Source organism: Novosphingobium fluoreni (genome assembly GCF_014196615.1).
In the GTDB taxonomy this organism is placed as follows: domain Bacteria; phylum Pseudomonadota; class Alphaproteobacteria; order Sphingomonadales; family Sphingomonadaceae; genus Novosphingobium; species Novosphingobium fluoreni.
On record NZ_JACIDY010000001.1, the window covers coordinates 57,672 to 507,877 of the forward strand.

Sequence of the window (450,206 nt, forward strand, 5' to 3'; positions counted from 1 at the left end):
GATCAGCCGCTCGAACTCTTTCCAGTTCACCTCGGCACCGATCTTGTGCAACTGCAGGCCGAACGCGATGAGGCCTTCCTCAAGTCCCATGTCCCGACTGCTGACCAGCGCGGCGGCGATTTCCTCCACACCTTGATGCGCATCCTGTACCGTCGCCAGGAAAAGCTCCACCTTGGTGGCATAGCGCGCATAAAGCGTCGTCTTCGAAACGCCGGCGGACTTGACGATCATCGACATCGACGTGCGTTCGTAGCCGTGCTGGAAAAACTGCTCCTTCGCGGCGCGCAGAATTTCGCGATCAATTTCTTCCGCTGTGGCGATGCTTGGCCGACCGCGCGTACGCGGACGCCGCTCTCCGCCCTCAGAGGGCTGCATCATTTCCAATCTCCCACCCGCTTGCGACCCGGAGCCACCGGTTCGCGGCTCCAACTTAAGTTAAGGAACCAAATATAACGAAAGCGAAGACTTAGATAGCATGTAAGAAAAGGACCGCATCGCACATTTGGTGCCAAAACGAACCATCAATATAGTCTTAACCAACCACTCGCGCCGTAAAAGCTACCAGTTGTTGAGGGTTTTTCGTTTTGTGATACGTATTTAACCCTGTTTCACGCAGCGCCGATCAATTCCCGGCCGATCAGCATCCGGCGAATCTCGTTGGTGCCCGCTCCGATATCGAGCAGCTTGGCATCGCGCAGGTAGCGTTCCACCGGCCAGTCCTTGGTATAGCCCGCCCCGCCCAGCGCCTGCACCGCCTCCCCTGCCACGCGGAAGGCGCCTTCGCTGGCATAGAGAATCGCGCCCGCCGCATCGAAGCGCGTGGTCTGCCCGGCATCGCACGCCCGCGCCACGGCATAGACGTAGGCCCGCGCCGATTGCAGCGCCACGTACATGTCCGCCACCTTGGCCTGCATCAGCTGGAACGTGCCGATCGCCTGGCCGAACTGCCGCCGCTCGCGCACATAAGGGATCACGGTATCCAGACAGGCCTGCATGATGCCCAGCTGCAATCCGGCCAGCACCACGCGTTCATAGTCCAGCCCGCTCATCAGCACGCGCACTCCGCCGTGCAGCGGGCCCATCACTTGTTCTTCGGGCACGAAGCAATCGTCGAACACCAGCTCGCACGTGGGGGAGCCGCGCATCCCCATCTTGTCGATCTTCTGCCCGATCGAGAAACCGGCGAAGTCCTTCTCGATCAGGAAAGCGGTGATGCCCTTCGAACCCTCTCCGGTCTTGGCGTAGACCACCAGGGTATCGGCGAAGGTGCCGTTGGTGATCCAGAACTTGGTGCCGTTCAGGCGATAGCCGCCGTCCACCGCCTCGGCGCGCAGCTTCATGCCCACCACGTCCGAGCCCGCGCCCGCTTCCGACATTGCCAGGCTGCCCACATGCTCGCCGCTGATCAGCTGTGGCAGGTACTTCGCCTTCTGGGCATCCGTGCCCCAGCGGCGGATCTGGTTGACGCACAAGTTGGAGTGCGCGCCGTACGACAGGCCGACGGAGGCCGAAGCGCGGCTGACTTCCTCCACCGCGATCACGTGCTCCAGATAGCCCAGGCCGATGCCGCCCCATTCTTCCTCCACGGTGATGCCGTGCAGGCCCAGCGCCCCCATCTCAGGCCACAGGTCGCGCGGGAACCAGTCCTGCGCGTCCACCTTGGCGGCCAGCGGCGCGATCCGCTCGTCGGCAAAGCGGGCCACGGTTTCGCGGATCATGTCTGCGCTTTCGCCCAGAGCGAAATCGAATTCGGGTGTGGAACGTGTCATCGTGCAGACCTACCGCAGGCGCGGACTTGCCGCAAAGCCCCGCGCCTGCCTGTCAGCCTTATTTCCAGTCGACACGGTAGAGATCGAACCGCCGATCGCGCAGGTTCTGCACCGCGCCCGATTGCCGTGCGGTCAGCAGGGCGTCCAGGCTGAGGTCGGCGATGGCGATCGTCTCGGTATTGACGGCGGTTTCCGCCGCCACGCCATCCCGCGCGAAGGGGAAGTCCGACGGGGTCAGGATCGCGCTTTCGGCATAGTGGATATCCATGTTCTCCACATTGGGCAGATTGCCCACCACGCCCGATGTCACGACATAGCACTGGTTTTCCACCGCCCGCGCCTGGCAGCAGTAGCGCACGCGCAGATAGCCGCGCCGCTCGTCGGTGCAGAACGGCACGAACAGCAGCAAGGCCCCCTGGTTGACGAGGTGGCGGGCCAGTTCGGGAAACTCGCTGTCATAGCAGACCATCACGCCGATCGGCCCGCAGTCAGTGGGGATCACGCTGGCGCCGTAGCCGCCGCGAATGTTCCACCAGCGCCGCTCCGACGGGGTGGGGTGCAGCTTCTCCTGCTTGTGCGTGCTGCCATCGCGCAGGAAGATGTAGCTGACGTTGCGGATCTCGTCCTTGCCCACGCGCGTGGGGTGCGATCCGCCGATGATGTTGATGTTATAGCTTACCGCCATGCGCTCCATGAATTCGGTGAAGCGGTCGGTATATTCCGAAATCCAGCGGATCGCGTCCACCGGCTCCAGCTTGGTTTCCGCCATGGACAGCAGTTCCAGCGTGAAAAGCTCGGGGAACACCACGAAGTCCGCCTCGTAATCGGCCGCCACGTCGATCCAGTATTCCACCTGATCCTCGAACTGGTCGATCGTGTCGATCTTGCGCATCTGGAACTGCACGGTGGCGACGCGCACACTGGAGGGTAGCCATTCCTGGAAGCCGGGTACGGTCTTGCCCGTCTCCTGCGGGGCGATCGGGTTGGTCCAGAACATCAGAACGGCATTGCCGCCGCTCTCACGGTCGTTGGGTAGATAGCCGGGCAGGATGCCGCGCGGCTCGTAGCCCTCGCTCATCTGGAACTCGATCACCTGATCGCGCACCTTCTTGGCCTTCACCGCCTCCACATAGTCGAACGGGTCGGGATAGCTGCGGCGGCGGCGGGAATAGCCCGGCATCCGTCCGGCAAAGGCGATGCCCTTCAGCTCAAAGTCCTGGCACAGCTCGCGCCGCTTGCGATAGAGCCGCTGGCCGATGCGCAACCGGCGGAATTCGGGATCGACGCAGATCTCGAAGCCGTACAGCACATCGCCGTTGGGCGCGGGCGGGCGGCCATAGCCACCGGCGCTGATTTCCTCCCAGGTATGCGGCTTGAATGCCAGATCGGAGGAGATGATCATCGTGGCGCAGTGGCCCACCACCTTGCCCTGATACTCGGCGACGAACTGGCCATCGGGGAAGTTGTTGATCTGCCCGCGAATTTCAGCGCGTGTGAAGGCCTCGGTGGGTCCGTAGACCTTGGCGGACAACCGCGTGATCGCGGGGGCGTCCGTCAACAGTGCCGGGCGGATGACGAGCTTGGCTTTGGGATTGGTCATGGGGTGCTAATATGCGCCACATTGGTGACGGTTCCAGGGGTGGTGCGTGGTTTGATGCATTCGCCGGGCGTTGCATGGCCCGGTTTCCCTGGATTTCGATCGCCCTGAACGGAGCAGGCGGGGAGCGCAACCGGGGCGCACCCTCATCTTGAGGCCGCTTGCCCCACCGACGCCTCTGCCGGATTGACAACATGAACCAAATAGGTTATACGCCGCAGCCATCGGAGAAATCCGATACGGCGGGTGCGGGTGGCGAAACGCGATCGCTCATCAACCCCGCACCATGCGGCCGGCGCTCAAGACGGGCGCCTGCACCGCGATGCAGGACTCTAACCCGCCGGCATTAGCGCCGGAGACGGGGCCGACGGGCTTTTGCGAGCTTTTCCCGCCGGTCGTCCTGCGCATCAAAGCCGAGCTGGCGGTCCCGCTTTCGCGTTCCCCCGCCAGCCGGTCGCACGATGGAACGTCGAGCCAAGCCTGTCGCGCCAGGCCCGCGCCGGCCGCAACGCTTGGCCGTTGAACTCTCCCCGGCGTTATCCCGCGCTCGCCTGCGGGGGATGGCGCATGTCCACCCCCTACCCCAGCCGCCGCGACAGCAGGTTGCGCGCCTGGCTGGCGATCTGGGCGAGCATCGCCGGAGCGACCGCCGCGTTGCCCTCGGCGCGATCAATCATGGCGCGGAAGGCATGGATCGCCGTCTGCCGACCCGCTGCCCAGGCTTCCACCGCCGCCACCGGGTCCTCGCGATCGGCCTTGCTCTTCGCCAGTTCGGCCAGGAACTCCAGCCGCATCTGCTGGAAATCACGCGCGAGGCCGGCAACCAGCAAGCGCTCCCACGGATCGGACGGGCTCATCACCGCGGCACTGGTCTGCGCCCAGTCCAGGCCTAGCGCCGCGCCCAGCCGCGTGAACGCGCCCACCAGGCGGCGGGGCGCGATGCCGGTCTGCTCCGCCAGCGCGGTGATGCCCACCGCGCCATCCAGATCATAAAGATGCGTCACCGCCGCCGCATCGGCTTCGGGTGCGCCTTCCTCGACCAGCGCGGCGCTGATCCGACCCGAATGGGTGCGGCCGCTTTCGCCCAGCAGATCGCGCGTCTCACGAGCCAGCAGCGCGACACCGCTGCCCAGCCGCTTGATCAGCTCGGCCGGAGCGATCCGCCCCGCCCCCACGCGCAGCAGGTCCGCCATATGGCTGCGAACGGCATGGGCCATCTTGTCGAACAAGGCGATGCGGGCCGTCTCGGTCATCGGCTCGGTCTCGATCCGCCGCCACAGGTCGTCCAGGTTCAGCAGCCGCTGCGCCAGCGTGAACGCGGCGGCGACTTGTCCCAGCGTCGCGCCTTCCTCTTCGGCCAGTTCGAAGGGATGGATCACGCCCAGGCGGTTGACCATGCAATTGGCGAGCTTGGTGGCGACGATCTCGCCCGCCAGGCGGTGCTCCTTGATGAAGGTGCCGAACTTCTTCTGCATCGCCGGCGGGAACGCGGCCAGCAGAACGCCTTCCATGCTGGGATCGGTGGCGAGCGGGCTGTGCTCGATCGCATCCTGCAACACCAGCTTCGCGCTGGAGAGCAGCACCGCCAGTTCGGGCCGGGTCAGTCCCCGGCCATCGAGCGCCCGGCGCGAAAGCGTGTCGTTATCGGCCAGCCCCTCGGTCCGGCGATCCAGGTTGCCGCCTTCCTCCAGCGTCTCGATCAGGCGCAAGTACGAAGGGATCGCCGCCCCGCCGCCGCGCTCGGCGATCGAAAGAGCGAGCGCCTGGAGCCGGTTGTCCTCCAGCACCAGCGCGGCGACATCGTCGGTCATCGCGCGCAGTAGCTTCACCCGCGCCGGTTCGGTCAACTTGCCCGCCCGCTTGGCGGCGGCCAGCGCGATCTTGATGTTCACCTCGTTGTCCGAACAATCGACGCCCGCCGAATTGTCGATGAAGTCGGTGTTGATCCGGCCGCCCTTGCCGCCCGCGCCCACTTGCGCAAACTCGATCCGCCCAGCCTGCGTGGTGCCCAGGTTGGCACCTTCGCCGATCACGCGGGCCTGCACCATGTTGCCATCGACACGCACCGCATCGTTGGCGGGATCGCCCACGGTGGCGTTGTTTTCGGCAGAGGACTTCACATAAGTGCCGATGCCGCCGAACCACAGCAGGTCAACCGGCGCCTGCAGGATCGCGCTGATCAGCGCCTCGGGCTCCAGCTCGCTCGCCTCGATGGCCAGCGCGGCGCGGATTTCGGCGCTGAGCGGAATGCGCTTCATCGTGCGCGCGAACACGCCGCCGCCCTTGGAGATCAGCTTCTTGTTATAATCGTCCCAGCTGGACACCGGCAGGTCGAACAATCGCTGGCGCTCGGCCCAGCTCTTGGCCGCATCGGGCGCGGGATCGAGGAAGATGTGCCGGTGATCGAACGCGGCCACCAGCTTCAGCGACTTGGACAGCAGCATGCCGTTGCCGAACACGTCGCCCGACATGTCGCCGCAGCCCACCACGCGGACCGGATCGCTCTGCACGTCCACGCCCAGTTCCAGGAAGTGGCGCTGCACCGAAAGCCAGGCACCCTTGGCGGTGATGCCCATCGCCTTGTGGTCATAGCCCTTGGAGCCGCCGCTGGCGAAAGCGTCGTCCAGCCAGAAGTCATGGGCGATGGCGATGCCGTTCGCCACGTCGGAGAACTTGGCCGTGCCCTTGTCCGCCGCGACCACGAAGTACGGGTCTTCCCCATCGCGGATCACCACGCCGTCCGGATGGACCACCGCGTTGTCGACGATGTTGTCCGTGATCGACAGCAGCGTGCGGATGAAGATTTCGTAGGCTGCCTGCCCCTCTGCCGCCCAGCCCGCACGATCGCGCTGCGGATCGGGCAGCAGCTTGGGATAGAAGCCGCCCTTTGCGCCGGTCGGCACGATCACGGCGTTCTTCACCCGCTGCGCCTTCATCAGGCCCAGGATCTCGGTGCGGAAATCGTCGCGCCGGTCGGACCAGCGCAGGCCGCCGCGCGCAACAGGTCCGGCGCGCAGATGGATGCCCTCCACCCGGCGCGAATAGACGAAGATCTCACGCCACGGCACCGGCTTGGGCAGGCCCGGGACAAGCGCGGAATCAAGCTTGAAGGCCAGCGCCCCGTTTCCGTTGTTGGGGACACTCGCGGGTGCGAAGGCGTTGGTGCGCAGGATCGCTTCCACCAGGCTGCGATAAAGCCGCAGCACGCGGTCGTCGTTGATCGCGGCGACATTGGCCAGGCCATTGCGGATCGCCTCTGACGCGGCCTCCTCCGCCTTGTCGCGGCTGCCCTTGAAGGCGGGATCGTGCCGCGCACGGAACAGCGCCATCAGTCCCTGAGTGATAGCGGGCGAGCGGCCCAGCGCATCCACCACGGTGCCGATGGTGTAGCTGATCCCGGTCTGGCGCAGATAGCGGTAGAAGGCGCGCAGCCAGTCCACCTCGCCGGCGGCAAGCCCGGCTACGATCACCAGGCGGTTGAACGGATCGTTCTCCGCCTGCCCGTTCAGCACGGCGGCGAAGGCGCTTTCGATCGCCTCGGCCCGGTCCACCAGCGGCGCGGCGGGTTCCCCGGCGGGAAGCTCCAGCAGGAAATCATGGATGATGCCCATCCGCCCCCGATCGAGCGCGGTAGGGATTTCGGCGAGTACGCGGAACCCGAACGCCTCCAGCGCCGGCACCGCGTCTGACAGCGGCAGCACGCCTTCGTTCTGGTAGATCTTCAGGCGCAGCCGCTCGTCACTGTCGGTCGGCAGCCGATAGAGCCGCACGTCGCGGCGGCTGTGCGGGCCGGACGCGATCTCGGCCTCGCTGCCCGCAAGGCGGCGCAAATGGCGGATGTCGATCGCGGCTTCGGCCGGGCCATAGTCGCTGCGGTAGCCCAGCGGAAACGCCTCGGCATAGCGGCTGGCGATCGCGGTGGCGCGATTGCCCTCGCCCCCGTCAGCCGCGACGGCGGCCTCCACCGCCTCACCCCACCCGCGCAGCAGCAGCCGCACTTGGGTATCCAGTTCCACCTCATCGGGCGTGGACGGCGCATCGCGGATATCCAGCACGAAGCGCAGCATGGCCACGGTGCCGGATTCCACCTGCATGGACCAATCCAGCACGTCCACGCCCTCGGTCTGCTCCAGCAGCGCCTGCACGCGGCCGCGCATCTGCGAGGAGAGCTGATCACGCGGGAGCCAGACGAACGCGATGGCATGGCGCGAAAGCGGCGCTTCCACCAGCAACAGGCGTGGGCGCGGGCGATCGACCTGCGCGGTCATCGCCGTCGCCACCCGCTCCACATCGGCATCGCTGAAGCTGACCAGCAGATCGTGCGGTAGCGCGCCCAGCGCATGGCGCAGCGCCTTGCCGGTGTGGCCGTTGGGATCGAAGCCGAAGCGGGTGTTCAGGTTGTACAACTGCGTGCGCAGGCGCGGGATCTGGTCTGGCGGGGTGGACAGCGCGGCGCTGGTCCACAACCCGGCATGGACCGAGATCGCGGTGACCTTGCCACCCTCGATCACCGGCAGCAGGAACAAGTCCAGCGGCACCCGGCGGTGGACGGTGGCGACCTGGTTGGCCTTGACGATGATCGGCGCGCGCACCGTGCCGGTCTTCACCTGCTCGTCAAAAGCGGCGAAGGCCCGCTCGAAGCTGGCGTCGGCCAGAATCGCCTTGGCGCGGCGGCAGATGCCCAGCAACTGGCCGTGGCCGCCCTCCCGCTTGCGCGTGATGTGGCCCAGCTGGGTCAGGTTGCCATCGGCGAACCAACGCAGCAGTTCCGCGCCTTCCTCGTCCTGCGTCAGCCCATCGGCTTCCTGCTTCATCAGCGCCACCATGCGCGGGTAATCGGTGACGGCGGCGCGCACATCGGCCAGCACGGCAGCCAGCGTCTGCGCCAGTTCGCGGCGCTGGCGAGCATCGATGCGCGCAGCTTCGATATAGATCAGCGATTCGCGAGACACTTGCGCCTGCTCCTTGCCTGCGCGAGGCGCGGCGAGGCCGGTCAGTTGCCCATCGCCATCGCGGGTGGCGGTGATGACGGGGTGGACCAGGCGATCGATGGCGATGCCCATTCCGGTCAGCGCCCCGGCAACCGAGTCCACCAAGAACGGCATATCGTCGTTCACCAGCGCGATCCGCAGAAAGCGGCGGCCACCATCTTCGCTGGTGGAGGCCAGCTCGATCACCGGCTCACCCGGCGCGCGGCGGCGCGCGGCGGCCAGCAGGAACTGCGCGGTTTCCTCTACCCAGCCCTTCTCGAACGGGCCATCGCCGGGCAGCAGCGATTCCCGCACCCGAACCGCGATCGCGGCGCCGATATCGCCGGGGGCAGCGCCGCTTTTGCGACGCGTTGCGGTCTTGGTACCTGCGGCCATGTCCTGTCTCTCCAAACCGATCGCGACGCCCGCCCCGTGCGCCGCAACATTGCCGGGATATAAGCCATGCGCAAGCAACGCCCAGCCCCGTGCTTACGGCGCTTAACGAAACGGAATGGCGTCAGGCTGCATCGAATTTCGGATAACTCAAGCAATGTAACGCGCGGCCGCTCGCGCCCGTCAGATGCTCATCTTCTTGAACTGGAATTCGGGGATTTTGCGAATGGCTAGCATGATGCCCTGCCACACGGGCCGCACGTAGATCACGTCCTTGCCCTTCTCCACCGCCTTGAAGATCGCGTTACCCACTTCGGCGGGTTCGGCGGTGAGCTTGGCGGGCAAGTCCAGCCCCTGTGTCATCGCGGTGCGCACGAAGCCGGGCAGCACGGTGACGACATGCACGCCGGTCTTGTCCTTGGCGAGGCGGTTGCGCAGGCCGGAAAGGAACGCGGTGAACCCGGCCTTGGCCGAACCGTAGACATAGTTCGCCGCGCGTCCTCGCTCGCCCGCGACCGAGCTGATGCCCACCAGCGTGCCCGATCCGCGCGCCACCATCTTGTTGGCCAATACGGTGAACAGGCTGGCCGGTCCTTCAAAATTGCTGCGCATCACCCGCGCCATCTCTGCCAGCGAGGTCTCGTTCTGCTTCTGCTCGCCCATGAAGCCGACGGTGCAGACCACCACGCCCGGCAGCACGGGCAGGCCGGCCACGAAAGCCTCGTGACTGGACAGGTCCAGCGCATCGACTTCGTGCAATGACACCTGCGCGCCATAGCGGGCGATCAGGTCCTTGCGATCGTCCGCCAGCGCGGGGGCGTTGCGCGCGGCCAGTTGCACGGCATAACCCTTGGCGGCGAAGGCGCGGGCGGCGGCGATGCCGATATCGGATCGCGCCCCGATGATGAGGACGGATTGGGTCACAGGGCGAGCCTTTCGGATTGTAGCGAACGAAAGCGCGCAGCGGCACCGCTGGCCTCCCGCATTTGCGTGAATGCCTTAACGCGCGGATCGGACAGCCGCAGCCGCTCGGGCGTCAGCAGGCTATCCTTGGCAAGGTAGAACCTGCCGCCGTGATCGATGGCGATGGCCTCCAACTCGGCAAACAGGCCGGGCGTCTGTTGCCGCATCGGGAAATCCAGCGCCAGGGTATAGCCCTCCATCGGGAACGAGAACGGGCTGTCCTGCGCCCCCATGCGCTTCAGCACCGCCAGGAACGAGCCTTGCCCCGATCGCGCGATTTCACCCAACATCGCGGTCAACCCGGCATGCGAGGCCTTCAGCGGAATGACACACTGGAACTGCGCAAAGCCGGTGCGGCCGTAAATGCGGTTCCATTCCAGGATCGCATCGAGCGGGTAGAAATAGCTGTCGTAATCGATCAGCGAGGCCCCCGCCTGCCGCCGCCCGTTGGCGTAGTAGAGCGTGTTGAACGCCTTCACCGAAAGCGAATTCAGCGCAAAGCTTGGGAAGTCGAGCGGCACCGACTTCTTGCCCCGCGATTTCTCCACCCAGCGATCGGCGTGCTGCTTTTCGGTGAGATCTGACAGGGTGGCATGTTCGCCCAGCATCACCAGTGAACGGCCGGTCGCCGCGCCGGATGCCAGGCAATCGATCCAGCCCACCGAATAGGTTGCATCCTGGGCTTGCTCGAACAGCGCCATCGCCGTGGCGAGATCGGGGGCGGGCCGCATCGTCTGCTTGATCCAGCCGGTCTGTACCCTGGTCAGCCGCAGCGCCGCGCGCAGGATCACGCCGGTCAGGCCCATGCCGCCGACCGTCCAGCCGAACAGCTCCGCCTCCTCATCGCGGCTGGCGCGGCGGATCACGCCATCGCTACCCAACACGTCGATCCAGTCCACGAAGGCGCCGAACGAGCCGTGCTTGTGATGGTTCTTGCCATGAACGTCAGAAGCGATCGCCCCGCCCAGAGAGACGAACTTGGTGCCCGGCGTCACCGAAGGAAACCAGCCCCGCGGCAGGAAAAGCTCGATCAGGTCCGCCAGCAACACGCCGGCTTCCGCCACAACTTGCCCGGTCTGCTCGTCAAAGGCCAGCACCCGGTCCAGCCCGCGCATATCCAGCGTTTGGGCCGGGTTGAGCGCGCTATCACCATAAGCCCGGCCATTGCCGCGCGCGATCAGACCACCCGCGTTCCGGGCCAAGGCGCTCTCCACCCCGGCTACGTCGCGCGGCCGCACAACGGCGCATTCGGCTTGCGGAAAACGGCCCCAACCTGAAAGCTTCATCGCGTCAGCTCCGCCCGGTGCAACACCGCATCGGTGAACACGAACCGCCGATCAAGCTGGTATTTCACGACGTAGCCCACCGCCAGGCCCAGCACCGCACCCAGTTCGCGCATCGCCTCGGTGCGCCAGACGAACCAGAACAGGCTTTCGCTTCCCCAGAAGATCGCCGTCGTGACCAGACCCATCGCGGTATAAAGCCCGAACTTGGCGCCATGCTGCTTCATGCCGGTACCCACGTCGAAAAAGATCCAGCGCTTGTCGAGGATATACTTGATGACGAGGCCAACGAAGGTGCCCGCGATCATCGCCGCGCCGAACACGGCGGTGGCCCATAAGCCCTGCGGCACTATCCCCTCCAGCCAGCCGGGCCGATGGTTGCCCAGCCGCATCACCAGGCGCTGCGTGCCCAGGTTCGCCACGGTCGCAATCACGGCGAACACCGCATAGCGCACGATCAGCGCCGGCAGGGTCAGCGTGGCTGGTGCGGGATCGGCGCGGCTCACGGGATGGTCGCCGCCATCACGAAGCCGAACATCAGGACGCCGCAGATCATGCTGACCTTGTCCTTGGCCGCGAACACGATCGGGTCGTCATGCATCTCGCCGCGATGCGCCTTGAAGATCACGCGGCTGATCCAGAACAGCAGCACCGGCGTCACCCCCCACAGCGCTTCGGGCCGCGTGTAAATTTCGGTCACCGCATCGGAACTGAGATAAAGCGTGATGACCAGCACCGAAACCAGGCCCGAGGCGGTCCCCATCTGCGAAACGAGCTCCAGGTCATCGGGGTGATAGCCGCGCCCGACGATCTGGAGCTTGCCCGCTTTCACCGCGTCCACCAGTTCTGCCTGCCGCTTCACCGCCGCCAGCGAGAAGAAGATGAACAGCGAGAACGCCGCCAGCCACACCGAGATCGGCAGCCCCGTCGCCACTCCGCCCGCAACGACGCGGATGGTGTAAAGCCCGGCCAGCACGCAGATGTCGATGATCGGGTACCGCTTCAACGAGAGCGAATAGGCCGTCGTGGTGATGAAGTAGATCCCTAGCGTCAGCAGGAACAGCGGCCCCAGCAGCGCGGCGATGGCGAAGCCGGCCAGCAGCAGCAGCACCGTCACCGGCAGGCCCAACTCGATCGCCGCCGCACCGCTGGCGAAAGGCCGCTTGCGTTTGCGGGCGTGGGCACGGTCGGCCGAGAGGTCGAGCAGGTCGTTCACCAGATAGACGCTGGAGGCGACCAGGCTGAACGCCACGAATGCGCCCAACGTGCGCAGCAGCAGGTCGGGGTCGAGCAGCTTGTGCGCCCCGGCGATCGCCAGGAAGACCAGCACGTTCTTGGCCCATTGATGCGGGCGCAGCGCCTTCAACAGCCCCTTGGCACTTCCGGCGGGCGGCTGGATCGCGTGGAAACTTGTGTGCGCCTCGGCCCTGGCGCGCACGCGGCCCGAGCGGCTCTTGACCACCGCATGCCCGGAATTGCGCCACACCGCATCGTCGGCATGGGTATCGCCGACATAGGCATAATTGCCCTGGCCATAGCGCTCAACTAGGAACGCGGCCTTGTTCGGCCCCTTCAGATTGCGCACCCCGTCAGAGCCGAACACCTCGTCAAACAGCCCAAGATGCGCGCCGATCCGGTCCGCCAGCCGCTGGTCCGTCGCGGTGACGAGCGCCACCTTGCCGCCCTGCGCCCGCCAATCGCGGATGTAGGCGATCACCTCATCATCGTAGGGCAGCACGGTGACATCGACGTTGGACCGCTGCGCCAACATCGCCTTCAGCTGCGCCTTGCCCCTGCCGAGATGCGCCGCCGCCGCGAAAGGCACGCGCCAGTCATGGGCAAAGGCGGACCAGAACGTCTCATGCAGCATGTTGGACCGCAGCAACGTGCCATCCAGGTCCACCGCAAGGACGAGCGGGAGCGTGCGGGAAGAGCCGCCCTTCACCAAAGGTATCGCGATCTCGGCAAGCGTCACGCAGCGGCCCCCGCCATAAAGCCTGGACGCTGCCGGTCTGTCATGCTGCCCTTCACCATTGCCTGTCGCCGTAGAAGGAACAGAGCCGCCAAAACCATAGATCCGATCCCGGATGCGTGGATCGACCAGATCTGCGGCTTACCTGGAACACGCGAAAAAATCGTTACCTGCTGGGCCCTTTCGCGATGCCATATCAGCCTTGCAGCCCCGCCACTCTGCAAGAAGCTACCGGGCACGGCGATACGCCGCATCGCATGGCGACCGAAGTTGCGACGACATCTTTCAGCCATGCATGGCATCACCCACGAAGGCTGTGCCAAAGCGCGGCGAGATGAAGAGCGCTGCACTATCGCAGGCCTCATATCGATAAGTTCGACCCCATTTCTGCCACGCCTCCGTAAAGGTACGTGCCCTTCAACGTTATCGCCTTATCATCGAAGAATTGTCGCTGCCAGCGATGATCTTGCACCTGGCGCTAGGGGCTGCGCTTCAGCCATGCCGGAGCCGATCGCCACAGCAATCAGTTTAGGGTTTGGAGTGACAACCGGTAAGAATCTCACGCGCCTGAGAATTTTTCCCAAACGACCAATGTTTGAAATCAAGGTGACTGATGGCTTGGTTGATACAAGCCACGACTTATGGCGTCGCCATCACCCGCTTTCGCGGATTTCTTCGGCACGACATCATACTGAAAGACGATCTGCGAATGCGCATTGCGGTCCAGCGTCGGCCCAGCCGTTGGCACCATTCCCGTGTTCCACCCGTAAACATGGCAGACGGCACGGCCGCCGCAAAGCACTTGCGCCGCACCCTTGCGGCCCAAGGGTCCAGAGGCCGCATTCATTTCGAGAAAGAACACGCCCTCATCCGGGAACATGCGAACCAGGCGGTTCCCGTCGAGCAGCTTGGGAGTGAGCATCGGCGCGGTGGGGCTTGCCGCGCTCGATGGCGGCGGCGCCAGTCGCCTCGCAATCGGGACAAGGACTGAAGCCCCAGGAGTGAGATTGGCGTCGGCGATCTCGGGCGTGAGGCTGCGGATCGCACCAAGATCGCGAAGCGCAGGTTCAACAGCTTGTCCACGCTCCTGGCCCAACTCAGCCGGCCGATCCAGGAAACCGGCCGCCACTAATTGCGATGCGGCAGGTTCCGGCACCAATCGCTTGCCACGGCCCGCTCCGGCAGAGCCCCAGTAGCCGGGCCACCGAAGGAACAAGTGCGGCCCTACTTGAGCGATCTTTTCCAGCTTCGGGCTCCACCACGGAAAGACGCCCTGCGTATGGTAATGCGTAGCCAGGCCCACCGCCGGCAGGACCAGCCCGTCCAGCATTCGATCCGCACGCGCAAGCGCGCCGGCGATGGCCGTTGCCGAATAACGGCGCGCCAGAGAGCCATCGCAGGTGAAGGTGAATTGGCACCCCGTTTTCCGCTCGCTTCCCTGCAGAACGACACCGCAGACACTGCCTGGAAAAGCGGGATGTGCCACTCTGTTCAGCACGACTTGGCCGACTGCCAGTTGGCCCAGAAGATCGCCCGGGCCAGCTTCGTACAGCATCGCTGCTGCCAGGCAGCCCCGCGCCAATGGCCGATCTTGAAGCGTGATCCGGCCAAGAAACGGCCGCGCCGTCGCGCCGACTGCAACGAATGGCTGACGCGCGTTCAGTGAGAGGGCATCGTTCCCCGTCACCGGGGCCGGCGTGGCAGAGCCGACATCGCTATCGACGGTCGGTACGCCAGGCAGTGCGGCTAACACCGTCAGGCTCGCGGCGTCATCCAGTGGCCTTACAGACCTGATCGTCGTGACCGAACCCGCCGCAAAAAGGGCCAGCACCGAAAAAAACGCGATCAGTACGATCAGAGCGATAACCTGAGGACGCGCCGAACGGCTCGTCAGCATTGCGATCCAGGGGCGCACAGTTTGCCATACACCGCCTCGCACCGCCCGTCCGACCGGTCTGGAGCCGGGCAGAAGATCGACTCGTGCTTCTGAGAGAGAGATTGCCGTCACGAACCTGAGCCAATCAATCTCACGAAGCGCGATCGAGGGGGCGAATGATGAACCAGATATACGCGATGGCGCCAAACATCAGAATGGCTGCGGGCACCGCCCATCCGCCATTGCCCACTTGATTCGCGATCATGCAGATCGCTGCTGGCGGCAGATACTTCCACACCGCGTCATGGGCAGGCCTGGGCCCGACTGAGCGCTGCAGATAGACAACTGCCAGCGCCGCAAATATCGCGACCGTCAGCCAATCGAACACCGTCGTCATCGTCTCAATACCTTCAGGAGGAAGTCAGCGCCCCCACGCAAGAGCCCAGCGCTCCTCGTGGCGAAGGCCGAATTTCAGTGGCCCGCAAAGCGCAGTTTTCCTGCAGTGGGTTCGGCGTAACTCCCCAGCATCATATCGCTGCCGGCAGGGACCTCGGTCAGCACAAGGCCCATCACAGAGCTTCCGGCGCGAGCCAGAACCGTGATGGCGAATTCGATGGCCTGGCGCGACGTATGCTTCCAACGTGTCAACAGGACCACGCCATCGCTGACGGCGGCGATCACGCGCGCTTCCGCCACTTGTAGCACAGGCGGCAAATCCAGAATGATAAGATCGAACTGGTCGCGGGCTTCACCGATCAAAGCCTGGAGTTGGTCGAACGCGATCGACTGACCCGCCTCGATCACCTCCCCGACCGGGAGGAGTCGAGCCGGAGTAAGACCGTCGATCACCAGGCAATCGTTCAGCTTCGCCTCCCCGCGCAGGACCTCGACCAGGCCCGGGCCGAAACGACCGAACCCGAAACGCTGGTGGAACGTCGGGCGCTGCAAATCGCAATCTACGACCAGGACGCGACGGCCACGCAAGGCCTGGCTGCGACCAAGAGCGATCGCGGTTGTCGATTTGCCCTCGCCGGCCTGCGGCGATGTCAGCGCGACGACGCGGGGGTGGACCTGTCCGGGCGGGAAGATACCCGCAGCCAAGGCCCGAAGAGATTCGGCGTAAGGCGAGTTCGGCGCTTCCACCACTTGGTTGATGATGGCCAGATCGTCTTCGTTGCGCAGCCTCGGCACGGCGGCCAGGAACTCGATCCCGAAGATGTTCTCGACCTCTTCGGGCGAACTGACACCCACCGCGAACACCTGCCGGATCAACGCCACGATGGCGAACAGGATAAAGCCCAGCACCGCGGCGACCGCCATGTTCAGGCCCAGCCTCGGGCCAGAGGGATCGATCGGCAGGGGCGCAAGGGCGGCAATCCGACCGTCGGCCTGCTCAATCCCGCTTTGCGTCGAGATTTGCGCAAGGCGAGACATATAGGCCTCCAGCAAGGTCTTCGGCGCTGCAACTTCCGCTTCCAATTCGCGCAGCCGGACTGCCGCCTTGTCGGCTCCGGCCAGCTCGCCTTCGGTTGCCGAAAGCCGTCCGGCAATTTCCGCCGCGCGCCCCGCAGACGCCTGGGCTTGCGCCTGCAGGCCTGCCACGACCCGGCTTCCCTGTCCCGCGAGCAGTCGATTGATTTCCTGCAGTTGCTGGCGAGCGGTAATCAATTCAGGATGATTGGCGCCATAGCGACTGGCCAGTTGCGCTACTTGCGCGCTGGCCGCCGTCTGCTGGGAGCGAAGGTCCGTCATGCCGGGCGCATTGCTATCACCCAGGTTATCGGTTCCGCGTGCCAGCTGCGCGCGCGCCGCATCAAGCCGCTTGGCATCCTCCGCCGCCTGTGCGCGGGCTACTGCCAAGGTTTGGTTGTAGCTGGATATTTCCTGTTCGGTGAGCGTGCCGAGCGCGGTGTTCCCATTCAGGCCGACTTGCGCCTTGTAAGTGGCCACGGCAGCGTCCGCCGCCTTCACCTGCCCCCGCAGTCGGGCGATCTCGTTTTCCAGATGAAGCTTGACCCGCGTGTTCTCCTCAACTCGGACGCCCACCTGTGAATCGATGTACGTCTGCGCGTAGAGATTGGCCATCCGTTGCGCCGTTTCTGGATCGTTGGCACTGTACCGGATGTCGATCAGATAGGTCAGGCCGACGCGATTGATCGAACGATGCTCCAGGATATCGCGCACCACCAGCGATGCATCTTCCTGCTGCTGCTGCGACATGCGCGCGACGGGGACATCGGGGATCAACCCGGCCCGCCGCGCGACCTGGAACGCCATCCCGGACGACGAAAGCATCTCGACCTCGGTATCCACCACGCTCGAGTCCGCAGGCAGGGGGGAGACGACATCCTCCAGCCCTTGCACCACCTGCTTCTTGCGCTGGTCGAGCAGGACGCTTGCCTTGGTTTCGTAGACCGGGTCCTGCCGCCAAGTGTAGAGCGCGGCCAGACTCAACATGACGACCATGATGCCCAAGAACAGCTTGTAGTTGTCCTTAAGGAAGCGCGCGAACCGTGAACCATCCAACTGTGCCGCCCCGGCACCGCCCGAGTAACCGGTGTTGTCTTCCGGACCAAGGTGCCGTCCACGCTCTGCGAGCGCATGATGCTGAGCGGCCGATAGTTCGTTGCTCACGTGGATAATCCTGTTGAGAGTACGCCGCTGTGTGACAGCGACGAGGTTGTGATCAGCCTGTCACTCCGCCTTTGGAACGAAATGACGGTCATGGCTTGAAGAGGACACCAATGCTGAGGACGTTGTCCGTCAGCCGAAGACCCAAATTGGCAGGTCGTGATGTGATCCGCAGATGGTCGTACCGCGCAAACAAAGTGACATGGCGATCTACGAGGTATTGCCCACTCAGGCCAACATGCGGCCGTCGCTCCGTGCGCTGCGGTAACTGGAACTGATTGGTTTCATAATCGGCGAATCCCGAAATAAGGACATAGCGATAGAGTTCGTGATCGACACGGATCGCGGCTCTGGTCCGCCGATAACTTGGCGCGAGGGGATTGCCCGCTTCCTGCAGCGTGCGAGAGGCATCGAAAGTGACGGTGGTCAGCCGCGTGGGAAAATATTCCACTCGCGCACGCCCACCAAAGCCGCTGAAGTCCCGAATGCCGGGACTGCGAAAGTCCTGCTTTATATAGCCAAGCGCCACTTCGCCGCGTAGCAGATCGGTGAATTCAAAGCTGACGCCACCGAGCAGCTCGACGCGGCGGGCTGACCTATCCGGCGTCGACGAACCCGGCTGCAAATTGTAATCGATCTTGCTGACCGATCCGTTGACCAGCACGGCCAGATCCGCGGTGATGGCATATTCCGCCCGCGCACTAGCCTGATACCGCGTTCGGTTCAAATCCCGGGAGTTTAGAACCGCACCGTCGAACGTCCGTAAATCGCCATATGTAACGCGTGCCACCGTTCCATTTGCAGAAAGCCGCATGCGACTACCCTGCCAGGTAAGCTGGCCTCCTCCCGTTGCGGTCTGATAAGCAAGCGGCTTTAACGAGTTGCGCAATGCTCCCGGTGCATTGCGTCGCTCTACGTCCCGACGCAGCCCCGCAAACCCGTAAAGGCGCACCTCATTGCCGGCATCGTAGCGGCCCTCACCCTGGACAGAGTACGTCTCCGTGTTTTCAGTCTTCAAATTGAGGAAGCGCGTCACGCCTGCAGACGCCGTGAGACCAACCTGATGCCTCGTCCAGTCCGAAACGGCGTTAATCGAGGGCTGTATCGAGAGCGCGGCATCACTTTGCCTGTCTTGCGATCGGGCGCGGACATTGTCATCGAACGCGACAACTGCCGTGATTCGCGGATAAATGATGAAGCCGTCTAACCGCTTTCCAACTTCTTCGAAGCCGGATTGCACCCGTTCCGAAACAGCGACGGTACGCTGTCGGTCGAATACGGTACCAACGGTTGGCGAGGCGGAAACATCCTGTGCACGTGCAGCATGGCCCGACAGCACAAGGGCGAGAGAACCCGCTCCGCAAAAAAGTCTGATCGCCACATAAACCATGAGCGAGGTACATATCGCCCGATTGATGCCGGGCAATCCGAATTGCCACGATGATCGATGTTGTTCGTGTTGCGAGCGCGCAAACGTGCGGTAATCTTCACCTAGTAAAATTGCTTAGATGTAGGGGCTTTTCCAATTGCCCTTCAAATTATGCGTGAAACGACGGTCGATTTTGATCCGATTTGGGTGGATTGTCTCCGCTGAATACGTGCAGAACAAAGGTTTCGATATAATGCGAGCGAAAAACACTCTTTATCGCTACCTCGGCGTTTGGGCCGTGGCGTGTCTGCCGCTCCCCATCGGTGGTTGCGCGTCCACCGATCGACAGGCTGCGCCGACAGTTGCCGAAGTACGGGAGTACCGATTGGGCGCAGGCGATGCGTTGCGCTTGATCTTCTATGGCGAGGATAAGTTGAACGGCGAATATAGTATCGCCAGTGACGGCCGCCTCGCCCTGCCGCTAATCGGCACGATCGACGCGGGCGGAAAGACGCTTCCACAATTGCAGGAAGCTGTCCGAACCGCATACGCCAAAGGCGGCTATCTGCTTGACCCGAAGGTCGCGGTGGAGATTTTGCATTACCGCCCCTTCTTCGTTCTTGGAGAGGTGAACGCCCCTGGCCAATATCCCTTCATTCCAGGCATGACCGTGCGCCAGGCGATCGCAACCGCCAAAGGCTACACATACCGCGCGCAACAAGGTTCCGCCATGATCACCCGGTGGGGGGACGCCAGCGAAGTCTCATACAAGCTCTCGCCCGGAACCGCAGTAAACCCCGGCGATACCATCCGCGTCCCGGAAAGACATTTCTGAGGGCCGCGACATGACCAACTTGGTGCCAGACACCCTCCAGAAGGATTTACCGGCTAGCGGGAAGTCTCTGTCTGCTGCAGTCGCTGACACAACTCGGCTTGAAGGCGTGCAGATACTTCGAGCGATAGCGGCGTCGTTGGTCGTTTTCGGACACCTTCAAGGCACGATCCGTACGCATCCGGGTGAATTTGGTGCATTCGCGCCCGTTCCTATAAATGGCGGGATCGGCGTTGATATATTCTTTGCGATTTCCGGTTTCATTATCGTTCATTCGGGAAGTCGTCTGGTCGGACAACCGGGAGGAGCCCGCATTTTCCTCATCCGACGTCTGGCTCGTATCATTCCGATGTACTGGGCCGCTACAGCGCTATCGATCATGCTTGCCCTCTGGAGTGCGAAGAATGTGCCCTCGCTCACTCACGCCATAGCAAGTTTTGCCTTCTTCCCTGTTGCAGGCACACACGTTGGAACGTTCTACCCTGTTCTCGATCTCGGATGGAGCTTGAACTACGAAGTTCTTTTCTACACCATATTTGCGTTATCGATGGTCGTCTCGAGCCGTCATTACATTCCCGTGGCGCTCTCGATTATCTGCCTGTTTGCGGTCGTAGGACATCAGGAGAAGTTAGGTGGCGCATTGGAGTTTTGGACAAGCTCGATCATTCTGGAGTTCGGCTTCGGCATGCTGATCGCGTCAATTTTCCAAAAGCGCCGCATAACGCTCCCGCGACTATATAGAGCTTCGATGATACTCATGGGAGCGACAATCTATATCTCAGATCCCTTTGGCTTGTCGAAACAGCCAATCACTCCCAACGACGTAACCCGCGTTCTTGGTTGGGGGATCCCTGGATTGCTGCTGCTTGTGACAGCTATCTCAACGCCCCTGCGGTCTGACACCGCGATAAAACGCCTTTTCCTTCTTCTGGGTGATGCGTCATTCGCACTCTATCTGTTGCATCCTTTCGTTATTACCGCCTCCAGGCACATCTGGTCACGGATGATACCTGCAAATGCAGTTCCTGCTGAAATGTTCTTGATTATTGCATTCAGCCTATCTTGTGTAGCAGCGGTAGCCTTACACAGATGCGAAACGCCGCTTACAAAGCGGCTGATCCAACAATTAATCGGCAAGCGATTTACGGCAGGCGCCTTAAAACAAGCCTCCGCGCTAATCTCGCCCAAATCAGAAGGTGAAAAGATTGTGATCGCGCCATCTGCGGGCCAGCAGACCCTTTAGGAAACATGGATGCCGACTTCTCAAAATCCTAGCCGCGCACGCACTGTACGGCGGCGTAGCTTGGCAGTACAGCGAGAACGGTTCGTGCTCAGCACTGGGTTGGAAACAGGGTTCCTTCTGCTGGCCCTATGCCTCAGTACCTACGGCGCTTCGCGCTGGCTCTCATCTGTTCAGCCCTGATTAGAGCGGTTTTCGATGACTCTGGTTCATATCCGCATGGTATAAAGTAGCTGGCGCATTAGCGGGGCTGGAAGATGTCGACGAGCCTGCCGATCTACCCCCACAGCCCGCTGACGATTTATTCGCCCGCCTTGCGCAGCAAGGCCTTGAGGCGGGAGAAGGCCTTTTCAATGGAATTGAAGTCTGGGCTGTAGGGCGGGAGGAAGCGCAGGGTTGCTCCGGCGGCTTCGATCCGCTCTTTCACGGCCGCCCGCTTGTGGCTCGAGAGGTTGTCCATGATGACGACGTCGCCGGGCCGCAACTCTGGCACCAGGACCTGCGCCACATAGGCTTCGAACCAATCGCCGTTGATCGGCCAGTCCAGCACCATCGGCGCGATCATGTCGGTCATGCGCAGGCCGGCGACCAGCGTTGTGGTCTTGCGATGGCCATGCGGGAAGCCCATCCGCAATCGCTCGTCCTTGGCGCTGCGCCCGTGGCTGCGGGTCATGTTTGTCGCAATCCAAGTCTCGTCGATGAACACGAGGCGTTCGGGTTCGAAATCGATCTGGCCGCCGAACCAGCGCTGGCGTTGCCTCAGGACGTCGGGACGGTCTTGCTCGATTCGCGTGACCGGTCTTTTTTTGCGCGTGATCCCGTGACGGACGAAGAAGCGATGCACCGTGCCGATCCCGACCATGGCGCCGCGCTCGATCAGCCGCGCCTGAACCTTATCCAGAGTCATGTCGCCCTGCTCGGCGATCAGTTCCCGGATGAAGTCGCCGTGCGCTTCGATCTCACCCGAATGCCGGTCGCCGCCGCGTCGCTTGGCCACGGCACGGCCATGTTCCAACGCAAAGCGACGCCAGCGGATCGCACTCGACACGCTGACATTTAAGCGCGCCGCCGCCGCATGGCGGCTCAGGCCGCCGTCAATCGCGGCGACAACCCTGTCCCGAAGGTCTTGTGAAAGCGTGCGTGCCATCCATGCTTGCCTCCTGCCACCAGCAGGACGTCTGAATCACATTAAGCCGCAGATGGGAATCCTCGTCGAGTCAGTTAGTGTGGAAACCGCTCTAGACGACACTTGAGCCAAGCACATCATAGAAGCCTGGGTCCACGGCAAAACTCGCGTTGGTCAGAAGAATCCTGGACTTGTAACAGTTTTGTGCCGGTCGCCTATCTCATTTAGCCACCTTGGCTTCGAACGCGAGCGGGCTGATGCCGCCCAGATATGAGTGTCGGCGGCGGGTGTTGTAGAATCCGTTGATGTACTGGAAGATGGCAGCTTCCGCCTGACGCCGCGTCGACCAGCTCTGCCGCCAGATGAGTTCGGCCTTCAGGGATTTGAAGAACGTCTCGATAGAGGCGTTATCATAACAATTACCCTTGCCGCTCATCGATGGACGCAGGCCATAGGCCAGCAGCTTTTTCTGATAGTCATAGGAGCAATGTTGGCTGCCGCGATCCGAATGGAAAAGGCAGCCCTCTGGTGGCTGACGCAGGCGTACCGCCATCTCCAGCGCCCTGATCGCCAAGTCCTTCTTCATTCTGTCACTGACTGCCCAGCCCACGACGCGACGGCTATGCAGGTCGAGAATGACGGCAAGCTAGAGCCAGCCCTCCGACGTTCAGATATAAGTAATGTCGCCCGCCCATTTACGGTTGGGCGCATCGGCGGCAAAATCCCCGTCCAGCCAGTTTGCGGCGATGCCGAGACGATGAAGGCTGTCAGTCGTGACCTTGTGCTTGCGCGTGCGGACCGGCTTGATCCCGTTGATCTTCATCAGTCGCCCGACCCGGCGCTCGCCAACATCGAGACCCACCTCTCTCAACTCCATTGTCATCCTTGGACGACCATAGCTACCAAGGCTGAGGCTGAACTGTTCTCGGATATGGGCCAAGCACTTTCATATCCGTGCGCGCACGTTGGCTGATCGGTCGCGAGCGCCAGGAACGATAGCCGCGTTCACTAACAGCCATGACACGGCAGAGCAGTTCAACGGGCCACCGGTGCCGCCAGCTATGCACAAAGGCGAACTTCACAGCCTTTGGCTCGCGAAGAACTGCGTGGCCTTTTTTAGTACTTCCCCCTCCTTGCGCAGCACACGGTTCTCAAAGCGGAGCCGTTCGTTCTCGCGGGCCAGATCTGCCTGCGGCGCTGACACCAGATCAGTTGGTCGATACTGCGACACCCACTTGCCCAGCGTCGATTTGCCAATCCCCAAATCCGATGCGCCCCGATCGCGTGGTAATCCGCTGGTCAGCGCAATCCGCACCGCCTCCAGCTTGAACTCTTCTGTATGCTTGATCATCTCGCCGGCCTCCTGTTGCGAGCTCTAATCGCTCAGGTGACCGGCGCAAAACCGTTACAAGTCTAAACTTCCACGCGCCACGTGGCGGAGCGCCTTACCCGGCCGCGGCGCCAAAGTGTCAGCACACCAGTCAACTTCGTGGGCCTTCAAGCATCAGCATTTTTGCGCTACCGGCAAACTATTTACGACAAAACCAAATAGATAAGACCGGCAGCTCATACTCAGCAACCAGCTGCCAAACCAAGTCCTCACTTTCTACGAGTACATCTTCGACTATTCCTGTGAGGAGCGACGCCAGTTTGTTAATAACTTTTGAAAAATCATAACTGTTAGCCGGCGCTAGTCGGCACAACGGTCCTTATCAATACAGTTGATATACTTATTTAAACTCCGATCAAAGCTATTGCTAGCGCAACCATCGTGCATCAAGTATACAAACAAGTTCATCAGCAGGTCAAAGCGATTGACCTCGGCCACTTCGGAGCCCGATCTTAGACCAAACTTAACCGTTTCCGCTCGGTGCCGATGATAGCGTACGCCCTCCAGAAATTCGGAAGGCGAAAGAGGACGATAAAAAAAGGTTATGATCCGCCTCCGCGCCAACCTTGCCTGCGCCAGGCCATTATTGATCGCCTTATCTTGCTCGCCACCGGGCCATTGTCATTTCGGATGATGCCGTTGGACAAGTCAAGCTTCTAGTCGCGGCGAGCTCTAGTTCAGCATTTTATGCTGAAGAATGCCGAGCGATAATAATGGGCGAACGTCGAGTAGCGCGGGAAGCCGTGTTTACGGATTTAGCCTGAATGACGTTTGCCTACTATCTGCTGAAGGCGATCGACTTGTTCTTGGACCTACCGGAAATGCCCGAACACCTGCAGGGGTTCCAGATTGCAATCGGCCGCCCCTCAATCGACCCTGAACTGATGCCCCGCAGGCTTATCGTGATCCACGGCCTTGGGGTCTAATCAAATTGCCGCCGGACCGGGTATGTGCGTCTGAACTTGGCTTGTTGCTCCTTTTGCCGCCTTGGCCTAGACGGCGAAATCTCAGATCACTGGACGTTTTCAAAGGATCACCATGGTTGCTCTCGCAAGAGTGATCTGTTCCGCCAGTTTTCGAGGCGACTGTGCGATGTTGTATCCAGGAAGGGCAGGTTACAGTCCACGGTTTTGCGCTTGATCCGTGGCTAGGCCAATCGATAGACCTATGTCGAGGTATCGCACGTCCTCATGACCAATATGCCAACACGTGTTATCGAGAACATATTGCCGTTTTCGACAACGCCCTCTCGGATGGTTCAACTTCAGCCGCGCCAGGCGCATCTCGCTCGTCGATCCAGCAGCATCGCGAGACGTCGGCACGCGGCAAACGCGCTGATCTCTGTTAATTCACCATTCACCTGATCGACGTCGACAACGCCCCGATCATCGCTGTCCAACCGAGCACGGCTATCCGTCAACCGGAAGTCACTGCGGCCAGACCGATGATCGAGCGGACGGCCCACCGCCAGGGTGAATGGCTACGCAAGCTGATTGGCGACGCTGAGACGGCTCTGCAGACATGCTTGTCCGGCTCGCGCACCAATGGACAATGAGCCGCACTTAACCGTCTTCGATAATTCCGTCCGGTTAACGCGTTCTTTCGAGCGCGGCTTTGTCACTTTCCATCATGACGACTACAGCCATGTTTGTCCTCAAGGTAAATGCCTGAGACTACGTAAAAGAAATCTTGCGTCATTTTAGTCAGAGGTAGACAGGCACGATTCCATTCGTCATCGAGCCCGACAATGGGACTACAACAGCTGTGAAATCAAATCACACAGACCCTACGCAAACCAGCCTTGCTTGGTAGTCTGCCCAGCTTGAAGTGAATCGACATCATTCATTTGCCGCAATCACGCCTTACTACCCTTTCGCAGACAATTTCTTATTCTTCATGATCGTGAATGGTTATGAAACATATAAATATCCCTAAAGATATTTATCGTAAATTATACGCGATAGCATCACATATATTTTGACAGTATTATTTCTTTTATCACTTTATACATTGGCTTCTCTATGGTTATATTTACAATAAACGATAAAACTCTTACTGATGATACTATTAATACAATAAATATGATTGGAGATATATCTAAATTATTAAAAGAAATTACCTTTGATACTATTTTAATGATGAAAGGATGAAATAGATAAAGTGCATATGATGCCTCACCACCTCGTAAAAGGAATTTGACCAGCCCGCTTTCCGGTACGGGAGAACCTGTTAGAATAACACCGGAGACTATCAACCAGGCTGGCATACCAGCAAATAACGCACGAGGCAGGTACGGAAAAGTACCTGCCCCTTTCAAAGCTGTCACAAGCCCCAAACCTAGGGCGACCAACGCGAAACCTTGGGCGACACTCAGACGCTTGTCTGATTGATAAAGTATAGCAAGCAAGACCCCCCCGAGAAACTCGAACACCAGTGATTGCCCCCAAAAGGACAACCAGGCTGGTGGATGAGGAACACAGTTTGCTATCAGGACGATTGCCGTCAGAGCGAATGTCAAAAATATCAGTCCGGCACGTAGCCGAAATATCATAGATAAACTAAATATGGCGTAAAATAAAAATTCGAAATTAAGAGTCCATCCGAGCTTCAGAATTGGCGCGACATCACCGGTATAACTTTGCGTCGGGAAAAATAAAAAAGATCCAAGCACGTGAATAAGCGTGATTGTGTTATTTATCGACGCCCTATCGATTAGCAGGATAGCAACAAGAGTTAGTAGAGTAGCTATATAGTATAAGGGGGCGATGCGAAGAAACCGGCGCATTATGAAATCGACGCTAGCGCCAGATTTTCCAAATTTGTCCTTCGACACGTGAAGCATTATAAAACCACTTATCACAAAGAAAATGTCAACGCCAAACCCTCCATCAATTAGATCAAACGGCCTAAAATTGGTGAACAGGCCTGATTTAACTATTTCATGCTGAATGTGCGCGAGCACGACCGCAAGTGCAGCAACAAATCTGAGTATTTGAATACCATTGAGATAGGTGCCGTCGCGACCTCCGGTCCGTATTGGCGATTGAGCTTGTTCACCTATGGTCATTGTTGCGTACGATCCGTGAAAATGAGGTCGAGAAGGGACCGGGCGCTATTGGACCATTGAAATTTTTCTATGCGTTTAATCACAAGCTCGCCCTGTGACACGCGATCGGGTGGCATGTTCCAGTGATGGCATAATAGCTCCGCCAGGGTGTCCGGATCGGTAGGTGGAAAATATGCTGCCGCCTCCCCACAAACCTCACGGACGACGGGGATATCGGCCGCAATAACAGGACAGCCCTGCACCATCGCTTCCAAGGGCGGAATACCGAAACCTTCATAGAGGCTTGGAAAAACAAACGCCTTTGCGTTAGCGTAAAGGGATGCAACTTCCTCATCAGTTCTGTGGGGCGCAAGAACGATGTCAGGCCCATACGCGGCCCGGCTGCCGGGAAAAACCTTTGAATCCAGCGATCCCACCAGCACCAGACGCGCACGTGGAATTTGTGCCCGGTGAAACGCCTCTAGCAATACGCTGAGATTTTTATTGGGCGTCGGGTTTCCAACAAATAAGAAATATTTTTCGCGTTCGATGTCTAACTCGTGCAGTACCGCATCATCCGTTGCTCTATTGAGCAAATGGTCACAGCCATTTGTGATAATGCTTATGCTCTTCGGAGGGCGGCAGAAAACATTTGAAATTTCGGCTTGTGAGAACTGAGATACAGTGCCCAAGTCACTATTTCTAGCGACAATTCGCCCCATGGCTTTATGGCCCGTCCGATAACGCCAGCCAAAATTTTCCGGTGTCCGAAAAACAGCGACATCATGGATAATCACAAATTTGTTGCGGTGGAGAAGTGGTGCCGAGTTGCCAAGATTTATCAACCTATCTCCACGACTTGCCCTCAAGAGATCATATTGCTCCCATAAATGCCCTCCACGATTGCCAACTGTTTCAATATGGATCGCATTCAATCGATAGCTAGTATCAGCACCAGGCGGTACCATTAATCGCCATCGGGTCTTCATCCGGTAATTAGGTTCGTTCTCGATTATTCGGTCAAGAGCCTTGACCAATTCCCGACTATATCTTTGCACACCACTAATCTTCTGCGTCAGAAAACGCCCGTTTATGGTGATCGATTTCGGGATTGTTTTGGGATCCATGTTTCCACCGCAGCGATATCGGGAGTTTACGTTATCGTTATACTGCACCTAAGCTCACTTTATCCACCCACCAGTGTCGGTGGAGCGGAACGAGTTGCCGCCATATTGGGTGAGACGCAGGCTAGCGCCGGGCACCAGGTCTATGCGTCGTCGTTGGTCAAGGCGCCGCAGCCCCCCTCCCATCGCGGTGGCGTAGTCGCTTGGCCGCTCCGGGCGCGCAATCCTCTATGGATACAGACCTCGGCAAAATACCCCGCACCCGTGCGCCTGGCGAACAAAGTCGCCACCGTCTTCAACGGACGTATTAGCTCCGAATTCGGGATTCTTCTCGACGACATCCAACCTGACGTGCTGCACACGCACTCCATGGTCGAACTGCCGCCATCTGTCTGGGGTCAAGCTGCTCGGCGACATATCCCGGTCGTCCACACGCTGCACGACTACGACCTGCTTTGCATAAGGGCTGCCCTTTTCAAAGACGGCCACAAATGTGAGCAGCGCCATCTGGTCTGTCGCGCATTGTCTGCTCCCAAACAGGCTTTGCACAACCATATCGACGTGGTCGCCGCCGTTTCCGCCACTGTTCTGGACACGCATCGTCAGCACGGGCTTTTTGGACACCTGCCGGTCAATCGCACCGCGGTAATCTGGAATCCCACGCGTGCCGAGAACAGCCCTGTGACACGCAAGCCACGACCTCCAGGCACACCCTTACGGTTTGGCTACCTCGGACGGCTCGTGGGTGAAAAGGGCTTGGGCCTAATACTGAAAGCTTGCCGGCTCATTCCCGCCGAGGGCTGGACGCTTCGAGTGGCTGGAGAAGGCCCAGAGCGGGTAGCGTTTGAGGCGATGGCATCCTGGCTGCCGGTCGAGTTCCGTGGCTATGTGAAGGCGGCTGAGTTTTTGTCTGAAATCGACGTTCTTATCTGCGCCCCGCTATGGGATGAGCCGTTCGGGCTTACAACGTTGGAAGCCTACAACGCAGGATGCCGCGTGATCGGAACCTCGAGCGGGGTGATCGGCGAGGTGGTGGAAGCGATCGAGCCGGGGTGGACGATCGCGCCTGGCGACATCCAAGCCTTGGCGAATGCCATGAGCAAGGCTTTACGCGAAGGTTCGGCGCTGCCGGATACGCGGCGTAGTGCAGCGAGTGGCCTGCTTCGTACGCTGGATCCGAAGGTCGTTTCGGCGAAATACTTGGAACTTTACGATTTGGCACGTGCCGTGAAGCGGCACGCGGCAGCGAAAAATGGATAAGTCCTTTGCGTATACTTCACCTCAGCATGTTGTACCCACCCCACATACTCGGGGGTGCAGAACGATCTGTCGCGATGTTGGCGGAGGCGCAGACGGCGTTGGGTCATACGGTAGCTGCGGCGTGCACCACACCCGGTGTCTTCGTGGAAGAAGTGCGTAATGGTGTGCAGGTTTTCCGCATGCCGCATGAAACGCGGTTCTGGGCAGAGGATTGGCCGAAGCATGGCAAGCTAGAGCGCGGTTGGCGCAAGTTCACGCAGCAGTTCAACTATCGCTTGAGCGCACATTTTGGCCGCGTGATCGATGCCTTCGCTCCTGACATCGTACACACCCACTCGATGGTGGATGTTTCCACTACCGTTTGGGAAGCTGCGGCGGAGCGAAATCGGCCGATCATCCATACGCTGCGCGATTACGATCTCCTCTGCGCTGATGCGTCGATGTGGCACGACGGAGGGCCTTGTGGAATGAAGTGCAGGGTCATGACGTTTGCCAAAGTCGGCCGCCATCGGCTGACCGACGGTGTCGCGGCAGTCGGCCAGGAAACATTGGATATTCATCGCCGCGCCGGCTTCTTTGATCACCTGCAACCTCATCTACAGCGGGTTATCTGGAATCCCGCGATAGTGGATGGGGCAGACGACGACTATGTCCGCCCCACTCGGGAGGGCCAGCCTTTCACCTTCGGCTATCTCGGCCGAATTAATGAGGAGAAAGGCGTCGGCACGCTGATCAATGCGGCGCGGCGGCTTACACCGGGTCCCTGGCAAGTGATCGTGGCTGGCAAAGCCAACAACGCGATCGAGCCGTTCCTGGCCCAGGCTCAAGGGCTGCCGATTAGCTTCCCCGGGTTTATGGACGCGCGCAGCTTTTTCGACGGAATCGATGTAATGATCGCGCCATCGATCTGGGCGGAGCCGTTGCCGCGCACGATCCTCGAAGCTTACGCGATGGGCGTACCCAGCATTGGCGCGCGATCCGGCGGCATTCCGGATTTGATCGGATCAGACAATTCCGACTGGCTTTTCACGCCGGGTAATGACGAGCAACTGGCCGCGCGGATGCAGCACGCGCTCGATTTTGGTCGCGCGCGACTGCCTGGTAAAGCGGCATTCCAGCATGTGCTGCAAGAAACGCAACCTCGCACCGTTGCCGAGCGCTATCTTGATTTTTATAGCGACGTCATGGCAGCGCGCTTGTCGCGTGCAGCATAAGCAACACCGTGCGTATTCTTCATATCGCGGAATCCGTTAAGGGTGGTTGCGGGACCTATATCAACCAGTTAGCGCGCACGCAGTTGGCCGATCCGACGATCGAGGCAGTACATGCCGTGCTTCCCGACGCGCATGTTGAGCAGATTCCTGACCTGCCTCCCTCCAACCGGACATTATTTGCTAGCCCCCGACGATCGGCGAAGTCCCTCGCATCGCTCTGGTCCTTTACGACCGCGGCGATCCAGGCGTTCAAGCCAGACTGCATTCACCTGCATTCTACCTTCGCCGGGGCAATTGTACGTTCCGGCCTACGGCTGCGCACGGACCGCCCAGCGATGATCTACTGCGCGCACGGCTGGTCGTTCGATATGGAGGGGTCCGCAGCCAGGCGCCGGATCATGGCGCTGACGGAACAAGCGTTGTCCCATTGTTGCGAGGGCATCGTCGCAATTTCCGAGCACGAGCGTAGGCGTGGAGAAGCTATCGGTATCGCCCGGAAACGATTGGTTACGGTGTTGAACGGTATCGAAGATGTGCCAGCCATATCTTTCCCCCAATCAAGTCCGAAGCGGCGCATTTTGTTTGTCGGCAGGCTCGATCGCCAGAAGGGATTCGATATTCTCGAAGCCGCTTTACAGGGATTATCCCATCAGTTCGACTTGCGCGTTATCGGTACTTCTGTGGTCAATCAGCAGAACTGTGTCGCGCCGAGCCATCCTGGAATGACATCTTTGGGTTGGTGCGATCAGAGCAGAATTCGTGAAGAGATGGCCGCAGCCGAGTGCGTGATCGTGCCGTCACGGTGGGAAGGGTTTGGTCTTGTTGCCGTGGAAGCCATGCGTACCGGTCGCGCGGTTATTGCATCCCGCGTGGGCGGCCTGCCTGAAGTCGTTGAAGACAACGTCACGGGTTGGTTAGTCGAGCCGAATAACCCTCACGCCCTTCAGGAAAAACTGCTTGGTTTGTCCGCTGAGCAACTCGCTCAGGCGGGAGCCGCTGGTCGCCAGCGCTTCGAAAATTTGTTCCGGCTTGAACGAATGGCTGGCGAGCTGAAGAAGGTCTATCGGCAAGCGATAGCGATGCGTAGCCCTATCTCACACGCGTTCAACCTAGGGGTGGCCGCCTGATTGCCGGTACACATGGTACCGTGATCTCAGCACCGCCTCCTATCTGACGGCCGGCGAGGTACCGCATTGCGAAGCTAATAGCTGCCGCATCGGTCACCTTGAGCGCAGTCCGAGAGGTTTGCATGCAATAGAGGTTATGAGATCTTCGCCAAGCAGAAAGGCGAGACCGTTCCTCCTTCGCCCATCAAACCGCAAATTGAAGATCAAGCGTGGCCAGACGCTCTACAAGCCGCGCGAACGCTGCTGTGAATGTTTGATCACCGCCGGGCCTACGCTCAATCGCTATGGACTGCGACAAACTCGCAGAATACTTCCACGAATGAGCTATATCGCCATCCTTCGTATGTGGTCAGATTCATCAGTGCCGGCTAGGACATACTTGAACTCGCGCGAACAGCAGATGTATAATCTAGTTTGATGGTGACGATCCTCACGGCCCGCGCTCGCACCAGTATCTTCGTCGCACCGAATGCCAGAACGTGAATTTATGCATTTATCCAAGCCTTCCCAAGATTGTGGGTCAGCCAGGCTAAACCAATAGTCACTGCTAAAACTGCCACCTCGGCAAGAATTATGAACCTAAAACAGGATCGTCAGGTCGGCCGGAAACCTGGCTGATAAGTGATCTTCGCACTTTTGCGAAGTGCGGAGAGCTTTTGCTGCACAAACGCCTTACGGGCCGAGGCGATTGCCGCAGCTTCTCGCTGGTTGGCAGGCAATGGGGCATCCCGTGCTTCGAGAACCGCAAGGATCACCAGTTCGCCATTCTGTGTGATCGCTAAGGGATAACCGGGTGCGATTGAGTTCATCTGACGGAACAAGGCGGGCTGAAGGGTAGCAGAATCCACTACGGTCTTCGCGCGTTGAAACGATCGTTTTTGCTCGGTTAGCGCTGCCGATACGTCATCGTTGGTCTGCAATGGGAGAAGCTCCTCCTTTGAAATGGCACCCGCCTCAGTCGAGATACGATCAACAAGGAATAGCTTTCGGTTATCGAATTGCTGAGGATTTGCGCGAATATACGCGCTGATTGCCTGCTTTGACGGCTGAGGCATCTCGTTGGCCCAACGATCGAATAAGGTTCGGCTTAGCATAACTTCCTGCAGTCGATTCGCCTGAGCCGTGAATTGTGGCGTCTTGTCCAATTCCAACCGCTGCGCTTCAGCGGCTGCCAATTTGCGATCAATCACACCACTTAAAACCGCAGGCGCGGCATCTTCGCCCGCGCCCGCCGCTCCGGCTTCTCCGCTCAGATCCCGGCGCGTCACCTCATTGCCATTGACGACCGCCAATACCTGACCCTTCGGCGTCTTCTCGCCACATGCCGTCAGAGTGCTGCCGCAGAGGAGCGAAATCATGGCCAAACGGAGGAAACCACTGATCATGTTGACTGAACACCTTTGTGAATATCGCCCAGCACGATTCGTTGGCCGACCGGCGCCAGGGCGTTTACAAGCTGCTGGAGGAACGATCGAGCAATCTCTAGGCCGTGCTCCGGACTTCTTGTGGGTACCGAAATACGGGCAAGCAGCCCATCCGGCATTCTTCCGCTAAAGTTTTCACGCGCTACGACCAAAGACTGCTCCACGCGATCAGCTGGAAATGTTTGTCCTATCCGAGACCAAAACAAAACCTGCTCGACGTAGCCATCTTTCCTCGTGGCCGTTAGAAAGCTTGCAGGTATATCGTGGCGTCCAAGCTGAACGGAGATTGTCTTTGGATCGGTGATTACAAAACCCTGTTGCGGATAGCATTCATCCGGACGATGCAGTTCCAGCGACAAGTTTTGCACACTGCCGTACGCGAAAAGTGCGAGGACGGGGATCGCATCTGGGGCTTCATATACGCGCGTTAGAACCTGATCGTATAACTTCTCGGACAGTTCATCACGCGGGGGTAAAATTAGGCCAGAGGTCGACGAGAATCTGTAAGGTCCGACCACCTTTGGGATGGCGCCCGACAATTCCTCTCTAGTGAGACGATCGAAGATTCGGGTAGGCCGAAGCATCTGCGATGCCGCAGTCGCTGCCAGTACGATACTACCTGCGATGGCTTCCCGACGTGTCGGTTTTGAGGCGCGGAATGTCGCTTCCGCCTGACTGGTAGAGCTAGCCGTCATCTGCCGCTGCTCGGCCGTAGGATGATTGGCGCAAGTATCCGGTCGATTAAAACCAATGTACCCAGTGCCACTAGAAATATGAACAGACCTGCAATATCATGTGCAATACCTTGCCCAGCCTCGTCCCCACCGTAGTAAGTTAGGAGCAAAAGTCCGATCACGCGCACCCCGTTTGCGAAGAGAGCTACCGGAATCATCAGTACCGCCAAAACCGCCGCGTATCGGGTGTGCGCACGGTGGAGCAGATAGACGTAGAACAAGCCTATCGCCGTGAGGCTGATGATCGAATTCATACCCGAGCAGGCGGCGGCCACCACCAGTTCGTATTGACCGATATATAGCAGCACCCCATCCCGCGCGACAGGATAGCCAAGTGCGGAGAGAAAGCTTACCGACCCGTTTGCCACCAAGCCCTTGAGAGCATGGGTCAATGGAACGAAGATATTGTCCGGCGGGGGGATGACGAAGGCCAAATATAGCAATGGCACACGAAGTTGAAGCAGTTGCCGGCTTCCGATGATAGACCAAAGCATCGCAATCAGGCTGCAATATATCCCAAATAGCTGAAGCCACTGTTTTTCAACTATTGATGCAGCTACGGTAAATAGGCCGGTCAGGACCAAGACAAAGGGAGCAATCGTTTCGCCGTGAGGCTGATCCAAACGGTGCGTATGTTGTCCCTCGTGGCGTAACAACCACAGGCCTGTCAGCAGGATGATGGGGCCAGCCGCACCTTGCTCGGTGGACCAATAGTTGCGGGCTAGCGAGATGATACCCGGTGTCGCAGCTGCAGCGGCAACCGCGAGTAAAAACCAATAGCGGCCGTACCAGGATACGTCCGGGTGCCCGTCACCGCTCACGGCCTGCGACCGATCCGTCGCTGAAATGTGCCAAGCCCCCGTCATGTGCTGATCCTAGCTCCCCGAACTGCGGACATGCCATCGCTGACACCTCCACGGTGATGCTATCTGCCAAGGTATTGAATGGATCTGGGCGCCAGCGAGATCTTGCGAAAGCGGTACCGGCGTAAAGAAACCCGCAGCCTGCCTCGTTTCGTTCGGAATGGCGTTGATCAAAGAACTCGTTGAAATACTTATACCAATTCGGATTAAATTGCTAAGCGATGTTCCTATCCGGAAATATCCGCTCTTCGCTTTTACCATCTTTGTATCGGATAACCTTAGACATGACCCCGGAAGAGCCTGGATCGCCAGGTGCATCACCAGATATTCCGGAGAAGGATGAGACCGTGCTGCATTCTCACAACTTTCGGGTTCCGCGGCAAGAAACAGCGACCAGTGGATCAAGTGACGAAACAGCAGGCGCGCTTTCTGCGCCGCGCGGCATGATAGTGGGACTGGTTATCGGCGCCGTCAGCTGGGCAACCTTGGCGCTTCTGTTCTTCTGAGAGCCCGGCGAGGCGGACCGCTTCTGCAAGCGGAATATTTGTGCCGAATTCGGACGGCATAAATAAACTCAAAGTTTTGCATCCACGCTGGCATCCGACAACATCGGTATTCGAGCATTATTATTGATAATTTGCATTTTTACTTAAGGTTACCTACGTATTAATTGGAGTATTTTGGCTAAAAACTTGTCAGGCACCCTAAAAATAACTTTCTATGCCATTGATATAAATAGATTTACCCCTCTACGTTGCACCGCAAAATAAATCATGAGATTTTTAGTTAGGCACAGATTAACTCTGATTCGCCTGCCTTTATCTCATAAGTAAAAATCCAGAGGAGCGTGCAACATGAATAGCCGCCAGATTTTGATTGCGTCCGCGATGGCCTCGGCCGTGGCGGTCTGTGCACCCGCACAGGCCGTTACGTCTTTCACCGGCCAGGGATCGAGCACCATCGTGAACGGCTCAGGCGCCTTTTACGATACCCTGATCCCCAAGGGAGATTTCACCGACACGATCGACTTCAATGTCCCCACCGACGGTTCAGCTGACGTTGGCGTCCTCTATTTCAAGGTGAAGGATGGTCTCTCCAATCTGCAGGCCTCGTTCAATGGGGCTGCTATCAACCTTGTGAACGTTGGCGGAAACCTGTTTTCCGGTGGCGTCACGCGGTCAGTTCTGAAGGGGACGCAGACCATCACTCTCAACGGCACGTCAGCCGGTAACGGCGCATATTCGGGCAACGTGACGTTCTCGTCAGCAGTGCCGGAACTCGCGACGTGGCTGATGATGATTGCCGGTATCGGCTTCACCGGCCTGGCGATGCGCCGTCGCAAGACTGCGTATTCGGTCAACTACGCGTTCTGAGCGCGATCCCCGGGAGAAATCCCGGGGATACCCATCTTCCCACGGACTCTCGAGGACGGCCATGCACGTGAGCGTCACGCCCCCGCTGCCATTCGAAGCCCCTGTCAGCACCCGCTCGTTGCGGGCAGCCCCGCTGGATGCTTTTTTGACCCGCGCCTGCGATATCGCCATCGCGGCCGGCATTGTAATCATACTGTTGCCCCTCCTGATCATCATCCTGGTTGCGATGAAATTGACATCGCCAGGCCCCGTGCTGTTCGCCCATCGCCGGGTTGGGCGTCATGGCCAGACCTTTCCTTGCTATAAGTTCCGGTCGATGGTCGTGAACTCGGCTGAAGTGCTGGAGAAGCATCTCGCACAAAACCCTGCAGCTTTGGCGGAATGGCAGCTTGATCAGAAATTGCGGAATGATCCGCGCGTCACACCGATTGGACGACTGCTGCGTCGTTCCAGCCTGGACGAAGTGCCACAAATCTTCAATGTGCTGCGCGGTGAGATGAGCATTGTGGGCCCACGCCCGATCGTCGAAGATGAGATGATCCGTTACCGCCAATACATCGTCGATTACATGAGCGTAAAGCCTGGTATAACCGGCTTGTGGCAGATTAGCGGGCGCAACAACACTACCTACCGTCGTCGCGTGGCACTCGATACAGCCTATGCGCGCAGTCGTTCCATTCATCTCGACCTGGCGATTATGGTGCGCACGGTACCCGCCGTGCTCTCTGGCTCGGGTTGCTACTAAGCCGGGAATAAAGTCCCTCGGCTCCCCTTGCCCGGTCGTCCCCATCTGCCATCATCCCGCGTCCGCATGTGCGGGATGAAAGGTAATCATGTCGCGCTACGCTGGCTTGGAGATGGGTGGCACCAAAACGATTGCGGTGCTGGGCACACCCGGGGCGATCATCGATCGCGTAGAATTCCCTACGACCTCTCCTGAGGAGACCTTGGCGATAGCAGCGCATCATATCGCGGCTTGGCATCGCGAAGCGTCGATCAGGGCCCTGGGCATCGCGAGTTTCGGCCCCGTCCGTTTGGATACGGCAGCGCGCGATTTCGGTACGATCCTGGACACCCCAAAGCCGGGATGGCGAGGAACCCGCATCGTGGATGCTATTGCGGAAGTTTTTGGCGGTCCGCTTCAGTTGGATACTGATGTCAACGCTGCGGCCCTGGCTGAAGCGCGGATAGGTGCAGGACAAGGCCTCCACACGTTGATTTACCTCACAATCGGCACCGGGGTCGGCGGCGGCGTGCTCATCAACGGCAAGCCGTTCCATGGCGTAATGCATCCGGAAATCGGGCACATGCGGCTACGCCGGGCGGCGGACGACAGCTTTGCGGGGATCTGCCCGTTTCACGGCGGGTGCGTAGAGGGGCTTGTCAGTGGACCTGCCCTTCAGGCCCGTTTCGGTGTGCATCCCAGCACGGTCGCCCTAGATGATCCACGCTGGGGTCTGGTCGCATCCGATCTGGCGGAACTTTTTGCAAACCTTTTATGCGCGTTCTCACCCCAGCGTATCATCGTCGGAGGGGGCGTATCGGTTCACCAGCCGCACCTCTTACGCATGGCGATCGATCATTTGCCCGAACGTTTGGGCGGTTACCTGGGGCCTGTGACCGGCGCGGACCTGCGATCCCGCATCGTGCCCGCCCAACTGGGCAACGATGCTGGACCGACAGGTAGCCTCTATCTGGCGATGGCGGCAGCCGGCGATTGAGCAGCTAAATTTGAGCCGCGCAACGCGACCGGCGCCCTTATCGATTACGCAAAGTTGCCATTTCGCGCGATCTCGCTGACAGGTTTGCGACCGCTGGGTGCCTCACGCTCCTGCAGGAAGTCCGGCAGCTTCTCCTTGCCGGCCGCCTTGCCGATAACGAAAGCGGCTTCGAGGCGATGATCATCGGGAATGCCCAGAAGCGCTTCCGCTTCGCCGAACTTGATCCCGGTCATCCCATGGGTGTGATAGCCCAACGCCTGAGCCTGCAGAGCGGCCAAGGCCCAGGCTGCGCCAGCATCAAAGCTGTGGCTGTGATTGTCAGAACTGCCCTCGTCCGAACGCATCAGCTTGTCGGAGACGATATAGACCAGTGCCGAGGCATCCTTGGCCCAGCCCTGGTTGAAATCGATCAGACCCGAGAGGAACCTATCCCAATGGGCATCGCCACGGCGAGCGTAAAGGAAGGTCCAAGGCTGTACGTTGTAGGCGGAGGGCGCCCAGCCGGCCCCTTCGAAGATCACATTCAGATCCTCCTGGGCAATCTCGCTTTCGTCAAACGCGCGCGGGCTCCAACGGTTCACGATCAGCTTTTCGACTTTGGGATGGGCGACACGTCCGGTCATCATGGCTTCCTTCATCTCGACAGGCCTGCATCTGCACGCCACTCGGTTGATAGCTGGCGCTTCACACGCCATCGGAAAAGGCAGATAAAGTCTGCCAAACTGATCGACGATCTTGAAAAGCCAATAACCGCGGCGGCAAAACTCACAGGATCACCATCGAGGCCGATTGCCTTCTTCCTTCTCAGATCCCACTTCCCTTGGCATGACCGCTTCCCAACTCTGCCTGCGCGCCGTCATCCGCCTGTCTCCGCGCGTCGATTCAGGCGAAGATGTGGCGGCCTTTCTACAAGGCCTTGTCACATCGGATGTGCAGGAGGCGTTGCCCGTATGGACCGCGCTGTTGAGCCCGCAAGGCAAGGCCTTGTTCGACTTCTTCGTCTGGCCGGGCGAGAACGGCGCGCTGTTGCTGGATTGCGAAGCCGAGGTCGGTGAGGAGATTGTCAAGCGCCTCTCACTCTATCGCCTTCGTCGCGCGATCGACATCGCGATCGACCCCACGCTGACCGTGCATTGGAGCCGAGACCCGCAGGAAAACGCCTCGCCTGACCCTCGGCTGGAAAGCCTGGGCTGGAGGTGGCTGGCCCCCGCCGCCCCATCTGCAGAGTGCGCAGACCAAGCCTATCTGGCGCATCGTCTTGGCCTGGGGGTGACCGAGGGGCGGCAGGACCTGGGACAGGATGCGACGCTTTGGCTGGAGTGCAATGCCGTCGAACTGCGCGGTGTCAGCTTTACCAAGGGCTGCTATGTAGGCCAGGAAAACACGGCGCGCATGAATTGGCGGCAAAAAGTGAACCGCCGGTTGATAGTCGTACCGCTCGCACAGTCCGACCCCAAACGGCAGCGCACGACCTATCCGGAGCTGGGCTTCGCAATCGATCACCGCCGGATCGAGGATATCACTTCCGAGCTTCGGCCTGCGTGGCTGGACCTTGATCCACCCACATCTGCCTAACGCCTAGGCCGGTTGGGGAGACGGTTGTGAGCCGACACCGAGCAAGTCGAACAGCTTGTCCGTCAAGATCGCCACGTGGACCCGTGCCGGGACCGGTCCTTCGATAAAATCATGGCATTGCGGTTCATCTACAGGCTTGAAGCCTGCCCGCTCCAGCATGCGCGAGATCGTATCGCTCTCATCGGCCTGTTCGGCGATGACTTCGCGATGGCCGAGCATCCTGGCTTCCGCCAGCACCGCGCGCAAGGCCTCGGTCGCATAGCCCTGGCCGCTATACTTGCGAGCGAGCCAATAGTTCAGTCGAACATGACGGCCTGATGCAGTCAGTGAAATCCCGCCGATCAGGACGGGACCATTGCCGGTGCGCAGGTGAATCAGAAAATGAGGCAGCAAGCGCGATTGTGGACGCGCGAAGAACTCGCGCAGAAACGCCTGCTTGGAGGCCTGCCGCGAAAATCCGGTGCTGACGATTGCCGCCTCGTTACCGATTGCGGCGGCAAGTTCCTCGACGTCCTCTGGCCAACCTGGCCGAAGGAACAACCTCTCCGTGCGGATGAACATGTGTCATCTCCGTTCTTTTGCCGGGGAGCATAAAGCTTGGGGCCGGTCGTTGCACGAGAAAAGACCACCGCGATCTCTACTGATCAGGCCGCATGCATCTGCAAATCTTCAAATTGGGCAGACCCATCGTCATCATCACCACCGACGACGCCTTCTCCACTCAGGACATAGCCCCGCGACGGCGCGACCGATCCGCGCCCTGCGCTGTAGCGGTCCTCTGAAAGACCCAGCGGCCGAAACCCCAGTTTGCAGAGCACTCGCCCTGAGGCGGGATTGTCGGAGAAATGCCACGCCCGGATATTGCTTTGGCCAAGCGCCATGGCGGTGCGCAGCAGCGCACTAGCCGCTTCGGTGGCATAGCCCCGGCCCCATGCGCTGGGCGTCAACCAGTAACCCAGCTGAGTCTGGCCGTCCTCATCATGCAAGCCAACACCGCCGATGATGCGGGACCCCGTGCTTCCAGGCTGCGTGATCAACAAACTTGGATGGCTGGTCTGTTCCGAACCGCCGATAAACGCCTGCGCGTCTGCCAGCTGGTAAGGCCAAAGCGCCCGAGTGAGGTTGCGGATCACCGCTTTGTGAGTGATCGCCGTATGAAGCTCTGCCGCATCCTCGGTCCACGCGGGGCGGAGGAACAGGCGTTCGCTGCGAATGAACATGACCGCTCTCCCTTCGTCAGTCCCGCGCGCGGCCGCGATAGGATCCGTGGATGACACAGGCGTTACGCCTCGCTGGATCGGGAACGCTTTTCCCGACCAACGGTGCCAAAGTGACTGAAGGGAGATACGAAAAAAGGGAGCGGGGTTGGCCCTCTCCCTTCATGGTACCGGAACTTCACGATGAAGTCCGGCGAGGGGCCATCCAAGCTGGATGGCCCGTCATCGACCATCCGTTATTCGGCGGCTTGCGCCATCATGTCGACCGACACGTATTTACGGCCAAGCTTGCCTTCGTGAAAGCGCACGCGGCCTTCCGCGAGAGCGAACAAGGTGTGATCCTTGCCCATGCCCACGTTCACACCCGGATACACCTTGGTACCACGCTGGCGGATGATGATGTTGCCGCCGATCACTTCCTGACCACCGAACTTCTTGACGCCAAGGCGGCGGCCAGCTGAGTCGCGACCGTTGCGCGAAGAGCCGCCTGCTTTCTTATGTGCCATTGCAATCTACTCCGGAATTCTGGCTCAGCCAACAGACACGATGCGCAGCAGGGTCATCTGCTGGCGATGGCCATTCTTGCGGCGATAGTTATGGCGACGGCGCTTCTTGAACACGATCACCTTTTCGCTCTTTGCCTGCGCGATGATCTCTGCCGCGACGGTAACGCCAGCGAGGTCAGCCACTTCGCCATCCTTGCCTGCTAGCAGAACGTCACCCAGGGTGATCTTGTCACCGGCTTCGCCAGCCAGCTTCTCAACCGCGATCTTGTCTCCGGCGGCAACCCGATACTGCTTGCCGCCCGTGCGCACTACTGCGAACATGGTGCTGTTACCCAATCTCAAACTATGCCCGAAGGGCCGAAACAACCTTGCCCCGGCCGCGACAGCTCCGCCAAGGAGCCCCGCACGGGAAACGCGCCGGACACCCGTGCGACGCACAGGTTTCCGGAAGAAGGGTGCCGTTAATCCAACCCCTGATTCGAGTCAACGGTTCAGTCACCGCGCGGCCGGTCAATTTGCCCTCGCACGGGAAGGATCGCGTGCTATGAAACGGCGATGATCCGCGCCAGCGCCCGCCTTATCGTCCCTACCACCCTTCTGATGCTCGCCAGTTGCGCGGGTTCGGCAGAGTATCCCTCTCTCGCGATCCGCGATGTGGAGCGTGTTCAGGGCAGCGCCTCGCCGGCGCCGGATGCGGCAGATGCGATCCCCGCTCTGCCGCCCGCCAGCGCGGACCTTACCACCCGTCTTGAAGGTCTGGTGGAAACGGCTCGCCAGTCCCACACGCGATTCCAGTCCCGGCAAGCCGCAACTGAGCGCGCGGTGGCCGCCGCCGGTGCTACCGCCAGCGACAGCTGGAGTTCAGCGCAAGTGGCGCTTTCCGATCTGCAGACATCGCGCAGCGGCGCCCTCACCGCCTTGGCCGAGCTCGATCAGCTCTACGTCGATGAACGTGCCGCTCATCCCGAGCAGGTCAGCCCCGCCGCCGCCACGATCGCCACCGCGCGTGATCAAGTGAATGGCTGGGTTTCGGCTGAAACTAGCGTGATCAGCCGCCTGGAAGCGCGCATCCGATAAACACCGCTCAGCCCCAGCGGGCGAGGTCGTCGAAATCTTCCGTGCGCGGCTCGATCCAGCGCCATTCACCGCCTGTGCGCTCCCGCTTCCAGAACCAGCTTTGCGATTTCAGCTTGTCCATCGCGTAATCAGCGGCGGCAAAAGCCTCACGGCGATGACGCGAGGCCGCCGCGACAAGCACGATCGGATCGCCCGCCGCCATCTGCCCGCTACGATGGACGATCAGCAGGCCTTCCAAGGCCCAGCGCCTCAAGGTTTCCTGCGCCAACGCCTGCATCGCGGGCAAAGTCAGCGGATCGTAGTGGCGCAATTCCAGCAGTTCCACCGCGCTGTCATCGGCGGAGGCGCGCACTTGGCCGATGAAACTGGCGATGCCGCCAGCTTGGGGATGCGCCTTGGTGAAGGCTGCGATCTCTCCCGCCGGATCGAACGGCGCGCTCAGCAGCCGGACATCCGCCATCTCAACCGCCACTGACGGGGGGCAGGAACGCCAGCTCATCGCCATCCGCCAGCATCGGCAGATCGTGACCCGCCACGAGCTTGCCGTTTACCGCCAGCTTGATCCGCGCGCCGGACAAGGCCTCCGACAGTTCCGAGTCCAGTCCTGCCAGCACATCCCTGAGGGCGGGAGCAAACGGGACCTCGCGCTCGGCCACGCCCGCCGCGTCTTCGAGGCGGCCGAGGAACACCAGTTTCAGCGACATCTCAGCCGCCGGTCATCGACATGTGGCGCGGTTGCGCCGGGGCTTGGCCGCGATGGTCGATCGCGAAGTTATGGCGCGCGGGCTTGATGCGCATGGCGACGGCCAACGCTTCCGCCAACGCTCCATCGGGGTCCTCGGAACGAAGCGCCGCGCGCAAGTCCACTTGTTCGCTGCCGCCAAGGCACGCGAAAAGCTGCCCCGTCGCGGTCACGCGAATGCGATTGCACCCCTCGCAGAAGTTGTTGGTCAAAGGCGTGATCAGGCCAAGCCGACCTCCGGTTTCCACCACGTCGAAATAGCGCGCTGGGCCGCCAGTGCGGTGGCCTGATGGAACCAAGGTCCAGCGCTGTTCCAGATCATCTCGCACGACCGAAAGCGGCAGATGCTGATCCACGCGGTCGGCCTCCACTTCGCCCAGCGGCATCACTTCGATCAGGGTGATGTCAAAGCCCTGTTCGTGCGCCCAGCTTATCAGGCGTGGCAGTTCCGGCTGGTTCACGCCTTTCAGCGCCACGGTATTGAGCTTCACCTGCAAGCCCGCAGCCTTGGCGGCGGCGAGACCTTCCAACACTTGCGGCAGGGAATCCCGTCGCGTCAGTTCGGCGAACTTGGCACGGTCCAGTGTATCGAGCGACACGTTGATCCGCCGCACTCCGGCGTCGTAGAGTTGGTCGGCGAATTCGGTGAGGCGCGTCCCGTTGGTGGTCAGCGTCAGCTCTTCCAGCCCGTGGCCGATCCGCCGCCCCAGCGCGCGCACCAGTTCCATCATATCCCGCCGAACCAAGGGCTCGCCGCCAGTCAGCCGGATCTTGGAGATGCCGCGGTCGATGAAACCCAGCGCCAGATCGTGCAGCTCTTCCAGGCTGAGGACATCCTTGCGCGGCAGGAACGTCATCCGCTCAGGCATGCAATAGGCACACCGCAAGTCGCACCGATCGGTTATCGAAAGGCGCAGGTAGCTGATACGCCGCTGGAATTGATCGACGAGCGGTGCAGTTGCGGGCGATCTGTCTGATGTCATCCCTGTGAAGATAACATCGCGCCGGCATCCGTTCCAGCCACAGGCAACAATTGCCCTGTGACCCCCGGCGCGCGCGACAGATAAGCCAAAGCCGCAGCGATAGCCGGAGGGTCATCGCCGGCAATTGCATTCACCCGCACGGGCGCATATTGGCGCGCCAGGCCATGCACCACGCCAAGGCGCCACTCGCGATGGGTATGGTCCGCCGGATCGAACAGCAGCACGCAATCGCCGCCTTGCGCCAGCGCATCGCGTATCCGGGGCAGAACGGCGGCATGGAAGTGGGAGGAAGCGTCCAGCGGACCTGTAGGAAGCACGCCCACCCGCAACATTCCCGCCTCCGCAGACATCAGGGCCGCTCGCGCCTCAGCGTAATTCCGATCGCTTCGCCGGCCTCTGCGATGGCGAGCTTCACGATCTTCACCGTCACCGCCAGGATACGGTCGTCCTGAAGAAAAAGCGTTTCGCAGATATGATCGGCCACCGCTTCGATCAGCTTGAAATGCACGCCTTCGGGCAGCGCCCCGCTCGCCGCGAACTTCAGGTCCATATAATTCTTGCTGGCGCTGAGCGGTGTATCGGGAGAGTAGCGGGCGATCGGCTTCATCTCCACCGCCATGGAGATACGCAGCGGTTGCGGCCTGCCGGTTTCCTCGGAATAGATCCCGGTCAGCACGTCGACGATGAAGTCGGCAACTTCGAGTGTAAGCGAATCGGCCATAAGGCGCCTTTAGCCCGGATTGGACCAGCGCGCGAAGATCGCGGTAGGCAGCAGCCGCCCACTCTCGCCATCCTCGCGCACCGCCAGGTCGCCATGCTCGATCTTGCCCGGCAGATCGGCGAACAGCTCGGCCAACAGGCCCGCAAGCGCCAGCGACGACATGCGCACGGCATAAACAGTCAAAAACAGAAACTTGCTATCCGCATCCAGCAGGCGGCGGCAATCCGCCATCAGGCTGGGCAGGTTCTCCTCCAGGCGCCATGTCTCACCCGTAGGTCCACGGCCGAACTTGGGGGGATCAAGAATGATACCGTCATAACGACGGCCGCGCCGCACCTCACGCGCGGCGAATTTCGCGGCGTCATCGATCAGCCAGCGAACCGGCCGATCTGCCATTCGCGAAAGCGTCGCATTCTCGCGCGCCTGACCCACCGACTTCTTCGAGGCGTCGACGTGGGAGACTGCCCCCCGCTCCGAGAGCGCCAGCGTGCCGACCCCGGTATAGCCGAAGAGGTTCAGAGTCTGAGCATCCTCCGCCGGCAGCTGATCGCGCATCCAGTCCCACACAGGGGCCATGTCCGGAAAGAAACCGAGATGGCGGAAGGGCGTACATTGCGCGGTAAAGCGCACGTCGCGCCACGCCAAGGGCCAACCCTCGCGCGGAACCGGCTTTTCGAACAGCCACCGACCGCCGCCATCCTCGTCAGAGCCGGGTACGAACTCACCGTGGGCCTCCCACTGGTCCAAACGGGGGGACCATAAGGCCTGCGCCTCTGGCCGGATGAACCGGTAATCGCCGTAGCGCTCCAGCTTGCGGCCATGGCCCGAATCGATCAGGGCGTAATCGCCCCAACCCCCGCCCACCATGATGACGGGATCGCGCGCAAGATCGGCCATGAGCGCCGCGCCCGCCCTTACCCGGCCTTGGGCGTAGCGCGTTCGGCCACGAACCCGGCGACGGCATCATACGTGCCCGTCAGGCCAACGCAGCGTTCCTCACGCTCGAACAGATCGCCGACACGCGAAGGCAGGCCGGGACGCTGCCCAGTGGCACGCTCCACCGCCTCCGGGAACTTCGCCGCGTGCGCGGTGGCCAGCGTCACGATCGGGACAGCCGGGTCGAGCCCCGCCACGCGGGCCGCATGAAGCGCGCACGCTGTGTGCGGGTCGATCAATTCGCCACAATGCTCCCACGCCCAACGGATCGCATGCGCCATCTGGTCCGCATCGGCGCGGCAGCTGGTGAACAGGCCCGCCGCCCCTTCGCGCTGCGCATTGGTCAGTTGCATCGCCTTCGTTGCCTCGAAGCCCGCCATCTGCGCGGACAAGGCCAGGCCATCACGCCCGCCCAGATCGAACAGCAAGCGTTCGAAGTTTGAGGAGACCTGGATGTCCATCGAAGGCGAGGCCGTGGCGGTGACGGTGCCTTGCGAATAGTCACCAAAGGCAAGGGCCCGGTACAGGATGTCGTTGACGTTGGTCGCCACGATCAGCCGCGCAATCGGCAGGCCCATCTGCTGCGCGACGTATCCTGCGAAGACGTCGCCGAAATTGCCGGTCGGGACCGAGAAAGCCACCTCCCGATCGGGCGCGCCCAGCTGCAACGCGGTGGCGAAGTAATAGACCACCTGCGCCATCAGCCGCGCCCAGTTGATCGAATTCACCGCGCCGATGGCGAATCGATCGGTCATCGCGCGGTCATTGAACATGCGCTTCACGATCGCCTGGCAATCATCGAAGCTTGCACCTTCCAGCGCCAGGTTATGGACATTGGGCGCCAGCACCGTGGTCATCTGCCGGCGCTGGACATCGCTGACCCGCCCCTTGGGATGCAGCATGAAGATGTCCACTTTGGCGCGTCCCGCCACCGCGTCGATCGCGGCCGAGCCGGTGTCACCCGAGGTCGCGCCAACGATTGTCAGATTCCGGTCCGAACGCGCCAGGAACTCTTCGAACAACAGGCCCAGAAGCTGCAGGGCGACATCCTTGAACGCTAGGGTCGGGCCGTGGAACAATTCCATCAGCCAGTTCTGCCCGTCCAGCTGAACCAAGGGCGTCACCGCGTCATGGCTGAAGCGGCCATAAGCCGTTTCGCACAGCGCCTCGAGCCGGTCCAGTGTCAGGCTTTCACCGACGAATGGCTGCATGATACGGGCCGCCAACTTCGCGTAAGGCAGCCCCCGCATGGCGGCGATCTCAGCCGCATCGAAGCGCGGCCATTCGCGCGGCACATAGAGGCCGCCGTCGCTGGCAAGACCGGCGAGCGTGGCGCCCTCGAAATCGAGCGTGGGAGCAGTGCCCCTGGTGCTGACGTATTCCATGGCGCCTGCGCCTAGCCGCACCAGCGGCATGGCGCAATGGCGGTGGCGACCGACCTTGGAGATAGCTCCAAACCCGCGCCTATCTACGCAGTCCGTGCTTTGGAAGGCTCCATCGTCGAGCATTCGCCGCGTCGCGAGCACCGGTCGCAGCTTGGGCTTTAGGCCTACAGATCAACATCTTGGGCATTGATTGCGGTGAGTGCCTGCCGCCACCGGGCGCCCTTTCACTAGGCTGATCTACGGATACAGCGCCAGGAACCGAGATTCTACCCCCCGGAGCGGGAAGAAAGCCGCTTTGGGGAATTTCACATGTTTGGGTTTTCAAGACCGCCGCTTGGGCGGACGATGGCGCTCGTCCTTTTCGCGAGCCTGAACCTGATCGGAAATCCGGCAACTGCAACCGCAAGAGGGATGGATAGCGCGTTGGCTCTCGCAGATGCCTCCCTCGCAGGCTGGTCATTGTCGGCAGCCGCAGGGACGATCAGCCCTTTCACCGCGGATACGCCGACTTCTCTCTCCCACTCGCCCGCACTCAAGAGCGATGGTTCGATCGAGCAGAGCGATACCGGTGAGTTTCATCCCGCTCCATCAGCGGCGACAAAGGACGCGTTTCCCCATGGGTCGAACGCGCCCAGGCTGGCGATCGATGACCCAGGGCGGCGCGGCCTCTATCGCGAGCCCCGCCTGTATCGCGCAGAGACGCCTGGCGACATCATGCCGCTGGAGATCGCGTTCCACACGCTCAATGTGATGGATGCCGCATCGACTATCGCCTGCCTGCGGCGTGACGATTGCCACGAGCGTAATCTACGGCCGCAATCCCAAGCCGGTGATGATCATAGGGGCCAAGGCCATCACCAGCGGCGTGCATTATTGGGTGATGCGCACTCTACTGCCTGACCATCCCGGCCTCGCCCGCGCGTTCGGCTGGGTTACCGTCACCATCCAGGGTAGCGTCGTCGGTCTCAACCTGTCGCAGATGTTCTGATCAGCGCGAAGGCGCGATCAGTCGCCGCCGAAGGGCCACGCCGTAAATGACGATCGCCGTCGCCGCGAAAAGGAACCACTGCACCGCGTAGGCTAGGTGGTTGTTCGGTATTTCCGACGGGTCGGGCATGGCATTCGCTTCCAAGCCCCCCAGCGGTGGATCGGCCACCAGACGTGGCCCCGGAGCGATAACCCCGCGCACCGGCCCGCCCTGCCAGGTGCCATGGACGTTGGGATCCCTTGCCCAACCCGTCACGACATCCGCTTGCGTTCCATCCGGCAGGGCACAACGCGCGTACTGCGCCAAGCCCGCCTCGCCCCGCGCGCTACGCCCCGCGACACCGCGCTGGCTCACCACGCGCAAGCACAGCAATTGCGATCGCCGATACAGGTCCAGCGAAGCCACGGACGATCCCTTCGGCCAAGGCACCGGCTGCGCCTGACCGTGTGCCGCCCCATAGCGCGCCAGCAAGGCTTCCTTCTGCCGCAACCGATCCAGTTGCCAGAAGCCAAGCCAGATCATCACCGCCGCTGCGGCAAGGACCAAGATAGTGGGGATGATGGGGATGCGGCGCATAAGTCAGCTCGCATAAAGCAAAAGGGGCAGCCGAACGATTCTCCGGCTGCCCCTTTTGGTGAAGATAATCGAGGTCGGCGATCAGTGCGTCGGGTAGCCCCAACCGCCCCACACGTAGACCGCCACGAACAGGAACAGCCAGACCACGTCGACGAAGTGCCAGTACCACGCCGCCGCTTCGAAACCGAAGTGCTGGCGCGGCGTGAAGTCACCGCGATAGGAGCGAACCAAGCAGACGATCAGCATGATCGTGCCCATCAGCACGTGAAAGCCGTGGAAGCCGGTGGCCATGTAGAAGGCCGAGCCATAGGTGTTCGCACCGAAGGGGAACGGCGCATGCACGTATTCGTAGGCCTGGATGCAGGTGAACAGAACGCCGAGCAGAATCGTCGCCCAAAGGCCCTTCTTCAGGCCCTCACGATCGCCATGGATCAGCGCGTGGTGCGCCCAGGTGACGGTGGTGCCCGAGCACAGCAGGATCAGCGTGTTCAGCAGCGGCAGATCGAACGGGTCCATAACCGCCTCGATCGCCTTGGGCGGCCACTGACCCGCAACTGATTCCGCCAAGGTCGACGGGAACAGCGAGAAATCGAAGAACGCCCAGAACCAGCCCACGAAGAACATCACCTCGGAGGCGATGAACAGGATCATGCCATAACGCTGGTGCAGCTGCACAACCGGGGTGTGATCGCCCGCGTGCGCTTCCTTCACGATCTTGGAAAACCACGCGAACATGCCGGCCAGCAAAATCGCCACGCCCAGCCAGGGCACGAAGTGACCACCAGGCATTTTGTGCATGAGCAGCACCATGCCGGTCGTGAACATCAGGGCGCCGAACGTCGTCGCCAAGGGCACGATGTCCGGCGGAAGAATGTGATAATCGTGTGTCTTGCTACCGGCCATGATGCCTACGTCCCTGTTGATGGCAGTCCACGGCGCACCCGCCGCGAGAGGTTTGCCCAGCCCTTATCTACCTGAAGCGGTACGGTCCAGTGCCTTTGCTCCGCTGTTGATGGCGGGGTGGAAGGTGTAGCTCAACGTGATCTGCTCCACGTCCTTGGCGTCAGGATCGTTCAGGATCGCGGGATCGACGTAGTAGAGCACCGGCATCCGCACTTCCTCGCCAGGCTTCAAGGTCTGCTCGGTGAAGCAGAAGCACTGGATTTTATTGAAATATTTGCCGACCTGCTCCGGCTCCACATTGAAACTGGCAGTGCCGGTGATCGCATGGTCCGAAGTGTTCTTTGCCCAGAACAGCGCCATATCGCGCACGCCGATGGTGATATCGTCAGTGCGCTGCAACGGCTTGAACTGCCACGGCATACCCCGTTCAACATTGGCGTCGAACCGGATGGACATGGTGTTCGCCACCGCCTTGATCTGCGCCGCCTCGTCCTCGGTAACGCGTTGAGTGGTGCCGTCGAACCCCGTCGCCTGACAGAACAGGCGATACAGTGGCACCGAGGCAAACCCCAGGCCAAGCATCGCGGCGGCAACCGCAAGCGCCATCAAGGCGATCCGACGATTGCGGCCGAGGCCGTCCAAGGTCTTGGCGTTCATCGAATCAGCCCATCTTCGCGAGCGAGATCAAGAAGACCAGGATCACGAAGGCCGCCAGAAGGAGGCCAAGGACGTTGTTGCGGTTGCGCCGGATGCGCTTGGGATCAGTTTCGCGACTCATGGCAGTCCCTTACATCGGCAGAAAGCGATCCGCCACCAAAGCGCCAAACAACACAAAGAGATAAAGCACGGAATAGCCGAACAGCTGCTTTTCGGGCTTCATCGTATCGTCCGGCCCGGTCCGCTGACGCAGGCCAACTCGGACGGACAGCGCCAGGAACAGCAGCGACAGCACGACCGCGCTAATGCCATAGATCGCCCCTGCCCCACCGATCCACCACGGCAGCACGCTGAGCGGCAGCAGCAGGACCGCATAGATCAAGATCTGCGTGCGAGTTGCCTTTTCGCCGGCTACGACCGGCAGCATCGGGATGCCGACCTTAGCGTAATCCGACTTTACGAACAGCGCGAGCGCCCAGAAGTGCGGGGGCGTCCAGAAAAAGATGATCGCGAACAGCAGCACCGGCATCAAGCTGATGTGCCCTGTGGCCGCGACCCAGCCGATCAGCGGCGGGAAAGCCCCGGCACCGCCGCCGATCACAATATTCTGCGGCGTGCGAGGCTTGAGCCAGATGGTATAGACGACCGCGTAGTAGACGATCGAGACGGCCAGGATCGCAGCGGCAAGCCAGCCGATCGCCAGACCCATCAGCAGAACAGATCCGGCGGAGATCGCAACGCCGAAGTCACGCGCATCGGTTCGATGCATACGGCCTTGCGGCAGGGGACGTGCGGCGGTGCGCTTCATCCCGGCGTCGATATCGGCTTCCCACCATTGGTTCAGCGCGGCAGCGCCGCCCGCGCCCACCGCGATACACAGGATCGCGGTGAAGGCGAGGACCGGGTGGATCCGCTCGGGCGCGGCAAGCAAGCCACACAGGCCGGTGAAGATCACCAGGCTCATCACGCGCGGCTTGGTAAGCGCGAAGAAATCACGCCAATCGGCCGGGGGAAGACTGCCGCTCGCCGTAAGCCGGGGGTCTGGAGACTCTCCTCCGGTTTGCGGGAGAGATCGGGGAAGGGCCTGTTTGGTCATCAGCAGAACTTCAAACGAGTAGGGAGGGCGACATGCCCTCCCCTAGCCCCTCCCAAGCCAGTCCCGAAGTCGAGTGGCGGGGAGGGAGATTGGCGGAGCCCGGCCCCGTCGGGGCGGGCGCCGTCCATCAATGGTGGCCCGCGTCTTCGATGACAGGCAGCGTCTCGAATTGGTGGAACGGCGGCGGGCTGGACAGCGTCCACTCCAGCGTCGTGGCACCTTCACCCCAGTAGTTACCTTCGGCGCGCTTACCGGCAGTGAAGGCATACAGGATGTTGATGAACCAGATCACGATGCTGACCGCCATGATCATGTAGCCCACCGTCGCGACCTGGTTCCAGTGCGTATAGGCTTCCGCATAGTCGGGGTAACGACGCGGCATGCCCTGCAGACCCAGGAAGTGCATCGGGAAGAAAATCAGGTTCACGCCGATGAAGAAGATCCAGAAGTGGACGTGCGCCAGGAATTCCGAGTGCATCCGGCCGCTCATCTTCGGGAACCAATAGTAGAACCCGGCGAAGAGCGCGGTGACGGCACCCAGCGACAGCACGTAATGGAAGTGCGCCACGACATAGTAGGTATCGTGCAGCACGTCATCCACGCCGCCGTTGGCCAGGACCACGCCGGTGACACCGCCCACGGTGAACAGGAAGATGAAGCCCAGCGACCAGACCATCGGCGACTTGAATTCAAGGCTGCCGCCCCACATCGTCGCGATCCACGAGAAGATCTTCACGCCGGTCGGCACGGCAATCACCATCGTCGCGGCGGTGAAGTACATCTTCGTGTTTACGCTAAGGCCGGTGGTGTACATGTGGTGGGCCCACACGATGAAGCCAACCACGCCGATCGCCACCATGGCGTAAGCCATGCCGAGGTAACCGAAGACCGGCTTTTTCGAGAAGGTGGAGATGATCTGCGAGACCATGCCGAATGCCGGCAAGATCATGATGTAGACTTCCGGGTGACCGAAGAACCAGAACAAGTGCTGGTAAAGGACCGGATCGCCACCGCCCGCGGGATCGAAGAACGTGGTGCCGAAATTGCGATCGGTGATCAGCATGGTGATCGCGGCAGCCAGGACCGGCAGAGCCAGCAACAGCAGGAACGCGGTGACCAACACCGACCATACAAACAGCGGCATCTTGTGGATCGTCATGCCTGGAGCGCGCATGTTAAAGATCGTGGTGATCAGGTTGATGGCACCCATGATCGAACCGGCACCGGCAAGGTGCAGCGCGAAGATACCGAAATCGACGGCAGGGCCGGTCGAGCCGTAAGTCGAAAGCGGGGCATAGACCGTCCAGCCCGTACCCGCACCGTTACCCAGACCACCGGGCACGAACGCCGACATCATCAGCGAGCAGAAGCCGGCAAAGGTCAGCCAGAACGAGATATTGTTCATTCGCGGGAACGCCATATCGGGCGCGCCGATCATGAGCGGGATGAACCAGTTGCCAAAGCCACCGATCGTGGCCGGCATGACCACGAAGAACACCATGATCAGGCCGTGGGCGGTGATCAGCACGTTCCACATGTGAAGCGTGGCGTTGAAATCGCTGGCATCGTCACCGAAGAAAGACGCGACCGCACCCAGATACTGGATGCCCGGATGCATCAGTTCGGCACGCATGATACCCGAAACCGCACCACCGATGACGCCCGCGAAGATCGCGAAGATAAGGTACATCGTGCCGATGTCCTTATGGTTGGTCGACATGAACCACCGGGCGAAGAAGCCCGGCTTATGGTCATGATCGGCGTGACCGTGATGGTCATCGACGTGACCCTGGAAGTGATCTGCGGTGGTGGCCATTTCTTCGGACCTTCGTACTGAATTTCGTTACGCGGCGGGCGACGAGGTCGTCTCGACGGCCGGAACCGCCTCGCTCGCATTGTCGGCAGGGACGGCCGTCTCGCCAGCACCGGCGGCCGGAGCCTGGGCGGTAGCGTCGATCAGCTTCTTCTGGCCATCGATCAGGCCGCCGGGATGACCCAGCACCCAGGCGTTATACTGCGCGCGAGGCAAAGCCTCCACGGCGATCGGCATGTAGCCATGCTTTACACCGCACAGTTCCGAACACTGACCGTAATAGACGCCTGGCTTCTCAATGAAGAGCACCTTCTCATTGATACGGCCCGGAACGGCGTCCAGCTTGAACCAGAGCGAGGGCACGGCGAACGAGTGGATCACGTCGGCCGCAGTGATCTGCAGTCGGATCGGCTCACCGGCGGGAACGACCAGGCGATTGTCCACTTCCATGTGGCTCGGGCCGTCCCACGGCTTGGAGCCCACTTCGCGCACGCCGGCGTTGATCACCGGCTGGCCCGGCAGGTTCAGCATGTACGAGTTGACTTCGAAGTCACCGTTGTCCGGATAACCGTAGGACCAGAACCACTGGTTGCCGGTGATCTTGATCGTCAGCGCCGATTTAGGGGCCGGCTTGTACTGCTTGGCGATCAGGTCGATCGAGGGGACCGCGATGCAGACCAGGATCAGCACCGGAACCAGCGTCCATGCCACTTCCAGGAGGGTGTTGTGGCTGGTGCGCGAGGCGACAGGGTTGGCCCGGCGGTTGTAGCGAACGGCAACCCAGACGAGCAAAGCCAGCACGAATACCGTGATCGCCGCGATCAGCGGGATCAGCACGATGTCGTGAATCCAGCGGCCGTACTCACCGAACGGCGAGAACTGCTTCTGCAGGCCGATACCGCCATCCACAGGCATGCCGATGCCGGGGGTCGGCTTCATCGGGGTGTAACCCGGTGCGGCGGCGTCTGCCGTGGGCCCGCTGGTGTTCAACGGATTACCAGCAGCCTCGACGGCGCCCGCACCCTTGTCCGCCGCGACGGGGGCTTGCGCACCCGGAGCACCGGCAGCTGGCGTCGAATAGGCTGGCATCGGCGAAGCGGCCGCTGCGAACGCCACCTGCGGCAGCGCTACGAGCGCCGCCGAAAGACCAAACGCCTTAAGTGCGCGACTTGCCGCACGAAGGTTGAGACCGGACTTCATTCGTCGTGCTTCCCCGATTCCCTGTGTCGGCGGCGCGGATCACAGCGGACCTGCGCACACCAGATGCGGGGATAAATCGCCCCTTGAGCCGCGCCTATACGCGCGCTTGCCGCGCGTCTCAAGCGCCTCTAGGGGAATTTTTGACACCCGGGGAACCGCCGGAATGCCTTGGCCACGCCCGGCTTCATGACAAGGATCACATTGACGATGCAGGATGACGCCGTTCTTGCCGAGTTCCGCGCGAGCAAGGCTCTGCTGGAAGGCCACTTCCTTCTCTCGTCCGGCCGGCACAGCGCCCATTACCTACAGTGCGCGCGCGTCCTGATGAATCCCGAGCGGGCGGCCCGCCTCGCCACGGCGCTGGCGGCCAAGCTGCCGCACGACCTGCGACGCCAGATCAACAAGGTGGTGGCGCCCGCGATGGGCGGCGTGATCATCGGCCACGAGATGGGCCGCGCTTTACAAGTCGACGCAATGTTCGTGGAGCGACCTGAAGGCACGTTCGAGCTGCGGCGCGGCTTCAGCCTGGAGCCGGGCGACAAGGTGCTGATGGTCGAAGACGTGGTGACCACCGGCAAGTCCTCTCAAGAGGCGATCGTCGCGATCGATGCGGCCGGCGGCGAGGTGATCGCTGCGGCGGCGCTGGTCGATCGATCGGCCGGAACGGCTGAGTTCGGCGTCCCTTTTACCGCTCTAGTCGCGCTGACGTTCCCGACATATGCTGCCGACGAGCTTCCGCCCGAATTGGCCGCACGGCCCGCGATCAAGCCGGGAAGCCGCGTTCAGCCCTAAGCGTCCCTCTTATCATAGAGCATGGAACCCGCGTGACAGCTCCAGCCAGCCCCTTGCGCCTCGGCGTCAATATCGATCACGTCGCCACTATCCGAAACGCGCGTGGTGGCGAGCATCCCGATCCGGTGCGCGCGGCGGAAATCGTGGCCCAGGCCGGCGGCAACGGCATTACCGTCCATTTGCGCGAGGATCGCCGCCACATCCGGGACGAGGATCTGGCGCGGGTTCTGGCCGCCACCGGCCTACCGCTCAACCTGGAAATGGCTGCGACGGACGAGATGGTGGACATCGCGCTCCGCCATCGTCCGCACGCCGCCTGCATCGTGCCCGAACGGCGCGAGGAGCGCACGACCGAGGGCGGCCTCGATGCCGCGGGCCAGCATAACCGGCTTGCCCCGCTCGTCTCTCGCCTGGCGGATGCCGGCATCCGCGTCAGCCTGTTCATCGCGCCCGAACCGCGCCAGATCGAGGCGGCAATGGCGTTGCGCGCGCCAGTGGTGGAATTGCACACCGGCGAATATGCCCATGCCACGGGAGGCGATGTCGCCATCCAGCTAAAGCGCATCGCCGAAATGGCCGCGCTCGCCGCGAAGAACGGGATCGAGCCGCACGCCGGGCATGGCCTGACGTATGACAACGTCCAGCCGATCGCCGCCATTCCCCAACTCGCGGAGCTGAACATCGGGCACTACCTGATCGGCGAGGCGATCTTCTGCGGTCTGGAAGCCAGCGTGCGGAAGATGCGCGAGCTGATGGACGCGGTACGGTGATCATCGGCCTGGGCTCCGACTTGTGCAATATCGAGCGCATCCAGTCCTCGCTGGACCGGTTCGGCGATCGTTTTTTGGAGCGTGTCTTCACCGATGTAGAGCGGGCGAAAGCCGCGCGCCGGCCGCACACGATCGCGGGAACGCTGGCCAAGCGGTTCGCCGCGAAGGAGGCGTTCTCCAAGGCGGTGGGCACCGGCTTCAAGGCCGGAGTCTTCATGAAGGACATCGGCGTCGTCAATGCGCCCTCGGGCGCGCCAACGCTCGCCCTGACCGGCGGCGCAGCCGATCGCCTGCGATCTCTTACCCCGCAAGGTCACGAGGTTGTGGTTCACCTGACGCTCACCGATGACCATCCATGGGCGCAGGCCTTCGTCATCCTCGAAGCGCGTCCCGTATAGGTCCTGTCCTGATGAGCAAGATCAACGCCGAGGCCGCCTTGCCGGAAGACCTTGCCCCCGTGCCCCCTCGAGACGCGCCCCCGACAGAAGCACCCGCGACCGAGCGGATCGACTGGAAGCGCGAATTGCGCGGGCTGGTGCTGATGCTGCTGGCGGTGCTGGGCTTTCACAGCTTCATCGCCAAGCCGTTTTACATTCCCTCGATATCGATGATGCCCAACTTACTGGTGGGCGATCGGCTGGTCGTATCGAAATACCCCTATGGATGGGACTGGTCATCCATCAGCTTTCACCTGCTGCCGCGCAGCGACTGGCGGATCTTGGGTCGCACGCCGGAGTATGGCGACATCGTGATCGTCGTGCCGCGCAATCGCAAGGAGGACCTGATCAAGCGCGTGGTCGCGCTGCCAGGAGACCGGATCGCCGTCGTCAACGGCCAGATCATCCTCAATGGGAAGCCGGTGCCGCAACGGGTGGAGCCGCCAGTGCAGTTGCCCGTCGAAGACAAACTGATGTGCGATTCCGGTGGATACCAGCGCGCCTGCCTTGAGGATTTCGACGAATATCGCACGCGTCTGCCCAGCGGTCGCGAGGTGTACGAGTTGCCCGCCTATCACGAAACATTGCCCAATGGTGCGAGTTACACGATCATCGATCACCTGAACCAGCGACTGGACCATTTCGCTGAGATCACGGTACCGGAGGGGCACGTTTTTCTGATGGGCGACAACCGCGATCATTCCGCCGACAGCCGCATGCCGCTTTGGGGCAATGGCCTGGGCGGACCCGTTCCGCTTTCCGACATCGGCGGCCGGGCCGAGTTCATCACCTTCTCGCTTGACGGCAGCCAGAGCTGGAACCCGCTCAGCTGGTTCTCCGCGCTGCGCGGCCATCGCGCCGGAACATCGCTGCGACCACCACTGGAAGTTTCCCCCTCCAGCGCTGCGACCGCTTCGTGAGCGACCAGGAAAAGCGCCCCGATACCGAAACGGTGATCGAAGAAGGCCTGGCCGGTCCGACCGACATTTCCGATCCGCGCGTGCGTTCCGAAGTCCGGCGGGCGATGGTGTGGATGGGCGTCGCGCTGCTGTTCGGATTGGCGATCTTCGTTTCGGGATCGCTACTGGTGATCTTCGGCGGGATCGTCTTTGCGGCGCTGATCGATGGCGGCGCGCGATTGCTCGGTCGGGTGCTTCCTATCGGTCGCGGCCTTCGTGTAGCGATCATCCTTGTCGCGGCGCTGGCATTCCTTTTGTGGATGATGCAATTCGCCGGCAGTCAGGTGGCACAGCAGGCGGCCCAGCTTCCCGCGACGATCGAGGGGCAATTCTACAAGGGCCTGGCTTGGCTGCGAGGTCATGGCATAAATGTCGATGGCGGCGATGTGCGCAAGCTGGCGCAGCAGGCGATGGGCGGTATCGGACAGGTCACGCGTGCCGTTGGCGGGCTGATCGGTGGCCTGACCACGCTGTTCCTGATCGTGGTGCTGGGCATCTACTTCGCGATCGAGCCCGACATCTACCGCCGCGGCGTCGCCTGGATTCTCCCGGCGGATCGCCGCGACGAATTCGAGCGGACCGCGCAGGAGATGGGGCGTTCGTTGCGTCGTCTGCTGTTCGGTCGCCTGCTGGGCATGGGGGTGGAGGGCATCGCCACCTGGATCATGCTGGAACTGTACGGCGTGCCGATGGCGTTCCTGCTGGGCCTGATTACCGCACTACTCGCCGCGCTGCCCAATATAGGGGCCCCGATTTCTGGCGCGTTGATGATCATGGTCGGTTTCTCCGGCGGGACCGACATGGGGATCTTCACCATCATCGTCTACGCCTTGGTGCAGACGATCGACGGCTACGTCATCGTGCCGATCATCGCGCGCAAGACAGTGGATCTGCCGCCCGCTCTGGTGCTGGCAGCACAGCTTGTCATGGGCGTTCTGTTCGGAATTCTGGGTCTGGCGCTAGCCGATCCGATGGTCGCGATGATCAAGGTGTGGCTCGAACGCACCGCGAAGCATAATCAGGAAGAACAGGAGAACGGCGCGGGGACGCCACAGCGCGCCACCGCCTGAGAGCGGTGCTGTCCCACGTCCCGCCGGATCGCCTGCCCGGATTACCGGCCCGTACTACCCGCACTGCCCTTTCGCTGGGCGCGATGAGCCTCTAAGGCTCGGTCCCGATGGCGCGCAAGTTCTTGTATATCGTGGTCGGCCTCACCGTATTGGTGATGGCGGTTCTGTTCGGGTTACGTTTTTTTGCCGAGGACCTGACCGAGATCGCGTTCGTGCCGTCAGCGGCATTCACTGATCAGCCTCGCTTGGCCGACGCCAGCTATGAAAATCCCGACATGTGGCTGGCCCGCCCCGGCATGGCGAACGACCCCGCACGCTGGCTGCCATCCAACTACGCCGAATTGACGAGCGGCGCGCCGTCGGCGGAGACGAGTAGCCCCGCAAGCGAGGCGGCCACGGCGGCAGATCCCGTCACGGAAAAGAAGGTCGATGCCGCCGTTTTCTTCGTGCATCCCACCGGTTTGGTCAGCCGGACCAGTTGGAACGCCTCGCTGGACGATGACGTCTCTCGCCAACGATCGCGCTTGTTCGTTCAAGGCATGGCCAGTACGTTCAACACCAGCCCAGACATCTGGGCTCCGCGCTATCGCCAGGCTGCGATCGGCGCCTTTCTGACCGATGCACCCCAGGCCACCCAGGCGCTCGACCTGGCTTATCGTGACGTGGCTCAGGCCTTCGACATGTTCGTGAAATCGATCCGCCCCGATCAGCCGATCGTACTGGCGGGCCATAGCCAAGGGGCCTTTCACCTGCGCCGACTGATCCGGGACAAGATCGCCGGAACGCCGCTCGCCAAGCGGATCGCCGTTGCCTACGTGATCGGCTGGCCGGTATCGAATGACCGCGACCTGCCCTTGATGGGGATGCCCGCCTGCAAGGAGCCCACTTCGACCGGGTGTGTGGCTAGCTGGCTTACGTTCGCCGATCCGCCCGAAACCGAGATGCTGTTGCGCGCCTATGCCCGGCGCAAGGGATTGGACGGCCAGGAAGTGGGTGAGAACAGCTCATTCATCTGCGTCAACCCGATCGACGGCCGGGAAGGTGGCAATGCGCCCGCCTCTGCAAACCTGGGCACGCTGGTTCCAGATCTGAGCAACGGCACCGGTGCGCTGACACGGGGGGTGGTACCCGCATCCTGTGGCGCGGACCACCTGTTGCACATCGGTCCGCCGCCGCCCTTGGATCTGGGGCCATACGTACTTCCCGGCAACAACTACCACTTGTTCGATATGACGCTGTTCTGGTCAAACTTGCGCGCGGATTTCGCCCGCCGCGTCGATGCGTTCGGCGCTGCGAGGCGCTGATCGGCTTTCAGTCCAGTAAAGCAGTGACCTCGGCCTGCAGGACGTCCAGATTATAGGGCTTGGGTAGGAAATGTCCTTCCAGTGGCATTTGCTGCGTGGTCGGCCAAGTATCGCCAGACGTGACCAGGATCTTCATATTGGGCCAGCGCTGGTGAACCAGGCGCGCCAGTTGCAGGCCGTTCATGCTACCGGGCATCCGGATGTCGGTGAACAAGACCTGCACTTCGCCGAGCATTTCCAGAATACGCACCGCGTGGTCGGCGTCGTTTGCTTCGATCACCTCGAAGCCGGCTTCTTCCAGGGCATCGGTGCCGACCGCACGGATGATGGGCTCATCCTCGACGAGTAAAACCCTGGTTTTCAATCGCGAAGCCATGCTCATCCCATCATATCACTTGTTATAGTGAACGTTGATAAGCGTGCCGCCGTTCCAGGTGAGAAATGTTTCTGCGAATTTTCCGCAGGTTAACAGTCCGTATACCCCCTGAAACGGCGATGATTCTGCAAATGCTTACAAGGGGTTGTCCAGCTGGATGATCGGCTCGTCGCTGGCCCGCTGTGTGGTTTTTGCCTCACGCGGGGCGGCAAAGCTGGCCAGGACCGGTTTGTCGCGATCGTAGATGTCCGCAAACTTCTTCAGCTGGCCATCGATCGAACGCGCCATGGTCATGTAGGTAATATAGACCGGAAACGTCCGCGTCATCGCCACCTTCTGGTAGACGCCCGCCCGGCTCATGTCGGCGGCCTGGTCCGGCGGCATCTGCGCACCCAGGATCGCCATCGTCATGCCCAGCTCCACCGCGCGCTCCGTGCGGATGCAGCCGTGGCTGAACGCGCGCACTTCGGAGTTGAAATATTGCTTGGATGGGGTGTCATGCAGGTAGATGGCATGCGGATTGGGCATGTCGATCTTCATCAGGCCCAAGGCATTGTTCTTGCCCGGCTGCTGCACCACGGTGATCGAGCCGTCCGCGTTTTTCACGCCCTTGTATCCGTTGGCGCGCGCCCAGCCCGGGCTGCCGATGACCTTGGCCCCCAGCCCTTCACCCTTAACGATCGACTGCGGTACCGTCCAAGTCGGATTGAAGACGACGGCGCTGACAGTTTCGGCCAACTGCGGCGTAGCCGTGCGGCCCGGCTTACCCACCACCGTCTTGTATGTGCGCACGATCCGGTTCTTGACCGTGAGGCGCAGCTGGAACTCAGGCACGTTGGTGATGAGATAGACATCGCCCAGATCGTGCTTCAGCCACCGCCAGCGATCCATGTTGGCGCGGATCAGCGACTTGGTGGCGGCCTGGGCTTCAGGAGTCGAGGCCAGCGCCTGTTTAAGCACGGCATAGTCGGGGTGCGTCGGCGCGAGGCGGTTCACCACACCTGCGACATCGTGCGCCGCCAGGGCATCAGCCATGATCTGCGCAGTCGGCATCTGGTCCTGGTCGGGGTCGACGGCGAACCACTGCACTCTGGCGGTCATCGGCGTGCGCCCATCGCGCAAATCCTCGATCAACCACGCGAAAGACTTGCTGGCGACCTGGTTCAGACCATCGCCCGCACCGCTCGCGATCGCGGCCTTCAACGCGTCAGGCCGGTAATCCTTGGCGAACAGGCCCTCAGACTTGATACCCTGGATCACCGACAGCAACGCATTCGCATCCGCCACCGACCAGTCCAGCACCGGTTCGAGCACGGGCACGGCCTGCACCACGGGTTGCGCGGTGCTGGATGGATCGGCATCCTCCGCAGCCGGCGGCAGCCCCTGGACAGAGGCGGGCGGAGTAGGCGCGGCAGTGCCGGGAGACGTGCTGGGCGCACCGATATCCCAATCGGACACCGACGGCTGCGGCTTGATCCTGGGGGCGGACTTTGCGGACGCGGCGCTTTGCGCGACTGCGGGCTGACCCGCGATCGCGGCCAGGATGAGCCCGCTCATGGTGAAGGCCGAAACGGCCGAACGGCGGCGCTGAGTCATCGAAACCAGGATACGCTCCAAACTTAATCTGTTGCCGAGTGGCTTGTGCCCTACGGCAGATGAACCGCCCCAAACCCGCTTAGATGCAGATTAGCCCCTCCCCGGCAGCAACATCAAGCATTTGTCCGAACCGTACGGTAAATAAAGAGCGGATCGCGGCCGGTCTGGCAAATTTTCCGTGCCCGTCCATTGCGCGGCGGGCCCGATGCGCCGAAAGCTCCGGGATCATGGCCACCACCGCCCCGATCACTCACAGGTTCGCCCCCGTACTGGCGGTAAGCGTGGGCATCGCGCTGTTCAGCGGGATGGATGCGGCCATCAAGGGCGGGTCGCTGGCGGTCGGTGTCTATACGGCGCTGGTGCTGCGCAATATGATGGGGCTGGGCATGATCCTGCCAGTGTGGTTGTTGCGTGCGCGCCGCCGGCCGCCTCCCGAGGTGATCCGGCTGCACATCATCCGCTCCGTCGTGAGCGCAGGGATGGCGATCCTGTTCTTCGTCGCCATCGTACGCCTGCCGATCGCGGAGGGGATCGCCATCACCTTCATCGCGCCACTGATCGCGCTGCTCCTGGCAGGCGTGTTCCTCAAGGAACGGATCCACCGCCGCGCCATTTTCGCATCGCTGCTGGGCCTTGCCGGCGTGGGCGTAATCGTGGGTGATCGCCTTGGCGTGACCGAGGCCAATCCCCAGGTCGTGATCGGCGTCACCGCCGCGATCGTTTCCGCCCTGCTCTACGCCGCCAACCTCGTGCTTCAGCGCAAGCTATCGCAGCAGGCGGGGGCGGTGGAGGTGGCGCTTTTTCAAAACCTGGTGATCGCCGTGCTGCTGGGGCTGGCGGCCCCCTGGCTGTTCGTGCCACCGACTTTGCCCGCCCTTGGCCTGATCGCCATCGGTGCCGCCTGCGGAACGGCGGCGCTTTCCCTGTTCGCCTGGGGATACGCCCGCGCCGAGGCACAAGTGCTGGTGCCGATCGAATATTCCGCCTTCATCTGGGCGGCGCTGTTCGGATGGGTGTTCTTCCACGAACCAGTCGGTGCGGTGACGCTGGCCGGGACCGCCCTGATCGTGCTGGGCTGCTGGATCGGCACGCGGCACGATCCGCAAGGACCGACCGAGCAGACCGCGGTCTAGCGCGAGTGCGATAGCCGCCGCTTCGGCCTCGCAACTCTTGACCTGACGGCGCCAAACGCGCATCGGCGGGGCCGACAAACCTGCTTGTCGCATTGCAGCATGAACCGGCCCTTGGCCGAACTGACGCGGCGGGCCAAACTCCAAGGGGAACACGCCCACATGACCCAGGTCGGACAGGATACTCTCGGCACTCGCAGCACCATGTCTGTGGGCGGCAAGGACATCGCGTACTATTCGCTCAAGAAGGCTTCCGAGAAACTGGGCGATGTTTCGCGCCTGCCGTTCTCGATGAAGGTGCTGCTGGAAAACCTGCTCCGGTTCGAGGACGGTGGCTTCACCGTTTCGACCGACCACATCCAGGCGCTGGTCGACTGGCAGAAAAACCCCAAGACCGGTGACGAGATCCAGTACCGGCCGGCGCGCGTGCTGCTGCAGGACTTCACCGGCGTGCCTTGCGTGGTCGACCTGGCCGCGATGCGCGATGCGATCCGCAAGCTGGGCGGTGACACCTCGAAGATCAATCCGCTGGTCCCCGTGAACCTCGTCATCGACCACTCGGTCATGGTGGACGAGTTCGGCCATCCGCGCGCCGCGGAAGAGAACGTCGAGATCGAGTACCAGCGCAACATGGAGCGCTATGACTTCCTCAAGTGGGGCTCCAAGTCGCTCGACAACTTCTCCGCCGTGCCCCCGGGCACCGGCATCTGCCACCAGGTGAACCTGGAATATATCGCGCAGTCGGTATGGACCTCCACCGATCAGGACGGCCAGACCGTCGCCTATCCCGACACTTGCGTCGGTACGGACAGCCACACCACCATGGTAAACGGCCTGGGCGTGCTGGGCTGGGGCGTTGGCGGGATCGAGGCTGAGGCCGCGATGCTGGGCCAGCCCGTTTCCATGCTCATCCCCGAAGTGGTGGGCTTCAAGTTCGTGGGCGAGCTGAAAGAAGGCGTCACCGCCACCGACCTCGTGCTCACCTGCACCTCGATGCTGCGCAAGCACGGCGTCGTCGGCCGCTTCGTGGAATACTACGGCCCCGGCCTCGCCTCGCTTAGCCTGGCGGACCGCGCGACGCTGGCGAACATGGCCCCGGAATACGGCGCGACGTGCGGCTTCTTCGGCATCGACGACAAGACGCTGGACTATCTGCGCCTCACCGGCCGCGAGGAAGATCAGATCGCGCTGGTCGAAGCCTACGCCAAGGAGCAGGGTTTCTGGATCGAGGCTGGCGCCGCCGACCCGGTATTCTCCAGCACGCTGGAGCTGGACCTGTCCACCGTGGTGCCTTCGCTCGCCGGCCCGAAGCGTCCGCAGGACTGGGTCTCGCTGCCCGACGTCGACGAAGTGTTCAACGCCGACATGGAGAAGATCTACAAGAAGACCGCCACGCGTGTCCCGGTCGAGGGCAAGAGCTTCGACATCGGGGACGGTGACGTGGTGATCGCCGCGATCACCAGCTGCACCAACACCTCGAACCCGTCGGTTCTGGTCGCCGCCGGCCTCGTCGCCAAGAAGGCCGATGAGCTGGGCCTCAAGCCCAAGCCATGGGTCAAGACCTCGCTCGCACCCGGTTCGCAGGTCGTCACCGACTACCTCAACAAGGCAGGGTTGCAGCAGCACCTCGACAATATCGGCTTCAACCTAGTCGGCTACGGCTGCACCACCTGCATCGGCAACTCCGGTCCGCTGGCAGAGCCGATCAGCAAGGCGATCAACGAGAACGGTTTGGTCGCCAGCGCCGTGATCTCGGGCAACCGCAACTTCGAAGGCCGCGTATCGCCCGACGTGCGCGCCAACTTCCTGGCATCGCCCCCACTGGTCGTCGCCTACGCGCTCAAGGGCACGGTCGTGACCGACTTCGTCGACACCCCGGTCGGCACCGGCAAGGACGGCCAGGACGTCTACCTGCGTGACATCTGGCCGACCAACAACGAGATCGCCGAGACCATGGCGACCTGCATGGACCGCGCCATGTTCCAGGCCCGCTATGCCGACGTCTACCGCGGTGACACGCACTGGCAGTCGATCAGTGTGACCGGTTCGGACACCTACTCGTGGCGCGCGGGCTCGACCTACGTCGCCAACCCGCCCTACTTCGAGGGCATGGAGATGACGCCGGCACCTGTGAATGACATCATCGAGGCCAAGCCCCTGCTGATCCTGGGCGATTCGATCACCACCGACCACATCAGCCCCGCCGGCTCGATCAAGGCCGATAGCCCCGCTGGCCAGTGGCTGATGGAGCATCAGGTCGCCAAGGCGGACTTCAACTCCTACGGCGCGCGCCGTGGCCACCACGACGTGATGATGCGCGGCACTTTCGCCAACATCCGCATCAAGAACGAGATGGTCCCCGGCATCGAAGGCGGCATGAGCCGTTACGGCGCCGAAGTGGGCGCGGTCTACGACGTCGCCATGAAGCACAAGGCGCAAGGCACGCCGATGATCGTGATCGCCGGCAAGGAATACGGCACCGGCTCGTCGCGTGACTGGGCGGCAAAGGGCACCAACCTGCTGGGCGTGCGCGTGGTCATCGTCGAGAGCTTCGAGCGTATCCACCGTTCGAACCTGGTCGGCATGGGTGTGCTGCCGCTGCAGTTCAAGGCAGGCGACGATCGCAACTCGCTGGGCCTGACCGGTGACGATAGCTTCACCATCAAGGGCGTCGCCAGCCTGAAGCCGCAGCAGGACGTGGAAGTCGAAGTCACCCGCAAGGATGGCTCCACCTTCACCTTCACCGCGCTGTGCCGCATCGATACCGCCAACGAAGTGGAATACTTCAACAACGGCGGCATCCTGCAGTACGTCCTGCGTAAGCTCGCCGCCTGATCACGGCCTGAGTTCGGCCTGCAAAACCCCGTCCTGCCAAGTGCAGGGCGGGGTTTTTCTTTGTGTAGGCCAGACGCCGCCCTTCCCGTTCGTATCCAGCGAAGTCGGGATACCTCGCACGAGCTCACCCGGCTTCGCCCACCTCGAACGAAAAAGGGCGGCGCCACCGGCACCGCCCTTCTTTGCTCTTGGAAGACTGTGCTGGTCGCTCAGTTGGCCTTCTTGGCCCATTTGCGCCGGCCGATCACGGCTGCCGCGCCCGCCCCGAACAGGATCAGCATCGGCGGTGCGGGCACTTCGTGGCCGCTGGTGCCGCTCGTCCCGCTGGTGGTCGATGTCGTCGAAGTGCCGCCGGAGGTGCTGCTCGACGTCGAGCTGGAAGTCGAAGACGAGGTGGACGAAGACGTAGAGGTCGAGCTGCTAGTGCTGCTGCTCGTCGCACCCGAACTGGTGCTTGTGCTCGTCGCGCCGGAGCTGGTGCTGGTGCTTGTTGCGCCTGAGCTGGTGCTAGTGGCCCCTGAACTGGTGCTAGTGGCCCCCGAACTGGTGCTCGTTGCGCCCGAACTGGTGCTCGTCGCGCCGGAGCTGGTCGAAGTCGTGGTCGTCAGTCCACCGGTCGAACTGGAACTGGAGGTCGAGCCGCCAGAAGATGAGGTGGAGCCACCCGAAGAGGACGTCGAGCCGCCGCTGCTGGTTGAGGTTACGACAACGCTGCCGCCCCCGCCGCCACCGCCGCCGCCGAAAAAGCCGCCGAAGAAGCCGCCACCAAAGCCACCCAGCGGTCCGCCGCCGATCACTACGGGAACGCCGCCGCCACCGCCGCCATAAGCGGGCGCAGGCGGGATGTACGGTGGGGGCAACGGCACCATCGCCATCTGCGGCGCAGGCTGCGTGCAGCACGTACGACGAATCACCTTGCGAACCCGCTTCACCATCCGCGGACGAGCGGTGCGCTTCACCGGCTTGATGGTCTTGACCAGCTTCACCCGCTTGTCACCGCCCTTGACCGAGCGATACTGCCCCTGCTTCGCCGCCGTCTCGGCCACGTGCACGGCGCCGCCGCCGATCAGAGCGCAGCCTGCCGCACAGGCGGAAAGTTTAGCAAGAGCCATCCTGACAGACATAAGCGGTGCTTTCTTCTCTTTACCCCTGGAGAGACCCGTCACGGACTGGCGTCCCGTCGCATCCATCTGCCACACAGAACGCAGAGAGTTCTTAACGGGACAACGGCGTTAACCCCGAATCCACCGTCCCGAAGCGAGAATCGACATAGGTTTCACTACTTAGGGCGCCGGATGTGCCGAAACGGGACTGTGCCGACAGGGACTTGTAAACCATACCGTCGCTTGTAGCGCAGCCGGCGCGGATCAGCCTTCCTCGAACAAGCCGCTTTGTGTCCCGGTGGGCGGGGAGATTCCCAGGTGACGCCAACCGGCATCGTTGAGGCACCGACCGCGTGCGGTGCGGGCGACGAGGCCCATCTGGATGAGGTAGGGTTCGATCACTTCCTCGATCGTGTCGCGCGGCTCAGACAGCCCCGCAGCCAGCGTCTCCACGCCGACGGGGCCGCCGCGATAGATGTCGGCGATCATCATCAGGTAGCGACGATCCTGCGCATCCAGGCCCAGGCGGTCCACTTCCAGGCGCGTCAGCGAATCATCGGCGATCGCGAGAGTGATCGTGTCGCTGCCGGCGACATGGGCGAAATCGCGCACGCGGCGCAGCAGCCGCCCGGCCACGCGCGGCGTGCCCCGGGCGCGGCGGGCGATCTCGGTCGCGCCAGGCTTGTCGATGCCGATGCCCAGCAGTCCCGCCCCCCGGGTGACGACGTGTTCCAGCTCGGGCACGGTGTAGAAATTCAGCCGCACGGGTATGCCGAAGCGATCGCGCAGCGGGGTCTGCAGTAGGCCCTGCCGCGTCGTCGCGCCGATCAGGGTAAAGGGCGGCAAGTCGATCCGCACCGAGCGCGCGGATGGGCCTTCACCGATGATCAGGTCCAACGCGCGGTCTTCCATCGCGGGGTAGAGCACTTCCTCCACCACCGGATTGAGGCGGTGAATCTCGTCTATGAACAAGACGTCGCCGTGTTCGAGATTGGTGAGCAACGCCGCCAGATCGCCCGCCTTGGCGATCACCGGCCCCGAAGTGGCGCGGAAGCCGACGCCCAACTCACGCGCGACGATTTGCGCCAGTGTCGTCTTGCCCAGGCCCGGCGGGCCGAAGAACAGGACGTGATCCATCGCCTCACGGCGCGAACGGGCCGAATCGATGAAAACCTTGAGGTTACCCTTTGCCGCCGCTTGGCCCACGAACTCGGCCAACGTCTTGGGCCGCAGCGCCGCATCGGCATCCTCGGGCTGGCGGGATGAGGCAAGAAGGGGATTGTCAGTCATAGCGCTCGATATCGGCAGGCAGCGTTACCCACGGGTGCCGCCGCTCTTGGTAGACGGAATAGACCGGGGCCGGAAACGTCGGATCGGCAAAAGCGCCTACCGCCACCGCGACCACGGTGGGGTCAGCATCGAAGCGATAGAAAACCGTGGAGCCGCAACCGGGACAAAAGCTGAAAGTGGCGGTGTTGCCCTCATCCCCGATGCGCGACCACTGATGCGCATTGCCGGTGATCTGGACATTTTCGACCGGAAACCGCGCCTGCACCGCGAAGGCCGAGCCACTGCGGCGCTTGCAGTCGAGGCAATGACAGACGGAGACGCGCGCCGGATCGCCTTGCGTGCGAATGCGCAGCTGGCCACACTGGCACCGGGCTTCCCGCTCGCTCATCCTGCCGCCCGCTTCAGCGCGACGCGCACGAGATCGTTGAGACCCGCATCCTCGCCCAGTTCGTCCACCGCCTGCGCCACGGCGGCGCTGGCGACCGGTGGCTTGAAGCCCAGGTTCTGCAGCGCGGAAACCGCGTCGGCTGCGGCGGAGCCGGTGGGGGCAGCGGCGATGGCAAGACCGGAGGCGGTGGGCAGCGCGCCGGCTTTGTCCTTCAATTCGTTGACGATCCGGCTGGCGAGCTTGGGCCCCACGCCATTGGCGCGTGCCACCATGGCGGCATCGCTACCGGCGCAGGCGCGCTGCAGTTCCTCCGTCGTCAGCGCGGACAGGATCGCCAGGGCAACCTTGCTGCCCACGCCCTGCACCGCAGTCAGCAAGCGGAACCAGTCACGCTCGCTGGCGGAGGCGAAGCCGATCAGGCGCATATCGTTTTCAGACACCTGCAGGTCGGTGAAGACCACCGCCCGATCGCCGCGCACACCCAAGGCCTGCAACGTGCGGGCCGAGCAGTGGACCAGATAGCCCAAGCCCTGAACGTCGATCACCGCCCAGTCAGGGCCGAAATCCTCAAATGTGCCGGAGAGACGGACGATCATGGTTTGTTCCTATGGCAGGAACCCCGGCTCCGCGCCAGCCCCGTTGCATGGAGTTAGCCGTTAGTCGTTCGCCTGCTGATCTTCCGGCACATCGTCATCCGGGCCGTAGTACAGCGGGGCGCATTGGGCGGTCAGCACGCCGCCCTCCAACTGGAGATCGTCCTTGTAGGCGTCGGCCACGAAATCGAGCGTCGAGAGGTGGCGATCCTCGAAATACATCTCATGCACGTCGTCACGGCCCGCGCCATAGACGATGCGGCTCACGCCCGCCCAGATCGAGGCCATGGTGCACATCCCGCAAGGTTGCAGCGTGGTGTAGAGCGTCGCGCCTTCCATGCGCATGTCGCCCAGGGCCTTGCCGGCGGCGCGCAAGGCCTCGATCTCGGCGTGGGCAGTGGGATCGCAATGTTCGGCCGTGCGATTGACGCCGCTGGCGACGAACCGGCCATCGCGCACCACCAGAGCGGCGATCGGCGTATTGGCGGGGTCTGTCCCCTTTTCATCCACGGCCAGGCGCACGGCCTCCCGCATCCAATCTTCGTCACGTTTTTCCATGGGCGTGCAACGAGTTGCCAGCGCCACCGTTCCCGTCAGCGGTGGCTGCCCAGCATATTGGCGTGCGTGATCGCCACTGCCAGTGCGTCGGCCGCATCCGCTCCGGCGGGCTTCACGCCCGGCAGCAGGATTTTGAGCATCGCCTGGACCTGCGTTTTCTCGGCCCGGCCCGTGCCGACCAGCGCCTTCTTGACCAGGCTAGTGGCATATTCCGCCACCGGCATGCCCGCGCGCGCCAGCGCCAGCAGGCACACGCCGCGCGCTTGCCCCAGTTTCAGCGTCGATTGCGCATTGGTGTTGACGAACACTTCCTCGACCGCGCCGGTATCGGGCCGATGGGCAAGGATGACGTCGGTCAGCTCGGTATCCAGCGTGACGAGCCGCTCGGCAAGCGAAGCGTTGGTATCCGTGCGGACCTGACCGTTGGCGACGTGGCTGAGGCGGCTGCCGGACTTGGCGACGATGCCCCACCCGGTGCAGGCGAGGCCTGGATCGATGCCGATTATGAGCATTTAGACCAGCGATAATGAATCGACAAGCGCTGCCGCCGCGGGCAGCCGCCTGCCGATTTCCGAAATCGCCGCGATCATCGCCCCAGACAAGATCGCCTTGGCGATGTGGCCCCCCATGGCTTAGCTTAGCTTCTCCATCACGTCTTCGGACACTTCGTAATTGCCCCAGACGGTCTGCACGTCGTCATCGTCGTCCAGCGTATCGACCAGCTTGAACAGCGTCGCGGCGGTATCTTCGCCCACGTCGACCTTCAGGGTCGGCTTCCAGGCCAGCTTCACGCCCTCCGCCTCGCCCAGGGTCTTTTCCAGCTCGCGAGCGACTTCGTGGAGGCTTTCGACGCTGGTCCAGACGGAGTGGCTCTCACCATCGCTTTCGACGTCGTCGGCACCCGCCTCGATCGCGGCCTCAAGGACCTTGTCCTCATCACCGACGGAGCCGGGATATTCGATCAGGCCGAGCCGGTCGAAGCCATGGCTGACGGCGCCCGACGCGCCCAGGTTGCCGCCGTTCTTGGAAAACGCGGTGCGCACGTTGGTGGCGGTGCGATTGCGGTTGTCCGTCAGCGCCTCGACGATGATGGCGACGCCGCCCGGCCCATAGCCCTCGTAGCGCACTTCCTCGTAATTCTCGGCGTCGCCCTTGCTCGCCTTGTCGATGGCGCGCTGGATGTTGTCCTTGGGCATCGACTGCGCCTTGGCCGCGTTGACGGCGGCGCGCAGGCGCGGGTTCATGTCGGGATCGGGCATGCCCATCTTCGCCGCCACGGTGATTTCGCGGGAAAGCTTGGAGAACTGGGCAGAGCGCTTCTTATCCTGCGCGCCCTTGCGGTGCATGATGTTCTTGAATTTGGAATGGCCTGCCATGGTCTCGCCCGTCGCTTATGCGGTCTGAAAAGGATGCGCGGCCTTACAACAGGGCCAAGGCCAAGGGCAACCGAAGACCAGCTTCCCTGCTATTCCGTTCGTGTCGCGCGAACGGGGATGACAAAAAATCCATCCCCTAGGACGCGATCAGCCCAGGCCCAGTGCGGCCTTATAGGTATCCAGCAGCATGTCCATTTCCGCCCGGTCGTCCGGCTTCATCTTTCGCAGGCGGACGATCTGGCGCATGATCTTGACGTCGTAACCCACCGCCTTGGCTTCCAGATAAACATCCTTGATGTCGTCCGAGATGCCTTTCTTTTCCTCTTCGAGGCGTTCGACGCGCTCGATCAGGAGGCGCAGGCGATCGTCGGTGTTCTCGGCCATGGAATTAAAAGCTCCGGTGAATCAGGTTGGCCGCGCCCATAGCGAGGCGATCGGATTCGGGCAAAGCGCCCGCCTGTGGATAGCGGGCACAGCCGCCGTCAGTGCGCCGGTGCGTTCTTCTTCACGCTTTCTTCCATGCGGGCCAGTTGCTCAGGCGTGGCCGCGGCCTGCGTCTTTTTCCATTCGGACGCGGGCATCCCGTGGATCAATTCGCGGGCCTCGGCCTTTTCCCCGGGATAGCCGGCATCGCGGATCCAGTCGGCCAGGCAGTTCCGGCAAAACCCGGATAGGCCCATCAAGTCAATGTTCTGCGCATCGCTTCTATGGCGCAGATGACGCACCAGGCGGCGAAAGGCTGCCGCGGCCTGGGCATCGTCCAGAGTATCGAGAGGGTCCGTTGCGCTCATAAATCGTCCCGATCGTCCTTGGTTTGTCACGTGCGTTTTGCCATATGGGCCCGCGATCGCAGCACAACAACAAAGGTTAGGCAGAAAACCCCTTGGCACGCACTGACTCCAGCAAGAGCCTCCGTCGCCGCCGCAAGGTCAAGATCCTTGCCACGCTGGGCCCCGCCAGCAGCAACAAGGAGACGATCACCGCCCTGCTGCGCGCCGGTGCCGACGCGTTCCGCGTCAACATGAGCCATGGCGATCATGAAACCCATTCGCGCACCATCGGCCTGATCCGCGAAGTGGAGAAGGAGCTGAACCGCCCGGTCGCCGTCCTGTGCGACTTGCAGGGCCCCAAGCTGCGCGTTGGCAAGTTCAAGGACGGCGCGGCCTTCATCCGCCACGGCGCGCACTTCACGCTCGACCGCAATCCGGAGCCGGGCGACGAAACCCGCGTCGAACTGCCGCATCCCGAATTGTTCGGCATTCTCCAGAAGGGCCAGCGCCTGTTGGTGGACGATGGCAAGCTGCGCCTGGTGGTGATCCGCGCCGAGGCCGATTCGCTACTCTGCACCGCCGAAGTCGGCGGTCCGATTTCCGATCGCAAGGGCGTCAACGTGCCCGATACCCTGGTGCCGGTACCCGCGCTTACCGAGAAGGATCGGCGCGACCTGGCCTTTGCGATCAAGCACGAGGCGGACTGGATCGGCCTGTCCTTCGTGCAGCGGCCCGAAGACGTGGCGGAGGCCCGCCGCCTGATGGGTGGCCACGGCGCCCTGATGGCCAAGATCGAAAAGCCCAGCGCAGTCGAGACTCTGGACGAGATCATCGAACTGTCCGACGGCATCATGGTGGCGCGTGGCGATCTGGGCGTCGAACTCAATCCCGAGGAAGTGCCGCCGCTGCAAAAGCGGATCATCGAAAGCGTGCGCCTGGCGGGCAAGCCGGTCGTCGTGGCGACGCAGATGCTGGAATCGATGATCGAGCGGCCGACCCCGACTCGCGCGGAAGTGTCGGACGTGGCGAACGCGGTCTATGACGGCGCCGACGCGGTGATGCTTTCGGCCGAGACGGCGGCGGGTGCCTGGCCGGTGGAGGCGGTGACGATCATGGATCGCATCGCCGCGCAGGTCGAAGCTGACCGCACCTATCGTGAGCGCATCCACATCGCCGAGACTCCGCCGGACGCCACAATGGCGGACGCGCTGGCCGAATCGTGCGCCAGCATCGCCAACACCTTGCCGATCGAAGCGATCATCTGCTTCACTCTTTCCGGCATCTCCGCCCGCCGCGTGGCGCGCGAGCGGCCCTCCGCGCCGATGCTGGTGCTGACCCCCAGCCTCAAGTCGGCGCGCCGCGTGGCCCTGCTCTGGGGCGCACAGGCCGTCTCCACCAAGGATATCGGCAGCTTCGAAGAGATGATCGCCAAGGGCAAGCGCATGGCGCTGCGCCACGGTTTCGGCACGGCAGGCTCGAGGCTGGTGATCCTGGCAGGCGTACCCTTCGGCGTGCCCGGATCGACCAACCTGCTGCACGTGGTGACGCTCTCGGGTGACGAACTGACCCGGCACGAGAAAAAGTAGCGGAGCCGGCGAACGGGGAGGGAGAAGCTTCCCCGTTCGTGCTACTCTCGCGCTCCAAACAGCGCGCTTCCCACGCGAACATGCGTGGCGCCCAGCAGGACGGCGGTTTCGAAATCGCCGCTCATGCCCATCGACAAACCCGCCAGCCCATGATCCGCCGCGATCTTGGCGAGCAGGGCGAAATAAGGCGCGGCTTCCACCTCGGCCGGGGGCACGCACATCAGGCCGAGCACAGGCACTTGCGCAGCGTGGGCCTCGGCCAGCAGGGCGGGCACTTCGTCAATAGCGCAGCCGCCCTTTTGCTCTTCCGCGCCGATATTGACCTGCACGAAGCAGGGCACTTGGCGACCCTCCTTTTCCATCGCCTTGCCCAGCGCCGTCACCAGCGAGAGGCGGTCGAGCGAGTGGATACAGTCGAACAACGCCACCGCGTCCGCTGCCTTGTTCGATTGCAGCTGGCCGACAAGGTGCAATTGCACATCCGGCGTCGCCTCGATCAGCGCCGGCCATTTGGCCTGGGCTTCCTGCACGCGATTCTCACCGAACACACGCTGCCCCTGCGCGATCAGCGGCACGATCGCCTCGCTCGGGTGAGTCTTGGAAATCGCGATCAGCGTCACATCCTGCGCCGGACGGCCGGCGATGGCGGCGGATTTGGCAATGCGATCGCGGATATCGTCGAGAGGCGTTGCGGAAAACGCAGTGGCTGGCTGATCCATGGCGCGCTGCTATAGCGCCAATGTGCGCCACCGCTACCCGCCCCGCGACTTGCCGCTTATCTGGCTGATCAGTGACGCCCGGATCGATCAGCGACTGGAGACGGCATTGGCCCGCCTGCCACGCGGTTCAGGCTTCATCTTTCGCCACTACCATCTTGCGCCGGCTGAGCGGCGCGCCCGCTTTCGCCATCTTGCCGCCAGGGCCCGCGCGAAGAGCCATATCGTCGCGCTGTCCGGTTCGGCCCGAGCGGCCAGATCGTGGGGCGCGGACGCTGCCTACGGTTCCGCCCGGAACCTCGGCGCTGGGCGGGCCATCATCCGCCTGATAACCGTCCATTCGCTGCGTGAGCTTGCCGCCGCGCATCGCGCCCGGGCGGACGGGGTGCTGATTTCGCCGGTCTTCGCCACGCGCACGCACCCGGGTGCGCCCAGCCTGGGTTCCGTCCGCTTCCGCCTGCTTGCCGCCCGGGCCCTGGTGCCGGTCATCGCCTTGGGCGGCATGAACCCCCGTCGCGCCCGCGCCCTTGGAGCAAGGCGCTGGGCCGCCATCGAAAGTCTTGCACAACCGCTTGCGCCCGCGCTCCCGCTCCATTCTTGACGCCCCGGCCCTCCCGGGCGCATTATCGGGAACGAAACGGGGACCCTTTCTAGACATGGCGACAAGACCCATCGCGGCCGGACGACGGATCGCCAAGCCGGACTGGCGCGCGGTGCTGAAGCGCTCGCTGCGCCGTGCCAGCGAGCTGACAGGCGCGCTGACGCTGTTTTCGGCCATGCTGTTCCTGGCGCTTTCGCTCGCCAGCTATCACCAGACCGACCCCTCGCTGTCGACGGCGGCGGGCGGTGCCGTGCAGAACTGGATGGGTCCGGGCGGTGCGTGGATCGCAGACCTGATGCTGCTGCTGTTCGGCCCGGTCGCTTTCCTGTTCGTCCCCTTGCTCTACGTCTTTGCCCGCAAGCTGTGGCGGCTGGTCGAGGAAGAGGATGGCTGCGTCGAACCCAGTGACCAGCGCTGGTGGCGGCCGGTCTGCGTGCTCGCCTTCGCGATGCTGCTGATCTCCACCGTGCTCTCGCTGGGCTTTACCAGTGAAGGTGGCGTGCTGCCCGCGTCGATGGGCGGCATTTCCGGGCTGGTCGGGGCCAAGGCGATCCATGGGCTGACCGGTTTCCTGCCCGAAGCGCTACAGGGCTGGACGACCTTTGCCATCGCCGTGGTCTGCCTGTTCGCGGGCACCGCGCTCGCCGGCAAGGTCTTCGCATTCGATTGGGGCGTGCTGCTTTCGTTGCCCGGCAAGCTGGGCCGCGCCACCGACGCATTGCCCACAGGCGATGGCAAGGGCAGCGCCGCCCGCGCCAAGCCTGCCGCCACCGCCACCCGTGACATGGCCGCCCGTGATATGGCCGCGCCCGCTGGTGCCGATGCCGCGTCGCCTTCCGCCTTGCCCTGGGCAGACGACAAGCCGCGCAAAGTCCCGGAAATCGTCGATCCCAGCAAGCCCGCCGCTCCCGCGCAACTCACTTCGGCGCGGCAGAAGGATATGTTCGACAAGTACGAACTGCCCTCGCTCGATCTGCTCAAGGAAGCCGCGGTGGGCTCGCAAGTGCCGATCGACAAGCTCAGCCTGGAGCGCAACGCCCGCCTGCTGGAAACCGTGCTGGACGACTTCAACGTCAAGGGTGAGATTACCGCCGTTCGCACCGGTCCGGTCGTCACCATGTACGAACTGGAACCGGCGCCGGGCATCAAGTCCAGCCGCGTGATCGGCCTGGCGGACGATATCGCCCGCAACATGAGCGCGATCTCGGCGCGCGTCTCCTCGATCCCGGGCCGCACGGTGATGGGCATCGAGCTTCCCAATGCAGACCGCCAGATGGTCTCGTTCCGCGAGATGGTCGGCTCCGAGGCTTTCGCCAGCCACAAGGGCATGCTGCCGATCATCCTGGGCAAGGACATCGCGGGCGAGCCGGTCGTCGCCGACCTGGCCACCATGCCACACTTGCTGGTCGCGGGCACCACCGGCTCGGGCAAGTCGGTCGGGCTGAACTGTATCCTGCTCTCGCTGCTTTATCGCCTGACGCCCGCGCAGTGCCGCCTGATCCTGGTCGATCCCAAGGTGCTGGAACTGAAGAGCTACGACCATATCCCGCACTTGCTCTCGCCCGTCGTCACCGAGCCGCCCAAGGCCGTGCGCGCGCTGAAGTGGGCGGTGGAGGAGATGGAGCGGCGCTATCGCATGATGAGCGAGCTTTCCGTGCGCAACCTCGCCAGTTTCAACGAAAAGGTGCGCGCCGCCGCCGCCAAGGGCAAGCCGCTGGGCCGCCGCGTGCAGATCGGCTTCGATCCCGAGACGGGCGAGGAACTCTACGAGGAGAACCAGCTCGATTACGAAACGCTGCCGCAGATCGTGCTGATCGTGGACGAGCTGGCCGACCTGATGGTGACGGTCGGCAAGGAGATCGAAGTGCTGATCCAGCGCCTGGCGCAGAAATCGCGCGCGGCCGGCATCCACTTGATCATGGCCACCCAGCGCCCCTCGGTGGATGTCATCACCGGCGTCATCAAGGCCAACCTGCCCACCCGCATCAGCTTTGCCGTCACCAGCCGCATCGACAGCCGCACGATCCTGGGCGAACAGGGCGCGGAGCAGCTGCTGGGCAAGGGCGACATGCTCTACAAGCCCAGCTCCGACCCGTTGAAGCGCGTTCATGGCCCCTTCGTCAGCGACGAGGAAGTGGAAGGCGTGGCCGATTACTGGCGCACCCAGGGCAAGCCCGACTATATCGACGCCGTGACCGAGGAGCCGGAGGAAGGCAGCTTCGGCTTCGACGATATCGATGCCGCGTCGGACAATCCGGACGATCGCAAGTATCGCCAGGTCTGCCATCTCGTTTTCGAAAACCAGAAGGTGTCCGTATCCTGGCTGCAACGCCAGATGGGCGTGGGCTACAACACCGCCGCCAAGTGGGTGGAGCGCATGGAACAGGACGGCTTCGTCGGCCCCGCCAATCACGTCGGCCGTCGCGACATCTACCGCGATGAGAATGGGCAGCCGCTGTAGATATGTCCCTGCGATCCGCTCCTGCCGGGATATCCGGCCCCGCCGCGCCAAATCGCGCTGTCTTCGCCCAAGCTCTCGCCTGGGCGGCGTTTGCGACGATCGGCTGTGCCACGCTCGGCGGATGCGCGGCCGTCCCGCCAAGCAAGACAGCTTATCCGCTGGACCCTGCGCAGTTCCTGATTGTCTGTGAATGTGCCACTCCTGCAGCGAAGGAGCAGGTGGCTTCGCAGGTGCGGCAACTGCAAGGCGCCGTCTTGTACATCCACTCGCAATCGCAGAGCCTTTCCGTAGCGGCACCAGTGAATGGCGATGCCGCGCGGTTCGAGGCGGCGCTCTTGCGGGTTCCTACCGTTATCGCCGTGCAGGCCTTGGGGGCGGCGCAGCCCTCGACTCCGAATTGATCATCGCGATCGCGGTTGTGGCAATGCTGTGCGGTGCGCCCCGTGTCTCGGGGGTATCGCTGGGCTGCCCCGGGCGTTAGACAGGTCTGGTGACAACCCTTTCCTGTGTGAGCCCCGTCTGATGGAAGAGCATACCCAGTCCTTCCTGCTCCACGACGGGGCGCTGCTGCTGGGCACGGCGCTGGTGTTCGTGCTGGTGTTCCGGCGGCTCGGCCTCGGTGCCACGCTGGGCTACCTGATGACCGGCGCGGTGCTTGGGCCTTATGCCCTGCGCTTGGTCGGCGATGCCGAAAGCAAGCTGGGCATCGCCGAGCTGGGCATCACGCTGCTGCTGTTCATCGTCGGGCTGGAACTGGCCCCGCATCGCCTGTGGCGGATGCGGCATGAAATCTTTGGCCTGGGCCTGCTGCAGGTGACGGCGTGCGGGTTGGCGGTAACGGGCGTGATCTTCGCGTTCACCGGCTTTTCGCTCACCGCTTCGCTGGCGCTGGGGCTGCCGCTGGGCTTGTCCTCCACCGCGCAGGTGCTGCCGATGCTGCAAAGCGCGGGCCGCCTGCACACGCCATTCGGAGAACGGGCCTTTGGCATCCTGCTGTTCCAGGACCTGTCGATCATCCCCCTGATCACCATCATCGCCGCGATGAGCCGTAATCCGGCCGCGGCTGAGGGGCCTCCGGGCTGGCTGCTGGTGATCTACACCCTGGCCGCGATCGTGGGACTGGTGGCGGCGGGCCGCTTCCTGATCCGCCCGCTGTTCCGCCTGATCGGCAATCTGGGCGAGCGCGAGATGTTCGTCTTTGCCGGCCTGTTCACCGTGATCGTCTCGGCCGCGGCGATGGAGTTGCTGGGGCTGTCTACCGCGCTGGGCGCCTTCATCGCCGGGGTGATGCTGGCCGATACGCCCTATCGCCATGAGCTGGAAGCCGATGTCGAGCCGTTCCGCACCATCCTGCTCGGCCTGTTCTTCATGTCGGTCGGCATGATGGTGAACCTCGATGCAGTCGCCCAGCAGCCGCTCTACGTCTTCACGATGGCCCTGGCGGTGATCACTACCAAGGCGCTGGTCATCTTTCTGATCGGCAAGGCCTTCGGCATGGAATGGCGTGGCGCTTTGGCTCTGGGACTGTTGCTGAGCCAGGGGGGTGAGTTCGGCTTCGTACTGTTCGCGCAGGCGCAGGATGCGCTGCTGATCAGGCCGGAAGCCGGGAGCATCTTCACCGCCGTGGTCACTCTATCGATGGTGAGCACGCCGTTCCTGATGATGGCGACGCGCCGGATGCGTGAGGCTCCGATCACCAAGGAGACGCGGGACGAGCCGCAACCCGATGGCTCCAACGCGCTGATCGTGGGCTACGGCCGCTTCGGCCAGACCGTGGCGCAGATGCTGATCGCCGCAGAGATCGAGGTGACCCTGATCGATACCGACGTCGAGATGATCGACATCGCCGATGGCTTTGGCGCGAAGGTCTATTTCGGGGACGGCACGCGGATCGACCTGCTGCGACAAGCCGGTGCCGCCGATGCCGAACTGATCGCGTTCTGCATCGATGGCGATCAGATCACCGAGGCGTTTCTCCACGCGGTGCACCAAGCCTTCCCGCGCCCGCAGATCCTGGTCCGCGCATTCGATCGACGCACGATGGTCGCCCTGAAGGACACGCCGGTGCGCAAGATCGTGCGCGAGGTGATGGAATCCGCCGTAGTGATGGCGCGTACCGCGCTGGATGCGCTGGACGTATCACTGCAGGATATCGATCGGGCGGAAGCTGCTTATCGCAGCCGTGACAAGGAGCGGCTGACCCTGCAAATCCAAACGGGCGACATCACCGCCGCGCGGGACCGCATCTTCACCCAGCCCTCAAGAAGCTAAGCGATCCCGGCGGCGGGTATTGCCTGTGACCTACGCACTGGCCGGGTCCGCCTCGGCTTCACGGGCATAGCGGGCTGCCAGCCATGCGCAGACGAACAGTTGCAACTGGTGAAAGATCATCACCGGCAGCAGCACCATGCCCACTTGCGCGGGTGCAAACAGTGCGCCGGCCATCGGTACGCCTGAGGCGAGGCTCTTTTTCGAGCCGCAGAACAACAGCACGATGCCGTCCTCGCGCGTCAGGCCACTCCAGCGCGCCATCAGCGTCGTGGCGGCCAGGATCGCACCCAGCAGCACCGCGCTGAGCATCAACAACAGGCCCAGATCGCCAAGGCCCAGCTTCTGCCACAACCCCTGCACCACCGCGGCGCTGAACGCGGAATAGACCACCAGCAGGATCGAGCCGCGATCGACCGGGGTCAGCAGCTTCTTGTGGCGATCCACGAAACTGCCGATCAGCGGACGCAGAAGATGGCCCGCCAGAAACGGCAGAAGCAACTGTTCGACGATGCTGCGCACGCCATGCCAGTCAAAGCCCTGGCCGCCCCCCCGCGAGTGAATGAGCAGGCCGGCCAGCAGTGGCGTCAGGAATATGCCGATCAGGTTCGACAAGGAGGCACTGCAAACCGCCGCCGCCACATTGCCGCGGGAGATGGCGGTAAAGGCGATTGAGGATTGCACGGTGGAGGGCAGCAGCGTCAGGAACAGCAGGCCGGAAACCAGCAGCGGGTCCAGCCACTGCGCGGTCGCAGCCTGAAGCCCCAGGCCGAACGCCGGAAAGATCGCGAAGGTGGCGGCCAGCACCTGCAGGTGCAATCGCCAGTTGCCGATGCCCTGCATGATCGCCTCGCGCGAAAGCTTGGCGCCATGCAGGAAAAACAGCAGCGCGATCGCAAGATCGGCGATGACCTCGACCACACGCGCACCCGCGCCGCGGGCCGGCAAGATGGAGGCCAAGACGACCACCGCCACCAGGCTGAGCAGGAAGGGATCGACTTTGAATCGAAAGGAAGAACGCGCCATCCGCTCTTCCTGCCCTTCGATGGCGATGCGGGCAAACGCAATGATGGAACGGGAGTTGCGTGAAACGCCACGGACGGCGCTGCCTGACCGCCGGATACTGTCAGTCGGCGGGCGCGGGCTCCGTCGCGTAGTCGCGCGCCGATGAGGGCAAGCCCTCAGCCAGGCGGCGGGCATCGATCATCTGCGCCGCCTCGTCCAAGGCGCGCGCTTCGCCCACGGTCTTAGCGCCCGGCCCGGCCGCCTCGTCCGCCTTCTTACACCCGCCAAGCGTCAGGGCCGCCGCGCCGATCGCCGCGAGAGGAAGATACCGGCGCTCAGCCATCGATCACCTGCGTGTGCGGATGGTGCTTGTCCATGTGGCGGCGGATCAGTTTCAGGTTGCGGCTGTTGGAGCGGAACATGAAGTCGAACAAGTCCCCGGCCAGCGGGATCGCGCCAAGCGCCGTGTCGATGCCGACATTGCCGATCATCCGCGCCAGTTGGAACTTCGACATGCCCAGGTTTCGCGCTTCCCAAACGATGTAGAGGCCCAGCATCGCCGCGATCGCATCGCCCGCGATCGGCACCAGCCCGATGATCGCATCAAGGCCCACCGGCCGATTGGTTCCGGGAAGCATGAAGCTGCGCTCCAGCAGGCGCTCCATCGCTTCCACCCGCAGGCGGATCGAAGCCGGATCGTTGCCCAGTGGCAGATCCAGCCCCATGCGGCGCGCTTTTCCCGTTTCCACCACGTGCCGACACCTCGCTCAAGTTCGAGGATTATTTGGGCACCCAAGCGAGCGGCATCAAGGGATGCCACGCATAGCTATTGCTGGCGAAGCCCGCGACATTGCCCCGCACCAGCGACCATCGGATCGGCGCGCCGAAGGGGATGAAGATATTGGCCTGCGTCAGCCGCGCCTCGGCCTCTCCCAGCACGGCCGATCTTTGCGATGGGTCCACCACGCGTGCCGCCTGGGCGACGATGCTGTCCACCTCAGGATCGCACAGCCCTCGCCGTGCGGCACAGGACAGCCGGTTCAAGAACCAGCGCGCGCGCGGGAAACGGGCCACATCGTCGATCAGGCGCAAGTCCGCCGCCGCGAAGCTGCGCGCGCGGACGCTGTTCACGCCAATGCGCTGGAAATCGCCCGCCAGCTTCTCGAACAAGATGTCCGAGCCCGGACCGGCAGGGAGCCAGATCGACAGCCGCGGCGCGGGCCGCCCCGGCGTGGCACCGGCACGCTTGCCGGCGGCTTCATTCCCGCTCTCGGCCGCTGCCCCTCCCCCGTCGATCCAGTCCTGCACCCGCGCGGCGGCAACGCTGCGACGCTGCTCGATCGACTGGCTGGTCCAGCGCTCGCCATTGGTCTGCAAATCGCCTTCCAAACCGGGTGAGACGATCCGGGTAGCGGGAGTCCAGCCGCCTACACCGAACGGCGCCATCAAGGCGGCCCGATCGATCGCCAGCGCCAGCGCCTCGCGATTGCGCGGATCAGCAAGAAAACCGTTATCGTTCGCCGCCAGCAGGCCGAACAGACCGATGACCGGATCAAGCTGGATCGTACCCCGCAGGATGCCGACCGAGCTGGTATAGGGAAAGTCCTGGATGCGGCCGCCCAACACCAGGTCCACTTTGTTGTCGTTGAAGCGGGCCACGGCCTGAGACGCCGGCAGTTTCGTCATCACGATCTGGCGCGTGCGATCTTCCCAACCGGGCACTTGCGGCAGGCCGAGCCGTGAAGGCTCGATCGCGGTGAAGCGCGCGACGGCGCCGTTACGATCGATCACCATCGGCCCATCACCGCGCTTCTCGCGTAGTAGGCCCAACTCTGGCTGGGCCATCAACTGCAGAAAATACGGCATCGGGCGGAACAGGCGTATCTCGATGACACGCCCGGCCATCACCCGCACTTCCTCCACCGCCGCCAGATCGAGCCCGAGGGGCGCGCCGCGCTGCGCCTTCATCGCGGCATCCAGCGCGGCCTTGGCGGATTTCGCGGTCAAGGGATCGCCGTTGCGCCATTCTCCGTCCCGCAGGCGGAAGATATAGCTTTGTCCATCGTCGGTGACGATCCAACGGTCCGCCAGCGCGGGCACCACCCGTCCCTGCTCATCGAACGACACCAAGCCCTCCGCCACCGATGCACGCGTCAATTGGCGAGCCAGCGGACGGTCCAGCCCGGCCTGGTATTCATCATCCGGCCCGGTGATGACGGCGAGAGCGAAGGGAGAGTTGTCTCGCTTGCCACATCCGCAAAGGGCAAGGGAGGCGGCGCAAAGCGTGAAAAGGGCCGTGGCCTTCCAGCGGGCCGGTCTTTTCGCGGGCGCTGGAAGCTGGACGGGCATGGTCTGGGACTAGAGCATTTTGCCGCCGCCGCAAAGGCGAGCGGGCAGGATTTCGGCAGGTGTTAGACCTTGCGGACCTGCCCGGGTTCGCCCAGCGACTGGCGAGTCGGTTCGAAGCGATTTATCTGGCCGCCGGGGCCCTCCGCGCGGATACGAGCCAGCCGGGGGTCGATCGGTTCGACAAAGGCGACGCCGAAGCGGCTTTCCTGCACCCAGGCCACCGAACCGCGCACCCAGCCCAGATTGCGGATCTGAACATCCAGCACATCGCCACGGCGGACGCGGACTTCGCCCTCACCCATCATGCCGCCCTCCGACAGATTGCGTACCTTGATGCGGTGTTCGACCGAAGTGCCGTCCAGACGCAGTTCGGCCATAAGAAACAGGCTGTCGCGTGCGATCTGCCTATTCTCGCTACCGTCCATTGGCTCCATCCCGCGTTCGATCGGGCGATCTGGGTTAATAGAAACTTTCCGCCGAAGCGGCGGCCTGGCGCACACTATTAGACTGCAACCACGAAAAAACGCTTAATCCGCGATCTGGTCCGATCAGCGGTGGACGGCGCCGTTCAATCGTCGCGCGAAACTTTCTCGCGGCGCTCGTGCGCTTCCTGCGCTTCCACGGTCATTGTGGCGATCGGGCGAGCGATCAGGCGGCCAAGGCCGATCGGCTCTCCGGTCACTTCGCAATAACCGTACTCACCTTCCTCGATGCGGCGCAGCGCCGAATCGATCTTGGCGATCAGCTTGCGCTGGCGATCGCGCGTGCGCAGTTCGATGCCCCAATCCGTCTCGCTGGACGCGCGATCGTTGAGGTCGGGTTCACGAATCGGACCGTCCTGCAGCTGCTGGAGAGTCCCGGCGGACGCCGCCAGGATCAGCCGCTTCCACGACATCAGCAGCTGGCGGAAATAGTCCTGCTGCGATTCGGACATGTAGGCTTCATCGTCGGACGGCACATAGGCCCCGCCGATCTCGCGCTTTGCTTTGGCAAGTACGTCAATTTCGTCAGCCAGGGCCGTCGCCATTTCAGATGAACTCCGCATGGTTTCATCCTGGAACGACGACACCCTGCGACGCCGGTCTTAGCCGGTCGTCCCCCGCATCCCAGGTTGCCCGCGCCTATAAATGCGGGGGGTTGCACACACAAGCATTGATCACGGCCGAAAACGCAATTTGCGCTGCCAGAATGGAGCTTTGAAATGCACGCCTTGGGCAATGAACGCGTTGACCCGCAGATTAATTTTTCCCGTTAACCATTTGTTGAGCATGCTAGGCGAGAGTCAGCCTAGGACTGAGGGCCGGTTTATCCTGCCCACGTACCCAGGGGTATGTTCCGATGAGCCTTGCTTGGATTAACCAAACCGATTTCGCCCGCGCCGTCCCAGCCTCCGCGCATGAGGTGGAGGATGCGCTCGTCGCCACCTGCCTGACCGCGGCGGCGCAAGGCGACACCAGCGCCTATTACGATCTGGGCGTGGCCTTTTCCACCGGCAGCCATGGCGTCGATTGCGACATGATCGAGGCGCACAAGTGGTTCAACCTCGCCGCCGTCGCCGGTCACGAGGAAGCCGCGATGTGCCGAGCCGATGTGGCCGAGGAAATGACCGCGCGCGAGATCGCCGAAGCCCAGCGCCGCGCGCGCGAATGGCTTTCGAGCACCACTCGCCGGGCGGCCTGATCGGGACACTCTCGTAGTCTCGCGTTTCGATTGACTTGGGAGGCTTCGTCAGCCCTTCTTGAACGGCGTACGATCCCCCAGCCATTCTCGCTCCTGCTCGGCGCCCTGCCGCTCTCGCTGGAGAAAATCGGCGATAGCCTCGCGAAAGCCGGGATGAACGATGTAGTGGGCCGAGATCGTCGGCACCGGTTCATAACCGCGCGCCAGCTTGTGCCCGCCCTGCGCCCCTGCCTCCACGCGTGAAAGGCCCAGCGCGATCGCCGCGTCGATCGCCTGATAATAGCACAGCTCGAAATGCAGGAACGGCTTGTCCACCAGCGCGCCCCAATAGCGACCGTAGAGCGCCTCATCCCCAATGAAGTTGAGCGCGCCTGCCACCGGCTCATCACCGTCATATGCCAGCACCAACAGGATCTTGTCCGCCATGGTCTCGCCCAGCAGCGTGAAAGCTTCTCGGGTAAGGTAGGGTTGCCCCCATTTGCGCTGCCCGGTGTCCTGGTAGAACAGCCAGAAGGCGTCCCAATGCTCGTCGCGCAAGTCCGGGCCGGTGATCGCGCGGATCGTCACGCCTTCCTGGGCCTTGGCCCGCTCCTTGCGCAAGTCCTTGCGCTTGCGGGAGGATAACGCCTCCAGGAACGCGTCGAAGCTGTCGTAGCCGCGATTATACCAGTGAAACTGGGTGTCCTCGCGCAGCAGCCAGCCCGCCTCCTTGAACAACGGCACCTGCTCAGGCGAGAGGAATGTGGCGTGCGCCGAAGACAGGCCGTGCTGCTCACACAAGGCTTCGGCGGCGCGCAGCAGTGGCAGGGCCAGTCCGGGTTGTCGTGTCAGGATGCGCGGGCCGGTGGCGGGGGTAAACGGCGCCGCGATCTGCAGCTTGGGATAATAGGAACCGCCGGCGCGTTGCCAGGCGTCCGCCCAAGCATGATCGAAGACGTACTCGCCCTGGCTGTGCTGCTTGAGATAGGCCGGCAGCGCGCCTGCCAGCGTGCCGTCCGCCGCTTCGATAAGGATCGGCGCGGGGGCCCAGCCGCTGCGCCCGCCGACGCTGCGCGAATTCTCCATCGCTGCCAGGAACGCGTGGCTGACGAAGGGATTGCCGCCATCGGTCAGCGCGTCCCACTCCGCCGCGGGCAGATCGGACACCCCGCCCGCCACTTTCGCGATGATATCGCCTTCGCTCATGCCGGATCGCCCGGATGGGAGCTGTCGGTGAGCGACTGAGCCGGCTGCGACTGATCGGCCTCAATCCCCTCACCCTCGATGATATCCGCATCGGCATGTAGCAGCGCCCGTTCGCGATGCATCGCGCTGCTGACCGTCCAGGTCACGATCGGCAGGCCCCGGGCCCGCTGGCGCGTGGCGAAGCGGCTGGGCAAGTCGCGGATGTCGTAGGTCAGAAAGTCCGGCCGGGCATGCCACAAGGCCAGGCGGCGGCGGATCATGCCTGCCAGCGCCCGGTCCTCTCCCTCGCTGATAGTCAGCGCACGGACGGTGTGAGACGAGTGCCGGCAGTACCAGCGCGAAACGCGCGGATCGAAACTGATGACCGCGTGATGTCCCACATAGCCCTCCAGCACCCGGCGCACGGCGAGGCACAAGGCCGCGACGCGATCGCGCCGCTGCGTCTTGATCTCGATCAGAACAGGCACGCGCCCCCCGATCACGGCGAGCACTTGGCGCAGCGTGGGGATCGTCTCGGCCGAGCCTTCCAACGCGATTCGGCCCAATTGCTCGGCGCTGTATCGGCCGATCTCACCCTCGGTACCGGTCAGCCGCTCAAGCGTGCTGTCGTGGAACACCACCGCCTGCCCATCACCGGAGCGCTGGACGTCCAGTTCGATGCCCAGCCCGGCCTCGACCGCGGCGCGAAAAGCGGCGAGCGAGTTTTCCGGCACGCCCGGGCCATGCAGGCCGCGATGGGCGTAGTCCTGCGCGCCCACCCACTCGACCTTGCGCGGGTCGGGCGGCGGAGCGCGCCAGCGGTCCAGTGTCAGAAAATCAAAGAGGCCGGACAGCGACAATCGCATCAACCTCGACCGCGGCACCCAGCGGCAGCACCGGCACGCCCACCGCGCTGCGGGCATGCTGTCCCGCCTCGCCGAAGACTGCCGCCATCAGTTCGGACGCGCCGTTGATCACCTTGGGCTGATCGGTGAAGCCGGGGGTGGAGCTGACAAAGCCACCCAGCTTGACGATCTGCTCCACGCGATCGAGCGAGCCCAGCGCCTTTTTCAATTGCGCCAGGATCATCACCGCGCAGGCCTGCGCCGCCAGCACGCCGTCTTCCACCTGGACATCCTCACCCAGCCGCCCGGTGACGAGCTTGCCGGAGATGAAGGGCAATTGCCCCGAGACATGCGCCAGGCCGCCCGCGATCACCACCGGCACGTAGGCCGCCACGGGCGCTGCCGGCTCAGGCAGGCTCAGACCGAGTTCGGCCAGACGGGCTTCGATTGCGTTATCGCTCATGCCTGTTCCTTTTCTTCGTCATGCAGGCGGGAGAGCAGCCAGGGAGCGGCCTCCGCCCAGTTATCGATTCGCGCATGGGCGTGGCCCGCCTTGTGCGCGCAAGTGATGTTGGGCGCGATCAGCGGCTCGGCGCACAGATGCAGGCGCGAAACCTCGGGCGCGATGGCGCTGACCGAATCGTGATGCTGCGGCAGATCATCGATGAACGCGGCCCGGCTGGGTTGGTACTCGTCCAGGATCGCCTTCAACGCCGGACCCTTGGGCCCCTGGTTGGTGAAGACGCGCAGATCCAGGCCATGCTCCAGCAGCTGTCTGGTGCGCGAATCGCGGCGGTGATCCATCAGGTTGGTCAGCACCACCACGTCGGCCTCCTGGCTTAGCGTCCCGATGGCATCGATCGCGCCTGCCACGGCGGTCTGGCGATGCATCTGCTCGTCAAAGAACTTGTTGAGCAGTTCCCAGATCGCCTTCTGCTCCAGCTTCTCGCCGGTGAGGCTGTTGGTGATGGCATTGGCGAAATCGTGGCGGGACATGTCGAAGGTCATGCCCTCCTCCTCGGCCAGCCAGTCGCGGAAATGCGATATCATGTGCAGCAGCACTTCGTCGCAATCGGTTATCACCAGGGGGCGGTTCATGCGGTAAGCCTTTCGCGAGCGGCGACCAGGTCCTGCGGGCGGCAGCCCAGCGCCTCGGCCGCCGCGATCAGGTCCGGCTCATGGCCGCAAAGATATTCAAGAACCGCCGCCAGCGTGGAGGGATAGCCCAGCGAGGCGCGCAGTTCGTCAGGGGTCAATCCGGTCAGCGCCAGAAAGCGCCCGGCACGATCATCGTCGATGACGATCCAGCCCAGCGCGTTCAGCGCCAGCGTTTGCGGATCGCCGCCTCCGGAGTTTTGCGTAGGAGTGGGAATTGTCAGCCTCGTGTCGGTGCCATAGAGGGCGGATGAGCATTCATGCCATATGGTAGATAGGGTCGCGAACCGAATGGCAAAGCGCATTCTCGTTGTCGAGGACAACGACCTCAATCGAAAGCTGTTCTGCGACGTCCTGAAAAGCCAGGGCTTCGCGGTGGAGCCGGTCGCCGATGGCCGCGACGCGCTGGAACGGGCGCGCGAGTTCGTGCCGAACCTGATCATCATGGATATCCAGCTGCCCAACGTCTCCGGGCTGGACCTGATCGAGGCGGCGAAAAAGGACCCCGTCTTGCGGACCATCCCGGTGCTGGCGGTGACCGCCTACGCCGGCAAGGGCGACGAGGAACGCATTCGTGAGGCCGGGGCGGAGGGGTATCTGGCCAAGCCGGTATCGATCGGACCGTTCATGCAGGCGGTTCGGGCGCTCGTCTAAACGCACTGCGTTCGCCGCACGCCGCGCCGCGAATGGTCCTCTAAGGCTTGACACCCTACCCCCATCGCCGCTTTTGCGCCCCATTCTGAGGCCACAAGCGCCGCAAAGCAATTCGGAGCAGACCCATGGACCGCGAAGCCACCAAGGCCCGCATCGACGCCCTGATCGAACCGTTCAACAAGAAGGGCGTGGCCATCACCGACGCCACCCGCTTCACCGACGATCTGGAATTCGACAGCCTGACTATCATGGATTTCGTGGCCGCCATCGAGGACGAGTTCGATATCATCATCAGCATGAATCAGCAGGCCGAGATCGAAAACTACGGCCAGCTGATCGACGCCGTGGTGAAGCTGAAGGGCTGATCTAACATGACCGAAGCCGTAAACCAGCCAGACCAGCCCGAGGTTATCGAGGGCGGCCAGCCTGACTTGTTCAGCAAGTTCGATCCGCTGATTGAGATGCGCCGCAACCTGCTCGACTCGGGCGTGGAAGATCCCTTCAGCCTGGTGATGGACCGGGTGCTTTCGCCCACCACGGCGATCTGCAACGGGCGCGAGACGATCCTGCTGGGCACCTACAACTACATGGGCATGACCTTCGATCCCGACGTGATCGAGGCGGGCCAGAAGGCGCTGACCGACTTCGGCTCGGGCACCACCGGCAGCCGGGTGCTCAATGGTACCTATTCAGGCCACAAGGCGGTCGAGCAAGCCTTGTGCGAGTTCTACGCCATGGATCATGCCATGGTGTTCTCCACCGGCTACCAGGCGAACCTGGGCATCATCTCCACCATCGCCGGCAAGGGCGACTACATCATCCTCGACATCGACAGCCACGCCTCGATCTGGGACGGCTGCAAGATGGGTGACGCCGAAGTCGTGCCGTTCAAGCACAACGACCTGGAGGCCATGGAAAAGCGCCTGAGGCGCATTCCCGAAGGCGCGGGCAAGCTGGTGATCCTGGAAGGCGTCTATTCCATGATGGGCGATATCGCCCCGCTCAAGGAGATGATCGCCGTCGCCAAGAAGCATGGCGCGATGGTGCTGGTGGACGAAGCGCATTCGATGGGCTTCATCGGCCCCAACGGGCGCGGCGTGGCCGAGGATCAGGGCTGCCTGGACGACGTCGATTTCGTGATCGGCACCTTCTCCAAGTCGGTCGGCACCGTCGGAGGCTTCTGCGTCTCGAACCATCCCAAGTTCGAGATCATGCGGCTGGTCTGCCGCCCTTACGTGTTCACCGCCAGCTTGCCGCCCAGCGTCGTCGCCACCGCCTGCACGTCGATCCGCAAGCTGATGCATGCGGCCGACAAGCGCGCGCATCTGTGGGAGAATTCACGCACGTTGCACGCGGCGCTCAAGGCCGCGGGCTTTCACCTTGGCACCGAAACCCCCCAAAGCGCCATCATCGCAGTCATCATGCCCGACCTGGAGCGCGGTGCGGCGATGTGGGAAGCCCTGCTGCACGAGGGGCTCTACGTGAACCTTGCCCGCCCGCCTGCAACGCCCGCCAACATGACGCTGCTGCGCTGCTCGCTGTGCGCCGCACATACGGCGGAGCAGGTTCAGCAGATCGTCGGCATGTTCCAGCGCGCCGGAGTGAAAGCCGGCATTCTCTGAGGGATGCGCGGGCGGGGGCTGGGCAGCCTCCGCCCGCCTCTCACCCTGCGGGCAACCAAGCTAGCGGTGTGCCAGCCTCGGCTGCCGCCTCGTCCTCACCGCATAGCGATCGGTTTGGTGCCGCTGGTCGAGGACTGCGCTTCCAGCGTAGCCTTCGGCGTACGCGTCGCGAAATAGTCCTGCCCGTGCTGGTTATAGGCATAGAAGTCGGTGATCGGCACCGTGTACTCACGCGTGCCGCTGCTGATGATCACGTCGTTGCCCGACATCCGCTCTACCATGCCGACCGGCTTGCCGCCTGCGTCGAAAATCTGCAGCCCATGCGCCATTTCCGTGCGCGTCACGTTGCGCACTGTCATCACGTTTGGGTCGTTCAGGGCCGCATTGTCGGCCGGATCGACAGTGGTGCCGTCTTGCGCGATCGTGGGAGACGCCGCCGCAAGGGCCGCTCCGGCGGCGAAAAGCATGATCTTGATCATCAGAATTCTTCCATCAACTAGGCGTTTGCCCTGAGAATGCCGCGTGCCGCGCGCAAGTTGCACATAAGCTGACACCGAACCGGCTGCGTCGACCAGACGACGCCTCCACGCGACAAACGCCATGGTGCGAGACAATGATATGGATATGCCAAAGGCGATTTTCTACCAGCGCTGACTCCTATGCTTTGCTCTGGCGCCGCGCCGGGGAAGCTGCGAAAGGCGGGCACAGCGAAACTTCAAGGGAAATGCCGGGGATGCGGGGCCGGACATGCAGGACCTGAACACGCTGCTCCTGGTCACCCACGTCCACATGCGGCTCGGCCCGAACGGCCTGCAGATCGACGACCAGACCGCTGCCGGGTTGCGGCAATGGTGCCGCCATTTTGATCGCGTCTCGTTCTACGGCATCCTGACGCAGGGGCCCAGCACGTCTGCCTGGGTCGATACGAATGAGGGTATCCTTGGGCAGAAGCTGCGGTTGTTCGGCCTGCCGCAAGGGTATGGCCCCGCCGCCATGCTCCGCGCCCTGCCTGCGGTGCGCCGCCAGTTCCGCTCAGCGATCCCGCAACATAGCCACTTGTGCTTCACTCTGGGCACGGTCCTGGGCGACTGGCCTTTCGTGGCTGCGCTGGAGGCGATCCGGCAGAAACGGCGCTACTCCGCATGGATAGACCGGGTGGAGCCGCCGATCATCCGCAGCCGCGCCGCCGGATCGCCGCTGAAGCGCCTGGCCGCAGAGCTTTGGCTGCCGCCCGCGCAGGGTCTGATCCGCCACGCCTTGCGCCAGAGCGCGGTCGCCCTGCTGCAAGGTGGCGATACCTTTGAATACTACGCCCGATCCGCGCCCGATCCGCACTGCACCTATGACATCCACACCCATGCCGACGAGCAGATCGACGCCGCTTCGCTGGCGGCGAAGCAGGCGCGCATCCTTTCCGGCGCGCCCCTGGAGATAATCTACCCCGGTCGGGCAACCGCGATGAAGGGACCATTCGAGTGGCTGGAGACGTTGCAGGCGTTGCACCGGGCTGATGTGCCGTTTCGCGCCACATGGATCGGCGATGGCCCCGATCTTCCGGCCTTGCTCGACAAGGCCAAGCAGTTGGGCCTGGGCGGCATGGTGACCTTTCCCGGCTTCGAAGGGCGGCGCAATGTGCTGCTGGACCGCCTGAAAGCCGCCGACCTGCTGCTGTTCTGCCACAAGACGCCGGAATCCGCGCGCTGCCTGATCGAGGCGCTGGTCTGCGGCTGCCCGATCGTGGGGTACGACAGCGCCTATCCGCGCGGTCTTGTCGCCCAGCATGGCGGCGGACGCTTCACTCCCCAGGGTGATCCAAAGGCGCTGGCGCAGGCGGTCCTGAGCCTTCATCGCGATCGCGCCGCCCTGAGCGCCTTGGTCGGCGCTGCGGCGCAGAGCGGGCGGCTCTATACCGAGGATGCAGTCTATGCCCATCGCGCCGAATTGATGCAGCGCGCCTAGGCCTGTCGCCCTTGGCTTCAGCCGATCAGGGCCCAGGGCACCCCCAGCCCGAGGGAAAGGCGCAGCGCCACCCACCCGGCGAACAGAGCCACCAGCCCCGCACTCAAAGCCAGATCCTGCGCCACGAACGTGGTTTTAAGCCGCAATTGCGCGCGCATAAGGATGGCATAGCGCGCCAGTTCGCTGGCCGGCAGCGCCAGCAGCGCGCCGGGCAGCCCCGCCCAATGGAAGCCCAGCCACAGCACCCCGCCCATCGATAGGAAGCGGACCAGGTTCGCCAGGCCCACGTTCTGCGGCTCGCCCCGGCCAAACACGGTCGCCTCGTTCAAGGAGGACAGCACCGCGATCCAACCGCCGATCAGCAGCAGGCACAGCATCCACCCCGCCTCGGCATAGCGGTTGCCGTAGAGGATGTGCACCGCCCAGTCCGACCAAGCCATGACGGTGGCGATGCCCACTAGTACCAACAGCAGGAAGTTGCGCCGTGTCTGCGCCAGTTCGCGGCGGGCGGGCGACCCGGGCTCCAACTCGTTCTGGTGCTTTGCTACAAAGGGAAACACGATCTGGAACGCCAGCCGCCCGGCCACCGTGTTGGGCAAGTCAGAGATCGCGCGGGCGAGGCCATAGACGCCCAGCGTCGCCAGCGGCACCACGCGCCCCAGGAACAGCCGATCGACATAGATCGCCGCGTAGAAGGACAGCGAGGAGAGCATGATCCACTTGCTGAAGTGGAAAATCGCGGGCGCATGCACCTTGTCCAGCAGCAGCCGGTGGCGCGGGTGGGGCATCAGGTACGTCATCGCCGAGCGGGCCGCGATCGAGAGCAGGATACCCAGCACCGGCGCCCACACATTGCGCAAGCTCAACGCCAGCACCAAGGTGATGACAAGGCCCACCGCCTCCGCGCTCAGTTCGAACAGGTTGCGCGCCTTCACGTCCAGCCGCTTGGCCGCGCTGAAGATCGAGGTGGACATCAGCGAATTGAGGAACGGCGCGGCGCTCACCACCGCCAGGATCGCCCAGTCGATCCGATAGAACCGCGCCAGCACCGGCGTCAGCGCCAGACAGGCGAGCGAGACCAGCAACCCGCGCACGACCTGCAGAGTCCAGAGCGAATTGAGGAACCGCTCGTCCTCGCCATGCGGACTGTGGACGACATTCTGCTCCGGCCCGAGGTCGGTCAGCAGATCACACCCGGTGCGGATCGCCTGCGCAATCACGACCACGCCCAGGATCTCCGGCCCCAGCAACCGCGAGAGCACGATATTGCTGCCAAACCGGATCGACGCCGACGCGGCATACGTCCCGATCGTCCAGAGCGACTTGCTGGCGATGGAAGATTTGGCGGTCATGCGATCGGCGTGCGCTGCAATAGCCGATCCATTCAACTCATCCTTATACCTATAGTCGACCAGAATTATAATTCTGGCTTGAATTTCAGTCTATTCAATCCACCGACATTCATCTATAATCGTGTAAATTTTATATGAGAGAGATTGTAGTCAAATAGCGTTCGCCGTATTCGGTGAGTGTCATTCCACGAAAATACCCACCATCCTCATCCTTTGTTTCTGCGAATTCTAATATGCCCATTTGTTTTAAATGGAGAAGAAGAATGTCAATCTGATGGCTTAACAGATTTATCTGTATACTTCCTGCATCTTCATAGATTTTCATTCTAGCCGCATCTATTATATTTCCTTCGAAGCTATATGCGCCGCCGCGACCGGGTCGCCGCTGGATATAGCCGAACATTGAAGGACCAATGATCTTTAGCAGATCATCGTATGTATATTCTATATCCGATCTGGTGAGCTGCTTCTCTCGATCATTGTACGTCAGCGAAATGGCAAATTTGTCTTTTCCGCTTGGAGTCTTCACTTCGTCATCCAGCACCAAAGATCCATCTCGCAGTTGCTTTTTCAAACGAGTTATTTCGGCTTTTTGTCTCTCCGAAAGTTCTCTTAGTTCTTGCTCACGGCTGATATCAGCAATCGATTTGGCTTGGTCAGCTCGTACCCATCCAATCTGAGGAGCTAAGCGAATTTCACTTACTAAGCTTTTAAGCACATGTAAGCCAAGCTCTAGAGGGTCTGAAAACTTCCGGCATGTGCGTTTTAAAACTTTCGCTCGAAACGCTTCAAGCTTCTCTTTTTTTGCAGGGTCCGTTTCCAGATACTTGCCCGGAATGGCACCAATTTCATCCCTCACAAATCCTAATAGAGGAATGTTACGAGTTAGAGCGTAATCATACTCCATCTCCGTAAAGCTACTTCCCGTACTTTCATCAATAGAGCCGTAGCGTCCACCAACTAAAACTACATAATAATCAGATTCGTCGATTACTTTTCGTATCAGATCTGCTTGCCTCAGATCCGAAGCAGGAAATAGCTCCATACCAACTGGCATGTGACCTAACTCGAGTATAGCTTGAGTTACCTGTTGACGCTCTTCACGCAAGTCTTCGTAAGTCGAAGAAATAAAGACTTGGTATCGAACGTCGCCAAACATCACCTATTCCGCCGCGACGCTTTCGCCGAACAGGCCCGGTACCAGTTCCACTTCGTCGTTGGCTTCTTCGCCCGTCCGGGCCTTGCGGCGGGAGTCGAAGTTGCTCCACACGTCGCCCCAGTTGCCGCGGGTGGCGCCTTTGGAATATTCGGTGGCGCGGGTTTCGAAGAAGTTGGCGTGCTCCACGCCGTTCAGCAGCGGCTGCAGCCAGGGCAGCGGGTGGTCCTCGATCATGTAGATCTCGGGCAGGCCGAGCTGGCCCAGGCGCCAGTCGGCGATGTAGCGGATGTAGCGCTTGATCTCCTTGGCGCTCATGCCGGGGACCGGGCCCTGCTCGAATGCCAGATCAATGAAGGCGTCTTCCAGCCGCACCGTCTTCTGGCAGCAATCGATGATGTCTTCCTTCACCGCCTTGGTCAGGCAGCCGCGCTCCTTGGTGAAGGCGTGGAACAGCTTGGTGATGCCTTCGCAATGCAAGCTCTCATCGCGCACGGACCAGCTGACGATCTGCCCCATGCCCTTCATCTTGTTGAAGCGCGGGAAGTTCATCAGCATCGCGAAGCTGGCGAACAGCTGCAGCCCCTCGGTGAAGCCACCGAACATGGCCAGCGTCCGGGCGATATCCTCGTCCGTATCGACACCGAAGGTGTGCAGGTAATCGTGCTTGGCCTTCAGCTCCTCATATTCCAGGAACATGCCGTACTCGCTCTCGGGCATGCCGATGGTGTCGAGCAGGTGGCTGTAGGCGGCGATATGCACCGTCTCCATATTGGAGAAGGCGGCCAGCATCATCTTGATCTCGGTGGGCTTGAAGACGCGGGCGTATTTCTCGTGGTAGCAATCCTGCACCTCCACATCGGCCTGCGTGAAGAAGCGGAAGATCTGGGTCAGCAGGTTGCGCTCATGATCCGAAATCTTTTGCGCCCAGTCGCGGCAATCCTCACCCAGCGGCACTTCCTCAGGCATCCAGTGGATCTGCTGCTGGCGCTTCCACATGTCGTAGGCCCAGGGATACTCGAAGGGCTTGTAGGTCTTGCGGGCTTCGAGAAGAGGCATGGCGGATACTCCGGCAAAGGCAATGAGCGGCGGCGAGGGCGACACCAGCCGCCCCGCAGCCGAAGACGCGCGCGATCACGCAGCGCCATGGCATTGCCAGGAAGATAAGCATTTTGCGGCAAATTTGGAGGTACAGAATCGGAACGAAATGCGTTGTCCACAGACGCGTGGTGCAGATATCTTGTGGTCGCCGCCCATTTCACCCGCAAGGTCTTGTATCCGCCGCGGCGTGCGGGATGCGCGACGGGCATTTCCTCCGGCATGGAACCGCCCGGTGCGGCCATTCATTGTTGCGGGAAAGGCCGCAAGCTTTCGCGGCATGACATACCGGAGCAGGCCCCTTGTCGGACTCATCGAAAAATCAGTCGCAAAGCCAGTCGCAGACCTCGGGCGGGGGCGCTTCCATCGCGGAACCGGGCCAGCCTGATGCAGTTTCGCCCTATCGCGGCCCTGATGCTGCCCCGCACGACGAAAAGCGGCCCGAGACCGTAGCGGACGGCAAAGGGCCCGAGAGCATGGAGCAGCCCTACTTCTCCGAGGCGCAATCGACTTTGGGCGCAAATGCTCCTGCCGGGCGGACCGGCGATCGCTTTACCCAGCCTGAGGATGCGATCGGCACCGTTCCTCCGCCTTCTCGCGCCGAGCAGCAGCCGCAGCGGTCCGGCACGCAGGAGCCAGCCAGTTTCGCCACGCCCGAAGGCACGGTTCGCGAGGGCATGGCGGTTGTCGATAATTACGGCCACACCCTGGGCTACGTGGCGGGGGTGGATGGCGAGCGACTCCGCCTGACGTCCACCGACCCTCATGATGACGGCGTGGCCTTCCTGCCCGTCAGCCTGATCGACGGGATCGACGGTGAGCGCGTACTGCTGGCCGGGCGGGGCGACGCTTCTTTCGGCCAAGCCGCCGACTGAACGACGTCCCCTCTCTCGCCAGGCGAGAGAGGGGGAACACGTCAGGCCTTCTCGTCAGGATCGGCGACTATCACGCCGAGTGGCGTTTGCTGGTGCTGCACAACGTCCCACTCTTCGTGCGACAAACGGCGCAAGGTGCTGGTGCAAAGGGCGTGGTAGGTTTTGTCTCCGCGCTTTGCCTTCACGCGGTAGGCGATAACGATCAGCCCTTCCTGCGGGCGGCTGACCTGTGTTTCGGCAAAATCCACTTCCTCCCAGCGCGGAGTGTCCTTCACCGCCGCGGTGGCTTGCTCCCCTGTGTAGAGATAAGGTTCGGCCGGTAGCGCCATGACGCAATCCTTGCTGACGCGCTGTTCGTAAACCTCGGCGCCGCCGGTCCATAATTCCTTTTCGAACGTCCAGATGCGATCGTCTTCCACGCGCGTACTCCTCAATGTGTCCTCGCTAGAACAGAGCAAATAGCGTCGGTGATCGTAACGGTTCCCTGCCCCCGAGGACACGCCGCGAAGCGTTTCGCCAGTGCGGCAAGATCACGGAACGAAGAAGACTCAATTCCGTTTTCTAGTCGTAAGCAACGACACGATACAGGAACGCCTTCATGTTTGAGAAGCTTCGTATTAAAGAGCACATGGAAATCGCCGATAATTCGGGTCAGCATATCGGGACTGTCGATGAAGTGGTCGACGATCGCATCAAGCTGACCAAGAGCGACAGTTCTGATGGTGCACATCACTTCATCGCGATCGAGCAGATCGACCGGATTGATGACAACCGCATATACCTGAAGCAGGGTACGCCCGTTCCGATGGGCGTGGGTCAGGCCTGAGCCACTTTATCTGATGACGAGTTTCCCACGGCGGACCTCCCCCTCCCCCTCTTCCGCCGTGCGATGGCCCCGGTGTCCGACAGGACGCCGGGGCATTTTCGTATCGGATCAGAGCGAGAGACGTGTGTCAGCGGCGGCGAAACGACAGACGATCGCGCAGTTTGCGCCAGTTGAAGATCGCGAAACCGCTACCGAACACGCCGCCTGCCGTCAGCACCACCTTCAGGATCAGGCCGACGGTACCCGTCAGCGCCCCAATAGTGACGCCCCAAAACAGCTGAGACAGAACGGCGACAAGAGTGCCCATAGCCAGTCCATTGTCGCCGCACCGAAAAGAAGCAAGGTTTTACGCAGCCAGATCAGGGCGATGCTGCGCTTCCCGCTGGCTTTCGCGCAGCGCGGCATAGCCCGCCAGCGCTGCCGAGCCGGCAATCGAAAGAGCATCCTCCAGGAATGCGACCGGCGCATCACGCCCTACGGCGCGAGCCAGCACCATGCGCGCGCGATAGCTGATGTACGTGCCTAGCAGCGCGCCGGCAGCCCCAAGGCTGGCCGCGACCAGCGCCCGCCCAGGCCGTGCCGCCGCCGCGCCTGACAGGGCACCGCCGATCAACCGGCTCGCCACGCCCGGTGCCGCGATGCGGGCCGGGGTATTGGGCTGCTTGTCCGCCACATACTCCCCAATCGCCGCCGCGCTCATGATCGCGCCAGTCCACTTCGAAGTGAGGAACGAGAGGGGCGTTCCCTGCAAGCCCAAACCCTGGCTGGCGGCGGCGATGGTCACGGCGGCGGGTGGAGTGAACGTGCGCTGGCCATTGGCGAGGCCCAGCAACAGCGGCACCGAAACATCCGCCAACGTGATGCCCGATCGCGCCCCGGCGCTTTCCAGCAAGACCGGCTTGCGCTTGCGCAAACTCTTGCGCACCGCTTCGGTGACGATGCCGAAGACCGCGTGCGAAGCGAAGCCGTAAAGGTGGGTGCGCAAGGTGTAGCGCAACGGCGGCTTGGCGAATCCCAGCAGAGGCACCGCCAACTGATCGATCAGCAGCGCCGATACGAGGCCGAAGGCCAGACCGCGTCCGCGCGTGACGCCGGGCACCTTTTCCGCCAGCGCACCATAAGCCGCGCCGGTGAGGGTGCCGAAGACATAGTGGACCGCCTGCCCTCCGGCCTCACGATCGGCCCGGCGCAAGCGCGTCGTACCGACCAGCCTGGCGGCACGCAGGGCGGCCTGTTCGGTGGCGGGCGGATTGGAACCCTTGGGCTGGAAGAACGCGGCGGAATAGGTTTGGAACACCTCCATCACCGCCGACCCGGCCAGACCGGCAACAGCCCCCGCCGCCGCGCCCTCGGCCAGGGTTACGGTGATGTCGACGGCTTGGCGCTTTTGTACGGCGGTATCGGTTCCGGCCACGCCGGTGGTTTGCTGAAGCATGATCTCGTCCAATCCTGAGCCGCGCGATGGCGCGGTGGGTTCGACGTAGGGACGAACGACGCGGGTGCTTGGTTCCGCGTAACCCTTGGATCATCGCCGATCATGCCGGCCATAACGGCCAAATGCCCTCCCCCACCGATCAAATCGGCCGGGAAGGGCATTCGCGGTGGCAACTCGGATTGGGTGATGGCCTGTATCGGCGACAGGCCATCCTTATCGGCAGGCGATCATTATTGGCAGGCGAGGCACTCGTCGTAATCGGTGGTCTCGCCGATCGCGAACTTGGGGGCCTCGGGGGTATTGTCCGCCTCGACGCCGCCAGCGAACCCGGCACGTTGCACGGACTTCGAGCGCAGATAGTACAGCGACTTGATCCCGCGCTCCCACGCCTGGAAGTGCAGCATCATCAGGTCCCACTTGTCGACGTCTGCCGGGATATAGAGGTTGAGCGACTGGGCCTGGTCGATATACGGCGTGCGGTCCGCCGCGAATTCCAGCAGCCAGCGCTGGTCGATCTCGAAGCTGGTCTTGTAGACCGCCTTTTCCTCAGGCGAGAGGAAGTCGAGGTGCTGGACGGAGCCGCCATGCTCCAGGATCGAATTCCACACATTGTTGGAATCCTTGCTTTTCGAAGCCAGCAGCTTTTCCAGATATGGGTTCTTCACCACGAAGCTGCCCGAAAGCGTCTTGTGGGTGTAGATATTGGCCGGGATCGGCTCGATGCAGGCGGAGGTGCCGCCGCAGATGATGCTGATCGACGCGGTGGGCGCGATCGCCATCTTGCAACTGAAGCGCTCCATCACGCCGACGTCGGCGGCGTCGGGGCACGGCCCACGCTCGTTCGCCAACAGCATCGAGGCTTCGTTGGCCTTCTGGTTGATGTACTGGAACATCTGCATGTTCAGCGCCTTGGCCATCGCGCTTTCAAAGGCGATGCCCTTCTTCTGCAGGTACGAGTGGAAGCCCATCACGCCCATGCCCACCGAACGCTCACGCGCGGCGGAGTACTTGGCGCGCGCCATCTCGTCCGGCGCCCGGTCGATATAGTCCTGCAACACGTTGTCGAGGAAACGCAGCACGTCTTCCACGAAGCGCTTGTCGGCGCGCCATTCCTCCCAGGTTTCCAGGTTGAGCGAGGAGAGACAGCACACCGCGGTGCGATCGTTGCCCAGGTGATCACGGCCGGTAGGCAGCGTGATCTCGGAACACAGGTTCGAGGTGGAAACCTTGAGCCCCAGCTCGCGATGGTGGCGCGGCATCATGCGGTTCACCGTATCGGAGAACACGATGTAGGGCTCACCGGTCGCGAGGCGCGTCTCGACCAGCTTCTGGAAGAGCGAGCGCGCATCCACCTTCCCGCGCACCGAACCGTCCTTGGGGCTACGCAACGCGAACTCGTCGCCATTGCGCACCGCTTCCATGAACTCGTCGGTCAGCAGCACGCCGTGGTGCAGGTTGAGCGCCTTGCGGTTGAAATCGCCCGAAGGCTTGCGGATTTCCAGGAACTCCTCGATCTCGGGGTGCGAGACATCGAGGTAGCAGGCCGCCGAGCCGCGGCGCAGCGAACCCTGGCTGATCGCCAGCGTCAGCGAATCCATCACACGGACGAAGGGAATGATGCCGCTGGTCTTGCCGTTCAGGCCCACCGGCTCACCAATGCCACGCACCGCGCCCCAGTACGTGCCGATGCCGCCGCCACGCGAGGCGAGCCAGACGTTCTCGTTCCAGGTGGCGACGATGCCTTCCAGGCTGTCATCCACCGAGTTCAGGTAGCACGAGATCGGCAGGCCGCGACCGGTTCCGCCGTTCGACAGCACCGGCGTCGCGGGCATGAACCACAGCTTCGAGATGTAATCGTAAAGCCGCTGGGCGTGGTCCTGATCATCGGCATAGGCATCGGCCACACGCGCGAAGAGATCCTGGTATTTCTCGCCCGGCAGCAGGTAGCGATCGTCCAGCGTATCCTTGCCGAATTCCGTCAGCAGCGAATCACGCGTATCGTCAGTGGTGATGGTGAAGCGGCGATCATTGATCGTCTTTGAATCTCTGACCTTCTTCGCGGGTACATCCTTCACGGGCGCGGCCTTCACCGCTTCTTCGGACGGGCGCGGCCCCTTACCCGAACTCGGGGCCGTCTTTTCGGCAAACGGCATTACGGTCTGATCGGCGTCCACGGTATCTATCTGCCCTTCGCTGCCCGGTCTGAAGTCCACGTTGCGTCCCCTGTAAGCCAATCTCATCGGCCTTGCGGCGGGGCCATCCTCAATTCCTTCACAGCTTGGCCTTACCGTTCTTGAGACGCTGCACCGATGGTGCTTCGCTCCAAGCGCGAGAGACCCTGCTTAACTAGGTATTGAGGGCTCCTCCTGCAAAGAACCACAACCCATAGTGCGCGTTTCGCGAATCGACGGCAAGAGGGGCTTTCGAACCGCCTCCTCATAGCGAAGCTGCGCGACTCCTTCGCGCAGACAGGCTGCAAGGGGCAAATCGCGAAATCGGACTAAATCTTTTTCCACATTTACGCGCGCCGAACCGAATCTCGCTTGCGACCAATCGCCCGCGCCTTCCCCTCATGCGACGGGCGGAGCGAAATGCTAAGGTACCCTCGCAACCGCGAAGAGGGTGCTGCGTTTCCGACAGCATCTTCGGGGATCATCGACGTGGAAGGGCCTTAGCTCATGATCAACATCATCAGCGCCATCATCAGCGGCCTGATCATCGGCGTGCTGGCACGCTTTTTCTATCCTGGCTCGGTCAACATGGGCTGGATCGCCACGATCCTGCTGGGCATCGGCGGCTCGCTCGTCGCGGGACTGGTCGCCAGCCGGGGTTCCGGGGATTTCAACCGGGCTGGCTGCCTCGCCTCCGTAATCGGCGCGATCGTGCTGATCTTCCTGGGCCGGGTGTTCGGGATCAGCTGAGCGCCATCAGTCTCTACCTCCGCTCATGTCTAGCGGAGGTGGCGCGCAGTGCGCTTACGGCACCAGCACCGTGTCCCGTGCCTCTGCACCCGTTTCGGGATAATCCAGCGTGTAGTGCAGCCCCCGGCTTTCGTGCCGTTTGAGCGCCGAGCACACGATGAGATCGGCGCTTTGCAGCAGGTTGCGCAACTCGATCAGGTCGGTCGAGACGCGGAAGTGGCGGTAATATTCCTCGATCTCGTCGTTCAGCAGCTTGATGCGGTGTGCGGCGCGTTCCAGCCGCTTGGTGGTGCGCACGATGCCCACGTAGTTCCACATGAACCGGCGGATTTCCGTCCAGTTCTGCTTGATCACCACTTCCTCGTCAGCCTCGATGACGCGGCTTTCGTCCCACGCCCGGACCGGCGGCGGGGCATCGAAGGCGTCCCATTGCGCCAGGATATGCGCGGCGGCCGCCTCGCCGAAAACGAAGCATTCCAGCAGCGAGTTCGAGGCCAGGCGATTGGCCCCGTGCAAGCCGCTTTCGGTGCATTCGCCCGCGGCGTAGAGGCCGGGCAGATCGGTCTTGCCGTTCATGTCGATCAGGATGCCGCCGCAGGTGTAGTGCTGGGCAGGCACCACCGGGATCGGCTGGCGCGTCATGTCCAGCCCCAGACCCAGCAGCTTATCGTAGATCGTCGGGAAATGCTCGCGCACGAACTCGGGCGGCTGGTGGCTGATATCGAGGTGGACGTAATCCAGGCCGAAGCGCTTGATCTCCGAATCGATCGCGCGCGCCACCACGTCACGCGGGGCCAGTTCCAGCCGCTCGGGATCGTAGAACGTCATGAAGCGCTTGCCGGTGCGCGGATTGATCAGCCGCCCGCCTTCGCCCCGCACCGCCTCGGTGATGAGGAAGTTCTTCACGTCCAGATTGTAGAGGCAGGTCGGATGGAACTGCATCATCTCCATGTTGGAGACTCGCGCTCCTGCGCGCCACGCCATGGCGATGCCGTCGCCGGTCGCGCCGCGTGGGGCGGTGCTGAACTGATAGACGCGCCCCGCGCCGCCGGTGGCAAGGATCGTGGCCCGCGCGGTATGCGCCTCCACCTGGCCGGTTTCCTGATCCAGCGCGTAGACGCCCCAGACCCGGCCAGAGCCTGAATAGCGCTGCTCATGCCGCCCGGTGATAAGATCGATACAGGCGCGGCCCGGCAGCAGGGTGATGTTGGGATTGGTCTGCGCCGCTTTCAGCAGCGCGGCCTGCACTGCCCAGCCGGTGGCATCGTCGACATGGACGATCCTTCGGTGCGAGTGGCCCCCCTCACGAGTCAGATGCAGCGAATTGCCGTCCGTGTTGAACGGCACCCCCAGTTCCGCCAGCCGCTCGATCGCATGGGGCGCGCGCTCGATCACGAATTCCACCGTCTCCAAACGGTTGAGCCCGGCCCCGGCCACCATCGTATCGCGGATATGGTCTTCGAAGGTATCGCCCGCATCGAGCACTGCGGCAATGCCGCCCTGTGCCCAGGCGGTGGAGCCGCCGGTCAGCTCGCCCTTGGCCAGCACCAGCACTTTTAGCGTCTGCGCAAGCGCCAGCGCCGCCGTCAGCCCGGCCGCGCCGGAGCCGACGATGATCACGTCATAAGCCGGCCCCGTGGCCGCATTCAGGTCATCCATGCCGCCTCCTTGCCGCCATCGCGGAGCACCCGCAATCTTTTGTGACGGGCAATGATGCCGATTGCGTGGCTTGCCCAAGAGGGATAAGTATTATCACCTACTGTACCGGTGCCGTGGGGGCCGCGCCGGTACTCTTGCGGTATCAAGAACACTTCCTTGGGGGGAGCCGTCTGAAAGGCGGAAGGGATGAACGTATGGTTCTGAAGCGAATCCTGTGCCTCTTTGACCGACACAACCCCAAACGATCGACCGCCCATTGGGACGGGCTGAGCTACGTCGGCGAATGCCGCCGTTGCGGCCGGGCCATTCGCCGTCGCTCGCGCGGCAACTGGAAGAACGACACCGGGGCGGTATCGCCGGTATCTCCAGTCAAGCCGTCTGACCCTCGCTCGTCAGGCTGACGAACACGTCTTCCAGATCGGCTTCGCGCGTCGTGACGTCGACGATGGCAAAGCCCTGCGCCTGCACGGACGCCAGCACTTGCCCGGCGTTGCTGCGGTCCTTGTTGTACGTGATCGCGATGGTGCGCTCACCGGTCTTTTCGCTCTTGATGAAAGCGGCATCGACCGGCAGCTGGCCGAGATCCCGGTCCAGCGTCAGTTCCACCACCTTTTCCCGCGCCATGCCGACCAGTTCACGCGTGGGCTTGTTGGCGATGCACTCGCCATGGTTGATGATGGCGATCTGATCGCACAGCTCTTCTGCTTCCTCCAGGTAATGCGTGGTGAGGACGATGGTGACGCCCTCACGATTCATCTGGGTCACGAGTTCCCACAGCTGGCGGCGCAGCTCCACGTCGACACCGGCGGTCGGCTCGTCCAGCACCAGCACGGGCGGCTGATGGACCAGGGCCTTGGCGATCAGCAGCCGCCGCTTCATCCCGCCAGACAATGTGCGGGCATAGGCGTTGCGCTTGTCTGCCAAGTGGACCGCGCGCAGCAGCTCTTCGGATCGGCGCAGGTGCTGGGTGATGCCGTAAAGCCCCGCCTGGATCTCCAGCACCTCGAACGGCGTGAAGAACGGGTCGAACACGATTTCCTGCGGCACGATCCCGATCGACCGCTTGGCGTTGCGCATGTTCTCATCGATATCGAAGCCCCAGATGTCGATCGATCCGGACGTCTTTTTGACCAGGCCCGCCATGATGTTGATCAGCGTGGACTTGCCCGCGCCGTTGGGGCCGAGCAGGCCGAAGATCTTACCGACCGGCACGTCGAAGCTGACGCCCTTCAGCGCCAGTTTACCCTCGCCCCCGCCCGCCGGGGCGTAGCGCTTCACGACATCGCGGATCGAAATGGCGGGTTGATCGGTCATGCGCGGCATTTGGGGCAGGATCGCGCCGGGGTAAAGACCTGCCGCCGCATTCCCTCTGGCAAAGCCGCGACGCCCTTGGTAATCGCGCCAACCATGACCAACCCGCCCGAGACCGTCTATACCGACAAGCGCCGCGTATTCTGTGACGGCGCGACCGACATCCGCGCCGGTGCGGCGCTGGGCCATCCGCGCGTCTATCTGGAAATCGACCAGAAGGGCTATGTCGAATGCGGCTATTGCGATCGCCGCTTCGTGCTGAAGGGCGCGACCACCCACGAGCGTGAGCGCACCGAAGTGTTTCCGGGCGATCTGGACGAGTTCGGCGCCAGCGCGAGCACCAGCAGCAATCCGTAACGATCGCGCATCCGCAACGAAGCGGGTGCTGGCGCAATCCACGCGGGTGCTTATATCTGCCGGCATATGGCATTCGCACCCGATCCCCGCTCGCTCCTTTACCGCCCCGGCCAACTCACCCCGGAAGACGCCCAGGCCCTCGCCGCCGAGACGTTGAAGGCGTGTGACGATGGCGAACTGTACCTGCAATTCATCGCCTCCGAGGCGTTCGGCTTCGACGACGGACGGCTGAAAACCTGCGACTATTCGCGCGATGCGGGCTTCGGCCTGCGTGGCGTTTCGGGCGAGATGACCGGATTCGCCCACGCCAACGACATCAGCGCCGCCGCGATCCGCCGCGCGGGTGAGACGCTGAAGCTGCTGGACCCGGCCACGGGTATTCGCCCGGCACCACCCCGCGCCAGCAATCGCCATCTCTACACTGACGCATCCCCGCTCGACCTGGTGCCCTTCGCCGAAAAGGTGAAGCTGCTGGAGACGGTGGACGCTGCCGCCCGCGCCCGCGATCCGCGCGTGGCGCAAGTGTCCTGCTCGATCACCGGCAGCTGGTCCGTGGTCGAGATAGTGCGGGCGGACGGCTTTGTTGCCACCGACGTGCGCCCGCTGGTGCGCCTGTCGATCTCGATCGTCGCCGAAAGCAACGGCCGTCGCGAGACCGGCACGTTCGGCATGGGCGGTCGCTGGCTCTATGATGATCTGTTCGATCCCAAGAACTGGAACCGCGGCATCGATATCGCGCTGAACCAGGCCCTGGTGAACCTGGAAAGCGTGGATGCTCCGGCCGGAGAGATGACGGTGCTGTGCGCACCGGGCTGGCCCGGCGTCCTGCTGCACGAAGCGGTGGGCCACGGCCTGGAAGGCGATTTCAACCGCAAGGGCACCAGCGCTTTCTCTGGCCGCATCGGCGAGCGAGTCGCGGCACCGGGCGTCACCGTGGTGGACGATGGCTCGATCGTGAACCGGCGCGGATCGCTATCGATCGATGACGAAGGCACTCCTACCCAGGAAACAGTGCTGATCGAGGACGGCATCCTCAAAGGCTATATGCAGGATCGGCTGAATGCCCGCCTGATGGGCGTAGAGCCGACCGGCAACGGCCGCCGCGAAAGCTATGCCCACGTGCCGATGCCGCGCATGACCAACACCTTCATGAAGGGCGGCAACGACGATCCGGCGGAACTGCTGAGCCGCATCAAGAACGGCATCTACGCCAAGAGCTTTGGCGGCGGTCAGGTCGATATCGTTTCGGGCAAGTTCGTATTCTCCTGCACCGAGGCCTACAAGGTGGAGAATGGCAAGCTGGGCGCACCGATCAAGGGCGCAACGCTGATCGGCGATGGGCCGTCGGTCCTCACCCGCGTCACCGGCATCGGCAACGACATGGCGCTGGACGAAGGCGTGGGCGTCTGCGGCAAGGGCGGGCAGAGCGTGCCTGCGGGCGTCGGGCAGCCCACTTTGCTGATCGAGGGGCTGACCGTGGGCGGAACGGCCTGATCCAGCTGAACCGGCGGATCCATCCGGCGATCTTGTGCGTTACTTTTCAGCACTGGTTCAGCGCGAGCCGGCTATTGGTCGCGTGAAGAACACCGAACAAGAGGTCGCAATGAATAAGCAATCAAGCGCGGCGATCGTACTGGCCGCCATTTCCGCCACTATTGTAGCCGCCCCTCCCGCTGTTGCTCGGGACCGGCTAACGGGTGAGGCGCAACTGGCCAAGATGCTCGATGGGCGGGAGCCGGGCAAGCCGGTGAACTGCCTGCCGCTGGGCCAGTCCAGCGAACAGCGCATCATCGATAAGACGGCGATCGTCTATCGCTATGGCAGCACGTTATATGTCAACCGGCCCAGCAATCCCGAGTCGCTGGACAACGACGATATCATGGTGACCAAGCCGCTGAACGGCCAGCTTTGCAGCGTCGATACCGTGACGCTGATTGATCGCAACTCGCGGTTCTATAGCGGTTTCGTCGGCCTGCAGCAGTTCGTGCCATACAAGAAGGTGGCATCGGCGCGTTGAGCCTGATCGGCGTTCCGGAGCCGAGGAGCCGAAAGTGGGGACGCTTGATCCTGGCCGCCGTCTATGGCGCGGCGGGGATCATTCATCTCACCCGGCCAGCACCCTTCCTCGCGATTACGCCCGACTGGGTGCCCGCGCCTGACGTCGTCATCGCGCTGACCGGAATGGCGGAGATCGCCGGCGCTATCGGCCTGGTGCAGACACGCTCCCTGCCGTTGCGGCGCGCGGCGGGATGGGGCCTGGCGCTATATGCTTTGTGCGTGTGGCCGGCGAACTACCACCACATGCAACTGGACATGGCGCGGCCCGATCACGGCCTGAGCCTGGCCTATCACGTCCCGCGATTGCTGGCCCAGCCGCTGATCATCGGGTGGGCGTTGTGGGCCAGCGCCGTGATCGAGCATTTGCGCACTACGCGCAAATCCTCCCCGCTTCGCTGAAAGCACAAGACGCGCGATAGCTGTCGGCCTAGGGAGCGCCGATGCGCGCCTCCTTGCGAACCATCTTACGGTCACCTTCTGGTCCCGCCTGGATCGGCGCGATCATTACACTCGCACTGCCATGCCCGGCCGCCGCGCAACCGGCCCGGCCCACAGGTGAGCCTTATCCCATCACCGTCATCGGGCGCGGCCTGTCCGATACGCCCGCCACGCCCGCTTACGATACGACCGTGCTGGAGCGCGATGCCATCGCCGCCAGTGCTTCGGGCCGGATCGAGGATGTGCTGGCCTCCGTCGCCGGGTTCTCTCAGTTCCGCCGGTCTGACAGTCGCTCCGCCAACCCGTCGAATCAAGGCGCGACACTGCGCGCGCTGGGCGGCAATGCCTCAAGCCGCGCGCTGGTCCTGCTGGACGGCGTGCCGGTGGCCAACCCGTTCTTCGGCTACATTCCGTTTAGCGCACTCGCGCCGCAGCGGCTGGGGCGGGTCCAGATCACGCGCGGCGGGGGTGCAGGCGCATTCGGGGCGGGCGCGGTATCGGGCACGATCGAGCTGGAAAGCGGCTCTCCCGACACGCTGGGCCCACTGACTGCCGAGGCACTGGTTGACCAGCGTGGCGAGACGCAGGCCGCCCTCACCGTTGCGCCGCAACTGGGGCAAGGCTTCGCCGTCGCCAGCGTGCAATGGGATCGCGGCAAGGGCTTCTGGACCACGCCATCGGGCCAGCGCACTCCCGCCAGCGTCCGCGCCGGATTCGAAAGCTGGTCAGCCGCGGTGCGCGCCGTCGCACCTCTGGACGCGACCACGGAACTGCAAGCCTCCGTCCTGGCCTATGACGATCAGCGCACCCTGCGCTTTGCCGGCGCCGATTCGCGCTCCAGCGGCCAGCAAGCCAGTCTGCGCCTGGTAGGCCGGGGTGCCTGGGCGTTCGATGTGCTGGGCTATGTCCAGACGCAGGATTTTGCCAACATCGTCATCAGCAGCACCAGCTTTCGCAAGACGCTGGACCAGGTGAAGACGCCATCCACCGGCTACGGCGGCAAGATCGAACTGCGCCCGCCCCTGGCCCGCAACCACGTGACCCGGCTCGGCGCCGACCTGCGGGTGGCGGAAGGCGCGCTTTATGAGGAACCGTTCAGTGCGCAAACGGGCCTTCGCACCGCCCTGCGCCGTGCAGGTGGCCGAAACACAGATCTAGGCCTCTACGCCGAAGACGATTGGACAATCGGCCGCCTGACCTTGACCGCAGGCGCACGCGCCGATCGCTGGCGGATCGACAACGGCTTCTTCCGCGAGATCGCCGCATCCGGCCGCATGACGACGGACAACCGCTACGCCGATCGCGCCGGTTGGACCGGCAATTTTCGCGGAGGAGCGGTGTGGCGCGTGGGCGATGCGATCAGCGTCCGGGCCGCCGCCTACACCGGTTTTCGCCAGCCGACGATGAACGAACTGTACCGCCCCTTCGTGGTCTTCCCGATCACCACGCAGGCGAACGCCGCGCTGAAGAACGAAAAGCTGGAAGGTTATGAGGCAGGTTTGGAGCTGCGGCCTTCAGCTGGCCTGGCCCTGACGGTGACGGCGTTCGACAACCAGCTGAAGAACGCCATAGCCAACGTCACCCTCTCTCCCACCACGCGCCAGCGCCGCAATGTCGATGCGATTCGCGCGCGCGGCCTGGAACTTGGTGCGCGGGGTGCGTGGGGTACGTTTTCGCTGGATGCCAGCTTGTCCTGGACGGACGCCAAGGTGGATGCGAGCGGACCGTCCGCCGCGCTTGACGGCCTGCGCCCCGCGCAAGTGCCGCGCCTTGCCGCCAGCGGCACGCTCGGCTGGCAACCGGCCGCCGGCTGGCGGTTGAGCAGCACCGTTCGCCACGTAGGCCGACAGTACGAGGATGATCTGCAGACCGACGTGCTTCCCGCCGTCACCACCGTGGACGGGGTGGTGCAGGTGCCACTACGGCCCGGGGTCAGTCTGTTGCTGCGCGCCGAAAACCTGCTGGACGCGCGCATCGTCACCCGCAACCAGGCCGGGTCGATCGACCTGGGCGCGCCGCGCACCATCTGGGGCGGGCTGAAGGTCGGCTTGCGTTAGCGGCGCACCTTTCGGTAAAGCCTCGGCCGATGCCTCGCCTGACCGTCAACGATCGTGCGATCGAGATCGACCTTGATCCGGTCACGCCCCTTCTGTGGGGCCTGCGCGATGCTGCCAATCTGACGGGCACGAAATACGGCTGCGGTGTGGGCGATTGCGGGGCGTGCATGGTGCTGATCGACGGAGAGGCGCGGCGATCCTGCCTGGTCAGCCTGGCCGAGTGCGAAGGCCGCGCCGTCACCACCATCGAAGGCCTGTCACGCGATCGTTCGCATCCCGTGCAGCAGGCGATGGTGGCCGAGCAAGCGATCCAGTGCGGCTTTTGCACGCCGGGCATCGTCATCGCCGCAGCCGGACTGCTGGCGCGAAACGCCAATCCGTCCGATGCGCAGATCAAGGCGGCGATACCCAACTTGTGCCGCTGCGGCGTCTATCCCCGATTGCTGCGCGTCGTGCAGCAGGCCAGCCGCGCCATGCGGGGCAACGCCGCTGCCGGCGCCACTCCAGTCACCACCATACCATCCGAAGGAACCCCTCGATGAAGGCCACGATCTGGCACAATCCCAGCTGCGGCACCTCGCGCAAGACCCTGGCGATCCTGCGGGAAACGCCCGACGTCGAAGTGACGGTGGTGGAATATCTCAAGACGCCGCCCAGCGTGGACAAGCTGGCGCAGCTCTACCGCGATGCCGGGCTCACCCCGCAAGCCGGGCTGCGCACCCGCGGCACCGACGCGGCGGAGCAAGGCTTGCCCGATGCCGACGACCAGACGGTGCTTGCCGCCATGGCGCAAGAGCCGATCCTGATCGAACGACCACTGGTGGAAACCGAAAAAGGCGTGCGGCTTTGTCGCCCGCAGGACAAGGTCCACGAGATACTCTGAGCGCTCCGCCAAGGCGCGCTCCCTTGCCAAGACGGGATGAATCTGCCACCGCGCCGGTTCGATATAAAAAGCCATGACAGCCTGAGAGCCGCCTCCAGCATGACCAGTTCAGAGCTCGCCCGCGAGGCGCTGCCACAGAAAATCGTGCGCAAGATCAAGCATTCGCTCGGTCCTTGGGGCGTTTTCCTTGAAGGTTTCATCCGTCATCCGGTGATGGTCGGATCGATCATCCCCTCCTCGCGCTTCACCATCGCCAAGATGCTGAGCCGGGTGAAGTGGGACGAGTGCAAGCTGTTCGTGGAATATGGCCCCGGCGTCGGCACGTTCTGCCGCCCCGTGCTCGACCGCCTGCCGCGCGACGGTGCGCTGATCGTGATCGATACGAACCCGCTTTTCATCGATTACCTGCGCCGCACCATCACCGACAACCGCTTCACCGCCGTGCTGGGCTCGGCAGCGGATGTGGAAGAGATCATTCGGGCGCAAGGCCATGATCATGCGGACTACGTACTGTCCGGCCTGCCCTTCTCCACCCTGCCCGAAGGTGTCGGCCCGGCCATTGCCGCCGCCACCCACCGCGTGATTCGCCCAGGCGGCGCGTTTCTGGTCTACCAGTTCACCTCCCGCGCGCGCGATTTCATGGCCCGCCATTTCACGCGGATCGACAACGACTTCGAGCTGCTGAACGTGATGCCCTGCTTCCTGTTCTGGGGCTGGAAGGACGAAGAAGCCGCCTGACCATCCGTCCGCCGCTTAGCGCGGAACGGGCAAGCTGGTTTCATCCGCAGGCTGCATTTGCAGGGAGCCCAGTTCAGGGGCCGTCATTCGAATGTGTTTTGCACGCCGGTTTCATCACCACCCAGTTGGCGATGGACCGCGGCGATGATCGCCACGAAATACATCTGCGCCACACCCGTGATGACGGAGGAGACCAGCGCGTTGCCGATCTCGGCCGTCGTAGCGCTGCCCAGCATTTGCAGCGGCAAGCCGATGAACAGGTTGACGATCATCAGCACCACGCCCGCCGCCAGGAAAAACAGGGCGTAGAAGGCCAACAGGCGCCAAGCGTTGCCACCGGTCAGCCGCCAGGACCGGCGCAGGGCCCGCAGCGGATTGCGCTCTCCCTCGATCGCGACGACGGCCCCCGACAACGAAACCCTCAACAGCACGACGGCGAACAGCAGCAGGACGAGCAGCACCCCCGCGGCGGCGATCGTGACGACGCCGCTCAGGGCGAGGAGCGTAATGATCGCAACGCCGACCACGCCCAGCCCCAAACCGAGCAGAATCAGCCCGCCAAGATAGGCCGGCAAGCCCGCCACACCCAGCCGCAGCGCTTCTCCCACGGTCGGCCGCGCGGCGTGGCGCAACAGGATGAGCAACGCCAGCGTGCCCAGCGCCTGGCAGATCGCCAGCGGTATCATCGCCGGCAGCGCAGTGGCGTAATAGCTTTGCACCAGAGCTACGATCTGCTGCTCGCTCATCCCCACGGTGGGCTCGGGCTGGGGGAAGAACAGCGCCAGCACCAATTGCGGCAGCAGGAAGAACACGCCTGCCAGCGCCAGGGCCGCATCGCGATTGCGCGATATGTCACGGTTGGCGTCCTTCCATGCGCGGTTGCTGTCGAGCTTCATCGTCATCTCCGGGTGATCGGCCGTCCGCTCTAGGCCTGGGCGCGGACGGAAGAAAGACCCCCTTGATAAGCGCAGCGATTGCGGCCACGCAAAGGCGGTATGACGGCCGTTCCCCCCACCACTGCCAGCGACCTTGAACTGCGCATCGCCGCGCGCCCGGTGCCTTACCGGGAAGCGCTGGCGGAGATGACGGCGCGCAATGCCGCGATCGCCGATGGTGAGGCGCAGGATCTGATCTGGCTGCTGGAGCACCCGCCGGTGTATACCGCCGGCACCAGCGCGGCGGCGGCCGAATTGCTCGATCCCCGCTTTGAAGTGGTCGAAGCCGGGCGCGGCGGGCGCTATACCTATCACGGCCCCGGCCAGCGCATCGGCTATGTCGTGATGGATTTGCGCAAACGCGCGCGCGACGTGCGTGGTTTTGTGCACGCACTGGAAGGCTGGGTGATCCGCACGCTGGAAGACTTCGATGTTGAAAGCTTCCGTAGCGAGGGCCGTATCGGTATCTGGACTCAGGATATCGACGGGCGTGAGGCGAAGATCGGCGCCATCGGCGTGCGCATCCGCCGCTGGGTGACGATGCACGGCTTTTCTGTGAACCTCAGCCCCGATCTTTCGCATTTCAGCGGCATCGTGCCCTGCGGGATCGAGGAGTTCGGCGTGACCAGTCTGGAACGGCTGGGGCGCAAGGTGTCGGCAGAGGCGTGGGACCAGGCCTTGCTGGCGCATATGCCCGCTTTCCTGGAAGCGTTGGACAAGGCCTGCCCGCCCACAAGCGAAGGAACCGCATGATGAAGGCGAGATTGGGATTCGCCCTGGTGGCGGCAGCGACGCTGGCCGCTTGCGGCAGCAAGGACGAGACAAAGCAGGACGGCGCATCGTTCGGGCAAGTCCTGCCGGGCTCGGCCAGCGATGCGATGCTGCCCTACGATACGGCCACCTCCGCACCGCCGCTGGAGCCGCCGACGTATGAGGCCGAAACCGGTTCGGCCCGCAAGGCCGGCTCTGGAACGCCTGCCACGCCCACCGAAGATATCGCGCCTGAGGCTGTGCCGACCTAGGGAGCGCGCCTTTCAACGCCGGTCCGGGAGACCACCCGATCTGTCGAACGGGATCTGTCCAAGGATGGCGGAAGCGCTTGGAGCGGCCCCGTTACAGCGCCTTTTCGTAGATCCGGTATTCGCGGTTGATCTTGCTGTCGATGGAGTCGGCGATCGCCACCATTCCCTGGTTGTCCTCCAGGATCCAGCCGATCTCCGCACGCGTGCCGCGATACTTGGTGACGGCAGCACGGCGGATATATTCGATCATCATGAAGGCCAGCTGGCTGGCCAGGCGCGAGCTCTGCAGCCGCTTGCGCACGCCCATCAGCGGCACGCGCATATCGGCGGGGCGCGGCTTCCTCAGCCATAGCGCCAGCTTGATCCAGCCCAGCAGCGAGGGTTTGCCGTTGCGGCCGTTGATCCGCATCTGCGCCTGGTTGAGGTCCGGCCAGGTCATCATGAACGCCACCGGCTCCCCTTCATACTCGGCGATCCGGATCAGGTCGGGGTGGACCAGCGGCTTCAGTTTCTTGCCGGTGTAGGCGATTTCCTTTTCGGTGAAGGGCACGAAGCCCCAATTGTCCGACCAGGCATCGTTCAGGATGTCGCAGATGATCGCGGCCTCCTTGTCGAAGTCCTTCAACACCACTTCGCGGATGCGGATCTTGGCGTTCTTCTCACCCGAAGAGATGATGCGCTGGATCAGCGGCGGATAGATCTTGCGGATATCAAGATCATACGTGACCAGCTTTTTCGCCAGCGTGTAGCCTGCGCCTTCCACCCAGGGCTGATAGTCAGCCGAGTGGTGCGCCATCATCACCATCGGCGGGTGCTCGAAGCCCTTCACCTGAAGGCCCGGCTCTTCCCATACCGACAAATTCATCGGCGCCAGCACGCGATGCATGCCCTGCTGCCGCAACCAGCCTTCAGCCGTGGCGATCAGGCTGCGCGCCACCGCCTCGTCATCCGCCTCGATAGCGCCCCAGTTGCCGGTACCTGGGCCCATGCCCTTTTCGACCGGCTGGCCCAAAGCCAGTTCATCGATATGCGCGGAGATGCGGCCGACCACCTTCCCGGCTCGCTTGGCCAGGAACAGCTGGACGCGGGCATGATCGAAGAACGGGTTCTTCCCTGGCGTGAATTTCTCGATCTCTTCCATGCGCAGATTGGCGACCCAATTGGGATCGCCGGCATTTCGCCGATAAGCGTAATCGACAAAGGCGGCGCGTCCGGCCTTGTCCGACACCGGCTCGATGATTAGGTCGCCCGGGATCGATTGCGCGGTTTGCTGAGCTTCGGCCACGATGCTGCCTTTGTTCCAGGTTAGTTAAGCGGTCGTGCGCGAAGTGCGGCGGTGCCGGGTGCGTTGTCAAGCAAGTGCTGCAGTCCACAGAAACAAAGCAGCAATGCCGCGCAGTTCGCCCAGGCCATCAAGGCATACGGATCTAGAAGACATGAGTGTGTACCAGACCATAGGACCGGCCGAATCGCAGCCCGCAGAGCGCATGGCCTCTCCGGCGGCACCTGCGCGCGTCGCCATCCCGGACGACAAGGACATGCTGCGCGCCGCCGTAGAGCTGACGCGTGACATCTCCACGGCCCGCCCCGCGATCTACTGGACCGACATGCTGGTGTCCGCCGCGGTCGGCTATACCGCTCTGGCGGCTACGATCCTGGCCGATCGCCCGGCGATCGCGGTGCCCTGCGGCCTTGTCGCGGCGCTGGCGCTCTATCGGGCCATGCTGTTCATCCATGAGCTGACCCACATCCACCGCGACGCGCTGCCCGGCTTTCGCACCGCGTGGAACGTGCTGGTCGGCATTCCCCTGCTCACGCCCTCGCTAATGTATGAGGGCGTGCATCAATTGCATCACGCGCGCACCCGATACGGCACCGCGGACGATCCGGAATACCTGCCGCTCGCGCTGATGAAGCCGTGGTCGCTGCCGCTGTTCCTGGTCACCGCGATCCTGCTGCCGCCCGCGCTGTTGGTGCGCTCCGCCGTGCTGGTGCCGCTGGGCGCGGTGATTCCGCCATTGCGCAAGCTGGTGTGGGAACGGCTGTCCTCGCTATCGATCAATCCCGGTTTCCGCCGCCGCCCGCCGGAGGGTGCGGCCAAGCGCATGGTGTTCTGGCAGGAGCTGGGCGCCAGCGTCTGGGCGATCACGCTTGTGGCGGCGAGCTTTACCTATGGCTGGCGTCCGCTGCTGATCGCGATGGCCGTGGTTTCAGTGGCCGCGGTGCTGAACCAGCTGCGCACCCTGGTGGCCCACCTGTGGGAGAACGAGGGCGAGGCGATGACCGTCACCGCGCAATACCTCGATTCGGTGAACGTACCGCCGCCCGGGCCGGTCCCGGCACTCTGGGCTCCGGTGGGTCTGCGCTATCACGCCTTGCACCACCTGCTGCCCAGCATGCCGTACCATTCGCTGGCCGAAGCCCACCGCCGCCTCAGCGCGCACTTGGGCACTGACGGCACTTACGTGAAGGCGAACCATCCGGGGCTGTTCGCGCTGGTCGGCAAGATCGCGCGCAGCACGATGCGGGTGGGGTGACTGCGGGGGTAGTGACCGCTATTCTTCGGTCCTGATCAGCACTGTCTCACCGATCAGCAGGAACAGCAGGAACGGAGCCCAGGCCGCCACGAACGGCGGATAGCCACCGAAATTGCCCATGGCCAAGGCGGCATTGTCGAACACGAAGTAGGCGAAGCCCAACGCCATGCCGATCACCGCGCGGATCAACAGCTGGCCTGAGCGCGCCAGGCCGAACGCGGCGATCGCCCCCAGCAGCGGCATCAGCGCGGCGGAGAGCGGGCCGGAAAGTTTGTGCCACCAGGCCGCCTGAAGGTCCGTGGTGCGCCGGCCCGCCAGCGCCATCGCATCGATCGACTTGGTCAGCGTGAACAGACCCTCCCCATCGGCATCGACACCGCTGATCGCGATCCGTGCGGGTGTGATGCCCTTAGCGACAACGGCCGAACCCATGCGCTGCTGGGTGATCGTCTGCGCGTTGAATTCCACCGGGTTTTCCAGCCGCCAGCCCGGATTCGCGTAAGTGGCGCGCGGCGCCCGCAGCTGTTCCACGATCATGCCGTTGCCATCGCGCCTATAGTAGGTGACTTGCGTCATCACCATGGCGTTGCCCTCACCCGAGAGCGTTCCGGCCAACAGGATATCGCGCCCTTCCGCCAGGTAGAGGTTGTTGCGCGCGGTGGAGGTCTTGGGGATCGGGCCATAGTCCACCGCTTCCCAGGCGTTGAGCGCAGCGGTAGCGCGCGTCACCACACGTTCGTTGAACACGAAGCTGAGGCCGGAGATCGCAAGGGCGGCCGCCACCAGCGGGGCCAGCACCTGATGCGCCGAAAGCCCGGCGGCCTTCATTGAGATGACCTCGCTGTTCTGGTTCAACGTGGCGAGGGTGATGATCGTCGCCAGCAGGACCGAATAGGGCAGGAAGCGCGCCACCAGCTGCGGCAGCCGCATCGACACGTAATACAGCAGCTGCCCCTGGCCGTTGCCAGGGTAGGCCAGAATGTCGCCGCTCTCACCCAGCAGGTCCAGCATTTGCAGGACCAGCACCAGCATGAACAGCACGGCGAAGATCCGCGTCACGAACAGGCGTGCCAGGTAAATCGTCAGCGTGCGCGAGGGGAAGAATTCGAATTGCACGTCAGGCGCCCTCGCTCGGTTGCGCGCTGGTTTGCGGGCCAGGGTCCGGCAGCATGATCGGCCCCTTGCGATGGCGGCGCAGCAGCATCTTGAACCGCTTGGCCACGGTTTCGAAACCCTTCTCCAGCCAGCCGATCGCCTGTCCGCCGGGCACGTAAGCCACGCGGTAGTACATCCACAGGATCAGGGCGGCGAGCAGTAGAAACGGCCCCCACAGACCCAGCAGCGGGCTGACCTTGCCCAGTGCGGCCACATCGGCGGCATACTGGTTCACCTTGTGATAGGCGACCACCATCACGATCGACACGAACAGGCCGAGCGAAGAGGTGGACCGCTTGGGCGGGATCGCCAGCGACACCGCCAGAAGTGGCAGCAACAGCATCATCATCACTTCCACCATGCGGAAGTTGAAGTCCGCCTGGCTGGACACGCGCTGCGCTTTGGGCAGGCTCTTGTTCCAGCCGATCGAGAGCAGCTGCGGCAACAGGTATTCGCGCTGTTCACCATTGGCCCCGCGCGTGCGGAAGCGTTCGATGGCGGGCAGATCGATCGGCAGGTCATGCCGGGTAAAGCTGAGCACGCGGGGCAATTCGCCCGGGACGTCCTGGATGATCTGGCCTTCGGACAAGCGAAGAATGATCGTATCGGGCGCATTCCTCAGCGCCAGGAAACTGCCCTCCTTGGCGGAGATGGAAAGCACCTGCCCCTTTTTGTCCGCTACGCGCGCGAAGATGCCGATCAGACGGCGGCCATCGTCCTGGCTCTGTTCGATCCGCAAGGCGACGCGATCCTTGAGCGTGGTGAATTCACCCACCTTGATCGCCGCGCCCAGCGCGCCGGATTTCAGCTCGTAATCCAGCTGTTCGTAATAATATCGCGCCAACGGCTGCAGATAGCCCACGATCGTGAAGTTCAGCAGCGCCAACGTCAGCGCCAAGATATAGGGCACGCGCAGCAGGCGCGTGTAGCTGAGGCCCACCGCGCGCATCACGTCCAGCTCACTGGAAGTGGCCAGCTTGCGGAAGGCGAGCAGGATGCCCAGCATCAGTCCCAGCGGGATCGCAAGGCTTGCGTATTCCGGAAGCAGGTTGGCCAGCATCTTGAAGACGATGCCCACCGGGCCACCCGCCGCCGCCACGAAATCGAACAACCGCAGCATCTTGTCCAGCATCAGCAGCGAGGCCGCGAGCACGAACACGCCCAGCATGGGCATCAGCACAAGGCGCAGGATATAACGATCGATGGCGCTGAAGAATTTCACGAGAGGCTAAGATCACCGGATGGCTGGCCCACTGCCTTACCCGCTACCCGCGTTGCATGAAAGAGGCCGAATTGCGGCGGCTCTCACGGTTCGACACGCAAAAAGGCCCGGCGGTCTGGGGAACACCGCCGGGCCGGACCCACCGCGAAGGTGGGCTAAGCGTTAGCTACGCCGCTCTTAGCGGAGCAGCGACAGCACGTTCTGCTGGCTCTGGTTGGCCTGCGAGAGCATCGCCGACGAAGCCTGCGAGAGGATCTGCGACTTGGCGAGAGCGGTCGTTTCGGTCGAGTAGTCGGTGTCCTCGATGCGCGAGCGCGCGTCGGACAGGTTGGTAACCTTGCTGGTCAGGTTGTTGACGACCGAGTCGAGGCGGCTCTGGCCAGCGCCGATCGACGAACGCGTGGTGTTCACGTCCTTCAGAGCGGTGTCCAGCTTGGCGAGCGCCGAGGTCGCGCCGGCGGCGGTGCCGATGTCGATGCCACCGGTCGATTCGGCGGGCACGTAGATCTGGTCGTCGGCGGCCAGCGTCTTCTCGTTGCCGATGTCCGTGGTGGCCGCAGCCGTGCCGCCGAACTTCGCACCGTAGGCGACGTCTTCCGCGGTGACCTTGTGCTTGGTGCCGACCAGCGGATCACCTGCGAGGATCTTGTCGCCCAGCTTGGCGTCGGCGTTCGAGGTGGCGCCGGTCACCGCCGTCAGGTCCAGCTTGGTGATCTTCAATTCCATTGTGTCGGTCGAAGCCGAGCCGACCTGGATCGAAACCTTGTTGTCCTGCGCCGAGTCGAACAACTTTACGCCGTTGAAGTCAGTCTTGGCGATGTCGACCATCTGCTTCTGCAGTTCCTTGACTTCAACCTGCATGTTGGCGCGGTCGGTGTCCTGGTAGGTGCCCGAAGCGGACTGAACCGACAGCTCACGCATGCGCTGCAGGATGTTCGTCACTTCGCCCAGCGCGCCGTCGGCGGTCTGCGCCAGGGCGATGCCGTCGTTGGCGTTGCGAATCGCCTGGCTCATGCCCTTGATCGACGAGGTCATCGAAGTGGAGATGGCGAGGCCGGCGGCGTCGTCCTTGGCAGAGTTGATGCGCTTGCCGGTGGAGAGGCGCTCCATCGAGGTACCCAGCGACTTGTTGGCGCTGATCGAGGCATTGGCGGCCTTCATGGCCGAGATGTTGGTGTTGATGGCAACCATGTGTGTAACTCCCGAGTGGTCCCGAAATCCGTCAGCCCCACCAGCCCATCCGGCGCAGCTTCCAGCAACCAGAACGGGTGGCGGCAAATCGCTTTAAGGGACAAAAAATCTCGCCCCATCGTGCAAGAAGCCCTTAAACCCGTCGAAACTACGTATAAACCCTAGGACTTAAATTACCGATCCCTTTGACGTTTCAGGCGCATTTGAAGCCCAACGAAGCGTGGTTAATTTCCACTGGGGGTTGCGAAGAAAATGACCGTTCTGGGGCTCGGTGAAAATGTTGCGCGCAAGCATGGCCTGCTGGCCCAGCGCGCCGCCGCCGTCGCGGCGACATTGGTGGATGCCAGCCAGGTGAGCCTGCTGGACGCCGATGATGCCGCCTCCGCCACCGGATCGGGCCGCAAGGTTTTGCTGATGCGCGGCTCGCAAGCCATTGGCAGACAAGGCGCTGCCCGCACCGTCATCAGTTATGCCGACCCCGCCAGCGAATCGGCGCTGGCCATGACCTTGGCCGCGATGGCCGGCCCCGGCGAGCCGATCGCCGCCGATCCGGAAAGCCTGGCCGTGTTCGCGCTGGCCGATCGCCTGGCCGTCAGCGATATCCCCGTGTTGATTAACGGGCCCACCGGGACCGGCAAGGAAGTGCTCAGCCGCTTCATCCATGCCCGTTCCAAGCGCGCGGCCGGACCTTTCATCGCCGTTAACTGTGCCGCGATGCCCGAGCACATGCTGGAAGCGATGCTCTTCGGCCACCAGAAGGGCGCTTTCACCGGCGCGACTGGGGCGAGCGAGGGCTTCATGCGCGCCGCTGATGGCGGCACTCTTCTGTTGGACGAGATCGCCGAACTGCCCCTCTCCCTGCAGGCCAAGCTGCTGCGCGCCTTGCAGGAGCAGGAAGTGGTGCCGATCGGCGCGACCCGCCCGATCCCAATCGATATCCGCGTGATCGCCTGCGCCAACCGCGATCTGCCCACCGAAGTTGCCGAAGGCCGCTTTCGCGCCGACCTCTACTATCGCCTCAACGTATTCCCCCTCTCGCTGCGCCCCCTGCGGGAGCGTGCCGACGATATCGCCCCGCTGGCGTTCGGCATGGCGCTGCGCCACGCCTTCAACCCGGCGCGGGTGCCCTGTTTCAACGACGCGGCGCTGGCGATGCTGAAGATCCACGCCTGGCCCGGCAACGTACGCGAACTCGAGAACGTGGTGCGCCGCGCGCTGCTGCTGGCCGGTGACGCCACCACGATCACCCCCGATCACATCGTGTTCGACAGCCCCGCCCGCCTGATCGACGTGGCGATGGCACCGGCCGAGCCGATCGTCGTAGCCGAGCCAGCCGGCCGCAAGCTGTCCAGCGTGGTGCAGTTGTCCGAAGCACGCGCCATCATCGATACGCTGGAGGCCTGTGGCGGCAACCGTCTGCAAGCCGCCCGCGAACTCGGCATTTCCGAGCGCACCTTGCGCTATCGCCTGGCCTCCTTCCGTGATGCCGGCATCGAGATCGGCCGCATAGCCGCTGGTGGCCGTCGATGAGCGGCATCTCCGGCATCGGCGGCGGCGCAGCGGGCGTCCAGCAGATCATGGCGCTGCGCCAGCAGATCATGGACCGCTCGCAGACGCTGCAGCAGCTTCACGCGCCGCAAGGCACGCAAGCCGCCGCGCCGACCCAGCAGGCCCCGGCCAACAACTTTGCCGACGCGTTCAAGACCGCGCTTGACGGCGTCAACGCCACGCAAGTGAAGGCGGAGAACATCGCCGACGCCTATCAGCGCGGTGAAGTGACTGATGTCGCCAAGGTGATGCTGGCGCGCCAGGAAGCAGGTGTTGCGTTCGAAGCGACCCTGCAGGTGCGCAACAAGCTGCTCAGCGCCTACCAAGACATCATGCGGATGGGAGTGTGATAGATGGCTGATCTGGTTCCAGCCGCGGCCTCTCCTGGGGGCGCAGGCATATCTGGCACGTCGATCCTGACGCCGCTCACCGATCCGGCGGGCGGCTCCGTGCTGACTCGCATCAATGCCTTCAAGGCGCAGCCCGCCGTCAAGAAGATGCTGCCGTGGTTCCTGGGCGTCGCGGCCCTGGGCGGCGCGGCGCTGACTTGGTCCGCCGTGGCGCCCTCTGCCCAGCGCCCGCTTTACAGCTCGCTCAGCGACGGTGAGCGCGCCAGCGTGGTGGCCGCACTCGATACGGCAAACATCGGCTATCATATCGACAACTCCACCGGCGCGCTGACCGTGGACGAAGGCGATTTCTACAAGGCGCGGATGCTCGTCGCGTCCGATGGTGGCCTGGCCACGCCCGAGACCGGCGACCAGATGCTGGACAAGCTGCCGATGGGTGCCAGCCGCAACCTGGAGGGGGAACGCCTGCGCTCCGCCCGCGAGCGCGATCTGCAGCTTTCGATCATGGAGATCGATGGCGTCGATTCGGTCCGCGTCCATCTGGCCGAGGGTGAGAAGTCGGTCTTCGTGCGTGACAACGTGGCCCCTACCGCCTCGGTCATGGTGCGCCTGAAGTCCGGCCGCCAGCTGAGCGAGGGGCAAGTCACCGCGATCGTCAACCTCGTCGCCGGATCGGTGCCGGGTCTTTCGCCCGATTCGGTGCGCGTGGTCGATCAGCATGGTTCACTGCTTTCGTCCAAGGCCAGTGCCGAGGACGACCGGCTCGATATGCAAGCCCGCATGGAAGACAAGCTGCGCGCCCAGGTCTCCCAGATCCTGCGCCCCATGCTGGGCGACGGGAATTTCACCAGCGAGATCCAGGTCGAGCTGAACATGGACGATGTGACGTCCGCGCGGGAAAGCTACGACAAGGACGGCGTTGTCCGTTCCGAGACCCAGGAGCAATCGCAACAGACCGGTTCAGGCGGAGCGGCCGTCGGCATTCCCGGCGTCCTTTCCAACACGCCGCCGCCCGCCACGCAGGCCCAGAACGGCCCGCCGCAGGGCACGCAGGCTCCTTCCGCCGCGCCGGGCGCCACTCCGCCGGGTAACGGCGAATCCAGCTCCACCCGCACCTATGAGCTGGGCCGGGAGGTTTCCGTCTCCAACCAGCGCCCCGGCGGCATCAAGCGTGTCACCGTGGCCGTGGCGCTCAGCAAGGATGCGCTGAAGGGCGCGAAAGCCAAGGACATCGCCGATATCGAGGCGCTGGTCGGCGCGGCGGTGGGCGCGAACCCGCAGCGCGGCGATCAGGTCAAGGTCGTGATGCGCAGCTTCGAGCCGATCGACGTGACCCCGCCCGCGTTCTACGAGACGCCCTGGTTCGCCACGATCGTGCGCTATGGCGCGGCAGTAATCGCGGTGCTGCTGGTGATGCTGCTCGGCGTGCGCCCGCTGATCGCCGCCATGCGCGGTGACAAGAAGGGCAAGAAGGGCGAGGCCGCCGAAAGCGAAGCGGAGGCCGAGACCGCCAGCCAGCGCACGATCGCCGCGCTGGCATCCACCACCACGCGCGATGAGAACGGTGTCGATGTCGATATCTCGCGCGCCGAGCTCCTCGCCCGCCAGGTCGAACTGGCGCAGCGATTGGTAACCGAAAAGCACGGCAGCTCCGTCCAGGCGCTGCGCCAGATGCTGAACTCCCCACCACCCGCCGCCCCCCAAGCTGAGGCCGCCTGACATGAGCGCGCTTGCCAATCTCGATCCCGCCGGCAACGCCGCGGTCATGGTCATGCTGCTGCAGGATGATCAGGCCGCGCGCATCCTGTCAGAGCTTGAGCCGGAGGAATTGCGCCTGCTGGGCCAGAAGATGGTCGAACTGGGTGAGATCGGGCCTGAGATCATTGCCGGTGCCATCGCCGGCTTTGTTGAGAAGACCGAATCGCTGGGCCTGATGACGCACGATCGCGTCGGCCATGTGCGCAACGTGATGGGTCGCGCCGTGGGCGACGTGAAGGCCGAGAACCTGATGCGCCGCATCGCGCCCCAGGCCGCCTCCAAGGCCTCCACCATCGAACTGGCCCGCTGGCTTGAGCCTGAGGCGCTGGCCCCGCTGATCAAGGGCGAGCACCCGCAAATGATCGCGGTGCTGCTGGTTCAGCTCGATCCCGAAGTGGCCGCCGCCGTGCTGCACTCGCTCCCCGCCGCCGAGCAGAGCGAGATCGTCCATCGTATCGCCACGCTGGGCCCGGTCTCCGCCGAGGCGATCACGATCCTGGAAGAATTGCTGACCCGCCGCATCGGTGAGCGCCATGGTGCGGCTCCGCTGGCGATGGGCGGCATCAAGGAGGCCGCCGGCATCATCAACGGCGCGGGCAAGGCCGTGGAAGCGCGGATCATGCCCCAGATCGCCAAGATGGACAAAGTCCTGGCGCGCAAGATCGAGGAAGAGATGTTCAAGTTCGAGCACCTCTTCGTCCTCGATGCGCAATCGATGGGCGCGCTGCTGCGCGAGGTCGAGAGCGACGTCCTGATCGGCGCGCTCAAGGGCATTCCGGAAAGCGAGCGCGAAGTGTTCTTCCGCGCCATGTCCAGCCGCGCCGCCGATGGCGTGAAGGACGAAATCGCCGCGCGCGGCCGCACCAAGCTGGCCGAAGTGGTCGAGGCGCAAAAGGCCATCGTCGCCATTGCCCGCAGACTGGCGGCAGACGGCACGATCGCGTTCGGTTCGGCCAGCGGCGGCGACAGCGATTATGTCTGAGGGCTTCACCCGCCTTTCGCTCAGCCAGCTTTCGGGCGCGACGGGGTTTCGCACCGATGCCCGCTACGCCGAGTTCCCGATGGCATCCGCGCTGGAGCCGGACGCCGCGCCGGTCCGTCTGGAGCCCGAACCCGACCCGGTGGGAGAAGCGTTCGCCCAAGGCTACACCAAGGGCTACGAGGATGCGCGCGCCGAAGCCGAAGCCATGGCGCTGGCCGATGCCGTGGCCGGAGAAGGCCTGGCGCTGGCGTTCCGCCGCATAGACGAGGCGCTGGAAGAGCAATTGCGGGAGCGGCTGCGCGATACCGTGGCCGCGCTTTGCGAAGCCGCGATCGCACCCTTCGCGCTGGACGAGGAAGCGCTGATGCACCGCGTCACCCGCGCCGCCGCGATGCTGGCGCGAGCGGACGATGAACGCGTGATCCGCATGCACCCGCAGGACCTGCAACTGCTGGCCCCGCGCATCACCGCGGAGTGGAACGTGCAGGCGGACCCCACGCTGGAGCGTGGCGCGATCCGCGTCGAGGGCACTAACGGCGGCGTCGAGGACGGGCCTGCCACCTGGCGGCGCGCCATTGCCGAGGCATTGCACCAGTGCTGACCCTGTTCGACCCGCTGCTGCGGGACCTGGCCGCCGAACCGATCGACCTGTCCCCGCGCCGCTTCGGCCTGGTCGCCGCGTGCGATGGCGGACTGCTGGAAGTGAGCGGACTGTCCATTCCGGTCGGCGCGATGTGCCGCGTGGCGCACAAGCCCGGCACGACGCTGGCCGCCGAAGTGATCGGCTTCCGCAATGGCCGTACCTTGATGATGCTTTTGGGCGATTCGGTGATGCTGCGCCCCGGCGCGCGGGTCCATCCCGAAGGCAAACCCGGCATGCTGCCCGTCGGCGCGGCGTTCCTGGGCCGGGCGGTGGATGGCGAAGGCCTGCCGATCGATGGCGGACCACCGATCCATGCCCGCAGCGAATGGCCCTCGGGCGGGCTGCGCACCTCAGCGCTTGACCGCAGCCCCGTGCGTGAGACGTTCGATACCGGCGTGCGTTCGCTCAACGCGCTGACCACGTTCGGCATCGGCCAGCGCATCGGCGTGATGGCCGGTTCGGGCGTCGGCAAATCGGTGCTGATGGACATGATCGCGCGCGGCGCGGAAGCGGACATCATCGTCGTCGGCTTGATCGGCGAGCGCGCCCGCGAAGTGTCGGACTTCGTGGAACGACATATGCACGCCGAAAAGCGCGACCGCACCGTGGTCGTGGCCGTGCCCGCCGATCATGCTCCCAACTTGCGCCTGCGCGGCGCGATGCTGGCGACCTCCATGGCCGAGCATTTCCGGGCGCAGGGCAAGAAGGTGCTGCTGATCCTGGACAGCCTGACCCGCGTGGCCCACGCCGCGCGCGAAATAGGCCTGCTGCTGGGCGAACCTGGCGCGGCGCGCGGCTATCCGCCGTCCGCCTTGGCGACCATCACCAAGCTGGTGGAACGCGCTGGCAATTCTGCGGCAAGCGGCGGCTCGATCACCGGCCTCTACACGGTGCTGGCGGATGGCGACAACCAGGACGACCCCGTGGTGGATACCGCCCGCGCCATCCTGGATGGTCACGTCGTGCTCAATCGTGCCCTGGCGCAGCGCGGCCAGTATCCGGCGGTGGACATCGCCGCCTCGCTCAGCCGCGTGATGAACGATATCGTCAGTCCCGATCATCAGAAGTTGGCGCGTGAGTTCCGCGCCCTGACGGCCAGCTACGAAGCCAATCGCGACCTCGTGCTGATGGGCGCCTATCGCTCCGGAGCCGATCCGCAGCTCGACCGCGCTATCGCCATGCACGAATTGCTGACGGCGTTTCTCTGCCAGTTCGGCGGGGAGATCATCGATATCGACACCAGCGCCGCGCAATTGGCGGCACTGCTAGGCCCCTGATCGACGCTTATGCATCGTTTTTCCTATTCGTTAGGGCCGGATAGGCAGGCAACGCGATGAACGCGGAGCAGCGCGCGCGCCTTGTGCGACTGAATCGCCTGGAGAAAATCCGTGCGATCGCCAAGCAGACTGCCGCGCGCGAAGCCGCCGAGGCCGAAAGCACTCTGTCGCAGTTGCGCATGCTGAGTGACCGCACGGGCCGCCTTGCCGCCGATTACGGTGCGCGGCGCGGCGCGGTGGATGGCGCATCGCTGCAAACGCTCACCGGCTTCGTCAGCGGCCTGGGCAGCCTGACTCGAACCACCCAGGCCGACGCGCAACGCGCCGAAGCCATTGCCGACGCGAAGCTGCGCATGCTGGGCGAAGCCGAACGCCGCCGCGCCGCCGTAGAAGAGCGCGCCAAGCTGGAAGCCAAGCTGATCGCCCGTAGCGCGGAAACGACCGTGCTGGGCAGCCGCAAGCAAACTGGCACGGACCTTGAATAGCTGACTACGCATTTTACCGCGAAGGCTGGCCTGCTCCATGATCAACTTGTCCGCTTCTCTTCCCCATGCCCCGGCACTGCCGGGCGCGGTCCTGCCGGGTATGCCGGCTGCCGGGGCGGGCAGCGATGGACAGACGATTGATTTTGCGGCGCTTTTATCTGACGCAAATCCATCGGCCGCCCCTTCTCCAGAGACAGACCCGGCCCCAATCGTCACCGCTTTGCCCGGAGTGGATCGCGGCATGGCTGCGCCTCTGCAAGATCTGACAGTCCCGCCACCCGTACCGTCCACCGGCACGCCGGCAGCGCTGAGCGGCAATGACGCGGCGGCAAGCGGCAAGACTTTGCCGGACGGCAAGGTGCCGGGCCACCCGAAGGCGCGATCGACCAAACCAGCCTCCAGCGATACCCCTTCGCCGAACACACCAACGGACGCTGCGCCACAGACCTTACCGGCTGCTGCTGCCGTCGACCCAACTCTCCTTGCCATGGCGGTCATCGTGCCCGTCCAGCCCCAGCCGCGTCCGGAGAACCCCGAGCAGCAGCCCCCCGAGGCCACGGCTCAAACAACCCCGCCACAGCAGCAGGCCGCCACGCCGACCGCGCCTACCGCCCAGATCGCTGCGCAAGTGCTGGCGATGCTTCCCGGCGCGGCGAAGGCGCTGGCAGCCAACAAGCCTGATTCGGGTGACACCACCCCGGCCGATGCCAAGGCTCCGGCAAGCATCGAAGCACTCGCGTCTACCGAGGCCGCCGTTCCCGGCCAGCCACTGCGCACCGATCCGCAGGCCGTCTCCGCGCCAGACGCCCGCCTGCCCGGCGTTCCGGCAGCCCCCGTCATGGCATCGGCGCCACAAGCCGCCACGCAAGACATCGCCGCCCTGGTCGATCGCATTTCCGAAGCTCGCGCCGCCGCTGCGCCCGACACCGTGCGCGCCGCCCTGGTGCATCAGGATTTCGGCTCGGTATCGCTCAATATCCGCGCCGATGATTCGCACCTGCAAGTGACGCTGGGCAACGCCGACCCCGGCTTTGCTCCGGCAGTCCATGCCGCTGCCGCCGCATCGCTGGCCGGCCAAGCATTCAACGATGGCTCAGCGGACGATAGCCGCCGCGACTCGCAACACCAGCAACAGGGCTCCCAGCCGCAGCCGAACACCGCGCAGGACCCGCCCACATCGAACAACACCTCCTCCCAGCAGCAGCAGCAAGCGATGCGTGACAGGGCCGCGAGCGAGCGCGAAGCGCCAAGGCAGCACTTTGTTAACCATCTTCGCGGTAACGCTGGTGAGAAGACGTCCCCGACATCGGCGCGTGAGCGTCGCAGCGGCATTTACGCCTGAACCTTTTGAGGCCTCCAAGGTAGCAAGATGAGCGACGAGACCGAGAAAAAGCCCAAGAAGAAGGGCAAGGGCATCCTGATGAAGGTTGTCGGCGGCGTTGTCCTGCTGGGCGCGGGCGGCGGCGGCGTGTTCGGTCTGATGCAGGCGGGAATCATCGGCAGTCACGCCGAGGCCAAGGAAGACAACACGCCCAAATTGGTCCGCAAGGGCGACGAAGATCCCTATGCGCAGAAGAAGGAAGGCGAAGGCGAGGGCGGCGGTGAACCGGTCTATGGCGAGGGCGGCAGCGAGTATCGCACGTCCTACTATACCTTCGACGGCGATTTCACGTCCAACCTCAAGGGCTCCGACTCGCTGATCCAGGTGAGCCTGGCCGCCTCCACCCGGCGCGATGGCCGGGTGCTGATGTGGCTGAAAGAGCATGAGCTGGCGATTCGCTCCGCCATGCTGAACGTTCTTGCGGACACCTCGGAAGAGGAAGTTTCATCGATCGACGGCAAGGAGCGCCTGCAAAAGCGCCTGACCGCCTCGATCAACCACGTCCTTGAAGAGGAAGAAGGCTTCGGCGGTATCGACGATGTCTTCTTCCGCAGCTTCATCATCCAGTAGGCGGATCAGTGCGACCCGACCACTCCTTCATCGTCGACCGGGTAGCGGCGCAGCATTGCGCCGAGCTGCTTGGTCCGACCACGCCCAGCGTGGCGGAGCTGGCCCCCTCACTCGCACTGCTGTCCGGCCGCCTGGCCCTGGCCTTCGCCGGTGGCCTTGCACGTCTTTCCGGCACGGAAGAACCGTCCGTGCGCCCCGATGCGCCGCGGACCCTGCTCGCCAGTCAGTTGGGCCATGAAGCGCCCGATCTCGCCAGCTACGCGGTGCTGGGCATCGGGCCAGAACGCCATCAGGTGCTGCTGACATGCGCGGCCGATCCGGTGTTCCGCCTCGTCGATCGCGCTTTTGGCGGTCGTGGCGTGGTGCCCAAGCCGCTGCCGCAAAGCTTCCCGCTGTCGGCCGAACTGTTGGTGCAGCGCTTGGAGCAGACCCTGGCGGCCGCCTTGCAGGAAGCGCTGGGCGGTGCCCTGGCCGCTACGCCCTTGCAGCGTGATACGCGCTTGTCGCAGATCGCGCCGTTCACTCCGGACGAAACGGTGTTCGAACTGTCGATGGCGGTGGAAGAGCCCGGCTGCGAGCCGTGGGTTCTTTCGCTGACATTTCCGCAGGCGACGCTCGCCGCGCTGTTCGCCGGGCGGGAGCGCAAGTTGCCGAAGCTTTCGACGCCGCATTCGCCCGATCCGATGAGCGAGCCCTATGCCTCGCTACCGATCACGCTGAACGCCACGGTGGTGGACATGATGGTACCCTTCACGCGCCTTGCTGCCTTACAAGTGGGTGATGTGATCCCGGTCGCCATCGCCCGCCAGGTCCCTTTGAAGGCCGGCGAGCGCACGATCGCGGTGGGCTCCATCGGCGAGTTCGAGGACCGCGTCGCGATCCAGATCAACACCGCTTTTTAGTTTCGACACAACTGTTTTCGCCTGAACTGGGGAGTTCACCAATGTCCATTCACCCTCGCGGTTTCGACTTCCTGAAAGATGTCGACGTTCGCCTCTCGGTCGAGCTTGGCCGCACCGACATGAAGCTGAAGGACGTGCTCTCGCTCGGGCCGGAAAGCGTTGTCGTGCTGGATAAGCTGACCGACGAGCTGCTCGATGTGCTGGTCAACGGCAAGCCGATCGCCAAGGGTGAGATCGTGGCGCAGAACGGCCGCTTCGGCCTGCGCATCGTCGAACTTGCCGGCGAACAACAGAACGCCCCGGTCGCCGAAATCGCACCGGTGGACTTTGCGGCTCTTGGTGCCGGAAACCTGGGCTGATGCTTTGGTACATCCTCAAGCTGCTGATCATGCTGCCGCTGATCGGCCTGGCGATCTGGGGCTGCCTGAAGCTGGCGCAGAAGGTACAGGCCAAGACCGGCATGGGGGGCGGCGCGGGCAAGTCTGTACGAGTGATCGAGACGACCATGCTCTCCCCCACGCTGAAGCTGGCGGTGATCGAATTCCACGGGCGTGAGATCCTGGTCTCCGCCGGGCGCAACGGCCTGACGCGCCTGGCGGAAGCGCCTGCGCGGGCGCGGGAGATCGTGGAGTGAGCCTCGCGCGCATCATCACGCGCGGGTCGGCCATACTGGCCTGCGCGATCCTACTCCCCACGCAGGCCTTCGCCCAGGCCCAGGCCGCGGCACCCTCCGCCATTCCCGGCGCGCTGGATCGCGCGTTCGGCTCTATGGGCGGCACCGGCGGCCAGGGCATGACGCTGTCTTTGCAGCTCCTCATGATCATGGGGCTGCTGACGATCCTGCCCAGCCTGATCCTGATGATGACCAGCTTCACCCGCATTCTGGTGGTGCTGTCTATCCTGCGCCAGGCGCTGGGCCTGCAACAATCCCCGCCTAACCAGGTGCTGATCGGCCTTTCGCTGTTCCTGTCACTATTCGTGATGGCACCGACGCTGGAGCAGGTGAGCAACCGCGCGATCCAGCCCTACTCCGCCGGGACGATCAACTCCGAGCAGGCGATCCAGAACGCGGGCCAGGAATTCCACAAGTTCATGATTCGCCAGACGCGTGAGCGGGACTTGTCGATGTTCGCCGAGATGGCCAAAGCCCCCAAGTTCCAGAACACCGCCGACGTGCCGTTCTCGATCCTGCTGCCCGCCTTCGTCACCAGCGAATTGAAGACCGCGTTCCAGATCGGCTTCATGCTGTTCCTGCCGTTTCTCGTCATCGATCTCGTGGTCAGCTCGGTGCTGATGAGCCTGGGCATGATGATGATGAGCCCGATGATCGTCTCGCTGCCATTCAAGCTGCTGCTGTTTGTGCTGGTCGATGGCTGGGCGCTGTTGATGGGCTCGCTCGCCTCAAGCTTTGGTTAACCATTTTAGCCGAGGAGGGAAGCCATGGACGATATCACAGCGCCTCTCGCACTGGCTGACCAGATGCTCTGGACCACCGCCCTCGTCGCCGCGCCGATTCTGCTGGCCTCGCTAGCGGTCGGCCTCGTCGTCGGCGTCATCCAGGCGGCGACTTCGGTGAACGAGCAGACGCTGACGTTCGTGCCCAAGCTGGCCATCACCGCCCTGGTGCTGGTGATCATGGGCGGCTCGATGATGGCCCTGGTGGGAGACTTCACGCAGGACGTCTTCGCCCAGATCGCGACCATCTCGAAGTAGCGAAGGCGCACCGCCCGTGCTCCAGCTGGATTTCGGCTTCGGCCCGCTGGAAGCGGAATTCTGGCGTCTCGTCTTCGTCATGACCCGGGTGGGCGCGGCCATGGTCGCCGCCCCGCTGTTCGGCATGGCGGGCGTCCCCGCCCAGGCGCGCGTTATGGCGGCGGGGGCCGTCGCTGTGCTGATCTGCGCCTGGTCTCCAGTGACCGGCCCCGCGAACCTTCTGTCCGTCGCCGGGCTGGTGAGCGTCGCGGGTGAAGTCCTGGTCGGCGTGTCGCTCGGTTTCGTGCTGCAGTTCGCCTTCGCCGCCCCGATCATCGCCGCCGAGATGATCGGCGGAGCCATGGGTATGAGCGTCGCGACCGCCGTCGATCCCAATTCCGGCTCGCAATCACCCGCGTTGGGGCAGTACTTCACCGTCGTCGTCACGCTGATTTTCCTGGCGCTGGGCGGCCACTTGCAGTGGATCGCGCTGGTGATCGACAGCTACCGCGTATTCCCGCCCGGCGAAACCTGGCTGGGGCAGGAGCGTTTCGCCGAGATCGCCGGGTTTGCAGGCACGATGTTCGTCACCGCCGTCGCCATCGCCCTGCCGGTGTCGCTGGTGCTGCTGGTGGTGCAAGTCGTCACCGGCGTGCTGAGCCGTTCCGCACCTGCACTGAACCTGTTCTCGCTTGGTCTTCCCGCGGGCGTGCTGGCGGGGATCGCCGGGTTGCTCGTCGCTGCGCCGGTGCTGACCGACCAAGCAACGCTGCTGACCGCAGATGCCCTCGCCGCCGTAGCAAAGGTCCTCGAGCGGTGAGCGAGGACGCCGGCGAAAAAACCTTTGCCCCATCCGCCAAGCGCTTGCGCGATGCCGCCCAGAAGGGCGATGTCCTGCGCTCACGCGAGCTGGCCACGGCAGGCGCAACCCTGGTCGCCGCTGCATGGCTGATGATGGCCGGGCCCTGGGTGCTGGGCCTGCTGGCCGAGGCCGTTCGCTCCGGCTTCACCTGGGACCGCGCTTCGCTGGAGAATTTCTCGCCCGGCCAGTTGCTCATCAACACCACGCTGGCGGTGTTGCCGCCGATCGCGGTGCTGGGCGTAGCCGTGATCATCGTCAGCGTCGCCTCTCAGCTTGGCCCCGGCGGGGAAGGCCGCTGGATCGGCGGCAACCTCGCGCCCAAGGCTTCGCGCATCAATCCGATGTCCGGCCTGAAGCGTATGTTTGGCGCGAACGGCTGGATCGAGATGGGCAAGGGCCTGGCCAAAGTCGCCCTCCTGGGCACGATCGCCTACAGCTGGGGCAAGAGCAACATACCCCAGCTAAGCCGCCTGGGTCGTGGCGACATGGTCGAGCAGCTCGCCTACGGCTGGCACCAGATCGTGATGCTGCTGTTCGTATTGTCCGGCGGCCTGGTCGTGATCGCCTTCATCGATTTTCCGGTGCAGTGGGTGCGCCGCAATTTCCGGCTCAAGATGTCGATGCAGGAAATGCGTGACGAGCATAAGGAAGCCGAAGGCGCGCCCGAGAAGAAGGCCGCGCAAAAGGAACGCCAACGCAAGATCGCGATGGGCGGCCTGATCCCGGCGGTGAAGGACGCGCAGTTCATCCTCACCAACCCGACGCACTTCTCCGTCGCGCTGTCTTACGACCCGGACAAGGCCTCTGCTCCGATCGTGCTGGCCAAGGGCCGTGGCGACAAGGCGCTGGCGATGCGCGAACTGGCGGCGGAGTATCAGGTTCCGGTGCTGGAATATCCCGCCCTCGCCCGCTCGGTATATTACACCACGCGGGAACGGCAGGTGATCCGCGAGGAGCTTTACGTCGCCGTCGCCGCGATCCTGGCCTTCGTCTTCGCCCTGAAGCGCGGCGAGCATCCCGCGCGGCCGGACGTCAACGTGCCGCTGACATTGCGTTTCGACACCGATGGTCGCCTCGATCCATCGATAACCGCTTAAGCTGCGCGCCCCGGAACCGTTCTACCAACCATGACGACGACCAGTTCTGCCACTGCGACACCGACGCCAACGCCGAGCGCGACGCAGAACCTTGTCGCCAGCCTGGGCAGCGGCAGCGGCATCGACATGCAGGCGCTGGCGACCAACCTCGCCAACGCGCAGTTCGCCTCGCAGATAGACCGGCTGAAAAACAAGTCGGACACGCTGACCACCCAGGTCTCTTCGGCGTCCAACATCAAGTCGATGCTGCTCAGCTTCTCCACGTCGCTCGGGGACATGGTGCGCAACGGCAGCTTGTCACCACAACCGCAATTCAGCACCAGCGGCATCGCCACCGGCACGCTCTCCGGCTCTCGCCAGCCATCGGGTAACTATTCGCTGGAAGTGATGGCTCTGGCCAAGAGCCAGACCCTGGCGAGCGCCGCCTACACCGGCAGCACCGCGATGACCGATGCGGTGGGCCCCGGTACGCTGACCTTCAAGTTCGGCACGACCACGCCCGCATCCACGGATGCCAACGGCGATCCTGTCGCAGCCGGTTTCGCCGAAGACAGCAGCCACGCCGCCGCCAGCATCACCATCGCCGCCGGGGCCACGCTCAATGACGTGGCCAATGCGATCAACGCCAAGAACGCCGGTGTCACAGCGTATGTCGCGCAGACCAGCGCCGGTGCGCAACTGGTGTTCAAGGGACAGGAAGGCGCGGCCAACGGCTTCGTGATCGAGACCAGCTCTGACAGCAGCACCGCGCTCTCCAAGCTGGCCTGGAAACCCGCCGACACGACTGGGCAGCTGATCGCGAGCTCAGGCGATGCCAGCTTCAAGGTGGACGGCCTGGCCCGCACCGCCAATTCCAACACCATCGCCGAGGCAATTCCCGGCGTCACGCTAAAGCTGGCGGCCACCAACGTCGACAAGCCCACCACCGTCACCTTCAGCGACACGTCATCGGCGCTAAGCACGACGATGACGGACCTTACCAATGCACTGAACGAGATCGCTTCCGCGCTTAATGCCGCGACTGATCCCAAGACCGGGGACTTGCGCTCGGACAGCGGCGCGCGCGCGCTCAAGTCGGCGCTCAGCCAGTTCGCCGGGTCCACCGTGGTTCCTGGTGCGACGGGCGCTGCGCGCACGCTGGCGGATCTGGGGCTGTCCACCCAGCGCGACGGCACGTTCACGCTGGACAGCAATCGCCTGAAAGCCACGCTGGCCAAGGACCCGCAGGGCGTGGCGGCGATGTTCACGAACGGCCTGTACGGCGTCTATTCGAACGTCGACAAACTCTATCGCAACTCCACATCGGCCAGCAATCCGGGGTCACTGGGCGGCTCGATCGCCCGGTTCAACAAGCAGCTGACACAGGCCAAGGAAGACCAGAACACCTTGTCGACCAAGCAGGAGAAGCTGCGCGCCACGCTGAACGCACGCTTCGCCGTTACCGACAGCCGCATATCGTCGTCCAAGTCCACGCTCTCGTTCCTCCAGGGTCAGATCGACGCCTGGAACAAGTCGGATCGCTGAGATGCTGGCGCTTCGCTCTCCGCAAGAGGCCTATCGCCGCGTCGAGTTCGATGCGCGCGTGGCCGCTTCGCGTCCCGCCGACCTGGTGCATCTGTGCATCGAACACCTTATCGGCGCGCTTGGCACCGCTGTCCACGCCGCCGCCGCGGGCGACAACCAGCTGAAGAGCAAATCGCTCACCACCGCATTGACCGCGGTGACGGCGCTGCAACTGGGTGTCAGCGGCGAAGACGGCGTCGCCGGCGCGCTGCGGCACATGTACGAAGCCGCGCGCCGCACCATCCTGGACAGCGCGATGCAGTTTGATTCGCGCCGTATTGATACTTTGCGGACCGACTTTCTGGAGATCGGCGCTGCGCTGCGCGGCAGCTGAGATATTAATCTCCCGATTCGGTTTTTACGCAGGCGTTGTTATTGGTACCGAACGGTCGAAACACGCCTGACGTAGGTCGGAAACGGACGTGACTTGCCCCCACGCCACGCGCTTTTGCGCGAATGTCGCCTCTAGGCACAAACCAATAGGGGCATCCTGGTGGAGCACGTTTCCAACCTGATACTGATAGACAGCGACTCCCGCCGGCGCGCTTCGATCAGCCATGCGCTGGCGGCGAGCAGTATCCACGTCGAACCTTTCGAGAATATCGACGAACTCGCCAACGCCTGGCCGCGATCGGGCGTGATCATGATCCATGATGAGGCGGGCAGCATTCCAGACCTGATCGAAAAGATGGCGGCGGACGGGGAATGGTACCCGATCATCGCCTTCAGCGAATACCTCGCGCCGCGCCGGATCGTGGAAGCCGTCCTGGACGGCGCGATTGACTATGTGGCTTGGCCGCTGGATTCGGAAGAACTGAACGAGGCTCTGGCTCGCGCCGTCGACAAGTCGGACGCCAGCGGTAGCACCAAGCTGCGCGAAGTCATGGCGCGCTCTCGCCTTGACCGGCTGACCAAGCGCGAGCGCGAGGTTCTGGATGGCGTGGCCAGCGGCCTCTCCAATCGCCTCATCGGAGAGAAACTAGCGATCAGCCCGCGCACCGTTGAAATCCATCGCGCCAACATGCTGAACAAGCTGGGTGCCAACCACACGTCTGAAGCCATCCGCATCGCCATCGAAGCCGCGATGGTGAACTGAGAGACGCGGCCCGGCCCTTGCCGATGCGTCGGGCCGTGGTCGCGATGCCGCAGCAGCAAGCACCTTCGGCCCCGGCTTCGCTCACGCGAGCGAGGAACGCAGTCTAAGCACAAATCAAACAGGGAAAGTGGTGGGCGGTGAGGGGCTCGAACCCCCGACCCTCTCGGTGTAAACGAGATGCTCTACCAACTGAGCTAACCGCCCGGCGCGGCTCTGAGAGCCGCTGACCGGATTGCGCTATGACGCTGCCGAGCCGCCTGGTCAACCGAGCAATCCCACGCGATCGGTTCAGATCGGTCCTGCGGTGGTACCAACCTCCACGAAATAACGCGCCATCGCGTCGGCGCAGCTGTCGCTGAGTTCGATGAAGGCACGGCGGCGGTCGGTCTGATCGCCGACACGGACGAACTGCCCTTGCTCCACCATCTGGCCGATCCAGCGCAGCGCCGTCGTCGGCGGGACGCCCGAGGCGATGCACAGCGAGGTGACGGATACCCGGCGATGCTCGGCCCGTGCGGCCGTCAAGTCCAGCAGCATGTCCCACGCCGGATCGCCAAAGAGCTGCCCGTCAAAATGACGCGCGCGCAACTGGCGATGGCGGATGATCCGGCGCACCAGGCGGGGATCGGGCAGCGCCGGCTTGGTGAGCCGCATGGCGCCGCCCTCCTGCGGCGGGCTTAGCACACGATCGGGCTTTGCGGCGGAGGCCGGGGCAGCATCCGGAGCGCGTTGTTCAGGGGCAAGTCGCTCGATCCGACCGGCGATCTGGCCGACCTGCTCGGTCAGACGCATCAGCAGATGCCGTTCATCCTCCGACAGTTCACGCAGTCTCGCGGAGGGGAACTGCGCCAGCACATGCCCCAAGGCGATCACTCGATCGGCCCGATCCGGATCGACGAGAATCTGCGCCCCGCTCTGGTCCAGGCAGCCGAACACATCCTCCAGCGCCTCCACGGTTGTGGAAACGATCAGTTTCGCCCCCGTCTGTGCGGCTCTCTGATCGAGCCGGGTAAGCGCCGCGAGCGTCACGCCATCGGCGATCGGGCAATCCACCAGCACGACATCGCCGAGCGGACGCGCATCGCCGCCAATCAGCGCATCCAGGTCCGACACGACGCTGATGCGCAGGCCCGCCGCCTGCGCATCCTCGTTCAGGATACCGCGGATGCGCGATCGATCGGCATAGATCGACAAACTAAGCGGCAGGCCGGCAGGGCTATCCCCTGTGGCGGCATAGCTCCAATCCTGCGGTTGACGGCTGACCACAGCTTGCGATGACATCATGACGTCTTCCCGTACCTGCTGACTATCGCGAACAAGTAAGGAACAAAAAGGGTATAAGTCAAGAATGGATCGAAGATGTTCGTATTTTGTGCCGGGTAGTCCAGTTAAAGCCTTAAGAAGTCGAGATAACAGCGCCCCGCCTGATCACTCCCGTCCCACGACGAAGAACCAGGGTGGTGCGAATCACCCGTAGTTGCCTATGCCCAGCCGGAAAGTTCGCGACGGACGAGATGCTCCAGCATCGCCATGCCGGGTTCGCCGTCGTTCAGGCAGGTCAGCGTGGCGAAGTCGGTGCCCCCGGCTTCCACGAACGTTTCCTTCGCGCGGATCGCCAATTCTTCCAGAGTCTCCAGGCAATCGGCCGAGAAGCCGGGCGCGGCGACGGCCATTCGGCGCACGCCCTGCCGCGCCTCGGCCGCGATCGTCACGTCCGTCGCTGGCTCAAGCCATTTGGCGCGACCGAAGCGTGATTGGAAAGTGGTGTCGATCCTGAGGCCCGGAAAGCGCGGTGCAAGTGCTTCGCCCAGCAATCGCGCGGTCTTGCGGCAGTGGCAGTGATACGGATCGCCCAGTTGCAACGTGCGGGCCGGCATCCCGTGAAACGACAGCAGCAACACTTCGGCGCGGAACGCCAGCGCTTCGATCTGGGTGGCAAGGTCTTGCGCCAGCGCGGCGATATAGGCGGGATCATCGTAATAGGGCGGCAGCGTGCGAATGGCCGGCTGCCAGCGCATCCCCTTCAGTGCGTCACACAAGGCGTCCATCACCGAGGCGTTGGTGGCGGCGGAGTATTGCGGATAGAGCGGAGCGACCAGGATCCGGTCACACCCTTGCGCCTGCAGCGCGGCGAAGCGGTCCGCCAGCGCAGGCTTGCCATAGCGCATCGCCCAATCGACCACGACGCCATCGCCGATCCGCTCGCGCAAGGCGCGCGCCTGACGGGCGGTGATCGCAGCCAGGGGGGATCCGTCTTCGCCCCAAACCTGGCGATAGGCATGGGCGGACTTGCTGGGCCGGGTCCGCAGGATCACGCCATGCAGGATCGGCTTCCAGATCGCCCTTGGAATTTCCACGACGCGGGGATCGCTCAGAAACTCCGCCAGGTAACGACGCACCGCGGCCGGGTTGGCGTCTTGCGGCGTACCCAGGTTGACGAGCAGCACCCCGACACGGCCAAGCGCGACACGAGGATGATCAGGCGGCTGAATCACACGTCCTCCGAAAGCAGGGGTAACTGTCTGAGCCGCAGCCCGGTTGCCGAGAACAGCGCATTGGCAACAGCAGGCGCGACAGCGGCGACGCCCAATGCGCCTGGATCGGCAGGGGCGGCGCTGCTGGTGATGAAGTTGACGTCGATCGCGGGGCAATCAGCCAGCACCGGCAGGTTCAGCGATGCCAGCCTGCCCGTGACCGGTAGCCCGCCCTCATACCCGGTGCTGCAACCCAGCGCCAGGCCAAGGCCGAAGATAAGCCCGCCCTCGATCTGCTGGCGCGCGATGTCGAGGTTCACGATGCGCCCGATATCGGCCACGGCGCTCAGGCGGTCTACGGTGACGCCATCGGCATCGCGCCTGGCGCTGGCGACCAGGGCGATGCGGCCACCGCTTTCGGCCGAGCCGATCAGGTGGCAAGCGATGCCCTGCCCGCTGTTGTCTGCGCCGCCGCCCCAGCCTGACAGCACAGCGACACGCTGGAGGCAGTCGGCAAGGCGCGGATCGTGGCCCAGCATCGCCATGCGATAAGCCAGGGGTTCGCGCCCAGCCCGATGGGCCAGCTCGTCCAAAAAGGATTCGACGAAGAAGGCGGTGTAGCCATGCGCATTGCCGCGCATCCGGCCGGTCGGCAGCGGCAAGCGCACCGGCACGTGATCGATCGCGAGGTGATCGATCGCATAAGGCGGCATCGCGCCCTCGATCATCATCGGATCGGCGACTCCCGCAACGGCATCGATAGCGGCGCGCGGACTGTCCGCATGCAGCAGCCTTCGGCCGAATTCGCGCGCGGTGGCGGGTGCGACGATGCGGGCGCGCAGGCCACCCAGCCGTCCCGTCGCGTCGACGTTCGCGCCCAGCACGGCGGCCACCGGCGGACGGGGGTGGCCGACGATGTGCTCCTGCTTGCGCGACCAGGTGAGTTGCACCGGACGCTGGCAAGCGCGAGCGATCAGGGCGACTTCGCCGGCGTGGTCATTCTCCAGCCGACGATCGAAGCTGCCGCCCAGCGGCATCGGATAGAGCGTCACCGCCGCAACATCGATCCCCAGCGCCCGGGCGGCGATTTCGCGCGCGGCTTGCGGAGCCTGGGTGCCGATCCACAATTCCAGATGGCCGTCCTTGAAGCGGGCGGTGGCACTGGCGGTTTCGATGCTGGCGTGAAGCGCGGGCTGCACTTCGTAGCGTAGTTGCAGAGGGAGGCGGCCGGTGAGGAAGGCGTCAGGATCGCCACGCTCGGCCAGGCGGGTGGCCGTGCCGGTTTGCATCGCGGTTTCCATCGCCTGGTCGATCGTGGCGCTGTCCGCCCGGTCGGTGGAGGTGAACCCCGCATCGATCCGCGTCAGGGCTTGGTCCGCCGCCCACCACGTGGAGGCGACGGCGGCGATCCATCCGCGATTGCGCACCAGTGTAATCAAGCCGCGCACGCCGTTCGCAGCAGTCTTGTCGTAATCGGCCAGCGCGCTTTCGCCAATCGGGCCGTGCCGGATCGAGGCATAGACCATCCCCGGCAGTCGCACGTCGCCCGCGAACACAAGGCTGCCGTCCACTTTGGCGGGCAGATCGAGCCGCGGATAGGCCATGGGTACGCCAGGTCTTTCCGCTGGCGGCGCATCCCGCAGCGGCGGCGATCGAGGTGGATCGAGCGCGGCCGCTGCGCGCGCCAGGGAGCCAAACGGCAGGCGCTTTCCTTTGTGAACCACAAACCCGTCCTTGGCATCGCATTCGCGCCAATCGACATCCCAACGCTCTGCCGCCGCCATGCACAACAGCGCCCGCGCCATCGCCGCCGCCGCTCTTGCGGGGCCTTCGTAAGCGGCCAGCGCGGTGCCATCGGCGGTGACGGTGAAGGTGTGATCCTGCGCCCAGCGGCGGACCAGCGCCGCATCATCGCCCAGCAGCGCGTCGGGCATGGCCGGCATCGTCAGTTCCGCCCAGCGCGAGGCGAGCGGGACATTGGCATAGAGCGGGCTGGGCGGCGCGGGCTCCACCGCGACCCGACGCCAGTCCGCGCCCATCTCGTAAGCGATGATCTGCGGGATCAGCGTGGTGACGCCCTGCCCCATCTCCACTTGCGGCACCGCCACGGTGACGACCCCGTCATCGGCAAGCTTGATCCAGGCATCGAACGCCACCTCGTCCCGGCCCGGCGGCAGAGGCAAGGCATAGCGGCGCGGGCGCAGCGCATAGCCGACCACCAACGCGCCAGCGGCCAGCCCTCCGACCAGAACGCCGCGACGGCTGGCCATGCCTTTAGCGAACCACCCGCATCAGCGCGCCGCCAGCCATGCGGAAACGTGTGCGGCGATCTGCGCGAACGCCTGCGCTTGCGGACCATCCCCGGCGGCAGGTGGCGTTCCCGCATCGCTGTCTCGGCGGATCGAAATGTCCAGCGGGATGCGCCCCAGGAAGGCGTGGCTACCGCTCTTCGCCGTCTCTTCCGCACCACCATGACCGAACGGATCGCTGACTTCGCCGCAGTGGGGGCAAGCGTAACCGGCCATGTTCTCGACCATGCCGATCACCGGCACGCCGCCCTTGTCGAACAGGCCGATCGCGCGGGTAGCGTCGATCAGCGCCAGGTCCTGCGGCGTGGAGACGATCACCGCGCCATCGGGCTTGTAGCGCTGCAGCATGGTCAGCTGGATGTCACCGGTGCCGGGCGGCAGGTCGACGATCAGCACGTCCACCCCGCTCCAGTCGCCATCCAGCATCTGGCCCAGCGCATTGCCCGCCATCGCCCCGCGCCAGGCGATCGCCTGTCCGGCATCGACCAGGTGCGCGATCGACAAGACCGGCACGCCGTAAGGGCTTTGAACCGGGATCAGCGTCTTTTCCCGCGCGGTGGGTTTCAGCCCTTCCGTGCCGAGCAGCCGCGCTTGCGAGGGGCCGTAGATATCGGCATCCACCATGCCGACCTTGTGGCCGGCCCGGGCCAGGGCAACGGCCAGGTTGGTCGAAACGGTGGACTTGCCCACGCCTCCCTTGCCCGAGGCGACGGCGATGATCCGGGGCCGGGCTGCCGGGGTCGCCTTCTCCGCCGTCATCGCAACGCGCACTTCGGTGATGTCCGGCGCCTGCGCCAGTGCCGACTGCGCCTCTGCTTCCAAGGCCGTGCGCGCCGCTGCATCCAGACCGGAGGCATCCAGCACCAGGGTGACGCGGCCATCCGCCAGACGCAGCGAGGCAAGCCGTTCAAGGACTTGCGCGGGTAGACGGGCTTTCAGAAGGTCAGCAGGCTCGCTGGACATGGGCTCTCCGGGTGGCGAAGCCGTCCCCTAGCAAGGAAAAAGCACAAGAAGGACACTGTTTTTAGCGGAGACCCGTTCCTATAACGAACGCATGAAAATTACAGGTGGTGGATTGTTGCGCGGCGCGCTGGCCATGTCCGGGCGTCGCAGCCCATGGGGCGGGGGCGACAAAGGCGGCAGTGGCGACGGCGACGGCGCGGGGGCTGCCAGCGGCTCCGGCGGCGATGGCGGCTCAGAGGAAGGCCCTGCATCCCCGCCTGAGCGTGGGCCGCGCAATCCCTGGCTTCCGCCCAGCAGCACGCCGGGGGAAAAGCCGCGCCGGGCCGCCAGTATTGAGGATATCTTTAAGCAGCGCGAACAGCGCCGCACCGGCGGAGGTGGCGGCAATGGTGGTGGCCGTCCCGGGGGCGGGATGCCCCGCATGCCGGTTCGCCCCGATGGCAAGAGCTGGCTGCCCCTGATCGTGGCGGGCGTCGCGCTCGTATGGCTGGGCGTCACCAGCGTGCACATGGTCGGCCCCAAGGAAGAGGGCGTCGTCACCACGTTCGGCAAGTATGCCCGCACGATCGGCCCCGGCGTCTCGATCACGCTCCCCGCGCCGATCCAGTCGGTGGAGGTGACCGACGTCACCTCGATCCAGCGCTACACCATCCCCGATGGCGAGGGTGAGAAGCTGATGCTCACCAGCGATCAGAACCTAGTCGACCTCTCCTATCTGGTGCGCTGGAACATCAAGAACCTGATGGACTACCGCTTCCGCCTGTCAGACCCTGAGGACACCGTACGCGAAGTGGCAGAGGCGGCGATGCGCTCCGCCATCGCGGAAGTCTCGCTGGACGGCGCGTTGTCTGGCGCGGGCCGTGCCCAAGTGGAACAGGCCGTGCGCGACCGGATGCAGCGCGTTCTGGATTTCTATCGCGCCGGCGTGGTCATCCAGGGTGTCGAGATCAAGAAGGCCGATCCGCCCGCCAAAGTGATCGGCGCGTTCCAGCAGGTGACGTCCGCGCAGCAGGATGCCGAACGTGATCGCTCCAATGCGCGCGCCTGGGCCCAGCAGCTGCTCGCCCGCGCGCAGGGTGATGCCGCTGCGTTCGACAAGGTGTACGAACAGTACAGGCTTGCGCCCGAAGTCACGCGGCGACGCATGTATTATGAAACGATGGAGCGCGTGCTGAGCAATAACGACAAGGTGATCGTCGAATCCAACGGCGTGACGCCTTACCTGCCCCTTCCCGAGGTGCGCCGCCGCAGCAACAATGCCGAGGCTACACCAACGCCTGCGCCATCCGCGACGCCGACGACGGGAGCCGTGCAGTGACCGATATCTGGCAACAGTACAAAGCCCCGTTGATCGCCGCCGCCGTGGCAGTGGTGGTTCTGCTCTCCAGCGTCATCATGGTGCCGGAAGAACAACAGGCCGTCGTGGTCCGCTTTGGCGAGCCGGTGCGCGTGATCAACCGCTATCGGCCCAACGTGCCCTATGGCAGCACAGGCGCCGGTCTGTCGCTGCGCATCCCCTTCGCCGAGCGAGTGATCCGCATCGACAAACGGTTGCTTTCGCTCGACATGCAGCCCCAGCAAGTGCTCTCCACCGATCAGCTGCGGCTGAACGTGGATGCCTATGCGCGCTTCCGTGTGATCGATCCGGTCAAGATGGTGCGCACCGCTGGTTCGCCAGAACGGGTGCAGGAACAGCTTGAGCCGATCATGACCTCGGTGTTGCGCCAGGAACTGGGCAAGCGCACGTTCCGCTCGTTGCTGACGGCGGAGCGCGGTCAGGCCATGGAAAACATCCGCAGGGGCCTCGACCAGGAAGCGCGTGAATATGGCGCCCAGATCGTCGACGTGCGGATCAAGCGCGCCGATCTGCCCGAAGGCTCGCTGGAAAGCGCGTTCACCCGGATGCAGGCCGCGCGTGAGCAGGAATCGACCACGATCCGCGCTCAGGGCCAGAAGCAGGCGCAGATCACCCGCGCCGAGGCCGAGGCGCAGGCCGCCAAGACCTATGCCGAAAGCTTTGGCAAGGATCCCAAGTTCTACGACTTCTATCGCGCCATGCAGAGCTACGACTTCGCCTTCGCCCAAGGCGATAGCGCCACCACCATCGTGCTCTCGCCCGACAATTCGTACCTGAAGGAGTTCAAGGGCCAGTAATTTTCCGGTCCAGTGATCCTTGGGGCCAGTGACCCGGCAATGTTTCCCGTAAACCTACACTTCGGGAACACCGCCATTCAATACCGGTTAAGCCGCCGACGCCTGAATCGTTCGGGCTTGGATCGGTAAGCTGGAAAGCCCGGGTGCCACGGCGCCCGTATTGGAGGAAATAAAGGACGTGAAGCCTGTGCGTTATGCTTACGGATTGACCACCGCCCTCCTCGTCGGCGGCGCGACCGCCTCGCTTGTCACCGGCTTGCCTGCCGGCGCGCAAGTTGCCCAGAACGAGGCCAGCCAGATGACGAACGTCGTCCCGCGCGCCGGTGCGCCGGGCAGCTTCGCCGATCTGACCGCGCAGCTCGCCCCTGCCGTCGTCAACATCTCCACGCGACAGCGCGTTCAGGTTCAGACGCAGAACCCCTTCGCGGGGACGCCCTTCGAAGGCATGTTCGGCGGTCAGGGCGGCGGCGGTGGCGGCCAGACGCGTGAAGCACAGTCGCTGGGCTCTGGCTTCATCATCTCGGCTGACGGCTACATCGTCACCAACAATCACGTGATCACAGCCGACGGCAAAGGCGCGCAGGTGGAATCGATCACCGTCACCATGCCGGATGGCACCGATTATCCCGCAAAGCTGGTGGGCAAGGACCCCGAATCCGACCTGGCGGTGCTGAAGATCAGCGCCTCGAAGGCATTGCCGTTTGTGAAGTTCGGCGATTCCAGCAAGGCCCGCGTGGGTGACTGGGTGGTCGCGATTGGCAACCCCTTCGCGCTGGGCGGCACGGTGACGGCGGGCATCATCTCGGCCGTCTACCGCAACACCGGTGGCGGCGCATACGATCGCTATATCCAGACCGACGCCTCGATCAATCGCGGCAACTCCGGCGGTCCGCTGTTCGATATGAACGGCCAGGTCGTGGGCATCAACAACGCCATCTTCTCGCCCACTGGCGGCAGCGTCGGCATCGGTTTCGCCATCCCGGCCGAAACCGCCGCACCGATCGTGCAAAAGCTGATCAAGGGCGTCGCGATCGAGCGTGGCTATCTGGGCATCCAGATCCAGCCCGTGACCGAAGATCTCGCCGCATCGCTGGGTATCGCCCGCAATCGCGGTGAATTCGTTCAGGCGGTGACGCCGGGCGGCGCGGCGGCGGCGGCGGGTCTTCAGGCCGGTGACGTCGTAGTGCGGATCGACGGCAAGGACGTGACGCGTGAGCAGACGCTCAGCTTCATCGTCGCCAACGAACGGCCTGGCACACGCATCCCGATCGAGGTTGTCCGCAACGGCAAGACGATCACGCTCAATGCCACGGTCGGCAAGCGCCCGACGCAGGAGCAGTTGGCGCAGGAGGACTTCGGCAACGCCCCCGGCCAGGATCAGGACGACCTGACGCAGCCCCAGCAGGATCAGAATCCAGCTATATCGAACCAGGCTCTGGGCTTTTCGGCCATCGCCCTCACGCCCACGATCGCGCGCCAGCTAGGTGCTGCGGACGGTACGCGCGGCGTGGTGGTGACGGCGGTCGATCCCAGTTCCGATGCCGGCCAGAAGGGCCTGCGCCGGGGTGATATCATCCTGTCGGTCAACTATCAGAACGTGGTCGGCCCGCAAGACCTCGACGCCGCCGCCCGCGCAGCCAAGAGTTCCAACCGCGATGCCGTGCTGCTGCGCGTCCAGCGCCGTGGCCAGCCCGCCGCTTATCTGCCGGTACGCATTCGCTGATCGGGGCACATCGGCAATAAGAAAAGCCGCCGGGAAACCGGCGGCTTTTCTTATTGCCGACGCCAGTCCTGTCCAATCCCGTTCGTGTCGAGCTTAGTCGAGACATGCTCGCGCCAATACCCGTGTCTCGACTACGCTCGACACGAGCGGAACGGGACGAAGTTCAAACCTGATGAACGGATGCGCGAACGCGCCCCGCCCTTATTGCTGATCATACTCCGGACGCGGGGCCGGGCGGCCCTGCTGCGGCGGATACGAGGGGCGGCGAAACGCGTTAGGCGGTGGCGGCGCGGCGCGAAGATCCGGGTCGGGCTGGTTGCGCCGACCGCCCGTGGCTTGCTCCAGGAAGTCATCCCCCACGGCAGGCGGTGCGCGATTGGCGGGGGCGGGACCGGCGGGGCCCTCGCCAGCGCCGACATCGCCGTCCTCGTATCGCGGCGGACCATCCGCCGGGCCGCGCCGGCTGGTGCTGCCGGGCTGGATCAGGTTGCCGTTCTCGTCGGTGTAGTAATAGTCGTCCGGGCTGCCGGTCATCTGCTCGTCGTCCGGCTCCAGTTGCCATTCCGGCAGCTTCAGTTCGGTATCGAACGGCTTCACGGGCCGGCCCTTCACTGCGAAGCGCATATAGGCGGCGAAGGCGGAGGCAGGCGCGTGGCCGCCCTGCAGCCCCGGCACCGCCTTGGCATCATCGCGGCCCATCCACACACCGGTGGTGATGCCGCTGGAAAAGCCCAGGAACCAGCCATCCTTGTTGGACGATGTCGTGCCGGTCTTGCCCGCCACCGGACGGCCGATCTGCGCCGCTCGGCCCGTGCCGGTGGCCACCGCCGATTGCAGCAGGTCGGTGATCCCGGCAGCGACATTGGGCGGCACCAGCACTTGCCCCGCCTGGGCCTTATGCTCGTAGAGCAGCTCGCCCTTGGTGGTCGTCACCTTGAGGATGCCATAAGGCTCCACCGCTGTACCCCCTGCGGAGACGGCGGCAAAGGCGCGCGTCATGTCGATCACGCGCACGTCCGACGTTCCCAGCACCATCGAGGGGTTGGTGTTGACGGGCGTGGTGATGCCAAAGCGCCGCGCCATCGAGGCGACGGTGCCGAAGCCCACTTCGTTGCCAAGCGAAGCCGCCACGGTGTTTTTGGAATAGGCGAACGCGGTGCGCACATCGATCTCACCGGCGAATGTGCGGCCTGAATTGTTGGGGCTCCAGCCCGCGATCGTCACCGGCTCGTCCACCACGCGATCGTCGGGCGTGTAACCCGCCTCCAGCGCGGCGAGATAGACGAACAGTTTCCAGGCGGACCCTGGCTGGCGCATCGCCTGGGTGGCGCGGTTGTAGTTCGAGTGCACGTAGTCCGTGCCGCCCACCATCGCCAGCACGCCGCCGTCGCCATCCAGGCTGACCAGCGCGCCTTGGGCGCCCTTTGGCACATTGCTGTCGATCGCCTGCGTGGCCGCGCGCTGCATCCCCACGTCCAGCGTGGTCCACACCTCGATCGGCTCGTCCGTTTCAGGCAGCAGCACGTCCAGCTGCGGTAGCGCCCAGTCGGTGAAGTAGCGCACCGAGTTCTGGCCGCGCTCCTTGGCGATCTTGACATCGTCCAAGTCGATCTCGGAGGCGTCGCCCTGCGAGATCACGCCGGCCTTCGCCATCTGGCTCAGCACCACCTTGCCGCGCGACTTCGCGGCTTCGACATCGGCGGTGGGCGAATAGTTTGACGGAGCCTTCACCAAGCCGGCGATGATCGCGGCCTCCGCAGTGGAAAGCTCTGTGGCCGGATGACCGAAGAACTTGCGGCTGGCGGCATCGATGCCATAGGCGCCGCCCCCGAAATAGACCTTGTTGAGGTACAGTTCGAGCACCTCGTTCTTGCTGAACTTGTGTTCCAGTGCCAGCGCCAGCACCGCCTCACGGATCTTGCGCCCGAAAGTGCGGCTGTTGTTGAGGAAGATCGTACGGGCCAGCTGCTGCGTGATCGTGGAGCCGCCCTGCCGCCAGCGCCCCTTTTCCACCCGCACCATCACGGACCGACCGACGCCAACCGGGTCGACACCCCAATGCTCACGAAACCGCCGATCCTCCACCGAGACGATGGCATCCTTCATGATATCCGGAATTTTGTCGTAGGACAGCCATTGGCCGTAGCTGGGGCCGAGCGAGACCAGTTCGGTGCCATCGCGAGCGCGCACCACGATCATCTGCCCGTTCTGGCTACTCTGCAGCGAGGAGAACGAGGGCAATTCGCGCGCGGTCATGTAAACGGCGGTGCCCAGGAAGATCGCGCCCAGCAACGCCAGCGCGACTCCCCAGATCAAAGTGCCGCGCACAAGGCGCAGCCAGAATGGCCGGCGGGCAGACTCTTCAGAGCGACCGCTCGGGCTATTGCGACGCCCGCCCGATTGTTTCGGCATTCTAGATTACGAACCCCCGTGACGAGCCAGTATGACGCGAGCAAGGCCTACACTGTGGCGCAGCGTTTTGTAACCCGCGGTTAACACCGCCCTGCCCGGTCATGATCGCGCGTCAGTCCTGCGCCGAGCCGCTCCCGGGTTGGAAGTCCAACGCCGCGGAATTGATGCAATAGCGCAGGCCGGTCGGCCCAGGACCATCGGGAAAGACATGTCCCAGGTGCCCTTCGCACGTCGCGCAGCGCACTTCAGTGCGGACCATGCCATGCGAAACGTCACGATGTTCGTCCACCGCACCGTCTTCCACCGGCGCGGTATAACTCGGCCAACCGGACCCGGAGTTGTACTTCGTGTCCGACCCGAACAGCGGCGCGCCACACCCCGCACAGGTGTAGGTGCCTTCCTGTTTGTTGCCTTCATACTTGCCGGTGAACGCCCGCTCCGTACCGGCCTGACGCAGCACGGCATATTGCTCGGGGGTCAGTTTTTCGCGCCACTGCGCATCTGTCATCTCGATCTTGCTCATTCGCAGGTCTCCTTGGCGACGGATATGGCGAGCGCGATGAGAAATTTCCAGCCGGTGCCTGCTTGGCCAAGCCGGTTGCAACCGCACGTCAACGTCTCGTCAGATACGTGAACTTATCCATCGCGAGCGCGTTGCAATTGCATCTGCGCGGGTTGTCTCGGCTGTTCGTGCAAACTACGGGTTAACAATTATCAGTTGCACGGGAGCCATGTCTTGAGTGAGCCTTCAGGTCTGACTCGCCTTTTTCTGAAGGGCAGGTTGCGCCATGCGCTCACCGACCGTGAGGTCGAGGTGCTGGACAGTTTGATCGAGCGGACGGAGCGCGTGCCCGATGGCCATGTCGTCCAGGCCCGTGCGGTAGAGGCAACGCGCAGCACCTTGCTGCTGGATGGCTTCATCGCCCGCGTGATCGACGATGAGGGCGCACGCAACATCGTCGGGCTGCAAGTTCCCGGGGACTTCGTGGACCTTCATGCTTTCGCCTTGAAGCGCCTCGATCATGACGTGGTGACGATCGGCCCGGCGTTGCTGGGATACGTCAGCCATTCGAAGCTGCAGGATATCGTGCGGAACGAACCGCACCTGACGCGCGTGCTATGGTTCTCGACGCTCTTGGACGCCGCGATCCATCGTGAGTGGATTCTCAAGCTGGAACAACTCAAGGCCGAGGAGCGCCTGGGCCACATCGTGTGCGAACTGTGGCATCGGCTGAACTTCGTGGATCTGGCCGATACGCATGGCTTCAACATGCCGCTGCTGCAGACACACCTTGCCAATGCCTGTGGCACCACCGCCGTCCATATCAACCGCGTCATCAAAGCGGTGCGCGAACGGGGTCTGCTGGAGATCAACCGGGGCCGCGTGACCCTGCCCGACCGGCCAGAGCTTGAGCGCTTCTCCCGCTTCAACCCGGACTATCTTTACGGAAAGGGCTCGCTGTACCTTGGTGATGATTTCAAGGACAGCTAGGCCGAAGGGCGATGCGCCTTAAAGATCGGGCAGTTCCTGATCGGCGATACCCCACCCTTTCAAAGCCTTGCCCTGCGCTCGCTTCAACAGTTTAGCGCCGTCCTCGATAGTGAAAGCGCTGGCGGCGTCAAACCCGTCCAGTTCGCTCCAGGCGATCGGCGCGGCGACCGGTGCGCCCGCTCTTGCGCGGGCCGAGTATGGCACCACCGCAGTCGCGCCGCGCTGATTGCGCAGCCAGTCGATGAAAATGCGGCCCTTGCGCTTTGCCTTGCTCATGGTGGCGACGAAGCGATCGGGCTCAGCCGTCGCCAGCGCTTCGGAAAAGCGGCGGGCGAAATCCTTGTGGGCGTCCCAATCGTGCCCCGGCGTCAGCGGTGCGATGACATGGATGCCCTTCCCACCCGATAGCATGGCGAAACTGGCAAGGCCCAGTTCGGCAAGCTGATCGCGGATGTCCTTAGCGGCGCTCTTGACCTCGGCAAAGCCCAGCCCCTCATCGGGGTCGAGGTCGATGATCAAGCGATCCGGCTTCTCCACGGCATCGGCGCGCGCGCTCCATGCATGGAATTCGATGGTGCCCATCTGCACGCACTGGATAAGGCCACTAGCACTATCGACGTAAAGATAATCCTCGCTGCCGCCGTCCTTCTCGCGGATCGGAACCTGGTGGACATTCGCGCCGAAGCTGCCGCTGTCATGCTTCTGGAAAAAGCACTTCTTGGCCCTACCCTGCGGACAACGCACCAGACTGACCGGGCGATTGCCGGCGAACGGCAGCATGACCGGCGAGACCTGCTCATAGTAAGCGGCCAGTTCGCCCTTGGTCTGGCCGCTTTCGGGAAAGATCACGCGATCCGGGTTGCTGATCGTGATTGCCGGAGTGGGCGTCGGGGCCTTGGCAGGCTTTTCGGGCTTCACCTGCCGCGCAGGCTTGTCCTGACGCCATCCCAGGAAGCTGCCATGCCGCACCCGGCCTTCGCCCGTGAACTCGGCGAAGGCTATCTCGGCCACCAGCTTCGGCTTGATCCATTGGGCGTCCCAGGCCTCCACGCGCGGCACTTCCACCGGTGGCTTGTCCTGGGCGAGCGATTGCAGCTTCGCCCACGCGTCAGCCATCGTATCGGCGTTGAAACCGGTGCCGACCTTGCCCTTGTAAACCAGCGCCTTGCCTTCATGCTGGGCCAGCAACAGCGAAGCGAAGGGCCGCCCCTTCGCGCTCGATTTCGTCCAGCCGACTACGACGAACTCCTGCCGGCTGATGCATTTAACCTTGACCCAGTTCTGCGATCGCCGTCCCGCATAGGCCGCGTCGATCCGCTTGGCGATAATCCCTTCCTGGCCCGCGCTGCACATCGCCTTGAACAGCTTTTCACCCGCGCCGATCACGTGATCCGCAACTCGCACGGGCGGCTCGGCGTGCTGCAGCAAAGCCTCGAGCCGCTCCTTGCGTTCGATGTTGGAGAGGCCGGACAAATCCTTGCCATTCAATTCCAATAGGTCGAACGCGAACAGGTCCAGCTTGTCCTTCGAAGACTGCGAACCATGCCCGCGCTTGAGTACGGCCTGGAGCGAGGAAAAGTCCGGATTGCCGTCTTTGCTATAGGCCACGATCTCCCCGTCGATCAGGCAAGGCGGCAGATCCAACGCAGCAATCGCCTTGGCCAGCGGGCCGAACTTGTCGGTCCAATCATGCCCATTGCGGGTATAGACCGTCACCATCGCGCCCGCTGCCGCGATCAGCGCGCGATAGCCATCGAACTTGATTTCATGCATCCATTGGTTGCCCGCCGGCACCGCGGCGACCAGCGTCGCAAGCTGCGGACTGCGGAACTTGGGCGGCTTGCCGATGACCTTGGCCTTTCGCCTGGCGGGCTTCGCGGCCTTGGCATTGTGCGTGGCGGCCGCTTCCATCTGCGCGGTGAACGCCTTGCCCTTCTTTCCCGCCAGCGTGAACTCGCCCTTACGGTCCGCCTCGATCTCCGCCATCGAACGACCGGTGAGAACACTGGTCAGCTCATGTTCGACCAGTTGATCGCCCTCTTGCGCAAAGTCGTCCCTCACCTTGCGCAGTAGCCAGTTCTCGCGCTTTTCTCCGGGGCGCGGCTTCAGGCGAACCAGCAGCCATTCGCCTTTCATCCGCTCACCATCGAGGGTGAAATGCAAGTGGCCTTCCTCTATGTCCTTGGCGCTTTTGCCGGGGATCGGAGCCCACGTGCCCTTGTCCCACAGCATCACCGTGCCGCCGCCATATTCGCCCTTGGGAATCGCGCCCTCGAACTCGGCATAGCTGAGCGGATGGTCCTCGGTGCGGACAGCCAGCCGCTTGTCGTCCGGATCGGGACTGGGGCCCCTGGTGACCGCCCAGGACTTCATCACTCCGTCCACTTCGATGCGAAAATCCCAGTGCAACCGGGTGGCCGCGTGCTTCTGGACGATGAAGAGATTTCCGCCCTTGCTATGCTGCGCCTTGCCGGCAGGTTCAGCGGTTTTCTGGAAGTCACGCTTGCGGTTGTATTCGGCGAGCGGATCTTTGGCGGACCGGGATTTGCGCTCAGGCATAGGTCAGCGCCCCCCGCCAGCGGCGAGGCAATCCGTGTAACCAGCCCGCTCCACCGTCGCCGTTTCCCCGGAACTGGTGCGGGGTTTCGCTTTTTCTTTATGTGCCCAGGCCCAAGCGGGGCACCGGATCAAGTCCGGGCCGACGGGATATGGGGCCGCGAGGTACACGGCTCAGGCGCGCTTGCGGGAGCGTGGCGCAGGCGTGGCCTCCGCTTTCTTGGTTGCCGCCTTCTTGCTTGCCGGTTTCTTGGGCGGAGCCTTCTTCGCCGGTTCCTTCGCAGTCGCTGTGGCTTTCTTCGTCGGGGCTTTCTTGGCAGCACCACCGCCAACCGATTTTCGCAGCGCCGCCATCAGATCGATCACGTTCGAGCCGCGACCCGTTTCGGGCTCCTCCACGTCTTCCAGTATCTTTTTCTTGCCCTTGGCCTTGCTCTTTTTGTCTATCAGTCCCTTCAGTGCGTCGATATAGCGGTCATGGAACTCGGACGGTTCGAAGGGCGCGCTCTTCTTCTCGATCAGGGTGGTGGCAAGGTCCAGCAAGTCCTCGCTGGGCGTCTCATTGGGGATCTCGTTGAAGTAGCTTTGGGCGCGCTTCACCTCGTCGGCATAGCGCAGCGTTTCCAGCACGATGCCCTTGCCGCAGGGCCGCAAGCTGATCAGCTGCTCGCGCCCGCGAACCGACAACTGGCCCAAGGCGATCTTGCGGGTCTTGCGCAGTGCCTCACGCAGGACAATGAAGGCCTCGTCCGCCAGATCATCCGCCGGGACCACATAATAGGGCTTCTCGAAATAGAAGACGTCGATCTCGTGCTGGTCGACGAACTGGACCAGTTCCAGCGTCTTGCGGCTCTCAATCTTGACCGCCTCGATTTCATCATCTTCCAGCAGTACGAAGTTGCCTTTCGACACTTCGTACCCTTTGACGATGTCGCCGTGATCCACCGGGCCGATCCCCTGCACCACCTTTTCGTAGTTGATGGGTTTGCCGCTGGGTTCGTGAATTTGGCGAAAGCTGATCGATGCACCGGACTTCGTTGCCGGATATATTTCGACCGGGATGGAGACCAGCGCCAGCCGGATCTGACCCTGCCAATATGCACGCGCAGCCATGTCACGCTCCTCCTCAGCGGAGTCCATAGCTCGCGAGGGTGGGCGCGGTTCCCGGCTCCGTCATGATGACAGAAAAATCTTAGAGAATTCAATAGTTATCCGGGGCGGCGCATAATGAGGCGCGGATATGACACCACCCCGGAGGGTGCGTCCGGCTTTTGCAACCGGATCGCACTGGCTGAACTCTAGTCGTGCGGGATCACCCAGCGGATCGAGCCGGTGTACGTGCCGCTCACTTTCACTCCGGTGCTGTCCATCGCCGGCTCGAAGCGCGCGCGCTGGGTGACCAGCTTGCACGTCGCTGCGTCAAGCTCTGGCGCGCCGCTGGCGGCGGTCACGCGGCAAGACGTGGCCTTGCCATCGGTTCCGACCGACAATTCGAAACGCACCAGGCCCTGGTCGCCGCGGCGCAGCGCTGCGCTGGGATAGTCAATGGTGGAGACCCACTGTGCCGGATTGTTGCGCGGGCGGGCGGACCTGGGCGGGAAGGCCTGCGGTTCGGCACTGGCCGAAGCGGTCGGGCCCGGAATATCGATGATGATGTCACCGATCTGGGGCAACGCCACGATCGGTACGCGATCGTTGATCGGCACGCCCTCAGGTGACACCTTCGCGATTGGATTGATCGTGCGCGTGACGACCGATTGCACGTCTGTCGGGGTGTTGACCGGTTCCGGGGTTGGTGACGGCGGCGGCATCTCCAGCGGGATGTTCTTGCCGATCAGCACCGTAGTGACTTTCTGGACGTATTCCACGCCTAGCCCGGTGATGAGTGCGTAAAGTGCAACGCCGTGCAAGGCGGCCACGGCGGTTACCGTCAGCGCTCTGCTTTTGTCCGGCGTCCTATGAGCAAAAGCCATAAGGACATCCTCTCCCATGCCGACGCTTCTCGCTCACGTTCCGTTAAGGGAGCGTCGGTCTGGAGGAAGCTAGCATGAAACTGGAAAACGCAAACCGCTTTTTACTAAGCGCTATTAGTATTACCGGCTTGCTTTTCTGGCAGTGGCGGAAACGCTAGCGAATTGCGGCGATGGCTTTCTGTCGCCGCCGCTGCACCGAACTGCCAAGGCCGATCGCCTCGCGATATTTCGCCACGGTACGGCGTGCCAGGTCGAACCCCTGCGCCTTCAGGAGGTCGACCAGCGAATCGTCCGATAGAATCGCCTTGGGACTTTCAGCGTCGATCAATTTGCGAATAGCCGATTTTACCGCTTCGGCGGATGCGCCTTCTCCACCTGCCGTAGAAATACCTGAGGTGAAAAAATATTTCAGTTCGAACGTGCCGCGCGAACACAGCAGATACTTGGCCGATGTAACCCGGCTGACGGTGGATTCGTGCATCCCGATCGCCTCCGCCACGGTGCGCAGGGTCAGCGGTTTCAAGTGCGAAACGCCGTGGCGGAAGAAACCTTCCTGCTGCTTCACCAGTTCGCTGGCCACTTTCAGGATCGTCTTCTGCCGCTGGTCCAGCGCCTTGATCAACCAGTTGGCATCGGCCAACTTCTCGGATAGCCACCCGCGGGAAGCCTTGTCCCCGCACGAGCCGCGCAGTTCAACATAGTAGCTTCGGTTCACCACCAGGCGCGGCAGGGTTGTCTCGTTCAGCGCGATCTTCCACCCCTCGCCGCTGGGCTCGATCAGGATGTCAGGAGTCACCGCGCCGCCGCTCTCGCCGCCAAACTGCAGGCCGGGCTTGGGATCGTAGCCGCGCAGTTCGGCCAGCATGTCGGCGAAATCCTCGTCATCGACGGCGCACATCTTGCGCAGCCGGGCGAACTCTCCGCGCGCCACCAGATCCAAGTTGTCGATCAGGCGCGCCATGCACGGATCGTAGCGGTCCGCCTCTCGTGCCTGGAGGGCGATGCACTCCGACAGGCCACGTGCGCCCACACCGGTCGGCTCCAGGGACTGCACCACCGCCAGCGCCGCCTCCACTTCGGCCAGGGCAATCCCCAGGTCGTCGCACACTTCGCGCAAGGGGACCGGGAGATACCCGGCATCGTCCAGCAAGCCGATCAGATAGCGCGCAATCGCCTCGATCCGGGCATCCGGCGCCACCAGCCCCAGTTGCGCTTCCAGATGCTCGATCAGGGTTTCGCCATGGCCGCCGCGCTCGTCGATGCCGGGGCCTTCCTCGCCGCCGCCGATCCGCAATTCGCCGCCCCAGGCCGCGTCGAGCATCGCGCCATCGCCGGTATCGCGATCGACCACGGCGGCGGCGGGGTCCAGATCGAGCGGCCGGTCGTCCGCCGCGCGGCCCTCGCCGATCAACTGATCGACGCGTGAGCTTTCCAGGCTCGTGCTGCGCAAGTCCAAATCGGGCGAACCGTCCATGGCGCCTGCCGGCTCGGGCGCTTCACCGCCGACTTCGAGCAAGGGATTGGCGGCCACGGCATCGCCGATGAAGGTTTCAACTTCCAGGTTGGACAGCGCCAGCAGCTTGATCGCCTGCTGCAACTGCGGCGTCATCACCAGCGACTGGGTCTGCCTCAGGTCAAGGCGTGGTCCCAAACCCACCCTTCAGTGCCCCGGCTGAACGATACTCAAAGCGTGAAGCCTTCGCCCAGATAGAGGCGGCGCACGGTTTCATCCGCCACCAGCGCCTCGGGGCTGCCGGCGAACAGCACTTGTCCGCCATAGATGATGCAGGCGCGGTCCACGATATCCAGCGTCTCGCGCACGTTGTGATCGGTGATCAGCACGCCGATGCCGCGCGTCTTCAGGTCTTTCACCAGATCGCGGATATCGCTGATCGATAGAGGATCGATGCCAGCGAACGGCTCGTCCAGCAGCATGATCGAGGGCTTGGCCGCCAAAGCACGCGCAATTTCGCAGCGGCGGCGCTCACCACCTGACAACGCCATCGCCGGGCTGGAGCGCAAGCGGGTCAGGCCGAATTCTTCCAGCAGACGCTCCAGCTCTGAGGCGCGCACGGACTTGTCCGGCTCCACCAGTTCCAGCACCGCGCTGATGTTCTGCTCCACCGTCAGGCCCCGGAAGATCGAGGTTTCCTGCGGCAAGTAGCCCAGCCCCAGGATCGCGCGGCGATACATCGGCAGGCGCGTCACATCGACGCCGTCCATCAAGATGCGGCCCGAATCGGGCTTCACCAGGCCCATGATCGAATAAAAGCACGTCGTCTTGCCCGCACCGTTGGGGCCCAGCAGACCCAGCACCTCGCCCTTGGCCACCGACAACGAAATGTCGGTCAGGACAGCGCGCTTGTCATAGCTCTTGGCGATCGAGATCACCTCAAGCCCGCCGTTGGCGGCAAGCGTGGCGGTGTCGATGGCATCCGCATGGGATTCGCGCGTGGTCTGCACAGGATCGGTCATCGCCGCACGGTTTACGAAAGCGCCAAGGGGCAGGCAAGGCGGGTTTTGCCCTCCGCGTACCGAATTGGCAGAATTCGTGCATGATCTATCGACCCGCCTGTCGATAACGGGCCGCGATAACCCCCATCGCCCGATTGCCCTTGGCGCTTGGCATGCCTAGTTCAGCCCCTCGCGCTGTCCGATCGTGGCGGCGAAGGAGACCCGAACGCGATGCTGAGCCCCGAACAAGCCACCGACCGCGCCGCCGATCTCGTCGCACGGGCGCGCAAAGCCGGAGCGGACGCGGCGGACGCAGTCTATTCGGCCAGCGCATCCGAAGGCATTCAGGTGCGCCTGGGCAAGCTGGAGGACGTGGAACGCTCCGAAGGCGAGCACATGGGCCTGCGGGTGTTCATTGGCCAACGCTCGGCCAGCATCGGCTCTTCCGATCTCAGCACGGCAGCGCTGGACGAACTGGCCGAGCGCGCGGTGGCGATGGCGCAATCGGCGCCGGAAGACCGCTTTGCCGGTCTCGCACCGCAGGAACTGCTGACCCACGCGCCATTCCTCGACTTTGACCTGCATGATCCCGCCGATCCCGGTCCGGCCGCGCTGCGCGCCGCAGCCGAAGAGGCGGAAGACGCGGCCCGTTCCGTCGCGGGCGTCACCAATTCGGATGGCGCCAGCGCCAGCGCCGGTTTCAGCGTCTTCGCCCTGGCGACCAGCCACGGCTTTGCCGGCGGCTACCGCGGGTCCAGTCATTCGATCAGCGCCAGCGTGGTCGCGGGCGAAGGTGCGGAGAAGCAGCGTGATGGCAACTGGAGGCACACCCGCCACCGCGCCGACTTGCCTTCGGCCGCGCAGATCGGCGCGCTTGCCGGCGAGCGGGCGGTGGCGCGGCTGCGCCCCGGCAAGCTGCGCAGCGGACCGATGCCCGTCGTCTTCGATCCGCGCGTGTCGAGCGGGATCGTCGGCCACCTGATCTCGGCCATGTCGGGCAACGCCATCGCCCGGCGCAGCAGCTTCCTGCTGGACAAGCGGGACGCGCAATTGTTCGATCCCGCGATCCGCATCTTCGAAGACCCGCACACGCTGCGCGGCACCCGCTCGCGCCCGTTCGATGGAGAGGGTCTGCCCACGCGCGGACGCACTCTGGTAGAGGATGGCCGCATCACGGGCTGGCTGATGGACAGTGCCTCGGCCCGCCAACTGGGTGAAGTGCCGACCGGCCACGCAGCGCGCGGCGGCGGGGGCGCACCAAGCGTCTCGGTGGGCAACGTGCATCTCGCGGCGGGCTCGCTCAGCTTCGAGGAGTTGATTGCCGATATCGCGGAAGGCGTGCTGGTCACCGAATTGATCGGCCAGGGCGTAAACGGCGTAACGGGCGATTACAGCCGCGGAGCCAGCGGCTTTCGCATCGTCAACGGTGCGATCGCCGGTCCCGTCGCAGAGTTCACTGTGGCCGGAAACCTGTTGGCGATGTTCGCCCGGATAACCCCGGCCAATGACCTGGAGTGGCACCGTCCGATCAACGCCCCCAGCTTGCGGATCGAGGGCATGACCGTCGCCGGAGACTGAGCCTCTACTGCTGAGCCGCTAGTTCAGTGCAGTAACGCCGAAGCCTCTGCAGGCTCGGCCCGCGGCGGGATGCTGGTGGACCGTTCCTCCGCCAGCAGTGCCGCCGCCAGCGCGGCCAGGATCGCCAGCGCGGGAGTATCGGCTTCGACCGTCACGTCCTCTTCCGCCGCGCTCAAAGCGACGGATGCCAGGGCACCGCCCATGCCTCCGCGTGACAGCAGAAAGCGGTGATGCGCGCCCAGAATCAAGAGCGCCGCGCTTTCATAAGCCTCGCAGCTAAGCATGGCTTCCAATCGCTCTTGCCGCTCGGACGGCAGACCCAAAGTTCGCGCGGCCAGGCGCAGGCATGCAGCCTGCTGCGCCGCCTCGCTCGCCAAGCAATCATGCAGCAACCGCCGCAGCGATGCCGGATCAAGGGTGTTGCACTCGGCAATCATGGGTGAACTTTCGATTCTTACAGCGACCCCACTTGCCGCCATCCCGCGCCTTAACACCTTGGACAATCCGCATATTCCCTGAGACCGCCGAACCGTCCCGATCCGCGACACAACTCGCCGCGATTATCACCGCTATCGGCTCAGGTGGTCCGCTGTGACAGCACCGCCGGTGCCTGCGGCTCGGGCATGTTCGACGCCTGCCGCCGGGCATGGCGCAGCGCCAGCCAGGCGACATAAGGCGCGCAGAAAAATCGCAACGCCAGCGATGCCAAGCCAAGGCCGGAAAGCAACGCGAAGCTGACGCCGACCTGATCGGCGGCGGCAATGGTCAGCCCGGCGAACACCGCCAGCACCACGCCAATCACCGTCTCCGGCAGCGAGTCCGCCAGGATCGATCCCCGATCTGCACCCAAGGCGAACTTGGGCGTGCGCCGCCAGGCCAAAGGCTTGGCCGATAGCCCGGCCAGACCGGCCTGCAGCACCGTGTAGGTCAGCGCGTTGCGCGCCACTTCGCCAAGCACCATGTCGCGCAGCCGGGTTGTGCCGGTCAGCTTGTAGCGGTGCCAGATGCCCACCAGCCAGGCCGCCGTGCCGATCCCGGTCAAAACCCAGGCCGCGTCCGGCACCTGGAAGGGTTCCATCACACCCGCCAGCAGCGCCGCCGCCAGTGCCAGAAAGCCCAGCAAGCCACCGATCATCGCGAACAGGACGCGCAAGGGGGCCATGCAGCGCAGCACCTCCAGCAGCTTCGTCCAGCCCGGCAGAGGCCGCGCCCACGGCGAAGGCAGGAACAGCCGCCAGTGCCGCCGCAACTGCTGCACCGGCCCCGCGGTCCAGCGGAAGCGCTGCTTCTTGTAGTCAGAGAAGGTTTCCGGGATCAGGCCGCGCCCGAAAGTCTCACCGATGTAAAGACCGGAGTAGCCGACGGCGCGCAGACGCACGGAAATCTCCGAATCCTCGGTCAGGCACCACTCGGCCCAGCCACCCGCCTCTCGAATGGCGTTGGCGCGCAGGATGCACATCGTGCCGATGGTGAAGGCGCCGCCATATTCGCTGACGCCCAGCATATCGACCTTGTTGCTGGGCATATACTCCCAGTAGCACGCGGTCAGGTAGGCGCTGCCCTGATACTCGCGGTAATCATGCGGGGTCTGCACATAGCCCACGCGCGGGTTGCGGAAGAAGGGCAGCAGGCGCGCGAGGAAGTCCGGCGTGGCGAGGTAGTCGGCGTCGATCACCGCCACGAACTCGGCATCGGGATGCATCACATCCAGCAGCCAGTTGAGCGCACCTGCCTTGGCACCGGGCAATGGCGAGACGTGGAAGAAGCGGAAGATCTCCTTGCCTGCCCGCTCGTTCAGATAGGCACAATGAGCTTCCAAAGGACGCCACAGCGCCTCATCCTTGGTGTTATTGTCACACACCAGCACCTCGAAATCGTGGTGATCCAGCGCGGCGAGGTGATCCATCGTCGCCATCACAACTTCGGGCGGCTCGGCATAGCAGGGCAATTGGATCGACACCTTCTGGTCGCGAGGGCCCGCCGCTCCGGTGGGCGCATCCATCGGATAGCGCCAAGATTCGTGAGTCAGTACAGCGTCACGGGCGATGCGTTCGGCAAAGGTCAGGCCAAAGAAGATACCGGCAAAGACCATCGCCCCGCCCGCCAGCATCAGCGTGTTGGCCGGCAGTCCAGCCTCGCGCAGGAACAGCGCAGTCCAGACAAAGCCGAACCAGAACGTCAGTATCTCGGTTGTCAGCAGCAGCACGCCCGCCACGTTGAGGCGTGGGGCCAATCGGGCCATCGGCACGGCCGCGAGCAGAAACAGGGCGACCGGGAGCAGCAGATCGGACAGCGCGTTGCCCATGACCAGGGTGATGACGACGGCGATACCTGTGCCCAGCAGCACCGTTCCGATCAGCGCCTGCCCCTCGTGCCCGGTCAAAGGCCGGTAACGGTGGGGCGCGATCACGGCGCGAGAAGCCAGCAAAGACGCCAGCAGCCCCATCACTGCGAGGAAATACATGGAGGGATCGAGCATTGCTCGAGTCAGCATCAGCACGTGTTACAGCTCCGTACAGCCCATTTCGGCGCGGGCTCTCCACTACTCGCAAGCGCAATGCCTGCTGGCTGCCTATGCGAATGCGGTCAGGCGAGTATTTCGGGACGATAGAATGCTGCATGGCAGCACAAGTTCCCAAAGCACGCAAACGCCGCGCCGGTGAACGATCAGCACCATTGCTTAGTACAAAACACGGATTCTCGCGGCGATGAACGGAGCTTTGTCAACGCCCGCGCCATGTTGAGCGTAAAGTGGCTTGCGCACCCTGCGCCCGCTGGGTAAATGCCGCGCCTGTCTCCGCACGCGGGGGCAACGCCGCTTTAGCTCAGCTGGTAGAGCATCGCATTCGTAATGCGGGGGTCACAGGTTCAAGTCCTGTAAGCGGCACCACCTTCTTAAATACGCTTTGCAAGCCGCCGCCGCCGCGATCGGCGGAAGACGCTATGGCCTTGAAAACGTTCTAGGTGCCGTGCGCCACCCCACGCCATTTGCAATTTACTGCGATTTGTCTATACAGAAGTCGCCGACGTCGCCTGCGACGGACTTTTGAGAAGCCACGCTTCCCTCCTTTGTCCCTTACTTGCCTCACCGAAGCCGGGATGTGCCGCGATTGGCGCATACCCGTCATACATGGGATAAAGGATACCCATATGATCACCGGAACCGTAAAATTCTTCAATCCCGACAAGGGTTATGGCTTCATCGCGCCTGAGAACGGCAAGGAAGACGCCTTCGTTCATATCACCGCGGTTCAGGCCGCCGGGATGAGCACGCTGGATAAAGACCAGCGCGTTACCTACGAATTGGAGACCGATCGCCGTGGCAAGACCTCGGCCGTAAATCTTCAGTCTGCCTGAAATTCGGCGATGATGCGGATCGCTACGGCCGACCGCATCATCGCGTCTTTCCGCAGCGAAGTTTTTTCAAGAACGAGGTTCCAGCCATGACCGATCCCAGCAGCCGCCCGTTCCTTATCAACAAGGACGAGGCCGGAAACTTCCGCCTTACGGTCAGGACCACGCGCTACAACTCGCGAGGCTATCCTCTGGTCACCGCGACCCTTCAAGACGAAACCTTCAAGACGGCCAATGCCGTGCGTGCGTTTGCCCGCGAAAACTTCCAGGCTCAACCTGGCGAGTACTCTACCAAGTAGCAACGTCTCGGCATGGGAATACCGGGCTGGACCACGGGCTCCAGCGGGGCCTGTGATCACGAGACAGGAGGGCATGGTTCAGGCCAGGCCCAAGCAGACCGGTCAACCCCTCTTCTCTCGATTAGCGGGTGACTTCAACGGCAGAGGAAACCGCGATGGCCAAGGGCCAGAAGAAATCCAACAGGGAAGAGCGCAAGCCGAAGGCCGCCAAGCCCCCGAAGCCGAATGCGTCCAATCCATCCATCAAGCCGGGCCTCGTCGGGATCGTCACTCTCAAAAGCTGACCAGAGCCGGGGGAATTCCCCCGCTCGCATGTTTCAAGACGCGTTCGTGACAAGAAGCGCCGGGTTGGTCGTTCGTTGACGGTCACACGATTCCATAGGCTGCGCATCGTAAGCGGCAGCACCTTCGTCGGGTAATATCGCCTCCGCTCTTGTCCCTCGCGTGATCGCGCGTATGGGCGGGATACGGTCCGGGCGTTCGGCGAGGTGCGTGCTTATGAGCTTGAACATCCTGCTAGTGGAAGACGATCGCCAGTTGCAGCGACAATTGCGTGAGCAGCTTTCGGGCCATGGTCATGAGGTCACGGTCGCCGACGATGGCCGGGCCGCGCTCGATCTGATCAGCCGCTATTCCTTCGATGCCGTGGTCCTGGATTGGATGCTGCCGGGCATGACCGGGCTGGACGTGCTGCGGCAGTTTCGCGCCGATGGCATGACGCTGCCGGTCCTGATGCTGACGGCGCTGGGGCAGATCATGGACAAGGTCGGAGGGTTGGAGGCCGGGGCGGACGACTATGTCGTCAAACCGGTGGATCCGCTGGAACTGAACGCCCGCCTGAACGCCCTGGTACGGGGGCGCAAGGCCACTGATAAGCCGGCCGACACCATCAGCGCGGGGGACATCGTGATCAGTCCCACGCGGCTGCGCGTTTGGCGTGGCGAACAGCCGGTGCCGTTGACCCAGATCGAGTTCAAGCTGCTGGTGGAACTGGCGCGCGATGCCGGGACGGTGCTGACGCGGGCCATGCTGATCGAGCGGGTCTGGGGGCATGACTTTGTGACCACTACCAATCTGGTCGACGCGCATATCCGCCAGCTGCGCCTGAAGCTGACGCAATTTGGCGACGATCCGATCCAGACCGTGCGCGGCGTGGGCTACCTGCTCCCCGCATGAGGATCGCGCCGCGCTCGCTAAGGGGACTGACCGCAGTCTTCCTTGCGCTGTTCCTGGCGACGACGGTCCTGGCGGCGGCGGGGACGTACTGGGCCACGCGCTCCACGATCAGGACGCTGGTCGATCGGCGGATCGCGTCGGAAAGCCTGGAGCTGGCGCCCCCCGGCGCCCGACTATCGCGCGCCGAGCTGATGCGGCGGATGATCGACGTGGCGAAACAGCGTGATACGGCAGACCTTGGCCTGCTGCTTATCGATCCATCCGGACGAGCGATCATCGGCAATACCCACCTGACGCGCCCGGTGCCGATCGGCTTTTCCTCGCTCGACGATGAAGACAGCATCGAGGGCCTGAGCGCCGGTCGCATCTATGTGCGCGACGTGGGTGCGGGAATGCGCCTGGCGGTTTTCGGGGAAACCGAGCCGATCGACGATTATCGCTCCGCCCGCCGCCAGATCTACCTGATCGCATTCGGCGCGATCATCGTGGTGGTGCTGCTAGGCCTTTTGCTGTTTCGCCGGTTGATCGGACGGCGCATCCGCGAAGTGCGCGATACCGCCCAGTCCATCATCGATGGTGACTTGTCACGGCGCGTGCCGCTGGAGGGCGATGGTGGGGAGTTCGATCAGCAAGCCGCCGCCTTCAACCGCATGCTGGATCGGGTCGATCAGCTGATGACCGAGATCCGTTTCGTCTCCAACAACATCTCCCACGAAATGCGAACGCCTCTGGCGCGGCTGCGCAACGAGTTGTCTTCGCTGGAGAACCGCGCCGATGGCGATCCCTTGCAGGAAGCGATCGCGCAGGCGCGTGAGCAGGTGGATGACCTGCTAGGCATGTTCGCGGCCATGTTGCGGATCGCCGAGATCGAGAGCGGATCACGCCGCGCAGGCTTTGCGACGGTGGACCTGAACGCCCTGGTCGAGAGCGTAGTCGAAACGGTTGCCCCGCTGGCGCAAGAGCGTGACCAGAAGATCGCGGTCGCCATGCCGGATGCTCTGGCGCTGGGGGGTGATCGCCAGCTTTTGGCCCAAGCGCTGCTCAACCTTTGCGAGAATGCGGTGCGGCATACACCGCCGGGGACCAGCATTCGGATCTCGGCGGACCGGCACAGCACCGAAATCACTCTAACGGTCGCCGACAATGGCCCCGGCATCCCGGAAGACCAGCGCACCGTGGTAATGCAGCGCTTTGGCCGCACCGAGCATGGGCGGCGGCAATCCGGCCATGGCCTTGGCCTGCCCCTGGTGAATGCGATCGTGCGTTTGCATCGCGGCACGATGAAGCTGACTGACGGCGATCCAGGCCTCAGCATCGTCATCACCCTGCCGATCCAGGGCGGATAGACATTCAGCCCTGGCGCCTTGATCGCAAAAAAGGCGTGACGCACATTAGCGCGTCACGCCCAGGGGGGTATGCAATTCCAGACAGCGCGGGCGATGACCGCCCGCGCCGCGCCGGTCGTCAGAAGCGGATGCTGGCGTCCAGGCCGTAAGTGCGCGGCGCGTTGAAGTTGCCGTAATCACCCAGGATGTTGTTGATATTGCCGGTCGTCACGCTGGTGGTCGGCGCGGCGGGCAGGCTGTTTGAGGGATCGCGACGGAACACATACTGTTCGTTGAACAGGTTGCGGCCCCACAGCCCCAGCGTCAGCTTGCGATCACCGATGCCGATGTCCGCCAGCGAGATGCGGCCGTTGAAGATCAGCGAGGCGTCCGCCTTGGTGCCGAACTGGTCGAACGCCTGCGTCGCCTGCGCATAGTTGCCGTCGAAGTGGAACTTCAGGGTGGTGTCGCCCTGGCCGAGCGGCAAGGCGTAGTCGATCGCGCCACTGGCGGCATTGCGCGGCGTGAACACGATGTAGAACTGCTGGTTCACCGTCGTCGTCAGCCCGGCCGCCGTGTAGCTGACCGGCACCTGCGGGATCTTGGTGTAGGTATAGGCATAGGACGCGTTCAGCGTCAGGCCTTCCAGCGGATTGACCGTCAGGTCCGCCTCGATACCGCGGATCTTGGTGGTGCCGGCGGCGTTGATCGTCACCAGATTGTTGAAGTTCGAACCGTTGAACGACTGGATCGAGCTGATGTCGACCTGGCTGTTCTTGCGGTCCATGATGTAGCCCGCCAGGTTGAAGCGCGCGCGATGGTCCCAGAAATCGCTCTTGAGGCCGATTTCATAGGATTTCACGTCTTCAGGACCGAACGACTGATAGTTGGCGGTACGCGAACTGGCGCCGCCCGCACGGTAACCGGTGGCGTACTTGGCATAGAGGTGCAGATCGTCCGTGGCGTCATAGGCCAGGGTGACCATCGGGTTGAAGCGGTTCCAGGTTTCGCGCAGCGGCTGATAGCCCGCCGCAATCGCCGCTGCGGGATTCACATCGTAGTTCACATTGCGCGAGAAGTGCAGGACGCCGCGCTTCTTGTCGTGCGTGTAACGTCCGCCCACCGTCAGGTGCAGCTGCTCGGTGGCGTTGTAGGTGACCTGGCCATAAGCGGCATAGCTCTTCGACCAGACTTCCGAAGCACGGTCGATCGAGCGGCAGCCGATCTGCGATCCGAACCCGTTCGAGCCGGTGCAGGGATCGAGGATGGTATAGACGGCTTGGCCCTGCGCGTTGAGGTAGACGCCATTGGAGTTCGGCGTAGCTGCGTCATCGCTGACGTGCTCGTTGAAGTAATAGAGGCCGGCGACGTAATCGATCTTGCCCACGGTGCCCACGGCCTGCAGTTCCTGGCTGAACTGGCGCTGGCGCAAGTCGGCCAGGCTGTAGCGGCTGAAACCGCAGGGCTTGGCGGCGGTGCAGGCAGCGGTCAGGTTGACCACCGGCACGCGGTGCGCGCCGCCCGAGTTGTCCCACTGGGTGGCATCAACGCCGCGCCATGCGGTGATCGAACGCAGCTCGATCTCGGGCGAGACGGCCCACTTCAATGAGTTGGTAAAGCCGTGCGTCTTGTCCACGCTGGGCTGCTGCGGCACGCCGATATCGGCCACCTTCATGCGGCTGTCGCCGTTGATGACCACGCCCGGCAGCAGCGGCTTCACGGTACCGGCCAGCGCGGTGTAGTTGGTGCCCGGCAAACGGCAATTGGGCGCGGCGGCCTGCGGTCCGGCGACGCAACCGTTGGGGTTGTAGTTCAGCAGCTGGCTGTAGAACGGCGTGTTCGCATCGCGCGCCACGTCGTAGGAGAAATCGTTGGTGATCGAGCTGGTCGGCTGCCAGCGCACCGCGGCGCGCAGGCCCTTGCGGTGATAGAAATTGAAGCCGCTCTGGCCTGCCAGCGGGTTCTTCGTCGTGGCATCCTGATGCTGGACCACGCCGTCCAGCTTGATCGAGAAGCCGGCCATCTTCGGCAGGTCAATGTGGAAGTCACCGTTGTAGGCGCCATAGTTACCCACGCCGCCATCGACCCGGCCGCCGAACACGCCGCTGGGGGCCTTGCTGACGATGCTGAGCGCGCCGCCTTCGGTATTGCGGCCAAACAGCGTGCCTTGCGGCCCCTTCAGCACCTCGATGCGCTCCACGTCGAACAGGCCGGCGTTGAGACCATGCTGGCGACCAAGATAAACGCCGTCGACATAGATACCCACGCCCTGCTCACGCGCGGGCTGGTTGGCGTCCAACGGCACGATGCCACGGATGCCGATGGTCAGTGCGCTCTGACGCGCCTCGAAAGTCGCCACGCGCAACGAAGGCACGCCGCCATCCGCCAGATCGTAAAGGCTCTGGACGTGGCGATCCTTCAGGACCTGGGTGTTCACCACCGAGATCGCGATCGGCGTGCTTTGCAGATTTGTCTCGCGCTTGGTGGCCGTGACGACGATTTCGCCCAGGCCGGTATCGTCGGCAGCAGCGGCAGGAGCGGCCGGCACTTCATCAGCGGCAGCGGCGTAACTGGCGGTGGCGGTCATGGTCGCCAGCATCGAGCCGGCGAGCAGCGCCTTGCGCACAATCGAATGTCTCATAGTGGAATCGCACCCTGTATAACGATCTTGGTTATGCTGGGCGGGCCAATATGGCTGGATTGCGACAGTCATGTGCAGGTTTTAAGACAGTGGCGAAACTCCCTCTTCATCTGGTCTTCATTTAAGCAGGATAGCATTGATTAACGGGGGTTTTCTTTGTGGCAGAAGGGCCACTCGCGGGAAACAATCGCCCTCGATCGCAGGCGAAAGCACAGTTACCAGCCCATGCTGCCTTCGATGCCCTTGAATGGTCCTGCCAGGTCGGACGTGATCCAACCGCCGTAAAAACCGCCCGGCTGCGGTCGCACCTGTTCGCCGTCGATCGTGCAGTGATCGAAGGGCGCGGCGTAGAACGCCACATGATCGCGCAAGATCGCAAAAGACGCGGTGGGCTGGGGGTAGCTCCACGCCACATCGCGCAATTCTTCGGACCCGATCCGAACGTGCCAATACCGCGCCTCACCCTTCCACTCGCAGAACGACCGGCGGCCCGAGGGTATCAGCAAACCCGGCGTGATCGCATCGGGTGGCAGATACCACGTGGGCGGATGGCTGGTCTCCAATGTCCGCACCGCCTGACGCGTTTCAGCGACGAGGACGCCGCGATGGGCAATGCGGACATGGCGGTCGCTGAGCTGCGCCACCGCAGGCCTGGGATAGTCCCACACGCTTTCCTGCCCGGCCGCCACCGGATCACGCCAAGGCTTCATCGCAACAGACTCTACAGCAACTTGTCGAGCGTGATCGGCAGATCGCGGATACGCTTGCCGGTCGCATTGTAGATCGCGTTGGCCACGGCGGCAGCGACGCCGGTGATGCCGATCTCGCCAATGCCGTGCGCGCCCATCGGAGCATGAGGATCGGGGATGTCGGTCCAGATCACGTCGATCTCCGGCACGTCGAGGTGCACCGGCAGGTGGTACTCGGCCATGCTGGCGTTCGCGATGCGGCCGTTGCGTTCATCCAGCTGGGTTTCCTCCATCAGCGCCATGCCCAGGCCCATGATGATGCCGCCGCGAAACTGGCTGAGCGCCGTCTTGGGGTTGAGGATACGACCGCAATCGAACGAGCCCAGGAAACGGCTGACGCGCACTTCGCCGGTCACCGCGTTCACCCGCACTTCGCAGAACAGCGCGCTGTACGAGTGCATCGACCAGTGCATGGTTTCCAGTGGCGCCGATCCCGCTTTCGTCACGGACAAGTCGCCACGCTGCGCCCGCGCCAGGATGGAGACGTACGTTTCCTTAGCATCCGGGTTGTCCAAGCGGGCCAGGCCGCCCGCTTCGCTGCCCACTTCATCGGCGGATGCGCCAGAAAGTGGCGAATCATTCCCCGCCAGCTTCAGCAGCTCTTCCACCAGGGCGTTGTGCGCCGCGATTACGGCAGCGCCGATGGCGGCGGTCTGCTGCGACCCGCCCGCCATGATCGCGCCGGGGATCGCCGAATCGCCATAGGCTATATCGACTTGCTCCAGCGGCAATCCCAGCCGCTCCGCCGCAACGATGGCGGTGGTGGTGGCCGTGCCCATGCCCATCTCGGCAGCGGCGATTTCCACTTTGGCCCGGACGGTGTCACCCTCGCGCGTCAACGTGATCCGCGCCTCCGCGCCGGGCATGCGATAGTAGGGATAGGTCCCCATCGCGCAGCCCATACCGACATGCCACTCACCATCCCGGCGAGAGCCCGGCGTCTCAGGCCGGTCGGCCCAGCCAAAGCGATCCGCGCCGGTGCGCCAGGCTTCCACGATGTGTCGGGAAGAGAACGGCGTGCCCTTGATCGGGTCCTTTTCCGGCTCGTTGCGGATGCGCAGTTCCACCGGATCGATACCCAGACTGTCGGCCAATTCGTCGATCGCGGACTCCAGCGCGAACGTGCCCACCGCTTCACCAGGCGCGCGCATGAAGGTGTTCGCCAGCGTGTCCATCCGGCCAACTTCGACCTTCAGCAGCATGGTGTCCGCACCGTACATCGCCTGCGAGCCGAGGATGAACGGCTCTGGCATCGTGCCGTGCGGCGGCATGGTGGAGAGGCCAGTGTGGATCAGCGCATCGAACGTGCCGTCCGCCTTCGCCCCGATCGCCACGCGCTGCTGCGTGATCGCGCGCCCGCCGACGACGCGGTAGACGCCTTCGCGCGAAAGGGCGATGCGCACCGGCCGCCCAGCCAGCTTCGCGGCGGCGGCGCCGATCACCTGATGATTCCACAAGCCCTTCGAACCGAAGCCGCCTCCGACATAGGGCGAAGTCAGATGCACCTGTTCAGGATCCAGCCCGAAGATCTGCGCCATGTTCTGCGCCTGTTGCGTCACCATTTGGCTGGCGTCGTGGATCACCAGGCGATCACCAATCCAAGCCAGCGTGGCGGCATGCGGTTCGATCGGATTGTGATTGTGGCGCGGAGTGCGATAAGTCTGGTCCACCCGGTGCGGCGCGGCGGCGAACGCGGCCTCGGCATCGCCCACTTCGTCAAGCAGCGGCGCACCCATGAACTGACCCTGCTCGACGCCGTTCGCCTGAGCCTCGGCCAGGCTGGTCACCGCAGGCGTTTCGTCGAACGTCACATGCACCAGAGAGGCGGCGTGATCCGCCTGCTCCTGCGTTTCGGCCAGGACACAGACCACGGGCTGGCCATTCCAGTGAATGACGCCGTCCTGCATGATCGGCAGGTCGGTGGCACCCACCGCGCTGGGACTTGATCCGAACATCGGCATGGGGTTCAGGCGCGGCGCATTGTGGTGCGTCATCACCAGAACCACGCCGGGTGCCGCCTCTGCCTGTGCGCTGTCGATCGCCGCGATCCGGCCTTTGGGAATCGTGGAATAGACCAGCGCGGCATAGACCATGCCATCGAAGCGATACTCTGCCGCGAAGGCGGCAGTGCCGCTGACCTTGTGAACCCCGTCCAATCGCGAGACCGGCTTGCCGATCAGGCCATGCTTGCGGGCGATCAGCGGATCGGGGACACCGCCCGGAATCCAGCTGTCAGGCGCAAGCGGCACCAGCTTTTCCATCGCCCCTTGGACGACACCTTGCACCAGACCCTGGGCGGCTTGCTTGGCCGCATCGAACACGCTCATGCCGCTTCTCCCCGAGCCAGATCCGTCAGGACGGCCGCGAGCGTTCGCGCTACCAGCGCAGGCTTGAACGCGTTGTCACGAAGTGGGCGCGCCTCGGCAAATTCCGCTGCGGCGGCATCCAGCACCACTTGCTGCGTGATCGTCTGCCCCCGCAACGCGGCTTCCGCCTTGGTCGCACGCCATGGCTTGTGTGCCACGCCGCCAAAGGCGATGCGCACATCCACCACGCGATCGCCCTCCAGCTGCAGCACCGCCGCCACCGAAACCAGCGCGAAGGCGTAGCTCGCCCGATCCCGAACCTTGCGATAGGCCGAGCGCGCGCCGGTTGGCAGCGCTGGCAGCGCGATCGCGGTGATCAGTTCGCCATCGCGCAGCACGGTATCCCGATCGGGCTGGTCACCGGGCAGGCGGTGAAGATCGGCGAACGGGATCGTCCGCTGCCCCTCGGCGCCATCCACATGGACCGTCGCGTCCAGCGCGGCCAAAGCCACGCACATGTCGGAGGGGTGCGTGGCGACGCAGGCGTCTGACGCGCCCAGCACGGCATGGATGCGGTTGAAGCCTTCGCGCGCATCGCAGCCCGATCCCGGCGTCCGCTTGTTGCAGCGTGCCCCTTCCGCGTCGTAAAAATAGGTGCAACGCGTGCGCTGCAGCAGATTGCCGCCGACAGTCGCCATGTTGCGGATCTGCGCAGACGCTCCGGCCAGGATCGCGCGCGAAAGTACCGGATACCGCATGCGAACCGCAGGATGTTCGGCCAGCGCGGTGTTGCGCACCGCCGCGTCGATCAGCAGGCCACCGTCATCCGTTTCCGCGATGGTCGCGGGCAGGCCTGTCACGTCTATCAACTGATCGGGCCGGGCGATCGTCTCGCGCATCAGGTCGACGAGGTTGGTTCCGCCACCCAGATAAGCCGCGCCGGAGATCGCGCCCCGGCGCAGGGCGTCCGCCGCGTCATCGGCGCGCGCGTATTGGAACGGGTTCATGCGGGCACTCCCTCAACCAGGACGGCCTGGATCGCCTCGACAATGCCGTTGTGCGCGCCGCAGCGGCACAGGTTTCCGCTCATCCGCTCCTGAATTTCCTCGCGGGTGAGAGTGATGGTGCCGCCAAGATCGTCGGTGACGTGACTGGGCACGCCGCGCTGCGCCTCTGCCGCCATGCCGATCGCGGAGCAGATCTGGCCCGGCGTGCAATAGCCGCACTGAAAGCCGTCATGCTCGATGAAGGCGGCCTGTAGCGGATGCAGCCCCTCTTCACTCGCCAGACCTTCGATGGTGGTGATCTGTCGTCCGTCAAACTGCACCGCCAGCGCCAGGCACGAAAGGATGCGCTCCCCATCCACCAGCACCGTGCAGGCACCGCAGGCACCCTGGTTGCACCCCTTCTTCGTGCCGGTGAGGTGCAATCCCTCCCGCAAATGATCCAGCAGCGATACGCGCGGATCGGTGGGAGCAGGCACCTGCGCCCCGTTGACGAACAATGACATTGCGATCCTCCGCACGACGATTGGGGGTAAAACGAACAAATGACATTCTCGTGCCACGCGGATCGCAGGTCATTTTGCGATCGGGCGCAGGCAAGCGGCCTTGTGTCTCGAAAGCGATCCACCCCTGTTATCACGGCCCTGATAGCGAAGTCTCGCACCGCTTGACCCGGTGGCTGACCGCCCTAGCAAAGCGAAACCGCATCCAAGGGAGAAGGCCATGTTCTCGCATATCGTCGTCGGCAGCAGCGACCTGCAACGGTCCAAGACATTCTACGATGCCCTGTTCGCCGCGATCGGTGGGCCTGAGGGGATGAACGCCGGGACCCGCGTGATCTACGCGCACAACGGCGGCAGGTTCATGGTCGCCACGCCAGTAAATGGTGAGCCGTGCTCATTCGCCAATGGCGGTACGATCGGCTTCCTTATGGCCAGCGCGGAACAGGCCGACGCCTGGCACGCCGCCGGGATCGCCGCGGGTGGCAAGACTTGCGAAGACCCGCCGGGCGTGCGCGACCTGGGCGTCAGCAAGCTGTACCTGGCGTACTTGCGCGATCCGGATGGCAACAAGCTTTGCGCCACCTACCGCATGGAAAGCTGACCTGAACGCGCGCATTTCTCCGGGGCCCGGCGCGATCGTGGCCGGACCCGGAGAGTGCGGGCCGCTAGATGCGGCCGGCGGCGTGGTCCAGGCGCAGGCAGATCGCCTTGGGCTCGGTGAAGGCGTTCATCGCTTCGTACCCGAATTCCCGACCGATGCCGGACAGCTTGTTGCCGCCAAACGGCATCGCCAGGTCCAGCACGTTGTGCGTGTTCAGCCAGACCGTGCCCGCATCGATGCGATCCGCAAGCAGATGCGCCCGATCCAGATTGCGAGTCCAGATGCTGGCCCCCAGCCCGAACGGCGTATCATTCGCCAGCTTCACCAGATCGTCCCCTTCGTCGACGCGAGCGGCGCAAAGGACCGGGCCGAAAATCTCCTCGCGCATCGGCGTCATCTGCCGGGCGACGCCAGCCAGCACGGTGGGTGGATAGAACCAGCCTTCCCGGTCGACCACTTTGCCCCCCGCCATGGCGATCGCGCCTTCTGCAAGGCCGGCGGTGACGATGCCGCCCACCCGATCGCGCTGCCGCTTGGAAATCAGCGGGCCGACTTGCGTGGCGGCATCGAAGGCAGAGCCCAGCTTCAGATCGCGCGCAATTTGCGCCACGCCTTCCAGCACCTGATCGTAGAGCGGGGCCTCCACCAGCAGCCGTGATCCGGCGGTGCAGATCTGCCCGGAATTGGCGAAGATCGCCATCGCCGCGCCGGGGATCGCGCGCTCCAGATCGGCATCGGCCAGGATGATCGTGGGTGACTTGCCCCCCAGTTCCAGCGTGACCCGCTTCATCGTCTGCGCGGCGGCGGCCATGATGCGCTGGCCGGTGGCGGTGGAGCCGGTGAAGGCGATCTTGCGCACCAGCGGGTGATCGACCAGCGCCGCCCCCGCCTCTTGGCCATAGCCGGTGACGATGTTCACCGCGCCGGCCGGAAAGCCCGCTTCGATAATCAGCTCGCCGAGCCGCAGCGTCGTCAGCGACGTTTCCTCCGAGGGCTTTAGCACCACGGTGCAGCCAAACGCGATCGCCGGGGCCAGCTTCTGAATGGCCTGGCCGATCGGGAAATTCCACGGTGTGATCCCGGCGACCACGCCGACCGGACGCCGCTCGGTATAGGCGCGATAGGTCGCATCCTCGGGCACCAGCGGGTTCAGCGCAATGGACTGCCCGGCGATCTTGGATGCCCACCCAGCGAAATAGCGCAGCCCGTCGATCGTGAACTGCAGGTCGATCGCGCGCGTCACCGCCAGCAGCTTGCCGCTGTCCAGCGATTCCAGCGCGGCCAGTTCATCCGCGTGTTCCTCCACCAGCAGGGCCAGCCGCTCCAGCAGGCGGCCCCGATCGATCGGGCGCATGGATTGCCATTCGCGGCTTTCGAAGCAACGGTGCGCCGCCGCCACCGCACGATCGACATCGGCGGCGCTGCACGCCGGGATCGTCGCGATCTGGCGGCCGGTGGCGGGATCGATCACGGGGATCGTGGCACCTGCCTCCAGGGGCTCCACCAGCGTACCGTTCAGCAGCAGGCGGCCTTGCGGCAAGCGCACTTGCGGCGTGGGAGGGCTGGCTATGTCGGTCAGCGGCGGCGCCTGATCGATGGTGGTCATGCGGGAGAGTCTCCTGTGAAACGGGATCAGGCGGCGGCGACGGCCACGGTGCCGGGCGCTGTGCGGCCTGATGCGGGGCGCTCTTCCTCCACTTGCGTGGAGCCGACCCGGGCAAACACGGCGGGGCGGGCGATCCGCAGATAAGTGCCATGGACCAGGCCCAGGATCGCCAGCGGCAGGAACAGCCAAGGCAGCTTGTTCACCACCGCCAGCGTGGTGCCGGTCAGCGCTGAATAGTTGGTGAGCGACAGATAGGTGGCGATGGCGATCAGGATGCCGCCGACCAGCGGCGACAGCGTCTTGCCCAGCGAGAACTCCCTGCGCCGGGCGAAGAACAGCGGCACCGACAATGACGTTGTGGTCAGCAGCAGCAACAGGCCCACCGCGCCCATGGAGGACAAGCTGGTCGCCAGGTTCAGCAGCGGGTCGAGGCCCGCCAGCGCGAACAAGGAAACGACCACGGACAGGATCACTGTCAGCACCACGCAGGCCGCGCTGGGCGATCCATGAACGGGGTGGACGTGGCCCAGCACGCGCGGCAGCAAGCCATCGCGCGCCATCGCGAACATATATCGCGTGATGTTGTTGAAAAAGCCCAGCACCGCGGCGAACAGGCTGGTGATCGTCAGCAGGCCTAGCAGCTCGCGCCCGATAACGCCCATATAGCGCTCCGCCACGCCGGCGACCAGGCGCCCGGGATCGGCCCCGGCCACGGCCTTCACATCTCCGGGCAGGATGCTCAGCACCAGGCACCAGGATGACAGAACATAGAAACTGCCCAGCACCATCACCGCGCCGTATGTGGCGCGCGGGATGGTGACGGCGCGGTTGCGCGCCTCTTCCTGATAGATCGCCGTCGCCTCGAAGCCGATGCAGCCGTTGATCGCATAGATCACCGCGATGCCCAGCCCCGGCGCGAAGATGGTGGTGGGCGAAAAGCTGCTGAAATCGATCCCGGAGAACCCCTTGTGCCACAAAATCAGCACGTCCAGCACCATGATCACCAGCACTTCCGCCAGCAAGGCGATGGTCAGCACTTTGGCCGCCATGGTGATCTTGCGAACGCCCAGCCAAGCGGTGACGGCGATGGTCAGCGCGGCCCAGATCTCCCAGCGCGTACCAATCCCGGTGGCGTGGCGGATGAAGTCGGTGACGAAATAGCACATCGCGCCCAGCACCGATGTGGCCGAGCAGATATAAGCCGTTACGGCGATGTAGGCGGCGGCGATGCCCGCCTCCTTGCCGATGCTTGAGGCGATATAGGCATAGAATGCCCCGGCGTTGCGCACATGCGGCATCATCCGCACATAGCCGACCGCGAACAGCAGGATCACGAAGCACATGCCCAGCAAAGTGCCGGGCATCCCCGCGCCGTTGCCGAATGCAATGGCCAGCGGAATGATGCCGGCCAGCACGCCCATCGGCGCGGCGCAGGCCAGGATCATGAAGATGATGTCCCAGGTGCCGAGCATCCCCGGCAAGAGGCTACCGGTATCGGCAGCATCACGAACGTCAGCCATGCCTCTTGTGCATCCTCTCAGAGCCTCTCTCGGCAAGCGGCCGTCCCCAGCGCTTCATCGTCGCTTGGGGCGCGCCAGTTGATTGCGCTTCCGACCGCGCATTTTGTATTTCCGGCCAAGCTGTTGCACCCGGCCGCGTTCATCGCTGTCAGCCGCCCGGAACCAGCGCGATCACGCGCAGCGGACTGCCCGAACCGCCCTGGATCTTAAGCGGAGTGGCGATGATTACCGCGCCGAAGGTAGGCAGCTGATCGATATTGGTCAGGCACTGCAGGCCATAGCGGCCATTGCCGTGCAGGATCGCGTGGGCGGGCAGCGGCTCCTCGAAATGCGAAGCCTGGCCCGCATCGGTGCCCACCGTCTCCACCCCAAGGCCGACGCAATCGCGCTCGTGCACCAGAAAGCGCATCGCGCCTGCATCCGGCCCGGGCGAGTGCGCGCCGTCATCCTTAAGGTTGAGGTAGGAGAGTGTACCTACGCGTTTGTGCCAATCGGTGCGCAGCAGCACCCAGTGGCGCGGCGGGATGGGGCCATTGCGCGCTTCCCACTTCTCCAGGAATTCGCGCGTCAGGATGAAGTCCTCATCCGCCGCCGATTCCGCGCTGATATCCACCACCACGGCGGGGTGGATGAAATCGGCGGGCGGCAGCGTGTCCACCGTGCCGTTGGGGACGTCCTTGCCGGTGATCCAGTGCGCCGGCGCGTCGAAGTGCGTGCCGGTATGCTCGTTCATCGAGATATTGTTCCAGTACCACGCCGGACCGGTGCCGTCGTAGCGTGAGACCGTCTCCATGCGGAACGGCTCGCACTGGCCGAATTCGGAAGGCAGCACGATCACGGGGAAATCCGGCGAAAGCGTGTTGGTCAGGTCCACCACGGTGATGCCGTTGGTGGCGATGCCGCTGGTGAGTGCGGCCAGGGTCTGGGTAGGGGCGGTCACAGGCTATTCTCCCGTATGAAAAGCGCCGGGTCTGCCGACCAGCGCTGCATGGCCTCGGTCGCGGTATCGCCGATGCAATGCGTTTCCAGCCCCTGCTCCAGCGCCTCGACCACGCCCTTGCCGATGCGCGCGGGGGCGACCTTGGGCAGCGGCACGGACTGGTGATCGGCATCGTCCACCGCGCCGACCAGCAGGCTGATCACCCGCGCATTTGCGCCGCGCATCTCATGCCGGAAGCTGTGCAGCAGCGACAGACGGGCCGCTTCCGCTGCCGAGAAGGCGGGATAAGCCGCATCGGGCGCAAGGGCCGTGGCGGAAATCACGTCGACGAAGGCGGCGGACGGCCGCCCGCGCAACATCGGCCCGCAGCCCTGCGTCAGCCGCAGCAGACCCAGCACGCCCACGTCCAGCGCGCGCTTCTGGTCCAGCAGGCCCTGTCCCGGCCGCACGAACCGCGCCGTGTTGACCACGATGTCCAGTGGCCCGGCGATATCGGTGAGGCATTCTGAAACGGAGCGGGTGTCGGTCAGGTCCAGCGACACGAACCGTACGCCTTCGATCGCCGGCGCGGTGGCGGGCGGGGCGATGCCGGCAACGATGCTGGCCGCACCCGCCGCCTTCAGCGCTTCCACCACGGCGCGACCGACGGGATGGCCCGCGTCCGTCACCAGCACGGTGGAACCACGCACCGGCACCACGAATTCGCGCCACTGCGTATCGGTCATGTCGGGGGTTTCTCCAGCAGCGAGGGCGAACAGCGCGGCGTTTCCGCCTTTGTCTAGCATCAGCCTGATCTCGGCGCGCGCGCCCACCGCCAGCGTGGGCGAGAGGTGCGCGATCGCGGTCGGCCCGGCGTCCAGCGCCACGGTGCCGATGCGCCAGGGCAGAAGCTGACGGAAATAGAGATCGGTGGTGGCGCGGATCGTGGTTTCGGCCAGCAGCGTGGCACCGCGGGGCTGGTCCTGCCACACCAGATCACCCCAGCATTGCGGACACACGTCCCGCGGCGGATACGTCACCGCCTGGCAATCCGCGCATTGCTGCAGGACGAAGCGGCCCGTGGCGGCGCGAGCCGCAAGGGCGTGCGCCGCGCGGCTGCGCTGGCCGGGCGGCACATGCCGCTCGACCTTGCGCGCCAGCGGATCGCGCTTCTCGGGCTTGGGGCGCAAGCTCATGCCGCCTCCAGGATCGCAGCGGCGGTGCAGACCCCGCGATCGTAATTGACGAGGCCGAAGCCCGATACCAAAGAACGCCGCGCATTCGGCACCTGATCGCCCAGAGGCTGGCGCAGGATCTGGCGCAGGCCCTCGGTCATGTTCTGGAAACCGCCCGCCGCGCCTGCCTGGCCTGCGGACAATTGCCCGCCATTGGTATTGAGCGGCAAATCACCGTCGATGCCAAAGTTGGTGCGGCGAATGAACTGCGCCACATCACCCTTGGCACAAAAGCCCAGGTCTTCCAGCTGCATCGCCACGATCACCGGATAGTCATCATAGACTTGCAGCGTGTCGATATCCTGCGGGCCGATCCCGGCCATCCGCCACAAGTCATCCACATCCATCGCCCAGCCGCCACGCCATTGGACCAGATCATCGGGATAGGCGTTGTGCCGCTCGATCGTGGAGAGCACGCGCACAGTCTGAAGGCCCAGCCGCTCCGCCACCTTTGCCGTCGTCACAAGAAAGGCCTCGGCCCCGGCGCATGGCATCACGCAATCGTAAAGGTGCACCGGATCGCTGATCGGGCGAGCCTTCAGGTAGGCTTCCAAAGTCAGCTCACCGCGCTGCAACGCCAGTGGATTGCTGCGTGCGTTCTGTCGCTGCGCCACGCATAGCTTGCCGAAGTCCTCACGCGTCACGCCGTACTGGCGCATGTAGTTGTCGGTGATCAACGCGAACGTGGCGTTGGGCCCGCCAAAGCCATAGGGATAGACGGCATCTTGCGAAAAGCGCGAGAAGTTCGCCAGGGTCTTGCGAAAACTGTCCAACTGGTTGGTATCCGCCGCCACGCAGGCGACCACTTCGGCATCACCGCATTGCACCGCGCGTGCGGCGCGGCGCAGCGCCATCACGCCGCTGGCCCCGCCGGTGGGAAGATGGTCCAGCCAGCGCGGACTGAGCCCCAGATGCTGGATCATGCCGACGGCGGTGTCCGGCCCAGCCGAAAAGCTGGCGAAGCAAAAGCCGTCAATCGCATCGCGCTCCAGCCCGGTGGCCTGGCTCAGAGCGCGCAGGGCTTTGCCCGCCCACCAATGCGCGGTCTGCGTTGAATAGCGTTCATACGGCACCGTGACCGGCGCACAGACGACGACATCATCGTAGCGCAGCCGCTTTCGCATCACACCTGGCGCTTCTTGAGAGCGCGGGTATCGTGGCACTGGGCCTTATCCATCTTGTCGGCCACCTGGTCCTTCAAGGCTGCGCGCAGGATCTTCTGCGTTGGCGTCAGCGGCAGCGCGTCCACGAAGCCGATCCAGCCGGGAACCTTGTAATAGGCCATCTGGCCCAAGCACCAGCGCGTAATTACCGCCGCCGTCTCGGCATCGCCCGGCCCGCCACGCGGCACGATCAGCGCCGCCACCTCATCGCCGCGCACCGCGTCTGGCGTGGCGGCGACGGCGGCCTGGCGCACCAGAGGATGGCGATTGAGCACGGCTTCCACTTCCACCGCGGCGATATTCTCGCCCGAGCGGCGGATCACGTTCTTCTTGCGATCCACGAAGTGCAGATCGCCGTCCGCATCGCGCGAGACGATATCGCCGGTGTGGAACCAGCCATCCGCCCAGGCCTCTTGCGTCGCCGCCGCGTTCTTCAGGTATTCGCGAAAGAACCCGTAATGCGGGTTCGGCCCGGCGCGGCGCACCAGCAGTTCGCCCGGCGCGGGATCGACCACGTCCGCGCCCTGATCGTCGACCAGCCTGATCTCCACTTCGTCTGTCACCCGGCCAAAGCAGTGCGAGCCGGTCTTGCGCGGCTCGCGATGCGCAGAGATCACGCCGCCGCTGCCCGTCTCGGTCATCGCCCAGGCCTCAATCAGCGGGAAGCCGAAGCGCGCCTCGAACGGATCGTGCAATTCGCGCGCCACGCCCGCGCCAAAGCCGAAGCGGACCGCGTGGGCCTTGTCCGACGCATCTTGCGGAGCGCCCATCAGCATGGAGGGCATCACGCCCAGGTAATGCACGCAGGTGGCACCGCTGCGCTTCACGCTGTCCCACCATGTGCTGGGATGAAAGCGATCCAGCATGGTGAGGCAGCCACCCATCGTGACCATCGCCATCACCGATACCGCCATCGCGTTCATATGGAACACCGGCAGCGGCGTCAGCATCCGCTCCTGCCCGACGCGCAAGTCGATCAGGCCGCCGACATCGCGGTACCAGTCACCCGAGTGCAGGAAGTATTCGTTGGTCAGCACGCAGCCCTTGGGCTGGCCGGTGGTGCCCGAAGTATAGAGCAAGGCCGCTTCCGCCGCGCAGCCGCCCGCCTGTGGGCGGCCGGGGCGGTCGATTTCGGGAATGGCTTCCCCCGGCACGATGACCTGGATCGGATTGCCCGCCTGATGCGCGGCCAACGCCACTTCATCGCGCCGTTCCGGCAGAACGAAGGCGGCATCCATTTCGGAGTGGCCGATCAGGTAGGACAGCTCGCTCAGCCGCAAATCGGGATTGAGCGGGATCACCGATGCACCAAGGCCATTCAGCGCGAACCAGATCTCGATGAAGACGGGGCGGTTCTGCAACAGCAGGCCGACGCGGTGGCCATCGTCGTAGCCGGCGGTGCGCAGGACATCCTGCCACGCGCCCACGCGCCGCGCCATCTCGCGATAGCTTACTTCGCCCGCTTCGATCCCATAGATCGCGGCGGTTTCCGGCAGGACGTTCAGGAACGCATGATCGGCAAAAGCGTCCGCCGTCTGCGCAAACCGGGAGAAGACCGTCTCGTTGCCCACTGCGCCTCTCGTACAAAGATGATGTGTTGCGGACGGGAGCCGGCGCTGAAGCGCATCCTCTCTATTTCCGTCACCGCACGTTGCGTGACGTATGCATATGCATATTTATAATGGCAGGCAACCGGAAAAGATGCGCGCCTCAGGGCTCCTGCCGCTTGGCGTTCTCGATCATCTGCAGCAGAACGCGGCGGCACACCGCGATATCATCCGCATCGATGCCCTCGGACAGGATTTCGAAGTGGGTTTCCGCCGCAGGCCAGCTGGCGTGCAGCAGGTCACTGCCCGCTGGCGTCAGCGCCAGTTCCCGGCGGCGCTGGTCGGCCTGTGAGATGCGCCGCTCCACCAGGCCGGCCTGCACCATCGCATCGATCGCCCGGCTGGCGGTGGACTGCTCGGCAAAGGCGCGCGCGGCAATCTCGTTCACCGTCAGAGTGCCGTGGATGTGCAGCACCGAAAGCGCGCGCAGGGTTACGACGTTCAGGCCATTGGCGCTCAGCCGCCGATTCTGGGCCGCTTGCCCGAAGCTGGACAGGCGGTTGACCAGATAGGGCACATAGCTTTCCAGTTCCTCCTGCGTCTGCGGGGGAGCTGGCTTGCGTTTGGGCGATGTCTTGGCGCGCGGCCCGGCTCTGGTCACTGCTCTGGTCACTGCTTTGTAGCTAGGGGGTGGAAGCTTGCTGAACGCCTTGCACGACTGGCGATGACCATGCGCTATGGCCTTGCCACGCACGCGTCAAGCAAGCCGCCCCGGAACGATCCGCGTGACTGGAACCACCGAGCTCCCCTAGAAAGAGCGGATCGTGCGGATCAGCCCGTCAAGGTTGCCCATTTCCGCATCCTTGATTGCCGCCTCGCGCAAGCGCCGCGCCCAATCGGCCGCGTCGGCGCGGTGCTTGATCAGGTCGATGGTCTCCATCACCCGGTCGAACTTGGACAGGCCGCGCGCGTGCGTATCGGAATAGCCCTTGATCAAGCGGCGGCATTTCAGCACCTCCACCCCCAGCAGGTAATTGTTGCGCACGTGCAGCCCGGCCTTCTTCAGCCAGGCGTCGCGATGTGCCACCTCCTCTGCATGGCGCAGAGACCTGCGCCGCAGCCCCTTTAGCCCGCCCAGGATGTAGAGCGCCACGAACCAGCGCAGTGAATACGTGCGCACGCGCCGCCCCTTGTTCACCCGGCGATCGAGCCAGGCGTAGAGGCCGTCCTGCTGCTTCAGCCAGCGGCCAAAGGCGGCGGGCAGCATCCCCGTCACTTCCTCCATGCGGGGATGCATGAACTCCGTGGTGTGGAGAATCTGCCCATCCCTGACGCCGACATCCTTGGCGATGCGATCCCGGCGAGAGCCGCGCGTCTTCAGGTCGGCCACGCGAATCACGTCGTCATACGTCATCGCGTTGGCCAGGTACTTGGCCCCGTTCTCGGCAAAGGCATGATCATAGCGGCCGCCGTCCAGCAACATGTCCAGCCCGACCAAGTCTTCCAGCAGCGCCAGATATTCCTCACCATAGGCAAGGTCCTGATAATCAATGACCTTGCGCAGGCCGTGCCACGCCATCGGCTGCACCGGAGCGGGCATGGCGACGATACGATCGAACAAAGGCAAGAGCCGCGCATCGCTTGGCGCGATCGGCAGTTTGTCCACTCCGTCCGACGGCGCGCCTGCCGCGATCGAAGCCGGGCGATCCTCCGGCTTGCGCCCCGCTTCGTCGAAGGCGGCGTCGAAGGCCTTGAGGCTGGCGGCAACGCCCTTGCCTTCACCCTCGATCACGGCGTGGTAATCCGCTTTGGCGAACGGCAGCGCGCCCGATCCGGCCAGCGCGCCGAACATCGCGGCGGAGATCACGCTGCCGTGCCGCACCGCCAGCGCATCCATGTCGAACAGGATCTGCTGGCGCGCGACGACATCCACCGCCTCGGAAACCGAGGGGCTATCGGCGATGCCTTCGCCCGGCGCCATCTTCTCGGTGACGGTGAAAGAGCGGTGGGTGGAGGCGATCAGCGTGGTGCGATCGGGCGTGACGATGCCGCGCAGGATCGAACGGCCGGCCTCCATGAATTCGGATGCCATGACGATATCGACATCGCCCGGCGTCGGCATCTGCGACAAGATGGGCTTCTGGCCATTCAAGCTGGCCATCATCTCGACGTAATAGATCGTCGCGCCGGTGCGCTGCGCCACGCCCGGCACCGAAGTGGACTGGGCGGTCCAGCCCGCGTTCTCCGCCAGCTTGACGATCCAGCCGGTCAGCACGCCGCCGCCCTGCCCGCCCATCGCGACGATGGCGATGTTGATCGGGCGCTCGGTCGCTTCGCCAGCGGGCGAAAGCGGCAGTCTTAGCTTCTCTGCCAACATCACGCGGCCTCCAGCGTCAGGCGGCTGCTTAGGCGACGCTTCTGCAGCTTGCGGATCACGCCCATAGATAGCTTCGCCTTGAAGCGGTCCCAGGCGGTGGGGTTGTGGATCACTTCGGCGCGATAGAACGAGGGGCACAGCGCCGCCGCCTCGGACACTTCGCCGCAATTGCCGCAGGCCACGCAGCTGTTGTCGATCGCGGCGACGGGATCGTCGCGCAGCGGATCGTCCAGCTGCTTGACCGAGAGCGAGGGGCAGCCGGACAAACGGATGCAGGCGTGATCGCCCGTGCAGACATCTTCGTCCACGCCGAACCGCTCCTTCACCACGCGCTTGCCGTCCTTGATGCGCTTGGCGATCTGCGGCTTCACCCGGCGCTGCTTGTTCAGCATGCACTCTGACGAGGCGATGATGATCTTGGGCCCTTCATCGGTCGTCGTCAGCGCTTCGTGCAGCGTGTCGCGCATCTTGGCGACATCGTAAGTCCGATCGACTTCGCGCACCCATTTCGCGCCCACGCCCTTCACCGCATCGATGATCGGGTTGTTGGTGCTGCAGTTCGCGTTGTCGGCGCGGGAGGAGAGGATGTCCTGCCCGCCCGTGGCCGAGGAATAGAAGTTGTCGACGATCAGGAACACGCCATCGTGCTTGTTGTAGACCGCGTTGCCGATGCCGCTGGTGAGGCCGTTGTGCCAGAAGCCGCCATCGCCCATCACCGCGATCGAGCGCTTGGCGTCAGACTTGGCACCGAATGCCGAAGTGGAGGCCGGGCCCAGGCCAAAGCCCATCGTGGTCGCGCCCAGGTTGAACGGCGGCAGGATCGAGAACAAGTGACAGCCGATATCGGCCGAGACGTGATGCTCGCCCAGATCCTCGTTGACCAGCTTCATCGCCGCGAAGATCGGACGCTCGGGGCAACCAGTGCAAAGGCCCGGCGGACGGCTGGGCACCATGGACTTGAGCTTTTCCACCTTGGGATCGGCCAGCACCGCCGAGGCATCGGGCACAGGCGGGCGATTGCCCAGCAGGCGCGGGTCGTTCTCCTCCAGGAAAGTCTGGACGCCCTGCATGATCACGTGCGCGGTGTAGTCACCCGCCATCGGCAGCACGTCCTTGCCACGAACCCTCGCGTTGATATCGCGGCGGCGCAGCACGGTGTTCAGCGCCTGCTCCAGGTATTCGGGCTGCCCCTCCTCCACCATCAGCACCGCGTCCTTGCCAGCGGCGAACGCGGCGACTTCGGTGTCGATCATCGGATAGGTGACATTCATCACGTAAAGCGGGATCTGCGTGTTGCCGTAGGCGTCCGACAGCCCGAGATACTGCAAGGCACGGATGACGTTGTTGTACATCCCGCCTTGCAGGATGATGCCGACCTTGCCTTCCTCAGGCCCGAAGAATTCGTTCAGCTTGTGATCGCGCACGAAGTCTATGGCGGCGGGCATCCGGCGCTTTATCTTCTCGTGCTCATGCTCATAAGCGGCGGGCGGCAGCACGATGCGGCCAAGATCGCGCCGGGGATGGTTGCGCGCATCGTCGATGGTGAAGGCGGGCTTCACGTTGTCCTTGCAGATGAAGCTGCCGTGCATGTGGCAGGTGCGCACCCGGACTTGCAGCATGACCGGCGTGTTCGACACTTCGGACAGCTGAAAGCCCTTCTCGATCAGATCGACGATGCAAGCGTGATCGGGCCGGGGATCGAGCAGCCACATTTGCGACTTCATGGCAAAGGCATGCGTGCGCTCCTGCATGATCGAGGAGCCTTCGCCGTAATCCTCGCCCACGATCACCATCGCCCCGCCGGTAACTCCACCCGACGCCAGGTTCGCCAGGGCATCGGAGGCGACATTGGTGCCGACGGTGGACTTCCACGCCACCGCGCCGCGCAACGGGTACATCACCGAGGCCGAAAGCATCGCCGCCGCTGTCGATTCGTTGGCCGAGCTTTGGAAGTTGACGCCCAGTTCGCCCAGCACGTCTTTGGCGTCGGACAGCACGTCCATCAGGTGCGAAATCGGCGATCCCTGATAGCCGCCGACGTAGGAAACGCCCGATTGCAGCAGGCCCTTGGTGATCGCCAGGATCGCCTCGCCCCGGAACTCTTCACCCGCGCCCAGACGCAAATGCTCGACCTCGCGCGCGAAAGACCGTTCCGCCATGACTTCTCACCTCGTGTTTAATATGCATTTGCATATATTTATGCGGAGCGTGTGTCAATGATGCGGAAAGTCGGGCGCATTTGGCCCAAACCGCACGCTGCGTGGCCTGAAACGAAATGGGGCGATGCGGGGGCTGATCTATCCTAGGCTGTCATCAAAGCAGCCGGTGAAGAGGGGAATATCCATGATCGCAGCGATCATCAGTGCGTGTCGCGGGGCCTTGCGCCAAGGCGATCGGGCGCCCTTGTCCGAAGGCGCCGGGCTGACGCGGGCCGGGTTCCTGCAACTGGCGGCGGTCGGCGCGGTGACGGCAGGGGTCGGCCTGGGCATCGGCGAAGCGATGGCGGCCAGCCGCCGCACCATCCCGCGCGTCACCGATATCGACAAGCTGTATGACGCCTGGCAGTCGCGCTTCAACGCGGCCGATCTGGAAGGCATGGTCGATCTCTACGTCCGCGATGTCACCTACATCAACCCGCAGGGCAAGCCGATGCCGGGGCACGCCGGCGTTCGTGCCGACATGGCCGAGGCTTTCGCCTTCAAGCCGCGTATCGCCATCCATGATCGCAAGCACCTGATCTATGGCGATACCGTGCTGACCACCAATCACTGGAAGCTGTGGATGCGCGGTCCTGACGGCAAGCAGCAGGAATTGACCGGCGGCGGCATCGAAGTGCTGCGCCGCCAGCCTGACGGCGCCTGGCGCTTCATCATCGACGACGCATCGCGCTCCGCCTCCTGAATCAAGGCATATCGACCTTTAGCGTCGGGCCTTCCCCCGGCGCAGGGCGTTGCGCATCGCGATGCTGGAATTGATGCGGGTGACGCCGGGCAGGCGGGACAGCACTTCGCCATGGATGCGCTCGTACGAAGCGGCGCTTTCGGTTTCCACCCGCAGCCAGTAGTCCACTTGCCCGGTCATCAGGAAGCACTCCTTGATTTCGGGATGCTTGCGCACCGCTTGTTCGAAGCGGGCGAGGTATTCCTCCGTCTGCCGATCCAGCGTGACCTGCACCACCACGCTGACCATTTGCGCTTCGTCGATATCGCCGGTGACGATCGTGTATCCGCGAATCACGCCTTCATCCTCCAGCTGGCGAATACGGCGATGGCAGGCGGAGGGGGACAGGCCGATCTCCTCCGCGATCTCGGCGTTGGAGCGCCGACCGTTCAGCCGCAGCAGCCGGAGTATCTCCTGGTCCATGCGATCCAGCTTGTGCGCCATAGCCGCCCTCCCCTCCCCAACGTGATTCCAGGTTGATCCCGGCATAATCCCGGCATGATCCCATCGATCGGCAGAACCTTCACCGAATACCGCACGATCGTGCAAGACAAGTTTTCAGGCCGAACAATCTTTCAATCTTCGGTGCGTCATTCGAACGTGGATCCTATATCCTCTCTATCAAGTCCAGGAGCGTTGCATGACTGATCCCGCAAGATTGACCGGCGCCGTCCTGACGATCGACCTTGAGGCGATCGTGGCCAACTGGCGTCGCTTGCGGGATGAGAGCGGCTCGGTGCATGTCGCCGCCGTGGTCAAGGCGGACGCCTATGGCCTTGGCGTGGCGCACGTCGTGCCCGCGCTGCACGCCGCCGGATGCCGGCACTTCTTCGTGGCCCACCTGATCGAGGCGCTGGAGGTGGTGGACATCCTGCCCCGCGGCAGCTTCGTGGCGGTGCTTAGCGGGCTGAACCCCGGCGCGGAGAGCGCCTGCGCGGCCGCGGGCGTGATCCCGGTGCTGAACAGCCTGGGGCAGGCACGCCGCTGGATCGCGCAGGCCCGGATCGACAATCGCCGCCTGCCCGCGATCCTGCAAGTGGACAGCGGCATGTCGCGCCTGGGCCTGCCGCCGCACGAAGCCGCCGAGCTGGCGGCGGATCAGGAACTTACCGAACGCCTCTCGATCCTGGCAGTGATGAGCCACCTCGCTTGCGCCGACGAGCCTGAAGCACCCGCCAATCTCGCCCAGGCCGAAGCGTTTTGCCAGTTGGCCGATCTCTTCCCCGGCGTGCCGCGCAGCCTGGCCAACAGCGGCGGCTGCCTGCTGGGCGAACGGTTCGCCGGTGACATCGCCCGCCCCGGCATCGCGCTTTACGGCGGCGATCCGGCCACCGGCGATCACGCGCCCTTCGCGCCCGTCGTGCGCCTGGAAGCAGCGGTAATCCAGATGCGGCAGATCCCGGCCGGCACTGGCGTCGGCTATGGCATGACCTGGCACGCGCCGGTCCCGACCCGGCTTGCCACCATCGGCGTGGGCTATGCCGATGGCTGGCTGCGCAGCTTGTCCGGCCAAGGTGCGGCGTGGTTCGGGGAAGCTCGCCTGCCGATCGTCGGCCGCGTATCGATGGACAGCATCATCGTCGACATCTCGGCCCTGCCCGAAGGCGCGCTGGCCGAAGGCGACATGGTGGAACTGATCGGCCCGCACCAGACCATCGACGATGTGGCCCACGCCGCGGGCACCATCTCCTACGAAATTCTCACTAGTCTCGGTCAGCGGTATCATCGGGTCTATCGCCCCGCCGCTGCGCAACAGGAGCTTGCGGCATGAAGATCGCCGTTCTGGGTGCCGGCGTCATCGGCGTCACATCCGCGTGGTACCTGGCCAAGGCCGGGCACGAGGTCGAAGTGATCGACCGCCAGCCCGGTCCGGCGCTGGAGACCAGTTTCGCCAACGCCGGGCAGGTTTCGCCGGGCTACTCCGCCCCCTGGGCCGCGCCGGGCATTCCGCTCAAGGCGATGAAGTGGCTGACGATGAAGCATTCGCCGCTGGTCTTGCGCCCTGGCCTGGACTGGCAGAGCTGGCGCTGGGTCAGCCAGATGCTGCTGAACTGCACCGAAACCGCCTATGAGCGCAACAAGGGCCGCATGGTGCGCATCGCCGAATACAGCCGCGACCGTCTGGAAGACCTGCGCGCCGAAACCGGCATCGCCTATGACGAGCGCACGCAGGGCACCTTGCAGCTGTTCCGGACGCAAAAGCAGCTGGACGGCATCGGCAAGGACATCGCGGTGCTGCGCGCATACGGCGTGCCTTACGAGGTTCTCGACGTCGAGGCCTGCGTGGCGGCCGAGCCGGGCCTGCGCCAGATGCGCCATACCTTCGTGGGCGGCCTGCGCCTGCCGCATGATGAGACGGGGGACTGCTTCAAGTTCACCAACGCGCTGGCGCAACTGGCCACCGACAACGGCGTGCGGTTCCGCTTCGGCACTTCGGTCTCCGCACTGGAGCATGACGGCAGCCGCATCACCAGCGTGCGCACCGCGTCCGGCGTGGAGCGGTTCGACGCCGTGCTGGTCGCTTGCGGCAGCTTCTCCCCCGCGCTGGTCCGGCCGCTGGGCATCACGCTGCCGGTCTATCCGGTGAAGGGCTATTCCATCACCGTGCCTATCATCGACGAAGGCCGCGCGCCGGTCTCCACTATCATGGACGAGACCTACAAGGTGGCCATCACCCGCCTGGGGGACCGCATCCGCGTGGGGGGCACGGCGGAAATTTCGGGCTTCAACACGCGGCTGGATCCCGCTCGCCGGGAAACGCTGGAGACGTCGGTAGGCAGCCTGTTCCCCGGCGCGGCGGATCTGGCCGCCGGCAGCTTCTGGACCGGGATGCGCCCGATGACGCCGGACGGCACGCCGGTGATCGGCGCCACTCCGTTCGCCAACCTGTTCCTCAACACCGGGCACGGCACCCTGGGCTGGACGATGTCCTGCGGATCGGCGCAACTGATCGCGGACATCATCTCGGGCCGGAGCCCCGCCATCGATCACGCCGACCTGGGCGTGGCGCGATACGCCTGACCTCATTTTCTCCGCAAAAGGGCTATAGCATGACTATCCAACGCATCGAATCCGGCACCCGCATGAGCCAGGCCGTGATCCATGGTGACACGATCTACCTGTCGGGCCAGGTGGGTGAGCCCGGTTCCAGCGTGGCGGACCAGACCCGCCAGGTCCTGACGCAGATCGAGGACCTGCTGGCGCTGGCCGGCAGCGACAAGTCCAAGATCCTGATGGCCACCATCTGGATGGCCGACATGGCCGACTTCGCCGAAATGAACACCGTGTGGGACGCTTGGGTGGGCAGCAAGGACGCCCCGGCCCGCGCCACGGGAGAGGCCAAGCTGGCGACGCCGGACTACAAGGTGGAAATCATCGTCACCGCCGCACGCTAAGGCATTTCGCCAAGAGTTCATCCCGCCTGGCCGCGTAGCCTGCCCGTTTGGTGCAGGCTGCGCGGTCATTTTTGTGGCGGACCGCCGCGATCAGACGACCGAGGCCAGGCCGATGCCCTTTTGCACAGCCGTCTCGTTCTCGTCCGATATCTCCTGCGTCAGGAAATCCACGAAGGCGCGCACTTTGGCCAGGGCATAGTTACCCTTGGAGAACATGAGGTAGAGCGGGATCTGCGCCGTCACCAGATCGGGCAAGACCACTTCCAGCCGATCCGCCGCGATATCCTGCTCCACGAAGAACAGCGGAAGATAGCTGATCCCCAGGCCATCGATCGCGGCCTGACGGGCGAAGCGCACCGAGTTGGACGTCAGCGGCCCGCGATTCACGGTGACGGTGGTGTCGCCGGACAAGCGCCATTCGCCCACGCGCGACAAGTGCGTTTCCAGGATGCAGGTGTGATCCTTCAGGTCACTGGCGATCGAGGGGCGGCCGTTCTTTTCCAGGTACGATTTGGCCCCCACCAGCACCATCGGATAATTGCGCAGGCGCACAGCGTCCAGGCTGCTGTCGTAAGGCTCGCCCATCCAGAACGCCACGTCGAACCGGCCCTTGAGCAAGTCGGCCCGGCTGTCCGACAAGTTCACGAACAGGCGCACGTCCGGATAGGTCTGCAGGAAACGGGGGATGATGCTGGTCAGGTCGAACAGCGAGGAGACCACCGGGGCGTTGACCTTCAGTTCGCCGCGCGGGCGCGAGGTCATGCCGGTGACGATCGTGTTCGCCTCGTTCACCTCGTCCACGATGCGGGCGCAACGGGTGTACATCTCGCGTCCGGCGGGGGTGAGCGAGACCGCGCGGGTGGTGCGATCCAGCAGCTTGACCCCCAGGCTGGCCTCCAGCCGCGCGATCTGGCGGCTGACGGCGGCCTTCGAATAGCCCAGCGCCGTCGCGGCGGATGAGAAGCCGCCGGTGGAAACCACCGCGGCAAAGGACATCATGGCGATGACATTGTTGATTTCAGGTTTATCTTCCATGCGTTTCCCTCCCGTTTGTTGATCGCCCTGTCAATATGGGGGTTTGGGGATGCCGGCCGCTCTTCGGCTCGAATCCAGGCCGTGCCGGCCCTGCCCCCAACACGTCGCCATTGTCGCTAGCGCCGGAAATAACAAAATTTGGGCTACAGGACACTGGCCGCGGGCAAGCGCCATCGTCCGCAGGCCAGCGCGGCGATATGGCCCGAAGCAGACGGCAGGCGTTGCGGCCGGCGCTGGCCTGGCGCGACAGGCTTGGCTCGGCATTCCATCGTGCGACCGGCGAGTGGGGGAATGCGAAAGCAGGACCACACGCTCGGCTTTGAAGTGCAAAACGACCGGCGGGAAAAGCTCGCAAAAGCCCGCTGGCCCCGTTTCCGGCACTGAGGGCCGGTGGGTCGAAGTCTTGCATCGCGGTGCAGGCGCCCGTCTTGAGCACCGGCCGCATGATGCGGGGAGTGTAGAACGAGGCCTTCGTTCACCCGCACCCGCCGTGTCGGATTTCTCCGATGGCTGCGGCGTATAACCAATATGGTTCGCTTGGTCAAGGCCTGCGAGTCGGTGGCTGCCATCATCTAGGCCAACCACTCCCGTCATCTTGATCATTTCTGCCTGCATCGGACGGCAAAGGGTAGGGCCGGCATACGCGGAGAGACGAACCACCCGCTCATTGTTGCATTCTAACACTCGCCTCAAAACGAACGCGCCATTGTTTACTATTGACAACCAAACACCGAAACCTATGGTCACTGTTGACGAATGACACTAGGCGTCGATCCCGGTCGGCGACCCGAAGCTTCCCGCATTCCAAACAGGAGAGCCCGATGATCACCGATGCCGATGAGCTTGCCCGGCTCGACCAGCGATCGCAATTCCACCCCTTCACCGGCGTTGCCGACCTTGCCAAGGAAGGCCCCACCGTGATGACCGGCGGCCAGGGCGTGCGCGTGCGCGATGCCCATGGTCGTGAGTATCTGGACGGCATGGCCGGCCTGTGGTGCGTGAACCTGGGCTATGGCCGCAAGGAGATCACCGAGGCGATCGCCAAGCAGAGCGAGCGCCTGTCGTTTTTCCACACCTTCAACGGCATGACGACCGATGTCGTGGCCGAATGCGCCGACGCTTTGCTGAAGCGCGCACCGGTGCCGATGTCTCGCGTGTTCTTCGGCGCGTCGGGCAGCGATGCCAACGAGACGCAGCTCAAGCTAATCTGGTACTACAACAATCTTCGCGGCAAGCCCGAGAAGAAGAAGATCATCGCCCGCCAGTATAGCTATCACGGTTCGGGCGTGGCGACCGGCAGCCTGACCGGCCTGCCCAGCATGCACAACTTCTTCGACTTGCCGCAAGGCCCGATCATCCACGTCAGCGCGCCCTACTATTACCGCAAGGCGCCCGAAGGCATGAGCGAGCGCGATTTTTCGCGCCATCTCGCCAAGGAACTGGAAGAGACGATCGAGCGCGAAGGCGCGCACACCATTGCCGCCTTCTTCGCCGAAGCGGTGATGGGCGCTGGCGGCCTGATCCCGCCGCCCGAAGGCTATTTCGACGAGATCGGCCCGATCCTGAAGAAGCACGACATCCTGCTGGTGGCTGATGAAGTCGTCTCCGGTTTCGGACGCCTCGGCACTTACTGGGGTTCGCAGACCTATGGGTACGAGCCGGACCTGATCACCTCCGCCAAGGGCGTGACCAGCGGCTATTTCCCGATGTCGGTCTGCTTCATCTCGCCCAAGGTCTGGGACGTGATCGAAGGCGCGCAGGATCGCACCGGCGTGTTCGGCCACGGCTATACCTACTCCGCACACCCGGTCGGCGCGGCGGCGGCATTGGCCGCGCTCAAGCTGATCGACGAGCTGAAGGTGGTCGAGAACGTGGCCGACGTCGGCCCCTACCTGCTGGGCAACCTGAAGGACAAGCTGGGCCAGCACCCGCACATTGGCGACATTCGCGGCAAGGGCCTGATGCTCGGCGTGGAACTGGTGCAGGATCGCGCTTCCAAGGAAGCCTTCCCGCCTGCCAACCGCACCGGCCGCGAGATCCTGAAGGCCGCCGCCAAGCGCGGCCTGATCACCCGCGCCCTGGGCGACACCCTGGTGTTCGCGCCGCCGCTGGTGATCAATCGCGAAGAATCGGACGAGCTGGTCGAAAAGTTCGCCCTCGCCGTTGGTGACGTGCTGGGCTGATCCCCACCCCGGCGCTTCACATACCCCACCGGCGATTTTGAACCAGGTAGACCGAACCCATGCAAACCTCGTCGCCGGTGGAAGCTCTTTCCCACTTCGCCACCAAGGCCCCCCATCTGCGGACCGGGGGCCTGGTGAGCGCGGTGATCGTCGGCATCATCGGCGCGATGGTGATCTTCGTGACGCCGGGATTCCTGGCCGTCATCGCCGCGCAATCGGGCATGGACGATGCGCACCTGGGCTATATCGCCGCGTGGGACATCAATGCGATGGGCATCACCATCGCGATCAGCGCCTTCATGCTCACCCGCTGCAACTGGCGCGTTGCCGTCGCGGTGGCGCTGGGGCTGGTGGCGCTGGGCAACGTGGGCACGGCGCTGGCCTCGGGCTATGCCGGGATCGCCGCATCGCGCGTGGTCGCCGGCGCGGGTGAGGGCATCGCCATCGGCTTCGCCTTTGCGGCTCTGGGCCGGGCGAACAATCCCGACCGCGCCTTTTCAATCTATCTGGTTTCGGGCGCGCTGTCCAGCTCGCTGGTGCTTTATGCCCTGCCGTCCCTGCTGGTGAGCCTGACGCCGCAAGGCATCTTCGTCGCCAACGCCCTCCTCGCCCTGGCGGCGGCGTGCAGCCTGATCCAGTTCCCGGACGGCACCGCGGAAGACGACATGTTCGCCGCGGGCGGCCGCATCGATCGCCGCCTCGCGCTGTTTGCCCTGCTCGCGGTGTTCCTCTACTTCTTCGCCACCGGCGCGATCTGGAGCTATATCGAGCGGATCGGCATGGCCAGCCGCCTGGACGCCGCCGTCATCGCCAAGGGCTTGTCCTTGGGCACGCTGGCGGGCGTGATGGGCGCCGGGCTGGCGGGTCTTTTGCCGCAAAAACTGGGCCGCGCGCTGCCGCTGATCGTCAGCGGGGTGATCTCCGTCGCCAGCTTCCAGATGCTGCTGGGCACGGTGCCCGCCACCAGCTTCGTGGTCGCCGCCATCCTGCTGCTGTTCGGCTGGAACTTCGCCCAGCCGCTGCTCTCCGGTATCTGTTCCGAGGCGGACCGCTGCGGCCGCGTGGTCTGCGCGATGGGCGCGATCCAGACCTTCGGCACCGGCCTTGGCCCCGCCGCCGCCGGTGCGACCTTGCGCGGCGGCGATTTCAGCGTGGCGATCTGGTCCGCCGGCGCGATCTTGGCGACAAGCCTGGCGATAATGATCTTTGCGATCCGCCGACCGGCGACGCGGTGATCGCCTTCACCCGCTCATTTACAGAAGCAGACGTGCGTGGCTCCGGACTTGATGGGAGCCTCAGCCCCTTCGGCAAGCGAAGTTTGGCAGGATCCCGCCGCAGGTTTCGGTGACGAGGTGGTCAGCGGCACACGCAACGTGCCACTCCGCGCGTCCAGCCCACCCATTCCAAGACTATGCGAACCATCGTTTGTCTGGCGCACGCGAGCATGCTTTTCGCTGGTGGATGCTTGCTCCGGGGCGGTGCTGCAACTCATGATACTATGGTTGGTTAGCTTCGCCGTAAATTAATGAGGAACATAGATGCCCACTTTAGAAGGCAAGGTCGCTTTGGTCACCGGGGCAAGCAGAGGGATCGGCAAGGGAATCGCCCTGATTCTCGGCGCAGCAGGAGCGACGGTCTATATTACCGGTCGCACGCAGAAGGAGGGCGATGCGTGGCTTCCCGGTACGGTTGGCGCCACCGCTGAAGAGGTCACCGCCGCGGGCGGAAAGGGCATTGCGGTCGCCTGCGATCATGCGGATGACGATCAGGTCCGCAAGCTGTTTGACCAGATCAAGGGGGGGCAGGGCGCCCTGGACCTTTTGGTGAACAATGCCACGCTTCTCAATACAGGGAGTACCGAACAAAAGCCGTTTTGGGAAAAGCCGCTGGGCGTGGCCGATCTCATCAACGTGGGCCTGCGCTCAAGCTATATCGCCAGCGCCATGGCTGTCCCGCTCATGCTGGGCCGTGGCGGCGGCCTGATCGCGGGCATCTCTCTCTAAGGCGCGGTCAGCTATTTCCACGACCCCGCCTATGGTGCGGGCAAGGCGGGCATGGACAAGATGGTCTATGACATGTCGTTCGACCTGAAAAAGGAGAATATCGCCTCCGTTTCCATCTGCCTGGGTTCGTAGCCACCGAGTACGCTCAAAAAATGACGCAGGATCGACCCGACGCAGCCGATTTCCTGAAGATGTTCGAAACTCCGCAGTTCACAGGCCTCGCGATCAAGGCCGTGTTCGAAGACCCGGATCGCATGGAACTCACCGGGCAGTCGCTTATCGCCGCCGAACTTGCGCAAAAATATGGCTACCGGGATATCAACGGTGGCCAGCCCGTGAGCCATCGTTCGGACTGGGGTGAGCCGCGCCCCTTCCAAGGCGAAATAAAGGTGGGCTGAGGCTCGTAGGCGGGTCAGCAGCACCGCTCCGCATCGCTGTGACAACGCGGAGCTGTTACTGCACGGCTGATTCAAGTGCTTGCTTTAGCGTCGCAGACATCCGTGCTGCCGGAGACGTCCTTACGCGGGACAACCCCCGGCAGCCTTCTATCTTACAGGAAAACCGCGCGGGAAAGACCGCCATCCACGGCGATCGATTCACCGGTGATGCCGCTGCCGGCCTGCGAGGCGAGCAGCACGATCGGATCGGCCACTTCCTCAGCTTCCAGCATGCGCTTCAGCGCGGCGGGGGCGCCGGCTTCCCGCTCGACGATGGCTTCGAACGTGGTGCCTTCTTCCTTGGCCATCTCGTTGAACCACTCCTCGATATGCTCGGTGCGGGTCACGCCGGGGTGGATGATGTTCACGGTGATGCCGTCACGCCCCACTTCGTCGGACAGCGTCTTGGTGAAGTGTACCAGTGCCGCGTTGCGCATGCCGCTCAGCGCCTCGGTGCAGCGCGCGGTCAGCCCGCCGACGTTGACGATCCGGCCCCAGCCCGCCTTGCGCATGTGCGGCACGCAAGCCTTGCTGGTGCGGAAATAGCCGAACAGCTTGGTGTTGAGGTCCAGCATCAGCATGTCCTCGTCCGCTTCCTCGATCGCGTTGCGCACGAGGCCTCCGGGGGCGGCGGCGCAATTGACCAGGATGTGGACGCCGCCGAACAGTTCCACCGTGCGGTCGACCAGCGCCTGCACCGAAGCCATGCTGGTGGTATCGACCGCGATCGGCACCACGGTGCCGCCGGTCGACGCGACCAGTTCCGCCGCCGCCGCTTCCAGCTTGGCCACCGTGCGCGCGGCGATCACCACCTTGGCCCCCGCCAGCGCCAGCTTGCGCGCGGTTTCCTTCCCGATGCCCACACCGCCACCGGTGACGATGGCGACTTTGTCCTTCAGTCCAAGTTCAATGCTCATCGACGTCCTCCAATTTTATTCCGAGACAAATTCAATCGTCGCGCTGCCCAGCCCGCCCAGGTCCACCGATACGCGGTCTCCCGCCTTGGCGGGGGTGACGCCGGTGCAGGTGCCGCTGCTGACCCACTGGCCCGGCTCCAGCGCCAGTCCCTGCCCGGCCAGCCAGTTCGCCAGCCAGGTCACCGCCAGCAGCGGGTTGCCGAACACATCGGCGGTGGCACCTTCGCGCCGATGCGCGCCCGGACCGGACAGCGCCACCGGCAGCGCGGCGAAGCGATCGTCCCAGCCATCGGCGATACGGTCCCCGATGAACAGGCGATCGGCCATGCAATTGTCCGCGATCAACAGGCCCAGCGGCAGATCGTCATGGACGAAGCGCGAAGTGACGATCTCGATCCCGACATGCAGCGCCCCCGTGGCCTGCGCCACTTGCTCGGGGCTGAACGGCGCATCCTGCGGCAAGAGCGCGCGCGCCATTTCGAATACCAGTTCGCCTTCGACATAAGTCTCCCGCGCATCGCCGATCGTGATCGCGGAAACCGGGGCGCGCACGATGTCGCTGGTGGCAAGGCGGCCCGCGGCGGGCTCTTCCGCGCCCAGGGCCTGGCGGATGCCGGTGCCGGTGACGCCGATCTTCCATCCGGCCAACGCCTGTGCCCGCTGCGCGAACGCGTCTGCCTGAACCCGATAGGCGTCCGTCAGGCCAAGCTCTTCCGGCAGGGCGACGCCCTCTGGCCGGGCGCGCGCATCGGTGAGCGCGTGCGCAAGATCGGTGACGTGGCTCATCAATGAATCCTTAGGCGGAACCGCTTCGATCGTATCTCTGCCGCTATTGTCCACTTAACGCAACAGATAAACGATTAAACTTTCTATTGTTCGAAATATGAAGATGAGCTACGACTCCGTTCGAGACACTGGCCGCGCCCTGGTTTGGACGCTGGCGGGCAGGAGAGAACCGACATGCCGCAAGATGCTTTCGCCCTCGCCGAGAAGCTTTCGCCCGATCTGTCGGCGCGTCCGCGCCTGCTGATCATCGATGGCCGCGCCGTCCCCGCCGTTTCCGGCAAGACCTTCGCGACGATCAATCCCGCCACCGGCGAGGAGATCGCGCAAGTGGCGCATGGCGGACCGGAAGATATCGCGCTGGCCGTCACCGCCGCGCGCAAGGCGTTCGAGAACCCGGCCTGGCGGCGGATGAGCGCGGTGGACCGTGCCGCCCTGCTGTTCAAGCTGGCCGACCTGATCGAGCAGAACGCCGAGGAACTGGCGGTCCTGGAATGCATGGACAACGGCAAGCCCGCCAGCATGACGCGCTGGGTGGAAGTGGAAGGTTCGATCCGCACGTTCCGCTACTTCGCGGGCTGGGTCACCAAGTTCGGCGGTGAGACGCTGCCGGTCTCGCCCCGCAGCGGCGCGCAGATCCTGAACTACACCACGCGTGAACCGGTGGGCGTTGCCGGCTTGATCGTGCCGTGGAACTACCCGATGTCGATGGCCGCGTGGAAGGTCGCCCCGGCCCTGGCGGCGGGTTGCACCGTGATCCTGAAGCCTGCGGAACAGACCCCGCTGACCGCGCTGCGCCTGGGCGAACTGGCTTTGGAAGCGGGCATCCCGGCAGGCGTGCTGAACGTCGTCCCCGGTTTCGGTGACGCGGGCGCGGCGCTGGTCGAGCATCCCGATGTGGACAAGGTGGCCTTCACCGGCTCCACCGAAGTAGGCAAGCTGATCGTGCGCGGCGCCACGGTGAACCTCAAGAAGATAAGTCTGGAATTGGGCGGCAAGTCCCCGCAGATCGTGCTGCCCGATGCCGATCTGGACGCCGCCGCCGCCTCGATCGCGGCCGGCATCTTCTTCAACCAGGGACAGACCTGCACGGCAGGCTCGCGCCTCTATGCCCACGCCTCGATCCACGACAAGCTGCTGACGCTGGTTGCCGATCAGGCCGCCAAGCTGAAGATCGGCAACGGCCTTGATGCCGCCACCACCTTCGGCCCGCTGGTATCCGAAGAGCAGTGGGACCGGGTCAGCAGCTATGTCGAGATCGGCCGCAACGAGGGCGCGGATGTCGTCACCGGCGGCAAGCGTCCGGCGGGCCATGACAAGGGCTTCTTCTTCGAGCCGACGATCCTTACGGGCGCCACGCCATCGATGCGCGTGGTGCGCGAAGAGATCTTCGGCCCGGTGCTGAGCGCGCTTTCGTGGACCGATCCCGATGACCTGGTGCGCCAGGCCAACGACAGCGACTTCGGCCTTTCGGCGGGCATCTGGACCAATGACATCAAGCAGGCCCACCGCCTGGCGGGCGCGGTGCGCGCCGGCACGGTATGGGTCAACTGCTTCAACATGGTGGACAACGCCACCCCGTTCGGCGGCTTCAAGCAGTCCGGCTGGGGCCGCGAGCATGGCCGCAACGCCATGGAACTCTACAGCGAAATCAAGAGCGTGTGGGTCAACCTGAGCTGATCGGCAGACCCCATCTCCAGACAAAGGACAAGGCAATGAGCAACGACCGCACGCTTCTCGTCGCGACCGATGGTCAGGCGGTAATGCGCAGCCATGACAATGGCCAGAAATGGTACCGGATCAACATCGGGCAGGACCTTGAGTTCGACGATCGCGTCCGCTGCCTGTTGATCGATCCCGCCAATCCCCGCGCGGTGTTCGCCGGGGCGGAGCGCGGCCTGTTCCGCAGCGACGATTGCGGATCGCGCTGGGATCGCGTCGATTGCGAGCTGAACGACTATGCCGTGTGGAAGCTGGCGGCGAGCGAGAGCGACCCCAGCGTCATGTACGCCGGCACCGGATCGCCCACGCTTTCGATCCTGTTCCGCTCACGCGATGGCGGCAAGGGCTGGCAGCGCACCCCGCTGGAAATGCCCGAGCGTTGCGCCGGCGTCAGCCGCCCGCGCATGCTGGCGATCGCGGTCGATCCCGATGACGCGAACGACGTGATGGTCGGCGTCGAGGAAGGCGGCTATTTCCGTTCGCGCGATGGCGGCGACACCTGGGAACGGCTGGACACGACCTGGCCCGATCATCCCGGCAATTCGGACATCCACGATATCGTGATCCTGCGCGGCGAGCCCAAGGTGATCCTGGTGCTGACCGTGGTGGCGCTCTATCGCTCCACCGACGATGGCAAGACCTGGGAATTCACCAGCGCCAAGGACAGCTGGGGCCTGCGCTATTCGCGCAAGCTGCAGCAGAAGGCCGGCAGCCAGACCGAGCTGACGCTGGGCATCGGTGACGGTACCCCCGGCACCCAGGCCGCCGTGCTGGCCTCCAGCGATGCCGGCGCCACCTGGACGCGCACCGAACTGTCGCAACCGGCCAACAGCTGCATCTGGGCCTTCGCCGTCAACGATGCCGATCCCGATTTCCTGCTGACCGCCACCAAGTTCGGCAACCTCTATCGCAGCGAAGACGGCGGCAAGCGCTGGCAGAAGGAATGGCGCGAATTCAACGAGATCACCGATCTCGCCTGGATCGACGCGGTTCCCGCAGACATGGAGCTGCCGCATGTCACTGGCTAACACCTCACCCGTGCGGGTCGCCGCGATCGCACATATCGTGCTGTTCGTGAAAGACCCCGAAGCCTCGGCACGCTGGTATAGCGAGATCCTGAACATGGAGATCACCGCGCGTGCCGCCGATGGCCCTTACAAGGGCGGGATCTTCATGAGCTTTGGCCAGCACGATCACGATATCGCGCTGTTCCAGAGCCAGGCCCCGGACCACAAGGGCCGCGAGTTCGAACATGTCGGCCTGCGCCTTGCCACCGACAATGCCGAAGACTTGCGCCGCATCTACGCGTTCTTCCTCGACAAGGGCGTGAAGATTGCCGAGGTCCTGGATCACGGCGTTTCCACCGGGATCTACTTCTACGATCCCGACGGCCACATGCTGGAAGTGTTCCACCAGCGCATCCCGGCCGAAGGCGGGGCGGCGATCGCCGAGTTGCGCGGCAACGAAGGCCAGGCCGATCCGGTGACGCTGGACCCGCTGCGCGGCTGAGCCGCACTCCAAGAATTCCGGCGGCAGTGCCGCCCTATCCATGAGGGATATCACAATGAGTGAGAACAAGGGCCTGGGAGCCTTCAAGATCCGCCGCTGGTACAGCCAGATCCAGGAAATCTGCAGCGGTGAGACCGGCGCGCCCGCCGATGGCGAACCCGTGTTCAAGTACATGGTCGCCGCCTGCGTTCAGAACCCCTACGCCGGCCAGTATGTCCAGGACCTGGGCGAATGGATCGAAGCGTCGCCCGCGCTGGGCGTGGAGATCGGCCGCCGCCTGAACGAACTGACCGGCGGCAAGGCGATCGAAAGCTACGGCAAGGCCATCGTCGTGGGCATCGATGGCGAGTACGAGCATGGCAACGCCCTCCTGACCAACCCCGCCGCCAACCCGGTGCGCGATGCGGTGGGCGGCGGCAAGTCGTGGGTGCCCTCCACCGGCAAGCGCGGCGGCCCCGGCACCACGCTGGATATTCCGCTGGCGCACAAGGACGCGCTCTACGTGCGTTCGCACTATGACACGATGAGCGTCTCGTTCGACGATGCGCCCAACCGCGATGAAGTGATCGTGTGCTGGGCCTTCGCCACGCGCGGCCGCCTCAATGCACGCCTGGGCGGCCTTCAGGTCGCCGATGTGCGCGGCGAAGACGGTCTGGTCTGAGCCCCATGGACGCAGCCGTGATCACGCCCGGCCACGCCCCTGCCCCGGTCGCGAAAGCGCCGGGGGAGCGGGAAAGCTTCGTGCAAAGCCGCGACGGCCTTTCGCTCCGCGTGCGCGAATGGGGCGATCCCGCGGGTGATCCGATCGTGCTGCTGCACGGTCTGCGTGGCTATTCCGGCACGTGGCGCGCCCTGGCCGCCGCGTTGCCGGAACGCCGCCTGATCGCGTTGGACCAGCGCGGCCGTGGCGACAGCGACTGGGATCCGGACTGCAATTACTATACCGACGCCTATCTGTCCGATCTGGAAGCGGTGGTCGAACATTTCGGCCTCACCCGCTTCACCCTGATCGGGCACTCGCTGGGCGGGACGACATCCTATGTCTATGCCGCGCAGAACCCCGACAAGCTGGACGCGGTGATCATCGAGGACATCGCCCCCGGCTCTTCCGCCAGCGGTGCCGGGGCAGAACGGATCAAGGCCGAGATGGCCGCGCTGCCCGTCGACTTTGCGGACTGGAGCGCGGCGCGCGCCTACTGGCGCAAGGCGCGCCCCTCGGTGGGCGAAGCCGCGCTGGAGGAACGCCTGGCCGAAAGCCTGCGCGAAACGCCGCAAGGCCGCATCGGCTGGCGCTATGACGCCGCCGGGATCAGCCGCACGCGGATCGATCCCGATCCCGCACGAGTGGTGGACTTGTGGCCCGTGGTCGAAGCGATCCGCACCCCCGCGTTCGTGATCCGGGGCGGCAAATCCGATTTCTGCCGGCTGGACACCGTGCTGGAGATGGAGCGCCGCAACCCGCGCTTCACCCATGTCACCGTGCCATCGGCCAGCCATTACGTGCACGATGATGCCGCCGATGTGTTTAACGCCCTTGTCACCGGCTGGCTTGCGGGCGTGCGCTCTGCCACCGCCCCGAACCCGTCCTGAGACGAAGAGAGAGGAAGAAAAGACGATGCCAAGCCAGCGCGGTAACGGGGCGGTCGCCCTCCTGAAGGCGCTGCATGCCGGTGGCGCGCGCATCTGCTTCGCCAACCCCGGCACGACCGAGCTGACGCTGGTGGACGCTCTGGCCGAAGTGCCGGAAATCCGCTCCATCCTGTCGTTGTTCGAAGGTGTCTGCACCGGCGCGGCGGACGGGTATTTCCGCGTATCGGGCGAAGTCCCGCTGACGCTGCTGCACCTGGGCCCCGGTTTCGCCAACGGCATCGCCAACCTGCACAACGCCCGCCGCGCCCATTCCGGCATCATCAACATCATCGGCGATCACGCGCAGTGGCACCTGCCCTATGATGCGCCGCTGACGTCGGATATCCGCTCGCTCGCCTCGCCCGTCTCACGCGCGGTGGTGACGATGACCGATATCAACGCCATCGACGCCGACGCCGCCCACGCACTGGAAGCCGCACGGGGCGTGCCCGGCGGCCCGGCCACGCTGATCGTGCCGACCGACATCATGGACACGCATGTAGCGCCCGCCGCTGCGGTTCCGGCACAGCCCGCACAGCGCCGCAAGGTCTCCGCCGAGCGTATCGCCCAGGCGGCGGAACGCGCGGGCCAAGCGCCTGACCTGATCCTGCTGCTGGGCGGCGACGCCCTTTCGCCCGAGGCGCAACGCGCCGCCGCCGCCATCGTCGGCAAGCTGGGCGGCCGCGTGCTGATGGAGCCCTATCCCGCGATCGTGACGCTGGGCGGCGATCTGCCCCCGATCGAGCGGCAGGCCTATTTCCCTGACGATGTGATCCGCCAGATGGGCGAGGCGCTGGTGGTGGTCGCCGGCACCCGCGCGCCGATCAGCTACTTCGGTTATGAAGGCTATCCCAGCCAGTTGGTGCCCGATGAGCGGCTGCTGATCCTGAGCGAACTGGATGAGGACGGTGTGGGCGCGCTTCAGGCTTTGGCCGAGACGCTGGCTGCGGCGGCGGTTACCCCGGCAACCCATGCTTCGCCAGCTCCCGCCTCCACCCCGGACGCCGCGCTGACGCCCAACCTGATCGTCGAATCCCTGATCGAGCGTCTGCCCGAGGACGCGATCATCTCGCTGGAAGGCTCCACCCTGGGCGGCCCCTGGCTGCGCGAGGCGCGGCGGGCCAAGCGCCACCGGGTGATGACCAACACCGGCGGCGCGATCGGCCAGGGCCTACCTTGCGCGGCAGGTGCGGCTCTCGCGGCTCCTGGTTCGCGCGTGGTCTCGCTGCAATCGGACGGTAGCGGCCACTACACCTTGCAGGCGCTGTGGACGATGGCGCGTGAGAAGCTGCCGGTGACGATCATCCTGGCCGCCAATCACCGCTATGGCATCCTGCAGACCGAGCTGAATCGCGTGGAAGCCCCGCTGGAAGACCCGGTGATCGCATCGCTCACCCGTCTGGACAATCCGCGTGCCGACTGGACCGCGCTGGCGGCCGGTTATGGCGTGGAAGCGGTGCGCGTCACCGATGTCGCCGGGCTCAACGCCGCGCTGGAGCGTGGCCTGTCGCTGGATGGGCCGCTGCTGATCCAGGCGGAACTGCCATGAGCGATCGTCCGGTCGACGCTAACCCGGTCGCTATCGTCACCGGCGGCAGCGGCGGCCTGGCCCCTGGCATCGCCGCCGTGCTGCGCGATCAAGGCTATGCCATCGTGCTGGTGGCGCGTGGCGAGGAGGCACTGACCGCCGCCGCCGATGCGCTGTCGGCCCAAGGCGCGACCGTCGCCGCGGTCGGCGCTGACGTTACAGACGCCGCATCGGTTTCCGCCATGGTGGCCCAAGTGCTGGAGCGGTTCGGCCGGATCGACCTGCTTGTGAACGCAGCCGCCAGCAGCCACCCCATCGGCGGCGCGATCGAGGAAGTCGAAGTGGGCAACGTGATCGCCGATCTGGATACCAAGGTCGGCGGCTACTTGCGCTGCATCCAGGCCGTGGTCCCGGCGATGAAGCGCCAGGGCCAGGGCCGCATCGTCAACATCGGCGGCCTGACCGGCCGGTCCAGCGACACGCTGAGCGGCTTGCGAAACGCAGCGGTGGCGCACCTTACCAAAGTGCTGTCCGATCAGCTCGGCCCAGCGGGCATCACCGTTAACGCGCTTCATCCCGGCATCACCCAGACCCCGCACCTGGACGAGCTGTTCGAAGAGATGGCGCAGGAGAACGGCGGCACCGCGCAGCAGGTGGAGGCCGATTTCGTCAGCCAGATTCCCACGCGCCGCCTTTGCACGCCTGCGGAAATGGGCGAGACCATCGCCTTCCTGGCGGGCCCCGGCGGCCGGTCAATCACCGGCCAGTCCATCACGGTGGACGGCGGTTATTCGCGAGGCGTCTATTTGTGAGGATCGACATGAGCCAGCAGCCCGCCCCCGTCCAGCGCTATCCCCTTTCGCTGCGAATCCTGCACTGGATACGGGCGGTGCTGATCCTGGGGCTGATCGCGCTGGGATATGTCATGACCTCGATGCCCGAAGACGCGACGATCACCTACACGCTGCTCTATCCCACGCATAAGGAGTTTGGCGTGCTCGTCTTCCTGATCGCGCTGGTGCAACTGGCGATCCGATCACGCTCCAACCTGCCTGCGCTGCCGCCCGGTCTGGCGCGGTGGGAGGTGGTCCTGTCCAAGACGGTCCACCATGCGATGCTGGTGCTGATCGTGGTGGTGCCGCTGATGGGCTATGCCATGTCCAGCAGCTTCACCCAGAGCGACGGCGTGCCGTTCTTCTTCACCGAGCTTCCCGAACTCCTGCCCAAGAACGACAAGGCGTTCGAAGTGTTCGACGCGCTGCACAAGTGGCTCGCCTACACGCTGCTCGTGCTCGTTGTGCTGCATGTGGCCGGTGTCCTGAAGCACCGGTTCTTCGACAAGGGTGGCGACACAGACGTGCTGCCACGGATGCTCTAACTCCCATTCAAGAAGAAACAGCATGACTTCCAATCCCCTCGCCCTGATCACTTCCTATCTGCGCGACGATGGCCCGATCGTGGTGGAAAATCCCGCCAACGGCGAAGTCGTCGGCCGCATCGCCAGCCATGACGCGGACCAGGTTTCGGCGATCATCGACAAGGCCGATACCGCGCGGATCGCCTGGGCCAAGCTAACCGCGAAGGAACGCGCCAAGCTGATGCGCGCCTGGCACGATCTGGTCATGGCGAACGCCGATGATCTGGCGCGGATCATGACGCTGGAAAGCGGCAAGCCGCTGGCCGAATCCAAGGGCGAGGTTACTTACGGCGCCGGCTATATCGAATGGTTCGCCGAAGAGGGCAAACGCGCCTATGGCGAGACGATCCCCGGCTTTTCGCCCAAGAGCCGCATCGTCACCATCCTCCAGCCCGTAGGCACGTGCGCGGCGATCACCCCGTGGAACTTCCCGCTGGCGATGATCACCCGCAAGGTCGCGCCTGCTCTGGCCGCCGGCTGCTCGATGGTGGTCAAGCCCGCCGAGGCAACGCCGCTGACGGCACTGGCGCTGGAAGCCCTGGCGCAGCAGGCCGGCATCCCTGAAGACCTGTTCCGCATCGTGCCGACCAAGACTTCTTCGGCGGTAGGCAACCTGTTCTGCTCGCACCCCAAGGTGCGCAAGCTCAGCTTCACCGGCTCGACCAAGGTGGGCCAGATCCTGATGGCGCAAGCCGCACAGCAGATCACGCGCCTCAGCCTGGAACTGGGCGGCAACGCGCCCTTCATCGTGTTCGACGATGCCGATCTGGACGCCGCCGTTGAAGGTGTGATCGCTTCCAAGTATCGCAACGCCGGGCAGACCTGCGTGTGCGCCAATCGCCTGCTGGTGCAGGACAGCATCCACGATGCCTTCGTGGAAAAGCTGAAGGCGCGCATCGGCACCCTGAAGATGGGCGATGGCATGGCCGAAGGCGTGAACCTGGGCCCGCTGATCGACGCCAAGGAGGCGGCGCGCGTGGCGGACGTGGTGAAGGAAACGATCGGCGCGGGCGGCAAGCTCGTCGTCGGCGGTGAGGAGGCAAACGGCGCGTTCTATGCCCCCACCGTCATCACCGGCGTGACCCAGGATATGGAGATCGCGCGCGAGGAAATCTTCGGCCCCGTCGCCCCGGTGATCCGCTTCACGGACGAGGCCGAGGCGATCCGCATCGCCAACGATACGATCTACGGCCTGGCCGCCTATTTCTACAGCCGTGACATCGGCCGCATCTGGCGCGTGATGGAAGGGCTGGAATACGGCATGGTGGCGATCAACGAAGGCATCCTCTCCAGCGAGGTGGCACCCTTTGGCGGCGTCAAGCAATCGGGCATGGGCCGCGAAGGATCGCGCCACGGCTTGTCGGAATACATGGAGCTGAAGTACGGCCTGATGGGCGGTATCGAGGGCTGAGGCCCGAAGCCTCGACGCCGGGCGGGCAATATCCGCCTGCCCGGCGCAAGTGCCTGAAATCATAATAGATCGGTAGCAGGCGCGGCGCGTTACAGTAACGGTATCAAAACTGTAATGCGCTTTGCTGGCCGCAGGCCAGTGCTACCTTGGATGGGAGATGTGGCGTTTGCCTGGCGCATCCGATGCCGGGCCGGCGTCACGGACGAAAAGCTGGAATGACGGGGCACGCGCCGATCGGTTTCCCGGCAGACGGACATGCAAACGCAATAGATGAGGATCGGCGATGCCGATCAGCGAACGGAGTTTGATGATGCGTGCGAAGAAGTTTGTAGCGGCTATGGTTCTGGGCTTGCTGGGCGTGACGCCGGCGCTGGCCCACCACAGCTTCGCGATGTTCGACCAGACCAAGATCCAGCAAGCCACCGGCTCTGTCAGCCAGTTCCGCTGGACCAATCCGCACAGCTTCGTCGTGCTGGATGTGAAGGGCACGAAGTACGTGCTGGAATGCAACAGCACCAACATGATGAGCCGCGCCGGGTGGAAAGTGAACACCATCAAGGCGGGCGACAAGATCGCCATCGCCTTCTACCCGCTGCGCAACGGCCAGCCGGGCGGCATGCTCAAGACCGTGACGCTGCCGGGCGGCAAGACGCTGAGCGCCTGGTGATCGCGGGGGGCTGGCATTGTCCGGCCCCCTGTTTTTCGGGCTTAGGCTTTTCGAGCTGAGATAAGCGCTGCCCATCACCGCTAGCGGCGGTGGGGTGGCAAGGGGTTGCCGATCGCACCCGGGCGCTGATCCCGGCGTTGCCGGCTGGATGGAGGATTGTGATGAGACTTTCGAAGATCGCCCTCATGGCCGCGCTGGGCCTTGGCATGCCCCTTCAAGCCGTGGCCGCCACCAAGTCCGCGCCCGCGGCACCCGCCGCCAAGGTGGAAGGACCGGACATCTCGGGCGTGTGGGAAATCTATCCCGATCCTTTCGCCGGGGACGAGAACACGTTCAAGGAACTGCCGGTGCCCAACGGCGGCCCCAAGCTGAAGGAACCGTTCGCCAGCCAGTGGAAGGCCAAGCGCGCCGATCGTGACGCCAAGATCGCCGCCGGTACACCGCTGGCCGATCCCAGCACGCTGTGTCTGCCCGAAGGCATGCCTTCGATCATGGGCGCGATCTTCCCGCTGCAGATCCTGCAGACGCCGGGCCAAGTCACCGTGCTGGCCGAATTCCTCACACAGACGCGGCGCATCCTGCTGGGCAAGACGATGCCGCCCGATGACGAGCTTTCGCCCAACTACTACGGGTATTCCGTGGGCCGCTGGGAAGGCGATACCCTGGTCGTCACCACGCGCGGCGTGCGCGAGGACGTGCAGTTCTTCGAAATCCCCCACAGCGGCAAGATGCAGATCACCGAGCGCATCCGCCTGACCGCGCCGGGCTATCTAGAAGACCAGATCACGGTGGAGGACCCCGAGACCCTGCAGGAGCCCTATCGCTTCTCATACGGATACAAGCTCAATCCGGAATACGAGATCAAGGAATACCTCTGCGACAAGGAAGACCCGCTGTTCAAGGTGAACGATGATGGCACCGTGTCGATGAAGACCGATGCCACGAATGGCGCCGCCCCCGCCACCGCACCTGCAGCCGCTGCTCCGGCGGCCACTGCGCCCGCGGGCAAGGGCAAGAAGAAGTAGGCCGGGCAGGACCGCCCCCGATGGCCACCCGGCGCGACATCGTGAAGCAGACGCTGCTGCTGAGCGCCGGCATGGCCTGCGGGGCGGGCAGCTTCCCGCTCAGCGCCAGGCCGCGCGTTTCCCCCGCCCTCGCCCACCGGGTAACGGGCGTTTCCTTGCAGGACGCCACGATCCGGCGCCTGGGTGGACTGGGCGATGGCTACAAGGCGACCTGGGCGGCCGACGGGCGGCAGTTCCTGGCGGTGAACGATGGCCCGGGTTGGACCTGGCCGCCGCGCGCCATGTACAACAGCCGCGTCTGGACGATCACCGGCGGCCCCGCTGCCCCGCGCTTCGCCGATCTGCCAAGCTACCCCGATCTCGACATGGGGACACACCCCGATGCGCCCAAGTATCACGGCCACGGCCTGCTGTGGGTGGGCGGACGGCTGATCCAGTTCCTGGCCACGCTGGACCGCGCCGAGGATCGTCCGCGCCACTGGATCGGCGCTAAGCTGATCTATTCCGACGATGGCGGGCGCACCTGGCGCAACCAGGACGGCACCACCCCCGTCCGCTTCGAAAGCTTCGAACAGCAGTCGCGCCGCACGCTTGCATTCTTCGACGAGCCGGATGGCTGCTTCTCGCTGCTGTCGATCCTGCAGATGGGCCGCGGCTATCGCGCCAACCGCGATGGCTTCATCTACATCTATGGGCTGAACGGCAACACCGATGGCCTAATGAATCAGCTAATGCTGCTGCGCGTGCCCATCGCCCAGGTGCTGGATCGTTGCGCCTACCGCTTCTTCGCCGGGCGCCGCGCCGATGGCAGCGCGACCTGGAGCGCCGATCTGGCGCAGCGCGCGCCGGTCCACACCTTCCCGCGCGGATGGGTGAACAGCGCCAATGTGTTTCCCGGCGATCTGGTACTGGAATCCTGGCTGCCCAGCGTGGTCTTCAACGAAGCCTTGGGGCTTTACGTCATGGCGAGTACCGGCGTCGGCTGCGGCCCGGACGGCACCGCTTATGGCAAGCCCAGCTACCTGGGTTTCTGGGTGTCCGAACAGCCGTGGGGGCCCTGGCGGCAAGTCCATGAGAATCGCGCCTGGACGCCGGGCGGCGATGCCGGTTCGCTCGCCTACTCCCCGCAGATCATTCCCGGCTGGACCAGCGCGGACGGCACCGCGATGCACATCGCCTGGGCCGACCTCAAAGGCATGCTCGCCTTCGGGCGGGACGAGGGCAAGCTGGAGGATGCGCTGAAGCAGGCGAAGTCACCGCGCGATCACAACCGGATCGAGGCGGAGTTCCTGCGCCGGTACATCCCGGGTTTCGCCTTCAATACACAACGGGTCGATCTCACGCTCGGCTGAACCACGGCGATGCCGCTCGATCTGATTTACGGGAGCCACGATGATGAGACGCAGCGCAATCACCATAGCCATGGCAGGCACGATCGCGGCGGCGGCCCTGCTGCTGCCCGGCTGCAAGCAGGCCGATCAGCCCAAGCCCGAAGCCAAGCCGGAGAACGACAAGGAGCTGGTCCACCACTTCATGGAAGATCAGGTGCAGCCCACCGCCATGGTCTTCTGGAATTCGGTGCAGTTCATCAGTGACGAAAAGGGCTTCCGTCAGGTCAAGCCGCAGAACGATGCCGAATGGAAGCGCGTGGAGGATGCCATGCTGCACCTCCAGGACTTGAGCGCGACGTTGCAGACGCCGGAATACTCCGCCGGGCGCGGCGAAGAGTGGAACGGCTTTGCCCAGGCCGTCTCTGACGTCGCCAAGCAGGCCGAAGCGGCCACCAAATCTCGCGATACCAAGCGCATGTTCGAAGTGGGGGGCACGTTGGATAATGTGTGCGAGTCCTGCCACAAGGCCTATCTGCCCAAGAGCGAGACGCAGCGCCCCGGCGAAAAGTCGTAAGGCCAGCCACGCGCCGCGATCACTATCGGTAAAAGAAAGGGCCGGAACGCTGCGTGCGTTCCGGCCCTTATTCTTTTTCGGTAGCGTGGCACAGCCGAAGCGCAGCACGCGCTCCGGCCCCTTTTCGTATCAGTGCCGCAAGGTGAAGGTGACGCCCACCGTGCGCGGCCGGAAGGTACCGGCGCGGAACCACGTCGAATCCAGCGTCTCGTGGAACAGGCTAAGCGTCGGGTGGCTGTTCGTCACGTTGTTGACGAAGACGCTGAAATCCACGTTGTTGTCACCGCTGGTGCTGAACCGTCCACCGATGCGCAAGTTCAGCTGCGAAGTTGCCGGCGGACGCGGGATTACGGGGTCGACCAGCGGGGAGTTCAGGTCCAGCGGCCGCTTGTTCTTGCTGGTGTAGGTGTAGTCTGCACGGCCATAGAGTTCGCCGTCGCCCACGGGGTGGACGTATTCGCCGTTGAGCTGCACCGACCATGGCGCGGCGGCCAGCGGTTCCCCGGACTTGCGGATCGTGGTGTTATCCGGGCCCGGGATCGCCGAGGTGTAGCGTGCCTTGATATACGATACTGCTGCGCCCAGCGTCAGCCCTTCGACCGGCCGCGTGTTCACCGCGATGTCGAAGCCGTCGATCTTGGCATCGCCCAGGTTGAGCAAAAGCTGCTGCTGGCAGATCGGCAGGTTGAGGTTGGTCTGCACGTCCTTCCACACGATGCGATAGACCGACGCGTCCAGCTGCACCTTGCCACCGAACAGGCGGTTCTTGCTGCCCGCTTCGTAGCTCCAGATCGAATCCGGGCTGACCGCACGGGAAACCAGCGGATCGAAGCCGATCGCCGCGCCATCGGTGCCGCACGTCGCGCCCACCGCCGGGGACACGCCCGGTCCGCGCACGCCCTTGGCGGCGTTGGCATAGAAGAAGTTGTTGCTGTCCGCCTGGTAGGACAAGCCGATCTTGGGCGTGAAGTCCTTGCTGGTGGCGCGCAGCGTGTCCGACTTGCCATCCGTGGTGAACAGCGGCCCGGCGGTGAAGGCGTTGAACTGATACTTGGCGATCGTGTAGCGGCCACCGGCGGTGATCTTCAGGCCATCGAGGATTTCATAAGTGGCCTGGGCATAGACCGCCTTCTGATCATCCTTGTGGGTGTTGCGCTGAAGTACCGAGAATTGGCCCTGATATAATTCCGTGCCGTAGATTTCGGTCAAGGACGCGAACGGCGGCAGGCCTTGCTGCTGCTGGCCCACGTTGATCACGTCCAGCAAGCGTGGGTCTGAACCCGCGTACCGATCGCGCACTGTGGACTTCTGATAGAACGCCCCGACGATCCAGTTGAAGCGATCGGCGGTGTTGTTGTTCTGCAGGCGCAATTCCTGCGTGAACGCCTTCTGGCTGGTGTTGCTGATCGTGCGCGGCGTGTAGCTTTCGAAGCCCGGCAGGAACCGGCCGGACACACCGCCGAAGATCGCCAGGCTGAGCGAGGCGTCATCGCTGACCGAGTTGGTCTTGCGCGTGAAATACGAAGTGTCCGAAACCAGGGACATGCTGCCCAGGTCCAGTTCCATCTTCACCGCCGGCAGGTAGAACCGATCCCGGCGGCTTTCCGGAATGGCGTTCAGGCTGAGGTTGTAATCCTGCTTCTTGGGGTTCGACACCGCCAGTTCATAGCGTGAGCCATCGTCGATCGACTGGCTCTGGAAAAAGATCGAGGGCGTGATGGTGAACGCTTCCGATGCTTTCCAGCCCAGCGCGAAGCGGGCGGCAACCACGTCCTGGCCGTTGATATCCTTGTCGATCTTCTTCTTGGAATAGCGATCCAGGCGGTCGATATAGCCGCCGTCGCGCCGGCCCCAGATGCTGCCGCGAAAGCCCAGCTTGCCCTCCACGATGGGCGCGCCGCCGGCCACGCCCAGCTCGTAGCTTGGTGCGCCATGCTCGGTCGCGGCGGCTTCGGCGCGGCTGTAGATGCTGACGTCATCGTAATTGGGCTTGGGCGAGATGAAGCGCACCGCGCCGCCCACCGAGCCGCTGCCGAACAGCGTGCCCTGGGGCCCGCGCAACACTTCCACGCGGTCCAGATCGAAGATCTGCGGGTAGGCATTGCTGAGCGACGGGCTGATGCCCTGCCGCGTCTGGATCGGCGTGTCGTCGATATAGACGCCGGTGGTCGGGATGCCCGATCCGGAATCGACACCGCGAATGGCGATCGTGCTTTGGCCGGTGCCGAAGTAGGACGTGCTCTGGCCAAAGGTGATGCCGGGCGTCAGCCGCGCCACGTCGCCGATGGAGCGGATGCCCTGCTTGTCCAGCTGAATCTGGTCCTTGGCGACGATGCTGAGCGGCACCCGGCTGAGAACTTGCGACTGGCGCGTGGCGGTGACGACGATATCGTCCGGCCCGCCGGTCTGTTCCTGGCGCGCTTGCGCTGAGGTGGGTGCGGCGGCGTCCTGCGCCAGCGCGGGCCCCGCCAGCAGGCCGATGGGCAGACAGACACCCCCCAGCAGTGCCGCGCGGCACATGGCCACCTGCATCTTGAAACCTTGCTCGCTCATGCCTTGATCTCCCTTAAACCCTGATCCCCGAACCCGTCGCATGCATGTCGCGCGGTCGATGCGATACGCCGGGCGGCGTTCGACCATCCGGCCGAAAAAGCCACCCTGCGCGCGATTTCCCGCGATTGGCGTGCATGGGACGTGGCGCACCGGCCAGGCCGGTGATGGTGCTCTTCAGGCCGCCATTGATTCGTCACAATGCGCACGTTTCGTAACACGATACCGTGATTCCGCTAGCGCTGTTCCCTAAACTAAACAGTTACCAGACGTTACAGATGGCGGATTTCCGCCATAAAATGACGGACATGGATTGCGCCGGTGAAAGATGGCGCTAGTCTTGACCATGCGCCCGGCGTCTTTGGGGATGCCGACCCGAAAACAGTCAGTTGACGAGGATCAAGCCCCTTGCCGGAAATCCCAGTGGTGGACAGCCCGGCCTCTCCTGACGCAGCGGATCACCTCGCGCAATTCGCGGCGGAAGTGGCGCGCTTTCGCGAAGTGCTGGCGGCGGGGCGCTCGGCCGTGTTCGTCCAGCTGTTCGATTTCCTGGTGTCGCGATCCACCGATGACCGCGCGCCCAAGGAAGTGGAAATCGCGCTGGCGGTGTTCGGCAAGGACGGCGCGGAAGGCAGCGTGGGAGATTCGGCGGTACGGGTCTATGTCCACCGCCTGCGCAAGCGGCTGGACGATCATTATGCCAACCAGAGCGGGCGGCGGTTGTTCATCCCCAAGGGTCAGTACCGCATCCTGCTCGCCCCCGAAGCCGGGGCGGCTGCGGAGCCCGATGCAACCAAGACCGCGCCGGCCGGGCCTCGTTGGCGCAGCGCCGCGTTCGCTCTTGCCGCACTGGCTTTCGTGGTGCTGAACCTGGTCGCCTGGCAGATCGTGACGGCGCAAAAGCGCGTGGCCGATCCCGCCTTGCAGCTGCGCTCCACCAGTTTCTGGCGCCCGCTGGCGCTGGACAAGCCATCAATTCTGGTGACGGGTGACAACTTCCTGCTGGCAGAGGCCAAGGATCGCAAAAGCGTCAATCGCCTGATCCTGGACCCGACGATCCTTTCTCGCGGCGATTTCGGCAACTATCTGACCACGCATCCGCAATCGTTCTACACGCTTTATGACTTCGACCTGCATCTCTCCCCGGTTGGCACCGCGCTGGCGACTTGGGATATTCTGCCGGTGGTCAACGCGCTGCATGGCCAGGTGGGATCATCACCCACCATCACGCCGATCTCGCGCCTCAAGTCTTCGGCGCTGGATGGCAACGATATCATCTACGTCGGGCGGCTGGCCAGCATGGGCTTTCTGGCGGCGCCGCTGTTCCGATCATCGACGCTGTCGTGGGATCCGCAAAGCGGAAAGCTGTCGGACCGCCGATCGGGTCGATCGTTCAGCGATGCCCCGGCGGGCCCGGCTGACCAGGGCACCGGCCGCGATTACGGCTATATCGCCAGCGTGGCGACATCTTCTGGCCGGCACATCGTGGTGATTTCGGGCCTCGGCGATCATGGCGTGCAAAGCATGGCGAGCCTCGTCACCGATGCTGTACAGATGGGCAAGCTGGCCGGACAGCGCGCGGCGACGCGATCGTTCGAGGCCCTTTACGAAGTGCGCACGATGAACGACGCGCCGATGGACCGCAGCCTGGTCATGATACGGCCCTTGCGCAGCGTTTCGGGCATGGCCGCGAATACGCCAGCCGCAAGTTGATCGCCGGGCCACTTCGCCGTAACGACCATTCGACTTTCACCGATATCGTCCTGAGGACTTCACTCATGATTTTTGAAACCAGCACGCAAGTGCGCTTTGCCCATGTCGACCCAGCCGGGATCGTGTTCTACCCCCGCTACTTCGAAATGGTGAACGGCGCGGTGGAGGATTGGTTCGCGCAGTCACTGGGCGCCAGCTTCAAGACGATGCATATCGACGGCGGCTATGGCACGCCCACGGTAAAGCTGGAGGTGACGTTCCTGTCACCCAGCCGTCTGGGCGATGAATTGACCATCCGCATCACCCCGCGCGTGCTGGGCCGGACAAGTTGCCACATCAATGTGGTGTTCACGGGCGAAGGGCGCGATCGCCTGAATGCGGATATCGTTTTGGTATGCATGGACCTGAACGATCACAAAGCCAGGCCCTGGCCCGATTTCATCCGCGAAAAGATCGCGGCACAACTTGTCGAGGCTCCATCACAAGCTTGATCGCACGATAGAAGCAGCGGCGAGACCGGGATCTCGCCGCCTTGCTTCCTTATTCGTATTTCAGGCTGCCGCCACGATCGGATGGCGCAGCGTGCCGATACCATCGACGCCGCCCACGATCACATCGCCGGGCCACACCCATTCCTGCGGATCCATGCCCGCGCCCACGCCCGCGGGCGTGCCGGTGGCGATGATGTCGCCGGGCTCCAGCGTGATGCCCTGCGAGATATCGGCGATCAGTTCGTCCACCTTGAACAGCATGAAGGCGGTGTTGCTGCGCTGCTTTTCGACGCCGTTGACCGTCAGCCACAAGTCCAGCGTCTGCGGATCGGGGATTTCGTCCGCCGTGACGACGACCGGGCCCATCGGCGCGAAGCTGTCCTGACCCTTCGAGTAGATCCACTGCCCGGCGCGGCGGCAATCGCGCGCGCTCATGTCGATCAGCACGGTGTAGCCGAAGACATGGCGCAGCGCGTCTTCGCGGCGCGCGCCCTTGGCGGTGGTACCGATGATCGCGGCCAGCTCGATCTCCCAGTCCAGCTGCTGCGTGATCGCCTTGTTGTGGACGATGGGTTCGCCAGGACCGATCACGGTCGTCGGCGGCTTGGAAAAGATCACCGGCTGGCGCGGCAGCTCGGCCGAAGTATCCAGCGACTTCGCGCTTTCGGCCACGTGCTCGGTATAGTTGAGGCCGATGCCGAAGATATTCTTGCGCGGCCGGGGGATGGGAGCCAGCAACTTGACGTTGGCCAATGGCACTGTCGTGCCGATCGGGAACACGCCCTGGCACTCTGCCAGCAACTTGGTCGCCGTGGCGACAGCCTGCGGACCCAGATCGATGAATTCCAGCATGGAGGACGGGAACGGAACCGCCGCCACCGCGCCGAAGCGCGCCAGGTCGACCACCAGATCGTCCACCAGCGCACCCAGGCGCGCGCCTGCTTCCACGGTGGCACGATAAGTCACTAGACGCATGAGAATATGTCCCTGTTTGAGAATTGCGGAGGGTTCGAAGATGTCAGGAAAGAATGGGCTGATGTCCGTCGTTTTCGCCCAGCGCCTCTTCGCGATAGAGGCCCAGCGCGCGCATCACCGGCAAGTCGTGGAAACTGAACAGGCAGGCGTCTTCACTGTCGGACGCGTTGGCATGTTCGTGATACATCCAGGCCGGCACAACGAAGATATCGCGTTCGCGCCAATCGAAGCGCTGGCCATTGATGATCGACCAGCCGCTGCCCTTGGCGCACTGATAGACGAAGCTGCCGGTCTGGCGGTGCGCCTTGGTCCGCTCACCAGGACGCAGCAACTGCATCGACGCGCCGATCGTCTGCATCACCGGTCCGCCATTGTCCGGGTTCACATAGTCCATCAGGATGCCATCGTAGGGCGATCCATCGGTGACGCGCGCGTAGCGGGTCAGCGCCTCATACGTCGGCGCCCATTCGTATTTCAGCAGGGGGGAGTAGCGCTTGGTCCACTGCGCTCCGGCGGGCCGCAGACCGGCCCCGGCCCAGGTGGCGGTGCTATCATCCACCGCAAAGGAAATCGCCTGCTGCAGATCGGGGTGAACCTCGTAGAAGTTGGCTTCCAGCGCGTTCATCAGCGGGATGTCCAGCCCATCCTGCCAGATGCAGACGGTGCCATCCTCTGCCACGCCATGTTCGTGCCAGGTGCCGTTGGGGGTCAGCACGAAGTCGTTCGCGCCCAGCGTCATCTTGTGCCCGTCGACATTGGTGAACGCGCCCTGCCCCTCCATGATGAAGCGCAAGGCGGAGGCGCTGTGGCGGTGGCTGGATGCGCATTCGCCCGGCGCCATCACCTGCAGCCCGGAATAGAGCCAGCCCACCGCCGCGACCACATCGGCGCGGCCTTTGTTCTCCAGATAGACGACCCGCCGCCCCGCCTGCTCCGGCGTGACGAGATCGAGCGCACGCAGCACGTCTTCGCGCAGATCGCGATAGCGCCACAGCATCGGGACAGAGGTGGACGCGGGCTCCCACGGCTCGATCTTGTTCGCCACGGTCCACAGCGCGCCGGTGCCCAGCGTCTCCAGCCGTTTGTAGTACGCCAGCAGATCAGGCGTATCCGCGACATTCGCGCGGCCCACCATCTCCTCACGATACTGATCGTAGCTGTGCGCCAAAGACCTGCTCCCACGGTTCACACACGCGGGAAATACATTGAATTATATGCAAATGCAAGTATTATGACGGGATGATGCAAACGCGGCCGATGCCGCCCATGGGAGATTGCCATGCCCCAGCCGTTCAAGGCCGCCGTCGTCCAAGCCGCCTGTGATCCTTATGACTCGCTGGCTTCGGCGCACAAGGCGGCCGCGCTGATCACCAAAGCGGCGGCGGCAGGTGCGAAGCTGATCGTATTTCCCGAGGCATTCCTGGGCGGCTATCCCAAGGGCGCGTCGTTCGGCACGCCGGTGGGCATGCGCAAGCCGCAGGGGCGCGAAGACTATCGCAGGTATCACGAGGCGGCGATCGATCTGGCCGGGCCGGAAGTGGGCGTGCTGGAAGAAGCCACCGCCGCCACCGGCGCTTTCGTGGTTATCGGCGTGATTGAGCGGGATGGCGGCACCGTCTATTGCACGGCGCTGTTCTTCGATGGGGAGCGCGGCCTGATCACCAAGCATCGCAAGCTGATGCCCACAGGTGCGGAGCGCTTGATCTGGGGCTTCGGCGATGGCTCGACGATGCCGGTGATCGAGACGCCGCTGGGCCGGATCGGCGCAGTGATCTGCTGGGAAAACTACATGCCGATGATGCGCATGGCGATGTATGACCAGGGCGTGACGCTGTACTGCGCGCCCACGGCCGACGATCGCGACGGTTGGGCCGCGACGATGCAGCACGTAGCGCTGGAGGGGCGCTGCTTCGTGCTGTCCGCCTGCCAGCACATCACCCGCGCCGCCTACCCGGCTCACTATGACTGCGCGCTGGGTGACGATCCCGACCTGGTGCTGCTGCGCGGCGGTTCGATGATCGTCTCGCCCCTAGGCGGCGTGCTGGCCGGGCCCGATTACGGCGGCGAAACGATCCTCTACGCCGATATCGATCCCGATGAGGTGGTGCGCGGCAAGTACGACTTCGATGTGGCCGGGCACTATGCGCGGCCGGACGTGTTCTCGCTTTCGGTCAACGTCGCGCCGCAGCGGGCGGTCCGGCGTGAGGGCGCGGAGTAAAGCACATGGAGTTCGATTTCGCGCAAGTCGCCGGTCCCGATCGCTACAAGTTGATGAGCGCGGCGATCACCCCGCGCCCGATCGCCTGGCTGACCACGCAATCGCCGGACGGCGTGCGCAACGCCGCGCCATACAGCTTCTTCAACATGATGGGCGCCGCCCCGCCGATCGTGGCGATCGGTATCATGCGGCGGCCCGATGGAACCTATAAGGACAGCGGCCAGAACATTCTCGACACCGGCGAATTCGTGGTGAACCTCGTCAGCGAACGCGATGCCGCAGCCATGAACCTGACGTGCATCGATGCCCCGCCATCCTTCGACGAGATCGACGCCGCCAAGCTGGAGACCGCGCCATCCACCAGCATCGCGCCGCCGCGCATCGCATCGGCGCCGGTGTCAATGGAGTGCAAGGTGTTCCAGACGGTGGAGGCGGGCCTTTCGCTGGTGGTTCTGGGCGAAGTGCTGCGCTTCCACATCGATGATGCGCTGGTCGATGCTGAGCGGCTGCATGTCGATACGCTGGCGATGAACCTGGTGGCGCGGATGCACGGCGCCGGGTGGTACACGCGCTGCACGGACTTGTTCCAGATGACGCGCCCGGTCTTTGCCGAGCAAGGCGGCAACACCTAAGAGCGCGCCACCGGGATTGCGTCAGGGATAGACCGGCGCGTCCCAGGCATCGATGAGCGAAAGTTCAAGATTGCCGATCTTGCCATTGGGCGCGGTGCTGATGCGCAGTTCCACGGTGCCGCCCTGATAACGCGCGCGATAAATCGCCGCATCGTCGTCCCCCAGCTTCAGCGTCTGGAACAAGGCCACGTCCTGCAACGGGCCCAGCGGCTGGAGGATGCCCTGGTATTCGGCCAGCGTCTCCCTCAGGTCCAGCGCGGCAAGGTAGGCGAACGCGGTCTTGTCCACCGCGCCCGCCTGGATCGCCGTCAGCAACGCGCGCGCCTGGGCGGCATCCGCATTCGGCAAGGGCTGCACTTTGGCTTGCGCCAGGCCAGGCTCGGTGAGCGCAGCGACCTGGCGCGCGATCGCGGCGGGATCGGCATTGTCACTGTTGGCCAGTACCACCACCGTCAGCGCCGGATCGCGATAGCGGATCGCGAAGGTCTTGAACCCTTGCCAGGCCCCGGCGTGCCGCCACGCCGCGTGGCCGCCGACGTTCTCCTGAAACCAGCCGGGCCCGTAGGGATAAGTGCCGCCGCTGGCGAGCTGCGCGGGCGCTGCGATCTGCGCCCAGCTTTCGGGCTTCAACACCTTGCGTGCGAACACGCCTGCGTCCCACGCCGCGTAATCCAGCACTGACAGATAGAGCGATCCATCCGCCGTACTGTTCGCCGTGGGGGACACCCACTCCGCATTGCGCAAGGTGCCCTCGCGCCATTCGTAGCCCGAAGCGCGATTGGGGACGATGACGATTTCGTCGATCGGCCGCGCCGTGGCCATGTGCAGCGGCGCGAACACGCGGCGGCGCAGCACGTCGCCGTAGTATTCGCCGGTGACTTTGCGGATCACGAAACCCAGCACGATGTAATCGGCCCAGCTGAAGCGCCAGCGGGTGCCGGCGGCGAAGTTCAGTTCTTCCTTGCCGATGATCGCCTGCAGCTCGTCATCGGTGTAGTCAGCGCGGAACTCGCCATTGGGTGTCGCGGGCAGGCCGGAGGTATGCCACAGCAACTGGCGGATCGTGATCGGCCGCCACTTGCGCGGGGCGTTCGGCAGGTATCGGGCGACGGAGGCGTCGAGATCGATCTTCCCGTCCTCCACCAGCAACATCGTGGCGACCGCGGTGAACTGCATCCCCAGCGCCCCGGTCTTGAACAGGGTGTCGGGATGGACGGGCACGTGATGCTCGATATTGGCCAGCCCAAAGCCCTGCGCCCGCACGATCTGGCCATCGCGCATCACCGCCAGCGCCAGGCCGGTGATGCGCTGGCGCTGCATCTGCGCGGCCACATAGTCGTCCACAGCATCGGCCTGCGCCGTCACGGAGCCCAAGGCAGCACCCAGAACTGCAAGTCCAGCGATCAGTCGCCACAACATTCGCATAGCTCGTTCGGTCCTTCGCGCCCGCGCCGGGCGTATAGCATCGGATCTGCTGCCACGCCGGGGACCGGGCGCACGATGGCCGATGCGGCCAGCTCCTGTTCGAAGCTGGCCAGCACCTTATCAGTTGGCCGCACCGTCCCCTTCGAAATCATCGTTGGGGAAGCGCTGGCTGGGCTTGGACATGTCCCAGATGTCTCCCGAACGCAGCGGGCGCGCCAGCAGCAGCTGACCGTTGACGTTGAGGCTGCCCAGCGTGCGCACCTGATACAGCGCTTCGAACCCGTGCCGCCCACCTGGCACCGCACCGTTCAGCGCGGCCAGCTTTGCCGGATTGGCCGCGTATTCCGCCATCTGGCGCAAGGCCGGATCGCGCGTACCGGCGATCACCACGATGTGATTGCCCGATGGCCCGGGCAAGCTGGCGAGATAGCCGAAGTCGCGCCGCGCCATCCGCTCGTCCGCCAGCACCAGCCCACCGTCAGAGCGGAAGCGCCGCCCGCTGGCGCTGTCGATCAGCTCGTCATACGTCTCGCCCACCTGAAAGCCCGATGCCTGGAACAAGGGGTTGCGCAGCAGCGTGCCAAGACCGCCCAGCTGGCCAATATACACGATGTCGGACGATTTCAGGATGTCCGGCGTCAGCTGAGACACCGGCAGCAGGCTAAGCTTGCGACCGCTCGTGCGCGTGATATCGCGCAGTGCCTTGTAGACATCGCCCAGTGCGGCCACCGCACTGGACGGCACATAGCGCTTGTCGCTGTCGGTGATGCGCGCCCGCTCTTCCGGCCGCGCCATCAGATAGAGGTCCAGATCCTCGCGCGCGTTGATCGCGGGATTGCGGATCAGGCGCGGCGCACCGGCTTCGCCGTCGGGCTTCTCGCCGTAGAGGTAATAGTCGCCCATCACCACCGTCACCGGGCGCGAGTCCGTCGCCAGGGGCCCCCACAGCGTGGTAGCCACCACCGCAGGCGCTTCCGCCGCAACGTCACGCCGGGCATAGCCCCACCAGACCAGCGCATTGAGCGCCAGGCCCGCCACGACCAGACCGACGAACCACCACCACCGCCGCCGCGGGTCTTGCGGCTTGCCATCCGCATCCGGCACCACCTCCGCCGCGACCGGGCCGGCGTCCTCCGGCTCTTCCTCCAGCATCAGCGCATATTCGCCCTTGGGGATGAACAGGCGCGGCCCCGCCATATCGGCCTGCGACAGCTCCAGCGACTTGCGCAGGCGATGCACATAGACCCGGACCGTCGCGTCCTGTGGGCCATCCACGGTGGGCCCGATCGAGAACGCCTCGTTGGCGATCTCCATTTCGCTGGGCGGGCGGCCCTCCAGCGTGCGCGCCAGCAGGAAGTCGAACAGGCGCAGCAGCTTGTCCGAACGCTTGGTGCCGATCGTGGCCCGAACGCGCCGCGCCTGCACGGTCAGCAGCTCGCGCCGATCGTCCTGGCCGGTTTTCAGTGGCTTGTGCGCCGGGTCCGATGGATCTTCAGGAGAGGCGAACTCATTCTGCATATTGTTGCGTATCACTAACAATCGGTGCGATCACCCTTCATCTTTCCTCATCGTCATCGACAATGCCCCACGACGCCATAAGCGCCGGATGCAGCGTGTTTCCTATCGCGATGTTGCGGTATCGAACCGTTTCAAAATATCGCCGCCCGCGATTTTGCTTCACCCCTCAACCACTCCCGCCCGGCGATTCATGCTCTTTTTTGGGAAAGCGCAGCCCGGGCGACCGCCATCCCGCACCATCTCGAGAAAGATCACAACATGTCCCTCGAAAGCTTTGGAAACTGGCTCTACGACACTTCGGTCAGCACCGGCCTGCGCGAAGTGACGTGGATCATTCCCACGGTCCAAAGCGTCCACATCCTGGCGATCGCCATCGTCGTCGGCTCCGCGCTGATCTCCGACTTGCGGCTGGCCGGCGTGCTGGCGACGGACGAAAGCCCTTCGGCGGTGGTGCGCCGCTACCTGCCGTGGATGTGGGTGGCGCTGATCGTGCTGCTCGCCACGGGCACGATCATGGTCGTTGCCGAACCCAGCCGCACGCTGACCAATACGCTGTTCTGGGCCAAGATGGCGCTGGTGCTGCTGGCGTTCGCCCTCACCCTGTTCTTCCGCAAGCCGCTGCTGAACCCGGCCTTCCGCCTGGAGCATGCCGGCTGGGCCGCGATGGTGAAACCGGCGGCGTGGATTTCGCTCAGCGTTTGGGTGGCGGTGATCTTCTGCGGGCGGTGGATCGCCTACACCTGACGCGAACCCCGCCGACAACGACAGCAAACAAGAGGGGCCTGCCATGACCTTGGACATTTTTCTTCAGCAACTTTACGATTCCTCGCTCGCCGCCACGATCCGCGAGAACACCAGCGCCTTTCCCTGGCTGGAATCGCTGCACGTGCTGGCGATCACGCTGGTGTTCGGCACGATCTGCATCGTCGACCTGCGGCTGCTGGGCTATGCCTCGCACCGGCGCGGGGCGCGCCAGCTGATCGCGGAATTGCTGCCCTATACCTGGGTGGCCTTTGCCGGCGCGGTGATCACCGGCGCGCTGCTGTTCACCTCTAACGCGGTGGCTTACGCCGCCAACGCGCAGTTCCAGTGGAAGATGATCGCAATCGTCGCCGCCGGGATCAACATGGGGATCTTCCACATGACCGCGCACCGCCGCATCGTCGAATGGGATGATGCGCTGCCCCCACCGATGGCCGCCCGGCTCGCCGGCGCATCCTCGCTGCTGTTGTGGGTGCTGGTGATCTTCTTCGGGCGCTGGATCGGCTTCACGCTCTCGATTTTCTGAGTGCGCGGGCGGGGTGCATCCGCAACCGATCCGCCCCTCACTCCGGCTTGCGGGCAAAGCGCCCGGGAGAGACCCCCGTCCATTCCTTGAACGCGCGTGAGAAGGTGGCCGTGTCGGAGTAGCCCAGCTGCTCGGCGGCCACGGAAAGCGGCACGTCCGGTGCCTCCAGGATCGCACGGGCACGGGCCTGGCGGGCGCGTTGCAGGATGGTGCGGTACGATGTGCCCTCCTCCATCAAGCGCCGCCGGAACGACCGGCCAGACATGTTCAGTTCCGCCGCGATCGAATCGCAATCGACGTGGGTGCGCCCCAGCCGGCGCATGATCGCATCCTCGGCCTGCGCCACGAAGTCCTTCGCCGCCGTCGTCTCCGGGCCCATCAGGTCCAGCAGGTGGCATTCCAGGATCGCCTTCAGCTTCAGGTCTTCCTGCGGCGTCGCGCCGGAGAACGGGCGGTCCAGATCCTCGTCCGCGATGACCAGCGCATTGGCCACCTGGTTGCCCAGCACCCGCGCGCGGAAAAACCGGGAGAGCGCGTCCTCACGCCCGGCGATCGGGTGTTCCAGGTGGACTTCGGCGGGGCACCATTTGGGCGAAGTCAGCTGGCGGATCAGAGTGACGAACCCGCCGACCACGAACTCCGCATCCTGCCGCCGTGGCCAGATCGCCGGGTCCTCGATACGATAGCTGTAGATCGTATGATCGCCTTGCGACCGGGCCTCCAGCATCGTGCGGGTCTGCCAGCGGCCCTGGAACAGCGCCATGGTTTCCAGCGCGGCACGCACGGTGCCGGCGGCGCGCAGCAGCGGCTGGAACGGGCCCAGCTCAGCCAACCCGAAGCCCGATCCCATCTCCAGCCCCAGGTTCGGGCGCTTCAGCCGCTCCGCCGCATGTTCCAGCAAGGCGATATAGCGATGCAGCGGGGCGCGTTCATACGGCGTATTCAATTGCGAACGATAGAACCCGTGTTCGCGCAGCAAGGTGTCCATCCGGCCGTCACCGGGCGGAACGGCATTGCACAGCGCCTGCAGGAACAGCAGCCGGATCGTCGCCTGCTCACCCGTTTCGGCAGGTCCGCCGCGCTCTTCCTGCCCGCTGCCATCTTGCGGATGCGGCACCGAATTTGGGTCCAACCTCTTACACCCTTTCGCCACTGGCCGACTTTGCAAATGCCCATACCAGCTCTGCAATGGTCGATTTGCGCCCCATCGAAGACATCGCCTTCACACCGGGACAGACGTCTACCGCCAGGGATGCGCAAGGCTTCGTGAACCCGGCACCAGCCTATGGGGGAAGAACAAGCATGCGCTACGGCATCGTCATCGGGACTGCAACATGGTCCGCAGGTCCCGGCCAATGAGCCAGGCCGACGATACCGTGATGGTACACAATGCCACAGCGCCCGCAGATGACATGGCGCCGCTGCCGCGCATCGATTTCCTCTACTTGTCAGAGCCGGACATGATCCGCGCCGGGGTGACCGACATGGCCGCCTGCATCGATGCGATCGAGGATATGTTCGCGCTGCTGTGGCGCGGCGATTATCGCATGGCGGGCGGAAACAATAACTCGCACGGCGCAATCGTCATGTTCCCGGACGAATCGCCGTTCCCCGATATGCCGACCTCCACGGTCGACCGCCGATTCATGGCGATGCCCGCCTATCTGGGCGGCCAGTTCCGCACCGCCGGCATGAAGTGGTACGGCTCCAACATCGCCAACCGCGACAAGGGCCTGCCGCGCTCCATCCTGACGTTCGTGCTGAACGATGCGGATACCGGCGCGCCGCTGGCATTCATGTCCGCCAACCTGCTTTCCGCCTATCGCACCGGCGCGGTACCCGGCGTGGGCGCGCGGCATCTGGCGCGCCCGGATTCCAAGGTCATCGGCATCCTCGGCCCCGGCGTGATGGCCCGCACTTCGCTGCAGGCGTTCATGGCCACCTGCCCGCAGATCGAGACGATCAAGGTGATGGGCCGTGGCCGCGCGAACCTCGATGCGTTCACCGCCTGGGTCGCCGAAACCTATCCGCAGCTGACGGTCCGCACCGTGGAGACCGCCGAAGAGATCGTGCGCGATTCCGATATCGTCACCTTCTGCGCCTCGGTGGCGACGGGCGATCCCTCGATCTACCCCACCGTCCGGCGCGAGTGGGTGGCGCCCGGCACGTTCCTGGCGATGCCCGCGCCCTGCAACATCGACGATGGCATGGCCGCGCCCGATATCCGCAAGGTGCTGGACAATACCGGCCTGTACGAAGCCTATCTGGAAGAACTGCCCGTCCCGCGCCACCGGTTCGTGCCCGCCGTGGGCGTCAAGTTCCTGGACCTGGTGGAAGAAGGCACGCTGGACAAGGCCAGTCTTGAAGACCTTGGCGCGATCGTCGCGGGCGATACGCCCGGCCGCACCCACGACGATGAGATCATCATCCTGTCGGTCGGCGGCATGGCGGTGGAGGACGTGGCCTGGGGCACGATCGTCTATCGCAATGCCCTGCGCGACGGGATCGGCGTGAAGCTCAACCTCTGGGACGCTCCGGCGCTGCGCTGAGCCGCGCTAACCGCGTCCTAACCCCCTCTTATCGACATGACAGGATACCCATGACCGACGTCGTCAAAGTGAAAACCGGCAACAAGTTCGAAGAACACGGCAGCTATTCCCGCCTGGTCGCGGTGGACAACCTAATCTTCGTATCCAACACCGCCGGTCGCAATCCGCGCACCAAGCTGATCCCGGAAGACCTGACCGAGCAGACCCTGCAAGTGCTCAGCAACATCGAAACGGCGCTCGCCTCGGTCGATGCGGTGCTGGCCGATGTCGTCGCCGCGCGCGTCTTCGTGCAATTTCCCGAGCATGTGGAAACCGTAATGACCGCCTATGGCGAGCGGATGCGCGGCATCAATCCCACGCTGACGATGACGTGCCCGCCGCTCGGCTCCACCGAATACAAGGTGGAGATCGAGGTGACCGCGTATCGCGGCGCGTCCAAGGCGAACGTGCGCGAACTGCAGATCACGCTCTGACACGAACGACCGCCATGGCCCCCGTCATCACCCCCGTCCAGACATCGCCGGCGATGCCCCCATCCACCACCGTGGTCGTGATCGGCGGCGGCATCGTCGGGCTAACGGCGGCGCTGAACCTGGCTGAGCGCGGCATTCCCGTAACCGTGCTGGAAAAGGGCCGGATCGCGGGCGAGCAATCCTCGCGCAACCTGGGTTGGATCCGCAAGACCTCACGCGGGCGGGACGATCTGCCGCTGGCGCAGGAGTCCGATCGCCTTTGGGCCGAGATGCGCCAGCGCGTGGGCGCGGACGTGGGCTATTCGCAAGCGGGCATCATGTACGTCGCCCGCAACGAAGCGCAGATGGCGGCGCACGAGGCGTGGCTGGCGTCCGTGAAGGGCCTGGATGTCGACAGCCGCCTGCTGACCCCGGCCGATATCGCCAAGTTGGCCCCGGGCGGCATCGGCAAATGGGTTGGCGGCCTCTACACCCCCAGCGACGGCCGCGCGGAACCGACGCTGGCCGCCAGCGCGATCGCCACCGCCGCGATGGCCAAGGGCGCGGTGATCGTCGAGAATTGCGCCGTCCGCGAATTGTCGCTGACGGGCGGCGCGGTCAGCGGCGTGGTGACCGAACGGGGCGAGATTCGCTGCAGCCAGGTGCTGCTGGCGGGCGGCGTCTGGTCTCGCCGGTTCCTGGGCAATTACGGCATTCCGCTGCTGACCCTGCCGCTCGTCGCCTCGGTCCTGCGCACCGCGCCGATGGACGGCCCGACCGACATCGCACTGGGCGGGCCGGACTTTTCTTTCCGCAAGCGCCTGGACGGTGGCTACACGATAACCCAACGCGGTGCGCTGTTCGCCCCGCTGATGCTGGACCACCTGCTGATCGGCCTCAAATACCTGCCGGTGCTGCGCAAGGAGTGGGCGAACCTGCGCGTTTCGATCGGCAAGGACTTTTTCGACGATCTCGCGCTCCGTCGCCGCTCTCGCGGGAACAAGGTTTCGCCGTTCGAGAAGCTGCGGACCATCGATCCGCCCGTCAACCAGGGCCTGAACGATGAAGCCATGCGCAACCTCGTCGCCGCATGGCCCGGCTTCAAGAATGCGCAAGTGGCGCAAAGCTGGGCCGGCATGATCGATGTCACACCCGATTCGCATCCGGTGATCGCGCCGATTGCCAAGATTCCGGGTTTGACGCTGGCTTCGGGCTTTTCGGGCCACGGCTTCGGCACATCGCCCGCGGCCGGGCAGCTGGCGGCCGATCTCATCACCGGCGCGCGGCCGATCGTCGACCCCGCGCCTTACCGCTTCGACAGGTTCTAGACCGCTTTACTGTCCCCGCCTTGCCGTTCGTGTCGGACGCCCTGGAAACACCGCAGCCTTTCGCCAAAGTGTTTCGAGCCTATCCGACACGGACGGCTTTTTTGCGGCGTCAGCGTTGGCGGGGCGGGCCCTTGCGGTGCGGCTTGCTAGCCCCGGTCTTGTTGCCAGCCCCACCCTGGCGCGGCCCGTCGCGATAAGCGCGGGCATTGGTCTTGGCGCTGCGGCGCGGCGTATCGCCAGGACCGCCTTCCGCCATCTCGATGCGCACGCCGCTTTCGTCCTCGCCATCGGCGGAGGCGGTGCGCTGCACGGCGGCGGAAAACTTGCCCGCGATCGTGCGCGGAATCTGGAACCATGTCTCGGTCGCGGCGATGCGGATCGCGCCGATTTCCTGCTTGGTGACGTGGCCGCGGCGGCAGATGAGCGGCAGGATCCAGCGCGGATCGGCGTTCTGGCGACGGCCAATGTCCATGCGGAACCACACCGTATCCTCGAAGCCGGGGCGATGACGCTCCGCCTGATCGGCCTTGCGCGCTTCGGGCGTGCCTTCGATCAGCTCTTCGGGGCTGGGCATGGAGGCGCGATAAGCGCGGACCAGCGCGGCGGCGATATCCTCGGGGCTGCGCTCTGCCAACAGGCGGGCGGCCAGCTCACGATCCTCGTCGTCGTACTCGGCCGGGGCGAGCAGCGCCTCCAGGGTGCGTTCGCGATCCTTGGCGCGGATATCCTCCGGCGTGGGCGCGCTGATCCACTCCGCCTCGACCCGTGCGGTGCGCAGCAGGCCCTCTACCCGGCGACGGCGCGGATAGGGCACGATCAGCACGGCGGTGCCCTTCTTGCCCGCGCGCCCGGTTCGGCCCGAGCGGTGCTGCAACGTCTCGGCATCGCGTGGCACCTCGACGTGGATGACCAGGCTCAGCGTCGGCAAGTCGATACCGCGCGCGGCAACGTCGGTGGCGACGCAGACCCGGGCGCGGCGATCGCGCAGAGCCTGCAGCGCGGCGTTACGCTCGTTCTGGCTGTGCTCGCCCGAAAGCGCCACCGCCTCGAACCCGCGCTCTACCAGGCTCGCGTGCAAGTGGCGCACGTTGTCCCGCGTGGCGCAGAACAGCATCGCCGTGTCCGCCTCGTGCAGGCGCAGCAGGTTGATCGCGGCATGTTCGATGTCGGACGGAGAGACGGTGACCGCCTGGTAGGCGATGTCGCCATGGCCGCGCGCTTCGGTGACGGTGGAGATGCGCAAGGCATCTCTCTGGTACCGCTTGGCCAGCGCGGCGATCGGCTTTGGCATCGTCGCCGAGAACAGCATGGTGCGGCGCTCGTCCGGCGTGCCGTCCAGGATCTGCTCCAGATCCTCGCGGAAGCCCATGTCGAGCATTTCGTCCGCCTCGTCGAGCACGGCCACGCGCAAGGCCGACAAGTCCAGCGCGCCACGCTCCAGGTGATCGCGCAGGCGGCCCGGCGTGCCCACGACGATATGCGCGCCGTGCGAAAGCGAGCGGCGCTCCTTCGAAGGGTCCATGCCGCCGACGCAGAACGCGATGCGCGCACCGGCCGAGGCGTAAAGCCAGGTGAGTTCGCGGCTGACCTGCAGGGCCAGTTCGCGCGTGGGGGCGATGATCAGCGCCAGCGGCTTGCCGGCGGGTGGCAGCTTGTCCGGTCCCGATTCGTCGGCTGCGAACAGCTGGGCGGCCATGCCCAGCCCGAAGGCCACGGTCTTGCCAGAGCCGGTCTGGGCCGAGACGATCAGGTCACGGCCTTCGGCTTCCGGCTCCAGCACGGCGGCCTGGACGGGGGTCAATGCGGTATAACCGCGCGCGGCAAGCGCTTCTGACAGAAGCGGCGGAACAGATGATGGTGTCATGAGAACAGTCCCCATGAACCCGGAAGCCGCTCTAGGCAAGCGCCGCAGCGCCGGTGCTTGGGCCTTTAACAAGGTTTCGCGGGTGAAATGCTTTACATTTCCACCCTGCGTCGTTCCCGCCTGCGCCGGAGCGGCGTAATGTCTGGAGCGGGAACGCCCTAGCTTTGCCGGATCAGCGCCCGCGCCAGCTTGCGGTCCTCCAGCGAATAATACAGCCAGATCGCGCCATCGGCGACCACCACCGACGCGGCGAAAGCGATGTCTGTGGCCGTCCGATCATCGCATGGCGGCGGGGTGATCAGCGGCTCGATTCCCCGCGCGACAATGCGGGTGCAGCCCGCATCGAAAGCGACCCAGCCGATCCGCCAGCGGGCATCGCGGGTAGCGCCGTTGTAGAACATCACCGGGCGCGCCGGGTCCAGCGTCAGCAGCGGTCCGGTGGACAAATGCCAGTCGTCCCAACTGTTTGCGCGCGGCATGAAGGGGGTGCATTGCTCTTCCCACGGACCAGCAACGCCCTCTCCCACAGCGACCCCGATGCGTGACGCCTCGTCCGCCGCATACTCGTAGAACAGCCGCCAGCGACCGTCCAGCATGCGCTCCACCGTGGCTTCCTTGGTATTGCCTTCCGACTTGGACGAGGCGAGCGCGACGCCGCTTTTCTCCAACCGATCGAGCGAAGGGCCTTGCGCGTAGGACAGTTCGCCGTGCGCATGATCGGCCAGAACGCCCGAGTAATAGACCACGTATCCATCCGGCAGGCGCACCACCGTCGGGTCTTCCACCCCGCCCGCATCGTGGGCATCCGGTCCCGGCACGATGGATGGGGCGTCCATCATGACAAAGTGCCGGCCGTCATCGCTCCAGCCGGACCAGATCACCCCGGTGTCGGTGAACGGCTCACCCGCACGCACCACCGCGCGCACCATCACGCCCCAGCGCCCGTCAGGCTCGCGCCAGACATAAGGGCTCATCAGATCACGCTGCATCAGTTCGGGCGGGCCCGACAGGGTTACGGCCTCGATCCCCTTGACGTTGAAATCCAGCGCGATCGGCTGGGGATCGACGCTATCCGAGCGATGCGGATCGGCGATCGAGGCGAGGGTGGTCATCCGCTGCTATTCCTTGTTGCAGCGGTTTAACGTGCGTCAGGGCTCTTGGCTTCCGCCGGACAGTCCAATTCCGCATTAGGCGCGCTAAACCTGGCATAGTCGCCCGGGGCCAGTTCCAGCCGCTGCGCCACCGTGCCGATATCGATGCCGTCCTCCCGCAAGCGGCCCAGCAGCTTGCGCAGGATATTGCTGCGCGCGCCGTAGGCATCGCGGGGCGATGGCACGTGGGCGAAGCAGTTGAACAGGATGCGCCCGTCCGTGATCGCATCGATGAAGGCACGCGGCGCGGGATCGTCCAGCACGGCGGCCTCTTCCTCGAACAGACGGTTCATGATCGCGATCACGCGGTCCGCATCCACCTCGATCGGCACCGAGAACTGGATCTGCAGCCGGCCCAGCGGGCTCGCCAGTGTCTTGTTCAGAACCGACTTGGTGATGAGTTCGGAGTTGGGCACGATCAACGTGGAATGGTCTGCCAGGGTGATCTCGGTGGAGCGCACCGAAATGCGCTTCACGTCGCCCTCGTCGGTGCCCACGCGAATCAGGTCGCCGATCTTGATCGGGCGTTCGGCCAGCAGGATCAGGCCCGAAACGAAGTTCTGCGTGATCGCCTGCAGGCCAAAGCCAATGCCCACCGATAGCGCCGAAAGCAGCAGCGCGATCCGCTCCACGCCGATCCCCAGCGACGCCAGCGCCCAGATGATGGCCAGCGCGACGCCGACGTAGCGGGCGACCAGGCTGACCGAATTGCGGCCCGAGCCGTCAAGGTCGGTGGCGGGCAGGTAGCGCCCGTCCAGCCAGCCCATGAAGGCGCGCACGATGGCAAGACCCAGCGCCAGCACCACCATCGAGCGGATGATCGCCCCCGGCGAAATCGCGATGCCGCCCAGCTCCACCCCTTGCGACAGGGCGCCCAGGCGGCCGAACAAGCTGGTCAGCCCCTCGCCACCGCCGAATGGCGTCATCAGCAGGCCCAGCGTCAGCAGCGCCAGCGTCAGCCGCAGCGCGCCTGACAGCAGCACGCCGAACTGGTCGACCAGGCTGGGCCGCAAGCCCACGCTGCGCACCAGGGTCAGGCCCAGGCGGCTGTTGCGGCTGAACACGGTGGTGGCGACATCGTCCGCCCCGCTCATCAGCAGATAAGTCGCGGCGCTGAGCAGGACGACCCAGATGATCAGGCGCACCACGAACAAGCTGAGGCTGATGTAGCCCACCGCCAGGCCCAGCAGCGCCACCAGCACCAGCGCCCAGGCCACCAGCATGAAAGCACCCAGCCCGGTGCCGCCCGCGGTGGCCTCGCCCCGCTCCGCCCGCTGCGCGCGCAGGCGGCCCAGCAGCAGCAGGAACACACCGATCCAGATGACGTGCAGCAGCGCTTCGACCACTTCGGCCGCCAGTTGCGCCGCCGCGCTGGCGCCGATCGCGCGGTTGAAGCTGTCGAGCAGGATGCTGGCGAAGGCGATGATCGCCAGCGGCCAGATCAGCCCGCGCAGGCGCTGCGCCGTCTCGTCCGCGATCGGCGCGACCCGCCAGGTGGGCTGCTGGCGCATCAGCAACGCGCCGAACACCGAGACGGTAAAGGCCGAAAGCCCGCTGGCCACGACGAAGCCGTCGATCAGCTCCTCCCACCGGGCGGGCAGCAGGTTGGACCAGCGCACCCCTTGCGCCAGCGCCAGCGCGCCCAGCAGCGGCATGATCGTGCCGACCAGCAACCGCCACAGCGCGAAGCCGGAGCGGCGGATGCGATGGCCGGGTGCAGTGCCGATCAGATAGCGCTGGCCGATCTGGCGCAGCTTCAGCCGGGCGGGAAATGCCAGCACCAGGCCCAGCGTCAGCCCCAACAGGGCCTGCCAGGGCACGCCGCGCCGCCAGGTCAGCGCGATCTGCTCACCCCCATCGCGCAGAAACGTGTCCACCCGGCGCAGATCGCGCGGGAGCGCACCCAGCACCGCGCTCCAGAAATCGGGCGTCAGCGGGGAATGCAGGCGGGTGGACAGCTCTTCGTTCAGTTCCTCGGCGCGGTTGCGCTGGATCTCGTCGATCAGCTGCTGCGCCTCCACGTCGATCAGGCGGCCGCGCTTGATCGCTGAATCGATGGCGGCGCGGCTTTGCTCCAGCCGCTTGCGCTCACGCTGGATATCGGGCGCTTCGGTCGTGCCTTTCGCCACCGGACCCAGGCCGCTGATGCGCGCGTCCATCTGGTCAAGCTGGGGCTGCAGGCTGGTCGCCGCCGCCCGTGCCGCCTGCTGCGCCGCCGTCACCTTGGCGCGCAAGGTATCGCGTTCGGACCGCGAGGCGCCGTTATCCAGCGCGCGATCGGCGCTGCGCAAGTCCGCCTCGGCCTGAGAAATCTGCGCCGAAACCTCCGCCGGAGGGCCGGCCTGGGCGATGGCGGACGCGGGCAGCCCCAGCATCAGCGCCACGATCAGCGCCATTGTGGCAATCAACGCAAGGACTGGTCGGAACAGGCGATCCATGGCCTCGACATGTAAAGCGCCCGCCCCAAGGTGCAACCATCGCTGGTGGAAACGAGCGCACGGCCGGTCCCGCGTAGGCACCGCTTGCCGGGACGCGGTGCGCTCGGCTATCAGCAGGCTTTGGCAGCGGGGCCATCCCGCCCTGAGTGAAAGGCGTCCCTTGATCTTCCTCACCCTGTTCGAGATTGTCGGCTACATCATCTCGGTCATCGTGATGCTGGTGATCGTGCAGTTCGTGCTGAGCCTGCTCATCTCGTTCAACGTGGTCAACATCCACAACGATTTCGTCGCGGCCGTGTATAAGGCCGTGAACGCCCTGCTCGAACCGCTGCTGCGCCCGATCCGGCGCTTCATGCCGGCCACCGGCTCGATCGACTTCGCGCCGCTGGTGCTGATCGTGGGGCTGGAGATCGTACGCATCATCCTGAAAAACCTCGCGATCGCCTCCGCCTCGGGCGCGATGTGAGCGTGGCCGTGGCTGACGCGGACAAGCGGATCGACGGCAAGGCCTTCGCCGAAAGCCTGCGCGCGCAAGTGGGCGATGCCGCTGCCGCGTTCGAAAAGCTGGCGGGCCGCAAGGCAGGCCTCGCCGTGGTGCTGGTGGGGGAGGACCCGGCCAGCCAGGTTTACGTCCGTTCCAAGGGCAAGCAGACCCTGGCCAGCGGCATGGAAAGCTTCGAACACAAGCTGCCCGCCGACACGTCCGAGGCCGAATTGCTGGCGATGGTCGCCCGGCTGAATGCCGATCCGGCGGTGGATGGCATCCTCGTGCAATTGCCGCTGCCTGATCATATCGACGAGCAAAAGGTAATCGCGGCGATCAGTCCCGACAAGGATGTGGACGGGTTCCACGTCACCAATGCCGGGCGGCTCGCGGTCGGCCAGCCGGGCTTCGTGCCCTGCACGCCGCTGGGCTGCCTGATGCTGCTGAAGGACCGCCTGGGCTCGCTCTCCGGGCTGGACGCGGTGGTCATCGGCCGCTCCAACATCGTCGGCAAGCCGATGGCGCAATTGCTGCTGGCGGAAAGCTGCACCGTCACCGTGGCGCATAGCCGCACCAAGGATTTGGCGGACGTGGTGCGCCGTGCGGACATCGTCGTCGCAGCGGTCGGGCGGCCGGAAATGGTGAAGGGCGGCTGGATCAAGCCGGGCGCCACCGTGATCGACGTCGGCATCAACCGCGTGCCGGGGGCCGAGGAAGGCAAGACCCGGCTGGTCGGCGATGTCGATTATGCCGATGCCCTGCCGGTCGCGGGCGCGATCACGCCGGTGCCGGGCGGCGTCGGGCCGATGACCATCGCTGTGCTGCTGCGCAACACGCTGGTGGCGGCGCATCGCAATGCCGGGATCGCGCTGGACCAGACCGCGCTGTGAAACACACGGTCTCGCTCGCGCTGCTCTGCGGGCTGCTGGGTGCGGGCCTTGGCCTCAACCCCGCGCTGGCGAGGCCCAAGCCCCAGCAGCCGCACTTCGCCAGCCCCGCGCAGATCGTGGCCGCCGAAGTCGTGTTCCAGCAGCTGGCGCAGCGAAAGGGCCAGTGGGCCGCTTTCCGCGATACCGCTGCCGAGGATGCGGTGATGTTCGTGCCGCAGCCCGTCGTGGCGCGCACTTGGCTGCGTGCGCAAAAGACCAACCCTGCACAGCCGCTCACCTGGCAACCGCATCAGGTCTGGCTCAGCTGTGACGGATCGCTCGCCGTCAGTTACGGCGCGTGGCAGCAGGGCAGCGGTAAGCAGGGCTATTTCACCACCGTGTGGCAGCGCCAGAAAAAGGGCGATTACAAGTGGGTGATGGATCAGGGCGATGATCTGTCCGCCGCGCTGCCCGCGCCCGAGATGATCGGCTCTGCCGTGGGCGTGTGCATTCGCAGCCGCAAGCCCGATCCCGCCACGCCACCCGCGCTGCCCGCAGGAACGCGCGGCGGCTGGAGCGACGATCGCACGCTCAACTGGGCGGTGACCGTCGATGCAAACTGTGCCCGCTCCCTCACCATCAGCCTGCTGCGCGGCGCCGGCCAGCCGATGACGCCAATGTTGACCAGGCAAGTCGCCGCACCTCTCGGTGCCGACGGCAAGCCCTCCGCCATGTGCGAGGCCGCAGCATGAGCCCCGATCTTCTCGGCCTGTTCGTCTCGGCGTTCGTCACCCTTTTCGTCGTCATCGATCCGCCGGGGTGCGCCCCGATCTTTGCCGGGCTGACCAGCGGGGCCAGTCCGGTGCAGGCCCGCGCCATGGCGGTACGCGCCTGCTTCATGGCCGCATGCATCCTGTTCGTCTTCGCGCTGTTTGGCGAGAAACTGCTTTCCGCGTTGCATATCGAGCTGAATTCGTTCCGCATCGCGGGTGGCATCATGCTGTTCCTGATCGCGCTGGAAATGGTCTTCGAAAAGCGCACGCAGCGCCGCAACGAGCGGGCGGAAAAGGTGCTCGCCCATGCGGACGAAGCGCCGCAGATCAACGACGTTTCGGTTTTCCCGATGGCCATGCCGATGCTCGCCGGTCCGGGCTCGATCGCCACGGTCATGCTGCTGATGTCGCGCGCGCAAGGGACCCAGGCCACGCTGGTGATCCTGGCCGCGCTATCGGCCGTGCTGGTCCTCTCGCTCGTCGCGCTGATCGCCGCTCTGCCCCTGATGCGGCTGGTGGGGGATCAGGTGGAGGCCGTGATCTCGCGCCTGCTCGGCGTGCTGCTGGCGGCGCTGGCGGCGCAATACGTGATCGACGGATTGCGCGAAGCCATCGCCTGACGAGCGATGCCGGCGGCGGCCCTGCTTACTGCAAGGTCACGCCGTCATCATCGCCCTCCGCACGGCGGCCGAAGAACTGCATCAGCTGCACCAGCAGCTCGCAACGTTCGGAAAGGCCATTGGCCTCCAGCAGCGCCTGCTTGGCGGCGGCGTCGAAAGGCGCGATCTGCGATACGCCGTTGATCAGCGATACGTCATCCAGCCGCGACACCTGCTCCCAGTTCACACTGTAGCCTTGCGAATCGGCGAAGCGTCGCGCCTCCCGCTCGAAGCTGGCGCGTTCGATCGGGGCCAGCGGGCCGTCGGCCGGCTCGCTCAGTAGCTCGGCCTCGACCTGCCGGAATGCGGTGGTGACATCCAGTTCGCGCAAGATGCGAAAGCGCGATTCGCCTTCCAGGATGACGTTGTAGCGCCCGTCGTCCAGCGCTTCGAACTCACCGATCCGGCCCAGGCAACCGATCGCGAACAACGGCGCGCCGTCCTCCGCGCGTTGCGGCTGGACCATGCCGATGCGCCGATCGCGTGCCAGCGCATCGCTGATCAGCGCCCGATAGCGCGGTTCGAAGATGTGCAGCGGCAATTGCAGCCCCGGGTAAAGCAAGGCGCCGGACAAGGGAAAGATGGAAACGCGCGCCACGATGCTCAGCCGAACAGGATCGTGGAAAGCTTGCGGCGGGTTGCCGCCACCCACGGATCTTCCAGGCCGATAGCCTCGAACATCTGCAGCAGCTTGGCCTTGGCGGCGCCCTCGTTCCATTCGCGATCGGCCTGGATCATAGCCAGCAGCTTCTGCGCGGCTTCGTCCCGCTCTCCCGCCGCGAAGGCGGCCCCGGCGTAAGCCAGCTGCGCATCCATGTCTCCGGGGCGCTCCGCCGCCGCAGCGCGCAGCGCGGCCAGTTCGCCATCATCGGGCTTGTCCTTGGCCAGGGCCAGCGCGGTGCGCGCGCGTTCGATCACGGGATCGCCGGACAGCGCGGGGTCAAGCGCGGCCAGCGCGGCCTCCGCCTCGTCCAGATGCCCGGCCAGGATCAGAGCGCGCAACAGGCCACCATGGGCCTCGGCATTCTCGGGCGCGAGTTCGACGATCTGCGCGAAGATACCTGCGGCGCGCTCGCCATCGCCCTCAGCCAGAACCTCCTCACCCATCGCCAGCAGCGGCGCGATATCGGCGGCAGGCGCATCGCCCGCCTGGATCGGCAGTTTCGCCAGCAGCTGATCGATCACGCCGCGCAGCTGCGATTCGGAGCGCGCGTTGGTCAGATCGGCCACAGGTTGGCCTTGGAACAGGGCATAGACCGTGGGGATCGAGCGGACCTGGAACTGCGAGGCGATGAAAGCCTCCTCGTCCACGTTCACCTTGGCCAGCACCACGCCCTTATCGGCATATTCGGCGGCGATCTTTTCCAGCACCGGCGTCAGCGCCTTGCAGGGCCCGCACCATTCCGCCCAGAAATCCAGGATCACCAGCTTGGTCATGGACGGTTCGACAACGTCCTGCCGGAACCGATCCACGGCCTTCTGCTCTTCAAGATTGAGGCCCATGCTAGCCAAAGTCGGTGCTCCCACAACGTCGCGTACTGTTTCAGGTTAGATCGCGATCCGGGGGCGGTTTGTGAAGGGTGAATTCGGGGCGATCGGCATGGGTGCGGCTGTTTGTCGCAGAAGTTGCTTTTTGGGGTTGCAGCCCTGACGCGGCGTTGCTAATGGCGCGCCTCACCCCGGCCCACCCGCCAATTTGGCGATGGGTCGTAAACGTCCGAGCGGGCGTAGCTCAGTGGTAGAGCACAACCTTGCCAAGGTTGGGGTCGAGGGTTCGAATCCCTTCGCCCGCTCCAGACCGTCGTTTCGGGCGTCGCGTAAGCGGCCCGAACGAGGGGTTTTTCCAGATCAAAAGATCGATGCCTAGCGGGCCCAGCCCGGACCGCTCAAGCGGGTAAATTGCTTTGCATCCGCGCTTCGCCAAGCCGTCAGGTTATTAGCGGCACGGGCGGCTATCATCAGGCCGCCCCATTCGATCAGCCCTCTCCGGCGCGTAAGGTCCGCGCCGGGCCCGGATCACATGCGGCGGTGCTTGCCGCCATAGTAGTTGCCGATGAAGGTGCCGATCTTGGCCATTTCCGAAGCCGCCGCGCTGGCGCTGGTGGGGCAGCAGGGGAATGGGCCCGAAGCCGATTCGCGGGCACGCGTCTCGACGCGCTCACACAGGTCTTCGATATCGGCGCGGCTCAGCAGGTTCTTTTCACGCAACAGGCACAACAGGCTCTGCAAAATCACCAGGCTCTTATCGCCGTTGTCGGTCCCATCTTCGCGCAGCGCATCATAATTAGGCATTGCACACTCTCCATATTTTTTTTGGATAGTATGCTAAACGCATGAAGATGCAAAGCGCTCACTGCAATCCGCCGCCTAGAGAGCGATAGAGTTCTATCAGATTGGTGATACGCGCCAGTCGTGCGGAGGCTAATTGCTGCTGTGCAGCATAGGATGACCGCTGCGCATCCAGCGACGTCAGGAAACTGTCTACGCCTGCGCGATACCGTGCTTCCGATAGACGAGCGGCTACTCTGGCGGCCTCGGTGCGGCGGGACTGTGCATCAATCTGCTGCACGATCGTGCCGCGCTGCGCCAAAGCATCGGCCACTTCGCGAAACGCCGTCTGGATAGTTTTTTCGTACGTCGCGACGGCGGCCTGCTGCGATGCCTTGGCATAATCCAGATTCGCGCGATTGCGGCCACCATCGAAGATGGGCAGCCCGATCGAGGGCGCGGCGTTGTAGGTGTAGCTGCCGGAGCGGAACAGATTGCCCAGCGCCGTGCCGATCGTGCCCAGCGTACCGGTCAGCGAAATCTGCGGGAAGAACGCCGCCCGCGCCGCGCCGATATTGGCGTTCTGTGCAATCAGCTGATGTTCGGCCTGTAGTACGTCCGGCCGCTTGAGCAGGACGGCGGAGGACAGATCGGACGGCAGCGAATCGCGCGTGACGTCTCCTGCGCCCAACGGTCCGGGCAGCAGCTCCGCGGGGACAGTGGTACCGACCAGCAGGTTCAGCGCGTTCTGATCTTGCGCGATGCGAGCCGTCAGGGTCGCGACATCGCTGCGCGCGCCTTCGAAATTTGTCTCAGCCTGGCGGCTCTCCAGCTCGGACGCGACACCAATGCGGAATTGCGCCCGCGTCAGGTCCAGGGTCTGCTGAAAGGTCTTGAGGGTTTCGCGCGCGATCCGTAGCTGTTCCTGATCGGACGCCATCGTCGTCCACGCAGTACCGATCTCGGCGATCAGGCTGATACGGGCGGTGCGAGCCGCCTCTTCCGTGGCGAAGTACTGCTCCTGCGCGGCGCGGCTGAGGTTCTGCAATCGCCCGAACAGGTCGAGTTCGAAGGCCGAAATGCCGACGTTGGCGGAGTAGATGGAAATGTCCGTCGAGGTTGCCGTGTTCCCGCCCACGACACCGCCCGCGCCGCCGCCGACACCACCACCGACCGCACCGCCGCCCGTTCCGGCGCCCGCGCCGCCGCCGATCGCGCCTTGCGGGAAGTTGGTATAGGTCGCGCTGCCGCTGGCGTTCACCGCGGGGAGCTGGTTGGCCCGCTGGGCGCGAAACTGCGCGCGTGCCTGCAACACGTTGGCCGCCGCGATCCGCAAGTCACGGTTGTTGGCCAGACCGGTTTCGATCACGCTGGCCAGACGCGGATCGCTGAAGAAGTCCCGCCAGCCGACAAGTGCGATGTCCGCCGGCGCGGCCGGACGGGGCGCAGGATAGGCGCCGCCCTGGGGGAACGATTCGGGCGCGGCGCCAGCGGGGCGGATGTACTTGGGCGCAAGGTTGCAGCCGCCCAGCAAGGAGGCACCGACGAGCAGCGCGACAAGAGTGGTCTTCATGGCTCAGGCTCCCTGCGGGGCTGTATCGTCTTCGGGCCGGTCGGCGTTCCGGGGCCGGGTATCTTCGTCCTCATGCTCCTGCGCCTCATCCTTCGGCTTATTCCGACCGAACAGGCGCAGAACGACTACGAAGAACATCGGCACCAGGAAGATCGCGAAGATCGTGGCGGTCAACATGCCGCCCACCACAGCGCGACCGATCGCGTTCTGGCCACCCGCACCCGCGCCGGTGGAGATCGCCAGCGGCAACACGCCGAAGATGAAGGCAAGGCTGGTCATCAGGATCGGGCGCAAGCGCAGCTTGGCCGCTTCCACTGCCGCCTGGAATGGTCTCATCCCGCCCAGCACGCGCTCTTCGGCGAATTCCACGATCAGGATCGCGTTCTTGGCCGAGACGCCGATCGTGGTGATCAGGCCGACTTGCAGGTAGATATCGTTGTTCAACCCGGTCAGCGCCGCAGCTGCCAGCGCACCGATCACGCCCAGCGGCACGACCAGGATGACTGACAGCGGCACCGTCCAGCTTTCATACAGCGCGGCAAGGCACAGGAACACGATCAGCAGCGACAGCGCGTAGAGTGCCGGGGCCTGTCCGCCCGACAGCCGCTCTTCATACGAGAGGCCGGACCATTCCAGGCTCGTTCCCGACGGCAGTTTCTCGTGGATCTGCTCCATCGCCTTCATCGCCTCACCCGAGCTGATTCCGGGCGCGGAGGCACCTTGGATCTGCATTGCCGGGCGGCCGTTGAACCGGGTCAGCTGCAGCGGCGCCAGAGTCCAGGAAAGATCGGTGAAAGCGCTATAAGGCACCATCTGGCCGTTGGCGCCGCGCACATAGAACTTGTTGAGATCGTCCGGCTGCAGGCGATAGGGCGCATCGGCTTGCACGTAGACCCGCTTCACGCGGCCGCGATCGATGAAGTCGTTCACGTAAGTGCCGCCCCAGGCAGTCGCGATCGTGGAGCTGGCTTCGCTCAAGTCGACACCCAGCGCGCGCGCCTTGTCCTGGTCGATCGTGATCTTCAGCTGGGGCGCGTCTTCCAGGCTGACCGGGCGAACCTGCGTCAGGTCCTTGTTCTGAGCGGCCATACCCAGCATCTGGTCGCGGATCGCGGTGAGCTTGGCATGGCCGATATTGCCGGTGTCCACCAGCTGAAGGTCGAACCCGGTGGCATTGCCCAGCTCCTGCACCGCCGGGGGCACCAGGGTGAAGATCATCGCGTCCTTGTAACCGGCGAACTGCTTGTTCATCCGGTCGGCGAGCGCCTGGGCGCTGTTCTCTTTCCCCTCACGCTCGGACCAGTCCTTCATCCCGATGAAGACCTGCGCGGTGTTCTGGCCCTGGCCGGAGAAGCTGAAGCCGTTCAGCGCGAACACCGAATCGACAGCGGGGTCCTTGCTGAGGAATTGCTCGATCTTCCTCAAGGCTGCGTCGGTGCGCGGCGTAGTGGCGCCCGATGGGGCCTGCACCACGGTGAACAATGAGCCCTGGTCCTCATCCGGCAGGAAGCCCGACGGCAATTGCCAGAACAGGAAGCCCACGCCGCCCACGATCAGCGCGAAGGCCAGCATCGAGCGTTTCCAGCCGCGCGCGGTGCGCTTCACGCCGCGCACGTAAGCCGTGGTCCCGCGTTCGAACTTGTCGTTGAACCAGCGGAAGAAGCGGGCCAGCAGGCCGTTGCCCTCCGCCTTGTGGGGATCGTGGGGCTTGAGGATCGTGGCGCACAACGCCGGCGTCAGGATCAGGGCCACCAGCACCGACAGCACCATGGCGGTGACGATCGTCAAAGAGAACTGGCGGTAGATGACGCCGGTGGAACCACCGAAGAACGCCATCGGCAGGAACACAGCCGAGAGCACCAGGCCGATGCCGACCAGCGCGCTGCTGATCTCGTCCATCGATTTGCGCGCGGCGTTGCGGGGACTGAGCCCCTCATCCACGATCAGGCGCTCCACGTTCTCGACCACGACGATCGCATCGTCGACCAAGAGGCCGATGGCCAGCACCATGCCGAACAAGGTCAGCGTGTTGATCGAATAGCCCGCCAGCGCCATCACCGCGAAAGTGCCGAGCAAAACCACCGGGACGGCGATCGTGGGGATCAGTGTCGCGCGCCAGTTCTGCAGGAACAGGAACATGACGAGAAAGACCAGGACGACCGCCTCGATCAGGGTGTGGATCACCTGCTCGACCGAAAGCCGCACGAAGGGCGTGGTGTCGAACGGATAAGAGACTTTGACGTCCGACGGGAACGTCTTCGACAAGGTGGCGAGCTCATCCTTCACCTTCACCACTGTGTCGAGCGCGTTCGCACCGGGGGCGAGGTTGACGGCAAAGCCGCTCGCCGGCCTGCCACTGGAACTGAGATCAAAGCCGTAGACTTCCGAACCCAGCCTGATGCGGGCAACATCGGACAAGCGCACGATCGCGCCGTTCTCTGCGCTCTTCAGGCGGATCGCGCCGAATTCCTCGGCGGTTTGCAGGCGGGACTGGACCGAGACGGTCGCGTTCAGCATCTGCTCCTTGGGCGCAGGCTGCGCGCCTAGCTGACCGGCGGAAACCTGCGCGTTTTGCGCGCGCAACGCCTGCGTCACGTCGGCCATGGTCAGCTGGTAGGCGTTGAGCTTTATTGGATCGACCCAGACCCGCATCGCATATTGTGAGCCGAAGGATTGAACTTCACCCACGCCGGTGATGCGGCTGACCGGATCGATGACGCGCGATGCGATAAGGTCGGCGATGTCCTCACCCGAATGCGTGCCGTCCGTGGAATAGAGGCCCACGACCATAAGGAAACTGGCCGAGGACTTCGCCACGCGCAGGCCCTGCTGCTGCACTTCCTGCGGCAGCAGCGGCGTGGCCGCCTGCAGCTTGTTCTGAACCTGGACCTGCGCGATGTCGGGATCGGTGCCTTGCTCGAACGTCAGCGTGATCGTCAGATTGCCCGACGAGGCGGAATTCGACGCGAAATAGCGCAGGTTGTCGATGCCCTTGAGCTGCTGCTCGATGACCTGCGTGGTCGTGTTCTCCAGCGTCTGTGCATCTGCGCCGGGATAGGTGGCGTTCACCGTGACCGTGGGCGCGGCGATCGTCGGGAACTGGGCGATCGGCAGAGTGCGGATGGCGAGGATACCCGCCAGCATCAACAGGACGGCGATGACCCATGCGAAGATGGGCCGGTCAATGAAGAAACGTGACATGGCGGGCTACTTCGTCGCAGCCGGGGCCGGGGCCGCTGCCGCGCTGGCAGCCGGCTGCTGGCCAGCGGGCTTGCCGCCGGCTTGCGGATCGCGCCAGGGAACCGCCTTCACGGGCGATCCCGGGCGCAGCATCGCGCCGCCGCCTTCGATGATGATCCGGTCTCCCTGCATCAGCCCGCCGGTGACCAGCCAATTATTGCCGATCACCCGGTCCGTCTTGAGCGTGCGCTGTGCCGCCTTGTTATCGCGCCCGACGACCATCACCACCGGATCACCCTTTTCGTTACGCGTCACGGCACGCTGCGGGATCAGGATGGCATCGCCCTGTACGCCTTCGATCAGCTCTGCACGCACGAACATGCCCGGCAGCAGCAAGGCGCGCGGGTTGGGGAACACAGCCCGGATCGTCTGTGTGCCCGTTGCCGGATCGACACTGACATCGGCGAACTGCATGCGTCCTTCGATCGGGTAGATCGTGCCGTCCTCCAGCCGCAACCGCACGCGCGCCGCCTCTCCGCCGCGTGCCAGCGAACCGGCCAGCAGCCGCTGGCGCAGCCGAAGCAGGTCCTCGCTGGACTGAGGGACATCGACGTAGATCGGGTCCATCCGCTGAATGGTAACGAGCGCGGTCTGCTGGCCTGCCGTCGCCAGTGCCCCGGTGGTGACCAGGCTGCGGCCGATGCGGCCGGAGATGGGCGCCTTGATCGTCGTGCGCGACAAGTCGATCTCGGCACTGCGCAACGCGGCCTGCTGCGCGGCGACGTCGGCGCGAGCCTGCTGCGCGCTGGTGATGGCGTTATCGTATTCCTGCCGGGAAATGGCGTTGATCCGCACCAGCTCGCCATAGCGGCGCTGCAAGGCTGCGCTGGATGCGATCGAGGCCCTGGCCCGCGCCAAAGCGGCGCGCGCACTGGCCACTTGCTGGATGTAGGGCTGCGGATCGATACGATAGAGCGGCTGGCCCTGGCGCACCGTATCGCCTTCCTGGAACAGCCGCGCCACGATCAGTCCGTTTACCTGCGGACGCACTTCAGACGTTTCGTAGGCCGTGGTCCGTCCGGGCAGGGTCACCGTCAGCGTGGCGGCTTGGGGCCGCACGGACAGGACCGAGACTTCGGGAGTGGGCGGCGCGGCCGGCGCCTCCTCCTTCTTCCCGCAACCGCCCATAAGGATCAGTGCGAGGGCAAGGGGAGCGGCACGGTGAAGAGGGCGCATGGGCATCCGGCGAATTCCATTGACAGCATGTGAATGATCGTTCACTCACATGCTGCTACTGCGAACAATGCAGACCGTCAAGAGGGGATGGAATGACTGGATCGAATGCAAAGACCGGCACGGCACCCAGGAGAACCGCGGAGGAGCGCAAAGAGGCGATCATCAGCGCAGCAAGAACGCTCTTTGCCAAGAATGGTTTCCATGGCACCGGCATGGCCGAAATCGCCAAGGTTTCCGGTGTCTTGGTCGGCCAGATCTACCGTGATTTCTCCGGCAAGGAGGATATCATCGCGGCAATCGTCTGCCGTGATTTCGACCAGATCATGAACGATCAGGAATTGGCCGATCCTACATTGTCATCGGATCGGGATCGCTTTAAATCCTGGGTCCATAACTTCGTGTCTTCCCCGATCGATCCGGACGCCCTGGCGATTCTCGCCGACATCCTCTCGGAAGCAGGGCGAAATCCGCGTATCCTGCAGATCGTCCAGACGACCAACGATCGCTTTCTCAACAACATCGCCGAGGCTGCCAGGCTCGTCCTCCCCGGAGAAGGCAAACAGGAAGCTCGGTTTGCTGTCGCCGATGGCATCCTGACCGCTTCGGGCGCGCTGCTGCACCGTGATCTACTGAGATTGCCGCGCGACCCGGCGATCATCGCGCGAATCATTTGCTGGGTAGATGAAGAAATCACGCGATGGGAATTTGCTGAATAGCAAGTATCCCTGTACGAAAGGTCAGATCGTCCAAGGAATGGCTCGGTTGGACGATGAGGTGGGATCGCTATGCTGATCGCGGGCATTTCGCACTCGCAACATCAGTTTTGAGAGCATCCTTGGAAAATACCTTCCACGCGCACCACTGGGGCATCAAAGCGGCCCAGGCGGAACTTCCCGAATCGAGCAACCCCTATCGCACTTCGCAAACGCGGGCGGCATGGCTGGCCGGATATCGCCAGGCTTTCCAACGCTGCCCTGCCCCGGCCCGCTGATATTCGCAAACCGAGGGACCCAGCTATCGCGCTATGATAGAGCTGCGTTCGATCCGCCACACCAACTGAAGTGCGCTGGCGCCGGGAACATCGTTCGCCCGGCGCAAGACAATCGACCCCCGACGTGATTCGCCGGCATCGGGCGCCCCGATCGTGACGGGGGCTTCATAATAGATCGAACCGGCGGCGGTGCCGGTATCGCCCTTGCCCACCGCGATCTTTCGGCCCGCTTCCCCGCCGAATTCCGCCTTCAGCTTATCGGGCGTCATCTGCGCATCCAGGCTCCAGGCCCGAGCCGCCGCCGTCCAGTCCGCGATGCGGATGGCGTTGGTATAGAAGCGTAGCAGCCGCTCAGGGTCCTGCCGTTCTTCCAAAGCGCCCCAATCGAGATCGGCGATGGCTTCGCGGCCACCTTCGGATGCATCAGACGACGGCAGGACATCCGCCGCCTCTTCAGAGGCAGCGCCCTGCGTATACAGGATGATCGATGGCTGCGGAGTGGGATCCTTCTTGCATGCCGACAGCAGCGTCAAGGCCACGAGGGCGGCGATCGTGGATGGCTTTGCTACCTGGCCTGCCATGATGTCCCGCGATCCTCCCGATTCTGTTTCGCCGCGCGCTTCAGGCCCGCGGCGCTCTGGGTGCCTCCACCGGAAGAAATCAGGCCGCCTGGATGAGGGTGCCTGCGCCTTCCTGCGTGAAGATTTCCAGCAACATGGCGTGTGACACTCGCCCGTCAAGCACAACCGAGGCTTCGCAGCCTGCCTCCACTGCCATCAGGCAGGTTTCCAGCTTGGGAATCATCCCGCCCGAGATCGTGCCATCGGCGCGAAGGCGCGCCAAATCGGCAGGGCGCAAATCGGTCAGCAATTCACCCTGCTTGTCCAGCACGCCGGCCACGTCGGTCAGCAGGAACAATCGCGCAGCACCCAGGGCGGCGGCGATCGCACCGGCCATGGTATCGGCGTTAATGTTGTAGGTCTGGCCGTCGGCCCCGGCGGCGATCGGGGCGATGACCGGGATCATGCCCGCGGCCGAGACGGTTTCGATCACGCTGATGTCGATCCGGTCCGGTTCGCCCACGAAGCCCAGGTCCACGACCTTCTCGATCAGGCTGTCCGGGTCCTTGGACGTGCGGTTGACCTTGCGGGCGGTGACCATGCCGCCATCCTTGCCGGACAGCCCCATCGCCTTGCCGCCGGCCTGGGCGATCCAGCCGACGATCTCCTTGTTGATCGCGCCGCACAGCACCATTTCCGCGACCTGCGCGGTCTGGGCGTCGGTCACGCGAAGACCGTCGATGAATTGCGATTCGACGCCCATCGTCTTCAGCATCGCGCCGATCTGCGGACCGCCGCCGTGCACCACCACCGGGTTAATCCCCACGGCCTTGAGCAGCACGACATCCTCGGCAAAATCGCGCGCCAGATCGGGGTCGCCCATGGCGTGGCCGCCATATTTCACCACGAAAGTGCGGCCGGCATAACGCTGCATATAGGGCAGTGCATCGACAAGCGTGGCGGCCCGGGCGAGCAAGGCGGGATCGTGCGGCTGAGTCATGGCGCGCGGCTTAGGACCGTGCGGTGCGGAATTGAAGGGCTTTTTGCTGCCCTCAGCGGTCCAGCCCCGCTTCAATTGTCCAAGCGGCGCCCCAGCCGCACGAACAGCCAGATGAACGGCGGCACCATGATCGTGGAGAGGATCAGCTTGGACACGATCTGCCCCTCCATGATCGTGCCGATCGGCATCGGCTGGCCATTGGCTTCCACCGTGCCGTAGAACGAGATGGTGATGAAGATCACGGTATCGACCACCTGGCTGAGCAAGCTGGCGATCCAGGCGCGCACCATCAGCAGTTTGCCGCTGCCGCCCGAACCCAACCCGCCGGCCAGCCGGGAAAACAGATAGACGTTCAGCGTCTGCGAGATGCCATAGGAGCACAGCCCGGCGAACTGCATCCGCGCGCCCTGGCCCAGCAGGCGGGCAAAGGCATCCTGATCGCTCCAGAAAGGGGCGGGCGGCGCGACGCGGATCACCACCGTCAGCAGCACCATCGAGACAATCAGCGGGATGAAGCCATAGCGCACCAGCCGGTTCGCCACCGCCTGACCGTATAGCTCCGCCACCGCGCTGGAGAGCACCACCAGCAGCAGGAACGCGAAGATGCCGGATTCGACCGCAAGGTCTCCCAGGATCGGCCAATGCCCCAGCGAGGCGAGCTTGGTGCCCAGCACTCCTGCAAGCACGGCCAATCCGCCGTAGAGCAGTGAGAACACGAACAGGGCGCGCGGGATGGTTATGGGCTGGGAAGGGCTGGACATTTTGGGGACTTAACGGCGCGCAGGCGATTGCGATAGGGGGCGTGAACCCCTGCCCCCTACTGGTCTACCTCCGTTCGTGTCGAGCGAAGTCGAGACACGGCAGCGCTTCACCAGCGTATCTCGACTTCGCTCGATACGAACGGATTCCACAAGGACACTTCCCGCACGAACGGAAATGCTATGCGTCTGATCCGAAGCGTCCTGCGTCCTCGACCGCTTGCCCCCCCAACAAAGCCTCTAGCCCTTGGCCTTCCACCCGCCTAGTTTCCGCGCGCCTTCCTTTACTTAACCAGGATCCCCGCGCGCGATGCACGTTGCCTTCAGCCTCCTCGGCATCGCCTTGATCATGCTGGCCGCCTTCCTGCTATCGGCCAACCGGGGCGCGATCCGCCCGCGCGTGGTGGGTGCAGCTTTCGCCTTGCAGGCCGGGTTCGCCGCGCTTGTCCTCTACGTGCCCTTCGGTCGCACCGTGCTGGGAGGGGCGGCGCGAGGGGTGGAGACGTTGCTGGGCTATGCCCATGCGGGCGTCGATTTCCTGTTCGGCCCGCTGGCCAGGCCGGAAATGGGCGGCACCAGCTTCGCCATTTCGGCGCTGCCGGTGATCATCTTCTTCGCCTCGCTGATCTCGATCCTCTATTATCTCAAGATCATGCCGCTGGTGATCCGCTGGATCGGCGGCGGGCTGGAGAAGATCACCGGCATCTCCAAGGTGGAAAGTCTGGCGGCCGCCTCGAACATCTTCGTCGGCCAGAGCGAGGCGCCACTGGTGGTCCGGCCCTATCTCGCGTCGCTGACGCCCTCGCAGTTGTTCTGCCTGATGACGGTGGGCATGGCGGGTGTGGCGGGCACGATCCTGGCCGCCTACGCCAGCATGGGCATCCGCATCGACTATCTGGTGGCGGCCGCATTCATGTCCGCGCCGGGGGGCATCTTCATGGCCAAGATGATCATGCCCGATCCGCGACCGGCGGCGCCCTCGCTGATCGCCGATGGCGATGTGCTGCGCTATGAACATGATGCGCCCCCGCCCGCCGGAATGGCCGCCGCCGCGCTGAAGAGGGAGGACATGACGCACCAGCCGGGCGTGCACGACGACGTGCCGGTCGAAGTGCCGCATGACGAAGAGAAGCCGGCCAACATCATCATGGCCGCCGCGCAAGGGGCGCAGACGGGCGTGAAACTGGCGGTGGCGGTAGGCGCGATGGTGCTGGCGTTCGTGGCATTGATCGCGCTGGCGAACGGCCTCGTCGGCTGGATCGCGGGGCTGCTGGGCTTTGCCGATGTAACGTTCCAGGTGCTGCTGGGCTACCTCTTCGCGCCGATCTTCTACCTGCTGGCAACGCCCGACTGGAATGAGGCGCTGCAGGCGGGCGGCCTGTTCGGCACCAAGATCGTGCTGAACGAATTCGTCGCCTTCATCGAACTGGGCAAGGACGCCGGACTTTCGCCGCGCACCGTGGGCGTGATCACCTTTGCCTTGTGCGGTTTCGCCAACTTCTCGTCGATCGCAATCCAGATGGCGGTGACGGGCGGCCTGGCCCCGAACCAGCGCCCGGTGATCGCCCGGCTGGGCATGCGGGCGCTGGCGGCGGGCAGCCTGTCCAATCTGATGAGCGCGGCGCTGGCCGGGCTCTTCCTTGGGTTGGGCTGACCCGCCCGGCAAGGGCCTCCGCGTTCGAAGAGACGTCCTCTCAGCTTGGCGTCATCACGCCCTTGTGATGCCCGGCAAAGCCCAGGAACGCCTTCATCCAGCCGTTCAGGAATTCACGCGAGGCTTCGGAAATCGTGTGGTCATCCGCCACCAGATCGTCCTTCCACTGGATGTAGGCCTCCGGCTGATCCATCAGCGGCACGTCCAGGTAGGCGAGCACGATACGCAGATGCGATTGCCCCAGCGCGGTGCCGATCGGGCTGATCGAAGTGCCGATCACCGCAGACGGCTTCCCCTTCCACACGCTCTCCCCATAAGGACGCGAGCCGTAGTCGATCGCGTTCTTCAGCACGCCGGGGATCGAGCGGTTGTATTCCGGGCTGACGAACAGCAGCGCATCGCTGCTCTTCACCAGTTCGCGCAGGGCCACCACGGTCTCGGGCGGGCTCTCGTCATGCTCCTCGGTGTAGAGCGGCAAAGAGCCGATGTCGGCGAAGTGATATTCGTGTTCGGCCGCGTCGGGCAGGCGGATCAGAGCTTCGGCCAGACTACGGTTGATCGAACCGGGCCGAAGCGACCCGACGAGAACACAGACTTTGAGTGGCATGGACAGGCTCCTGAAGGGAAGAGTTCGGCAACCCAACCCTCGTCAGCCCCGGGCGTTCCCTTTTTCCATCCGATCACCGTCATCCGATCAGGCGGAGCGACAGACCAAGATGATCAGGCGCGCACCGCGTGCGGGTTGATTTCGCATGCCTCTTTGGTCTGCGTGCTGCCGCCCCCCAGCAAGGCGATCGCCAGGAACCCGGCGATCACCAGCGCCACGAAGCCCAGGGTGACGAGGCCCAAGTACTTGTCGATGAACTTTTTGATCGGTGCGCCGAACAACCGGAACAGCACACCCACGATCATGAAGCTGATCGAGCGCGAGATGATGCTGGCGCCGATAAACACCGGCAGGCTCATGCCGATGAAGCCGGCGGTGATCGTCAGCAGCTTGAACGGGATCGGCGTGGCGCCCTTCACGATGATGATCTCCGCGCCGTATTCGCGCAGATAGCAGGCGGCCTTGGGGAAGCTTTCCGCCAGGCCCAGCGCGTGGAGCAGCGCCTGCCCGAACGCTTCGTAAGCCAGCGCACCGATTGCGTAACCCAACAGTCCGCCCAGCACCGAGCCCAGCGTGGCGATCGCGGCGAAGCGGATCGCCTTCTTCGGCTCGGCCAGGCACATCAGACCCAGCAAGGGGTGCGGAGGCACCGGGAAGAAGCTTGCCTCCATGAAGGCGAAAGCGGCCAGCCACCAGGCGGCATGCGGGTGCGAGGCCTTGGCCAAGGTCCAGTTATACAGGCGGCGCAGCATGTGATTCCCCCTGGACCACGCCGATGCGCCGTCCCGTATCGCCGGGACTAGCAGCAAACCCCCGGCGAGCAAGTGTATAACCTAATTGGCACTTTTTACTTGACTTGTTCAGGCGATATCGGTACATAACAGGAACAACGTCGGAGGGCTGATCTGCTCTCCCCAATCCGCAAAACTTGCAGGAGCCCATCATGGTGGACACGAAGGTGCCTTCCAGCACCCGGCCGCGCGTCATGCGCGCCGCCCCCAAAGACCGCTGGCGGCGCGTGTTCCTGGATGCGCTGGCTGCGACCTCCAACGTCACCGCATCTGCCAAAATGGCCAATGTGCCGACATCCAAGGCCTATGACGCACGGCGCAAGGATGCGGCGTTCTACCGCGCCTGGCAGGAAGCGCTGTGCGAAGGTTATGAGCATCTGGAAATGGCGCTGCTCCACCGCCTGCGCGAAGGCGAAGTGAAGGCCGCCCCGGGCGCCAAGCGCGGCGTGCGCGTGTTCGACAATGCCACCGCCCTGCGCCTGCTGATCGCCCATCGCGATTCCGTTTCGCGGCAGCAGGCGATCCGCGGCAACGAGGATGCGCAGGCCGTGATTGCGGAGATCAACGCGCGCATCATGAAGCTGCGCAAGCCGGCCGAGCTGGAAGCACCCGCCACGATCGAAGCGGCGGCGGAGCCTTGCGATGACTGAGACCGAACTCTTCGCGCGCTATGCCGGGGCCAGCGACGCCGATCGCCAGCGGTTGTTTCGCGGCCTGCCGCCCAGCGGCCCGGTTGAGACACGAAGCAACTGGCGCATGTGGGGCCGGGCGGAGCAAATCGCGCCCGCCGGAGACTGGCGGACGTGGCTGATCATGGCCGGGCGCGGCTTTGGCAAGACCCGCGCCGGGGCGGAATGGGTGCGCGAGATGGCGGAGGCTTGTCCCGACGCCCGCATCGCGCTGGTCGCCGCATCCTTGAGCGAGGCGCGTGCCGTGATCGTGGAGGGCGAAAGCGGCTTGCTCTCGCTCGGTCCGGTGCATCGCCGCCCCGCCTTCGAACCCTCGCTGCGCCGCGTGACTTGGCCCAACGGCGCGCAGGCCACGCTCTATTCGGCGGGTGAGCCGGATTCGCTGCGCGGCCCCCAGCATAGCCACGCCTGGTGTGACGAGATCGCGAAGTGGGACAATGCCGGCGGCCGTGCCATCGCCGCGTGGGACAACCTGATGCTGGGGCTGAGGCTGGGCGCGCAGCCTCGCATCGTCGCCACCACTACGCCGCGCGCGGTTCCGCTGATGCGCCGCCTGCTGGCCGAGGCCGAAGGCGACATCATCGTCACGCGTGGGCGGACCGAGGACAATGCCCATAACCTGCCGCTGCGCTTCGTGCGCGATGTGCGGCGCAGCTTCGGGCGATCGCTGCTCGGTCGTCAGGAGCTGGACGGCGAGATGGTGGAGGATCTGCCCGGGGCGCTGTGGACGCGCGCCATGCTGGAGGACTGCCGCGAGGATGGTCCGCCCAACATGACGCGGGTGGTGATCGGAGTCGATCCGCCCGCCTCGGGCCGGGGCGACGCCTGCGGCATCGTCGTCGTCGGGCTCGGCGCCGATGGCCTGGCGCGGGTCGTACACGATGGTTCGCTGGTGAAGCCCAGCCCGGAACGGTGGGCACGCAAGGTGGCCCGCACCAGTGACTTGTGGAACGCCGACCGCGTGATCGCCGAAGCCAACCAGGGTGGCGAGATGGTCGGCTCCGTGCTTCGAGCCTCGGGCATCGCGATGCCGGTGAAGCTGGTCCACGCCAGCCGGGGCAAAGTGGCCAGAGCCGAACCCGTCGCCGCGCTCTACGAGGCCGGGCGCGTGCGGCATGCGGGGATCTTCCCCGAGCTGGAAGACCAGTTGTGCGGCCTCATCACCGGCGGCGGCTACGAAGGACCAGGGCGCTCCCCCGACCGCGCCGATGCGCTAGTCTGGGCGCTGACCGAATTGATGCTGCTGCCCCGCGGCGCACCCAGCGTGCGGCTGGCGCTGTGATGCACCGTTCCAAGTATCCCCGCCGAGCCATCCCCGCAAACCGAGAGAAGGCGTAAAATGTCGATCATCCAGTCGCTAGTCACCGCTTTCAAGGGCACTGAAAAGCGCGTGCCGCTGGCGCGTGGCTCCGCCTCGCCTTGGCACTTCGCCACCGGCACCGCATCGCGCGCGCCGTTCGAATACAACGCCGCCGTGCGCCGCGCCTACCTGGAGAACCCGGTGGCCCAGCGCGCCGTGCGCTTGGTGGCTGAAGGGATCGCCGGTGCGCCGCTGCTGCCCGCCGATCCGCGCCTGGCCTGCCTGGTGGGCGATACCAGCGCCGGGCAATCTCTGCTGGAAACGCTCGCCTCGCACCTCTTGCTGCACGGCAACGCCTTCGTGCAGGTGCTGAAGGATGCCCGCGGCTTTCCCGTGGAGCTGTTCGCCTTGCGGCCTGAGCGGATGAGCGTGGTCGCCGGGCCGGATGGCTGGCCCACCGCCTGGACCTACACCGTCGGCGGCCGCCCGGTGACGATCGCGTTGGAGGATGAGGACGCCAGCCCGAACCTGATCCACATCCGCCACTTCCACCCGGCGGACGATCACCACGGCGCGGGTTGCCTGGTGGCCGCAGAGCAAGCGGTGGCGATCCACAATGCCGCCGCCGACTGGAACCGCCAGATTCTGGAAAACTCCGCCCGCCCCTCCGGCGCGCTGGTTTATGATAGCGGCGATGGCGCGACGTTGACGGGCGAGCAGTTCGACCGCTTGCGGGACGAGTTGGGCCGGACCTTTGCCGGAGCGGCCAACGCCGGGCGGCCGCTGCTGTTGGAAGGCGGGCTGAAGTGGCAGGCCATGGCGATGACCCCGGCGGACATGGACTTCGCCACGCTGAAGTCCGCCGCGGCGCGAGACATCGCGCTGGCCTTCGGCGTGCCCCCTATGCTCCTGGGTCTGCCGGGCGATGCGACTTACGCCAATTATCGCGAGGCCAACCGCGCGCTGTGGCGGCTCACTCTGCTGCCACTGGCCACCAAGCTTCTGGACGCGCTGGCGGAGGGGCTGGCCCCGTGGTTCCCCGCAGAGCCGGGCAAGCCGCTGCTGGCGATCGACCTCGATCGCGTGCCCGCGCTGGCCGAGGATCGCGAGCGACTGTGGGCGCAAGTCACCGCAGCCAACTTTCTGAATGACGCGGAAAAGCGCGCTATTCTGGGCCTGCCCGCAAAGGATGAAGGGAACATTTCATGAACAATGACATGCTGGCCGGCCTGCTTTCGCAAGCCCGCTCCGAAGGCGTCGATCTCGTCACCCTGCGCGCCATCGTCGAGGAGGCGAGCGAGCTGGGGGCCCAGCGCACACTGGCCTCGATCGGGCTGGACGATGCGCGTGCCTCGGGCGACTTGTCCGAACTGCGCGAGCTGCTGCGCGCCTGGCGCGATGCCAAGGCGAGCGCCCGCAACGCCGCGCTGGCGTGGATCGTGCGCGGGTTCTGCGCTCTGGTGCTGCTGGGACTGGCCGTGCGGCTGGGCGCGACGGAACTGTTGAAGTGAGCCTGCGCTTCGCCGGATATGCCGCGCTGTTCGGGCGGCGCGATGCCGGGCGCGATGCCATCCGGCCCGGTGCCTTCGCGCAGTCGCTGGCGGGTCGCCGCGATCCGCTGCCGCTGTTCTGGCAGCACCGCGCCGACCAGCGCATCGGCTGGGTCGAGCATATCGCCGAGGATGCGCGCGGCCTGCGCGTGATCGCCAGCGTCGACAATCCCGACGGCGGCGCAGGCCGGGCTCTCCTGCGGCGCGCGGTGACGGGGCTGAGCTTCGGCTACGCCACCCGCGCGGCTTCGCACTCGGCCAGCGGACGCGATCTGCTGGCGGTGGATTTGCTGGAAGTCAGCCTCGTCAGCTTCCCGCTGCAACACGGCGCGCGAGTGCATCTCGTCATGCCGCGCTCCTGAGAGACGGCCCCTGCCCGGATCTCATCACTGCTTCACCACGAAAGGCCAATGCCCCATGGAAGATACCCAGACCCTTGATGCCTCGTTCGATATCGTCGCCCGCCAGGACGCCACCGATGCCGCGGTAGAGGCGCTGCGCAGCGACGTGGACGATGTGAAGACCCGCCTCGATCGCGTCAGCCGCGCCGCGTCCCGCCCGGTGATCGGCGGCGCGGGCCAGACCATCGAAGTGAAGAGCTTCGTCGACGGCTACTTGCGCCAAGGTCGCGAGACGGAGGTGAAATCGCTCTCCGGTGCGGTGGCCAGCGATGGCGGCTATGCCGTCCCGCGTGAGATCGACGCCCTGATCGCTACCCGCCTCAAGGACGTCAGCCCGATCCGCTCGATCGCGCAGATCGTGCAGACCGGCAGCGCGGGCTATCGCAAGCTCATCACCACCGGCGGCACCGCGTCCGGCTGGGTGAGCGAAACCGCCACGCGCCCCGAAACCGCCACGCCCAGCTTCGCCGAGATCGCTCCGCCCTCGGGCGAACTCTACGCCAACCCGGCGGCGAGCCAGGCGATGCTGGACGATGTCGCGTTCGATCTCGAAACCTGGTTGGCGGACGAGATCGCGGCCGAGTTCGCGCGGGCCGAAGGCGCGGCCTTCGTGAACGGCAACGGCACCAACCGCCCGCGCGGGTTCCTGTCCGGCACACCCAGCGCCGCCGATGATGCCGCGCGCGCTTTTGGCACGCTGCAGTTCCTGGGCAGCGGCAACGCCACCACCTTGGGCGCGGAGCCGGAGGAGAAGCTGATCGACCTGGTCCATTCGCTCAAGTCCGGGCACCGCCAGGGCGCCAGCTGGGTGATGAACGCGGCGACGCTGGCCGAAGTGCGCAAGCTGAAGACCAGCGACGGCGCTTTCGTGTGGCAACCGGGCCTGGTCGAAGGGCAGCCGGACCGCTTGCTGGGCTACCCCGTGGTCGAGGCGGAGGACATGCCCGATATCGCGGCCAATGCCTTCCCCATCGCCTTCGGCAACTTCCGCGCGGGCTACCTGATCGCCGAACGCAGCGCCACGAGCATCCTGCGCGATCCCTTCACCAACAAGCCCTTCGTCCACTTCTACGCCACCAAGCGGATCGGCGGCCAAGTGCTGGATAGCGATGCGATCAAGCTGCTGAAGATCACCGCCTGATTTCAGCGCCTTCCCCTCTTCCCTCGTCGTTCCCGCGCAGGCGGTGGCGGCGAGGGAAGGGTCTTGCCCTCGGAGGTATCATGAACCGCATCATCCTCACCCCTGCCGCGCCGCCGCCCGCGGCACTGGCCGAACTGAAACAGTGGCTGGGCATCACTCTTTCCGCAGACGACACCCCGCTGGCCCTGCTGCTCGCCACCGCGATGGAGGCTTGCGAGGCGTTCACCGGCCTGATGCCGCTGGAGCAGGGCTGCGAGGAAGTGCTGCCCTCCCACGCCTGCTGGCAAGTGCTGGCGACCCGCCCGGTGCAAGCGATCGTCAGTGTGGAGCAGATCGCCGGAGACGGCACGCGCGAAACGCTGGCGTCCGATCGCTACGAGATGGAATTGCGTGCGGACGGCTCCGGGCTGGTCCGCCTGCGCTTTCCCCAGTCGGGCCGGGTCGCGGTTCGCTTTGCCGCGGGCCTGGCGGCGGACTGGGATGCCCTGCCCGAAGCCTTGCGCCACGGCATCGTCCGCCTCGCCGCGTACCAGCATCGCGCGCGCGAGGATGCGGGCGCAGCGCCGCTGCCGCCTGCTTCGGTCGTCGCGCTGTGGCGGCCATGGCGGCGGGTGCGCATCGCATGAGCGCGCAAGTCCCCGGCTTCGACGCGCTCGTCCGCCGCCTTCAGGCCCGCGCCGTGCGGCTGGCCCAGGCGCGCCGCTCCACCCGCCGCCCCAATCGCTGGCACGAGGCTCGCTGGCGGGAAGCTCGCTGGATCTGGCCTCTTTTTACGAAAGGATAAGCCATGGAAGTGCCCTTGCGCGCCGCACTGATCGCCTGGCTGCGGGCCGATGCCGCGCTGACCAGCCGCCTCAACGCCATCGTCGAGGAAGCACCTTCGCGCACCAGCCTGCCCTGGCTCGCCCTCACCGCCAGCGCCAGCACCGACTGGAGCACCAAGACGCAAGCGGGCCGCGAAGTGCGCGTGGCCTTCGAACTGCACGCCCGGAGCGATGCGCCGGACGGCATCGCCGATCTCGTCGCGCTGATCGAAGCGCGTGTCGCCAGCCTGCCGCGAATGCAGCCGGACTTCACGGTGGTGTCCGCCCGCTTCCTGCGCGCCCGTGCCGAACAGCGTGGCGAAAACCGCCGCGCCACTCTGATCGAATACGTCTTTCGCGTGCTCGCCCCCTCAACAGGAGACTGACCCATGACCGCTCAGAAAGGCAGCGCCTTCCTGCTCAAGATTGCCGATGGCGCGATACCCGCCGTCTATCAGACCGTCGCCGGGCTGCGCACCACGCAGATGAGCGTGACCGGCGAAAGCGTGGTGATCACCAACAAGGCCAGCGCGGGCTGGCGCGAACTGCTCTCCGGCGCGGGGGTGCGCACCGTGTCCGTCAGCGCGGCGGGCATCTTCCTGGGCAGCGCGGCCGAAGCCAAGGTGCGCGCCAATGCGCTGGCGGGCACGCTCGACGATTACGAGCTGTCGTTCGAAGATGGCGAAAAGCTGCGCGGCCGGTTCCTGGTGCAGCGGCTGGACTATGCCGGCGATTTCAACGGGGAGCGCAACTACACGCTGCAGCTGGAAAGCTCTGGCCAAGTGGTGCCGGCATGAACGCGGTCCCCAACCCCCACCGCGGTGAGGCGGCCCTGCCGTTGGGCGACCGCACGCTGACGCTGCGCCCCAGTTTCGGTGCGCTCTGTGCGGCCGAGGAGGAATTGGGCCCGCTGTTCGCCTTGGTCGAACGCGCCAGCCGTGGCGAACTGCGGCTGCACGAGATGGCCAGCCTGTTCTGGCACTGCCTGACCGAACGTGACGGGTGCGATCGCGAGGCTTTGGGCGAAGCGGTGCTGGCGCTGGGCCTTGCCGCCGCCGCCGTCCCCTTGCGCGCGCTGTTGCACCAGATCCTGCGCGGCCGCGAATGAGCGAGCGGTTCGCCCCGGTCGCGGTGGCACTGAGCGGGGTGGCCGCGCGGCATCTGGGCTGGCGGCCGGACGAGTTCTGGCGCGCCACGCCCGTGGAACTCGCCACCGTGTTGGCGCCGCTGGTGTCCGAGGATGCGCCCGGGATCGATCGCGCGCTGGTCGAACGCATGATGGAGCAGGACCATGGATGATGAAATCGAAACGCTGCTGGTCGAAGTGCGCGCCGGGACGGACGGCTTCGCCCGCGACGTGGAACGGATGCGTGCCAGCGTGGATGGCAACCTGATCGCAGGCTTCAATCGTGCGGGCGATGTGCTGGAGCGCGGCCTGACCGGGGCGATCCGCAAGGGCAGCCTAGGATTCGACGACTTGAAACGCGTGGCCCTGGGCGCGCTGGACGCCATCGCGGCGCAATCGCTGAAAGGGCTGCTGGGCGCCGGTCTGGGCGGGGGGCAGGCCGGCGCAGGCATCGATCTTGGCGGTCTGACGGGATCGCTGCTGGGCCTGCCCGGCCGCGCGACCGGCGGCAATGTCGCGCCGGGGCGGGGCTATATGGTCGGCGAGCGCGGGCCGGAGGTCTTCGTGCCGACCAGTGCCGGACGAATCGAGCCGACCGCTTCGGCGGCGCGCGACGTCCGCGTCTCGATCAACCTTAGCGCCCCCGCCGGAACCAGCGCACCGCGATCCTTGCAACGCTCCTCCCGCCAAGTGGCAAGCGCGGTGCGGCGGGCTTTGCTGAGCTGAAGCAGGCCGAACCCCTCCACCGCCAATCCATTCATCTGTTTTGAAAGGTCTACCCGATGCCGTTCTGGCTCGCCGACAAACGCGATGGGCAGCAAAGCGACTGGATCCAGCGCTTCGACCCGCGTTTCTGGACCGTCAACTTCCCACGCCCGATGATGGCCAGCGTCATCTCCACCGCGCCTGACGCACTGCGCCTCGATCTGGCGTTTTTGCGCAAGGCGGACCTGGCGGGCCTGATCTGGGAAAGCGAGGACCGGCTGGACCACCCCCTGCTTTCCTATGCGACGCAGCGGGACTATGCGCATGCAACGCTCACCTTTCGCTGGCGTTCGGCGGGGGTGATCGCGCTGGATGCCGTCAATGGCCCGACGCTGACCATCGAAGGCCGCGACCAGAGCGGGGCCGCGCGCACCTGGTACGTTCGGCTCTGGAACTTTGCAGATGGCACGCCGGAAAACGCGCTGGTCACGCTGCCATTCTCGGCGTTGGAGGGCGGCTTCGCGCTGCCTGCCGACGCCGATCCCGTCTGGCCCGGTGCGATCGACCGGCTGTTCATCTCCATCGCGCCGCCCGGCTATGAGGGGGCGAGCGCCGACCCCCTGCCCGCCGAGGTAGAAGGCTGGGTCGAGCTGACCGAAATCCGCTGCACCGGCGCGCGGGCGATGCTGGAGATCGGCGACGTCATGATCGCGCCGACCGGCCTTGCCATCGCCACCGGCTTCGATGACGAGGGCGTGCAGACTCCGGCCCGCCTGCTGCGCAACGTGCGCCAGCTCGGCTATCGCGGATCGGTGGTCCATTATGTGGGCATGAGCCACTATTTCCGGCTGGCTCAGGCCGATAGCGCGTTCCTGGCGGGCAGCACCGCCGATCCTTTGAACACGCCGACCCGCGCCTGGCACCTGGCGTTCTTTGCCGAGTGTGCGCGGCTGGGCTTCAGCCCGATCGCCTCGCTATCGTACGAAGTGCTGGCGCAACATTGCCCGCCCGCGTGGATGCAGCGCGATCTGGCGGGGCAACCGGCGCTGACCGGATGGAGTCCGCCGTCCTCGCTGCTTTCCCCGGCGAACGGTGCGGCGATGGCCTGGCTGCAATCGGTCGCAACCGCCTTTGCCCAGCTGATGCGCGAGGCGGGGGTGCCGGTGCGCTTCCAGATCGGCGAGCCGTGGTGGTGGACGTTCGGCGATGGCCGCATCTGCCTCTACGATGATGCCGCCCGCGCCGCCTTCGGGGGCGATCCGCCCGCGATTCCGAACCTACGCGCACCGCTCACCGCTGCGCAAAAGGCACTGCTCGATGCGGCGGGAGCGCTGCTGGCGCAATCCACGGCCGCGGTGATCGCCGCCGTCCGCGCCGCCGTCGCGCCCCAGCCGGTGGAAGCGCTACTGCTGGTCTTCACGCCCACCGTGCTGGACCCGGCGACACCCGAGGCCCTGCGCGCCAACCTGCCGACAGGCTGGGCCGCCCCCGCCTTCGACCGGCTGCAGGTGGAGGACTACGACTGGCTGACCACCGGGGCCGACGCCCACCGCCGCGCCGCCTACGCGCTGGTCGACGCGCGCCTGGGCTATCCGCCGCACGCGCAGGACTACTTCGCCGGCTTCGTCCTCAATCCCGCACAAAACGCTCAGTGGTGCGCGATCGATACCGGGATCGACGAGGCGATCACGCGCCAGCCGCACGAAATCGTCGTCTGGGCGCTGCCCCAAGTCGCGCGCGACGGCTTCACACGCCATCCCGCCTCAGGAGACACCGACATGCAGGCCTTCGACGATGTGCCCTATCCCCTTGCGCTTGGTCGGGATGCCAGCGTCAGTCCCGAATTTTCGACGACCGTGGCCATGACCGCCTCCGGGTTTGAACGGCGCAACGCCTTGTGGTCCGACGCGCGGCTGCGCTTCGATGTGGGGCCGGGGGTGCGTTCGGAAGCGGAGATGGGCACGCTGATCGCCTTCTTCCGCGCTCGTCGCGGACCGGCGCGCGGCTTTCGCCTGCGTGACCCGACCGATTTCAGCTCTCGCGCGATGACCGGCATGCCGACGATGGTGGACCAGATGCTGGGCCGCGGCGATGGCTTGCGCACCGCGTTCCCGCTGGTGAAGCGCTATGGCGTGGGCGAGGATGCGCAAGTCCGGCGGATCACCCGGCCGGATGCAGTGTCCGTGCTGGTCAGCGTCAACGGTGCGGCGGCCACAGGCTGGTCGATGGAACCGGGCGGCGTGATCCAGTTCGTCGCGCCCCCAGCCCCCGACGCGGTGGTGCGCGCCGGGTTCCTGTTCGACGTGCCGGTACGCTTCGCCGAGGATCGCCTCGACATCTCCGGCGCGGCCTTTGCCGCAGGCGAGGCCCCCAGCGTCCCCATCGTCGAAGTGCGGGAAGCGGCATGAGCCGGATCTGGTTTCAGCAAGCGCTGGAAACCGTGGCCACGTTTTGGCGCATCCATCGCCGCGACGGACTGACTTTCGGGTTCATCTCGCACGACCGCGACATGTGGCTGGACGGCGTGCTCCACCGCGCCGCGCCCGGCATGGTCCCCTCCGCCGTCCGCCGCAGTGGCGGGCTGGACGATGATAGCGCCGAGGTTTCGGGCGTGCTGACTCATGATGGGATCAGCGCGCAAGACCTGGCGGCGGGCAAGTTCGACGGCGCTCGCGTGCGGATCGGCCTGGTCGACTGGGAAACGACCGAGCGCGAAATCATCTGGGTCGGCACGCTGGGCGGCGTGACCCAGGAAGACGGCGGGTTCACCGCCGAGCTGGCCTCACGCAAGGTGGAACTGCTGCAGGATCAGGTGCCACGCACCAGCCCGGCTTGCCGCGCGGTGTTCTGCGGGCCGGGCTGTCATCTCAACCCGGTATTCTTCACGCACGAAGCGACGGTCGCGACTGTAGACGGCGAGGACGGAACGCTGGTCCTGATCGCGCCCGTTGCCCCCGAACGGCTGGCCGGAGGGACCTTGCGCTGGATCGACGGCGCGCACGCGGGTGAGACGATGCAGATCCGCCGCGCCGATGCCGAGGGCGCGGTCATGCTCGATCGCCCCGTCTCTCATGCGGTCGAGGGCCAGCGCGTGATCGTGCGCGAGGGTTGCGACCATTCGCTTGGCACCTGCAGCACCCGCTTCGCCAACGCCGCCAATTTTCGGGGCGAGCCGTTTCTGCCGGGGAACGACCTGCTGGCGCGATACCCGGTGCCCGCGACATGACCGAAGTGACCATGACCGGTGAGAGCCTGACCGGAAAAAATCTGGCCGCCGCGGCCTCCCGCTTGGCCGGTACCCGCTTCGCACCGCATGGACGCGATCCGGCGACAGGGTTGGATTGCCTGGGCCTGCTGCTCGCGGCGATGGCGGCCTGTGGCGAACGCCCAGCCCTCAGCGCGCACTACAGCGTGCGGCGGCGCGGTGAAGCCGATGCGCTGGCCACCGCCATGCGCCTGGGCCTGATCGACGCGAACGGCCCGGTCGAGCCGGGAGACGTGCTGCTGGTCCGCTGCTCGCCGGTCCATGTCCACGTGCTGATCGCGCTGGGCGGCGACCGCTTCGTTCACGCGCACGCCGGGCTCGGCAAAGTGGTTGTCGGCGCCCGCGACCCGGATTGGCCGCTGCTGCGCCACTGGCGCTTGTCTCCTTCCGCTTGAGGATTTCGACCCATGGCTACCCTTGTCTTCAGTGCCGTCGGTACCGCGCTGGCCGGGCCGCTTGGCGGCGCGATCGGCGCCGTGGCGGGTCGCCAGTTCGACACCGCCTTGTTCGGCCCGGCCCGGCGGGGGCCGCGCCTGCGTGAGTTGGAAGTCACCCTTTCCAGCTACGGCCAGCCCATCCCGCGGGTCTTTGGCCGGATGCGCGTTCCCGGCGCGATCATCTGGGCTACCGAGCTTCAGGAGCATTCCGAAGTGACCGGCGGCAAGGGCCAGCCGGCGACCACGCGATACAGCTACACAGCCAATCTCGCCGTGGCGCTTTCCAGTCGCCCCATCAAGGGACTCGGCCGCATCTGGGCGGACGGCAAGCTGCTGCGCGGCGCGGGCGGCGATCTCAAGGTCGGGGGAGTGCTACGGTTGTATACCGGCGGCGAGACGCAATTGCCCGATCCGCTGATCGCCGCGCAGGAAGGCGAAGCTGTGTGCCCGGCCTTTCGCGGCCTGGCTTACCTCGTTTTGGAGGGGCTCGAGCTGTCCGATTTCGGCAACCGCGTTCCCTCGATGACGTTTGAGGTCATCGCCGATGAAGCGGTGCGACTATCCGATCTGGCCGAAGATCTCGAAGCCACCATTATGGAAGACGACAGCCTGGGCGGCGTCACCGGCCTGCTTGTCGACGATGGTATCGCCAGCACATTGTCCGATCTTGGACGGGTGTTCCCGATCACGCTGGATGCCGCCGGATCAATGCCGCGCCTGCGCATTCCGACACCCGCCGCGCCGATGCAGGACGCCGCGCTGCTGGATGCTCCGTCCGTCGCCATGGAGGACGATAGCTTCGGCAGGCAAAGCGGAAGCCGCCGACACCGCGCCTCGGCCAGCAGCCCCGCATCGCCGGTGTTGCGCTTTTACGACATCGAGCGGGATTTCCTGCCCGGAACGCAACACGCCAGTGGCCGCGCTGTGATAGGACAACCCGAACTGATCGAGCTACCCGCTGCGCTTTCGCCCGCCCAGGCCCGCGTTCTGGTGGATCGCGTGGCGCAGGAGGCGGATGGCTTGCGTGATCGCCTGGCATGGCGAACCACGACGCTGGATACGGCGATCTCGCCGGGCACGATTGTTCGTCTGCCCGATCAGCCGGGCCGCTGGCGGGTGGAAAGCTGGGAATGGCGTGAAAGCGGCGTGGAGCTGGAGCTTGTGCGCGTTCGCGTGGCCACGCCCGAGGCGTCCACCCCGCCGCCCGGAATGTTTCCATCGCCGATCGATGCCCCAGCCGCCAGCACTGCCCTCGTCGCGCTGGAATTGCCATGGGATGCCACCTCCGGAATGGCCGATCGGACCCGCCTTGCCGTCGCGGTCGGCGCGACGAGCGACAACTGGCGCGGCGCGGCGCTCTACGTCGAACGGGAGGGCGGCCAGTTGCAGCCGCTCACCACAACGTCGCGGACCCGCGCGGTGCTGGGTGCGGCCCGGGACGTTCTCGCTCCCGCCAGCCCTTTGCTGTTGGACCGGGCAAGCCTTGTCACTATCGAACTCACCGCGCCAGACCAGATGCTCCGCCCTGCCGATCTCGCAGACCTCGATCGCGGGGCCAACATGGCCATCGTGGGGCAGGAGGTCCTCCAATTCCTCTTTGCCGAGCCGCTGACCGGTGGGCGATGGCGTCTTTCCGGGTTCCTGCGCGGCCTGGCCGGGACGGGAGGCGCCATCACCACACACGTCAGCGGGGAACCCTTCGCCTTGATCGACGAGCGCGTGACGATCATCGACAGCACGGCGGCGCAGTGGGAGGACGCATCCCGCGCGCTCGCGATCGGCCTGGGTGACGTGGCCCCCGCTTCCTCGCCTATTCTTCTGCCGGGCATCGCCCATACTCCGCTGGCACCCGTCCATCCGCGGGCCGTCCTCCTCGCGGACGGCGGGTTGCAACTGTCCTGGACCAGACGCGCGCGTGGCAACTGGCGTTGGCGCGATGGTGTGGATGTCCCCCTTTGCGAAGAGGCCGAGCGCTACCGCGTCACGATCGAAAGCGACGGTGAAATCTATCGCGTCTGGATGACGACAGAACCGACCCTTCGGATTTCGTTCGAGGACCTTGCCGATCTCCGCCTCATGGCACCCGGCGGCGTCTTCCATGCTCGCCAGCAGGGCACCCACACGCTCTCCCCGCCCCTCATCCTCGCGCCCCTCCTATGACACCCCCTCGCTCGCCCTTGGAGACTGAAATGTCCGACCCCGCCATGTTTCCCTCCGTCACCCCGCGCCATGCCTTGCCCCTGCTTTTCACCTCGCAGGCGCAAAAGGAAGTTTTCCACAATGAGGCTCTGGCGCGGATCGACGCGCTACTGCATGCTGCGGTGGAAGGAAAAATCGACACGCCTCCCGCCGATGCCGAAAGCGGCAGGGCGTGGCTGGTCGGATCGGCACCCACCGGGGCATGGATCGGCCACGAGAATGAGATTGCCCTGCGCCAGTCCGGCCAGTGGATCTTCGCGACACCTGTCGCAGGCCTGCGGATCTTCGATCTCGCAGCAAAACAATTCGTCGTTTTTACAGACGCTTGGCAAAAAGCTGACGCAGTTGCGGAACCAACCGGGGGGTTAACTGTTGATAGCGAGGCTCGGGCCGCTATCGGAGCGCTGCTCTTGGCACTCCGGGCTGCTAGTGTCTTACCGTCCGTCTGACGGCAGTGAATGTAACAGGGGCTTTTTGTGGTGTTCGCAACGCAGTTTTGGCAATGCGAACAGTCTCATGGGGCTCAAAACGTGTCGTTATTGCAACAGTCGCTGTCAACGTGCGCTTGCGTGCGTTCAGGCGAAGGGTTAGACACCCAAATACTCGGTGGCTCCAAATCTCTGTATAGGGGAAATCTATGAGGAAACTCGTTATTGGCTTGGCGTTGGCAACTACTGCCATCGCCACGCCTTCGTTCGCACGTGACAATGCATGGTACATCGAAGGTGGCTTCGGTGCGATGATTGTCGAAGATACTCGTTTTGACATCGCTGGCGTAAGGGATGCCGGCACGCTGGACTCCAAGACCGGCTATGATGGCGGCGTTTCGATCGGTTACGACTTCGGTGCGTTCCGTCTTGAAGCAGAAGGCAGCTATCGTCGCGCCAAGGCTGACCAGTACAGCACCATTGCAGGCGCGAACTTCGCACCCGCAGGTGCCCCGGCTGGTACTTACGACGTACGCGGTCACAGCAGCGCCCTTTCGGCGATGCTGAACGGCTTGCTGGACTTCGGTGCTGACGATGGCCTGCAGGGCTTCGTTGGTGGCGGTGTCGGCGTTGCTCGCATCCACCACGATGTGATCTACCCCGGCTTCACCGTGTTCGACGACAACGACACCGGTTTCGCATGGCAGGCCCTCGCCGGCATCCGTGCACCGATCGGTCCGAACGTCGACATCGGCCTGAAGTATCGCTTCTTCAACGCTCCTAACGTTGACATGACTGGCGCGTTCGGCGCTCCGATTGAATCGCGTTGGCGCTCGCACTCGCTGCTGGGCACGATCGGCTACAACTTCGGCGGTGCCGAAGCTCCCCCGCCGCCGCCGCCGCCGCCGCCGCCGCCGCCGCCGCCTCCTCCCCCGCCGCCGGCTCCGGTCTGCAACAAGGGTCCGTACATCGTGTTCTTCGACTGGGATAAGTCGGACATCACGCCTGAGGCCGCGACGATCCTCGACAGCGCCGTCAGCGCTTACGGCAGCTGCGACAGCGTGCCGATCATGCTGGCCGGTTACACCGACCGTTCGGGTTCGACCCAGTACAACCAGGGTCTGTCTGAGCGTCGTAACTCGTCGGTCCGTTCGTACCTCACCAGCCACGGCATCCCCGATGGCTCGATCTCCAGCCAGGCGTTCGGTGAATCCAACCCGCGCGTCCCGACTGCAGACGGTGTGCGCGAACTGCAGAACCGTCGCGTTGAGATCACTTACGGTCCCGGCTCGGGCATGTAAGCGAACCGGCAACGGTACAAAGATCGGGGGTCGGAGAAATCCGGCCCCTTTTCTTTTTGGCCGCTCAACCCACTGCGTCAGCCACGATCAGATTTAGACCGAATTGCGATAGGCCCGCGCCAGTAACGCAGGGGAAATCATTACAAGCTGAGTGAATACGCCAGCAATGACCGCCCGGAAACTATCCGGGGGTACGGTGGATAGGATTTAAATCGTCACGCAGCGTAACGCGTGGAATCCGTCAGCCCCGCATTGGCAAAGCCCGCCCGGCGCAAACGACAGCTATCGCACTCACCACAAGCCAACCCTTCGGGCGTGGGGTCGTAACACGACCAGCTCATTGCCGGATCCAGGTTCAGCCGTGCTGCCTCGGTCGCTATCTCCGCCTTCCCCATGAATTGCAGCGGCGCATGGATCCGAAAAGCTTCACCCTCGTCGCCCGCCTTGGTGGCCAGTTCAGCCAGGCGTGCGAAGCCCTGAATGAACTCAGGCCGGCAATCCGGATATCCTGAATAGTCCAGCGCATTGACGCCAATGAAGATGTCCCTCGCCCCTAGCGCTTCCGCCCACGCCAGGGTCAGCGACAGAAACACCAGATTACGTGCCGGCACATATGTCACCGGGATCTCGGAGCCGACACCATCCTTGGGCACAGCGATATCATCGGTCAGAGCCGATCCGCCAAATTGCCGCAAGTCCAGCGGAAGCACGACCTGCCGCGCCACCTCAAGGTGAGCCGCGATTGCTCGAGCGGCGTCCAACTCACGCCGGTGGCGTTGGTTATAATCGATAGTAAGCGCGTTCACGGCATAACCCGCCTCGCGAGCGAGACCGGCCACGACCATCGAGTCCAATCCTCCGGAGAGGAGAACGACGGCGGGCCGTCCCTCAGCTTTTTCCAATTCAGGCATGGAGCGGTCTTAGGCCTTTCGTTCGGGCCGCGAAAGCTCCCTCAACGGCGACAACTTCCCACGCGCCGCGCCTCTGCGGAAAAGGCGAAAGGAAGTCCTTTGGAAATACCCTGCGTATCGATCTGGACGAGGCTGGGGGATTCACGCCGTATCTGCGTCCGACCATATCCCCGCCCACGGCACGTATACTGCACAGTGATCTGACTATCGGTATCTTCGACCGCGATGCGCGAACAGACCTCACCGGGGTGCCGCAATTGAATGAGCCGGCGACCATCGCGCAAACAGATATGGCGCGGAACACCCGCCCCGTCGCGTTCTCGCAGCTCCCAGTCTCCCGGCTCCAGGCGATCCAGCATGGCCAAGGGTCGAACCTGCGCCAAAACGCCGCCGCCATACACGCCCCCAGCCAAGCCCAGCGCAGCCGCAGCAGTCATCAAGACCATTTTGAGGGACATGAACGGATGAGTTCCTGAGGATTTTTTGAAACTAGCAGCTAAAATCCGCCGGTGCCGATAAATATCATCGGCGCAGCCGTTGGCCAAGCGTTCGATAAGACAGCCGGGTAAGCGTTTCTGCAGACTCGGTGATTGGGATATTGGTTTCCAATGCCGCACCTGCAAGGCTAGAGCGCCTAGGTCATCTTTCCAAGCCAATAGTGGCGCACCACTCTCGCAAGCTGCAGTCTCAGCACGAGTCATCCTTCGCTCGCAACAGGGCGGATTTCGGTCATTCGTCTCGACACCATTGGGCGAAAAGAAGGGCCGCCCAAGAAAAGCCGTGTAATCCCGTCCAGGCGGCGGATGCGAAAATCCCAAATTTATATTTGGCGGGGGGACGAAACCTCGCGTTCGCTTCGTTCTGCCATGAGACCCGTCGATCGGTGTGGCGCAAATGGCACATCATGACAGAATTGAGTATTCGGTAGCATTCCAAAGCAACCAAGGTTGTGCAAGGGCCGTTCGGCATCTGAATTTGAAGGTTCAAGGAGCATTTATGAAGAAGTTTCTCACACTCGCCACCGTCCTCGCGGCTGGTATCGCAGCGCAGCCTGCTTTCGCGCAGGACGACACCGCTCCCGTGGTCGCCGAGAACGGTACTGCGTTCCGTGGCGTGCGTCTCGAAGCGAACGCCGGTGGTGACCGATTCATGTCTGAAGGCAACCACAACGACAAGTTCGGCTACGGCGGCACCGTCGGTTTTGACGGTCAGATCGGCGAGAAGCTGGTGATCGGCGCCGAGGGCAGCTTCTGGACCCCGGGCAAGGGCAACGAGAATTGCACCGGCTTGGCCAACCGCAACTCGATCTGCCACAAGGCTTTCCAGGAGTGGGGCGCTGCCGTGCGCGTCGGCTACCTCGTCACCCCGCAGTTCCTGGTGTTCGGCAAGGGCGGCTACGTTAACCGCGAGCAGCGCCGCCGCATCGACGGTCCGACCGGCACGCAGCTGGTCTACGATCACTACAACGCTGACGGCTACCAGGTCGGTGGCGGCGCCGAGTTCACGCTGACGCAGGGCCGTGCGCCGATCTACGTGAACGCACAGTATGTGTACTCGAACTACCACGGTCACTCGTCGGCACAGCGCCTGATGGGCGGCGTGGGCATCCGTTTCCGCTAAGTCGCGGCAAGCGAGACCAAGACAGGCCCGGCCGGCGCTTCATCGCGCCGGCCGGGCTTTTCATTTGCGGCTCATGAAGGCGGCGAGCCCACTGGTCGTCACCACAGGCCCGATCCAGTCGACATACTGGTCCAGCGTCAGCCACACCCGGCGATCGAACGGTGCCCACCACGGCATGTTAGCCCGCAGCCCCGCACCAAACATCTCGATCCAGCGATATTCAGCCTGGGCGATCTCACGCCCAATGAAATAGCCCGAAGCCAGCGCGGCCCCCGTCCACCACCGCCCAGTTGAACAGCCGATGATCGCTTGAAAGACGATCGCGGCGAGTGCATGTTCCAGATACATCATGCTTTCCTAACGCCTGCGCGGCGGCGATCGGCGTGACTAGCCCTTCGGCATTCATGCAGCTTGGGGTGAGAAGGGCAAAGATTGACGATTTTGAGGCCAGCGAATTTTTCAAGCGAGTCGTCGCGTAATCTGATCCCGGAGGCGTGGCCTATTTTCCGCGCGGCACTGCTGGTGGAGAAGCATCGACAGTACCGAGCCAGAACACGCCGTCGTAATCAGCGTCCGTATTGCTAGCCGATCGTTCTGTCAGAGCAATGAAAGGCGCGCGCTTGTAATTGGCGTTCGCGCGTAGTGGATAACTAGCACATGCAATCGCGTCGTTTGAAATCTCTTCTTTCGGTTTCGGCTGCACTCCCGGCTTTAATTGACAGTTCCAAGTCGTTCCCCCTGCGGTCTGCATGTTGAGAGTGATTACGGCAGAGGGTGAGCCAAGCTGCATCGCCATTGGCTCAAATGCTATCCCCGAGCGCTCTACCGGACGTTTACGGGCATGGATGTTACCCACGAGAATGAGTACATAATCGTAGGCTTTGGCCGCCTCGGCAGTCCTTATATTTTCAGCTTGAGCCGCTTCGTGAGGCCCCTGGGCAGGCAGGTGGGAAAACCGACGCGTCTGCGCCTCATCCTTTGCGCCGTTGAAGGCCACTATATCGATTGCATAACCATTTCGGGCTAGGCCATTTAAACGCACCAGAAGAGCTAGCATCGCCTCACTAGCGACACCGTCCGCGCGTCCGGCCCAGCCAGCTTGCTTAAGCTTGGCCGCAAATGCTGCTTGCGGTAATTTCCAGGTTCGCTGGAAAGCCTCATTCTCAGTTGAGGAATGCTCAATAGCGAGCAGAACCCGTTTTCCCTCTGCGGCTAACCCACAAGCCAGGTCACCGATGAATACCGGAGCCTGCTTCGTCCCGTGTATCTCGCCGAAGACAACGAAGCGCGGTTTGCGGGCCGCGATCGTTTCCCAGCCAAGGGGGGGTGCGCATTCCGCTGGCATAGCCGCCTTGGGCGATTGATTATGCGCCTCAGCAAAAGCCGATGATGCGACAGTGCCTGACCACGCTGATGCTCCGAAGGCAGCAAAACCTACAGCCGTCATGATGCGCACCGTCAAATCTCCTGCAGAACAAGTTCCCGGGGCTTGCGACCAACGTAATGTTTTCTGAATGTATGTCCGCTTCAGAACGCCATGATCAACAGTTTCGATGACCGCTGCTGAGCGCATGCGGCCATTGCGGAATATACACTTTCTGGTGGAAATCGGAAACTGATCGCCGTTCGCAATGATGCGACCAGACGATGATCTCCTCAGCAATGGACGGACGACTGGGGACAGAACGCTACAAAGCTCTCCATTTTCTTGTGCGGGCGGCTTTGGGGGTAAGTGTCCGCTTATGAGGCCCTCTCGTCACTCAAGGCCGAGCTATGGATCCCGCTTCTCGTCCCGATGCGTGTTGCGTCGTCGTCACTGGAATGGCGAAGTCGGGCGTCTCTGATTTCGCCTTGAATAAATCCTCAGCGACGCCGCGCCTAGATCGCTTTCGGGTCCATCGGAGTGCGGATGCCGACAGGCCGCCAGGGTTGGCCAAGGCGGTGTTCCCATTTGTCCCGCGCGCGCCAAATCCAGTTGATCCGGCGTTCGGCAAGACCGGGCACGCTCAGCAGATCACCGCCCAGCCATGGCAGGAACGGGTTGCGCCGGGCATAGGACCATAGCTCTACCCGTTCGCCCGGCTTCATCGCCGCACCGCGCGCGTGAAAGCCCAGGGTATCGGCTACCACCAGCGTGTTGCCGCGCACGGTCAGCGCCTCGGCGGGTTCCAGATGCATCGCCGCCAGGTCCTGATCGGTGACGCGCGGCGATCCCCTGGCAGAGAGACGATCGATCGTGTTTGGTTCTGACAGGCTGCGTTGCCGTTCCCACGCGATCCGTTCAGGCGTGAAGCGGTGCGATCCGCGCACGAATGTAAAGGGCCCCTGGTCCGCCTCCACCGGATTCAGGAACAGCCAGGCCTTCAGCGAGGAGTGGAACGTGTCGGCATGCAGCGCTTCTTGCGGATCGGCTTCATTCGCGCCGTCGCGGCTGACGATCGTCTGCACATAATGCAGCGGGGTGATGCGAAAGCTGGCCACATAGTGCAACAGCGCCACCAAGTCCTTGCGGGCGAGCAGGGCATGCAAAGCGGGGATCGCAGCGAGCATCGCCGGATCGATCGCCATGCGGCGCGTGATGGCATCCCCCTGCCGCATCTCACGCGCGGGGCCTTGGTAAGAGAGGATCGCGGCGCGCAACGCGGCGAACTGGGCCGGTGGCACCACGTCCTCGATCATGACGAAGCCGTCCCGATCGAACGCTTCGCGCCAGGCGGGCGGCACTTTTCCGGCAAGCCGCCGCCTCCGCCACGCGGTCATTCCCGCAGCCAGCTTCACCCGGCCGACGTGCAGCCCCAGCGCATTGAAGCGCGTGGAACCCAGGATCGGATTATCAAGGAAGCTTTTGGCAGAAGTAAGCAGCTGGAGCGTCCACAACGGGGCCAGCAGGGCGGTCTTGAGCTTTATCACCGGTCACCACGCGATGGCATCGCGCGCCCCGAATCTTATGGTCGAAAACCCGTTCATCAACCGGCTGCGGACTTCACCACCGCGTCGATCGCCTGAAGACGCGCCACCAAGGGCTCAAATTGATCGAGCGGCAAGGCGTTGGGCCCATCCGACAAGGCCCGGTCAGGATCGGGGTGGGTTTCCATGAACACGCCAGAAACGCCCGCAGCAACCGCAGCCCGCGCCAGCAGCGGCACGAATTCGCGCTGTCCGCCCGAACTGTCTCCCAAGGCACCCGGCTGCTGCACCGAATGGGTGGCGTCGAACACCACCGGGCATCCCGTTTGCGCCATGATCGCCAGCCCTCGCATATCGGAAACCAGGTTGTTGTATCCAAATGACGTACCGCGATCGCAGACCATGAACGCATCAGGATCGTGCCCGGCGGCGGTGGCGGCGTTGCGGGCCTTGGCCACGACTTGCGCCATGTCAGCCGGGGCCATGAACTGAGCCTTCTTGATGTTCACCGGCTTGCCGCTGGCGGCCACGGCGATGATGAAATCGGTCTGGCGCGCCAGGAACGCCGGCGTCTGCAGGATATCCGCGACTTGCGCCACCGCTGCGACTTGTTCCGCTTCGTGCACGTCCGTCAGGATCGGCAGCCCGGTAGCATCACGCACCTTTTCCAGAATGCGCAGACCTTCGTCCATGCCGGGGCCGCGAAATGACCGGTCAGAGCTGCGATTGGCCTTGTCGAACGAGCTTTTGAAGATCACCAGCAAGCCTCGCCGCTGCGCGATCTCGGCCAGCGTATGTGCGACGGATAGCACTAGTTCCTCGCTTTCGATCACGCAGGGACCAGCGATGACGAACAAAGGCGACGTGGCATTTATTTCGCAGTTGCGGAATTTCATTCGCCTAACCTCAAAATTCCAGCAAGATTATGATTTCCCAATGAATATACTTCAAATGAGAAACCACCGGCTGCGATGTGCACAGGCAACTTTCCTTGGGGCGAAACGAAACGACTGGCAATCCCTTAAGGCTTCCCGTATCCGCTGTTTCAATCTTGCGCTCAGCGTAAGTTGTTAAATATACGTAGAACTGAGCTTATGATAGCATCGCAGGTGTTCTCCACGCGGTCCTCCGCCTCCGCCCTCAAGACTCTCGACATAGAGATGAAAGCGCTGAGCAGATTGCGCGATGCAATACGCTCCCCGCAGCTGGGCATGGCCGTAGAAGCTGCGATCCAGGCCATCGTGGAAACGCCCGGTCGGGTGATCGTCACCGGCATGGGTAAAAGTGGGCATATCGCCTCCAAGATCGCCGCCACCATGCGCTCTACAGGCACCTCGGCGCTTTACCTGCACCCCGGTGAAGCTAGCCATGGCGATCTGGGCATCATCACACCGGAAGACATCGTTCTGGCCATCACCTGGTCAGGTGAGACGTTGGAGCTAGGCGATATCCTGCATTATTGCCGCCAGCGCGGGATAAAGCTGATCGTCGCCACGGCCCGCGCCGAAAGCACTGCCGCCCAGGCCGCCGATATCTGCCTGGTCATGCCCCAAGTGCGTGAGGCGTGCCCAAACGAATTGGCGCCTACTTCGTCCACCACTTTGCAGCTGGTCCTCGGCGATGTCCTGTCCGTTGCACTGATCGAAGCGCGCGGCTTCACCTCCTCGGATTTCCGCATGTTCCATCCCGGCGGACGCCTGGGCGCGCAGCTGCTGGAAGTGGGACAAATCATGGGTACCGGAGAGGCTGTGCCTCGCGTGCATAGCCACGCCTCGGTCAAGAGCGCGACGATCGAGATGAGCCTGAAGCGCTATGGCTGCACCGCCGTGGTGGACCAAGCCGGCGTGTTGGTGGGCGCGTTCACCGATGGTGACTTGCGCCGCTGCATCGCGGTCCACGATCTGAACGACACGATTGGTCTGCACATGTCGCCCCGCCCAGTCACCGCCAGCGCACAAACCCTGGCTTCCGAGGCGTTGCGACTGCTGAACGAGAATGCGGTGTCGGTGCTTTTTGTGGTGGAGGACGGCGGCAAGCTGACAGGGATCGTCCACATGCACGACATCGTGCGTGCCGGGGTCGTCTGAGCGGGCACGCGAAGTTGTCAGAAATGCCCCGCGATCTCATCGTCGTTCCTGCTCGCTACGGATCGACTCGGCTGCCGGGCAAGCCGCTCCTGAAGATTGCCGGACGAAGCCTTTTGGAGCGCGTGGTGGCTGTGGCGCGTAAGGCGGCCGATCTGGCCGGCCACTGTGATGTTGTGGTGGCAACCGACGATGCACGTATCGCCGAACACGCCAGTGCCATCGGCGCTGAAGTGGCGATGACCGAAGCTAAGCTGGATTCAGGCTCTGCCCGCGCCTGCGCTGCGGCACATGCGCGGTCTGATCTCCCCGCGCTGGTGATAAACTTACAAGGTGATGCGCCATTCGTTTCACCCGACGTTGTCGCCGGTCTGCTCGCCACCTTGCGCGATGGCCATGCCGACGTAGCCACGCCGGTGTATCAGCTTAGCTGGGATCGCCTCGACCGATTGCGGCAGCACAAGCAGACATCACCTTTCAGCGGGACGACTTGCGTGCGCGACAAAGACGGCGTGGCGCTCTGGTTCTCGAAAACGATCCTGCCAGCGATCCGCGATGAACAGAACTTGCGATCTGCAAGCCCCATGTCCCCCGTCTGGCAGCATCTTGGTCTCTATGGCTATCGGATGAGCGCGCTGGACTGGTTTGCTGCCGCTTCGCCAAGCCGTTACGAACAGCTAGAGGGGCTGGAGCAACTGCGTTTCCTGGAGGGCGGCAAGACCATCGCAACCGTCGCGGTTGATCAGCCGACTCATGCCATGTCAGGTATCGACACGCCATCCGATCTGACACTGGCCGAGGCGACGATCGCTAGATTGGGTGATCCGTTTCCGGCCTGAAGGCGAGACTGGCTTTCTAGGGCATAGCACGGCTATGGCACCGCGATGTTTGTTGTTGCCCGTCATGGGAATACGTTTGAAGCTGGTGAGACGCCACGCCGGATCGGTGCCCGGACTGACTTGCCGTTGACCGCCGCCGGCCTGGCGCAGGCCGAGGCCTTGGGCCGCCATTTCGCTAACGGGGGTCACCGCTTCGTTCGCGTGCTAGTCTCGCCCCTGCTACGTACTCGCCAGACAGCGGCCGCCATCTTGGAAGGCTTGGCAAGGCCGATCCAGCCCGAAACCGAGGCGTGCGAGTGGTTGCGCGAAATTGATCACGGACCCGACGAAGACAAGGCTGAGGAAGCGGTGCTTTCGCGCCTTGGCCACCAAGCGCTGGAAGCTTGGGACAGTTTCGCCAAGCCGCCCCCAGGCTGGATAGTAGATGCCGAAATGCGCATAGCCGCCTGGCAGGCCTTGTTCGCCGAACCGCAATGCGGGTCCACGCTGATCGTCACCAGCAACGGAGCAGCGCGGTTCGCGCTGTTGGCCGATCCCGCACTCCTCAGATCGGGCGGTGACTTGGCCTCGTTGAAGCTGCCCACAGGCGGTTATGGGGTGATTCAGCGAGACGGTGACGGTGTGTTGCAGGTCCCGATCTGGGGCAGAAAGCCGTGACGCAATCGCGGATTGCTTTGCTGCGTGCGCCTCCCTTCCCGGCTGAAAATGGCTTGGTCTCGACACCGGTCGACACCGCATCAACAGGCCTTGCGCTATCGCAGTCCGACCTGTTTGCGCTTGTTCGGGCGGCGCGCGTCGGCGGATCGTTCTGGGAGGACCAGGCAGACTTGAGCTTGCCGCCCGGCACCGTGCTGCGACCCCGCGATATGAGCGATATCTCGCAGCAAATGGCCGCGATGACCGCCCCTGAACGCCGCTCCGCCTTATGGATCGCGGCTGACCGTCGCATGGCCCGCGCGTTGAAGCGTCTCGTCTCGATCGAGGGCGGGGAATGGCGTGGCGAGGTTGATCCCTGGTCAGCGCTGGCTCAAGCGAATTGCCTTGTCGCACATGGCGATGATGAATGGATCGCAATCGCGCGCATCAGTCGCATCGATGTGCGTGTGCTATCGCCGGGTCGCTACGGCGCGCCCACGGACGACGCTGCAGCGCTGGACAAGGCAGCGGCCGAGGCATTGACGGCGGCGGACTGGCGCAATCCCTTCACTGGCGCGCCCTCGACCATCGAGGCAACGGTGGAACTGCTTGCCATGTGGCGCAAGACTTTGGAGGCAAATCGCAGGATTGCCGCAGTTTGTGGAATGGCGTGGTGGAAGCGGGCCGAGATCCGGCGCTTTTTGTGGCACCCGAACCGGCGCTTGCGATTGTACCGCAGCCCGAACCTTGCGCTCGCCGTCGCGCAGTTCAAGCAGGGTGCCGTGGCGATCTGGCCGTCGCGCGTTTCGGCGAAACTGACAGACAAATGTCGCGACAAGGCTGTCCCACTGGTCCGCGTTGAAGATGGCTTCGTTCGCTCGGTTGGTCTGGGTGTGCATCTAGTGCCACCATCATCGATCGTGGTCGATGCCCTGGGTATTCACTTCGATCCTGCCGGGCAAAGCGATCTTGAGGAAATCCTGGCCAGGACCTCCTTCTCTCAGCGTCTGCTGCAACGGGCGTGCGCCCTGCGAGAGACGATTGTCAGTGCCGGCATCAGCAAATACGGGGCAGGCAAGACCGAGGTGGTACCGGAACGCAAGCCCGGACGCCGCCTTGTCCTGGTAGCCGCCCAGGTGGAAGACGATATGTCCGTTCTAGCTGGCGGTGGCGGGATCACATCCAATCTTGAGATTTTGCGTAGGGCACGCAAACTGGAGCCTGACGCTGAAATCTGGTTTCGCCCACATCCCGATGTCGACGCAGGTCATCGTAAAGGGGCGGTGCCGGACGCGGACATTCTTGGCCTCGCCGACCGGATCGTGCGGGGGCCCAGCATGGCGGCCTTGCTGGATGCCGTTGACGCCGTGCATGTGCTCACATCGCTGACGGGCTTCGAAGCTTTGCTGCGCGGGAAGGTCGTCACGTGCCACGGAACGCCTTTCTATGCAGGGTGGGGCCTGACCCGTGATCTGGGCGCGATATCCGAGCGTCGCGGCAGAACGCTGACACTCGACGCCTTGGTGGCAGGCGTGCTCATCCTCTATCCTCGCTACCTTGACCCTCTGACCGGGTTGCCTTGCCCCCCAGAGGTACTCATCGGACGAATGGCAACGGATGATGCCCCCAACCGCCTGAGCTGGATTGCTTCCGTACGCCGCTTGCAGGGCCGAATTATGACAGCACTTTCATGAGCGCCGTGATCCTTGATATCTCACGCCTGATCTCGCGCATACGATACTCCACTCCGTCCGGTGTCGACCGCGTTGAGATGGCCTATGCGCGTGGCCTACTGGCTCGTTACGGGAAAGCGCTCACCTTTGCCGCAGTCCATCCCACCGGGCTTTACGGACACCTCTCTCACGCCGCTGCCCTCGCTTATCTGGACGAACTGGACCGCCGATGGTCAAGTAAGGAGAAGGGTCCGGCGCAGCGTTCGTTGCTCTCGATCCTACCCCAGCTTGCTGCACTGCTGCCTTCACACAAGAAAGCAGTCCTCCCCAACGCCGTGTACGTGCAGGCCTCACCACATCATCTGACCAATGTGACCAAGGTTCAGCGCATACTGGCGCGCGAAAAAGCGCGCTTCTTATGCCTAGTGCATGACCTGATTCCGATCGAGTTCCCTGAGTATGCCCGGCCCGGCGGCGCGGACCTGCACTGCCGTCGCATAGAAACCGTGGCGGCGACGGCCGATGCGGTCATTGTCAATTCGGCAGCGACCGGCCGTTCCGTCAAGCCTTGGCTTGATCGCGGTGGGCGGAGGCCGACCATCGATGTCGCGTTGCTGGGCACCGAGCCCCTACCCATTGGCGATGCTGTGCCCGAAAGCACGGATCGGCCTTACTTCATTTGCCTTGGTACCATCGAGCCGCGCAAGAACCATCTTCTCCTGCTACACCTTTGGCGCCAATTTGCGGAAACCCTGCCCCATGCGGAGATTCCTCGCCTGGTCATCGTCGGCCGACGGGGATGGGAGAACGAACAGATTCTCGACATGCTTGAGCGTTGTCCAGCGCTGAAGGATCACGTCGAGGAACTGAGCGGCTGTTCAGATGCTCGCCTCGCCGGGTTGATCAGAGGAGCCCGCGCATTGCTGATGCCCTCGTTCGCTGAAGGATACGGCATGCCGGTCGCTGAAGCGCTATCTGTCGGCACCCCCGCTATTTGCAGTAATATTTCCCCACTACGGGAAGTTGGCGCGGATGTGCCCGACTATCTAGACCCGCTCGACGGCCCAGGATGGGGTGTCACGATCCTGGATTACGCGATGCAAGGCCCCGGCCATCGCGCGCAATTGGCGCGAATCCCCCACTGGCGAGCTCCGTCTTGGGAGCAACATATAGAAATAGTTACCAAAGCTATTGCCAGGCTGCAGAATACTTAGCCGGTCCACTCAGCCAGCCTGCAAGCGGGCAAATAAATCTTTAGCGCCGGAGCGTGTTGATCCGGGTACCGAATACGCGATCCCACAAGATCATGGAGATCGCGTAGTTACCACCCTCATCAACGTAGTGATGCCGCATATGGTGGCGTTTGAGGGCAGACCCGATCCGGCTCTTCATTGGCCATTGGTGGCATGCGTAATGCAGGAGATCGTAAATAACGTAACCTGATATCCAGCCAAAAAAAAGCCACGTCCCAGGGGCACCTGCTAAGGCTAGGCTTCCGATCCAGACAAGCGACGCAATAGGAAGGCTTACCACCAGCGGCATCAGATTGCGCATCTCGTCGCCGGGGTTGTCGTGATGGTTTCCATGCATCAGAAACACCAGGTGGTTTAGTACCGATCGCTCTGACGTGTAGTGAAAAGGGAACCGATGCATCGCGTATTCGAACAGTGTCCACGCGAACAGGCCAGCTATAATCAAGGCCCCTGCGTGCATGAAGCTGGCAGAGTTCCAGCCCACCCAGACAATTGCCGACAAAAGTAGCAGCCAACTGCCTACAAACATGCGTGGCGACATCAGCGTGAGCTTTTCCAAGCGCGCGCTTTTAAACAGTCGTGCCCGTTGCGAGCTGGAAGAGAGACGGGGCATTGCTGCGTCTGTGGATAGCAGGTAGCCTCTCCTGTCAAGTCCCAAAAGGTCGATTTGAGATGAACGGTGAACGGGTATCATGAATAATATCGTTTCATATTAGATGTTTAGGGTCGGATCAGCCCATGCTGCAGTTGCGTCATGTATTCTCATTACAGGTGCCTCTGGCGAACTGGGAGGAGCGCTCGCGCGGTGCTACTCACGCGACGGTGTGCGCCTTTCTCTTTGGGGACGTGACCTTGGGCGCCTTGCCGCGATCGCGGACGCTTGTCGGGCGCTGGGGGCAATCGTCGAGACGCGTTCGCTCGATATCGAAGATGTAGCCGCTGCAGTTGCCGCTGCAGTTGAAGAAGACACCGCAGCGCCGTTTGACCTGGTGCTTCTAGTTTCAGGCTTGGGTGATACCCGGCCGACGGGCGAGCAGGTTGAGCCAGCGGAACTCGTGGCGCGGCTTGGCACGGTGAACTTCACGGCGCCTGCCGCCATGGGAGCGGCGCTTGCCGGTCGCATGGCTTCACGCAGGCGCGGTGCGCTGGTCTTTATCGGTTCGGCGGCCGCATTTCACGCGCTGCCCTTCGCTGCCGCCTATTCAGGCACTAAGGCCGGCCTTGCCCGATTCGCAGACGCTTTGCGACTCAACGTGCGCCCTTATGGCGTGTCCGTGACGCTGGTATCGCCTGGTTTCATCGACACCGAGGCGGGACGTCAAACGCATGATGGCCGTGCCTTTGCCATGGCACCCGATCTCGTTGCAAAACGGATTGAACAGGCAGTGCGGCGTAAACAGGCTCATCTGATCCTACCTTGGCCGTTTGTACTTCTCCGCGCCTTCGATCGACTTTTACCCGCCGTTTTGCGCGATAGATTGTTACTGTCGTTGACGCCCCCTGGCTAAGCTCAATCAAACAGGCCTGCCCAGCATAATGTCGAGCATCGTGTGATGTAGCTCCGCCGGGGTCAGGTCCACATGGCGGTTCTCGCCATGATCGAATTGGCCATCGTTGAGGCGTACGATGACATAGGGCGTATACCTTGCCTCGTGCGGGTTGGTGACGCCGGGGATGCTGGGGCGGTGATCGCCAAAAAAGACCAGCGTTGCTGGTCCTCTCAATTCCGCCAGCCCATCGATGAGCCGCCGGATCATGGTATCGCTGTTGCGCGCAAGCCGCAGGTAACTTCCCATCAGATCCTCGCCGCCCGCCGTATCAGAGGCCCATGGGCCGTGATTCTCGATCGTAACCGCATAAAGCAAAGAAGGCTGCTGGGCTGCTTTTGCCAGCGCAAGTATCTCCTTCGCCATGGCGGCGTCCGTCACATAGCGGCCCTCCCCTGGTAGTGGTGCATCGAAGCGATCCTCTCCCACCAATTCATCGAAACCGGCCGCCGGCATTATCTTGTCCCGGCCGTAAAACCGCATGTCGTGAGGGTGGATGAACAGACTTCGCCACGCTTTGCCAAGCCTTCGTGGCAAAGCGTAAGTGGTTTCACCCAACGCTGTCAGGAATGGATCGTAGCGTCGAAATCCCAGATCCTTTTCTTCACGTCCGAAGAGAACGGCATACTCGGTACGCATGGTATAGGCACCAAAGCCGCTGACATGAAGGTTGCCATATTGCCAGGCATTACGGCGAGCCTCCTCGAGATTCGGCAAAGATTGCATTTGATCAGAAAATACATCTTTCGGGTCAGCGAAGCTCTCGCACTGAACCACGATCAACAATCCCCGAGCTTCCTGCGAAGCACTCCGAACTTCCGGCCGATATGGCGGCGGGTCCTCGCTTTTACGCCAACGAAGCCAGTAAAGCATGAGTGTGGGCGTCAGTCCTATTCTACGGACATCGGCCTCATTGTGCGGGGCACGTGCTAATGCCTTGATCGGCGAAAAACACATGAGAAAGGCCAACAGGCACAACCCGCTGAGCAAAATGCCCAAGCCGGCGGCATGCGCCCCAACATCCACAACGAACAGGGCTGCTATGGTAGCGATCAGTCCTACCGCTGCCGCGCCAACGACGCAGCGTTGCCAAACCGGAATGGCCGAAAGGTAAAATTGCGGATGGCGAAAGATCGCACCGATCAAGGCGAGATCGGAAAAGACCAGCGGCTCGCCCAGCACCGTATTCTTGGCGTTAGAGGCCAAGACGAGCAAGGCCAGCGTAGCCAGAGCTAGAACGATCGATACCCAGATGCTGCCGCACACGGCCATGACAAGGCCGAAAACGCTTATAACTTGGCAAATCAGCAAACACAGTCCCGCCGCGTTGCGTAACCCCAGGCGCCGAGGGCTGCGCGGCGATGCCAGTGCATCCAAAGCAACCGCACCCAGAAGACCGCCCAGGCACCCTAAAATGGACGTTAACGCCAACGTCACTCCTTCGGCTTGGCCGACAGCTGAACTCCGCGCGACGCAAGCCATCGCCGGAAGGAGGGAGGCCATAGCCGCCGCCAGGTGAAGTGTCACCACACCCAGAATGTACAAGGCCTTGTAGATGCCCGGGGTTGCCGTGTTGATGCTCCCGCATTATCGAATAAACTATGTCCATGACGTGGCAGCTCAATGCTTGGTAGCCGCGTCTCCCGAACAGGTCCTTTGAATGCCGACAAATCCCGATACGGGTCCGCTCGCCAGCCCTGGTCCAGAGCGTAAGTCAGTGCTGCTGTTGCAAGGATTGATGGGGCCACTCTTCCGGCGACTCGGTCAGGAGCTGATCCGAGCGGGGCACGAAGTTCACAAGATCAACTTCAATGGCGGCGATCGGTTGTTCTGGCGCCTACCGGGCGGCCTCGATTACCGAGGATCGCTGGAAGCGTGGCCCAAATGGCTTGAGGGCGTCATTCGTCAACACGGCGTTACAGATGTTGCTCTGTTTGGTGATTGCCGAGATCATCACATGCCAGCCATTCGCCTATGTCGTGAGTTGGGTGTTCTGGTCCATGTCTTCGAAGAGGGGTATATTAGGCCGGACTGGGTGACGCTGGAACTTGGCGGGGTGAACGGACACTCCACGCTACCCCGCGATCCCGCCTGGTACCGTGAGACAGCCGCTGCCCTGCCGCCCGTCCCGCCCCATGCACAGGTTCCGTCGTCATTCCGTCGCCGAGCGATAGAAGGATTGCTGTACAATGCGGCGGACGTGCTGACGCGTTGGTATTATCCCTATTGGACCAATCACCGGCCGTGGCATCCGCTTGTCGAAGCGATGGGCTGGGCGCGCAAACTCCGCCGGCGCAAGGAAAATCAACTGCACAGCGAAATGCTGCTGAACCACACTTGGAAGAGTGAGGCGTCCTACTTTCTCTTCCCCCTACAGTTGGACTCTGACGCACAGATCCGCCTTCATTCGCCTTTCGCCGGCATTGCCGATGCCCTAAAGCTGGTGATCGCTTCTTTTGCGGCGAATGCCGCGCCCCATATCCGTCTCATCGTGAAAGAACACCCGTTGGACAACGGTGTCCGGGATTGGCGCCAGGAGACCAACGATATCGCCACGTTATACGGCGTAGCGGATCGGGTCGATTACCTAGGCTGGGGCGACATCGTTCCGGTTACCCGCCGCGCCCTGGGGATGATCACCATCAACAGCACAAGCGGCACTCTTGCACTGGCTGAAGGGATACCGGTCGTCGCGTTGGGGCACGCCATCTACGACATTGCCGATATCACCTTCAAAGGTGGACTCGATGCATTCTGGTCCAACCCCACGCCGCCAGATCCCGTGACGTTCGCCGCGTTGCGGCGGGTTCTGGTGGACCGTTGCCTGATACCCGGCGGATTTTTTTCCGATGAAGCACTCGACAAGGTGGTTCGCCACGCAATCGCCCGGCTGGAGGGCCGTCGGATGATGCCGGAGTAAATCATCTGACAGAACACCGACGCGAATCACGGCGAAGTAGAAGACATATAGACAGCAAGTCGTACCTGCTGGGTTGCCCTACTCTGCGCAGTTTACGCCGAAACGCGAATGATTTTGGAGCAGAACGCGCAGTCTACCGGGATGGTGCCGTCCGGATCGCGCATCTCTGCCAGTTGATCTTCCGGGAAGCTGGCCAAGACGGACTGGTAATGCTCGACGGAGCATCGGCATCCGCGGGACAGTTCGGCGAGGGGCTGGACGCGCACTTCGCGTTCTTCGTGGAATAGGCGGATCAGCAGATCTTCCAGCGACAGGTCGGGATCGACCAGTTCATCATGGCGCGTGCTTCCGGCCATGACCGCCACATGTTCCCACTCGGGATGGTCCTCCTTCGCGTGCAGCCGCTCGCGCCCTTCTTCGCCCTCAGGGAAGTGCTGGACCAGGAGGCCGCCGGCGACACAGTGTGGGCCTTCGGATCGGATCGCGACGCGCAGCAGCGTCGGCACCTGCTCGGACTGCCCGAAGTATCGCTCGCATGCTTCCGAAAGTGAGCTGCCTTCCAGCGGCACGATGCCCTGATAGCGCTCACCACTGCCCTCAAGATCAAAGGTGATGGCCAAGTAGCCTTCGCCGCACAGGTTTTCCAGACGCGGGCTCGTACCCGCCGCCGCTGCCTTTTCGCGATCGTGGCTGACATAGCCGCGCAGTTCACCGCCCCGATAATCGCACGCCAGCAAGTCGATCGCGCCGCCCTTGGCTTGCGCCTGCAACGTCAGTTGGCCGCCATCTTCCTTGAGCAGCGAGCCCATCATCGCCGTGAGAACCAGCGCTTCTGCGAGCAAGTGCTTGATCGCAGGCGGATAGTCGTGCGCGGAAAGGATCGTCTCCAGTGTCGGGCCCAGCCGGACCATCCGGCCTCGCGCATGGCGATCCGGGATGATGAAGCCGAGTATCCGGTCAAAGCCTGTCTGGCCGGACTGGATTAGGTAGTCGTCCGAACTCACAGCTGACCCAAGGCCCAGCGCAGGATGGATTTCTGGGCGTGAACGCGATTTTCCGCCTCGTCCCAGATTGCGGACTGCGGCCCGTCGATCACTTCGGCGGTCACTTCCTCACCGCGATGCGCCGGCAGGCAGTGCAGGAACACCGCACCCGGCGCGGCTTCGTTCATGAGGCGCGTGTCGACCTGATAGGGCGCCATCGCCGCCAGATGCACGTCGCCGCCGGCCTGCCCCATCGAGATCCAGGTATCGGTGACCACGACTTGCGCACCGCGCACCGCCTCGTTCACGTCCTGCGTAAGCACCACCGTTCCGCCCTGCTCCCGCGCCGCTGCGATGAAGGCGGGGCCGGGTTCGTATCCGGCGGGGCCGCCCACGCGAACGGTGAACTTCATCAGGCCCGCAGCCTCGATCAGCGAGTTGGCGACATTGTTGCCATCGCCCAGCCAGGCGACTTGCAGGCCGGGCAGCGCAAAGCCACGCTCGATCACGGTCAGCAAATCGGCGACGATCTGGCAGGGGTGCGACAGATCGGTGAGGCCGTTGATCACCGGCACATCGGCATAATGTGCCAGCTCCTCGATCTTGGCGTGATCGTCGGTGCGGATCATGATCGCATCCACCATGCGGCTGAGCACGCGCGCGGTATCAGCCACGGTTTCGCCGCGCCCCAGCTGGGTGCTGCCTGCTTCCATGATCAGGGCACTGCCGCCCAACTGCCGCATCGCCATATCGAACGAGACGCGGGTGCGGGTGGAGTTCTTCTCGAAGATCATGGCGAGCACGTGCCCGGCCAGCGGCGCATCGGCGTCAGGGCGGCCTTTCGCCCAGCCCCGCCGCGCCGCCTTGCGATCCAGCGCATCGTTGAGAATCGCGGCGACGGCATCACCGCCCGCGTCCGAGAGCCCGACGAAGTGCCGGGGCGTGGCTTGCGCGCTCATGCTGCTTCTGCCGGGTGATAGCTTCCCGCAGCGGCGGAAAGCTTCTCCATGAATTCATCCATGTGGCTGTCATCGATGACGAGCGGCGGCAGGATGCGCACCACGTTGTCTCCCGCCGAAACGGCCAGCAACTGGTGATTGTCCCGCATGTGGGCCACGAAACCGCGTGGCTCGGCCTTCATCTTCAGGCCGATGAACAACCCCCGGCCGCGTACCGATTCGAAGAGCTCCGGATAATTGCCAAGGAACTGCTCTATGCGCGCGCGCAACCGTTCACCCTTGGCGCGCACATCGGCCAGGAACGCGTCATCCGCGATCACATCCAGCACGGCTTCGGCGGCAGCCATGGCGAGCGGGTTGCCGCCATAAGTGGAGCCGTGCGCACCCGCGACCATACCGCGCGCCGCCTTTTCGGTGGCAAGGCACGCGCCCAGCGGAAAGCCGCCGCCAATGCCCTTGGCGGTGGCCAGGATGTCCGGCTTTATCCCATACTGTTCATAGGCGTAGAACGTGCCCGAGCGGCCGACGCCGCTCTGCACTTCGTCCAGAACCAGCATCAGGTCATGCTCGTCACACAAGGCGCGCAGACCCTGAAGGAACGCGTCGTCCGCCACGCGGATGCCGCCTTCGCCCTGGATCGGCTCGACCAGGAAGCCCGCGGTATTTGGGCCGATGGCAGCCTTGGCGACTTCCAGATCGTTGAACTCGACATAGCGGAAGCCGGGCAGCAGCGGCAGGAAGCCCTTGTGCATCTTGTCCTGGTTGGACGCGCTGATCGTGGCGAGCGTGCGGCCGTGGAAGGCGTTGTTGAACGTGATCAGCTCAAACTTGTCGGTGTTGCCCGCCGCCTGGTGATAGGCCCGCGCGGTCTTGATCGCGCACTCCACCGCCTCGGCTCCCGAGTTGGTGAAAAATACCGTATCCGCGAAAGTCAGGTCGGTAAGCCGCTTTGCGAGATGCTCACCTTGGGGGCTGCCGTATAGATTGGAGACGTGCATTAGCGTCTCCGCCTGCTTCTGGATCGCGCCGATCAGTCCGGGGTGCGAGTGCCCCAGGGCGTTCACCGCGATACCGCTGGCGAAATCCAGGAAGCGGCGGCCATCCTCACTGATCAGATGGCAGTGTTCGCCGCGCACGGGCCGAACGTCGGACCGGGGATAGACGGGCATCAGCGGAGTGATCGACATGGTCGTGATTCCTGGAAGTAGACGCTGGCGCATCGGGCGGCCCGGACGGTCTGTTTTCCTGTTCCTGAGCCCCGATGGCAGTGCTGGTCGGGGAAAGTCGCAAACGACAAATGGCGGCCCTAACGGACCGCCATTTGCGCGCTTCTAATCGTTAGCACGGCTTCGATCAACCAATCGGCAGCAATGCCGGCAAGATCAACCCTGGCGCGGGACGAGGTTGACCGCCGAGTACTTGCCTCGTCGATCGACTTCGATGTCGAATTCGACCTGATCGCCTTCGTTGAGGCCGGACATGCCCGAACGCTCAACCGCGCTGATGTGCACGAACGCATCTGGCTGACCGTCATCGCGCGTGATGAAGCCGAAGCCCTTCATCGAGTTGAAGAACTTGACCGTACCGGTCGCCTTGTCACCCGTCAGCTGGCGCTGGGGAGCCGCTTCGCGCGGTGCCTGCTCACGCTGCTTTTCGACAGGGATGACATCGCCGACTACGACGAGATCGCTGGCCGAAATCTTGCCGCCACGATCGACAAGCTGAAATTCCAGCTGCTGACCTTCGGCAAGACCTTCCAGGCCGGCACGCTCGACCGAGCTGATGTGCACGAACACATCATCGCCGCCCTCATCGCGCTGAATGAAGCCGAAGCCCTTGGCTGCGTTGAAGAACTTTACGACGCCCTTGCCTTGGCCAACGACCTGGGCCGGCATGCCGCCACCGCGGGGGCCACCGCCGCCGCCGAAACCGCCGCCGCCACCACGGGGACCGCCGCCGAAGCCGCCGCTGCGGGGAGCGCCACCACCGAAGCCGCCGCCACCGCCGCCGCCAAAGCGATCACCACCGCCGAAGCCGCCGCTGTTGCCGCCACCGCCGAAGCGATCACCGCCGCCAAAGCCGCCGCCACCGCCACGGTCCTGTCCTGCGAAGAAGGGATCGAAACCGCCGCCTTCATCTTCGCCAAACCGATCGCGCTTGTCACGTCCCCTACCGCGACGTCCTCTATCAAAACCCATCTCTACGAATAAACCTTCGCTGCGCCCGATAAGCATTAGCCCAGACGGGTGGGCGAACCACGCCAGGCGCCAGATCAAGCGACCCGCGCGAACGCGGTCTTTCCCTGCAATTCCGCCGTATATACGAGTCGCAAGAGCTTGGCGAACAGAAATGCGTGGGTTTCTGAGTCACTTGCCGAATAGTGGCGCCACTGTGCTAGGGCTGCCGCACTTTCTACCTTTCGCACCTTTGTCGCAGGAGCTGACGCACCATGTTTCGCAAGCTGATCGATACCGTTTACGCCAGCCCGCAGATCGGCCTGCCCGAAGTGGCGGAAGCCAAGGCGCTGGGCGTCACCCTGATCGTCAACAACCGGCCCGAAGGCGAGAGTGAAGATCAGATTCCGGGTGACGAGATCGCGGCCGCCGCCAAGGCCGAAGGGATCGAATACCTTGCAATTCCCATCACGCATGCCGGTTTCGCCGAGCACCAGGTGACGGCGATGGCCGATGCCCTGCAGCGTTCGACCGGGCCGGTACTGGCCTATTGCCGATCGGGAACCCGGTCGACCTTGCTATGGGCTTTGGCGGAGGCGAAGGCGGGCAAGGATCCCGAACAGCTGGCCCAGGCCGCTGCCGCCGCCGGCTATGATCTGTCGCCCGTCCGCCAGGTGATGGACGTGCTGAGGGCATCCGCCGGCTAACTGCCAAGCCTTTCGAAAACGGAAAAGAGGGCCGGAGCGGCTGGCTCCGGCCCTTTGAGTCTGTGTTCGCAGGAGGAACATCGGGTGGCGGAGGAGGGGATGGAGAGGAGGAAACTTCCCCGTCCCCCGCCAAACTGTTGAAGCCTTAGTAGTTGTAGGCGCGTTCGCCGTGACTGCTGATGTCGAGGCCGGCGTTCTCGTCCTCGAGGCTGGGACGCAGACCGATGGTCTTGTCGATCACGAAGTAGAGCACCGCCGAGATCACGCCGGAGTAAACCAGGGTGAACAGCACAGCCTTGATCTGGGTGATCACCTGCCCGCTGATCGAGTAGGTCGAAGCGTCGAACACGGCGGGGAAGGATGTGTAGTCAAACACACCCTGGCCGCGGAGCGCCGGGGAAGCGACGATACCGGTGCCGATCGCGCCGACGATACCGCCGATGCAGTGCACGCCGAACACGTCCAGGCTGTCGTCGTAGCCCATCTTGATCTTCACCTGGGTGACGAAGATGTAGCAGACCGGCGAAACGATGAAGCCCAGCACGATCGAGGTCATTGGCGCACCGAGGCCCGCCGCGGGAGTGATGGCGACCAGGCCGGCGACGGCGCCGGTGGCGGCACCCAGGATGCTGGCTTTACCGTGGTGAAACTGCTCGATCAGCGACCAGCTGACGGCGGCGGCGCACGTGGCGAGCATGGTGTTGATGAAGGCCACGCCGGTGACGCCATTGGCTTCCAGGTTGGAACCGGCGTTGAAGCCGAACCAGCCCACCCACAGCAGGCTCGCGCCGATCATGGTCATGACGAGCGAGTGCGGCGGCATCGGCTCCTTGGGATAGCCATGGCGCTTGCCGATGAAGAGGCAGCCGACGAGGCCAGCGATACCGGCGTTGATGTGAACGACGGTGCCACCAGCGAAGTCCAGCGCGCCCCAGCCCCACAGCAGGCCCGAGTCGGTAGGCGCATCGGCCAGGAAGTCCGGGCCGGCCCAGTACCACACCATGTGCGCCATCGGGTAATAGACCAGGATCGACCAGGCGACCACGAAGACCATCAGCGCGCTGAACTTCACACGCTCAGCAAACGCGCCGACGATCAGCGCGGGCGTGATCATGGCGAAGGTCATCTGGAAGACCACGAAGACCAGTTCGGGGATATAGACGTTGTTAGAGAACGTCGCGCCCACGGTCGTGGCGTCCACGCCCACCAGGAAGGCCTTGGAAAGACCACCGAAGAAGTGGTTGTCACCACCGGACGTGAAGGCGATCGAATAACCGACCGAGGCCCACAGCAGGCCGGCGACCGAGACGATCATGAACACCTGCATGCATACGCTCAGCATGTTCTTGGCGCGCACCAGGCCGCCGTAAAACAAGGCCAGGCCCGGGATCGACATCATCAGCACCAGCGCGGCGCAGATCAGCATCCAGGCAGTATCGCCCTTGTTGATCATGCCGGCAGCGGCAGCGGCGTCAGGCGCCTTGATCGGGGCGGCGGCTTGCGCCCAGGCGGCGCTGGCGACGCACAGGGACGAGACGATCGCCCCCACGCCGCCCAGAATCTTGCGGTTCATCTTGGAATTCCCCCTCACAGCGCGGTGTCCCCGGATTCGCCAGTACGGATGCGCACGGCAGCGGCCAGGTCCAGGACGAAGATCTTGCCGTCGCCGATGGCCTCGGTGCTGGCGACCTGCTGGATCGTCTCGACGATTTGGGCAGCCATATCGTCCGAAGCCGCGACTTCGATCTTCACCTTGGGCAGCATGTTGGTGGAGTATTCGGCGCCCCGATAAATCTCGGTCTGCCCCTTCTGCCGCCCAAAGCCCTTCACCTCCGATACGGTCATGCCGGCGACGCCGATGGCGCCGAGAGCTTCGCGCACCTCGTCGAGCTTGAACGGCTTGATGATGGCGATGATGAACTTCATGCCTATCCCCTGTTAGCCACCGGCAACATGCCGGTATGACTAGGTATAGCAAGGGACGTGCCAGTTTACGTTTGTTAGGGATTTCAGCGGATGGTGTACCGCAGACACGGGACGACATCGTGGCCGCCGCCCGAATCCTGGGCAGCTTGCCTATTTTTTAGGCAGCGCTATGGTAGCGAAGACGGGCAGATGGTCGGAACCTACCGCTGACAATGCAGTACGATGCACTCCGGTTCCCACGATCTCGCACTCATTGGAGACGATGATCCGATCGAGCGCCGCCACGGGATGGCGCGAAGGAAAGCTGCGCCCGGGTGCCAGCACGTGCCAGTTGCTGTCGAATTCGCGGAAGCATCCACCCTTTGCCGCCCATTCGTTCATGTCGCCCATCAAGACCGTGGGCATCCGCGAGGCACAGTCAGCTGAATGGGCGAGGACGCTGCGCACCTGATGGCGGCGACGCAAACCGGACAAATCCAGGTGCATGCCGATCACGCGCACCGATCGGCCCTCGATCCGCAAGTCGGCGCGGATCGCCCCGCGCGGCTCCAGTACAGGCAGCGGTACCGGCGCGGCCTCCACCAGATCGATGTCCCGGCGCACCAGCAGCGCGTTGCCATGCCAGCCCAGACTATCGGGCTTCATGGACAGGGGCACGGGACGGTAGCCGCTTTGCTGGATCGCATCGAGCGGCAGGACGCTCATGCGGCGGCCAAAGCGCCGGTCGGCCTCCTGCAAAGCGATAACGTCGGCGTCGATCTCATGCAGGATCGCCAGGATGCGCTCCGGATCGCGGCGGCGATCCAAGCCCACGGCCTTGCGAATATTGTAACTGGCAAAGGTGATCTGCACGGGGGCGCCTGGCTTCTTCGTTATGGCGAGCCGGAGACGGGCGTGCCGGAGTGCCTGGAATAAACCGCGTAAGGCAGCCCTGTTCCAGGGCCCGGCCTCATCGGCCTTGGTCTTCTGCTTGTTCGGCCTTGTGCAAGAGCTGGACGGTGAGGGCGAGCCGGCTCGCATCATCGCGGGCGACATGTTCCACCGGCAGGCGTTCGCGTGCGGAGGCCAGCGCGGTCACGATCTGCGGACGGGTGTAGCCGCGCTCCGCAAAATACTCGCCAAGGTAACGTACCGGGAAGGGCGGCTGGAGGCCGGCAGCGTGCGCCAGCACCTCTAGCCAATAGGCATCGATGTCCGCATCGGCATAGACCGGGCGGTCGCCCGCGAACTCGGCCATTTCCGCCAGCACTTGCGCGGCATCGATGCCTTCGCGCGCGATCAGTTCCTGGCTGATGCCATGCAGCGCCTCCGCTTCGGGAGACCAGTCCCAGAAACGCCATGCCGCCGCCGGGCGGATCAGCCAGGTACGGCTGACCCCGTCGACGTGGGCGATGGCGACTTCGATGGGATACGATTGCCCGAACTCGGGAAGGCAACTGGCTTCGAAGTCGATCAGGGCGGGGCAGGTCGTCGTGATGTCCTGCCCGCTTGCCATCGCCTTAGCCGACCTTCTCTTCGACCAGGGTCGAAAGGCAGACTTCGGGCCGCGCGCCAAAGTGCGAGATCACCTCGCGCGCGCAGATCGCGCCCAGGCGCAGGCTTTCCGTGGGAGAGCGGCCACGAACATGGCCGAAGAGGAAACCGGCGGCAAACAGGTCTCCGGCCCCGGTGGTATCGACCACGCGCTCGATAGGCTCGGCCGGCACTTCCACACGATGGCCGTCGGTCACCGCGACCGCGCCATGCGCCCCGCGCGTGACGACCAGCACCGGCACCTTGTCCTGCAAGGAGGCCAGCGCGGCATCAAAGTCCGCGATGCCGGTCAGCGCCGCCAGTTCCACCTCGTTGGCGAAGAGGATGTCGATCTGGCCCTGCGCGATCAGATCGCGGAAATCGTCGCCATGTCGATCGATCACGAAAGCGTCGGACATCGTGAAGGCAACCTTGCGGCCCGCATCCCGGGCCGTCGAAATCGCCTTGCGCATCGCCGCGCGCGGCTCTTCCGGATCCCAGAGATATCCCTCCAGATAGAGCACGGCGGAAGCGGCGATCGTTTCCAGATCAAGCGCATCGGCCGGCAGAAACTGCGAGGCACCCAGGAAGGTGTTCATCGTGCGCTGCGCATCGGGCGTGACGAAGATCAGGCAGCGCCCGGTAGGCGGCTGTCCCGGGCGGGCGGGCGTGTCGAAGGCGATGTCGGCGGCACGGATATCATGCGCGAAGACTTCACCCAGCGGATCGTCCGCCACCTGGCCGATAAAGGCACAGCGCGCGCCCAGCGAAGCCATGCCCGCCAGGGTGTTCGCCGCCGAACCACCGGAGATCTGCGCGGTTGGTCCCATGTGCGCATAAAGCTCTTCCGCTCGCGCGGTGTCCACCAGCGTCATGCCGCCGCGCACCAGGCCCAGGTCCTGCAGCACCTCGTCCCGGCTGTGCGCCAGCACGTCGACCAGGGCGTTGCCGATCGCGAGGACATCGTATCGCACTTCGGACGGGGTATCACTCATACGGGGGGATTATCCTTTGCGTCGCCCGCCTTGATCGCGGCACGGCTTCATGTCGCGAGTAGCCTGCGGTTGGGCGTGGAGCAATGGTGCGCGGCAGGACATGGCGTTGACAGTATGGCCGCGCCGGGCAATGCGAGGGCCAACCATGCTGCCCGCCAGACCGTTTCGCACCCTTCCCCCCTTCCGCACGCTGGCCGGCTTGTGCCTGCTGGCGCCGCTGCTGGCCGCCTGCGCCTCGACAGCGACCACCGGCAGCACGCGCCCCGGCAAGGGCCAGCCCGTACGAACGCCGGTTCGCGCCGCGCCACGCGATCCCACGTTCCAGACGATCCCCGGCCTAGAAGGCGTGATCGGCGCCACTGAAGCACAATTGACGCGCCAGTTCGGCCAGCCCCGCCTGAACGTGTGGGAAGGTGATGCGCGAAAGTTGCAATTTACCGGCAGGGCCTGCGTCCTGGACGTGTTCCTTTATCCCACCGCGCAATCAAAAGAGCCACTTGCCTCCTACGTCGATGCGCGGCGCTCGTCCGACAGCCAGGATGTGGACCGCGCCGCCTGCGTGGCGGCGCTCAAGGGGCGTTAGGCGAAAGGCTCTGCCCTTCGCCCCGGCGCAGGATTATTTGGCGAAAGCAGCGGACGCCACGGCCAGCTTGTCGGGAACGGCCTCAGTAGCGGCCGCCTGTTGCTCGGCCTCTCCATTCCAACGAAAATTCATCCGCTCGCCAAGATAGCTGCGCACCGACGTGCCGGCCGGGATATCGCCGCTCGTCCCGTGGATGAGGAAACCCAGCACCGATACGACCATGATGGTGCCGACCGAAATCGCCGTTCCGGAACGACCTTCATCATAGGCGCGGCCGGAAAGTTGAACCGGACCGCTGGGCGTCTGCACCTCGATCACGCGCACGGCGACTTTGCCCTTTCGGCCGAAGTGTCCGTTGCGCTGAAGTTCGGACACCTCGCCGATGGCCGGAGACCCTTCAGGGATGATCGTCTGGCCGCGAAACATGATCGGCTCTGCGACCTGCATGTAGATGCGATCGCCCACATGCGCCTCGCGCGTGTTGATCTGGTTCAGCGTCCGCAACATTAGCGGCGTGCCCATCGGAATGTAATATCTGAGGCCCTGGCCGCTCGAACCTGCCTGGCTGGATGGCCAGACGAATGTAGACTGTGCCTGCGCACCTGCGGCCATCATCGACATCATCGCCGCCGCAAGAACAAATCGCTTCATGAAACACTTCCCCTGTTGCCCAGGGGAAAAGTACTTCGCTGGCCTTAATCAATCCTCGCAAAAACAGGCTTTACGATCGATTAAAGGTCATCTTGCCGGTCACTAAGATGCCGAGAAGCGGTTCACACCGTAAAGCTTTCCCCGCACCCGCAGGCACCCTTGGCATTGGGATTATCGAAAACGAAGCCGGCGGTGAAATCATCTTCTTTCCAGTCCATCGTGCTGCCCACGAGGTACAGCACCGAGGCGCCGTCGATGAAGAACAGGCCGCCGGGTGTCTCGATCCGCTCATCGAAGGCGTTCGCCTCGCTCACATAGTCGACCGAGTAGGCCAACCCCGAGCAACCCCGGCGCGGGGTGGAAAGCTTGACGCCGATGGCATCTTCGGGAGCCTTGCTCATCAAGTCGGCGATGCGGGCCTCGGCGCCCGGCGTCAGGATGACGGCAGCGGGGCGGGCGCGGACTTTGGTGTCGCCAATGGTTTCAATCGTCATGTCAGCCTCTTTTGCCAGAACAGCGCGTGTCCAGCCTCGGGATCGAGTGTGTAATCGTTATAGCCCAGTGACTTGTAGAGCCGCTTGGCAGGCTGGTTGCCGCTCAGCACTTCCAGCGTAATCTTGCAGGCCCCGCGCGATCGCGCCTCGGCCTCGATCCGCGCGAACAACGCGCGGGCGATCCCCCGGCCACGTTGCGCGGAATGCACGCTGACGTCGTGAATGTTAACCACGGGCGCGGCGGCGAAGGTTGAAAAGCCGGTGAAGCAGATCGCCAGGCCAACGGGCCGATCCCCAATCCGCGCCAGGAAAGCGAATGCGCCCGGAACACCTGCCAGCGCCATCGGCAGCCGTGCGCGTACGTCGTCCGCCAGGGGCTCGCCACCACCCATCGGATCGCGCGCATAACAATCCAGCAGGTGCACCAGCGCATCAGCGTCCGCGGGGTTGCGGAAGCCGACCGGGTCGATGACGAAGTCGACCGCACGCTGGAGGGCGATGACCTCCGTCACAGCATGCCCAGTTCCAGCTTGGCCTCATCGCTCATCTTGGCCATGTCCCAAGGCGGATCCCAGACGAGATTCACCTCGCAATCGCGCACGCCCGGCACCGCGGCCACGCGCATCTCGATCTCTCCCGGCATCGATTCGGCCACGGGGCAATGCGGCGTCGTCAGCGTCATGGTGATGGCGACGCTATGCTCGGGTGAGACATCGACGCCGTAGATCAGGCCCAGCTCGTAGATGTTCACCGGGATTTCGGGATCGTAGATTTCCTTCAGCGCGGAAATCACGCCTTCGTAGATCATGCCGCCAGGACCGGTCGGGTCCTCTCCTTCAGGTTCCTGCGCCAGGAAGCCTTCCAGGTAATCGCGTTTGCGAGCAAACTTCTGCGTCGGCGTCTCGTACACCTGGGGCGCATCGTCTGCCGGGGCATCGTCCACGCGCGCGCGTGGAGGCGCGGGAGCGGCGTCAACTTCCTCAACCGCGAACTTGCGGGTTTCGTCACGAGTATCGTCAGTCATCAGGCAAAAATCCTTCGCGTACGCTCGATCCCTTTCAGGAGCGCCTCGATATCGCTTTCGTCGTTGTAGAGGCCGAAGCTCGCCCGCGCCGTTGCCGACACGCCCAGATGCTGCATCAGCGGCTGGGCACAGTGATGTCCGGCGCGGATCGCCACGCCTTCCTCATCCAAGATAGTGCCGAGGTCGTGCGGATGCACCCCGTCCAGCGCGAAACTGGTAATGCCCAGGGCATCGGCCGGACCGAACACGGTCACGTCGTTGCGCTGGCCAAGGACCTCGCGCAGCGTGTTGGCAAGCGCGCGCTCATGGCTTTGCGCCACGTCCAGTCCGATCGCTTCCAGCCAGTCGATCGCGGCGGCAAGGCCGATCGCCTCAATGATCATCGGCGTGCCCGCCTCGAACCGCTGAGGCGCGCTCGCGAATGTCGTCTTTTCGAAAGTGACGGTATCGATCATCGCGCCGCCGCCGTGCCAGGGCGGCATGGCATCGAGGATCTCCGCCCGCGCCCACAGCGCACCGATCCCGGTGGGGCCATAGAGCTTGTGCGCGGAGAAAACGTAGAAATCGCAATCGAGCGCCTTCACGTCGAGCTTGATGCGCGGGGCCGCCTGGCAGCCATCCACCAGCAGCTTCGCGCCTACGCCATGCGCCAGATCGGCGGCGCGCTTCACATCCAGCACCGAGCCCAGCACGTTGGATACATGCGCCAGCGCGACGAGCTTGTGCGCGGAAGTCAGCATCGCTTCTGCCGCATCAAGATCTATCCGGCCATCCTGGGTGAGCGGGCACACGTCGATCGCCACACCGGTGCGTTCGCGCAGAAGCTGCCAGGGCACGATGTTGGAATGATGCTCCAGCATCGAGATCAGGATACGGTCACCCGCCTTCAGGTTCGCTTCGCCCCAAGTGCTGGCGACGAGGTTGATCGCTTCCGTAGCGCCGCGGGTGAACACCACTTCGCCCTCGTCCGCGCCGATGAACGCCGCCACGCGCCGGCGCGCGGCTTCAAACCCCAAGGTCATCTCGGCGGAGCGAGCATAGACGCCGCGATGGACGGTGGCATAGTCCACACCCATCGCCCGCACCGTGGCATCGATCACCGCCTGCGGCTTCTGCGCGGTGGCCGCGGTATCGAGATAGCGCCACGGCGAGCCATCGAGGTTCCACATGCCGGGGAACTGCACGCGAATGTCGCTGGATACCGAAACGCGCTCGGCACTGTCGACGATGGTTACGGGGCCGCTCACAGGATCGCCCCAAGACGTGCCAGAGCCTTCTCGCTCAGCATGTCCTCGTTCGCCGCGCCGGCAAAAGCCTCGGCAATGAAAGCCTGCAGCATCAAGCGCTTCGCCTCAGCCGGCGGCAACCCGCGTGACATCAGGTAGAACAGCCCCTGAGCATCCAGCTCACCCACGGCGCAGCCATGGGCGGCCTTCACGTCGTCCGCGTAGATTTCCAGCTCGGGCCGGGCATTGGCAGTGGCGGTACGATCCAGCAACATGGCGCGCACGGACTGCCCCGCGTCGGTCCCGTCCGCTCCGCGTTCAACCGCGATGCGGCCAAGGTATGTGCCCGTGGCATGGCCGGCCAGCACCGTGCGAACGATCTGCGCCGAAGTGGCGTCCAGCCCGGTGTGGGTGACCTCGGTGACGATCTCGACGGTTTCGTGGCCGGTCGCCAGCTGGGCCGCACCCATGGTAAAGTCCGCCTTTTCGCCCAGTCGCACGTCCACCGCGATGCGCCCGAAGCTTGGCCCGGCCAGCAATACGCGCAAGTCGAACCTGGCTGCGGCTTCCAGCGTGATCACCAGATGCCGCGCCACCGTGGCCGCACCGGTTTCGACGATGTCCAGCGTGCCGCTCGTCCCCGCCGCAACCACGAGCTCTTCGCGCGCGACGGGCCAGACGCCAGCCAAAGCGTCGATATCGGAATAGCGGTAGGCTTCGTCCCGCCGCGTGGGAAGCGTCAGCGTGGTCACGCCACCACCGCCTCGTAACCTTCGTCCTCCAGCTGCAGGGCCAGCTCCGGCCCACCGGAGCGCACGATCCGACCACCAGCCAGCACATGCACGAAGTCGGGTTTCACATAGTCGAGCAGGCGTTGGTAGTGCGTGATCAGCAGCACTGCCTTGTCAGGCTTGCGCATGATCGCATTGATGCCCTCGCCACAAATGCGCAGCGCGTCGATGTCGAGGCCCGAGTCCGTTTCATCCAGAATCGCCAGCTTGGGATCGAGGATGCCCATCTGCACCATCTCGGCGCGCTTCTTTTCGCCGCCGGAGAAGCCGACATTCACCGGGCGCTTCAGCATGTCCATGTCCATGCGCAACAGGCCCGCCTGCTCGCGCGCCAATTTCAGGAACGCGCCGCCTGACAAAGGCTCCTCGCCGCGCCCCTTGCGCTGGGCGTTCGCCGCCTCGCGCAGGAATTGCACGAACGACACGCCGGGGATCTCGACCGGGTATTGGAAGCCCAGGAACAGCCCCGCAGCGGCCCGCTCATGCGGTTCCAGTTCGAGCAGGTCCTGCCCGTCGAACGACACCGAGCCGCCGGTCACCTCGTACCCGGGACGCCCGCCCAGCGTGTAGCCCAGCGTAGACTTGCCCGCGCCGTTAGGCCCCATGATGGCGTGGATTTCGCCGGCGTTGATCGTCAGCGAAAGGCCTTTGAGGATGGGCTTGTCGGCGACGGTGGCCTGAAGATTATCGATCTGAAGCATGGGTCTCAATTCGCTCGAAAAAGTGTGGGCGATACAAACTCGCAGTTCTTGCCAGCGGCACTGGTACGGTGAGGCTTTTCCGCGATCACCGCTGGTAGCCTCCACGACCACTGCCGCCATCGCGACGTGGTGGGCGGGCACCATAAGAAGAGCGCGGCGCGGCATCGCGCCGTGGTGCTTCGCGGCGGGCACCGGGCTTGGTGAAAGGCTTGTTCAGCTCGACACTGATGGACTTGGCGACGCTTTCTGGATCATCCAGCACCGCGCTCTCGGCATAGCGCATCACGCGCACGCCCACGTCGGTCAGCTTCTTGTCCTGCAGTGCCTCTACCTCCGCCGTCAGGCCTTCGGGGGACAGCACCACCACCAGCCAGCGCGAGGGGCAGGCAAAATCGACCAGCGTAGTGCCCACGATCGCCTGGCGCGAAATCTTGAATCCGCCCAGCTTCGAATCGCGAAGTTGCTCCCACAGCGCAGCTTGCGCGGGGGTAGGAGCCCGGCGTTGCAACCGGGCGCGATCCTTCAACTTGTCGAGCCGTGCACCGGTGGCGGCAAACCCGGCTTGCGGGTCGGCCTTGGCGGTTGTGTCCTGACTGACGCCGAGAGTCTTGCGTTCGGCTGTCATCAACCCACGCTCCCCTCAAGACTGATCCCCAGCAGCTTCTGCGCCTCGACCGCGAACTCCATCGGCAGCTGCTGGAGGACTTCCTTGGCGAAGCCGTTGACGATCAGCGCCACCGCCGATTCGGTATCGAGCCCGCGTTGCTGGGCGTAGAATAGCTGGTCGTCACTGATCTTGCTGGTGGTGGCCTCGTGCTCGATCTGGGCAGTGGGGTTGCGCACCTCGATGTAGGGCACGGTGTGCGCGCCGCAGTCCTTGCCCAGCAGCAGCGAATCGCACTGGGTGAAGTTGCGCACGTTGTCAGCGTTGGCGCCCACGCGCACCAGACCGCGATAGGTGTTGTTCGATTTGCCGGCCGAGATACCCTTCGAGATGATCGTCGAGCGGCTACCCTTGCCGTTGTGGATCATCTTCGTGCCGGTGTCGGCCTGCTGGTGGTTGTTGGTCACAGCGACCGAGTAGAACTCGCCCACCGAATCCTCGCCGTTCAGCACGCAGCTGGGATACTTCCAGGTGATCGCGCTGCCGGTTTCCACCTGGGTCCAACTGATCTTGCTGCGCGCGCCCTGGCACAGTCCCCGCTTGGTGACGAAATTGTAGATGCCACCCAGCCCGTCGGCGTTGCCGGGGTACCAGTTCTGCACCGTGGAATACTTGATCTCGGCATCTTCCATCGCAACCAGTTCCACCACGGCGGCATGAAGCTGGTTCTCGTCACGCATGGGAGCAGTACAGCCCTCCAGATACGAGACGTAGGAGCCCTTCTCGGCAATGATCAGGGTGCGTTCGAACTGGCCGGTATTTTCGGCATTGATGCGGAAATAGGTCGACAGCTCCATCGGGCAGCGCACGCCTTCAGGGATATAGACGAAGGTGCCGTCCGAGAAGACCGCGCAGTTCAGCGTGGCGAAGTAGTTATCGTGCACCGGCACCACCCGGCCCAGCCACTTCTTCACAAGTTCGGGATACTCGCGAATCGCCTCGGAGATCGAACGGAAGATGACACCCGCCGATTCCAGCTCGGCGCGGAAGGTGGTGGCGACTGAGACCGAATCGAACACCGCGTCCACCGCGACCTTGCGCGCACCTTCCACCCCGGCGAGCATCTTCTGCTCCTCGATCGGGATGCCCAGCTTTTCGTAGACGCGCAGGATTTCGGGATCGACCTCGTCCAATGAGCCCAGCAGTTCCTTCTTTTTGGGCGCCGCGTAATAATACGCGTCCTGGTAATCGATCGGCGGCACGTTCAGCTTCGCCCAGTCAGGCGGAGTCATCTCCAGCCACTTGGCATAGGCCTTCAGCCGCCACTCCAGCATCCACTCTGGCTCGTTCTTCTTGGCCGAGATGAAGCGGACGGTCTCTTCCGACAGGCCCTTGGGTGCGAATTCCTGCTCGATATCGGCGGACCAGCCGTGCTCGTAATCGGCCACGCGCGCGGCCGCATCGTGGGCGGCCTGATCCTTGAGGAGCGTTTGTTCAGTCATGCTACGAACTCGAGTAAAGGGTTCACGCGGGAGCGGAGACGGGTTGGTGCAAAGGAGCAGCGCGGACCGAGGCGGAAACCGGTTCTGCCACGCGCACGTCCAAAGCCAGACGAGTCAGCGGAACGCCGGCCAGTGCGCCCCGCAAAGCCTCGTTGACGAGCGGCCAGTGCGGCCGGACGGCACATGCGCCCTCTAGGGTGCAATCGTGCCGACCGTGCTCGACACAGGCGGTCAGCGCGATCGGCCCTTCGACGGCCTCGACAATGTCAGCCACCGAAATCGCAGCGGCCGGGCGCGCCAGCTTCAGGCCACCACCGACCCCGCGGGAAGAGCGCAGCAGCCCTGCCCCGGCAAGGCGGCTGACAAGCTTTTGCACGGTGGGCGCAGGCAGCCCGGTCTCCTCTGCCAGCTGGACGGCGGACACGCGCGCACCACCGCAGTGCCGCGCGGCTGCGGCCATCACGACGACGGCGTAATCTGCCATGCTGGACAAGCGCATGCGAAAGGAGGCCCGTTGCTGGTTTCAGACTGTGATCGGCCACCCGACTTTCTAAATCGGATCGATCTTCTCTGATTTGAAATAGGCCAATTGCCGCCGCTTTTCAACCACCGCGCAACCACACCGTGTTCCGGACGTTGGAAGCGGACAGAAAAAAGCGGTCTCCCACGCAAAGGCAGGAGACCGCTAAGTGTAAAAGAACTCGAACGCCAATCGGCTTACGAGCCCTTCGGGTCGCGGGCCCTCTCTAGTGTGGCCGAACGGATGTTGCATTGTAGAAACGCGACAACTTGATGGAAAATGGTCAGTTGGGCTCCTTTGTGGATCAATCACTTGGAACCACACCGATTTTCTCGTTAGCACCTGCGGCAATTGAGCCACAGTGGATGAGCGGCTAGAGCCTGCTGCCGTGACTTACGCTCTTATCCGACCGCTGCTCTACCGCCTCGACCCTGAGCGCGCGCATGGCCTTGCAATCAAAGCGGTTTCCGTTTTGCCAGCCCCGCGTGCCCGTCATGGTGGCCCCCTCCAAACCCGAGTCGCCGGCATCGCCTTTCCCAATCCTGTCGGAATGGGCGCCGGCTTCGACAAGGACGCCTTAGCGGTCGACGGATTGTTGCGCGCAGGCTTCGGCTTCGTGGAAGTGGGCACGCTGACGCCACGCCCTCAGGCCGGAAACCCCAAGCCCCGGCTGTTCCGCCTCGTCGAAGATCGTGCCGTGATCAACCGAATGGGCTTCAACAATGGCGGCGTGGCGGCGGCGGTAGCCCGCCTCTCCCGCCGCAAGCGCGAATCGGGCGTGCTGGGCATCAACATCGGCGCCAACAAGGATTCGGCCGATCGAATCGACGATTATCGCCAGGCCTTCCGCGCCGTCGCGTCGCTGGCGGATTATGTGACGATCAACATCTCGTCCCCCAACACCCCTGGCCTGCGCGCGCTGCAAGACAAGGCCGCGTTGGAGGAACTGCTGGACGCGGTGTTGGAAGAACGCGGCACGCCTGCGCGCAACGTCCCGGTGTTCCTGAAAGTCGCGCCTGATCTGCAACCTGCCGACATCGACGATATCGCCGCCGTCGCCCTCGATCGACGGCTGGATGCGCTGATCGTTTCGAACACGACGATCGCCCGCCCGCCGCTGCGCTCACGCGATGCCGGGGAAAGCGGCGGCCTCTCCGGCGCGCCGCTCAAGTTGGTAGCCCTGCAGCGGCTGCGTGATTTTCGGCGCGCCACGGGCAGTGCGATCCCGCTGATCGGCGTGGGTGGGATCGAGACGGCGGAAGATGCCTGGCAACGTATCCTGGCAGGCGCCAGCCTTATCCAGCTCTATTCGGCCATGGTCTACGAGGGGCCCGGGATCGCCAGGTCCATCAACCGGGGCCTGGAACGGCTGATGCGTCGCGATGGCTTCGCCTCGATCGCGGAGGCCGTGGGATGCGAATGAGGATGACCGCGCGCCTGCTTCCGAGCGTGCTGGGCGCACTGCTGCTTAGCGCCTGCCAGACGACGACAGGCCTTTCCACGCCCGCGCCGCAACCGCCTCCGTCGCAAGCAGCCCCCGGCGTCGTCAGCGCCGCAGACCCGCGCGCGGCGGCGGCTGGTGTGGAAATCCTGCGCAAAGGCGGCAACGCAACCGATGCCGCAATCGCGACGATGCTGGCGCTGAATGTGGTGGAGCCGCAGAACTCCGGGATCGGCGGCGGTACGTTCTTCGTGCGCAGCAAGGACGGCGCGGTCAGTACGATCGACGGACGGGAAAGTGCGCCCAAAGCTGCGACTGCTGGCTGGTTCCTTGATCGCGCGGGCAATCCCCTCCCCGGACGCGAACTGATGGCGGGCGCGCGCAGTGCGGGCGTTCCCGGCTCGGTGGCCACGATGGCCAATGCCCATGCCCGCTTCGGCAAGCTGCCTTGGGCAGACTTGTTCCAGCCGGCGATCAAGCTGGCGCGCGAAGGTTTCGTCGTCACGGCGCGGCTGCATAACGGCCTCGATTTATACGGCCGCCACGTGACTGGCCCCGCCAAATCGCTGTTCTTTCCCGATGGCACGAACGCCGTGGCGATCGGGAGGACATTGCGGGTGCCGCAACTGGCGCAAACCTTCGAACGGCTGGCGAAGGATGGCGGCAAGTCCTTCTACGCCCCTGCCTCGGCGCAGCGAATCGCGGGCGCCCTGTCCACTGCGCCGCGTCCTTCGCCGATGACGGCGGCGGACGTGGCCGGGTATTCGGCAAAGGACCGCGATCCGATCTGCGGCACGTACCGAGTGTACAAAATCTGCGGCATGGGGCCGCCGTCTTCGGGCGGAATCACCGTGCTGATGATCCTGAAGCAGCTGGAGCGGTTCGATATGGCGCGGCTTGGCCGCAACTCGCCCGTTGCCTGGCATCTCCTCGCCGAGTCCGAGCGGCTGGCCTACGCTGATCGCGATATGTACATCGCCGACCCGCAGTTCGTGCAAGTCCCGGTAGCCGGTCTTCTGGACCCCAGCTACCTTGCCAGACGCTCCGCGCTGATCCAGGAAAATCGCAGCCTTTCCGTGATCGAGCCGGGCAAGCCCCAAGGCGCGCCGCAGCGCACTCGCGCGCCAGTGAAGGACGATCCGGGCACCACCCACCTCAGCATCGCCGACGGCAAGGGCGAAGTCGTATCTGTCACCACAACGATCAACGGCTATTTCGGCAGTGGCATCGCGGTGGATGGCTACATGCTCAACAACGAGCTGCCCGATTTCGACGCGGCCCCGGCGAAGGACGGCTATCTGGTGGTCAATCGCGTCGAGGGCGGCAAGCGGCCGCGCAGTTCGATGTCGCCGACGATCGTCTATGGTCCGGACGGCAAGGTGCGTCTGGTGATCGGCGCGGCAGGCGGATCGACGATCATCTGCCAGGTGGCCAAAGCGCTGATCGGCGTGATCGACTGGAACATGAGTGCGCAGGACGCGATCGCCATGGGCCTCGTCTTCGCGCCCGGCACCAAGGCGGGCGTGATCGAACGAGGCACCGAGCTGGAAGCCATGTTGCCGCAACTGCTGGCGCTGGGTGAGACGCTGAAGATCGGCTCACTCGGCCTCAAGGCCAACGCGGTGGAGTTCGTCGACGGTCAGTGGCGCGGCGCCGCCGATCCGCGCAGTGAAGGCGTGGCGATGGACACCGCAGGCCACGTCAGCGTAATCGCAAGGCGCGCCAACGATTTGAACGGCGCGCACGAATAGAGCGACCTAGTACACGGGAAGAGAGAGGATCGACCGATGCCAGCCGGCATGCAGCTCAGCGATTTCGCGCAAGCGCCCAACCTCGTCTCGCTCTTCCTGCGCCGCGCAGATGCGTTGGGGGACAAGCCGTTTCTGCGCACCAAGCATGACGGGCGATGGCTGGCAATCACCTGGCAGGAGGCCGCGCGGCAGGTCTGCATCATCGCTGAACGCCTGCGCACGATCGGCCTCCAATCGGGAGACCGCGTGGCCATCGTGTCGGAGAATCGGCCCGAGTGGTGCATCGCGGATCTGGCTATCATGGCGGCAGGCTGTGTCACCGTGCCCGCTTACACCACCAACACGACTCGCGATCATCTGCACGTCCTGCAGAATTCCGGCGCGCGGGCGGTCATCGTTTCCAATGCCAAGCTGGCCGGGGCGCTGCTACCGGCCGTGATCAAGAGCGATTGCTGCGATCATGTCATCACGCTCGAACCGATGCGCTCCACCGGGCAGAGCGGGTTCACCGTTCATGAATGGGCGGGGCTGAAGCTGGGCGATATTCCCGCCGCTCGCGCAGCAGTGGACGCCCGCATTGCCACGATCAGCCGCGCGGATCTGGCCTGCATCATCTACACCAGCGGCACCGGCGGTGCGCCGCGCGGCGTGCGCCAGCACCACGGCATGATCCTGACCAACCTTGCCGGCGTGGCCCAAGTGATCGACGAGGATTTCGGCTGGACCGATGACGAGGCGATGCTCTCGTTCCTGCCGCTCAGCCATGCCTACGAGCATACCGCAGGGCAATTCGTGCCGATCGGGCTGGGCGGCCAGATCTATTACGCCGAAGGTCTGGAAAAGCTGGCCGCCAATATCGAGGAGACGCGGCCTACGCTGATGGTCGTCGTCCCCCGCCTCTTCGAAGTGCTGCGCGCGCGGATCGTCAAGCAGGCCGAAAAACAGGGCGGGGCCGCCGCCTGGCTGATGGGCAAGGCGGTGGGCATCGCCAACCGCAAGGCCGCGGGCAAGGGCACGCTCGGCGATCGCGGCGTAAACTTGCTGCTGGGCCGCACGCTGCGGCCGAAAATCCGCGCGAAATTTGGCGGGCGGCTGAAAGCGCTGGTATCCGGCGGTGCTCCGCTGAACCCCGAGATCGGCATGTTCTTCGAGGCGATCGGCGTGATGCTGCTGCAAGGCTATGGGCAGACAGAGGCTGGGCCGGTGATCAGCTGCAACCGCCCACGGGCCGGGATCGCCATGGACACCGTGGGGCCGCCGCTGCCGGGTGTGAAGGTGCGTATGGCCGAGGACGGTGAAATCCTGGTCGGTGGCGAGCTGGTGATGCACGGATACTGGGACAATGCCCCCGCCAGCGAGGCTGTGCTGCAGGACGGCTGGCTGCACACCGGCGATATCGGCGAGTTCGACGCCAAGGGCCGCATCCGCATCACCGACCGCAAGAAGGACATGATCGTCAACGACAAGGGTGACAATGTCTCACCCCAGAAAGTTGAATCGATGCTGACGCTGCAGCCTGAAATCGGACAGGCGATGGTGACGGGGGATCGCCGGCCCTACGTCGTCGGCCTGATCGTGCCCGACCGTGAGTGGGCGGACAATTGGGCCGAGACGCACGGAGTAGCCGCGTCGAACCTCAACGATGATCCCGCATTCAACGCCGCTCTGCGCGCTGCGGTCGACCGGGTGAACCTGGAGCTTTCCGTGATCGAGAAAGTGCGACGCTTCACTTTGGCCGAGGAGCCGTTCGCGATCGAGAACGAGGAAATGACGCCCAGCCTCAAGATTCGCCGACACAAGATCAAGGCTCGCTATGGTGAGCGGCTTGACGCCCTTTACCGTTGAACCGTCATATCATGCCGCTTCCTTGGCGATCCATTCGGGATAGAAACTGGGCTCGCGATCGGACCAGCCCGGCGCGGTGGCTGCGGCTTCGCTGATCGAGTGCAGCAGCAGCTTGCGCCGCTCGGGCGCGATCTGCGGCAGGGCGGCCGCGCCGCAGAACGCCCCGGGCAACCACGGCCGCGACCATGCGCCCAGCAGCCGCTCATACAAAAAGCGATAGGCGGAGAAACCTCCCAGCCGGCCATGGCCCAGATCGAGCGCGGTCATCCGCAACAGCCGGGCGAAGAACTCTCCCGGTATGTCGTAACCCTGATCCTCACGCAGCATAGCGCGCATCGGCTTCAGGTCTTGATAGGCGACGTATTGGCGGCGGATCGCGTCCACTTCGGCATCGGATCGCGCCCACAGCTTGAACGCATCCTGCCGCCCCAGCCCGATATCGAGGCTGCGCTTGATGTAACGCTGCTCACACGGAGTGAAGCCTGCAAACTCGCGAAGTTCGCTGATGGTGACGCTGGTGGTGGTGCCGGCACGGTTCATGATCGTGACCCCCTGTCTGCCGCGGCGGAAAGGACATGCTTCGCCGCGCACCATCAGAACACCATAGGTGGGTTACAAAGCCGTTAACCACCACGCGCGGCGGTTCCGCAGGTCGGCACGCAACCCGGCGAACCCAATCCCGCGCCCCAATGGCGCGGATCAGGTTAGATCAGATCAGGCCCGCCAGTGGGCTGGAGGGATCGGCGTACTTGCGCGTCGCCATTCGGCCCGCAAGATAGGCATCGCGTCCCGCCTCCACCGCCAGGCGCATTGCGCGCGCCATGCGAATCGGGTCCTTGGCTTCGGCGATGGCTGTGTTCATCAGCACGCCCTCGCAGCCCAGTTCCATCGCCACCGCCGCATCGGATGCCGTGCCGACTCCTGCATCGACCAGCACCGGCACCTTGGCGCCCTCCACGATCAGGCGGATCGTCACCCGGTTCTGGATGCCCAGGCCCGAACCGATCGGCGCGCCCAGCGGCATCACCGCCACCGCGCCTGCGTCTTCCAGCTGCTTCGCTGCGATCGGATCGTCCACGCAATAGACCATAGGCAGGAAGCCTTCCTTGGCGAGCACCTCGGTCGCTGCCAACGTCTCGCGCATGTTGGGGTAGAGCGTGCGCGCTTCTCCCAGCACTTCCAGCTTCACCAGGTCCCATCCCCCGGCCTCGCGCGCCAGCCGCAGCGTGCGGATCGCATCCTCGGCATTGAAGCACCCTGCGGTGTTGGGCAGGTAGGTGACCTTCTTGGGATCGATGAAGTCCGTCAGCATCGGCGCCTTGGGGTCCGACACGTTGACGCGCCGCACCGCCACGGTGACGATCTCGGCCCCGCTCGCTTCCAGAGCCGCCGCGTTCTGTGCAAAGTCCCGGTACTTCCCGGTGCCCACGATCAGCCGCGAGCGAAAGGTGCGGCCAGCCACGCTCCACGTATCGTCCGCAGGTGCGAGGTGATCGCCACCGCCTACGAAATGCACGATCTCCAGCTTGTCACCGTCCGCCAGCTTCACGTCCGCCAGCGTCGAGCGCGGAACGATCAGCGCATTGTGCTCCACCGCCACTTTCGCGGGATCAAGCTCCAGGCTGGAGACGAGGTCGGCGATGGTCGCGCCGGCAGTAGCGCGGCGGGTTTCGCCATTGACGGTAAGGTTCAGATCGGCAGTCATAGGCCTGCGACATAGCGCTCAGGCAGACTTGTGCAAGCTGTGCCCTTGCAAGTTGCGCATGTGCGCGGTCGCCACCAGGCAAACGCCCAATATGGTCAGAACCGCCTCGGGAAGGCCATGGCCGACGAACAGCGCAGCAGTCATCAACGACAAGCCTACGCCGCCCAGGATCACCGGCTCGATCCGGCGATGCCGAAGTACGCCAAACCCCAGAGAGATGGCACCGATGGCAACGGCCAGCGCCAGCCCGATCTCATGGATTTCCGGCGCAAGCAGAAACTGCCCGCCCAGGCCCAGAACGCCGACCAGCACGATTCCTAGAATGCAATGTACCGCGCATAGACCCGACAGCAGCACGCCGAAGCGATCCATACGCTCTCGAATCGGGTGGGCTGGCTGCGGCATGACCACCTAGATATGTGATGTTGTAACATTCGACAACCCACCATCGTCATAAAGAGGTATCGCGCCCCTCGCTTGGACAGATTGCCCCACCCCCATCGCCCCCTTGCGCATCGCCGGGCACGAAGGCAGGGACAACCCGATGAAAAGGCACGACGGAAAACCGATCATCGGCACCAGTGACGACATCATTCCGATGGTGCGCTGGCTGCTGATCGTGGCGGGGCTGATCCTGGCGATCGTTGTCGTCGGCGGGATCACCCGGCTGACCGAATCAGGCGTTTCGATCGTCGAATGGAAACCCGTGACAGGAGCCCTCCCGCCCTTGACGCAAGGGCAGTGGCAAGCCGAATTCGCAGCCTACCAACAGACCCCGCAATACACCCAGATCAACGGGCCTGCCGGGATGACCTTGGCTACCTATAAGTTCATCTACTTCTGGGAGTGGGTTCACCGGCTGATTGCCCGCGTGATCGGCCTGGCCTTCGCGGTGCCGCTGGCGTGGTTCTGGCTGCGCGGAACGATACCGGGCGGCTACAAGCCGCGGCTGCTGGCGTTGCTGGCCCTGGGTGGACTGCAAGGGGCGGTGGGCTGGTGGATGGTCAGTTCGGGCATCGTCAACGATGTGAAAGTCAGCCACTTTCGCCTTGCCGCGCATCTGCTGGTTGCGCTGACGACTTTGGCGGGGCTTGTCTGGACCGCGCTGGATCTGCTCGCCTTGAAGCGCGGGGAACCGCGTGCTCGAGTGCCGGGCCTTGGCATCGCCGCGCTGGCGATCGTGGCGATACAGTTGTTTTACGGCGCGCTCCTGGCAGGTCTGCGTGCCGGTGTCGTCGCGGGGGCCGGTTGGGGCAGCTGGGATGCCTGGCCGCTGATGCAGGGCCACTTCTTCCCCGAAGGCGTGGAAGCGGCATTGGTGCCGTTCAGCGATCCATACTTCGTCCACTGGTTCCACCGCTGGTGGGCCTGGGCGGCCGTCGTCGTGCTGATCATGTTGGCGCGACGGATCAAGTCGAAGCACCGTCCGGTATCGGTGGCGATCCACGCGGCGTTCGGCACGCAGATCCTGCTGGGCATCTTCACCGTATGGTCGGGCGTGACATTGTGGATCGCCGTGGCGCATCAGTTCGTCGGCGCGCTGGTCCTATGCGCCACGGTCTGCGGCGTTCACGCCCTAGGACGGCGGCCAGCCACGGGGCGCATTTGAAAACATTCCTCCGACTATTGGGAGAACGGCGACTGTGAATTGGCAAAGCACCGTGAATGCACGCGGACGGAAGATTCCCTTCGTGAACAAGTCGCTCTTCCAGATCGGCAAGGATCTGCGCCCGTGGATCGATCGCGTCATCATGCGCAGCTCGCGCATCCCGGACGCCGCCGTGCACGACAAGTCATTCTTCCCCTGGATCGCAAGGCTTGAGCAACAGTGGCAGGCGATCCGTGATGAGGCCATCAGCATCCGCGCGGCGGATATCCCCTCTTTGGGTGATATCTCGTTCGATCATGGGCGCATCGCCGCTGATCGTCGCTGGCGCGCTTTTTTCCTCAAGGGCTATGGATATCGGATCAAGGCGAACGCAACGCGTGCTCCGATCACGAGCGCTGCTATCGAAAAAGTCCCCGGCCTAGTCACCGCCAACTTCTCGGTTCTAGAAGCGGGCGGACATATTCCGCGCCATTGGGGCATGACGAAGGGCATGCTGACCTATCACCTAGCGCTCAAGGCTCCGGCGGAACGAGAGAAGTGTCGGATGCATCTGGAGGGGCCAGACAAGTTGCACGTCCTCAACTGGGAGCCAGGCCAGTCTTTTCTCTTCGACGATATGTTCAACCATGAGGTCTGGAACGAGACGGACGAAGATCGCTACATTCTGCTGATTCAGATCAAGCGACCATGTCGCTGGCGCGGCAATTTGCTGCAGAACGCGTTCCTTTTCGGCGTCCGTCATTCCCGGTTCGTGAAAGACATCACCGGAGCCATAGAGCGAGCCAGTCATAATCGGCCGCAGGATCGGGCCAGCGCCGCGGTGCGATAGCCCGAAAAGCTGGACCGCAATCTAAACGGTATCATTTTACCTCTCTGGAAAGCGGCCTCTAGCTTGACTTAGCAGCCGATCTGCATGATTGGGCCGCCTTCTCGCGCTGCCGGAGAATCGGTTGGGCGCGAAACGGATATAGGGATAGACCAGCCATGAAGGCGCTCACGAAGGTCACCCGGTCGATCAAGCCGGCCGAGGTTGAGAAGAATTGGCATCTGATTGATGCCGAAGGTCTGGTGGTCGGCCGCGTTGCCGTCTTGATCGCCGATCTGCTGCGCGGCAAGCATAAGCCCAGCTTCACCCCGCACGTCGATTGCGGCGACCACGTCGTCGTCATCAACGCGGAAAAGGTGCGCTTCACCGGCAACAAGCTGAAGCAGCACACCTATTACAAGCACACCGGTTATGCCGGCGGCATCAAGGAAGTCACCGCGGACAAGGTCCTGGCTGGCCGTTTTCCTGAGCGCGTCCTGGAAAAGGCGGTTGAGCGCATGATTCCGCGCGGTCCCCTGGGCCGTGACCAGATGCGTGCGCTGCACGTCTATGGCGGCACCGAGCACCCGCACGGCGGCACCCAGCCGCAGCCGCTCGATGTCGCTTCCATGAACCGCAAGAACAAGGTGGGTGCGTAATGTCCGACACCGATACCGTTTCGAGCCTGTCCGATCTCAAGGATCTGACCGCCAACGCTCCCATCGAGAACGCCGAGCAGGGTGAAAATCAGGCTCCAGTTCGCACTGGCCCCACCGCACCTTTGCGGGCGCAGGAAATCGACGCGCAGGGCCGCGCTTACGCTACCGGCCGCCGCAAGGACGCCGTGGCTCGCGTGTGGCTGAAGCCCGGCAGCGGCAAGATCACCGTTAATGGCCGTGATCAGTCGATCTATTTCGCTCGCCCAACCCTGCGTCTGGTGATCGCGCAGACGTTCCAGATCACCGATCGCGTCGATCAGTATGACATCGTCGCCACTGTCAAGGGTGGTGGCCTGTCAGGTCAGGCCGGTGCTGTGAAGCATGGCATCGCCCAGGCCCTCAGCAAGTTCGAGCCTGCGCTGCGCGCCGCCGTGAAGTCTGCCGGGTTCCTGACCCGTGACCCGCGCGTCGTTGAGCGTAAGAAGTACGGCCGCGCCAAGGCTCGCCGCAGCTTCCAGTTCTCGAAGCGCTGATCGCCTCTTCGAAATTTGGTTGCCGAAAGAGGGCCCGCAGCCATGCTGCGGGCCCTCTTTCACGTCTCCTGCGGCGGATAGGGGATCGGAACCTACGGGTTTGCCCGCTAGGGCATAGCGGTCGCCATTAAGATTATCATCTTGTTAACCACTTGATGCCATCTCGTAAGCCATGGACGGGGCGAGAGAAAAAATTTCCGCGAGCAGCGGTCAGGAGATGTGGTCCTGCGTAATTGCGGCTCTTGGCTACTGCCTCATCGCCACATTGACGATCCACACCACCAGCAATGGCCATTCCCACGCTACCGTATGGCCAGCCGACGCACTGATCCTGGCGTTGCTCCTCAAATCACAACGTTCGGCATGGCGGGCAATCCTGCTGTGCGGATGGATCGGCAACTTGGTGGCCAATGCGATCACGCGCGGGCCATCATTCAGTCTGGCGTTTTACGGCGGGATCAACATGGCGCAGGTGGCCTTTGCCGGCCATCTCCTAGCGCGCCACGTCAAGCCTGGCGGCGATTTTCTGGGCAATACGCGGGCCAGTGGCCAGTTCCTGCTCTACGCCGGGTTTATCGCCCCCCTGCTCGGGGCGATAGCCGGATCGGTCGTATCGCACCTGAGTTTTGGCGAACCGTTCGGTGAATCCGTCCTTCGATGGTTTTCCGGTTCTTCCCTGGGTCTTTTGATTGGCACGCCGATGCTGCTGGCCATTCTCGATGGCAGCTACTTGCGGTGCTATCAAAGCAAGACTCTGGCGCAGCGGGCGGAAACCTTGGCGATGCTGGGCGCCCATGGCCTTTTGTGCGTTGCCGTGTTCGGCCTTGCCCGCTTTCCGATCCTGTTCCTTCCGATGTCTTCGCTGCTGCTGATCTCGTTTCGGCTCGGCCGTCTGGGCACGTTTGCGGGTATTGCGATCATCGCCTTGGTGGGGGCCGTCACGACATTTGCGGGGACCGGCCCGCTATCTGTCATCGTGATCGATCCTTTTGCGCAGGCGTTCTACTTCCAGGTCTATCTTGGCGTCCTGCTATGTACCGCCCTGCCCGTGGCAGCTACGGTGACCTCGCGCGCCTCCGCCCTGGCGGAACTGGCGGCGCACCAGGAAGCGTTGCAGCTGATCCTCGCCAACGCGCCCGAGGGCATTCTCAGCTTCGATGAGACCAGGACGTGCCGCTGGGCCGATGGTCAGCTGGAATCGCTGACGAACGTGCCGCAGGCTGCTCTTGTCGGGCTTACGATAGAAGAGGCCGCAGCGCTGATCAGCCCCTCTCTCTTGCTGCTGGCGCAGGGACTGGAAGATCAGGAAACACCCGCGATCATCGACTTCGCGCCCGAGGGCCTGCCCTCGCGCACGGTGGAAGCATCGATCGGCGTAGTCCGCCAAGACGAGCGGCGAGTGGGCATGATCATTACCTTGCGCGACATTTCGGAACGCAAATCGCGCGAAGTGAAAATGTCGATCCTTGCCAAGACCGACGATCTCACCCGCGTGCTGAACCGCAAGGGTTTTCGCGAACAGCTGATCTATGCGCTGGACCACGCCACCGGCCCGCTGACTCTGGCCCTGATCGATGTCGACCGGTTCAAGGTGATCAACGATACCCATGGCCACCCCGTCGGCGACAAGGTGCTGGAGACGGTCGCCCAACGTTTGCAGGCGGGCTCGCGTGCCACCGACACCGTTGGGCGGTTGGGTGGTGACGAGTTCGCGATCCTGTTCGATTGCGATGTCGCCATCGCCACCGCCGCTTGCGAGCGCATCGCACAGACCCTGCGCTCGACGCCGATCGCCGATGCCGGGCGCTTCCCGATCCGCGTTTCGCTCAGCTGTGGTCTGGCGCAACTTCACCCCGGAATGACGCGGTCCGATCTTTTCGAGGCCGCCGACGCCGCCCTCTACGATGTCAAGCGCAACGGCCGGGACGGGGTGCGCGCCGCGGCCTGATACTTTGTGATCCACCGATCCGCGTTTTCGAACGCACCGTTCGCGATTCCGCCATTTGCATCGCCATGGCGTTGCGCCTATGGGAACCGACCGCGGTACAGGGCATGGCGTCGCAAACATGAGTTGGATAACCAAGGTACGCAATTCGCTGGGTTCACTCGGCAAGCGCGATACACCGGACAATCTTTGGACCAAGTGCCCCTCTTGCGCCGAAATGGTGTTTACCCAGGCGTGGGAGGACAACCTCTCGGTCTGCCCGCGCTGCGGGCATCATGGCAGGGTCGGCGCACAGGCGCGGTTCGCACAGGTCCTTGATCCGGGCTACACTGTGCTGCCGGCGGTGACCGTGCCGGAAAATCCGCTTAACTTCCGTGACAGCAAGAAATATTCCGATCGGCTGAAGGCCGCGCGTGCCGCCAATCCCTTCCCCGATGCCCTGACTGCAGCTGAGGGTGCGATCGATGGGCACGCTGCGATCGTGGCCGTGCAGGACTTTGCCTTCATGGGCGGCTCGATGGGCATGGCGGTGGGCGAGGCGTTCGTCCGCGCCGCCGAACGCGCGGTGGAGCGCAAGTGTGCCTTCGTGATGTTCACCGCAGCTGGCGGCGCGCGGATGCAGGAAGGGATCCTGTCCCTGATGCAGATGCCCAAGACCACCGTGGCGCTGCGCCGTCTGTCGCGCGCTGGTCTGCCCTATATCGTCGTGCTGACCGATCCCACCACCGGCGGCGTCACTGCCAGCTATGCAATGCTAGGCGATGTCCATCTGGCCGAACCCGGCGCGCTGATCGGCTTTGCCGGGCAACGCGTGATCCGTGACACCATCCGCGAGAAGCTGCCGGACGGCTTCCAGCGGGCCGAATATCTTCGCGAACATGGCATGGTCGACCAGGTCGTGCCCCGCTCTGAGCTGCGCGCAACGCTGGCGCGCCTGCTCGATTATCTTACCCGAAAGGACGTAGCGTGAACATCGACAGCGCACTCGTGCGCGAGCTGGCCGAGCTGCTGGCCGCCACCGGTCTCACCGAAATCGAAGTGGAAGACGGCGAACGCAAGATCCGCGTGGTGCGCCAGGCTGCGCCCGTAGTCGCTTCCGTCGTACCGCAAGCGCTGGCCGCTGCGCCGGTCGCGGCTGCGGCGACGAGCGCTCCGGTCGAAGCGCTGGTCGCAGCAGCCCCGGTCGATGCGGTGAAATCGCCGATGGTCGGCACGGCCTATCTCTCGGCCGAACCCGGCTCCGCGCCGTTCGTCAGCGTCGGCAAGGCCGTGCAGGCGGGCGACGTGCTGCTGATCGTCGAGGCGATGAAGGTCATGAACCAGATCACCGCGCCTAAGACCGGCACCGTGCAGGCGCTGCTGGTGGAGAATGGCCAGCCGGTCGAATACGACCAGCCCCTGGTGGTGATCGGCTAACCATGGCTAACGTCGATAGACCCATCAAGCGCCTGCTGATCGCCAATCGTGGTGAAATCGCGCTGCGCATCCACCGTGCCGCGCGGGAGATGGGGATCGAAACAGTAGCGGTGCATTCCACCGCCGATGCCGACGCGATGCATGTCCGCCTGGCAGATCATGCGGTGTGCATAGGTCCGCCGGCCGCGAAGGACAGCTACCTCAACGTCGCCGCGATCATTTCGGCGGCAGAGATTACCCAGGCGGATGCGATCCACCCGGGCTATGGCTTCCTGTCCGAGAACGCCCAGTTCGCCGAGATCGTGGAGGCGCATGGGATGATCTGGGTCGGCCCCAAGCCCGAACATATTCGCACCATGGGCGACAAGGTCGAGGCCAAGCGAACCGCGGGTGCCCTGGGCCTGCCACTGGTGCCCGGCTCGGACGGCGCGATCGAAGATGTGGCCGAAGCCAAGGCGCTAGCAGCCGAGATCGGCTATCCGGTGCTGATCAAGGCGGCCTCTGGCGGCGGCGGGCGCGGCATGAAGGTGGTCCAGCACGCGGAAGAGCTGGAAAGCCAGATGGGGCAGGCCCGTTCAGAGGCGAAGGCAGCGTTCGGCGATGCCACTGTCTACATGGAAAAGTATCTCGGCAATCCGCGCCACATCGAGTTCCAGATCTTCGGTGACGGCAAAGGTGAGGCGATCCACCTGGGTGAGCGCGACTGTTCGCTGCAACGCCGCCACCAGAAGGTGCTGGAAGAAGCCCCCTCCCCCATCATCACACCCGAAGAGCGTGAGCGGATGGGCGGCGTGGTGGCGAAGGCCATGGCCGATATGGCCTATCGCGGTGCGGGCACGATCGAGTTCCTGTGGGAAGCGGGCGAGTTCTATTTCATCGAGATGAACACCCGCCTTCAGGTGGAGCATCCCGTTACGGAAGCGATCACTGGATTGGATCTGGTACGCGAACAGATCCGCGTTGCCGAAGGCCATCCGCTGTCGGTGCGCCAGGAGGATGTCGAATTCCGGGGCCACGCCATCGAATGCCGCATCAACGCCGAAGACGCGTGGACATTCGCGCCTTCGCCCGGCCTGGTCGAGCACTACCACGCTGCAGGTGGCTTGAACGTCCGCGTCGATTCGGGGCTCTACGCCGGTTACCGCGTGCCGCCCTACTACGATTCGATGATCGCCAAGCTGATCGTCTCGGGCCGCACGCGGGAAGGCTGCATCATGCGGCTGAAGCGCGCGCTGGAGGAAATGGTGATCGGCGGGATCAAGACCTCCATCCCGTTGCACCAGGCCTTGATGGACGAGGCCGATTTTCGATCCGGCGACTACACGATCAAGTGGCTGGAAGAATGGCTGGCGGAGCGTGCTGAATGATCAGCTTCCTCGACTTCGAAAAGCCGATCGCTGACCTTGAAGCGCGTATCGCCGAGTTACGCGCCACGGCGGAGAACGGCCAGCTCGATATCGCCAGCGAAATCGACAAGCTGGAAAAGAAGAGCGCGGCGCTGCTGAAAAGCACGTACGCCAAGCTTTCTCCCTGGCAGAAGACGCAAGTCGCCCGCCATCCGCAGCGGCCGCATTTCCTCGACTATGTCGACCATATGTTCGAGGATTTCATGCCGCTGGGTGGCGATCGTCGCTTCGGCGAGGATGAGGCGATCCTGGGGGGGCCTGCGCGCCTGAACGGTCGCAAGGTAATGCTGATCGGGCATGAAAAGGGCCACGATACCGCCAGCCGCCTGAAGCACAACTTCGGCATGGGCAAACCAGAGGGCTATCGCAAAGCGGTGCGCCTGATGGAAATGGCCGGCAAGTTCGGTCTGCCGGTCATCACGCTGGTGGACACCGCCGGCGCGTTCCCGGGCGTCGAGGCCGAAGAACGCGGCCAGTCCGAAGCGATCGCGCGTTCCACCGAGGCATGCCTTTCGCTGCCGGTGCCGATGGTGGCGGTGATCGTTGGCGAAGGCGGTTCGGGCGGCGCAGTCGCCATCGCCAGTGGTGAGCGTGTGCTGATGCTGGAACACGCGGTCTATTCGGTGATCTCGCCCGAAGGCGCCTCGTCAATCCTGTGGCGCACGCCGGATAAAGCGGCGGACGCGGCCGAGGCGATGAAGGTGACGGCGCAGGACCTGCTCTCGCTCGGCGTGATCGACCGGATCGTGGCGGAACCGCTAGGCGGCGCGCATCGCGACGTAACTGCCACGGCATCGGCGCTCGCCAGTGCGATCGGTGAGGAACTGGATGGCTTGTCGGGCCTCGCCCCGGCGGAACTTACCGCGCGGCGCGAGGAGCGCTTCCTGAAAATCGGCCGGGGGTAACGCCCCCCGGCTTTCGCCTCAACGTACCGGCGGATCCTCGCGCGGTACGGCGGCCACAGGCGAGACCGGCTCTTCGGGCCGGCGCGGCGGGAGTGCGTTTTCCGGCACGTCGTCGATCTGCATGTCGGGCGTGGGCACCTTTGCCAGGTTGCGCGCCTCTACGATCACCTTGGTGCCATCGATGATGATCTGATTGAAGCTGGGCGGGGTGGAACGCACCCGCCTGGACAACGTACCCGCGCCGATCATGCGCACGGGGCCGGCGGCAGTCTGCTCGATCAGGTCGAACGGATCGTGGACATGGCCGGTCATCACGCCCAGCACCTTGCGCTTGGCCAGTTCCTCCAGCGCCTTGCCACCGCGCTTGGTCAGCACGCTGCCTTGCGAATTCACCTCAACCAGCGGATGATGGGCCGAGATCAGCACGGGCGTGCCTTCCGGCAGGGCATCGATCATCGCCAGCGTCTTTTTCAGTGCGGGACGGGTGATCCAGCCCTTGGACCAGTTGGTGCGCCACTGCGCACGCGCCGTGGTCTTGAGCGGCACGATGGCAAGGCCGCCCAAGTCCAGTTCCCGCTCCAGCACCGCCTCGATACTGCGAAATCGCTTGTAGGGGTCCAGGAACCGCTCGATCGGGTTGAAATACGGCATGTCGTGATTGCCGATCTCCACCGTCACCGGCACGTCCAGCGAGCTGATCCACTTGCAGGCGGCGACAAATTCCTTGTGGCGCGCCCGCATCGTCAAGTCCCCGGTGACGACCACCGCGTCGGGCCGTTCGGACGCGATGCAATCCTCAACCCAGTCCAAGGCCTGGGGATCTTCCAGCCCGAAATGGATGTCGCTGATGTGGAACAGCTTGATCGGACCGAGCCTGGAATCGCGCCGCATGTCGCCCGCTCTACCGTGCATCGGCCGTGGCCCAGAACGCGATCTTGCTGGTGTCCAAGCTGAATTCCTCTTCTACTGCGCCATCGTAGGGCTCGCCATCGATCAACAGGCCCATCGGTTTGCCATCCGGGCAGGCGATGCGCATGGTGCGATGGCGGCCCAGCCCATCGTGAGGACCGCTACGAAAGTCCCGTTGCAACAATGCGGCACCCTGCTTGGCAAAATCGAGCAGCGATTCCGCGTAGTAGCCCGCGCCTTCGATACCGTCCTGCTGCGGCGTGAGGGTGATGGCGGTATAGCCCTCCTCACGGCCGCAGTCGGCATTGAGACACGCCACTTTGGCGCCTGAAGTGGACTGGGCAAAGGCTTCGGTGGCACTGTTCCACAAATCGGTCAGCGTCGGCTCGCGCATCGCCTCGCGTACATCCGCCCAGGCAGTGCCCGGTCCGGCCAAGGCGCCCGTCAACCCCGTGGCGTGGCGTGATCCGATGACGGGCGGATAGATGCGATTGACCAGCCCTTCCCGAAAGCGAGCGATCACTTCAGGCCCGGTAGCATCGCCGTGCAGGCGCCGGGCCATCATGTTCATGGTTCCGCCCGGCAGCGGCAACACCGTGCCTTGCCAGCCCGCCAGCCCGGCAACGATCGAACTGATCGTACCATCACCGGCAAAGATCGCGACCGTATCGGCGCTGGCCGCGTCCAGATCGGCGGGCTTGGGCGCATCCTCACGCGGGAAGCAGGTATCGCCCACCAGCGCGAGGCCCGCATCGCCAAAGGCTGCGCGCAGATCTTCCAGCGCGGCTTCATCGTTGCTGCCGCTGGACTCGTTGTGGACCAGCCAGACCTTGGAGGCGGACAAGTCGCTGGCGTCGTGCGTGTTCGCTTGGGTCATGATCGTGCAACCGGGCGCGGGGAGGGAGGTTCCCCCTCACGTTCGTCCAGACAGAATTAGCCAGGCCGCCAGCGCATTGACGGCGCTATAGCACAAGTAGGCGGCGGCCCATCCAGTGGACCCGGCCGAGACCATCCACAACGCTCCCACCAGCATCGCGAATTCCACCACGAAGCTCATCCGCCCGCCCAGCGCGCGGAACAGCCGGGGCATCGCATCGACCAGGGGATGGCCACTTTCCAGCACGGCGCGGTGCGCGGCGAAATTGGCGATGCCCAGAATGAAAACGATCAGGATACCCATCGCCAGCCGATGTAACGCGCCCTTACCGCGCTGGCCAGCACGGCGATCCCGTGCGGCGTGTCAGTCCGAGGGAAAGGGCCAAGTCGTTCGTCGATAGCCATTCGTCGCTCGTCCTCCGTCCTTGTCGCCGGTCGACCGGCGGCGTGCCGCGGTCGAGCCTGTGCTGCGCGATCGGCGGGCCCGGTTCACAAGACCCTCATCGAGCCGCCAAACACCCCGGTCGGCTCCTCAAGGGAGAAAGACCATGTTGAAGACCGCTATGTTCGCCGCCCTCGCCGCCATCACAACTGTCGCTACTGCGGCGCCTGTCCTCGCCAAGGACGTGACCGTTCGGTACGGCGACCTCGATCTCGCCAGCGCCAAGGGCCAGAAGGAACTCAGCCGCCGGGTCGATCGCGCCGCCAAGGTCGCATGCGATTTCGAAGCCGAGAACCGCATCCCCAGCTACTCCGCGATGACCTGCTATCATCAGGCGCGCGCCAAGGCCTCCACCCAGGTCGCCACGATCGTGGAAGACGCCCGCCTGGGCGGCTGATCCGCCACCCCCCATCCCTCAACCCTCACAGCGCCGGACACGCCGTTCGCCTTGGGGCCATCATCCGGAGACCAGCATCATGATCAGGACCGCAACTCTCGCCGCCGCCGCCCTTATGGGAACGATGGCCATCGCTGCCCCCGCCTCTGCCAAGGACATCTCTGTCAGCTACAAGGACCTCGATCTGTCCACGCCAGCGGGCAAGAGCACTCTGGCGCGCCGCCTCGACCTGGCCGCGAAAGACGCCTGCGGCTTTTCCGAGACGCAGACGGGCAGCCGCCTTCCGCCCTACTCGGTCCGCCAGTGCTACAACGAGGCGCGCGCACGCTCCAAGGAAACGATGGCTGCAATCGTAGATCAGGCCCGTAAAGGAGGCTGACTTCAAACCCCGACCGTCTTCGTTCATCGCCGTAGCGATATAGCATCCGTCCGCGGCGGATGCCCCAGGGATTGGCTTGGATCTATCGCAAGGCTGCAGATATGACCCGCTATACCTAATCCCCGGGATGGCTGGCGGATAGGTTGCGAGCCTGCCGACAGGCATCTTGCGGAGCGCTGGCATGGATATCATCGTACGTTTTCCGAAGTTCAGCTTTCACGATCTGCCGAAAGTCTGGGCCCGCAACCGCGCGTTCGTGTATGATCGTAACGCCACGTCTTTCATCCCCACGCCGATGGAGCCGTGGCTGATCCGCATCCTGCAATCGGCGGTAGAGCGGCTAGGCCCCGGGGATGCGGCGCTGAAGGAAGACGTGAAGGCCTTTATCGGTCAGGAATCCCAGCACTTTCGCCAGCACCGGCTATTCAACAAAGCTATCGCCGATCAGGGCTATCCCGGCCTGATGGAATTCGAAAAGCGCCTTGCCGACGATCTCGTCGAATTTGAAAAGAACCGATCGCTCAAGTTCCTGCTGGCCTATGCGGATGGGTTTGAATCGATGGGTGCGGTTTCCGCGCAATTGTGGTTTGACGAGTTGAAGCCATTCGTTTCGCAGGCCGATCCGCGTATCGCCGATCTGTGGGGCTGGCATCTGGCCGAGGAATTCGAACACCGCTCAGTCATGTTCGATTTCTACAAGGCCCTGTTCTGTCGTGGGCCCGTGAACGCCGTCATAAACGGCTACTTCTATCGGCTGTACGGGTTGTGGTTCGCGATGAAGCACCTGGGCGGCTATACTGGTCAGATGATCGGCTACATGGCCAAGCAGGATCGGCCCGGCATGTCTCCGGGAGACAAGGCGCAGGTCAAGGCAGACATCGCAGCCTATATTCCGATTTATCGCAAGGCCATGGCTCGCAAGCTCGCGCGCAATTTGCTGCCTTGGTACAACCCCAGGCGCAAGAAAGCTCCGCGCGGCTTGCGCGAGTACCTCGCCCGCTTTGAAGAGGGTGGTGAGATGGCGCGCGGCAAGGCGGCAGAGCGAGCGGGAAAGCAGCCACTTACGTCGTGAACACCGCTTGTATCTAGGCTGATGTCCTGGCTGCGACGGCCTTATCGCCCCGCCAGTTTCTTGACTTTGGCCAGGTAAGTCCGCCCGATCCGCAGCACTTGTCCGGCCGTGGTTTCCGCAGACCACACGCCCAGCCCTTCATGCCGCAACCCGCCGATACGGTCCTGCCGCAAGATGCAGCTGCGGTGGATGCGGATGAACTGGGTGGGATCGAGGCGCTCTTCCAAGCTGGTGATGGTCTGGAGCAGCATGTAGCTCTGGCCATTCACATGCAGCCGCACGTAATCGCGCTCGGCATCGATACGATCGATGTCCGCCGCCGCGACGCGCACCAGTTCCGAACGGTGCGGCACCCAGAATTCTGTCAGCCATTCGCTCTCCGCCGTGGCCGGGATCGGGGCGACCGAGGCGCCCTGTCCGCGCCGTTGGCCGACACGCTGCACCGCGCGTTGCAGGCGTTCGGGCGAGACCGGCTTCAAGACATAGTCCACCGCTTCCAGATCGAACGCCTCTACCGCGAAGTGATCATGCGCGGTGACGAAGATCACGGCCGGCGGTTTGGACCGCGTGGCCAGGACGCGGGCAACACCTAGCCCGTCTTTCAGGGGCATCGTCATGTCCAGCAGGACCAGATCAGGCGCCAACGCATCGATCAGGCGCAGGCCCGCCTCGCCATCGCCGGCGGTGCCGATCACGGTGACGCCTTCCAGCTTGGCGCAGATCACCTGCAACCGTTCCACCGCCAGCGGCTCATCATCGACGATCAGAGTTCGCAGCGCTTCGCTGCCTGGCTCAATCGTCATCGCGGAGTTCTCCGTCGCGGTGCAGGGGCATGCGCAGGATCGTCCTGAATCCTCCGCGCGAGGGCTTGCCGAAATGAACCGATGCCAATTTGCCAAAGCGAGCGCGCAGACGATCGCGCACATTTTCCAGGCCGATGCCGCTGCTGGTCGTCCCGGGCACCGGCGTGCCGGGGCCATCGTCGCTCACTGCGATCACCAGTTCGTCACCCTCGCGGTGGGCGGCGACGGTTATCGTGACGGCTTCCTGCGTGGCGGCGACGCCGTACTTCACAGAGTTCTCCACCAGGGGCTGAAGGATCATGCCGGGCACCATGGCATCGGCTACATCCAGGTCGATATCGATTTCGCATCTCAACCGATCCGGGAAGCGAACCGATTCGATCTTGAGATAAAGCTTCTGCAACTCGATCTCGTCCGTCAGTGCCATGTCGCCGGTCGGATCGCCGGACAAGGTATGACGGTAGAAGGTCGATAGCGTCTGGATCATCGTTTCGGCATCGTCATACCGGCCGACCATGACCAAGGCGGACAGCGAATTCAACGTGTTAAACAGAAAGTGCGGATTGATCTGATACCGCAGGGACCGCAATTCGGCTTGCTCCGCAGCGCGGCGATACTGCCCTTCGCGGCGTTCGGCGGCACGCGCTTCCTCCGCCTTGGCCAGCGCGAAGTAGAACGCGGCCCAGGCCAGGACCAGGAAGTAGCGGCCAAATGCCGTGTCAGCGACCGCGGCCCAACGGCCCTGCTTCCCATCGGACGCGCCTTCCGGTTTTGCCGCCGTCGTCTCCCGCTCGCGCGTGTGGATGGTGATGGTGCGACTGCCCTCGTTCGTCGTGATAACGGAGGGAGCCGGCGGGGCCGGTGGCGCTTTGCTGTTCTCATCCGGGATCGGCGGCGGTGACGGGGGCGATGGCACATCCACCAGGATGTTTCCCAGGGGGTCGCGCTGGATACGCACCGTCCTCCCAACTTCCTGCTCCTGCGTCTTGACCTCCATGTCCGAAAAGATGCTGTCGTTGATGAAGCTCAGCAGCAGGCTGACGGGCAGCGCACCGATCACCACCACCAGCAGGCGGGTGTTGAACGACTTGCGATCGAACACCTGAAGCACGGGCCATAGGGCCGCCATCACCAGCATGGAGACGATACAGATCGTCAGCCGGCGTGAGACGATGGGCCAGATAAAATCCAGCCCCAGCAGCATCCCACGCAACGTGGCGACGGTGAAATAACACGCCCACAGCGCCGCTAGCGAAGCCAGGACAAGGCGCGCGGGGACGCGTGGGTGGGCAAGGTCGGTCATGGCCGGCCATGATAGCGCGATCGGCAGGGATGTCGCCACTGCGCTGGTCGAGCGGGATCGGGGGTTGGTCGATGAGGCGACGATGACCCCCTTGGTCGCGGCTAGACTATCAGTTCGTTTCGCACGCAGTCAGCGCGCGGCCTTCGTGTCTCGACACCACTCGGCAGGAAGGAGAGAAAAGGGAAGGACCAATCACTATCACTCCCATACCCCCGCACCTCGTCATCCCCGCAAAGACGGGGACAACCAGGTACGGATGGCAGCATCCAGGACTTGGCCAAAGCGGCGTTCAGACCGCCTCCGCCTCGCGCGCGATGCGCTCCTTCCAGACCAGCGGGGCGAGCTGGTGAACGTTGTTGCCCTCGGCATCCACCGCCACGGTCACCGGCATGTCGCTGACGGTGAACTCGTAGATCGCCTCCATGCCTAGGTCCTCGAAACCGACTACCTTGGCTTCGCGGATTGCGCGCGCGACCAGGTAAGCCGCGCCGCCCACTGCCATCAGATAGGCAACCTTGTGCTTGGCGATCACTTGCGTCGCGCCCTGGCCGCGCTCGGCCTTGCCGATCATCGCCAGCAGCCCGAGGTCGAGCATCATGTCGGTGAACTTGTCCATACGCGTCGCCGTCGTCGGGCCTGCCGGGCCGACCACTTCGCCCACCACCGGATCGACCGGGCCGACATAATAGATCGCCCGACCCTTGAAATCGACCGGCAGTTCCTCGCCCTTGGCCAGCATGTCCTGAATGCGCTTGTGCGCGGCATCGCGCCCGGTGAGCATGGTGCCGTTCAGCAGCAGGCGATCGCCGTGCTTCCAGCTCTGCACTTCCTCATGCGTCAGGGTGTCGAGGTCGACGCGCTTGGCATCCTTGTCAGGAGCCCAGGTCACATCGGGCCACTCGTCGAGTTTAGGCGTCTCAAGGAAGCTCGGCCCCGAACCGTCGAGCATGAAGTGCGCGTGGCGGGTCGCCGAACAGTTGGGGATCATCGCCACCGGCTTGCCCGCGGCGTGGCACGGCCATTCCTTTATCTTCACGTCCAGCACCGTGGTGAGGCCGCCCAGCCCCTGCGCGCCGATGCCCAGCGCGTTGACCTTTTCGAAGATCTCCAGCCGCAGCGCCTCGGTGTCGGTGCGGGGGCCACGCGCCTTCAGATCGTGGATGTCGATCTCTTCCATCAGCGATTCCTTGGCGAGCAGGATGGCCTTTTCCGCCGTGCCACCGATGCCGATGCCGATCTGTCCCGGCGGGCACCAACCCGCGCCCATCTGCGGGATCATCTCCAACACCCAGTCAACGATCGAGTCGCTGGGGTTCATCATCTTGAACTTGGACTTGTTCTCGCTGCCGCCGCCCTTGGCCGCGACGTCGACCGAAACCGTGTTGCCGGGCACGAATTCAACGTTCAGCACGCAAGGGGTGTTGTCCTTGGTATTGCGGCGGGTGAAGGCGGGATCGGCCACGATCGAGGCGCGCAACTTGTTTTCCGGGTGGTTGTAGGCCCGGCGCACGCCTTCATCGACCACTTCCTGCATCGACTTGTCGCTCTCGAGGCGGCAGTTCTGGCCCCATTTCAGGAACACGTTGACGATGCCGGTGTCCTGGCAGATCGGTCGGTGCCCCTGCGCGCACATCTTCGAATTGGCCAGGACCTGCGCCATCGCGTCCTTGGCGGCGGGGTTCTCCTCGCGCTCATAAGCGGCGGCCAGCGCCCGAATGTAGTCCATCGGATGGAAATAGCTGATGTACTGCAGCGCGTCGGCGACGCTGTCGATAAGGTCCTGTTCCCGGATAGTGACCATTTCGGCCATGATCGTTGCACTCCTGATACGGTCTTGCGCGATTCCATAGTCGCGGCTGTGCCCCGCAGTCAAAGCACTTGGCCCGCGCCACGCCATGACCTAGAAGGCGCGGCCATGGCAGCGCCCGCATACCGAGGCGGGCAGTGGAAGGATTTGACGAGGCTATGACGGTTACCGAGGATCAGCGGGATACCACGCTGGCGGCACGCCGGGCCATGATCGACAGCCAGCTGCGCACCAGCGGCGTCAACGAGCCCTGGATCCTGGAAGCGATGGGTTCGCTCGCCCGTGAGGACTATGTACCCGCGAACATGCGCGATGCCGCCTATATCGACCGCGCGATCGCGCTGGGCGATGGGCGCATGCTGGCATCTCCGCTCGTGCATGGGCGCTTTCTGGCAGAAGCCCGCCCGACGCAGGCAGACAAGGCGCTGCTGATCGGTGACGATGGCTATCTGGCAGCGCTTTTGCGCCCGCTGGTGGGCTCGCTCGACGTGGTGGCACCCGGGGATGCGGGCGCGATCGGTTCTGGCGATTACACGCTGATCATGATCGATGGCGCGATCGAAGCGCTTCCCGATGCTCTGGTCGATCGCTTGGCGCCCGATGGCCGCGTGGTGACGGGTCAGGTTTTGCGCGGCGTCACGCGTGTGGCCACCGGGCGCAAGGCGGCGGGCCGCGTGGCGCTGTTGCCGTTGGCCGAAATCGGTATTCCCGTTCTCCCCGAATTCGCCGCGCCTAAACGCTGGTCGTTCTGACCGTGACCCGGTTCGCGCAGCGTTCCGGGTTTCGGACTGGGGTGGGACTTCTGGCGCTGGTACTCGCGGGGGTGAGTGCCGGTGCGGCACAAGCCGATACTCTGACCGAGGCGCTGGTTCAGGCTTACCTGACCAATCCGACGCTCGAATCCTCGCGCGCCCAGCAACGGGCGAATGATGAGAACGTGCCGATCGCCAAGGCGGCCGGGCGGCCGAACGCGAACGTGACGGGTACGTACACCGAATTCGTCGAGCGCAGCGCCAATGCCTTCACCACTCCGGAGCGCGTGGTTTCGGCTCAGGCGCAGCTTGGCGTGCCGATCTACTCAGGCGGCGGGGTCAAAAACCAGATCAAGGCGGCCAAGATCCGCGTCGCTGCCGGTCAGGCCGATTTGCGCGGTGTCGAATCCTCGCTCTTCAACCAGGTCGTGGCCGCCTACATGGACGTGATCCAGAATCAGGCCATCGTCGGGCTGAACCGCAGCAACGTCGCCGCGCTCAACACCAACCTGCAGGCCACCGGCGATCGCTTTCAGATCGGCGACCTGACCCGCACCGACGTGGCGCAGAGCCAGTCGCGCCTCGCCTTGGCTCAGGGAGACTTGCGCACGGCAGAGGCCAATCTGGCGGGTGCGCGGGAAACCTATATCCAGCTGGTTGGCAAGGCTCCGATCGATCTTCAGCCGCCGCCCCCTTTGCCCAACCTGCCGGCCAGCGCAGACGAGGCCGTAAGCTACGCGTTAGACAGCAACCCCGATCTCCTTGGTGCGCGTGAGCGTGTAAAGGCGGCAGAGCGGGATATTGACGTAGCAGGTGCAGGCCGCCTGCCCACGGTGAGCCTTTTCGCCAATGGCAGCTACAACAATTACCTGAACACCCTTGCCAGCGGTGTTGCCGGCGTCTCGCAGACGGACCGACAAGGCCAGGTAGGCGCGCAGCTCTCGTTGCCTCTGTTCCAGGGCGGACGTCCGGCGGCGTTGCGGCGGCAAGCGCAGCAAAATGCCTCGGCGACGATGGAAACCGAGATCGCGACCGAGCGTAGCGTGATCGCCCAGGTCCGCTCCGCCTATCAGTCCTACCTCGCCGCCAGTGAACTGATCGCGCTGAATCAGACCGCAGTTGATGCCGCCGCGCTCAGCCTGGAAGGTGTACAGGCCGAAAACAGCGTGGGCAATCGCACCATTCTAGACATTCTGAATGCCGAGCAGGAGCGGCTGCGCGCGCAAGTGCAACTCGTGATCGCCCGGCGTAACGCCTATGTCGCCGGCTTCAGCCTGCTGGCAGCGATGGGCCGGGCCGAAGCGCGCGATTTGAACCTGGATGGCGGCGCGCTTTACGATCCGAACGTCAACTACAAGCGGGTGCGCGGCAAGTTCTTTGATTTCGACGACGATCCCACACCGGTCGCCCGATCGACGCGCACCGTTGACACACCGGTTCAGGGCGCAGACATTCCGGCAGCGGACCAGCCGCCTCCGGCGATTCAGCCAGGAGCAGCTGGAACAGGGGTTTCCGCTCCGGTCGGGGCGCAGAAGCCGGCAGGGGCAATTGGGGCAACAAGGCCATGAAGCAGAACGGCGAACCAAGCGTCGAGGAAATCCTGGCGTCGATCAAGCAGGTCATCGCGCGTGACACGCGCGCAGCTGCGATCTTTGAGCCGGTTCAGCCAGAAACAGCAGTGGCAGCCACCACCGCGCAGGCCCAGGCAGACACGGTGGAAAACGACGATGTGCTGGATCTGACCGAAGCGGTTGCCGCCGAAAGCCCACCGGCAGAGCCTGCTTCGGAAGAACCCTCGCCCCTTCTTGCCGAAGGAACCCGCAATGCCATGCGCGAATCGCTGGCCGCGCTGGCCGCGATTTCCGGCCCGGGAGCATCGCCGCAGATCGTGCGCTCCGGCGAAACGTCTCTCGAAGCGCTCACGCGTGAGTTGCTGCGCCCGGCATTGACCGAATGGCTCGACGCTCATCTTCCTGCATTGGTTGAGCGTTTGGTCGCCGCCGAAATCGCGCGGATCGTGGGCAAGAAGGCCTGAGATCTTCATCGCGACCGGGCCTTGCGATGACTTGGTGGATTTGCGCCCATGCGCTTCCTATCTGCACTGCATGATATTTCTGCCTCCCTACGCGGCCAGAGCCTGCGCGTGACCACATCCCGCAAAGATATCGACAAGGCGCAGGTCGCCTTTGTCAAGATCGGTGGCCCGATCGTCCGCCGCCAGATTTTCCTTTGCGCCGAGCCGCAGAAGGGCGAGTGCTGCCGTCCCGAAGTCGGCGCGGCAGCTTGGAAGTATTTGAAAAAGCGCCTGAAGCAGCTGGGGCTAGATGGCAGCGGCGGCGTCGCCCGGACGAAAGCCGATTGCCTGCGCATCTGCGTGGCCGGGCCGATCGCGGTCGTCTGGCCGGACGGGGTCTGGTATCATTCGTGTACGGAGGATGTGCTGGAGCAGATCATTCAACAGCATCTGATCGGCGGTAAGCCGGTGGAGGCGTTTCGCCTGCGCCCGCCGCAAGGGGCAACATTGGAACCCATTACCGTAGAGGATTAGCGTTGCGCCAGCTTGTCAGCCCAAGCCCGCCCGTACTGCCGCCAGATCGATGCCCAGCCGCTTGACGCGGTAGTAGAACGTCTCGCGCGGAATGCCCAACGCCCCCAGCGCCGGCCCGATTTCGCCACGCGCATTCACCAAGGCCTCGACGATCGCCCCCCGCTCGAAATCGCGAACGCGGTCCGGTAGCGGCATTTCCGAAGGGGTTTGCGCGATCTGCTCGCCCAGCCCCAAGACCTGCCGCTCCACCGCCATCTCCAGTTCGCGCACGTTCCCCGGCCAGTCCGCCCGGCTCAGGAGCGAAACGGCCTGCGCCAGCGGCGGTACGGGTCGTCCATGCGTTTCGGCCAGAGCCTGCAGGAAGTGCGCGGTCAGCAGCGGCAGATCCTCCAGCCGCTCGGACAACGGGGGCAAGCGCAGGGAAACCGCTGCCACTCGGTGATATAGCGCAGGCAGGACATCATCGCGCCGCCCCTCGTCCAAGGTGGCGATGATGCGCAGATCAACCGGCTGTGGATCGCGCGCTTCCAGGGCGACCGCGCGCCGTTCCACCAGTTGCACCAGGCGATGCTGCAGGGGTGCTTGCGCCCGATCGAGATTGTCGAGCAGCAAGGTGCCGCGATCGGCCCCGGCGATCAGGCCATGCGCGGTGAACAGGTCTTCGACCGACCCGACCGGCGGCGCCGCGCAATCCAGCGTGACGAAGCGATGCCGCGCGCGCTTGCCCGAGCGGTGAATCAACTTCGCCAGCAGCGCCTTGCCGGTCCCGGTCGCGCCCTCCACCACGATGTCCAGGTCCGTCTCCCCCAGCATCGGGATCATCGTGCGCAAGCGCTGGATCGCGCCGTTGCGGCCGATCAGGCGGTCCGAAGGCGACGTATCGACCGCGGCGCGGAGTTCACGGTTTTCCAGCGTAAGGCGCCTCGTGGCGACAGCCCGGGCCACTGCGCTCAGCAGGATGTCAGGATCAAACGGCTTGGTCAGGAAGTCCCAGACCCCCGCCTTCAGAGCATCGACCGCCATCTCGATATCTCCGTGGCCGGTGATCAGGATGACGGGCAGTTGCGCATCCCGCTCTCGCAAATGGCGGAACAGCTCGATCCCGGACATGCCGGGCATTCGCACATCCGTTATCACGACACCGGGGTAATCCAGGTCGATCGCGTCCAGCGCCGCCTTTCCATTCCCGAACCGCGCGACCGAATACCCCGCTAGCGTCAGGAGTTGCCCGGTCGCCGCCGCCAGATCGGCGTCATCGTCTACCAGCGCGACAGTGCCTGCGTTCATGCCGCCACCATCTCTATCTCGAAGCGAGCGCCCACCGCGCTTTGCGCCAGCCGCAAGGTCCCACCTAGTTCCACCATGATATCGTGCGAGATCACCAGCCCGAGGCCCAAGCCCTCCGCGCGGCTCGTCACGAAGGGTGTAAACAGGCGGGAGGCGACATCCGGCGCGATGCCCGGGCCGTTGTCCTGAACGCTCAGGACCACCTTCGGGCCGATGCTGATATCCATGACGATTTGCGCATCTTGCTGGCCTCTCAAAGCCTCCAGTGCGTTTTGCAGGACATTGACCAGCACCTGCTCCAGCCGCACGCGCCCCCCCGAGACGAGCACAACAGGATCGACCGCCGGGCGCACCAGGCGGATGGGGCGCAATTGCTCTTTCAGGATCAACAGCGCACCATCGACAACCTCGGCCACCGGGACCGGCCGTTGCTGTCCGCTGCGCCGACGTGCGAAGCCGCGCAATTCACCGGTCACCGCGCCGATCCGGTCGGAGAGACCGGCGATGGTGGTGAGATTGGCCCGCACCGCTGCATAGTCGCCGCGATCCAGCAATTGCTCCGTGGTGCGCGCATAAGTCCTGATCGCTGCCACCGGTTGCGCTGTTTCATGCGCCACGCTGGCGGTAACCTGGCCCAAGGTCGCCAGGCGATTGGCTTGCCGCAAGCTCTCACGCAGTTCGGCGGCCCGCGCTTCGCTGGCGGCGCGTTCCTCGATCTCCTGAGTCAATTCCGCCGTTCGCGCCGCTACGGCCTCTTCCAGATCGGCGGTGCGACGGCGCGCCAGCCGCCCGCGTTGCCGCAGCGCCCAAGCGAGCGCGGCCAGCGCGATGGCGCCCAGCCCTGCACTGAAAGCCGCGACACGTTGCGCTGCGTGCACCGGCTGCGTGGAGATACGGCTGAGCGTAAGCGTCCAGCCGGACTGTCCGGTCTTGACCGTTTGTGACACGCGATCGCCCTCGATCCGCAAGGGCCGCACCGTGCCGGGCGGTACCCTTGCCTCCGCCTCGACAGCCGCCACTATCGCCGGTGTGAGCGGGCGCGTGCCGGCAAAGCGCCAGGCGGGGCGGCTCGTTACCAGCACTACGCCGTTGCGGTCCCGCACGAACGTGTCACCCCCCGCCCGCGCCCAGTCCGTCTCCAGCCGATCGAACGCCAGCTTGATCACCACGATGCCGCCAGACGCCACGCGGCGTGAAAGGTAGAGTCCAGGCTCCCGGCTCACAGTGCCCAAGGCAAATTGCGAGCCTGCCCCGCGTTCGCGCGCCTCGCGCACATAGCGGCGAAAGCGATAGTCGTTGCCGATGAAACTGGCGGGCGTGTTCCAATTGCTGGCGGCAACCGCCATCCCGTTGCGATCCACCACATAGAGCGCCGCCGCACCGGTTGTTTGCGCCAAGGCTTCCAGCTTGCGACTGAGCATGGCCGCCGCACCGCTTTGCCCCGCCAAAGTCGCCACCACATCCCGGTCATCCGCCAGCGCCAGCGGGACAAGGCTGAAGCGGGCGATCTCGCTATCCAGCAGCGAGGCACGCAACTGCGCATCCGTCAGGACCGAGGCTGCTAGCCCGGCGCGCGCGCGATCGCCGGCGACCTTTGCCGCCAGCGCCGCGATCCCGAGAGCCACGAGCACCGCGACGATCAGCCAGACAACCTCGACATAACGCGATCGAACCATCGCGAAAGATTAGCGCCTCCTCCACGCTGTGCAAGTTCTTGCACAAACGTCGCTACCGGCGTGGAAGTTTCTGCACGGCCTTATCGTCCCAGGGTGGTTATAGAATTGATATAACTAGATTTTTTCTCGAAGCATTTTATCTTCGCCCGCGTCCCGGCTCATGAGAAACTCTTCCGATCCGATGAACCGCCCGCAAGTGGCGCAAGGAGAGGCCCAAACTCATGATCCTTCCCGATCAGCACCATGCCGGCAGTCATCTGTCCAAACCCAAGCCCTGGTATGCGCAGCTATACGTCCAGGTCCTGATCGCGATCACCGCAGGCGTCCTGCTGGGGCACTTCGCACCTGACACTGGCGAGGCGATGAAGCCAATCGGCGATGGCTTCATCAAGCTGGTGAAGATGATCATCGCGCCAGTGATCTTCCTGACGATCGTGACCGGTATCGCCGGAATGCGCGATCTGGGCGCGGTGGGTCGCGTGGCGGGCAAGGCGTTCGCCTACTTCCTGTTCTTCTCCACGCTGGCGCTGATCGTCGGGCTGATCGTGGCCAACGTCATCCGGCCAGGAGCGGGCCTCAATATCGATCCCGCCACGCTGGATGCGGGGAAGATCGCCGATTATGCCGCCAAGGCGCATGAAACCACGCTGACCGGCTTCCTGCTGGGCGTGATCCCCGACACGTTCCTCTCGGCGCTGACCCAGGGCAACATCCTCCAGACGCTGTTCGTCGCCATCCTGTTCGGCATCGGCCTTGGCATGATCGGCGAGCGCGGCGACCGGGTGCTGACGGCACTGGAAGACCTGTCGCTCGCCGTGTTCAAGGTAGTCGCGATTCTGATGCGGGCGGCACCTGTCGGCGCGTTCGGCGCGATGGCGTTCACCATCGGCAAGTATGGCGTGGGCACGCTGGCGAACCTCGCTGCGCTGGTCGGCACGTTCTATCTTACCAGCTTGCTTTTCGTGCTGGTGGTGCTGGGCACGGTCAGCTGGCTGGCCGGTTTCTCTATCCTGCGCCTGATCGCCTATCTGAAGGCAGAGCTGCTGCTGGTGCTGGGCACGTCCTCGTCCGAGAGCGCCCTGCCCTCGCTGATGGAAAAGATGGAGCGCGCCGGCTGTCCCAAGTCGATCGTGGGTCTGGTCGTGCCCACCGGCTACTCGTTCAACCTGGATGGCACCAACATCTACATGACGCTGGCCGCGCTGTTCATCGCGCAGGCTTGTAACGTCGATTTGTCACTGGGCCAGCAACTGCTGCTGCTGGGCGTGGCCATGCTGTCGTCCAAGGGCGCTGCGGGCGTGACCGGGGCAGGTTTCATCACGTTGGCGGCCACGCTCTCGATCGTGCCTGACGTGCCGGTCGCAGGCATGGCGCTGATCCTGGGCGTAGATCGCTTCATGAGCGAATGCCGCAGCCTGACCAACTTCATCGGCAACGCGGTCGCCACCGTGGTAGTCTCACGCTGGGAAGGCCGACTGGATCGCGAACAGTTCTCGCTCGCGCTGTCCGGTCACAGTGCCCGCATCGACGAGATGCCCGCCACCGCCGTCCCCGCCGAATAAGGACGCCGACATGACCCGCTATGCAACCGCGCTTGCGAGCGCCACGGCCCCGCTCGCCCTGATGATCGCTGCTCCGGCGCTGGCCCAAAGCGCCGTGGCCCCATCCACCAACGCCCAGCAAGGCACCGCGCAGACCCCCGGCGTTCAGCGCTCCACGGCTCCCAGCGAGACGGGCCAGACCCGTGCCGCGGCAACCCCGGTGGTGACATCCTACCCGGCGGCGGCGGCCGGCGATGGCGCAACCACGGGCGGCTACAACTTGTCACGCTGGGCAGAAGACTGGCGGGTCATGCGCGATCCGGCCAAGCGGGACGATCCGCTGGACCGGCTGAAATATCTGCCACTGGACGATGATGGCGACATTTATCTCACCTTGTCCGGCGAGGCGCGGCTGCGCGTCAACATGACCAGCAACCCCAACTTGCGTGAGACGCCCCATCAGCGGCAGGACATCCGCCGCCTGACTGCAGGCGCGGACCTGCACGTCGGCCCTCACCTTCGGTTCTATGGTGAGGTGGCGCATGGCGGCATCTCAGGGCGTAACCTCGGCGCGCCAGCAGCGACGCTGCGCAACGACTTGGTATGGCAACAGTATTTCGTGGAAGGCAACACCACCCTCGGCGATGTGACTATAGGGGCGCGCTACGGCCGGCAGGAGTTCACAGACGGGCCAAACTTGCTGGTCTCGCAACGGGATAACAACACGATCCGTTACACTCTGAACGGGCTGCGCGCCTGGGCACGCGGTTCGAAGTGGCGGATCGATGCCTTCGATATGCGCCCCACAGCCTATGGCGATCTGGGCACGGACGATGATGTGAACGACCCTGCCCGCCGCTTTTCCGGCGTGACGTTCGGCGTCGTCCTGCCCGAAAAGCTGCTGGGGGAATCGAAGCTGTATCTCGATCCTTTCGTTTGGCGGCGGCGCAACAAAGTGGGGGCCTGGGGCGGCAGGATCGGGCCGGCCACCCGCTGGTACGCCGGCGCGCGGCTTTGGGGTGACGCCGGGCCGCTGACGATCGACTGGTCGGTTAATCACCAGTGGGGCCGCTATATCAACCAGGACATCGACGCGTGGCAGGCCTTTTTCGCGCAGATCTATCGCCTGGGCAAATCGCCGACTTCGCCTCGGATCGGCTTCCATGTCGATTATGCCAGCGGCGGTGGCGGCTATGGCGATGGCAAGCTGCGCGATGCCTATGCCCCGTTCGGCAACAACATCTACTACAGCTATCAACTGTCCCTGACGCCCTCCAACCTGATCGCCGTGGCGCCGAACGTGACGTTCTCACCCGCCCGCAAGCTGCGCGTCACCGCCGAGTACCAGCTGACCTGGCGCGATAACACGCGCGATGCCGTCTATCGCGCCAACGGCCAGCCTTTCGCCGGAACGCAGAACGTGCGGGATGCCAAGATCGCCAATCTCACCCGGGCACAAGTCGTCTGGACGATTTCGCCCCGCTTGTCCTTCACCGGGCGATACGAGCATCTGGCGGCAGGGCCATCGCTGACGAAGGCCGGCTATCGCAGCTCGGACTTCTTGGCTGGCTGGCTGAGCTTTCGGTTCTGAAGCACGAACCTAGCGGTTGCGCTCTTCCTCAAGCTTGTCGGCGATCGCGTCATCGTGACCGGTGCCGCTGGAGAGGAAGATCAGCCCCATCAACGCAGAGGTGAGCAGCATGGTGAAGCCGATCCCCAGCGCGGCGGCGATATACATGTGGATCGAGACCATCCCGTTGCTGCGATAGAGCACCCACAGCGAACCGATGACCAGGGTGACCGTGACCAGCATCATCCAGCGCAGGATGCGCCGGAAGCGAGCCCAGGCGTGCGCCGCCTTTTCCGGATCGTCGAGAGGGGAGCGCGGAATCATCGATAGCCCATGTGCGATGTCCCGCCCCCGCTTGCAAGGCCCGCCGCGACCGGAAGAGGCTTGGGGGAGAGAGGCCCATTTGGCCACCCCGCAGGCGTGTGATACGCTGCCTTACCGATAAGACCAGGAGATCGCTTGCCATGACCATTGGCCGTCTGATCCAGGGGCGCGAAGCCGCCGTCTTGAGCTGCCGTACCGATACGCTCGTCCATGAGGCGGTCGCAATGCTGGCCGAAAGGCGGATCGGCGCAATGCCTGTCGTGGACGACGGTGGGCTGGCGGGCATGTTTTCGGAGCGGGACGTCATCTACGGCTTGCACCAGCATGGGCCGCAGGTGCTGTCCCAAACCGTGGGCAATGTCATGACTGCGCCCGCCGTTACCGTGGAACCGGAAACCACCGTCCTGCAGGCGCTATCGTTGATGACGCGCCGCCGCATCCGCCATCTGCCGGTCCTGAGCGGGGGCGTGATGGTCGGCTTGGTTTCGATCGGTGACCTGGTGAAGCACCGTATCGACCAGATTCAGTCCGAGGCGGAAGCCATGCGCAGCTATATCCAAACGGCCTGATCACGATTCCGTACGGCGCTTGCCGCAAGGGGCGGCGGCGCTTACATCATGGCCATGGATACTGCAGTGCAAGCCCCGATCACGCTCAGCCCCTCAGCCGCGGCGCGCGTCGCCACGATCGCGTCCAAGCAAGGCAAGGCGCCCGTCCTGCGCCTCTCCGTGGAAGGCGGCGGGTGCTCGGGCTTCCAGTACAAGTTCGGCCTCGCCGAAACCGTGGACGACGCTGATGTCGTGGTGGAAACCGATGGCGTGCAGCTGGCCGTAGACGATATCAGCATCGATCTGGTGCGGGGGTGCATCGTCGACTATGTCGAATCCCTTGGCGGCGCGGCGTTCCGCGTAGAGAATCCGCAAGCCACCGCCGGCTGCGGCTGCGGTTCCAGCTTCGCGATCTGAGCACCGAGCGCGATGTCCGGCATCATCAAGGTCGCCTCGTTCAACATCAACGGCATCAAGGCGCGCCTGCCGCGCTTGCTGGAGTGGCTGGAAGAAACCCGCCCCTCGGTCGCCTGCCTGCAGGAGATCAAGACACAGGACGAAGGCTTTCCCGCCGCCGACTTCGAGAAGCTGGGCTACAAGGCCATCTGGCACGGCCAGAAGGGCTTCAACGGTGTGGCCATCCTGGCCGATGGCGAACAGCCTGAGGAAATACAGCGCGGGCTGGAAGGTGAGCCCGAGGATGAGCACTCTCGCTATATCGAGGCGCAGGTGTTCGGCATTCGCGTGGCATGTATCTACCTGCCCAACGGCAATCCGCAGCCTGGCCCCAAATTTGATTACAAGCTGCGTTGGATGGATCGGCTGCACGCGCGGATGAAGGCTATCGCGGCGGAGGAAGTGCCAGCGGTCGTCACCGGGGATTACAACGTCATCCCCACGGATCGCGACGTCTGGTCACCCCCCGCGATGGCGCCCGATGCGCTGATGCAGCCGGGATCGCGGGACGCCTATTACCGCCTGATGCACGATGGCTGGACGGACGCGCTGGCCACGCACAATCCTCGCGGCGGGGTGTGGACGTTCTGGGATTATCAGGCAGGCGCATGGCAACGGGATCATGGCTTTCGCATCGATCACGCCTTGCTTTCGCCCGAACTGGCCGATCGCCTGGTGGCTAGCGGCGTGGACAAAGCACACCGCGGGCGCGAGAAGGCCAGCGATCACGCGCCGGTCTGGGTGGCGTTGCGCGCCGCCTGAACATCCGGCCGGCATAGCCGATCCGCTACGCTTGAGGCCTCAACGATAGAAGATGTGATTGTCCACGCGGGCAAGGCGGGTCAACCGCCAGCTGGGCGATACGCGGGCGGCGTGAAAATAGAGCGCGCCGGTCGCTTCGCTGCGCCACATCCCTTGATCGGCGATACGCGCGACCGCAACGGCCTCATGCCAGTCGGATGAGCTGGTGCGCACCGCAGGCATGCTCCGGCCCCTTACGAATGAGAACTGGGACGGTTGGTAGACGACGCCGCAGTAGCTGCTGGGGAAGCGGCCGGACTTGGATCGATTCACGACAACGCGACCAACGGCCAGTTGGCCTTCCAGAGATTCGCCACGCGCTTCGAAATAGATCGCGCCAGCCAGGCAGCGCATCTCGTCGGAAAGATTTTGTCCGGTGGGCTGGGCATCGACGAGAGCGTCGAGCGATCCAGCGTGCGCTGCGGCTAGATTGTCACCCTCTTCGGCCTCAGTGCCAGCTTGTGGCAGCGCCTGGATGATCGGTCTGGAAATAAATTCAGTCGAAGCGGTCGGCGACACCAGGGTCGGGATCATCGCTTCTGCCGCTGCACCTGCTGCCCTTACGGTAAACAAGCCGGTTATCAGCGTTCCGGCCAGCGCAACCGCGCTAGCCAAACGGACTTTTCGTAACATTCAAGGCGTTCAAAAAGCGGCGAGCATCCGTCGCATGCGGGAACTGTTTGTTCCTGAAGCACGTTGATTGAACGTGCACGCCTGCCGATGGCCCTCCGTCTGCGTGCTAGCTGGTGCGCTGAATTGCGCTGCCGGCCGCTTCCGCGTGTGAGCGACGGCGCGGATGGCCTACCGCAGTTGCGAAGTCAATCAGCTTTCAATTGGACCGGCGATGAAGCGTTCGGGGTTTTCGACGTCCAGTTCCACGATCCACAGGTCAGGGTCCTGATGTCGCCTGCGATTCAGGTACTCGCCGAAAGCAGCAGGATCATCGGCGGTCTCGGCTTTGGCCTGCGACCATCCCCGCGTACCATCCGGCTGTGGCGCTATCTCGTAAGCTATTGAAAGAGAACCGCGATTCGTTAAGATCAGCATCAAGGTTCCAGCGTCCCGTTCACCCCTGGCCAATACGGTCGCGAAGCCCCCTTCGGCTTGAACCTGGCGGATCAGGCCGGACACCGTGATATGGGTGGGAGGGCGCATCGGCAATCTGGCGATTAGACCGCCGAGTAACCCGGCAGGCCTGACAACGCGATGCGCGAGCGCATGAACGTGCCGGTCCCGCGCCCCACTTCATCGCCTTCCTCGTCGATCAGGCGCGATTCGGCGACAAGGACACGACGCCGTCCGCTCACCCAGTGTCCCTCGGCAACAAGGGTGCCGCCGCGCACCGGCTTGCTGAGATGCAGGTTGAACGCCGTGGTCAAAAGAAAGCGATCCGTGACCAGCGAATTTGCGGCATAGAACGCCGCATCATCCAGCATCTTGAAATAGAGCGTGCCATGGGCCGCGCCAGCGGCATGGAAGACATCGGGCTCTACCTGGAAAACGATCCGCGCGCGGCCCTCTGCCGTCACCGACAGCGTGGATTGAAACATCCGATTGATCGGCGCGGAGGCGTAAAGGCTCTCCAGCGCCCGCCAATGAAGCGCTGCTCCGGAGGTCATATCTGTCGATTCCGGTTCAGGCGGCGTCGCGGTCGATGACATCGGACAGCAGGCTATAGATGACGTCGGGCCCGGATGCCGAAACCAGTGCGGCATGCATCCGCTCATCACGCATCATCCGCGAAATCGCGGCCAGCGCGTGGAGATGAGTCGCACCCGCACCGTCCGGTGAGAGCAGACCGAACACGATATCGACCGGCATGCCATCGGCAGAATCGAAGTCGACCGGGCTATCGAGGCGAATAATCGCGGCAACCGGACGAACAAGGCCGGGCAGGCGAGCGTGGGGGATCGCCACCTGGCGGCCAAAACCGGTGCTACCCAGTTCCTCCCGCTCGACCACACGCTTTAGCACAAGATCTTGATCCAGCGCGTAAACGCGGGCGAACAGGGCAGCCAGGTGCGCCAGAATTGAGGCTTTGTCACCCACAGCCGTGTCGGTACCGCCAGCGATCGCGACGGCTTCAGGCAGAAGGGTGAAAAGAGCACTCATTTTTCAGATTCTTCAGCTTCACGTCGGCGCCAGGTTAGCGCCGCCTTTGACAAAGGCCTGTTAACTGCGAAAACCCCCGACGAAGCCGGGGGTTCACTCTTTCAGCGATGAAAGCGTGAAAATCGCTGTTTGGGGTCAGGAAGGCTCGACCCAGCCGATCGAACCATCACCACGGCGGTAGACCATATTGTGCCGCCCGGTGCCAGCATTTTTGAACAGCAAAGCCGTGGTGTTGCGCAGATCGAGCATCATGACCGCATCCGAAACCGTGGCTTCCGGAACGTCAACGCGCGTTTCCGCGATCACCAGCGGCGCATCGGCCTCAACCTCTTCGTCATGCTGCTCGGCGCGCTCTTCGAAAATGGTGTAGGACGCATCTTCCGCCGCGTGAGCCTGATGGCTCTGGGCGCTGCGATCCACCAGGCGACGCTTGTAGCGGCGCAACTGCTTGTCGATCTTTTCGGCGGCCTGATCGAATGCGGGGTGGGCATCTTGCGCGATACCGGTGCCCTTCAGAACCAGGTTCTGCATGACGTGCATGATGATATCGCACCGGAACGCACCCGCGGGTGCCTTGCCGAACGTGACGTGGCTGGAGAGGGCGCGGCTGAAATACTTCTCCACCATGGCGCTCAAACGATCGCTGGCATGAGTCTGCAGCGCCTCGCCCGTGTCGACCTGGTGGCCGGAAACGCGAATATCCATGGGCGTTGACTCCTTTCGGTTGATAATCAGTTGGACCAGAGCGGCGTGTCCACCGTCGTCAGAAACGCTGCGTGGGCCGCCAGTTCCGCGGCACTGGCATTATGCGGGCGCGCTGGACGAACCGGCCGCTCGCGTATCTGCAAGGCTGGGCTGGTTGAAACGGCGATGATGTTCTCACTCACCAGTTCCAGCCCGATTTGGCGACCGCCCCGCAGCTCGACATAGACTTGCGCCAGCAGCTCTGCGTCGAGCAGCGCGCCGTGCAGGGTGCGATGGCTGCGATCGATGCCGTAACGTGTGCAAAGGGCATCCAGCGACAGCTTCGCGCCGGGATGACGCACGCGCGCCAGGGCCACCGTGTCGATCATGCGTGTACGGCAGACGGGCGGATGACCGCACAGCGCCAGTTCGGCATCCAGAAAGCCGAAATCGAAGCTGGCATTGTGCGCCACCAGTGGGCTGTCTTCCAGGAAGGCCAGCAGCTCTTCCAGGCGATCGCGGAACGGCGGCTTATCTGACAGGAATACGTCAGACAGGCCGTGCACCGCCTCGGCCTCCGCCGGCATCGTACGACCCGGATTGAAGTAGGCATGGAATGTACGGCCAGTGGTGACCCGGTTGAACATTTCGATGCAGCCGATCTCTACCAGCCTGTCTCCCGTCTTGGGATCGAGGCCGGTCGTCTCAGTATCGAAAATGATCTCTCGCATTCCCACTCATATCGACCCGCCGCCAGCGCGACGCAAGGGCCGTGGCCGCTAAACCTGCGTTACAAAGGCTTGCACCATCGCCGTCACGGCCGCGCGGGTGCTTTCGAGGTCTGTGCCGGTATCGATCACGAAATCGGCTTGCGCCCGCTTTTGCGCATCCGGGACCTGCAGCGTCAGGATTTGCTCGAATTTCTCGGGCGTCATCCCGGGACGGGCCAATACGCGAGCCCGCTGGGCCTGCGCCGGGGCGGAGACGACGATCACGCCGTCCAATCCTTTCGCCCCGGTCTTTTCGAACAGCAGCGGGATATCGAACACGACCAGCGCTTGCTCGGCATGTTCATTCAGGAACTCGGTCCGCATCTGCGCCACGCCAGGATGGACGATGCGCTCCAGCGCGCGCAGCCGTTCCGGCTCACCGAAGACGAGTGCGCCCAGCTTTGTCCGATCGACACCTGCGGGGCCGGTGGTACCGGGAAACTCCGCCTCGATCGCGGGTAAAAGCGCTCCGCCCGGGCCTTGAAGCACATGCACCGCGGCATCGGCGTCGAACACAGGCACGCCTAGTTCGCGCAACATGGTGGCGACGGTGGACTTCCCCATGCCGATCGAGCCGGTGAGACCCAATATCCGTGGCCGAGTCCGCGGCTTTGCAATGCTCATTGCGGGGCATCCTGGAGGATATGCGCCCGCAATGCGGCATCTTGGTCCCTAGGTGGTTTCACGCCAAAAAAGCGCGCGAAGGCGATGTCAGCCTGGCCGATCAGCATGGCAAGCCCGTCGATCGCTTCCAGTTCGCGCATGCGCGCCTCCTTCAGCAGCGTGGTCTCGAGCGGCGTGGTGACGATATCATAGACGACACCGTGATCGGCCACGTCATCCAGCACGTGGGGCAGGGGCGGGTGCCCTGTCATGCCCAAGGCCGAAGTGTTCACCAGCAGGTCCGCGATCGGAACCTGCTCACCCAGACCGTAGGCCTGGCCGGGCAAACCGAACTCTTCCAGCAACGCGGCGGCCTTTTCATGGTTCCGGTTCTGGACCGAGACCCAGGCCACCCCCGCCTCGGCCAAGGCGGCCAGCACGGCCCGAGCCGCGCCTCCAGCGCCGATCACGGTCACCGCCTCGAACTGCCGACCCGCGAGCGGCTCCATGAAGCCGGGCGCGTCGGTGTTGAAGCCGGTCAGCCGGCCGTTCGCATCGCGCAGGACTGTGTTCACCGCGCCGATCCGCGCCGCCAGCGGCTCCACTGAATCGAGCAAGGGGAGCACCGCCTGTTTGTGCGGCATCGTGACGTTGCAGCCGCGCCAGTTGGCATTATCGCGCCGCAGGGCGATATATTCGGGAAGGTCGGCCATCGCGACATGGCAACGGTCATACGCACCGGAAAGCCCCAGCTGCTCCAGCCAATATCCGTGGATCGCGGGCGACTTCGACTGAGCGATGGGATCGCCGATCACTTCTGCCCAGGGCTGGTTCACGCCGGCATCTCCCCCAGGTTTCGCAGGAAGCCAAGGACCGACAGCAAAGGCATGCCCAGGATGGTGAAGTAATCGCCCTCGACGGAGCTGAACAGCTGGACACCGCGCGCTTCGATCCGGAAAACGCCCACGCATCCGGCGACGGCGGGCCACTCGTGGTCCAGGTATTCGGTGATGAAGGCGTCGGACAAGTCGCGCACATGGAGCAAGGCCACCTTCGCCTCTTCAGCCAGCACGCCCCGATCGCGCACGATGGCAGCCGCGCTGTGCAGCTGAAGCACCTTGCCGGAGAAGAAGCGCAAGTGCCGGGCGGCAGCCTCGCGGCTCTCCGGCTTGTCGAAGCGTTGCCCGTCACACACCACCAGGGAATCGCTTCCCAGAACCAGTTCGCCCGGGCGGACGGCGGCGACGGCCCGCGCTTTGGCGCGAGACAGAGCAAGCGCTACTTCGCCGGGCGTAGCATCCGTGCCCAGGCCAGCCTCTACCGCCCGCTCGTCCAGATGGGCGGGCACTACGGTGAAAGCGACCCCGGCCGCCTCCAGCATGGCTTGGCGCGAGGCGCTCTTGGATGCGAGAACGATCATATCGGCCGTGGTCCTTGCGGACCTTGCTCGCCCGTCGCCTGTCTTTCGTTGAACAAGTTGATCACCGCTGCCGCCGTTTCCTCGATCGAACGGCGGGTGACGTCAATCACCGGCCACGAGTTGTCCGCGAACATGCGCCGCGCAAACTTCAATTCGCTCTCCACCTTGTCCTGATCGACGTAATCGGTGTCGGGCGACTGGCTGAGCGAGAGCAAGCGGTTACGGCGGATCTGGATCAACCGCTCGGGCGCGGTCGTCAGCCCCACAACCAGCGGGCGCCGGAGGCCGAACAGGGACGGGGGCGGCGGACTTTCGACCACGATCGGTATGTTCGCCACCTTGTACCCGCGATTGGCGAGATAGATGCTCGTCGGCGTCTTGGACGATCGGGAAACCCCCGCCAGCACGATATCGGCTTCCTCCCAATCTTCCCAAGCGATGCCATCATCGTGGGCGATGGTGAATTGGATCGCATCGACGCGCGCGAAGTAGGCCTCGTCCAAACGGTGCTGGCGGCCGACGCGGCCTTTCGCTTCTTGCCCCAGCAGGTCTTCCAGCGCGTCCGTCACCCCGTCCAGTACGGCGATTGCCGGCAAGCCGAGCACCTGGCAACGCGCTTCCAGTTTCCCGCGTGTCTCGTCATTGACCAGCGTGAAGAATACCAGGCCCGGGTTTGCCGCGATCTCACCGATGATCCGATCGAGATGCTGCTGGGATCGCACCATCGGCCAAAAGTGGCGCACGACGTCGGTATCGTCGAACTGCGCCAGCGCCGCTTTGGCGATCATCTCCAGCGTTTCGCCGGTGGAGTCCGATAGAAGGTGAAGGTGGAAGCGCGCCATGGATGGTATCTGCGAACCCCTGCCGTTCGGTACTTCGAAGCGGGTATCGACCCGTGTGCCAACCGGTGCCGCGAACCCTGTGGATAGCGTCCGCATAAACCACGGGATAGAACCGGTGACAACTCGCAACGCCGGTTTCACCCCCACTACCGGCCTTCTTGCCCTCGGCTTGTGGACAGGGCAGCCCTGTTCTCGACAGGCTGGGGATAAGGCGAACAACCATTGCTTGACCCAACCAGGGTGGGGAGTCGCTGCCCCAGCGCAGGGCTGTTCATCGCGGTACAAATCGGGCAAGGGCCCGCCGTCCCCAGTATCCACAGGGCCAACAGACTCCATCATCCTACTTTAAGACTCTTATTTATTTAGTGAGGTCTAGCCGCGATGCCCGGAACTCTCCTGAACGTGCTCAAGGGCGAGAACATAAAACCACGGCCGGTGTGGCTGATGCGCCAGGCCGGACGATACCTTCCCGAGTACCGTGCCTTGCGGGCGGAGAAGGGCGGTTTCCTGGCGCTGGTGTACGATAGCGATGCGGCAGCCGAGATCACGCTGCAGCCGATCCACCGCTTCGGTTTCGACGGCGCGATCTTGTTTTCCGATATCCTGATCGTGCCCTACGCGATGGGGCAGGACCTGGCGTTCCTGGCGGGCGAGGGGCCGCGCCTGTCTCCCCGCTTGGCCGATGCGACGCTTGCCAGCCTGGACGCGGTACCGGGGCGGCTGTCGCCTATCTACGAAACGGTGGCAAAGGTGCGCGCGGCCCTCGGCCAGGAAACCACCTTGCTGGGTTTCGCTGGCAGCCCCTGGACCGTGGCGACCTACATGGTGGCAGGAGAAGGCAGCCGCGATCAGCATGAGACCCGCGCGATGGCCTATGCCGATCAGGCCGGCTTCCAGGCGATCATCGATGCCGTGACCGAAGTGACCATCACTTACCTGAGCGGACAGATCGAGGCTGGGGCCGAAGCGGTGCAGCTGTTCGATTCCTGGTCCGGCACCCTGGCACCTGCCGAGTTCGAGCGCTGGGTGATCGCTCCCAACGCCCGGATTGCCGAGGCCATCCACCAACGTCACCCGGGCGTTCCGGTCATCGGTTTCCCCAAGGGCGCGGGAGAGAAGCTTCTCGCCTATGCGCGCGAAACCGGCGTCGATGCCGTCGGCGTGGACGAGACGATCGACCCGATCTGGGCCGCAAGGGAACTGCCGGCCGGCATGCCCGTCCAAGGCAATCTCGATCCGCTGCTACTACTGGCGGGGGGAGAGGAACTGGATCGGCAGGCCCGCCGCATTCTCGATACCTTCGCCGATCGGCCCCATGTGTTCAACCTGGGCCATGGTATCGGCCAGCATACCCCGATTGCCCATGTGGAACGCCTGCTCGCCACCGTCCGTGCCTGGCAGGGCTGACGGGGCCGTTCAATCGCGCTAGGGACACGTTTATGGATCAGCTCGCCGCAATCTACCCCTGGCTCAAGGCCGGCCATGTCATTTTCGTGATCTTCTGGATGGCGGGGCTTTTCATGCTGCCGCGCTATTTCGTGTATCACCAGGAAAGCGAGCCCGGCTCGGCGGAAGAGGCGCGCTGGGTCGATCGCGAGGCGAAGCTGCGCAAAATCATCCTGACGCCCGCGATGATCATCGTCTGGCTGTTGGGCCTGGTTCTTGCCAGCACCGGCCAATGGTGGGTGGCGGGCTGGCTGCATATCAAGCTGCTGCTGGTGTTGGCACTATCAGGCTACCATGGCTGGATGGTGGGCTATTCCAAGAAGCTTGCCAAAGGCGAGCGGCGCTTGTCCGGCAAGGCGTTGCGCCTGCTGAATGAAGTGCCCGGCGTAACTGCGGCCGTGATCGTGATCCTGGTGGTGGTAAAGCCGTTCTGAACTTGGGTTCGAACGACTGATGCGGTGATACGTGACCCGTTCCGCAGCATCCGATTGACCCGCCTCGCCGCAGCGCTTATCTAAGCGCGGTCCCGGCATCGGGCCGCGCGTTCATTCGCCAGTCCGGATCCGCTTTCCCCAAGCCCATCGATCCGCCGGTCATCCTCCAGTTCACCCTGATTACAAAGATTTAGCACAATGCACCTGAAAGAACTAAAGCAGAAAACCCCCGCAGATCTGGTCGCCATGGCCGAGGAACTGGGCGTCGAGGGCGCTTCCACCATGCGCCGCCAGGACCTCATGTTCGGCATCCTCAAGGAAGTGGCTGAGGATGGCGAAGAAATCATGGGTCTCGGCACTATCGAGGTGCTGACCGACGGCTTCGGCTTTCTGCGCAGCCCCGAAGCGAACTACCTCGCGGGTCCGGACGACATCTACGTTTCGCCCAACCAGGTCCGCAAATGGGGCCTGCGTACCGGTGATACCGTTGAGGGTGAGATCCGCGCGCCCCGTGATGGCGAGCGTTACTTCGCCATCACCAAGCTCACCAAAGTCAATTTCGATGATCCTGACGTGGTTCGCCACCGTGTCAACTTCGACAACCTGACGCCGCTCTATCCCGACGAGCGCCTGAACCTCGACAGCCTCGACCCTACGGTCAAGGACAAGTCCGCCCGGGTGATCGACCTGATCAGCCCTCAGGGTAAGGGCCAGCGCGCGTTGATCGTGGCGCCGCCGCGCACCGGTAAGACCGTGTTGTTGCAGAACATGGCCAAGGCCATCACCGACAATCACCCTGAGGTTTTCCTGCTTGTCCTGCTGGTCGACGAACGGCCCGAGGAAGTCACCGATATGCAGCGTTCGGTGAAGGGCGAGGTCATCTCTTCCACCTTCGACGAGCCCGCGCAGCGCCACGTTCAAGTCGCTGAAATGGTGATCGAAAAGGCCAAGCGCCTGGTCGAACACAAGCGCGACGTGGTGATCCTGCTGGACTCGATCACGCGCTTGGGCCGCGCCTACAACACTGTCGTGCCCAGCTCGGGCAAGGTGCTGACCGGCGGCGTGGACGCCAACGCCCTGCAGCGTCCCAAGCGCTTCTTCGGCGCGGCGCGTAACATCGAAGAGGGCGGTTCGCTCTCGATCATCGCCACGGCGCTGATCGATACGGGCAGCCGCATGGACGAGGTCATCTTCGAAGAGTTCAAGGGCACCGGTAACTCTGAAATTGTGTTGGACCGCAAGGTGTCCGACAAGCGGATCTTCCCCGCGCTGGACGTCGGCAAGTCTGGCACGCGCAAGGAAGAGCTGCTGGTTCCCAAGGATCAGCTCAGCAAGATGTGGGTCCTTCGCCGGATTCTCATGCAGATGGGAACCGTCGACGCGATGGAGTTTTTGCTCGACAAGATGAAGGACTCGAAGACCAACGAGGACTTCTTCGCGACGATGAACCAGTAAGAGGGGCTTTTCTTGAACCTGCTGATGACGCTGGCGGAGACGGCCTCCGCCGCGGCTCCCTCGATCGGTGGCCCCGCCGAGATATGGCAACATATCGTCGACGATTTCTCGAACATCGGCACGCCGTCCGCCTTTGCGGCGTTCGTGCAGGTGCTGATGATCGATCTGGTGCTGGCGGGCGACAATGCGATCGTGGTCGGCGCGCTGGCGGCAGGTCTTCCGGCTGATCAGCGCCGCAAGGTCATCCTGATCGGCGTGCTGGCTGCACTGGTTTTGAGGATCGGTTTCGCGCTGATCGTCACCTGGCTGCTCGGCATCGTCGGCCTGGTCTTCGCCGGTGGTCTGCTCCTGCTTTGGGTGGCGTGGAAGATGTACCGCGAAATTCACGGTACCCAGGCCGTGGGGCATTCGACCGGATCGCCTGAGATCGAGGGTGATGAAAACGCCGGCGTTCGGCCCGCCAAGAGCTTTGCTGCAGCAGCGATTTCGGTAGCGGTGGCGGACGTGTCGATGAGCATCGACAATGTCCTAGGCGTGGCCGGTGCCGCGCGCGAACACCCCGGTATCCTGATCGTGGGGCTGATCTTCGCGGTCGCGCTGATGGGTCTCGCGGCCAACATCATCGCCCGCTATATCGAGCGCTTCCGTTGGATTGCCTGGGTGGGTCTGATTGTGATCGTCTATGTCGCCGGCAAGATGATCTACGAAGGCTGGGTGGACCCGCAATTGGGCATCACCACCCTATTCTAATTCCAGCGCTGCCGGGATAGCCCGGCGGCGTTGTTCATTCCTTAGGGTATCAGGACGGTCGATCCCGTGGTTTGCCGGGCTTCCAGCGCCCGGTGGGCTTCGGCAGCGTCCTTGAGCGCAAACTTTTGCCCGATAGTTGGCCGCACGATCCCATTCGCGATCCTGTCGAACAATCGCGATGCGGTTAGCGCCAGCGTTTCAGGGGTATTGATGTAATCCGCCATCGTCGGCCGGATCACCATGAGAGAACCGGCCCGCATCAGATCGGTTAGCAAGACGGGCGGAACCGCACCTGACGCATTGCCGTAGCTCACCATCAATCCTCGCCTCCGCAAGCAGGCCAGGGAGGCATCCCAGGAGGCCTTGCCGACCCCGTCGTAGACCACATCCACCTTGCGACCGTTCGTGGCTCTCAGGGCAGCCCCAGAAAGCTCGTCGAAGGGACAACTGAGCGCGATGTCCGCATCGACGTCGGCTAATTTCTCCGGCGTTCCGGCATGGGCGATGACCATCACACCTTTGTGGCGCAGCCATGGCACAAGCAACGAACCCACTCCACCCGCTGCAGAGTGCACCAGCGCCAGATCACCGGCTTTGAGATCGATGATATCTTCCGCCAGATAAGAGCTTGTGAACCCCTTGAGCATGGTCGCCGCGGCGATCTCGCTGCTGATGTCCACCGGCAGCTTCACGGCTTGCGACGCTTTGACAATCCGGTGCGATGCATAGGCGCCGTCGCCTTGAACGCATCCAATGCGATCTCCCACGGCGTGAGACGTGACGTCAGCGCCGACGCTCAACACCGTGCCGACACTTTCAGAACCAAGTGCGATCGGCAGAGGCCCCGGATAAAGGCCGCCGCGATAATAGATATCGATGAAGTTCAGGCCCACCGCCTCTGTCTCGATCAGCAACTCGCCAGGGCCGGGTTGATCGAAGTAGCAGGGCTCGCAGACGATGGCCTCCGGCCCGCCATGTTGGCGCACGATCAGGCGATAACCGTCGACCATTCGTCTGCTCCCGCCTCAGCCCAGGTGCTCGGCAAAGAATGCCTGGGTCCGCTCATCGGCGAGCGTCGCGCCGGCCTCGTCCCGGCGCGAACCGATTTCGGCCGCAAACCCGTGATCCAGCCCTTCGTAGTCATGCAAAGTCACCTTGGGATGATCGTCCAACCCCGCATGGATGGCCTTCTGCGCATCGGGTCCCACGAAGTGATCGGCCGTGGGAATATGCAGCATGAGGGGGTTCGCAATCGCGTTCTTCTCTCCCAGCATCTGGTCGATCATCACGCCGTAATAACCCACCGAGGCATCGATATCGGTGCGGGCTGCGGCCATGTAGGCGACCCGGCCACCCATGCAGAAGCCGACAAGTCCGACCTTGGCGATGTCCCGTTCACGCCTGATCCAATGAATAACGGCCTCGATGTCACGGATGCCCAGATCGAAGTCGTGCTTGGTCATATAGCCGATCGCTTCCTGGAATTGCTCAGGCACGTCGGCGTCCAGCTCGACGCCGGGCTGCTGGCGCCAGAAGGTATCAGGTGCAACCGCAAGATAGCCACGATCGGCCCACTCCTGGCATTTCTTCTGAATGCCAGCGTCGACACCGAAGATCTCCTGCTGCACGATGATCGCCGCGCGAGGCTGCCCTTGCGGCTGGACAACGTATGCCGGAATCTGGGCGTCCTCATCGAGGGTCGGGATTTGCGTGTTCGTCGGCATTGCACTCTCCTTGCTGGTCGCTCGGTAAGTAGGCAGGCGCGATGGACTTTGCCATGTGTCTGTGTCAGCATCTTTCGACAGGATCTCCAGGGAGAAGGCCACGATGAAGATCAATGTCGAGGTAGATTGCTCTCCCGAAGAAGCGCGCCGGTTTCTGGGGCTTCCCGACGTGACCAAGGCAAACGAGATTTACGTCGATTCGATTGCAAAGGCGATGCAAGGCGTCGGCACGGTCGACCAGATGCAGGAGGTGGCCAAGCAGATCGCGCCCATGGGACAGATGGGGTTGAAGCTGTTCCAGCAAATCCTGGAAGGCGGAGCAGCAATGGCCATGAGCAAGCCAGGTGGTTCCAAAAAGCCTGGCGACTGACTGAAACCATCGATACCTGCGGGCGGCTATGGCAGACCAGTCCCCCGTGAACGATACGATCTTTGCTCTCTCCAGTGGGCTTCCCCCTGCCGCAATCGCGATCGTGCGGATCAGTGGTCCGAGCGCGGCGTTCGCCGTCACCAGCCTGGCGGGCACCTTACCGTCTCCGAAAGTAGCATCGCTCAGGCAGCTGCGGGACCACGATTCAAACCAATTGGATGAGGCGATCGTTCTCTGGTTTCCTGGCCCATCGACGGTGACCGGAGAGGATCTTGCCGAATTTCACCTCCATGGTGGCCGGGCGGTACTTGCTGCAGTGCAACATGCATTGAACCAGTTGCCCGGTCTTCGACCAGCCGACGCCGGCGAGTTCACCAGGAGAGCGTTTGCTAATGGGCGGGTCGACCTGGCCGAGGCTGAGGGATTGGCGGACCTACTCAGCGCGGAAACGGAACTTCAGCGTCGGCTTGCCATGTCCATGGCTACGGGTGCGCTATCGACGAAGGTCGAATCGTGGAGAGATCAAGTTTTGACGATCTCGGCCAGGATCGAAGCTATCCTCGATTTTGGCGATGAAGACGACGTGGGTTCAGCGGTGCCAGACTTCACGCCCGACATTGTCAAACTCCTTTCGAACCTGCACGAAGTACGCAACGCTCCCAGGGCGGAAGCACTCCGCGAAGGGTTCCGGGTCGTTCTTGCGGGTCCTCCCAACGCCGGCAAAAGCAGTTTGTTCAACGCACTCGTGGAGGATGAAGCGGCGATAACAGCTTCGATCCCAGGAACCACGCGAGATGTGCTTTCTCGCCCTATTGCACTAGAAGGAGTACCATTTCTCTTTTTCGATACGGCGGGTCTTCGAATGGAAGCAGCCGATGAAATCGAGGCCATAGGGATCGAACGCGCATCGGCGGAACTAGACCGTGCCGATCTCATTCTATGGATGGGCGACGAGGGCGAGAAAGTGGGCGATCAGTTATGGGAAATTGAGAGCTTTGCGGACTGCCAAGGTCCGGGCAAGGCAAAGCCTCGACACAGGATTTCGGCGATAACGGGCGAGGGTATCGCAGGCCTCAAGAGTGATTTGGTTGCAACCGCGCGGTCCGTCATGGCGTCGCCAATCGGGATCGCGTTGAACGAACGCCAACACAGCCTGCTATCGGATGCTGCCATGGCAATGGATGGAGCATTAAAATCGCCCGATCCACTGCTTAAAGCGGAAGCCTTGCGTGCCGGGCGAGTTGCATTCGACAAGCTGCTAGGGCGGTCAACCACTGAAGATATGTTAGATTCCTTGTTTGGGCGCTTTTGTATCGGGAAGTGATGTTTCACGTGGAACACTCTGATCGCTTTGACGCGCCGCATCTTCCTTGTTAAAAGGCCGTATGCCTTCCTTTGATATTGTTGTTGTTGGCGGCGGCCACGCCGGCTGCGAGGCGGCGGCTGTTGCTGCAAGAATGGGCGCCAATGTCGGCCTGATCAATTTTGATCTACGAACACTAGGTGCGATGAGTTGCAATCCAGCAATTGGCGGCTTGGGGAAAGGCCATCTTGTTCGAGAAGTTGATGCGTTCGATGGCCTGATTGCTCGGGCGGCGGACGCAGCGGCTATCCATTATCGGATGCTCAATCAGTCCAAGGGCAGTGCAGTGCAGGGGCCGCGTGTCCAAGCCGACCGGGCCTTATTCCGGGCAGCAGTCCAGCGACTGCTGCGAAACCAAAATGGTCTTTCACTCGTCGAGGGCGAGGTGGCGGCTCTGTTGCTTACCGGCCAGGCAGTGACCGGTGTGATCTTGGCTGATGGCACGAGAATCACGGCTGCCGCGACGATACTTTGCACTGGCACATTCCTAGGCGGAACACTATTCTGCGGTAAGGAGCGAACGATCGGTGGTCGGATCGGCGAGGCGTCCTCAAGCCGACTAGCCGATCAGCTACGCGATCGCGCTTTGCCGATGGCCCGGTTGAAGACAGGCACTCCGCCTCGATTGGATGGTCGCACTATTGATTGGGGAGCCTTGGCTGAACAGCCTTCTGACAATAGCCAATGGGCGATGTCGGCGATGGTACGGGAACGGGTAAACCCTCAGGTCGCCTGCGCGATAACGCGAACCAATGTTAGAACACACGATGTCATCAGCCGAAACTTGCATCGATCACCACTCTTTACCGGTGCCATCGATGCTCGGGGGCCTCGATATTGCCCGTCGATTGAAGACAAGATTCATCGCTTTGCCGATCGGGATGGGCATCAGATCTTCTTAGAACCCGAGGGGCTGAATACCACCTTGGTCTATCCCAACGGTATCAGTACCTCTCTGCCTGAAGACGTTCAGCTGGAAATGCTGCGGACAATCGAGGGTCTGGAAACGGTAGAGATGGCTGTGGCCGGATATGCCGTCGAGTATGACCATATTGATCCGCGGGCCCTGCGCTCGACTTTGGAACTGAAGGATATGCCCAGCCTCTATTGCGCCGGGCAAATCAATGGGACCACTGGATACGAGGAGGCCGCTGCTCAAGGCCTGGTGGCTGGAATGCACGCGGCTTGTGCGGTTCTAGAAAAGCCGTTCCCCGCGTTGGATCGTGCGAATAGTTATCTGGCGGTGATGGTGGATGACCTGACGTTGCAGGGCGTCAATGAGCCGTATCGAATGTTGACGGCAAGAGCCGAATATCGCCTCCGTCTCCGGGCAAACAACGCCTCGTCCAGACTCACGCCCATCGCAATTGAGGTTGGCGCGGTCGGAGAGAAGCGCCGGGAATGGTTCCTACGGAGAGAGGAGCAGGCGCTGGCGATCCACGAATCGCTGGATCAGCCTGCCTCACGATCAAAAATCAGCGCTGCAGGACTCTCTGCGCGAGAGGGTAGCGGCCAAATGCCATTACGCGAATGGCTGCGGCAAGACGGTATTGAGCTGCGGAGGCTGTCACCCGGGTTGATCGATTTGGAAGGCGTGGACGATATGCTGATCGAAGAGATCGCGGAGGACGTAGCGTATCAGCCTTACTTGGAACGGCAGGAGCGGGAACTGCGCGAACTTCGCGCTAGTGAGGCCATGCGCATTGATGTTGGATTTAGCTATCAGAGCGTGCCGGGCCTTTCGCGTGAGATGGTGGAGCGGCTGGAGCGCGCTCGTCCGGAGACGCTAGCTGCGGCGGGGCGGGTGCCTGGCGTGACTCCGGCGGCCTTATCGGCCTTGCTGGTGCAGGTTCGTCGGCAAGCGGCATGATCTGTGATGACGCTTCTGCTCGCGAATGGTTGCTGACGCTTCCCGAGTGCGATGATGTAGCGATGAGCCGGCTGGACCGGCTCATTGCAATGCTAGCAACCGAGAATGACCGGCAAAACCTGGTAGCCAAAGCAACCTTGGATCAGGTGTGGCAGCGGCATGTGGTCGACAGTGCGCAGCTCGTGACACATGTTCCACGTGAAACATCAAGGGCAAACTGGCTTGATCTCGGTACCGGTGCTGGCTTCCCCGGTCTTGTGATCGCGATCGTTCGGCCAGACATATCGGTGACGATGGTAGAGTCCCGCAGCCGCCGGATCGAGTGGCTTGATACCGTTGTAAAAGCCTTGGACTTGCAGAACGCGCATGTGATAGGGTTGCAGCTGGAAGCCGTCCCGACATTCTCCGTCGATGTCATATCCGCGCGCGCGTTCGCACCGCTTCCTGATCTCCTCAAGTTATCCGCGCGCTTTTCCACGCCGGATACGTTGTGGCTCTTGCCCAAAGGGCGGTCGGCAGCGCAAGAATTGGATCAACTCAAGGGATGGGACCATATGTTCCACGTGGAACAATCCATCACTAGCGACGACGCAGGCATTGTGGTGGGCTCGCTTCTCGGCCGCCGCAAGAAAGGCAACCAACCGTGATTCGCATAGCGATAGCCAATCAGAAGGGCGGCGTCGGTAAAACGACCACCGCCATCAACGTCGCCACCGCGCTGGCGGCTACTGGATGGCGGACGCTGCTGATCGATTTGGATCCGCAAGGCAATGCCTCCACCGGGATCGGCGTCAGCGCCGCGCAACGCGAGCGGTCAACCTATGATGTGCTGGTGGATCAGGCGCCGATGGAAAGCTGCATCATGCACACGCCCATTCCTATGCTCGATCTTTGCCCGGCGACCGTCGATCTGTCCGGTGCCGAAGTAGAACTGGTCGCTATGGAGGATCGCGCTCATCGTCTGTCGAAGGCGCTCAGGACCGATCTACCTTATGACGTTTGCCTGATAGACTGCCCGCCGTCTCTCGGCCTGCTGACGCTGAACGCGCTGACCGCGGCAGATACACTGCTTGTGCCCCTCCAATGCGAATTTTTTGCTCTGGAAGGTTTGAGTCAGCTGCTGACGACCGTCGAGCGTGTCCAGCAGCGGTTCAACGCGAACCTTGGCATCATCGGCATTGCGCTGACGATGTTTGATCGTAGGAACCGGCTGACCGATCAAGTGGCCGACGATGTACGATCATGCCTGGGGCAGCTCGTCTTCGAAACGACGATCCCGCGCAATGTGCGCTTGTCAGAGGCACCGAGCCACGGCGTACCGGCCTTGATCTACGATCATGCCTGTGCCGGCAGCAGGGCGTATATTGCGCTGGCACGTGAGTTGCTGACACGTCTGCCCGAAGAAAGGAAAGCCGCATGAGTGAAGATACGGCGGTGAACGTGGCTCCAGCAGTCTCGGCTAAATCAAAGTCCAAAGGCCTGGGCCGTGGGCTTGGCGCACTACTGGGCGAGATTCGCAGCGAAGCTCCGGTAAAACCGGATGCGACCCAGAACGAAGGGCAACCGACTACTGCGACTACGGGTTTAGCGATGTTGCAGATCGCTTCGATTACTCCGCACCCGGAACAGCCGCGTCGTCATTTCGATGAGGCGGCGCTAGAGGAACTGGCTGCGTCGATCGGACAGCGCGGTGTGATTCAACCGATCGTAGTTCGCGCCGTTGGCGCGGGCCAGTATCAATTGGTGGCGGGTGAACGGCGGTGGCGCGCGGCCCAGAAGGCGCAACTCCACGAAATCCCGGCGCTGGTTCGCGATCTCAGCGATCGCGATGTCATGGCGCTCGCCCTGATCGAGAACCTGCAGCGCGAGGATCTCAACCCGATCGAGGAGGCGCGCGCCTATCATCGCTTGGCGGAAAGCGAGGGGCTGACCCAGGCCGAGATCGCCAGAATGGTGGACAAGAGCCGCAGCCATGTCGCCAATCTGCAGCGCCTATTGGTTTTGCCGGAATCGGTCATCACGCTCGTCGAAACCGGCGAGCTTTCGATGGGGCATGCCCGTGCGCTGATTGGCGTCGAAGGGGCCGAAGAGATCGCCGAGACGGCTGTCGCCAAGCAGATGTCTGTCCGCGAAGTCGAGAAGCTGGTGAGGCGCAAAACCAAAGGTGAGGCGCCTGCGCGAAAAGTTCGGACTGCGCGCAGTGCCACGGACGATGCCGATATCGTTGCCGTGCAAACCCACCTTGAGGAATTTCTGGGCCTTCCGGTTCGTATTCAGTCGGATGCCGATCCCAAGTCCGGTCTGGTCACGATCCGGTATACCACGCTGGATCAGCTCGACCTGATCTGCCAGCGCCTGACCGGTGGTGAGTTTTGATAGGGCCGGTTGCCGATTGATCGTGCGCGATCACGGCGGGTAAAATAATGAGAGGGACGATCTGGCTTAGCTCAGGATCGTCCCTTTCAGTCTTCTATAACGCGTCCAGATTACTTGATGCGCACCCGCTTGTCGGGGACGATCTTCACGCGCTTGTCTGCCACGACTTTGGTGCGCACGCGACGGGGATGGCTGCGTACCGGTACGTTTTCATACACGTACTCCACCGTCTCCGTGCAATTGGGGGTCGGCTGGACGACGGGAACGGCGGCGGCGCAGCAACCTGGAACTGGAGCGTAATAGGCCGGGACATAAGACGGCGCATAGCCCGGGTATGCTGGATAGCCATAGGCGGGATAGCCGGGAGCCTGCGGGTAGGGTGCAGGAGCCTGTGACTGTGCATAATATCCTTGATAATCAGCAAGATACGCCTTGCACTCGTCCGCGTTACGGCCGCGATCTTCGGCCCTGTCGATAGCGGAGCCCGCCACTGCGCCAACGCCGGCACCCGCGACGGTGCCGATCGTCCGGTTGCCGCGACCGGCAATCCGGTTGCCGGCAACGCCACCGACGACCGCGCCGATCGCCGCGCCGCCCAAGCCACGGTCGCGCGAGGAAAGGCGTCGGCGGCAATCGGCAAGCCAAGCCTGGGACGCGGGATCGTAACCTGGCCCGCCATCGTCATAGCCATGCGCATAATCTGCGCCGACGACCGGTGGGGCCGGTTGATCAGGATACCAGCTGCCGTTGCGCCACTCGCCACGAGGGCCGCCAGCGTGCGCCCAGGCCGCGCCTGAGGATAGCGCCACCAAGCCGGCAGCCAGACATAATGATCTGCAGATTCGTGATACGGCGGCCATGGGCGTCCTTTCGCGTGATCGTGCCGGATGATCCCAGCGTTAACGCGGCGTTTAGCATTTGGAGCCCTGGCAAACCAACGCGGCGACCGGGATATTGCGGACTGTTCCTTAGTGGAACACCCTGATCGACGCCCTTCTAGAGAAACGCGGCGACGATCGCAGCGAGATTTTCGATGCCGGTGGCATCGGTGCTGTCGAACCGGTTCAGCTCCGGGCTGTCGAGGTCGATCACGGCGCGCACGGCCCCCTCCACGATCACCGGCACGACCAACTCGGACCGGCTTTGCGCGTCACAGGCGATGTGGCCGGGAAACTGGTGGACATCGGGCACGAGCTGCGTGGCGCCGGTGGCAGCGGCGGTGCCGCATACCCCTTGGCCCAGCGGGATGCGGATGCAGGCGGGCTTACCGATGAAGGGGCCGAGTACCAGCTCGCTCTCGATCACGCGATAGAAGCCGGCCCAGTTGAGGCCGGGGACCGACATCCAGACGAGCGCGGCGAGGTTGGCCATGTTGGCGATCGCATCGGGCTCCCCGGAGACCAGCGCCTTCGCGGAAGCGGCCAGTTCGGCGTAAACCTGCGCCTTGGGCAGGGTCGGATCGGTGTGGATTTCAAACATTGCGCGGGCATAGCCATGTGCATGGTTGTCGCCTAGTGCGCCGCGTTCTATCTCTCGACATATGAAAGCCTGGCAGCGCAACGCGCTTATCGCACTCCTTGTCGTTGGTATCGTGGTAGCGGCGATCTACGCCTACCTGACCTTCGCGCATCGTTCCGACCTTGATTCGGCAGCGACATCGGGCACCGATCCGATGCTGGTCGATCCCAAGCCGCAGACGTTTCCCAGCGTCAGCTTGGCCAAGCCGTCTGGGTGGGACGGTAACCTGGCGCCCCAGGCGGCGGCGGGCTTGACGGTCGGGCGATTCGCGACGGGGCTCGATCATCCGCGCACCATGCTGGCGCTGCCCAACGGCGATGTGATCGTGGCGCTGACGAACGCTCCGGCCGCCGCGAAGCAGGGGGGCATCACCGGCTTCTTCATGAAGCTGTTCATGGGCCGCGTCGGGGCGGGCGATCCGTCTCCCGATACGCTGGTGCTGCTGCGCGATGCGGATGGCGATGGCCGGGCGGAGCAGCGCTTTGAACTGCGCAAGGCGGACATGCACTCCCCCTCCGGCATGGCCTACCGGGATGGCAAGCTCTACGTCGCCAATCATAACGCGGTGCTGCAGTTCGCGTTCACGCCGGGTGAGACGAAGCTGGCGGGCCAGCCCAAGCAGTTGATGGAGCTGCCGGGCGGCGGCAATCACTGGATGCGCAACCTGCTGCTCAGCCCCGATGGCAAGCAGCTTTATGCGGCGGTGGGTTCGGCCACCAACATCGCGGACAACGGGATGGAAGCGGAGGCCGGGCGAGCGGCGATCTGGGAGATCGACACCGCGACCGGGCGGCGCCGGCAGTATGCGGCGGGGATGCGTAATCCTAATGGGCTGGACTGGAATCCCTCGACCGGGGAGATGTGGGCGACGGTGCAGGAGCGGGACATGTTGGGCCCCGATCTGGTGCCAGACTATCTGACGAACGTGCCGGTTGGCGCGCAGTACGGGTGGCCGTGGGTCTATTGGAAGGACAAGTTCGACGACCGGGTGAACTGGCCGATGGACACCAACATGGTCGAGTACACGCGCAAGCCGGAGTACGCGATGGGCGCGCATACGGCGGTGCTGGGCCTGAAGTTTGCGAGCGCGGGCAACCGGTTGGGTGCGGCGTTCGGCAACGGCGCGTTCATCGCGCGGCACGGCTCATGGAACCGCAAGCCGGCCGCGGGCTACGATGTCGTGTTCGTGCCGTTCGATGGCAACGGCAACCCGCAAGGCAAGCCCCGCCCGGTGCTGACCGGTTTCCTGGAGAAGGGCGGCGACAAGGCGCATGGGCGGCCGGTATGGCTGGCGTTCGACAAGGGCGGGGCCCTGCTGGTCAGCGATGACACCGGCGGCGTGATCTGGCGCGTGATCGCCCCGGGGGCGGCCCCTTCGGCTGGTCCCAAGGCCGTCGTGACAGAGCACATGAAGCCCAACAAGGAACTGGTCGACCCGACCCAGCCCCCCGCGATCGGTCGCCCACAGGATTGATCGTCAACGCCCGGCGGTGCGGTACCGGCCGGGCAGCGCGTCAGAGCGCCTTGCCCACTCGCCCGGCCAGCTCGGCGATGTACTGCCAGGCGACGCGCCCCGAACGAGCGCCCCGCCGTTGCGCCCATTCCAGGGCGTCCGTTTGGTCCCAGGCCAGATCGTACGCGGTGGCATAGCCCGCAATGATCGCCAGGTAATCGTCCTGGCTGCAGTTGTGGAAGCCGATCGACAATCCGAAGCGGTCCGCCAGGGCCAGCTTGTCATCCACCACGTCGCGCATGTTGATCGGATCGTCCTGCTCCGACATCGAGCGTGAGACGATGGCGCGGCGATTGGCGGTGACGGCCAGGCGCACGTTGGCGGGCCGGGCTTCCACCCCGCCTTCCAGCCAGGAGCGCAGCAGGCGCGGCCCGGCCGAATCGCCATCCTCGAACCCCAGATCGTCCACAAAGACGAGGAAGCGGCGGTCCTGGCCGCCCAGTTCGGCGAACAGCGCGGTGACGCCGGAAAGCGCGTCCTGCCCGATCTGGACGAGGGCGATGCTGCCGGGATGGGTTCCTTGCGAGTCCTGCACGGCGGCGCGCAGCAAGGCGGATTTGCCCATTCCGCGCGATCCCCACAAGAGCATGTCATGAGCCGCATGACCCGCCGCGAGCCGCGCCACATTGGCCACGACGCGCTCTTTCTGGCTGTCTATCCCCTTCAGCAAGGCCAGCGCCGGAGCCTCCAGCCGGGATACGCCCCGCGCGCCCGATCCGGTCCAGACATAGGCAGGGTCGGCCTGCCAATCGACCGGCGTGGCCGGCGGCGGCACGAGACGTTCCAGTGCATTGGCGATGCGTGAGAGGAGGGGGGTGATATCACCGTCCGGGGCAGTCATCGCGGCGCTTTTCCTTGGCAATCCATCCGGCGGGCCTATAGCGGCGCGCGATGACGCAGGCCAGCCGCCCCACGGTCCTTCCCGCCGATGCCACCGGCATTACCCGCGCGGCGATGCTGCTGCGCGAGGGCGGCCGGGTCGCCGTGCCGACCGAGACGGTCTACGGTCTGGCGGCTCGCGCCGATCGGGATGAGAGCGTGGCGGCGATCTATCACGCCAAGGGGCGGCCCAGTTTCAATCCGCTGATCGTCCACGTTTCGGATCTGGCAGCGGCGGAACGGTTGGCGGTTTTCGACGCGCGGGCGCGTCAGCTGGCGGCGGCGTTCTGGCCCGGTCCGCTGACCTTGGTGCTGCCGTTGCGGGCGGAGGCGGGCCTGGCCGCCGCCGTCACCGCCGGGCTTGCCACCGTCGCCTTGCGCTGTCCGGCGCACCCGGTGATGCGCGCCGTGTTGGCGCAAGCGGAGCTGCCCCTGGCCGCTCCATCCGCCAATCGTAGCGGCGGCGTCAGCCCCACGTGTTCCGATCATGTCGCCCATTCGCTGGGCGCGGCGGTGGACTTGATACTGGATGGCGGTGCGTGCGAGGCGGGCCTGGAATCGACGATCGTCGCGGTTCGGGAAAGCGGCTGGCAGGTCCTGCGCCCTGGCCCGATCACGCGGGAGGCGATTACCGTCGTGCTCGGCACGGTGGACAGCGATGGCACGCGAAACGCAGGCATCGAAGCCCCCGGACAATTGGAAAGCCATTACGCTCCGGGCAAGCCGGTGCGGCTGAATGCGATGACAGCAGAGGCCGGTGAATTCCTGATCGGCTTCGGCGCGATCGCCGGGGATGCATCGCTATCGGTGGCGGGTGATCTGACCGAGGCCGCATCCAGGCTCTATGCCGTGCTGCACCAAGCCGCAGCATCTCCACACCCGCGAATCGCCGTCGCACCGATCCGCGGTGAGGGGATTGGCCTTGCGATCAATGACAGGCTGCGGCGCGCGGCGGCCTGATCGGCGTAGCGTGGGGGTGGTTCAGCGCCGCTCGTAGGGCAGACTGGGCAGCAGAGCCTGCAACTGATCGTACTCGCTGCGCGCGGTGCGGCATGCGGCTTCGTCACCCTGCTCGCACTGGCGGCGGTGCCGTTCGTAGCTGCGCTGCAGCTTGCCGGCCTGTTCCTCGCGGCGGCGGATGTCCCGGCCGCGCTTCTCATCAGCTTCGGATTGGCTGGTGGTGGCCCAATCCACGGCCTTGGCGCCCACGCGAACCGGCGCGGTGACGACGTCTACGGCGGTCTTGGCCAAGCAGCCGGACAGCGCCAGCATCAGGACGGGGGCGAACAGCGCGATGCGTTTCATGGTGACTGCGCTGCCATGCTCGGCCCGGCATGGCAATTGGATAAGCGGCCAGCCGAAGGTGGCCCGCCATGCAAAAGGGCCGCCTCCTTGCGGAAGCGGCCCCTTCGGATTCGTGCCGTATCGGCCCGCGATCAGGCGGTTTCGGCGGTGTCGTAATACTTGGGCGCGTGCTCGTTGAGGATCGCCAGGATCTTCTTCAGAGCGGCGGGTTCGTCGGTCTTTTCCATGGCCGCCAGCTCACGTGCCAGACGCGAGGATGCGGCTTCGAAGATCTGCCGCTCGGAATAGCTTTGCTCTGGCTGGTCGTCCGCGCGGAACAGGTCACGCGTGACTTCGGCGATCGAAACGAGATCACCCGAATTGATTTTGGCTTCGTATTCCTGGGCGCGGCGTGACCACATGGTACGCTTCACCTTGGGCTTGCCCTTGAGGGTATCGAGCGCCTCGCGCAGGGTCTTGTCGGAAGACAGTTTGCGCATGCCGATCGATTCGATCTTGTTCACCGGCACGCGTAGCGTCATGCGCTCCTTCTCGAAGCGAAGTACGTAGAGTTCCAGCTGCATTCCGGCAATTTCTTGCTTCTGGAGCTCGATGACCCGGCCGACACCGTGCTTGGGATAAACGACGTAATCTCCAACATCGAAGGCATTGGCGCTGGTTGCCATGTAACGTCCTTTCACCTGCAGGTCCGTCGACAGGATGGAGATGGTGCGACCCGATCAAGACCCTGTAGAGACAAGGCCTCGCCACCGGTCAGATCGCGATCTCAACCGTTTGCTGTCGGATCCTGCCTCATAGATAATGACTGCCGCGCGAGCGGAACGCCCGGGCAGTTGCAAGCCATATAGCATCATTGCGGCAAAAAAACCAGAGCCGAAGGCACTTTGCGTGCCTCCGGCCTGCGAAGGTGATCAAGTTTTCTGCCGATTGCCGGGCGGATAGCGCATCCGCACAGGGTAGGAAGGGTCAGTCGCCCTCGCCGGGTTCGGGCGAGAAGAACTTCTCGAACTTGCCGTCGACCGACTTGAATTCATCCGCGTCCTCGGGCGAATCCTTCTTGGAGGTGAGGTTGGGCCATTCCGCCGAGTACTTGGCGTTCAGTTCCATCCACTGCTCCAGCCCGCTTTCGGTATCGGGCAGAATCGCTTCGGCCGGGCACTCAGGCTCGCACACGCCGCAATCGATGCATTCGCTGGGGTTGATGACGAGCATGTTCTCGCCCTCATAGAAGCAGTCGACTGGGCAGACCTCGACGCAGTCCATGTACTTGCAGCGGATGCAGGCGTCAGTGACGACATAGGTCATGGCTGCGAAAACCCCTCTTCAATCTGTTCAGTCGCGCCGGCTGCTATGGGATCAGTACCGCCGCCGTCAAGCACTCTATAATGCGCGCGTGCTTCCGGGTAGGGCCCGCGGCGGACGGGAAGCGTCAGCACTTCCAGCACTTGCACCTCGCGGCCAGCGAAGATCGTCAACACATCGCCCACGCCGATCTTCTGGTGCGCGCGATCGATGCGGCGGCCATTCACGCGCATGTGGCCCTCTTCCGCCATGACCTGCGCCACCGTCCGGCTGCGGACGAGGCGAAGGTACCACAGCAGCTTGTCGACCCTCATCGCACCAGGTCGGACAAGGCGGCAAAGGCGCTGTGGAGCGGCGCGGCGACGGGGTGCTCGCCCGGGGCCGGCTGGCGCGTGGGCCGCCAGCGCCAGCGCACCGGGGCGGGCGGGCCAAACGCCTCGGCGGGCAGGCGGCGCGGGTTGCTCGGCTGGAACCCGGCGAAGCGCAGCAGCCGTTCGTAGCTGGGCGCGGTCAGCCCCATCGAGATGCCCACGGCGGAATCCAGCACGAACGAGCGGCGGCCCAGCGTGGCGCGCACCTGATGCGCCTCACGCAGCAGCTTTTCCGCCATGTCGATGCGAATCAACTGCTTGCCGACGGCGCGATAGCCGCGCGGCGTATGATTCTTGGGCGCGGGGATCACCGGAGCCATGGCGCCATGCACGAAATCGGCGCGGGCGCGGGGATCGGAAGGGGCCAGGTTGTGCCACAGCCGCATCGCTTCGGGGCGCAGCATCGCGGGTACGAAGATGTCGAGCGAACCCACCTTCACGCCCAGGCGGGACAGGCGTACCCGCTTGTCCTTTTCCAGTCGCTCAAGCCCAGAGCCGGTACGCGCCACCATGCCGCCAGCGTCGACCAGCTGGATCAGCAGCGCGCGCAGTTCGGGCCCGGCCTCGGTGCTGCGGCTGGCCTCGGCGATGCGGCGCAGCGGTTCGAGCGGTTGCAGCTTGTGCTCAAGCCATTCCTCGACCGCGGCGAGCAGTTCCTTGCGCGCCGGGGCGGGCACCATGTCCAGCACGCGCTCCGCTTGAAGCTGGGGGCTGAGCGGCGCGCGGCCCTTGGCGAGACGAGCGATGCATGCGCCATCCAGCGTGATCGTGCCGTGTTCCAGTTCCAGCGGGGCGGACTTGTCGCGGATGGAGGCGATCACCTCTTCGGCGCGGCGTTCCAGCAGACCGGGCAAGTGACGCTCTGCCGCGGCGAGCAGCAGCTTGCGATCGGACAAGCGCGCCTGTGGATCGATCTGGAAGGCAAAGCCCCGCAGCGATCCGATATGTTCCCCCTCCACCAGCACTTCCTCATCCTCCAGCCGCACGGAAAGCAGCCCCGCGTCGGTTCCCAGCTTACGCATCAGCACGGCGGTGCGCCGGTTGATGAAGCGCTCTGTCAGCTTGCCGTGCAGCGCGTCGGACAGCCGCGCCTCCACCGCGCGGGCGCGTGCCGCCATCTCGTCCCGGGCCAGCACCCAGTCGGGACGCTGGGCGATGTATGCCCAGGATCGGATGGCGGCGATGCGCCCCTGCAAGGTATCGATATCGCCCGAAGTCACATCCAGCTGGGCGATCTGCTGCGCCATGTAGTCCGCGCCCAGCTCTCCATGGCGCAGGTCCTGCCATAGCCGGGCGACGAAGCGGGAGTGCGTTTCGGGGCCCTGGCTGCGGAAATCGGGCAGGCGGCACACATCCCAAAAGCGGCGGACCATCCCGGCGGTGCGCACGCTGTCCGCGATATGGGCATCGTCGGCCAGCAGCTTCAGCACCGCCAGGTCGATCGCTTCGGGCGCGGGGGCCAGTTCGGGCTCGTAGGGCGGAGCTTCCAGATCGGTGATCAAGGTGCCTAGACTGTCGAAACGCGGCTCGGGTTCGCGCCAGTACAGCTTGGTCAGCGGTGGGAAGCGATGCTCCTCGATCGCGTATACTTCCTCGTCCGTGAACTCGATCGCGGAATGGCTGCCGGCCAGCGTGCCGAACGTGCCGTCCTTCTGGTGCCGCCCGGCACGCCCGGCGATCTGCGCCATCTCCGCCGTAGTCAGCCGCCGCTGGCGCACGCCGTCAAACTTGGAGAGCCCGGCGAAAGCCACATGCTCCACATCCAGGTTCAGCCCCATGCCCACCGCATCGGTCGCGACGAGATAGTCCACTTCGCCAGACTGGTAGAGTTCCACCTGGGCATTGCGGGTCTGCGGGCTGAGCGCGCCCATCACCACCGCCGCGCCGCCGCGAAACCGGCGCAGCATTTCCGCCGTGGCATAGACCTGCTCGGCCGAGAAGGCGACGATGGCGCTGCGCGGCGGCACGCGGCTGAGCTTCTTGGCGCCGGAGTGGCGCAGCGTAGAAAAGCGGGGCCGCGTTTCCACTTCCACGCCCGGAATCAGCGCTTTCACCATCGGCTCCAGCGTGGAGGAGCCCAGGATCATCGTTTCCTCGCGCCCGCGCGCATGGAGCAGGCGATCAGTGAAGACATGCCCGCGTTCCCGATCGGCGGAAAGCTGAGCTTCGTCGATGGCGACGAAAGCCAGATTGTCCTGCACCACCGGCATCGCTTCGGCCGTGCAGAGCAGCCAGCGCGCGTCCTTGGGCTCGATCCGTTCTTCGCCGGTGATCAGGGCCACGCGGTTCGCGCCCTTGATCGCGCAAACTCGGTCGTAAACCTCGCGCGCCAGCAACCGCAGGGGGAAGCCGATCGCACCGCTGGTGTGCGCGCAGAGCCGCTCGATCGCCAGATGCGTCTTGCCGGTATTGGTGGGGCCCAAGACCGCACGGATCCGGCTGGAGGCCCTGTCACGGGTGGCGGCGCTCAGGGAGCCAGCGGTTAGGTTTTGCGCCATCGCTATAGGAATGTGGCACCGCGATTCCCGCCGCACAAGACGCGGACGGCCAAGGTGCGACGGGACTGGGGAAATTAAGGAGGAAAATTTACCAATCGGCTGCGCTCCACGAAGCCCCTGGCCAGTACCGCTCGACTTCGGTCACTCACAAAGACCATGTTTGACAGGATGTTAACCTTGCCGGCGCACAAGCCTTCCGACAGCGCCCGGCGGGGCGACAAGATCGGGACGTAGGGTTGTTCAAGGATCTCGGACACTATCACGAGGCGGCGGTCCGGTCGCATGGACCGGCCGAACTCGACCACAGCCTTGTGGTGAAGGGGTTCGGTCGCGCTCGGCTGCGACGTCCGGCTCCCTCCGGCCCAGCCGGTTGGCGCACCCGTTTCGAAGCGTGGTGGGGCGGCCTGGATCTCGCGCCTGATCTGGCCGAGGACATCGGCAGCCTGCGCTGGTTGCGCGGCGCGGGTACCTGCCTTGGGCTTTCCATCTTCGCCCTCTCGTTCTGGCCGGACTTTTCTCAGGTGGAAGCCGCCGCGATGGTGCCGCAGCTGGCGGAACAGCGGGATGAATATCGCAGCCAGATGATCATGCCGCTCAGCTTCGGCGGCGAGAGTGGCCGCCACATGGGGGCGACACCGGCAGTACGTCCGCTCAGCGGCGTGCCAGAGCGGCCCAACCTGCAATTCGTGGCGACCCTGGCACCAGGCGATACCTTCACCCGCATGCTGGCCCGCGCCGGAGTGGGCGAGGCGGACGCGGCGCGGGCTGCGCAACTGGTCGGCGGCAGCATCGCGACATCGGCGATCCCTGCCGGGACGCAGTTCGACATCAGCCTGGGCCAACGCCCCGCGCCCGGCAGTCCGCGCGCGCTGCAAAGCCTGGCATTCCATGCCCGGTTCGATCTTGATCTCACCGTGCGCCAGCAGGGCACCGGCCTGATGGTGGAGCGCCACCCGATCGTGGTGGATACTACGCCGCTGCGTATTCGCGGGATGATCGGCAGCAGCCTCTATCGCTCCGCCCGCAATGCCGGCGCCCCGATCGGCGCGATCCAGGCGTATCTTCACGCGATCGACCCGCACGTCAGCCTGGAGAGCGATCTTTCCGCGGGCGACGCGTTCGATTTCGTCATCGGCTACAAGCGCTCCGCCACCGGGGAGCGGCAGCTGGGCGATTTGCTCTACGCGGGGATCGAGCGGGCCGGAAAGCCGCGCCTGCAGCTGCTGCGCTGGGGCAAGGACGGCGCGATGGTGGCCGCCGGAGGCGTGGCGACCGCCGGGTTCGCCCAGCCGGAAGCCCGCTCCGCGATCGGCGCACCCGTCGCCGGGCGGATCACGTCGCTGTTCGGCATGCGCCGCCATCCGATCCTGGGCTTTGTGCGGATGCATGCGGGCGTCGATTTCGGGGCGGCCTATGGCGCGCCGATCTATGCGGTGGCGGACGGGATCGTATCTTTCGCCGGGCGGCATGGTGGCCACGGCAACTATGTGCGGCTGGAGCATGGCGGCGGCAACGGCACCGGCTATGGCCACATGAGCCGTATCGCCGTGTTTCCCGGTGCGCGGGTGCGGGCAGGGCAAGTGATCGGCTATGTCGGCTCCAGCGGGCTGTCCACGGGTCCGCATTTGCATTTCGAGGCTTATCAGGCGGGCCGCACGGTGAACCCGCTGGGCCTGCGCTTTGCCGCGGTACGCCCCCAGATGGTCGATCCGGGCGAATCGTCGGCCTTCAAGCAGCGGCTGGCCGCGCTGATGGCGATCCGCCCCGGCGCGGCGCTGGGTGCGATCGCGGGGGCCGCTGGCGGCTCCGGCGCGGGCGCGCATCGAGAGATCAACCGCCTCGCCATGGCCGCAAACCCCCTTCGCCACGATTGAAGCGGCGGCGGATTTGCGGCAAGCGGCGGCAATGACCGCCGCTTATCCGCACGCCCGCTTGCGCCGTACCCGCACCAGTGCGTGGAGCCGTGCGCTTCACCGCGAAACCCTGCTGACCCCGGCGGACCTGATCTGGCCCTTGTTCGTCACCGATGGCACCGGCGTGGAAGATCCGATCGCCTCGCTTCCGGGCGTCTCGCGCTGGTCGCTGGACGGGATTGCCGATCGCGCGCGCGAAGCGGTGGCGCTTGGCATCCCGTGCCTGGCGCTGTTTCCGCACACCCAGCCCGATCGCCGCAGCGCGCGGGGTGAGGAAGCGCTGAACCCCGACAACCTGATGTGCCGCGCGATCCGCGCGATCCGCGACGCGGTGGGTGATGGCGTGGGCGTGCTGACCGACGTGGCGCTCGATCCTTATACCAGCCACGGCCAGGACGGCGTGATCGACGATGCGGGCTATGTCCTCAATGACGAGACGGTGGAGGTGCTGGTGGGCCAGTCGCTGAACCAGGCGGCGGCGGGCGCGGACATCATCGCCCCGTCTGACATGATGGACGGGCGCATCGCCGCGATCCGCTCCGCGCTGGAAGGGCAGGGCCACGCCAATATCCAGATCATGGCCTATGCCGCCAAGTATGCCTCCGCCTTCTACGGCCCGTTCCGCGATGCGGTAGGCTCACGCGGGCTGCTGAAGGGGGACAAGAAGACCTACCAGATGGACCCCGGCAATAGCGAGGAAGCCTTGCGCGAAGTGGCGCTGGATCTGGCTGAGGGAGCGGACAGCGTGATGGTGAAGCCCGGGCTGCCCTACCTGGACATCGTGCGCCGGGTGAAGGAACGGTTCGAAGTGCCGGTCTTCGCCTATCAGGTGTCCGGCGAATACGCGATGATCGAGGCTGCGGCCGCCGCCGGAGCGGGCGATCGGGATGCGCTGGTGCTGGAAACCCTGCTCGCCTTCAAGCGCGCGGGCTGCTCGGGCGTGCTGACCTACCATGCCGCCCATGCCGCGCGGCTCCTCCATGGCTGAGGCCGGGCTCATCGATCCTGACGGTTTGGAGCACGGCGCGGGTATGACGACGGGATCGGCGCGCCGGCCGCTGTTCGTGGCCACGATCCTGACCGGCAGCTTCCTGCTGTTCCTGGTGCAGCCGATGGTGGCGCGCATGGCGCTGCCCCGGCTCGGCGGCGCGCCCAACGTGTGGAACAGCGCCATGGTGGTGTACCAGGCGCTGCTGCTGGCGGGCTATGGCTACGCCCACGGCCTGTCCAAGCTGGCGCAGCGGCGGCAGGCGATGGTGCATCTCTCGCTGCTGCTGCTGGCGGCGCTGACCTTGCCGATCGTGCTGGCAAATCTGGCCGCGCCCGCGTCCGGCTGGGAAGTGCTGTGGGTGCCGCTGCTGCTGTTGCTGACGGTCGGCCCGGTGTTCGTGGTCGTCTCGGCGCAGGCGCCGCTGATGCAGCGCTGGTATGCCGCCGATCCCGGCGCGGGGCAGCCCTGGGCGCTGTATGCGGCATCCAACATCGGCAGCTTCGCCGGCCTGCTTGCCTATCCCCTGTTGGCGGAGCCCCTGCTGAGCCTGCACCAGCAAAGCCATGCCTGGAGTCTGGGCTATGGCGTGCTGATCGTGCTGGTGGGCGTGGCGGCCTGGTCCCGCTGGAACGTGACCGACGTGGTCGCCGTCGCCGCGCAGGCCGAGCCGGAAGAGCGCATCGGCGCACGCCGGGTGCTGCTATGGCTGGCGCTGTCCGCCGTGCCGTCGGGCCTGCTGCTCTCCACATCGACTCACCTGACGACGGACATCTTCGCGATGCCGCTGCTCTGGGTGATCCCGCTGGGGCTCTATCTGCTGAGCTTCGCCTTCGCGTTTTCAGACCGCCGTGCCGCCGCGCATGTGATCGTGTTGCTGACCCCGGCGGCGGTGATCTTTGCGGGCAGCTTCGCCATGGTCTCCACATCCGGAGGCACGATGGTGGCCGCGATCGGCGCGCTGCTGCTGCTGTTCGAGGTATCGGTGGCGCTGCACGCGCGGCTGTACGATTCGCGGCCCGGCGCATCGAAGCTGACGTTCTTCTATTTCATCATGTCGCTGGGCGGCGCGCTGGGTGGTGCGTTCACCGCGCTGGTCGCCCCGGTCGTGTTCGATTGGGTGTGGGAGCATCCGATCCTGATCCTGGCCAGCGCCACGCTGTTGCCGCTGCCTGCCCAGCTCGATTGGCGGCGGATGGCGGGACTGGACCGGGGCATGTCGTGGATCGCGCTGGCGGTGCTGCTGATCTGCGCCACTTTCGTGGCCGCGCAGCTGATGACGCTGGTCAGCGATCAGTCCAACGAACTGGTGCAGCTGTTCCTGCTGCTGGCGCTGACGGGCCTGGGCGTTCTGCTGATGCCGTGGCGGTGGGCTTTCGTGCTGGTGCTGCTGCTGGCGATGCTGGCGCAAGGCGGTGTCACCACCTTCAAGGCCTCGCGCGATCACCAGCGCACGCGCAGCTATTTCGGCATCTACAACGTCTACGACACCGGCCCGGGCCCGGGCCAGGTGCGCCTGCTGGCCCACGGCACCACGCTGCACGGCAAGCAGTCGCTCGATCCGGAACGCCGGACAGAGGCGACGACCTATTATGGAGACAGCTCCGGCGTCGGCCTGGCGATGGAGGCCGCACCGCGGCTCTATGGGCCCAACGCGCGTATCGGCGTTGTCGGGCTGGGCAGCGGCACGCTGGCCTGCCGGCACAAGCCGGGGCAGCGCTGGACCATTTTCGAGATCGATCCGGCGATCGTCCACTATTCACGCAATGGCACTTTCACGTTCCTGCAGACATGCGCGCCGGATGCCCGGATCGTGCTGGGCGATGCGCGGCTGGAGCTGGAGAAGCTGGCCCCACAATCGCTGGATCTGCTGGCGGTGGATGCATTTTCCTCCGACGCGATCCCGCTCCATCTGCTGACGGATGAGGCGCTGGGCGTCTATGAGCAGGCACTGACGCCGGAGGGTCTGCTGGCCCTGCATATCTCCAACCGCTACATCGATCTGGAGCCGGTGCTGTCCGCCATCGCGAAGAAGCGCGGCCTTGTCGCCATGATCCGCCGCGATACGCCCAAGGGCGACCTTGTCGTCGCCTCGAACTGGGTGGTGATGGCGCGTGACCCTGCGCGGCTGGCGCAACTGCGTGCGGCCAGCGGCGGCCTGAAATGGGAAGCGCTCGATCCGGCCCGTGGCGCCGCCTGGACCGACGATCACGCCTCCGTCCTGCCCTACATCCGCTGGGGCGCCATGCTGGGGAAATTATGACCGACCATACGCAACGCACCGACATCACCCTGGCCGCGATCGACGGCAAGAGCCCGCGCATCGATCCCAGCGCGTTTATCGCCCCGGGCTGCCGCATCGTCGGCGATGTCGAGATCGGGCCGGACGTCAGCATCTGGTACAACTGCGTCATCCGCGCCGATGTGAACCGCATCGTCATCGGCGCGCGCACCAATATCCAGGATGGCAGCGTAGTCCATTGCGATAGTCCCACGGCGGACCGGCCCGAGGGCTATCCCACGCTGATAGGGGAGGATGTGCTGATCGGCCACCTGGCCATGGTCCACGGCTGCATCCTGCACGATCGCGCCTTCGTCGGGCTGGGCTCGGTGGTGATGGATGGCTGCGTGATCGAGAGCGATGGCATGATCGCGGCGGGCGCGATGTTGACCGGCGGCAAGGTGATCGGCGCGCGCCAGTTGTGGATCGGCCGCCCCGCCAAGTACCTGCGCGATCTGGACGATGCCGCGATCGCTTCCAACCGGGCGGGCGTGGAAGGCTATGTCCGCAACGGCAAACGCCACGCCGCCGCGCTCGGATTGGCTTGATCATGCTGGCCATGCCGCCCGAATGGCATCCGCAACAGTGGCTGTGGATCGGTTTCCCGCACGATCCGGTGGAGTGGCCCGGCTTCCTCGACCGTGCGCAAGAGCAGATCGCGGCCTTCGCCAACGCCGTGGCCGAAAGCGGGCAGGAAGTGCGGCTGATCGTGCGCGACGAGGCAAACCGCGCTCGGGCGGCGGCGCTCTGTTCGGCCAAGGTCGTGCTGGAAACCCGGCGCTTCGGCGATGTCTGGCTGCGCGATACCGGGCCGCTGGTGGTGCAGGATACGGCGGGCACACAGCACGCCATGCGCTTCGGCTTCAACGGCTGGGGCGGCAAGTACCTGATGGACGGCGATCAGGAGATCGGCGCCGAGTTGGCGGCCAGCGCTGGTCTGCAGGTTCGCACGGCGGACTGGATACTGGAAGGCGGTGCCGTGGACGGTGACGGCACCGGCCTTGTCGCCACCACAGAACAGTGCCTGCTCAATCCCAATCGCAATCCGCACTTGCGCCGTGCCGATCTGGAAACGCGCCTGCACCGGGACTTGGGGTACGATCGGGTGCTGTGGCTGGGCGATGGCCTGATCAATGATCATACCGATGGCCATGTCGACAATCTGGCACGGTTCGTGGCGCCCAACACTTTGGCGCTGCCGCGTGCCACCGGGGCAGATGATCCCAACGCGATGATCTACGCCGATGCCAAGACGCGGGCCGAAAGCGCGGGCGTGATCGTGCGCGAAGTTCCCTCTCCCGGTCGCGTGGAGAACGCCGGGCGGGTCGAGCCTGCCAGCTACATGAACTTCGCGATCACCTCGCGGCTGGTCGTGGTGCCGACTTATGGCACCGCTTATGATGCCGATGGCGTGGCTGCGATCGCGGAACTGTTCCCCGATCGAGAGACGGTGGGCGTGCTGGCCGATGCGGTGCTAGCGGGCGGCGGCTCGTTCCATTGCTCCAGCCAGCAGATGCCAGCGCGATCTTAACGGTTCGACAAGCAACTCGGGTCCATTGTCGATGACATGGCCCGAGTCCTCCACCTTGCATCACGCGCGACCCGCTCTGCGGCGCATGGCGAATTGCTGCGTGCCGCGATCGTCAGCGGATGCGCGCTGGCCCTGATCCTGGCTCAGAGCCCCCTCGGGCTCTGATTATAGCGGCATTTCTACGTTCACCGGGTGCTGGCGTTGAGCTGGCGCGGCGTATGATTGCGCAACATCGACTCTGACGAAATTCGTCGCTCTTGCTGCACCGCACATCGTCGTGCTGCGTTGCAGCAAAACTTCGACGCATTTGTTCAATATCTGTGAAAAAAGACGCTCCCACCTTTCGGGCTTTCGCACGTTACCCGCAAGGAATGACCATGTCTGATGCAAATAAGCCCACGCCGAGCCGCGCTCGTGAAATCCTGACCGGCCGCCTTTTGCTGCTGGGCTTCGGGCTTTCCGTGCTCGGTTTTCTTGTCGCGGTAGACCGTCCCGACTGGTTTGCGATTCGCCCCGCCACCGGCACCTCGATCGCCATGGCCAACGCGTCGCACGCCGCCGCCCCCCTCAATAGCGAGGCCGCCGAACCCCGATGATCGTCAATGCCGCCCCCAGTGCTCGCCAGATCTTCAGGGAAGTCTGGAAGGTCCTGATCCTGCTGTTCGTGTGGGACGTGGTCGTCACCGTCACGTATTACGTCCTGCCGTTCACCGCCCCCAGCTTGCCTTTGACGATCTTCGGCTCCGCACTGGCGCTGTTTCTGGGGTTTCGCAGCAACTCTGCGTATGAGCGGTGGTGGGAAGGGCGCAGCCTGTGGGGGCTGATGATCAACGCTAGCCGAAACCTGGCCCGCGCCGCGCGCAACTACATGCCCGATCCCGAAGCCGCGGATATGAAGCGGCGCATCGTCAAGCGGCAGATCGCTTACGTCAACGCGCTGCGCTGCCAGCTGCGCCGCCAGAGCCCCGACTCAGAAGTGCTGCGCATGCTGTCACAGGGTGATGCCGACCTGGCGCTGGCCCGCACCAATGTCGCCAACGGCATTCTGGACGGCACCGGCCGCCGCATCGACGAGGCGCGGCGCAACGGCTGGATCGACACCATCCAGCAAGCGCAGATGGAAGGCGTGCTGGTCGATATCGCCAACGCGCAAGGCGGGATGGAGCGGCTGAAGAACACGCCGCTGCCGGTTCAATACCGCTTCCTGCCGACCTTGTTTACCCACCTGTTCTGCATCCTGCTGCCGATCGGCCTGGTCGAGACGCTGCAGTTTGCCACGCCGCTGGGCTCGACCCTGGCGGGGCTGATGTTCCTGGGCGTGCTGGCCATCGGCGATGATCTGGTCGATCCCTTCGCCAACACGGTGCACGACCTGCCCTTGCTGGCGATGTGCCGCACAATCGAGATCGACTTGCTGCAGGCCATCGGCGACGAGGCACCCGAACCGATCAAGCCCGATGGCGAAGGCGTGCTGTGGTAGGATGGCTGCCGTCCCGGACGTGATCCGGGATGGGCGATCCGGTGTGGGCATCCGTTGTTGAAGGCCCTCAGCGCTTGCTGGCGAACCAGATCACGTGCTTTGGCCCCTTGCCGTTGCTGCGGGAGGCGACCTTGACCTCATCCACCACGAAGTCGCACTTTTCCAGTCGACGGGTGAACGTCGGGTCCGGCCCGGCGGACCAGATCGCCATCACGCCATCGGCGGTCAACGCCCGCTTGGCGGCGCGCAGGCCGGGCGTGGAATAGAGGATGTTGTTATCCTCTCGCACCAGACCATCGGGCCCATTGTCCACATCCAGCAGAATCGCATCGTAATCGGCATGGGCCCCGGCGATGAACGGCGCGACGTCCGACATTACCAGTTGCACGCGCGGATCTTCCAGGCACCCGGCGGTAAGCTCCGCCATCGGCCCGCGCGCCCATTCGATGATCTCGGGCACCAGTTCCACCACCGTGACATGGGCGTTGGCGGGCAGCACCTTCAGCGCCGCGCGTAGGGTGAAGCCCATGCCGTAACCGCCGATCAGGAACGTGGGCGCCTTGGCGTTGCGCACGCGATCGAACGCCATCGTCGCCAGCGCTTCTTCCGAGCCCCACTTGCGGGTGCTCATCAATTCGTTGTGGCCCAGCACGATCATGTGATCGCGATCGTGGCGATAGAGCTTCAGCTCCTCGCCACCGGGGACCTGCGCCGTGGCCAGGTGTTCGCGTTGGATCATGGCTTCAGGTCCGGTGCCAGGCTGGCATCCTGCAACAGCGCGATCGCCTCTTCCACCGAGACGAACTTCTGCTGCTGTTCGCCCAGCGTGCGTATGGCGACGGTGCCTTCCTCGGCCTCGCGCTTACCCACCACGAGCAGGTACGGCACCTTTTGCAGCGAGTGTTCGCGCACCTTGTAGTTGATCTTCTCGTTGCGAAGGTCCGTCTCCACCCGCACTCCGGCGGCCTTCAGCTTGGCGGCCACGTCTTCGGCATAGCCGTCGGCGTCGGACACGATCGTGGCCACCACCGCCTGCACCGGGGCGAGCCAGACCGGCAGCCTGCCGGCGAAATGCTCGATCAGGATGCCGATGAACCGCTCGTACGACCCGAAGATCGCGCGGTGCAGCATGACCGGGCGATGCTTGGCGCCGTCCTCGCCGATGTAGTGCGCGTCCAATCGGTCGGGCAGCACCCGGTCGGACTGGATCGTGCCGACCTGCCAGGTGCGCCCGATCGCGTCGGTCAGGTGCCATTCCAGCTTGGGGGCATAGAACGCGCCTTCGCCGGGCAGCTCTTCCCAGCCGTATTCCTCGGTCGCCAGGCCGGCGCGGACCACCGCATCGCGAAGCTCGGTTTCGGCCTGGTCCCACATCTCTTCGGTGCCGAAGCGCTTTTCGGGGCGAAGCGCCAGCTTGATGGCATAGGTGAAGCCGAAGTCCTTGTAGATGCGGTCCGCCAGCGCGCAGAAAGCCTGCACTTCGGCCACGATCTGATCCTCGCGGCAGAAGATATGCGCATCGTCCTGGGTGAACTGGCGCACCCGCATCAGGCCGTGCAGCGCGCCATGCGGCTCGTTGCGGTGGCAACAGCCGTTCTCGTAGATGCGCAAGGGTAGGTCGCGGTACGACTTGATGCCCTGGCGGAAGATCAGCACGTGCGCGGGGCAGTTCATCGGCTTCAAGGCCATCCACTCGGCCTCGTCCGAGACGATCGGGCCCTCATCCTCGACGTTGGGCACCTCGTCGGGGATGACGAACATGTTCTCGCGGTACTTGCCCCAGTGGCCGGACTGCTCCCACTGGCGCGCGTCCATCACTTGCGGGGTCTTCACCTCGCGATAGCCTGCGCCGTCGATCGCGCGGCGCATGTAGGCCTCCAGCTCGCGCCAGATCAGGTAGCCCTTGGGGTGCCAGAACACGCTGCCGTGTGCTTCGGCCTGGAGGTGGAACAAGTCCATCTCGTTGCCCAGGCGGCGGTGATCGCGCTTTGCGGCTTCTTCCAGCCGCGTCAGATGCGCGTCCAACTGCTTCTTGTTCAGCCAGCCGGTGCCGTAGATGCGGCTGAGCATCGCGTTCTTCTGATCACCGCGCCAGTACGCACCAGAGACGCGCGTCAGCTTGAACGCGGCCGGGTCCAGCTTGCCGGTGGAGGGCAAGTGCGGCCCGCGGCACATATCCAGCCAGGCGCCGTCGGAGTTGGGCAGGCCCGACCAATAGACCGAAAGTTCTTCATGCTCGGGCAGTTCGGCGGCCCACTCGGCCTTGAAGGTCTCACCTTCGGACTGCCAGCGCGCGATCAGGTCGGCACGTGTCCAGACTTCGCGATGCAGCGGCTTGTTGGCGGCGATGATGCGGCGCATCTCAGCTTCTATCGCGGGCAGGTCTTCCTCGGTGAAGGGACGATCCTTGGGCGCGAAATCATAGTAGAAGCCATCGTCGGTCGAGGGGCCGAAGGTGATCTGCGTGCCGGGAAACAGCGCCTGCACCGCTTCGGCCAGGACGTGGGCATAATCGTGACGGGCGAGTTCCAGCGCGTCGGCCTCGTCACGCGATGTCACCAGCGCCAGTTGCGCATCGCCGGTGAACGGGCGCGTCAGGTCGACCAGCTCGCCATCGACCTTGGCCGCGATCGCCGCCTTGGCCAGGCCCGGCCCGATCGCCGCCGCCACGTCCGCCGGGGTGGAGCCTTGCGCCATCTCTCGCACCGAACCGTCGGGCAGGCTGATCTTGAACATCTCGGACATCGCGCAATCGTCTCTTTTCAATACCGCTGCGCGCCATGGCACAAGGGCCCGCGCGAAGGAAGTCCGGCGCCGGTTTTCAGCGAGTTCGAGAGGTGACGCCGCCCGCCCGAACCCGGGCGGCGGCCGCTGCGGTCAACCCGCGCGCCGACGCCCCGGGATCGTCCCGGTAGTGGGTGTCGTGGTGGGGCGGGTGAGAGCCATGACGGTGATATAGACGCGCCGCCCGCGTTCGTCACCCCCGCGCGGGTAATCGGCGGCGAGCCAGCAGATCGGCCCACAGCCAGCCACTCGCCATGCATACGAACGGCATGACCGGGTAGTGGAACCGCGATTGGCCGAAGATGATCACCGCCACCAGCGTGGGATAGGCCGCCACGCCCCAGGGCAGCAGCCACCAGTCGATCCAGCGCTCACCCACAGCGCGCCGCCGCCGGGTTATGACCACAAGCGCGGCCATGAAGCTTAGCATCAGCAGCGCGTAATAGGCCTGGTTGGCGATGCGCACGACCCGGTAGAGCGGCCCATACGCGGCGTAGGACGGCGCGCCCGCCTGATAGGCCCACTCAGCCTCGCCATCGGGCAGCCACAGCAGCGCCAGCTTGCGCGGGGCGAGGGCGATGAAGCGGGCGGGGTTGGCGGCGATCCAGGCCGATCCCAGGCGCTTGGCCTCGGCATCGCGGGCCGCTTCGGTCAAGTCGGTGCGCGCCATCAGCGCGGTAAAGGCGCGCCCGTCTTCCGCGTAGCCTCCGGTCGCATCGTCGCTATTGCCGATCAGCAGGTTGAAGCCGCCGTTGGTCGAAACCGCGATCCAACTGCCCAGCTGCGCATGGTTACGCACGGCCCAGGGCAAGACCACCAGCGCGGCGCAGGCCAGCACCAGCAGGCCCCGTCCGACCACGATCGGCAGGCGGCGCCATACGTGTGCGGCGCGCAACCACTCGATCGCGAACAGCACCGGAATCACCACGATCGTCTGGGCTTTCACCAGACTGGCAAAGCCGAACACCAGCCCTGCGCCCACCAGCCACAGGGCCGAACGCCGCGCCACCACCAGCCAGCAGCCCAGCAGCAACAGCATGGTGTAGAACGATTCGGTCAGCGCCAGCGGGACGTAGGCGATCGCATTGGGATAGACCGCGAAAAGCAGCAGCCCCAGCCGCGCACCGGCCTCGCTGCCGAACAGCCGCCGGCCCAGCAGCAGGATCAGCAACCCGCTGACGATCGCGCTCGCCAGGTTGAACAGGCCGACGGCCAGCAGCGAAGGGCCGGTGAGCCGGAACAACGCCGATAGCGCCATCGGCCACCCGGCGGGCCAGAAGGCGGTGGGCTGCCCCGCATTGTCCAGATAGCCATGGCCAGCAGCCAGGCCGATCGCACGCAGGAGATACCACTCCGCATCGGATGTGGGGGCCACCGGGATCAGCAGCATGGCCAGTCGCAAGCCGACGAACGCCGCCCAGATCATCCATAGTGCGCGGGGGCTGGCGGCGAACCTGTCCAGAGCCGCGGCCCTTGCAGAACTCATCATGGCTGTCCCGAAAATTGCTCCGGAGCGACCTAGACGGTGCCGCTTAAGATCGGATTGATGCCGAAGGCGCTGACGGCCCAGCCCTTGCGACGGCCGCGCGCCATCGCCACAACTTGTGGCATGACCGATGCTTCCTTTCACGTGATGCCCGATGGCCGCCGGATCGCCTACCGCTTCACGCCGGGCGAGGGGCCGACGGTGGTTTTCTTGCCGGGCTACAAGTCCGACATGGCCGGCGGCAAGGCGACTGCCGTGTTCGATGCCGCGCAGGCGCAGGGCCGGGCGGCGCTGTTGCTGGATTACTCCGGCTGCGGCGAAAGTTCCGGCGCGTTCGCCGATGGCACGCTCTCGATATGGCGGGACGAAGTGCTGGCGCTGATCGCCGCGCATTGCCCCGGGCCGGTGGTGCTGGTCGGCTCCTCTATGGGGGGCTGGCTGATGCTGCTGGTGGCGCTGGCTCTGCCGGCCGGGCAAGTCGCCGGACTGGTCGGCATCGCCGCCGCGCCGGACTTTACCGATTGGGGAACGTCCGCGGAGGATCAGGCCAAGCTCGCCGCGAGTGAAACGGTGTGGGAAGACAATCCCTACGGCCCCGAACCCACGCCGACCCACCCCGGTTTCTGGGCCGATGGCCAGGCGCAATTGCTGCTGGAGGATGAGGTCGCGCTGGAATGCCCGGTGCGGTTGCTGCACGGCCAGGCCGACCCCGATGTGCCGTGGGAGATCGCCTTGCGCCTGGCTGAAGTTCTGCGTTCAGATGCAGTGCAGGTCACGCTGATCAAGGACGGCGATCATCGCCTTTCGCGCCCGGCCGATATCGCGCTGTTGCTGGCGGCCGTGGCGGAACTCGCCGGCTGGACGCGCTGAGGCCATTCGGAGACTCCCATGCTGATGCTGCTCCTTCCTGTCCTGCAATATGGCGCCTCGGTCACCGCGCTGCCGCCCGAGATCCTCGATCGCAAGGCGATGGAGGCCAAGCGTGAGGCGCGGCAGAGCGCAGCCATGGCCAGCGGTCCGATAATTCCGCCGGGCCAGGCCGCCGGTTGCGTGGATGACATGGCCGCCAATCCCGCCGCCGGCGCGGTCGCGGCGCAGAATGCGCTGGATCGCGCCAAGGGTGAGGAGCGGGTTCGCGCCGGGTTGTGCCTGGGCGTGGCGCTGGGGGCGCAGGAGCGCTGGGGCGAAGCGCAGACCGCCTTTCTGCGGGCGCGCGATGCCGTGGCTCCGGCGGACAACGCCAGCCGCGCGCGTCTGGGAGCGATGGCGGGCAATGCCGCGCTGGCGGGCGGGCAGGCGGAAACGGCGCTGACCATTCTCGATACCGCGCAAACTGCTGCGAAAACCGCGAGCGATACCGATCTGCTCGGTTCGATCGTGCTGGACCGTGCTCGCGCCTTGGTGGCGCTGGGCCAGACCGCGCAAGCCAGCGCCGCACTGGCGGAGGCACGCACCGCCACGCCGGACAACGCGCAGGCCTGGCTGCTCTCGGCCACGCTTTCCCGGCGCGAGAAGAACTTTACCGAGGCGCAGACCCAGATCGAACGCGCGGCGCAAATCAGTCCGCGCGATGCCGAGATCGGCTTGGAGGCGGGTGTGATCGCGATCCTTTCCGGCCGGGATGCGGCGGCGCGAAAGAGCTGGCAATCGGTGATCGCCACCGCGCCGGACAGCGATTCGGCCAAGACGGCCAAGGGCTACCTCGCCCAACTGGATAACGGAGGCGCAAAGCCATGATACCTCTTTCGGTCCTCGATCTCGTTCCGGTGCGCGAAGGCGGCTCCGTGGCGGAATCCATCGCGGAATCAGCCAAGACCGCGCAAGCGGCGGAGCGGGCCGGCTACAACCGGTACTGGGTGGCAGAGCACCACGGCATGGACGGAATCGCCGGGGGCGCGACCTCGGTCGTGCTGGCCCATATCGGCAATGCCACTTCCACTATCCGCCTGGGCGCGGGCGGGATCATGCTGCCCAACCACAATCCCTATGTGATCGCCGAGCAGTTCGGCACGCTGGACGCGATGTTCCCCGGCCGCGTGGACCTGGGCCTCGGCCGCGCGCCGGGAGCCGATGGGCGGCTGGCCTACGCCTTGCGCAAGGATATCCGCCAAGCGTCCGAAGCATTTCCGCAGGACGTGGTGGAGCTGCGTGCGCGTTTTGCCGGCCAGGCGGTTCATGGCGTGTCGGCTCCGCAGGCCAGTGGCGCAGCGGTGGAAATGTGGATCCTGGGCTCCAGCTTGTTCGGCGCGCAGCTGGCGGCGATGCTGGGCCTGCCTTACGCCTTCGCCTCGCACTTCGCCCCGGCGCAGCTGGATCAGGCGGCGTACGTCTATCGCGATCGCTTCGAGCCTTCGGAGACGCTGGACAAGCCGTACTTCATGGCGGCGATCAATGTCCTTGCCGCCGAAACCGACGAGGAGGCGTGGTATCTGGCTTCCACGAACGACCAGTCTTTCGTGGCGCTGCGCTCCGGCTCGCCGGGACGGGCCAAGCCGCCGATCCGGGGCTATCGCGATACCCTGCCGCCGCAATCATTGGCGTTGCTGGACCAGATGCGCTCGGTCAGCGCGATCGGATCGCCCGAAACCGTGCGGCGCGAAATCGACGCTTTCGTGCGGCGAACCGGCGCTGATGAGCTGATCCTGTCCGGCTCCACATACGATCCGGCGGCGATGCGTCGATCGCTGGAATTGACTATGGACGCGGTGAAAGAGCCCGCCTGACGGTGTAAAACAAGGCTTATTGCCGAAAGCTGACGGTCAGGATCACGAAGTTCCACGCAACAGGCATTGACGGACGGAATGTTTTCCACGAATTCCGCCGTCATGGATAAAGCAGATGTCGTCATCGTGGGAGCAGGGCATGCGGGCGCACAGGCCGCCATTGCCCTTCGGCAGAACGGGTTCACCGGCACCGTCATGGTGATCGGTCGCGAGCCGGAATATCCGTACGAGCGGCCGCCGCTCTCAAAGGAATACTTCGCGCGAGAGAAGACGTTCGACCGGCTGTACATCCGCCCGGTCACGTTCTGGGCGGACAAGGAAATCCACTTCGAACTGGGCGTGGAAGTCACCAAGGTCGATCCGGCCGCGCACGAGCTGACTCTCTCGAACGGCCAGACGCTGGGCTATGGCAAGTTGATCTGGGCCGCGGGTGGCGATGCGCGCCGCCTGTCATGCTCGGGTGCGGAACTGGCCGGCGTCCATGCCGTGCGAACCCGCCAGGATTGCGACATGCTGATGGCCGAAGTCGACGCGGGAACGGACCGCATCGTTGTGATCGGCGGCGGCTACATCGGGCTTGAGGCGGCGGCCGTGCTGACCAAGCTGGGATGCCACGTCACGCTGCTGGAAGCGCTGCCGCGCGTGCTGGCGCGGGTCGCGGGGGAAGAGCTTTCGGCCTTCTACCAGAAGGAACACCGCGATCACGGCGTCGATCTGCGCACCGGCGTCGCGGTGGACTGCATCGTAGGTGATGGTCACAAGGTCACCGGCGTGAAGCTGGCGGATGGCGAAGTGCTGCCCGCGCAGGCGGTGATCGTGGGCATCGGCATCGTGCCCGCCGTCGGCCCGCTGATCCTGGCCGGCGCGACCGGCGCCAACGGCGTGGACGTGGACGAATACTGCCGCACCTCCTTGCCGGACGTCTATGCGATCGGCGATTGCGCCGCCTTCGCTTGTGACTTTGCCGGCGGCACGGTGATGCGCGTGGAATCGGTGCAGAACGCCAACGACATGGCCACCTGCGTCGCCAAGGCGATCTGCGGCGATGAAAAGCCCTACAAGGCGTTTCCGTGGTTCTGGTCCAACCAGTATGACCTGCGCCTGCAGACCGCCGGCATCAACGTCGGCTTCGACAAGGTGGTGGTGCGCGGCAATCCGGACGATCGCTCTTTCAGCGTGGTCTATCTGAAGGAAGGCCGCGTCCTGGCGCTGGACTGCGTGAACGCAGTGAAGGACTACGTGCAAGGCCGCAAGCTGGTGGAGAACGGCGCGAAGCCCGACATCACCGAGCTGGCGGATAAGGACAAGCCGCTCAAAGAACTCGCCTGAGAATGACCGCGGGGGGCGTGGTGGCCGAAGGCGGGCTGGGCGCGTATCGCCGCCATGCCCGCGTGCTGGTGGCCAGCCTGGTGGGCACCGCCGTCGAATTCTACGATTTCTACATCTACGCCACGGCGGCGGCGCTGGTGTTCGGCCCGCTGTTCTTCCCGGCCGAGTCCGCCTCGGTGCAGCAACTGGCCGCGTACGCCAGCTTCGGCATCGCCTTTGTCGCGCGGCCGCTGGGCGCGGCGCTGTTCGGCCATTTCGGCGATCGGATCGGGCGCAAGTCCACGCTCGTCGCATCGCTGCTGCTGATGGGCGGGGCGACCGTGCTGATCGGCGTGCTGCCCACGTATCAGAGCGTCGGCTGGTATGCCCCGCTGCTGCTGTGCCTGCTGCGTTTCGGGCAGGGGCTGGGACTGGGCGGCGAATGGGGCGGCGCGGCGCTGCTGGCGGTGGAGAACGCCCCGCCGGGTTGGCGCGCCCGCTTCGGCATGGCGCCGCAGCTGGGTGCGCCGGTCGGCTTCCTGGCGGCGAACGGACTGTTCCTGATCCTGAGCAGCGTGATGAGCGAGGCGGACTTCCTGGCCTGGGGCTGGCGACTGCCGTTCCTGCTCAGCTCGGTACTGGTGGGACTGGGGCTATGGATCCGCTTCCGCCTGGCCGATACGCCCGCTGTCGTCGCCATCGAGCATGACCGGCCCGCCGCCATCCCCTTCGTAGAGCTGCTGCGCACCCACTTGCGGGCGACGGTGGCGGGCACTTTTGCCGTCGTCGTGTGCTTTGCGATCTATTACCTCACCACCGCGTTCGCGCTGGGTTATGGCACCACCGAGCTGGGCTATGACAAGCGCGATTTCCTGAGCGTGCAGCTGTTTGCGATCCTGTTCATGGCGATCGGCATCGTCGTGGCCGGATATGCCGCCGATCGGTGGACTTCACGCGCGGTGCTGATCGTGGGCAGCGTGATCGCGATCGCCATCGGGTTGGCCATGGGCCCGATGTTTGGGGCCGGATCGCTGGGCGTCGTGGCGCTGTTCCTGTGCCTGGGGCTGTTCACCATGGGCCTGGTCTATGGCCCGCTCGCCTCGCTGTTGCCGCAGCTGTTCCCCGCCCCGGTGCGCTATACCGGGGTGTCGATCGCCTTCAACGTCGGCGGCATCCTGGGCGGCGGCTTCGCGCCCGGCGTGGCGCAGACATTGGCGGACAAGGGCGGACTGGCCTTCGTCGGCCTCTACATTTCGGGCGCCGCGGTGCTGACGCTGATCGCGCTATTGTCTGTTTCCCCGAAGACCGAGCGGGAATTTCAGGTCCAGGCCTGAACCGGGTCAGGCCGGGGACGATGTGATGCGGCGAACCGCCCACCTAGCCGCATCCGCCACCACCGCGTCCGCATCCTCGCAAAGCGGCTGCACCTGCGCCAGCAGATCCTGCCGCCCGCTGTTTCCGGCGGCATAAAGACAATTGCGCACGAAGCGGTTGCGGCCGATCCGCTTGATGGGTGAGCCGCTGAAAAGCGCGCGGAACCCCGCGTCGTCCAGCGTTAACAGGTCGCGCAATTCGGGCGCGGTCAGCTCGGCACGCGGGAGATAGGCGCGGAACGATCGGGCCTCTCGCGCAAACTTGTTCCAGGGGCACACCGCCAGGCAATCGTCGCAGCCGTAGATGCGGTTGCCCAGCTTTTCGCGCAAATCCTGTGGCACCGGGCCCTTGTGCTCGATGGTGAGGTAGCTGATGCAGCGCCGCGCATCCAGGCGATAGGGCGCGGGGAACGCCTGCGTCGGGCAAGCGTCCTGGCAGGCGCTGCACGATCCGCACCGGTCCTGCCCCGGCGCATCCGGAGGCAGGTCCAGCGTCGTGTAGATCTCGCCCAGGAACAGCCATGAGCCATGATCGCGGCTGACCAGATTCGTGTGCTTGCCCTGCCATCCCAGGCCCGCCGCCTGCGCCAGCGGCTTTTCCATGACCGGTGCGGTATCGGTGAAGACCTTCACGCCCGGATCGCCCATGCCGTGGCGCGGCGCCTGTGCCACCATCCAGCGGGCCAAGGCCTTCAGCGCCTTTTTCAGCGCGTCGTGGTAGTCCGCGCCTTGCGCATAAGCGGAAATCCGCGCGCGATCGGCATGGTCGGCCAGCTTCAGCGGATCGCCGGCGGGCGCATAACTCATGCCCAAGGCGATCACGCTGCGCGCTTCGGGCCAGAGCGCTTGGGGCGCGCGGCGCTGGTGCGCACGATCGGCCATCCATTCCATGGAGCCGTGCATCCCCTGCGCCAGCCAAGCGGACAGACGATCGCCGTGGATTGGATCGAATCCGGCGGGGGCGATACCGAACGCCACGAACCCCACCGACCGGGCCTCTTCCTGCAACGCCGCGATGAAGCGCGTTGGATCGGGTGCGGTTAGATCGGATTTAACCATGCTTGCGCAGGCGATGGTTGACGCGCGCCGTGCTAGGGGGGCACCTCCAGGAAGGATACGGGGTCAGGGGCGCCTGCATGAATGCTGAGATAGAAGAAGCGCGCGCGCCGGGCAACGTGGCAGCGCCTGACCTGGGTCCTGGCCTCGGCGCATCCGATCGCGCCGCCCGTCCTCTGGCGATCGAGGCGCGCGGCCTGATCAAGCGCTTCGATGGCTTCACCGCCGTCGACGGTGTCGATCTGTCGGTGCCTGAAGGCGCGGTCTACGGCATTCTCGGCCCTAACGGCGCGGGCAAGACCACCACGTTGCGCATGTTGCTGGGGATCATCGATCCGGACCAGGGCTATCGCCGCATTCTGGGGGCGGACAAGCCCCACGATGTGGCCCGCGCGATCGGCTATTTGCCCGAAGAGCGCGGCCTCTATCCATCGATGAAGGCGTATGAGGCGATCGCCTTCATCGGCGCGCTGCGCGGCTTGCCGCTGAAGGAAGGGCGGCGGCGCGGGCGCGAACTGCTGGAAGCGCACGGCCTTGGCTATGCAGCGGACCGGCAGATCCGCCAGATGTCCAAGGGCATGGCGCAGCAAGTGCAGATCCTGGGCACGCTGGTCCATCGCCCGCGGCTGGTCATCCTGGACGAACCGTTCTCGGGCCTCGACGCGCTGAACCAGGGCAAGCTGGAAACCGTGATCCGCAATCTGGCGGCGGAGGGCACGACCGTGATCTTCTCCACCCACGTCATCGCCCATGCCGAGCGTCTGTGCGATGAAGTGGCGATCATCGCCGGGGGCAAGGTGCCGTTCGCCGGGCCGGTCGATGTTGCCCGCGATCGCATTCCCCCGCAGGTCCGGCTAGAGACTCGCGCCGAGGATGGCCCCTGGCGCGCCGCGCTGCCGGCCGATGCGCGGCATGAAGGGCGGCACTGGTATTTCGCACTGCCTGCCACCGGGATCGAGCCGCTGCTGCGCAGTCTGATCGAAGGGGACGCCGGTATTCTGTCCCTCTCGATCGAACGCGCCGGGCTGCACGATGCCTTCGTCGCCATTGCCGGGGAAGCCGCCGCCCGCGCGCTGGAAGCGGCGACGCCCGAGGAGGAAGGCAAGTGAGCGTCATCGGCACGCGCCCCGCGAACCGCCTGTCGCTGCTGGCCGCCGCCTTCGTCATCGCGCGGCGTGATTTCCAGGCGGTGCTGTTCAGCCGCAGCTTCTTCTTCTTCTTGCTGGGGCCGCTGTTCCCGCTGCTGATCGCCGGGCTGGCGGGCGGCGTGGGTGAAAAGATGAATGCCTCCGTCCGCCAACCGCAGTTGGGTGTCGCCTTGCCCGCCACCGAGGTGGACGCGCTGATCGGCGCGCAGCACGCGCTGTCCGTGCAGCTGGGCGATGCGGTGCCGCAGCTGCTGGTGCTCAAGCGGCTGGGCGCTCAAGAGGCGTTCGACCCGCGTGCCGCGCTGACGCCCGGTGTCCATGCCGATGTTGCCGCCGTGCTGACCGGCACGCTGCAGCGCCCGGTGCTGACCGGGACCAGGGGCCAGATCGAACAATGGCGCGGGCCGGTCGGTCTGCTGGCGGCGGCGGCGATCCAGGGCGTGCCGGGGCCACCGCCCACCGTGGTGCTGCAAGGCACCGTCTCCAGCGGCGCGAGCGACCGCAAGGGCCAGATGCTGACCGCGCAGGCCGCGCAGACGCTGCTGTTCCTGCTGACGATGCTGCTGGCGGGCATGGTGCTGTCCAACCTCGTCGAGGAAAAAGGCAACAAGGTGATCGAGATCCTGGCGGCCGCGATCCCGATGGACGCGGTGTTCCTGGGCAAGCTGTTCGCGATGCTGGGCGTGTCTTTCGTGGGCATCGCCGTCTGGGGCTCTACCGCGGGGCTGTTCACTTTGGCGACCGGAGGAGCGGCCGGGGGCCAGATCGCCGCGCTGCCGACACCGGCGATCGGCTGGCCCGCCTTGTTCGCGCTGGGCGTGATCTACTTCGCGATGGCCTATTTGCTGATCGGGTCGGTGTTCCTGGCGATCGGCTCGCTCGCCGCCACGGTGCGCGAGGTGCAGACCTTGTCCATGCCGGCGACGATGATGCAGCTCGTAGTGTTCTTTCTCGCCAGTTACGCGATGACCCAGCCTGGCGGCCGGGCGGAGACGTTCGCGGTGATCTTCCCGTTCAGTTCGCCCTACGCGATGCTGGCCCGCGCCGCCCAGCAACCGGGGCTGGGGCAGCACGTGCTCGCCATCGGCTGGCAGGCGTTGTGCGTGATGGTGATGGTCCGCGCCGGTTCGCGCATGTTTCGCAAGCGGGTGATGAAGTCCGGGCCGTCCGGAGTGAAGCGCAAGGGCCTGTTCGCGCGATTGCGGCGGCGCCGGGCCTGAGGGGCAATCCCTTGACCCCGGCGGCATGAAGCACGACCTTCATGAAATGGACAAGACCGCACCCGTTATGACCGCCCCACCGCCCTCGCGCCGCCAGTTCCTCGGCTGGATCGGTATTGGAGCGGCGCTGCCCGTGATCGCCGCGTGCGGCAGCGGCGATGCGCAGGCCAAGACCTACCCGGTCCGCTTTACCGACGAACAGTGGCGCAAACGGCTGAAGCCGGAGCAATATCGCATCCTGCGCCAGGAAGGGACCGAGCGCCCCTATTCCTCCCCCCTGAATGCGGAACATCGCAAGGGCACTTTCCTGTGCGCGGCGGACGGCAATCCGCTATATTCCTCGGCCACCAAGTTCGAGAGCGGCACTGGCTGGCCCAGCTTCTGGAAGCCGTTGCCCGGCGGGATCGGCACGTCGACCGACTTTAAGTTGGGCTATCCGCGCACCGAAGTTCACTGCGCGCGCTGCGGCGGGCATCTGGGCCATGTCTTCGATGATGGGCCCAAGCCGACCGGCAAGCGCTACTGCATGAACGGCGCGGCGATGACGTTCCGGCCCGGCTGATCGCCGGATCGGTAGGGGCTTTACGCTAAGTCGCGCGACTATTCGGCCTTGGCTTCGGGCCGGTCCATGCGCTCGGCCCGCTGGGCCAGTTCCTCAAGCCCCATCAACTGACTAAAGACCACGCCATATTCCGGCGCCCGGCGCCAGCACACGGTGGCTTCGAACAACGGCAGTTCGGTCGCTTCCAGCCAGAATTTCTGGCCGATCGCCAGCTTGTGCGTGATCGAAATCCGCGCACCCTGGCGTGAGATATCGAGGATAGTCGCGTCGTAGGACTGGTTTGCCATCCGCACGGTGGCAGGATGATGCACTCGCAAGCGCAAAGGCCGCTTGGGATAAGGGCCGGCTTCCTTGACGAAAGCGTCGACGTCCACCGGCTGGAGGAAACGAAAACCCGCCTCGCCGTTGGCTTCCCAGACTTTCTGCATTGGGAACCGCTGCCCGCTGCCGGTCTCGATCATCATGACCTGGGCGTTGGGCGCGGCGTGGAACAGGCGTAGCTTAAGCCCCGTCTCCGAGACGTCGCGGATGATGCACAGGTATTCCGTGCCCTCCGCGATCAGCTTGGCGCTGCGCAGCATCAAGGCAAAGCGCGGTGCACCGCGCATGTCGGCGCTGGACTGCGGTGTTACCGCCTCTTGTGCCGTGCTTTGAGCCGAATTCCGCATTGAAGCCCCCCGTCATACCGCAATCGCGAACACGCCGACGACGGACGGCCGGACGCTTCTGCGGTCATACTGACGAGTTTATGGCAAACGTCCCTAAAAATTGGTGAAGTTTTGCCGGTTTCCTCGAAACAAACTCGGCTGTTCTTTTAGATACTTACGTAAAGGCGATGCGACATTTGCGGAGATTCTTGCAAAACCTGCCGTCCCTGTCGCCGCCGATTCCATGAGGTGGACAAAACCGGCGCAAGGTGGTGCGGGCGGCGGGACTCGAACCCGCACTGGGAACCCCAAGCGGATTTTAAGTCCGCTGCGTCTACCATTCCGCCACGCCCGCACGCGGGTGGAGTATCTGGCAGATCGATGAGCGCGCGGCAATGGTGCCGGTGGTTACTCGTCCGAGACGTTCAGGCGCTGGCGCATTTCCTTGCCGGGCTTGAAGTAGGGTACGCGCTTTTCGGTGACTTCCACGGTTTCGCCGGTGCGAGGATTGCGACCCTTGCGGCCTTCGCGATGACGGGTGGAAAACGCGCCGAAACCGCGCAATTCCACGCGTCCGCCGGCGGCAAGGCTGTCTCCGATCTCGTCAAAGAAAGTATCGAGCGCACGCTCCACGTCGTCGAGCCGCAGCTCGGGATTTTCCTTCGCCAACGCTTGCAGCAACTCAGACCTGATCATGTGGCCCCCATCTTCAGTGTCCCGATAGGCTGGGCCACTGTTCCTACCATGTGTCGAAGTGCCACTATTTCGGTTTTTCCGCAACGAAAGATGACTTTTGTACAGTAATTTTGCTTTTTGTGCCGCGCAAGTACGGGGCACCCCCCTGCCGTGGGTATGCATCATGGCGCTTTGCTTGGACTTCTGCGGACGCTAGCGTGTGCCGCTTGGGTCATGGGCAAAACAACAAGGATACCGCATGAAAAGCATGGGGAGCTGGAACGAGGGTGACTGGATCGCGGCGATCGCCGCAGTTGCGCTCTTTGCGGTGCTGGTGATCGGTGGTGTCATCTCCACGCGCAAGAGCGAGGAGTTCGCCGGGCATCCCCGTGGCCTGTTCGTGCTGTTCTATGCCGAAATGTGGGAGCGTTTTTCCTACTACGGCATGCGCGCGCTGCTGGTTTTGTACCTGACGCAGTTCTGGCTGTTCAGCGACGGCAAGGCCAACTTGATGTACGGCGGCTATAACAGTCTGGTCTACATCACCCCGGTTCTGGGCGGATATCTGGCGGATCGCTACCTGGGTCAGCGCAAGGCCGTTGTGTTCGGCGGCGTGATCCTGGCGCTGGGCCACCTTTGCATGGCGTACGAAGGCATGCAGGGCGTGACCGACCCGTTGGTCAAGCAGGCGGACCCGGCGATCAACGTGTTCTGGCTGGCACTGGCCCTGATCGTGGTCGGCTCCGGCTTCTTGAAGGCCAACATCTCGGTGATCGCGGGCCAGCTTTACCGGATGACCGATCCGCGCCGCGATGCCGCGTACACCATCTTCTACATGGGCGTGAACACCGGCGCGGCGCTGGGCACGATCCTGGTGGGGTACCTGGGGCAGACGCTGGGCTGGTCCTGGGGCTTCGGCCTGGCCGGCATCGGCATGGTGCTGGGCCTGATCATCTTCATGCTGGGCAAGCCGGCGCTGAAAGGACAGGGCGAGCCGCCCAAGGCGCTGCCCACCAATCGTGAGTGGAGCCTCTATGCCGTGGGCGTGGCTTCTGTCGGCGTGATCTGGCTGCTGGTGCAATATCAGGGCGCGATCCAGAACCTGCTGATCGTATCGGGCGTGGCGATGCTGCTTTATACGCTTTACGAGGCGTTCAAGCTGCCCAAGGAACCGCGCGAGCGGATGTTTGCGATCCTGTTTCTGGTGGCACTGAACCCGGTGTTCTGGGGCTTGTTCGAGCAGGCGGGCGGCAGTCTCAACCTTTATACCGACAAGTACGTGGATCGTGGCGGCGTGCCGACCAGCTTGTTTCAGTCGATCAACCCAATCTACATCATCATGCTGGGGCCAATCTTCGCCGGGCTGTGGCAATGGCTGGGGCGCAAGGGCATCGAGCCGTCAGCGCCCGCCAAGTTCGGCTTCGCGCTTGTCCAGGTCGGCCTCTCGTTCCTGGTCTTCGTCTGGGGCGCGCAGAGCGTGGGTATGGCGGCGCTGACGCCGGTGATCTTCGTGTTCCTGGTCTATCTGCTGCAGACCACGGGCGAACTGTGTCTATCCCCGGTGGGCCTGTCCGCCATGACGCGCCTTTCCCCGGCGCATTTGGGCAGCTTCATCATGGGCGCGTGGTTCTACATGACCGCGGTCGGCCAGTTCGTGGCCGGCAAGATCGGCGAGGCGACCGGCGGCGAAAGCGGCGAGATGAGCAAGGAACTGACGCTGGCGATCTATTCGAAGATCGGCTGGGTCACGATCGGCGTCGCGGTGGTGGTGCTGGTGCTCTCGCCGATCGTGAAGCGCTGGATGCACGTCGAGACCTTGGACGATGGCGATCCGGGTGATGACTTGCGCGGCCTGCCGCAGGCGGGGCTGGAAGCGCAGGAGGCGGGAATGCACCCCGCCGTGCGGCCACGCTGAAGATCCGCGTCACCGCTCCTGCCTTCGCGGGCAGGGCGGTGAACCTGCCGCCCGCTCGCGCATTGCTGCGGGTGTGACCCAACCGCGAACCGATACGCCGGCCCATACGCCATGGCTCAGCCTAGTCCTGGGATACGGACCCACCACGGTGATCCTGGTTGCGGGCATCCTGGCGCTGCTGGGCATCCCCTGGGCCATGACGCTGGGCTGCCTTTGGGCTTCCGCGATCCTGATCTTCCTGGCGGGCGTGGTGCGCGGGCTGAGCTTCTTTACCGCCGGAGGTCCGCGCGCTTCTCAGATCGTGGTGTTCGGCGTGCGCTTCTGGAGCGGGCTGATCGCGCTGGTGCTGCCCCCGATCCTGGCCCTGCCGTTACTGGCGGTGGGCTATCTCTCGTCGCTGATCTACGATCCGTTCGCGGCGCGATCCGGCGCGGCCCCGCGGTACTTCGAGAAGCTGCGACCACCGCAGATGGTAATCGCGGTGGGGGGTTTGGTGCTGCTGTTCGTGGCGGCGTTGCGCGCCTAGCCGGTCCACCGGGGCCCGCGAGCCAGACCGTCCCGGAGCGAGTCCGGGACGATGATAGAGCTCAGGCCCGCGCTTCGGCCACGCCGGTGCTGTTATGGCGCAGCGCCTTGAGCACGGTATCGACGATCTGCGGCGCGTTCAGGCCAGCCTCGTCATACTGGTTCTCGGGCTTGTCGTGATCCTGGAACACGTCGGGCAGGCGCATGGTGCGGATCTTCAGACCCGAATCGGTCAGGCCCTCGTCGCTCGCCATGGTGAGGACGTGCGCGCCCAGGCCACCGATCGAGCCTTCCTCCACCGTCACGATAACTTCGTGGCTGATCATCAGCTTGCGGATCAGGTCGGTGTCTAGCGGCTTGGCAAAGCGCAGATCGGCAACGGTGGTGGATAGCCCCTTGGCCTCCAGCAAGTCAGCGGCCTTGAGCGCTTCGGCCAGGCGGGTGCCGAGCGAGAGCAGCGCCACCTTCGTGCCTTCGCGCACCAGGCGGCCCTTGCCGATTTCCAGCAACTGCGGCGTTTCCGGCAGATCGACGCCCACACCGTTGCCGCGCGGGTAACGAAAAGCGATCGGCCCGGCGTCATATTCGGCGGCGGTGTGGACCATGTGAACCAGTTCCGCCTCATCCGCCGCCGCCATCACCACCAGGTTGGGCAGCGTGGCCAGGTACGTCACGTCAAACGAACCGGCGTGCGTCGCGCCGTCTGCACCGACCAGGCCGGCGCGATCGATGGCGAAGCGCACGGGAAGGTTCTGGATCGCGACGTCGTGCACCACCTGGTCGAACGCGCGCTGCAGGAAGGTGGAATAGATCGCACAGAACGGGCGCATCCCTTGCGCGGCGAGGCCGGCGGCGAAAGTGACGGCGTGCTGTTCGGCGATACCCACGTCGAAAGAGCGATCGGGAAAGGTCTGGGCGAACTTGTCGAGCCCGGTGCCGCCAGGCATTGCCGCGGTGATCGCACAGATGCGGCTGTCTTTCTCGGCCTCAGCCAGGAGGGCCTTGGCAAAGACATTGGTGTAGCTGGGCGGGCCGCCCGCGCTTTTCACCTGCTCGCCGGTGATCACATCGAACTTCTGGACGGCGTGCAGCTTGTCAGCCGCCGCTTCGGCCAGCGCGTACCCCTTGCCTTTCTGGGTGACGACGTGGATCAGGATCGGGCCGGCGGCGGCATCGCGCACGTTTTCCAGCACCGGAACCAGGGCGTCCAGGTCATGCCCATCGATCGGGCCGACATAATAGAAGCCCAGCTCCTCGAACAAGGTGCCGCCCATCGCCATGCCGCGCGCGAACTCGTCGGTCTTGCGGGCGGCGTTGTGCAGCGGGCGGGGCAGCTTGCGGGCAAACTTGCGCGCCAGTTCGCGCAGGCCCAGGAATTGGCCGGAGCTGACCAGCCGCGCGAGATAAGCGGAAAGCCCCCCCACCGGCGGCGCGATCGACATGTCATTGTCGTTCAGGATCACGATCAGGCGATTGCCCGCGTCGCGCGCGTTGTTCATCGCCTCATAGGCCATGCCCGCGCTCATCGCGCCGTCACCGATTACCGCGATGCCGCGCCCCGGCGCCCCGGTCAGCTTGTTGGCAATCGCAAAGCCGAGCGCGGCCGAGATCGAGGTGGAGCTGTGCGCCGTGCCGAACGGATCGTACTCGCTCTCGGAACGCTTGGTGAAGCCGGACAGGCCGCCACCCTGGCGCAAAGTGCGAATGCGGTCCCGCCGGCCGGTCAGGATCTTGTGCGGGTAGGCCTGGTGGCCCACGTCCCAGATAAGGCGATCGTCCGGCGTGTTGAACACATAGTGCAACGCCACCGTCAGCTCGACCACGCCGAGGCCCGAACCGAAGTGCCCACCGGTCTGCCCCACGGCGCTGATCATCTCCGTGCGCAGTTCGTCCGCCAGCTGGCGCAGCTGGGTCGGCTTCAGTTTGCGCAAGTCGTCAGGAGTGTTGACGGTATCGAGGAGAGGGGTTGCCGGGTCGGCTGTCATGAAAGGGTTCTACACACGCATTGTTATTCTGTCGAACAGGACAACAAGCATTATGAGCGTCATGCCCTGAATGACAGGAAAAACCGCAAGGTACAGTATTCCGGCAGGGCAGGTGCCCCGCCGTCAATTGCAGGAGGCGCAGATCCCGCGCAATTCCACCACGGGGCGCACATCGGCAAACCCGGCGTCCTTTGCGGCACCGATCAGCGAACCGGTCAGCCGATCATCGTCGATATGGACCGCGTTTCCGCACGAATCGCAGATAAGGAAGATGCAGTCATGCCGGCAGCCCGGGTGGCTGTTAGCGATATAGGCGTTGGCGCTTTCCACGCGGCGGGCCAGATTGGTGCGCACGAACAAATCCAGGATGCGATAGACGCTGTTGGGCGCCACGCGCTTGCCGCGCTGGCCGGATACCCTTTCGGCCAGATCATAGGCGGAGGCGGGACGCTCGCACGAGGCCAGCGCATCGAACACGTCTGCGCGCATGTCGGTCCATTGTTCGCCCGCATCGACCAACGCGTTGCGTGCGGCGGATACCAGGTTGTCACCTGAATGTTCGTGATGGGAATGCCCGGGCATGAAGCCGATATGGCCCCGCCGACGCGCGGGCGCAACGGTCGCGCTCAGTTGCGCGTGAAGCCCGGCTTGTAGAGGGCAGGGTAGGTGGCTTTCAGTGCCGCGACCTTGGGGGCGTCCCACCGCACGATATAGCCATGATCGGGATTGCGCAGCGCGAAATCCTGATGGTGCGATTCTGCCGGGAAGAAGCCGCGATACGGCTCGATCCGGGTTACGATCGGGCGCGACCATAGCTTTGCCTGGCCCAGCTGCTGGACATAAGCCTTGGCGACCCGCGCCTGTTCGGGATTAAGCGGAATCAGCGCGGTGCGATATTGGCTGCCCGTGTCCGGCCCCTGGCGATTGAGCAAGGTAGGATCGGCGATCACCGAAAAGTAGATGCGCAAAAGCTGATCGTAACGGACCACCTTCGGGTCCCAGGTGACGCGAACCGCTTCGGCATGGCCGGTGTCACCACCGCTGACCACATCGTACTGTGCGGTCTGCCGCGTGCCGCCGGAGTAGCCGGAAACCGCGCTCGTCACGCCCTTCACATGGCTGAAAACCGCCTCCACGCCCCAAAAACAGCCACCGGCGAAAATGGCGGTCTCACGCGGGCCCACGTCGTTGGACTGAACTTTAGCCGCCGGAGCGGCAACCGCCTGCTCTGCCTGCGCGGCCTGGGTGCAGGCGCTGAAAGCGGCAAGTAGCGGGAGCAGGGCGGCCAAGCGGCGCATCGTGCGGCTCAGTTAGCCTGTGCAGCTTGCGCGGCGGGAACGATGCCGTTCGCGATGTCGACCGCAGAACCGATGCCCAGCGTGCCCAGCACGAGGACCGCGCCGCCGGCGAAGCCAAGCATGAAGAAGCGCGCGAATTCGGTTTTCAAAAAACTCATCTCAACGTCCAATCTTAAACTTTCGTTCCGCCGTCGATGGGCGGTATGGATGTAAGGCGCTTGCCCTGTCCTGAACGGTGCCTTCAAACGGCCTTAATCTGGATGAGCGCGCGTTGACGAATGCCAAACGGTCCATCCCGGATCGCGGGCGATCAATGGCGGAAGTGGCGCATCCCGGTGAAGACCATGGCAAGGCCGGCATCGTCCGCCGCCTTGATCACCTCGTCATCGCGAATCGAGCCGCCCGGCTGGATCACTGCGGTCGCGCCCGCTTCGGCCGCGGCCAGCAGGCCATCGGCGAAGGGGAAGAACGCATCGGAAGCCACCGCGCTGCCCATGGTGCGCGGGGTTGCCCAGCCATAAGTCTGCGCGGCTTCGGCAGCCTTCATCGCGGCGATCCGCGACGAATCGCGGCGGTTCATCTGGCCTGCGCCGATGCCGGCAGTGACGCCATCCTTGGCATAGACGATCGCGTTGGACTTGACGTGGCGGGCCACCGTCCAGGCGAAGAGGCAGTCCTTCAGTTCCTGCTCGGTGGGCGCGCGCTGGGTCACCACCTTCAGGTCCGCCGCGTTGATCGCGCCATTGTCACGGTCCTGGACCAGGATGCCGCCCGCGATCAGCGCCAGGACCTGGCCGGCGCGGCGCGGATCGGGCAGACCTTGCGTCAGCAGCAGGCGCAGGTTCTTTTTCCTGGCGAAGACGGCGCGCGCCGCCTCATCGGCTCCGGGGGCGACGACCACTTCGGTGAAGATCTGGCAGATCGCCTCTGCGGTGGGGCCATCCAGCGGGCGGTTCACGGCAACGATGCCGCCGAACGCGGACACGCTGTCACACTGCAAGGCGCCGTTCCACGCGTCCAGCAGCGATCCGGCTTGCGCCACGCCGCACGGATTGGCGTGCTTGACGATCACGACCGCCGGGGCCTGATCGCGGAACTCGGCCACCAGTTCCAGCGCGGCGTTGGCGTCGTTATAGTTGTTGTAGGACAATTCCTTGCCCTGCACCTGCTCCGCCTGCGGCAGACCCTGCACGTGCGGGCCGGCGGGCAGGTAGAGCGCTGCGTCCTGATGCGGGTTCTCGCCGTAGCGCAGCGATCCCGCCAGTACGCGCGTCATGCTGATGCGCGGGGGGAACTTCTCGCCCTGATCAACACCAGCGAACCACTGGCCGATCGCCGAATCGTAGGCGGCGGTGGCGGCGAAGGCGCGGGCTGCCAGCTTCTTGCGGAACGCCAGGTCCGTCGCGCCATCGTTGGCGTCCAGTTGGCCAAGCAGCTCGGCGTAGTCGCCCGCATCGGTGACGATGGCGACATAGGCGTGGTTCTTCGCGGCGGAGCGCACCATGGAAGGACCGCCGATGTCGATGTTCTCGATCACCTCGTCCCGCTCCGCACCTTTGGCCACGGTCGCTTCGAAGGGGTAGAGGTTGACCACCACCAGGTCGATCGCGCCGATGCCGTGCTCGTTCATCGCGGCGGCATGTTCGGCGTTGTCGCGCACGGCCAGCAGTCCACCATGAACCATCGGGTGCAGCGTCTTCACGCGGCCGTCCATCATCTCGGGGAAGCCGGTCAGGTCGGACACGTCCTTCACCGTCAAGCCCGCGTCGCGCAGAGCCTTGGCCGTGCCGCCGGTGGAGACCAGTTCCACGCCGCGCGCCGCCAGTGCCTGCCCCAGTTCGGCCAGCCCGGTCTTGTCCGACACGGAAAGCAAGGCACGGCGGATGGGAACGAGTTGGGTCATGACGGCGTTATCCTGGGTTGCGCAGCGCGCGCTCCCTATAACGGGAAGGCCTCAGGGGGAAGGGCAGATGCGTGTTGGCGGACCTGATCCGGGACCCGTTCAGCCCATCTTCTTCAACAGCCAGCCAAAGTTTCCGCCTCCGCGAGAGACGAGCCCTTGCAGCACCAGCTGCTGCGTCGCCACCGGGCGGCCCTGGCCATCGACCCACAAGCTGTCTTCCAAGGCGATATCGCATCCTGAAGCCACGAACTGCCAGTAGCTGCCGTCCGGCAGGGCCAGGCCTGCGCCTTGGCCGTTCTCGGCCAGTCCAACCTCCACGTCCGGCCCCAGGTGGAAGCGGATCGCGAAGCTCACCTTGCCGCGCTTGGCCTTGCGGGTGGAGGGCAGCAGCAGGTCTTCCCCGCGCAGTTCGGAGCCATCGTCCCGCAGGATCAGGATGCGCCGATGCGTCAGGCCATAGCGGCCGGCATAGCCGTTGTGGCTGGCCTCCAGCCGGGTAGCGGATGATCCGCCGCTCTCGATCGTGCGGCGCTCGATATCGACTTCGGACACGCCGACGCCGATCGCCCCGTTGATCAGCACGGCGGTAGAGTTGGCATCGTCCAGCGTGAGGGTGGAGTGCGCGGCGGTGGCGCGCAGGCCTTGTTCCAGGCGCAGCGGAAGCAGCCCGCCCGCCGACCCGGCGCCGCCGCAATTGACGATCAGGCGCTGCCCATCGTGCGAAAGCTCGAACGCCAGGGTCGAGGCGCATCCGAAGCGCGCGTGCTTGGGCATCGGCGGCGGCGCGGCATCGAATTGCAGCACCGTGCGCCCGGCCAGCACGCGCTGGTATCCCCATTGGCGCACGTCACGCAAAGGCCGGGTGCGCACGCCGCTGGCCTCGATCAGTTCGACGATCTCATCTTCACCGATCGCCCAGCCACCCTGCCAGTTGCCCAGCGCGCTGTCGGAGTGGACCAGCGCCAGCAACGGCGGCACCAGCAGGCTGATCATCGCCTCCACCGCCTTGGGCGGATCGCGGCGCGTGGCGCGGTAGCAGGCGCGCAGGCGCACCAGCAGCGCGATCGCCTCCATCTGCGCGATCGGGCTGCGGGACAGGACGCCGCCGTCTTCACCCACCAGCTCGCCCAGCGCCTTGATCAGGCCGGCTTCACCGAACAGGCGGCGCGGCTTGCCATCGGGCAGCAACAAGCCCGCGGCGACGATCGCGCACCAACCGGCGACTTCGGCCAGCCCATCCTCGGCATGGCTGACGTTGCGATCCAGCCAGCGCGCGGTTTCGTTCATCGCGCGCAGGGTGCGAGTGCGCAGCGCCTTTTCGCCGGAGAGGATCAGCGGCGCATGGATCAGCCAGTGGATCAGGCGCGTGCCGGTGTTGCCCACGCTCCACGCCGGACCCTTGCCGGGCTTGGTGGGCGGCTTGGGATTGGCGTTGAGCCAGGTGCCCAGGATGCGCTCCGCCAGCGGGGTGACTTGCGTACGCGGGGCGCAGGCTTCCAGGTCCGCCAGCCAGGTGAAGCCGTGCACCACCCGCTCCAGCGGTGGCGTGACGCGGGCCGCGCCGGCATAGTCGACTTGCGCGATCGGCGTCTTCGCGCCGTGGATCAGGAAATGCCCGGCGCGCAGCGCGGTGCCGGAAACGCGGTTGCCCGGCAGCGGGTTGGTGACGGTGGCCAGCAGCCGCAGCTTGGCCTTCTTGCCCATCGGCGAGACCAGCGTGGAGGCGGGCACGCCCAGCCGATAGGCGAAGCGGATCAGGCGTTCACTGGTGCCGATTTCGGGCGCGGTGAAATCCGACAGGGCGAGGGCACGGCCCGGCTCGATCAGTTCCCCGTTGGCCGCCAGCTCGGGTGTCGGCCCGTGATCAGAGCCAGCGTGGTCATGGCCAGCGTGATCAGGCCTGGCGGCGTCAGACGCGTTGCGATCTTCGTCCTCCAACACGCCCTCCTCTCCCGTCTCGTCCAGCGGTATCGCCCGAGGTTCGCTGCGGTTCCGGGGAGCCGGGCGGGTTCGCGGGCGAAGTGCCTGGACCAATGCGTCAATCCAGGCCCTTGAGGGTGCGGATATTGGCGGCGTATCTCTCAGGCCCGCCCTTGAACGTGGCGGTTCCGGCCACCAGCACGTCCGCCCCGGCATCGATGCAGGAGGGGGCGGTGCCGGCATCGACGCCGCCGTCCACCTCCAGTCGAATGTCGCGACCGGACTTGTCGATCATCTTGCGCACCGCCTCGATCTTCCGGAGCTGGCTGGAGATGAAGCTCTGCCCGCCGAAACCGGGGTTGACGCTCATGATCAGGACCAGGTCGATATCGTCGATCAGATAGTCCAGCATCTTGGCCGGAGTGCCGGGATTGAGCGAGACGCCCGCCAGTTTGCCCAGGTTCTTAATCGCCTGCACGGTGCGGTGGATGTGCGGGCCCGCTTCGGGATGAACGGTGATGATGTCCGCCCCGGCATTGGCAAAGGCTTCCAGATAGCCGTCCACCGGGGAGATCATCAGATGCACGTCGAACGGCTTGGCGGTGTGGGGCCGCAAGGCCTTCACCACGGCCGGGCCGATGGTGATGTTGGGCACGTAATGGCCGTCCATCACGTCAACGTGGATCCAGTCTGCCCCGGCCGCATCGATGGCGCGAACTTCCTCTCCCAGGCGGGCGAAGTCGGCAGACAGGATGGAGGGGGAAATCAGCGGCACGGCCATGCGGGGATAAATCCTTTATCGGCGAATAGAACACACTATCTTGTGCGGACAAGCCAAGGTGACCCGTTTTCCACACACGATGTCGAATAGCCGCGCCCTTACCATCTTCGGCGCGCATTCGAAGTGGGGATGATCGGGCATGAAGGGAATTCAGTGCGGATTAAGCGCCCGGGTGGCATCCAGGTACAAAGCGCGGGGCTGGAATAGTGAAAAGGCAGGCTTTGGGCCGGGCCTTTGGAAAGATTAGCAGGACATGATCGACAAGACGTATCGGATGCGTGGGCATTCCTTGATGAAATCGACGCTTCTGGCGGGGATGGCCGGTGCCCTGGCGCTGGGCGGCGCCGTTCCGGCCATGGCCCAGTACAAGCAGGAAATCCGCAACGATCTGCGGCGCTGCTCTGCAGGCGAAGGCCCCGCCGTGATGGTGACGGTTGACGGCATCACCAGCGGCAGCGGCCTGATGCGCGTGCAAACTTATCGCGGCACCGCGGCGGACTGGCTGCAACACGGCCGCTGGCTTTCGCGCGTGGAAGTGCCCGCGCGCGCCGGTTCGATGACATTCTGCCTGCCCGTGCCTTCCGAGGGCACTTATGCGGTGGCGGTGCGCCATGACGTGAACGGCAACGGCAAGACCGACATCCGCACCGATGGCGGCGGCATGTCCAACAACCCCAGCATCAACATCTTCAACCTGGGCAAGCCCAGCGTGAGCAAGACCGCCTTCACCGTGGGCAAGGGCGTGAAATCGATCCGCATCACCATGAAGTATTTCTAGGGCCGCTCCAGCAGCGAGCGGACTTGCTTAAGGTCTGACGGCTTGTCGACATCGACGGCGGCCAGCCCGTCGCGCGCGGGGACGCTGGCGGCGATGATGCCGATGCGCCGGCCCAGCCGTGCGATCGCTTCGGCCATGGTCAAGCGGCCCAGGGCATAGCACCACAAGGTGCCCGCGCCCAACCGGGCGGCGATCCGCCAAGGGCGCTTGCGATCGGCCTCCACCGCTGCCCAGGTCTCGATCGCGGCTGTGGCTCTAGAGTTTGCCAGCAGGAACAGATTGCACCCGGACCAGCCGCCGTCCGCCAGCCTGAGGTAGGTGCGGCGCGTGCCAGGCAGGGCGCGCTCCACGGCCGTACGATGCGCCAGCAGCACCGCCACGTCTGCGTCCGCAGGCGTATCGGCCAGAAAATCGCGGACCCAGTCGGGTTGCAGCAGCGCATGGTCTGCGGTCGTCACCAGCATCGGTGCGCCCAGCGTGGCGAAGGCGGTGGCGACGCTGGCGCTGGGCCCGCTGGCGGTGGGCAGCACGATGCAGCCCAGCCGGGTCGCCAGCGCAACCACCTCAGGCTCGTTCGCGCTGACGGCGATCTGGGCGATACCAGCATGGCGCAGCGCGTCGACCACGCGTGCCAGCATCTGCTCTCCCACGATCGGCACCAGCGCCTTGTGGGCAACGCCTTCGGCTTCGGCGACAGGATCGCGCGCGCCCGGTCGCGATCCGGCAAGCACCAGGGCGCTGATGGGTGCGGCAGCAGGCATGGCTCAGCCCGCTGCCTTCTTCGCGCGCCACACCTGCCACAACACTGCGGGTGCGGCGAGCACCGGGTGCTTCTCACGCCAGGGTGTCAGGTGAACGGCGATGCCGGTATGCCGCTCCACCTTCCACGCGCCGTAGCGGGCCGCGCCTTCGAATGTGGTGGAGGCTCGCACCAGCCGCACCAGATTGTAGAATTTGCCCAGCCGTTGCCGCTTGCGCCACCAGCGCAGCAGGGCGGCGCGGCGCGATGGGGCAAGCTCGGGGCGGAGCGTACCATCGGGCAGACGGGTGAAGGCGATGCCCTCCGCCGCCAAGGCCAGCGGCAGCAGCCCGTCGAAATGCTCGCGATTGGCGGCCAGGATCGAATCTTCTCGTCCGCTTTTCTCCACGCGGAATTCGGCGGCGTAAGTCGCGCGGAACAAGGCGCGCCAGTAGCTGTCCGGCGTGCCCGCGTCTGGCCCCAGGGCGACGGCCAGCCGCGCGGCAGTGCGCGCGGCTTGCGCCACCGCGTCCCGCGTGTCTTGCGCGGCCCCTTCGTTGCGGCACCACACCAAGCCGGAGGGCTGCACGAAGCGCGCCCAGATCGTGGTGTCGATCAGTTGCCCGGCGGCGGCGGCGGAAAAGGTCGCCAGCGTCATCGTCGCCACTTTCGCCCGCAGGGTCACGCCCTGATGGTCCCATTCGTGATAGCTGACGCGCGGCCAGATCCCGCGCTCGATCGGGCCGGACGTCAGCACGTAGAAATCGAGGACGCCGTCCAGCAGCATCGTGCGCAAGTTGGAGCCGTAGAACAGCACCGAAAGCACGTCTGGTCCGGCAAGTCTCTCGGCGAAAGCGGCCACTTCGGGCATCACCGGCCGCGCCAGTGCGCTGGCGGTCCGCCCGGTCAACGTGTTGATCATGGCACCACGAAAGTCAGCGTCGGCCCTTCCTGAAGGACATAATGCCCCGCCGGGAACGCCTCTCCGTCCAGGATGAAAGCGCCGCCCAGATCGAAGTCGATCGGCCCTGTGGCGACCCGGTGCGCACCGGCGCGTTGCATGAAACGGGGCAGCAACCCCAGCAGCATCACCGGCAGCATCAGCAGCAGCCACCGCACCGGAGCGTCCAGCACCGCCAGCTTCAGGCCCGCCGGCGGATTGGGGCCGAACGGGCGCAGGCCCAGCGGAAACTTCTCGAACGTGGTGGCGATCGCCATGAACCGCTCGTCCGGAGCGCCTGGCCCGCGCCGGGGCAGTTCGCGCCCGGACACCAGATTGCGCAGGCGCATCCGCGTGCTGGAACGCCAGGTGTTGCCCGCTTTCCCGAACACGATCTGCAGGATGCACCAGGCGATGGTAAGGCCGACGGCGAAGCTGTTGAAGGCGCCGCGCCGATGCGCGGCCTGCCCGGCCTCGGTGCCGATGGTGAACACGCCCGAACCCAGAAAGAAGCCCAGGACACCGGCGCCGCGATCTTCCTCGCCCTTGGCGGTGATCCGCATCGGCCGACGCAGCACCACCTCGCCCTGACGCGCAGCGACCAGCGCCTCGGCCAGGCTCCAGTGGTTGGGCAGCCCCAGATCGACGGCCAGGGCGTTGGTCTTGCCCTTGGGCAAAACGATCAGCGAGGGCCAGTTATCGCCGAAGATCGGCGCGCCGCAGGTCAGCACATCGCGCACGGTGCCGTCCCCGCCATCGATCGCCAGGTAATCGATCCCCCGCTCGGCGAATTCGCGCAGACTGTCGGACAGCGCTTCGCGGCTGTGGGGCGTCTCGGTCAGGATGTTGGAGCAATCGGCCAGTTCCGCCGGGCTGCCCACGTTGCGATGGCTGCGCGGATTGCGCACGATGCCCACCAGGGGCACCGCTCGCCCTTGCGGGACATAGCGCGTCACCGCGTGGCTCGCGTCGCCGCGCCCATAGCCGCCGCCGAGCGGCTCGAATTCGTAGATCGTTCCGTGCACAATCCGCCCTACGTAAGGAGAGTGGCGCTGGAAATCACCCTATTTCCGCTGCGGACATCCCGATGTTACAGTTCGGTGGCATTCGGGATCGGCCTGATCCGCCCCGGCATTGCCCGAGGCCAGGCGCTGCACTAGGGCTGCGGCAATGGTCGCATCGCAAATCACTCCGGCTTTCCAGATCATCGGCAGCAATCCCACGCGCCTGTGGGGCATGGACGTGGCCGAGCGTACACGCAGGATCGCCACCGCCGCTGGCCTCTCGGTGCGACAGGGGGACGATGCTCCGGCGCTGCTGGTGAACGCCGCCTTTGCATTCGATCCGCCGTGGCTGCGCCATATCGCCGCGCATCCGGGCCTAGTGCTGACGCTGGGCGGCGTGCCGGTGCTGGCCCACGCTATTGACGCACAAGACGCGCAGGCCGTGGCGGACGCGATGGCCGGGCAGCGCCACCTCGATCCGCGAGGCGCGCTGCAAATCCTAGCCTTCGAAGATGGCCCGACGATCGAGAACAAGGCGCTGCGCAAGCGTGAGACGCCGTTCGTCACGCCGCTGCGGCCGGACACCGTGCGCACGATCGAGCGGGCAAGCTACTTCGGCGCCTACAAGGGCGTCACCGATATCCTGACCAAGTACCTGTGGCCCGAATGGGCGCTGGTGCTGACCCGCATCTGCGCGCGCATTGGGCTGACGCCCAACATGGTGACGACGATCGGCGCGGTGCTGTGCGTGCTGGCCACCTGGTGCTTTGCCGAAGGGCGCTACTGGTTGGGCATGGCGCTGGGCCTGGGCTTCATGGTGCTGGATACCGTGGACGGCAAGCTGGCGCGGTGCACCATCACCTCGTCCGCATGGGGCAATGTCTTCGATCATGGCATGGACCTGGTGCATCCGCCGTTCTGGTGGTGGTTCTGGGCCACGGGGCTGGTCCACTGGGGCCTGGCCTACGATACCGAGACCTTCTGGTGGGTGCAGGGCGCGATCCAGCTGGGCTACTGGGTGCAGCGCGCGATCGAGGGCGTGTTCATGCGCCAGAACGGGCAGATGCACATCCACGTCTGGCGGCGGTTCGACAGCAAGTTTCGCCTGATTACCGCCCGCCGCAATCCCAACATGGTGATCCTGTTCATCGCGACGGCCCTCGGCAGGCCGGACGTGGGCCTGATCCTGGTCGCGTGGTGGACGGCGATCTCCTGCCTCGTCCATGGCATACGGCTGGTGCAGGCGTGGATCGTGCGATCCCGTGGCGAGCCGATCACCAGCTGGCTATCCGATGAAGGATCGATCCAACGATGAACGAGACGATCCGCAAGTTCGGCTACCCGGCTACGCTGGTGGCCGAACACGATCACTGGGTCGTCCTGCTGCGCCCCGCACAGCCGACGCTGGGCAGCCTGGTGCTGGCCGCCAAGTCCGACGTCACCGCGTTCGGCGACTTGCCGACACAGGCTCATGCCGAACTGAAAGTGGTCACCAGCGCGATCGAGACGGCGCTGCGCGGTTTTGTCGACTATGCCAAGCTCAATTACCTGATGCTGATGATGGTCGATCCGCACGTCCACTTTCACGTGATCCCCCGTTACGAAGGGTCGCGCGAGTGGCAGGGAAAGCAGTTTCCCGATGCCGGCTGGCCCAAGGTGCCAGACCTCTCCGCCGCCGTGGCGTTGAGCGAGGATGACATCGCCGATCTGGTACGGCAGCTGCAAGCCGCCTGAGAACGGCTGTCCGCACAGGCCCCCCCATGCGCACCATCGGGTTTTCCCTCATCGGCGGCAGCCACCAGTTTCTCCATGGCCTTCCCGTTGCCGCCGCCCTGTCCCGGCGATCAGGCGTCGTGGTCGAGGTTTTCGTCGTTTCCGACGCCGATGCGGACAGAGCGCGCGAGATGCTCAACGCCTTCGGCGCGGGCGCGGTCGAGGTTATCGTTTTACGGCTCCCGCGCTTTGTGGAGCGGGCGGCCCGGCGGGAAGGCGCGGCGGCACCGCTGAAGACGCTGCGGCTGGCGTGGTGGAGCATGCGCATGCGTCGCTGCACCACGATCGTGGCACTGGAGCGGACGTCAGCGCTTCTGGCCCGCTTGCCCGGCCACTGTCCGCCCTTGATACAAATACCGCACGGCGTCGGCGGGGCGCGTCGCGCTGGGGGGAACGGCGTTGACGGTCGTTTTTCCGCATTCGATCTTGCCTTGGTCGCGGGAGAAGCGGATCGCCGCAGCACGATCGACGCGGGGCTGCTTCCGGCGGAGCGGGTGCAGGTGGTTGGCCAGATCAAGCTTTCGGGGCTCAACCGGCTGGGCCTGCTGCAGCGGAAACGGCTTTTCGCCAATGCGCGCCCGACGATTCTCTACAACCCGCATTTTCATCCTCGCCGGGGAAGCTGGGAGCAGTTCGGCCGCGCGCTGATCGATGCGCTCGGCCAGGATCGCGCCTTCAACCTTATCGTCGCCCCGCATGTTCGGTTGTTTGCCGATGCGTCCGCGAGCGAGCGGGAAGCGCTAGAGGCGCTGGGCGATCCGGACTGGCTGATCATCGACACGGGCTCCAGCCGTTCGATGGACATGACCTACACCCTGGGCGCGGACATCTATCTGGGGGACTTCAGCAGCCAGCTATACGAATGGCTGATCTTCCCTCGGCCTTGCGTATTCATCGACCAGGTCGGCGATGGTGGTGCCGGGGATACGAAGCTGCCCGAAATGTGGAGCATGGGCGAAACGGTAACGTCGTTCCCCGACTTGCTGCGGGCGCTGTCTAGAGCCAGTGTCTCTCACTCTGACTATCGCCATCGCCAGTCCGCGCTGATGCACGATGCTGTAGGTGATTTCCGCGAGCTTGCGGACGAAGTTGCAGCAGATGCCATCGTCGCTTTTCTGGATGCCCGGCAGCTTTAGCCCGGTCCCGTGAGAGGCCGGGTCGCCGTCAGCCCGCCGTCGCCCAGCGATCCGTGAGCGCGGTGGCGATCTCGATGTCGTTCAGGAAGTCCACCTCGGCCCACTCCTGCCCTTCGATCGATACGGTGCCGACCTTGCCGGTGGGCGCGATGCTGTCGATCACCTTGAGGTACCAGTGCTGCACCCCTTCCGGCGTGCGCATCGCCTGGCGCACAGTTTCGCGGAACAGGTTTACGCCCTCGCCACGAAACGCCAGGAAGCCGATCGATTCCGCGTTGGACTGCGCCGCCGTCAGCGTCTTGCCGATGTGGACCAGCTTGTCGCCCGCCCGCTCTACCTTCATGTCGTCGCTATCGTAGGCGGGTTTCACGTCCACCGTCACGGTGATCGGCCAGCCCCCGTCCTGTGGATGATCGGCCTGCTGCACCGTGCGCACCAGCTCTTCAGAAACCAGCGTGTCGCCATTTAGAATCAGGAAATCGCCCTGCATCTGCTCCCGCACGATCCAGCATGATCCCAGGTTGTCCGCCACTTTGTAGAACGGGTTGAAGCGGGTGGTGATGGTGACGCGGGGATCGTCGATGCCCGCCACCACCGCGTCCACCATGTCGGTCATGAAGCCGGTGACGACATCGATGTGCTTCACGCCGCCGCGCGCCAGCATTTCGATCTGCCATTCAATCAGGGTGCGGCCCGAAAAGTCGATCAGGCACTTGGGCCGCTCGGCGGTAAGAGGCAGCATGCGCGAGCCTTGCCCGGCGCTCAGGAGGATAGCGTGTTCGATCATGGCAGCCCTCTAGCCGTCTGCCGCCAACCTTGCCAGCACTCCCCGAATGGCGCAAAGGAGCGGCAATGCCTGCCGACCGCGACAAGCCTAGCTCTCCCCTTGCGCGGATCCTGGCCAACACGGCCTGGCTGATGGGCGGCAAGGGTTTCGGCGCGATCTGCAGCATCGTCTATCTGGCGATCCTGACGCGGACGCTGGGCCTTAAGGGTTTCGGGCACTTTTCCCTGATTTTCGGCACGGCGCAGGCGCTGATTGCGATCGCCGGGTTCCAGACTTGGCGCGTGGTCGTGCGTTATGGCGCGGCGCATATTCATGACAAGCAATGGGCGGCGTTCGGGCGATTGGGAATGTTCGCCGGCGTGCTTGACGCCATGGGCGCGGCGCTGGGCTGCGTGATCGCGGCGGTGGTGTTCTTCGCCTTCGCCCACCTGCTGGACCTGAACGAATCCTACATCGTGCCCGGCTTCCTGTTCTGCTGCGCGCAATTGTGGGCGCTGGTTTCCGCGCCTACCGGGATCGTGCGGGCGCTCAACAAGTTTCAGATGGCGGTCTATGTCGAGGCGGTGGTGCCGCTGGGCCGGCTGGTCGGCGCTGTGGCGGTATGGCTGCTGGCGCCCAGCGTCGGCTGGTTCCTGTTCGTCTGGGCGCTGGTCGATCTGCTGGAGGCCGCGCTCTACTGGATGATGGCGCGCCGGCTCGCGCCCGAAAGCGTCCAGTGGCGCTACTTAAAGGACTACCGCCGCACGCTGGAGGAGAACCCGGGCCTCTGGCATTTTTTCTGGGTAACCTTTGCCGGATCCACGATCGATGCCTTGACCAAGAACGGGCCATTGCTCGTCGTCGGCGGGGTGATCGGCACGCGCGCGGCGGGCTTGTATCGCTTGGCCAGCCAGCTTTCGCAGGCGCTCAGCAAGTTTTCGACGATGCTGACCCGCTCCGTCTATGCCGAGGTTTCGCGGATGCGCGTGGCGTCCACCATGCAGGAGTTCCGGCGGCTGGCGGTGCAGACCAGCCTGATCGCGGGCGCGGGCGGAATCGTGGTGGTGCTGGTGGCGCTGCTGGCCGGGCGCTGGCTGCTGGGCCTGATCGGCGGCGAGGATTTCGAAGGCGGTGCGGCGATCCTGGTCCCGCTGGCGATCGCGGCCAGCTTCGATCTGGCCAGCGTGGCGTTCGAGCCGGTGCTGCACTCCACCGGCAAGGCGCAGCATTCGCTGACCGCGCGGTTGATCGGATTGGCGGTGATGGCGGTGGCGGTGGGCACGCTCCTGCACTTCGGCGCGATCGGCGCGGCCTGGGGCGTCGCCATCGGCTCGGCTGCGCTCTACGTGGTGATGGGGGCGATGGCATTTGCCACCTTGCGCAAGCTGCAGGGCGAAGAGCCGCTGCAACCCGCGCCGCAGCAAGGCGCCTGATCAACCTCGACAGGTTCGCCCCGACAGGTACACTGAGGCGATGACAGCCACTCTCATCGCCGACGCCCAAGGGCTGGCGGACCGCATCACCGGCTTGCGCCGGGCGATCCACGCTGAGCCCGAAATCGGGCTGCACACCCCCAAGACTCGGGACAAGATCCGCACCGCGCTGGCCCATCTGCCGTTGGAATGGCGCGAAGGGCCATCCACCACCGGCCTCGTCGCCACGTTGAAGGGCGCCGATACCGGCCGCGCCGTGCTGTTGCGCGGGGACATGGATGCGCTGCCGATGCCGGAGGAAACCGGGCTGGACTTCGCCTCCACCATCCCCGGCGTGATGCATGCTTGCGGGCATGATGCGCACGTCGCGATGCTGGCGGGCGCGGCGGAGCTGTTGTGCGCCAGGGCCGCGACGCTGCAGGGCGAAGTGCGCTTCATGTTCCAGCCGGGCGAGGAGGGGCATCACGGCGCGCGCTTCATGCTGGACGATGGCCTGCTGGGCGGCGGAGCGGACGGCGTGCCGTTGCCGGACGCCGCCTTTGCGCTGCATGTGATGCCCAATGCGCCGCACGGACTGTTCGGCGGCCGGGCGGGTGCGTTGCTGGCGTCGGCGGACCAGATAGAGATCACGGTGATGGGGCGGGGCGGCCATGCCTCCATGCCCCACGCCACGCTCGATCCGATGCCGATCGCGTGCGAGATCGTGACCGCGCTGCAAGCCATGGTGACGCGCAAGTTCAGCGTGTTCGATCCCGTAGTCGTCACCATCGCCAAGATCGAGTGTGGCACCGCGCACAACGTCATCGCCGATACCGCGCGGCTGACGGGCACGATGCGCTCGCTCTCGCCCGCCAACCGCGCGAAGCTGCGCGCGGAAGTGGAGCGGCTCGCTACCGGGATCGCCACCGCCCATGGCCTCAGCGCCGAGTTGACGATTCACGAGGGCTTCCCCGTGACGCTATGCGATCCGTCCGCGGTCGATTTCGGCGAGCGAGTGACGCAGGACCTGTTCGGGCCGGGCGGCTTCCTGCGCTTGCCCGATCCGATCATGGGTGCGGAAGACTTCGCCTATGTTTTGGAGAAAGTGCCCGGCGCGATGTTCTTCCTGGGTGTCAGCCATGAGGGCGAGGATTGGCAGCACTGCTGCGGCATCCACTCCACTCGTATGCAGGTGGATGAAAGCACCATGCCGCGTGGTGCAGCCCTGCTGGCGGGACTGGCCGAGCGCTTCCTGGCGGAGGGGTTCTAGCTCCCCGGCGCTCACCGTGATTTCGCGGTAGCGGTTACGCGCGCACGTCCGCCCAGTCGGGATGGCGGCGGAAGGCGACTTCTACGTAACTGCACATCGGCTCGATCTTGAAGCCGTTCTCGCGCGCGTCGGCCACCAAGGCCTCGACCAGCCGGGCCGCCACGCCGCGTCCGCCGATCTCGGGCGGGACCAGGGTGTGATCGGCGATATGGACGCCATCGCGCTCCACCCACGTCAGGCGGCCGATCGCATCGCTGTCGGCCAAGTGCGCCTGGTATTCGCCCGCGCCGCCGCGATCGTGCTTGGTGATGGTGATGCCGACCATGGTAAGCTCCTTGTTCGCGGCGGGTTGTCCTCCGGGAGGCGGAGGACTGAGGCGGGGGACTTGACGCGCCGACCGTCCGGTAACAGGCGACATGGCCATGCAGTTCCTCTCCGACAATGCCGCTGCCGTCCACCCCGCGATCTGGAGCGCGATGCTGGCGGCTGACGCGCCCGATTCGCCTTATGACGGCGATGCCATCAGCCAGGAACTGGATGCCGCGTTCTCGGCGCTGTTCGGGCGTGAGTGCGTGGCCTTGTGGGTGGCGACGGGCACGGCGGCGAACTGCCTGGCGCTCAGCACGATGGTGCCACCCCATGGCGGCGTGATCTGCCATCGCGAGGCACATATCGAAATGGACGAAGGCGGCGCGCCGGGCTTCTACCTGCATGGCGCGAAGCTTATGCTGGCGGATGGGCCCGATGCGAAGCTGACGCCGCAAGCCATAGCAGCGGTGATCGATCCGATCCGCGCCGACGTCCACCAGGTGCAGCCGCATGCGATCTCGATCACGCAGGCCAGCGAATATGGCTGCGTCTATCGGCCTGCGGAGATCGATTCGCTGGCGGCATTCGCCCAAGAGCGGGGCCTTCGCCTGCACATGGACGGGGCGCGTTTCGGCAATGCCATCGCGCATCTGGGCTGCACCCCCGGCGAGGTGACGCGCGGCGTCGATGCCTTGAGCTTCGGCTTCGTCAAGAACGGAGGGCTGGGCGCGGAGGCGATCGTGTTCTTCGATCCCGCGCTGGCCGATGTCGCGCGCTATCGGCGCAAGCGGGCAGGGCACCTGCAATCGAAGGGGCGCTTCCTCGCCGCGCAGATCATGGCGATGCTGGAGGGTGACTTGTGGCTGCACAACGCCCGCGCCGCCAACGCCGCCGCCGCGCAGATCGCCGCCGCCGCCGCCGGTCGGCTGCTCCATCCGGTAGAGGCCAACGAAGTGTTCCTCACTCTCTCGGCCTGGGATAGCGCGCAATTGCGGGCGCAGGGCTTCTCGTTCTACGACTGGGGCGTGGATGGCGCGCGCCTCGTCACCTCCTGGAATGCGGATGAGGGCCACGTCAGCGCGCTGACCCAGGCGATCGCCGCGCTATGACCGCGATGGCAGAGGGGCATCCGCCCCCACACGCGCTGCTGCGGCCCGGCATCGCGATCCCGTTCCTGATCGTGGCGCTGATATGGGGATCGACGTGGTTCGTGATTCTGGGCCAGAATGACGCCGCCCCGGCCAGCTGGTCGATCACCTGGCGGTTCCTGATCGCGACTCCGGCGATGTTCGCGGTGGCGGCGGCGATGCGGCGGCCGTTGCGGCTGAACGCAGCGGGCCATCGCCTGGCGGTGCTGGTGGGCGTCACCCAGTTCTGCGGCAATTACAACTTCGTCTATCGCGCGGAGGAGTACCTGACGTCCGGCATCGTCGCGGTGATGATCGGGCTGCTGCTGGTGCCCAATACGATCCTGGCCCGCGTGGTGTTGGGCCAGGTCATCACGCGCCGCTTCGCCATCGGCAGCGCCATCGCCATCGCCGGCATCGGCCTTTTGCTGCTGCACGAGGCGCGGATGGCGCCGCTGGGCGGTCAGGTCTGGCTGGGCGTGCTGCTGGCGCTTGCCGCGATGCTGTGCGCCTCGATCTCCAACGTCATGCAGGCGAACGAGACGGGCAAGAGCCTGCCTACCGTCAGCCTGCTGGCCTGGGCGATGCTGTATGGCACGGCTTGCGACGCGGTGCTGGCCTGGCTTATCGCCGGGCCGCCAGTCCTGCCGACGAGCGCGGCCTATTGGTGGGGCACGGCCTATCTGGCGATCGCGGGGTCCGTGGTGACGTTCCCGATGTACTACACGCTGATCCGCCAGATCGGCGCCGGGCGCGCGTCTTACAACGGCGTGGTGGTGATCGTGATCGCGATGCTGATCTCCACCCTGTTCGAAAGCTATCGCTGGTCGCTGCTGGCCGGGATCGGCGCACTGCTGGCGCTGGCGGGGCTGGTGGTGGCGCTCAGAGCGCGCAAGCCGCTCACATAGTCGCGATAGCGCGGCTGCCAGCCCAGCACGCGCTTGGCCTTGCCGTTGGCGACGCGGCGGTTCTCGGCATAGAAGCCCCGCGCCATGGGGGAGAGGCGCGCTTCCTCCAGCGTCATCAGCGGGGGCGGGGCGATCCCCAGCAGGCGGCAGGCTTCCTCCACCAAAGCATTTTGGTTGCAGGGCAAGTCGTCCGAGAGGTTGTAGGCCCCCGCGGGCGCATCCAGGCCCGCCACCACGCCGGCGGCGATATCCTCTACATGCGCGCGGCTGAAGACCTGGCCGGCGATCTTGAGACGATGCGCGCGCCCTTCGGCGATGCGGTCGAACACGCTGCGGCCCGGGCCGTAGATGCCGGGCAGGCGAAAGACGCGCGCGCCCCGCGCCAGCCACGCGGCGTCCGCCTGCACCCGTGCCGTGCGGCGGCCACCGCCGGTGGGAGCGCTTTCGTCCACCCAGGCGCCGCCGGTATCGCCGTAGACACCGGTGGACGAGAGGTAAGACAGCTTCGCACCCGCCAGCGCATCGCCGTAACGGTCCAGCACCGGGTCCAGCCCTTCGTCGCCCGGCGGCACGGAGGATAGCACATGGTCGCTATCGGCCAGTGCCAGGCGCACGTTGCCCTCATCCTCGAACGAGAGCGTGCCCGCGCTGCCGGTGGAGACGATCTCCCACCCCAACGGTCGCAGGGCCCTGGCGATGAAGCCGGCGGTATAGCCGAAGCCGAAGATGAATATGCGGGGCATGGCGCCGGTCATGGCCTCGGGGCCGGGCCAGGGCAAGGCGGTTTGCTTTGGGTGGCCGTTCGGAGAATTGGGTTCGCGCAGAGGTCGCAGAGGCGCCGAGACAGGAAAAATGGCTTTTCGTCGAAGCCGCTTTTGACTCAAGAGTGACTTATGCTTTGGTGGCGGAGGAAGAGGAAACAGGCTGCGGCGCTGCGCGACTCTTTCTCTGCCCCTCGGCGATCTCTGCGCGAACTCAATACTTTCTGACGCTGCCTCGAGATACGAATCAGCCACGCTGGCAATCGCCTACCGATGGCTTAAATACCGCCGTATGGACATCGCCAGCAGACCCTCCGAAACGCCCGAAAACCCCCAGACGGCCGATGCCGCGCCCCCGCCGCAGGCACCGCTTATCATCCGCCGCCAGGATTACCTGCCGCCCGCATGGCTGGTACCCGAGATCGCGCTGGACTTCGCGTTGGGGCTTGACGCGACCCATGTCACCGCCAAGCTGAACGTCCGGCGTAATCCGGACGGCAACGGCGCCAGCGTCTTGCGTCTCAATGGCGATCAGCTCGCCCCGGTGGCGGTGCGAATCGATGGCCAGGCAGTGAACGACTGGCGCTTGGACGGCCCCGACCTGCTGCTCGACTTGCCCGGCGAAGCGCATCAGGTGACGATCGAAACGCAGCTGAACCCGGCGGCCAACAGCCAGCTGATGGGGCTTTATGCCTCGCACGGCATGTTGTGCACCCAGTGCGAGGCAGAGGGTTTCCGCCGCATCACCTTCTTCCCCGATCGCCCGGACGTGCTCTCGACCTACCGTGTGCGGATGAGCGGCGACAAGGCGGCCTTCCCGATCCTGCTGTCCAACGGCAATTGCGAGGCCACCGGCGAAGGTCCGGACGGCACCCACTGGGCCGAGTGGTACGATCCCTGGCCCAAGCCTTGCTACCTTTTCGCGCTGGTGGCGGGTGATCTTGTGGCCAACCACGATAGCTTCACCACCCGTTCGGGCCGCGAAGTCGCGCTCAATATCTGGGTGCGCAAGGGCGACGAGGGCCGCACGCAGCACGCGATGGATTCGCTCAAGCACTCGTTCCGCTGGGACGAGGAAGCGTTCGGGCGCGAGTATGACCTCGATTTGTTCAACGTCGTCGCCGTGTCCGATTTCAACATGGGCGCGATGGAGAACAAAGGGCTCAACGTCTTCAACACTCGCTATGTGCTGGCCGACCCGGACACCGCCACCGACGGCGACTATGACGCGATCGAGGGCGTGATCGGGCATGAGTATTTCCACAACTGGTCCGGCAACCGCGTGACCTGTCGTGACTGGTTCCAGCTCAGCCTCAAGGAAGGCTTCACCGTTCTGCGCGATCAGATGTTCAGCGCCGACATGGGCAGTCCGGCGGTGAAGCGGATCGAGGATGTGCGCGTGCTGCGCGCGGCGCAGTTCCCGGAGGATTCCGGTCCGCTGGCCCATCCCATCCGCCCCGATTCCTATCAGGAAATCAGCAACTTCTACACCGCGACGGTCTATAACAAGGGCGCCGAGGTAATCCGCATGATGCGCACCATGGCGGGCCCGGAGCGATTCCGCGCCGGCACCGACCTCTACTTTGATCGGCATGACGGCGAGGCTGCCACGTGCGAGGATTTCGTCAAGGCGATCGAGGACGGCGCCAAGCTGGACCTCACCCAGTTCCGGCGTTGGTATTCGCAGGCTGGCACGCCGCAAGTCAGCATCGTCGCCGATCATCGGGATGACACGCTCGTTTTGAATATGACGCAGGTAGTGCCGGCCACCCTCAATCATGGCGGCGAGGGCCAGCCTGAGAAGCAGCCGGTGCCGATCCCGCTCAAGCTCGCCTTGTTCGACCGGGAGACCGGCACGCACCGGGGCGAACAGCTGATCGTGCTGGACCAGGCCGAGCAGCGCTTCGTCTTCGAGGGGCATTCGCGCCCGCCCATCGTTTCGATCAACCGTGGCTTCTCCGCCCCGGTCGCCATCGAATTTGAGCGCCCGGCCAAGGATCTGGTGTTCCTCGCGGCCAAGGATGACGATGCCTTCGCCCGGTACGAGGCGATGCAGAGCCTGGTCGTGCGCCACCTGATCGCGGTTGTCGGCGGCAACCTGGACGAACGGGCCAGGAACGCAGAGCGCGGTGCGATCGCGGAGGCGTTCGGGGCGGTGCTGTTCGACCCGACGTTGGACGATCTGATGCGCGGCGAGCTGCTGATCCTACCGGCGGAAGGCTATCTGGCCGAGCAGTTCCTGGTCGCCGATCCCGCCGCCATCCATGCCGAGCGCGAGGCGCTGAAGGCTTGGCTGGGCGATGCGATGAAGGACGATTGGCAGGACCTGCACGATCGGGTCAGTGCCGCGCCTTACTCCCGTGATGCCGCCGCGCGCGGTGCCCGCAAGTTGAAGACCCAGGCGCTGGCGTACCTGGCGGCCGGCGCGCCGGCAGAGGCGAAGACACGCGCGATCGTGCAGTATCGCAAGGCCGACAACATGACCGACCGGCAGGGTGCGCTGATGGTGCTGGCCGGGCTGGACGGGGCGGAGCGTGAAGAAGCCCTGGCCGACTTCCACGCGCGCTATGCCGGAAACGCGCTTGTCATCGACAAGTGGTTCTCGCTGCAGGCGGGCTCGCTCCACCCCAAGGTGCTGGAGCATGTGCGCCAGCTGGCCGAGCATCCCGATTTCACGATGAACAATCCCAACCGGGTGCGCGCGCTCTACATGGCGTTCGCGGTGAACGCGAAGGGCTTCCACGCGGCGAGCGGGGAGGGGTACAAGATCATCGGGGACCTCATCCGCCGGCTCGATCCGATCAACCCGCAGACCGCCGCGCGCTTCGTGCCGTCGCTCGGCCGCTGGCGCCGGATCGAGCCCAAGCGCGCCGCGCAGATGCGGGCCGAGCTGGAGCGCATCGCCGCCGAACCCTCCCTTTCGCGCGACGTTCTGGAGCAGGTGACGAAAAGCCTTGGTTGATCCTGCTCCAACAGTCGAACCCGGCGCTGTCGAGGTCTTCCGTAGCGATCTGTTGGCAAACGCGCGGCATGGCTTTCTGGGCCGGCGTGGCGGCGTCTCCCAAGGCGAGGTGGCTGGGCTGAACGTCGGGATCGGTTCAGGCGATGACCCTGCCCACGTCGCAGAGAATCGCCGCCGCGCGGTGGAGGCGATCGCGCCCGGCACCGGCCTGGTCACCGTCTATCAGGTGCATTCGCCGGACTGCGTGATCGTGGAAGAGCCTTGGCCCGATGATGCCCGCCCGCACGCCGATGCCATGGTAACTGACCGGCCGGGCCTTGTTATAGGTATCCTGACCGCAGACTGCGCGCCCGTGCTGTTCGCCGACCCGGAAGCCGGGGTGGTCGGTGCCGCGCATGCCGGGTGGAAAGGCGCGTTCGCCGGTGTGCTGGAAAACACCGTTGCCGCGATGGAGCAGCTGGGTGCGCAAAAGCATCGCATCCGTGCTGCGGTCGGCCCCTGTATCGCCCAGGCCAGTTACGAGGTCGATCAGGCCTTTGAGACACGCATCACCGCGAACGATGCGCAAGCCGCGCAATTCTTCTTGCCCGGCAGGCGGGATCATTGGCAGTTCGACCTGCAAGCCTACGTTCTCGCCCGTTTGGCCGCGGCGGGGGTTACCCGGACGGAGGGCCTAAGCCTCGATACATACGCCTCGCCAGCACGATTCTATTCGTATCGCCGCGCCTGCCATCGCGGCGAGGCGTCTTACGGCCGTCAGATGGCGCTTATATCGCAAGGCTGAATGTGGCTTGGCCTGCACCAAAAATGCGGTTGGCAGGTGGGGTTTTCGCGTCTATCAGCGCGCCAAGTCGGCATTGGCAGGGGGTCTTGCGCGCCCTGCCGGCGCTGACATGCGGGGAATTTCAGGCCATGGCTGACTAGGAATTTCCCGTCTGCCGCCCGTTCGTGGCGGTGGGCTTCAAGAAGTCTGCGAAAGTTAGGGCAAGGGCGAACATGGCAGAACAAGCGGTCACGGACTCTCCGGATCACGTTGCCGGAGACGGGGTGCGTCGGCGCGATTTCATCAATATCGCCGCGGTCAGTGCCGCCGGCGTCGCTGGCGTTTCGATCCTCTATCCGTTGATCAGCCAGATGTCCGCTTCGGCTGACGTCCTGGCCGCCTCCTCTACCGAGATCGACATTTCGGCGATCAAGCCTGGCCAGGCGATCAAGGGCGTCTTCCGTAAGCAGCCGGTGTTCATCCGCAACCTTACCCCCAAGGAAATCTCTGAGGCGAACGCGGTTTCCGTGTCGTCGCTGCGCGATCCCCAAACTCTGGCGGAGCGCACCAAGGAGGGTAAGGAAAACTGGCTCATCACCATGGGTGTCTGCACCCACCTGGGCTGCGTGCCGCTCGGCGCCGGCGAGGGTGAGACCAAGGGTGAGTTTGGCGGCTACTTCTGCCCGTGCCACGGCTCCACCTACGATACCGCCGCCCGCATCCGTAAGGGCCCCGCGCCGAAGAACCTTGAGGTTCCGAAGTACGAATTTTCATCCGACACCGTCGTCAAGATCGGCTGAGGTAAGAGACCATGAGCTTTCCCTGGGCCCAACAGTACAAGCCGGTAAATCCGTTCATGCGTTGGATGGACGAGAAGCTGCCGCTTCCGCGTCTGGTTTATAATTCGCTGGGGGCCGGTTATCCGGTGCCGCGAAACCTGAACTATTTCTGGAACTTCGGCATCCTGGCCGGTCTATGCCTCGGTCTTCAGATCGTCACCGGCATCATTCTGGCGATGCACTACGCGGCCAATGCCGGCGTGGCGTTCGATAGCGTCGAACATATCATGCGTGACGTGAACTGGGGTTGGATGCTGCGCTACGCGCACGCCAACGGCGCCTCGGCCTTCTTCGTCGTCATCTACATCCATATCTTCCGCGGCTTCTTCTACGGTTCGTACAAGGCTCCGCGTGAAATGGTGTGGCTGCTGGGCGTCACCATCTTCCTGCTGATGATGGCCACCGCGTTCATGGGCTACGTGCTTCCGTGGGGCCAGATGAGCTTCTGGGGCGCAAAGGTCATCACCGGCCTGTTCTCCGCCATTCCACTGGTCGGCGATCCCTTGCAGCAGTGGCTGCTCGGCGGTTTCGCTCCGGACAACGCCGCGCTGAACCGTTTCTTCTCGTTGCACTATCTGCTGCCGTTCGTGATCGCGGGCGTGGTTATCCTGCACATCTGGGCGCTGCATATTCCGGGTTCGTCGAACCCGACCGGCGTGGAAGTGAAGAGCGAGAGCGACACCGTTCCGTTCTACCCCTATTTCGTGGCCAAGGACGGCTGGGCCGTGGGGGCGTTCGCGTTCCTCTACTGCCTCGTGCTGTTCTTCTTCCCCAACTCGCTGGGCCACCCGGACAACTACATTCCGGCCAACCCGATGAGCACGCCGGCGCACATCGTTCCCGAATGGTACTTCTGGCCATTCTACGCGATCCTGCGCGCCTTCACTGCGGACTTCTTCTTCATCCCGGCCAAGCTGATGGGGGTGTTGGCGATGTTCAGCGCGATCCTGGTGTGGTTCTTCATGCCCTGGCTCGATCGCTCGCCGGTTCGTTCGGGCGCCTACCGCCCGCTATATCGCAAGTTCTTCTGGGTCCTCGTGCTTGACGCGCTGGTCCTAGGATATTGCGGTGGCGCTCCGGCGGCCGAGCCTTACGTCATGATCAGCCAGATTGCCGCGATCTACTACTTCGCGCACTTCCTGATCATCGTCCCGATCGTCTCGGCGATCGAACGTCCTGATCCGCTGCCAACCTCGATCACCGAGGCCGTACTCGGCAAGGACGAGAATGTGCCCTTGATGGCGAGCCCGACGGCTCCCTTCCCCGGCACCCAGCACAGCAACGCCTGACCCGAGCGAGACGGAACGAAAGCCATGATCCGCATCATTTCCATCCTCGTCGGGCTGTTCTTCACGGTCGCGCTGGCCTGGTCGTTCGGCAACGGCGCCTACCAGCAGATCACCGAACCGCCGCCGGTCACTGCCGAGCATGAATTCCACCGGCACCCCAAGGAAGTGCACTTCGCCAGCGACGGCGCGTTCGGCAAGTTCGACCGCCAGCAGCTGCAGCGCGGTTTCCAGGTGTACAAGGAAGTCTGCTCGGCCTGTCACTCGCTCAGCCACGTCGCCTTCCGCGACCTGACGCAGCTTGGCTATTCGGACCCCGAAGTGAAGGCGATCGCCAAGGGCTTCCAGGTTCCCGGCATCGATCCCAACACGGGCGAGGATGCCATGCGTCCAGGCATGCCGACGGACTACTTCCCCAAGCCGTTCGCCAACGACATCGCCGCGCGCGCCGCCAACAACAACGCGGTTCCGCCTGATCTCTCATTGATGACCAAGGCACGTCATGATGGCCCGGCCTACGTCTACTCGCTGTTGACGGGTTATCAGGCACAGCCCGCGGCTCTGCTGAAAGAGTTCCCGGACGCCAAGACGCCGAACGGCCTGCACTACAACCCTTACTTCGCCAACCTGAACCTGGCGATGCCGCCGCCGCTGACCAGCACGGGGCAGGTCTCTTATGGAGACGGAACCAAGGCGACTGTTGATCAGATGGCGAAGGACGTATCTGCTTTCTTAGTGTGGACCGCTGAGCCGAAGCTAGAGAAGCGCAAGCAAACGGGTTGGCCGGTGTTGGGCTTCCTGCTGTTCGCCACGATCCTTGGCTACATGTCGTACAAGAACATCTGGTACGAAAAGAAGAAGCACAAAGCCTAAGGTTATTACGTGCTGACACGAGCGCCCCGCCATCGACCGATGGCGGGGCCTTTTCGTTTGTAAACGTTGGAATGGCACGCGCAGGAGCGGCCTGCCCAGCTGCGCACTGGCTCGAATGCAGGTGGATACGCATAGAAGGCTTAAGCGGTTTTGATAGTGCTGTGCCGGTGCGCCACTCCAGACGCGCCACCACGGACCCGACTGCGAAATGGGTCGGCCCGAAAGCCGCTAAAGTCGCTGCGGCCAACCGGTTGCACCAACCCCCACGGCGTCATGCCCGCCGCAACTGAGGCGGGTTACAGTTCGCCCTTGCCCCATTGAATCGTGTCGGGGTCCGCTCCGGTCACAAGACGGCGCAGCGCGGCTCGCGCCAGCCTCTCGGTCTCCACCTTGCGGCGCGCGGCCGCCAGCTTGCGGGTAGGCGCTGGCCGCAGGATTTCGGCATCGTAGCCATCCGCGACAATCACGCCGCAGCAATCCGGCATGAATGCTTCCGATGAAAGACAATTGCGATCCAGATGAGGCGCCAGGCCCCAATAGAACCTGTCGCAGTAATCCAGATAATCCGGCCACTTGGCATCGCCGAGCAAGTCCGCTCGGCTGACTTTGATTTCAACGATGACAATGTCGCCCTTGGCATCCACGCCCATCAGATCAGCGCGCCGACCGCAGCGCAGCGGCATCTCCGGAAGGCACCAGATATCGTTTCGCGCAAACAGCCGCCTGATCCCACGCAGCACATCCGCCGCCTGAGACGGAGCAGCCGCAGCAAAAGAATCACGATCGGAAATCAAAGACATCGACCCACCATAAGAACATAGAGGGAACTGGCAACCCCTTCACGAAGTCGCAAATCAGGCTGGTATGGCAATGCCCGCTCTGCTAACCGGCTTTCACTGCACCCGTAGCTCAGCTGGATAGAGCGCTGCCCTCCGAAGGCAGAGGTCACAGGTTCGAATCCTGTCGGGTGCACCATAACCATCAAATTGGTACTATCGCCCAAGGCGGTCTCGCGCATCGATTGCGCCTTGAGGTGTCACGATTGGACCAGATCTACGTCGCACGCATAGAAAAAGTATCGTGTGCTGGAATTCCACTATCAGTGAAATGTCGGGTCTCCGATGCAGTGCGACACAATGGGATGCACAAAGTGGAATTCAAGTGATGTAATCGTATCACTCCCCATCTACACAATATGCATCTGCACAATTTCTTTCTTATTTTTGTTCGCACATGCGGTAGGGCGATGGTGCCTCAGGCAAATTGAATACAGGAACTCTGATATGAAGAAGATTATCGCCGCTTCTGCGCTCGCGCTCGCCGCAATCGCTGCAGCACCTGTCATGGCTCAGGAAGCCAGCATTCCCTTCGACGGCCCCTACGTCGCCGTGCTGGGCGGTTACGACAAGATCCGCGTCGATACGCCGATTGGCGCAGGCAGTGACGATGGTTTCCTTTATGGTGGCGTTCTGGGCTTCGACAAGAACATCAATGGTCTTGTCCTCGGCCTTGAGGGCGAAGCAACCGGCTCGACCACCAAGGAAAGTGTGCGGGACCTTTTTGTCGCTGGTGACCGCGCGACCGTGAAGCCAGGCCGTGACCTGTACGCCGGTGTTCGTATCGGTGGCGAAATCACCCCAGGCGTGCTCGTTTACGCCAAGGGCGGTTACACCAATGCGCGCGTCAAGGTGAGCTACGATGATGGCGTTGACGTGCTTCGCGATGGCACGAACCTGGATGGCTACCGTTTGGGAGCCGGCATCGAGACGAATATCTCGGGCTTCCTGGCACGCGTCGAGTATCGCTTCTCGGACTATGGCAACCCGGAAGGTCTCGGCCTGCGCCCTGACCGTCACCAGGTCGCGGCGATGGTCGGTTACCGCTTCTGATCTGACGATCCTGCGTCACCGCGCGTGCGGTGACGCAAACCGAACCGCCGCCGCGTACTACGCTGGCGGCGGTTTTGTTTCATGGAACCGCGAAATGCAGCGGTCAGGCGGGAAGAACGGCCAGGAGCCGGCGCGCTTCCCTACAGTCTTGATCCATTTGAGCCATCAATGCGTCCAGATTGTCGAATTTGGCTTCGGGACGGAGGAAGTGGTGAAATGCCACCTCGATTTCCTGTCCGTAAAGATCACCGGAAAAGTCGAAAAAGTGGGGTTCGAGTAGCTCCTTGGGAGGCTGGAACGTCGGCCGCACGCCGATATTCGCCGCGCCTTGCAGCGTGCGACCATCCGGCAGCCGACCCGTGACCGCATAGATGCCATAGCGCGGCCGAAGATAGGTGCCCAAGTCCAGGTTCGCGGTGGGGTACCCGATCGTGCGGCCCACCTTGTCCCCATGCTGTACCGTCCCGCGAATCGCGAAGGGCCGGGTCATCAGGCGCGTGGCCGTTTCGCAATCCCCGGCCGCCAGCGCCGCGCGGATCCTGCTGGAAGAGATCGGCCCTTCCTCGTCCGATACGCCAGGCGCGGCGCGGGTCTGGATGCCGAGCGCCTTACCAAGGTGATGCAACGATGCGGCTGTGCCTGTTCGGTCCTTGCCGAACACGAAGTTTTCTCCGGTACAGATCCCGGCAACGCCCAGCTGATCGTGGATCATCTCTCGCATCCAGCGGTCCGCCGTCATGCTCGCGATGCTGGCATCGAAAGAGAACACCAGCATCGCATCGGCACCGGCAGCGGCGAACAGCTCTTCGCGCTGGTCCAGCGTGGTCAGCCGGAAGGGTTCGGCGTCCGGGCGGAAGAAGCGCTTGGGATGAGGGTCGAATGTGGCGACGACGGCGGGCCGACCTTCGGCGTGCGCCCATCGGATCGCTTCTCCGACGACGGCTTGGTGGCCTTGGTGGAACCCGTCGAAGTTTCCGAGAGCGAGGATCGCACCGCGCACGGCGTTAGGCACGGTATCGCGATGGTCGAGGCGAATCATGCAGCCGGCTATAGGTCGCGGATCAGCGACACGAAAGCGTAGCCGGGTTTCCCATCCGCAGGGGCATGTTCGACACGCGCGGTCTCGCGCCATTGCGCCCCGGGGGCAGGCATGGTCGTTTCACCGGGGAAGTCCGCGTGGATTTCGGTCATCTCGATCCGGTCGGCGCGATCGGCGAACAAGGCGAAGATTTCCGCGCCGCCAATCACCGCGACTTCCCCGGGGCCGGCAAGCGCAAGCGCGGCCTCGACATCGTGCGCTGTTTCTGCGCCGTTGCGCGACCAGGCGACATCGCGGGTCAAGACGATATGGCGGCGGCCAGGCAGCGGGGAGGGAAAGCTTTCAAAGGTTTTGCGGCCCATAATCATCGGCTTGCCCAGCGTCAGCGCCTTGAAATGCCGGAGGTCAGCGGGAAGATGCCAGGGGAGTGCGCCATCGCGGCCGATCACGCCGTTTTGGGCGCGGGCGTAGACCAGCACCACTTCCTGGCCTGCGATCGCGCCCGCCGGGGCGGTCATAGCGTCAGCCGGGTCACGTGCCCCATCTTGCGACCAGGGCTGGGCTCTCCCTTGCCGTAGAGGTGCAGGTGGTTGGCGGGATCGGCCAGCAGCCCCGCCCAGTCCAGAGCCTCATCCCCGATCAGGTTGCGCATCTCGACCGCGCTGGCGGCCAGGCGGGTATCGCCAAGCGGCAGACCACAGATCGCGCGGATGTGATTTTCGAACTGCGAGGTGATGGAGCCTTCGATCGTCCAGTGTCCCGAGTTGTGGACACGTGGCGCCATCTCGTTGAAGACCGGGCCATCGGCGGTGGCGAAGAACTCCAGGGTCAACACGCCGACATAATCGAGCGCTTGCGCGACTGCTGCGGCCAGATCGCGAGCCTGGGCGAGCTGATCCGCGATCGGAGCGCCTGCAGGCACGGTGGACAGGGCCAGGATACCGTCTTCGTGCACATTGCGCGCCGAATCGAAGAAACGGACCTCGCCGGTGGCGGCGCGGCACAGGATTACGGAAAACTCGGCTTCGAACGTGACGAAGCCTTCGTAGATCAGCGGTTGGCCGGGCCAGTCGACGGTGTCCGCATCGGCAGCGGATCGGATGCGCCACTGGCCCTTGCCGTCATAGCCATCGCGCCGCGTCTTGAGGATGCCGGGCGCGCCGATCGCAGCGATCGCAGCGTGAAGATCAGCCGGGCTATCGACCGCCTGGAACGGCGCAGGCGTTCCGCCCAGGCTGCGCACGAATTCTTTTTCGACCAGCCGATCCTGCGCCGCTTCCAGCGCGCGAGCGGGCGGATGGAGCGGCACGCTACCCAAGGCATGCAGCGGGGCGACGGGCACGTTCTCAAATTCGTAGGTGATCACCGCGCAGTCGGCGGCAAAGCGCGCCATCGCGGCGGTATCGTCCCAATCGGCGCGGGTGAAGGCAGCGCTCACTTCGGCGGCGATCGAGACCTCTTCCGGCGCAAAGATGTGGCAGCGATAGCCCAATTGCGCCGCCGCGACAGCAAGCATGCGGCCCAATTGTCCGCCGCCAAGGATACCGATCGTCGAGCCGGGAGCGATCATCGGGTAACAGACGCCATCGCTCAAGCCGGCCGCTCGGCGACGGCGGCAGTCTGCTCGGCGCGCAGGGCCTTGAGCCGATCGGCCAGGCCAGCGTCACTGATGGCGAGGATCGCTGCGGCCATGAGCCCGGCGTTGGCCGCGCCCGCTTCGCCGATGGCCAGCGTGCCGACGGGAATTCCGGCAGGCATCTGCACGATCGACAACAAGCTGTCCTGCCCGGAAAGCGCCTTGGATTGCACCGGCACGCCCAGCACCGGCAAGTGGGTCATACTGGCGACCATGCCAGGCAGATGGGCCGCGCCGCCCGCTCCGGCGATAATCACCTTGAAGCCCTCGTCCGCCGCGCCCTTGGCGAAGCTCACCAGGCGATCAGGCGTGCGGTGGGCCGAGACGATCCGCGCATCGTAGGCAACGCTCAGCTTGTCCAGCATCTCCGCGGCGCGCTGCATGGTGGGCCAGTCGGACTGGCTGCCCATCACGATCGCGACCGGCGGGGCAACGATCGGCTCACTCATCTCACCGCTCCGAGAGGTAGTAGCGGTCCTGCACCGCAAGATCGGCGGCGAGGTCGTAGATGATCGGTTGGCCGGTGGGGATTTCCAGCCCGGTGATCTCTTCGTCAGAGATGCCCGACAGATGCTTCACCAGCGCACGCAGTGAATTGCCGTGCGCGGCGACCAGCACAGTCGCACCCGCCTTCAGGTGCGGCACGATCGAGCCCTGATAATAGGGCAGGACGCGGGCGATCGTGTCCTTCAGGCTCTCGGTATTGGGTATTGGAATGCCGGCGTAACGGGCATCGGCGTTCAGATCGAATTCCGACCCGGCGTCCAGCACCGGCGGCGGAATGTCGAAGCTGCGGCGCCAGATCTTTACTTGGTCATCGCCGTGCTTGGCGGCGGTTTCGGCCTTGTCGAGCCCGGTGAGGCCGCCGTAGTGTCGCTCGTTCAAGCGCCAGTCCTTGGTCTCAGGAATCCACAGCAGGCCGGCGGCTTCCAACGCCAGATGCAGGGTCTTGATCGCGCGGGTCTGCAGCGAGGTAAAGGCCACGGTGGGCAGGATGCCCTTTTCCTTGAGCAGCGCGCCGGCAGCGCGGGCCTCTGCCTCACCCTTTTCGGTCAGGCCCACATCCCACCATCCGGTGAAGCGGTTCTCGAGGTTCCACTGGCTCTGGCCGTGGCGGACGAGGATCAGACGAGGCAAGGGGGCATGCTCCTTGGCGTGGCGGGCCATGGAACCGGCCCGGACAAAGTGCTGTAACGGGGCGGCCCTAGCTTTCCGAGGGCAGGTTGGGAAGAGCATCCGATTCGTTTTTAGCCGCGATCGCGCAATGATCATGCGGCGGTGACCCATCCAGGGCACGGGCCTGTGCCTTGCGACGGTGCAGGTTCTCGCGCAGCTTGGCGGCAAGGCGCGCTTTGCGAGCGGCAGGATCGGTGGTCTTGACCATGCCGATGTTCATGCCGCCGCCACCGGGCGAGTTCAACCCGCACCGTAAAGCCGCGCTTGACATTTCCGGCCCACGCCGACAAAGCGCGCCTCTGCCCGGCGACCGGACCGTTTGTCCGGATGCACGCTGCTGTAGCTCAGTGGTAGAGCGCGTCATTGGTAATGACGAGGTCGGGAGTTCAATCCTCCCCAGCAGCACCATTCCGGCCGTTTCAGGCCGCATATCGCTCTCGTCATATCTCCGTCACGAATGTGGTGCATCAGCGCCCGGCGGTGTTACGCCGTATTGTGGCGGATGGGCCTGGCAACGCGGTGTTAGCAGCTTGAGTGGCAAGGCGTGGCTGCGGTACAGCCGCTACACACGATGCGGATTGGGGAATCCTGGCAGTGAAGATCGGTGAAGTCCTGGCGCTTGGCATTGGCGTGGCGATGGCGGCGCTCCCGGTGGCGGCCTGCGCGGACGTGTTGCAGATAGAATCCCAAGGTGCGCGCTGGGTCGCGGGTGGTCCGGCCACCTTTACGCCGGCTGGCATGGAAACCGTGCAGGATGAGGTCGCGGAGATCGCGCCTGACGGCAGTGGCTTGCATCCCGCCTCGTTCACCAGTGTTGCCGATGCCGCCGGGCCAGAGCGATTCCGCGCCCGCGTGGCCGAGCTGGCAGAAAAGTACGACATCAGCCCGACCTTGCTGGAAGCGGTGGTCTGGCAGGAAAGCCGCTGGAACGTCGCCGCGATTTCGCCGGTGGGCGCGCGCGGCTTGGCGCAGTTGATGCCGGGCACGGCGCGGCAGTTGGGCGTGGACCCGGCCGATCCCATGGCCAACCTGGAAGGCGGAGCGCGCTATCTGCGGATGCAGCTCGATGCCTTCGGTGGTGATATCGAACGCGCGCTGGCGGCTTATAACGCAGGCCCGGCGCGTGTGCAGAAGGCGGGCGGCGTGCCGGCCATTCGGGAGACCCAGATGTACGTCGCTTCGATCATGTCCCATCTGACCGACCCGGTGCGCAAGTGAGCGTGCGTCGCATCTTCCTGGCGCTGACGGCGCTTTTCGCGCTGCCGCAAGCCGCCCTGGCGCAGACGGTGACGCGCGATCCCGCCGGCAGCGGTCCGATCGTGGCCGCGCTGGGCTGGCTTCAGGGCACTTTGCTGGGCAATGTCGCTACCGCCGTGGCGGTGATGGCGGTGGCGGCCGTAGGCTTCATGATGCTGACCGGGCGGATGAACTGGCGCTTTGGCGCAACCGTGATCATCGGCGTGTTCATTCTGTTTGGTGCCGGCGCGATCGTCTCGGGCATTCAGTCCGCCGCTGTAGGCGGATGATTTCAGTACGACCCGGGCCAGGCCCGGGTCGATATCTGTTTCAACCCAGCAGCTTGGCTGCGATCTTGCGCACGTCTTCGCCCATGTCGGGGCGATCGAGCGCGATGGCCAACGTCGCCTCGACGAAGCCCAGCTTCGAGCCGCAATCGAATCGGCGGCCCTGAAAGGTGACCGCGTGGAACGGCTGCGTATCGATCAGCTTGGCCATCGAATCGGTCAGCTGGATCTCTCCGCCCGCGCCCTTTTCCTGTGTGGCCAGGAGATCCATCACCTCGGGCTGAAGAATATAGCGGCCCGAGACGATAAGGTTGGACGGCGCGTCTTCCACCTTGGGCTTTTCGACAAGGCCCTTCACCTCGGTCAAGGCACCAGAGCTCTTGCCCGGCGCGATCACGCCATAGCTGGAGACTTCCTCTCGCGGCACTTCCAGCACTGACACCAGGTTGCCGCCCACTTGATTGTACGCCTCGATCATCTGGGCCATGCAGCCGGGCGAGCCGTACATCAGCTCGTCGGGCAGGAAGATCGCGAAAGGCTCATCCCCCACGACGGCACGGGCGCACCACACGGCGTGGCCCAGGCCAAGCGGCACTTGCTGGCGCACGGTGGTGAGGTTGCCCGGCTTCATCCGCGTGGCGTCCAGCGGCTCCAGCGACTTGCCGCGCCCGGTCATCGTCGCTTCCAACTCGTACGCGGTGTCGAAATGCTCAACGATCGCGGTCTTGCCGCGCCCGGTGACGAACACGAATTCCTCGATCCCCGCCTCGCGCGCCTCGTCGACGGCGTATTGGATCAGCGGGCGATCGACGATCGGCAGCAGCTCCTTGGGGATCGCCTTGGTCGCGGGCAAGAAACGCGTGCCCAGGCCCGCCACCGGGAAGACGGCTTTTCGAACGGGCTTGCGAAAGGTGTTCTCGGACATTGGCGGATCAATCCCCCTGGTTGATGCTGCATCGCAGTGTAGGCGGCTTCGCCCTAGCAGGGCAATCGCTTGCAGACGATGGTTGCAATCACGTGAAGCCCGCATCCGCTCATCCGTTTTGGAAGGAGGGTATGTGGCGGCGGCGCTCGCTTGCCGCTGGCCGCAAACTCGCTAAAGCGCCGTGATGGACAAGATCATCATCCAGGGCGGCCAGCGCCTTTTCGGTACCATCCCCGTTTCCGGCGCAAAGAACGCCGCGCTCACCCTGTTGCCATGCGCGCTGCTGACGGATGAGCCGCTGACCCTGCGCAACCTGCCGCGTCTGGCCGATATCGACGGTTTCCAGCATCTGATGAATCAGTTCGGCATCTCCACCACGATCGCCGGATCGCGGCCGGAGGACTTTGGCCGGGTGATGACGCTGGCCGCGACGCGCATCACCAGTTCGGTCGCGCCTTATGAACTGGTGCGCAAGATGCGCGCCTCGATCCTGGTGCTGGGCCCGATGCTGGCGCGCATGGGTGAGGCGACGGTGTCGCTGCCCGGTGGTTGCGCCATCGGCAATCGCCCCATCGACCTGCACTTGAAGGCGTTGGAAGCGCTGGGCGCGACGATCGAGATGGCGGCGGGCTATGTGCGCGCGATCGCGCCGGACGGCGGGCTGCCCGGCGGACGCTATTCCTTCCCGGTGGTGTCTGTCGGCGCGACCGAGAACGCGCTGATGGCGGCGGCCACCGCGCGAGGCAAATCGACGCTGCACAACGCCGCGCGCGAGCCCGAGATTGTCGACTTGTGCAACCTGCTGGTGGCGATGGGCGCGCAGATCGAGGGGATCGGCAGCAGTGACCTGACCATCCACGGCGTTCCCCGGCTTCATGGCGCCACATATCGCGTCATGCCGGACCGTATCGAGGCCGGCAGCTATGCCTGCGCCGCGGCTATCACCGGTGGCGAGGTGACGTTGACGGGCACGCGTATCGAGGAAATGGACGCCACGATCCAGGCGCTGCGCAGCGCCGGTGTTCATGTCGAACCAAGGGCCGACGGCCTGCATGTGGCATCGGATGGCAAGTTGCGCGCCGTGACGCTGGCCACCGCGCCTTATCCCGGTTTCGCCACCGACATGCAGGCGCAATTGATGGCGCTGCTCTGCCTGGCGGAGGGTTCCAGCGTCCTGACCGAGACGATCTTCGAGAATCGCTACATGCACGTGCCGGAGCTGAACCGCATGGGCGCCCGGATCGAAACCTCGGGCCGCACCGCGATCGTCCACGGCGTGGGCAAGCTCTACGGCGCTGAAGTGATGGCGACGGATCTGCGAGCGTCGATGAGCCTGGTGATCGCCGGCCTTGCCGCCGAAGGGGAAACGCAAGTCCACCGGCTCTATCATCTTGATCGGGGTTATGAGCGCCTGGAAGAAAAGCTCTCGCTGCTCGGCGCGCAGGTCGAAAGGGTCGGCGGGGAGTAGAAACATTCGGCAACACAAGGCGCTCCTCGCGCGTTGGATGGAACGTAATGCGAGAGGAGCAGACACCATGGGTTTGATCAGGTTGGCCGTCGCCGGTGCCGCTGGCTACGCGCTCTACAAATACGCCACGCGAGACGAAGGCCAGGCTACTCTGGCAGGGTCGACGAGCGGGAATCGGAGTTTCCAGCGCGTGCGTGACGCCGGCACAGCCGAGATGTCGAACGCCCCGCGCACCTGGAACCGGGTGGACGAAGCCAGTGATGAAAGCTTTCCGGCCAGCGATCCGCCGTCGCACTATTGAGGAATGGGCGCTCGAACGATAAAAGGTGGCGGAGAAATCCGCCGCCTTTTTTCCATGGTCGTGATCGCCCATCCACCCGGCGGGGGCGGGCCGCCATCACGCTGTTGTAGAAACGAGCCACACCCGGATCGCGCCTGCGAGGCCGGGGGGATTTTCGGCTTCCAGCCGTTCCGCGTCGATCCGTGCGACTAGAGCGTTGATCGGCACGCCCTCAGCAGCAGCGCGCGCCTTCAGCATGTCCCAGAACACCGGCTCCAGACTGATCGAGGTCTTATGACCGGCGATCTCCACCGAGCGTTTGACCGGAGGATGGAATGGGACCGCCATGCTTCGGCGGTATCAAAAACCGTGCCGAGATAACAGCCGTGTGACGGCTCAGTGCCGCCGTGACCGGGGGCGGGTTCGGCGAACCTGAAGTCCGCCGCCCCGCCCGCGATCTGTCAGTACATGTGCTGGCCGCCATTGATGCTCAGCGTCGATCCGGTCACGAAGCCGGCATTGTCGCTGGCGAGGAACGCCACGCCGCGCGCGATCTCATAGGCATTGCCCAAGCGTCCCACCGGAATCTTGGCGACAATCTTTTCCAGCACCGGCTCAGGCACGGCCGCCACCATGTCGGTATCGATGTAGCCAGGGGCGATCGCGTTGACCAGAACGCCGAACTTCGCGCCTTCCTGCGCCAGCGCCTTGGTGAAGCCGTGGATGCCGGACTTCGCCGCCGCGTAGTTGACCTGGCCGTATTGGCCGGCTTGGCCATTGATCGAGCCGATGTTGATGATCCGGCCCCAACCGCGATCGCGCATGCCGCCGAACGTAGCCTTGGCCATGTTGAAGCAGCCGCCCAGGTTGATGCGCATCACTTCGTTCCAGTCGTCGAAGGTCATGCGATGCAGCGTGCCGTCGCGGGTGATGCCGGCATTGTTGACCACGATATCGATCGGGCCGACATCGGCCTCGACCTGCTGGCAGCCTACCAGGCAGGCCTCATGGTCGCCCACGTCCCACTTGTAGGCCGGAATACCGGTTTCGTCGGTGAAGGCCTTCGCCTTTTCCTCATTCCCGGCATAGTTGGCGACGACTGTATGGCCGCGCTCCTTCAGTGCGAGTGAGATGGCTGCCCCGATACCCCGGGTGCCGCCGGTAACTATTGCAACACGTGCCATTAAGATGTCCTCGCCGTCATCCTCTCGGCCTCATTGCTACGGGCAGCGCCGGGTAAGCACAAGTTATCGAATGATGATTTGATTGAGTATCGATTGCATATTCTGCACACGCCTGAGCGCAATTCGCGCCCCAAGATCATCGGGCTGTAACAACGGGGTCGATCGAACAGTACGCGAATCAGAAGCTGAATTGCGTGCCTACGTAAACCGCCTGATTATCCTGCGCGCCGTCCGTCAGCGTCGTCAACCGCTCACGCTCCTGCGAATAGCGGACCCCGGCAGTGACGTTCAGATTGCGGGTGACGCGATAGGCACCGCCTACATCCACTTCGCTGCCGTCCGCGGCGAAAGTGCGGGGCGCGCGGCCCGGGGGTGCGTTCTGCTCCATGAAAATACGCGGTGAGAAGCGCGATCCCTCCGAATTGCCACGCGCCGGGGCCAGGCTGTATTTGCGCACGTCGGTCAGATCGGCCGAAGGCTTCGGCGTCACCGTCTGCTGCGCGATGTCCTGGGCGAAATTGCGATAGCCGCGCGAAATGCCAAGGCTGAAGCCGGTGGGGGCGATCCGCAGGTCACTGTCAGACTTCGCCAGCGTCCGCCCGCGCACGGTGATGGCCTGTGCGGCTGCTGGATCGACCCGCACCGCCACCGTAACCGGTCGCTCTGCCTCTTCGGGAGCACCGGCGGGCGTGAAGGGAAACAGTTGCCCCTTGGCGAGTGACCGTATCGCCAGGATGCGGGACAAGCCGGCAGGAGCAGGCGCTTCGGCGCCGGTCTCCACAGCGGTAAGCGCCTGGTGGTTCGTGAAGTTGGCGGTGAATGCCAGCACGGCGCTGGGCAGCGCCAGAAGCGAAACCGCCCCGGCCAGCAGCAGCGACGTGGTCGCTCCACCCTTGCGTTCGCGTTCAACTGACATGCGCTTTACCTTGTCACTCCCTGCGGGCAGCCTGGCGCAGGTGATTGCGCCACTGCCGCATCTTTTATCGCTTTAGTTTTAACACAGCCTGATCCGGGCGAACAGGGGCATGGCCCGCAGGCCGACGCATGCGGGCCACGGCCCACTTGCCGCGCGGGCGTGGCGGCGATAGAGGCGGTGGGTAGCGGGTGCCGCGCTTTCGCGGCCACTTCTTCCGCATGGGAATCAGGAACTGGGTACGACGATGACAGCCCGCACCGACGATAGATCACGCGCTCTTTCCCGCGCCGGCCTTGGCCTGGCGCTCGTCCTGGCGCTTGGCGCTTGCGGCGGCAAGAAGGAAGTCCGTGCGGAAATCGCCCCCACGCAGGTCACCACGATCGGCGTTAACAGCTACTTGTGGCGCGCCAGCCTGGACGCGCTGTCGTTCATGCCGCTGCTGCAGACGGACAGCAACGGCGGCGTCATCGTCACCGATTGGTATTCAAACCCGAAGAACCCGTCCGAGCGGATGAAGGTGTCGGTGACTATCCTCGATGCGGACTTGCGCGCCGATGCGCTGCGTGTCGTGGCCAGCCGCGAAGTGCAGCAGGGCGGTGGCTGGGTGGCAGCGCCCGTGCAGGCCGCCACCGTGCAGAAGCTGGAGGATATCATCCTCACCCGCGCTCGTGACTTGAGGCGCAACTCGGTCGGCTGACGATCCAGCCATACCTTCGTCATGCCCGCGAAAGCGGGCATCCATCTCCTGACGTTGCGTAAAGCCGAACCACCTGGAGATGGATTCCCGCTTTTGCGGGGGATGACGAAGCTGTGTAAGTGGCGCCGATGCCCGCTGGAGACCTGCAAACATGACCGAGCGGTTCGATCCCGCCACCGCCGACACGCGCTGGCAGCGTGTGTGGGATGAGCGCGCCTGCTTCACCGCCGATGATGCCAGCACCAAGCCGCGAAGCTACGTGCTGGAGATGTTCCCTTATCCCTCGGGCCGGATCCACATCGGCCACGTGCGCAACTACACGATGGGTGACGTGCTGGCCCGCTACAAGCGCATGACCGGCCACGAAGTGCTCCACCCGATGGGTTGGGACGCGTTCGGAATGCCGGCTGAAAACGCGGCGATGGAAAAGGGCGTCCACCCCGGCGGCTGGACGCGTGAGAATATCGCCAACATGAAGGCCCAGCTTAAGCGCCTGGGCTTCGCGCTTGACTGGAGCCGCGAACTGGCGACGTGCGAGCCGGACTACTACGGCCACGAACAGGCGCTGTTCCTCGATCTCTACGCGGCGGGCCTGGTCTATCGCAAGGAAAGCTCGGTCAACTGGGACCCGATCGACCAGACCGTGCTCGCCAACGAGCAGGTGATCGACGGGCGCGGCTGGCGCTCCGGCGCGCTGGTTGAGAAGCGCAAGCTCTCCCAGTGGTTCCTCAAGATCACCGACTTTGCCGAGGAGCTGCTCGAAGGCGTGCAGGGGCTTGAGCATTGGCCCGATAAGGTGAAGCTGATGCAGGAGAACTGGATCGGCAAGTCACGCGGGCTGCAGTTCCGGTTCAAGCCGATCAACTTCTTTGACGAGATCGAAGTCTATTCGACTCGCCCCGACACGATCTTTGGCGCGAGCTTCGTCGCGGTCGCCGCCGAGCATCCGGTAGCCCAAGCCGTCGCGGCCGATTCGGCTGAGGCGCAGGCCTTCATCGCGCTGTGCAAGCAGGGCGGCACTACCGCTGCCGAGCTGGAAACGGCCGAAAAGCTGGGCTTCGATACCGGTCTCAAGGTGAAGCATCCCTTCACCGGCGCGGATCTGCCGGTGTGGATCGCAAACTTCGTGCTGATGGACTACGGCACTGGCGCGGTGATGGGCGTTCCGGGCCACGACCAGCGCGACTTCGAATTCTCGACCAAGTACGGCCTGCCGATCGCGCGGGTTGTCGCCACCGACCCCGCCGATGCCGGTGCGCCATTCCAAGGCGAAGCCGAGGCGGGCGACGGCGTGCTCGTCAACTCCGACTTCCTGAACGGCCAAAGCGTCACTGATGCCAAGGCCGCCGTCATCGCCCGTGCCGAAAGCGAAGGCTGGGGTGAGGGCAAGACGGTGTGGCGCCTGCGCGACTGGGGCGTCAGCCGCCAGCGCTATTGGGGCACGCCGATCCCCTTCATCCACTGCGAGGCCTGCGGCGTCGTGCCGGTCCCTAAGGACCAGCTGCCGGTTGTGCTGCCCGAGGATGTCGATTTCCAGACGCCGGGCAATCCGCTGGTGCGGCATGCCACGTGGAAGTACGTCGACTGCCCCCAATGCGGCAAGCCCGCGGTGCGTGAAACCGATACGCTCGACACTTTCGTCGATTCGTCATGGTATTTCCTGCGCTTCGCCAGCCAGCCGGCGGACAAGCCGTTCGACCGCGAGGCGATCGCCAAGTGGCTGCCGGTCGAGCAGTACATCGGCGGTATCGAACACGCGATCCTGCACTTGCTCTATGCCCGTTTCTGGACCCGCGCGCTGGCCCGGATCGGCATGATCGACGTGAAGGAGCCTTTCGCCAGCCTGTTCACGCAAGGCATGGTGACGCACGAGACCTATCTCCGCATCGACAACGCCAATGGCCAGCCGGTCTATTTCGCCCCGACCGAGATCGAGCGCGGTGGCGAATCGGCCAAGCTGAAAGCCGATGGCGCGCCGGTCGAGATCGGCCGCGTCATCAAGATGTCGAAATCGAAGAAGAACGTCGTCGATCCCGACGCGATCGTCGCGACGTACGGCGCCGATGCGATCCGCTGGTTCATGCTGTCCGACAGCCCGCCCGAGCGTGATCTGCCGTGGTCCGAAGCGGGCATCGAGGGCTGCTGGCGCTTCGTCCAGCGGCTATGGCGCCTGTTCGCGCAGTTTGATGCCGCCACCACCGGCGAAGACAAGGCGATCGACCGCAAGCGCGACCAGACGGTCGCCGCCGTCGCGCAGGACATCGAGGCGCTTTCGTTCAACAAGGCTGTAGCGCGCATCTACGAACTGACCAGCGCGGTGGAGAAGGCGCAGCCCTCCGCCAGCCGCTCTGCCGCGATCCGCACGATCCTGCTGCTGGTCGCGCCGATGATGCCGCATCTGGCCGAAGAAGCCTGGTCGACGATCGGAGACGATCTTGTCTCGCTCGCGGCCTGGCCCGCCGTCGATCCCGCCCTGCTGGTGGAGGATGAGGTGACCATCGCCGTGCAGGTGAAGGGCAAGCTGCGCGATACCCTGACCGTCGCCAAGGGCACCGCCAAGGAGGAGCTGGAGGCGCTTGCGCTCGCCAGCGACAAGGTGCAGCGTGCGCTGGACGGGGCCGAAGTAAGGAAAATCATCGTGGTGCCTGACCGTCTGGTCAACCTGGTCGCATGACGCGAACCTTTGCCTTCGCCGCCGCGCTGATCGCCGGCGTTCTGCTGTCGGGATGCGGCTTGCAACCGATGTATGCCGGCGGCGGCAACGGGACGGTGGCGCGTGGTCTCGCCGGCGTGCAAGTCGCCGCGATCGAAGGGCGGGCCGGTTGGCTGGTCCGCAATGCCCTGACAGATAAGCTATCCGCCAGCGGCAACACCGCGCCGCGCTACCGCCTGGACGTGCGGCTGGATGATAAACTCGAATCCTTCGGTCTGTTGAGCGATGACACCGTCAGCCGTGAACGCCGCACGTTGCGCGCCCGATATCAGTTGGTCGACCTTGCCAGCGACAATATCGTTCTGGACGCCACCGCCGGGTCCGACGCGGGTATTGACGTGATCTCTTCCGATTACGCCACCGTCGCCGCCGAACAGACCGCGTTGGAGAATCTGGCGAAGGACATTGCCGAGCGCATCGTCACGAACGTCGCCATCCAGCTTCGCAAGGATCCGGCGCAGCCGCGCTGAGGCGCGAAGGGGTGAGCAGCCGATGAAAGCGACCCAGAAGGACTTCGGCTCGCTGGCAGCAAAAGCGGCGGCGAATGCGCGCGTCTTCTTCTTCTGCGGCCCGGACGAGGCGGGGGCGGCCGATGCAGCGGCGCGGATCGTTGGCCTGCTGCCCGATGCCGGGGAGCGGATCGAGTTCTCCGGCGCCGAACTGCGCAAGGATCCGGTGCGGCTGGGCGACGAGGCGCGTTCCACCTCTCTGTTTGGCGGCACACGCCACATCTGGGTACGCGCCGCCGGGGACGAAGCGCACGATGCCGTGGCCAACCTGCTCGATGCGGATGGCGATCCGTGCCCGGTGCTGATCGTCGCCACCGGCGCTTCGGACAAGTCCCGAACCGCCAAGCTCCTTGCGCCTCGACCGGACGCCTTGGTGGGAATGTTCCATGCGCCCGATCTCGCCTCCGTCACAGGGGTGGTGCGGACCCAGGCCGGAGCCGCGGGACTGAGGCTGAGCAGCGATCTTGCCGAGCGAATCGCGCGCGGGGCCGGGCTCGATACGCGCCTCGCCCGGTCGGAGATCGAAAAGCTCGCGCTCTATTGCGATGCCGCGCCTGAAAGCCCCCGCACGGTGACGGCGGCCGACCTCGATGCGATCGGTGCGCAGACATCGGATGATGACTTTGGCCCGCTTGTCGATGCCGTCCTCGGCGGTCGGCGTGAGCGGCTGGCACCGGAACTGGCGCGATTGCGCGCGATGCAGATCTCGCCGGTCGGGCTGCTGCTGGCATTGGAGAGACGCACGGCACAGCTTGCCGCTTTGGCCTCGCGAATCTCGCCGGGACAGGGGATGGCGCAATTCCTAGATGCCGAGGCAAACGCACGTCGCATTTTCTGGCGAGACAAGGCGGTACTCGGTGAGCAACTGCGAGCGTGGCGGGGACCGCGGCTAGAGCGTCTGGCGCAACGCTTAATGAGTCTTCACCAAGCCATGCTGGGTAACAGTATCGACGCCGAACTTCTGCTTTCGCAGGAACTTGCGGCCTTTTGCCGCATCGCCGGTTCCGAATTGGTACGAAAGACAGCGTAGGCGCGCTTTTATTCTCATTGATGATTGCGTCACATTTGCTAGGGTACTATACGTATTGCACTGCAACATAGCAGTGCTGCCTTGGTCAGACGGACGAAGATGACGGCGCTGCGCGAAGATGCAGGATCAGGGAGCCGTAAGCGTATGAATGCGCCGTTTGCCGTGCGCCCGCTAGCGGGTGTGGAAGCCGTCCCGGAAAACCTCATCGTCGCCCCGTCGCTGGAGCGGCGGCGGTTGCAGTCCTACCTTTTCATGATGGCGGGTGACATCGTCGTCATCTTCGCTGGCTTCGGCATTGCCGGATATCTGTTCGCAGGGATTCAAGGCGGGGCCGACGCACTCATCCAGAGCGAAATATTGCTGCCGATCTTTTTGACGATCGCGCTTTATAACGGCTCTTATTCGGTAGAGGCGCTGCGGGATCCTTGGCGCGGCATTTTTCGATCGCAAGCGGCATTGGTGCTGTCGGTCGCGGCGGTGGTCTTCATTGCCTTCTTCGCCAAGGCCTCCTCCGACTTTTCGCGCCTCGGCTTTGGCACGGGCACCATCTGCACGGTCCTGCTGCTGGTCTGGGGGCGGCTCCAGATGCGCAGCTTCGCGCGGTGGCGCTGCGGGACCAATCCGTACAACGAACTAGTGATCGACGATGGCGGGCCGCGTGTCGATTTTCCCGGCGCGATCCGGATTTCCGCCAGTGCGATGGGCCTGAAGCCCAACTTGAACGATCCCCATGCCCTGGATCGCATCGGCCTGGTCTTGCGCAATATCGACCGCGTGATCGTAAGCTGCCCCGCCGCTCGCCGGGCGGATTGGGCGATGATGCTGAAGGGCGCAAACGTCGACGGCGAGGTGCTGGACGACGAGGTTGCCAGGCTTGGCGCACAAGGCGCCCGGGTCAAGGCCGGGCACGGCCTGTTGCTCGTCTCTGCAGGTCCGCTGGGGCTGCGTGATCGGATCGTCAAGCGGCTGCTGGACATGTCCTTTGCTGGCACCGCGATCTTCTTCCTTTCGCCCCTGCTGGTCACGGTTGCCATTGCTATTAAGCTGCAGGACGGCGGGCCGGTGTTCTTCGTGCAGCGCCGCATGGGTCGGGGCAACCGCTTCTTCAACATGTACAAGTTCCGCTCGATGACGGTGGCCCTCTGCGACACGGAGGGCAACGTTTCAGCCTCGAAGAACGACCAGCGCATCACCCGGATCGGCAAGTTCATCCGCTCCACCTCGATCGACGAACTGCCGCAGTTGTTCAATGTGCTGCTGGGGGACATGAGCCTGGTTGGCCCGCGTCCGCATGCGATCGGCTCGCAAGCCGGATCAAAGCTCTTCTGGGAAGTCGACTTGCGCTATTGGCAGCGCCACAGCTTGAAGCCCGGTCTCAGTGGTCTGGCCCAAGTACGTGGTTTTCGCGGGGCGACCGAGAAGGAATCGGATCTGGTTTCGCGCCTGCAGTCAGACCTCGAATATCTCGAAGGCTGGACGATCCTGCGCGATATCAAGATCATCTTCCTGACCTTGCGCGTACTGGTGCACGACCGGGCATTCTGAGCGCCGGAAGTTCGGGTAACGCTGCTACCAAGCGGGTTCCCCACCCGCAAACGGCCGCCCTCAGTTCTTCTTGGGAACCGAGAACGTGCCCGTCACGCGGCCCTCGGCGGAGGAGACGCCGCTGTTCAGGTCCACGACAAAGCGATTGCCGCGCAGGGTATCTCCGCCGCCACGCTTCAGCGAGGCGTTGCCGACCATGGTGATCACCCGCCGGTTGAAGTCGTAAATGCCAACGTCGCCGGTCGCGATCTCATCATTGCGGTTAACGGTGACGCCCCCGGTCGCGGTGATCCGCTGGATTTGCATCGAGCCGGCATTGGTGAAATCCACCACAGTGCGCGCGGCGCGCAGGCGCAGCTCGGCCTGCTTCACATCGACATTGCCGGAAAGCACGACGCGGTTCTGCTTGTCCTGCAGCTCGATACGGTCAGCGGCATAATCCACCGGCGCATTGCTGTTGTGGCCCGAAAGAGCCTGTGCATCGACGCGGGGCGGGGCGATGAGCCCGAAAGAGGCCGCGCCCAGGGCAGTCGCCGCGCTCAGCAGGACCGCGTTGCGCTTGCGGGTGGCCGTCATTTAGGGATCCTCATCTTGCCGGGCGTCATCCTCAGCCGGGCGTTGCCTTGCAGCGTTACGGTACGATCTTCCAGGTTGGCGACGATGTTGTCTGCCCGGAACGTGCCGGTCGGGACGGTGCCGGATACTCCGCCGGAGCCGACCGCGTTCTGGCTCTTGATATCCACCGCCACGTTCTGCGTGCGCATCCGGTAGCCATCGGCCGCCGCGAAATCGACCGGGCCGTTCACCGCGATCTTCTCGGAATTGTAATTGTAGTCACCCGAAGGCGCTCGGATTTCCGCCGGTCCATCCGTCAGGTTCAGCTTGGCGACGAGATCGTTCATCGAGACCACCGGCACGGCAGCGGTTTGCTGCAGAGCGCTGCCGGCCGTGAGGACGAACGGCCGCCCCTTGCCGTCCGCACCGCGATAGGCGGCATCGGCCACCTGCACGCGCTCGTTCGTGACGGCGACTTTGTTGCGGTCTAGCAGGAAACTGATTTCGCCACGGGGTGACAGCGGCAGCAGGATCATGATCGCCGCCAGCAGACCGATCCCCGTAGGCAGCGCCTTGCCCAGGAAACCGATCATCCGGTCATGCGAGCCGCCAGGCGCCGCGAATTGGCGGCGGCGGTTACGCATCTGGGTGGCTTGGAGCGACATGGCGCGTCAGGCGGCTTCGTGGCTGAAGATATCGTGATCGGGCCAGCCGGCCAAATCCAGACGAGCGCGGTGCGGCAGGAAGTCAAAGCAGGCCTGAGCCAATTGCGCCCGGCCCTCGCGTGCCAGCCGGGTCACGAAGATATCGTGCATGGCGTGCAGATAGCGCACGTCGGACGCGGCATATTCGCGCTGCGGATCGCTGAGTTCAGCCGCGCCCCAATCGCTGGACTGCTGCTGCTTGGAGATTTCCTTACCCAGCAGCTCGCGCACGATGTCCTTCAGGCCGTGGCGATCGGTATAGGTGCGGGTCAGCTTGCTGGCGATCTTGGTGCAGAACACCGGCGCGGCGGTGACCCCCAGGTAATGTTCGATCGCGGCAAGGTCGAAACGGGCGAAATGGTACAGCTTCAGCCGCGCGGGATCGGCCAGCACGGCGCGCAGGTTCGGCGCGGCATAATCGCTGCCGACCTTGAAGCGCACGAGATGCTCGTCGCCCCGTCCGTCCGAGATCTGGACAACGCACAGCCGATCCCGTGGGGTAATCAGCCCCATCGTTTCGGTGTCGACAGCAACCGCGCCCGGCGCAAGCACGCCTTCGGGGAGATCTTCTTCATGAAAGTGGACAGCCATAAGCCCAAGATGCTTAGGCATTGCACCCGAACTTCGCAATGGGCGCTAAGGCATGATCGAGAGTGAATCCGCGCAACTGGGGTCGGATGCAGTGCCCGCAAGCTGGCGCGAGGCGCTGGAGCCAGTATTGGCAACGCCCGAGGCGCGCCGGCTCGAAAGCTTCCTGAAAGCGGAGGAAGCGGCGGGCAAGCGAATCTATCCGCCCCGTGGCAGCCGGCCTTTGGCGTTGCAGCTGACGCCGCTGGACGCGGTGAAAGTGGTGATCCTGGGGCAGGACCCGTATCACGGCGAAGGTCAGGCGCATGGCCTGGCGTTCTCGGTGCCGGACGGCGTGAAAGTGCCGCCGTCGCTGGTCAACATTTACAAGGAGATCGCCAGCGACTTCGGCGTGGCGCGGCCGACAAGCGGCAATCTGGAGCGTTGGGCGCGGCAAGGCGTGCTGCTGCTGAATACCTCACTGACCGTGGAGGAGGCGCGCGCGGGTTCGCATGCCAAGCGGGGGTGGGAAGCGATCACTGACGCGGTGATCGCCGCCGTCGCCGCCAAGACAGAGCCCTGCGTGTTTATGCTGTGGGGCAATCACGCCCGCCGCAAGGCCGAGCATGTGCCGGGGCTGGCGGATGGACGTCATCTGATGCTGACCGCGCCGCATCCCAGTCCGCTATCGGCGCATTCCGGGTTCTTCGGGTGTCGCCATTTCACCCGTGCCAATGCTTTTCTGCGCGAGCATGGGCGGGGGGAGATCAACTGGACGGGGTGAAAGCGCCCGTCAGGCTGCGGTGAGGAGGAACAGGCCGTCCCCTGGCCCCTCCCGCTAGCGGGAGGGAGACCATCGTTCGCCGTGCCCCGCGGTTGAGCGGTAGTTATCGGGGCAGTTCGGATTTGCCCATCAGCGCTTCATCCACGGCGCGGGCGCACTGACGACCTTCGCGGATCGCCCAGACCACCAAGCTCTGGCCACGACGCATGTCGCCGCAGGCCCAGATCTTGTCTTCCGAGGTCTTGTAGGCGAGCATGTTCGCCTTGACGTTGCCCCGCGCGTCCAGCTCGACGGCGGCCTGGTCCAGCATGCCGGCCTTGCGCGGGCCGACAAAGCCCATCGCCAGCAGGATGAGATCGGCCTGCAGCGTGAACTCGCTGCCTTCGATCTCCACCATCTTGCCGTCTTTCCATTCGACGCGCACGCATTCGAGGCCGGAAACGTCGTTGCCGCCGACGACACGCTTGGTCAGGACCGCCCAATCGCGCTCGCAACCTTCCTGGTGGCTGGACGACGTGCGCAGCCGCAGCGGCCAGAACGGCCAGCTAAGCGCCTTGTCTTCCATCTCGGGTGGCTTGGGCATGATCTCGATCTGGGTGACGGAGGCCGCGCCCTGACGGTTTGAGGTGCCGACGCAGTCCGAGCCGGTATCGCCGCCGCCGATGACGATGACGTGCTTGCCGGTCGCGGTCAGCGAACCGCGTGGTGCGGCGCGCAGTTCGTCGTCACCGGCGTTGCGCTTGTTCTGCTGGGTCAGGAACTCCATCGCCAGGCGCACGCCCGGCAGTTCTGCACCCGGGATGTCGAGCTTGCGGGGGTGTTCCGCGCCACCCGCGAACACGATCGCGTCGAAGTTTTCCTTCAGCGAATTGACCGAGATGGTCACGCCCACTTCGGTCCCGGTGCGGAACGTCACCCCTTCGGCTTCCATCTGCATGGCGCGCCGATTGATGAGGTGCTTCTCCATCTTGAAGTCCGGGATGCCGTAGCGCATCAACCCGCCGATCCGGTCGTTCTTCTCGAACACGGTGACGGTGTGGCCGGCACGGGCCAGCTGCTGGGCTGCGGCGAGGCCCGCCGGGCCGGATCCGACCACGGCCACGGTCTTGCCGGTGCGCTTGGCCGGGATTTGCGGCGCGATCCAGCCGTTCTGCCACCCCTTGTCGACGATGGCGCACTCGATCGACTTGATCGTCACCGGCTGGTCGATGATGTTCAGCGTGCAGGCGGCCTCGCATGGCGCGGGGCAGATGCGGCCGGTGAATTCCGGGAAATTGTTGGTAGAGTGCAACACGTCGAGCGCGTTGCGCCAGTCGTTCTCGTAGACCAGGTGGTTCCAGTCGGGGATAATGTTGTTGACCGGACAGCCGGTATGGCAATGGGGAACGCCGCAGTTCATGCAACGTGATGCCTGAGCCTTCAGATCGGCCTCGGGCAGCGGGACGACGAACTCTTTATAGTTCTTCAGCCGCGCTTCGGGCGCTTCGTAGCCGCGATCGTGACGGTCGAGTTCGAGGAACCCGGTTTCCTTACCCATCTTGAGATACTCCCCGTGAGCGTCGATCCCGACGACGCTCCCGCTTCCTCACATATGCCAGAAAAGGGGAACTCCGGCCAACCGGAGTCCCCGATTGCTTACTTCGCCCGTTACTCGGCAGCCACGGACGCTGCTTCGAGCCGCTCAGCCTCGAGAGACTTCAGCGCCTTTGCGTAATCGCGCGGCATGACCTTCACGAACTTGCCCAGCGTATTGCTCCAGTCGTCGAGCAAGGCGCGTGCGCGCTTCGATCCGGTGTGCAAGTGGTGGCGCTCCAGCAGTACGCGCAGCCGCTCCGCGTCGTGGCGCAGCGGATCGCCCATGCCGGCATCGTTGACGCCGTTGGTGCGCTGCTGCGGGCGGCCCGCGCCATCTTCCTCGTCACGCTCCGGTGAGATCGGCTGGAGATCGACCATCGCGGTGTTGGCCAGTTGATCGAACACGCCGTCCTCGTCGTAGACGTAGGCCACGCCGCCCGACATGCCCGCGGCGAAGTTGCGGCCGGTCTTGCCCAGCACCGCCACAACACCGCCGGTCATGTACTCGCAGCCGTGATCGCCGCAGCCTTCTACCACCGCGACCGCGCCTGAGTTGCGCACCGCGAAGCGTTCACCGCCGACGCCGTTGAAGAATGCCTCGCCCGCGATCGCGCCGTAGAGCACGGTGTTGCCGACGATGATGTTCTGCGTCGGCTCGCGGTTCACGTGGCCGGGCTGGCGCACGATCACGCGGCCGCCCGAAAGGCCCTTGCCGACATAGTCGTTGGCATCGCCCGTCAGATCGAGGGTGACGCCATGCGCGAGCCAGGCGGCGAAGCTCTGGCCGGCAACGCCGGTGAGCTTCACGTTGATCGTGTTGTCGGGCAGTCCGGCATGGCCGAAACGCCGGGCGACTTCGCCCGAGAGCATTGCGCCCACGGTGCGGTTGACGTTGATCACCTTGCGCTCGATCCGCACCGGCTGGCGCTTCTCCAAGGCATCGCCGGCCGCCGCGATCAGATCGTTGTCGAGAGCGTTCTCCAGCCCGTGGTCCTGCGTTTCGGACCAGTTCAGCGTCGGGCTGTCGCCCTTGCCGGGGTTGTAGAGGATCTTCGACAAGTCGACGCCCTTGGCCTTCCAGTTCGAAATCACCTTGCGCGTGTCGAGCCGATCGACCCGGCCGGTCATCTCCGCGATCGTGCGGAAACCCAGTTCCGCCATGATCGCGCGCAGTTCTTCGGCGACGAAGAAGAAGTAGTTCACCACATGCTCGGGCTGGCCGGTGAAGCGCGCGCGCAGCACCGGGTCCTGCGTGGCGACGCCGACCGGGCAGGTGTTGAGGTGGCACTTGCGCATCATGATGCAGCCCGCCGCGATCAGCGGGGCAGTGGCGAAGCCGAACTCGTCCGCGCCGAGCAGCGCGGCGATGGCCACGTCGCGTCCGGTGCGCAGGCCGCCGTCGGCCTGAACCGCCACGCGGCTGCGCAGATTGTTGAGCAGCAGCGTCTGCTGGGTTTCGGCCAGGCCGATTTCCCACGGCGAACCCGCGTGCGTCAGCGAGGTCAGCGGCGAAGCGCCGGTGCCGCCTTCGTAGCCGGCGATGGTGATGTGATCCGCGCGCGCCTTGGAAACGCCCGCCGCGACCGTGCCCACGCCCACTTCGGACACCAGCTTGACCGAGACGCGCGCGCCCGGATTCACGTTCTTGAGATCGTGAATGAGCTGGGCGATATCCTCGATCGAGTAGATGTCGTGGTGCGGCGGCGGGCTGATGAGGCCCACGCCCGGCGTCGAGTGGCGCACCCGGCCGATGGTCTTGTCGACCTTGTCACCCGGCAGCTGGCCGCCTTCGCCGGGCTTGGCGCCCTGGGCCATCTTAATCTGGATGTCGTCGGCATTGACGAGATATTCGGTGGTGACGCCAAAGCGTCCCGATGCGACCTGCTTGATCGCCGAGCGCATCGAGTCACCATTGGCCAGCGGGGTGAAGCGATCGACTTCCTCGCCGCCCTCGCCAGTGTTCGACTTGCCGCCGATGCGGTTCATCGCCATCGCCAGCGTGGTGTGTGCCTCGCGGCTGATCGAGCCGAAGCTCATCGCGCCGGTGGCGAAGCGCTTGACGATCTCGGACGCCGGTTCGACCTCTTCGATCGGGATGGGCGTACCCGGCACGAAGTCCATCAGACCGCGAATGGTCAGCATCCGCTCCGACTGGTCGTTGATCGAGGCGGCGAAGGCCGCGTACTTTTCAGGTACGTTGCCGCGCACCGCATGCTGCAGGTTGCCGATATTCTCGGACGTCCAGGCATGCTCCTCGCCGCGCACTCGCACGCCATAGATGCCGCCCACGTCCAGCATGTTGCGATAGACCGGATTGTCGCCATAGGCGGCGGCGTGGCGCGCCACGGTCTCTTCGGCGATCTCGGTCAGGCCGGCGCCCTCGATGGTGGTGGCGGTGCCGGTGAAGTACTTGTCGATGAACTTGGTCGACAGGCCCACCGCGTCGAAGATCTGCGCGCCGCAATAGGACTGATAGGTGGAGATACCCATCTTTGACATCACCTTACGGATGCCCTTGCCGATGGCGTAGACGTAGTTCTTCTGCGCCTGCCTGGCTTCGATCGGCAGCTCCTTGCGCACCCGCATCGCCTCGATCGTTTCGAACGCGAGGTAGGGGTTGATCGCTTCGGCGCCGTAACCCGCCAGCACGCAGAAGTGATGCACTTCGCGCGCTTCACCGGTTTCGACGACAAGGCCGGTCTGCATGCGCAGGCCCTGGCGGACGAGGTGGTGATGCACCGCCGCCGTCGCCAGCAAGGCGGGCATGGCGATGCGATCCGGCCCCTGCGCTCGGTCGGACAGGATCAGGATGTTCTTGTCCGCCAGCACCGCTTCGGTCGCGGTCCAGCACATCTCCTTGATCGCCAGTTCGAGGCCCTCGGCCCCGGACTTCGCATCCCAGGTGATGTCGATCGTCTGCGTGCGGAACGCGCCGTCCAGCGCGGATTCCACCGAACGGATCTTGGCCAGATCCTCGTCGGTCAGGATCGGCTGGCTGACTTCCAGGCGCTTGTGCGTGCCGGCGACGTGGCCGAGCAGGTTGGGACGCGGGCCGATCATCGACACCAGGCTCATCACCAATTCCTCGCGGATCGGGTCGATCGGCGGGTTGGTGACCTGGGCGAAGTTCTGCTTGAAATAGTCGTAGACCAGGCGCGACTTTCGGCTGAGCACCGCGATCGGGGTGTCGGTACCCATCGAGCCGATCGGATCGTCGGCGTTGACGGCCATAGGCTCCAGGAAGCGGCTGATGTCTTCCTGGGTATAGCCGAACGCCTGTTGGCGATCGAGCAAAGTACCCGTAGGCTCCGGCAGCTCGGTCAGCTCGGATTCGATCACGTCCAGGTCTTCCAGTTTGTACTGGGCCTGATCGAGCCACTTCTGGTACGGCTCTTCGGACGCGAGTTGGTTCTTCAGTTCCTCATCCTCGATGATGCGGCCCTGCTCGAAGTCGATCAGCAGCATGCGTCCCGGTTGGAGACGCCACTTGCGAACGATGTTGTCTTCCTTGATCGGCAGCACGCCGCTCTCGGACGCCATGACGCACAGATCGTCGTCAGTAACGAGGAAGCGCGCGGGGCGCAGGCCGTTGCGGTCCAGCGTGGCGCCGATCTGGCGGCCATCGGTGAAGGCGACGGCGGCGGGGCCGTCCCACGGCTCCATCAGCGCGGCATGATACTCGTAGAACGCGCGGCGTTCAGGCGTCATCAGCGCGTTGCCGGCCCACGCCTCGGGGATGAGCATCATCATCGCATGGGACAGGCTGTAGCCGCCCGCGAGCAACAGCTCGAACGCGTTGTCGAGGCAGGCGGTGTCCGACTGGCCATGCGGGATCAGCGGCCACATCTTGTCGAGATCGGCGCCCAGCAGGTCCGATTCCAGCGTGCGGCGGCGCGCGTTCATCCAGTTCACGTTGCCGCGCACGGTGTTGATCTCACCATTGTGCGCCATGAAGCGATAAGGGTGCGCAAGCTTCCAGCTGGGGAAGGTGTTCGTGCTGAACCGCTGGTGGACCAGGCCGAGTGCGGAAACGCAATCTGGGTTGCGCAGATCGTCGTAGAACGAGCCTACCTGCGTCGCCAGCAAAAGCCCCTTGTACACGATCGTGCGGGTGGAGAAGCTGGGCATATACAGCTCGGTCAAGCCAGGAAGCCCGTGCTTTTCGGCCATTTGCGCCAGCGGGTTCTGCGTCTGCTTGCGGATAGCGAGCAGCTTGCGCTCGAACGCGTCCTGGTCCGCACAGTTGGAGCCGCGCGCGACGAAGCACTGGCGGATCACCGGCATCGATTCGATCACGGCCTTGCCCAGCCCGTCGAGCGTGACGGGAACGTCACGCCAGCCGATCAGGCTCTGGCCTTCCTTCTTGATGAACTTTTCGAAGATCTGCGTGATCAGATCGCGGCTGGCCTGGTCCTGCGGCATGAAGCACATGGCGACGGCATAGTCGCCCGGTTGCGGCAGGGTCAGGCCTTCGCCGTCCGCCCACTTGCGGAACAACGCGTCCGGCGTCTGGATCAGGATGCCCGCGCCATCGCCCAGCAACGGATCGGCGCCCACCGCGCCGCGGTGGTCCAGGTTTTTCAGAATCTCCAGCGCCTGCGATACGATGGCGTGCGATTTGGTGCCTTTAATATGGGCGACGAAGCCCACACCACATGCATCATGCTCATTACGCGCGTCGTAGAGGCCCTGGGGCTTCGGAAATCCCATCGATAAATACCCGTCCTGTCATTTGCCGGGTCATCCCTGCCTGATGATCTTTTCCGCCACGACCTTTCCGGTCGTTGACGAAGATCGCGAATCGCGGTGGTGCGACGCGCGGCAGGTTGGCCCGAATGTCTCCCATGACGATTACGGGCAATATTTGCAACTGCGAAGCCCGCCTTCCGGGCACGATCGCTATCGGGAAAGCGGCGAACCGCGTGATTTTCTTACGTGAGCCGAGAGGGATAGTGGAAGCTGACAGGCCAGCAGGATCGCGTTTCAGGCCGCTCCGCTCATCCGTTGCAACGTCGCCAAGGCATCGCGCAAGGCTTGCTCGGTCCGATCCGTTTCGCGATTGCGAGATGCCGGCGCGTCGAAAGCCCGCACATTCGATGTCGCCGCTTCGCCTTGGGGTGGCGTTGGCAGCGGGGTGGAGCGGGTCAGGCCGCGCAGGGAGGTATATCCCGAAGCCAGGATATCTTCGCCCTCTGCCATATCATCCGGAGCGACAGGGGCGCCGATGAAGCGCGGTGCGACGGCGCCGGGCACTGCCTCGTCGCCATGGTTTGGCTGCGAACGCACGGCGCGCAGCCCGAATGGCGCATCTCCTTCCGTTAAGATCGACGCCTTGGCGGCTGCGGCAGCCAACAAAGCCGCAGCGGCTTCGCGGCGACGCGCGATCGTCAACGCCAGGCGCTCCAGCAGTTCGATGTGGGAGAGATCGTCCAGCGGGGCATTGGCGAGGCGCTCTGCGGCACTGGCGGGAATCGGTCGCGAAGTAGCGCGCGGGGGCGCCGCCGATACGGTTGATTGTTCGATCTCGGGCTCAGGTGCAACCTCCGGCTCAGGCTCGATCGCGGCGACCTCGGGCTGACGCTCTACCTCCGATGCGACTGCTGCGGGCGTGGCCTCGGCGGTGAGCGGTTCATCTTCGATCCGGGGCAACAGTTCGAAGCCCGGCTTGGGGATCGGCGCGGTATCCTCGTCATGCGGCTCGATCGTTGCGGCGCGGCCAAAGTGCAGACGCGATGGTTCCGGAGTGGCTGACAGCTCAACTTCCGCCAAGGGCTTGGCGGAGCGCTTGCGCAGCGGCTGCCACTCTTCCTCTTCCAACGCGGCGTCGAAGCTGGCGATCTCAAGATCGGCCACTTTCAGGATCGGCGAAGTGCCCGGCAGCGGCGCGTCTTCCGTTGCTGCGATCGGCTCAGCCGGAGCGGGCAGGAGCTGGCGGCGGCGCACAGTGGGCAGGGGGAGTTCCTCCTCATCCGCCAGTGCATCGGTGTCGGCTTCAGGCTCCGACTTGCCGAACTTGGTGACAGGCGATTCGGCTTCGGGTGTAGCGCCGGCTTGGCGACGGCGCGTGGCGGCAGGCTTGGGGGCAGACCGTGTCAGCACACGGGCAACGACGCCGCCGACCATGCAACCGATGCCCGTCATCAACAGAGCCAGCAGGACGCGCATGGTATTGCCCAGCGGCGGTGCGGCCATGGGGATCACCCGATCGATTCCGGCGACGAGCACGATATGTTCGATCAGCGAAGAGCGAATCGCGATGCTGGACAGGCCGAACAGCGCGCCGAACCAGAGAAGCACGGTGACCGGGAATAGCGGATGGCTGGTCAACGGCGGCGTTGCGGCCGGTTTCCTGCGCTTTGTCTCGGTCACGGTCTTACCCCATTCCTGTTTCTGCGCGACCCCGCTTCTTGCCCGAATCGTCTATCAGGCGGCTGCTCCCAGGCGGGTTCTGGCATTCAGGCCTAGGAGCGTTTGGTAAACAACTTCATAACGCTCCGCATTGCGCGCCCAGTCGTGGCTGATCTCGACGTGGCGATGCCCTGCGGCCCGGAACGCGGGCCAGCGCTGGCGATGGGTCAGCAGCGAGGCGAGCGCCCCGGCGCAGGCCTGCGGATCGTCCGGCGCGAACAGGCGTCCGGTCACTCCATCTTCGACCAGTTCGCGGTGACCACCGACGTTCGAGGCGCAGACGATCTTGCCCTGCGCCATGGATTCGAGGGGCTTGAGCGGCGTTACCAGATCGGTCAGGCGGCTGTGCTTGCGCGGATAGGCCAGGATATCGGTGAGCGCGTAGTAGCGGTCCACCTGATCATGCGGCACACGGCCGACGAAACGGATCGCCTGTGCCGCCGGGGACGCGGTGGCTTGGGCGCGCAAGGCCTGTTCGCACGGGCCGCCGCCGACCAGCAGCAGGCGTGCCTCGGGGTGAGAGCGAACGAGCGTGGCCATCGCCTCGATCAGGACGTCGAGGCCTTCGTAATCGTAGAAGCTGCCGATAAAGCCCACCACCGGTCGCAGCGCGCCGGTTTCGTCCACGAGGTCCAATTCGCGGGCGAGCGCCATGTCAGGCGCGGGCGGCTCGCCGAACAGCGACAGATCGACGCCGTTGGGCACCACCGAGATCCGCTTGGGCGCAACGCCACGGGCGATCAGGTCGCCGCGCAGGCCCTCGCAAATGGTGACGATGGCATCGGCATGGCGGACGACGGAGTTCTCCAGCCGCCGCGTCAGGCGATAGCGCAACGAGCCTTCGCGCGTGGCCAGGTTGCCCACGGCGGCGTCCTCCCAAAACGCGCGAATTTCATAGACCAGCGGAATGTCCTGCCGCCGCGCCACGCGCAGCGCCGCCTGCCCGCAAAGCGCGGGGGAGTGGGCGTGGATGATGTCGGGCCGCCAATCCTCCACGATCCGCTCGATCGCGTCGGCGAACAGGCCCACCTCCCGCCATTCGCGCAAGCCGGCAGGGCCGGTGGCCTGCCCGAGCGTGCGGTGAAACAGCAGGCCGTCCGCTTCCTCCGCCACGGCGCTGGGCTGGGTGTGGCGCAGACCGGTGATGCCGCGCACCTCGATCCCCAGACGCTGCTGCGCCTTCAGGATGGCGCGCGTGCGGAAGGTATAGCCGCTGTGCATCGGCAGCGAATGGTCGAGGACGTGGAGCACTCTTATCATGCGCCAACCTTTGCCACAGGAACGCTTAACGCGCCGTCAACCCCGTCCGGCTATCGCAGCGGACATGGTCGATATGTTCGCCTTGTCCGTAGCGCATGGGCTGCTGGTGCTGGCCGGCATACGGCTGTTCCTGCGCGATGATCTCGACCGTGAGGGTGAGGCGAAGAAGCCCTTCGGAGGGTTTCGCAAGGCCAGGCCAGTCGACGATACGGACCCGCGCCCGTGATCGATCTTTGCCTCACCGCCTTTCTGTGCCTCTATCTGGCATTGGGGTTGAAGCGCCCGTTCCTGTGGGTGCTGGCATATCTCTATGTCGATATCCTTGCGCCGCAGGTGATCTCATGGGGCATTCTGTCCCACCTGCCGACATCGCTGATCTTCTTCACCGCCTCGTTCGCCGGCTGGTTGCTGCTGGATGACAAGAGCGATTCACGTTTTACCTTCCGCCAGTTCCTGATCGTCCTGCTGCTGCTGTATTGCGCCTATTCGACGATCACCGCCGACTTTCCGGTGGAAGCGGCGGCTAAATGGTCTTGGGTGTGGAAGGCGCTAATCTTCGCGATCTTCCTGCCGCTGACCCTGCGCACCCGCCTTAGGATCGAGGCGGTGATCCTGGTGATGGTGCTGGCGGCCAGCGCGATCATCATCGACGGTGCGATCAAGACGCTGGGCGGCGGCGGCGGCTATGGCGCGCTGCGCTTCTTCGTGGATAACAACACCGGGCTTTACGAAGGCTCCATCATCAGCTGCGTTGCCATCGCGATCATCCCGCTGATCCTTTGGCTGGCCCGGCATGGCACGGTCTTCCCGTCCGACTGGCGGGTCTGGACCTTCGCGGTCGCGCTGATCTTTTCCTGCGCCCTGATCCCGATCGGCACCCAGGCGCGTACCGGGCTGGTCTGCCTGGGCATTCTGGCGGTGCTCTATTTGCGCACGGCCAAGCACCGATTCCTGATCATGGCGTTGATGGCAGGGTCTGTCGCACTGGCGGTGCCGTTCCTGCCGGCTTCTTACACCGCGCGGATGGGCACGATCGAAAACAACCAGTCAGACAAGTCCGCAAGCACGCGCCTGGCGGTGTGGAAGTGGACGCTGGGCTATGTCGGCGATCATCCCTTCGGTGGCGGCTTCGAAGCGTATCTCGGCAACTCGCTGCGCTTCGAGACGGTGCAGGCGCAGACCAGCGGCAATACCACGATACTCGTCACCCAGACGCAGGAGGATGGCAGCCGCGCGTTCCACTCCAGCTATTTCGAGATGCTGGGCGAGCAGGGCATCCCGGGGCTGCTGATCTGGCTGACGCTGCAGATCTCCGGTCTGATCCAGATGGAGATCCTGCGCCGTCGCTGGAAGAAACGCACTGGACCGGATGAACAATGGCAAGCCCCGCTGGCGGTTTCACTCCAGCTGGCGCAAGTGATCTACTTGTTCGGATCTCTGTTCGTGGGCATCGCCTTCCAGCCCTTCATCCTAATGCTGATCGGCGTGCAATGCGGGTTGTGGAGCTATCTGGGGCGAGTGGAGCCCAAGCTGGCCGGCCGCATCATGCAGCGTCCGCCGATGCGCCCCGGCGTGGCTGCTGTCACCGCCTGAGCGGGGCGGCGTTCAGTTTTTCAAAAAAATCAACAAACCACGCCGTTACCCCGGTTGGCCGTTTACATGCAATTAACCTTTAATCTTCATACGTCCTATGGTTAATTCACGGCAGCACTCACGCACTTAGCTGGTGGGTCGCACCGTCCGGGGCAACCAAAGGATAATCGAATGCGTGTGCTGTTGATCGAGGACGAGCCGACAACCGCCCGAGCTATCGAGCTCATGCTGTCGGCCGAGGGCTTCAATGTATATTCTACGGACCTGGGCGAAGAGGGCCTCGATCTGGGTAAGCTGTATGATTACGACATCATCCTGCTCGACCTGAATCTGCCTGACATGCATGGTTACGATGTGCTGAAGAAACTGCGGGTCGCCAAGGTGCAGACCCCGGTTCTGATCCTGTCGGGCATTTCCGAGATGGATAGCAAGGTGCGTTCGTTCGGTTTCGGAGCGGACGATTACGTCACCAAGCCGTTTCACCGCGAAGAACTGATCGCCCGCATCCACGCCGTGGTGCGCCGTTCGAAGGGCCACTCGCAGTCGGTGATCAAGACCGGCAAGCTGATCGTCAACCTCGATGCCAAGACCGTCGAAGTGGATAGCGCCCGTGTTCACTTGACCGGCAAGGAGTACGCCATGCTGGAGCTGCTTTCGCTCCGCAAGGGCACCACGCTGACCAAGGAAATGTTCCTGAACCACCTCTACGGCGGCATGGACGAGCCTGAGCTGAAGATCATCGACGTTTTCATCTGCAAGCTGCGCAAGAAGCTCGCCCACGCTTGCGGTGGCGCGAACTACATCGAAACCGTCTGGGGCCGCGGCTACGTTCTGCGCGATCCGGACGAGCAGGACGTGGCGGCCTGATCCTATCCGTTTCGTTGCGGGGGCAACACGAGGCGGCTCGTCCCACCTGGGGGGCGGGCCGCTTCTGTTTTAGCGCGGGCGGCGGTTCGGCGAAGAAGTAAGAATTGGCGCGCAGAGGCGCGGAGGCGCAGAGAGGCTGCGCTTGCGGCGAAGCCGCCTTCTCCTTCGACGGTGCGTTTAGCCGAAGGCCTGAGTAGCGATGGGCCTGACGGCCAATCAGAACATCTCTGCGCCTCCGCGCCTCTGCGCGCGAAATTCCTTTTCTCTTTCTTCTTTTCTCCGCGTCTTAGCGCCTTCGCCTGAACCAAATCCTTGCTTTCCGCCCAGTACATCGCTAGGCGCGCGCACTTCAATCGGCACGATCGAACCTCCGTGATGGAGATTCGCGCGCCGGCCTGGCGAAAAGGGCTGCCAGGGCCGGTCGTACGTGTCCCCGACGAAGGAGACGAAAATGCCCAAACTGAAGACCAAGAGCGGCGTGAAGAAGCGCTTCCGCCTCACCGCCACCGGCAAGGTGAAGCACGGCGTCGTCGGCAAGCGCCACCGCCTTATCAGCCACAACGCCAAGTACATCCGCCAGAATCGCGGCACCGACGTCATCTCCGACGCCGATGCGAAGACGATCAAGAAGTGGGCGCCCTACGGGCTGGGCTGATTAGGAGCGCATAGAACATGAGCCGTATCAAACGGGGTGTCACCACCCGCGCCAAGCACAAGCGGATTCTCGATCAGGCCAAGGGCTATCGGGGCCGCCGCAAGAACACCATCCGCATCGCGCGCCAGGCCGTCGAAAAGGCCGGCCAGTACGCGTATCGCGACCGCAAGGTTAAGAAGCGGACCTTCCGCGCTCTGTGGATCCAGCGCATCAACGCTGCCGTCCGCAACGAAGGCCTGACCTACTCGCAGTTCATCCACGGCGTGAAGCTCGCCGGCATCGAACTCGACCGCAAGACCATGGCGGATCTCGCCATGAACGAAGGCGGCGTGTTCAGCGCGGTGATCGCACAGGCCAAGGCCGCGCTCCCCGCGTAAGCGCGCTGGTTCAGCGAAACAGACAGGGGCGCGGGTGGTGTGAACTGCCCGCGCCTTTTCTGTTTGTCCTCCCCATTTGCGATTCGGCCGCAGCCGTCTAAGAGCGCGGCTCGCGATAAAACGAAGGCAGATGACAGTGGATCACGCAGCAAACGGCCAGGAAGCGCTCTCGCGCATCGCCGCCGCGACCGACCTCGATACGCTAGAGGGCTTGCGTGTGTCCCTTCTTGGCAAGCAGGGCAGCATTTCCGCCCTGCTCAAGACCCTGGGCGCGATGAGCCCGGATGAACGCAAGGTGGAAGGGCCCAAGATCCACGCCCTGCGCGAAAGCGTGACCGAGGCTTTGGCCGGACGCAAGGCCGCGCTGGAGAACGCGGCGCTGGAAGAGCAGCTTGCCGCTCAGACGATCGACCTCACGCTCCCGGCCCCGGAAAGCCCGCGCGGTTCGATCCATCCGATCTCGCAAGTGATGGACGAGCTGGCGGAAATCTTCGCCGACATGGGCTTCGCCGTCGCCACCGGGCCCGAGATCGAGGACGACTGGCACAATTTCACCGCGCTCAACATGCCCGAGAGCCACCCCGCGCGGGCGATGCATGACACGTTCTACTTCCCGGATCGCGATGCCGAGAACCGCGAGATGCTGCTGCGCACGCACACATCGCCGGTGCAGATCCGCGCCATGATCGACGTTGTTCGAGAAAGTCCGGGGGGCGCGCCGCTGCGCGTGATCGCGCCGGGGCGGGTCTATCGGTCGGACAGCGACGCAACGCACACGCCGATGTTCCACCAGATCGAAGGCCTCGTCATCGACAAGGGCATTCACCTTGGCCATCTGAAGTGGACGCTGGAAACCTTTCTCAAGGCCTTTTTCGAACGCGAGGACATCGTCCTGCGCCTGCGACCCAGCTACTTTCCCTTCACCGAACCTTCGGTCGAAGTCGACGTGGGCTACACGATTGTAAACGGAAAGCGCGTGGTCGGCGGGTCCGAAGGTTGGATGGAGGTGCTGGGCTCCGGCATGGTCAACCGCAAGGTGATCGCAGCGGGCGGGCTCGACCCCGACGAGTGGCAGGGCTTTGCTTTCGGCACCGGTGTCGACCGGCTCGCCATGCTGAAATACGGCATGGACGATCTGCGCGCCTTCTTCGACGGCGATGTCCGCTGGCTTTCGCATTATGGCTTCTCCGCGCTCGACGTACCGACCTTGTCGGGCGGCGTCGGCACGGCTGCTTGAGGTTCCCATGAAGTTCTCGCTCTCCTGGCTGCGCCGCTATCTCGACACCGACGCCTCGGTGGACGCCATCTGCGATGCACTGAATGCCATCGGCCTCGAAGTGGAAGGCGTGGAAGACCCCGCCGCCAAGCTATCGGGCTTTCGCGTGGCCAAAGTGCTGACCGCCGCTCGCCATCCGGATGCGGACAAATTGCAGGTTTTGACGGTCGATACCGGACAGGGGGAGCCGCTGCAGGTCGTCTGCGGTGCGCCCAACGCGCGCGCGGGTCTCGTCGGCGTGCTGGGCCTGCCGGGCGCGGTGGTGCCGGCCAATGGCATGCAGCTGAAGAAGTCCGCGATCCGTGGCGTCGAATCGAACGGCATGATGTGCTCCACGCGAGAGCTGGAGCTGGGCGAGGATCACGACGGCATCATCGAACTACCCGCCGACGCGCCGATCGGCACGCCGTTCGCGGACTATCGCGGTGTCGACCCCGTGATCGAAGTGGCGATCACGCCCAATCGGCCCGATTGCATGGGCGTCTATGGCATCGCCCGCGATCTGGCCGCCAAGAAACTGGGTGAGCTGAAGCCGGTGGCCGAAGCGCACCTTGAAACGCCTTTCGCCTGCCCGGTGGAAATCCGCACCGACGATCCGCAAGGCTGCCCCGCATTCTACGGCCGCGTCATCAGGGGCGTGCGCAACGGCCCCTCGCCGCAGTGGCTGCAGGATCTGCTGCAATCCGCCGGTCAGCGCCCGATATCGGCGCTGGTGGACGCCACCAACTACATCATGCTCAGCTACGGCCGCCCTGCGCATGCCTATGATCTGGCGAAGCTGACCGGCGCTGTCGTCGCCCGCCGTGCGGTGGATGGTGAGCAGGTGACGGCGTTGAACGGCAAGACGTACGCCCTCGATTCCGAGATGACCGTGATCGCCGATCAGGCGGGTGTGCACGACATCGCCGGGATCATGGGTGGCGAGCATTCCGGCTGCGAGGATACGACCACCGACGTCCTGTTGGAGATCGCCTATTTCGATCCGGCGCGGATCGCCCGCACCGGGCGCAAGCTGAACCTGACATCAGATGCGCGCGGCCGCTTCGAACGCGGCATCGACCCCGGTTTCCTGGACAAGGGGCTGGAACTGCTGACCGCGCTGATCCTGGAGCTTTGCGGCGGCGAGCCATCGGAAGTGGTGCGCGCCGGCGCTGCGCCTACCACGCCCAAGACGGTCCACTTCGACCCGGCGCTGACCGAGAAACTGGGCGGCGTCACCGTTTCGCCCCAGCGCCAGCAGGCGATCCTGGAAAGCTTGGGCTTCGGCGTCGTTGCCGAAGAGGCCGGGTTCGATAAGGCGTGGATCGTCACCGTGCCCGGCTGGCGTCCCGATATCGACGGCGCGCCCGATCTGGTCGAAGAAGTGGTGCGCATCCATGGTCTGGACGAGGTGAAGAGCGTACCGCTGCCGCGCGAGGATGGCGTGGCGCGGCCCACCGCGACTTCCGCCCAAAGGCTGGAACGCCGCGTCCGCCGTGCCGCCGCCGCGCGGGGCCTGCAAGAGGCTGTCACCTGGTCGTTCCTGCCCACGCCCGAGGCCGCGCACTTTGCCGATGGCCCGGTGTGGACGCTGGCCAATCCGATCAGCGAGGACATGAAGGCCATGCGCCCCTCGCTCTTGCCGGGCCTGCTTTCCGCCGCCCGCCGCAACCTCGATCGCGGGGCGGGCAGCCTGCGTCTGTTCGAGCTGGGCCGCCGCTATCTGCGCGGCGATGCTGGGGCGAGCGACGAGCGGCTGACGCTGGGTCTAGTTCTGGCTGGCGAAAAAGCGCCGCGTGGCTGGTCCAGTGGCAAAGCCGTTCCTTTCGATGCCTTTGATGCCAAGGCCGAAGCCATGGCCCTGTTGGCTGACGCTGGCGCCCCGACCGACAAGCTGCAGGTGATGGGCGATGCCGGGCCGCAGTTCCACCCCGGCCAGTCGGGCACGCTACGGCTTGGGCCCAAGACGGTGCTGGCGCGCTTCGGCATGCTTCATCCGGCCACCGCCAAGCTGTTCGACATCGACGGGCCGGTGGCGTTGGCCGAGGTGTTCCTGGATGCGATCCCTGCGCGCAAGGCGGCGAGCGGCTTCGCCCGCGTAGCCTATGCGCCGCCCGCATTGCAGGCCGTGTCGCGGGACTTCGCGTTCCTGGTGCCTGCCACCCTGCCTGCCGGTGATCTGGTGCGCGTGGTGCAGGGGGCGGACAAGGCCAACATCGTGGCCGCGCGCCTGTTCGACGATTTCCGCGGGGCGGGTGTGCCGGAGGGGCAGAAGTCGCTGGCGGTGGAAGTGAC

At 64.3% G+C, this 450,206-nt stretch carries 445 protein-coding genes, 6 tRNA genes and 2 pseudogenes (2 of these 453 cut by a window edge); 230 read left to right on the forward strand and 223 right to left on the reverse strand.

Features of this window, described 5'->3' with window-relative positions; genetic code table 11:
• The 12 genes from GGR39_RS00235 to GGR39_RS00290 all read right to left on the reverse strand — a co-directional run.
• Nucleotides 1-378 carry the 5' portion of a TetR/AcrR family transcriptional regulator gene (locus tag GGR39_RS00235; RefSeq protein WP_183615390.1) on the reverse strand. Its footprint begins 276 nt before the window's first position, so only the first 378 of its 654 coding nucleotides appear in the window; it begins with the start codon at nt 376-378; its stop codon lies off the left edge, out of view.
• A gap of 230 nt (nt 379-608) precedes the next feature.
• Nucleotides 609-1,769 (reverse strand): isovaleryl-CoA dehydrogenase, encoded by a 1,161-nt coding sequence (locus GGR39_RS00240; RefSeq protein ID WP_183615391.1) that lies wholly within the window; start codon nt 1,767-1,769, stop codon nt 609-611.
• 58 nt (nt 1,770-1,827) lie between these two features.
• Nucleotides 1,828-3,369 carry a bifunctional GNAT family N-acetyltransferase/carbon-nitrogen hydrolase family protein gene (locus GGR39_RS00245; protein WP_183615392.1) on the reverse strand — a complete coding sequence of 514 codons (1,542 nt, stop codon included), beginning with the start codon at nt 3,367-3,369 and terminating at the stop codon, nt 1,828-1,830.
• A gap of 575 nt (nt 3,370-3,944) precedes the next feature.
• On the reverse strand, nt 3,945-8,732 hold the full coding sequence (locus GGR39_RS00250; RefSeq protein ID WP_183615393.1) for an NAD-glutamate dehydrogenase: 4,788 nt from the start codon (nt 8,730-8,732) through the stop codon (nt 3,945-3,947).
• Nucleotides 8,733-8,912: 180 nt separating this feature from the next.
• Nucleotides 8,913-9,653, reverse strand: a complete 741-nt coding sequence (locus GGR39_RS00255) for an SDR family oxidoreductase (protein WP_183615394.1) — start codon at nt 9,651-9,653, stop codon at nt 8,913-8,915.
• Complete coding sequence (locus GGR39_RS00260) at nt 9,650-10,978, reverse strand: FAD-binding oxidoreductase (RefSeq protein ID WP_183615395.1); 1,329 nt, start codon at nt 10,976-10,978, stop codon at nt 9,650-9,652. Before GGR39_RS00260 ends, GGR39_RS00255 begins: the two co-directional genes overlap by 4 nt.
• Nucleotides 10,975-11,481 carry a GtrA family protein gene (locus GGR39_RS00265; RefSeq protein WP_343055739.1) on the reverse strand — a complete coding sequence of 169 codons (507 nt, stop codon included), beginning with the start codon at nt 11,479-11,481 and terminating at the stop codon, nt 10,975-10,977. The genes GGR39_RS00260 and GGR39_RS00265 overlap by 4 nt, the downstream gene beginning before the upstream one ends.
• Nucleotides 11,478-12,950: a UbiA family prenyltransferase gene (locus GGR39_RS00270; protein WP_221225888.1), complete on the reverse strand. Its 1,473-nt coding sequence runs from the start codon at nt 12,948-12,950 to the stop codon at nt 11,478-11,480. Before GGR39_RS00270 ends, GGR39_RS00265 begins: the two co-directional genes overlap by 4 nt.
• A gap of 598 nt (nt 12,951-13,548) precedes the next feature.
• Entirely contained in the window at nt 13,549-14,844 is a 1,296-nt protein-coding gene (locus GGR39_RS00275; RefSeq protein WP_183615396.1) for a cell wall hydrolase, read from the reverse strand.
• Between the two features lie 130 nt (nt 14,845-14,974).
• Nucleotides 14,975-15,220 (reverse strand): XrtV sorting system accessory protein, encoded by a 246-nt coding sequence (locus GGR39_RS00280; protein WP_058735024.1) that lies wholly within the window; start codon nt 15,218-15,220, stop codon nt 14,975-14,977.
• Between the two features lie 74 nt (nt 15,221-15,294).
• Nucleotides 15,295-17,457, reverse strand: a complete 2,163-nt coding sequence (locus GGR39_RS00285; RefSeq protein ID WP_183615397.1) for an AAA family ATPase — start codon at nt 17,455-17,457, stop codon at nt 15,295-15,297.
• 88 nt (nt 17,458-17,545) lie between these two features.
• Nucleotides 17,546-18,880, reverse strand: coding sequence for an outer membrane beta-barrel protein (locus GGR39_RS00290; protein ID WP_221225889.1), 1,335 nt, complete (start codon nt 18,878-18,880; stop codon nt 17,546-17,548).
• A gap of 118 nt (nt 18,881-18,998) precedes the next feature.
• On the opposite strand from GGR39_RS00290, the gene GGR39_RS00295 reads away from it, so the two are divergent.
• Together GGR39_RS00295 and GGR39_RS00300 are read left to right on the forward strand one after the other, a co-directional pair.
• Complete coding sequence (locus GGR39_RS00295; protein ID WP_183615399.1) at nt 18,999-19,658, forward strand: polysaccharide biosynthesis/export family protein; 660 nt, start codon at nt 18,999-19,001, stop codon at nt 19,656-19,658.
• A gap of 10 nt (nt 19,659-19,668) precedes the next feature.
• Complete coding sequence (locus GGR39_RS00300; protein ID WP_183615400.1) at nt 19,669-20,898, forward strand: acyltransferase family protein; 1,230 nt, start codon at nt 19,669-19,671, stop codon at nt 20,896-20,898.
• Between the two features lie 238 nt (nt 20,899-21,136).
• On the opposite strand, the pseudogene GGR39_RS00305 reads toward GGR39_RS00300, so the two are convergent.
• Together GGR39_RS00305 and GGR39_RS00310 are read right to left on the reverse strand one after the other, a co-directional pair.
• Nucleotides 21,137-22,042, reverse strand: a pseudogene (locus GGR39_RS00305) (IS630 family transposase).
• A 199-nt stretch (nt 22,043-22,241) separates the two neighbouring features.
• Nucleotides 22,242-23,372, reverse strand: a pseudogene (locus tag GGR39_RS00310) (IS3 family transposase).
• A gap of 803 nt (nt 23,373-24,175) precedes the next feature.
• On the opposite strand from GGR39_RS00310, the gene GGR39_RS00315 reads away from it, so the two are divergent.
• Complete coding sequence (locus tag GGR39_RS00315; RefSeq protein WP_183615401.1) at nt 24,176-24,337, forward strand: hypothetical protein; 162 nt, start codon at nt 24,176-24,178, stop codon at nt 24,335-24,337.
• A gap of 1,040 nt (nt 24,338-25,377) precedes the next feature.
• On the opposite strand, the gene GGR39_RS00320 is transcribed toward GGR39_RS00315, so the two are convergent.
• Complete coding sequence (locus GGR39_RS00320) at nt 25,378-26,478, reverse strand: acyltransferase family protein (protein ID WP_183615402.1); 1,101 nt, start codon at nt 26,476-26,478, stop codon at nt 25,378-25,380.
• Nucleotides 26,475-27,584: a glycosyltransferase family 4 protein gene (locus GGR39_RS00325; RefSeq protein ID WP_183615403.1), complete on the reverse strand. Its 1,110-nt coding sequence runs from the start codon at nt 27,582-27,584 to the stop codon at nt 26,475-26,477. Before GGR39_RS00325 ends, GGR39_RS00320 begins: the two co-directional genes overlap by 4 nt.
• Between GGR39_RS00325 and GGR39_RS00330 the strand changes: the two genes are divergently transcribed.
• The 3 genes from GGR39_RS00330 to GGR39_RS17445 are packed head-to-tail and all read left to right on the forward strand — an operon-like array spanning nt 27,510 to nt 31,182.
• Nucleotides 27,510-28,841, forward strand: coding sequence for a glycosyltransferase family 4 protein (locus GGR39_RS00330; protein ID WP_281374410.1), 1,332 nt, complete (start codon nt 27,510-27,512; stop codon nt 28,839-28,841). The two genes, GGR39_RS00325 and GGR39_RS00330, sit on opposite strands and share 75 nt — an antisense overlap.
• Nucleotides 28,842-28,867: 26 nt before the next feature.
• Nucleotides 28,868-30,055: a glycosyltransferase family 4 protein gene (locus GGR39_RS00335; protein WP_281374427.1), complete on the forward strand. Its 1,188-nt coding sequence runs from the start codon at nt 28,868-28,870 to the stop codon at nt 30,053-30,055.
• Nucleotides 30,056-30,063: 8 nt separating this feature from the next.
• Nucleotides 30,064-31,182, forward strand: a complete 1,119-nt coding sequence (locus GGR39_RS17445; RefSeq protein ID WP_058736138.1) for a glycosyltransferase — start codon at nt 30,064-30,066, stop codon at nt 31,180-31,182.
• A 593-nt stretch (nt 31,183-31,775) separates the two neighbouring features.
• On the opposite strand, the gene GGR39_RS00345 is transcribed toward GGR39_RS17445, so the two are convergent.
• From GGR39_RS00345 to xrtV, 3 genes are read right to left on the reverse strand one after another with little or no spacing between them, the layout of a single operon-like run.
• Complete coding sequence (locus GGR39_RS00345; RefSeq protein WP_183615406.1) at nt 31,776-32,567, reverse strand: hypothetical protein; 792 nt, start codon at nt 32,565-32,567, stop codon at nt 31,776-31,778.
• Nucleotides 32,564-33,301, reverse strand: a complete 738-nt coding sequence (locus GGR39_RS00350; RefSeq protein ID WP_183615407.1) for an exosortase C-terminal domain/associated protein EpsI — start codon at nt 33,299-33,301, stop codon at nt 32,564-32,566. Before GGR39_RS00350 ends, GGR39_RS00345 begins: the two co-directional genes overlap by 4 nt.
• Complete coding sequence (gene xrtV, locus GGR39_RS00355; RefSeq protein ID WP_183615408.1) at nt 33,298-34,206, reverse strand: exosortase V; 909 nt, start codon at nt 34,204-34,206, stop codon at nt 33,298-33,300. The genes GGR39_RS00350 and xrtV overlap by 4 nt, the downstream gene beginning before the upstream one ends.
• A gap of 281 nt (nt 34,207-34,487) precedes the next feature.
• On the opposite strand from xrtV, the gene GGR39_RS00360 reads away from it, so the two are divergent.
• The 4 genes from GGR39_RS00360 (at nt 34,488) to GGR39_RS00375 (ending at nt 37,297) form a co-directional block, all read left to right on the forward strand.
• Complete coding sequence (locus tag GGR39_RS00360) at nt 34,488-34,709, forward strand: hypothetical protein (protein WP_183615409.1); 222 nt, start codon at nt 34,488-34,490, stop codon at nt 34,707-34,709.
• A 348-nt stretch (nt 34,710-35,057) separates the two neighbouring features.
• On the forward strand, nt 35,058-35,576 hold the full coding sequence (locus GGR39_RS00365; RefSeq protein ID WP_183615410.1) for an FxDxF family PEP-CTERM protein: 519 nt from the start codon (nt 35,058-35,060) through the stop codon (nt 35,574-35,576).
• Nucleotides 35,577-35,643: 67 nt separating this feature from the next.
• Nucleotides 35,644-36,321, forward strand: a complete 678-nt coding sequence (locus GGR39_RS00370) for a sugar transferase (RefSeq protein WP_343055740.1) — start codon at nt 35,644-35,646, stop codon at nt 36,319-36,321.
• Between the two features lie 88 nt (nt 36,322-36,409).
• On the forward strand, nt 36,410-37,297 hold the full coding sequence (locus tag GGR39_RS00375) for an ROK family protein (protein ID WP_183615412.1): 888 nt from the start codon (nt 36,410-36,412) through the stop codon (nt 37,295-37,297).
• A gap of 44 nt (nt 37,298-37,341) precedes the next feature.
• Here the strand turns inward: GGR39_RS00375 and GGR39_RS00380 are convergent, their stop codons facing one another.
• Nucleotides 37,342-37,920: a nitroreductase family protein gene (locus GGR39_RS00380; RefSeq protein WP_183615413.1), complete on the reverse strand. Its 579-nt coding sequence runs from the start codon at nt 37,918-37,920 to the stop codon at nt 37,342-37,344.
• Between the two features lie 202 nt (nt 37,921-38,122).
• Here GGR39_RS00380 and ygfZ point away from each other — a divergent pair, with 202 nt between their 5' ends.
• Nucleotides 38,123-38,872, forward strand: a complete 750-nt coding sequence (gene ygfZ / locus GGR39_RS00385; protein WP_183615414.1) for a CAF17-like 4Fe-4S cluster assembly/insertion protein YgfZ — start codon at nt 38,123-38,125, stop codon at nt 38,870-38,872.
• Nucleotides 38,873-38,875: 3 nt separating this feature from the next.
• Here the strand turns inward: ygfZ and GGR39_RS00390 are convergent, their stop codons facing one another.
• The 4 genes from GGR39_RS00390 to rplU all read right to left on the reverse strand — a co-directional run bounded on the left by GGR39_RS00390 (nt 38,876) and on the right by rplU (nt 40,916).
• Nucleotides 38,876-39,433, reverse strand: a complete 558-nt coding sequence (locus GGR39_RS00390; RefSeq protein WP_183615415.1) for a GNAT family N-acetyltransferase — start codon at nt 39,431-39,433, stop codon at nt 38,876-38,878.
• An 83-nt stretch (nt 39,434-39,516) separates the two neighbouring features.
• A complete protein-coding gene (locus GGR39_RS00395) occupies nt 39,517-40,092 on the reverse strand; it encodes a GNAT family N-acetyltransferase (RefSeq protein WP_183615416.1) in 576 nt (191 codons plus the stop codon).
• Between the two features lie 233 nt (nt 40,093-40,325).
• A complete protein-coding gene (gene rpmA, locus GGR39_RS00400) occupies nt 40,326-40,595 on the reverse strand; it encodes a 50S ribosomal protein L27 (protein WP_058736146.1) in 270 nt (89 codons plus the stop codon).
• Nucleotides 40,596-40,619: 24 nt separating this feature from the next.
• Nucleotides 40,620-40,916 carry a 50S ribosomal protein L21 gene (gene rplU / locus GGR39_RS00405; RefSeq protein ID WP_183615417.1) on the reverse strand — a complete coding sequence of 99 codons (297 nt, stop codon included), beginning with the start codon at nt 40,914-40,916 and terminating at the stop codon, nt 40,620-40,622.
• Nucleotides 40,917-41,150: 234 nt separating this feature from the next.
• On the opposite strand from rplU, the gene GGR39_RS00410 reads away from it, so the two are divergent.
• Entirely contained in the window at nt 41,151-41,672 is a 522-nt protein-coding gene (locus tag GGR39_RS00410) for a hypothetical protein (protein WP_183615418.1), read from the forward strand.
• Between the two features lie 7 nt (nt 41,673-41,679).
• Here GGR39_RS00410 and GGR39_RS00415 read toward each other — a convergent pair whose 3' ends face one another.
• The 7 genes from GGR39_RS00415 to thrC are packed head-to-tail and all read right to left on the reverse strand — an operon-like array spanning nt 41,680 to nt 46,439.
• Complete coding sequence (locus GGR39_RS00415; RefSeq protein ID WP_183615890.1) at nt 41,680-42,132, reverse strand: molybdenum cofactor biosynthesis protein MoaE; 453 nt, start codon at nt 42,130-42,132, stop codon at nt 41,680-41,682.
• Nucleotide 42,133: 1 nt separating this feature from the next.
• Complete coding sequence (locus GGR39_RS00420) at nt 42,134-42,376, reverse strand: MoaD/ThiS family protein (protein WP_183615419.1); 243 nt, start codon at nt 42,374-42,376, stop codon at nt 42,134-42,136.
• Nucleotide 42,377: 1 nt separating this feature from the next.
• Nucleotides 42,378-43,397, reverse strand: a complete 1,020-nt coding sequence (moaA, locus tag GGR39_RS00425) for a GTP 3',8-cyclase MoaA (protein ID WP_183615420.1) — start codon at nt 43,395-43,397, stop codon at nt 42,378-42,380.
• The gene (locus tag GGR39_RS00430; protein WP_246388173.1) at nt 43,394-43,747 is read right to left on the reverse strand and encodes a Rossmann fold domain-containing protein; all 354 of its coding nucleotides are present in this window, start codon (nt 43,745-43,747) and stop codon (nt 43,394-43,396) included. Before GGR39_RS00430 ends, moaA begins: the two co-directional genes overlap by 4 nt.
• Entirely contained in the window at nt 43,747-44,118 is a 372-nt protein-coding gene (locus GGR39_RS00435; RefSeq protein ID WP_183615421.1) for a dihydroneopterin aldolase, read from the reverse strand. The genes GGR39_RS00430 and GGR39_RS00435 overlap by 1 nt, the downstream gene beginning before the upstream one ends.
• Before the next feature lie 9 nt (nt 44,119-44,127).
• On the reverse strand, nt 44,128-45,015 hold the full coding sequence (locus GGR39_RS00440; protein ID WP_183615422.1) for a class I SAM-dependent methyltransferase: 888 nt from the start codon (nt 45,013-45,015) through the stop codon (nt 44,128-44,130).
• 17 nt (nt 45,016-45,032) lie between these two features.
• A complete protein-coding gene (thrC, locus tag GGR39_RS00445; RefSeq protein ID WP_183615423.1) occupies nt 45,033-46,439 on the reverse strand; it encodes a threonine synthase in 1,407 nt (468 codons plus the stop codon).
• A 784-nt stretch (nt 46,440-47,223) separates the two neighbouring features.
• Between thrC and GGR39_RS00450 the strand changes: the two genes are divergently transcribed.
• Nucleotides 47,224-47,427, forward strand: a complete 204-nt coding sequence (locus tag GGR39_RS00450) for a hypothetical protein (RefSeq protein WP_153000875.1) — start codon at nt 47,224-47,226, stop codon at nt 47,425-47,427.
• Here GGR39_RS00450 and GGR39_RS00455 read toward each other — a convergent pair whose 3' ends face one another.
• The 6 genes from GGR39_RS00455 to coxB form a co-directional block, all read right to left on the reverse strand.
• Complete coding sequence (locus tag GGR39_RS00455) at nt 47,428-48,003, reverse strand: SURF1 family protein (RefSeq protein ID WP_183615424.1); 576 nt, start codon at nt 48,001-48,003, stop codon at nt 47,428-47,430.
• An 81-nt stretch (nt 48,004-48,084) separates the two neighbouring features.
• Nucleotides 48,085-48,906 carry a cytochrome c oxidase subunit 3 gene (locus tag GGR39_RS00460; RefSeq protein ID WP_183615425.1) on the reverse strand — a complete coding sequence of 274 codons (822 nt, stop codon included), beginning with the start codon at nt 48,904-48,906 and terminating at the stop codon, nt 48,085-48,087.
• 63 nt (nt 48,907-48,969) lie between these two features.
• Nucleotides 48,970-49,563 (reverse strand): cytochrome c oxidase assembly protein, encoded by a 594-nt coding sequence (locus GGR39_RS00465; protein ID WP_183615426.1) that lies wholly within the window; start codon nt 49,561-49,563, stop codon nt 48,970-48,972.
• Nucleotides 49,564-49,693: 130 nt separating this feature from the next.
• Nucleotides 49,694-50,659 carry a heme o synthase gene (locus tag GGR39_RS00470; RefSeq protein WP_183615427.1) on the reverse strand — a complete coding sequence of 322 codons (966 nt, stop codon included), beginning with the start codon at nt 50,657-50,659 and terminating at the stop codon, nt 49,694-49,696.
• Between the two features lie 127 nt (nt 50,660-50,786).
• Nucleotides 50,787-52,475: a cytochrome c oxidase subunit I gene (gene ctaD, locus GGR39_RS00475; RefSeq protein WP_183615428.1), complete on the reverse strand. Its 1,689-nt coding sequence runs from the start codon at nt 52,473-52,475 to the stop codon at nt 50,787-50,789.
• Between the two features lie 27 nt (nt 52,476-52,502).
• Nucleotides 52,503-53,672 carry a cytochrome c oxidase subunit II gene (gene coxB / locus GGR39_RS00480; protein ID WP_246388174.1) on the reverse strand — a complete coding sequence of 390 codons (1,170 nt, stop codon included), beginning with the start codon at nt 53,670-53,672 and terminating at the stop codon, nt 52,503-52,505.
• Nucleotides 53,673-53,879: 207 nt separating this feature from the next.
• On the opposite strand from coxB, the gene pyrE reads away from it, so the two are divergent.
• From pyrE to GGR39_RS00510, 6 genes are all read left to right on the forward strand, one after another.
• Nucleotides 53,880-54,464: an orotate phosphoribosyltransferase gene (gene pyrE / locus GGR39_RS00485; RefSeq protein WP_183615893.1), complete on the forward strand. Its 585-nt coding sequence runs from the start codon at nt 53,880-53,882 to the stop codon at nt 54,462-54,464.
• Nucleotides 54,465-54,496: 32 nt separating this feature from the next.
• The gene (locus GGR39_RS00490) at nt 54,497-55,234 is read left to right on the forward strand and encodes a pyridoxine 5'-phosphate synthase (protein WP_183615429.1); all 738 of its coding nucleotides are present in this window, start codon (nt 54,497-54,499) and stop codon (nt 55,232-55,234) included.
• A complete protein-coding gene (gene acpS, locus GGR39_RS00495) occupies nt 55,231-55,632 on the forward strand; it encodes a holo-ACP synthase (protein ID WP_183615430.1) in 402 nt (133 codons plus the stop codon). Before GGR39_RS00490 ends, acpS begins: the two co-directional genes overlap by 4 nt.
• Before the next feature lie 11 nt (nt 55,633-55,643).
• Nucleotides 55,644-56,591, forward strand: coding sequence for a signal peptidase I (lepB, locus tag GGR39_RS00500; RefSeq protein WP_183615431.1), 948 nt, complete (start codon nt 55,644-55,646; stop codon nt 56,589-56,591).
• The gene (locus GGR39_RS00505) at nt 56,588-57,700 is read left to right on the forward strand and encodes an AI-2E family transporter (RefSeq protein WP_343055742.1); all 1,113 of its coding nucleotides are present in this window, start codon (nt 56,588-56,590) and stop codon (nt 57,698-57,700) included. Before lepB ends, GGR39_RS00505 begins: the two co-directional genes overlap by 4 nt.
• Before the next feature lie 107 nt (nt 57,701-57,807).
• Nucleotides 57,808-59,004, forward strand: coding sequence for a DUF3089 domain-containing protein (locus tag GGR39_RS00510; RefSeq protein WP_183615432.1), 1,197 nt, complete (start codon nt 57,808-57,810; stop codon nt 59,002-59,004).
• Nucleotides 59,005-59,011: 7 nt separating this feature from the next.
• On the opposite strand, the gene GGR39_RS00515 is transcribed toward GGR39_RS00510, so the two are convergent.
• Both GGR39_RS00515 and GGR39_RS00520 read right to left on the reverse strand, forming a co-directional pair.
• Nucleotides 59,012-59,386 (reverse strand): response regulator, encoded by a 375-nt coding sequence (locus tag GGR39_RS00515; RefSeq protein WP_153000876.1) that lies wholly within the window; start codon nt 59,384-59,386, stop codon nt 59,012-59,014.
• A gap of 129 nt (nt 59,387-59,515) precedes the next feature.
• The gene (locus GGR39_RS00520) at nt 59,516-60,937 is read right to left on the reverse strand and encodes a L,D-transpeptidase family protein (RefSeq protein WP_082667942.1); all 1,422 of its coding nucleotides are present in this window, start codon (nt 60,935-60,937) and stop codon (nt 59,516-59,518) included.
• 266 nt (nt 60,938-61,203) lie between these two features.
• Between GGR39_RS00520 and GGR39_RS00525 the strand changes: the two genes are divergently transcribed.
• The 3 genes from GGR39_RS00525 (at nt 61,204) to GGR39_RS00535 (ending at nt 65,769) form a co-directional block, all read left to right on the forward strand.
• Complete coding sequence (locus GGR39_RS00525) at nt 61,204-62,109, forward strand: DMT family transporter (RefSeq protein ID WP_183615433.1); 906 nt, start codon at nt 61,204-61,206, stop codon at nt 62,107-62,109.
• A gap of 159 nt (nt 62,110-62,268) precedes the next feature.
• On the forward strand, nt 62,269-64,941 hold the full coding sequence (gene acnA, locus GGR39_RS00530; RefSeq protein ID WP_183615434.1) for an aconitate hydratase AcnA: 2,673 nt from the start codon (nt 62,269-62,271) through the stop codon (nt 64,939-64,941).
• A gap of 222 nt (nt 64,942-65,163) precedes the next feature.
• On the forward strand, nt 65,164-65,769 hold the full coding sequence (locus GGR39_RS00535) for a hypothetical protein (RefSeq protein WP_183615435.1): 606 nt from the start codon (nt 65,164-65,166) through the stop codon (nt 65,767-65,769).
• 539 nt (nt 65,770-66,308) lie between these two features.
• On the opposite strand, the gene ruvB is transcribed toward GGR39_RS00535, so the two are convergent.
• The 8 genes from ruvB to GGR39_RS00575 all read right to left on the reverse strand — a co-directional run bounded on the left by ruvB (nt 66,309) and on the right by GGR39_RS00575 (nt 71,040).
• Nucleotides 66,309-67,334, reverse strand: a complete 1,026-nt coding sequence (ruvB, locus tag GGR39_RS00540) for a Holliday junction branch migration DNA helicase RuvB (protein WP_183615436.1) — start codon at nt 67,332-67,334, stop codon at nt 66,309-66,311.
• The gene (locus GGR39_RS00545) at nt 67,327-67,722 is read right to left on the reverse strand and encodes a GFA family protein (protein WP_183615437.1); all 396 of its coding nucleotides are present in this window, start codon (nt 67,720-67,722) and stop codon (nt 67,327-67,329) included. The genes ruvB and GGR39_RS00545 overlap by 8 nt, the downstream gene beginning before the upstream one ends.
• On the reverse strand, nt 67,719-68,318 hold the full coding sequence (ruvA, locus tag GGR39_RS00550; RefSeq protein WP_183615438.1) for a Holliday junction branch migration protein RuvA: 600 nt from the start codon (nt 68,316-68,318) through the stop codon (nt 67,719-67,721). The genes GGR39_RS00545 and ruvA overlap by 4 nt, the downstream gene beginning before the upstream one ends.
• Nucleotides 68,319-68,378: 60 nt before the next feature.
• Nucleotides 68,379-68,873, reverse strand: coding sequence for a nucleoside deaminase (locus tag GGR39_RS00555; protein WP_183615439.1), 495 nt, complete (start codon nt 68,871-68,873; stop codon nt 68,379-68,381).
• Between the two features lie 35 nt (nt 68,874-68,908).
• Nucleotides 68,909-69,385 carry a crossover junction endodeoxyribonuclease RuvC gene (gene ruvC, locus GGR39_RS00560; protein ID WP_058736171.1) on the reverse strand — a complete coding sequence of 159 codons (477 nt, stop codon included), beginning with the start codon at nt 69,383-69,385 and terminating at the stop codon, nt 68,909-68,911.
• A gap of 120 nt (nt 69,386-69,505) precedes the next feature.
• Nucleotides 69,506-70,249, reverse strand: coding sequence for a YebC/PmpR family DNA-binding transcriptional regulator (locus GGR39_RS00565; protein ID WP_058736172.1), 744 nt, complete (start codon nt 70,247-70,249; stop codon nt 69,506-69,508).
• A gap of 147 nt (nt 70,250-70,396) precedes the next feature.
• Nucleotides 70,397-70,633, reverse strand: a complete 237-nt coding sequence (locus GGR39_RS00570; protein ID WP_058736173.1) for a DUF2312 domain-containing protein — start codon at nt 70,631-70,633, stop codon at nt 70,397-70,399.
• A gap of 98 nt (nt 70,634-70,731) precedes the next feature.
• Entirely contained in the window at nt 70,732-71,040 is a 309-nt protein-coding gene (locus GGR39_RS00575) for a DUF1244 domain-containing protein (protein WP_183615440.1), read from the reverse strand.
• Nucleotides 71,041-71,132: 92 nt separating this feature from the next.
• Between GGR39_RS00575 and pyk the strand changes: the two genes are divergently transcribed.
• Nucleotides 71,133-72,605, forward strand: a complete 1,473-nt coding sequence (gene pyk / locus GGR39_RS00580) for a pyruvate kinase (protein ID WP_183615441.1) — start codon at nt 71,133-71,135, stop codon at nt 72,603-72,605.
• Between the two features lie 41 nt (nt 72,606-72,646).
• Here pyk and GGR39_RS00585 read toward each other — a convergent pair whose 3' ends face one another.
• Nucleotides 72,647-73,324, reverse strand: coding sequence for a YggS family pyridoxal phosphate-dependent enzyme (locus GGR39_RS00585; protein ID WP_183615442.1), 678 nt, complete (start codon nt 73,322-73,324; stop codon nt 72,647-72,649).
• Here GGR39_RS00585 and GGR39_RS00590 point away from each other — a divergent pair.
• From GGR39_RS00590 to GGR39_RS00605, 4 genes are all read left to right on the forward strand, one after another.
• Nucleotides 73,323-73,922 (forward strand): thiamine phosphate synthase, encoded by a 600-nt coding sequence (locus tag GGR39_RS00590; protein WP_183615443.1) that lies wholly within the window; start codon nt 73,323-73,325, stop codon nt 73,920-73,922. The two genes, GGR39_RS00585 and GGR39_RS00590, sit on opposite strands and share 2 nt — an antisense overlap.
• 55 nt (nt 73,923-73,977) lie before the next feature.
• The gene (locus GGR39_RS00595; protein ID WP_183615444.1) at nt 73,978-76,383 is read left to right on the forward strand and encodes a DNA translocase FtsK; all 2,406 of its coding nucleotides are present in this window, start codon (nt 73,978-73,980) and stop codon (nt 76,381-76,383) included.
• A 2-nt stretch (nt 76,384-76,385) separates the two neighbouring features.
• Nucleotides 76,386-76,784 carry a hypothetical protein gene (locus GGR39_RS00600; protein WP_183615445.1) on the forward strand — a complete coding sequence of 133 codons (399 nt, stop codon included), beginning with the start codon at nt 76,386-76,388 and terminating at the stop codon, nt 76,782-76,784.
• 121 nt (nt 76,785-76,905) lie between these two features.
• Nucleotides 76,906-78,654: a cation:proton antiporter domain-containing protein gene (locus GGR39_RS00605; protein ID WP_183615446.1), complete on the forward strand. Its 1,749-nt coding sequence runs from the start codon at nt 76,906-76,908 to the stop codon at nt 78,652-78,654.
• A 30-nt stretch (nt 78,655-78,684) separates the two neighbouring features.
• Here the strand turns inward: GGR39_RS00605 and GGR39_RS00610 are convergent, their stop codons facing one another.
• The 6 genes from GGR39_RS00610 to dksA all read right to left on the reverse strand — a co-directional run bounded on the left by GGR39_RS00610 (nt 78,685) and on the right by dksA (nt 83,032).
• Entirely contained in the window at nt 78,685-79,677 is a 993-nt protein-coding gene (locus tag GGR39_RS00610; protein ID WP_183615447.1) for a bile acid:sodium symporter family protein, read from the reverse strand.
• Nucleotides 79,678-79,777: 100 nt separating this feature from the next.
• Complete coding sequence (locus GGR39_RS00615; RefSeq protein ID WP_183615448.1) at nt 79,778-79,999, reverse strand: hypothetical protein; 222 nt, start codon at nt 79,997-79,999, stop codon at nt 79,778-79,780.
• On the reverse strand, nt 79,992-80,381 hold the full coding sequence (locus GGR39_RS00620) for a DUF4112 domain-containing protein (protein ID WP_183615895.1): 390 nt from the start codon (nt 80,379-80,381) through the stop codon (nt 79,992-79,994). The genes GGR39_RS00615 and GGR39_RS00620 overlap by 8 nt, the downstream gene beginning before the upstream one ends.
• A 55-nt stretch (nt 80,382-80,436) precedes the next feature.
• Nucleotides 80,437-82,005, reverse strand: coding sequence for an ABC transporter substrate-binding protein (locus tag GGR39_RS00625; protein ID WP_183615449.1), 1,569 nt, complete (start codon nt 82,003-82,005; stop codon nt 80,437-80,439).
• A 62-nt stretch (nt 82,006-82,067) separates the two neighbouring features.
• Nucleotides 82,068-82,430 carry a PilZ domain-containing protein gene (locus GGR39_RS00630; RefSeq protein WP_183615450.1) on the reverse strand — a complete coding sequence of 121 codons (363 nt, stop codon included), beginning with the start codon at nt 82,428-82,430 and terminating at the stop codon, nt 82,068-82,070.
• Between the two features lie 143 nt (nt 82,431-82,573).
• Nucleotides 82,574-83,032 (reverse strand): RNA polymerase-binding protein DksA, encoded by a 459-nt coding sequence (gene dksA, locus GGR39_RS00635; protein ID WP_058736184.1) that lies wholly within the window; start codon nt 83,030-83,032, stop codon nt 82,574-82,576.
• A 311-nt stretch (nt 83,033-83,343) separates the two neighbouring features.
• Here dksA and GGR39_RS00640 point away from each other — a divergent pair, with 311 nt between their 5' ends.
• Entirely contained in the window at nt 83,344-83,685 is a 342-nt protein-coding gene (locus GGR39_RS00640) for a sel1 repeat family protein (RefSeq protein WP_183615451.1), read from the forward strand.
• A gap of 48 nt (nt 83,686-83,733) precedes the next feature.
• On the opposite strand, the gene GGR39_RS00645 is transcribed toward GGR39_RS00640, so the two are convergent.
• Genes GGR39_RS00645 through GGR39_RS00665 form a run of 5 tightly spaced genes read right to left on the reverse strand, consistent with a single transcriptional unit; the run spans nt 83,734 to nt 87,154 of the window.
• Nucleotides 83,734-84,870 (reverse strand): GNAT family N-acetyltransferase, encoded by a 1,137-nt coding sequence (locus GGR39_RS00645; protein WP_183615452.1) that lies wholly within the window; start codon nt 84,868-84,870, stop codon nt 83,734-83,736.
• Nucleotides 84,867-85,715 (reverse strand): glycerophosphodiester phosphodiesterase family protein, encoded by an 849-nt coding sequence (locus GGR39_RS00650; RefSeq protein ID WP_183615453.1) that lies wholly within the window; start codon nt 85,713-85,715, stop codon nt 84,867-84,869. Before GGR39_RS00650 ends, GGR39_RS00645 begins: the two co-directional genes overlap by 4 nt.
• Nucleotides 85,687-86,157, reverse strand: a complete 471-nt coding sequence (locus tag GGR39_RS00655) for a RidA family protein (RefSeq protein ID WP_183615454.1) — start codon at nt 86,155-86,157, stop codon at nt 85,687-85,689. Before GGR39_RS00655 ends, GGR39_RS00650 begins: the two co-directional genes overlap by 29 nt.
• On the reverse strand, nt 86,154-86,792 hold the full coding sequence (locus GGR39_RS00660) for an HAD family hydrolase (protein WP_183615455.1): 639 nt from the start codon (nt 86,790-86,792) through the stop codon (nt 86,154-86,156). Before GGR39_RS00660 ends, GGR39_RS00655 begins: the two co-directional genes overlap by 4 nt.
• A complete protein-coding gene (locus GGR39_RS00665; RefSeq protein ID WP_082667931.1) occupies nt 86,789-87,154 on the reverse strand; it encodes a DUF3572 domain-containing protein in 366 nt (121 codons plus the stop codon). The genes GGR39_RS00660 and GGR39_RS00665 overlap by 4 nt, the downstream gene beginning before the upstream one ends.
• Between GGR39_RS00665 and GGR39_RS00670 the strand changes: the two genes are divergently transcribed.
• The 3 genes from GGR39_RS00670 to spt all read left to right on the forward strand — a co-directional run bounded on the left by GGR39_RS00670 (nt 87,141) and on the right by spt (nt 89,125).
• On the forward strand, nt 87,141-87,503 hold the full coding sequence (locus GGR39_RS00670; RefSeq protein ID WP_058736190.1) for a response regulator: 363 nt from the start codon (nt 87,141-87,143) through the stop codon (nt 87,501-87,503). The genes GGR39_RS00665 and GGR39_RS00670 overlap by 14 nt on opposite strands.
• Nucleotides 87,504-87,628: 125 nt before the next feature.
• Nucleotides 87,629-87,868, forward strand: a complete 240-nt coding sequence (locus GGR39_RS00675) for an acyl carrier protein (RefSeq protein ID WP_058736191.1) — start codon at nt 87,629-87,631, stop codon at nt 87,866-87,868.
• A 6-nt stretch (nt 87,869-87,874) separates the two neighbouring features.
• Nucleotides 87,875-89,125 (forward strand): serine palmitoyltransferase, encoded by a 1,251-nt coding sequence (gene spt / locus GGR39_RS00680; protein WP_058736192.1) that lies wholly within the window; start codon nt 87,875-87,877, stop codon nt 89,123-89,125.
• Nucleotides 89,126-89,220: 95 nt separating this feature from the next.
• On the opposite strand, the gene GGR39_RS00685 is transcribed toward spt, so the two are convergent.
• Entirely contained in the window at nt 89,221-89,604 is a 384-nt protein-coding gene (locus GGR39_RS00685; RefSeq protein ID WP_058736193.1) for a hypothetical protein, read from the reverse strand.
• A 268-nt stretch (nt 89,605-89,872) separates the two neighbouring features.
• Between GGR39_RS00685 and GGR39_RS00690 the strand changes: the two genes are divergently transcribed.
• Nucleotides 89,873-91,084, forward strand: a complete 1,212-nt coding sequence (locus tag GGR39_RS00690; RefSeq protein ID WP_183615456.1) for a glycosyltransferase — start codon at nt 89,873-89,875, stop codon at nt 91,082-91,084.
• Nucleotides 91,085-91,101: 17 nt separating this feature from the next.
• Here the strand turns inward: GGR39_RS00690 and GGR39_RS00695 are convergent, their stop codons facing one another.
• The 3 genes from GGR39_RS00695 to GGR39_RS00705 form a co-directional block, all read right to left on the reverse strand.
• Entirely contained in the window at nt 91,102-92,436 is a 1,335-nt protein-coding gene (locus tag GGR39_RS00695; protein ID WP_183615457.1) for an oligosaccharide flippase family protein, read from the reverse strand.
• A 130-nt stretch (nt 92,437-92,566) separates the two neighbouring features.
• The gene (locus tag GGR39_RS00700) at nt 92,567-93,595 is read right to left on the reverse strand and encodes a DUF4062 domain-containing protein (RefSeq protein WP_183615458.1); all 1,029 of its coding nucleotides are present in this window, start codon (nt 93,593-93,595) and stop codon (nt 92,567-92,569) included.
• Nucleotides 93,596-93,598: 3 nt separating this feature from the next.
• Nucleotides 93,599-94,651, reverse strand: a complete 1,053-nt coding sequence (locus tag GGR39_RS00705) for a ribonucleotide-diphosphate reductase subunit beta (RefSeq protein ID WP_183615459.1) — start codon at nt 94,649-94,651, stop codon at nt 93,599-93,601.
• A 341-nt stretch (nt 94,652-94,992) separates the two neighbouring features.
• On the opposite strand from GGR39_RS00705, the gene GGR39_RS00710 reads away from it, so the two are divergent.
• On the forward strand, nt 94,993-95,565 hold the full coding sequence (locus tag GGR39_RS00710) for a DUF2171 domain-containing protein (protein ID WP_183615460.1): 573 nt from the start codon (nt 94,993-94,995) through the stop codon (nt 95,563-95,565).
• Nucleotides 95,566-95,606: 41 nt separating this feature from the next.
• Here GGR39_RS00710 and GGR39_RS00715 read toward each other — a convergent pair whose 3' ends face one another.
• On the reverse strand, nt 95,607-95,984 hold the full coding sequence (locus GGR39_RS00715; protein WP_183615461.1) for a DUF4440 domain-containing protein: 378 nt from the start codon (nt 95,982-95,984) through the stop codon (nt 95,607-95,609).
• Nucleotides 95,985-96,163: 179 nt separating this feature from the next.
• On the opposite strand from GGR39_RS00715, the gene GGR39_RS00720 reads away from it, so the two are divergent.
• Complete coding sequence (locus GGR39_RS00720; RefSeq protein WP_183615462.1) at nt 96,164-96,391, forward strand: DUF2171 domain-containing protein; 228 nt, start codon at nt 96,164-96,166, stop codon at nt 96,389-96,391.
• Nucleotides 96,392-96,518: 127 nt separating this feature from the next.
• On the opposite strand, the gene GGR39_RS00725 is transcribed toward GGR39_RS00720, so the two are convergent.
• The 3 genes from GGR39_RS00725 to GGR39_RS00735 form a co-directional block, all read right to left on the reverse strand.
• Nucleotides 96,519-96,698: a hypothetical protein gene (locus GGR39_RS00725; protein WP_183615463.1), complete on the reverse strand. Its 180-nt coding sequence runs from the start codon at nt 96,696-96,698 to the stop codon at nt 96,519-96,521.
• A gap of 39 nt (nt 96,699-96,737) precedes the next feature.
• On the reverse strand, nt 96,738-97,826 hold the full coding sequence (locus tag GGR39_RS00730) for a DUF1440 domain-containing protein (protein ID WP_183615464.1): 1,089 nt from the start codon (nt 97,824-97,826) through the stop codon (nt 96,738-96,740).
• 230 nt (nt 97,827-98,056) lie between these two features.
• On the reverse strand, nt 98,057-100,039 hold the full coding sequence (locus tag GGR39_RS00735) for a ribonucleoside-diphosphate reductase subunit alpha (protein ID WP_425490571.1): 1,983 nt from the start codon (nt 100,037-100,039) through the stop codon (nt 98,057-98,059).
• Nucleotides 100,040-100,504: 465 nt separating this feature from the next.
• Here GGR39_RS00735 and GGR39_RS00740 point away from each other — a divergent pair, with 465 nt between their 5' ends.
• The gene (locus GGR39_RS00740) at nt 100,505-100,747 is read left to right on the forward strand and encodes a GlsB/YeaQ/YmgE family stress response membrane protein (RefSeq protein WP_183615466.1); all 243 of its coding nucleotides are present in this window, start codon (nt 100,505-100,507) and stop codon (nt 100,745-100,747) included.
• Between the two features lie 54 nt (nt 100,748-100,801).
• Here the strand turns inward: GGR39_RS00740 and nadB are convergent, their stop codons facing one another.
• Both nadB and GGR39_RS00750 read right to left on the reverse strand, forming a co-directional pair.
• Nucleotides 100,802-102,406 (reverse strand): L-aspartate oxidase, encoded by a 1,605-nt coding sequence (nadB, locus tag GGR39_RS00745; RefSeq protein WP_183615467.1) that lies wholly within the window; start codon nt 102,404-102,406, stop codon nt 100,802-100,804.
• Between the two features lie 369 nt (nt 102,407-102,775).
• Nucleotides 102,776-103,720: an ABC transporter ATP-binding protein gene (locus tag GGR39_RS00750; RefSeq protein ID WP_183615468.1), complete on the reverse strand. Its 945-nt coding sequence runs from the start codon at nt 103,718-103,720 to the stop codon at nt 102,776-102,778.
• A gap of 93 nt (nt 103,721-103,813) precedes the next feature.
• Here GGR39_RS00750 and GGR39_RS00755 point away from each other — a divergent pair, with 93 nt between their 5' ends.
• The 8 genes from GGR39_RS00755 (at nt 103,814) to GGR39_RS00790 (ending at nt 110,248) form a co-directional block, all read left to right on the forward strand.
• Complete coding sequence (locus GGR39_RS00755; RefSeq protein ID WP_183615469.1) at nt 103,814-104,074, forward strand: zinc-finger domain-containing protein; 261 nt, start codon at nt 103,814-103,816, stop codon at nt 104,072-104,074.
• A gap of 66 nt (nt 104,075-104,140) precedes the next feature.
• A complete protein-coding gene (tldD, locus tag GGR39_RS00760; protein WP_183615470.1) occupies nt 104,141-105,568 on the forward strand; it encodes a metalloprotease TldD in 1,428 nt (475 codons plus the stop codon).
• Nucleotides 105,569-105,677: 109 nt separating this feature from the next.
• Nucleotides 105,678-106,091 carry a hypothetical protein gene (locus GGR39_RS00765; RefSeq protein WP_183615471.1) on the forward strand — a complete coding sequence of 138 codons (414 nt, stop codon included), beginning with the start codon at nt 105,678-105,680 and terminating at the stop codon, nt 106,089-106,091.
• A gap of 44 nt (nt 106,092-106,135) precedes the next feature.
• Nucleotides 106,136-106,531, forward strand: coding sequence for a DoxX family protein (locus GGR39_RS00770; RefSeq protein WP_246388175.1), 396 nt, complete (start codon nt 106,136-106,138; stop codon nt 106,529-106,531).
• A gap of 41 nt (nt 106,532-106,572) precedes the next feature.
• Nucleotides 106,573-108,627, forward strand: a complete 2,055-nt coding sequence (locus GGR39_RS00775; protein ID WP_183615472.1) for a TonB-dependent receptor plug domain-containing protein — start codon at nt 106,573-106,575, stop codon at nt 108,625-108,627.
• 29 nt (nt 108,628-108,656) lie between these two features.
• Entirely contained in the window at nt 108,657-109,169 is a 513-nt protein-coding gene (locus GGR39_RS00780; protein WP_183615473.1) for a (2Fe-2S)-binding protein, read from the forward strand.
• Nucleotides 109,166-109,510: an arsenate reductase family protein gene (locus GGR39_RS00785; protein ID WP_183615474.1), complete on the forward strand. Its 345-nt coding sequence runs from the start codon at nt 109,166-109,168 to the stop codon at nt 109,508-109,510. Before GGR39_RS00780 ends, GGR39_RS00785 begins: the two co-directional genes overlap by 4 nt.
• 99 nt (nt 109,511-109,609) lie before the next feature.
• Nucleotides 109,610-110,248, forward strand: a complete 639-nt coding sequence (locus GGR39_RS00790; protein ID WP_183615475.1) for a class I SAM-dependent methyltransferase — start codon at nt 109,610-109,612, stop codon at nt 110,246-110,248.
• An 83-nt stretch (nt 110,249-110,331) separates the two neighbouring features.
• On the opposite strand, the gene GGR39_RS00795 is transcribed toward GGR39_RS00790, so the two are convergent.
• Nucleotides 110,332-111,144 carry a DUF7847 domain-containing protein gene (locus GGR39_RS00795; RefSeq protein ID WP_183615476.1) on the reverse strand — a complete coding sequence of 271 codons (813 nt, stop codon included), beginning with the start codon at nt 111,142-111,144 and terminating at the stop codon, nt 110,332-110,334.
• Between the two features lie 99 nt (nt 111,145-111,243).
• Here GGR39_RS00795 and lipB point away from each other — a divergent pair, with 99 nt between their 5' ends.
• Together lipB and GGR39_RS00805 are read left to right on the forward strand one after the other, a co-directional pair.
• Nucleotides 111,244-111,936, forward strand: a complete 693-nt coding sequence (gene lipB, locus GGR39_RS00800; protein ID WP_183615477.1) for a lipoyl(octanoyl) transferase LipB — start codon at nt 111,244-111,246, stop codon at nt 111,934-111,936.
• Nucleotides 111,936-112,205, forward strand: a complete 270-nt coding sequence (locus tag GGR39_RS00805; RefSeq protein ID WP_183615478.1) for a hypothetical protein — start codon at nt 111,936-111,938, stop codon at nt 112,203-112,205. The genes lipB and GGR39_RS00805 overlap by 1 nt, the downstream gene beginning before the upstream one ends.
• 91 nt (nt 112,206-112,296) lie before the next feature.
• Here GGR39_RS00805 and GGR39_RS00810 read toward each other — a convergent pair whose 3' ends face one another.
• Complete coding sequence (locus GGR39_RS00810) at nt 112,297-113,490, reverse strand: N-acetyltransferase (RefSeq protein ID WP_288418181.1); 1,194 nt, start codon at nt 113,488-113,490, stop codon at nt 112,297-112,299.
• A 151-nt stretch (nt 113,491-113,641) separates the two neighbouring features.
• On the opposite strand from GGR39_RS00810, the gene GGR39_RS00815 reads away from it, so the two are divergent.
• On the forward strand, nt 113,642-114,742 hold the full coding sequence (locus tag GGR39_RS00815; protein ID WP_183615479.1) for a fatty acid desaturase family protein: 1,101 nt from the start codon (nt 113,642-113,644) through the stop codon (nt 114,740-114,742).
• A gap of 18 nt (nt 114,743-114,760) precedes the next feature.
• Here GGR39_RS00815 and lptG read toward each other — a convergent pair whose 3' ends face one another.
• The 3 genes from lptG to GGR39_RS00830 form a co-directional block, all read right to left on the reverse strand.
• Nucleotides 114,761-115,858: an LPS export ABC transporter permease LptG gene (gene lptG / locus GGR39_RS00820; protein ID WP_183615480.1), complete on the reverse strand. Its 1,098-nt coding sequence runs from the start codon at nt 115,856-115,858 to the stop codon at nt 114,761-114,763.
• 1 nt (nt 115,859) lies between these two features.
• The gene (locus GGR39_RS00825; RefSeq protein ID WP_183615481.1) at nt 115,860-117,119 is read right to left on the reverse strand and encodes an LptF/LptG family permease; all 1,260 of its coding nucleotides are present in this window, start codon (nt 117,117-117,119) and stop codon (nt 115,860-115,862) included.
• A gap of 177 nt (nt 117,120-117,296) precedes the next feature.
• Complete coding sequence (locus GGR39_RS00830; RefSeq protein ID WP_183615482.1) at nt 117,297-118,310, reverse strand: flagellin N-terminal helical domain-containing protein; 1,014 nt, start codon at nt 118,308-118,310, stop codon at nt 117,297-117,299.
• Between the two features lie 252 nt (nt 118,311-118,562).
• On the opposite strand from GGR39_RS00830, the gene GGR39_RS00835 reads away from it, so the two are divergent.
• The 19 genes from GGR39_RS00835 (at nt 118,563) to GGR39_RS00925 (ending at nt 134,516) form a co-directional block, all read left to right on the forward strand.
• Nucleotides 118,563-119,840, forward strand: coding sequence for a sigma-54 interaction domain-containing protein (locus GGR39_RS00835; protein ID WP_183615483.1), 1,278 nt, complete (start codon nt 118,563-118,565; stop codon nt 119,838-119,840).
• A complete protein-coding gene (gene fliE, locus GGR39_RS00840; RefSeq protein WP_183615484.1) occupies nt 119,837-120,208 on the forward strand; it encodes a flagellar hook-basal body complex protein FliE in 372 nt (123 codons plus the stop codon). The genes GGR39_RS00835 and fliE overlap by 4 nt, the downstream gene beginning before the upstream one ends.
• 3 nt (nt 120,209-120,211) lie before the next feature.
• The gene (fliF, locus tag GGR39_RS00845) at nt 120,212-121,927 is read left to right on the forward strand and encodes a flagellar basal-body MS-ring/collar protein FliF (protein ID WP_183615485.1); all 1,716 of its coding nucleotides are present in this window, start codon (nt 120,212-120,214) and stop codon (nt 121,925-121,927) included.
• Nucleotide 121,928: 1 nt separating this feature from the next.
• Nucleotides 121,929-122,948 (forward strand): flagellar motor switch protein FliG, encoded by a 1,020-nt coding sequence (gene fliG / locus GGR39_RS00850; protein WP_183615486.1) that lies wholly within the window; start codon nt 121,929-121,931, stop codon nt 122,946-122,948.
• Complete coding sequence (locus GGR39_RS00855; protein ID WP_058736222.1) at nt 122,941-123,549, forward strand: FliH/SctL family protein; 609 nt, start codon at nt 122,941-122,943, stop codon at nt 123,547-123,549. Before fliG ends, GGR39_RS00855 begins: the two co-directional genes overlap by 8 nt.
• Nucleotides 123,543-124,868: a FliI/YscN family ATPase gene (locus GGR39_RS00860; RefSeq protein WP_058736223.1), complete on the forward strand. Its 1,326-nt coding sequence runs from the start codon at nt 123,543-123,545 to the stop codon at nt 124,866-124,868. The genes GGR39_RS00855 and GGR39_RS00860 overlap by 7 nt, the downstream gene beginning before the upstream one ends.
• Before the next feature lie 56 nt (nt 124,869-124,924).
• Entirely contained in the window at nt 124,925-125,353 is a 429-nt protein-coding gene (locus GGR39_RS00865) for a hypothetical protein (RefSeq protein WP_058736224.1), read from the forward strand.
• Nucleotides 125,354-125,594: 241 nt separating this feature from the next.
• Nucleotides 125,595-126,695 carry a hypothetical protein gene (locus GGR39_RS00870; protein WP_221225891.1) on the forward strand — a complete coding sequence of 367 codons (1,101 nt, stop codon included), beginning with the start codon at nt 125,595-125,597 and terminating at the stop codon, nt 126,693-126,695.
• 27 nt (nt 126,696-126,722) lie between these two features.
• Nucleotides 126,723-127,304 (forward strand): flagellar basal body-associated FliL family protein, encoded by a 582-nt coding sequence (locus GGR39_RS00875; protein WP_183615488.1) that lies wholly within the window; start codon nt 126,723-126,725, stop codon nt 127,302-127,304.
• 8 nt (nt 127,305-127,312) lie between these two features.
• Nucleotides 127,313-128,206 carry a FliM/FliN family flagellar motor switch protein gene (locus tag GGR39_RS00880; RefSeq protein WP_288485619.1) on the forward strand — a complete coding sequence of 298 codons (894 nt, stop codon included), beginning with the start codon at nt 127,313-127,315 and terminating at the stop codon, nt 128,204-128,206.
• A gap of 41 nt (nt 128,207-128,247) precedes the next feature.
• Nucleotides 128,248-128,565, forward strand: a complete 318-nt coding sequence (fliN, locus tag GGR39_RS00885; RefSeq protein WP_058736227.1) for a flagellar motor switch protein FliN — start codon at nt 128,248-128,250, stop codon at nt 128,563-128,565.
• Nucleotides 128,565-128,840: a flagellar biosynthetic protein FliO gene (locus GGR39_RS00890; RefSeq protein ID WP_183615489.1), complete on the forward strand. Its 276-nt coding sequence runs from the start codon at nt 128,565-128,567 to the stop codon at nt 128,838-128,840. Before fliN ends, GGR39_RS00890 begins: the two co-directional genes overlap by 1 nt.
• A 47-nt stretch (nt 128,841-128,887) precedes the next feature.
• The gene (gene fliP / locus GGR39_RS00895) at nt 128,888-129,622 is read left to right on the forward strand and encodes a flagellar type III secretion system pore protein FliP (protein ID WP_242867112.1); all 735 of its coding nucleotides are present in this window, start codon (nt 128,888-128,890) and stop codon (nt 129,620-129,622) included.
• 24 nt (nt 129,623-129,646) lie between these two features.
• Entirely contained in the window at nt 129,647-129,919 is a 273-nt protein-coding gene (locus tag GGR39_RS00900; protein ID WP_058736229.1) for a flagellar biosynthetic protein FliQ, read from the forward strand.
• 16 nt (nt 129,920-129,935) lie between these two features.
• The gene (fliR, locus tag GGR39_RS00905) at nt 129,936-130,718 is read left to right on the forward strand and encodes a flagellar biosynthetic protein FliR (RefSeq protein WP_058736230.1); all 783 of its coding nucleotides are present in this window, start codon (nt 129,936-129,938) and stop codon (nt 130,716-130,718) included.
• Nucleotides 130,715-131,857 (forward strand): EscU/YscU/HrcU family type III secretion system export apparatus switch protein, encoded by a 1,143-nt coding sequence (locus GGR39_RS00910; RefSeq protein ID WP_183615490.1) that lies wholly within the window; start codon nt 130,715-130,717, stop codon nt 131,855-131,857. Before fliR ends, GGR39_RS00910 begins: the two co-directional genes overlap by 4 nt.
• A 30-nt stretch (nt 131,858-131,887) precedes the next feature.
• Entirely contained in the window at nt 131,888-133,381 is a 1,494-nt protein-coding gene (fliD, locus tag GGR39_RS00915; protein WP_183615491.1) for a flagellar filament capping protein FliD, read from the forward strand.
• Between the two features lies 1 nt (nt 133,382).
• Entirely contained in the window at nt 133,383-133,754 is a 372-nt protein-coding gene (locus tag GGR39_RS00920; protein WP_058736233.1) for a flagellar protein FliS, read from the forward strand.
• Nucleotides 133,755-133,913: 159 nt separating this feature from the next.
• Nucleotides 133,914-134,516: a LuxR C-terminal-related transcriptional regulator gene (locus GGR39_RS00925; protein ID WP_183615492.1), complete on the forward strand. Its 603-nt coding sequence runs from the start codon at nt 133,914-133,916 to the stop codon at nt 134,514-134,516.
• Between the two features lie 128 nt (nt 134,517-134,644).
• Here the strand turns inward: GGR39_RS00925 and GGR39_RS00930 are convergent.
• The 5 genes from GGR39_RS00930 to GGR39_RS00950 form a co-directional block, all read right to left on the reverse strand.
• Nucleotides 134,645-134,720 (reverse strand) — tRNA-Val (locus GGR39_RS00930).
• An 84-nt stretch (nt 134,721-134,804) separates the two neighbouring features.
• On the reverse strand, nt 134,805-135,797 hold the full coding sequence (locus tag GGR39_RS00935; RefSeq protein WP_183615493.1) for a helix-turn-helix domain-containing protein: 993 nt from the start codon (nt 135,795-135,797) through the stop codon (nt 134,805-134,807).
• A 200-nt stretch (nt 135,798-135,997) separates the two neighbouring features.
• Nucleotides 135,998-137,011: a ferrochelatase gene (gene hemH / locus GGR39_RS00940; protein ID WP_183615494.1), complete on the reverse strand. Its 1,014-nt coding sequence runs from the start codon at nt 137,009-137,011 to the stop codon at nt 135,998-136,000.
• A complete protein-coding gene (locus GGR39_RS00945) occupies nt 137,008-139,260 on the reverse strand; it encodes a xanthine dehydrogenase family protein molybdopterin-binding subunit (RefSeq protein WP_183615495.1) in 2,253 nt (750 codons plus the stop codon). The genes hemH and GGR39_RS00945 overlap by 4 nt, the downstream gene beginning before the upstream one ends.
• A gap of 21 nt (nt 139,261-139,281) precedes the next feature.
• Entirely contained in the window at nt 139,282-140,262 is a 981-nt protein-coding gene (locus tag GGR39_RS00950) for an Mrp/NBP35 family ATP-binding protein (protein WP_183615496.1), read from the reverse strand.
• Nucleotides 140,263-140,353: 91 nt separating this feature from the next.
• Between GGR39_RS00950 and hflK the strand changes: the two genes are divergently transcribed.
• The 3 genes from hflK (at nt 140,354) to GGR39_RS00965 (ending at nt 144,139) form a co-directional block, all read left to right on the forward strand.
• Entirely contained in the window at nt 140,354-141,580 is a 1,227-nt protein-coding gene (gene hflK / locus GGR39_RS00955; RefSeq protein ID WP_425490572.1) for a protease modulator HflK, read from the forward strand.
• Nucleotides 141,577-142,416: a protease modulator HflC gene (gene hflC, locus GGR39_RS00960; RefSeq protein ID WP_058736240.1), complete on the forward strand. Its 840-nt coding sequence runs from the start codon at nt 141,577-141,579 to the stop codon at nt 142,414-142,416. Before hflK ends, hflC begins: the two co-directional genes overlap by 4 nt.
• Nucleotides 142,417-142,603: 187 nt before the next feature.
• Entirely contained in the window at nt 142,604-144,139 is a 1,536-nt protein-coding gene (locus GGR39_RS00965; RefSeq protein ID WP_183615901.1) for a Do family serine endopeptidase, read from the forward strand.
• A 201-nt stretch (nt 144,140-144,340) separates the two neighbouring features.
• Here GGR39_RS00965 and GGR39_RS00970 read toward each other — a convergent pair whose 3' ends face one another.
• Together GGR39_RS00970 and msrB (GGR39_RS00975) are read right to left on the reverse strand one after the other, a co-directional pair.
• Nucleotides 144,341-146,551: a transglycosylase domain-containing protein gene (locus GGR39_RS00970; protein ID WP_183615497.1), complete on the reverse strand. Its 2,211-nt coding sequence runs from the start codon at nt 146,549-146,551 to the stop codon at nt 144,341-144,343.
• 112 nt (nt 146,552-146,663) lie between these two features.
• On the reverse strand, nt 146,664-147,074 hold the full coding sequence (gene msrB / locus GGR39_RS00975) for a peptide-methionine (R)-S-oxide reductase MsrB (RefSeq protein ID WP_183615498.1): 411 nt from the start codon (nt 147,072-147,074) through the stop codon (nt 146,664-146,666).
• A gap of 213 nt (nt 147,075-147,287) precedes the next feature.
• Between msrB (GGR39_RS00975) and GGR39_RS00980 the strand changes: the two genes are divergently transcribed.
• A complete protein-coding gene (locus GGR39_RS00980; RefSeq protein ID WP_183615499.1) occupies nt 147,288-148,043 on the forward strand; it encodes a Crp/Fnr family transcriptional regulator in 756 nt (251 codons plus the stop codon).
• Between the two features lie 18 nt (nt 148,044-148,061).
• Here GGR39_RS00980 and ligD read toward each other — a convergent pair whose 3' ends face one another.
• The 5 genes from ligD to lptB all read right to left on the reverse strand — a co-directional run bounded on the left by ligD (nt 148,062) and on the right by lptB (nt 155,047).
• Nucleotides 148,062-150,602, reverse strand: a complete 2,541-nt coding sequence (ligD, locus tag GGR39_RS00985) for a DNA ligase D (RefSeq protein ID WP_183615500.1) — start codon at nt 150,600-150,602, stop codon at nt 148,062-148,064.
• Nucleotides 150,603-150,773: 171 nt separating this feature from the next.
• The gene (gene ku, locus GGR39_RS00990) at nt 150,774-151,712 is read right to left on the reverse strand and encodes a non-homologous end joining protein Ku (RefSeq protein ID WP_183615501.1); all 939 of its coding nucleotides are present in this window, start codon (nt 151,710-151,712) and stop codon (nt 150,774-150,776) included.
• 185 nt (nt 151,713-151,897) lie between these two features.
• On the reverse strand, nt 151,898-152,572 hold the full coding sequence (locus tag GGR39_RS00995) for an energy transducer TonB (protein WP_183615502.1): 675 nt from the start codon (nt 152,570-152,572) through the stop codon (nt 151,898-151,900).
• Between the two features lie 154 nt (nt 152,573-152,726).
• On the reverse strand, nt 152,727-154,229 hold the full coding sequence (gene rpoN / locus GGR39_RS01000; RefSeq protein ID WP_058736246.1) for an RNA polymerase factor sigma-54: 1,503 nt from the start codon (nt 154,227-154,229) through the stop codon (nt 152,727-152,729).
• 26 nt (nt 154,230-154,255) lie between these two features.
• Nucleotides 154,256-155,047 (reverse strand): LPS export ABC transporter ATP-binding protein, encoded by a 792-nt coding sequence (lptB, locus tag GGR39_RS01005; protein ID WP_153000880.1) that lies wholly within the window; start codon nt 155,045-155,047, stop codon nt 154,256-154,258.
• A gap of 210 nt (nt 155,048-155,257) precedes the next feature.
• Between lptB and GGR39_RS01010 the strand changes: the two genes are divergently transcribed.
• Nucleotides 155,258-156,604 (forward strand): TldD/PmbA family protein, encoded by a 1,347-nt coding sequence (locus GGR39_RS01010; protein WP_183615503.1) that lies wholly within the window; start codon nt 155,258-155,260, stop codon nt 156,602-156,604.
• Between the two features lie 23 nt (nt 156,605-156,627).
• Here GGR39_RS01010 and GGR39_RS01015 read toward each other — a convergent pair whose 3' ends face one another.
• The gene (locus GGR39_RS01015; protein WP_183615504.1) at nt 156,628-157,041 is read right to left on the reverse strand and encodes a hypothetical protein; all 414 of its coding nucleotides are present in this window, start codon (nt 157,039-157,041) and stop codon (nt 156,628-156,630) included.
• Between the two features lie 140 nt (nt 157,042-157,181).
• Nucleotides 157,182-159,098 (reverse strand): glycosyltransferase family 2 protein, encoded by a 1,917-nt coding sequence (locus GGR39_RS01020; RefSeq protein WP_246388225.1) that lies wholly within the window; start codon nt 159,096-159,098, stop codon nt 157,182-157,184.
• A 320-nt stretch (nt 159,099-159,418) separates the two neighbouring features.
• On the opposite strand from GGR39_RS01020, the gene GGR39_RS01025 reads away from it, so the two are divergent.
• From GGR39_RS01025 to GGR39_RS01045, 6 genes are all read left to right on the forward strand, one after another.
• Nucleotides 159,419-159,494 (forward strand) — tRNA-Thr (locus GGR39_RS01025).
• A 260-nt stretch (nt 159,495-159,754) separates the two neighbouring features.
• Entirely contained in the window at nt 159,755-159,961 is a 207-nt protein-coding gene (locus tag GGR39_RS01030) for a cold-shock protein (protein ID WP_058736349.1), read from the forward strand.
• Nucleotides 159,962-160,047: 86 nt separating this feature from the next.
• Nucleotides 160,048-160,257, forward strand: a complete 210-nt coding sequence (locus GGR39_RS01035) for a hypothetical protein (RefSeq protein WP_058736249.1) — start codon at nt 160,048-160,050, stop codon at nt 160,255-160,257.
• Between the two features lie 155 nt (nt 160,258-160,412).
• Nucleotides 160,413-160,541, forward strand: a complete 129-nt coding sequence (locus GGR39_RS17375; RefSeq protein ID WP_281374414.1) for a hypothetical protein — start codon at nt 160,413-160,415, stop codon at nt 160,539-160,541.
• A 214-nt stretch (nt 160,542-160,755) separates the two neighbouring features.
• Nucleotides 160,756-161,433, forward strand: coding sequence for a response regulator transcription factor (locus tag GGR39_RS01040; RefSeq protein ID WP_183615506.1), 678 nt, complete (start codon nt 160,756-160,758; stop codon nt 161,431-161,433).
• Nucleotides 161,430-162,779 (forward strand): HAMP domain-containing sensor histidine kinase, encoded by a 1,350-nt coding sequence (locus tag GGR39_RS01045; protein WP_183615507.1) that lies wholly within the window; start codon nt 161,430-161,432, stop codon nt 162,777-162,779. Before GGR39_RS01040 ends, GGR39_RS01045 begins: the two co-directional genes overlap by 4 nt.
• A 118-nt stretch (nt 162,780-162,897) precedes the next feature.
• Here GGR39_RS01045 and GGR39_RS01050 read toward each other — a convergent pair whose 3' ends face one another.
• The 5 genes from GGR39_RS01050 to GGR39_RS01070 all read right to left on the reverse strand — a co-directional run bounded on the left by GGR39_RS01050 (nt 162,898) and on the right by GGR39_RS01070 (nt 169,964).
• The gene (locus GGR39_RS01050) at nt 162,898-165,399 is read right to left on the reverse strand and encodes a TonB-dependent receptor (RefSeq protein WP_183615508.1); all 2,502 of its coding nucleotides are present in this window, start codon (nt 165,397-165,399) and stop codon (nt 162,898-162,900) included.
• A gap of 215 nt (nt 165,400-165,614) precedes the next feature.
• Nucleotides 165,615-166,109, reverse strand: coding sequence for a DUF427 domain-containing protein (locus GGR39_RS01055; protein ID WP_183615509.1), 495 nt, complete (start codon nt 166,107-166,109; stop codon nt 165,615-165,617).
• Between the two features lie 11 nt (nt 166,110-166,120).
• Nucleotides 166,121-168,475, reverse strand: coding sequence for a xanthine dehydrogenase family protein molybdopterin-binding subunit (locus tag GGR39_RS01060; RefSeq protein ID WP_183615510.1), 2,355 nt, complete (start codon nt 168,473-168,475; stop codon nt 166,121-166,123).
• Nucleotides 168,472-169,461: an FAD binding domain-containing protein gene (locus GGR39_RS01065; protein ID WP_183615511.1), complete on the reverse strand. Its 990-nt coding sequence runs from the start codon at nt 169,459-169,461 to the stop codon at nt 168,472-168,474. The genes GGR39_RS01060 and GGR39_RS01065 overlap by 4 nt, the downstream gene beginning before the upstream one ends.
• The gene (locus tag GGR39_RS01070; RefSeq protein WP_183615512.1) at nt 169,458-169,964 is read right to left on the reverse strand and encodes a 2Fe-2S iron-sulfur cluster-binding protein; all 507 of its coding nucleotides are present in this window, start codon (nt 169,962-169,964) and stop codon (nt 169,458-169,460) included. Before GGR39_RS01070 ends, GGR39_RS01065 begins: the two co-directional genes overlap by 4 nt.
• A 217-nt stretch (nt 169,965-170,181) precedes the next feature.
• Here GGR39_RS01070 and GGR39_RS01075 point away from each other — a divergent pair, with 217 nt between their 5' ends.
• Nucleotides 170,182-170,562 (forward strand): VOC family protein, encoded by a 381-nt coding sequence (locus GGR39_RS01075; protein ID WP_183615513.1) that lies wholly within the window; start codon nt 170,182-170,184, stop codon nt 170,560-170,562.
• Nucleotides 170,563-170,626: 64 nt separating this feature from the next.
• Here GGR39_RS01075 and GGR39_RS01080 read toward each other — a convergent pair whose 3' ends face one another.
• The 9 genes from GGR39_RS01080 to GGR39_RS01120 form a co-directional block, all read right to left on the reverse strand.
• Nucleotides 170,627-172,168, reverse strand: coding sequence for an aldehyde dehydrogenase family protein (locus GGR39_RS01080; RefSeq protein WP_183615514.1), 1,542 nt, complete (start codon nt 172,166-172,168; stop codon nt 170,627-170,629).
• 26 nt (nt 172,169-172,194) lie between these two features.
• Nucleotides 172,195-173,688, reverse strand: a complete 1,494-nt coding sequence (locus tag GGR39_RS01085) for an APC family permease (protein ID WP_183615515.1) — start codon at nt 173,686-173,688, stop codon at nt 172,195-172,197.
• A gap of 148 nt (nt 173,689-173,836) precedes the next feature.
• The gene (locus GGR39_RS01090) at nt 173,837-174,628 is read right to left on the reverse strand and encodes a cyclase family protein (RefSeq protein WP_183615516.1); all 792 of its coding nucleotides are present in this window, start codon (nt 174,626-174,628) and stop codon (nt 173,837-173,839) included.
• Nucleotides 174,625-175,803: an SDR family NAD(P)-dependent oxidoreductase gene (locus tag GGR39_RS01095; RefSeq protein WP_183615517.1), complete on the reverse strand. Its 1,179-nt coding sequence runs from the start codon at nt 175,801-175,803 to the stop codon at nt 174,625-174,627. Before GGR39_RS01095 ends, GGR39_RS01090 begins: the two co-directional genes overlap by 4 nt.
• On the reverse strand, nt 175,800-176,966 hold the full coding sequence (locus GGR39_RS01100) for a thiolase family protein (RefSeq protein WP_183615518.1): 1,167 nt from the start codon (nt 176,964-176,966) through the stop codon (nt 175,800-175,802). Before GGR39_RS01100 ends, GGR39_RS01095 begins: the two co-directional genes overlap by 4 nt.
• The gene (locus GGR39_RS01105; protein WP_183615519.1) at nt 176,966-178,576 is read right to left on the reverse strand and encodes an AMP-binding protein; all 1,611 of its coding nucleotides are present in this window, start codon (nt 178,574-178,576) and stop codon (nt 176,966-176,968) included. The genes GGR39_RS01100 and GGR39_RS01105 overlap by 1 nt, the downstream gene beginning before the upstream one ends.
• A 139-nt stretch (nt 178,577-178,715) precedes the next feature.
• Nucleotides 178,716-179,213, reverse strand: coding sequence for a MarR family winged helix-turn-helix transcriptional regulator (locus GGR39_RS17135; RefSeq protein ID WP_058736261.1), 498 nt, complete (start codon nt 179,211-179,213; stop codon nt 178,716-178,718).
• Nucleotides 179,214-179,360: 147 nt separating this feature from the next.
• Nucleotides 179,361-180,929, reverse strand: a complete 1,569-nt coding sequence (locus tag GGR39_RS01115; RefSeq protein WP_183615520.1) for an indolepyruvate oxidoreductase subunit beta family protein — start codon at nt 180,927-180,929, stop codon at nt 179,361-179,363.
• Nucleotides 180,929-183,088, reverse strand: a complete 2,160-nt coding sequence (locus GGR39_RS01120; RefSeq protein ID WP_183615521.1) for a thiamine pyrophosphate-dependent enzyme — start codon at nt 183,086-183,088, stop codon at nt 180,929-180,931. Before GGR39_RS01120 ends, GGR39_RS01115 begins: the two co-directional genes overlap by 1 nt.
• A gap of 184 nt (nt 183,089-183,272) precedes the next feature.
• On the opposite strand from GGR39_RS01120, the gene GGR39_RS01125 reads away from it, so the two are divergent.
• Entirely contained in the window at nt 183,273-183,830 is a 558-nt protein-coding gene (locus tag GGR39_RS01125; RefSeq protein WP_183615522.1) for a YybH family protein, read from the forward strand.
• A gap of 18 nt (nt 183,831-183,848) precedes the next feature.
• Here the strand turns inward: GGR39_RS01125 and GGR39_RS01130 are convergent, their stop codons facing one another.
• Complete coding sequence (locus GGR39_RS01130) at nt 183,849-184,313, reverse strand: Lrp/AsnC family transcriptional regulator (protein WP_183615523.1); 465 nt, start codon at nt 184,311-184,313, stop codon at nt 183,849-183,851.
• A 196-nt stretch (nt 184,314-184,509) separates the two neighbouring features.
• Between GGR39_RS01130 and alr the strand changes: the two genes are divergently transcribed.
• The 3 genes from alr to GGR39_RS01145 are packed head-to-tail and all read left to right on the forward strand — an operon-like array spanning nt 184,510 to nt 187,264.
• Nucleotides 184,510-185,640: an alanine racemase gene (gene alr / locus GGR39_RS01135; RefSeq protein WP_183615524.1), complete on the forward strand. Its 1,131-nt coding sequence runs from the start codon at nt 184,510-184,512 to the stop codon at nt 185,638-185,640.
• Nucleotides 185,637-186,890 carry a D-amino acid dehydrogenase gene (locus tag GGR39_RS01140; protein ID WP_183615525.1) on the forward strand — a complete coding sequence of 418 codons (1,254 nt, stop codon included), beginning with the start codon at nt 185,637-185,639 and terminating at the stop codon, nt 186,888-186,890. The genes alr and GGR39_RS01140 overlap by 4 nt, the downstream gene beginning before the upstream one ends.
• A 29-nt stretch (nt 186,891-186,919) precedes the next feature.
• Nucleotides 186,920-187,264, forward strand: coding sequence for a RidA family protein (locus GGR39_RS01145; protein ID WP_183615526.1), 345 nt, complete (start codon nt 186,920-186,922; stop codon nt 187,262-187,264).
• A 90-nt stretch (nt 187,265-187,354) separates the two neighbouring features.
• Here GGR39_RS01145 and GGR39_RS01150 read toward each other — a convergent pair whose 3' ends face one another.
• Nucleotides 187,355-188,299 carry a LysR family transcriptional regulator gene (locus GGR39_RS01150; RefSeq protein WP_221225894.1) on the reverse strand — a complete coding sequence of 315 codons (945 nt, stop codon included), beginning with the start codon at nt 188,297-188,299 and terminating at the stop codon, nt 187,355-187,357.
• An 821-nt stretch (nt 188,300-189,120) separates the two neighbouring features.
• On the opposite strand from GGR39_RS01150, the gene GGR39_RS01155 reads away from it, so the two are divergent.
• From GGR39_RS01155 to GGR39_RS01170, 4 genes are all read left to right on the forward strand, one after another.
• Nucleotides 189,121-190,482 (forward strand): aminotransferase, encoded by a 1,362-nt coding sequence (locus tag GGR39_RS01155; RefSeq protein WP_183615527.1) that lies wholly within the window; start codon nt 189,121-189,123, stop codon nt 190,480-190,482.
• A gap of 59 nt (nt 190,483-190,541) precedes the next feature.
• A complete protein-coding gene (locus GGR39_RS01160) occupies nt 190,542-191,717 on the forward strand; it encodes an MFS transporter (RefSeq protein WP_183615528.1) in 1,176 nt (391 codons plus the stop codon).
• A 303-nt stretch (nt 191,718-192,020) separates the two neighbouring features.
• On the forward strand, nt 192,021-192,485 hold the full coding sequence (locus GGR39_RS01165; RefSeq protein WP_183615529.1) for an SDR family NAD(P)-dependent oxidoreductase: 465 nt from the start codon (nt 192,021-192,023) through the stop codon (nt 192,483-192,485).
• Between the two features lie 152 nt (nt 192,486-192,637).
• Complete coding sequence (locus GGR39_RS01170; RefSeq protein WP_183615530.1) at nt 192,638-192,883, forward strand: Rossmann-fold NAD(P)-binding domain-containing protein; 246 nt, start codon at nt 192,638-192,640, stop codon at nt 192,881-192,883.
• A gap of 152 nt (nt 192,884-193,035) precedes the next feature.
• On the opposite strand, the gene GGR39_RS01175 is transcribed toward GGR39_RS01170, so the two are convergent.
• Nucleotides 193,036-193,839, reverse strand: coding sequence for an SDR family NAD(P)-dependent oxidoreductase (locus tag GGR39_RS01175; protein WP_183615531.1), 804 nt, complete (start codon nt 193,837-193,839; stop codon nt 193,036-193,038).
• Nucleotides 193,840-193,854: 15 nt separating this feature from the next.
• On the reverse strand, nt 193,855-194,625 hold the full coding sequence (locus GGR39_RS01180) for a 2-keto-4-pentenoate hydratase (protein ID WP_183615532.1): 771 nt from the start codon (nt 194,623-194,625) through the stop codon (nt 193,855-193,857).
• Between the two features lie 174 nt (nt 194,626-194,799).
• Between GGR39_RS01180 and GGR39_RS01185 the strand changes: the two genes are divergently transcribed.
• The 13 genes from GGR39_RS01185 to GGR39_RS01245 all read left to right on the forward strand — a co-directional run bounded on the left by GGR39_RS01185 (nt 194,800) and on the right by GGR39_RS01245 (nt 207,435).
• Nucleotides 194,800-196,302: an aldehyde dehydrogenase family protein gene (locus GGR39_RS01185; protein WP_183615533.1), complete on the forward strand. Its 1,503-nt coding sequence runs from the start codon at nt 194,800-194,802 to the stop codon at nt 196,300-196,302.
• Nucleotides 196,303-196,337: 35 nt separating this feature from the next.
• On the forward strand, nt 196,338-197,372 hold the full coding sequence (locus GGR39_RS01190; protein ID WP_183615534.1) for a WD40/YVTN/BNR-like repeat-containing protein: 1,035 nt from the start codon (nt 196,338-196,340) through the stop codon (nt 197,370-197,372).
• Nucleotides 197,359-197,853, forward strand: a complete 495-nt coding sequence (locus GGR39_RS01195; RefSeq protein ID WP_183615535.1) for a VOC family protein — start codon at nt 197,359-197,361, stop codon at nt 197,851-197,853. The genes GGR39_RS01190 and GGR39_RS01195 overlap by 14 nt, the downstream gene beginning before the upstream one ends.
• 55 nt (nt 197,854-197,908) lie before the next feature.
• The gene (locus GGR39_RS01200) at nt 197,909-198,514 is read left to right on the forward strand and encodes an amino acid synthesis family protein (RefSeq protein ID WP_058736275.1); all 606 of its coding nucleotides are present in this window, start codon (nt 197,909-197,911) and stop codon (nt 198,512-198,514) included.
• A 17-nt stretch (nt 198,515-198,531) separates the two neighbouring features.
• Nucleotides 198,532-199,443, forward strand: a complete 912-nt coding sequence (locus GGR39_RS01205) for an alpha/beta fold hydrolase (RefSeq protein WP_242867099.1) — start codon at nt 198,532-198,534, stop codon at nt 199,441-199,443.
• Between the two features lie 25 nt (nt 199,444-199,468).
• Nucleotides 199,469-201,031 carry an acetolactate synthase large subunit gene (locus tag GGR39_RS01210; RefSeq protein ID WP_183615536.1) on the forward strand — a complete coding sequence of 521 codons (1,563 nt, stop codon included), beginning with the start codon at nt 199,469-199,471 and terminating at the stop codon, nt 201,029-201,031.
• Complete coding sequence (locus GGR39_RS01215; RefSeq protein ID WP_183615537.1) at nt 201,028-201,822, forward strand: SDR family NAD(P)-dependent oxidoreductase; 795 nt, start codon at nt 201,028-201,030, stop codon at nt 201,820-201,822. Before GGR39_RS01210 ends, GGR39_RS01215 begins: the two co-directional genes overlap by 4 nt.
• 8 nt (nt 201,823-201,830) lie before the next feature.
• A complete protein-coding gene (locus tag GGR39_RS01220; RefSeq protein WP_058736279.1) occupies nt 201,831-202,388 on the forward strand; it encodes a cytochrome b in 558 nt (185 codons plus the stop codon).
• Nucleotides 202,389-202,410: 22 nt separating this feature from the next.
• Entirely contained in the window at nt 202,411-203,838 is a 1,428-nt protein-coding gene (locus GGR39_RS01225; protein ID WP_183615538.1) for an NAD-dependent succinate-semialdehyde dehydrogenase, read from the forward strand.
• A 310-nt stretch (nt 203,839-204,148) separates the two neighbouring features.
• Nucleotides 204,149-204,505 carry a DUF6152 family protein gene (locus tag GGR39_RS01230; RefSeq protein ID WP_183615539.1) on the forward strand — a complete coding sequence of 119 codons (357 nt, stop codon included), beginning with the start codon at nt 204,149-204,151 and terminating at the stop codon, nt 204,503-204,505.
• 161 nt (nt 204,506-204,666) lie between these two features.
• The gene (locus GGR39_RS01235; protein ID WP_221225895.1) at nt 204,667-205,530 is read left to right on the forward strand and encodes a hypothetical protein; all 864 of its coding nucleotides are present in this window, start codon (nt 204,667-204,669) and stop codon (nt 205,528-205,530) included.
• 20 nt (nt 205,531-205,550) lie between these two features.
• Nucleotides 205,551-206,882: a glycoside hydrolase family 183 protein gene (locus GGR39_RS01240; RefSeq protein ID WP_183615540.1), complete on the forward strand. Its 1,332-nt coding sequence runs from the start codon at nt 205,551-205,553 to the stop codon at nt 206,880-206,882.
• A 43-nt stretch (nt 206,883-206,925) separates the two neighbouring features.
• On the forward strand, nt 206,926-207,435 hold the full coding sequence (locus GGR39_RS01245) for a hypothetical protein (RefSeq protein WP_153000884.1): 510 nt from the start codon (nt 206,926-206,928) through the stop codon (nt 207,433-207,435).
• Between the two features lie 129 nt (nt 207,436-207,564).
• Here GGR39_RS01245 and GGR39_RS01250 read toward each other — a convergent pair whose 3' ends face one another.
• A complete protein-coding gene (locus GGR39_RS01250) occupies nt 207,565-209,988 on the reverse strand; it encodes a TonB-dependent receptor (RefSeq protein ID WP_183615541.1) in 2,424 nt (807 codons plus the stop codon).
• A 405-nt stretch (nt 209,989-210,393) separates the two neighbouring features.
• On the opposite strand from GGR39_RS01250, the gene GGR39_RS01255 reads away from it, so the two are divergent.
• The gene (locus GGR39_RS01255; protein ID WP_183615542.1) at nt 210,394-211,698 is read left to right on the forward strand and encodes a helix-turn-helix domain-containing protein; all 1,305 of its coding nucleotides are present in this window, start codon (nt 210,394-210,396) and stop codon (nt 211,696-211,698) included.
• A gap of 65 nt (nt 211,699-211,763) precedes the next feature.
• Complete coding sequence (locus tag GGR39_RS01260; RefSeq protein WP_183615543.1) at nt 211,764-212,189, forward strand: acyl-CoA thioesterase; 426 nt, start codon at nt 211,764-211,766, stop codon at nt 212,187-212,189.
• Nucleotides 212,190-212,249: 60 nt separating this feature from the next.
• Here GGR39_RS01260 and GGR39_RS01265 read toward each other — a convergent pair whose 3' ends face one another.
• Both GGR39_RS01265 and GGR39_RS01270 read right to left on the reverse strand, forming a co-directional pair.
• Nucleotides 212,250-213,164, reverse strand: a complete 915-nt coding sequence (locus GGR39_RS01265; protein ID WP_183615544.1) for a fumarylacetoacetate hydrolase family protein — start codon at nt 213,162-213,164, stop codon at nt 212,250-212,252.
• Nucleotides 213,165-213,207: 43 nt separating this feature from the next.
• On the reverse strand, nt 213,208-214,332 hold the full coding sequence (locus GGR39_RS01270) for a cupin domain-containing protein (protein WP_246388176.1): 1,125 nt from the start codon (nt 214,330-214,332) through the stop codon (nt 213,208-213,210).
• 111 nt (nt 214,333-214,443) lie between these two features.
• On the opposite strand from GGR39_RS01270, the gene GGR39_RS01275 reads away from it, so the two are divergent.
• Together GGR39_RS01275 and GGR39_RS01280 are read left to right on the forward strand one after the other, a co-directional pair.
• The gene (locus GGR39_RS01275) at nt 214,444-215,382 is read left to right on the forward strand and encodes a carbon-nitrogen hydrolase family protein (protein WP_183615545.1); all 939 of its coding nucleotides are present in this window, start codon (nt 214,444-214,446) and stop codon (nt 215,380-215,382) included.
• Between the two features lie 5 nt (nt 215,383-215,387).
• A complete protein-coding gene (locus GGR39_RS01280) occupies nt 215,388-216,014 on the forward strand; it encodes a flavin reductase family protein (RefSeq protein ID WP_183615546.1) in 627 nt (208 codons plus the stop codon).
• 21 nt (nt 216,015-216,035) lie between these two features.
• Here the strand turns inward: GGR39_RS01280 and GGR39_RS01285 are convergent, their stop codons facing one another.
• Both GGR39_RS01285 and GGR39_RS01290 read right to left on the reverse strand, forming a co-directional pair.
• Nucleotides 216,036-217,433 (reverse strand): serine hydrolase domain-containing protein, encoded by a 1,398-nt coding sequence (locus GGR39_RS01285; RefSeq protein WP_246388177.1) that lies wholly within the window; start codon nt 217,431-217,433, stop codon nt 216,036-216,038.
• A 126-nt stretch (nt 217,434-217,559) separates the two neighbouring features.
• Complete coding sequence (locus tag GGR39_RS01290; protein ID WP_183615548.1) at nt 217,560-218,957, reverse strand: hypothetical protein; 1,398 nt, start codon at nt 218,955-218,957, stop codon at nt 217,560-217,562.
• Between the two features lie 258 nt (nt 218,958-219,215).
• Here GGR39_RS01290 and GGR39_RS01295 point away from each other — a divergent pair, with 258 nt between their 5' ends.
• Complete coding sequence (locus GGR39_RS01295) at nt 219,216-219,701, forward strand: DUF6644 family protein (RefSeq protein WP_058736291.1); 486 nt, start codon at nt 219,216-219,218, stop codon at nt 219,699-219,701.
• Nucleotides 219,702-219,744: 43 nt separating this feature from the next.
• Nucleotides 219,745-220,245 carry a DUF6644 family protein gene (locus GGR39_RS01300; protein ID WP_183615549.1) on the forward strand — a complete coding sequence of 167 codons (501 nt, stop codon included), beginning with the start codon at nt 219,745-219,747 and terminating at the stop codon, nt 220,243-220,245.
• Between the two features lie 37 nt (nt 220,246-220,282).
• Here GGR39_RS01300 and qhpR read toward each other — a convergent pair whose 3' ends face one another.
• Nucleotides 220,283-221,362, reverse strand: a complete 1,080-nt coding sequence (qhpR, locus tag GGR39_RS01305) for an AraC-like transcriptional regulator QhpR (RefSeq protein ID WP_288415569.1) — start codon at nt 221,360-221,362, stop codon at nt 220,283-220,285.
• Nucleotides 221,363-221,600: 238 nt separating this feature from the next.
• Here qhpR and GGR39_RS01310 point away from each other — a divergent pair, with 238 nt between their 5' ends.
• From GGR39_RS01310 to GGR39_RS01320, 3 genes are read left to right on the forward strand one after another with little or no spacing between them, the layout of a single operon-like run.
• Nucleotides 221,601-222,794 (forward strand): ornithine cyclodeaminase family protein, encoded by a 1,194-nt coding sequence (locus tag GGR39_RS01310; protein ID WP_246388178.1) that lies wholly within the window; start codon nt 221,601-221,603, stop codon nt 222,792-222,794.
• A gap of 50 nt (nt 222,795-222,844) precedes the next feature.
• Nucleotides 222,845-223,267, forward strand: a complete 423-nt coding sequence (locus GGR39_RS01315) for a Rid family hydrolase (RefSeq protein WP_183615550.1) — start codon at nt 222,845-222,847, stop codon at nt 223,265-223,267.
• A gap of 14 nt (nt 223,268-223,281) precedes the next feature.
• Complete coding sequence (locus GGR39_RS01320) at nt 223,282-224,574, forward strand: NAD(P)/FAD-dependent oxidoreductase (RefSeq protein ID WP_183615551.1); 1,293 nt, start codon at nt 223,282-223,284, stop codon at nt 224,572-224,574.
• A 109-nt stretch (nt 224,575-224,683) separates the two neighbouring features.
• Here the strand turns inward: GGR39_RS01320 and GGR39_RS01325 are convergent, their stop codons facing one another.
• From GGR39_RS01325 to GGR39_RS01335, 3 genes are all read right to left on the reverse strand, one after another.
• Complete coding sequence (locus GGR39_RS01325) at nt 224,684-226,438, reverse strand: DEAD/DEAH box helicase (protein WP_183615552.1); 1,755 nt, start codon at nt 226,436-226,438, stop codon at nt 224,684-224,686.
• Between the two features lie 158 nt (nt 226,439-226,596).
• Nucleotides 226,597-227,550, reverse strand: a complete 954-nt coding sequence (locus GGR39_RS01330) for a glycoside hydrolase family protein (RefSeq protein ID WP_183615553.1) — start codon at nt 227,548-227,550, stop codon at nt 226,597-226,599.
• 26 nt (nt 227,551-227,576) lie between these two features.
• On the reverse strand, nt 227,577-230,027 hold the full coding sequence (locus GGR39_RS01335) for a DUF3772 domain-containing protein (protein WP_246388179.1): 2,451 nt from the start codon (nt 230,025-230,027) through the stop codon (nt 227,577-227,579).
• A gap of 160 nt (nt 230,028-230,187) precedes the next feature.
• Between GGR39_RS01335 and GGR39_RS01340 the strand changes: the two genes are divergently transcribed.
• The 4 genes from GGR39_RS01340 to GGR39_RS01355 are packed head-to-tail and all read left to right on the forward strand — an operon-like array spanning nt 230,188 to nt 232,773.
• Nucleotides 230,188-230,493: a YggT family protein gene (locus GGR39_RS01340; protein WP_058736364.1), complete on the forward strand. Its 306-nt coding sequence runs from the start codon at nt 230,188-230,190 to the stop codon at nt 230,491-230,493.
• Between the two features lie 2 nt (nt 230,494-230,495).
• On the forward strand, nt 230,496-231,401 hold the full coding sequence (gene folD, locus GGR39_RS01345; protein WP_425490573.1) for a bifunctional methylenetetrahydrofolate dehydrogenase/methenyltetrahydrofolate cyclohydrolase FolD: 906 nt from the start codon (nt 230,496-230,498) through the stop codon (nt 231,399-231,401).
• Entirely contained in the window at nt 231,398-232,132 is a 735-nt protein-coding gene (locus GGR39_RS01350) for a Cif family virulence factor (protein WP_343055743.1), read from the forward strand. The genes folD and GGR39_RS01350 overlap by 4 nt, the downstream gene beginning before the upstream one ends.
• Nucleotides 232,129-232,773 carry a MarC family protein gene (locus GGR39_RS01355; RefSeq protein WP_183615554.1) on the forward strand — a complete coding sequence of 215 codons (645 nt, stop codon included), beginning with the start codon at nt 232,129-232,131 and terminating at the stop codon, nt 232,771-232,773. Before GGR39_RS01350 ends, GGR39_RS01355 begins: the two co-directional genes overlap by 4 nt.
• Nucleotides 232,774-232,798: 25 nt before the next feature.
• On the opposite strand, the gene GGR39_RS01360 is transcribed toward GGR39_RS01355, so the two are convergent.
• Together GGR39_RS01360 and GGR39_RS01365 are read right to left on the reverse strand one after the other, a co-directional pair.
• A complete protein-coding gene (locus tag GGR39_RS01360) occupies nt 232,799-233,410 on the reverse strand; it encodes an LON peptidase substrate-binding domain-containing protein (RefSeq protein ID WP_058736296.1) in 612 nt (203 codons plus the stop codon).
• Between the two features lie 5 nt (nt 233,411-233,415).
• Nucleotides 233,416-234,315, reverse strand: a complete 900-nt coding sequence (locus tag GGR39_RS01365) for a tetratricopeptide repeat protein (protein ID WP_183615556.1) — start codon at nt 234,313-234,315, stop codon at nt 233,416-233,418.
• A gap of 218 nt (nt 234,316-234,533) precedes the next feature.
• Here GGR39_RS01365 and GGR39_RS01370 point away from each other — a divergent pair.
• Nucleotides 234,534-234,608: transfer RNA gene (locus GGR39_RS01370), tRNA-Gly, on the forward strand.
• Between the two features lie 220 nt (nt 234,609-234,828).
• Here the strand turns inward: GGR39_RS01370 and GGR39_RS01375 are convergent.
• From GGR39_RS01375 to GGR39_RS01390, 4 genes are read right to left on the reverse strand one after another with little or no spacing between them, the layout of a single operon-like run.
• Complete coding sequence (locus tag GGR39_RS01375) at nt 234,829-235,104, reverse strand: hypothetical protein (RefSeq protein WP_058736298.1); 276 nt, start codon at nt 235,102-235,104, stop codon at nt 234,829-234,831.
• Nucleotides 235,105-235,162: 58 nt separating this feature from the next.
• Complete coding sequence (locus GGR39_RS01380; protein WP_183615557.1) at nt 235,163-236,653, reverse strand: efflux transporter outer membrane subunit; 1,491 nt, start codon at nt 236,651-236,653, stop codon at nt 235,163-235,165.
• A 3-nt stretch (nt 236,654-236,656) separates the two neighbouring features.
• Entirely contained in the window at nt 236,657-239,854 is a 3,198-nt protein-coding gene (locus GGR39_RS01385) for an efflux RND transporter permease subunit (RefSeq protein ID WP_183615558.1), read from the reverse strand.
• A gap of 6 nt (nt 239,855-239,860) precedes the next feature.
• Nucleotides 239,861-241,075: an efflux RND transporter periplasmic adaptor subunit gene (locus GGR39_RS01390; RefSeq protein ID WP_246388180.1), complete on the reverse strand. Its 1,215-nt coding sequence runs from the start codon at nt 241,073-241,075 to the stop codon at nt 239,861-239,863.
• A 23-nt stretch (nt 241,076-241,098) separates the two neighbouring features.
• Here GGR39_RS01390 and GGR39_RS01395 point away from each other — a divergent pair, with 23 nt between their 5' ends.
• Together GGR39_RS01395 and GGR39_RS01400 are read left to right on the forward strand one after the other, a co-directional pair.
• Nucleotides 241,099-241,785, forward strand: coding sequence for a TetR/AcrR family transcriptional regulator (locus GGR39_RS01395; RefSeq protein WP_343055744.1), 687 nt, complete (start codon nt 241,099-241,101; stop codon nt 241,783-241,785).
• Between the two features lie 119 nt (nt 241,786-241,904).
• Entirely contained in the window at nt 241,905-242,060 is a 156-nt protein-coding gene (locus GGR39_RS01400) for a ribosome modulation factor (protein ID WP_183615559.1), read from the forward strand.
• 23 nt (nt 242,061-242,083) lie between these two features.
• Here GGR39_RS01400 and GGR39_RS01405 read toward each other — a convergent pair whose 3' ends face one another.
• The 3 genes from GGR39_RS01405 to GGR39_RS01415 all read right to left on the reverse strand — a co-directional run bounded on the left by GGR39_RS01405 (nt 242,084) and on the right by GGR39_RS01415 (nt 244,381).
• The gene (locus tag GGR39_RS01405; RefSeq protein ID WP_183615560.1) at nt 242,084-242,641 is read right to left on the reverse strand and encodes a hypothetical protein; all 558 of its coding nucleotides are present in this window, start codon (nt 242,639-242,641) and stop codon (nt 242,084-242,086) included.
• A gap of 79 nt (nt 242,642-242,720) precedes the next feature.
• Nucleotides 242,721-243,620 (reverse strand): acetylglutamate kinase, encoded by a 900-nt coding sequence (gene argB, locus GGR39_RS01410; protein WP_058736304.1) that lies wholly within the window; start codon nt 243,618-243,620, stop codon nt 242,721-242,723.
• 71 nt (nt 243,621-243,691) lie between these two features.
• Nucleotides 243,692-244,381, reverse strand: a complete 690-nt coding sequence (locus tag GGR39_RS01415) for a queuosine precursor transporter (protein ID WP_183615561.1) — start codon at nt 244,379-244,381, stop codon at nt 243,692-243,694.
• 307 nt (nt 244,382-244,688) lie between these two features.
• Here GGR39_RS01415 and GGR39_RS01420 point away from each other — a divergent pair, with 307 nt between their 5' ends.
• On the forward strand, nt 244,689-246,032 hold the full coding sequence (locus tag GGR39_RS01420) for a NupC/NupG family nucleoside CNT transporter (protein ID WP_058736306.1): 1,344 nt from the start codon (nt 244,689-244,691) through the stop codon (nt 246,030-246,032).
• 40 nt (nt 246,033-246,072) lie between these two features.
• Here GGR39_RS01420 and GGR39_RS01425 read toward each other — a convergent pair whose 3' ends face one another.
• Both GGR39_RS01425 and GGR39_RS01430 read right to left on the reverse strand, forming a co-directional pair.
• Nucleotides 246,073-246,639, reverse strand: a complete 567-nt coding sequence (locus tag GGR39_RS01425) for an NADPH-dependent FMN reductase (RefSeq protein ID WP_183615562.1) — start codon at nt 246,637-246,639, stop codon at nt 246,073-246,075.
• A 113-nt stretch (nt 246,640-246,752) separates the two neighbouring features.
• Complete coding sequence (locus GGR39_RS01430; protein WP_183615563.1) at nt 246,753-247,391, reverse strand: YqaA family protein; 639 nt, start codon at nt 247,389-247,391, stop codon at nt 246,753-246,755.
• Nucleotides 247,392-247,582: 191 nt separating this feature from the next.
• Between GGR39_RS01430 and GGR39_RS01435 the strand changes: the two genes are divergently transcribed.
• From GGR39_RS01435 to GGR39_RS01525, 19 genes are all read left to right on the forward strand, one after another.
• On the forward strand, nt 247,583-248,080 hold the full coding sequence (locus GGR39_RS01435) for a hypothetical protein (RefSeq protein WP_183615564.1): 498 nt from the start codon (nt 247,583-247,585) through the stop codon (nt 248,078-248,080).
• Nucleotides 248,073-249,401, forward strand: a complete 1,329-nt coding sequence (locus GGR39_RS01440; RefSeq protein ID WP_183615565.1) for a DNA-packaging protein — start codon at nt 248,073-248,075, stop codon at nt 249,399-249,401. Before GGR39_RS01435 ends, GGR39_RS01440 begins: the two co-directional genes overlap by 8 nt.
• 57 nt (nt 249,402-249,458) lie before the next feature.
• Nucleotides 249,459-250,628 carry a phage portal protein gene (locus GGR39_RS01445; protein ID WP_183615566.1) on the forward strand — a complete coding sequence of 390 codons (1,170 nt, stop codon included), beginning with the start codon at nt 249,459-249,461 and terminating at the stop codon, nt 250,626-250,628.
• Nucleotides 250,625-250,930: a DUF6127 family protein gene (locus tag GGR39_RS01450; RefSeq protein WP_183615567.1), complete on the forward strand. Its 306-nt coding sequence runs from the start codon at nt 250,625-250,627 to the stop codon at nt 250,928-250,930. Before GGR39_RS01445 ends, GGR39_RS01450 begins: the two co-directional genes overlap by 4 nt.
• 2 nt (nt 250,931-250,932) lie before the next feature.
• Nucleotides 250,933-251,331, forward strand: a complete 399-nt coding sequence (locus GGR39_RS01455; RefSeq protein WP_183615909.1) for an HK97 family phage prohead protease — start codon at nt 250,933-250,935, stop codon at nt 251,329-251,331.
• Between the two features lie 55 nt (nt 251,332-251,386).
• Complete coding sequence (locus GGR39_RS01460) at nt 251,387-252,511, forward strand: phage major capsid protein (RefSeq protein WP_183615568.1); 1,125 nt, start codon at nt 251,387-251,389, stop codon at nt 252,509-252,511.
• Between the two features lie 80 nt (nt 252,512-252,591).
• Nucleotides 252,592-253,137, forward strand: coding sequence for a head-tail connector protein (locus GGR39_RS01465; RefSeq protein WP_183615569.1), 546 nt, complete (start codon nt 252,592-252,594; stop codon nt 253,135-253,137).
• A complete protein-coding gene (locus GGR39_RS01470; RefSeq protein WP_183615570.1) occupies nt 253,134-253,295 on the forward strand; it encodes a hypothetical protein in 162 nt (53 codons plus the stop codon). Before GGR39_RS01465 ends, GGR39_RS01470 begins: the two co-directional genes overlap by 4 nt.
• A 3-nt stretch (nt 253,296-253,298) precedes the next feature.
• Entirely contained in the window at nt 253,299-253,700 is a 402-nt protein-coding gene (locus tag GGR39_RS01475; protein ID WP_183615571.1) for a DUF3168 domain-containing protein, read from the forward strand.
• 3 nt (nt 253,701-253,703) lie between these two features.
• Nucleotides 253,704-254,111, forward strand: a complete 408-nt coding sequence (locus tag GGR39_RS01480) for a phage major tail protein, TP901-1 family (RefSeq protein WP_183615572.1) — start codon at nt 253,704-253,706, stop codon at nt 254,109-254,111.
• The gene (locus GGR39_RS01485; RefSeq protein WP_183615573.1) at nt 254,108-254,422 is read left to right on the forward strand and encodes a gene transfer agent family protein; all 315 of its coding nucleotides are present in this window, start codon (nt 254,108-254,110) and stop codon (nt 254,420-254,422) included. The genes GGR39_RS01480 and GGR39_RS01485 overlap by 4 nt, the downstream gene beginning before the upstream one ends.
• Nucleotides 254,419-254,613: a phage tail assembly chaperone gene (locus GGR39_RS01490; RefSeq protein WP_058736318.1), complete on the forward strand. Its 195-nt coding sequence runs from the start codon at nt 254,419-254,421 to the stop codon at nt 254,611-254,613. The genes GGR39_RS01485 and GGR39_RS01490 overlap by 4 nt, the downstream gene beginning before the upstream one ends.
• Nucleotides 254,606-255,166 (forward strand): tail tape measure protein, encoded by a 561-nt coding sequence (locus GGR39_RS01495; protein WP_183615574.1) that lies wholly within the window; start codon nt 254,606-254,608, stop codon nt 255,164-255,166. The genes GGR39_RS01490 and GGR39_RS01495 overlap by 8 nt, the downstream gene beginning before the upstream one ends.
• Nucleotides 255,167-255,222: 56 nt before the next feature.
• Entirely contained in the window at nt 255,223-257,553 is a 2,331-nt protein-coding gene (locus GGR39_RS01500) for a DUF2460 domain-containing protein (protein WP_183615575.1), read from the forward strand.
• Nucleotides 257,550-258,371 (forward strand): DUF2163 domain-containing protein, encoded by an 822-nt coding sequence (locus GGR39_RS01505; protein WP_183615576.1) that lies wholly within the window; start codon nt 257,550-257,552, stop codon nt 258,369-258,371. The genes GGR39_RS01500 and GGR39_RS01505 overlap by 4 nt, the downstream gene beginning before the upstream one ends.
• Nucleotides 258,368-258,805 (forward strand): hypothetical protein, encoded by a 438-nt coding sequence (locus GGR39_RS01510; protein WP_183615577.1) that lies wholly within the window; start codon nt 258,368-258,370, stop codon nt 258,803-258,805. Before GGR39_RS01505 ends, GGR39_RS01510 begins: the two co-directional genes overlap by 4 nt.
• Nucleotides 258,806-258,817: 12 nt before the next feature.
• Complete coding sequence (locus tag GGR39_RS01515; protein ID WP_183615578.1) at nt 258,818-261,007, forward strand: phage tail protein; 2,190 nt, start codon at nt 258,818-258,820, stop codon at nt 261,005-261,007.
• Nucleotides 261,008-261,036: 29 nt separating this feature from the next.
• Nucleotides 261,037-261,495, forward strand: a complete 459-nt coding sequence (locus GGR39_RS01520) for a DUF2793 domain-containing protein (protein ID WP_183615579.1) — start codon at nt 261,037-261,039, stop codon at nt 261,493-261,495.
• A gap of 188 nt (nt 261,496-261,683) precedes the next feature.
• Entirely contained in the window at nt 261,684-262,775 is a 1,092-nt protein-coding gene (locus tag GGR39_RS01525) for an OmpA family protein (protein ID WP_183615580.1), read from the forward strand.
• A 215-nt stretch (nt 262,776-262,990) separates the two neighbouring features.
• On the opposite strand, the gene queC is transcribed toward GGR39_RS01525, so the two are convergent.
• Nucleotides 262,991-263,686: a 7-cyano-7-deazaguanine synthase QueC gene (gene queC / locus GGR39_RS01530; protein ID WP_183615581.1), complete on the reverse strand. Its 696-nt coding sequence runs from the start codon at nt 263,684-263,686 to the stop codon at nt 262,991-262,993.
• 41 nt (nt 263,687-263,727) lie between these two features.
• Nucleotides 263,728-264,387, reverse strand: coding sequence for a hypothetical protein (locus GGR39_RS17450; protein ID WP_343055745.1), 660 nt, complete (start codon nt 264,385-264,387; stop codon nt 263,728-263,730).
• 295 nt (nt 264,388-264,682) lie between these two features.
• Between GGR39_RS17450 and GGR39_RS01540 the strand changes: the two genes are divergently transcribed.
• Nucleotides 264,683-265,306, forward strand: a complete 624-nt coding sequence (locus GGR39_RS01540; protein ID WP_058735718.1) for an outer membrane protein — start codon at nt 264,683-264,685, stop codon at nt 265,304-265,306.
• Nucleotides 265,307-265,366: 60 nt separating this feature from the next.
• Here the strand turns inward: GGR39_RS01540 and GGR39_RS01545 are convergent, their stop codons facing one another.
• The 4 genes from GGR39_RS01545 to kdsA all read right to left on the reverse strand — a co-directional run bounded on the left by GGR39_RS01545 (nt 265,367) and on the right by kdsA (nt 269,109).
• On the reverse strand, nt 265,367-265,657 hold the full coding sequence (locus GGR39_RS01545) for a hypothetical protein (RefSeq protein WP_183615582.1): 291 nt from the start codon (nt 265,655-265,657) through the stop codon (nt 265,367-265,369).
• Nucleotides 265,658-265,805: 148 nt separating this feature from the next.
• Nucleotides 265,806-266,762 (reverse strand): hypothetical protein, encoded by a 957-nt coding sequence (locus tag GGR39_RS01550; protein ID WP_183615583.1) that lies wholly within the window; start codon nt 266,760-266,762, stop codon nt 265,806-265,808.
• Between the two features lie 422 nt (nt 266,763-267,184).
• Nucleotides 267,185-268,216, reverse strand: coding sequence for a phytanoyl-CoA dioxygenase family protein (locus tag GGR39_RS01555; protein ID WP_343055746.1), 1,032 nt, complete (start codon nt 268,214-268,216; stop codon nt 267,185-267,187).
• 56 nt (nt 268,217-268,272) lie between these two features.
• Complete coding sequence (kdsA, locus tag GGR39_RS01560) at nt 268,273-269,109, reverse strand: 3-deoxy-8-phosphooctulonate synthase (RefSeq protein ID WP_183615584.1); 837 nt, start codon at nt 269,107-269,109, stop codon at nt 268,273-268,275.
• Nucleotides 269,110-269,307: 198 nt separating this feature from the next.
• Between kdsA and GGR39_RS01565 the strand changes: the two genes are divergently transcribed.
• From GGR39_RS01565 to GGR39_RS01585, 5 genes are read left to right on the forward strand one after another with little or no spacing between them, the layout of a single operon-like run.
• A complete protein-coding gene (locus GGR39_RS01565; protein WP_058735714.1) occupies nt 269,308-270,300 on the forward strand; it encodes a KpsF/GutQ family sugar-phosphate isomerase in 993 nt (330 codons plus the stop codon).
• 23 nt (nt 270,301-270,323) lie between these two features.
• Nucleotides 270,324-271,136, forward strand: coding sequence for a 3-deoxy-manno-octulosonate cytidylyltransferase (locus GGR39_RS01570; protein ID WP_183615585.1), 813 nt, complete (start codon nt 270,324-270,326; stop codon nt 271,134-271,136).
• Between the two features lie 45 nt (nt 271,137-271,181).
• Complete coding sequence (locus GGR39_RS01575) at nt 271,182-271,793, forward strand: histidine phosphatase family protein (protein ID WP_183615586.1); 612 nt, start codon at nt 271,182-271,184, stop codon at nt 271,791-271,793.
• Nucleotides 271,790-273,466, forward strand: a complete 1,677-nt coding sequence (locus GGR39_RS01580; RefSeq protein ID WP_183615587.1) for a capsular polysaccharide export protein, LipB/KpsS family — start codon at nt 271,790-271,792, stop codon at nt 273,464-273,466. The genes GGR39_RS01575 and GGR39_RS01580 overlap by 4 nt, the downstream gene beginning before the upstream one ends.
• A complete protein-coding gene (locus GGR39_RS01585) occupies nt 273,463-274,659 on the forward strand; it encodes a glycosyltransferase family 4 protein (RefSeq protein WP_183615588.1) in 1,197 nt (398 codons plus the stop codon). Before GGR39_RS01580 ends, GGR39_RS01585 begins: the two co-directional genes overlap by 4 nt.
• Nucleotides 274,660-274,699: 40 nt before the next feature.
• On the opposite strand, the gene GGR39_RS01590 is transcribed toward GGR39_RS01585, so the two are convergent.
• The gene (locus tag GGR39_RS01590) at nt 274,700-275,257 is read right to left on the reverse strand and encodes a sterol desaturase family protein (RefSeq protein WP_242867029.1); all 558 of its coding nucleotides are present in this window, start codon (nt 275,255-275,257) and stop codon (nt 274,700-274,702) included.
• Nucleotides 275,258-275,414: 157 nt separating this feature from the next.
• Between GGR39_RS01590 and GGR39_RS01595 the strand changes: the two genes are divergently transcribed.
• On the forward strand, nt 275,415-276,206 hold the full coding sequence (locus GGR39_RS01595) for an SDR family NAD(P)-dependent oxidoreductase (RefSeq protein ID WP_183615589.1): 792 nt from the start codon (nt 275,415-275,417) through the stop codon (nt 276,204-276,206).
• 6 nt (nt 276,207-276,212) lie between these two features.
• Here the strand turns inward: GGR39_RS01595 and GGR39_RS01600 are convergent, their stop codons facing one another.
• Nucleotides 276,213-277,676: an LTA synthase family protein gene (locus GGR39_RS01600; protein WP_246388181.1), complete on the reverse strand. Its 1,464-nt coding sequence runs from the start codon at nt 277,674-277,676 to the stop codon at nt 276,213-276,215.
• Between the two features lie 286 nt (nt 277,677-277,962).
• On the opposite strand from GGR39_RS01600, the gene GGR39_RS01605 reads away from it, so the two are divergent.
• Nucleotides 277,963-279,165, forward strand: coding sequence for a capsule biosynthesis protein (locus GGR39_RS01605; protein ID WP_343055747.1), 1,203 nt, complete (start codon nt 277,963-277,965; stop codon nt 279,163-279,165).
• A gap of 92 nt (nt 279,166-279,257) precedes the next feature.
• Here GGR39_RS01605 and hslO read toward each other — a convergent pair whose 3' ends face one another.
• The 4 genes from hslO to GGR39_RS17380 form a co-directional block, all read right to left on the reverse strand.
• Complete coding sequence (hslO, locus tag GGR39_RS01610; RefSeq protein WP_183615591.1) at nt 279,258-280,169, reverse strand: Hsp33 family molecular chaperone HslO; 912 nt, start codon at nt 280,167-280,169, stop codon at nt 279,258-279,260.
• Nucleotides 280,166-281,107: an ornithine carbamoyltransferase gene (argF, locus tag GGR39_RS01615; protein ID WP_183615592.1), complete on the reverse strand. Its 942-nt coding sequence runs from the start codon at nt 281,105-281,107 to the stop codon at nt 280,166-280,168. The genes hslO and argF overlap by 4 nt, the downstream gene beginning before the upstream one ends.
• Entirely contained in the window at nt 281,104-282,294 is a 1,191-nt protein-coding gene (locus GGR39_RS01620) for an aspartate aminotransferase family protein (protein WP_183615593.1), read from the reverse strand. Before GGR39_RS01620 ends, argF begins: the two co-directional genes overlap by 4 nt.
• A gap of 195 nt (nt 282,295-282,489) precedes the next feature.
• Nucleotides 282,490-283,305, reverse strand: a complete 816-nt coding sequence (locus tag GGR39_RS17380) for a cold-shock protein (protein ID WP_183615594.1) — start codon at nt 283,303-283,305, stop codon at nt 282,490-282,492.
• 251 nt (nt 283,306-283,556) lie between these two features.
• On the opposite strand from GGR39_RS17380, the gene GGR39_RS01630 reads away from it, so the two are divergent.
• A complete protein-coding gene (locus GGR39_RS01630; RefSeq protein ID WP_183615595.1) occupies nt 283,557-283,988 on the forward strand; it encodes a protein tyrosine phosphatase family protein in 432 nt (143 codons plus the stop codon).
• 145 nt (nt 283,989-284,133) lie between these two features.
• Here the strand turns inward: GGR39_RS01630 and GGR39_RS01635 are convergent, their stop codons facing one another.
• The 5 genes from GGR39_RS01635 to GGR39_RS01655 form a co-directional block, all read right to left on the reverse strand.
• Nucleotides 284,134-285,561, reverse strand: a complete 1,428-nt coding sequence (locus GGR39_RS01635) for an ammonium transporter (RefSeq protein ID WP_183615596.1) — start codon at nt 285,559-285,561, stop codon at nt 284,134-284,136.
• Nucleotides 285,562-285,575: 14 nt separating this feature from the next.
• A complete protein-coding gene (locus tag GGR39_RS01640; RefSeq protein WP_058735703.1) occupies nt 285,576-285,914 on the reverse strand; it encodes a P-II family nitrogen regulator in 339 nt (112 codons plus the stop codon).
• A 150-nt stretch (nt 285,915-286,064) separates the two neighbouring features.
• Nucleotides 286,065-286,766: an endonuclease/exonuclease/phosphatase family protein gene (locus GGR39_RS01645; protein ID WP_183615597.1), complete on the reverse strand. Its 702-nt coding sequence runs from the start codon at nt 286,764-286,766 to the stop codon at nt 286,065-286,067.
• 97 nt (nt 286,767-286,863) lie between these two features.
• Entirely contained in the window at nt 286,864-287,409 is a 546-nt protein-coding gene (locus GGR39_RS01650) for a 3'-5' exonuclease (RefSeq protein WP_183615598.1), read from the reverse strand.
• A gap of 4 nt (nt 287,410-287,413) precedes the next feature.
• A complete protein-coding gene (locus tag GGR39_RS01655; RefSeq protein ID WP_183615599.1) occupies nt 287,414-288,421 on the reverse strand; it encodes an adenosine kinase in 1,008 nt (335 codons plus the stop codon).
• A gap of 145 nt (nt 288,422-288,566) precedes the next feature.
• On the opposite strand from GGR39_RS01655, the gene GGR39_RS01660 reads away from it, so the two are divergent.
• Nucleotides 288,567-289,004, forward strand: a complete 438-nt coding sequence (locus GGR39_RS01660; RefSeq protein ID WP_183615600.1) for a hypothetical protein — start codon at nt 288,567-288,569, stop codon at nt 289,002-289,004.
• Nucleotides 289,005-289,037: 33 nt separating this feature from the next.
• Here the strand turns inward: GGR39_RS01660 and GGR39_RS01665 are convergent, their stop codons facing one another.
• From GGR39_RS01665 to GGR39_RS01710, 10 genes are all read right to left on the reverse strand, one after another.
• The gene (locus GGR39_RS01665) at nt 289,038-289,655 is read right to left on the reverse strand and encodes a hypothetical protein (protein WP_183615601.1); all 618 of its coding nucleotides are present in this window, start codon (nt 289,653-289,655) and stop codon (nt 289,038-289,040) included.
• Between the two features lie 122 nt (nt 289,656-289,777).
• The gene (locus GGR39_RS01670; protein ID WP_183615602.1) at nt 289,778-290,149 is read right to left on the reverse strand and encodes a HesB/IscA family protein; all 372 of its coding nucleotides are present in this window, start codon (nt 290,147-290,149) and stop codon (nt 289,778-289,780) included.
• The gene (locus GGR39_RS01675) at nt 290,146-290,661 is read right to left on the reverse strand and encodes a GNAT family N-acetyltransferase (RefSeq protein WP_343055748.1); all 516 of its coding nucleotides are present in this window, start codon (nt 290,659-290,661) and stop codon (nt 290,146-290,148) included. The genes GGR39_RS01670 and GGR39_RS01675 overlap by 4 nt, the downstream gene beginning before the upstream one ends.
• A complete protein-coding gene (locus GGR39_RS01680) occupies nt 290,658-291,173 on the reverse strand; it encodes an SUF system Fe-S cluster assembly protein (protein WP_058735696.1) in 516 nt (171 codons plus the stop codon). The genes GGR39_RS01675 and GGR39_RS01680 overlap by 4 nt, the downstream gene beginning before the upstream one ends.
• Nucleotides 291,173-292,342 (reverse strand): cysteine desulfurase, encoded by a 1,170-nt coding sequence (locus GGR39_RS01685; RefSeq protein ID WP_221225933.1) that lies wholly within the window; start codon nt 292,340-292,342, stop codon nt 291,173-291,175. The genes GGR39_RS01680 and GGR39_RS01685 overlap by 1 nt, the downstream gene beginning before the upstream one ends.
• 74 nt (nt 292,343-292,416) lie before the next feature.
• Nucleotides 292,417-293,151: a SufD family Fe-S cluster assembly protein gene (locus GGR39_RS01690; RefSeq protein WP_183615603.1), complete on the reverse strand. Its 735-nt coding sequence runs from the start codon at nt 293,149-293,151 to the stop codon at nt 292,417-292,419.
• Complete coding sequence (sufC, locus tag GGR39_RS01695) at nt 293,148-293,891, reverse strand: Fe-S cluster assembly ATPase SufC (RefSeq protein ID WP_058735694.1); 744 nt, start codon at nt 293,889-293,891, stop codon at nt 293,148-293,150. The genes GGR39_RS01690 and sufC overlap by 4 nt, the downstream gene beginning before the upstream one ends.
• Before the next feature lie 85 nt (nt 293,892-293,976).
• Nucleotides 293,977-294,516, reverse strand: coding sequence for an endonuclease domain-containing protein (locus GGR39_RS01700; protein ID WP_183615604.1), 540 nt, complete (start codon nt 294,514-294,516; stop codon nt 293,977-293,979).
• Nucleotides 294,516-295,997, reverse strand: a complete 1,482-nt coding sequence (sufB, locus tag GGR39_RS01705) for a Fe-S cluster assembly protein SufB (RefSeq protein ID WP_221225896.1) — start codon at nt 295,995-295,997, stop codon at nt 294,516-294,518. The genes GGR39_RS01700 and sufB overlap by 1 nt, the downstream gene beginning before the upstream one ends.
• Nucleotides 295,998-296,019: 22 nt before the next feature.
• Entirely contained in the window at nt 296,020-296,496 is a 477-nt protein-coding gene (locus tag GGR39_RS01710) for an SUF system Fe-S cluster assembly regulator (protein WP_183615605.1), read from the reverse strand.
• Between the two features lie 409 nt (nt 296,497-296,905).
• Here GGR39_RS01710 and GGR39_RS01715 point away from each other — a divergent pair, with 409 nt between their 5' ends.
• Genes GGR39_RS01715 through GGR39_RS01725 form a run of 3 tightly spaced genes read left to right on the forward strand, consistent with a single transcriptional unit; the run spans nt 296,906 to nt 301,554 of the window.
• Nucleotides 296,906-297,940 (forward strand): quinone-dependent dihydroorotate dehydrogenase, encoded by a 1,035-nt coding sequence (locus tag GGR39_RS01715; RefSeq protein WP_183615606.1) that lies wholly within the window; start codon nt 296,906-296,908, stop codon nt 297,938-297,940.
• Nucleotides 297,931-299,709: a gamma-glutamyltransferase gene (ggt, locus tag GGR39_RS01720; RefSeq protein ID WP_425490574.1), complete on the forward strand. Its 1,779-nt coding sequence runs from the start codon at nt 297,931-297,933 to the stop codon at nt 299,707-299,709. The genes GGR39_RS01715 and ggt overlap by 10 nt, the downstream gene beginning before the upstream one ends.
• A 48-nt stretch (nt 299,710-299,757) precedes the next feature.
• Nucleotides 299,758-301,554 carry an AMP-dependent synthetase/ligase gene (locus GGR39_RS01725; RefSeq protein WP_183615916.1) on the forward strand — a complete coding sequence of 599 codons (1,797 nt, stop codon included), beginning with the start codon at nt 299,758-299,760 and terminating at the stop codon, nt 301,552-301,554.
• Between the two features lie 9 nt (nt 301,555-301,563).
• On the opposite strand, the gene GGR39_RS01730 is transcribed toward GGR39_RS01725, so the two are convergent.
• From GGR39_RS01730 to GGR39_RS01740, 3 genes are all read right to left on the reverse strand, one after another.
• A complete protein-coding gene (locus GGR39_RS01730; protein ID WP_183615608.1) occupies nt 301,564-302,094 on the reverse strand; it encodes a hypothetical protein in 531 nt (176 codons plus the stop codon).
• Nucleotides 302,095-302,263: 169 nt separating this feature from the next.
• The gene (gene thiS / locus GGR39_RS01735; RefSeq protein ID WP_183615609.1) at nt 302,264-303,259 is read right to left on the reverse strand and encodes a sulfur carrier protein ThiS; all 996 of its coding nucleotides are present in this window, start codon (nt 303,257-303,259) and stop codon (nt 302,264-302,266) included.
• Nucleotides 303,260-303,277: 18 nt separating this feature from the next.
• Nucleotides 303,278-303,631 (reverse strand): MerC domain-containing protein, encoded by a 354-nt coding sequence (locus GGR39_RS01740; RefSeq protein ID WP_246388183.1) that lies wholly within the window; start codon nt 303,629-303,631, stop codon nt 303,278-303,280.
• A 172-nt stretch (nt 303,632-303,803) separates the two neighbouring features.
• Between GGR39_RS01740 and GGR39_RS01745 the strand changes: the two genes are divergently transcribed.
• The 9 genes from GGR39_RS01745 (at nt 303,804) to GGR39_RS01785 (ending at nt 312,537) form a co-directional block, all read left to right on the forward strand.
• Complete coding sequence (locus GGR39_RS01745) at nt 303,804-304,868, forward strand: COX15/CtaA family protein (protein ID WP_183615611.1); 1,065 nt, start codon at nt 303,804-303,806, stop codon at nt 304,866-304,868.
• A gap of 82 nt (nt 304,869-304,950) precedes the next feature.
• Nucleotides 304,951-305,697 carry an aspartyl/asparaginyl beta-hydroxylase domain-containing protein gene (locus GGR39_RS01750; protein WP_343055749.1) on the forward strand — a complete coding sequence of 249 codons (747 nt, stop codon included), beginning with the start codon at nt 304,951-304,953 and terminating at the stop codon, nt 305,695-305,697.
• A 155-nt stretch (nt 305,698-305,852) separates the two neighbouring features.
• Nucleotides 305,853-306,332: a 50S ribosomal protein L13 gene (gene rplM, locus GGR39_RS01755; RefSeq protein WP_183615613.1), complete on the forward strand. Its 480-nt coding sequence runs from the start codon at nt 305,853-305,855 to the stop codon at nt 306,330-306,332.
• Nucleotides 306,332-306,865 (forward strand): 30S ribosomal protein S9, encoded by a 534-nt coding sequence (rpsI, locus tag GGR39_RS01760; protein WP_183615614.1) that lies wholly within the window; start codon nt 306,332-306,334, stop codon nt 306,863-306,865. The genes rplM and rpsI overlap by 1 nt, the downstream gene beginning before the upstream one ends.
• Nucleotides 306,866-307,082: 217 nt before the next feature.
• On the forward strand, nt 307,083-308,813 hold the full coding sequence (locus tag GGR39_RS01765) for a sensor domain-containing diguanylate cyclase (protein ID WP_246388184.1): 1,731 nt from the start codon (nt 307,083-307,085) through the stop codon (nt 308,811-308,813).
• A gap of 118 nt (nt 308,814-308,931) precedes the next feature.
• Nucleotides 308,932-309,780, forward strand: a complete 849-nt coding sequence (accD, locus tag GGR39_RS01770; protein WP_058735747.1) for an acetyl-CoA carboxylase, carboxyltransferase subunit beta — start codon at nt 308,932-308,934, stop codon at nt 309,778-309,780.
• On the forward strand, nt 309,777-310,226 hold the full coding sequence (gene accB / locus GGR39_RS01775; RefSeq protein ID WP_183615616.1) for an acetyl-CoA carboxylase biotin carboxyl carrier protein: 450 nt from the start codon (nt 309,777-309,779) through the stop codon (nt 310,224-310,226). Before accD ends, accB begins: the two co-directional genes overlap by 4 nt.
• 2 nt (nt 310,227-310,228) lie before the next feature.
• A complete protein-coding gene (gene accC, locus GGR39_RS01780) occupies nt 310,229-311,593 on the forward strand; it encodes an acetyl-CoA carboxylase biotin carboxylase subunit (protein WP_058735684.1) in 1,365 nt (454 codons plus the stop codon).
• Nucleotides 311,590-312,537, forward strand: coding sequence for an acetyl-CoA carboxylase carboxyltransferase subunit alpha (locus GGR39_RS01785; RefSeq protein WP_183615617.1), 948 nt, complete (start codon nt 311,590-311,592; stop codon nt 312,535-312,537). Before accC ends, GGR39_RS01785 begins: the two co-directional genes overlap by 4 nt.
• Before the next feature lie 18 nt (nt 312,538-312,555).
• On the opposite strand, the gene GGR39_RS01790 is transcribed toward GGR39_RS01785, so the two are convergent.
• Genes GGR39_RS01790 through GGR39_RS01800 form a run of 3 tightly spaced genes read right to left on the reverse strand, consistent with a single transcriptional unit; the run spans nt 312,556 to nt 314,626 of the window.
• A complete protein-coding gene (locus GGR39_RS01790) occupies nt 312,556-313,428 on the reverse strand; it encodes a metallophosphoesterase family protein (protein WP_058735682.1) in 873 nt (290 codons plus the stop codon).
• Between the two features lie 10 nt (nt 313,429-313,438).
• On the reverse strand, nt 313,439-314,323 hold the full coding sequence (locus GGR39_RS01795) for a diacylglycerol kinase family protein (RefSeq protein WP_183615618.1): 885 nt from the start codon (nt 314,321-314,323) through the stop codon (nt 313,439-313,441).
• 36 nt (nt 314,324-314,359) lie between these two features.
• The gene (locus GGR39_RS01800) at nt 314,360-314,626 is read right to left on the reverse strand and encodes a hypothetical protein (RefSeq protein ID WP_183615619.1); all 267 of its coding nucleotides are present in this window, start codon (nt 314,624-314,626) and stop codon (nt 314,360-314,362) included.
• A gap of 244 nt (nt 314,627-314,870) precedes the next feature.
• Here GGR39_RS01800 and GGR39_RS01805 point away from each other — a divergent pair, with 244 nt between their 5' ends.
• The 3 genes from GGR39_RS01805 (at nt 314,871) to GGR39_RS01815 (ending at nt 316,612) form a co-directional block, all read left to right on the forward strand.
• Entirely contained in the window at nt 314,871-315,161 is a 291-nt protein-coding gene (locus tag GGR39_RS01805; protein ID WP_082667852.1) for a UrcA family protein, read from the forward strand.
• A gap of 79 nt (nt 315,162-315,240) precedes the next feature.
• Nucleotides 315,241-315,540 (forward strand): UrcA family protein, encoded by a 300-nt coding sequence (locus GGR39_RS01810; protein WP_183615620.1) that lies wholly within the window; start codon nt 315,241-315,243, stop codon nt 315,538-315,540.
• 181 nt (nt 315,541-315,721) lie between these two features.
• Nucleotides 315,722-316,612 carry a metal-dependent hydrolase gene (locus GGR39_RS01815; protein ID WP_183615621.1) on the forward strand — a complete coding sequence of 297 codons (891 nt, stop codon included), beginning with the start codon at nt 315,722-315,724 and terminating at the stop codon, nt 316,610-316,612.
• Between the two features lie 41 nt (nt 316,613-316,653).
• Here the strand turns inward: GGR39_RS01815 and GGR39_RS01820 are convergent, their stop codons facing one another.
• From GGR39_RS01820 to GGR39_RS01830, 3 genes are all read right to left on the reverse strand, one after another.
• Nucleotides 316,654-317,415, reverse strand: coding sequence for a LytR/AlgR family response regulator transcription factor (locus tag GGR39_RS01820; protein WP_183615622.1), 762 nt, complete (start codon nt 317,413-317,415; stop codon nt 316,654-316,656).
• Nucleotides 317,405-318,718 (reverse strand): sensor histidine kinase, encoded by a 1,314-nt coding sequence (locus GGR39_RS01825; protein WP_183615623.1) that lies wholly within the window; start codon nt 318,716-318,718, stop codon nt 317,405-317,407. Before GGR39_RS01825 ends, GGR39_RS01820 begins: the two co-directional genes overlap by 11 nt.
• Before the next feature lie 289 nt (nt 318,719-319,007).
• Nucleotides 319,008-320,528 carry a fumarate hydratase gene (locus tag GGR39_RS01830; protein ID WP_183615624.1) on the reverse strand — a complete coding sequence of 507 codons (1,521 nt, stop codon included), beginning with the start codon at nt 320,526-320,528 and terminating at the stop codon, nt 319,008-319,010.
• 155 nt (nt 320,529-320,683) lie between these two features.
• Here GGR39_RS01830 and GGR39_RS01835 point away from each other — a divergent pair, with 155 nt between their 5' ends.
• Genes GGR39_RS01835 through GGR39_RS01850 form a run of 4 tightly spaced genes read left to right on the forward strand, consistent with a single transcriptional unit; the run spans nt 320,684 to nt 323,825 of the window.
• Nucleotides 320,684-321,277 (forward strand): protein-L-isoaspartate O-methyltransferase family protein, encoded by a 594-nt coding sequence (locus GGR39_RS01835; RefSeq protein WP_183615625.1) that lies wholly within the window; start codon nt 320,684-320,686, stop codon nt 321,275-321,277.
• Nucleotides 321,278-321,279: 2 nt separating this feature from the next.
• Nucleotides 321,280-322,845, forward strand: coding sequence for a TolC family outer membrane protein (locus GGR39_RS01840; protein WP_183615626.1), 1,566 nt, complete (start codon nt 321,280-321,282; stop codon nt 322,843-322,845).
• Entirely contained in the window at nt 322,842-323,312 is a 471-nt protein-coding gene (locus GGR39_RS01845) for a DUF2497 domain-containing protein (protein ID WP_183615627.1), read from the forward strand. Before GGR39_RS01840 ends, GGR39_RS01845 begins: the two co-directional genes overlap by 4 nt.
• Nucleotides 323,313-323,360: 48 nt before the next feature.
• Nucleotides 323,361-323,825, forward strand: coding sequence for a (2Fe-2S) ferredoxin domain-containing protein (locus tag GGR39_RS01850; protein ID WP_246388185.1), 465 nt, complete (start codon nt 323,361-323,363; stop codon nt 323,823-323,825).
• 15 nt (nt 323,826-323,840) lie between these two features.
• On the opposite strand, the gene GGR39_RS01855 is transcribed toward GGR39_RS01850, so the two are convergent.
• Together GGR39_RS01855 and GGR39_RS01860 are read right to left on the reverse strand one after the other, a co-directional pair.
• Nucleotides 323,841-325,112, reverse strand: coding sequence for a sigma-54-dependent transcriptional regulator (locus tag GGR39_RS01855; RefSeq protein WP_183615628.1), 1,272 nt, complete (start codon nt 325,110-325,112; stop codon nt 323,841-323,843).
• Entirely contained in the window at nt 325,109-326,788 is a 1,680-nt protein-coding gene (locus tag GGR39_RS01860) for a sensor histidine kinase (protein ID WP_183615629.1), read from the reverse strand. Before GGR39_RS01860 ends, GGR39_RS01855 begins: the two co-directional genes overlap by 4 nt.
• Nucleotides 326,789-327,009: 221 nt before the next feature.
• Between GGR39_RS01860 and GGR39_RS01865 the strand changes: the two genes are divergently transcribed.
• Together GGR39_RS01865 and GGR39_RS01870 are read left to right on the forward strand one after the other, a co-directional pair.
• A complete protein-coding gene (locus GGR39_RS01865; protein WP_183615630.1) occupies nt 327,010-328,350 on the forward strand; it encodes a dicarboxylate/amino acid:cation symporter in 1,341 nt (446 codons plus the stop codon).
• 10 nt (nt 328,351-328,360) lie between these two features.
• Nucleotides 328,361-329,920 carry an alginate export family protein gene (locus GGR39_RS01870; RefSeq protein WP_183615631.1) on the forward strand — a complete coding sequence of 520 codons (1,560 nt, stop codon included), beginning with the start codon at nt 328,361-328,363 and terminating at the stop codon, nt 329,918-329,920.
• 9 nt (nt 329,921-329,929) lie between these two features.
• Here GGR39_RS01870 and GGR39_RS01875 read toward each other — a convergent pair whose 3' ends face one another.
• Nucleotides 329,930-330,223 (reverse strand): hypothetical protein, encoded by a 294-nt coding sequence (locus GGR39_RS01875; RefSeq protein ID WP_183615632.1) that lies wholly within the window; start codon nt 330,221-330,223, stop codon nt 329,930-329,932.
• Nucleotides 330,224-330,363: 140 nt separating this feature from the next.
• On the opposite strand from GGR39_RS01875, the gene GGR39_RS01880 reads away from it, so the two are divergent.
• From GGR39_RS01880 to xth, 3 genes are read left to right on the forward strand one after another with little or no spacing between them, the layout of a single operon-like run.
• Nucleotides 330,364-330,792 (forward strand): CBS domain-containing protein, encoded by a 429-nt coding sequence (locus GGR39_RS01880; protein ID WP_183615633.1) that lies wholly within the window; start codon nt 330,364-330,366, stop codon nt 330,790-330,792.
• A 54-nt stretch (nt 330,793-330,846) separates the two neighbouring features.
• Nucleotides 330,847-331,188, forward strand: a complete 342-nt coding sequence (gene erpA / locus GGR39_RS01885; protein WP_058735745.1) for an iron-sulfur cluster insertion protein ErpA — start codon at nt 330,847-330,849, stop codon at nt 331,186-331,188.
• 12 nt (nt 331,189-331,200) lie between these two features.
• Nucleotides 331,201-331,989 (forward strand): exodeoxyribonuclease III, encoded by a 789-nt coding sequence (xth, locus tag GGR39_RS01890; RefSeq protein ID WP_183615634.1) that lies wholly within the window; start codon nt 331,201-331,203, stop codon nt 331,987-331,989.
• Nucleotides 331,990-332,028: 39 nt separating this feature from the next.
• Here the strand turns inward: xth and GGR39_RS01895 are convergent, their stop codons facing one another.
• The 10 genes from GGR39_RS01895 to GGR39_RS01940 all read right to left on the reverse strand — a co-directional run bounded on the left by GGR39_RS01895 (nt 332,029) and on the right by GGR39_RS01940 (nt 338,459).
• Entirely contained in the window at nt 332,029-332,661 is a 633-nt protein-coding gene (locus GGR39_RS01895) for a cell wall hydrolase (protein WP_183615635.1), read from the reverse strand.
• A gap of 189 nt (nt 332,662-332,850) precedes the next feature.
• The gene (locus GGR39_RS01900) at nt 332,851-333,159 is read right to left on the reverse strand and encodes a DUF1491 family protein (RefSeq protein WP_343055751.1); all 309 of its coding nucleotides are present in this window, start codon (nt 333,157-333,159) and stop codon (nt 332,851-332,853) included.
• A 38-nt stretch (nt 333,160-333,197) separates the two neighbouring features.
• Nucleotides 333,198-333,647 (reverse strand): PaaI family thioesterase, encoded by a 450-nt coding sequence (locus tag GGR39_RS01905; RefSeq protein WP_246388186.1) that lies wholly within the window; start codon nt 333,645-333,647, stop codon nt 333,198-333,200.
• 16 nt (nt 333,648-333,663) lie between these two features.
• The gene (locus GGR39_RS01910) at nt 333,664-334,140 is read right to left on the reverse strand and encodes a PTS sugar transporter subunit IIA (protein WP_183615638.1); all 477 of its coding nucleotides are present in this window, start codon (nt 334,138-334,140) and stop codon (nt 333,664-333,666) included.
• A gap of 135 nt (nt 334,141-334,275) precedes the next feature.
• Complete coding sequence (gene hpf / locus GGR39_RS01915) at nt 334,276-334,845, reverse strand: ribosome hibernation-promoting factor, HPF/YfiA family (protein ID WP_058735660.1); 570 nt, start codon at nt 334,843-334,845, stop codon at nt 334,276-334,278.
• 26 nt (nt 334,846-334,871) lie between these two features.
• Entirely contained in the window at nt 334,872-335,555 is a 684-nt protein-coding gene (dnaQ, locus tag GGR39_RS01920; RefSeq protein WP_183615639.1) for a DNA polymerase III subunit epsilon, read from the reverse strand.
• 48 nt (nt 335,556-335,603) lie between these two features.
• Complete coding sequence (coaE, locus tag GGR39_RS01925; RefSeq protein ID WP_183615640.1) at nt 335,604-336,218, reverse strand: dephospho-CoA kinase; 615 nt, start codon at nt 336,216-336,218, stop codon at nt 335,604-335,606.
• A complete protein-coding gene (locus tag GGR39_RS01930; RefSeq protein ID WP_183615641.1) occupies nt 336,215-337,033 on the reverse strand; it encodes a shikimate dehydrogenase in 819 nt (272 codons plus the stop codon). Before GGR39_RS01930 ends, coaE begins: the two co-directional genes overlap by 4 nt.
• Nucleotides 337,030-337,617 (reverse strand): Maf family protein, encoded by a 588-nt coding sequence (locus GGR39_RS01935; RefSeq protein WP_183615642.1) that lies wholly within the window; start codon nt 337,615-337,617, stop codon nt 337,030-337,032. Before GGR39_RS01935 ends, GGR39_RS01930 begins: the two co-directional genes overlap by 4 nt.
• On the reverse strand, nt 337,614-338,459 hold the full coding sequence (locus tag GGR39_RS01940) for a pyruvate, water dikinase regulatory protein (RefSeq protein WP_183615643.1): 846 nt from the start codon (nt 338,457-338,459) through the stop codon (nt 337,614-337,616). Before GGR39_RS01940 ends, GGR39_RS01935 begins: the two co-directional genes overlap by 4 nt.
• A 381-nt stretch (nt 338,460-338,840) precedes the next feature.
• Here GGR39_RS01940 and hemE point away from each other — a divergent pair, with 381 nt between their 5' ends.
• The 4 genes from hemE to GGR39_RS01960 all read left to right on the forward strand — a co-directional run bounded on the left by hemE (nt 338,841) and on the right by GGR39_RS01960 (nt 342,544).
• Nucleotides 338,841-339,866: a uroporphyrinogen decarboxylase gene (gene hemE / locus GGR39_RS01945; RefSeq protein ID WP_183615644.1), complete on the forward strand. Its 1,026-nt coding sequence runs from the start codon at nt 338,841-338,843 to the stop codon at nt 339,864-339,866.
• 32 nt (nt 339,867-339,898) lie between these two features.
• Entirely contained in the window at nt 339,899-340,339 is a 441-nt protein-coding gene (locus tag GGR39_RS01950; RefSeq protein WP_058735653.1) for a CopD family protein, read from the forward strand.
• Nucleotides 340,340-340,537: 198 nt separating this feature from the next.
• On the forward strand, nt 340,538-341,794 hold the full coding sequence (gene rho / locus GGR39_RS01955; protein WP_058735652.1) for a transcription termination factor Rho: 1,257 nt from the start codon (nt 340,538-340,540) through the stop codon (nt 341,792-341,794).
• Between the two features lie 24 nt (nt 341,795-341,818).
• Nucleotides 341,819-342,544: a TerC family protein gene (locus GGR39_RS01960; RefSeq protein ID WP_058735744.1), complete on the forward strand. Its 726-nt coding sequence runs from the start codon at nt 341,819-341,821 to the stop codon at nt 342,542-342,544.
• A 41-nt stretch (nt 342,545-342,585) separates the two neighbouring features.
• Here the strand turns inward: GGR39_RS01960 and GGR39_RS01965 are convergent, their stop codons facing one another.
• The gene (locus GGR39_RS01965) at nt 342,586-343,554 is read right to left on the reverse strand and encodes a quinone oxidoreductase family protein (protein WP_183615645.1); all 969 of its coding nucleotides are present in this window, start codon (nt 343,552-343,554) and stop codon (nt 342,586-342,588) included.
• A 15-nt stretch (nt 343,555-343,569) separates the two neighbouring features.
• A complete protein-coding gene (locus GGR39_RS01970) occupies nt 343,570-344,268 on the reverse strand; it encodes a dienelactone hydrolase family protein (RefSeq protein ID WP_183615646.1) in 699 nt (232 codons plus the stop codon).
• Nucleotides 344,269-344,371: 103 nt separating this feature from the next.
• On the opposite strand from GGR39_RS01970, the gene GGR39_RS01975 reads away from it, so the two are divergent.
• From GGR39_RS01975 to GGR39_RS02000, 6 genes are all read left to right on the forward strand, one after another.
• Nucleotides 344,372-344,638 carry a DUF6489 family protein gene (locus GGR39_RS01975; protein WP_058735650.1) on the forward strand — a complete coding sequence of 89 codons (267 nt, stop codon included), beginning with the start codon at nt 344,372-344,374 and terminating at the stop codon, nt 344,636-344,638.
• Between the two features lie 46 nt (nt 344,639-344,684).
• A complete protein-coding gene (mnmE, locus tag GGR39_RS01980) occupies nt 344,685-345,962 on the forward strand; it encodes a tRNA uridine-5-carboxymethylaminomethyl(34) synthesis GTPase MnmE (protein ID WP_183615647.1) in 1,278 nt (425 codons plus the stop codon).
• A 61-nt stretch (nt 345,963-346,023) separates the two neighbouring features.
• Complete coding sequence (gene mnmG, locus GGR39_RS01985) at nt 346,024-347,871, forward strand: tRNA uridine-5-carboxymethylaminomethyl(34) synthesis enzyme MnmG (protein ID WP_183615918.1); 1,848 nt, start codon at nt 346,024-346,026, stop codon at nt 347,869-347,871.
• Entirely contained in the window at nt 347,868-348,518 is a 651-nt protein-coding gene (gene rsmG / locus GGR39_RS01990; protein ID WP_183615648.1) for a 16S rRNA (guanine(527)-N(7))-methyltransferase RsmG, read from the forward strand. The genes mnmG and rsmG overlap by 4 nt, the downstream gene beginning before the upstream one ends.
• The gene (locus GGR39_RS01995) at nt 348,515-349,291 is read left to right on the forward strand and encodes an AAA family ATPase (RefSeq protein WP_183615649.1); all 777 of its coding nucleotides are present in this window, start codon (nt 348,515-348,517) and stop codon (nt 349,289-349,291) included. The genes rsmG and GGR39_RS01995 overlap by 4 nt, the downstream gene beginning before the upstream one ends.
• Nucleotides 349,288-350,247 (forward strand): ParB/RepB/Spo0J family partition protein, encoded by a 960-nt coding sequence (locus tag GGR39_RS02000; RefSeq protein WP_183615650.1) that lies wholly within the window; start codon nt 349,288-349,290, stop codon nt 350,245-350,247. The genes GGR39_RS01995 and GGR39_RS02000 overlap by 4 nt, the downstream gene beginning before the upstream one ends.
• Nucleotides 350,248-350,357: 110 nt before the next feature.
• Here GGR39_RS02000 and GGR39_RS17455 read toward each other — a convergent pair whose 3' ends face one another.
• The gene (locus tag GGR39_RS17455; protein ID WP_343055763.1) at nt 350,358-351,056 is read right to left on the reverse strand and encodes a glycine zipper 2TM domain-containing protein; all 699 of its coding nucleotides are present in this window, start codon (nt 351,054-351,056) and stop codon (nt 350,358-350,360) included.
• Nucleotides 351,057-351,243: 187 nt separating this feature from the next.
• Nucleotides 351,244-351,726: a GAF domain-containing protein gene (locus GGR39_RS02010; protein ID WP_183615651.1), complete on the reverse strand. Its 483-nt coding sequence runs from the start codon at nt 351,724-351,726 to the stop codon at nt 351,244-351,246.
• Nucleotides 351,727-351,787: 61 nt separating this feature from the next.
• Between GGR39_RS02010 and GGR39_RS02015 the strand changes: the two genes are divergently transcribed.
• A complete protein-coding gene (locus GGR39_RS02015) occupies nt 351,788-353,239 on the forward strand; it encodes a PQQ-dependent sugar dehydrogenase (protein ID WP_183615652.1) in 1,452 nt (483 codons plus the stop codon).
• Between the two features lie 40 nt (nt 353,240-353,279).
• Here the strand turns inward: GGR39_RS02015 and GGR39_RS02020 are convergent, their stop codons facing one another.
• Nucleotides 353,280-354,119, reverse strand: a complete 840-nt coding sequence (locus GGR39_RS02020; protein ID WP_183615653.1) for an ATP-binding protein — start codon at nt 354,117-354,119, stop codon at nt 353,280-353,282.
• 50 nt (nt 354,120-354,169) lie between these two features.
• On the opposite strand from GGR39_RS02020, the gene GGR39_RS02025 reads away from it, so the two are divergent.
• The gene (locus tag GGR39_RS02025; RefSeq protein WP_183615654.1) at nt 354,170-355,117 is read left to right on the forward strand and encodes an L-threonylcarbamoyladenylate synthase; all 948 of its coding nucleotides are present in this window, start codon (nt 354,170-354,172) and stop codon (nt 355,115-355,117) included.
• A gap of 21 nt (nt 355,118-355,138) precedes the next feature.
• On the opposite strand, the gene GGR39_RS02030 is transcribed toward GGR39_RS02025, so the two are convergent.
• From GGR39_RS02030 to GGR39_RS02050, 5 genes are all read right to left on the reverse strand, one after another.
• The gene (locus GGR39_RS02030; RefSeq protein ID WP_058735741.1) at nt 355,139-355,462 is read right to left on the reverse strand and encodes a hypothetical protein; all 324 of its coding nucleotides are present in this window, start codon (nt 355,460-355,462) and stop codon (nt 355,139-355,141) included.
• Between the two features lie 131 nt (nt 355,463-355,593).
• Nucleotides 355,594-356,127, reverse strand: coding sequence for a CarD family transcriptional regulator (locus GGR39_RS02035; protein ID WP_058735740.1), 534 nt, complete (start codon nt 356,125-356,127; stop codon nt 355,594-355,596).
• Between the two features lie 301 nt (nt 356,128-356,428).
• On the reverse strand, nt 356,429-356,767 hold the full coding sequence (gene fdxA / locus GGR39_RS02040) for a ferredoxin FdxA (RefSeq protein WP_058735640.1): 339 nt from the start codon (nt 356,765-356,767) through the stop codon (nt 356,429-356,431).
• A complete protein-coding gene (locus GGR39_RS02045; RefSeq protein WP_183615655.1) occupies nt 356,764-357,078 on the reverse strand; it encodes an RNA-binding S4 domain-containing protein in 315 nt (104 codons plus the stop codon). Before GGR39_RS02045 ends, fdxA begins: the two co-directional genes overlap by 4 nt.
• A complete protein-coding gene (locus GGR39_RS02050) occupies nt 357,075-359,633 on the reverse strand; it encodes a helicase-related protein (protein ID WP_183615656.1) in 2,559 nt (852 codons plus the stop codon). Before GGR39_RS02050 ends, GGR39_RS02045 begins: the two co-directional genes overlap by 4 nt.
• A 236-nt stretch (nt 359,634-359,869) precedes the next feature.
• Here GGR39_RS02050 and GGR39_RS02055 point away from each other — a divergent pair, with 236 nt between their 5' ends.
• From GGR39_RS02055 to GGR39_RS02085, 7 genes are all read left to right on the forward strand, one after another.
• Entirely contained in the window at nt 359,870-361,507 is a 1,638-nt protein-coding gene (locus tag GGR39_RS02055; protein WP_183615657.1) for a M23 family metallopeptidase, read from the forward strand.
• Between the two features lie 31 nt (nt 361,508-361,538).
• A complete protein-coding gene (gene hemB / locus GGR39_RS02060) occupies nt 361,539-362,534 on the forward strand; it encodes a porphobilinogen synthase (RefSeq protein ID WP_183615658.1) in 996 nt (331 codons plus the stop codon).
• Entirely contained in the window at nt 362,527-364,797 is a 2,271-nt protein-coding gene (locus GGR39_RS02065; RefSeq protein WP_425490575.1) for a spermidine synthase, read from the forward strand. Before hemB ends, GGR39_RS02065 begins: the two co-directional genes overlap by 8 nt.
• The gene (locus GGR39_RS02070) at nt 364,794-365,363 is read left to right on the forward strand and encodes a gamma carbonic anhydrase family protein (RefSeq protein ID WP_183615659.1); all 570 of its coding nucleotides are present in this window, start codon (nt 364,794-364,796) and stop codon (nt 365,361-365,363) included. The genes GGR39_RS02065 and GGR39_RS02070 overlap by 4 nt, the downstream gene beginning before the upstream one ends.
• Nucleotides 365,364-365,374: 11 nt before the next feature.
• Nucleotides 365,375-366,346, forward strand: coding sequence for an agmatine deiminase family protein (locus GGR39_RS02075; protein ID WP_183615920.1), 972 nt, complete (start codon nt 365,375-365,377; stop codon nt 366,344-366,346).
• 377 nt (nt 366,347-366,723) lie between these two features.
• Nucleotides 366,724-366,942, forward strand: a complete 219-nt coding sequence (locus tag GGR39_RS02080) for a hypothetical protein (RefSeq protein ID WP_183615660.1) — start codon at nt 366,724-366,726, stop codon at nt 366,940-366,942.
• Nucleotides 366,939-367,826 carry a bestrophin family protein gene (locus GGR39_RS02085; protein ID WP_183615661.1) on the forward strand — a complete coding sequence of 296 codons (888 nt, stop codon included), beginning with the start codon at nt 366,939-366,941 and terminating at the stop codon, nt 367,824-367,826. The genes GGR39_RS02080 and GGR39_RS02085 overlap by 4 nt, the downstream gene beginning before the upstream one ends.
• Before the next feature lie 67 nt (nt 367,827-367,893).
• Here the strand turns inward: GGR39_RS02085 and GGR39_RS02090 are convergent, their stop codons facing one another.
• The 3 genes from GGR39_RS02090 to GGR39_RS02100 all read right to left on the reverse strand — a co-directional run bounded on the left by GGR39_RS02090 (nt 367,894) and on the right by GGR39_RS02100 (nt 372,096).
• On the reverse strand, nt 367,894-368,565 hold the full coding sequence (locus GGR39_RS02090) for a spermine/spermidine synthase domain-containing protein (RefSeq protein WP_183615662.1): 672 nt from the start codon (nt 368,563-368,565) through the stop codon (nt 367,894-367,896).
• On the reverse strand, nt 368,562-370,571 hold the full coding sequence (gene thrS / locus GGR39_RS02095; RefSeq protein ID WP_183615663.1) for a threonine--tRNA ligase: 2,010 nt from the start codon (nt 370,569-370,571) through the stop codon (nt 368,562-368,564). Before thrS ends, GGR39_RS02090 begins: the two co-directional genes overlap by 4 nt.
• Before the next feature lie 232 nt (nt 370,572-370,803).
• Nucleotides 370,804-372,096, reverse strand: coding sequence for an ArnT family glycosyltransferase (locus GGR39_RS02100; RefSeq protein WP_246388187.1), 1,293 nt, complete (start codon nt 372,094-372,096; stop codon nt 370,804-370,806).
• A 123-nt stretch (nt 372,097-372,219) separates the two neighbouring features.
• Here GGR39_RS02100 and GGR39_RS02105 point away from each other — a divergent pair, with 123 nt between their 5' ends.
• The 5 genes from GGR39_RS02105 to GGR39_RS02125 all read left to right on the forward strand — a co-directional run bounded on the left by GGR39_RS02105 (nt 372,220) and on the right by GGR39_RS02125 (nt 377,461).
• Nucleotides 372,220-372,966, forward strand: a complete 747-nt coding sequence (locus GGR39_RS02105; protein WP_183615665.1) for an alpha/beta fold hydrolase — start codon at nt 372,220-372,222, stop codon at nt 372,964-372,966.
• 18 nt (nt 372,967-372,984) lie between these two features.
• The gene (locus tag GGR39_RS02110; RefSeq protein WP_183615666.1) at nt 372,985-373,833 is read left to right on the forward strand and encodes a tetratricopeptide repeat protein; all 849 of its coding nucleotides are present in this window, start codon (nt 372,985-372,987) and stop codon (nt 373,831-373,833) included.
• A complete protein-coding gene (locus tag GGR39_RS02115; protein ID WP_183615667.1) occupies nt 373,830-374,819 on the forward strand; it encodes an LLM class flavin-dependent oxidoreductase in 990 nt (329 codons plus the stop codon). The genes GGR39_RS02110 and GGR39_RS02115 overlap by 4 nt, the downstream gene beginning before the upstream one ends.
• A 102-nt stretch (nt 374,820-374,921) precedes the next feature.
• The gene (locus tag GGR39_RS02120) at nt 374,922-376,148 is read left to right on the forward strand and encodes an NAD(P)/FAD-dependent oxidoreductase (RefSeq protein WP_183615668.1); all 1,227 of its coding nucleotides are present in this window, start codon (nt 374,922-374,924) and stop codon (nt 376,146-376,148) included.
• A gap of 2 nt (nt 376,149-376,150) precedes the next feature.
• Nucleotides 376,151-377,461 carry an MFS transporter gene (locus GGR39_RS02125; RefSeq protein ID WP_058735628.1) on the forward strand — a complete coding sequence of 437 codons (1,311 nt, stop codon included), beginning with the start codon at nt 376,151-376,153 and terminating at the stop codon, nt 377,459-377,461.
• Between the two features lie 6 nt (nt 377,462-377,467).
• Here GGR39_RS02125 and queG read toward each other — a convergent pair whose 3' ends face one another.
• A complete protein-coding gene (queG, locus tag GGR39_RS02130; RefSeq protein WP_183615669.1) occupies nt 377,468-378,559 on the reverse strand; it encodes a tRNA epoxyqueuosine(34) reductase QueG in 1,092 nt (363 codons plus the stop codon).
• A gap of 77 nt (nt 378,560-378,636) precedes the next feature.
• On the opposite strand from queG, the gene GGR39_RS02135 reads away from it, so the two are divergent.
• From GGR39_RS02135 to msrB (GGR39_RS02145), 3 genes are all read left to right on the forward strand, one after another.
• Nucleotides 378,637-379,665 (forward strand): ABC transporter ATP-binding protein, encoded by a 1,029-nt coding sequence (locus GGR39_RS02135; protein WP_183615670.1) that lies wholly within the window; start codon nt 378,637-378,639, stop codon nt 379,663-379,665.
• A complete protein-coding gene (locus GGR39_RS02140) occupies nt 379,662-380,924 on the forward strand; it encodes an ABC transporter permease (RefSeq protein ID WP_343055752.1) in 1,263 nt (420 codons plus the stop codon). Before GGR39_RS02135 ends, GGR39_RS02140 begins: the two co-directional genes overlap by 4 nt.
• Before the next feature lie 67 nt (nt 380,925-380,991).
• Nucleotides 380,992-381,486 carry a peptide-methionine (R)-S-oxide reductase MsrB gene (gene msrB, locus GGR39_RS02145; protein WP_183615922.1) on the forward strand — a complete coding sequence of 165 codons (495 nt, stop codon included), beginning with the start codon at nt 380,992-380,994 and terminating at the stop codon, nt 381,484-381,486.
• Between the two features lie 38 nt (nt 381,487-381,524).
• Here the strand turns inward: msrB (GGR39_RS02145) and GGR39_RS02150 are convergent, their stop codons facing one another.
• The 3 genes from GGR39_RS02150 to GGR39_RS02160 all read right to left on the reverse strand — a co-directional run bounded on the left by GGR39_RS02150 (nt 381,525) and on the right by GGR39_RS02160 (nt 382,829).
• Entirely contained in the window at nt 381,525-382,154 is a 630-nt protein-coding gene (locus GGR39_RS02150; RefSeq protein ID WP_183615671.1) for a PilZ domain-containing protein, read from the reverse strand.
• A gap of 249 nt (nt 382,155-382,403) precedes the next feature.
• Nucleotides 382,404-382,488 (reverse strand) — tRNA-Leu (locus GGR39_RS02155).
• Between the two features lie 53 nt (nt 382,489-382,541).
• A complete protein-coding gene (locus GGR39_RS02160; RefSeq protein WP_058735624.1) occupies nt 382,542-382,829 on the reverse strand; it encodes an integration host factor subunit beta in 288 nt (95 codons plus the stop codon).
• Nucleotides 382,830-383,067: 238 nt separating this feature from the next.
• Between GGR39_RS02160 and GGR39_RS02165 the strand changes: the two genes are divergently transcribed.
• On the forward strand, nt 383,068-384,723 hold the full coding sequence (locus tag GGR39_RS02165; protein WP_183615672.1) for a peptide MFS transporter: 1,656 nt from the start codon (nt 383,068-383,070) through the stop codon (nt 384,721-384,723).
• 73 nt (nt 384,724-384,796) lie between these two features.
• Nucleotides 384,797-385,249 carry a DUF3429 domain-containing protein gene (locus GGR39_RS02170; RefSeq protein WP_183615673.1) on the forward strand — a complete coding sequence of 151 codons (453 nt, stop codon included), beginning with the start codon at nt 384,797-384,799 and terminating at the stop codon, nt 385,247-385,249.
• Nucleotides 385,250-385,310: 61 nt separating this feature from the next.
• Here GGR39_RS02170 and dxs read toward each other — a convergent pair whose 3' ends face one another.
• The 7 genes from dxs to rpe all read right to left on the reverse strand — a co-directional run bounded on the left by dxs (nt 385,311) and on the right by rpe (nt 393,135).
• Entirely contained in the window at nt 385,311-387,233 is a 1,923-nt protein-coding gene (gene dxs, locus GGR39_RS02175; RefSeq protein WP_183615674.1) for a 1-deoxy-D-xylulose-5-phosphate synthase, read from the reverse strand.
• 123 nt (nt 387,234-387,356) lie between these two features.
• The gene (locus GGR39_RS02180; protein WP_183615675.1) at nt 387,357-387,815 is read right to left on the reverse strand and encodes a Fur family transcriptional regulator; all 459 of its coding nucleotides are present in this window, start codon (nt 387,813-387,815) and stop codon (nt 387,357-387,359) included.
• Between the two features lie 44 nt (nt 387,816-387,859).
• A complete protein-coding gene (gene msrA, locus GGR39_RS02185) occupies nt 387,860-388,531 on the reverse strand; it encodes a peptide-methionine (S)-S-oxide reductase MsrA (protein ID WP_183615676.1) in 672 nt (223 codons plus the stop codon).
• An 8-nt stretch (nt 388,532-388,539) separates the two neighbouring features.
• A complete protein-coding gene (locus GGR39_RS02190; RefSeq protein WP_183615955.1) occupies nt 388,540-388,701 on the reverse strand; it encodes a hypothetical protein in 162 nt (53 codons plus the stop codon).
• A gap of 140 nt (nt 388,702-388,841) precedes the next feature.
• On the reverse strand, nt 388,842-390,434 hold the full coding sequence (gene purH / locus GGR39_RS02195; protein WP_183615677.1) for a bifunctional phosphoribosylaminoimidazolecarboxamide formyltransferase/IMP cyclohydrolase: 1,593 nt from the start codon (nt 390,432-390,434) through the stop codon (nt 388,842-388,844).
• A gap of 99 nt (nt 390,435-390,533) precedes the next feature.
• Nucleotides 390,534-392,468 carry a heparinase II/III family protein gene (locus GGR39_RS02200; RefSeq protein ID WP_246388189.1) on the reverse strand — a complete coding sequence of 645 codons (1,935 nt, stop codon included), beginning with the start codon at nt 392,466-392,468 and terminating at the stop codon, nt 390,534-390,536.
• Between the two features lie 4 nt (nt 392,469-392,472).
• Nucleotides 392,473-393,135: a ribulose-phosphate 3-epimerase gene (rpe, locus tag GGR39_RS02205; protein WP_183615678.1), complete on the reverse strand. Its 663-nt coding sequence runs from the start codon at nt 393,133-393,135 to the stop codon at nt 392,473-392,475.
• 292 nt (nt 393,136-393,427) lie between these two features.
• On the opposite strand from rpe, the gene GGR39_RS02210 reads away from it, so the two are divergent.
• Complete coding sequence (locus tag GGR39_RS02210; protein WP_058735615.1) at nt 393,428-393,913, forward strand: DUF2141 domain-containing protein; 486 nt, start codon at nt 393,428-393,430, stop codon at nt 393,911-393,913.
• On the opposite strand, the gene GGR39_RS02215 is transcribed toward GGR39_RS02210, so the two are convergent.
• Genes GGR39_RS02215 through GGR39_RS02225 form a run of 3 tightly spaced genes read right to left on the reverse strand, consistent with a single transcriptional unit; the run spans nt 393,910 to nt 396,617 of the window.
• Nucleotides 393,910-394,674: a nucleotidyltransferase family protein gene (locus GGR39_RS02215; protein WP_183615679.1), complete on the reverse strand. Its 765-nt coding sequence runs from the start codon at nt 394,672-394,674 to the stop codon at nt 393,910-393,912. The two genes, GGR39_RS02210 and GGR39_RS02215, sit on opposite strands and share 4 nt — an antisense overlap.
• Nucleotides 394,675-394,677: 3 nt before the next feature.
• Entirely contained in the window at nt 394,678-395,574 is an 897-nt protein-coding gene (locus GGR39_RS02220) for a hypothetical protein (protein WP_183615680.1), read from the reverse strand.
• Nucleotides 395,571-396,617, reverse strand: coding sequence for a diacylglycerol kinase family protein (locus GGR39_RS02225; protein WP_183615681.1), 1,047 nt, complete (start codon nt 396,615-396,617; stop codon nt 395,571-395,573). Before GGR39_RS02225 ends, GGR39_RS02220 begins: the two co-directional genes overlap by 4 nt.
• Before the next feature lie 145 nt (nt 396,618-396,762).
• Between GGR39_RS02225 and GGR39_RS02230 the strand changes: the two genes are divergently transcribed.
• From GGR39_RS02230 to GGR39_RS02240, 3 genes are read left to right on the forward strand one after another with little or no spacing between them, the layout of a single operon-like run.
• Nucleotides 396,763-397,911 (forward strand): CDP-alcohol phosphatidyltransferase family protein, encoded by a 1,149-nt coding sequence (locus GGR39_RS02230; RefSeq protein WP_183615682.1) that lies wholly within the window; start codon nt 396,763-396,765, stop codon nt 397,909-397,911.
• On the forward strand, nt 397,908-398,330 hold the full coding sequence (locus GGR39_RS02235; RefSeq protein ID WP_183615683.1) for an HIT family protein: 423 nt from the start codon (nt 397,908-397,910) through the stop codon (nt 398,328-398,330). The genes GGR39_RS02230 and GGR39_RS02235 overlap by 4 nt, the downstream gene beginning before the upstream one ends.
• Nucleotides 398,331-398,356: 26 nt before the next feature.
• Entirely contained in the window at nt 398,357-399,505 is a 1,149-nt protein-coding gene (locus GGR39_RS02240; protein WP_183615684.1) for a glycosyl transferase, read from the forward strand.
• A gap of 28 nt (nt 399,506-399,533) precedes the next feature.
• On the opposite strand, the gene GGR39_RS02245 is transcribed toward GGR39_RS02240, so the two are convergent.
• Nucleotides 399,534-400,292 (reverse strand): phosphocholine cytidylyltransferase family protein, encoded by a 759-nt coding sequence (locus tag GGR39_RS02245; RefSeq protein WP_183615685.1) that lies wholly within the window; start codon nt 400,290-400,292, stop codon nt 399,534-399,536.
• 65 nt (nt 400,293-400,357) lie between these two features.
• On the opposite strand from GGR39_RS02245, the gene GGR39_RS02250 reads away from it, so the two are divergent.
• Nucleotides 400,358-401,704 (forward strand): lipopolysaccharide biosynthesis protein, encoded by a 1,347-nt coding sequence (locus tag GGR39_RS02250; RefSeq protein WP_183615686.1) that lies wholly within the window; start codon nt 400,358-400,360, stop codon nt 401,702-401,704.
• A 40-nt stretch (nt 401,705-401,744) separates the two neighbouring features.
• The gene (locus tag GGR39_RS02255) at nt 401,745-402,953 is read left to right on the forward strand and encodes a M20 metallopeptidase family protein (RefSeq protein WP_183615687.1); all 1,209 of its coding nucleotides are present in this window, start codon (nt 401,745-401,747) and stop codon (nt 402,951-402,953) included.
• Nucleotides 402,954-402,987: 34 nt separating this feature from the next.
• On the opposite strand, the gene GGR39_RS02260 is transcribed toward GGR39_RS02255, so the two are convergent.
• A complete protein-coding gene (locus GGR39_RS02260; RefSeq protein ID WP_183615688.1) occupies nt 402,988-403,278 on the reverse strand; it encodes a GNAT family N-acetyltransferase in 291 nt (96 codons plus the stop codon).
• A gap of 97 nt (nt 403,279-403,375) precedes the next feature.
• Here GGR39_RS02260 and GGR39_RS02265 point away from each other — a divergent pair, with 97 nt between their 5' ends.
• Nucleotides 403,376-404,371: a threonine aldolase family protein gene (locus GGR39_RS02265; protein ID WP_183615689.1), complete on the forward strand. Its 996-nt coding sequence runs from the start codon at nt 403,376-403,378 to the stop codon at nt 404,369-404,371.
• On the forward strand, nt 404,368-405,297 hold the full coding sequence (locus GGR39_RS02270) for a DMT family transporter (RefSeq protein WP_153000829.1): 930 nt from the start codon (nt 404,368-404,370) through the stop codon (nt 405,295-405,297). The genes GGR39_RS02265 and GGR39_RS02270 overlap by 4 nt, the downstream gene beginning before the upstream one ends.
• Here the strand turns inward: GGR39_RS02270 and GGR39_RS02275 are convergent.
• Entirely contained in the window at nt 405,207-406,040 is an 834-nt protein-coding gene (locus tag GGR39_RS02275; protein ID WP_183615690.1) for a Rossmann-fold NAD(P)-binding domain-containing protein, read from the reverse strand. The two genes, GGR39_RS02270 and GGR39_RS02275, sit on opposite strands and share 91 nt — an antisense overlap.
• A gap of 310 nt (nt 406,041-406,350) precedes the next feature.
• Between GGR39_RS02275 and pepN the strand changes: the two genes are divergently transcribed.
• From pepN to GGR39_RS02300, 5 genes are all read left to right on the forward strand, one after another.
• On the forward strand, nt 406,351-409,020 hold the full coding sequence (pepN, locus tag GGR39_RS02280; protein ID WP_183615691.1) for an aminopeptidase N: 2,670 nt from the start codon (nt 406,351-406,353) through the stop codon (nt 409,018-409,020).
• Nucleotides 409,013-409,804: a peptidoglycan editing factor PgeF gene (gene pgeF / locus GGR39_RS02285; RefSeq protein WP_183615692.1), complete on the forward strand. Its 792-nt coding sequence runs from the start codon at nt 409,013-409,015 to the stop codon at nt 409,802-409,804. Before pepN ends, pgeF begins: the two co-directional genes overlap by 8 nt.
• Nucleotides 409,805-410,016: 212 nt before the next feature.
• Nucleotides 410,017-410,583 (forward strand): ubiquinol-cytochrome c reductase iron-sulfur subunit, encoded by a 567-nt coding sequence (petA, locus tag GGR39_RS02290; protein ID WP_058735602.1) that lies wholly within the window; start codon nt 410,017-410,019, stop codon nt 410,581-410,583.
• Between the two features lie 11 nt (nt 410,584-410,594).
• The gene (locus GGR39_RS02295; RefSeq protein ID WP_058735601.1) at nt 410,595-411,911 is read left to right on the forward strand and encodes a cytochrome b; all 1,317 of its coding nucleotides are present in this window, start codon (nt 410,595-410,597) and stop codon (nt 411,909-411,911) included.
• A 24-nt stretch (nt 411,912-411,935) separates the two neighbouring features.
• Nucleotides 411,936-412,781 (forward strand): cytochrome c1, encoded by an 846-nt coding sequence (locus tag GGR39_RS02300; protein ID WP_183615693.1) that lies wholly within the window; start codon nt 411,936-411,938, stop codon nt 412,779-412,781.
• Between the two features lie 296 nt (nt 412,782-413,077).
• On the opposite strand, the gene GGR39_RS02305 is transcribed toward GGR39_RS02300, so the two are convergent.
• On the reverse strand, nt 413,078-413,581 hold the full coding sequence (locus GGR39_RS02305) for an MmcB family DNA repair protein (RefSeq protein ID WP_183615694.1): 504 nt from the start codon (nt 413,579-413,581) through the stop codon (nt 413,078-413,080).
• 98 nt (nt 413,582-413,679) lie between these two features.
• On the opposite strand from GGR39_RS02305, the gene GGR39_RS02310 reads away from it, so the two are divergent.
• Nucleotides 413,680-413,756, forward strand: a tRNA-Arg gene (locus GGR39_RS02310).
• 308 nt (nt 413,757-414,064) lie between these two features.
• Nucleotides 414,065-414,670, forward strand: a complete 606-nt coding sequence (locus GGR39_RS02315; RefSeq protein ID WP_183615695.1) for an outer membrane protein — start codon at nt 414,065-414,067, stop codon at nt 414,668-414,670.
• A 103-nt stretch (nt 414,671-414,773) separates the two neighbouring features.
• Here the strand turns inward: GGR39_RS02315 and GGR39_RS02320 are convergent, their stop codons facing one another.
• From GGR39_RS02320 to GGR39_RS02345, 6 genes are all read right to left on the reverse strand, one after another.
• Nucleotides 414,774-415,709, reverse strand: coding sequence for a bifunctional riboflavin kinase/FAD synthetase (locus GGR39_RS02320; protein WP_183615696.1), 936 nt, complete (start codon nt 415,707-415,709; stop codon nt 414,774-414,776).
• An 8-nt stretch (nt 415,710-415,717) separates the two neighbouring features.
• Nucleotides 415,718-416,227 carry a dihydrofolate reductase gene (locus GGR39_RS02325; protein ID WP_183615697.1) on the reverse strand — a complete coding sequence of 170 codons (510 nt, stop codon included), beginning with the start codon at nt 416,225-416,227 and terminating at the stop codon, nt 415,718-415,720.
• Nucleotides 416,224-417,279 (reverse strand): 5-(carboxyamino)imidazole ribonucleotide synthase, encoded by a 1,056-nt coding sequence (locus GGR39_RS02330; protein ID WP_183615698.1) that lies wholly within the window; start codon nt 417,277-417,279, stop codon nt 416,224-416,226. Before GGR39_RS02330 ends, GGR39_RS02325 begins: the two co-directional genes overlap by 4 nt.
• Nucleotides 417,280-417,299: 20 nt before the next feature.
• Nucleotides 417,300-417,794: a 5-(carboxyamino)imidazole ribonucleotide mutase gene (purE, locus tag GGR39_RS02335; protein ID WP_183615699.1), complete on the reverse strand. Its 495-nt coding sequence runs from the start codon at nt 417,792-417,794 to the stop codon at nt 417,300-417,302.
• Nucleotide 417,795: 1 nt separating this feature from the next.
• Nucleotides 417,796-418,482 (reverse strand): 2,3-diphosphoglycerate-dependent phosphoglycerate mutase, encoded by a 687-nt coding sequence (gpmA, locus tag GGR39_RS02340; protein ID WP_183615700.1) that lies wholly within the window; start codon nt 418,480-418,482, stop codon nt 417,796-417,798.
• A 67-nt stretch (nt 418,483-418,549) separates the two neighbouring features.
• Nucleotides 418,550-418,741, reverse strand: coding sequence for a hypothetical protein (locus tag GGR39_RS02345; protein WP_246388190.1), 192 nt, complete (start codon nt 418,739-418,741; stop codon nt 418,550-418,552).
• A gap of 113 nt (nt 418,742-418,854) precedes the next feature.
• Here GGR39_RS02345 and GGR39_RS02350 point away from each other — a divergent pair.
• From GGR39_RS02350 to GGR39_RS02360, 3 genes are all read left to right on the forward strand, one after another.
• A tRNA-Thr gene (locus tag GGR39_RS02350) sits at nt 418,855-418,929 on the forward strand.
• A gap of 177 nt (nt 418,930-419,106) precedes the next feature.
• Entirely contained in the window at nt 419,107-419,739 is a 633-nt protein-coding gene (locus GGR39_RS02355) for a lytic transglycosylase domain-containing protein (RefSeq protein ID WP_425490576.1), read from the forward strand.
• Nucleotides 419,740-419,741: 2 nt separating this feature from the next.
• A complete protein-coding gene (locus GGR39_RS02360; protein WP_082667862.1) occupies nt 419,742-420,047 on the forward strand; it encodes a TrbC/VirB2 family protein in 306 nt (101 codons plus the stop codon).
• A gap of 40 nt (nt 420,048-420,087) precedes the next feature.
• Here the strand turns inward: GGR39_RS02360 and galU are convergent, their stop codons facing one another.
• Nucleotides 420,088-420,969, reverse strand: a complete 882-nt coding sequence (gene galU / locus GGR39_RS02365) for a UTP--glucose-1-phosphate uridylyltransferase GalU (RefSeq protein WP_183615701.1) — start codon at nt 420,967-420,969, stop codon at nt 420,088-420,090.
• Nucleotides 420,970-421,153: 184 nt separating this feature from the next.
• Here galU and murA point away from each other — a divergent pair, with 184 nt between their 5' ends.
• Together murA and GGR39_RS02375 are read left to right on the forward strand one after the other, a co-directional pair.
• Nucleotides 421,154-422,437 (forward strand): UDP-N-acetylglucosamine 1-carboxyvinyltransferase, encoded by a 1,284-nt coding sequence (murA, locus tag GGR39_RS02370; protein ID WP_183615702.1) that lies wholly within the window; start codon nt 421,154-421,156, stop codon nt 422,435-422,437.
• A 67-nt stretch (nt 422,438-422,504) separates the two neighbouring features.
• Nucleotides 422,505-422,738, forward strand: a complete 234-nt coding sequence (locus GGR39_RS02375) for a hypothetical protein (protein WP_058735590.1) — start codon at nt 422,505-422,507, stop codon at nt 422,736-422,738.
• 96 nt (nt 422,739-422,834) lie between these two features.
• Here GGR39_RS02375 and GGR39_RS02380 read toward each other — a convergent pair whose 3' ends face one another.
• From GGR39_RS02380 to GGR39_RS02390, 3 genes are all read right to left on the reverse strand, one after another.
• Nucleotides 422,835-423,065: a ribbon-helix-helix domain-containing protein gene (locus tag GGR39_RS02380; protein WP_183615703.1), complete on the reverse strand. Its 231-nt coding sequence runs from the start codon at nt 423,063-423,065 to the stop codon at nt 422,835-422,837.
• Between the two features lie 113 nt (nt 423,066-423,178).
• On the reverse strand, nt 423,179-423,901 hold the full coding sequence (gene phbB, locus GGR39_RS02385; RefSeq protein WP_058735588.1) for an acetoacetyl-CoA reductase: 723 nt from the start codon (nt 423,899-423,901) through the stop codon (nt 423,179-423,181).
• A gap of 178 nt (nt 423,902-424,079) precedes the next feature.
• Nucleotides 424,080-424,817 carry a hypothetical protein gene (locus tag GGR39_RS02390; protein WP_183615704.1) on the reverse strand — a complete coding sequence of 246 codons (738 nt, stop codon included), beginning with the start codon at nt 424,815-424,817 and terminating at the stop codon, nt 424,080-424,082.
• A 244-nt stretch (nt 424,818-425,061) separates the two neighbouring features.
• On the opposite strand from GGR39_RS02390, the gene GGR39_RS02395 reads away from it, so the two are divergent.
• From GGR39_RS02395 to GGR39_RS02415, 5 genes are all read left to right on the forward strand, one after another.
• Nucleotides 425,062-425,514, forward strand: a complete 453-nt coding sequence (locus GGR39_RS02395) for a DUF3576 domain-containing protein (RefSeq protein ID WP_058735586.1) — start codon at nt 425,062-425,064, stop codon at nt 425,512-425,514.
• Between the two features lie 151 nt (nt 425,515-425,665).
• Nucleotides 425,666-428,188, forward strand: a complete 2,523-nt coding sequence (leuS, locus tag GGR39_RS02400; RefSeq protein WP_183615705.1) for a leucine--tRNA ligase — start codon at nt 425,666-425,668, stop codon at nt 428,186-428,188.
• Nucleotides 428,185-428,697: an LPS assembly lipoprotein LptE gene (lptE, locus tag GGR39_RS02405; RefSeq protein ID WP_246388191.1), complete on the forward strand. Its 513-nt coding sequence runs from the start codon at nt 428,185-428,187 to the stop codon at nt 428,695-428,697. Before leuS ends, lptE begins: the two co-directional genes overlap by 4 nt.
• A 22-nt stretch (nt 428,698-428,719) precedes the next feature.
• Entirely contained in the window at nt 428,720-429,766 is a 1,047-nt protein-coding gene (holA, locus tag GGR39_RS02410) for a DNA polymerase III subunit delta (protein ID WP_183615706.1), read from the forward strand.
• A 144-nt stretch (nt 429,767-429,910) separates the two neighbouring features.
• On the forward strand, nt 429,911-431,311 hold the full coding sequence (locus tag GGR39_RS02415) for a sugar transferase (RefSeq protein WP_183615707.1): 1,401 nt from the start codon (nt 429,911-429,913) through the stop codon (nt 431,309-431,311).
• A 60-nt stretch (nt 431,312-431,371) separates the two neighbouring features.
• On the opposite strand, the gene GGR39_RS02420 is transcribed toward GGR39_RS02415, so the two are convergent.
• The 3 genes from GGR39_RS02420 to GGR39_RS02430 are packed head-to-tail and all read right to left on the reverse strand — an operon-like array spanning nt 431,372 to nt 433,161.
• Entirely contained in the window at nt 431,372-431,887 is a 516-nt protein-coding gene (locus GGR39_RS02420; RefSeq protein ID WP_183615708.1) for an LptA/OstA family protein, read from the reverse strand.
• Entirely contained in the window at nt 431,884-432,531 is a 648-nt protein-coding gene (gene lptC / locus GGR39_RS02425) for an LPS export ABC transporter periplasmic protein LptC (protein ID WP_183615709.1), read from the reverse strand. The genes GGR39_RS02420 and lptC overlap by 4 nt, the downstream gene beginning before the upstream one ends.
• Before the next feature lie 6 nt (nt 432,532-432,537).
• Complete coding sequence (locus tag GGR39_RS02430) at nt 432,538-433,161, reverse strand: ribonuclease D (protein ID WP_058735725.1); 624 nt, start codon at nt 433,159-433,161, stop codon at nt 432,538-432,540.
• Between the two features lie 52 nt (nt 433,162-433,213).
• Between GGR39_RS02430 and GGR39_RS02435 the strand changes: the two genes are divergently transcribed.
• Nucleotides 433,214-433,921, forward strand: coding sequence for a uracil-DNA glycosylase (locus GGR39_RS02435; protein WP_183615710.1), 708 nt, complete (start codon nt 433,214-433,216; stop codon nt 433,919-433,921).
• A gap of 103 nt (nt 433,922-434,024) precedes the next feature.
• Here GGR39_RS02435 and GGR39_RS02440 read toward each other — a convergent pair whose 3' ends face one another.
• The 4 genes from GGR39_RS02440 to GGR39_RS02455 form a co-directional block, all read right to left on the reverse strand.
• Nucleotides 434,025-435,458 (reverse strand): glutamate synthase subunit beta, encoded by a 1,434-nt coding sequence (locus GGR39_RS02440; RefSeq protein ID WP_183615711.1) that lies wholly within the window; start codon nt 435,456-435,458, stop codon nt 434,025-434,027.
• Nucleotides 435,459-435,568: 110 nt separating this feature from the next.
• The gene (gene gltB, locus GGR39_RS02445) at nt 435,569-440,206 is read right to left on the reverse strand and encodes a glutamate synthase large subunit (RefSeq protein ID WP_183615712.1); all 4,638 of its coding nucleotides are present in this window, start codon (nt 440,204-440,206) and stop codon (nt 435,569-435,571) included.
• A 273-nt stretch (nt 440,207-440,479) separates the two neighbouring features.
• Nucleotides 440,480-441,865 carry a hypothetical protein gene (locus GGR39_RS02450; RefSeq protein ID WP_183615713.1) on the reverse strand — a complete coding sequence of 462 codons (1,386 nt, stop codon included), beginning with the start codon at nt 441,863-441,865 and terminating at the stop codon, nt 440,480-440,482.
• Between the two features lie 54 nt (nt 441,866-441,919).
• On the reverse strand, nt 441,920-443,164 hold the full coding sequence (locus tag GGR39_RS02455) for a TIGR04063 family PEP-CTERM/XrtA system glycosyltransferase (RefSeq protein WP_183615714.1): 1,245 nt from the start codon (nt 443,162-443,164) through the stop codon (nt 441,920-441,922).
• Between GGR39_RS02455 and GGR39_RS02460 the strand changes: the two genes are divergently transcribed.
• From GGR39_RS02460 to pheT, 7 genes are all read left to right on the forward strand, one after another.
• On the forward strand, nt 443,163-443,390 hold the full coding sequence (locus GGR39_RS02460; protein WP_221225898.1) for a hypothetical protein: 228 nt from the start codon (nt 443,163-443,165) through the stop codon (nt 443,388-443,390). The two genes, GGR39_RS02455 and GGR39_RS02460, sit on opposite strands and share 2 nt — an antisense overlap.
• Nucleotides 443,387-444,757: a DUF5935 domain-containing protein gene (locus tag GGR39_RS02465; protein WP_183615716.1), complete on the forward strand. Its 1,371-nt coding sequence runs from the start codon at nt 443,387-443,389 to the stop codon at nt 444,755-444,757. Before GGR39_RS02460 ends, GGR39_RS02465 begins: the two co-directional genes overlap by 4 nt.
• Nucleotides 444,758-444,928: 171 nt before the next feature.
• On the forward strand, nt 444,929-445,624 hold the full coding sequence (gene ctrA / locus GGR39_RS02470) for a response regulator transcription factor CtrA (RefSeq protein WP_058735574.1): 696 nt from the start codon (nt 444,929-444,931) through the stop codon (nt 445,622-445,624).
• A 451-nt stretch (nt 445,625-446,075) separates the two neighbouring features.
• Nucleotides 446,076-446,279 carry a 50S ribosomal protein L35 gene (gene rpmI, locus GGR39_RS02475; RefSeq protein ID WP_058735573.1) on the forward strand — a complete coding sequence of 68 codons (204 nt, stop codon included), beginning with the start codon at nt 446,076-446,078 and terminating at the stop codon, nt 446,277-446,279.
• 17 nt (nt 446,280-446,296) lie between these two features.
• Nucleotides 446,297-446,656, forward strand: coding sequence for a 50S ribosomal protein L20 (gene rplT, locus GGR39_RS02480; RefSeq protein WP_058735572.1), 360 nt, complete (start codon nt 446,297-446,299; stop codon nt 446,654-446,656).
• 130 nt (nt 446,657-446,786) lie between these two features.
• On the forward strand, nt 446,787-447,893 hold the full coding sequence (gene pheS, locus GGR39_RS02485; protein WP_183615717.1) for a phenylalanine--tRNA ligase subunit alpha: 1,107 nt from the start codon (nt 446,787-446,789) through the stop codon (nt 447,891-447,893).
• Nucleotides 447,894-447,900: 7 nt separating this feature from the next.
• Nucleotides 447,901-450,206, forward strand: partial view of a phenylalanine--tRNA ligase subunit beta gene (gene pheT / locus GGR39_RS02490; RefSeq protein ID WP_183615718.1) — the 5' portion only. It continues 103 nt past the right edge of the window; 2,306 of the gene's 2,409 nt are visible here — the first part of the coding sequence; it begins with the start codon at nt 447,901-447,903; the stop codon falls past the right edge of the window.

Bases quoted from the DNA above. Each gene is read 5' to 3' on its own strand.
- GGR39_RS00240 (WP_183615391.1), bottom strand. From the start codon at position 1,769: ATGACACGTTCCACACCCGAATTCGATTTCGCTCTGGGCGAAAGCGCA.
- GGR39_RS00245 (WP_183615392.1), bottom strand. From the start codon at position 3,369: ATGACCAATCCCAAAGCCAAGCTCGTCATCCGCCCGGCACTGTTGACG.
- GGR39_RS00250 (WP_183615393.1), bottom strand. From the start codon at position 8,732: ATGGCCGCAGGTACCAAGACCGCAACGCGTCGCAAAAGCGGCGCTGCC.
- GGR39_RS00260 (WP_183615395.1), bottom strand. From the start codon at position 10,978: ATGAAGCTTTCAGGTTGGGGCCGTTTTCCGCAAGCCGAATGCGCCGTT.
- GGR39_RS00275 (WP_183615396.1), bottom strand. From the start codon at position 14,844: ATGCTGACGAGCCGTTCGGCGCGTCCTCAGGTTATCGCTCTGATCGTA.
- GGR39_RS00280 (WP_058735024.1), bottom strand. From the start codon at position 15,220: ATGACGACGGTGTTCGATTGGCTGACGGTCGCGATATTTGCGGCGCTG.
- GGR39_RS00300 (WP_183615400.1), top strand. From the start codon at position 19,669: ATGACCAACTTGGTGCCAGACACCCTCCAGAAGGATTTACCGGCTAGC.
- GGR39_RS00315 (WP_183615401.1), top strand. From the start codon at position 24,176: ATGACGTTTGCCTACTATCTGCTGAAGGCGATCGACTTGTTCTTGGAC.
- GGR39_RS00320 (WP_183615402.1), bottom strand. From the start codon at position 26,478: ATGACCATAGGTGAACAAGCTCAATCGCCAATACGGACCGGAGGTCGC.
- GGR39_RS00325 (WP_183615403.1), bottom strand. From the start codon at position 27,584: ATGGATCCCAAAACAATCCCGAAATCGATCACCATAAACGGGCGTTTT.
- GGR39_RS00335 (WP_281374427.1), top strand. From the start codon at position 28,868: ATGTTGTACCCACCCCACATACTCGGGGGTGCAGAACGATCTGTCGCG.
- GGR39_RS00345 (WP_183615406.1), bottom strand. From the start codon at position 32,567: ATGATCAGTGGTTTCCTCCGTTTGGCCATGATTTCGCTCCTCTGCGGC.
- GGR39_RS00350 (WP_183615407.1), bottom strand. From the start codon at position 33,301: ATGACGGCTAGCTCTACCAGTCAGGCGGAAGCGACATTCCGCGCCTCA.
- xrtV (WP_183615408.1), bottom strand. From the start codon at position 34,206: ATGACGGGGGCTTGGCACATTTCAGCGACGGATCGGTCGCAGGCCGTG.
- GGR39_RS00360 (WP_183615409.1), top strand. From the start codon at position 34,488: ATGACCCCGGAAGAGCCTGGATCGCCAGGTGCATCACCAGATATTCCG.
- GGR39_RS00365 (WP_183615410.1), top strand. From the start codon at position 35,058: ATGAATAGCCGCCAGATTTTGATTGCGTCCGCGATGGCCTCGGCCGTG.
- GGR39_RS00375 (WP_183615412.1), top strand. From the start codon at position 36,410: ATGTCGCGCTACGCTGGCTTGGAGATGGGTGGCACCAAAACGATTGCG.
- GGR39_RS00380 (WP_183615413.1), bottom strand. From the start codon at position 37,920: ATGACCGGACGTGTCGCCCATCCCAAAGTCGAAAAGCTGATCGTGAAC.
- ygfZ (WP_183615414.1), top strand. From the start codon at position 38,123: ATGACCGCTTCCCAACTCTGCCTGCGCGCCGTCATCCGCCTGTCTCCG.
- GGR39_RS00390 (WP_183615415.1), bottom strand. From the start codon at position 39,433: ATGTTCATCCGCACGGAGAGGTTGTTCCTTCGGCCAGGTTGGCCAGAG.
- GGR39_RS00395 (WP_183615416.1), bottom strand. From the start codon at position 40,092: ATGTTCATTCGCAGCGAACGCCTGTTCCTCCGCCCCGCGTGGACCGAG.
- rpmA (WP_058736146.1), bottom strand. From the start codon at position 40,595: ATGGCACATAAGAAAGCAGGCGGCTCTTCGCGCAACGGTCGCGACTCA.
- rplU (WP_183615417.1), bottom strand. From the start codon at position 40,916: ATGTTCGCAGTAGTGCGCACGGGCGGCAAGCAGTATCGGGTTGCCGCC.
- GGR39_RS00410 (WP_183615418.1), top strand. From the start codon at position 41,151: ATGATCCGCGCCAGCGCCCGCCTTATCGTCCCTACCACCCTTCTGATG.
- GGR39_RS00415 (WP_183615890.1), bottom strand. From the start codon at position 42,132: ATGGCGGATGTCCGGCTGCTGAGCGCGCCGTTCGATCCGGCGGGAGAG.
- GGR39_RS00420 (WP_183615419.1), bottom strand. From the start codon at position 42,376: ATGTCGCTGAAACTGGTGTTCCTCGGCCGCCTCGAAGACGCGGCGGGC.
- moaA (WP_183615420.1), bottom strand. From the start codon at position 43,397: ATGACATCAGACAGATCGCCCGCAACTGCACCGCTCGTCGATCAATTC.
- GGR39_RS00430 (WP_246388173.1), bottom strand. From the start codon at position 43,747: ATGTCTGCGGAGGCGGGAATGTTGCGGGTGGGCGTGCTTCCTACAGGT.
- GGR39_RS00435 (WP_183615421.1), bottom strand. From the start codon at position 44,118: ATGGCCGATTCGCTTACACTCGAAGTTGCCGACTTCATCGTCGACGTG.
- GGR39_RS00440 (WP_183615422.1), bottom strand. From the start codon at position 45,015: ATGGCCGATCTTGCGCGCGATCCCGTCATCATGGTGGGCGGGGGTTGG.
- thrC (WP_183615423.1), bottom strand. From the start codon at position 46,439: ATGGAATACGTCAGCACCAGGGGCACTGCTCCCACGCTCGATTTCGAG.
- GGR39_RS00455 (WP_183615424.1), bottom strand. From the start codon at position 48,003: ATGCGCCGCATCCCCATCATCCCCACTATCTTGGTCCTTGCCGCAGCG.
- GGR39_RS00460 (WP_183615425.1), bottom strand. From the start codon at position 48,906: ATGGCCGGTAGCAAGACACACGATTATCACATTCTTCCGCCGGACATC.
- GGR39_RS00465 (WP_183615426.1), bottom strand. From the start codon at position 49,563: ATGAACGCCAAGACCTTGGACGGCCTCGGCCGCAATCGTCGGATCGCC.
- GGR39_RS00470 (WP_183615427.1), bottom strand. From the start codon at position 50,659: ATGACCAAACAGGCCCTTCCCCGATCTCTCCCGCAAACCGGAGGAGAG.
- ctaD (WP_183615428.1), bottom strand. From the start codon at position 52,475: ATGGCCACCACCGCAGATCACTTCCAGGGTCACGTCGATGACCATCAC.
- coxB (WP_246388174.1), bottom strand. From the start codon at position 53,672: ATGAAGTCCGGTCTCAACCTTCGTGCGGCAAGTCGCGCACTTAAGGCG.
- pyrE (WP_183615893.1), top strand. From the start codon at position 53,880: ATGCAGGATGACGCCGTTCTTGCCGAGTTCCGCGCGAGCAAGGCTCTG.
- lepB (WP_183615431.1), top strand. From the start codon at position 55,644: ATGAGCAAGATCAACGCCGAGGCCGCCTTGCCGGAAGACCTTGCCCCC.
- GGR39_RS00510 (WP_183615432.1), top strand. From the start codon at position 57,808: ATGGCGCGCAAGTTCTTGTATATCGTGGTCGGCCTCACCGTATTGGTG.
- GGR39_RS00515 (WP_153000876.1), bottom strand. From the start codon at position 59,386: ATGAGCATGGCTTCGCGATTGAAAACCAGGGTTTTACTCGTCGAGGAT.
- GGR39_RS00520 (WP_082667942.1), bottom strand. From the start codon at position 60,937: ATGAGCGGGCTCATCCTGGCCGCGATCGCGGGTCAGCCCGCAGTCGCG.
- GGR39_RS00525 (WP_183615433.1), top strand. From the start codon at position 61,204: ATGGCCACCACCGCCCCGATCACTCACAGGTTCGCCCCCGTACTGGCG.
- acnA (WP_183615434.1), top strand. From the start codon at position 62,269: ATGACCCAGGTCGGACAGGATACTCTCGGCACTCGCAGCACCATGTCT.
- ruvB (WP_183615436.1), bottom strand. From the start codon at position 67,334: ATGACTGACAATCCCCTTCTTGCCTCATCCCGCCAGCCCGAGGATGCC.
- GGR39_RS00545 (WP_183615437.1), bottom strand. From the start codon at position 67,722: ATGAGCGAGCGGGAAGCCCGGTGCCAGTGTGGCCAGCTGCGCATTCGC.
- ruvA (WP_183615438.1), bottom strand. From the start codon at position 68,318: ATGATCGTCCGTCTCTCCGGCACATTTGAGGATTTCGGCCCTGACTGG.
- GGR39_RS00555 (WP_183615439.1), bottom strand. From the start codon at position 68,873: ATGGAAAAACGTGACGAAGATTGGATGCGGGAGGCCGTGCGCCTGGCC.
- ruvC (WP_058736171.1), bottom strand. From the start codon at position 69,385: ATGCTCATAATCGGCATCGATCCAGGCCTCGCCTGCACCGGGTGGGGC.
- GGR39_RS00565 (WP_058736172.1), bottom strand. From the start codon at position 70,249: ATGGCAGGCCATTCCAAATTCAAGAACATCATGCACCGCAAGGGCGCG.
- GGR39_RS00570 (WP_058736173.1), bottom strand. From the start codon at position 70,633: ATGGCCGAGAACACCGACGATCGCCTGCGCCTCCTGATCGAGCGCGTC.
- GGR39_RS00575 (WP_183615440.1), bottom strand. From the start codon at position 71,040: ATGAGCGCAACGGACCCTCTCGATACTCTGGACGATGCCCAGGCCGCG.
- GGR39_RS00590 (WP_183615443.1), top strand. From the start codon at position 73,323: ATGGCGCGCTGCTATAGCGCCAATGTGCGCCACCGCTACCCGCCCCGC.
- GGR39_RS00585 (WP_183615442.1), bottom strand. From the start codon at position 73,324: ATGGATCAGCCAGCCACTGCGTTTTCCGCAACGCCTCTCGACGATATC.
- GGR39_RS00595 (WP_183615444.1), top strand. From the start codon at position 73,978: ATGGCGACAAGACCCATCGCGGCCGGACGACGGATCGCCAAGCCGGAC.
- GGR39_RS00600 (WP_183615445.1), top strand. From the start codon at position 76,386: ATGTCCCTGCGATCCGCTCCTGCCGGGATATCCGGCCCCGCCGCGCCA.
- GGR39_RS00605 (WP_183615446.1), top strand. From the start codon at position 76,906: ATGGAAGAGCATACCCAGTCCTTCCTGCTCCACGACGGGGCGCTGCTG.
- GGR39_RS00610 (WP_183615447.1), bottom strand. From the start codon at position 79,677: ATGGCGCGTTCTTCCTTTCGATTCAAAGTCGATCCCTTCCTGCTCAGC.
- GGR39_RS00615 (WP_183615448.1), bottom strand. From the start codon at position 79,999: ATGGCTGAGCGCCGGTATCTTCCTCTCGCGGCGATCGGCGCGGCGGCC.
- GGR39_RS00620 (WP_183615895.1), bottom strand. From the start codon at position 80,381: ATGGGGCTGGATCTGCCACTGGGCAACGATCCGGCTTCGATCCGCCTG.
- GGR39_RS00625 (WP_183615449.1), bottom strand. From the start codon at position 82,005: ATGCCCGTCCAGCTTCCAGCGCCCGCGAAAAGACCGGCCCGCTGGAAG.
- GGR39_RS00630 (WP_183615450.1), bottom strand. From the start codon at position 82,430: ATGGACGGTAGCGAGAATAGGCAGATCGCACGCGACAGCCTGTTTCTT.
- dksA (WP_058736184.1), bottom strand. From the start codon at position 83,032: ATGGCGACGGCCCTGGCTGACGAAATTGACGTACTTGCCAAAGCAAAG.
- GGR39_RS00640 (WP_183615451.1), top strand. From the start codon at position 83,344: ATGAGCCTTGCTTGGATTAACCAAACCGATTTCGCCCGCGCCGTCCCA.
- GGR39_RS00645 (WP_183615452.1), bottom strand. From the start codon at position 84,870: ATGAGCGAAGGCGATATCATCGCGAAAGTGGCGGGCGGGGTGTCCGAT.
- GGR39_RS00650 (WP_183615453.1), bottom strand. From the start codon at position 85,715: ATGCGATTGTCGCTGTCCGGCCTCTTTGATTTTCTGACACTGGACCGC.
- GGR39_RS00655 (WP_183615454.1), bottom strand. From the start codon at position 86,157: ATGAGCGATAACGCAATCGAAGCCCGTCTGGCCGAACTCGGTCTGAGC.
- GGR39_RS00660 (WP_183615455.1), bottom strand. From the start codon at position 86,792: ATGAACCGCCCCCTGGTGATAACCGATTGCGACGAAGTGCTGCTGCAC.
- GGR39_RS00670 (WP_058736190.1), top strand. From the start codon at position 87,141: ATGGCAAAGCGCATTCTCGTTGTCGAGGACAACGACCTCAATCGAAAG.
- GGR39_RS00665 (WP_082667931.1), bottom strand. From the start codon at position 87,154: ATGCGCTTTGCCATTCGGTTCGCGACCCTATCTACCATATGGCATGAA.
- GGR39_RS00675 (WP_058736191.1), top strand. From the start codon at position 87,629: ATGGACCGCGAAGCCACCAAGGCCCGCATCGACGCCCTGATCGAACCG.
- spt (WP_058736192.1), top strand. From the start codon at position 87,875: ATGACCGAAGCCGTAAACCAGCCAGACCAGCCCGAGGTTATCGAGGGC.
- GGR39_RS00685 (WP_058736193.1), bottom strand. From the start codon at position 89,604: ATGATCAAGATCATGCTTTTCGCCGCCGGAGCGGCCCTTGCGGCGGCG.
- GGR39_RS00690 (WP_183615456.1), top strand. From the start codon at position 89,873: ATGCAGGACCTGAACACGCTGCTCCTGGTCACCCACGTCCACATGCGG.
- GGR39_RS00695 (WP_183615457.1), bottom strand. From the start codon at position 92,436: ATGACCGCCAAATCTTCCATCGCCAGCAAGTCGCTCTGGACGATCGGG.
- GGR39_RS00700 (WP_183615458.1), bottom strand. From the start codon at position 93,595: ATGTTTGGCGACGTTCGATACCAAGTCTTTATTTCTTCGACTTACGAA.
- GGR39_RS00705 (WP_183615459.1), bottom strand. From the start codon at position 94,651: ATGCCTCTTCTCGAAGCCCGCAAGACCTACAAGCCCTTCGAGTATCCC.
- GGR39_RS00720 (WP_183615462.1), top strand. From the start codon at position 96,164: ATGTTTGAGAAGCTTCGTATTAAAGAGCACATGGAAATCGCCGATAAT.
- GGR39_RS00725 (WP_183615463.1), bottom strand. From the start codon at position 96,698: ATGGGCACTCTTGTCGCCGTTCTGTCTCAGCTGTTTTGGGGCGTCACT.
- GGR39_RS00730 (WP_183615464.1), bottom strand. From the start codon at position 97,826: ATGCTTCAGCAAACCACCGGCGTGGCCGGAACCGATACCGCCGTACAA.
- GGR39_RS00740 (WP_183615466.1), top strand. From the start codon at position 100,505: ATGATCAACATCATCAGCGCCATCATCAGCGGCCTGATCATCGGCGTG.
- nadB (WP_183615467.1), bottom strand. From the start codon at position 102,406: ATGGATGACCTGAATGCGGCCACGGGGCCGGCTTATGACGTGATCATC.
- GGR39_RS00750 (WP_183615468.1), bottom strand. From the start codon at position 103,720: ATGACCGATCAACCCGCCATTTCGATCCGCGATGTCGTGAAGCGCTAC.
- GGR39_RS00755 (WP_183615469.1), top strand. From the start codon at position 103,814: ATGACCAACCCGCCCGAGACCGTCTATACCGACAAGCGCCGCGTATTC.
- tldD (WP_183615470.1), top strand. From the start codon at position 104,141: ATGGCATTCGCACCCGATCCCCGCTCGCTCCTTTACCGCCCCGGCCAA.
- GGR39_RS00765 (WP_183615471.1), top strand. From the start codon at position 105,678: ATGAATAAGCAATCAAGCGCGGCGATCGTACTGGCCGCCATTTCCGCC.
- GGR39_RS00775 (WP_183615472.1), top strand. From the start codon at position 106,573: ATGCGCGCCTCCTTGCGAACCATCTTACGGTCACCTTCTGGTCCCGCC.
- GGR39_RS00780 (WP_183615473.1), top strand. From the start codon at position 108,657: ATGCCTCGCCTGACCGTCAACGATCGTGCGATCGAGATCGACCTTGAT.
- GGR39_RS00785 (WP_183615474.1), top strand. From the start codon at position 109,166: ATGAAGGCCACGATCTGGCACAATCCCAGCTGCGGCACCTCGCGCAAG.
- GGR39_RS00790 (WP_183615475.1), top strand. From the start codon at position 109,610: ATGACCAGTTCAGAGCTCGCCCGCGAGGCGCTGCCACAGAAAATCGTG.
- GGR39_RS00795 (WP_183615476.1), bottom strand. From the start codon at position 111,144: ATGAAGCTCGACAGCAACCGCGCATGGAAGGACGCCAACCGTGACATA.
- lipB (WP_183615477.1), top strand. From the start codon at position 111,244: ATGACGGCCGTTCCCCCCACCACTGCCAGCGACCTTGAACTGCGCATC.
- GGR39_RS00805 (WP_183615478.1), top strand. From the start codon at position 111,936: ATGAAGGCGAGATTGGGATTCGCCCTGGTGGCGGCAGCGACGCTGGCC.
- GGR39_RS00815 (WP_183615479.1), top strand. From the start codon at position 113,642: ATGAGTGTGTACCAGACCATAGGACCGGCCGAATCGCAGCCCGCAGAG.
- GGR39_RS00830 (WP_183615482.1), bottom strand. From the start codon at position 118,310: ATGGTTGCCATCAACACCAACATCTCGGCCATGAAGGCCGCCAATGCC.
- GGR39_RS00835 (WP_183615483.1), top strand. From the start codon at position 118,563: ATGACCGTTCTGGGGCTCGGTGAAAATGTTGCGCGCAAGCATGGCCTG.
- fliE (WP_183615484.1), top strand. From the start codon at position 119,837: ATGAGCGGCATCTCCGGCATCGGCGGCGGCGCAGCGGGCGTCCAGCAG.
- fliF (WP_183615485.1), top strand. From the start codon at position 120,212: ATGGCTGATCTGGTTCCAGCCGCGGCCTCTCCTGGGGGCGCAGGCATA.
- fliG (WP_183615486.1), top strand. From the start codon at position 121,929: ATGAGCGCGCTTGCCAATCTCGATCCCGCCGGCAACGCCGCGGTCATG.
- GGR39_RS00855 (WP_058736222.1), top strand. From the start codon at position 122,941: ATGTCTGAGGGCTTCACCCGCCTTTCGCTCAGCCAGCTTTCGGGCGCG.
- GGR39_RS00865 (WP_058736224.1), top strand. From the start codon at position 124,925: ATGAACGCGGAGCAGCGCGCGCGCCTTGTGCGACTGAATCGCCTGGAG.
- GGR39_RS00870 (WP_221225891.1), top strand. From the start codon at position 125,595: ATGGCTGCGCCTCTGCAAGATCTGACAGTCCCGCCACCCGTACCGTCC.
- GGR39_RS00875 (WP_183615488.1), top strand. From the start codon at position 126,723: ATGAGCGACGAGACCGAGAAAAAGCCCAAGAAGAAGGGCAAGGGCATC.
- fliN (WP_058736227.1), top strand. From the start codon at position 128,248: ATGTCCATTCACCCTCGCGGTTTCGACTTCCTGAAAGATGTCGACGTT.
- GGR39_RS00890 (WP_183615489.1), top strand. From the start codon at position 128,565: ATGCTTTGGTACATCCTCAAGCTGCTGATCATGCTGCCGCTGATCGGC.
- GGR39_RS00900 (WP_058736229.1), top strand. From the start codon at position 129,647: ATGGACGATATCACAGCGCCTCTCGCACTGGCTGACCAGATGCTCTGG.
- fliD (WP_183615491.1), top strand. From the start codon at position 131,888: ATGACGACGACCAGTTCTGCCACTGCGACACCGACGCCAACGCCGAGC.
- GGR39_RS00920 (WP_058736233.1), top strand. From the start codon at position 133,383: ATGCTGGCGCTTCGCTCTCCGCAAGAGGCCTATCGCCGCGTCGAGTTC.
- GGR39_RS00935 (WP_183615493.1), bottom strand. From the start codon at position 135,797: ATGTCATCGCAAGCTGTGGTCAGCCGTCAACCGCAGGATTGGAGCTAT.
- GGR39_RS00945 (WP_183615495.1), bottom strand. From the start codon at position 139,260: ATGGCCAGCCGTCGCGGCGTTCTGGTCGGAGGGCTGGCCGCTGGCGCG.
- GGR39_RS00950 (WP_183615496.1), bottom strand. From the start codon at position 140,262: ATGTCCAGCGAGCCTGCTGACCTTCTGAAAGCCCGTCTACCCGCGCAA.
- hflK (WP_425490572.1), top strand. From the start codon at position 140,354: ATGAAAATTACAGGTGGTGGATTGTTGCGCGGCGCGCTGGCCATGTCC.
- GGR39_RS00970 (WP_183615497.1), bottom strand. From the start codon at position 146,551: ATGCCGAAACAATCGGGCGGGCGTCGCAATAGCCCGAGCGGTCGCTCT.
- msrB (WP_183615498.1), bottom strand. From the start codon at position 147,074: ATGAGCAAGATCGAGATGACAGATGCGCAGTGGCGCGAAAAACTGACC.
- ligD (WP_183615500.1), bottom strand. From the start codon at position 150,602: ATGCCTGAGCGCAAATCCCGGTCCGCCAAAGATCCGCTCGCCGAATAC.
- ku (WP_183615501.1), bottom strand. From the start codon at position 151,712: ATGGCTGCGCGTGCATATTGGCAGGGTCAGATCCGGCTGGCGCTGGTC.
- GGR39_RS00995 (WP_183615502.1), bottom strand. From the start codon at position 152,572: ATGGCTTTTGCTCATAGGACGCCGGACAAAAGCAGAGCGCTGACGGTA.
- lptB (WP_153000880.1), bottom strand. From the start codon at position 155,047: ATGACCGATCCTGTGCAGACCACGCGCGAATCCCATGCGGATGCCATC.
- GGR39_RS01010 (WP_183615503.1), top strand. From the start codon at position 155,258: ATGCTGAGCCCCGAACAAGCCACCGACCGCGCCGCCGATCTCGTCGCA.
- GGR39_RS01015 (WP_183615504.1), bottom strand. From the start codon at position 157,041: ATGATTGCCGAGTGCAACACCCTTGATCCGGCATCGCTGCGGCGGTTG.
- GGR39_RS01020 (WP_246388225.1), bottom strand. From the start codon at position 159,098: ATGCTGACTCGAGCAATGCTCGATCCCTCCATGTATTTCCTCGCAGTG.
- GGR39_RS01030 (WP_058736349.1), top strand. From the start codon at position 159,755: ATGATCACCGGAACCGTAAAATTCTTCAATCCCGACAAGGGTTATGGC.
- GGR39_RS01035 (WP_058736249.1), top strand. From the start codon at position 160,048: ATGACCGATCCCAGCAGCCGCCCGTTCCTTATCAACAAGGACGAGGCC.
- GGR39_RS17375 (WP_281374414.1), top strand. From the start codon at position 160,413: ATGGCCAAGGGCCAGAAGAAATCCAACAGGGAAGAGCGCAAGCCGAAG.
- GGR39_RS01040 (WP_183615506.1), top strand. From the start codon at position 160,756: ATGAGCTTGAACATCCTGCTAGTGGAAGACGATCGCCAGTTGCAGCGA.
- GGR39_RS01045 (WP_183615507.1), top strand. From the start codon at position 161,430: ATGAGGATCGCGCCGCGCTCGCTAAGGGGACTGACCGCAGTCTTCCTT.
- GGR39_RS01050 (WP_183615508.1), bottom strand. From the start codon at position 165,399: ATGAGACATTCGATTGTGCGCAAGGCGCTGCTCGCCGGCTCGATGCTG.
- GGR39_RS01055 (WP_183615509.1), bottom strand. From the start codon at position 166,109: ATGAAGCCTTGGCGTGATCCGGTGGCGGCCGGGCAGGAAAGCGTGTGG.
- GGR39_RS01060 (WP_183615510.1), bottom strand. From the start codon at position 168,475: ATGAGCGTGTTCGATGCGGCCAAGCAAGCCGCCCAGGGTCTGGTGCAA.
- GGR39_RS01065 (WP_183615511.1), bottom strand. From the start codon at position 169,461: ATGAACCCGTTCCAATACGCGCGCGCCGATGACGCGGCGGACGCCCTG.
- GGR39_RS01070 (WP_183615512.1), bottom strand. From the start codon at position 169,964: ATGTCATTGTTCGTCAACGGGGCGCAGGTGCCTGCTCCCACCGATCCG.
- GGR39_RS01075 (WP_183615513.1), top strand. From the start codon at position 170,182: ATGTTCTCGCATATCGTCGTCGGCAGCAGCGACCTGCAACGGTCCAAG.
- GGR39_RS01080 (WP_183615514.1), bottom strand. From the start codon at position 172,168: ATGACCACCATCGATCAGGCGCCGCCGCTGACCGACATAGCCAGCCCT.
- GGR39_RS01085 (WP_183615515.1), bottom strand. From the start codon at position 173,688: ATGGCTGACGTTCGTGATGCTGCCGATACCGGTAGCCTCTTGCCGGGG.
- GGR39_RS01095 (WP_183615517.1), bottom strand. From the start codon at position 175,803: ATGAGCTTGCGCCCCAAGCCCGAGAAGCGCGATCCGCTGGCGCGCAAG.
- GGR39_RS01100 (WP_183615518.1), bottom strand. From the start codon at position 176,966: ATGCGAAAGCGGCTGCGCTACGATGATGTCGTCGTCTGTGCGCCGGTC.
- GGR39_RS01115 (WP_183615520.1), bottom strand. From the start codon at position 180,929: ATGTTGGCAGAGAAGCTAAGACTGCCGCTTTCGCCCGCTGGCGAAGCG.
- GGR39_RS01120 (WP_183615521.1), bottom strand. From the start codon at position 183,088: ATGGCGGAACGGTCTTTCGCGCGCGAGGTCGAGCATTTGCGTCTGGGC.
- GGR39_RS01125 (WP_183615522.1), top strand. From the start codon at position 183,273: ATGATCGCAGCGATCATCAGTGCGTGTCGCGGGGCCTTGCGCCAAGGC.
- GGR39_RS01130 (WP_183615523.1), bottom strand. From the start codon at position 184,313: ATGGCGCACAAGCTGGATCGCATGGACCAGGAGATACTCCGGCTGCTG.
- alr (WP_183615524.1), top strand. From the start codon at position 184,510: ATGACTGATCCCGCAAGATTGACCGGCGCCGTCCTGACGATCGACCTT.
- GGR39_RS01140 (WP_183615525.1), top strand. From the start codon at position 185,637: ATGAAGATCGCCGTTCTGGGTGCCGGCGTCATCGGCGTCACATCCGCG.
- GGR39_RS01145 (WP_183615526.1), top strand. From the start codon at position 186,920: ATGACTATCCAACGCATCGAATCCGGCACCCGCATGAGCCAGGCCGTG.
- GGR39_RS01150 (WP_221225894.1), bottom strand. From the start codon at position 188,299: ATGGAAGATAAACCTGAAATCAACAATGTCATCGCCATGATGTCCTTT.
- GGR39_RS01155 (WP_183615527.1), top strand. From the start codon at position 189,121: ATGATCACCGATGCCGATGAGCTTGCCCGGCTCGACCAGCGATCGCAA.
- GGR39_RS01160 (WP_183615528.1), top strand. From the start codon at position 190,542: ATGCAAACCTCGTCGCCGGTGGAAGCTCTTTCCCACTTCGCCACCAAG.
- GGR39_RS01165 (WP_183615529.1), top strand. From the start codon at position 192,021: ATGCCCACTTTAGAAGGCAAGGTCGCTTTGGTCACCGGGGCAAGCAGA.
- GGR39_RS01170 (WP_183615530.1), top strand. From the start codon at position 192,638: ATGACGCAGGATCGACCCGACGCAGCCGATTTCCTGAAGATGTTCGAA.
- GGR39_RS01175 (WP_183615531.1), bottom strand. From the start codon at position 193,839: ATGAGCATTGAACTTGGACTGAAGGACAAAGTCGCCATCGTCACCGGT.
- GGR39_RS01180 (WP_183615532.1), bottom strand. From the start codon at position 194,625: ATGAGCCACGTCACCGATCTTGCGCACGCGCTCACCGATGCGCGCGCC.
- GGR39_RS01185 (WP_183615533.1), top strand. From the start codon at position 194,800: ATGCCGCAAGATGCTTTCGCCCTCGCCGAGAAGCTTTCGCCCGATCTG.
- GGR39_RS01190 (WP_183615534.1), top strand. From the start codon at position 196,338: ATGAGCAACGACCGCACGCTTCTCGTCGCGACCGATGGTCAGGCGGTA.
- GGR39_RS01195 (WP_183615535.1), top strand. From the start codon at position 197,359: ATGTCACTGGCTAACACCTCACCCGTGCGGGTCGCCGCGATCGCACAT.
- GGR39_RS01200 (WP_058736275.1), top strand. From the start codon at position 197,909: ATGAGTGAGAACAAGGGCCTGGGAGCCTTCAAGATCCGCCGCTGGTAC.
- GGR39_RS01210 (WP_183615536.1), top strand. From the start codon at position 199,469: ATGCCAAGCCAGCGCGGTAACGGGGCGGTCGCCCTCCTGAAGGCGCTG.
- GGR39_RS01215 (WP_183615537.1), top strand. From the start codon at position 201,028: ATGAGCGATCGTCCGGTCGACGCTAACCCGGTCGCTATCGTCACCGGC.
- GGR39_RS01220 (WP_058736279.1), top strand. From the start codon at position 201,831: ATGAGCCAGCAGCCCGCCCCCGTCCAGCGCTATCCCCTTTCGCTGCGA.
- GGR39_RS01225 (WP_183615538.1), top strand. From the start codon at position 202,411: ATGACTTCCAATCCCCTCGCCCTGATCACTTCCTATCTGCGCGACGAT.
- GGR39_RS01230 (WP_183615539.1), top strand. From the start codon at position 204,149: ATGCGTGCGAAGAAGTTTGTAGCGGCTATGGTTCTGGGCTTGCTGGGC.
- GGR39_RS01235 (WP_221225895.1), top strand. From the start codon at position 204,667: ATGAGACTTTCGAAGATCGCCCTCATGGCCGCGCTGGGCCTTGGCATG.
- GGR39_RS01240 (WP_183615540.1), top strand. From the start codon at position 205,551: ATGGCCACCCGGCGCGACATCGTGAAGCAGACGCTGCTGCTGAGCGCC.
- GGR39_RS01245 (WP_153000884.1), top strand. From the start codon at position 206,926: ATGAGACGCAGCGCAATCACCATAGCCATGGCAGGCACGATCGCGGCG.
- GGR39_RS01250 (WP_183615541.1), bottom strand. From the start codon at position 209,988: ATGAGCGAGCAAGGTTTCAAGATGCAGGTGGCCATGTGCCGCGCGGCA.
- GGR39_RS01260 (WP_183615543.1), top strand. From the start codon at position 211,764: ATGATTTTTGAAACCAGCACGCAAGTGCGCTTTGCCCATGTCGACCCA.
- GGR39_RS01265 (WP_183615544.1), bottom strand. From the start codon at position 213,164: ATGCGTCTAGTGACTTATCGTGCCACCGTGGAAGCAGGCGCGCGCCTG.
- GGR39_RS01275 (WP_183615545.1), top strand. From the start codon at position 214,444: ATGCCCCAGCCGTTCAAGGCCGCCGTCGTCCAAGCCGCCTGTGATCCT.
- GGR39_RS01280 (WP_183615546.1), top strand. From the start codon at position 215,388: ATGGAGTTCGATTTCGCGCAAGTCGCCGGTCCCGATCGCTACAAGTTG.
- GGR39_RS01285 (WP_246388177.1), bottom strand. From the start codon at position 217,433: ATGTTGTGGCGACTGATCGCTGGACTTGCAGTTCTGGGTGCTGCCTTG.
- GGR39_RS01290 (WP_183615548.1), bottom strand. From the start codon at position 218,957: ATGCAGAATGAGTTCGCCTCTCCTGAAGATCCATCGGACCCGGCGCAC.
- GGR39_RS01295 (WP_058736291.1), top strand. From the start codon at position 219,216: ATGTCCCTCGAAAGCTTTGGAAACTGGCTCTACGACACTTCGGTCAGC.
- GGR39_RS01300 (WP_183615549.1), top strand. From the start codon at position 219,745: ATGACCTTGGACATTTTTCTTCAGCAACTTTACGATTCCTCGCTCGCC.
- GGR39_RS01310 (WP_246388178.1), top strand. From the start codon at position 221,601: ATGAGCCAGGCCGACGATACCGTGATGGTACACAATGCCACAGCGCCC.
- GGR39_RS01315 (WP_183615550.1), top strand. From the start codon at position 222,845: ATGACCGACGTCGTCAAAGTGAAAACCGGCAACAAGTTCGAAGAACAC.
- GGR39_RS01320 (WP_183615551.1), top strand. From the start codon at position 223,282: ATGGCCCCCGTCATCACCCCCGTCCAGACATCGCCGGCGATGCCCCCA.
- GGR39_RS01325 (WP_183615552.1), bottom strand. From the start codon at position 226,438: ATGACACCATCATCTGTTCCGCCGCTTCTGTCAGAAGCGCTTGCCGCG.
- GGR39_RS01330 (WP_183615553.1), bottom strand. From the start codon at position 227,550: ATGACCACCCTCGCCTCGATCGCCGATCCGCATCGCTCGGATAGCGTC.
- GGR39_RS01335 (WP_246388179.1), bottom strand. From the start codon at position 230,027: ATGGATCGCCTGTTCCGACCAGTCCTTGCGTTGATTGCCACAATGGCG.
- GGR39_RS01355 (WP_183615554.1), top strand. From the start codon at position 232,129: ATGAGCCCCGATCTTCTCGGCCTGTTCGTCTCGGCGTTCGTCACCCTT.
- GGR39_RS01365 (WP_183615556.1), bottom strand. From the start codon at position 234,315: ATGGGCCTCAATCTTGAAGAGCAGAAGGCCGTGGATCGGTTCCGGCAG.
- GGR39_RS01375 (WP_058736298.1), bottom strand. From the start codon at position 235,104: ATGCCTAATTATGATGCGCTGCGCGAAGATGGGACCGACAACGGCGAT.
- GGR39_RS01380 (WP_183615557.1), bottom strand. From the start codon at position 236,653: ATGAAGACCACTCTTGTCGCGCTGCTCGTCGGTGCCTCCTTGCTGGGC.
- GGR39_RS01385 (WP_183615558.1), bottom strand. From the start codon at position 239,854: ATGTCACGTTTCTTCATTGACCGGCCCATCTTCGCATGGGTCATCGCC.
- GGR39_RS01390 (WP_246388180.1), bottom strand. From the start codon at position 241,075: ATGCCCATGCGCCCTCTTCACCGTGCCGCTCCCCTTGCCCTCGCACTG.
- GGR39_RS01405 (WP_183615560.1), bottom strand. From the start codon at position 242,641: ATGGCAGGCCAGGTAGCAAAGCCATCCACGATCGCCGCCCTCGTGGCC.
- argB (WP_058736304.1), bottom strand. From the start codon at position 243,620: ATGACTCAGCCGCACGATCCCGCCTTGCTCGCCCGGGCCGCCACGCTT.
- GGR39_RS01415 (WP_183615561.1), bottom strand. From the start codon at position 244,381: ATGTCCAGCCCTTCCCAGCCCATAACCATCCCGCGCGCCCTGTTCGTG.
- GGR39_RS01420 (WP_058736306.1), top strand. From the start codon at position 244,689: ATGCACGTTGCCTTCAGCCTCCTCGGCATCGCCTTGATCATGCTGGCC.
- GGR39_RS01425 (WP_183615562.1), bottom strand. From the start codon at position 246,639: ATGCCACTCAAAGTCTGTGTTCTCGTCGGGTCGCTTCGGCCCGGTTCG.
- GGR39_RS01430 (WP_183615563.1), bottom strand. From the start codon at position 247,391: ATGCTGCGCCGCCTGTATAACTGGACCTTGGCCAAGGCCTCGCACCCG.
- GGR39_RS01435 (WP_183615564.1), top strand. From the start codon at position 247,583: ATGGTGGACACGAAGGTGCCTTCCAGCACCCGGCCGCGCGTCATGCGC.
- GGR39_RS01440 (WP_183615565.1), top strand. From the start codon at position 248,073: ATGACTGAGACCGAACTCTTCGCGCGCTATGCCGGGGCCAGCGACGCC.
- GGR39_RS01445 (WP_183615566.1), top strand. From the start codon at position 249,459: ATGTCGATCATCCAGTCGCTAGTCACCGCTTTCAAGGGCACTGAAAAG.
- GGR39_RS01450 (WP_183615567.1), top strand. From the start codon at position 250,625: ATGAACAATGACATGCTGGCCGGCCTGCTTTCGCAAGCCCGCTCCGAA.
- GGR39_RS01460 (WP_183615568.1), top strand. From the start codon at position 251,387: ATGGAAGATACCCAGACCCTTGATGCCTCGTTCGATATCGTCGCCCGC.
- GGR39_RS01465 (WP_183615569.1), top strand. From the start codon at position 252,592: ATGAACCGCATCATCCTCACCCCTGCCGCGCCGCCGCCCGCGGCACTG.
- GGR39_RS01470 (WP_183615570.1), top strand. From the start codon at position 253,134: ATGAGCGCGCAAGTCCCCGGCTTCGACGCGCTCGTCCGCCGCCTTCAG.
- GGR39_RS01475 (WP_183615571.1), top strand. From the start codon at position 253,299: ATGGAAGTGCCCTTGCGCGCCGCACTGATCGCCTGGCTGCGGGCCGAT.
- GGR39_RS01480 (WP_183615572.1), top strand. From the start codon at position 253,704: ATGACCGCTCAGAAAGGCAGCGCCTTCCTGCTCAAGATTGCCGATGGC.
- GGR39_RS01485 (WP_183615573.1), top strand. From the start codon at position 254,108: ATGAACGCGGTCCCCAACCCCCACCGCGGTGAGGCGGCCCTGCCGTTG.
- GGR39_RS01490 (WP_058736318.1), top strand. From the start codon at position 254,419: ATGAGCGAGCGGTTCGCCCCGGTCGCGGTGGCACTGAGCGGGGTGGCC.
- GGR39_RS01495 (WP_183615574.1), top strand. From the start codon at position 254,606: ATGGATGATGAAATCGAAACGCTGCTGGTCGAAGTGCGCGCCGGGACG.
- GGR39_RS01500 (WP_183615575.1), top strand. From the start codon at position 255,223: ATGCCGTTCTGGCTCGCCGACAAACGCGATGGGCAGCAAAGCGACTGG.
- GGR39_RS01505 (WP_183615576.1), top strand. From the start codon at position 257,550: ATGAGCCGGATCTGGTTTCAGCAAGCGCTGGAAACCGTGGCCACGTTT.
- GGR39_RS01510 (WP_183615577.1), top strand. From the start codon at position 258,368: ATGACCGAAGTGACCATGACCGGTGAGAGCCTGACCGGAAAAAATCTG.
- GGR39_RS01515 (WP_183615578.1), top strand. From the start codon at position 258,818: ATGGCTACCCTTGTCTTCAGTGCCGTCGGTACCGCGCTGGCCGGGCCG.
- GGR39_RS01520 (WP_183615579.1), top strand. From the start codon at position 261,037: ATGTCCGACCCCGCCATGTTTCCCTCCGTCACCCCGCGCCATGCCTTG.
- GGR39_RS01525 (WP_183615580.1), top strand. From the start codon at position 261,684: ATGAGGAAACTCGTTATTGGCTTGGCGTTGGCAACTACTGCCATCGCC.
- queC (WP_183615581.1), bottom strand. From the start codon at position 263,686: ATGCCTGAATTGGAAAAAGCTGAGGGACGGCCCGCCGTCGTTCTCCTC.
- GGR39_RS17450 (WP_343055745.1), bottom strand. From the start codon at position 264,387: ATGACTCGTGCTGAGACTGCAGCTTGCGAGAGTGGTGCGCCACTATTG.
- GGR39_RS01540 (WP_058735718.1), top strand. From the start codon at position 264,683: ATGAAGAAGTTTCTCACACTCGCCACCGTCCTCGCGGCTGGTATCGCA.
- GGR39_RS01545 (WP_183615582.1), bottom strand. From the start codon at position 265,657: ATGATGTATCTGGAACATGCACTCGCCGCGATCGTCTTTCAAGCGATC.
- kdsA (WP_183615584.1), bottom strand. From the start codon at position 269,109: ATGAAATTCCGCAACTGCGAAATAAATGCCACGTCGCCTTTGTTCGTC.
- GGR39_RS01565 (WP_058735714.1), top strand. From the start codon at position 269,308: ATGATAGCATCGCAGGTGTTCTCCACGCGGTCCTCCGCCTCCGCCCTC.
- GGR39_RS01570 (WP_183615585.1), top strand. From the start codon at position 270,324: ATGCCCCGCGATCTCATCGTCGTTCCTGCTCGCTACGGATCGACTCGG.
- GGR39_RS01575 (WP_183615586.1), top strand. From the start codon at position 271,182: ATGTTTGTTGTTGCCCGTCATGGGAATACGTTTGAAGCTGGTGAGACG.
- GGR39_RS01585 (WP_183615588.1), top strand. From the start codon at position 273,463: ATGAGCGCCGTGATCCTTGATATCTCACGCCTGATCTCGCGCATACGA.
- GGR39_RS01595 (WP_183615589.1), top strand. From the start codon at position 275,415: ATGTTTAGGGTCGGATCAGCCCATGCTGCAGTTGCGTCATGTATTCTC.
- argF (WP_183615592.1), bottom strand. From the start codon at position 281,107: ATGAGCGCGCAAGCCACGCCCCGGCACTTCGTCGGGCTCTCGGACGCG.
- GGR39_RS01620 (WP_183615593.1), bottom strand. From the start codon at position 282,294: ATGTCGATCACTCCGCTGATGCCCGTCTATCCCCGGTCCGACGTTCGG.
- GGR39_RS17380 (WP_183615594.1), bottom strand. From the start codon at position 283,305: ATGGGTTTTGATAGAGGACGTCGCGGTAGGGGACGTGACAAGCGCGAT.
- GGR39_RS01630 (WP_183615595.1), top strand. From the start codon at position 283,557: ATGTTTCGCAAGCTGATCGATACCGTTTACGCCAGCCCGCAGATCGGC.
- GGR39_RS01635 (WP_183615596.1), bottom strand. From the start codon at position 285,561: ATGAACCGCAAGATTCTGGGCGGCGTGGGGGCGATCGTCTCGTCCCTG.
- GGR39_RS01640 (WP_058735703.1), bottom strand. From the start codon at position 285,914: ATGAAGTTCATCATCGCCATCATCAAGCCGTTCAAGCTCGACGAGGTG.
- GGR39_RS01650 (WP_183615598.1), bottom strand. From the start codon at position 287,409: ATGGCAAGCGGGCAGGACATCACGACGACCTGCCCCGCCCTGATCGAC.
- GGR39_RS01655 (WP_183615599.1), bottom strand. From the start codon at position 288,421: ATGAGTGATACCCCGTCCGAAGTGCGATACGATGTCCTCGCGATCGGC.
- GGR39_RS01660 (WP_183615600.1), top strand. From the start codon at position 288,567: ATGCTGCCCGCCAGACCGTTTCGCACCCTTCCCCCCTTCCGCACGCTG.
- GGR39_RS01665 (WP_183615601.1), bottom strand. From the start codon at position 289,655: ATGAAGCGATTTGTTCTTGCGGCGGCGATGATGTCGATGATGGCCGCA.
- GGR39_RS01670 (WP_183615602.1), bottom strand. From the start codon at position 290,149: ATGACGATTGAAACCATTGGCGACACCAAAGTCCGCGCCCGCCCCGCT.
- GGR39_RS01680 (WP_058735696.1), bottom strand. From the start codon at position 291,173: ATGACTGACGATACTCGTGACGAAACCCGCAAGTTCGCGGTTGAGGAA.
- GGR39_RS01685 (WP_221225933.1), bottom strand. From the start codon at position 292,342: ATGTGGAACCTCGATGGCTCGCCGTGGCGCTATCTCGATACCGCGGCC.
- sufC (WP_058735694.1), bottom strand. From the start codon at position 293,891: ATGCTTCAGATCGATAATCTTCAGGCCACCGTCGCCGACAAGCCCATC.
- GGR39_RS01700 (WP_183615604.1), bottom strand. From the start codon at position 294,516: ATGACAGCCGAACGCAAGACTCTCGGCGTCAGTCAGGACACAACCGCC.
- sufB (WP_221225896.1), bottom strand. From the start codon at position 295,997: ATGACTGAACAAACGCTCCTCAAGGATCAGGCCGCCCACGATGCGGCC.
- GGR39_RS01710 (WP_183615605.1), bottom strand. From the start codon at position 296,496: ATGCGCTTGTCCAGCATGGCAGATTACGCCGTCGTCGTGATGGCCGCA.
- ggt (WP_425490574.1), top strand. From the start codon at position 297,931: ATGCGAATGAGGATGACCGCGCGCCTGCTTCCGAGCGTGCTGGGCGCA.
- GGR39_RS01725 (WP_183615916.1), top strand. From the start codon at position 299,758: ATGCAGCTCAGCGATTTCGCGCAAGCGCCCAACCTCGTCTCGCTCTTC.
- GGR39_RS01730 (WP_183615608.1), bottom strand. From the start codon at position 302,094: ATGAACCGTGCCGGCACCACCACCAGCGTCACCATCAGCGAACTTCGC.
- thiS (WP_183615609.1), bottom strand. From the start codon at position 303,259: ATGACTGCCGATCTGAACCTTACCGTCAATGGCGAAACCCGCCGCGCT.
- GGR39_RS01740 (WP_246388183.1), bottom strand. From the start codon at position 303,631: ATGGATCGCTTCGGCGTGCTGCTGTCGGGTCTATGCGCGGTACATTGC.
- GGR39_RS01745 (WP_183615611.1), top strand. From the start codon at position 303,804: ATGAAAAGGCACGACGGAAAACCGATCATCGGCACCAGTGACGACATC.
- rplM (WP_183615613.1), top strand. From the start codon at position 305,853: ATGAAGGCGCTCACGAAGGTCACCCGGTCGATCAAGCCGGCCGAGGTT.
- rpsI (WP_183615614.1), top strand. From the start codon at position 306,332: ATGTCCGACACCGATACCGTTTCGAGCCTGTCCGATCTCAAGGATCTG.
- GGR39_RS01765 (WP_246388184.1), top strand. From the start codon at position 307,083: ATGTGGTCCTGCGTAATTGCGGCTCTTGGCTACTGCCTCATCGCCACA.
- accD (WP_058735747.1), top strand. From the start codon at position 308,932: ATGAGTTGGATAACCAAGGTACGCAATTCGCTGGGTTCACTCGGCAAG.
- accC (WP_058735684.1), top strand. From the start codon at position 310,229: ATGGCTAACGTCGATAGACCCATCAAGCGCCTGCTGATCGCCAATCGT.
- GGR39_RS01785 (WP_183615617.1), top strand. From the start codon at position 311,590: ATGATCAGCTTCCTCGACTTCGAAAAGCCGATCGCTGACCTTGAAGCG.
- GGR39_RS01790 (WP_058735682.1), bottom strand. From the start codon at position 313,428: ATGCGGCGCGATTCCAGGCTCGGTCCGATCAAGCTGTTCCACATCAGC.
- GGR39_RS01795 (WP_183615618.1), bottom strand. From the start codon at position 314,323: ATGACCCAAGCGAACACGCACGACGCCAGCGACTTGTCCGCCTCCAAG.
- GGR39_RS01800 (WP_183615619.1), bottom strand. From the start codon at position 314,626: ATGGGTATCCTGATCGTTTTCATTCTGGGCATCGCCAATTTCGCCGCG.
- GGR39_RS01805 (WP_082667852.1), top strand. From the start codon at position 314,871: ATGTTGAAGACCGCTATGTTCGCCGCCCTCGCCGCCATCACAACTGTC.
- GGR39_RS01810 (WP_183615620.1), top strand. From the start codon at position 315,241: ATGATCAGGACCGCAACTCTCGCCGCCGCCGCCCTTATGGGAACGATG.
- GGR39_RS01815 (WP_183615621.1), top strand. From the start codon at position 315,722: ATGGATATCATCGTACGTTTTCCGAAGTTCAGCTTTCACGATCTGCCG.
- GGR39_RS01820 (WP_183615622.1), bottom strand. From the start codon at position 317,415: ATGACGATTGAGCCAGGCAGCGAAGCGCTGCGAACTCTGATCGTCGAT.
- GGR39_RS01825 (WP_183615623.1), bottom strand. From the start codon at position 318,718: ATGACCGACCTTGCCCACCCACGCGTCCCCGCGCGCCTTGTCCTGGCT.
- GGR39_RS01830 (WP_183615624.1), bottom strand. From the start codon at position 320,528: ATGGCCGAAATGGTCACTATCCGGGAACAGGACCTTATCGACAGCGTC.
- GGR39_RS01835 (WP_183615625.1), top strand. From the start codon at position 320,684: ATGACGGTTACCGAGGATCAGCGGGATACCACGCTGGCGGCACGCCGG.
- GGR39_RS01845 (WP_183615627.1), top strand. From the start codon at position 322,842: ATGAAGCAGAACGGCGAACCAAGCGTCGAGGAAATCCTGGCGTCGATC.
- GGR39_RS01850 (WP_246388185.1), top strand. From the start codon at position 323,361: ATGCGCTTCCTATCTGCACTGCATGATATTTCTGCCTCCCTACGCGGC.
- GGR39_RS01855 (WP_183615628.1), bottom strand. From the start codon at position 325,112: ATGAACGCAGGCACTGTCGCGCTGGTAGACGATGACGCCGATCTGGCG.
- GGR39_RS01860 (WP_183615629.1), bottom strand. From the start codon at position 326,788: ATGGTTCGATCGCGTTATGTCGAGGTTGTCTGGCTGATCGTCGCGGTG.
- GGR39_RS01865 (WP_183615630.1), top strand. From the start codon at position 327,010: ATGATCCTTCCCGATCAGCACCATGCCGGCAGTCATCTGTCCAAACCC.
- GGR39_RS01870 (WP_183615631.1), top strand. From the start codon at position 328,361: ATGACCCGCTATGCAACCGCGCTTGCGAGCGCCACGGCCCCGCTCGCC.
- GGR39_RS01875 (WP_183615632.1), bottom strand. From the start codon at position 330,223: ATGATTCCGCGCTCCCCTCTCGACGATCCGGAAAAGGCGGCGCACGCC.
- GGR39_RS01880 (WP_183615633.1), top strand. From the start codon at position 330,364: ATGACCATTGGCCGTCTGATCCAGGGGCGCGAAGCCGCCGTCTTGAGC.
- erpA (WP_058735745.1), top strand. From the start codon at position 330,847: ATGGATACTGCAGTGCAAGCCCCGATCACGCTCAGCCCCTCAGCCGCG.
- xth (WP_183615634.1), top strand. From the start codon at position 331,201: ATGTCCGGCATCATCAAGGTCGCCTCGTTCAACATCAACGGCATCAAG.
- GGR39_RS01895 (WP_183615635.1), bottom strand. From the start codon at position 332,661: ATGTTACGAAAAGTCCGTTTGGCTAGCGCGGTTGCGCTGGCCGGAACG.
- GGR39_RS01905 (WP_246388186.1), bottom strand. From the start codon at position 333,647: ATGACCTCCGGAGCAGCGCTTCATTGGCGGGCGCTGGAGAGCCTTTAC.
- GGR39_RS01910 (WP_183615638.1), bottom strand. From the start codon at position 334,140: ATGAGTGCTCTTTTCACCCTTCTGCCTGAAGCCGTCGCGATCGCTGGC.
- hpf (WP_058735660.1), bottom strand. From the start codon at position 334,845: ATGGATATTCGCGTTTCCGGCCACCAGGTCGACACGGGCGAGGCGCTG.
- dnaQ (WP_183615639.1), bottom strand. From the start codon at position 335,555: ATGCGAGAGATCATTTTCGATACTGAGACGACCGGCCTCGATCCCAAG.
- coaE (WP_183615640.1), bottom strand. From the start codon at position 336,218: ATGAGCATTGCAAAGCCGCGGACTCGGCCACGGATATTGGGTCTCACC.
- GGR39_RS01935 (WP_183615642.1), bottom strand. From the start codon at position 337,617: ATGATCGTTCTCGCATCCAAGAGCGCCTCGCGCCAAGCCATGCTGGAG.
- GGR39_RS01940 (WP_183615643.1), bottom strand. From the start codon at position 338,459: ATGGCGCGCTTCCACCTTCACCTTCTATCGGACTCCACCGGCGAAACG.
- hemE (WP_183615644.1), top strand. From the start codon at position 338,841: ATGCCCGGAACTCTCCTGAACGTGCTCAAGGGCGAGAACATAAAACCA.
- GGR39_RS01950 (WP_058735653.1), top strand. From the start codon at position 339,899: ATGGATCAGCTCGCCGCAATCTACCCCTGGCTCAAGGCCGGCCATGTC.
- rho (WP_058735652.1), top strand. From the start codon at position 340,538: ATGCACCTGAAAGAACTAAAGCAGAAAACCCCCGCAGATCTGGTCGCC.
- GGR39_RS01960 (WP_058735744.1), top strand. From the start codon at position 341,819: ATGACGCTGGCGGAGACGGCCTCCGCCGCGGCTCCCTCGATCGGTGGC.
- GGR39_RS01965 (WP_183615645.1), bottom strand. From the start codon at position 343,554: ATGGTCGACGGTTATCGCCTGATCGTGCGCCAACATGGCGGGCCGGAG.
- GGR39_RS01970 (WP_183615646.1), bottom strand. From the start codon at position 344,268: ATGCCGACGAACACGCAAATCCCGACCCTCGATGAGGACGCCCAGATT.
- GGR39_RS01975 (WP_058735650.1), top strand. From the start codon at position 344,372: ATGAAGATCAATGTCGAGGTAGATTGCTCTCCCGAAGAAGCGCGCCGG.
- mnmG (WP_183615918.1), top strand. From the start codon at position 346,024: ATGCCTTCCTTTGATATTGTTGTTGTTGGCGGCGGCCACGCCGGCTGC.
- rsmG (WP_183615648.1), top strand. From the start codon at position 347,868: ATGATCTGTGATGACGCTTCTGCTCGCGAATGGTTGCTGACGCTTCCC.
- GGR39_RS02000 (WP_183615650.1), top strand. From the start codon at position 349,288: ATGAGTGAAGATACGGCGGTGAACGTGGCTCCAGCAGTCTCGGCTAAA.
- GGR39_RS02010 (WP_183615651.1), bottom strand. From the start codon at position 351,726: ATGTTTGAAATCCACACCGATCCGACCCTGCCCAAGGCGCAGGTTTAC.
- GGR39_RS02015 (WP_183615652.1), top strand. From the start codon at position 351,788: ATGAAAGCCTGGCAGCGCAACGCGCTTATCGCACTCCTTGTCGTTGGT.
- GGR39_RS02020 (WP_183615653.1), bottom strand. From the start codon at position 354,119: ATGACTGCCCCGGACGGTGATATCACCCCCCTCCTCTCACGCATCGCC.
- GGR39_RS02025 (WP_183615654.1), top strand. From the start codon at position 354,170: ATGACGCAGGCCAGCCGCCCCACGGTCCTTCCCGCCGATGCCACCGGC.
- GGR39_RS02030 (WP_058735741.1), bottom strand. From the start codon at position 355,462: ATGAAACGCATCGCGCTGTTCGCCCCCGTCCTGATGCTGGCGCTGTCC.
- GGR39_RS02035 (WP_058735740.1), bottom strand. From the start codon at position 356,127: ATGGCAACCAGCGCCAATGCCTTCGATGTTGGAGATTACGTCGTTTAT.
- fdxA (WP_058735640.1), bottom strand. From the start codon at position 356,767: ATGACCTATGTCGTCACTGACGCCTGCATCCGCTGCAAGTACATGGAC.
- GGR39_RS02045 (WP_183615655.1), bottom strand. From the start codon at position 357,078: ATGAGGGTCGACAAGCTGCTGTGGTACCTTCGCCTCGTCCGCAGCCGG.
- GGR39_RS02050 (WP_183615656.1), bottom strand. From the start codon at position 359,633: ATGGCGCAAAACCTAACCGCTGGCTCCCTGAGCGCCGCCACCCGTGAC.
- hemB (WP_183615658.1), top strand. From the start codon at position 361,539: ATGACCGCCGCTTATCCGCACGCCCGCTTGCGCCGTACCCGCACCAGT.
- GGR39_RS02065 (WP_425490575.1), top strand. From the start codon at position 362,527: ATGGCTGAGGCCGGGCTCATCGATCCTGACGGTTTGGAGCACGGCGCG.
- GGR39_RS02070 (WP_183615659.1), top strand. From the start codon at position 364,794: ATGACCGACCATACGCAACGCACCGACATCACCCTGGCCGCGATCGAC.
- GGR39_RS02075 (WP_183615920.1), top strand. From the start codon at position 365,375: ATGCCGCCCGAATGGCATCCGCAACAGTGGCTGTGGATCGGTTTCCCG.
- GGR39_RS02080 (WP_183615660.1), top strand. From the start codon at position 366,724: ATGTCTGATGCAAATAAGCCCACGCCGAGCCGCGCTCGTGAAATCCTG.
- GGR39_RS02085 (WP_183615661.1), top strand. From the start codon at position 366,939: ATGATCGTCAATGCCGCCCCCAGTGCTCGCCAGATCTTCAGGGAAGTC.
- GGR39_RS02090 (WP_183615662.1), bottom strand. From the start codon at position 368,565: ATGATCCAACGCGAACACCTGGCCACGGCGCAGGTCCCCGGTGGCGAG.
- thrS (WP_183615663.1), bottom strand. From the start codon at position 370,571: ATGTCCGAGATGTTCAAGATCAGCCTGCCCGACGGTTCGGTGCGAGAG.
- GGR39_RS02100 (WP_246388187.1), bottom strand. From the start codon at position 372,096: ATGAGTTCTGCAAGGGCCGCGGCTCTGGACAGGTTCGCCGCCAGCCCC.
- GGR39_RS02105 (WP_183615665.1), top strand. From the start codon at position 372,220: ATGACCGATGCTTCCTTTCACGTGATGCCCGATGGCCGCCGGATCGCC.
- GGR39_RS02110 (WP_183615666.1), top strand. From the start codon at position 372,985: ATGCTGATGCTGCTCCTTCCTGTCCTGCAATATGGCGCCTCGGTCACC.
- GGR39_RS02115 (WP_183615667.1), top strand. From the start codon at position 373,830: ATGATACCTCTTTCGGTCCTCGATCTCGTTCCGGTGCGCGAAGGCGGC.
- GGR39_RS02120 (WP_183615668.1), top strand. From the start codon at position 374,922: ATGGATAAAGCAGATGTCGTCATCGTGGGAGCAGGGCATGCGGGCGCA.
- GGR39_RS02125 (WP_058735628.1), top strand. From the start codon at position 376,151: ATGACCGCGGGGGGCGTGGTGGCCGAAGGCGGGCTGGGCGCGTATCGC.
- queG (WP_183615669.1), bottom strand. From the start codon at position 378,559: ATGGTTAAATCCGATCTAACCGCACCCGATCCAACGCGCTTCATCGCG.
- GGR39_RS02135 (WP_183615670.1), top strand. From the start codon at position 378,637: ATGAATGCTGAGATAGAAGAAGCGCGCGCGCCGGGCAACGTGGCAGCG.
- msrB (WP_183615922.1), top strand. From the start codon at position 380,992: ATGACCGCCCCACCGCCCTCGCGCCGCCAGTTCCTCGGCTGGATCGGT.
- GGR39_RS02150 (WP_183615671.1), bottom strand. From the start codon at position 382,154: ATGCGGAATTCGGCTCAAAGCACGGCACAAGAGGCGGTAACACCGCAG.
- GGR39_RS02160 (WP_058735624.1), bottom strand. From the start codon at position 382,829: ATGATCAGGTCTGAGTTGCTGCAAGCGTTGGCGAAGGAAAATCCCGAG.
- GGR39_RS02165 (WP_183615672.1), top strand. From the start codon at position 383,068: ATGAAAAGCATGGGGAGCTGGAACGAGGGTGACTGGATCGCGGCGATC.
- dxs (WP_183615674.1), bottom strand. From the start codon at position 387,233: ATGACAGCCGACCCGGCAACCCCTCTCCTCGATACCGTCAACACTCCT.
- GGR39_RS02180 (WP_183615675.1), bottom strand. From the start codon at position 387,815: ATGCCCGGGCATTCCCATCACGAACATTCAGGTGACAACCTGGTATCC.
- msrA (WP_183615676.1), bottom strand. From the start codon at position 388,531: ATGCGCCGCTTGGCCGCCCTGCTCCCGCTACTTGCCGCTTTCAGCGCC.
- purH (WP_183615677.1), bottom strand. From the start codon at position 390,434: ATGACCCAACTCGTTCCCATCCGCCGTGCCTTGCTTTCCGTGTCGGAC.
- rpe (WP_183615678.1), bottom strand. From the start codon at position 393,135: ATGGCCGTGCCGCTGATTTCCCCCTCCATCCTGTCTGCCGACTTCGCC.
- GGR39_RS02210 (WP_058735615.1), top strand. From the start codon at position 393,428: ATGAAATCGACGCTTCTGGCGGGGATGGCCGGTGCCCTGGCGCTGGGC.
- GGR39_RS02215 (WP_183615679.1), bottom strand. From the start codon at position 394,674: ATGCCTGCTGCCGCACCCATCAGCGCCCTGGTGCTTGCCGGATCGCGA.
- GGR39_RS02220 (WP_183615680.1), bottom strand. From the start codon at position 395,574: ATGATCAACACGTTGACCGGGCGGACCGCCAGCGCACTGGCGCGGCCG.
- GGR39_RS02230 (WP_183615682.1), top strand. From the start codon at position 396,763: ATGGTCGCATCGCAAATCACTCCGGCTTTCCAGATCATCGGCAGCAAT.
- GGR39_RS02235 (WP_183615683.1), top strand. From the start codon at position 397,908: ATGAACGAGACGATCCGCAAGTTCGGCTACCCGGCTACGCTGGTGGCC.
- GGR39_RS02240 (WP_183615684.1), top strand. From the start codon at position 398,357: ATGCGCACCATCGGGTTTTCCCTCATCGGCGGCAGCCACCAGTTTCTC.
- GGR39_RS02245 (WP_183615685.1), bottom strand. From the start codon at position 400,292: ATGATCGAACACGCTATCCTCCTGAGCGCCGGGCAAGGCTCGCGCATG.
- GGR39_RS02250 (WP_183615686.1), top strand. From the start codon at position 400,358: ATGCCTGCCGACCGCGACAAGCCTAGCTCTCCCCTTGCGCGGATCCTG.
- GGR39_RS02255 (WP_183615687.1), top strand. From the start codon at position 401,745: ATGACAGCCACTCTCATCGCCGACGCCCAAGGGCTGGCGGACCGCATC.
- GGR39_RS02260 (WP_183615688.1), bottom strand. From the start codon at position 403,278: ATGGTCGGCATCACCATCACCAAGCACGATCGCGGCGGCGCGGGCGAA.
- GGR39_RS02265 (WP_183615689.1), top strand. From the start codon at position 403,376: ATGCAGTTCCTCTCCGACAATGCCGCTGCCGTCCACCCCGCGATCTGG.
- GGR39_RS02270 (WP_153000829.1), top strand. From the start codon at position 404,368: ATGACCGCGATGGCAGAGGGGCATCCGCCCCCACACGCGCTGCTGCGG.
- GGR39_RS02275 (WP_183615690.1), bottom strand. From the start codon at position 406,040: ATGCCCCGCATATTCATCTTCGGCTTCGGCTATACCGCCGGCTTCATC.
- pepN (WP_183615691.1), top strand. From the start codon at position 406,351: ATGGACATCGCCAGCAGACCCTCCGAAACGCCCGAAAACCCCCAGACG.
- petA (WP_058735602.1), top strand. From the start codon at position 410,017: ATGGCAGAACAAGCGGTCACGGACTCTCCGGATCACGTTGCCGGAGAC.
- GGR39_RS02295 (WP_058735601.1), top strand. From the start codon at position 410,595: ATGAGCTTTCCCTGGGCCCAACAGTACAAGCCGGTAAATCCGTTCATG.
- GGR39_RS02300 (WP_183615693.1), top strand. From the start codon at position 411,936: ATGATCCGCATCATTTCCATCCTCGTCGGGCTGTTCTTCACGGTCGCG.
- GGR39_RS02305 (WP_183615694.1), bottom strand. From the start codon at position 413,581: ATGTCTTTGATTTCCGATCGTGATTCTTTTGCTGCGGCTGCTCCGTCT.
- GGR39_RS02315 (WP_183615695.1), top strand. From the start codon at position 414,065: ATGAAGAAGATTATCGCCGCTTCTGCGCTCGCGCTCGCCGCAATCGCT.
- GGR39_RS02320 (WP_183615696.1), bottom strand. From the start codon at position 415,709: ATGATTCGCCTCGACCATCGCGATACCGTGCCTAACGCCGTGCGCGGT.
- GGR39_RS02325 (WP_183615697.1), bottom strand. From the start codon at position 416,227: ATGACCGCCCCGGCGGGCGCGATCGCAGGCCAGGAAGTGGTGCTGGTC.
- GGR39_RS02330 (WP_183615698.1), bottom strand. From the start codon at position 417,279: ATGATCGCTCCCGGCTCGACGATCGGTATCCTTGGCGGCGGACAATTG.
- purE (WP_183615699.1), bottom strand. From the start codon at position 417,794: ATGAGTGAGCCGATCGTTGCCCCGCCGGTCGCGATCGTGATGGGCAGC.
- GGR39_RS02345 (WP_246388190.1), bottom strand. From the start codon at position 418,741: ATGAACATCGGCATGGTCAAGACCACCGATCCTGCCGCTCGCAAAGCG.
- galU (WP_183615701.1), bottom strand. From the start codon at position 420,969: ATGTCCGAGAACACCTTTCGCAAGCCCGTTCGAAAAGCCGTCTTCCCG.
- murA (WP_183615702.1), top strand. From the start codon at position 421,154: ATGGACAAGATCATCATCCAGGGCGGCCAGCGCCTTTTCGGTACCATC.
- GGR39_RS02375 (WP_058735590.1), top strand. From the start codon at position 422,505: ATGGGTTTGATCAGGTTGGCCGTCGCCGGTGCCGCTGGCTACGCGCTC.
- GGR39_RS02380 (WP_183615703.1), bottom strand. From the start codon at position 423,065: ATGGCGGTCCCATTCCATCCTCCGGTCAAACGCTCGGTGGAGATCGCC.
- phbB (WP_058735588.1), bottom strand. From the start codon at position 423,901: ATGGCACGTGTTGCAATAGTTACCGGCGGCACCCGGGGTATCGGGGCA.
- GGR39_RS02390 (WP_183615704.1), bottom strand. From the start codon at position 424,817: ATGTCAGTTGAACGCGAACGCAAGGGTGGAGCGACCACGTCGCTGCTG.
- GGR39_RS02395 (WP_058735586.1), top strand. From the start codon at position 425,062: ATGACAGCCCGCACCGACGATAGATCACGCGCTCTTTCCCGCGCCGGC.
- leuS (WP_183615705.1), top strand. From the start codon at position 425,666: ATGACCGAGCGGTTCGATCCCGCCACCGCCGACACGCGCTGGCAGCGT.
- lptE (WP_246388191.1), top strand. From the start codon at position 428,185: ATGACGCGAACCTTTGCCTTCGCCGCCGCGCTGATCGCCGGCGTTCTG.
- holA (WP_183615706.1), top strand. From the start codon at position 428,720: ATGAAAGCGACCCAGAAGGACTTCGGCTCGCTGGCAGCAAAAGCGGCG.
- GGR39_RS02415 (WP_183615707.1), top strand. From the start codon at position 429,911: ATGAATGCGCCGTTTGCCGTGCGCCCGCTAGCGGGTGTGGAAGCCGTC.
- GGR39_RS02420 (WP_183615708.1), bottom strand. From the start codon at position 431,887: ATGACGGCCACCCGCAAGCGCAACGCGGTCCTGCTGAGCGCGGCGACT.
- lptC (WP_183615709.1), bottom strand. From the start codon at position 432,531: ATGTCGCTCCAAGCCACCCAGATGCGTAACCGCCGCCGCCAATTCGCG.
- GGR39_RS02430 (WP_058735725.1), bottom strand. From the start codon at position 433,161: ATGGCTGTCCACTTTCATGAAGAAGATCTCCCCGAAGGCGTGCTTGCG.
- GGR39_RS02435 (WP_183615710.1), top strand. From the start codon at position 433,214: ATGATCGAGAGTGAATCCGCGCAACTGGGGTCGGATGCAGTGCCCGCA.
- GGR39_RS02440 (WP_183615711.1), bottom strand. From the start codon at position 435,458: ATGGGTAAGGAAACCGGGTTCCTCGAACTCGACCGTCACGATCGCGGC.
- gltB (WP_183615712.1), bottom strand. From the start codon at position 440,206: ATGGGATTTCCGAAGCCCCAGGGCCTCTACGACGCGCGTAATGAGCAT.
- GGR39_RS02460 (WP_221225898.1), top strand. From the start codon at position 443,163: ATGCGCCAACCTTTGCCACAGGAACGCTTAACGCGCCGTCAACCCCGT.
- GGR39_RS02455 (WP_183615714.1), bottom strand. From the start codon at position 443,164: ATGATAAGAGTGCTCCACGTCCTCGACCATTCGCTGCCGATGCACAGC.
- ctrA (WP_058735574.1), top strand. From the start codon at position 444,929: ATGCGTGTGCTGTTGATCGAGGACGAGCCGACAACCGCCCGAGCTATC.
- rpmI (WP_058735573.1), top strand. From the start codon at position 446,076: ATGCCCAAACTGAAGACCAAGAGCGGCGTGAAGAAGCGCTTCCGCCTC.
- rplT (WP_058735572.1), top strand. From the start codon at position 446,297: ATGAGCCGTATCAAACGGGGTGTCACCACCCGCGCCAAGCACAAGCGG.
- pheS (WP_183615717.1), top strand. From the start codon at position 446,787: ATGACAGTGGATCACGCAGCAAACGGCCAGGAAGCGCTCTCGCGCATC.